Source organism: Streptomyces sp. NBC_01017 (genome assembly GCF_045162795.1).
GTDB lineage: Bacteria > Actinomycetota > Actinomycetes > Streptomycetales > Streptomycetaceae > Streptomyces > Streptomyces machairae.
The window spans coordinates 7,959,516-8,416,359 of sequence record NZ_CP108683.1 but is presented as its reverse complement, the minus strand read 5'-3'; the positions used below and the strand labels follow the sequence as shown (position 1 = coordinate 8,416,359).

Sequence of the window (456,844 nt, the reverse complement as noted above, 5' to 3'; positions counted from 1 at the left end):
TCATCGGGCCGCCGACCACGACATGGCGCCAGGTGTCGTCGAGGGTGTGGCCCAGGCTCGCGAAGACCTCGACCTCGACGTCCCACCAGAAGCCCTCGGTGTCCACCAGGGTTCCGTCCATGTCGAGGAGGACCGCCTGCAGGGCCGAGCCGTCGGCCGTACGGGTTACTGGTGCGGGGACCGTGCTGGTCATCCACGTACCTCCTTGAAGGGACGATCAGGCCGGTTCCCACGGAGGGAACCGGCCTGCGGTGGACCGTCCAGTGTACGACCTGCGCGAACGAAGCGCCTGGTTTGACCGGTGTGCCTCGGGGCACACCTGTTACCCGTCCGCAATCGGGCCGGGGGTCGCCTCAGCGTGCGTTGAAGTACTTCGCCTCGGGGTGGTGGATGACGATCGCGTCCGTGGACTGCTCGGGGTGCAGCTGGAACTCCTCGGACAGGTGGACGCCGATGCGCTCCGGCTGGAGCAGGTCGGCGATCTTGGCGCGATCCTCCAGGTTGGGGCAGGCGCCGTAGCCGAGGGAGAAGCGGGCGCCCCGGTACTTCAGCGCGAACATGTCCTCGATGCCGGCCGGGTCCTCACCGGCGAAGCCCAGCTCGGAACGCACGCGCGCGTGCCAGTACTCGGCGAGTGCCTCCGCCAACTGCACGGACAGGCCATGCAGTTCGAGGTAGTCCCGGTAGGCGTTGGCCTCGAACATCCGGGCCGTCTCCTCACCGATCCGCGAGCCCACGGTGACGACCTGGAGGCCCACGACGTCCGTCTCGCCCGACTCCTGCGGGCGGAAGAAGTCCGCGAGGCACAGCCGGCGGCCGCGGCGCTGGCGCGGGAAGGTGAAGCGGGTGCGTTCGTTGCCGTGCTCGTCCAGCAGGATCAGGTCGTCGTCCTTGGAGACGCACGGGAAGTAGCCGTAGACCACGGCGGCTTCCAGGAGGTTCTCCGTCTGGAGCTTGTCGAGCAGGCCGCGCAGCCGCGGGCGGCCCTCGGTCTCGACGAGTTCCTGGTACGACGGTCCGTCGCCGCTGCGGGTCTCCTTCAGGCCCCACTGGCCCTTGAAGAGGGCGCCCTCGTCGAGCCAGGACGCGTACTCCTTGAGCTGGATGCCCTTGATGACGCGGGTGCCCCGGAACGGCGGCTCGGGCAGCGGGTTGTCGACAGCAACGTCGGAGCGGACGTGCCCTTCCTCGGGGCGCTCGTCCAGTACGGCCGTCGCGGTGGCGCTCTTGACCCGGCGCTGCTTGAGCTCGGGCAGCTGCACGCCGGGCACGCCCCGCTTGACGCCGATGAGGGCGTCCATCAGGCGCAGGCCCTCGAAGGCGTCGCGGGCGTAGCGGACTTCGCCCTCGTAGATCTCGTGCAGGTCCTGCTCGACGTACGCGCGCGTGAGGGCCGCGCCGCCGAGGATGACCGGGTAATCGGCCGCGAGACCGCGCTGGTTGAGCTCTTCCAGGTTCTCCTTCATGATCACCGTGGACTTCACCAGCAGCCCGGACATGCCGATGACGTCGGCCCGGTGCTCCTCGGCGGCTTCCAGGATCGCGGAGACGGGCTGCTTGATGCCCAGGTTGACCACGTTGTAGCCGTTGTTGGACAGGATGATGTCCACCAGGTTCTTGCCGATGTCGTGCACGTCGCCGCGCACCGTGGCCAGCACGATGGTGCCCTTGCCGTCGGCGTCCGTCTTCTCCATGTGCGGTTCGAGGAAGGCGACGGCGGACTTCATCACCTCGGCGGACTGGAGCACGAACGGCAGCTGCATCTGGCCGGAGCCGAACAGCTCGCCGACGACCTTCATGCCGTCCAGGAGCGTCTCGTTGACGATGTCGAGGGCGGAGCGGGCCTGGAGGGCGTCGTCGAGGTCGGCTTCCAGGCCGTTCTTCTCGCCGTCGATGATGCGGCGCTTGAGGCGCTCCTCCAGCGGGAGGGCGGCGAGTTCCTCGGCCTTGCCGGCCTTCAGGGACTTGGCGGTGGCGCCCTCGAACAGGGCCATGAGCTTCTGCAGCGGGTCGTAGCCCTCGGCGCGGCGGTCGTGGATGAGGTCGAGGGCGGTCTGGACCTCTTCCTCGGAGAAGCGGGCGATCGGAAGGATCTTCGACGCGTGCACGATCGCCGAGTCCAGGCCCGCCTTGACGCACTCGTCGAGGAAGACGGAGTTGAGCAGGATGCGGGCGGCCGGGTTCAGGCCGAAGGAGATGTTCGACAGGCCGAGGGTGGTCTGGACATCGGGGTGGAGCCGCTTGAGCTCGCGGATCGCCTCGATGGTGGCGATGCCGTCCCCCCGGGACTCCTCCTGACCCGTGCAGATGGTGAAGGTCAGGGTGTCGATGAGGATGTCGGACTCGAGGATGCCCCAGTTCGTCGTCAGGTCCTCGATCAGCCGCTCGGCGATCTCGACCTTCTTCTCGGGGGTGCGGGCCTGGCCCTCCTCGTCGATGGTCAGCGCGATCAGCGCGGCGCCGTGCTCGCGGGCGAGCTCGGTGACCTTCGCGAAGCGGGACTCGGGGCCGTCGCCGTCCTCGTAGTTGACGGAGTTGATGACCGCGCGCCCGCCGAGCTTCTCCAGACCGGCCTGGATGACGTCGACCTCGGTCGAGTCCAGGACGATCGGCAGCGTGGAGGCGGTGGCGAAGCGGCCGGCCAGCTCCTCCATGTCGGCGACGCCGTCCCGGCCGACGTAGTCGACGCACAGGTCGAGCATGTGGGCGCCCTCGCGGATCTGGTCGCGGGCCATCTCCACACAGTCGTCCCAGCGTGCGGCCAGCATGGCCTCGCGGAACTTCTTCGAGCCGTTGGCGTTGGTGCGCTCGCCGATGGCCAGGTAGGAGGTGTCCTGCCGGAACGGCACCGTCTGGTACAGGGAGGCCGCGCCGGGCTCGGGCTGAGGCCTGCGCTCCACGGGCGTGGCCTCCCGGACCCGCTCGACGAGCTGCCTGAGGTGCTCGGGGGTCGTGCCGCAGCAGCCGCCGATGAGGTTCAGGCCGTAGTCCCGTACGAAGGTCTCCTGGGCGTCGGCCAGGCCCTCCGGGTCGAGCGGGAAGTGGGCGCCGTCCTTGGTGAGGATCGGCAGGCCGGCGTTCGGCATGCACAGCAGCGGCGTGCGGGAGTGCCGGGCGAGGTAGCGCAGGTGCTCGCTCATCTCGGCCGGGCCGGTCGAACAGTTCAGGCCGATCATGTCGATGCCGAGGGGCTCCAGCGCGGTCAGCGCGGCGCCGATCTCGGAGCCGAGCAGCATGGTGCCGGTGGTCTCGAAGGCCATGGAGACCAGCAGCGGCACCTCGGCGCCGGTCGCCTCCATGGCGCGGCGGGCGCCCAGGATCGACGACTTCGTCTGCAGGAGGTCCTGCGTGGTCTCCACGATCAGGGCGTCCGCGCCGCCGGCGAGCAGGCCCTCGGCGTTCGCCTGGAAGCCGTCGCGCAGCGCGCCGTAGCCGATGTGGCCGAGGGTCGGCAGCTTCGTGCCGGGTCCGATCGAGCCGAGCACCCACCGCTGGCGGCCGTCACGGGCGCCGAACTCGTCGGCCGTCTCGCGGGCGATACGGGCGCCCGCCTCGGACAGCTCGTACACCCGGTCGGCGATGTCGTATTCGGCCATGGCCGAGTGGTTGGCGCCGAACGTGTTCGTCTCGACGCAGTCCACGCCCGCGCCGAAGTACTCCTCGTGGACGGAGCGGACGATGTCGGGGCGGGTCAGGTTGAGGATCTCGTTGCAGCCCTCAAGGTTCTCGAAGTCCTCGAGTGTGGGCTCCTGGGCCTGCAACATGGTGCCCATCGCTCCGTCGGCGACCACCACTCGGGTGGCGAGCGCCTCGCGGAGCGCGGACACACGGGTCCGGCTGTCGGCGGAAGGGGTCGGTGGCAACGAGGCCATGTAAGGGCTCCCTGGAGTGCGACGGCTGTCGGCTTTGCGCCCTTTACGGATCCGTCCGCAGTGGGCGCACGCCGCAAGGGTAGCCGGGACTGCCGTCGAACGGTCAGGCGGTCCACGAGGCGGGACGAGGATGACGGCAGGGTCGATCTTCGGCCACGGGTGGGGCAACACCAAGGGACGGATAACCGCCGACCATTGGCGGGAGGTCGGCATCGACCGGTAGTGTTCGACATTGCCGAACGGCGGCAGCGACGTCGCACGGTCGACGCTCGAAGGGGACGGAGGCAGCACGGCGATGGCACGGAACATCCAGTCGCTCGAACGGGCGGCCGCGATGCTGCGGCTCCTCGCAGGCGGTGAGCGACGCCTCGGCCTGTCCGACATCGCCTCGTCGCTGGGCCTCGCCAAGGGCACCGCACACGGAATCCTGCGCACCCTCCAGCAGGAGGGCTTCGTCGAGCAGGACGACGCGTCCGGGCGCTATCAGCTGGGCGCCGAGCTGCTGCGCCTGGGCACCACCTATCTGGACGTGCACGAGCTGCGGGCCCGCGCCCTGGTGTGGACGGACGACCTGGCCCGCTCCAGCGGGGAGAGCGTCTATCTGGGCGTGCTGCACCAGCAGGGCGTACTGATCGTCCACCACGTCTTCCGCCCCGACGACAGCCGGCAGGTGCTGGAGATCGGCGCCATGCAGCCGCTGCACTCCACGGCCCTGGGCAAGGTCCTGTCGGCGTACGACCCGGTCGCGCACAGCGAGGTCATCGAGGCCGACCGCAAGGCCTTCACGGACCGCACCGTGTGCGAGCTGGACGCCTTCGAGCACATCCTCGACGTGACACGCGCGCGTGGCTACGCGGCCGACGTCGAGGAGACCTGGGAGGGCGTCGCCTCTGTCGCCGCCTGCATCCACGACCGGCGCCGTATGCCGGTCGGCTCGGTCGGCATCACCGGCGCCGTGGAGCGGCTGTGCCGTGACGGCGAGCTGCGCCCGGAGCTGGTCGCGGCGGTGCGGGACTGCGCCCGCGCGGTGTCGCGGGACCTGGGCGCCGGGCGGTTCTGAGAAGCCGAACGGGGCGAGAAGTGGGCACCGGGACGTCGTAGGACGTTCCGGTGCTTCGCCATTCCCCGGCACTGCCGTCACTGGTGTCGACAAATCAACACAAGCGACAACGATCGCACATTCGACGACGCGACCCTTGACGCATGTGTGACGCCGGGGCAAGCTCCCGTCCATCGGTCGGCATTGTCGAACACCTACCGGCAATACGCGCTAGAGTGTGACAACGCCAAGGGCCGGCGCCGCTCTCACCCGAGGGCGACGCGAACCACCGGAGGGACCCGGAGGTTCGGCTTCCCCTGGACGAAGGACAAAGGAGTCGCGGGTGTCCAGCTCCGACATCTTCATCGGCGAGACCATCGGTACCGCCATACTCATCCTGCTCGGCGGCGGCGTCTGTGCCGCTGTGACGCTGAAGGCCTCCAAGGCCCGCAACGCCGGCTGGCTCGCCATCACCTTCGGGTGGGGCTTCGCAGTGCTTACGGCGGTCTACACCTCGGCGCCGCTCTCCGGCGCCCACCTGAACCCGGCCGTGACCGTCGCGCTCGCGATCAAGGACAGCGACTGGAGCAACGTTCCGACGTACTTCGCGGGACAGATGCTCGGCGCCATGATCGGTGCGGCGCTGGTGTGGGTCGCCTACTACGGCCAGTTCCACGCCCACCTCACCGACAAGGAGATCGTCGGCGGTCCGGGTGCGCAGGCCACGGCGGCCAAGGCCGTCGAGGCCCAGGAGAAGGGCGCCGGCCCGGTCCTGGGCATCTTCTCCACCGGTCCCGAGATCCGGAACGCGGTGCAGAACCTCGCCACGGAGATCATCGGCACCGTCGTGCTGGTGCTCGCGGTCCTCACGCAGGGCCTGAACGACAGCGGCAAGGGCCTGGGCACCCTGGGCGCCCTGATCACCGCGCTCGTGGTCGTCTCGATCGGTCTGTCGCTCGGCGGCCCGACCGGCTACGCGATCAACCCGGCCCGTGACCTCGGTCCGCGTATCGTCCACGCCCTTCTGCCCCTGCCCAACAAGGGCGGTTCCGACTGGGGCTACGCCTGGATCCCGGTGGTCGGTCCGCTGATCGGCGGCGCCATCGCGGCAGGCATATACAACGTCGCTTTTGCTTAGGAGTACGAGCTTCACCCGTTTGAGTGAGAAGCACCGAAACTCTCAGCACGCGCCGTACGTAAAGCCCCATAACCACGGAACTTCCAGGAGCACACAGTGACCGACGCCCACACCGCCGGGCCCTTCATCGCCGCCATCGACCAGGGCACCACCTCCTCCCGCTGCATCGTCTTCGACCGCGACGGCCGGATCGTCTCCGTCGACCAGAAGGAGCACGAGCAGATCTTCCCGAAGCCGGGCTGGGTCGAGCACAACGCCAACGAGATCTGGACCAACGTCCAGGAGGTCGTCGCCGGAGCCATCCAGAAGGCCGGCATCACCCGCGACGACATCAAGGCCATCGGCATCACCAACCAGCGCGAGACGACCGTGCTGTGGGACAAGAACACCGGTGAGCCCGTCCACAACGCCATCGTCTGGCAGGACACCCGCACCGACGGGCTCTGCAAGGAACTCGGCCGCAACGTCGGCCAGGACCGCTTCCGCCGCGAGACCGGTCTGCCCCTCGCCTCCTACTTCGCCGGTCCCAAGGCCCGCTGGCTGCTGGACAACGTCGAGGGCCTCAAGGAGCGCGCCGAGGCCGGCGACATCCTCTTCGGCACCATGGACACCTGGGTCATCTGGAACCTGACCGGTGGTGCCGACGGCGGCAAGCACGTCACCGACGTCACCAACGCCTCCCGCACCATGCTGATGAACCTGCACACCATGGAGTGGGACGAGAAGATCGCCGAGTCGATCGGCGTGCCGCTGCAGATCCTGCCGGAGATCCGGTCCTCCGCCGAGGTCTACGGCGAGGTCACCGGCGGCAAGCTGGGCGACCTGCTCGGCGGTATCCCCGTCGCCTCCGCGCTCGGCGACCAGCAGGCGGCCCTGTTCGGCCAGACCTGTTTCTCCGAGGGCGAGGTCAAGTCGACGTACGGCACCGGCACCTTCATGGTGATGAACACCGGCGACAAGATCATCAACTCGTACGCGGGCCTGCTGACCACGGTCGGCTACAAGATCGGCGACGAGCCGACGGTGTATGCCCTGGAGGGCTCGATCGCCGTCACCGGGTCGCTGGTGCAGTGGATGCGCGACCAGATGGGCCTGATCTCCACCGCCGCCGAGATCGAGACGCTCGCGCTCTCGGTCGAGGACAACGGCGGCGCCTACTTCGTACCGGCCTTCTCCGGCCTGTTCGCCCCGCACTGGCGCTCCGACGCCCGCGGTGTGATCGCCGGCCTGACCCGGTACGTCACCAAGGCGCACCTCGCGCGTGCCGTCCTGGAGGCGACCGCGTGGCAGACGCGGGAGATCGCCGACGCCATGGTCAAGGACTCCGGCGACGAGCTGGTGGCCCTGAAGGTCGACGGCGGCATGACCTCCAACAACCTGCTGATGCAGACCCTCTCGGACGTCCTGGACGCACCCGTGGTGCGCCCGATGGTCGCCGAGACCACCTGCCTCGGCGCCGCCTACGCCGCCGGTCTCGCCGTCGGCTTCTGGTCCGGCACCGACGAACTGCGCGCCAACTGGCGCCGGGCCGCCGAGTGGACCCCCCACATGGACGCGGAGACCCGCGACCGTGAGTACAAGAACTGGCTCAAGGCCGTCGAGCGGACCATGGGCTGGATCGAGGACGACGAGAGCTGAGAGCAGCACTCGCCAGCTCTCGAACTCTGATGAGGAGTAAGAACCCGAAATGACCAGTCAGACCACCCTGCAGTCCGTGCCTGCCCTCGGTACGCACCCGGCCTCCGGCTCCAATCCGAGCCGCGCCGAGACCCGGGAGCAGCTCGCCAAGGCGTCGTACGACCTTCTCGTGATCGGCGGCGGCATCCTCGGCATCTCCACCGCCTGGCACGCCGCGCAGTCCGGCCTCAGGGTGGCTCTGGTCGACGCCGGCGACTTCGCCGGTGCCACCTCCTCCGCCTCCTCCAAGCTCCTCCACGGCGGTCTGCGCTACCTGCAGACCGGCGCGGTGAAGCTGGTGGCGGAGAACCACTTCGAGCGCCGTGCGGTCTCCCGCCAGGTGGCCCCCCACCTGGCGAACCCGCTCACGTTCTACCTCCCCGTGTACAAGGGCGGGCCGCACGGCGCCGCGAAGCTCGGGGCGGGCGTCTTCGCCTACTCCGCGCTCTCCGCGTTCGGTGACGGCGTCGGACACCTCCTCTCGCCCGCCAAGGCGGCGCAGGACGTGCCCGAGCTGCGCACCGACAACCTCAAGGCCGTGGCCGTGTACGGCGACGACCAGATGAACGACGCGCGCATGGCGCTGATGACGGTCCGCGGGGCCGTCGAGTCGGGCGCGGTCGTGCTCAACCACGCCGAGGTCACCGGTCTGCGCTTCACCAAGGGCCGGGTGACCGGCGCGGACCTGCGGGACCGCGTGTCCGGTGACGAGTTCGGCGTCAACGCCCGCCTCGTGCTGAACGCGACCGGCCCGTGGGTCGACCACCTGCGCAAGATGGAGGACCCCAATGCCGCACCGTCGATCCGTCTGTCGAAGGGCGCGCATCTGGTCCTGAAGCGGACCGCACCGTGGAAAGCCGCGCTCGCGACCCCGATCGACAAGTACCGCATCACCTTCGCCCTGCCCTGGGAGGACATGCTCCTGCTGGGCACCACGGACGAGGAGTTCGAGGGCGACCCGGCGGACGTCGCGGTCACGGAAAAGGACATAGCCCAGATCCTGGACGAGGCCGCGTTCTCCATCCGGGACCAGCAGCTGGACCGCGACCTCATCACCTACTCCTTCGCGGGTCTGCGCGTGCTGCCGGGCGGCCCCGGTGACACGGCGAAGGCCAAGCGCGAGACGGTCGTGACCGAGGGCACGGGCGGCATGCTGTCCGTCGCGGGCGGCAAGTGGACCACCTTCCGGCACATCGGCCGCACGATCATGAAGAAGCTGGAGGCGCTGCCGGGCCACCCGCTGGGCGACGACTTCGAGCCGATCGCCTCGCTGCCGAAGAAGCTGCCGCTGCCGGGCATCGCCAACCCGCGCGCGGTCGCCCACCGACTGCTGACCGACCGCCCGGCGCCGGGTCCGCGCATGGCGGCCGACACCGCCAAGCACCTGGCCACCCACTACGGCTCGCTGGCCTTCGACATCGCCCGCATCGCCAACGAGAACCCGGAGCTCGGCGAGCGCGTCCACCCCGACGCCCCGGAGATCTGGGCCCAGGTCGTCTACGCCCGCGACAACGAGTGGGCCGAGACGCAGGACGACGTGCTGCGCCGCCGCACGACGCTGACGATCCGGGGTCTGGCGACGGACGACGTCCGGGCGAAGGTGCAGGACCTGCTCGACAAGAAGTGACCTCGCACGCGCCGAGGGAGGGTTTCGCCGGATGAGCCTCCCACGGCGCCAGGTCCGGCCACTCCCCTGACCAGGCCGGACCGCACGAGGGCGGCCCCTTCCGCACCGGGGCCGGCCACCACCGGAAGGGGCGGCTCCATGCCGACGGAGCCGCCCCTTTCGTCCATCGGGTTCTGTCCCTCAGGTTCCGTCTCTCAGGCAAGCAGCGCCTCGCCGAGCCGCCTCCGGTGCGCCGACGCGGATCCGCCCGGCTCGATGCCGATCACCTGGACGGCGACATGATCGGCCCCCGCCGCCACATGGGCCCGGAGCTTGTCGGCCACCGTGTCCAGGTCTCCCCAGAACACCAGGTCGTCCACGAGGCGGTCGCTGCCGCCGTGCTCGATCTCCTCGTCCGAGTAGCCCAGCCTGCGGAACTTGGCGAGGTTGTACGGGGTGTTGAGGTACGGCCCCAGATGCTCGCGTGCCGTCGCGCGCGCCCGGGCGGGGTCCGGCTCGAGGAGGACCGGGTGCTCGACGCCGAGGAAGGCGTCCGGGCCGAGGATCTCCCTCGCGGAGGCGGTGTGGGCGGTGTTGACGTGGTAGGTGTGCGCGCCTAGGGAGCGGTCCCGGGCCAGGGCGAGCATCTTGGGGCCGTACGCGGCCAGGACGCGCCGTACCGGGGTCCGCGGGGCGGGGACGGGTGACTCCTTGGCGAGGGCGTCCAGCTCGTCGAGGTAGTCGGCCATGGCCGCCAGCGGTTTGACGCCCGGCCTCTTGAGCCCGCCGAAGCCCAGGCCGAGCACATGGCGGTCCGGGTAGGCGTCGGCCAGCAGCGCGCTCGCGCCGTACGTCGCCCGGGCCTCGCGGGACCAGATCTGGGCGATGCCGTTGACGACGTGCAACCGCTCGGTGGATGCGAGCAGAAAGCCGGCGTGCGTGAGCGCCTCGCGACCGCCGACTTCCGGGACCCACAGGGCCCGCCATCCCCGTTCCTCCAGCTCCTGGGCCGAGTCGCGTACCTGCGTGGCCGGCTGGTGCTCGAAGTCGAAGGTGTAGATGCCGAACGTTCCCAGATTCATCATGGATCGGAATATCGCAGATTCTCGATATGAGACGCAACAGACACGCCACGCCCGGCGTGAGACACGCCAACGACTAGAGGGTCTCCCCGAGTTGGGCGACCAGCCCGGCGATGCGGCGCTCGTCGCGCCGGTAGTGGGTCCACTTCCCCACCCGCGTCGCCCGCACCAGCCCCGCCCGCTGCAACTCCGCCAGATACGCCGACACCGTCGACTGGGCCAGCCCGGCCTTGGCCTGGATGTGGCTCACACACACCCCGACCTCGCCGGGATCGGCGATGGCCTTGTCCATGGGGAAGTGCCGCTCGGGCTCACGCAGCCACAGCAGCAACTGCAGGCGCACCGGATTCGACAACGCCCGCAGGGCGCTGACCAGGTCGGGGTCCGGTGAGGTCGCTGCGTCGGCCATGGATCCGGAGTATAGGTCGCCCTCTCGGTCGACCCCGCATAATGGCGTCAGACATCGGATGTCTTGCACGACATCCTGAACGGCAGGGAGGCCGGCCATGGCAGTCACCGACGAGGCGATCGAGAAGATCAAGGGCATGATCGTCTCCGGCGCGCTCCGCCCCGGCGACCGGCTCCCCAAGGAGAGCGAACTGGCCGCGGAACTCGGGCTGTCCCGCAACTCCCTGCGGGAGGCCGTGCGCGCCCTGTCGCTGATCCGGATCCTGGACGTACGGCAGGGCGACGGCACGTACGTCACGAGCCTGGATCCGCAACTGCTGCTGGAGGCGCTGAGCTTCGTCGTCGACTTCCACCGCGACGACACGGTGCTGGAGTTCCTCGCCGTACGCCGCATCCTGGAGCCGGCTGCCACGGCGATGGCCGCGTCGCGGATCAGCGAGCAGCAACTGGGCGCGCTGACGAACCAGTTGGACAAGCTCGGCAACGACCCGTCGGTGGAGGAGCTGGTCGCCTGCGACCTGGAGTTCCACCGGGGCATCGTGCAGAGCTCGGGGAACTCGGTCCTGTGCTCGCTGCTGGACGGCCTGTCCGGGCCCACCACGCGAGCGCGCATCTGGCGCGGCCTCACCCAGGAGGACGCGGTGAGCCGGACCCTGCACGAACACCGGGCGATCCTGGAGGCGTTGCGGGACCGCGACGCGGAGGCGGCCCGGTCGTGGGCGACGGTGCACATCGCGAGCGTGGAGCAGTGGCTGCGCTCCACTCTGTGAGTCGGGTCGGGGGTCAGGGGTCAGGGGCTGAGGTCCGGGCCGGCCAGGCGGTGCTGCAACTCGATGTGGCGGAACTGGTAGACGGCGCCGGTGCGGCGAAGAACCCCGTGATGTTCGTGGGCGTCGGCCAGGAAGGCCATGAGGTCGAAGGACACCTTGGCGCGCAGGGCGAGGTAGCCGCGGGCCACCGCGTACCGGCTCCAGGCCGACTGACGGATGCCGATGGCCAGCCCGGTCAGCAGCGAGGGGACCAGCCCGACGGCGTAGGCCCAGTACCGGCCCTCGGTGGCGGCCCCGCCCCACACGCCCGTCGAGCCCCAGACGGTGGCGCACCAGCCCTGGGTGCCGATCACCAGGGCGCCGAGCACCGCCGCCGTCAGCACACAGGTGCCGAGCGTGCGCCGGTCGTTGGCCAGGAGGGCGCGGCCCTCGACGCAGACGCCGAGGTCGACCGGCACCGTCCGCAGGCCGTTCACCAGCAGGCAGGACACCGCGAACACCGCGCCCACCTGCAGTGCCGCCCAACCCGACGCAACGGGATCGGCGGGCGCGATGTACATCCGGGCGGCCCCGCCCGAGAGGACGTCCGCGAGCAGGCCCTCGATCAGGATGCTGCCGCCCAGCAGCAGCCCGCCCAGCAGTCCCCGGCTCACGCCCCGCGGGCTCCAGTGCCAGCGCACCCGGGCCACGGGGCAGGCGGGGTCCGCGCCCACGCCGTCCCTGCCGACGGCCGCCGCCATCAGGCCGTAGAGCACGGCGCTGACGGTCCCGCAGGCGTTGCCGAAGCAGAGTGCGTAGCAGATCGCGGCCGCGCATCCCGTCGCCGGGAGCCGCCAGTCCCAGTCGGCGGGCCGCCGTACGGCGGTCCTGCTGCCGAAGGCGAACCCGGAGATGACCACTCCGACGAGCGCCAGCGAACCGCCGTCGGCCAGGCGGTGCAGGACGAGCGCGGCGGGTACGCCGGGAGCGACCGCCGCCACGCACAGCAGCGTGGTGGCCAGGCCCGCCGCGAGGCCGCCCGCAAGCCCGCCGCAGATCCCGGCCGCCACCACCCCGAGTCCGCCCCGCTCCTCCCACCGGGTCGGCGACGGCACCTGCGGCGCGAACAGCTGGATCACCTCCATGATCGCGCCCTCGGCCAGCCAGCCCAGGACGCCCAGCAGCACACCGGCAAGTACCTGAGGCAGGGCGCCCGGCACAGCCTGGCCCAGCTTCCACCACGCCACCTCGGCCGCCCCGTCCGCGCCCCGCTCCATGTGCCGCGCCAGGAACCGCAGCGCGTGCCGGGCCCGGCCGGGGGTCCACGGACACGGGCGCTCCCGGAGCGGCCGGTACGCGGCAGCGACGAAGGCATCGAGCAGATGGCGCTCCACCGCCCCTCGCGCCGGGCACCGCAACAGCTCGGCGGGATCCGGCAGTTCGCCCTCGACCTCCCCAGGCCGGGGGTTGTACACGGTCCTGGCCAGCGACACCATCAGCGGACTGCCGAGCGCCCGCGCCACCGGCGCGTCCGTCCCCAGCACCGCCACCACCGGTTCCCACCGCGTCGCCGCCGGCGCACCATGGCCGCCCGCGCCGCGCAGGAGATAGTCGGCCACGTCGTCGGCGCCCAAGGGTTCGAGGTGAATCCCCGCCATACCCGTCAGCCGCGCGGGCACCCCCGTCCGGGGGCGAAGCGCCGCCCGGTACTCCGCCGGACGGCTGGACAGCACCAGACCACAGCCGTACGGCAATGCCTCGGCGATCAGGTGCAGCGCCAACCCGCCCATCTCGGGGGGCAGTTCGTCGAACCCGTCCAGCACCGGCAGCACCCGACGCCGCTCCAGCAGCATCTCGGCGAGGGTCGTCTCCCCGTACTCCCCCGGCGCCGCCGCTCCCAGCTCGGCGTGGTCCTGCACCAGCTTCCGTTCCATCCAGGCCCGCAGATCCACGGCCGTCGGGTCCCAGGAGGCCAGGGGAAAGAGCACGGGGACCGGATCGCCCGCCGTCCGGTTCTCGATCAGCGCGAGCAGCAGCCGTACCAGCAACAGCGTCTTCCCCGACCCCGGCGCCCCCAGCACCAGCAGCCGCCGGTCGGGGACGCGGTCCGTGAAGACGGCGCCGATCTCCCCGTCCCGGCCCGCCGGCCCCGCCGTCACCTCGGCCAGGTCGGCGTCGGCGCCCCGCCAGGACACCGGCAGCGGATACGGGTCCGCCAGCCGCCGCGCCCGCGCCTCCGCCTCCCACTGCCGTCGTACGGCGACGGCGAGCCGGTCGGCGACGACCGCGGGGTCCGTCGCCGCGGACGCCGCCTCGGCGCGGTCCGCCCGATACGCGCTCCATGCCAGATACGCGCCGGCCCCCGTCGGCAGCAGCGCCGCGACCACGGCCGCCGGGTCCTCGACACGCGGGGCGATCAGCAGTGCCCCCAGTGTGCCCGCGGCGAACAGGGCCAGATAGACGATCCCGGCGCGCCGTACGCGCGACCTTGGGGCAACTCCGCTCACCCGACGAAGAGTTCCGCAGGTCGGCCACGCCGGGAGCGGGTTGCGGCCGCTGCCACACGAGTGGGTGACGGGACCGTCAACCGCACCCCACGGCCAGGACACAGCTCGGATGACTGCGGGGTGTTCCGGGGTGGTGAACGGGGCAGTGATCCGTTCACTCCCCCATGCAAGGGGGCTGCGGGCGCCCCCGTCGCACGCCGTAAGGTTGGGTCGTCAGGCGAGGGCACGTCGGAAGGAGGCACTGGGTGATCGAGCTCGAGGGGGTTCCCGAGCTGATCGACCCGGTCATGGTGGCCGCGTTCGAGGGCTGGAACGATGCCGGCGACGCCGCCTCCACCGCGGTCGCGCATCTGGACAGGGAGTGGAAGGGCGAAGTGTTCGCGGCGCTGGACGCCGAGGACTACTACGACTTCCAGGTCAACCGCCCCACGGTGTGGATGGACGACGGAGTGCGCAAGATCACGTGGCCCACGACAAGGTTGTCGGTGGTTCGCATCACCGGCGAGAAGCCGCGTGATCTCGTCCTCGTCCGAGGTATCGAGCCATCCATGCGGTGGCGCTCGTTCTGCAACGAGCTCCTCGGCTTCGCCCACGAGCTGGGCGTGGAGCTGGTGGTCATCCTGGGCGCCCTGCTCGGCGACACCCCGCACACGCGTCCGGTCCCGATCAGCGGGACCACGTCCGACTCGGACCTGGCCCGCCGCATGGACCTGGAGGAGACCAAGTACGAGGGCCCGACGGGCATCGTCGGCGTCCTCCAGGAGGCGTGCACGCACGCCGGCGTACCCGCGGTGTCATTGTGGGCCGCCGTACCGCACTACGTCTCGCAGCCGCCCAACCCGAAGGCGACGCTGGCCCTGCTCAACCGGCTCGAGGACCTGATCGACGTACGCATCCCGCTGGGCGAGCTGCCCGAGGACGCGCGCGCCTGGCAGGTCGGCGTGGACCAGCTGGCCGCCGAGGACAGCGAGGTCGCGGAGTATGTGCAGTCGCTGGAGGAGGCCCGGGACACGGCGGAGCTGCCGGAGGCGTCGGGTGAGGCGATCGCCCGCGAGTTCGAGCGGTATCTGCGCAGACGGGACGGCGGCAGCCCGTCGGCGGGCGGGCACGCCACGGCGGACGGCGGGGAGACCGGGCCCTTCCTGAAGGACAACCCCGGCGGCCGTACGAAGCCGCCCAAGCCTCCCAGGCCGAGCGGCACGGACGACGACGAGTCGTCGGAGGAGTGACGACGAGGGCGGTGCGCCGGGCGCACCGCCCTCGCTCGCCTCACGGGGACGGAGCTCGTCGGGCCGGCACGGGAGATCACGCCGGCACGGAGATCACACCGGCACGGAGATCACGTCGTACGTCGTCTCCGGTGTCGGCGTCGTGGTGAAGCGCGCGTTGGGCAGGTAGAGGCGGCCCCTGTGCGCGGCCACCGTGGTCGGTACGTCGAAGAGCGGGTCGGTGATCCGGCGCCGGAAGACGCCGCTGCGGCCGTCGGCGGCAAGCCTGAACACGTCGATGGCGTTCTGCCGGTTCTGGACGACGTACAGCGTCCGCCCGGTCAGCAGCAGCCCGTCGCCGTTGGTGAGCGGGGCCGCGTCGCCGAGGTCGACCAGTTCGGTGACGCCGGTGCGCGGGTTCACGCGGTGCAGACCGCCGACCCCGGACTGCACCACCAGGAGCGCGGAGCCGTCGGGGGTGCCGGTGATGCCGTTGGCGTTGACGACCTCGCCCGGGACCTGGCTCCAGGCGCCGCTGAGGGGAAGCGTCACGACCTCGTCCGCGTCCGGCAGTTCGCCGCGCCGGCCGAGCGGCAGGGCGTGGAGCGCGGGCTGGTAGGAGTCGGTGAACCAGACCGTGCGCGAGGTCAGGAACACGTCGTTGGCGAAGGTCGGGGTCGCCGTGGTGAGAACGTACGAGGCGAGGATCCTGCCGCTGCGGGCGTCCACGACGCGGGCGCCCTGGCCGCGTCCGGCGACGAACAGGCGTCCCCGGTGATCGAGTTTGAGGCCGACCGACGGCGTGCCCGGCCCGGCCGAGATGATCGAACCCTCGCCGGTGCGCAGGTCGGCCCGATGGATCGAGCCGTCGCCGAGGGAGCCCAGGTAGGCGTACGGTCCGCCGCCGATGGTGATGCCCTCCGGGCGGAAGCCGTTCGGGAGGTGGATCACGGTGGGCCGGGTCTTTCCGGCCGCCGTGGCGGGGGCGCCGGCGGACCCGACGAGTACGGCACCGGCGGTGGCGGCGCCGGCCGTGAGGAGGCTGCGGCGGGTGAGATGAGGTGCGAAGGAGCGGTGCTCGGGGGCCACGATGCGTCCTTCCGCGGACAGGACCGGCCGTCGGCCGGTCCAACGGTCAACTGACCCCTCCACCCCACCACACGCCGACCGCCCCCGCAGCCGTAGACAGCCTCTCGACAGCGACTGGACACATCTGACCCGATTGCCGCGTGACAGCTGTTTCCAGCCGGAATGCACACGTTGCCCAATTCAACTTGTTTCCAAACCGAGTTGGCGAAAACGGTCTGGACGGAACGCTCCGCGAGTGCTTGGTTGTCCCACGAAGGCGCGCCGCACCACCCGCACTTGCCACCCGCAGGACCGAAGGGAGCGGCAGACGATGACCGACCAGGCACAGCCGGCGCAGGGCCCGGGAGCGTCCGGGCCGGGGCCCGACGGAGCGGGATTCACCTATCGAGGAGCCGAGCAGGAACTGATCGTCGTCGCCCGGCCCGAGGCCCGGCTGCGTGCCCGGGCCGAGGGCGTACGGTCGGTGGCGGGCGCCGATGTCTCGGCACTCAACATGTTCCTGACTGACGAACAGCTGGCACTTCAGCCCCTGTTCGGCAGCGAGGAACGGCTGCAGCAGGTCACCGGCGCGCAGGACGTGCCCGACCTCGCGCTGTTCTACCGGGTACGCGGCGGAGAGAGCCGAGCCGAGGAACTGCGCGCCCGTATCGCCGCGCTGCCGGGGATCGACACGGCGTATGTGAAGCCGGGCGCGGTGCCCGCCTCCCTCGGCCGGATCGGGGAGGACAGCGGGCGTCTGAAGGAGGGCACGCCGGTCACGCCCGACTTCAGCGGCCGGCAGGGCTATCTGCGGCCCGCGCCCGAGGGCGTCGACGCGCACTGGGCCTGGCAGCGGCCCGGCGGCACGGGTCAGGGCGTCACCGTGATCGACGTGGAGGGCTCCTGGCAGCTCGGCCACGAGGACCTGGCCGCCAAACTGGCCGGCGTCGTCGTCGGCACCCCGCTGACCGACCTCGCCTGGCGCAACCACGGCACCGCCGTGATCGGTGTGGTCGGCGGTGACCGGGGCGAACGCGGCGTGACCGGCATCGTGCCGGACACGGTGACCGCGGCGGCGTCCTTCCAGGGCATCGGCACGGCGGGGGCGATCCATGCGGCGGCCGACCGGCTGGCCCCCGGCGACATCCTGCTGATCGAACTCCACCGCCCGGGCCCTCGGTTCGAGTACGCCGAACGCGACGACCAGCGCGGCTACGTCGCTCTCGAATGGTGGCCGGACGACTTCGCCGCCGTCCGCCACGCCACCGCCAAGGGCGTCCTCGTGGTCGCCGCCGCGGGCAACGGCGCCGAGTCCCTCGACGACGCCGTCTACGAGCGCCGCCCGGACGGATTCCCCGAGGTGTGGCGCAACCCGTTCAACCCCTCCAACCCGTCCTCCGGCGCCGTACTGGTCGGTGCGGGCGCCCCGCCGCCCGGCACCCACGGCCGCGACCACGGCCCCGACCGCTCACGGCTGGCGTTCTCCAACTACGGCGCCCGGGTGGACGCGCAGGGCTGGGGGCGCGAGGTGACGACGACCGGCGGCTCCTGGGACCGGCCCGGCGATCTGCAGGGCGGGCCGGAGGAGATCGCCTGGTACACCGACACGTTCTCGGGGACGTCGTCCGCCTCCCCGGTCGTGGTCGGCGCGCTGGCCTCGCTGCAGGGCATGCTCAAGGTGGCCGGCCAGCCGCCGATGTCCCCCGAGCGTGCGCGCGCCGTGCTGCGGGCGACGGGTTCCCCGCAGCAGGACGCGCCGGGCCGGCCCGCCTCCCAGCGGATCGGCAACCGGCCCGACATCAAGGCGGCCGTCACCCATCTGGTGCCGCAGGCGGTCGGCTCCGGCCGGGCCGAGCGGTACTGGGACGAGCTGCTGCCGTATCCGCGTGAACTCCCGCCCCGGCTCCGGCTGTTCGTGGCCGGCCAGTGGCGGAACCTCAACCACCCGTCCCCGGAGATCCGCCAGGCGGTCCACACCGCCTTCGCGGGGGGACGGCCCGATGTCCGAGTGTGGTTCTCGGACGACGAGATCGTCGGCCTGGTGATCACCGGCTGACGCAGCCCATCACATCAAGGGAAGGTGACACCCGTATGAGCACCACCCCGCAGATGAGTCACATGGGACAACAGCAGGGCCAGCAGTTCCCGAGCACGTCGCCGTACCAACAGCAGCCGTACCAACAGCAGCCGTACCAACAGCAGCCGTACGGACAGCAGCAGGGCTACGGCCAGCAGCAGCCGTCCGGCATGGGCATGAGCGGTTCGCTGGAGCAGCTCCAGCAGCTCGGCCAGCAACAGCCCTACCAGCAGCTGCTCCAGCAGCTCGGCCAGCAGTTCGGGCAGCAGCAGCCCCAGCAGCAGCTGGGCCAGCAGCAGTTCGGCGGCCAGCAGTTGGGCCAGCAGCAGGATCAGCAGGCACAGCAGGCCGAGCAGCAGATGCAGCAGCAGTTGCAGCAGGTCGCGCTGGCGGCGGTGCAGCAGGTCGTCCAGCAGGTCCAGGCGCAGGCTCTGGCCTCGGGCGTCGCGAACGGCTTCATCGACATCGTCCACCCGCTGCAGGGGCAGCCGCATCAGATCTTCCTGCGCATCAACAACCAGTTCCGGGTCCTGAACAACCCGAACCCGCAGATCCACCAGCAGATCCAGCAGGCCTTCGCGTTCGGCCAACAGGTGATCGGCATCTGGGACACCCAGTCGCCGAGTGTGCTGCGCAGCGTCCGGATCCAGCGTCTCTGACGGACGCCTGAGCATCTGACGGGCACCTGAAACAAACGCGTCGGGGCGCTTCCACCCGTGGGGAGGAAGCGCCCCTCTCGTGTCCGCGGTTGTCCCGGGGTGCGGCTAGAGAGCCACGCCCAACAGTGCGTCCACAGCACGCGATACGACGCCGGGGGCTCCCGGGTCCGTACCGCCGCTCTCCTCCTGCGCGGCGGCCCAGCGGTCGACCGCGGCGAGCGCGGCCGGGGCGTCCAGGTCGTTCGCCAGGGCCTCGCGGATCTCCTCGACGAGCGCCTCGGCGGGCGGTCCGTCGGGCCGGGACACCGCCGCGCGCCAGCGGTCGAGGCGGGCCACGGCGTCCTCCAGCACCCGGTCGGTCCACTCCCAGTCGGCCCGGTAGTGGTGGGCGAGGAGGGCGAGCCGGATGGCGGCGGGATCGACGCCGTCGCGGCGCAGCTGGGAGACGAAGACGAGATTGCCCTTGGACTTGGACATCTTCTCGCCGTGCAGCGCGACCATGCCGGCGTGGACATAGGCCTTGGCCATGGGGAACTCGCCGGTGAGCACCTGGGCGTGCGAGGCGCCCATCTCGTGGTGCGGGAAGGCGAGGTCGGAGCCGCCGCCCTGGACGTCGAAGCCCATGCCGAGGTGGTCGAGGGCGATGGCGACGCACTCGATGTGCCAGCCGGGCCGGCCGCGTCCGAGCGAACCGCCGTCCCAGTTGGGCTCGCCCGGGCGTGCGGCCATCCACAGCATCGGGTCGAGCGGGTTCTTCTTGCCCGGACGGTCCGGGTCGCCGCCGCGCTCGGCGGACAGCAGCCGCATGGCGGCGGCGTCGAGGTGGGACACCTTGCCGAAGTTCGGGTCGGACTCGACGGAGAAGTAGATGTCGCCGTCGAGTTCGTACGCGGCACCCGCGTCCCGCAGCCGCTCCACGAGCGGCACGATGCCGGGTATCGCCTCGACCGCGCCGATGTAGTGCTGCGGGGGCAGCATGCGCAGGGCGGTCATGTCCTCGCGGAAGAGGGCCGTCTCCTTCTCGGCGAGGGCGGCCCAGTCGATGTCGTCACGCTCGGCGCGCTCCAGGAGCGGATCGTCGATGTCGGTGACGTTCTGGACGTAGTGAACCTGGCGCTTGGTGTCGAGCCACACGCGCTGCACGAGGTCGAACGCGTTGTAGGTCGCCGCGTGTCCCAGGTGGGTGGCGTCGTACGGCGTGATGCCGCAGACGTAGATACGGGCGACGGGACCGGGGTCGGGGCTGACCAGGCCCCCGGTCGCGGTGTCGTGGATCCTCAGGTCGCGGCCCTCACCGGGCAGGGCGGGGACCTCAGAAGCGGGCCAGGCATACATGTCATGAGCCTAACCGGACGGATGTTCCGTACACGAACCGGACCAGGCCGGATGGCCGGTGAGGCGTTCTTGCGCGATGCCGGCCGCTGTGCTGCGCGCGATACCTCCGGAGTGTGCTCCTACACGGGCGGCCAGGGAATGGCCGGCCACTCCCCGCTCGGCTCCGGGTGCTTCCCGGACGTCAGCAGCGCCTCGACACGCGCGCGCGTGGCCTCCACCTCGGCGGCCGTGATCAGGCCGGCCAGGCGTACGGCCGGCTCGCCGCCCGCTTCCAGCCCCTTGCGCAGGGAGCCGAGCACCTCGACGGCCTCCCCGGTCAGCGGCTCCCCCGCCCAGCCCCACAGCAGGGTCCGCAGCTTGTTCTCGACGTTGAACGTGACGCCGTGGTCGATGCCGTACAGCCGGCCGTCCTCGGTGGGCAGCAGGTGCCCGCCCTTGCGGTCGGCGTTGTTGATCACGGCGTCAAGGACGGCCATGCGCCGCAGCCGCTCGTCGTCGGCGTGCACCAGCAGCGCGGTCCTCCCCTCGCCGACCTCGGCGAACCCGATGGCCTTCCAGCCGGGCTCGGGCTCCTCACCGTCGACCAGGGCGAGCAGCTCGGCCTCGGGCGCAGCCTCGATCCAGAGCTGGACCATGCCCTCGCCGTACGGCCCGTCCCGCAGCACGGTGGGCGGTACGAGCCCCCAGCCGGTCGCCTCGGAGATCTCGTACGCGGCGACCTCGCGCTGCGCGAGCGTCCCGTCGGGGAAGTCCCACAGCGGCCGCTCACCGGCGACCGGCTTGTACACGCAGGACGCCTCCTGCCCCTCGTACGCCACCGTGCAGAACAGCGCCGCGTTGGACGCCTCGCGGATGCGGCCGCGCACGGTGAGCTCACCCTCGGTGAGCAGCTCCACCGAGGTCACGCTCCGCGGCGGTATCCGTTCTGGCGCGGACATACGTGTCCTTCCGGGTCGAGCGGGAGACTGCACAGCGGACACGGCGGCCGCCCCGCGTTGACGACGTCCAGGGCACGCTTGGCGAAGGCTCGCGCCTGCGCGCCGGTGAGCCGGACCCGCAGCATCGGGGGCCCGTTCTCCTCGTCCTGAAGCAGCCGCTCCTCGGCCTCGGCGAGGTCCTCCTCGGAGTCGGCGTCGAGCTCCACCAGGGCCTGCGCCTCGACGATCATCCGCTGCTCCTCGCCGTCCCAGGCAAGGGCCATGGTGCCGACGCGGAACTCCTCCTCGATGGGGGCGCCCAGCGGCTCGGTGTCGGCGATCTCGGAGGGCGCCATGGCGGGGACGGAGGCGCTGCCTCCGCTACGCCGTACGACCTCGTCGAGCAGCTCGTCCATGCGCTCGGCGAGGGCTGCGACCTGGGTCTTCTCCAGGGCCACGCTGGTCACCCGGGAGCCTGCGGTGGCCTGAAGGAAGAACGTACGGCGCCCGGGCAGTCCGACCGTACCGGCCACGAAGCGGTCCGGGGGGTCGTAGAGGAACACCTGACGGGACACGTCCTGTCTCCATTGGAATCGTGAGTACGGCGCTGCTTCGACCGCTTCACCCTACTGCGCCGAACGATCACGGTGCGCCCGCGCCGCCCCCGACCGTCGCGTCACCGGCCGGCGGCTCCTCGCGCGGGGCGAGGGACGCGAAATCACCGGTGTCCCCGAGGCGTACGAGAAACGGCCTCAGGCGTGTGTAACGGATCGCGGTGATGGAACACGGTTCAACGGAAATCCTCTGGAAGAGGTCGAGATGAAGACCCAGTGCGTCCGCGACAAGGGACTTGATGATGTCGCCGTGCGAGCACATCAGGTACACGGCGTCACCGCCGTGATCGCGCTCCACGCGCGCGTTCCACTCGCGTACGGCCTCGGCGGCCCGGGTCTGCATCGCCCGCATCGACTCACCGCCGGGGAACGCGGCAGCCGACGGGTGTGCCTGCACGACCTCCATCAGCGGCTCGTCCTTGAGTTCGGCGAGCTTGCGGCCGGACCAGTCGCCGTAGTGGCACTCCCCGATCCGCTCGTCGGTGTGCGCGGTGAGTCCGGGCCGGGCTTCGAGGAGCGGCCGCATCGTCTCCTGACAGCGCTGGAGCGGGCTCGCGACGACCTCGCAGAGCGGCAGCTCGGCGAGCCGTCCGGGCAGTGCGGCGGCCTGCTCGGCCCCGCGCTCGTCGAGAGCGACGCCGGGCGTCCACCCGGCGAGCAGTCCCTCGGTGTTGGCGGTGGAACGTCCGTGCCGGACCAGGATCAGCGTGGGCATGCCGCCCAGGGTAGGCGCACGACGGGGTGCGCTTGGGGGCGGACGGCGGGAGAATACGCTCCGTGATCGTCGACTGCGCCATCTACCGGGACGGCCGCCGGATACCGGGGCCGGGGGACATCTCCGACGCCCTGGATCTGTGCCGCCTCCAGGACGACGCGTTCGTCTGGATCGGCCTGTACGAACCCACGGAGAAGGAGTTCGACAAGGTCACCGAGGAGTTCGGGCTGCATCCGCTGGCCGTGGAGGACGCGCTGAACGCTCATCAGCGTCCCAAGCTGGAGGTGTACGACGACTCGCTGTTCATGGTCCTCAAGCCGGTCGGGTACGACCCGGACAGCGACGTCGTCACCTCCGGCGAGGTGATGGTCTTCATCGGCGACTCGTTCGTGGTGACCGTCCGGCACGGCGAGGAGGCCCCGCTGGCGGCGGTACGAAGCCGTCTGGAGCACGAGCCGGAGATGCTCCGGCACGGTCCCACGGCGGTGCTGTACACGATCGCCGACGCCGTGGTCGACCACTACGTGGACGTGGCGGACGAGTTGGGCACGGACCTGGCGGAGCTGGAGGCGGAGGTGTTCTCGCCGACCGGCGGGGGCGCACGGCACACGGCGTCCCGCATCTACAACTTCAAACGGCAGATCGTGGAGTTCCGCAGGGCCACCGGCCCGCTGGCGCAGCCCTTGTCCCGGCTGGTCGGTACGGGTCTGCTGGGCTCGCGGGTGCCCTTCGTGCACGACAAGGCGCAGCCCTTCTTCCGCGATGTCAGCGACCACCTCACGCGCGTGAACGAGGCGGTCGAGGGCCTCGACCGCCTCGTCTCCGACGTCCTGTCGGCGCACCTCGCGCAGACGAGCGTCCGGCAGAACGACGACATGCGGAAGATCTCCGCGTGGGCGGCCATGGCCGCGGTCCCCACGATGATCGCGGGAATCTACGGCATGAACTTCGAGCACATGCCGGAGCTGACCTGGCTGTGGTCGTATCCGGTGCTGATCGCGGCCATGGCCGCCCTCGAGGTGCTGCTGTACCGGCTGTTCAAACGCCGGGGCTGGCTGTAGGGACCCGATGCGGTCAGGCGAACTCGGGCGCGGACGTGGCGGGTCCGCCGAGGGCGTCCCGTCGTTCCGGCATCCTCAGGGACACCATGCGCCGCCAGCCCGCGAGCCGCTCCCAGACGTACATGGCGTGGATGCCCGCGGCGAGCACGGCCGCCTTGGGGCGGGGCCAGCCGAGGATGCGCCCCATGTGGTCCATGACCGCGAGGCTGACGTCCCGGTAGACGCGGATCTCGGCGAGCGCGCACTCGCGCAGCGTCCGCTGGATCAGCCGGCCGCGCCCTGCTGCCGCGAAGCGCAGGAGTTCCTCATGGGTGTACGCGAGGTGATTGTCCTCGTCGTTGGAGATCATCCGCACGGCCTTGCCGACGTCCGGGTGGTCGGCGAAGTACTTCTTGAGCATCACCATCTGGTCGGCGGCCCGCTGCTCGGTGACCCGGCTGTGCGACAGGTAGACGACGATGTCCTCGACCGTGAGCGGTTGCTCGGACTTGAGCTTCTCGTGGGCGAGACCGATGCCGTGCTGCTCCAGCAGCATCGTGTAGTCGGTCCCGGGCGGGACGGGGACGGGTTCGAGGCCGCGCTTCTTCATCAGGGCGTTGAAGATCCGCCCGTGCTTGTCCTCGTCCGCCCCGTGCCGGGTGATCTTGGGCGCGAGCGGGCGCTGGCTCTCCGGGACGAGCGCGGCGATACGCGCGTTCTCCCAGCCGCCCTGGGACTCACCGCTGGCCGCGATGGAGCAGAACAGGCGGAAGGACTCGTCGTTGTCGATGATCTCCTGGAACAGACTCTTGGCCGAAAGCATCGTGGGGCACCTCTCTGCAGGACGCCGCAGGATTCCGCAAAGAACGAGTCAAATGCGGTAAGAGAGGTGCTGCAACAGCTGTGTCGGACAACTCCGCCAAAAGAATGACGATCGGGGTCACGACGCGGGCGTAACCGCGTGGACACGCGCGCGTTGTTCTGCATGACGGCCGTGGCGGGGAAGACCCCCGAGCCCCCACCACGGCCGCTGAACTTGCCAGGCCCTACGGCCGGCCGCCGGCGCCGGGCGTCACGCGAGCCCGGCGCGCTCCAGGGCCTCGGTGCCGGCGCGGAGCGAGGCGAGCCGCTCGTCGAGCGTGAAGCCCGCGGGAGCCAGCGACAGGGTCGTGACCCCGGCCGCCGCATAGGCCTTCATCCGGTCCGCGATGCGGTCGACGGAGCCGAGCAGCGTGGTGCTGTCGATCAGGTCGTGCGGCACGGCGGCCGCGGCGCCCTGCTTGTCGCCGGAGAGGTACTTGGTCTGGATCTCGGCGGCTTCCTTCTCGTACCCCATGCGCTGGGCGAGCTGGTTGTAGAAGTTCTGCTTGGGGCTGCCCATGCCGCCGACGTACAGCGCGGTGTAGGGGCGGAAGGTGTCGGCCAGTGTGGCCACGTCCTTGTCGTCGCCCACGGCGAGCGGCAGGGTCGGGCAGACGTCGAACCCGTCGAGGGTCTTGCCGGCCTTCTCGCGCCCGGCGCGCAGGTACTTGATCGTCGTGTCCTCCAGGTGCTCCGCGGAGGGGAAGATCAGCAGGGCGCCGTCGGCGATCTCACCGGTCTGCTCGAGGTTCTTCGGGCCGATGGCGGCGATGTAGAGCGGGATGTGCTCGCGCTGGGGGTGCACGGTCAGCTTGATCGGCTTGCCGGGGCCGCCGGGCAGCGGCAGCGTCCAGTGCCGGCCCTCGTACGACAGGCGCTCGCGCGTCATGGCCTTGCGGACGATCTCGACGTACTCACGCGTGCGTGCCAGCGGCTTGTCGAACTTGACGCCGTACCAGCCCTCGGAGACCTGCGGCCCGGAAACGCCGAGGCCGAGCCGGAAGCGGCCGCCGGAGAGCGAGTCCAGGGTCGCGGCCGTCATCGCGGTCATCGCCGGCTGGCGGGCCGGGATCTGGAAGATGGCGGAGCCGACGTCGATGCGCTCGGTCTGGGCGGCGACCCAGCTCAGTACGGTGGCCGCGTCCGAGCCGTACGCCTCGGCGGCCCAGCACACGGCGTACCCGAGCCGGTCTGCCTCCTGCGCGACGGCGAGGTTGTCCGCGTCCATTCCGGCACCCCAGTAGCCGAGGTTGATCCCGAGCTGCATGGCCGATCCCCTTACCGATCAGTAACGTCCCTTGTGGGCCCGACCTTAGCGTGGGGGACGTCCCGCGGGGAGGCCAGTGTGGCGGGCGTCGCCCCACAGGTGGTGGCACGGCCGTCGGTATCCCCGGTCACCGTCCGGAAAACTGGTTATCCACAGGCCCCCACATGGCAGGTTCTGGCCAGTAATCTCGGCGTTCATGGAGCAGAGGCATCTCGGCCGCACCGGCCTGCGCGTGTCCCGGATCGGACTCGGCACCCTCACCTGGGGCAGGGACACCGACGAGCACGATGCGGCCGACCTCTTGAAAACCTTCTGGGAGGCGGGCGGCACCCTCGTCGACACGGCCGACGTGTACGGCGACGGGGAGGCCGAGTACCTGCTCGGGCGGCTCATCGAGGGGCTCGTCCCGCGCCGGGACCTGGTCATCTCGACGAAGGCGGGCAGCGTTCCCGACCCGGACCGCCGCTTCGACGGCTCGCGCGGCCATCTGCTCTCCGCGCTGGACGCCTCACTGGCCCGGCTCGGCACGGAGTACGTCGACGTCTGGCACATCCACGCCTTCGATCCGTACACCCCGCTGGAGGAGACCCTCCAGGCCCTCGACCTGGCCGTCAGCAGCGGGCGCGCCCGCTATGCCGGCGTCTCGAACTTCTGCGGCTGGCAGCTCGCCAAGGCGGGGACATGGCAGCTCGCGGCGCCGGGCATACGCACCCGGCTGGCGAGCACACAGCTGGAGTACTCCCTGCTCCAGCGGGGCGTGGAGCGCGAGGTGTTGCCGGCCGCGCTGGATCTGGGCATCGGCATGCTCCCCTCCTCCCCGCTCGGCCGGGGCGTCCTGACCGGCAAGTACCGCAACGCCACACCGCCCGACTCGCGCGGCGCCTCGGAGCATTTGGCGCCCTTCGTCGCGCCGTACCTCGACGACACGGCGAGCCGCATCGTGGATGCCGTGCAGACGGCCGCCGACGGGCTGGCCGTGACCCCGCTGCAGGTCGCCCTCGCCTGGGTCCGCGACCGGCCCGGGGTGGCCGCGCCCGTCATCGGCCCGCGCAACTCGCAGCAGCTCACGGCGGCATTGTCAGTGGAGGCCCTTAGTCTTCCTGACGAGATCTGCCGGGCGCTCGACGATGTGTCGGTGCCCGTGCACCGCTATCCCGATCACGACTGGAGCACGCTGTGAGCACGGAGCCGCCCGAGACCACGGGGAACACCGAGCCGGGGCCGACGGAGGCCGCGCCGGGTGCGAGCGCCGGAGGTTCCGGGGAGCCGCCTGCCGGGGTCGAGGCTGCGGACTCGCGGTCGGATCACCAGGACGCGGAAGGCGAAGGCGTGAGCCCTGCCGTCGAGGCGGACGGCGGCGAGGGGGAAGCTGCCGTCCAGGACTCCGCAGCCAAGGACGGCGACGGGGGCGACGGGGCGCGGCTGTCGGAGGCGGAGGCCGAGATTGCCGCTCAGCGGATCGAGCGGGAGCGGATCGAGCGGCGCAAGGCCGAGCGGCAGGGGCCCCTGGAGAGCGGGGCCAAGCTCAGCGGGAAGGCCGCCGATCTGCTCGCCGCCGTACGGGCCGTGGAGGGCGGCGCGAAGCCGCCGGCCACCGTCTTCAGCGAGCCCGAGCCCCCGCGCCGCCCCGCCCCGGAGCCGGCACGCCCGCCGCGGCCGGTGGCGGCCGACGGGGCCGCGGCTCCGGCACCGGAGGCCGTCGAGTCCGTGCGGCAAGTACTGGCCGACGGAGGTGCACCGGAGGCTCTCGCCCCGCAGGCCGCAGCGGTCCTCGGCGAGGGCGCGGATGACCAACTGCGGGCGGATCCCTGGCAGTTGCTGCGGATCGGCGGGGTACGGCCGGAGCAGGCCGACGGGTTCGCGCGGGCGCTGCTCGGCGCGGAGTGCGGACCCGACGACGAGCGACGCGGCCGGGCGGTCACCGTCTGGCTGCTGGAACAGGCGGCCCTGGCCGGGCACACGGCCCTGGAGCTGGCGGCGCTCACCGCCGCGTTGAACCAGCGGGGTGTGCCCGACGCCGATGCGGCCGTGCAGAACACCCTGGCCGAGGGCGAGGCGCTGGCCTTCCAGGACGCCCTGGACGCGCCCGGCGCTCCGGCCCGGCGGGACGACGAGGCCGAGGAGGGGGACGAGGAGCGGCCGGTCCGTGTCCTCGTCGGTCTGGAGCGGTACGCCCTCGCGGAGGAGAGCCTCGCCGACGGGCTCGCCCGTCTGATCAATTCGGCGCCCAAACAGGACGGTTCGGCCGAGGACTGGGAGCGGGCCGCGGCCGACGCGGGCTCCGCCGCCGACCTGGTCCGCGCGGTGGCGGCCCATGGCCTGGTCCTCCACACCGGCGGGGAGGCCTCCCTGGCCGAACCGGCTGCGCTGCTGCACGCGGCGCGCGCACTCGGGCTGCGGGCCTGGGCGGCCACGCACAGCCCGATCGGGCGGAGTCGCTTCGCCGCACGGCTGAGCGGGGCCGACGCACCCGGCGTCGCCACCGTGGCCGGTCTGCTCGCCGGTGCCGAAGGGCCCGGCCGGGACGCGGACGGTGCGTTCGACCTCGATCTGCTCGTCGTGCTGGACGCACCGCAGGTGGATGTCGAGACGGCCGCCCTGCTCACGGAGTCGTTGCCGGACGGGGCCCGGCTGGTGCTGGCCGGGGATCCCGCGGTGCTGTGGTCGGCGGGGCCCGGGCGGGTGTTCGCCGACCTGCTGGCGGCGCGCAGCTGCCCGCAGATCGTCTCGCGGCAGCCGGATCCCGGCCCGCTGGGCGAGTTGGTGTCCGGTATCGGCATCGGCGAGCTCAACCAGGTCGAGGCGCCCGGCAAGGAGGTCGTGATCGTGCCGGTGCGGGACGCGGGCGAGGCCGTGCACCGCACCGTGCAGCTCGTCGCGGACTCGGTGCCCCGCGCGCTCGGCGTCCCCGCCGAGGAGACCCGGGTGATCACGCCGGGCCACGGCGGCGCGGCCGGCACGCGCGCCCTCAACGCCGCCCTCAAGGAGCGGCTCAATCCCGGCCCCGGCCGCTTCGGCGGCTTCGACCCCGGTGACCACGTGGCCTACTCCCCCGCGCCGGGCCGTACGGTGCCGGGTCGGGTGGTGAAGGCCGACGCCGAGGGACTGCACCTGTCCTGCGAGGGCGAGGCCGTCGTCGTACCGAAGGAACGGGTGGAGCAGTCCGTGCGGCACGGCTGGGCCCTGACCGCACACCAGGCGGCGGGCGCCCGCTGGCCTGCGGTGGTCGTGGTCCTCCCCGGCGACGCGGCCCAGACCCTGAGCCGCCCCTGGGTCTACACGGCCTTCAGCCGGGCCGACCGTCACCTTTCCGTGGTCCACGGCGTGGAGCAGGCCCTGCCCCGAGCCGTCGCCGAGGTCCCGGCGAAGCCGCGCACGACCCGCCTCCCCGTCCTGCTCGGCACGCAGGTACCGGCGGCGGGCTGACCCGGCCGCGCACACGACGGCGGCGGCGGTCACGGTATTGATCCGTGACCGCCGCCGCCGTCGAAACAACCGCGCCCGCGCCGGCAGTCGCCTCGGCGAGCCGCGTCAGCGATCGGCGTCCAGTGGCTCCAGCTCGTCCTCGTCCAGATCCCTGTCGAGCTCGTCCTCGAGGTCGCCGTCGTCGGCCTCCTCGTCACCGTCCTCGGCCTCGTCGACGTCGTCCAGGTCCTCGTCGAACACCGTGCTGACGTCGAAGCGGCAGACCACCCGCTGCGGATCGACCCCCTCGAAGGGCGCCTCCAGCCATTCCCCTGGTTCGGGCTGCTCGTCCGAGGCGGTCACCCAGAGCGTGGAGTCGCCCTCCTCCAGGCCGAACTCCTTGTGCCGGGACGCGATCTCGTCCGGCTCGAACTCGCCGAACAGGATGCCGAGCGCCCCATGCACCGTGCCGGAGGCATCCGCGTCCGAACCGTCGTCGTAGTCCGCCGCCTCGATCCGCTCGGCATGTGCCAGCAGTCGCTGCGGCTCCACCACGACGTAGTCGCGGCGGATCAGCACACTCACAGCGTTCGGTTCCTCGGGTCCCGTGTACGGCGGCAGCGCGTCCTCCGTACCGGGGATCTCGAAGGGCGTGACCTCGTCGTAGCGGTCGTAGAGCAGCTCGTCGTAGACCTCAGCGGCTGCGGCCAGCTGGTTGAACGCCTCGTAGACGGCCGGGTCGTCCTCACCCGACCGACGTTCGACCGCAGCCAGGTGACGGTCGAGCGCGGTCTTGACCGCCTCGGCGGCGGCGCGTACCTCGGCAGCGGTGGGCTGCACAGCATCAGACATAGTGCAGACGCTATCCGTACCGGGCCCCAGCCCGCACAATAGATGCGATGCCGGAATACGAATTTGTCGACGTGTACGTACCGCGCGGGGTCTCCCGCAAGGACGCCACACGCCTGCTGACGGACCATGCCGAGTACGGACACTGGGAGTTGGACCGCCTGAGCCTGCTGCGCGACGGCAGCCGCAGGGTGCGGCTGCGGCGCCGGATCATTCGCCAGGTGCGGGCCACATGGTGAGCTGAGAGGCCACACAGCGAGACAGAGACCCGCAGGACGGACAGGACAGCAGAACAGGAAACACACGGAGCGGGCCCCGCCGAGGCGGGGCCCGCTCCGTTGCGTGCCGGATGCCTGCGCTCTACTCCGAGGGCCGTGCCTTGCGGTACAGCACCGCGCCCGCGAGCAGCGCCCCCGCGCCGACCGGCAGGGCGAGGCCCATCGGCAGGTCCACGCCGGTCTGGGCGAGCTCGGCGTCGCCCCGGGGCTGGGTGACGAAGTGGGCGCCCGGGTGGTTGCCCTGCGAGGAGCCGCCCGGCGTCAGGCCGCCCGTGCCGGGGGGCGTGCTCGGGGAACCGGGGTTGCCCGGCTCGACGGGATTGCCCGGCTGCTCGGGATTGCCGGGGTTGCCCGGGTTTCCGGGGTTCCCAGGATTACCCGGCTGCTCGGGGTTGCCGGGGTTTCCAGGGTTCCCGGGGTTGCCCGGCTGTTCCGGCGACCCGGGCGGGTTCTCCTGGCCGCCGCCCGGCGGGGTGTGACTCCCGCCGCCGTTGTTGGCGCAGTCGTTGTCCTCGGCGGAGTTGCCGATGCCGATGATGTCGACGGTGTTGCCGCAGACGTTGACCGGCACATGGATCGGCGCCTGGACATGGTTGCCGGAGCCGACGCCGGGCGAGTCGGTGGCGTGCCCGCCGGCCGACGCCCCTGAACCGCCGTGGCCGCCGGACGAACCGCCGCCCTGGTTGCCACAGCTGTTGCCGCTCGCCGGGTTGAGCACCCCGACGACGTCGACCGTGTTGCCGCAGACGTTGACCGGCACGTGCACCGGCGCCTGCACGGTGTTGCCCGACAGCACGCCGGGCGAGTTCACGCTGGAGCCGTGCGCACCCGAGCCGGTCGCGTGGGCGGCGCCGCCCGCGGCGGCGACGATGCCGGTCGCGGCCGCCACGGTCATCAGGCCCTTGCGGGTGACCTGTCGCATTCGCTTGTTACCTGCCTTCGACCTTGTTCCGAAAATACGACGCCGGAAATGGACCGACGCTGTAGAAAAGACCGGTCGGCCCCGGAGCGCATGGCACGCGCTCCGGGGCCGACGGGCTCAGCCCCATTCACGGGGCGAGGCACAACGTCACTTGTTGATGCAGGTGTTGCCGAAGGCGGGGTTCAGCAGCCCGATCACCGAGATCGTGTTGCCGCAGACGTTCACGGGGACGTGAATCGGAGCCTGAACGACGTTGCCCGACAGGACACCCGGGGAGTGCACGGCAGCACCCTGGGCACCGGAGTCGGCAACGGCGAGGCCCGCGCCCGCGAGAACCAGCCCACCAGTGGCAGCCGCAGCGGCGACGACCTTCTTGATCATTATTCCTCCTTGTTGGCAATGCGATCACAAGTAGCTGATCGCATCACCTGTAACGAGGAGGAACTAATAGGGCTACGACCTGATGAGCGCGTTCACCCTCCCCGGTCACGGCCAGTACGTCTGGTCGAATTCTGAAGTGTGCTTTCAGCGGGCCAATTCAGGACGCATCGATGAACCTGTCGAGCACCCGGACCCCGAATTGCAGGCCGTCCACCGGCACCCGCTCGTCGACGCCGTGGAACATGCCCGCGAAGTCCAGCTCCGGCGGCAGCTTCAGCGGTGCGAAGCCGAAGCCGCGGATGCCCAGGTCGTCGAAGGACTTGGCGTCCGTTCCGCCGGAGAGCATGTAGGGGATCGCCTTCGCGGCCGGGTCCTCGGCCACCAGCGCGGACTGCATCGCCGCCACGAGCGCCCCGTCGAAGCCGGTCTCGACGGCCTTGTCGGCGTGCACGTCCTCGCGCCGCACGTTCGGCCCGAGGATCTTGTCGAGGTCGGCGAGGAACTCCTCCTCGAACCCGGGCAGGAAGCGGCCGTCGACGTGCGCGGTGGCCTCGCCCGGGATGACGTTGACCTTGTAGCCGGCGGTCAGCTGGGTCGGGTTGGCCGTGTTGCTGAGGGTCGCGCCGATGAGCTTGGCGATGCCGCCGAGCTTGGCGAGGGTGCCCTCCATGTTCTCCGGGTCGAGTTCGGTGCCGAGGGCGTCGCCGAGTTCGTCGAGGAAGGCCCGGGTGGTCTTGGTGACCCGCACCGGGAACTTGTGCCGGCCCAGCCGGGCGACCGCCTCCGACAGCTCGGTGATCGCGTTGTCCCGGTGGATCATCGACCCGTGTCCCGCCGTACCGGCCACGGTCAGCTTCATCCAGTGCATGCCCTTCTCGGCCGTCTGGATCAGATAGAGCCGCCGCTCCTCGCTCACGGTGAACGAGAACCCGCCCACCTCACTGATCGCCTCGGTGACGCCCTCGAAGAGGTCCGGGTGCTTGTCGACGAGGAACCGGGCGCCGAACTTGCCGCCGGCCTCCTCGTCGGCGAGGAACGCGAGCACGATGTCCCGCGGCGGCCTGCGGCCACTGCGCAGCCGGTCGCGTACGACCGCCAGCGTCATCGCGTCCATGTCCTTCATGTCGACGGCCCCGCGCCCCCACACGCACCCGTCCGCGACCTCGCCGGAGAAGGGGTGGTGGGTCCAGTCGTCCGCGTTGGCCGGTACGACGTCGGTGTGCCCGTGGATGAGCAGCGCGGGCCGGGAGGGGTCCTCCCCCGCGATCCGCGCCACGGTGGAGGCGCGTCCCGGGTGCGACTCGAAGATCTTCGGCTCCAGGCCCACCTCGGCGAGCTTCTCGGCGACGTACTCGGCCGCCTTGCGTTCACCGGGACCCGAGTGGTCGCCGTAGTTGCTGGTGTCGATCTGGATCAGCTCGCGGCAGAGGTCCACGACCTCGTCCTCGCCGGTGACGCCCCTGGCCGTGTCCGTCTCGCTCACGCTGCTTCCTCCCGCGCTGTCGCTGCTGGTGGTCCCCCTCATCCTCTCTCTCCCACCGTCCCCGCCCAAGACCGGCCGCAGCCCGTCACACACCGTTCACGCCGCAACGGGGGGTGATCGGGCACCCCGCGAAGCCTGGTAATGTTTTCTCTGTCGCCGCGAGGGAAACCCCGCGCGACAGACACCTTGTCCGGGTGGCGGAATGGCAGACGCGCTAGCTTGAGGTGCTAGTGCCCTTTATCGGGCGTGGGGGTTCAAGTCCCCCCTCGGACACGCGAATGCGTGCGGGCCGTGACCATGAGGTCACGGCCCGCGCTCGTTGTGTGGGGTAAGTCTCGTTCCGTCGAAGATCACCAGGTCAGCGCCTGCTTCCCGCGCCCGTGCCGCCCCGAAAGGCTGCTCCGAGTGGCGTATCGAAGGGCGCGAACCTAGCTTCGTACTAAAATTTCCGGCTTGTTACGGAGCTGGCGCCGGACAACCCCAGGCAGACCTGCGGGCCCGCCAGCGCCCCGGATGCTTCCGGGATCGGAGACGCGAGGACCGGATGGCAGCCATACAGGAGAGCAATGCTCTCGGCCTGCTCGACGAAAAGCTCGGCGCAGAGATCCACCAGCGGTTCGGCGACACGGCACGTTTTTCCGGAGGTCCGGCGGCCTCCCGGCGGACGCTCGTCGACATCTTCGAGGCGTCCGTGCGGTCGTACCCCGACGAGCCGGCGCTGGACGACGGCACGACCAGCCTGACCTACCGTGCACTGGCCGTCGAGGTGGACCGGCTGCGGCGCGGGCTCGGTGCGGCCGGCGTCGGGCTGGGCGACCGGGTGGGCGTGCGGGTGCCGTCCGGCACCAATGACCTCTACGTGGCGATCCTCGCCGTGCTCGCGGCCGGTGCCGCATACGTCCCCGTCGACGCCGAGGACCCGGACGAGCGGGCCGAGCTGGTGTTCGGGGAGGCGGATGTGCGGGCCGTCGTCGGCGCCGGGCACGAGATCACCGTGCACGCCACGTCCGAGTCCCCCGCTGCCCGTCCCGGCGTCGAGCACGACGCGTGGATCATCTTCACCTCCGGCTCCACCGGGAAGCCCAAGGGCGTCGCCGTCTCGCACCGCAGTGCCGCCGCGTTCGTGGACGCCGAGGCCGCGCTGTTCCTCACCGAGGAGCCGATCGGGCCCGGCGACCGGGTCATGGCGGGGCTGTCGGTCGCCTTCGACGCGTCCTGCGAGGAGATGTGGCTGGCGTGGCGGTACGGCGCCTGTCTGGTGCCGGTGCCTCGTGCGCAGGTCAGGAGCGGTGCCGACCTCGGTCCCTGGCTGGTCGAGCAGGAGATCACGGTCGTGTCGACCGTGCCCACGCTCGCCGCGCTCTGGGAGCCCGAGACCCTCAACGACGTACGCCTGCTGATCTTCGGTGGCGAGGCCTGCCCGCCCGAGCTGACGCAGCGGCTGGTGACCGAGGGGCGCGAGGTCTGGAACACGTACGGCCCGACCGAGGCGACCGTCGTCGCCTGTGCGTCGCTGATGAGCGGTGCGGAGCCGATCCGGATCGGGCTGCCGCTGGACGGCTGGGAACTGGCTGTCGTCGACGAGGCCGGGGAGCCCGTGCCGATGGGCGCCGTCGGCCAGCTGGTGATCGGCGGGGTCGGTCTGGCCCGTTATCTCGACGCCGAGAAGGACGCGGAGAAGTACGCGCCGCTGCGGTCGCTGGGCTGGGAGCGGGCGTACCGCAGCGGTGACCTCGTCAAGGCGGAGCCGGAGGGGCTGGTCTTCCTCGGGCGGGCCGACGAGCAGATCAAGCTCGGCGGACGGCGGATCGAGCTCGGTGAGGTGGACGCCGCCTTGCAGGCGCTGCCTGGTGTGGCCGGTGCGGCCGCCGCCGTGCGGACCGCTCGCAGCGGCAATCAGCTGCTCGTCGGGTACGTCGTCACGCAGGACGGCTGGGATCACGCCGTCGCCGTCGAGAAGCTGCGCGCCGAGCTGCCCGCCGCACTCGTGCCGCTGCTGGCACCGGTCGCTGAGCTGCCGACCCGTACGTCGGGCAAGGTGGACCGCAACGCGCTGCCCTGGCCGCTGGAAGGCCTGGAGACCGGCGGTCCGGCGGAGCAGCTCTACGGCACCGAGGCCTGGCTCGCCGAGCAGTGGGCCGAGGTGCTCGGCATCCCCGTGTCCCGCGCCTTGGACGACTTCTTCGCGATCGGCGGCAGCAGTCTGGCCGCCGCGCAGCTGACGACGCGGCTGCGGACCCGCTATCCGAGCGCGGCCGTTCTGGACATCTATCAGCAGCCGGTGCTGCGGAAGCAGGCCCGGCACCTGGAGAAGTCCGCGCAGGAGGACGGGGCCCGCCGCACGATCGCCCCGGTGCCGCGGCGTGCGCAGGTGATCCAGCTCCTTCTTCTCGTTCCGCTGTTCACTCTGCTCGGCCTGCGCTGGACCGTCGCGCTGGCCGCGCTCGGGAATCTGCTGCCCGCCTACGGGTGGCTGCCGACGGCCTCCTGGTGGCTCGTCGCCGCCGGCGCGGCCGTGCTGTACAGCCCGCCGGGGCGGCTCGCGCTGGCCGCCGGGGGCGCGCGGCTGTTGCTCAGGGGTGTGAAGCCCGGGCGGTACGCGCGCGGTGGCAGCCTGCATCTGCGGTTGTGGGCTGCCGAGCGGCTGGCCGAGTTCAGCGGGGCGACCTCGCTGACCGGGGCCTGGCTGGAGCGGTACGCCCGGGCGCTGGGCGCCAAGGTCGGGCCGGACGTCGACCTGCACTCGCTGCCGCCGGTCACCGGGCTGCTCAAGCTCGGGCGCGGCGCGGCCGTCGAGTCCGAGGTGGATCTGTCCGGCTACTGGCTGGACGGGGACCGGCTGGAGATCGGCACGGTCAAGGTGGGCGCGCATGCCGTCGTCGGCACGCGCAGCATGCTCTTCCCCGGCGCCCGGGTCGGCAAGCGGGCCGAGGTGGCTCCGGGTTCCGCGGTCACCGGGCAGATTCCCACCGGTCAGCGGTGGGCGGGCGCCCCGGCGGTCAAGCTGGGCAAGGCCAAGCGCAACTGGCCGAAGGAACGGCCGCGGCGCGGGACGTACTGGCGTGTCATGTACGGCATCACCGGCTTCGCGCTCAGCGCGCTGCCCGTGCTGGCGGGCGTGGCGGCGTTCCTGGTGGGCCGGGTGTTCTTCACGCCGGACGCGCCCCTGACGGGCGCCGCGCTGGCCCTCGTACCGGCGACGCTCGCCTTCGGGCTGGCGTACGCCGTGCTGATCCTGATCGGCGTGCGCCTGCTGAGCCTCGGCCTGCGTGAGGGGACGCATCCCACGCACAGCCGGATCGGCTGGCAGGCCTGGACCGTGACGCAGCTGATGGACCGCTCGCGCGAGACCCTGTTCCCGCTGTACGCCGGGCTGGTCACGCCGGTGTGGCTGCGGCTGCTCGGGATGCGGATCGGGCGGGGTGCGGAGGTCTCCACGGTCCTCGCGCTGCCCAGTCTGACCACGGTCGGTGAGGGCGCGTTCCTGGCCGACGACACGCTGACCGCGCCGTACGAGCTCGGTGGCGGCTGGATGCGGATCGGGCGGGCGGAGATCGGGCGGCGGGCCTTCCTCGGGAACTCGGGGATGACGGCGCCCGGGCGGACCGTGCCGGAGGGCGGCCTGGTCGGCGTGCTGTCGGCGACGCCGAAGAAGGCGAAGAAGGGCACGTCGTATCTGGGGCTGCCGCCGGTGAAGCTGCCGCGCAGCGCGGCCGACGGCGACCAGAGCCGGACGTACGATCCTCCGGCCCGGCTGCTGTGGGCGCGCGCGCTGGTGGAGCTGTGCCGGATCGTGCCGGTGTTCTGCTCGGCCGGGCTGGCGGTGCTGACCATCGCGGCGCTGTGCGCGCTGGGGGCCTGGGCGCCGCTGCTGTCGGGGCTGGTGCTGCTCGGGGCCGGTGCCCTGGCGGGGCTCGTGTCCATCGTCGCGAAGTGGCTGCTGGTGGGCCGGCATCACAGTGGGGAGCATCCGCTGTGGTCCGGGTTCGTGTGGCGCAACGAGCTGGCGGACACGTTCGTCGAGGTGCTCGCCGTGCCGTGGCTGGCGGGTTCGGTGCCGGGTACGCCCGTGATGACGGCCTGGCTGCGCGGGCTCGGCGCGCGCATCGGCAAGGGCGTGTGGGTGGACAGCTACTGGCTGCCGGAGACCGATCTGGTGACCCTTGAGGACGCCGCCACCGTGAATCGGGGCTGTGTGCTCCAGACACACCTCTTCCACGACCGGATCTTGCGGACGGATACTGTGGTCCTCCGTGAGGGCGCGACGCTGGGTCCTGGCGGGATCGTCCTTCCGGGCAGCGCGATCGGGGCCCGTACGACACTGGGTCCCGCGTCGCTCGTCATGGCGGCGGAGTCCGTCCCCGACGACACCCGTTGGCTCGGTAATCCGATCGAAGCATGGCGTCCCTGAGGCGGCCCACTCGGGGCCGGTAGCGGGCGGTGGGCCGGCACGGAGTGGCAGCAGTACGGCGCAGGGAGCACAGACAGCAGTGGCAGTTCAGCAGACGGCAGGCGCGGACCCGTACTTCCCGGAGCACGGCGATCCCCGGTACCGGGTGCACCGGTACGAGTTCGCGCTGGACTACCGCCCGGGCCCGAACCGGCTCTCCGGGGCGGCCCGGATCAACGCCATAGCGGGACGGGCACCGCTGACCGAGTTCGTGCTGAACCTTGCCGACTTCAAGATCGGCCGCGTCCGGGTCGACGGACGGCAGCCGCACTACACCCACCGCGGGGGGCGGCTGCGGGTCCGCCCCGCCAAGCCGATCCGCGCCGGGGCGGCCTTCACGGTCGAGGTGCACTGGTCGGGCAACCCCAAGCCGGTGAACAGCCCCTGGGGCGGGCTCGGCTGGGAGGAGCTGGAGGACGGGGCGCTGGTGGCGAGCCAGCCGATCGGGGCGCCGTCCTGGTACCCGTGCAACGACCGGCCCGCCGACAAGGCGTCGTACCAGATCTCGATCACCACGCCGTCGGCGTACGCGGTGGTCGCGGGCGGGCGGCTGCTGACCCGTACGACGAAGGCGAGCACGACGACCTGGGTGTACGAGCAGTCGGCGCCGACGTCCAGCTATCTGGTCGGGCTGTCGATCGGCAAGTACCAGACGGTGCTGCTGGGCGACCCGGGCCTGGGCGGGGTACCGCAGCACGGGCACATTCCGGCGCATCTGCTGCCGGAGTTCTCGCGGGACTTCGCGCGCCAGCCGCAGATGATGGAACTGTTCCAGGAGCTGTTCGGCCCGTACCCCTTCGACGAGTACGCGGTCGTGGTGACCGAGGAGGAACTCGATGTGCCCGTCGAGGCCCAGGGGTTGTCGCTGTTCGGCGCCAACCACGTGGACGGGGCGCGGGGTTCGGAGCGGCTGGTGGCGCACGAGCTGGCGCACCAGTGGTTCGGCAACAGCGTGTCCATCGCGGACTGGCGGCACATCTGGCTGAACGAGGGGTTCGCGAAGTACGCGGAATGGCTCTGGTCGGAGCGGTCGGGCGGGCGCACGGCACAGCAACTCGCCGCCGCCGCACACCGCTTGCTGTCGTCGATGCCGCAGGATCTGCGGCTGGCGGATCCGGGGCGCAAGTCGATGTTCGACGACCGGTTGTACGAGCGCGGCGGGCTGACCCTGCACGCCGTGCGTTGCGCGCTCGGGGACATCGCCTTCTTCCGCATGCTGCACGGCTGGGGCCGGCTGCACCGCAACGGCACGGTGACGACCCAGGCCTTCACCTCGTACGTGGCCCGCTTCGCGAACGAGCCGGTGGAGGAGTTGTTCGAGGCGTGGGTGTACGGGGCCGCACTGCCGCCGTTGCCCGGGTCCGCGACGCGTGCGGCGGGATAGAACAATGGCGGCCATGACGACGCGTTCCTGCCCGTGCGGGCTGCCCGAGGCCTACGACAAGTGCTGCGGCCGCTACCTGTCCGGTGCCGCCGCCGCGCCGACCGCCGAGGCGCTCATGCGGTCGCGGTACAGCGCGTTCGTCAAGGGAGATGCGGCCCATCTGCTGCGGACCTGGCATCCACGGACGCGGCCCGCGCGGCTGGACCTCGATCCGGGGATGCGGTGGACCGGGCTGGAGATCCTGGGGACGGCTGACGGTTCGGCGTTCCACACCACGGGGACGGTGACCTTCCGGGCCTCGTACCGGGGTGGGTCGCTGCATGAGCGGAGCCGGTTCGAGCGGGTCGACGGGGCGTGGGTGTATGTGGACGGGGAGTTCCTGAGCTAGGACACCTACGGCGCCAGGATGTCCAGTTCCTGGAGGGCGCCCATCGTGATCTCGCGGGTCAGGTGCTCGGCCCGGACCGCGTCGCCCGCGCGGACCGCCTCGGCGACCTGGACGTGCAGCGTGACCGCGGAGGGGTCGGGGTCCTCGAACATGATCTCGTGGTGGGTGCGGCCGGCGAGGACCTCCGCGACGACGTCGCCGAGGCGGGCGAACATCTCGTTGCCGGAGGCGTTGAGGATGACGCGGTGGAAGGCGACGTCGTGGACGAGGTAGCCCTCCAGCTGGTGGCCGCGTGAGTGGGCGACCATGCCGAGGGCGCACTCGGTGAGTTCGGCGCACTGGTCGGCCGTGGCGTACTTGGCGGCCAGTCCCGCCGCCACCGGCTCGATGGCCGAGCGCAGGACCGTGAGGGAGCGCAGTTGCTGGGGGCGGTCGGCGCCGGCCAGGCGCCAGCGGATGACCTGGGGGTCGTAGACGTTCCACTCGGACTTCGGACGGACCGTCACACCCACGCGGCGGCGGGACTCCACCAGGTACATGGACTCCAGGACGCGGACCGCCTCGCGCATCACCGAGCGGGACACCTCGAAGCGCTGCGCCAGTTCGTCCGTGCGCAGAACGCTGCCCGGCGGGTACTCGCCCGCGGTGATCGCGGGGCCGAGGGTTTCCAGTACTCGGCCGTGCAGCCCCCGGCCCGTTGTGCTCATGCACTCAGCGTACGGGGCAAGTCACGCGATCAAAAAGTCAGACTTATATGTCACACACTCTTGAATTCGTCGTACCTAATGAGTTTCAGTTGCGTCGACATCACGTGTCGACGAGGACAGCAGACAGTGAGGCAGCGATGAGTACCCCCCATGTCGTCGTGGTCATGGGCGTTGCGGGCACCGGGAAGACCACCATCGGTCCCCTGCTCGCGGCCCGGCTCGGTGTCCCCTATGCCGAGGGCGACGACTTCCACCCGCCGGCCAACATCGCCAAGATGTCGGCCGGCACCCCGCTCGACGACGACGACAGGTGGCCGTGGCTCGACGCCATCGGCACCTGGGCGCACGAACGGGCGGGGCTCGGCGGGGTGGTCAGCTGCTCGGCGCTGAAGCGGTCGTACCGGGACCGGCTGCGGGCCGCCGCACCGGACCTGGTGTTCGTGCACCTGGCGGGCGACCGCGCCCTCATCGAAGACCGGATGTCGCACCGGCAGGGGCACTTCATGCCCACGGCACTGCTCGACTCCCAGTTCGCCACGCTCCAGCCGCTCCAGGAGGAGGAGGCGGGAGTCGTCGTGGATGTGTCGGGCAGCCCCGAGGACATCGCCGGACGGGCCTCGTCGGCCCTGACGGCGCTTCCCGAGCCGACCCAATAACCCCCCGCACCCCTCCCCCATCCCCGTACCTGCAAGGGAATCCATCCCCGTGACCAGACTCAACGTCGAGCTGCTGGCAGCGGACACCGTCGAGCCCATCACCTCGGCCGGCCACGCTCAGCTGGGCATCGCCGTCCTGGCGGGCATCGCCGTCATCGTGCTGCTCATCACCAAGTTCAAGCTGCACGCCTTCCTGTCGCTGACCATCGGGTCGCTGGCGCTCGGCGCGTTCGCCGGGGCACCGCTGGACAAGACCATCCTCAGCTTCACCGCCGGTCTGGGGACCACGGTCGCCGGCGTGGGTGTGCTGATCGCCCTGGGTGCGATCCTCGGCAAGATGCTCGCCGACTCCGGCGGCGCCGACCAGATCGTCGACACCATCCTCGCCAGGGCCAAGGGCCGTTCGATGCCGTGGGCGATGGTGCTGATCGCCTCGGTGATCGGGCTGCCGCTGTTCTTCGAGGTCGGCGTCGTCCTGCTGATCCCGGTCGTGCTGATGGTCGCCAAGCGCGGCAACTACTCGCTGATGCGCATCGGCATCCCGGCCCTGGCCGGTCTCTCCGTGATGCACGGCCTGGTCCCGCCGCACCCCGGCCCGCTGGTCGCCATCGACGCGATCGGCGCCAACCTCGGTGTCACGCTGGCGCTCGGCGTGCTCATCGCCATCCCGACGGTGATCATCGCCGGTCCGGTGTTCTCGCGCTACGCCGCCCGCTGGGTGGACGTCCCGGCCCCGGACCGGATGATCCCCCAGCGTGTCTCGGAGGATCTTCAGAAGCGCCCCAGCTTCGGCGCCACGCTGACGACCATCCTGCTGCCGGTCGTCCTGATGCTCTCCAAGGCGTTGGTCGACATCGTGATCGACGACCCCGAGAACACCGTGCAGCGGGTGTTCGACGTCATCGGCTCGCCGCTGATCGCGCTGCTCGTCTCCGTGCTCGTCGGCATCTTCACCCTGCTCAGGCCGGCCGGGTTCGGCAAGGAGCGTGTCTCCCCGCTCGTCGAGAAGAGCCTCGCCCCCATCGCGGGCATCCTGCTGATCGTGGGCGCGGGCGGCGGCTTCAAGCAGACGCTGATCGACACCGGCGTGGGCCAGATGATCCTGGAGATCTCCGAGGACTGGTCGATCCCGGCACTGCTGCTGGCCTGGCTGATCGCGGTGGCGATCCGTCTCGCCACGGGTTCGGCGACGGTGGCCACGATCTCTGCGGCCGGTCTGGTCGCCCCGCTCGCGGCCGACATGTCGACGACCCACGCGGCCCTGCTGGTCCTCGCCATCGGCGCCGGATCGCTGTTCTTCAGCCATGTCAACGACGCCGGGTTCTGGCTGGTGAAGGAGTACTTCGGGCTGAGCGTCGGCCAGACCGTCAAGACCTGGTCCGTGATGGAGACGATCATCTCGGTGGTCGCCGGTGGTCTGGTCCTGCTGCTCTCGCTGATCATCTAGGGGTACGGACATGAGCCACCCGCTCTTCGACATCAGCGGCCGCACCGCCCTGGTCACCGGCTCCAGCCGCGGCATCGGGCGCGCGCTCGCCCGCGGGCTCGCGGAGGCCGGCTGCACGGTGGTCCTCAACGGACGCAACGGCGAACGCCTCACCGAGGCCGCCGCCGAACTGGCCGCCGAACTGGCCGACGAACTGGCCGCCGAACTGCCCGGCGACCGGATCCACACGGCCGCGTTCGACGTGACCGACGGTGCGTCGGTGGCCGCCGGTATCGCGGACGTCGAGGAGCGGGTGGGCCCGCTCGACATCCTGGTCAACAACGCGGGCATGCAACTGCGCGCACCCCTGCTGGAGTTCACGGACACGGACTGGCACCGCATCCTGGACACCAACCTCACCAGCGCGTTCCTGGTGGGCCGGGAGGCCGCCCGGCGGATGACGGAACGCGGCCACGGGAAGATCATCAACATCTGCTCGCTGCAGAGCGAGGTGGTCCGCCCCGGCATCGCGCCCTACGCCGCCACCAAGGGCGCCCTGAAGATGCTCACCAAGGGCATGTGCGCCGACTGGGGCCCCTACGGCGTGCAGGTCAACGGCCTCGGCCCCGGCTACATCGAGACCGAGCTGACCGAGCCCCTCGTCGCGGACGAGGAGTTCAGCGCGTGGGTACGGCGCCGGACCCCGGCCGGACGCTGGGGCCGTACCGAGGACCTGGTGGGCGGGGTGCTGTTCCTCGCGTCACCGGCCGCGGACTTCGTCGGCGGACAGGTGCTGTACGTCGACGGCGGCATGACGAGCGTGCTGTGAAGGAGGCCTCGGGGATGCTCGGTTGTGTGATCCACGGTCAGGGCGATCTGCGGGTCGAGGAGCTGCCGGTGCCGGTGCCCGGGCCCGGGCAGGCGCTCGTGGCCGTGCGCTACGGCGGGGTCTGCGGCTCCGATCTGCACTACTGGCTCCACGGCGGGGTCGGGGACTTCCGGCTGAGGGAGCCGATGGTGCTCGGGCACGAAGTGGTCGGGAGGGTCGTGTCGTACGGCTCCCCGGACGCCTCGGGTCCCGCTGTCGGTACGGCCGTCGCGGTGCACCCGGCCACGCCCTGCGAGGTCTGCCCCGAGTGCGCGGACGGGCGGCGCAACGTCTGCCGGGACACCCGCTACCTGGGCAGCGCGGCGCGCTTTCCGCACGTCCAGGGCGGGTTCGCCGCACAGGTTGCCGTACCGGCCGGCCAGTTGAGGCCGCTCCCGGCCGGCCTCGGCCTGCGGCGGGCGGCGCTCGCCGAGCCGCTGTCCGTCGCACTGCACGCGGTGCGGCGAGCCGGTGACGTGACCAGGAGGCATGTCCTCGTGACCGGCGCCGGGCCCATCGGCTGTCTGGTGGTCGCTGCGGCGAAGGCGGCCGGGGCGGGGCGGGTCACGGTGACCGACCTGCTGCCGACGGCTCTTGAGTTCGGGCGGATCGCGGGCGCCGACATCCTCGTACGGGCGGACGATCCGGACGATGCCGGGTGGCCCTCCGAGGTGGACGTGGCGATCGAGGCGTCGGGGGTTGCCGCGGGGCTGGACACCTGTCTGCGGCTCGTGCGGCGCGGTGGCGTCGTGGTGCAGCTGGGGATGCTGCCGGCGGGGCACAGTCCGTTCGCGGGGAACCTCGTCGTGAGCCGGGAGATCGAGCTGCGGGGCGCGTTCCGCTTCGATGTGGAGTTCGACGGGGCGCTGGAACTGCTCGCGGCCGAGGCGTCGTTCGACGGGCTGGTCAGCGCGGTGGTGCCGGTGCGGGAGGCCGAGGCGGCGTTCGCGCTCGCGGCGGACCGGAGCGGCTCGTGCAAGGTGTTGTTGGACTTCGGGGACCGAGCTGCCTGAGCGGCGGGCGGTCCCACCGGGGTTCCGCCTCCCGGGATTACGGTGCGCCGGCACCTGAACTCGCCCCGACGATCACATGAAGCGACTTCCCCGAGAGCGTTTTCGGCCCGATGATGAGGTGACCTCCGGAGGCTGCCGCAGCCGTCGGGGGCGTGAACATCGGGGGGCGTCATGGCAGTTTCCCTCGGGATGCGTATCTCGGGGCTGCTCGTGGTGGGGGCGGTGGCGGTGGCCGCCGCGGCCTTCACGAGTGACGGGCGCGGCAGTGCGGACGGCAGGGGCGGCGACGGTTCGGTCGTGACCGCCCGGCCGTCCGAGGGCGGCAGTGGGCCGACGGCACCGGCGGATCGCTCCGCCCCCGTGGCCCAGCAGTCGCCCAACGGCCGGGCGGGCGAGAACGCCTCCGGGCCGGCCGTTGTCCCGAGCGGGTTGCCGGGCGGGGTGGTGAGTGCGAGTCCCAGCCCTTCGCCGACCCCGTCCCCGAGCGGCAGGGGCACCATGGTCCTCCAGGCCCCGCCATGGCTCCCGCCCGGCCCGAGTTCGCCCGACTCGGACGACACGCCGGATCCGGCGAGCGTCTACGACCTGCTCCGAGCGCCGGAGCGCTGCGCGTCCGCCCTCGGGAAGATCCCGCAGGACTCGGCGGAGGCGGAGTGGCAGCTGCTGCGCGGTCTGTCCGCGGCCTGTCTGGCCGTGCAGGGCAGGGGCGGCGACTGGGACACGGCAGCCGGGGCCCATGCGGGACTCGCCGGACGCGTGGACACCTGCAAGGGGCGTGCCGCGTACGCCGTTCTCGGTGGGCTGCTGGACTTCCACCGGCGGCACCCGGGCGGCACCGTGCGGCTCGCGGCCACACCGGGCGGCACACCGGCGTGCGGCTACCGGATCGCGGGCGTCGACACGGGCGGCGACGGCGAGGCACGGCCCGGCGACACGATCGGCATCGAGCTGACCGGCACCTACTTCGACCATGCCGAGCTGCTGCGGGACGCGAGCGTGAGCATCGGCGGGCTGGTGGTACCGGGTGTGCCCGTCCTGAAGCCCGAGTCGGGTGACCGGCTGGTGCTGTCCGTTCCCGTACCGCCCCTGGAGCCGGGCCCGGCCGAGGTCGCGGTCCGGCACGCGGGCACCGAGGTCCGGCTGCCGGCGGCCTTCACGGTCACGGGCCCGGACACGGTCGAGGAGCCGGGCACGGGCACGGGGGCCACCGATGAGCCGGGGTCACCGGCCGGGGCGGCGGTGTCGGATCTCGGCGAACGGCTGTCATCGCTCGGCGCGGAGGTGCCGGCCGGCGGCGGATCGGTGTCATCGCCCGGCGCGGACGTGCCCGCCGGCGGCGGATCGGTGTCATCGCCCGGCGCGGACGTGCCGGATCTCGGCGGACCAGTGTCATCGCTTGGCACGGAGGTACCGGCCGGCGGCGGATCGGTGTCACCGCCCGACGCAGACGTGCCAGACCTCACCGGACCAATGCCATCACCCGGCGCGCAATCGCCGACCGACGGCAGACCAGTCTCACCGCCCGACGCAGACGTACCAGACCTCACCGGACCAATGCCATCACCCGGCGCGCAATCGCCGACCGACGGCAGATCAGTCTCACCGCCCGACGCAGACGTACCAGACCTCACCAGACCAATGCCATCACCCGGCGCGCAATCGCCCACCGACGGCAGACCAGTCTCACCGCCCGACGCAGACGTACCAGACCTCACCAGACCAATGCCATCACCCGGCGCGCAATCGCCCACCGACGGCAGACCAGTCTCACCGCCCGACGCAGACGTACCAGACCTCACCAGACCAATGCCATCACCCGGCGCGCAATCGCCCACCGACGGCAGACCAGTCTCACCGCCCGACGCAGACGTACCAGACCTCACCGGACCAATGCCATCACCCGGCGCGCAATCGCCCACCGACGGCAAATCAGTCTCACCGCCCGGCGCCAAGGTGCCAGACCTCGCCGGACCGGCGTCATCGCCCGGCCCGGAGATGCCGGCCGGTGGCACAACTCAGCTCACCGACCTCGACGTTCGGGACCCTCAGGGAGCGCTCCAGCCTGTCGCCGTACAGCCCGTCATGGCCGCCACCGTGAATGCTCCCGCTCCGCCCACTCCCGGCTGACCGAGCCCGTCCGCATGCCCCGGCGGGCCTCCGGGTCGCCCAGGGCCATGCCGATGTGGCCGGCGAGGACGATGCCGATGGTGAGGGCCAGCCAGTCGTGGACGAAGGTCGCGCTGGTGCGCCACTCCAGGGGAGTGAGGTGGGTGAACCACATGATGAGGCCGGTGCCGACCATCACCAGTGTCGCGCCGGCGATCCACGCGGCGTAGATCTTCTGCCCGGCGTTGAACTTGCCCGCCGGACGGGACGCGGGCCGCTTGTCGCGGTGCAGGGCGGCGCGCAGCCAGACGCGGTCGTGCGGGCCGAAGCGGTTGAGGAAGCCGAGGTCGGCGCGGAAGAAGCGGGAGGCGACGCCGGCCAGGACCGGCACGGGCAGGGCGAGGCCGGCCCACTCGTGGATACGGACCACCAGCTCGCGGCGGCCGACGAGCTCGGCGAGCTGCGGGATGTACAGACAGGCCGCGGTCACCACGCACACGCCCATCAGCGCGGCCGTCGTGCGGTGCACCCAGCGGGTCGCCGGGCCGAAGCGCCGGACGTCCGTGGACCGGCCGGGGGCGTCAAGTCGTAGGCTCATCGTCGCGTCCGTTCGAGCGGCCGACCCAGGCGTCGACGTCGTAGCCCCGTTCCTCCCAGTAGCCCGGTTTCACGTCCTCGGTGACGGTGATGCCGGACAGCCACTTGGCGGACTTGTAGAAGTACATGGGCGCCACATAGAGGCGGACCGGGCCGCCGTGGGCGTGGTTCAGGTCCTTGTCCTGCATGCGCAGGGCCACCATCACGTCGGCGCGGCGGGCCTGGTCGAGGGTGAGGCTCTCGCTGTAGGCGCCGTCGAAGCAGGTGAAGCGCACCGCCCCGGCATCCTTGCGCAGTCCCGCGGCGTCGAGGAGGCGGGACAGGCGCACTCCCTGGAAGGGGGTGTCGGGGACCCGCCAGCCGGTGACGCACTGGACGTCGCGCACCATCCGGGTCTGCGGCAGGGCGCGCAGGTCGGCCAGCGTGTAGGTCCTGGGGCGGTCGACCAGGCCGTCGATGGCGAGGCGGTAGGTGGCGGCGTTCTTGCGGGGGACGGAAGAGGTCACCGAGTAGTAGCGGAAGCCGCCGCCGTTGGGCAGCAGGTCGGTCAGGCCGGTGGGGTCCTTGTCGGACGCGCTCGCGAGGAAGGACTCCATCCCGCGCTGCAAAACGGGCGCGGTGACCACGCCGAGGGCGCCCAGGCCGAGGGTGCCGAGCAGGACACGGCGGCCGATCGGCTTGCCCTTCTGCCCGATCTGCTCCTCGCCCTGTTCCTCGTACTGCTCCTCGCCCTGTTCTCCGCCCTCGTGCTCGGGCTGTTCGCGGTTCACGTACTCATTCGAACACCTGCGACCCCGGCCGGACCAGGGATCGCGGGTGCTCGTCAGGGTTCCGTAATCACTTCTTACGCGGCTCTCGCGCACGGAACCCGGCTACGGCTTCTCCGCCGCCGCCTTGTCCAGCTGGAACGCCTCGTTGCCGAGCCCGATGCGGGCGTGCCGCTCGGGTGCGCGGGAGCGCAGGAACAGGCCCTGGAGCACGCCCACGACCAGCGCGAGGACGATGACGGCGGGCAACGCCCAGTTCAGGGCCGAGTCCGGGCCCGCGCCGATCAGGACGTCGAAGTCCTTGACGGTGTAGACGACGATGAACAGCAGCCCGACGACCGAGAGCCCGGAGGCGGCCAGCCGCCAGAACTGGGCGGCGACGGCCCCGCGGCGCACGAAGAAGGCGATGACGGAGACCGACGCGGCGGCCATCAGCGCGGCGACGCCCAGCGCGCCGAGGTTGCCCATCCAGGTGAACAGGTGCAGCACCGGTGCGGTCGGGTCGCCGGTCGGCCTGTCGTCGGTGAGCGCGAAGGCGGCGACGACCACGAGGGAGATCGCCGTCTGCAGCAGCGAACCGGTGCCGGGGGCGCCGCTCGCGCCGCTGGTGCGGCCGAAGGCGGACGGCAGCAGGCCCTCGCGGCCCATGGCGAAGGCGTAACGGGCGACGACGTTGTGGAAGCTGAGCATCGCCGCGAACATCCCGGTCACGAACAGCACGTGCAGGACGTCGGTGAAGCCGGCGCCGAGGAGGTCCTCGGTGAGGAAGAACAGCAGCCCGGCGCTCTGCTCCTGTGCGGTGCCGACGATGGCCGAGGGCCCGGCGGCGACGGTGTACGCCCAGCAGCTGATCGTGTAGAAGACGGCGATGCCGCCGATGGCGAGGAACATCACGCGGGGCACGAGGACGTGCGGGCGGCTGGTCTCCTCGGCGTAGACGGGGGCCTGCTCGAAGCCGAGGAAGGCGGCGACGCAGAAGCACAGGGCGGTGCCGATGCCGGCGCCGGTGAGGGTGTCCGGGTTGAAGGCGTGCAGCGACAGGCCCTCCTTGCCGGGGTCGGCGATCGCGGCGACGTCGAAGATGACCACGAGGGCGACCTCGATGATCAGCAGGACGCCGAGCACGCGCGCGTTGAGGTCGATCTTCAGCCAGCCGAGTCCGCCGACGAGGAGGACGGCCGCCAGCGCCGGTATCCACCAGGCGACCTCCGTGTCGAGGTAGGTGGCGAACAGCCCGGAGACCTCGAAGCCGAAGATGCCGTAGATGCCGACCTGGAGGGCGTTGTAGGCGACGAGCGCGACCATCGCGGCGCCGGCGCCTGCGGTGCCGCCGAGGCCGCGGGAGATGTAGGCGTAGAAGGCGCCGGCGTTGTGGACGTGCCGGCTCATCTCGGCGTATCCGACGCTGAAGAGCGCGAGGACGAGGCCGAGGATCACGAAGAGGAGCGGCTGCCCGACGACGCCCATCACCCCGAAGGTCGTGGGCATGACACCCGCGACCACCATGAGGGGTGCCGTCGCGGCGAGCACGGACAGCAGCAGGCCCGTCGTGCCCAGCCGGTCGGCGCGCAGGGCCCGGTCCTGTCCCTTGAACGTACTGATCCCGCCACTGCCGGCGGTGGTTCTGCTCGTGCTGGAACTGCCCGTGGTCATCGGGGACCGTCCTTGGGTCGACTGCGGTTGGGGGCGTTACGCCGTGCCGAGCGCGGTGTCGCGTGCGGCGCGGAAGGCGGGATACGGCTCGCGGTCCGGGTACGACCACGGCGACGGGGTGGCGTGCTCGCCGATCCGGTGGAACAGGGCGGCGGCCTCGGCGCCGCGGCCCTCGCAGACCTTGGCGTGGGCGAGGTAGTTCAGGTCGATCAGACGGCGCGGGTGACCCTCCTGCTCCCACTCCAGCCACCAGTCGAAGGCGGCCCGCATCACCTGCCGGGCCCGGCGGCCGGCCCAGTGCCCGGAGGTGGCCGCGTCGGGCTGCTCACGCCCCGCACCCGCGAGGACGCGGTAGCGCTCGGCGTGGGCGATGACCGGGAGGACGGCGAGCGGGGAGTCGGCGGGGGCCCGCTCGGCGGCCGCGTTGGCGAAGTCGTACACCTCGTGCAGCGGGTCGGGACCGGCACCGGTGTGGCGTTCGGCGAGCCGGGCGACCATCAGGTGGTGGGCGTGATGGTGATCGGCGTACCGGGCGCCGACCTCGGCGAACAGACGCCGCACCGCCTCCTCGGCGCCGAGCGCGCTCTCCAGCATGAGCAGGCCGAGCCAGGGGGTGGGGTCGCCGGGCGCGAGCGCGGCGGCGGCGTGGCACGACTCGCGGGCCCGGACAGGTCTCTCCTTGCCGCGCAGGGCGCGCTGGACCTGGGCGAGGGCGAGCAGGACGGCGGCGTCGGCGGAGTCGGGCTCGGCGAGCAGCCAGTCGCGGGTCCAGGGGACGCAGGACGGCTCCTGCGCGAGGACGGTGACGCGGTGCCCTCTGCGGTCCCAGTCGTCGCCGGTCCGGGCGAGCAGTGAGCGGGCCGTCTGCCATCTGCCCTGGGCCAGCGCGGCGCGGGCGGCGGCGAGCTCGGCGTCGTCCAGGGCCGCGTCGAAGGTGTGGGATGCGCGCTTGCGGCCGCGGCCGAGGGGTGGCGGGGGTGGGGACACCGGTTCTGGGTTCTGTCGGGGGAAGAATGCCGGGGGGAGAGTGTGGCCTGTCATCGTTTGATCACGCACAGCAAACCCGCAGCCAATGGTTCACGTCAAGGGCCGCCGAGGCGTTACACGCGTCAACTGGTGTTACTGGTGGGGCAATTGATGCGTTCACCGTCCACGCACCTTGCCTTAAATGTCGGAATTGTTCAGAGTGTGTGGCGTACGTCATGGCGTAGCCGGACCAGGCATCGCACGATGGCAGGACGCGCATGCCGGGCCTGGGGCCGCTACAGTCGGCCCTTACGCACCCCGTCCCCTCACCCGGCAGGATGATCGAGGTACGCAGCGTGTCGCTTCTGATCCTGATACTCGCCGTGAGCGCCGCCTGCTGCCTGGGCTTCGGCTTCGTACTGCAGCAGAACGCGGCCCGGAAGGCGCCGCTGAACGACTTCCTCTCCCCCCGGATCCTCCTCGACCTGATGAAGGTGCCCCGCTGGCTGGGCGGCATCGGGCTCATGGTGGTCGGCATGGCGCTCGGCGCGATGGCGCTGGGCCAGGGCGAGATCTCCCTCGTGGAACCGCTGCTGGCGACGAACCTGCTCTTCGCGCTCGCCCTCTCCCGCCGCCAGACCAAGCAGCCGCTGGGCCGCCAGGGCTGGACGGGACTCGCACTGCTCGCGGGCGGTGTCACAGCCTTCATCGTCGCCGGACAGCCACACGGCGGGACGGCGCCCAGCGGCCCCTTCCGGCAATGGCTGATCATCGGCGTCATGATCGGGGCGGCTCTGCTGCTCACGGCGTACGCCAAGCGTTCGCGGCTCAGGGCCGGTCCTGCGCTGCTGGCCACGGCCGCCGGTCTGCTGTACGGCGTGCAGGACGCCCTGACGCGCCTGACCGGGCAGCGTTTCGCCGAGGGCGGCATGGCGGAGGTCCTCACCAGCTGGCAGCCGTACGCCGTGGTGGCGCTCGGCCTCACCGGGCTGATCCTCGTCCAGAGCGCGTTCGAGACGGCATCCCTGCGTATGTCCCTGCCGGCCCTGACCGCGGCCCAGCCGCTGGCCGGCATCCTGTGCGGCGTCGGCTTCCTCGGCGACCGGCTGCGCGCCGACTCGGGCGCGCTGGCGTGGGAAGCGGCGGGGCTCGCCGCGATCGTGGTGGGCATCATCATGCTCGGCACCCACTCGGCGATGCCGTGCGGCGTGAAGCAGCCGCAGCATCGTGCGGCGGTGGCGGCGGTTCCGGCGCGCTGACCATCCGGGTGCCGCCCTGGTTGGATGGCCCCCATGAGCGCTGCTGACGAGACTCTCGACATCGTCGACGAGCACGACCGGGTCGTCGGCCGGTCCCGGCGCGGCGAGGCCTACGCCAAGGGGCTGCGCCACCGCTGCGTCTTCATCGAGGCCCGGGATTCGGAGGGCCGCCTCTTCGTCCATCGCCGCACGCCCACGAAGCTGGTCTTTCCCTCGCGCTACGACATGTTCGTCGGCGGTGTGGTCGGCGCGGGCGAGTCGTACGACGACGCCGCGCTGCGCGAGGCCGAGGAGGAACTCGGCGTCAGCGGCCTCCCCCGCCCCACCTACCTCTTCAAGTTCCTCTACGACGACGGCGCCGGGCAGACCTGGTGGTCGGCGGTGTACGAGGTCCGCTGCGAGCTGCCGGTGCGCCCGCAGCCGGAGGAGGTCGCCTGGCACGACTTCCTGGCAGAGACCGAGGTGGAACGGCGGCTGGCGGACTGGACGTGGGTACCGGACGGCCTGGCGGCGTACGAGCGCCTCAAGGCCCACCGGGCGGCCGGCTGAGCCGCCGCGCGGCAGCCTCGCGGGCGCGTCGACGGGGTGCGCCCCTGGCCCAGGGCACCGAGACGGACGTGCCGCCGGCTCGGGCAGGCGGCGGGGCATCCGCCTCTGGGAGCACCAGGGCTACCTCGACGGGGCCATCTCCCGGCCCACGTCGCTCACGGACACCCCCTCCGCGGCCACCGCGACCTCCCTGAGCACACCGACCGCCCCCACCATCGCCTCGGACACGTGCCCGGGCATCTCCATCAGCTCCGCCTCGGGGAGCACCAGGGCTACCTCGACGGGGCCATCTCCTGGCCGCCGTCGCTCACGGACACCCCCTCCGCGGCCACCGCGACCTCCCTGAGCACACCGACCGCCCCCACCATCGCCTCGGACACGTGCCCGGGCATCTGCATCGGCTCCGCCTCGGGGAGCACCCGGGCTACCTCGACGGAGCCATCTCCCGGCCCACGTCGCTCACGGACACCCCCTCCGCGGCCACCGCGACCTCCCTGAGCACACCGACCGCCCGCGCCATCGCCACCGCTCGGACAAGTCCCCGCGCCGCTGTATCTCCTGCGCCCATTGAGCTCCGGGCTACCTCGACGGCCCCGGTCATGGCTCGGGCGGGGCCGCCGCCGCGCCGCCGTGATCTTCCTCGGCACGCCGGCCATCCGCGCCGTCGCCGCCACCGTGGACACACCCTGGGGGCAGCCCAGCCCGCCCCCCCCTTGAAGCACTCCTCGCCGACGCCGTACTCGGACGCGCCCCCTCCGCGGCCGGCCCTCGCGCCCCCTTGAGCGCACCGACCGCCCGCGCCCTCACCACCGCCGCCGCGTCTGCCACGTGCCCGGGCAGCCCACCGCCTCCGCCCCTGGAAGAACCGGCCTGCTGCCGGTCCGCGCCGTGGAGGCCCGTCCCGGGTCGGGGCGTGCCGGACGGTGCCGAAACGTCCCCTGTCCGCGGCCCCGGATAGGGTCGGGCATGTGATCGAGTTCGTACGGAACGTCCGGCTGTGGTTTGCGCCGCAGGAGATCCGGCAGGAGGGCGGCACGCCCGACTACCGGTTCTCGCTGGCCAACGAGCGCACCTTCCTGGCCTGGCTGCGTACCGCGCTCGCGCTCGTCGGCGGCGGCTTCGCGGTGGACCAGTTCCTGCCGGACCTGCGCTGGGGCTGGCGCGTCGGGCTGGCGCTCGCGCTGCTCGCGGCCGGCGTGCTGTGTTCGTTGCGTGCGGTCAATCACTGGGTGCGCTGCGAGCGGGCGATGCGGCGGGGCGAGGACCTGCCCGTCTCGCGGTTCCCGGCGGTGCTGAGCCTGGTGGTCGCGGTCGTGGCCATCGCGATGGTCGTCGTCGTGCTCGTGGGGTGGGAAGGGTGAACCCCGGGGCGGTCGCCGAGCCCGTCAGGGATCCGGGGCTGCAGCCCGAGCGGACGCGTCTCGCGTGGCGCCGTACGACACTGTCCGGCACCGTGGCCGCCGTACTCGCCGTGAAGGCCGCACTGCACGGCGACGTCTCGGTGGTCGGGCTCCTCGTCGGCGCCCTGTGCATCGGGCTGTGGCTGGGCTTCCTGGCCCTCGCCCACCGCCGTATCCGCGTCCTCGCCTCGTCCGCCGAACCGGCGGCGCTGGCCCCCCGGCACGCCACGGCCACGGTCCTCTTCACCCTGGCCCTGGCCATCTGCGGCGCCGCCCTGGTCCTCTGAGACCCGCCTTCGGCTACGGCCCGTTCACTCCGCCCCCTGCCACAGCCCCTCCGGCGCCACCGGCTCCTCCTCCGTCTCCCAGTCCACCGTCACCACGATCTTGCCCCGGGTACGGCCCTCCTGGTTGAGCCGGTGCGCGTCCGCCGCCCGCTCCAGCGGGAACGTCTGTGAGACGTGCACGGACACCACCCCCTCCTCCGCCAGCTCGGACAGCCGCAGCAGGTCCGCCGCGTCGGGGCGGACGAAGTAGTAGCGGCCCCCGTAGTCGAAGACGTCCGGGTCGGCGATGGACACCAGGCGGCCCTCGGGGGCCAGCAGGTTGGCCGAGGCCTTCAGCGCGTCACCGCCGACCGTGTCGAAGGCCGCGTCCACGCCCTCGGGCGCAAGCCCTCGCACCCGCTCGGTCAGGCCGTCGCCGTACTCGACCGGCTCACCGCCGAGACCGCGTACGAAGTCGTGGTTGTGCGCGCTCGCCGTACCGATCACCCGGGCACCCAGATGGCGGGCGAGCTGGACGGCGATCGAGCCCACACCGCCGGCCGCGGCGTGCACCAGGACCGTCTCGCCGCGCTTGACCTGGAGGACCTTGGTCAGCACCTGGAACGCCGTCAGCCCCACCAGCGGCAGACCGGCCGCCTCCTCCCAGGTGAGGTTGCGGGGCTTGCGCGCGAGGGTGCGTACGGGCGCGGCGACATACTCGGCGAAGGTGCCACGGGAGAGGACGTCCTCACGCACATAGCCGATGACCTCGTCACCGACGCCGAACTCCGTGACGGACACGCCCGGCTGGACGACGACACCGGCTACGTCCCAGCCGGGGACGACCGGGAAGACCGGCTCCAGCATCCGGTCCATGTAGCCCTCGCGGCACTTCCAGTCGACCGGGTTGACCGCGGCCGCCCGCACCTTCACCAGCACGGAGTCGGGGCCGACGCGCGGATCGCGCACATCCCCGTATGCGAGCTCGTCGGGCCCGCCGTAGCGTGTGTAGCTGATCCCCTTCATGGGTTCGACCCTCCGGGCTGGGAGGGCGCCACGCAAGCCCGAATAACCCGATATGCGCCGTTTGCGTGGCAGCCTGTCCGACGTCACAACCCGCACCTTCGAAGGTGAGCACCATGACCACCATGCACGTGGAACACCCCTCCCACACGCACGCCCACGGTCCGGACTGCGGGCACACCGCGGTGCCGCACGGCGACCACACCGACTACGCGCACGACGGTCACCTGCACAGGGAGCACAGCGGCCACTGGGACGAGTGCGAGACGGACGGGCACGTCGCGCACGACGGCCACACCCATCAGCACGGCGCCGACTGCGGGCACGAGAGCGTGCTGCACGGCGACCACGTCGACTACCTGCACGACGGCCACCGGCACGCCGCCCACGGAGGCCACTGGGACGACCACTGAGCCCACGGGCGGCCCTGACCGACCCGCCCCGTTCTGGCCGAGAACGCACTCCCGACAGCTCCCCGACGCACCGCGCGGGGAGCTGTCGGCCTATCGTGGCCCCGATCACGTTCGGCTCCCCCACTGGACGACATACCGACTGGTCGGCATCATGAGTCAGGTCTGGTTCACCTGCCTTGAGGAGCCCTGTATGAGCCCCGACCATCCGCCCGGCCTCGACCTGGACCGGCTGCGCGGCCTGCTCGAGCGCGAGCGGCCCGGTCTGGCGCACGGTCCGCTGACCGGCCGGCTGATCGAGGGCGGACGGTCGAACCTCACGTACCTGGTCTCCGACGGCACCTCGCAGTGGGTCGTACGACGGCCCCCGCTCGGCCACGTCCTCGCCACGGCGCACGACATGAAGCGCGAGCACCGGGTCATCAGCGCGCTGCACCCGACGGACGTGCCGGTGCCGCGGCCGGTGCTGCTGTGCGAGGACGACGAGGTGCTCGGGGCGCCGTTCTACGTCATGGAGTTCGTCGAGGGCACCCCGTACCGCACGGCCGACCAGCTCGCCCCGCTCGGCGCGGAGCGCACCCGGGGCGCGGTGCTGTCGCTGGTGGACACGCTCGTCGAGCTGCACGCGGTGGACCCGGCGTCGGTGGGCCTTGCGGACTTCGGCCGGCCCGAGGGCTTCCTGGACCGCCAACTGCGGCGCTGGGGCAAGCAGTTGGACGCCTCCCGCAACCGCGACCTGGCCGGCATCGACGAGCTGCACGCGACGCTCGGCCGCAGGCTGCCGGCCTCTCCCGCGGCGACGGTGGTGCACGGCGACTACCGGCTGGACAACGTCCTCATCGGTGACGACGACAAGATCAAGGCGATCCTCGACTGGGAGATGTCGACGCTGGGCGACCCGCTGACCGACCTGGGTCTGCTGGTCATGTACAGCATGCCGCTGGGCATGCCCGACTCCCCCGTCTCCACGACCGCCGAGGCCCCGGGGCATCCGGAACCGGCCGAACTGATCGAGCGGTACGCCGCGCGCTCGGGGCGCGACGTCTCCGCGGTCTCCTGGTACACGGCGTTCGCCTGGTTCAAGCTCGCCGTGATCCTGGAGGGCATCCACTACCGCTACACGCTCGGCCAGACGGTCGGCCGCGGCTTCGACCGCATCGGCGACCTGGTCCCGGTCTTCATCGAGCACGGCCTGACCACGCTTCAAGACGGCATCCAGGAAGGCTGACGGGATATGGACTTCGCGTTCGACGCACGCACCGAGGAGCTGCGCGCCAAGCTGCTCGCCTTCATGGACGAGTACGTCTATCCCGCCGAGGCGGTCGCCGAGGAGCAGCGGGCCGAGCTGGCGTCCCCTTGGGACACGCCGGCCGTGGTGGAGGAGCTCAAGGCCGAGGCGCGCAGGCAGGGCCTGTGGAACCTCTTCCTGCCGGACCAGGAGTACGGGGCCGGGCTCACCAACCTCCAGTACGCCCCGCTCGCCGAAATCACCGGCCGCTCCCCGCACCTGGCGCCGACGGCCACGAACTGCGCGGCGCCCGACACCGGGAACATGGAGGTGCTGTCCCAGTTCGGCGACGAGCAGCAGAAGAAGCAGTGGCTGGAGCCGCTGCTGGCCGGTGAGATCCGCTCGGCGTTCGCGATGACCGAGCCGGATGTGGCCTCCTCGGACGCCACCAACATCACCACGCTCATCGAGCGGGACGGCGACGAGTACGTCATCACCGGCCGCAAGTGGTACATCTCCGGGGCCATGAACCCGGACTGCAAGATCCTCATCGTGATGGGCAAGACGGACCCGGACGGCGAGGACATCCGCCGTCAGCAGTCCATGGTCCTGGTGCCCCGCGACACCCCGGGCGTCACCATCAAGCGCGCCATGCAGGTCTTCGGCTACGAGGACCACTCCCACGGCGGTCACGCCGAGGTGATCTTCGACCACGCGCGCGTGCCGGTGTCCAACCTCATCGGCGAGGAGGGCGGCGGCTTCGCCATCGCGCAGGCGCGACTCGGTCCGGGCCGTATCCACCACTGCATGCGGCTGATCGGGATGGCCGAGCGGGCGATCGAGCTGATGTGCCGGCGGGCGGTGTCCCGGAACGCGTTCGGCAAGGCGCTGGCCCAGCAGGGCGTGATCCACAACTGGATCGCCGACGCGCGGGTGACGGTCGAGCAGTTGCGGCTCCTGGTCCTGAAGACGGCCTGGCTGATGGACACCGTCGGCAACAAGGGTGCCCACACGGAGATCCAGTCCATCAAGATCGCCACACCGCGGGCGGTCGTCGACATCATCGACCGGGCGATCCAGTTGCACGGGGCGGGGGGTGTCAGCCAGGACTTCCCGCTCGCGGAGCTGTACGCCGGGGCGCGGACCCTGATGATCGCCGACGGGCCGGACGAGGTGCACCAGCGGTCGCTGGCTCGGCGGGAGTTGAAGAAGTACCTGTAACGGGACGTAGGTAAGGGGCGGCCGCACGAGCGACCGCCCCTTACCCGTACCCGCACCCGTCTCCTCAGGGCCGCAGCGCCCGCAGCAGCAGGTCCGCCAAGTGGTCCGCGACCTCCTGGGGGCCCATCGGGCCGTCGGGGCGGTACCAGGTCGACAGGTGGTGCACGGAGCCGAAGTGGTAGTCCACGACGAGGTCCGCCGGGGTCGCCGTGGAGAAGACGCCCGCCTCCTGGCCCTCCTCGACGAGCGCGCGGAAGCGCTCGTGGTAGCGCCGCCGCTCGGCGCGCACCTGCTTGTTCTTCTCCGGGCTCAGATGGTGCATCGAACGGAAGAAGATCATCGCGTCGTCGAGGTTCTCGATGGTCGTCACCACGACGTCCGCCGCCGCTCCCCGCAGCCGCTTCTCGATGGGCTCGTCGGCCCCCGCGAAGGCATCGAGCCGCTCCTGCTGAACGCGCAGCACGCGCGCGTACACCTCGTGCAGGAGGTCGTCCTTGGAACCGAAGTAGTGGTACAGCGCCCCCTTGGTGACGCCGGCCGCCTCGACGATCTCCTGCACCGAGGTGCGGTCGTAGCCCTGCTCAGCGAAGAGCCGGGTGGCGGCGGCGAGCAGCCGCTGCGGGACGGGCGTACCGTCACCGTCCGTCGTCCTGGCCACTGTGCCGCCACCTGCCCTTCCGAGATTTTCCTGCTTGCGTCTAGCCGTCGTTCGCCCGGGAACGAAGTTCCCGACGGAGGATCTTCCCACTTGCCGTCTTGGGCAAGTCCGGCAGGATCTCCACCTGACGCGGATATTTGTAGGCGGCCAGTCTCTCCTTGCAGTAAGCGGCGAGTGTGTCGGGGTCCGTTTCCGCACCCGGACGGAGGCTGATGTACGCCTTGACGGTCTCCCCGCGGTACCCGTCGGGCACCCCCACGACGGCCGCCTCGCGGACCGCCGGGTGGGTGTACAGCACGTCCTCGACCTCGCGCGGCCACACCTTGAAGCCGGACGCGTTGATCATGTCCTTCTTGCGGTCGACGACGTACAGCCAGCCCTCGGCGTCCATGAAGCCGATGTCCCCGGTGCGCAGTTCGCCGTCGGGGAAGGTCTCGGCGGTGGCGTCGGGGCGCCGCCAGTAGCCGGGCACGACCTGCGGCCCGCGCACCACGATCTCGCCCTGCTCGCCGAACGGCACCTCCTGGCCCTGCTCGTCGACGATCCGTACGACCGTCTCCGGGCCGGGCAGCCCCACGGCCAGCGTCCCCGAGGCCGGGTCGACGGGGGCCTCCAGGCCGGGCGGGACGGAGGCGCAGGGGGCGGTGCACTCGGTGAGGCCGTAGCCGTTGCGGATGTACGGCCCGAAGCCGGCCCGGAACTTCTCCACCAGGGCGGGCGGAACGGGGGCGCCGCCCGAGGAGATGTTCACGAAGGAGGAGAAGTGCTCCGGGGTGACGGCCGGGTGGGCGGCCAGCGCCATGAAGGCCGTCGACGGGCCGACCGTGTAGTGCGGCCGGTGCTCGGCGAACGCGTCCAGCACGACACCCGCGTCGAAGCGGTACGTCAGCACCAGCGTGCCCGCGCTGTTGAGGCTCGCGCCGAGCTGGCAGACCATCCCGGTGATGTGGAACAGGGGTGCCAGCGCGTAGTACACGGGCGCGTCCGGCAGGCCGAGCCCCGTCCGCTGGCGCTCGGCGTTGTACATGACGTTGCCGTGCGTGTTGGTGGCGCCCTTGGGGGTGCCGCTCGTACCGGAGGTGTAGCTGATCAGCGCGATGTCGGACGGGCCGAGGTCACGCCCCTGAGGCGCCTTGTGCCCGGCGCGGGCGACGGTCGTCAGGTCGTCGGCGTCCTCGGCGTCCGGCAGTCGCTCGAAGGTCAGCACGCGCGCGTCGCCCCGCGTCTGGAAATCCAGCTCACAGCCGGTGAGCACGATCCGCACCGGCGAGTCGGCCGCAGTCTCGCGCAGGTACGACTCCCAGGCCCGGTCCGAGCAGATCAGCGCGGCCACTTCCCCGTCCCGCAGGACATGGCCCACCTCCCCCGACTTGTACATGGGGTTGACCGGCACGACGACCGCCCCCGCCTTCCAGGCGCCGAGCAGGGCGAGCACGAAGTGCGGGGAGTTCTGCAGCAGGACCGCCACCCGGTCGCCGCGCTCCAGGCCACGGGCGGCGAGGTGCCCGGCGACGGAGTCGCTGAGCTCGTCGACCTCGCGGTAGGTGAGGCGGCCGTCGAAGTAGGCGAGGAAGTCGCGCTCCGGGGTCTCGGCGACGGCCCGGCGCAGGGCGTGCACGAGCGAGTCGGCCGGTGCGATCGGGGCGCGCTGGACGTCGGTGAGCAGGGCCACCCAGGGCTTGGCCGCGTACAGGGATTCGGTCACCGGGCTTCCTCCCACTTCTGCTGGAGGTGGTTCATGTTGGTCAGCCAGCGGTCCGGCTCGGCGGCCCGCGCCTGGTGGTACCCGGCGACCTCGGGGTGCGGCAGGATCAGGAAGCGGTCCTCCGCCATGCCCTTGAACAGGGCGTCCGCCACGTCCTGTGGCGCGATGGCGGTGGGCTTGAGCACCAGGTCACCCGCGCTGCCGGTGGCGTCCAGCATGTCGGTGCGCACGCCCTGCGGGCAGATGGCGTGCACCTTGACGCCGCGGTGGCGGTACGTCAGCGACAGGTACTCGGCGAAGGCATAGGCGCCGTGCTTGGTGACGGCGTAGGGCGCGGCGCCGATCATGGTGAGCAGTCCGGCGGCGGAGACGGTGGAGACGAAGCGTCCGCTGCCGCGCTCCAGCCAGGCGGGGAGCAGTGCGTGGGCGGCACGCACGTGTGCCATGACATTGACGTCCCAGGAGAGCGACCAGGACTTCTCGTCGGCGAGGTCGTCGAGGTCGGGCCCGCCGAAGGCGACCCCGGCGTTGGCGCAGTAGACATCGACCGCACCGCCGAGCGCGTCCCGGGCTTCGGCGACGATGGCGGAGGCGTCGCCGGGCACCGCGATGCCGCCGATCTCCTCGGCGACTGTCTTCGCCTTCCCCGCGTCCAGATCGTTGACGACGACACGAGCCCCCTCGGCGGCAAAGCGCCGGGCCAGCGCGGCCCCGATGCCACCCCCAGCCCCGGTCACGACGACTCCGGCACCCTGAACGGCTTCCACCATCGGTCTCCTTCGACTGCGGCTCTGCTATGACGGCCAGACTAACCGGTCGGTATGTCCGTGGGAAGGACGACTGCAATGCCCCCGGGGGCGCGGGGCCGTATCGATGTGCGGCTCCGCCGCGTGGGCGCGACAAGCCACAACCAACCGGCACCTTCCCCCCACCCTGCGGGAGCAATACCGTGCCCCTCATGCGCCTATCCAGACGAGCTCTCCTCGCAGCGACCACGGCAGCAACCGCACTCTCCGCCGCACCCCCGGCCTCAGCGACCCAGTACCGCCTGCGGACCGGCTTCGAGAATCTCGCCGCAAGCGGCTACGCAGCCCTGCGAGGCCAGAGCGTCGGAATCGTCACCAACCCCACCGGCGTAACCCGCGACGTCCGCCACATCGTAGACGTCATGCACGCCGACGAAAGGGTGAACCTGGCGGCGGTCTTCGGCCCCGAGCACGGCTTTCGCGGCACCGCCCAGGCAGGCGGCTCCGAGGGCCGCTACGACGACCCGGCGACCGGGCTCCCGGTCTACGACACGTACCTGAAGAGCGGCCGGCCCCTCGCCGACATCTTCACCGCGTCCGGCGTGGACACGGTGGTCTTCGACATCCAGGACGTGGGCGCCCGCTTCTACACCTACATCTGGACGCTCTACGACTGCATGGAGGCGGCCCAGCTGGCCGGCAAGCGCTTCGTCGTACTGGACCGGCCGAACCCGGTGACCGGACGCGCGGCCCAAGGCCCCGTCCTCCACAAGGAGTTCGCCACCTTCGTCGGCCGCCGGCCCATCTGCCAGGCGCACGGCATGACGGTCGCCGAGCTGGCGCGGCTGTTCAACGGGGAGTTCCTCACCACCCCGGTGCCGCTGGAGACCGTACGGATGACGGGCTGGAAGCGGTCCGGGTTCTACGACGTCTGGGACCTGCCGTGGGTGCCGCCGAGCCCGAACATGCCGACGCCGGACACCGCGCTCGTCTACTCGGGCACATGTCTCTTCGAGGGCACGAACCTCTCGGAGGGACGCGGCACCACCCGCCCCTTCGAGCTGCTGGGCGCTGAAGGCATCGACGGACGCTGGGCGGCGGCCGCGAACGAACTCCGGCTCCCCGGCGTGCGCTTCAGGGAGGCCTACTTCGCGCCCACGTTCTCCAAGTTCCAGGGCAAGACCATCGGCGGCGTACAGCTCCACGTCCACGACCGCGCCGCATACGACCCCGTCCGCACCGGCATCGCCCTGCTGGTGACCGCCAAGAGGGCCTGGAGCGGCTTCAGTTGGCGTCCGGACAACTGGATCGACAAGCTCACCGGCTCCACACAGGTCCGCACGATGATCGACGCGGGCGCGAGCGCCGACGAGGTGGTGGCGGGCTGGCAGGGGGAACTGGCGGCGTTCCGGCGGATGCGGCGGGAGTACCTCCTGTACAAGTGAGCGCCCCGCGCTCATGGCCCACACGCCGGGTTACACGGATGGGTGATGACGTATGGCCAATCCCGCCCGGTAGCAGGACGATGCGCCCGTATCGCACCACTTCGGGGGACGAGGGGGCCCGTCATGGCGGAACCGGCAGTGAGCGTGACTCCTTACTGGGAGCTGACCTTCGACGCGGACGGCGATCCGGACTCCGGGAAGCGGGACCGGCTGCTGGCCGGGGTGGCGCGGCACCAGGTCCGTGATCTGATCGTCTTCGCGCACGGCTGGAACAACGACCGTTCGGTGGCGACCCGGCTCTACGACCGTTTCTTCGCACCGATCCCGCAGCTCGCCCCGGCGGCGAGGATCGGGTACGTGGGTGTGGTCTGGCCGTCGATGAGGTTCTCGGACGAGCCGATCCCGGACCTTCCGCGGGCGGTGGCGGCCGAGCTTCCGCGTCGTCCGGCGCTCGACAAGGACACGCGGCACGCGCTGCTGGAGACCTTTCCCGGGCGGGCGACCGTGATCGACCAGATCGCGCGGTTGTTGGACCAACAGTCGCGCGAAGAGGCCGAGTTGGAGGAGTTCGGACGGCTGGTGCGGATGCTGGTGGACGTCGTGCCGCCGGGACCGCAGGTGCTGTTCGCGGCGGACACGCTGGCGGAGGGCGTGCCGCAGAACTCGCCGGACATGCTCTCGGGGTCGGTGACGGCGGTGTGCGAGGAGTTCGCGCGGGCGCTGGCGCAGCTCGAAACGCCGGACAGAACTCCGGAAGGCGCGCCGGACGGAGTGCCCGCCGCTGCGTCCTCGTTCTCGCTGCCGAACCCCTGGGAGGGTGCGCACGAGTTGCTGCGGCAGGCCACGTACTACGCCATGAAGCGGCGCGCCGGAACGGTCGGTGAGCGTGGGCTCGGCCGGGTGGTGGGGCAGCTGGCCGGGCGGACGCCCCAGGTGCGGGTGCATCTGGTCGGGCACAGCTTCGGAGCGCGGCTGGTGTCGTTCGCGCTGCGCGGGCTGCCGAAGGGCGTACGCACGGTGAAGTCGGTGACGCTGCTCCAAGGCGCCTTCTCGCACTACGCGTTCGCGTCCCGGCTGCCGCACGACGCGCGCGCGGGCGGGGTGCTGGAGGGCCAGCAGAACCGTATCGACGGACCGCTGGTGTGCTGCCACTCGCGGCACGACTCGGCCCTGTCGACGATCTATCCGCTGGCCTCCCGCATGGCGGGGGACGCGCGAGGGGTCGCGGCTCTCGACGTCGGCCGGATGCTGGGCGCCAAGTGGGGTGCGTTGGGGCACGGCGGGGTGCAGGCGGTGCCGGGGACTCGGTCGTTCAAGCTGGCCGAGGCACTGAAGGCGAAGCTGCCCGCCTCGGGGTGCGTGAACATCGACGCGGCGACGGTCGTCAGGCGCGGCGGGCCGCCGGCGGGGGCGCACAGCGACATCGTGCACCGGGAGCTGGCGCAGGTGGTGCTGGCGGCGGGCCGCATCAAGTGACCCGCCGCCTTGCCGTCACCGGTGTGACGTGAACTCCACCACCTGCTGATACGTCGGCCGGTTCTGCCAGCTGATCCTGCCGTGCTTGATGCCGCCCAGGATGCGCTGGACGATCGAGTCGGCACACCACTGGTCGCCCGCCGAGCACTGGTCGTCGCCGGGGTAGACCTGGGCCGCGGTCTTGCCGGCCGCCTCCTTCAGGGTGCCGATCAGGAGGTCCCGGCAGGCGCTGAGGCCGCCGCCGCCGCAGTACTCGCGGTCGAGCGGCCCCTGGACCGACTCACCGAGCACGGCGCGGATGTCCTTGTCGACGTAGGACCACCAGCCGTACTGGAAAGCGCTTCCGGCGTGCGCGCCGGTCGGGCCGTGGGCGGCCGACGGGGACTCGTCGATGGGCAGGTTGTTCGTCATCGCGGCATACAGCTCGCTGCCGAGGCCCGGTTCGAACTGGGCCTTCACCAGCAGCGGCCACCACGCGTCCAGGATGCGGATCGCGTCGGCGTCGGCGTACTTCTTCGAACCGGCCGACGTCTCGGTGCGCTGGCCGCCCGCCGACAGCCACGTCTCCAGCTTGCTCACCGCCGCCGAGGCCGTCGGGTCGGTCACCGGGGAACTGGTGACGACCTTGAGCAGGTCCGGGAGTACACCCTCGGCACGCAGGTCGGCAAGGCCCGCATCGGCCATCGCCTTCACCAGCGAGGCCCGGGTCACGCCGCCCGCGTCGACCAGCTTGCGCACCCGGTCCTCCAGGAGGTTGCCGCGGTGGACCGAGCCGTCGCCCCAGGGTGCGGTCGTGTAGTCCTTGGCCTGCTTGTTGTTCCAGGAGACGTAGTAGTCCTGGTCGATGGAGTTGGGGTGGGCCGAGGGCGGGGTGTACTGCGCCGTGTTCGTCGCCGGGTCCCAGTTCCGCCACTCGTAGGCCGGCTGGGCCCACACGGGGAACTCCGCGTCGACGCCGGTCGCCCGCACCGGGTTGTCGCCGCTGTTGTAGTAGGCGGTGTGCTCGGAGTCGGCGTAGAACCAGTTGAAGGTGTAGTTGATGTGCTGCACCGCCTTCTGGAAGTCCTCCGGGCCCTTGACGAAGTCGGGGTCGTTCAGCATCTGGAAGCCGATGATGGAGTCGGCCTCGTGCAGGTAGGAGGAGCGCAGGGTGGTGTAGGCGACCTTCTTGCCGCCGACGGTCGCGCGGTGCGTGACGGGGCCGTACTTCGTCCGCCAGACCCGCATCGTGTACGAGCCCGCGGGGGTGCTGTCGGCCGTCGTCGGCTTCCAGGCGTTCTTCTGCTCGATCTTCTCCATCGCCGTGCAGGTGCCGCGGTACAGGTAGTGGAAGTCGTCCTGGCACAGTTCGACGGCGTAGGTGTCGATGATGTCCTGGCCGGACGTCGTGGCGCTCCATGAGTAGTCCTGGCCGCGGCCGAGCTCGACGTACATGCTCAGGCCCGCGAAGGAGGCGCCGCGGGCGCTGATGCCGGGGCCCTGGATCTCCTGGAGCAGGAGGAGCTGGGGTGCGAAGTAGCCGGTCTGCGGGCCGAAGACGGCGACCGGGTGGCCGCTCGCGGTGTGCTCGCCGCTCACCACCAGGGCGTTGGACATGCCCCGCTTCGCCGAGGTCATGGCGGTCTCGGCAGCCGTGGCGGAGGCGCCGGCCGCGGCGGAGCCGGCCGCGCTGCCGGTGCGGTCGTACACGAGCTGTTCCTCGGCGACCGAGCCGGCGTCGGGCAGGGCCTCGCCCTGTGGGTCCTCGGGCCTGGTGGCGTACGGGAAGCTCTTGTCGTGGACGGTGACGACGGCCTCGGGGTCGTTGCGCTCGCGGAACGACTCCCAGAGCTCGGTGCCGTCGGCCACACCGTACTTCTCCTGGGCGGCCAGCAGGGAGATCGCGTTGTTGACCTCGCCGCCGCCCCCGGAGCCGAACAGGGCACCGATCACGGAGCCCAGCGCGACCATGTCGGTCAGCTTGAAGTGCTCGATCGTGCCGGCGTTGGTGACGGAGTCCTTGTGACCGGTCAGGACGTACTCGCCGGGGAAGTAGCGGCCGCTGTCGGAGGCGTCGATGTAGGCGTTGATGCCGTCGAGGTAGGCCTTCGCGTCGGCGAGGGCCAGCTGCCCGCGTTCGCCGTTCGAGGCGACGGCGCTGTCGATCTGGGCCTGGAGGTCGGCCTCGGTGTACGGCGCGTGGCGCCAGAACTGCTGCTCCAGGCCCTGGTTGGAGGGCGCGCCGCCCGCGAAGGAGGTCAGCTGCCCGCGTCCGACGTGCCGGAAGACGTCCATCAGCCACAGCCTGTCCTGGGCGGCCGCATAGCCGGCGCCGAACTCCGTGCCGTATCTGGTGGTACCGGTGATGTGCGGCACACCAGTCTTCTTGTCACGGACGATCGTCACGTCGCCGCGCCCGGCGGGATTCACGGTGGAGGCGACTTGATCGGACGGGACGCCGAACGAGGCGTCGTTGAAGAAGTTGTTGATCGTCGCGTTGGTGAGGCCGGAGTGGCCCTTGGCCAGATCGGCATAAGGACCCAGCTGGTCGGAGGCGTGTTCGGGCATCGTGCCGAAGGCCTGGTTGAGCAGGATCTGGGCGAGGGTTGCGTTGCCGTTCTGGCCCGGCGGCAGGATGTCGGAGCACTGGTTCCCGCAGTGGTCGGCGGCCGCCGTCGCCTCGGCCGGCGCCTCGGGCGCGGCGACCGCCGGGGAAAGTGGCGACAAAAGACCGGCGATCAGAACGCATATGGATGCGGTCTTCAGGAACCCGTGGAATCTGCCGGGAGTTCTCAGTCCGACTAGGGCGTTGCGTGGGGTACGCCGTGGCATGGCCGCTCCTACCGACGAGGGTGAGCCGGGATGTTACCGGCGGTATCCCCGGGATTGAAGATGAACATGCGTCATGTTTGGGAGTCGCCAGGGAACGCGATGGAGGCCGCACGAGGGAGCGCCATGGAGGCCATCGGAAATCGGATGGAGTGGGGATGGAGCCGAATCGCTTGTCGATACGTCTATTCGTCAACGTCGCGCGAAGTCCGTGCGGCGACGCCGAAGTGACCGAAGTACAGGTGCAGGTGTGACGGAGGTGCAGGGCGATGGCCGGTTTCCGGAGTCTGGCGAGACAGGTGCGCGACCCGCGATGCGATCTGGCGCTTCGGCGCTACTCGCTGCGTAAGTGCCTTGAGCGTTTCGCTCCTTACGGGCACAGGGCGACCTGGGAGCACTTGTGCTCCCGGGCAGGATTCGGTCCCGAGGACCGGTCCCCCGATCCGGCGCGGCTCGTGGCTGCGTTGGACGAACTGGAGGAAGCGCGTTCGGTCTGGCTGGCCTACGAGGTCGAGTTCGCCGAGCGACGCAGGAAAGAAAAGCACGACGGACTGCGCAGGCCGGGCAGCGTGGACGACTGGCACCGGCTGACCTGGGGCGGTTTCGGAGTCGCCTGGTGCGACAACCCCCGGGTCCACCCCGATGAACCACTGGCCGAGGTGCTGCGCCGACTGATCTCCGCGCTGGAGCGCGATCCGGGCTGCGAGTGCCCGGTGTGCGGCGGGGAGCGACTGGTCTGGCAGTACGACCTGGCCCATGAACCGTCGTCGGGCCCGGTCTGCACGGACTGCGGAATCGTGGTGCCGCGTCCGGTTCTCACGCCCGAAGCGCTGGCGGCGTCGCGGCGCGAGCGGCGGTTGCTGGTGTCCGCCTAGTACGACGGGGGTGCGCAGGGGATGCCGCACCCCCTATTGCCCACCCGTCATGCCGCGGTGGGCCCGATGTCAGTGGTGACTGGCACCATCGAGACATGATCCAGGTGTGTCTGAACGGGCCCCGAGGAGCGGGCGACGGTGCGGTGGTGCCGCTCTCGCCGGATGCGCTGGCCGACTCCGCGGCCGAGGCCGTCGCGGCCGGGGCCACGGACCTCCATGTCCATCCCAAGACCCCCTGCGGTGGGGACAGTCTGTCGCCGCGCGTGCTCGCACCGACGCTGGCGGCGATCCGGGCGCGGGTGTCGGTGCCGCTCGGTGTGACGACCGGCGCCTGGGCGGAGCCGGAGCCCGAGAAGCGGCTGGAGCGCATCCGGAGCTGGACCGTGCTGCCGGACCACGCCTCGGTCAACTGGCATGAGGAGGGCGCCGAGGAGATCGCCGCGGCGCTCATCGAGCGCGGCGTCGGCATCGAGGCCGGCATCTGGTCAGGCACGGACGGGGCGGCCCGGTTCGCGGCCTCGCCCCTGGGGCCGAGGGTGCTGCGGGTGCTGGCGGAGGTGACGGACACGTCTGCCGAGACGGCCGAGGAGACCGCGCATGCGCTGCTGACCGACCTGGGCCCGGCGTTCGGCCGCCCGGTGCTGCTGCACGGGGAGGACGGGGGTGCCTGGCCCGTACTGCGGCTGGCCGGACGGCTGGGGCTGGCGACGCGCATCGGCCTGGAGGACACGCTGGTCCTGCCGGACGGGGAACGGGCCCTGTCCAACGCTCAGTTGGTGACCGAGGGCTTGGTCCAGTACGGGTGGGCCCAGCGCTCGTCGTAGGGCAGGGCGAGGAGTTCGACGCGGGTCGCGAGGTCGGGCTCGCCCTGGGCGCGGAGGCGGGCGGGGGCGTGTGTGGCCGGCCACGACTGGAGTTCGGCGGCAGCCGCGTCCTCTCCGTCACCGATCCAGAACGAGAGGGGTGACGCATCACTGAGCAGGTCGTCGAGCCAGTGACGTACGCACTGCACGACATGGGCATCGGCCGTGGGGTGCCGGATCCATCCGTCCAGGAAGGCCGTGACGTCACGGTAGATCGCCGTGACCATGTCGAAGATGTCCGCGATGCCGTAGGGGCTCAGGAGTGACGAGGGCGTCCTGCCACCAGGCGAGCAGGAACACGTCGAGGGCGTCCGCCTGCGCCGTCGGCCAGGAGCGCCGGTCCACCCGGGAGAGTCCGTGGCCCCACCCCAGGACGTCCAGGCTGCCGTCCGCCATGGCTCGCGCGCACTGCGGCAGCAGGCGTCGCATCACCGCTGCGTGATCCTCGAAGTGGTCCGGGGACTTGTAGACGAACCGGCGCAGCAGATCGGCGGGCACGCGCGTGTACGGCGTGCGCAGGTATGCAGTCTCCTCCGGGTCGAAGCAGCGACCACAGCCGGTCTCGGTGGGGCCGGCGAAACCGTTGAAGACCCGTGTCGATGTCCGCGAGGGCGGGAGAGAGCGAGGACATGGAAGGTCGTCCCGTCAGGACTCCGTGCACGGCGGCGGGGCGCCGGCCGAAGATCGCGACGGTAGCAGGCGCTAATCCGGTCGCTCCATCCCTTTCCCGCCCGGACAGTTGGGGGCGATGAAACCCGTCTGAGGAACACCGAGGAGCCCTCATGTCGACGCTGCGCGTCACCGCAGAAGTGCTGACCGTCCACGAACATCCCAACGCCGACGCGCTGGAGCTGGCCCAGGTGGGTCTGTACCGCGCCGTCGTCGCCAAGGGCGCGTACCGCACGGGTGATGCCGCCGTGTACATCCCGGAGCAGTCCGTGCTGCCGGCGGGGCTGATCGAGGAGCTGGGGCTGACCGGGCGGCTGGCGGGGAGCAAGGCGGACCGGGTCAAGGCGGTGCGGCTGCGCGGTGAGCTGTCGCAGGGGATCGTGTGCCGGCCGAAGGCCCTGGCCGACGTCGACCTGGCGCGCGCGGCTGCGGAGGGCGCCGACTTCGCCGAGCGGCTCGGGATCACCAAGTGGCTGCCGCCGGTCCCGCCCACGATGTCCGGCGATGTGGAGTCGGCGCCGGATCTGCTGCCGTGGGTCGACATCGAGAACATCCAGCGGTATCCGGGCATCTTCACACCGGGCGAGCCGGTCGTGCTGACCGAGAAGCTGCACGGGTCGGCGTGCCTGCTCACGTATGTCGCCGACGAGGAGCGGGTGTACGTGTCCTCCAAGGGCTTCGGGTCGAAGTCGCTGGCGCTGACGGAGGACCCACGGAACCTGTACTGGCGCGCGGTGCAGGCGCACGGCGTCGCCGAGGTCGCGGCTCGCGTGGCCGAGCGACTGGGCGCGCGGCGGGTGGGCGTCTTCGGTGAGGTGTACGGCGCGGGGGTGCAGGACCTGACGTACGGCGCCGACGGGCGCCGGGAGACCTTGGGGTACGCCGTGTTCGACGTGTCCGCGGAGATCGACGGCCGGGTGCGGTGGCTGGACGCGGCGGAGGTACTGAAGGGTGAACTGCCTTTGGTGCCACGCCTGTTCGAGGGCCCGTACGACATCGAGCGGGTGCTGGAGGTCGCCGGCGGACGGGAGACCGTGTCCGGGCGGGAGCTGCATCTGCGAGAGGGCGTGGTGATACGTCCGGTCGCCGAGCGGTACAGCACGGTGACCGGCGGGCGGGCCATCGCGAAGGCGGTCAGTCCGGCGTACCTGACGCGAAAGGGCGGCACCGAGTACGAGTGACTCGGGTTCCGCCGGTCTGCGGGTGCCCGGCGTCGGTGCGACACCTCCGCCGGCGCCCGCGAACCTCTCTTCTGTCTCCGCCCCTACCTTCCGGCCCCGCCGCCGCTCCTCCCCTTCTCCCGGCCTCCCCCCTGTTCCACCATCAGGCGCGATCCCGCCCGGCGTTCGCCGAAGGCGTCGTTCGGGTTGGAGAGGATGCAGGTGTCCAGGGAGAGGCAGCCGCAGCCGATGCAGTCGGTCAAGTGGTCGCGGAGGCGGTTCAGTTGCTTGATGCGTTCGTCCAGTTCCGAACGCCAGGCCTCCGACAGGCGTGCCCAGTCCTCGTGGGTGGGGGTGCGTTCCTCGGGGAGCTCGGCGAGGGCGTCGCGGATCGTCGCCAGGGGGATGCCGACGCGTTGGGCGGCGCGGACGAAGGCGACCCGCCGGAGGGTGTCACGGGTGTAGCGGCGCTGGTTGCCGGAGGTGCGGCTGCTGCTGATCAGGCCCTTGGACTCGTAGAAGTGCAGGGCGGAGACGGCGGCGCCGCTACGGGCGGCGAGCTGGCCGACCGTGAGCTCGTGGATCTTCTCGGGGATCTGGGGCACCCCTCAAACCTACCTACCGCGGCATGGCCCCGGTCCGTTGACAGGGGCTCCACGGCCTAGCATGCTAAGCAGTTGCTTAGACATGACGTGTGACATGCGACGCGAGAGGCCGGGACATGGCAGAGCCGAGGATCTTCACGGGCGCCGACGACCTGAAGGCGGCAGTGGGTGAGCAGCTGGGGTACACCGACTGGGTGGAGGTCGACCAGAAGCGGATCGACCTGTTCGCGGAGGCGACCGGCGACCATCAGTGGATCCATGTCGACCCCGAGAAGGCCGCCGCGGGGCCCTTCGGGACCACCATCGCCCACGGGTACCTCACCCTGTCGCTGCTCCCCCTCTTCGGACCCCGGCTGATCGCGGTCGAGGGCGTGAAGATGGGCGTCAACTACGGGTCGAACAAGGTCCGCTTCCCCGCCCCGGTGCCGGTCGGCTCCCGGCTGCGCGCCACCGCCACCATCACCGGCGTGGACGACGTCAACGGCGGCGTCCAGGTGACCGTCGCCTTCACCGTGGAGCGCGAGGGCGGGGACAAGCCGGTGTGCGTCGCCGAGTCCGTCTCCCGCTACTACTTCTGAGCCCCGCCCACCGCTGAGCGCGGGCTACTTCGCGCCCACCATCCGCAGCACGAGGTCGGCGTACAACGCGCCGACCTCGTCGGGCGTCCAGGGGCCGTCGACGTTGAACCAGCGGGCCACGTCGATGCACAGCGAGAGGACGGCGAGAGTCGTGCCGTGCACGTCCAGCACGTCGAAGGCACCGGCGGCCACGCCGTCCTCGATGATCCCGCGGACCTCGGCGTCGCACTGCCGGCGCAGCGCGAGGATCTCGGCGCGGGCGTCCGGACCGAGCGAGTCCAGCTCGTACTGCACCACCCGCGCCGTCGTACGTCCCCCGGCATGCCAGCGGACGAAGGAGCTCACCGCGTCGGCGAGCCGCTCGTTCGGCGTGCCCTCCCGGCGGGCCGCCGTCTGCAGGATCTCCAGGGCCTTTTCGTGGCCGATCCTGCTGATGCGGTGGAGCAGCTCTTCCTTGGTCTTGTAGTGAATGTAGAGCGCGGCCGGGCTCATGCCGGCGCGGCCCGCGATGTCACGGGTCGTGGTGGCGTGGTAGCCACGCTCGGCGAAGGCCTCCACGGCGGCGATCAGCAGCCGCCGGGCCGCGTCGGGCGTGACCTCACCCCACGCCGACGTCTCGCCGTCGGCCGTGTCCTCCGCCGTACTCATCGCTCACTCGCCCCTCTCGCTGACAGAGCCACCACCATACCGCCGATGCTGAGCGAGCGCTTAGTGAGTCGTCGGCAGGGGCCAGAACGAGCCGGACCGGGCCCGACCGGGCCGGTCCCGCACTCGTCGGGGCTCAGATCTTCTCGAAGGGGTCGTGGTCGGCGAGCAGCTTCTCCAGCCGGGCCTGGTCGACCCGGCTGACGATCTGCCCGGCCTCCTGACGGTCCCGGATGACCTTGGCGAGCGTGAACGCCGAGGTCACCAGGTAGAGAACCGCGATCGCGAGGAAGCCACGCACCCAGGCGTTGGCACTCAGCTGGTAGATGCCTATGCCGGTGGCGGCCATGGCGACCGCGAAAGACGCGACGGCCTGGCCGTAGAAGGCCGCCGTACTCTGCTGCTTGACCGGTGTGTCACTCATGGGCCAAGGGTCGGCGAACGTGGCCCGCGCCACATCCGCTGAACTACTCAGCCGCGTACTCAGAACGCCGAAACCCCCGTCAGCGCCCGCCCGATGACCAGCTTCTGGATCTGGCTGGTGCCCTCGTACAGGGTCATCACGCGGGCGTCGCGCAGCAGTTTGCCCGCCGGGTACTCGTCGATGTAGCCGTAGCCGCCGAAGACCTGCAAGGCGTTGTTGGCGGCGCGGACCGCGGCCTCCGAGGCGAACAGCTTGGCCTTGGAGGACTCGACGGCGAAGGGCAGCCCGCGGTCGATCAGGTCGGCGACCCGCCAGGTCAGCAGCCGTGCCGCGTCCACGTCGACGGCGATGTCGCTGATCAGCTCCTGGACCAGCTGGTGCCGGGCGATGGGCTTGCCGAACTGCTCGCGTTCGCCGGCGTAGCGGACCGCCGCGTCCAGGGCGGCCTGGGCTATGCCCACGCAACCGGCGGCGACCGACATCCGGCCCTTGGCCAGGGCGGACATCGCGACCGAGAAGCCCTTGCCCTCCTCCCCCAGCATGGCCGCCGCGGGCACCCGCACGTCCTCCAGGACCAGCTCGGCGGTGGCCTGACCGCGCAGGCCGAGCTTGCCGTGGATGGTGCGGCGGGTCAGGCCGGGCGTGTCGGTGGGGACCAGGAAGGCGGAGACGCCCTTGTGGCCGGGTGCGTCCGTGGAGCGGGCGAAGAGCAGGACGACGTCGGCCCAAGTGCCGTTCGTGATGAACATCTTGGTGCCGTTGATGACGTAGTCGTCGCCGTCACGGACCGCCCGCGTGGCGAGGTTGCCGGCGTCGGAGCCGGTGCCCGGCTCGGTGAGGCCGAAGCAGCCGACCTGCTCGCCGGAGGTGAGCCCGGGCAGCCAGCGGCGCTTGTGCTCCTCGCTCCCCCAGGCCGCGACGGTCTTGGCGACCAGGCCCAGGGAGACCGACACGATGCCGCGGACCGAGGAGTCGCCCCGGCCCAGCTCCTCCGTGACCAGGCAGTACGCCAGATGGTCGCCGCCCGAGCCGCCGTACTCCTCGTCGATGGTCAGGCCAAGGAAGCCGACCTCGCCGAGCTTCTTGACGACTCCGCGGTCCACCTCCTCGGCCCGGTCCCACGCGACGACGTGCGGGGCGATCTCGCGCGCCACGAAGTCCCGGGCGAGTTGCCGGACGGCGGTCTGCTCGTCGCTGAGCTCCAGATTCATGCCGAGTCACCCCACAGATAACGGACTTCGACGGCCGCACATTGAAAGCCGTACATTTAAATTAGCACTGCTAGTTTCCGTTCGGCAGCCCTACTATGTGCGCCATGGCCCGACCCCGCAAGCCCCTCCTCAGCTACGACCGGATCGTCGCGACGGCTCGCGAGCTCGTGGACGCGGAGGGTCTCGCCGCCGTCTCCACGCGTCGGCTCGCAGCCGAGCTGGGCGTGAGCGGACCCTCCCTCTACAACCACTTCCGCACGAAGGACGAGATCCTGGAGGCGGTCGCCGACTCGGTCAGCGCGCAGGTCGATCTGTCGATGTTCGAGGACGGCCGGGACTGGCGCACCGCGCTGCACGACTGGGCCGTCTCCTACCGGGCCGCCCTGCGCGACCACCCGAACATCGTGCCGGTCCTCGCCCGCGGCCCCGGCCGCCGCCCGGCGGCGCTGCGGCTCGCCGACGCCGTCTACGGCGCGATGGTCGACGCGGGCTGGCCCCCGGCGCAGGCCACGTCCATCGGTGCGCTGATGCGGTACTTCATCATGGGCTCGGCGCTCGGCTCGTTCGCCGGGGGCTTCGTGGACGACGCGAGCGCGTACGACCCCGCCGACTATCCCCACCTCGGACAGGCCCATCTCCTCGCCGAGTTGCAGGAGAAGATCGACGAGCGCGCCTTCGAGACGGGCCTGACGGCGCTGCTGGACGGCCTCGCGCGGCAGTACGAGCAGGTGGGGCGGGCCACGTAGGCACGCGTACCGATACTTCGGCGAGCGCCGAAGTGTCCATGTCGCATGCTGGGACCCATGACCACCAGGGACCCCCAGGCACCGCAGCTGGCCCGCCTCGCCGGACTCATCGCCGACGAGACCCGGGCGGCCTGTCTGCTGGCGCTGCTCGACGGGCGGGCGTGGACCGCCGGTGAGCTGGCCCGGCACGCCGGAGTCGCCGCGTCGACGCTGAGCGAGCATCTGGGCAAGCTCGTCGCGGGCGGGCTGCTCACCGAGGAGCGGCAGGGGCGGCACCGGTACGTGCGGCTGGCCGACGCACGGGTCGCCCAGCTGGTGGAGGACCTGGCCGCGCAGGTCGGCCCGGCGGCGGACCGGCGCCCGCGGACCCTGCGGGAGTCCAGCGCGGGCTCGGCGATGGCCCGCGGCCGCACCTGCTACGACCATCTCGCCGGGCGGCTCGGCATCTCCGTCACCGACGCGCTGACCTCGCGCGGGCTGCTGCGGCAGGACACCGGGTTCGCGCTGACCGACGCCGGCCTCGGCTGGTTCGACTCCGCCGGCATCCGCCTCGACCGCACTGGCCGCCGCCCGCTGGCCCGCGCCTGCCTCGACTGGACCGAACGCCGACCCCACCTCGCGGGGGTGGCGGGTGCGGCACTGTGCCGGCACGCGCTGGATGCCGGGTGGTGCGTACGGATCGGCTCGGAGCGGGCCGTGAAGGTCACGGACAGCGGCGAGCGAGTGCTGTTCGAGCTGCTCGGCATCGAGTCGTCGGCGCTGCGCTGAACCGCCGCCGACCCGCAGCTTCCGGTCCGAAATCCGCCAGCGCCGCACCCCCTCCCCTCCCTAGCCTCTGGAGCATGATGAACGTCCCCCTTGCGCACCCGGCCCGCCGCCCCGAGCTGCTGGCCGCCGGTGCCGCCACCGTCACCGTCGTGATGTGGGCCTCGGCCTTCGTCTCCATCCGCAGCGCGGGTGCGGAGTACTCGCCGGGCGCGCTGGCGCTCGGGCGGCTGCTCGTCGGTGCCCTGGTGCTCGGGGTCGTGTGTCTCGTCCGGCGGGAGGGGCTGCCCCCTCGCGCGGCCTGGCCGGGGATCGCGATATCGGGGCTGCTCTGGTTCGGCTTCTACAGCGTCGTGCTGAACTGGGGCGAGCAGCAGGTGGACGCCGGTACGGCCGCTCTCGTCGTGAACATCGGGCCCATCCTGATCGCCCTGCTCGGCGCCCGGCTGCTCGGTGATCCGATGCCGCCGCGGCTGCTGGCCGGGATGGCGGTGTCGTTCGCCGGTGCGGTGACCGTGGGGCTGTCGATGTCGGGCGGAGGCGGCTCCTCGGTGCTCGGCGTGGTGCTGTGCCTGCTCGCCGCGCTCGGGTACGCGGGCGGTGCCGTGGCGCAGAAGCCGGCGCTCGGCCATGCCAGTGCGCTCCAGGTGACGACGTTCGGCTGCCTGGTCGGCGCGGTCCTCTGCCTGCCCTTCAGCGGGCAGCTCATCGCCGACGCCGCCGATGCCTCCCTGTCGGCGACGCTCAACATGGTCTACCTGGGCGTCTTCTCGCTGGCGCTGGCCTTCACGACGTGGGCGTACGCCCTGGCCCGTACGACGGCCAGCCGCATGGGCGCGACCACGTACGCGGTGCCCGCGCTGGTCGTGCTGATGTCCTGGCTGACGCTCGGCGAGGTGCCGGGGCTGCTCACGCTGGCCGGCGGGGTGCTGTGCCTCGCGGGTGTCGCCGTGTCCCGGTCCCGGAAGCGGGCCACTCGGGTCGTGGCTGCATCGCCGCGACCCGAGCAGACCCGGGAGTCAGCGTGAACGCGCCCTGTCCGCAAGGACCTTGATGGACAGCAGGGCGATCACCGAGAGGAAGACGATGTAGCCCGAGACCGCCATCGAGGTGCCCGTGGCCTCCAGCAGCAGCACCATGATGAACGGGGCGAGGCCGCCGCCGAGCACGGCCGCGATCTGGTAGCCGAGGGAGGCGCCCGTGTACCGCATCTCGGGCGTGAACAGCTCGGCGAACAGGGCCGCCTGGGGGCCGTACATGATGCTGAGGAAACAGCTGGCGACGAACGTGCCGACGGCCAGCCACAGCAGTGAGCCGGTGTCGATCAGCAGGAACATCGGTACGGCCCACAGGGCGATGCCGACCGCGCCGAGGGCGTAGATGCGGATCCGGCCGACCTTGTCGGAGAGGGCCGCGGCGGCCGGAATCAGCACCAGCTGGGTGAGGCTGACGCAGAGCGAGACGGTGAGGACCGCGCTCTTCTTCATGTCGAGTTCCCGGGTCGTGTAGTCGAGGACGCCGGTGATCAGGATGTAGAAGGTCGCGGTGTTCACGGCGAAGGAGCCGCCGGCAAGGAGGACCGTGCCGAGGTGGTTCTTCATGATCGTGCGCAGGGGGCTGCTCTGTTCGGCCTTCTCCTTCTCGGCGAGCGCCTGCTCGGCCTGGCGGAATTCGGGGGTCTCCTCGACGCGGGTGTGGATGTACCAGGCGAGCGCGAGGACCAGCAGGCCGATCAGGAACGGAATCCGCCAGCCCCACGCCGCGAACTCGGAGTCGCTGGTGAAGGCTCCGGCCAGCAGGAAGACCGTGTTGGCGGTGACGACGCCGATGGGGACGCCGAGCTGGACGACGCTGCCGTAGACGCCGCGCTTGCCCTCGGGGGCGTACTCGGTGGCCAGCAGCATCGCGCCGCCCCACTGGGCGCCGACCGCCACGCCCTGGGCGATCCGGAGGGCGACGAGCAGGATCGGGGCGGCGACGCCGATCGTGTCGTAGGTCGGGAGCAGGCCGATGCCGGTGGTGGCGATGCCCATCAGGGTGAGCGCGAGGACCAGCATCGGCTTGCGGCCGCGCTTGTCGCCCAGCTGGCCCGCGACGATGCCGCCGATGGGCCGGGCCAGGAAGCCGACGGCGAAGGTCGCGAAGGAGGCGAGCACGCCGGCGGTGGGACTGCCGGCCGGGAAGTACAGGTCGCCGAGAACGAGAGCGGCTGCGATACCGAAGACGAAGTAGTCGTACCACTCCACGGCTGACGCGAGAGCGGCGGCGGTGGCGACGCGGCGGCGGTTGCCGACGGCGGGCGCGGTAGGGGTGAGCGGCTGGGCGGAAGGTGCCGTGTCCATGCGTGCACACTCCGGTGGGTGCGGGGACGGAACGGGGGGTGGCTCGGGTTCCGGGGAACGTACTGACCGGACGGTATGTACGTCAACGGGTCGCACAGCAGGAGTTTTACCTGTACGTGGCACGCAGAGCGGGCTCCGGGCACGCCTGCGGCCCCGGCCTCGCACGGAGACCGGGGCGTGCGCAAAGCAGGGCTAGAACACCACCATTGCCCTGCCGCCCTTCCCCGCGAGCATGTTCTCGAAGGCCGCCGGGATGCCTTCCAGGCCGATCCGTTCCGTCACGAGCGCGCCCAGGTCCAGGCGGCCCGCCCGTACGTGCTCGGCCAGCACCGGCACGTCCCGCGCCGGGTCGGAGTTGCCGTAGACGCAGCCGGCGAGGGTCCGGCCCCAGTGGAAGATCTCCAGGGCGTTGAACGTGACCTGCTGGTCCTTGCCGCCGATGCCGACGACCGTGGTGCGGCCGCCCCGGCGGGTGGAGTCCCAGGCCGTGCGGATCGTGGTCGCGCGGCCCACGCACTCGACGGCCACGTCCACGCCCTGCTTGTCGGTCAGCCCCCGGATCTCGCGGGCGGTGGTCTCGGAGGCGACCACATAGTCGGTGGCCCCGGCCGCGCGGGCCAGTTCCTCCTTCGCCGGGGAGACGTCGACCGCGACGATGCGTCCGGCACCCGCGATACGGGCCGCCTGGAGTGCCGCGAGACCCACTCCCCCGACGCCGTACACCGCGACCGTCTCGCCGGGCCGGACCCGCGCCGAGTGGTGGACGGCGCCGTAGCCGGTGAGGACCGCGCAGCCGAGGAGGGCGGCGTCGGTCAGGGGGATGCCGGCCGGGAGCGGCAGGACGCAGCCCGCCGACACCACCGTCTCCTCGGCGAACGCCGCGACGTTCAGACCGGGGTGGAGGTCGGTGCCGTCGGCGGTGCGGGCGTACACGTCGGCGGCGCCGTTGAGGGCGTTGGCGCACAGCCAGACCTCACCGAGCGAGCAGGCGTGGCAACTGCCGCAGGACGGGGCCCAGTTGAGGACGACCTCGGCGCCGGGCGCGACATGGGTGACGCCCTCGCCGACAGCGACGACGGTGCCGGCGCCCTCGTGGCCGAGGACGGCGGGGACCGGCACCCGCATGGTGCCGTTGGACAGGGACAGGTCGGAGTGGCACACCCCGGCGGCGGCGAGACGGACGCGGACCTGGCCGGGGCCGGGGTCGGGAAGCTCGATGTCCGTGATCTTCAGCGGGGCGCCCACTTCGGGCAGGACGGCTGCGCGTACCACGTGAACGCTCCTCAGAACTGCAGGGACTTGGTCTGGAGGTACTCGGCGAGACCGTGCGAGCCGAGCTCGCGGCCGACGCCGGACTGCTTGTAGCCGCCGAAGGGCGCGAGCGGGTTGAAGCGGCCGCCGTTGATGTCGACCTGCCCGGTGTCCATCCGGCGGGCGAAGGCCACCGCCTGAGCCTCGTCCCCCGCCCAGACCGCGCCGGCGAGGCCGTAGTCGGTGCCGTTGGCGATGCGCAGGGCGTCCTCCTCGTCCTCGTAGCGCAGGACGGACAGGACCGGGCCGAAGATCTCCTCCTGGGCGATCGTCATCTGCGGGGTCACGTCGGCGAAGACGGTCGGGGAGACGAAGTAGCCCTGTTCGCGCGGGGATTCGGGACCTCCGGCCACCAGTCGCGCACCCTCCGCCACGCCCTTCTCGATGTAACCGCGCACCCGCTCCTGCTGCTTGGCGTTCACCACCGGGCCGATCCGCTCGCCGTACTTCGCGGCGGCGGCCGTGGCCAGCTCGACGGCCTCGTCGTACTGGTCCCGGTGCACCAGCATCCGCGTCCAGGCGCTGCACGTCTGCCCGGAGTTGGACATGACGTTGGCGACGCCGACGTTGACCGCCTTGGCCAGGTCGGCGCTCGGCAGGATGACGTTGGCGGACTTGCCGCCCAGCTCCAGGGCGACCTTCTTGATCGCCGCGCCGGCGACCGCGGCGATCTGCCGGCCGACGGCCGTGGAGCCGGTGAAGGAGACCAGGTCGACGCCCGGGTGCTCGGCGAGCGCCTGGCCCGCGACCGGCCCGCGGCCGGTGACCAGGTTGAAGACGCCCGCGGGTACGCCGGCCTCGTGCACCGCTTCGGCGAAGAGCTGGGCGACCAGCGGGGTGTCCTCGGCGGGCTTCAGCACAACCGTGCAGCCGGCGGCCAGCGCCGGGGCGGCCTTGGCGACGATCTGGTGGAGCGGGTAGTTCCAGGGCGTGATCGCGCCGACCACGCCGATGGGCTCGTGGTGGACGGTGGAGTTGCCGACCTTCTCCTCGAAGGCGTACGTCGCCGCGAGCTCGGCGTAGCCGCCCGCGACCGCGATCGGCAGGCCCGCGTGCACCGACTGCGAGAGCTTCAGGGGCGAACCGAGCTCGGCGGTGACCGTCTCGGCGATCTCGTCCTTGCGTGCCTCCAGGGCGTCCCGGAGGGCGGTCAGCCGGGCGGCCCGTTCCGCGGGCGGGGTGGCGGCCCAGGCCGGGAGGGCGGCACGGGCGGCCCGTACGGCGGTGTCGATGTCGGCGGCCGTACCGGCCGGGACCCGGCCGATGACCTGCTCGTCGGCCGGGTTCACGACGTCGATGGTGTCCGGGCCGGCGGCGGGGCGCCACTCGCCGTCGATGTACATGCCGTCGTGCGCCTTCATGGTGCGTCCTCCCGGGCTGGGCCGTGTCGTCGTGCCACTCATAAACTAGCGGCGATAGTTTTCGGGCGCCAGGCACCCCCCGACTTCGCGCCGGGCACCCCCTGGCATCAGAAGGCCACCCTGGCCCTGTCGTCCACCCTAGCCACGGCCTCCTGGCCGAACTGCTTCCCGTACGCCCGGCGGATCTCCTCGATCTTCCGGTCGTTCACGGCCGCCCGGTCGACCGGGTACAGGAGGATCAGTTCGTACGACCGCTCCTTCTCGATCGCCCCGCTCGCGTCCCGCCACTGTCCGTGCCCGCTCTGCACGGTCAGGCCGTCCGGGAAGTCCGGCGTGACCTCCTTGTCGACGAAGGCCATGAACTGCCGGTCGGTGACGGCCGGGCCGCCGTCGGGGCGCGCGGTGCCGAAGAAGAGCTGCGTCTCGACGTACGGCTCTCCCCGCGACGGCACCGAGGCGGTCTTGTCGTCGAGGGTTGCGTACGCCGTGGGCGCGCCGACGGCCAGCAGCAGACCGGACACCGCCAAGGCGGTCCTGGTTCGGGTGAATTGCAGGTGCATGCACCCATGACTACCTATGCCCGAGGTGTCTCATTCATCCAGATCCGGAAGTCGCGCCGGGGCCGGGCAAATACGTTCGCCGTGCTGGTCGAAGACGAACAGGTGGGCGATGTCGACCAGGAGCGGAACCTGCATGCCGTGCCGCAGGTCGATGTCGGGCGTGGTGCGCACGATGAGGTCCCCGGGGAGCCGGCCCTCGGGCGGCGCCACGTCGGGAGCGGCGTCGGCCGGATGCTCCAGCGTCACCACCGGCCCGGCGCGCAACGCGCCCGCCCGGCTGCGGAGCCGGTCCAGCACCGTGCCGGCGTCACGGCGGCGACGCCGGACCGGCGCGACGGGGCGCGGCGCCTCCAGGTCCGGTACGACGGCCGGCTGGGAGCCGGTGTTGAAGTGGACGAGGACCTCGTGGCCCTGGAACTCCACATGCTCGACGAGGCCGGTGATGTGCACCTCGCCGGGCCGGGCGGTGGCGGGCGAGGCGATCCGCACCGCCTCCGAGCGCAGGCCCACGATCACCTCGCGGCCCTGCTGGACGCGGAGCAACTGGTGGTCCAGGGACAGGGGTTCGGGCAGCCGGAGGTACTGCTTGCCGAGGCTGATGGTCATCGCGCCGTCCAGCGGGGCGCGTACGAGGCCGCGCAGGAGGTTGATGCGCGGGGTGCCGATGAAGGCGGCGACGAAGACGTTGCGGGGCAGGGCGTACACCGCACGCGGGGTGCCGACCTGCTGGAGGAAACCGCCGCGCAGCACGGCCACCCGGTCGCCGAGCGACATCGCCTCGGCCTGGTCGTGGGTGACGTAGACCGTGGTGACGCCCAACTTCCGGGTGAGGGAGGAGATTTCGGCGCGCAGGTGGTTGCGCAGCTTGGCGTCGAGGTTGGACAGCGGCTCGTCCATCAGGAAGGCCGTGGGGTGACGGGCGATGGCCCGGCCCATGGCGACGCGCTGGCGTTCACCGCCGGAGAGCTGGGCGGGAAAGCGGTCGAGGAGGTCCTCGATGCCCAGCATGCGGGCGGTGGCGTCCACCCGCGGGCGGGGGTCCTGGCCGGGCGACTCGATGCGCAGCGGGAAGCCGATGTTGTCGCGGCTGGTCATGCTCGGGTAGAGGGCGAAGTTCTGGAAGACCATCGCCATGTGCCGGTCGGCGGGCAGCAGGTCGTTGGACCACTCGCCGTCCAGCAGCAGCTCGCCCTCGTCGATCTCCTCCAGGCCGGCGATCATCCTCAGCACGGTGGACTTGCCGCAGCCGGAGGGCCCGAGGAGGACGAGGAACTCGCCGGGCTCGATGTCCAGCGAGAGCCGGTCCACGACCCGGACGCCTCGCGTGTACGACTTGCTCACGTGGTGCAGGGATATGGCGCGTGTCATGACGGCTGCCCCCGAGGGCTCATTTGCTCCGCGGTCGGACGCCTCGTGCGGGTCGTACGGGGCGTATGAGTCACGGAAGCTAACGGAATGTGTGCGGCCGGGGGAAGGGACTGGGCGGAATCGGGCGTCGCGGTCCGGCAAATGAGCAGGCGGACTGCAGGGTTCAGCGCTTGTCGGCCGCCGCGCGCGGCTCGCGGGTCGCGGTGAGATGGGCGAAGACGACGACGTTGCCCGAATAGCCGGTCCGGCGGTCGTAGTTGCCGCCACAGGTGATCAGCCGCAGCTCGGGGCGGCTCCGGGCGCCGTACACCTCCCGGTTGGGGAACTTGTCCTTCTCGTACGACTTGATGGCGTCCACCTTGTACACGGCGGTCCGGCCGTCGGCGCGCCGGACCTCGATGCGTCTGCCGCGCTTCAGCTCGCCGAGACCGCCGAAGACGGCCGGGCCGGTGTTCGTGTCGAGATGGCCGACCGCAATGGCGGTGCCCTGCTCGCCGGGTGACGGCCCGTCGGCGTACCAGCCGGCCACCTCGGGCTCGTTCTCGGGGGGCGCGGGCAGTCGCCGCTCGCTGTCGAGGCGCAGGTCGATGAGGGTGGCGTCGACGCCGATGTAGGGGATGACGAGGCGGGTCGCACGGGAACGGGGCAGGGGGCGGGGCGCGGCCGGGCGCTTGGCGGCCTTCCCCTTGTCGGCGGGGCTCGGGGGTGGCGGGGAGGGGCTGCTGACCGCGCTTTCGGGCGGGGCCTGCGTTGCGGAGGGCAGGGGCTGCCGTGGCGACGCCTCGCGGGCGGCGGCGCCCGGGTCGGTGGGGCCGGGGCGGGAGTCGGCGCCCGCCCCGCCGGCACCGGAACCGGCGCCGGCGGACTGGACCTCGGAGGCCTCGGGGAAGCCCGGAGCGGCCGTATCCACTCCGGGCCGCTCGTGGTCGCACCGGACGCCGACCACCACCAGCGCGGCGGCCAGTACGGCCGTCCTCGTCAGACGGTAGGCGCGCCTCCGGTACCAGGGCCTGCGTCGCCTCCTACGCGCCATGCGTACGGCGACGGAGCCGGAACCACATCACCCCGCCCACCGCGGCGAGACCGACGACGCCGGCGCCGGCGACCGTGGTGAACGCCTCATCGCGAGCGATGCCGCCACCGCCGGCGGGCGGACCGCCCTGCGGGCCGGGCGAGGGCGTCGACATCGACGACCGGCAGTCGACCGTGAAGCTCTTCTCCCGCTCAGGGGCCGTGGCGCCCGGGTACGTCCAGTAGAGCCGGTACTGCCCGTCGGGCACCGTCAGGTCCACGGAGTGGCCGGCGCCATTCGCGAGGTTGATGGTCCCGGTGAGCCCGGCAGCTCCGCCGGCCGGGGGTTCGGCCGCGATGCGGTAGGTGGCGGTCGTCACCTCTTCGAAGTTGACGGCGTCGAGGTAGAACCGGCAGACCCGCGGCTCGTCGATCGCGTCTCCGTACGGCGTGCGCGCGACCCCGTCCCACGGCGCCGTGTGGATCTTGATGGTGGCATTCTCCTGTGCGCCCGCCGTCGGCACCCCGGAGAGCGGTGTGAGCGCGGCAGTGAGCGCCGTGACGGCGGCGATACGCAGTCCGGCGCGGCGTGGAAGAGGCGTGGTGGGCATGCGAGTCCTCCGAGTCAGACGATTTTCGTACAAATCGCGCTTTGCCTGACTCTCTTTCACATGCGCGCGACGAATCGGGGGAGCATCGCCCTACGATCCGTCAGATACCACTCTTTCGCCGCAATGCCGGTCTGGCTCCGCCCCGCTCACCGCCGTCCTCCGCCTCCCCCGCCGGCCCCGCCGGCGCCCGCAGTGCGACCCCGGCCGACAGCAGCAACAGCGCCCCCAGCATGACGAACGGCGCCGCCACGCCCGCGAGGCCCGCGATCAGGCCCGCCGACGCAGGCGCGGCGACCTGCCCGAGGCGGTTGCCGGTCAGCCGCAGGGCGAGGGCCGTGGAGCGGGCGCCGTCGGGGGCCGCCTGGACGACCGTCGTCATGGACAGCGGCTGCCCGACGCCGAGGCAGAAGCCGAGCACCGCCAGGATCAGGGCCAGCGCCCACACCGGCACCGGCAGCGCGATCCCGGCGCACAGCACGGCCGCCAGCAGACAGGTCACGGTCAGCAGCAGGGTCCGGCCGAGCAGCCGCAGCAGGGGCGTCAGGACCAGGCGGCAGGCGATGGTGGCCGCCGCGCGCAGGCTGAGCAGGAGGCCGATCACGGACGGCGCGATGCCGCGGTGCTCGCCGACCACCGGGAGGTAGGCGGTGAGGATGTCGGTCGCGGACAGCACGGCGAGGCTGATGAAGATGCCGGCGGGCACACCCCGGGCGCGCAGGATGCGCCGGACGGAGACGCGCTCGCCCTGGTCCTTGCCGGACTCGGACGCGCTACGGCTCTCTATGCGCCACAGCGAGGTCAGCGCGACCGCGCCGCCCGCACCCGCCACCAACAGGGCGAGTGCGCTGGTCCCCGCCATGTCCCGGCCGCCGATCAGCGCGCCCGCGGCGATCGGGCCGACCAGCTGGCCGAGCGAGGCGCCGATCGTGAAGTGGCCGAAGTTGCGGTCCTGTTCGTGCGGGGCGGACTGGCGGGCCACGAGCGACTGGGCGCCGATGACGAAGCAGAGGTGGCCGAGGCCCATGACCCCGCTCCAAACCGCCATCGCCCACAGGGAGCCCGCGAGGCCGCTCATGGCGCAGCCGCCGGATATCAGGACGACGCCGACGGGCAGCAGCGGCGCACAGCGGCCGTGGTCGGTGCGGCGGCCCAGCGGGACGGCGACGAACAGCGGGAGCAGGGCGTACACCCCCGCGATCACGCCGATCGCCCGCTCGTCGGCGCCCAGCGCGAGGGCCCGGTAGGAGACGGCGGGCCGGGCCATCGACACCGCCCCCTGCGCGAAGCTGAAGGCGATGACGAGGCGGAGCAGCCAGCCGCGGTTCCCACCGGGCGCCATGATCGTGTTCCTCCCGGACTTGAAGGTACTTGCTCGCGGGGTCAGATGATTCCGAAGAGGATTCCCGCCGCGAGGATGATGAGGCAGGTGAGCGCCGCCCACTTCACCACGAACTTGGTGTGGTCGCCGAACTCCACCTTGGCCATGCCGACCAGGACGTACACGGCCGGGACGAGCGGGCTCGACATGTGCAGCGGCTGGCCGACCAGGGAGGCACGGGCCATCTCCAGCGGGGTGACGCCGTGTGCCGCGCCGGCCTCGGCGAGGACGGGCAGGACGCCGAAGTAGAAGCCGTCGTTCGACATGAAGTAGGTGAGCGGGAGGCTCAGGACGCCGGTGACCAGGGCCATGTGCGGGCCCATGCCGTCGGGGATGACGTCCACCATCCACCTGGCCATGTGGTCCACCATCCCGGTGCCCTGGAGGACGCCGGTGAAGACGGCGGCGGCGAAGACCATGCCGGAGACGTTGAGGACGTTGTCGGCGTGGGCGGCTAGACGGGCCTTCTGGTCGGGGATGTGCGGGAAGTTGACCGTCAGGGCGAGCGCGGCGCCGAGCAGGAACAGCACCGGGATCGGCAGCCACTCCATGATCATGGCGGTGAGCAGGGCGCCGGTGAGCAGCGCGTTGAACCAGTACAGCTTGGGACGCAGCGTGGGCCGGTTCGGGTCGAGGACCTGGAAGCGCTCCGCGTCGCCCTCCTCGTCGTCGTCCTCGGCGTCCGTGCCGGAGCCGGCGCCGCCGGTGGCCTTGCCCGTACCGGAGGCACCGGAACCGGACCCTGCGCCGACGAGAACCGTCTCGGTCTCCTTCTCCTCGGCCTTCTCCTCGACCAGGACCTGGTCCAGCGTGAGGACACCCAGGCGCTTGCGCTCGCGCAGGCCGAGGAAGTACGAGAGGACGAAGACGGCCACGAGACCGACGGCGAGGGCCGGGATCATCGGGACGAAGATGTCGCTGGCGTCGAGCTTGAGCGCGGTGGCGGCGCGGGCGGTCGGGCCGCCCCACGGCAGCGTGTTCATCACGCCGTTGGCCATCGCGGCGACGCCGGTCATCACGACCAGGCTCATCTTCAGGCGCTTGTACAGCGGGTACATCGCCGAGACGGTGATCATGAAGGTGGTCGAGCCGTCACCGTCGAGCGAGACGATCGCGGCGAGGATCGCCGTGCCGACCACGATCCGCATCGGGTCGGCCTTGCAGAACTTCAGGATGCCCCGAACGATCGGGTCGAAGAGGCCGACATCGATCATCACACCGAAGTAGACGATCGCGAACATGAGCATCGCCGCGGTGGGGGCGAGGTCGGTGACGCCGTCGAGGACGTAGTCACCGAGCTTGGCGCCCTTCCCGACGAAGACGCAGAACAGTGCCGGGATCAGCACGAGCGCCGCGATCGGCGACATCTTCTTCATCATGATCAGGACCAGGAAGGTCGCGATCATGGCGAAGCCAAGGATGGTCAGCATGAGTGGATACCTAACGTTCGCCCTTGAACGACCCACCAGGGCCGGCGGTGCGTTGACGTTAGGTCCCGTCAAGCGGCGTTAACAAGACGTTGACATGCGAGCAATAAGCGCAAAACTGCTGGTCACAGCTTTGCACTGCTCACAGCGCTGCCACGGTGGCCTGTTTTACTCAGGTCTGCTTCGCCGATGTCCGCGCCGGTCACCCCGCCGACTGCCTCTCTGCCGGGGGTCCGGGGGTCGTCCCCCGGGAAAAGCAGCACGGGTACGCCGTTGAGGACCGCGTTGCCCGAGAGCGGGTCGAGCAGGCTGCCGTCGAGGAGCTGGTTGACGTTGACGCCGGGGTCCTTCAGCGCATGGTTCAGCCGGGTGCCGGGGCGGCTGTGGCCCCAGCCGTGCGGCAGGCTGACGACACCTGGGCGGATCGCGTCGGTGACCTCGGCCTCCGTGACCACCTCCCCGCCGGCGCCCTTCACGCGCACGGGCGCCCCGTCCCGCAGCCCCAGCCGCTCGGCGTCCTCGGGGTGGATGTGCAGGGTGCAGCGGTTGGTCCCGCCGGTGAGGGCGGGCACGTTGTGCATCCAGCTGTTGTTGGAGCGCAGATGGCGGCGGCCGACCAGGACGATCCCGTCGGTGCGCTCGCGCAGGGCCGCCCGCAGGCGGGGCAGGTCGTCGGCGATGGGCCGCGGCAGCAGCTCCACCTTGCCGCTGACGGTCTTCAGCGGCTGCGGCAGCCGGGACTTCAGCGGCCCGAGGTCGATGCCGTGCGGATGCGCTAGGAGCCTCTCCAGGGTGAGCCCGTCCGGTCGTACGCCGAAGCCGTCGCCGTACGGGCCGAGGCGCAGCATCATGTCGAGGCGCCGCTCGGGGCCGTTCACGCCGGTGAGCCGAGCTGCGAGTTCCTTCGGATCGCGGCCGTGGACCGGGGAGTGCGGCTCCTTGACCGCCTTGCCGAGGGTCTGGTCGATGACCAGTGTGTCGACCGCGGCCGGGTCGGCGCCGTGCATGCCGGTCGCGGCCAGGACCAGCCGGGCCAGGATCTCGGACTCGGCCATCCGGCCCGGCTCCAGCGGGACCGCGGGGCGGCTGTAGCGGACCTGGTTGCGCACGGCGAGGGTGTTGAAGGCGAAGTCGTGGTGCGGGCTCTGCGAGGGCGGGGGCGGCGGCAGCACGACGTGGGCGTGGCGCGAGGTCTCGTTGAGGTACGGGTCGACGCTGACCATGAAGTCGAGCGAGTCGAGGGCCTTGTCGAGGCGGTCGCCGTCGGGTGCCGACAGAACCGGGTTGGCGGCGACCGCAATGAGGGCCCGGACCGGCTCGCCCTCCTCGGTGGCCGTGTCGATCTCCTCGGCGAGCGCGGACAGCGGCAACTCCCCCTTGGCCTCGGGGTGCCCGCTCACCCGCGACTGCCAGCGCCCGAGCGCGAAGCCGTGGCCGGGTCCTGCGGGGCGGGGCGTCTTGTCGGTGGCCGCCTGCGGGAAGAGGGCGCCGCCGGGGCGGTCGAGGTTGCCGGTGAGGATGTTCAGGACGTCGACGAGCCAGCTGGCCAGGGTGCCGTGCGGGACGGTGCAGCTGCCGATGCGGCCGTAGACGGCGGCGGTGGGGGCGGCGGCCAGCTCGCGGGCGAGGGTGCGGATCGTGCCGGCGTCGACGTCACAGGCGTCCGCCACGGCTTCGGGACTGAAGCCCCGTACGGCGTCGGGGAGTTCGTCGAGACCCTGGAGGTGCGGCGCCGGCTCACCGGGAGCCACGAGCCCTTCCTCGAAGAGGACGGACGTCATCGCCGCGAGGAGCAGCGCGTCCGTGCCGGGCCGGATCGCGATGTGCCGGTCGGCGAGCTTGGCGGTGCGGGTGCGGCGCGGGTCGATGACGGTGAGGGTGCCGCCGCGGGCCTTGAGCGCCTTCAGCTTGCCCGGGAAGTCGGGGGCGGTGCACAGGCTGCCGTTGGACTCCAGCGGGTTGGCACCGATGAGGAGCAGATGGTCGGTGTGGTCCAGGTCCGGCACGGGGATCGCGAGGGCGTCGCCGTAGAGCAGGCCGCTGGAGACGTGCTTGGGCATCTGGTCGACCGTGGAGGCGGTGAAGATGCTGCGGGTGCGCAGGCCGGCGAGCAGGACCGGCGGGTAGAGCGCGCCGGCCACGGTGTGCACGTTGGGGTTGCCGAGCACGACGCCCACCGAATTCGGCCCGTACCGCTCGACGACCGCCCGGACACCGGCGGCGACCGCGTCGAAGGCCTCCTCCCAGGTGGCCTCGCGCAGCTCGCCGTCCTTGCGCACGAGCGGGGTGCGCAGCCGGTCGGGGTCACCGTCGACGGCCCCGAAGGAGGCGCCCTTGGGGCAGATGAACCCCTGGCTGAACACGTCGTCGCGGTCACCGCGGGCACCGGTGACCTCGGTCCCCTCGATGGTGAGCGTCAGGCCGCAGGTGGCCTCGCACAGGGGGCAGATGCGCAGTGCGGTGCGGGACACGGGTCCTCCCGGGGTGGCGGCGGCGGTGGCGCGCGGGCGAGGTCGAGCATACCGACCGGTATGCACGGAGGGGAGTCCTCGCGAGGGGTGAGGTCGGAAATTCGCGAGCCGTCAGCCGGGCGGAGCGTCAGCGCGGCACCGGGCAGGCCGTCAGTCCAGCACCCGCGCCAGATACGCCCGCAGCATCTCGCGCGCCTCCTCGATGATCCGTTCGTCGCCCTCCGGAGCCACCCGGAACGAGAGGTGGACCAGGGTGTCTGCGGTTTCGACGGCGATGAGGAAGATGCGGCGAAGGTCCTCGTCGGGTTCGCGGCCGAGGTAGCCGGCGAGCAGGTCGGTGAGGGCGTCGGCGACGCGGTGGTTGGGTTCGCCGCGGGTTCCGACGGGGATCTGGTTGCCGAAGTCGACGAGGGAGAAGCCCGGGGCGGTGCGCTTCATGGCGATGTACTCGTCGAGCACGGCGTCCATCGCCGCACGCCAGCCGCCGTCGCCGGCCTCCTTGAGGCGCTCGGTGACACGGGCGGCGTACCGCTCCAGGTTGCGCTGCGCCAGGGCGTCGGCCATCTGGCGTTTGTTGCCGAAGAACCGGTAGACCGAGCCGATGGGCACGCCGGCGCGCTGGGCGACGGCCCGGGTGCTCAGGTCGTCGTAGCCGACCTCGTCGAGGAGGTCGGCGCAGGCGTCCAGGATCCTGGTGAGCCGTTCGGCGCTGCGCCGCTGCACAGGCGCCCGGCGAAGCGTGTCTGGGTGGGGCACGGTCTTCATGATGCCTTTCCGCCTCGGTCCGGTGAACCTCGGCCCCCTGTACGGAAGCGGGTACCCGGCGTGCTCAGTGCCGCGGCGGACGCTGTCGACGTGGGCTCCGGCGTCACGGTCGTCTCCGCCTCCGATGCCGTGATGTCGGCCGTGCTCTCGACGGGGTCGTCGTCCACGGCCCACACCGTGCCGTCGTCCGCGTACAGCCGGACGGTGACCTGGTGCGTGCCGCGCGGCACGAGCTCCGCCGGGAGACGGTGGTCGGGGCCGCGCAGCCTGGCGACCAGGCGGTCGTCCACGTAGAGGTACGCGAGCCCGCGCCCGGCGAACGCCCGCGCCGGTGTACCGGCGGGCGAGAAGCGGAAGTTGCGGACCGTCAGCCGTACGTCCCAGACCCGGTCGCCGCCGTCCGGGTCCGGCTGCACCTCGACGCCGACCTCGGGGGCGTCGCCCCTGTCCACCGCGCGATAGTGCCGCCCCTGCTCGTCGGTGTCGTCGAGGACCTTGCCCACCGGGGAGGGCGAGGCCCCGTCCGCACTCCGGTGCCGCGCATCACCGGAGCCGCAGCCCGCGGATCCGGTCAGCAGCAGGACACAGACCACGAGAGCGGCGAGCAGGGTCCGCGTCCACGACATGCCCGGGAGAATAGAACACCGGTCCGACAGCCGGATCCCCCTGGAGTCGGGTTCCCGTCCGTTTCCCGTCGCCCCCGCAGAGGAGGTCCGGCGGATCACTTGCGCCGACGAAATCGCAATCCTACGGTGAAGCATAGGAATCAGATCTCGAGGGAGCGATCATGAGCGATGGGGGTACCTCCCGCGCGAGCGGGTTCGAGCGTGGGGGAGCGCGGAAGACCGCCGAAGGGCTCACCTACCTTTCCGGCTTCGGCAACGAGCACAGCTCGGAGGCGGTGCCCGGCGCCCTTCCCGAGGGCCGGAACTCACCCCAGCGCGCCCCGCTGGGGCTGTACGCGGAGCAGCTGAGCGGTACGGCCTTCACCGAGCCGCGGGCCCACAACCGCCGCTCCTGGCTGTACCGCATCCGCCCGTCGGCCGCCCACCCGGCGTTCACCCGCACCGACAACGGCGCGATCCGTACGGCGCCCTTCACGGCATCCGAGCCGGACCCGAACCGGCTGCGCTGGAACCCGCTGCCCGAGCCCGCTCCCGGAACCGACTTCCTGGCCGGCCTGTGGACCCTGGGCGGCAACGGCGACGCCACCCAGCGCACCGGCATGGCCGTGCACCTGTATCACGCGACCTCCTCGATGGACCGCGTCTTCAGCGACGCCGACGGCGAGCTGCTGATCGTGCCGGAGCAGGGCGGGCTGCTGCTGCGCACGGAGTTCGGGCTGCTACATGTGGAGCCGGGACATGTCGCGCTGATTCCGCGTGGGGTGCGCTTCCGTGTGGAGCTACTGGATGACTCTGCCCGCGGTTATGTGTGCGAGAACTACGGCGCCCCCTTCCACCTGCCGGACCTCGGCCCGATCGGCGCCAACGGGCTGGCGAACGCACGGGACTTCAAGGCGCCGGTGGCCGCGTACGAGGATGTCGAGGGCCCGGTGGAGGTGGTGAACAAGTTCTGCGGCAACCTCTGGACGGCCACCTACGACCACTCCCCGCTCGACGTGGTCGCCTGGCACGGCAACCATGTGCCGTACACCTATGACCTGCGCCGTTTCAATGTGATCGGCACCATCTCCTACGACCACCCCGACCCGTCGATCTTCACGGTGCTGACGTCCCCGTCGGACACACCGGGCCTCGCGGGTGTCGACTTCGTCGTGTTCGCCCCGCGCTGGCTGGTGGGTGAGGACACCTTCCGGCCGCCGTACTTCCACCGGAACGTGATGAGCGAGTACATGGGCCTCATCGAGGGCGCCTACGACGCGAAAGCCGAGGGCTTCGTGCCCGGGGGCGGGTCGCTGCACAACATGATGTCGGCGCACGGCCCGGACCGGGAGACGTTCGACCGGGCGAGCGCGGCCGAGCTGAAGCCGCAGAAGATCGACGACGGTCTGGCGTTCATGTTCGAGACGCGCTGGCCGGTCACCCTGACCCCGCACGCGGCCGGCGCCGAGCACCTGCAGAAGCGCTACGACGACGTCTGGCACGGCATGGAGCGGCATTTCCGCCCCTTGCAGTAGAGATCCCCGACCGGTACGGATGGCCCCGTGACCTCCTTCGCCCCGGACTCCATCGTCCTGAACCGCAAACTGCCGCTCTGGTACCAGGTGTCGCAGTCACTGCGCGCCTCGATACTGGGCCGCCGGCCGCAGGACCCGCTGCGCCTGCCCACCGAGGAGCAGTTGGCGGAGCACTACGGCGTGAGCGTGCTGACCATGCGCCAAGCGCTGAAGGAGCTGGAGGACGAGGGCCTGATCACGCGCCACCGCAGACGCGGCACCTTCATCGAGCCGGAGGCCCTCCCGGGCGCACCCGTGCGGCTGCTCGGCTCGGTGGACGCGATCGTGGCCCAGCAGTCCGGCATGGTCACGGAGCTGCTGGACCACGGCAAGGCACCCGTGCCCGCCGAAGTCGCCGAGTTCTTCCCGGATCTCGAGGAGGTGGCGACGTACCACCGCCTGCGCAGTGAGGAGAAGTCGGGCGAGCCGACCAACCACGCCCGCAACTACGTCCGCCCCGAACTCGCCGCGCGCATCGACCTGGACGACCTCGTCCGCTGGCCGATGACCAAGGTGCTGCGGGACATCGTCGGGGCGGACATCAGCCGCATCACGGACACGGTGGAGGCGCGCCTCGCCGACCCGGAGACGGCACGGTTGCTGCAAGTCCCGCTGCTGAGCCCGATCCTGCACTACACGGGCGTGACGTACGACGCGCAGGGCCGGGTCCTGGACGCGGCGGTCATCCACTACCGCGGCGACCGCTTCTCCTTCACGGTGACCCTGGACGCCACCTGACCCATGTGTCGTAACCAGGTCGTACGATGCCCAGCGTGACGCACGACGACGCTCCGCTGCTGGCGGACCTCATGCCGTGGTCCGTCGCACCGCCGCGGCTCGGCCGGGGGTGGCCGACGGGTCCCGACGCGGCGTCCCTGAAAGCCCGCTGGGACGCCTTCGTGAAGGCCGAGGGCCCGGACCGGGACACCCTGCTGGAGCCGACGCGCTCCCGCACCCTGCACTCGGCGGTCGGCCAGCTACCGGGCCGGTCCACCGGCACGGAGAAGCTGATCCGCGCCTCGGGCCCCTGTCCGGAGCCGGTACGGGTCCTGCACGCCCCGTTCGACGAGCAGTGGCTGATCCCCGACCACCGTCTGATCGACGCGGCCCGCCCCGAGCTGTGGCGGGTGGCGGACGAGCGCCAGGTCTTCGTCCTGGAGACCCCCGACTCCCCGCTGCTGGCGACCTCCCTGCTGCCGCTGCTCCGCCCGGGCCGCGTCCGCCCGCTGTACCGCCGCCCCGGCGGCACGGAACCCAACCTGGCCCCGGGCCTGCTGCCGCACCTCGCCTCCCGGCTGGGCCACTCCCCCACGCCGGCGGACGTCCTCGCCTGGATCCTGGCCGCCGCCCGCCCCGACCTCACCGTCCCGCTCCCGCAGGACCCCGAACTCTGGGCGCACGGCGTCGAGTCGGGCCACCGCATGCTGTGGCTGATGCTCCGCGACGGCGACCGTCCGAAGCTCCCCGGCGGCCGTCGCCCCTACGTCCGTGCCCCGCTCCCGGCCCGCCCGCTGACCCTGCACTACGACCGTGACGAGGAGGCCCTCCACCTCGACGAGGGCCGCATCTCCCCCGTGCCGCCGGAGGCCTGGGACTTCGAGATGGCCGGCGCGAGGGTTCTGGAGCAGTGGTTCACAGCCCGGGTCATGGAGCCCGAGCCCGGCACGCTGGCGGCGATCCGCCCGACGACCTGGCCACAGGCGTGGACGTCGGAGCTGCTGGAACTGATCACGGTCCTGGCCCTGCTGGCGGAACTCCCGCCGCTGCACGAGGAGTTGACCTCCGCCATCACCGCAACCGACCTCCACGAGGCCGAAGTCCTGCCGGTGCCGGGGGCGGCGCGCAGGCCGGCGTCGGTGCTGGACGGGCACGAGGAGGGCCCGGAGGGGCAACTCGCGCTGATCTAACGCCGGTCGGGGTCGAAGGCGTCCAGCACCCGCTCGAGCGCCCGCGTGAACACCGCCTCCAGATCGATCGGCCCGCTGTCCGCCATGAAGGCCGCGGCCAGCCGCGGATAGGCGCCGGTGGCGACCTGGCTGCCGAGGTAGGCGATGCGGACCGCGTTCTCCTCCTCCTCGGACCAGGGCATGGCACGGGTGCGCTCGGCGGTGGCGATCTCGTTCGCCGTGTACGTCGTCACCACGCCGTTGAGCAGCGCGACCAGCTCCATCTTCACGCTGTACGGAACGTCGAGCGGTTCGAGACAGGCCAGGCAGTGCTCCAGGTAGCGCAGGGTGTTGGGGCTGAAGCCGTACACCCCTGACATCAGCCGGGGCACCCAGGTGTGGCGGTGCATGATGGCCCGGGTCTCCTGCGCGTTGCGGATCATGTCGGCCCGCCAGTCGCCCGAGGGCTCCCGGATGTCGTGCTCGGCGCCGATCGCGTCGATCATCAGCTCGTACAGGTCCTCCTTGCGGGGGACGTAGTTGTAGAGCGACATCGTCCCGCAGCCCAGCTCGGCCGCGACGTGCCGCATGGACACGGCATCCAGCCCGCCGGTGTCGGCGATCCGCACCGCCGCAGCCGCGATGTCCGCCCGCGTGAACGCGGGCCTCGGGCCACGCCCGGTCCGCTCGGGACGCGCCCAGATCACTTGGGGTTCGGCCGCCTTGCCCGCCATCGATCATCACCTCGGCCACCATCCTAGTTACGTACAGCGTACGTAGTGCGCTATGGTCGACCCATGACTTCTACGTACGCTGTACTTAGTGAAGGCCTGGAGAAGCGATTCGGCGAGGTCCACGCCCTGCGCGGACTCGATCTGGCCGTCGCGCAGGGCACCGTCTGCGGCCTCCTCGGCCCGAACGGCGCGGGCAAGACGACGGCCATTCGGCTCCTCACCACGCTGCTGCGCCCCGACGCCGGGTCGGCCCGCGTCGCCGGGCACGACCTGCTCCGGGACCCGGCGGCCGTCCGCCGCAGCATCGGCGTCACCGGCCAGTACGCCTCGGTCGACGGCGACCTCACCGGCCGCGAGAACCTCCGGCTGTTCGCCCGGCTGCACCGGGTGCGCGGACCGGCCGAGCGGGCCGGCGAGCTCCTGGACCGCTTCGGGCTGACCGAGGCGGCCGACCGGCAGGCATCCACGTACTCGGGCGGGATGCGGCGCCGCCTCGATCTGGCGGCGAGCCTCGTGCGCCGCCCCGACGTGCTGTTCCTGGACGAGCCCACGACCGGCCTCGACCCTGCCAGCCGCAACCGGATCTGGGACGCCGTGCGGGAGCTGACGGCCGACGGCACGACCGTGCTGCTGACCACGCAGTACCTGGAGGAGGCCGACCAACTCGCCGACGACATCGCACTGGTGGACCGGGGGCGGGTCGCGCACACGGGTTCACCGGCCCAGTTCAAGGCGGCCATCGGCGCGCACGTCGAGGTCGTCGTCACCGATCCGGACGCCATGGTGAAGGCGGCGGCCGTGCTGGACCAACTGACCGGCGCCGAACCGTCGTTCGACCACGAGCGGCGTGCCGTCGGCGCGGTCACCCGGGACGCCACGCTCGCCCTCCCTCGCCTGGTGCGCGAACTCGACGCGGCGGGTGTGCCGTTGCTCGACGCCCGCATCGAACCACCGACGCTCGACGACGTGTTCCTGCGACTCACCCAGGAAACCCCGGAAGCCCAGGAAGCCCAGGAAGCCCAGGAAGAGGAGCGTGCCGCATGAGCACCCTGGCGTACGACGGCGGCGCGATGCTGGGCCGGCAGCTGCGGCGGATCCGCAACAACCCGGGGCTGCTGATCCTGACCCAGACCATGCCCATCACCATGCTGCTGTTCTTCGGCTACGTCTTCGGCAGCGCGCTGGCGATGCCCGGCGAGGAGTACCGCTCCTTCCTGGTGCCGGGGCTACTGGTGGCGACCGCCGCGAACGGGATCATGACCGGCATGTTCCAGGCCGCCCAGGACACCCACCGCGGCGTGATGGACCGCTTCCGGACGCTGCCGATGAGCCGGGCCGCCGTGCCGCTGGGACAGGCGGCGGCGGATCTGCTGGTGACGGCCGCCGGGGCGGTGCCGTTCCTGCTGGTCGGGGTCGCGGTGGGCTGGCGGATCGAGGGGTCCGCGCCGGCAGCGGTCGGCGCCGTGGGGCTGTTGCTGCTGTTCCGGTTCGCGACGACGTGGGTCGGGATCTTCCTGGGCCTGCTCACGCGGAACGAGGAGGCGGCCGGTCAGCTTGGCGGGGCGACCTTCATCCTGCCGCTGCTGTCCAACGCGTACATTCCGACCGAGGGTCTGCCGGGCTGGCTGCGCACCCTCGCCGAGTGGAATCCGATCAGCGCGGTGACCATGGCCCTGCGGGACCTCTTCGGCAACGCGCCGGTACCGGACGGTGCCGCGTGGCCGGTCGCCCATCCCGTCGCCGGGTCGCTGGCCTGGTGTGCGGTGCTCATAGCGGTGTTCGCACCGCTCGCGGTACGCCGGTACGCGCGCGGGGAGCGGTGACGTCCGGCGACTGAATGACGCGACGACCGTGTCGGCGGCCCGGTGGGTCGCCGACACGGTCGTCGGCTTGTGCAGGGTGGCCCGTCAACGTCCGTACGTGACCGAGGTGTTACGTGCGACGGACGTGGGCCGAGGAGCGGGGTGGGTGGATTTCAGGGCTGGGCCCGCGCCGAGGCAGCGCCCCGAGACGCCGCTGCGCGCCGTTGGGGAGGAGGGCGGCGACAGCGCGGCGTGACGCCGGGTCGGAGCGGTTGCCGAGCGCGGGCCTTGCGAGGTCGTTCGGGGAACGCCGGTGCGAGTCAGCGCCCACCGAACAGCGAACGCCGGAGCCGACGCAGCGGAGCGAAGAGCGAGACGCGGCGGACCCGCGCACCCCGGTCGCTGCGCGCGTGCGTGGTGTCACGACTGGTCAGCTCACGCATCAGCGAGGTCGCTTCGGCCGCCTCCGTCTGCGGCACGGCGGGACCCGCCAGCACCGAGAGATGGCGGTCGAGGCGCGAACTGGTCGCGTTGCTCCCGCAGGTGATCGCAGGGACCCTGGCCCTGCTGCGCACTGTTATCTGATCCATGTCACTCCCCACCCGTACGAGTCCACCCGGCCCGGGCAGGTTAACCCTATCGCCCCGGCGGGGCACTCGTGTATCGCGGTCACAGGATTCACCTTCCCCGTAAGGGTGTTGACGACTCGTCGTTGATTACTCTCCGAATCCGACCGATTTCAGGGCGAGTTGGACAACGGGCTGGCTGGTGGGTTGCGGAGACCCTCCGTCCGGCTCCACGGTCACAGCCAGTGACGTCGCCGACTTGTCGAGACCGGACGCCGGCAAGGGCGTGTCGCCGTCGAAGAGCCCGAGGGAGCGCGGTTGCACATCGGGGCGCATCTCCCAGAGCTGGTGCACCCGGCCGCTCGGCAGATCGCCGTAGCCGCTCAGAGTGACGATCGCGCTCCCCGCCGATGCGGAGGCGACCACCCCGATCGTTCGCCCCTCAGCGTCCTCGCCGGCGGTCGCCCGGGCGTCGGGTGCGGCCAGAACGTTAGCGATCTCACTTGCCTGCGCACGCTGGGCGTCCAGCTGGTCCTGCGTCCTGGTCGCCTGGACGGCGAAGAGGGAGGCGACGACGAGGGCCGCGGCGGCCGTGAGGGTGGCGAACGGCGCCAGCAAAGGGCGCGTCCTGGTCGCACGGGTGCGCGGCGGCGGCTGGTTCCCCCACACATGCGGCGGCAGCTGGGTGGCACGCGCGTGTGCCGGCTCCCGGCCGGCGGCCTGCCCGGCGGACTCCTGCGGAGTCGACCGTACGGCGGCCAGGACCCGGTCGCGCATCGCGGCGGGCGGTGCGGCGGCCGTCGACCAGGCGAGGCGCACGGCGTCCTCGGACAGGGCACGCACCTCGGCGGCGCAGAGGGCGCAGTTCCTCAGGTGCTTCTCGAAGCGGTACCGCTCGCCGGGTTCCAGGGCGTCGAGGGCGTAGGGGGCGGCGAGGGAGTGGAGGTCCTCGCGCCGGAGCAGTCGGTCGAAGAAGCTCACGCGACACCTCCCAGGCACTTGCGCAGCTGGGTGAGTCCGTCGCGCATCCGGGTCTTGACCGTGCCGAGCGGCAGGGAGAGCCGCTCGGCCACTTCACGGTATGTGTAGCCGTCGTAGTAGGCGAGGGTGACGGACTGGCGTTGCAGGGCTGTGAGCCGCTCCAGGCAGCGCCGCACCCACTCGCGTTCGAGGCCGGCCTCGACCTCCTCGGCGACATGGTCGAACGCGGGGTGGTTCGCGCGCAGTGCCTCGCGCTGCTCGCGCTCGCCTGCCGCGCGGGCGCTGCGCACCCGGTCCACGGCGCGGCGGTGGGCGAGGGTGAGGATCCACGACAGTGCGCTGCCCCGGCCGGGGTCGAACTTGGCGGCGGACCGCCACAGTTCGAGCAGCACCTCCTGCGCCACCTCCTCCGACTGGGCGGGGTCGCGCACGACTCGCCGTACGAGCCCGAACACCGGTCCGGAGACCAGCCCGTACAGCTCCTCGAACGCCTTCTGGTCCCCGCCCGCCACGAGCACCAGCAGCTCGTCCGCCTCCAACTCGTCTCCCCCTCCAGCCAGACCGCATCTCGGCCGTCTTGTCCCACGAGGTATTCGCAACGAACACACCTCCGGATGGGGTTACGGATCAGTGAACCGAAAACGCGGGTCGAGCAGCCGGAAAATTTGTTTTCGAGATCGACCAATCCGGCCCGCCCCCGGCTCCGAATCCCGGTGCGTCAGGCAAGTTGGCACTGAGGACGGACAGCATGACACCTAATTCCAGGAGCGGTGCGGGACGCAAGGGCCTCGCGACCCTCGTATGCGGTGCGCTGGCCGCCGGGGGGCTCGCAGCCGCCGGCGTGACCGCGCTGGAACCGGGGGCGGCCTCCGCCTCCAGCCACCGCGAGGCCCCGCTCATCTCGGGGACTCCGCAGTACGACAACACGGACGTGTACGCGTTCGTCAGCCCGGACAAGCCGGACACGACGACGATCGTGGCGAACTGGATACCGTTCGAGGAGCCCGCCGGCGGACCGAACTTCTTCACGTTCGCCGAGGACGCCCAGTACGACATCCACATCGACAACAACGGTGACGCGCAGGGCGAGCTGCTGTACCGCTTCACCTTCAAGACGCACGTCAAGAACAAGAAGACGTTCCTGTACAACACGGGTCCGGTCGAGAGTCTGGACGACCCCGACCTCAACATCACGCAGACGTACGACGTCGAGCTGCTGAAGCTGAAGGACCAGCACCTGGTCTCGAAGACGAAGGTCGCCAACGACGTGCCGGTGGCGCCGTCGAACGTCGGCAAGGCCTCGATGCCGGACTACGCAAAGCTGCGCGATCAGGCCGTGCACAAGCTCGCGGGCGACGCCTCTTCGTTCGCCGGGCAGGCCGACGACCCGTTCTTCCTGGACCTGCGCGTCTTCGACCTGCTGTACGGCGGGAACCTCTCCGAGGTCGGCAACGACACGCTCAAGGGCTACAACGTCAACTCCGTCGCCCTGCAGGTCCCGACGCACATGATCGCGGAGTCGGCGGACCAGCCGATCGTCGGCATCTGGTCGACGACCCAGCGCAAGAACGCGCAGGGCCACTTCGAGCAGGTCTCGCGCCTCGGCAGCCCGCTGGTCAACGAGGTCGTCAACCCCATCAAGGACAAGGACAAGTTCAACGCGTCCTCGCCCTGGGAGGACGCCCAGTTCCTGAAGAACGTCACCAACCCGGAGCTGCCGAAGCTCATCGAGGCGATCTACAAGATCCCGGCGCCCGACGAGCCGCGCAACGACCTCGTCGACGTCTTCCTCAAGGGCGTGAAGGGCCTCAATCAGCCCCCGCACGTCACGCCTTCGGAGATGCTGCGCCTGAACACCTCGATCAAGCCGACCGCAGAACCCAAGCGGCTCGGTGTCCTCGACGGCGACAACGCCGGCTTCCCGAACGGCCGTCGCCTCACCGACGACGTGATCGACGCCTCGCTCCAGGTCGTCGAGGGTGAACTGCTCGGCGCCAAGAACGACCTGGGCGACGCCGTCGACAAGAACGACAAGGACTTCGAGAAGGCCTTCCCGTACGTCGCCCTCCCGACCGAGGGTTCCCGCGGCCCGCTCGCCAAGGGCACGGACGGCGAGACGGACGTCCGCAGCCAGCTCGGCGACGCGCTGCAGCCGGCGGGTGCCTCCGGCGGCACCGACATGAAGCTGATCGCCGGATCGGCGGGCGCCGGAGCGCTGGGAATCCTGCTGATCGGCGCGGCCCTGATGTGGTGGCGCCGGATGCGGGACCGGGCGTACTAGGCGCTCCGTACCCCCCGACTGGCGCGGCCCGCGCAGTACTCATCCCCCACGGCGCGGGCCGCGCCGCCGCACGTGACAACGGACGTTGTTGGAAAGCCGATTGAGGAGAGGGCATGGCCCCGCGTACGAACGACAGCGCATCCCAGCCCGTCCGGCGTTCGAGGACGAGGCCGTTCAGGCCGATGGGGGTGCAGGGGGCGGAGCCCCCTGGCGGGGTCGAAGGGGCGGAGCCCCTGGAGGACGGGAAGGGTGGGCGCGGCGGGGGCGAAGCCCGCGTAGCCGCACTGCGCCGCGTCGCCGCAGCCGCCCGCCGCAGCCGCGCACTCCACCTGACCGGCTGCGCCACCCTGCTCGCCGTGGCCCTCACCGCCGGTTCCATCGCCCTGGGCGCCGCCCGCGACCACACAAGCCAGAGCCTCGCCCCGGCGTCCGCCGCGGTGTCGCCCGGCCTCCTCGCCACCGGCAACCTCGACTCGGGCATCTCCTCCCTCCAGGCCCACCTCCGCGACCAGCCGAAGGACTTCGGCAGCTGGGCCACCCTCGGCCTCGCCTACGTCGAGCAGGCCCGCACGAAGGGCGACCCCTCCCGCTACCCCCAGGCAGAGCAGGCCTTCAAGCGCTCACTGGAGCTGGACCCCGGCAACGACCAAGCCCTGGCCGGCCGGGCCGCCCTCGCCGCCGCCCGCCACGACTTCGAGGACGCGCTGAAGTACGCCGACCGGGCCCTGAAGACCAACCCGTACAGCGAACGCGCCCTGTGCACCCGCATCGACGCCCTCGTCGAACTCGGCCGCTACCCCGACGCCGCCAAGGCAGCCGACACCGCCGACGACCGCCGCCCGGGCGTCCCCGTCTTCACGCGGTACGCGTACGTGCACGAACTGCGCGGCGACGTCACCACGGCCCAGCGCGTGCTGCAGCAGGCGCTCTCCTCCGCGGTGGCCCCCGGCGACATCGCCTTCGTCGCCACCCAGCTCGGTCAACTCGCCTGGAACCAGGGCGACTACGACACCGCCCTCACCCACTACGCCCGCGCACTCGCCGCCGACGAGAACTACGTCCCCGCGCTCGAAGGACGCGCCCGCGCACAGGCCGCGAGCGGTGACAGGGCCGGCGCGATCAAGGGACTGAAGGACGTCGTGTCCCGGTACCCCCTCCCGGGCCCGCTCGTCGAACTCGGCGAGCTGTACGAGGCGACCGGCGACCGGACCAAGGCCGACGACCAGTACGCCCTCGTCGACGCCTGGACGGCCCTCGCCCGCGCCAACGGCGTCAACGCCGACCTCGACACCGCCCTCGCGGCGGCCGACCACGGCGACAAGGCCTCCGCCCTGCGCGCCGCCCGCGCCGAGTGGAACCGCCGCCACACCGTGCACACCGCGGACGCCCTCGCCTGGGCACTGCACGTCAACGGCAAGGACGAGGAAGCCCTGCCCTACGCCCGCAGGGCCACGGCCACCGGCTACCGCAGCGCCGCGTTCCTGTACCACCGCGGGATCATCGAGCGCGCCACGGGCAACGCGGAGAACGCCCGTGAGCACCTCCGGGCCGCGCTGAAGCTGAACCCCGGCTTCTCGCCGCTGGGCGCCGAGGAAGCCCGTACGGCCCTCAAGAACCCGGAGGCGGCCAAGTGACCCTCCGTCGACGGCTCGCCTCCTCCGCCGCCGTCCTCACGGCGGCCTGCGCGCTCGCGCTGTTCTCCTCCCCTCCCGCGAGCGCGCACCCGCTCGGCAACTTCACCGTCAACAGCTACGACGGCCTCGTCGCCACCCCCGGCGAACTGCGCGTCCATCACGTCGAGGACCTCGCCGAGATCCCGGCGACGCAGGCCAAGCCGGACATCGAGAAAGCGGGCATGTCGGCATGGGCCCGGCAGCGGTGCGAGGACGCCGTGCGGGGCAGCGAGGTCACCGTGGACGGGCGTTCGGTCGGACTCGCGCTGAACAGCAGCCACGCGCGCGTGCGGCCCGGTCAGGCGGGGCTCGACACCCTGCGCGTCGAGTGCCGGCTGACGGCGCCGCTCCCCGAGAACGCCGGCGATGCCACGCTCGACCTCGGCTTCCGCGGCGCGGGCGCGGAATCCGGCCCCGGCTGGCGGGAGATCACGGCGCGCGGCGACCGTATGACGCTCACCGCCTCGGACGTGCCGAAGGAGTCGATCTCCCGCGAACTGACCGAATATCCGCAGGAGTTGCTGTCCTCCCCGGCCGACACCAAGACCGCGTCCCTGCGAGCGCGCCCCGGCGGGCCGGCCCTCGCCGAGGCGGAGCAGAACGCCCCCGCCGCCTCCGTCCTGCCGCGCGGCGCCGACCGCTGGACGCGTGCCCTGGACGGCCTGGTCTCCCGCCATGACCTGACCGTCGGCTTCGCCGCCCTCGCCCTGCTCCTCGCGATCTTCCTCGGTGCGATGCACGCGCTCGCGCCGGGCCACGGCAAGACACTGATGGCAGCGGTCGCGGCGGCCCGCGGCGGCCGGGCCCGTATGAAGGACGTGCTGCCGCTGGCCGCCTCGGTGACGGTCACGCACACCCTGGGCGTGGTCGCCCTCGGCCTCCTGGTCACGGCCGGTTCGGCGGCGGCACCCTCGGTCATCACCTGGCTGGGCATCGCGAGCGGCGCCCTGGTGATCGCGGCGGGCGCGACACTCGTACGCCGGGCCTGGCACTTCCGCGGCCACGGCCGCCCCCACACGCACGGGCACGAACACGCGCACGACCATGGCCATGAGCATCCCCACGGGCACGAGCACGACGACCACACCCACCCGCACGATCACACCGACGGACACGAGCACACCCACGAGGCCGACCACACCCACGAGCGCCAACCGGTCCTGGTCGCCGCCCACGCCCACACCGCTCCAGCGACACCCACCCCCACGCACGGCCACGCCCATGCGCACGCCCCCGCCGGCCACACCCACCAGCACGACCACGGACACGACCTCCCCCACACGCACGGTCACCCCCACACCCACGGCGGCTTCACCCACACCCACTCCACCGCCCCCACCCTCCGCGGCACGATCCTGCTCGGATTCGCCGGCGGCCTCGTGCCCAGCCCCTCCGCGGTGGTGGTGCTCGTCGGCGCGGCGGCGCTCGGAAAGGCCTGGTTCGGGCTGCTGCTCGTCATCGCGTACGGCGTCGGGCTCGCGCTCACCCTCACCGCGGCCGGGTTCGCCGTCGTGAGGCTGGGTACGGGAGTGACGCGGGTGCTGGACAGGCAGCCCCGCTGGATGGCGCACCCCCTGACGGTCTTCGTCCGCAGGACCGCTCCACTGGGATCCGCGGTGCTCGTCGTGCTGATCGGGGCCGGATTGGTTCTCCAGGGGGCGGCATCCGCACTCGGCTGAGCTACTTTTGTGGAGAAATCACGCGGAGTGCAGATTTCGCTCGGATGCGAATGGGGGACGCCCGTGTCCGAAGAACCGGGCAGTGAACGTCTGATCGCGGGCCGCTACCGCCTCCTGTCCCCGCTCGGCGAGGGCGGCATGGGCACCGTGTGGCGGGCCCGCGACGAGCTGCTGCACCGCGAGGTCGCGGTCAAGGAGGTGCGCGCGCCGCACGGGCTGGCGGGCCCGGAGGTCGAGCGGATGTACGCGCGGCTGGAGCGCGAGGCGTGGGCGGCTGCGCGGGTCGCCAACCGCAATGTCGTCACGGTGTACGACGTGGCCACGCAGGACGGCCGGCCCTGGATCGTGATGGAGCTGGTCCGCGGCATCTCGCTGGCCGAGCTGCTGGACGCCGAGGGCCCGCTGAGCCCCCAGCGCGTCGCGCACATCGGCGCCGAGGTGCTGTCCGCGCTGCGGGCCGCGCACGAGGCCGGGGTGCTGCACCGGGACGTGAAGCCGGCGAACGTGCTGCTGTCGAACGACGGCCGGGTCGTCCTGACCGACTTCGGTATCGCCATGGTCGAGGGCAGCTCCGCGCTGACGATGACCGGCGAGGTCATCGGTTCCCCCGAGTTCCTCGCCCCGGAGCGGGCGCTGGGCCGCACCCCCGGCCCGGAGTCCGACCTGTGGTCCCTCGGCGTCCTGCTCTATGCGGCCGTGGAGGGCAACTCCCCGTTCCGCCAGACCACCCCGCTCAGCACCCTGCGCGCGATCGTCGACGAGGAGCTGCCCCCGCCCCGCCGGGCCGGACCGCTCGCCCCCGTCATCGAGGGCCTCCTGCGCAAGGACCCGGCCGAGCGGCTGCCGGCCGACCGGGCCGAACAGGACCTGCGGATCATCGGCGCGGGAGGGACGCCGCGCGCGGACGCCGTACAGGGGACTCCTTACAGCCCGACCATCGCGGCCCACCGGACTCCGCCGAAGACCGGGCCCACGGCCCCCGTCCCACCGCCCGGACCCACCAGGCCCACACCGGCCGCCGCTTCCGCCCACGACACCGCCCCCGTCCGCCCCGAGCGGGGCCGCCGCACCGCCCTCGTACTGATCGCGGGCATCGCGGCCGTCGCACTGGCCGTGGCAGGGCTGACGTACGCCCTTCTCAACCGCGGGGACGACAACGGCGGCAACGCGGGCGGACAGGAGACCACCACTCAGACGGGCGAGGGGACTTCGCCGACCGAGACGGACGACGAGAACGCGACCGACGGGGCCCAGAGCCCGACGCCCAGTCCGAGCAGCAGTCGTACGACTCCCGTGCCGCAGTCCGTGAAGGTGACGCTGGCGGGCGCCAACACCGAGTACTCCGGGCCCTGTCCGCCGCCGGACGGCCGGGCGCCCGCCTTCACGGCGACGTTCACGGTGGGGCGGCTGCCCGCGCAGGTCAGCTATCGCTGGGTGTCGCAGGACGGCGAGGTCATGGACCAGGGCTGGAAGACCCTGTCCTTCCCGGAGGGCGGGGGGCGGACCAAGCAGGACAGGGCCTTCGTGACGACGTACGACGACAGCGGGACGTTCGAGAACGAGATCAGTGTCGAGGTCCGCGACCCGGTGGAGACGAAGTCCAACTCGGTGCCGTTCTCCGTGACCTGTGAGACGGAGACCCCGACGGACGGGGTCTCGCAGACGCCTACCGGATCGCCCGGCTCCTAGGTTCAGGCCGCGGCGTTCAGAACCGGCAGATAACCACCCGACTGGCCCGCGACCGTCGGGTGGTACGACTCCGGGATGTTGAGCCAGTTCACGGAGTGCATCCATGAACTGCCGGAGCAGAGCTCGTGCCCGGTGAAGGTGGGCCGTACGTCGCCGAAGGTGAACCCGTGGTCCAGGGCACGCTTCTCAGTGGCGGCGTTGATGTAGTCGGCGGCGCCGTTGAGCGCCTTGCGCTTGGTCTCGGAGAGGCCGACGCATCCCGACGCGCCCAGCTTGTAGAAGCGGGGGTAGCCGAGCACGACCACATGGGCGGACGGGGCCTTGGTCCGGATGGCCGTGTAGACGTTGTCGAGCCTGCCGGGCAGCGTCGAGTCGACGAACGCCTTCGCGGTGTTGATGCGTGAGACACAGGCGCTGTCACCCTGCAGCACACAGGTCGTCATGATGTCCGCGAAGCCGGCGTCGTTGCCGCCGATGGAGATGGACACGAGTGTGGTGGCGGAGCTGAGGGGGCCGAGCTGACTGGCCGTGACATCACCCGTTTGAGCGCCCGAGCACGCCGTGAAGTCGAACGACGAGGGTGAGTTCGCGGCGGCCCAGAGGTACGGGTACGCCTTCGTGCTGCGCTTGCAGTCGCCGCTGGAGCCGATGTAGCTCCCCGCGCCGAGGCCCGAGGAGTAGGAGTCGCCGAGGGCCACAAAGCCGCCTGCGGCGGCGCTGTCGGCGGCCTGCGCTGTCGCAGCCCCGGTGAGGGCGGTGCCGACGGCGAGGAGGAGTGAGGCGGCGTATACGGAAAGTCGGGAACGTCTCATGGAACCTCCCTATAGCAGGATCTCTGCCTTAACCGTCGTACCAACTACGCGTGTTGACGGGAAGTGTCCATGCCAAGACTTTCCCGGACATCGCGACTTTCACCCTGTGGGTTCGCCATGTGTTGCATTTCGTGTGCATGACAGGATTTGACAGGTCGTCAACTCCCTTGTCCGTCACCTCGGGACCACAGATCCTTTACCTCGGCCTGGGAACGGGAACGCAACGTTCCAGGGCCGTGCGTGCGACTGCGCACGCACCCCCCACATGTGCGCGCACCACCTGCGCACCGCCTTGAGGAGGACTCCCTCGTAATGGCACAACTGCGTAGCAACACACTCCGGTTCGCCGCGATATCCGGCCTGGCGACCGCCGCCCTCGTCGGCGGGCTCACCTCCCTCCCCGCCCAGGCCGCCCCGGCCGAGGGGAACGTCCTGGCCGCCGGCTCCCCCACGGCGATCAAGGACAGCTACATCGTCACGCTGAAGAAGAGCGCCGGCCTCAAGGCCTCCTCGGCCGCCGGCAAGGACCTGGTGAAGGAGTACGGCGGCTCGGTGAGCAGGACGTTCACCAAGGCACTGAACGGCTACACCGCCGACCTCTCGGCGACCGAGGCCAGACAGCTCGCCGCCGACCCGGCCGTGGCGTCCGTCGAGCAGAACCAGCGCGTCCGGCTGGCCGACACCACGCAGACCAGCGCCCCCTGGGGCCTGGACCGCATCGACCAGTCCGCGCTTCCGCTCTCCGGCACCTACACCTACCCGGACAGCGCGGGCAGCGGTGTGACCGCCTACGTCATCGACACCGGTGTGCGCATCACCCACCAGCAGATCAGCGGCCGTGCCACCTACGGCTACGACGCCGTGGACGGCGACACCACCGCCTCCGACGGCAACGGCCACGGCACCCATGTGGCCACCACCATCGCGGGCTCGACCTACGGCGTCGCCAAGAAGGCGAAGATCGTGGCGGTGCGTGTGCTCGACAACGCGGGCTCCGGCACCACCGCGGGCGTCATCGCGGGCATCGACTGGGTGACCAACAACCACTCCGGCCCCTCGGTCGCCAACCTGTCCCTCGGCGGCGGCGCCTCCACCACGCTGGACACGGCCGTGCGCAACTCCATCGCCAGCGGCGTGACCTACGCCGTCGCGGCCGGCAACAGCAACGCCAACGCCTCCTCGTACTCCCCGGCCCGCGTGACCGAGGCGATCACCGTCGGCGCCACCACCAGCACGGACGCCCGGGCCAGCTACTCCAACTACGGCTCGGTGCTGGACGTCTTCGCACCGGGCTCCTCCATCACGGCCGGCTGGTACACCAGCGACACCGCGACGAACACCATCTCCGGTACGTCGATGGCGACCCCGCACGTCGCGGGCGCGGCGGCGGTCTACCTGGCGAACCACACCTCGGCCACCCCGGCCTCGGTCGCCACGGCCCTGACGGGCGGCGCCACCACCAACGTGGTCACCGGCCCGGGCACCGGCTCGCCCAACCGGCTGCTGAAGCTCGTCCCGTAACAGCACACCCGTACGACCAGAACCACCCGTTCCCCGGAGACGCCCGCCGTCTCCGGGGAACGTCTTGACGGCCCCCACGGAGCTGAGCGACATTGAAGCCCGGCATCCGGCGCTTCGGGGGGCAAAGTCGCCAATGCAGACCTTAAGTAGCAAGACAGGTGCGTCTCAGGACGCCGAGCGGGAGCGGTCAGGACCGGGGAGGGACCTGACACCGCTACTCGCGGGCGCCGCGACGGCCGTGGGGGGATTCGGCGCGGTTCTCGCGCTCGTCGGCTCGCAGTCACCGCTGCGCGGCCCGTTCACGCTGTTCTTCCTGCTCGCGGCACCGGCCGTGGCGATCGCCGCGGCGCTGCGCGGACTGGAACCCTTCGGCAGGACCGTGGCCGCGGTTGCGGGCGCGGTCGTCGTCAACATGCTGGTGGCCCAGGGCATGCTGGCCGTGCACCGGTGGTCGGTCCGCGGCGGGATCGTGGCCGTGACCGCGATCAGCGCCTTCATTCTCCTGCTGGTTCTGGTGCGGCGGCTGCGCGGCCGTACGACGCGAAGGCGGACTGACTGACGTGGACATCAGCGTGTACCGCCCCGGCGAGCTCAGCTCCGCCGACCGGGCGGCGTGGACATCGATGCAGTCCAAGGCCCATCTTCAGGGTTCGCCCGAGCTGGCCAACCCCTTCCTCTCGCCCGAGTTCGCCCTCGCGGTCGGCCGCTGCCGGCGCGGGGTGCGGATCGCGGTCGTGCGGGAGGGCGGCGAGCCGACGGCGTTCTTCCCGTTCCAGCGGACGGCGGCCGGAGTCGGCCGGGCCATCGGGCTCGGCGTCTCGGACGCACAGGGGGTGGTGCACCGGCCCGGGTTCACCTGGGACGCCCGGGAGCTGCTGAAGGCGTGCGGGCTCGCCGTATGGGAGTTCGACCACCTGGTTGGGGGCCAGGCGGCGTTCGAGGAGGAGGCGTCCGGCACGTTCCCGTCCCCGGTCATGGACATCGACCAGGGGTACGAGGCGTATCTGAGCCAACTGCGCGAGCGGTCACCGAAGTTCACGAAGTCGACGCTCGCCAAGGAGCGCAAGCTGGGCCGGGATCACGACGGCGTGCGCTATGTGCACGACGAGCGCGATCCGGCGGCCCTGCGCACGCTGATGGCCTGGAAGTCCGCGCAGTACCGCAGGACCGGGCGCAGCGACCGGTTCGCGCAGGAGTGGATCACCGGGCTGGTGGATCAGCTGTTCCACACCCGTTCCGAGCCGTTCACGGGGATCCTGTCGGTGCTGTACGCGGGCGGCAAGCCGATCGCGGCGCACTTCGGGCTGCGCACCGAGAGGGTGCTGGCCTGCTGGTTCCCGGCGTACGACCCGGCGTTCTCGAAGTACTCCCCGGGACTGGTCCTGCATCTGCGCATGGCCGAGGCGGCCGCCGCCGACGGCATCGCCTATCTCGACCTCGGCCGGGGCCAGAAGGAGTACAAGGACTCCCTGAAGACACGTGAGCTGCTGGTGTCGGAGGGGTGGGTGACCCGGCGTCACCCGGTCGCGTTCGGCCACCGGGCGCGACGTGCCCCGGTCCGGGCGCTGCGCAACACCGTGCAGACCCGGCCGGAGCTGTTCGAACCGGCCGACCGGCTGCTGAAGAGGATGGGGAAGATCCGCTCGGGAAGTCGGTGACGGTCAAGACAACCCGGATGGTTACGGTCAAACCAACAAAAACGTGAGAGCTCGTTCCAGCTCTTGCCATACAGTCTCAATCATCAATACCGTCGTACATCTCACTCGCATCGGACTGTCACCAAGCGGCTCTAGGGGAGGGCTCAAGACCGCGACAGTCCCGGCGCGAGGCGCGGTAGGGGGGTGCTCGGTGACGGTGTCCGCACTTGTTACCGAGTCGTGCCGCGCGACCGGCTGCCGATTATCGGTGGTCGGCCAGATATGCCAGCTCACCATCCGTGCACGGAGATCCATTTGTCCGTGCCGTATGTGAGAACCCCCCTTTCGAACCGGACACAATGCCGGGCCGCCCAGGGGCGGGCGGTCCACCGGACGAGAGGGACCAGACTCATGAGTTCTTTTCTGCGCCCGGCGGTCGCGGACCAGGGTCCGTCAACTGTCGGCAAGTACCGGCCCGTCTCCATGCACCTGGCCATCGCACCACCGGTCAGCGTGGTGATCCCGGCCATGAACGAGGCGGAGAACCTTCCGTACGTCTTCAAGACACTGCCGGACTGGATCCACGAAGTGGTCCTGGTCGACGGCAACTCCACCGACAACACCGTCGAGGTGGCCCGCGAGCTGTGGCCTGACGTCAAGGTCGTGCGGCAGCGCGGCAAGGGCAAGGGGGATGCCCTGATCACCGGGTTCGAGGCGGCCACCGGCGACATCATCGTGATGGTCGACGCGGACGGCTCGGCCGACGGCAACGAGATCCTGTCGTACGTCTCCGCCCTGGTCTCGGGCGCGGACTTCGCCAAGGGGTCCCGCTTCGCCAACGGCGGCGGCACCGACGACATGACGCCGATCCGCAAGCTCGGCAACTGGGCGCTGTGCACGGCTGTCAACCGCAAGTTCGGCGCCCGCTACACCGACCTCTGCTACGGCTACAACGCGTTCTGGCGGCACTGCCTGGACAAGATCGACCTCGACTGCACCGGCTTCGAGGTGGAGACCCTGATGAACATCCGGGTCGTCAAGGCGGGCCTGAAGGTGCAGGAGATACCGAGCCACGAGTACCTCCGCATCCACGGCACGAGCAATCTGCGGGCCGTGCGCGACGGGCTGCGGGTGCTCAAGGTGATCCTCAGGGAGCGCTCCAACCGGCGTGCTCTGCGCCGCCGCACCGCCGCGGTGCACTCCCCGACACTCGGCTCGGTGCCGTCGGTTCAGCCGGCGCACCCGGTTCACTCGGTCCGGGGAGAGGCGTCTTGAGCGGTCCCGACATCTCCGTCGTGATCTGCGTGTACACCGAGGACCGCTGGGAGGACATCCTCGCGGCGGTCTCCTCGGTGCGGGCGCAGTCGTATCCGGCCCTGGAGACGCTGCTGGTCGTCGACCACAACGAGGCGCTCCTGGACCGGCTGGCCAAGGAGTACAAGGAAGCGACCGATGTGCGGGTGTTCGCCAACGCGGGCCCCCGTGGCCTGTCCGCGGGCCGCAACACCGGCATCGCCGCCTCGTACGGCGAGGTCATCGCGTTCCTCGACGACGACGCGGTGGCCGAGCGGGACTGGCTGAAGCACTTCGCCGCCGGTTACGAGGACCCGCGTGTCATGGCCGTCGGCGGGCGCACCGAGCCGATCTGGGCGTCGGGGCGGCGGCCGGCCTGGTTCCCGGAGGAGTTCGACTGGGTGGTCGGCTGCACCTACCGCGGCCTGCCGCACGGGCGCGTGGAAGTGCGCAACGTCCTCGGCGGCAACGCCTCCTTCCGGCGTACGGCGTTCGACTTCGCGGGCGGTTTCGCCAGCGGCATCGGACGTGACGGCGACCGGCTGCCGCTGGGCGGGGAGGAGACGGAGCTGTGCATCCGCCTGACCCGGGCCAAGCCCGACGCGGTCCTGCTGATCGACGACCGGGCGGTGATCCACCACAGGGTGCCGGGGCCGCGGGAGCACTTCCGGTATTTCCGCACGCGCACCTATGCCGAAGGGCTGTCCAAGGCCCTGGTGGCCCGAAGTGTCGGCGCCGACAAGGGACTTGAGTCGGAGCGCCGGTACGCCACCCGGGTCCTGCCGGCCGGGGTCGCGCGCGGGCTGCGGGACGCCGTGCTGGCCCGGCCGGGCGGTGCGGGGCGGGCGGGCGCGATCGTCGCCGGGGTGCTCACGGCCGCCGGTGGGTACGTGGTGGGGAGTGTCCGGGTCCGCCGGGGCGGCGTTACGTACTCGGTGGCGGGGACCGGAGCGGGAGCCGGCAGCGAGGGGGCAGCCGGCGTCGAAGGGGGCAGCAGATGACCGACACGCGCGTGCCGATCCTGATGTACCACGCCGTCTCCACCTCACCGAACGAGGCCACCCGCGAACTGTCGGTGGCGCCGGAGGCGTTCGCGGAGCAGATGGCACTGATCGGCGAGCTGGGCCTCACGCCCGTCAGGACCGCCGACCTCGCCGCGCGCTGGCGCTCGGGCAGGCCCTTGCCCGAGCGGCCGGTGCTGATCACCTTCGACGACGGCTACGAGGGCGTGCACCGGCATGCCCTGCCCGTGCTCGCCAAGCACGGCTTCGCGGCCACGGTGTTCGTCTCCACGGGCTGGCTGAAGGGCCCGCACGACATGGGCGGCGGCCTGGACACCATGCTCGACTGGGACCAGGTCCGCGAACTCGCGGAGGCGGACGTCGAGATCGGCGGCCACAGCCATACGCACCCCCAGCTCGACCAGCTCCCGGACGACAGGCTGCGCTCCGAGCTGATCCTGTGCAAGGAGATCATCTCGGACCGGCTGGGCAGCGTCCCGGCCTCGTTCGCCTACCCGTACGGCTACTCCAGCCGCCGGGTGCGCGAGGCGGTGCGCGAGACGGGGTACGAGCAGGCGCTCGCCGTCAACAACGGCCTCGCGCGGCGCCGGCAGGGGCCGTACGCCCTCACTCGTCTGACCGTGCGCCGCACGACCGGAATCGAGGAGTTCGGGCGGATGGTCGAAGGCCGTGCGATCGCCCGCAGCTTCGCCAGGGACCGTGCCCTCACCAAGGGGTACGCCGTCGTCCGCAGAGCCCGACAGGTCCGCCGGAAGGCCATCCGTTCCCGTGTCTGACACGACGACCACGACCGAGCCCGCATCGACCGCCGCGACGGCGCCCGCGCAGTCGGGGCGCCGCCTTCGCCTGCCCGGCATGGGCGGGTCCTCCGGGGGCAGCCAGCTGTTCCGCAACGCCTACGCCCTGATGATCAACACCGGTGTCTCCGCGGTGCTGGGGCTCGGCTTCTGGCTGGCCGCCGCCCGCTACTACTCCGAGTCCGCGGTCGGCCAGGGATCCGCCGCGATCGCCGCGATGAAGTTCCTCGCGGGTCTGACCGCGGTGACGCTGACGGGCGCACTGGCCCGGTTCATCCCGGTCGCGGGGCGCAGGAGCGGTCGCCTGATCTTCCGGACGTACGCGGGCAGTTGCGTGGTCGTGGCCCTGGCCGCGGGGGTCTTCCTGCTGACGCTGGACCTGTGGGGGCCGTCGTACCGGTTCCTGGGCGGGCCGGTCAACGGGCTGTTCTTCGTCGTGGCCGTCATCGCCTGGAACCTGCTCACGCTCCAGGACGGCGTGCTGACCGGGCTGCGCAGCTCGGTGTGGGTGCCGGTCGGCAACACCGTGTTCTCCGCGGTGAAGCTGGCTCTGCTGGTGGCCTTCGCGGTGGCGATCCCGACCGCCGGTGTCTTCGTGTCGTGGGTCGCGGCGATCGCGGTGTCCGTACTGCCGCTGGGCTGGCTGGTGTTCCGGCGTCTGGTGCCGCGCCATGTGAAGGCCACCGAGAACCGCATCAGTCCCCCGTCCCTGAAGGAGATCGGGAAGTTCCTGGCCGGCGACTACACCGGCTCCCTGTTCTCCCTCGCCGTGGTCTATCTGATCCCGGTGATCGTGGCCGCGCAGGTCTCCGCCGAGGACAACGCGTACTTCTACATCACGGCCACGATCGGCGGCACGGTCAATCTGCTCGCCATCAACATGGGCGCCTCCCTCACGGTCGAGGGCTCGCACGACCCGGGGCGGCTGGCCGCCAACACCCGGGCCGCGCTGAAGCGCATGGCGCGGATCATGGTGCCGGTCGCCGCGATCCTGTTCTTCGGGGCGCCCTGGATCCTGGGCGTCTTCGGCCAGGGATACGCGGAGGCGGCCACGCCGCTGCTGCGCTGGTTCGCGGCCGGCGCACTGCTGCGGGTCGTGATGGAGACGTACTTCGCCGTCCTGCGCGCGCAGAGCCGCACCGCCGGACTGGCCTGGCTGCAGGGCCTGCTGTGCACCCTGGTGCTGGGGCTGACGCTGCTGCTGCTCCCCCGCATGGGCCTGACCGGAGCCGGTGTCGCCGAGATCGTGTCCCTCGCGGTGATCGTCGCGATCGCGGCACCCAAGCTGTACAGGACGGTGCGGGCGACCTCGGCCGAGGTGCCCGCGGGTGCGGCCCCCGACGGTGATCTCGCCGACCTGGGGGCGCGCGAGGTGGCCGAGGGGGCGCGCAAGCGGGGGCCCGCCTGGGCGCTCGACACCGACACGCTCGCCCTCGGCATCCACGTCGACTTCGACCACCTGGAACGCCGGCCCGACGTCCGCCCGGGGCCCGGTACACCGCCCACGGGCACCCCGCCGGTACGCCCGGACCACCGCCCGGCCTGGGCACGCAAACCGGAATTCGGGTTGCCGGTCGAAGAGCGGGAGCCCGGCTCGGAGGCGTCACTCGGGCCGGCCGAGGTGGACGCGCCGTTCGCCGAGACCGAGTTCGACCTGGACGCGGGCGACGCGGACGCGAGCGACGGAGCCGTACCGGAGGAGCGCGAGGAGGCTGCCGTACGGGAGGAGGCCGTCGTACGGCGGGAGTCAGCCGTACGGGAAGAGCCGCCCATGCACGAAGAGGCCGTACGACTGCCGACGGCGCCCGCGCCGACCTGGCGTGAGCGGCTGCTGCCCACCCGCCTCGGGGTCGTCATCGGCTGTCTGCTGGTCGCCGCGCTGCTGCTGTACTGGGTGCCGGCGCTGCGGCTCGGCGAGAGCGACCTGGACTCGATGGGCGGGCTCGGGCTGATCTCCGTGCTGCCGCTGCCCACCCTGGTCGGGGCGGCGCTGCTGACGGTGGTGTTCGCCTCGCTGCTGTGGCTGGGCCGCGAGCACCGGGCGCTGCTGCTGATCACGCTGCTCGCGACGGTCGTGTCGCTGCACGCCCTGCCCGCTCTGATCGAGACCGAGCCGCGGTTCGCGACGGCCTGGCAGCACCTCGGCTTCCTCGACTACATCGACCGCACCGGGTCGGCGGTGCCCGACCTGGACGCGCGCTGGAGCTGGCCGGGCTTCTTCGCGGTGGCCGCGTTCGCCGCGAAGGCCTGCGGGGTCAGCGATCTGAGCGAGGTCATCCGCTGGTGGCCGACGGCCGTCCAACTGCTGTACCTGGTCCCGATGTTCCTGCTCGTGCGCTCGATGCGGGCGAGCTGGCGCGCCAAGTGGACCGGCATCTGGATCTTCGTACTCAGCGGCTGGGTGGGCCAGGACTACTTCTCGCCGCAGGGCTTCACGTATCTGCTGTACCTGGTGTTCGCGGCGATCCTGCTGGTCTGGTTCCGTGCGCCACGCGTGATCTGGACGAAGCGGCGGCCCGGCGAGGTCGAGGTCGAGCCGACGGACCGGCGGCAGCGGGCCGTGCTGCTGATGGTCGTGATCGGCCTGTTCGCGGCGAGCGTGCCGGCCCACCAGCTCACGCCGTTCGTGATGCTGGGCGTGCTGACGGCGCTCGTCCTGATCGGCAAGTCGGAACTGCGCGGTCTGCCGATCCTGTTCGGCGTCATGGTGACGGCCTGGATCGGCTTCATGGCCGAGCCGTACTGGTCCGGGCACTTCGACGAGCTCTTCGGCGGGGTCGGCGGCGTGGGCAGCAATGTGTCGTCGTCCGTCTCCGGCCGGATCGAGGGCGGCAGTTCGACGCACAAACTCGTCCTCTACACGCGCGTGCTGCTGGCCGGCGGTGTGATGGCCTTCGCCTGCTGGGGCTGGTGGCGGCGGCGCTTCCACAACTACCGGGAGCGTTCGCTGCTCGTCCTCACCTTCGTGCCGTTCCTGGGCTTCGGCATGCAGTCGTACGGCGGCGAGATGGCGCTGCGCGTCTTCATGTTCGCGCTGCCCGGCGCGGCCCTGCTGGCCGGACTCGCCCTCTTCCCGCGCACCGGCATCACCGCGAAGGAGCGCGACAAGGACCGGGTGAGCCTCGCCCCGCTGGCCGCGCTCATGGCGGGCCTGGTGCTCATGGGCGGCTTCCTGGTGGCCCGCTGGGGCAACGAGCCGTTCGAGCGGATCCTGCCCGGCGAGGTCGCCGCCATGGAGTACGTGTACGCGCACGACGATCCGACGGTGCGACTGCTGTGGCTGAGCAACGACCCGGTCAACGTCGTGACGCCGTCGATGCCGTGGGGCTCGCGGGACATGGAGAAGGTGGAGTACCTGCCGACGCCGGCGCCGACCGACCCGGTGCTGGTGTCGGGGCTGGTCAAGGCGCTCAAGGACGCGGGTCCGAACTCGTATCTGATGATCAACCGGGGTCAGGTCACCTATCTGCGGATGGACGTGGGCTATTCGGCGACCTGGGAGCCGCGGCTGATCCAGAACCTGGACAAGCGGCAGGAGCTGAAGAAGGTCTTCGCCAACGCCGACGTGACCATGTACGCGCTGCGCAAGCAGCCGGCCGGCGCAGTTGCGAAGGCCGACCCCGGTCCGATCGGGCCGCAGGTGACCTGGACGCCGTGGTCGGTGGTCGGAGGGCTCGCGGCGCTCGCGCTGATCGTGCTGATGATGGCCCGCGAGATCGTCCGGGTGGCGATGGCGCCGAGTGTGCGGCAACTGCGCTGGCTGCAGAGCAGCTTCTGGTTCTCGCTGCCGCTGCTGGCGGTGCTGCTGGCCTCGCTGGTGCAGCGGTTCCTGACGATCAAGTGAGGAGCGTGACGGTCAAGTGGCTCAGCGCTTGAGCCACTTGACCTCGTAGGCCTGGAGCTCGACCTTCTCGCCGTCGATCTCCGCGCCGGTCTGCCGGTCGAGGGTGTTCACGACGAGGACCGCCTTGTCCGTGGCCAGGACCCGCACATCGGGCTTGTCCACGGACACCTCCTTGTACTCGGTGCCCGGCCGGAACTCCTTGCCGAAGCGGGCGACCAGGTCGTACATGGGCAGCTTCTCGCCACCGCCCGCTGTGTCGGTCGGCGTCCACAGGCAGCCGGCACATTCGGTGCCGCGCTCCTCCTGCGGGTTCCAGTAGAAGGCGGAGGAGGCGCCGCCCTTGGCCAGCGCGATCATCCCGGTGGCCTGTACGGCGACCCGGCGGGCCTCGGACCAGCCCTTGCGGTCGTCGTTGCCGTCGGCGGGCTCGACGTAGTACTCGGCCCACCACAGCGGCAGATCGCCGGTCTGCCGGCGCACCCACCGGCTCACGGCCGTGAACTTGTCGGTGGCCGTGAACTCGTCGGGCAGCAGCTCGTCGTCCCGGGTGTAGCTGGAGCCGTCCACGACGACGAAGTCGGCGCCGGTCTTGTGCCGGTTCCAGTACGCGAAGGCGTCGATCGTGCGCTGGTCCATGGCGCCCCAGGAGCCCTTCAGCTGCGTCGAGGCCTCCTCCGCGCGCGGGTCGACGCTGTCCATCACGAGGTACGGCCCGCCGACCATGATGTCGGGGTTGACCTTCTTCAGCGCCTTGTGGACCAGGTTGTAGAGCCGGGTGTAGCCCTCGTAGTCCCAGCGGGCCTCTGCGTCGTTCCAGAAGCCCTTGAACTCGTTCCACACGATGAAGTGGCGTACGTCCGGATAGCGCTTGGCGACGGTCACGGCGAGCGCGGCGAAGTCCTCGAAGTGCTCGGGCTCGGGCGGCGTCTCCAGGGCGGACTGGCTCCAGTTCGTGTTGTCGACACCGGCCTTGCCGCCCTTCATCCAGTCGGGGGCGCAGCACAGGGTGACGACGGGGGTGCTGCCGGAGGCGCGGATGAAGTCGATGCGGCGGTCCATCGCCTCGAAGTCGTAACGCCCCTCGACCGGCTCGGGATTGTCGGAGCCCCAGCCCATGATGTGCTGGATCTGCGGCAGTCCCCCGGCGTCCGCGAGCCGTCCCTCGACGCGCTTGACGGCGGCGGATTCGCCCTCGTCGGCGCTGTACTGGGTGTGCGTGAACCCCCAGCCCACCTCCGGGTTCGTGGCGTCCGGCGTGGCGGTCGGGTTGCCGTGCACCTTGTCGCCGTCGCGTGAGGTGCCGTCGGTGTTCACACCGTTGCCCGGGAGCGTGTTGAGGAGCGTCACCACCAGTGCCAGAGCCGCCGCGCCCACCCCGAGCAGCGCGGTAAGCCGCCACCGCCCTGCCCCCGAATTCCACCCATGACGTCCCATCAAGGACAACGGTAACGGCGGCGGCATCCGCGCGGGCAGGTTTCGGCGTGCACGGTCCTGTAACAGGGCGGAGGGGATGCACCGGGAGCGTCGGCACGGGTGGCGGGCATCGTCCGTTGGCGGGGTGAGGCGCGGAAACCGGGTGCACGGGCCCGCCACGTGACGGATCATGGCCGCATGTCTGCGAACCCACACGACGCTCTGCCGATCCGGCTCAACGTCGACGACAGCGACTCGCCGTCCGACGTCGTCGACGCGCTGTTCCTCGGCCGCTTCGCGACGGGCGAGCAGCCGTACTCGCACGCGGCGAACATCGACCGCGTGCGGTCCGGGGTGACGCTCCTGCCTCCGGGCGCCCGTGTGCTGCGCACCGCCCGCGACGACGACCGCAGCGCGACGCTGGCGGAGGGCGACGGCTGGACCGTGCTGATCTCCCGCTGGAACCGGGGCGCCGACGTCACCGTGACGGCGACCAGCGAGGAACTGGCGGAGCGCGTCCTGGGCGAGGCGACGGACGGCGCGGCGGACGAGCCCGAACCGCAGCCGGAGAACGTCACCATGGGCTTCTGGTACGTCTCCCCCAGGCGCGGCCCGCACCGCACGACCCGGCAGATCTCGGCGGGCACATGGGACGAGGTGCGGGCCAACTACACCGCGCCGGTGGCGGACGCGATGGACCGCCTGATGAAGACGACCCCGGAGGACATCGCCGGCCGGCTGCTCCTGCTGCACGGCCCGCCGGGCACGGGCAAGACGTCGGCGCTGCGGACGCTGGCCCGCTCCTGGCGGGACTGGTGCCAGGTCGACTGCGTCCTCGACCCGGAGCGGCTGTTCAGCGACGTCGGCTATCTGATGGACATCGCGATCGGCGAGGACGACTCGACCGGCAAGGGCCGCTGGCGGCTGCTGCTCCTGGAGGACTGCGACGAGCTGATCCGCGGCGAGGCGAAGCACACGGCGGGCCAGGCGCTGTCGCGGCTGCTGAACCTGACGGACGGCCTGCTGGGCCAGGGCCGAAACGTCCTGGTCGGTGTCACCACCAACGAGGACCTGGAGCGCCTCCACCCCGCCGTCGTCCGCCCCGGGCGCTGTCTCGCCCGCATCGAGGTGGGTCCGCTGACGCGTGGTGAGGCGACCACCTGGCTGGGCACGGAGGAGGGCGTCGGCCGTGAGGGCGCCACGCTGGCGGAGCTGTACGCGCTGAAGCGGGGCACGTCCCCGACGTCGCTACCGGACCCGCGGGACGGGGCGGACGCGGGGCTGTACCTCTAGCTTTCCGGTGCTTTGATGGTCGTATGACCCTGTTCGTCGGGACGTCGGGGTGGCAGTACCGGGACTGGCGGGGTGCCCTCTACCCCGTCGATGTGCCCATGCGGCTGTGGCTGGAGGAGTACACGCGGCACTTCGCCACGGTGGAGATCAACAACGCCTTCTACCGGCTGCCCACGCGGGAGAACTTCGAGGCCTGGCGTGACCGGGTGCCGGGGGACTTCGTGGTCGCGGTGAAGGCGAGCCGCTACCTCACCCACATCAAGCGCCTCAAGGATCCCGAGGAGCCGGTCCGCCGCCTGATGTCCCACGCGGCCGGCCTGGGCGACCGCCTGGGACCGGTCCTCCTCCAACTCCCGCCGACCCTGCGCGCCGACCCCGATCTCCTCGACGCCTGCCTGGCCTGCTTCCCGCCCGGGACCCGGATCGCGGTCGAGCCCCGCCACGAGTCCTGGTGGGTGGCCGGCACCCGCACGGTGCTGGAGTCCCGGGGTGCCGCCCTGTGCTGGGCCGACGTGCGGGCCCGCCCGGTCACGCCCCTGTGGCGTACCGCCGACTGGGGCTACGTCCGCTTCCACGAGGGCCGCGCCCACCCCTGGCCCCGCTACGGCCGGCGCTCCCTGGAGACCTGGGTCGACCGCATCGCGACCACCTGGTCCGAAGCCGAGGACATGTACGCGTACTTCAACAACGACCCCGGCGGGGCGGCGGTGGCGGACGCGGTGGCCTTCGGGCGCGCGGCGACGCGGGCGGGGCTGTCGGTGACGCGAACGCCGGAGTTCGCGGCACGGCGCTGACCAAGGTGCCCGGAAGGGGCGCGGGGCGGTGTTCGATCTGCGGCTCCGCCGCGTGGGCGCGACCAGTCACGACGGCGCCGCAGCCGACCACCCACCCCACTCGGCGCTTCCGGCGGAGCGCTCAGCCCCTGTAGGCCGCCCGCAGGGCATCCTGCACCGCGGCCAGCGCATCCGCCTCCGTCAGCCCCAGCCGACGAGCACGCTCGACGTACGTCTGGGCGGCCGACGCGAGCTCCCGTTCCGCCGCGGAGCCCGCCGCGGCCACGAACGTGCCGTTGCGCCCCCGCGTCTCGATCACCCCGTCGCTCTCCAGCGCGCGGTAGGCCTTGGCGACCGTGTTGGCCGCCAGGCCGAGGGACTCCGCCAGCCCCCGCACGGTCGGCAGCCGGTACCCCACCGGCAGCACCCCCGAGTGCGCCAGCTCCGAGATCTGCGCCCGCACCTGCTCGTACGGCGCGGCACTGTCGTCGATGTGGATCTTCAATGTCACAGGCCGATTGTCCCGTACCCGCCGGAAAATGAGAGGCACCCCGGCACATCGCCCGCGTAGCGTGCGGCCCCATGACCGTCTCCGTCCGCGATCTGCGTCCCGAAGTCCGAGCCGATGTCGAGGGATTCGTCGGTGTCTGGCACCGCGCTCTCCCGTATCTCGTGGTCACCCCGGAGGCCGTCGTCCACGGCGCCACCCGTGCCCACCCCGACGCCCATGCCCGGCCTCTCCTCGCCGAGGAGAACGGCGAGATCATCGGTACGGCCCAGGTCGGCATCGCCCACGACAGTCCGGAGCCCGGGCAGGGCTTCGTCAACGTGTATGTGCACCCGGAGCGCACGCGCCGCGGCGCCGGCGCGCTCCTGCTGCGCACCGCCGAGGAACACCTGGCCGCCGTGGGCGCGACCACCCTGTTCGCCTGGGTGCTCGACGAGCCGGACAACCGCGTCTTCGCCGAACGGCACGGCTATCGCGCGAGCCGCTGCGCGCACTTCCTGCGCCTCGACCTGGCGAACGGCACGCTGCCCCCGCTCCAGGCGCTCCCACCGGGTGTCGAACTGCGCACGGCCGCCGACTTCGCGGACGACCCGCGCCCGCTGTTCGAACTGGACGCGGAGACGACGCTGGACGAACCCGGTGACGTCGACACCGAGTTCACGGACTACGAGGCCTGGCTGGAGGAGACCTGGCGGCACCCGCTGAACAGCCACGAGCTGACCTCGGTGGTCCTCGTCGACGGCCGCCCCGCCGCCTTCAGCGCCGCCCGCACGGACGGCGCCACCCGCTACGGCACCACCATGACCGGCAGCGCCCGCGCCTTCCGCGGCCGCGGCCTGGCCAAGCTCGCCAAGAACGACTCGCTGCATCGCGCCCGCGCCGCCGGGTACACGGAGGCGTTCACGGGCAACGACGCCGGCAACGGCCCGATGCTCGCGATCAACAAGTGGTTCGGCTACGAGGTCTGCGCGACGGAGGTGCGCCATGTCCGTGAACTCGGCTGAGCAGGGACGCCCGCTGGATGTGGTCCTCGTCAAGGGAGGCCGTACGAAGATCCGTTACGAGGCCGAGCTGGTCGCCGACGACGGCACCCGCATCGCCGTCCGGGCCCCCTGGTCCGGCGCCGGGGTCCGCGACTTCGGCTTCGTCCGCTTCGAGCCGGGCGACGTCTTCACGGAGTACTACTGGCGCGACCGCTGGTACGCCGTGAAGGAGGTCCGGGACTCCTCGGGTGGCCTCAAGGGCTGGTACTGCGACATCACCCGCCCGGCCGCGCTGTCCGGCACCGAGCTGGTCGTCGAGGACCTCGACCTGGACCTGTGGCGCTCCGCGGACGGCACGGACGTACGCCGCCTGGACGAGGACGAGTTCGCCGAGAGCGGTCTGGCGGAGACCGACCCCGAGGCGGCCGCTGCGGCCGTCGCGGCCCTGGACGAGCTGGAGGCGTTCGCCACCGTCGAGGGCGGTCTGGAGTCCCTGCTGGCCTAGGCCGTCGCCACCACGGCGTACCGCTCGTCGTCCACGGCCTTTCCCCACAGCAGTTCGTCGTCCGACAGACGCTCCACGCGCACGTGCCCGACGAGCGGGGCGAGCAGACCGGTGAGGCGGTCCGCCGCCAGGCCTACGCCGTCGGTCCCCCACACGCCCTCGACCAGCACGAACCGTCCTCCCGGGCGCAGCAGCCCGCGCCAGTGCCGCAGGACCCGGCCCGGGTCGGGCAGCGCCCACAGGAGGTGCCGTACGAGCACGACGTCGAACCGCTCCTCCCCCACCGGCGGCGCCGCGGCGTCACCGACGAGGAACACCGCGTCACGCCCGGCCAGCTTGGCGCGGGCCAGGTCCACCATCACCGGGGACCGGTCCACCCCCGTGACCCGGTGTCCCTGTTCGGCGGCGAGGAGCGACAGGCTGCCGGTGCCGCAGCCGAGGTCGACGACGTCGGACGCACGCTCGGGCAGCCAGGAACCCAGCCGGGAGGCCCAGGCCCGGCGCACTTCGGGGTCGCGCAGGCCGTGGTCGGGCTCATCGTCGAAGGAGGCGGCTGCCGCGTCCCAGTCCACGGCCTGCCCTGTGATGGCCTGTTCACCGTTCGTCATGTCGGTCATACGGCCAAGAGTGACACCCGCCACTGACAGTCGAAATCGTGACAGCGGCCACTGACAGGACCAGCGGCGATGAGGAAGTCTCCCCGGAAGGGTCTACCTCCGTATGAACAAGGAACTCGGTAGCCCCTGAAGGAGGCAGCCATGCGCCGTGTGACCGTGCAGAAGCCCCTGAAGAGGACGACGGATGCCCGCCGGGTCCATGAGGAGGCGGACGAGCGCCCCTCGGGACGACCCGAGGTCCGCAAGGACATAGCGCGCACCTGGTGGCCGGACGGCTGAAACGCCCCGCCGGCCCCCTCAGACACGTCAGTCGAGCCGCTTGCGGTAGTGGATGCGGTCGTACGGCCCGTCCACTCGACGCTCGACGAGCTCGTAGCCGTACTTCGGGTAGATCTTCTGGTTCTCCCGCATCAACGCGTGCGTGTAGAGCCTGACCTCGGGCAGACCCAGCGCACGCGCGTGTGCGTCCACGAAGTGCAGCAGCCGTCGTCCCACGCCCTGCCCCTGGGCGTCGGGGTGGACGGCGATGTTGTCGAGGTACAGGTGATCCTCGTACGCCTCGACCACGACGAGCCCGACCACGCGCCCCGTGCCGGGCTCCTCCGCGACGAACACCTTCCCCTCGGCCACGTTGGCCGCGTGGTCCCGCTCCATGGGCTGCGGGACCCTGCCGATCCGCTCGATGTAGTGGTGGTAGGCGGCGTCGGTGACGGCTCTGACGGCGGGCACGTCGGCGGTGACGGCGGGCCGGATCCCCTCATCTGTCATGCCAGGAACGGTACCTACCTGATCTCCGCCTGAGCACTCCCTTAAGGCGACCCTAAAGATCGCCGCGAACCCCCTGCGCCAGGCGTTTTCGCGGTTTCTTGGATCCGGCACCCGTCAGTTCCGCTTCCGAGGAGATCCCCCATGCCCGCACGCCGCAAGGCCGCCACCGTCGCCGCCCTGGGCCTGACCCCGCTCGCCCTCACCGCCCTCGCCACCGCGCCCGCGTCGGCGCACGGCTCGATGGGCGACCCGGTCAGCCGGGTCTCGCAGTGTTACGCGGAGGGCCCGGAGAGCCCGAAGTCCGACGCGTGCAAGGCTGCGGTCGCGGCGGGCGGTACGCAGGCCCTCTACGACTGGAACGGCATACGCATCGGCAACGCGGACGGCCGGCACCAGGAGCTGATTCCGGACGGCAAGCTGTGCAGCGCGAACAGCGAGGCGTTCAAGGGCCTCGACCTGGCCCGCGCCGACTGGCCGGCGACGAGCGTGAGCAGCGGGTCGTACACGTTCAAGTACCGCGTGACCGCGCCGCACAAGGGCACCTTCAAGGTCTACATCACGAAGCAGGGGTACGACCCGTCGAAGCCGTTGGCCTGGGACGACCTGGACCTGGCGAACCCGGTGGCGACGTCCACCGACCCGGCGGCCTCGGGCGGCTTCTACACCTTCTCCGGCACCCTGCCGCAGCGCTCCGGAAAGCAGCTGCTGTACGCGGTCTGGCAGCGCTCGGACAGCCCGGAGGCGTTCTACTCCTGCTCGGACGTCAGCTTCGGCGGGGCGAGCGGGGGCGGTTCGGGCAGCGGCAGCGGTGAGAGCAGCACCGACAACTCGGGCGGCGGCAGTGACAGCACCGGCGGTGAGGCCACCGCGCCCGCGCCGAGCGCCTCCGCGCCCTCCGAGGACCAGATCGAGGACGGTGCCGACAAGTCGACGATCGAGCACAACGGCCACGGTGACCAGGACGCCAGTACGTCGGCGGAGCCGGCCGCGGCGGCCGCGCAGGAGCAGTCCGCCCCGGCCAACCAGCCGAAGGCCGCCGGTGCCACCGAGAACCTCGCCGAGACCGGCGGGGACAGCAGCACGGCGTATCTCGCGATGGGCGGCGCGGCGACCCTCGCACTCGGCTCGGCGGTCCTGTTCGCGTCGGTGCGCCGCCGCGCGGCCGGCGCTCGCCACGGGCGCTGACCCGCGGCTCCACCGCCCCACAACTCCGGGGCCTGACCGGCGGCTCAGGCCGGTCAGGCCCCGGCGGCGTGCTCAGCCGATCACGGACGCACAGGTGGTGGGCGTGGCACGGGCCGGGTCGAGCGCGTTGACCACCTCGTGGAAGGCGATCCGGTCGGTCAGCCCCAGGAGCGCGTGCTCGGACAGGTCGACCGCGCACTTGTCCTGGATCAGGACGTTCTTCACGTCGGGGCCGTTCAGGAACTGAGTCCGGTACGGCGTGACCACCTCGTCGTACTTGGTGGCGATGACCGTGTAGCGGACGCCGGGGACGGTGTCGCCGCCCTCGTTGAGCTTGGTCATGAACGCGGATCCGGCCATCTGCTGGGCCAGGGCGGGAGTGGCGGTGCTGAGCAGGTCCTCCGCGCCCGGGAAGTACGGCAGTAGGTTGGCGAGGCCTCCGAGGGTGGTGCCGTGGTTGTTGGGCGCGATGCCGACGAGGGCGTTCACCTTGCCGGCACCGCCGAGGAACTTGACGTAGTAGCGGGGCATCATGCCGCCCTGCGAGTGGCCGACGAGGTCGGCCTCGGCGGCGCCGGTGGCGGCGAGCACCTTGTCGACATGGGCGGACAGCTGCTCCGCCGACTTCTCGATGGGGCCGAGGGCGTGGAAGAACGGCACGCCGGGCAGTTGGCCGTAGTCGAGGGAGAAGACGCAGTACCCGCGGTTCTTCAGGTAGGGCGCCAGGCCCAGCCAGTTGTCCACGGAGTTCGCGAAGGTGCCGTGCACGAGGACGACGGGGCGGGGATGGGCGGCGGAGGGCTTGCAGGAGTAGTCGTTCCAGCCACTGTGCGTGGTCGCCGCCGCTTCGGCCGCCTGGGCCGTGGTGGCGGGGACGACGGCGACCGCGGCGGTCAGCAGCAGCGCGGCCAGGGGTCTGAGCACTCGTTTCCAGGGCAGCATCGTGTGATCTCCTTGCGGCTCAAGGGAGTTGCGACGGCCTTACGCCCGGTGATCCGGATCACGAGGATGCTGTTCACCCGTCAAGTTACGGGCGAGTAGTAGACGTGTGAAGTTACGCGTCAGTAAAAACTTCCAGTGATAACCAGTGGCCGGTTACATCCACTGATGAACCATCACCAAGTGGGCCTGATGGGGCCATGGGGTGCGATGCGCACCAACTGCCGCAACAGCGCCTGCACTTCGCTCTCGCCGAGCACACCCACCCACGCCCGGACGGCATCCGCGGCCGCCTCCTCGGCCGCACGGGTGCAGGCCCACCCCCGCTCGGTCAGCACGACCAGCCGGGCGCGCGCGTCATCGGGATGCGGCCGGCGCTCGGCGTACCCCTTGCGCACGATCTCGTCGACGAGCTGACTCGCCGCCTGCTTGGTCACACCGAGGTGGGCGGCGAGGTCGGTGGCCGTCGCACCGTCCGGGGCGAGCCGCGCGAACGCGAATCCGTGCGCGGGCCGCAGCCCCTCGAAGCCCCGGGCCACCACGCCGTCATTGATGCGTTGCGTGAGCTCACCGGCGACGGCGAGCAGGGCGGCGGACAGGGCCATGGCTTCGGAGTTCTGCACGCAGGCATTGAAACACCCTTGACGTATTGGTCAAGCGGCTTGACCATAGACAGATATGGTCAAGCCGCTTGACCACCTACACCCAGGAGGCACACCGATGCCCGTGATCCGCGCGTCCGAAGCCGTCACCCACGAAATCCACGGCGCCCGTTTCGTCTCGTACGCCACCCCCGGCACCGGCAGCAAAGAACTGTGCGCCTGGCGCGGCGAGATCCCGGCCGGGACCAAGGCACCCGCGCACACCGTCAACCGGGAGGAGATCCTCCACCTGCTCGACGGAGAGCTGCTGATCACGCTCGACGACCGCACGGACCGGATCGCGGCGGGCGACACCCTGATCATCAACCCGGGTGCGACGCTGACCGTCGAGAACCCGACCGAGCGGACCGCCGTCACCTGGGTCACCACCTCCATCGGCCTGACGGCGGAGCTGGCCGACGGCACCCGCATCACGCCGCCCTGGGCCAACTGACCTCCGCATGAGGGGAGTCAGGCGGCCAGCGACCCCGGCATCACCGCATGCGGCCCGAACTTCGCTCGCGCGCGGTCCGCGACCTCCTCGATGCGGCGGGCCTTCTCGTCGAGCGGGTCGAAGGTGAGCTGGTAGGAGGCCTGCTCGGCGGGGTCGAGGCCCTCGGCACGCAGGGCGAGGGCGCGGACGCGGGCGCGCTGGAGGCCGAGAGCCTCGTACATGTCGTAGGCCGCCCTGGTCAGCGCCGGCGAGTGGGCCGTCGGCTCCTTCAGCGTACGGCTGCGGGTTGTCGACGAGCGGTCGGCGTAGCGGACGGTGAGGGTCAGGGTGCGGCAGACCTTGTCCAGGGTGCGCAGCCGGGAGCCCAGTTCCTCGGCGGCCGAGAGCAGGGCACGGCGGTGCCGGTCGGGGTCCAGCTCGTCGCGGGTGAAGGGGCGTTCGGTGGCCAGCGAGCGCGACACGGCGTTCGGCACCACCCGGCCCCGGTCTATTCCGCGCGCCTTTTCGCGCAGCTCGCGGCCTGCCTTCGCGCCGATCAGGCGCTGGAGCGTGGACAGGGGTGCGGCGGCGACCAGGCCGAGGGTGTCGAGGCCGTACTCGCACAGGGTGCGGGCGCTCGCGGCGCCGACGCCGGGCAGCGCGGCGACGGGCTTGTCGGCGAGGAACCGCGCGATGGCATCCGGCTCCTCGGGAACGGCGCACGTCACCCCGGGCCGGGCGTCCCCCAGTGCCACGCGGGCCAGCATCGGGCCCGGCCCGGCGCCGATCACGCAGTCGACCCCGTGGTGGGCGAGGGCGCGCACCCGGATCACCGACGCCAACTCGACGGCGTCGCGCCCGAAGTACCGCTCGGCGCCCCGCAGATCGGCCAGTGCCCCGTCCGGTGGCAGCGCCTGAACGACCGGCGTGAAGTCCTCCAGCAGTCCGAGCAGCCCGGGCAGGGCCGCCTCGCCCGCCGGCGGCAGCTGGAAACGTACGCAGAGGATGGTCATCCCGCACTCCCCGGACTCTGGTGCCACAACTTCCTTACCTGTGAAGGCTCTTGACCCGCAGGTCGCAGATCGGCCCACGGGTGCATCTCGTATCCGGTCGGCATCTGGATGCGCCGGCCGTGCGTCGGATCGTCTCCGTCCCCCTCCGCCATGGGCTCCGCCAGCCGCGCCGCCACCACGTCCAGGCCGCCCTCGGCGCGCAGCTCGACCAGCTCGGCGAGGTTCCAGGCGGCGGAGCCCACCACACTCAGACTGCGCGGACCGCGCCGCTGCACCACCCCGCGCACCAGCAGCAGCCAGGAGTGGAAGACGGTGTGGGCACACGCGTCGTGCGAGTCGTCGAAGAAGGCGAGGTCCACCAGCCCCGTCCCGTCGTCCAGCGTGCTGAAGATGACCCGCTTGCCGGACCGGATCGGCGGCGTCTGGGTGGCCGCCTTGGCACCCGCGACCAGCACCGTCTCGCCGTGCCGGGCATCGCGCAGCCGCCGCGCCGAGACGACACCCAGCTCGTCGAGGAACGCCCGGTGGTCGTCCATCAGATTGCGCGAGGCGTCCATCGACAGCACACCCAGTTCGGCGCTGAGCCGCTCCGACGAGCTGAGGTCGGGCAGCCCCGCCGCGGCCGTCTTCCGCCCGCCGGCCAGCGGGAGCTGTCCCCCGCCGCCACCCCGGGCGCCCCGGTGCAGCTCGGTCAGATGCAGTTGCAGATCACGCCGGTTGGCCCCGAAGGCGTCCAACGCGCCCACCTGCGCGAGCCGCCCAGCGAGCGGCCGGCTCGGCCGCCCCCGCTCCCAGAAGTCGAGCAGCGAGGCATACGGCTGCCCCTGCGCGATCCGTGCCGCCTCGGCCTCGCTGATGCCATGCACGTCGGAGAGCGCGAGCCGCAGTCCCCAAGTCTCCTCACCCTTCCCAGATTCAGACACCAGTTCGATCCTGTGTGCGACCCCCGACACATTCACGTCCAACGGCAGGATCGGCACCCCACGCCGCCGCGCGTCCGCCAGCAGCAGCCGCTTCGGATACATCCCGGGGTCATGGGTGAGCAGCCCCGCATAGAAAGCGGCGGGATGATGGGCCTTCAGCCAGGCCGACTGATAGGTCGGCACGGCGAAGGCGACGGCGTGCGCCTTGCAGAAGCCGTACGACCCGAAGGCCTCGACGATCTCCCAGGTCCGCCGGATGGTCTCCGCGTCATACCCCTTGGCCGCCGCGTGCTGTGCGAACCACACCCGGATCCGCCCCTGCGACTCCGGATCGGACAGCCCGCGCCGCACCCGGTCCGCCTCGTCCCGCCCGCACCCGGTCATGATGTGCACGATGTCGATGATCTGCTCATGGAAGACGACGACCCCGTACGTCTCCCGCAGCGGCTCCTCCAGATCCGGATGCGGATATCGCATCGGCGCCCGCCCGTGCCGCGCCTCGATGAACGGCCGCACCATGTCGGCGGCGACCGGCCCGGGCCGGAAGAGCGAGATGTCGACGACAAGATCGTGGAAGGTGGCCGGCTGAAGCCGCCCGACCAGGTCCCGCTGCCCCGGCGACTCGATCTGGAAGCAGCCCAGCGTCTCGGCGGACCGGATCAGCTGATACGTCGCCGGATCGCCGTCCCCCCGCTCGAAGTCGAGCGCGTCCAGATCGACCCGCTCCCCCGTGACCCGCTTCACCTCCGCGACCGCGTGCGCCATCGCCGACTGCATCCGCACGCCCAGCACGTCGAGCTTGAGCAGCCCCAGGTCCTCGACGTCCTCCTTGTCGAACTGCGACATGGGGAAGCCCTCGCCGCTGGTCGGCATGACGGGCGTACGGGAGAGCAAGGAGGCGTCGGACAGAAGCACCCCGCACGGATGCATGGCGATGCCGCGCGGAAGGGCGTCCAGTCCCTCCACCAGTTCCCACAACCTGCCGTACCTGTCCCGCTCCCCCGCCAGTTGCCTGAGCTCGGGCAGTTCCTCCAGCGCCGCCCGGGCATCGCGCGCCCGGATGTGTGGGAAGGACTTGGCGATACGGTCGATGTCGGCGGGGTCCATGGACAGGGCGGCACCCACATCCCGGATCGCATGCCGCACCCGATAGGTCTCCGGCATCGACACGGTGGCGACCCGCTCGGTCCCGAACCGGTCGATGATCGCGCGGTAGACCTCCAGCCGGCGCGCGGACTCCACGTCGATGTCGATGTCGGGCAGCACCAGCCGGCGCTTGGACAGGAAGCGCTCCATCAACAGCCCGTGCTCCACGGGATCGGCGTGCGCGATGCCGAGCAGATGATTGACGAGCGACCCCGCACCGGAGCCACGCGCGGCCACCCGGATCCCCATCTTCCGTACGTCATCGACGACTTGGGCGACCGTCAGGAAATAAGAAGCGAACCCGTGGTGGGCGATGATGTCCAGCTCCTGGTGCATCCGCTCCCAGTACGCCCGCCGCCCGTCATAACCGCGCAGCACCATGCCCGCCGCCGCCCGCGAGGAAAGCGCCCGCTGGGCGGTGCGCTGCCCGGCGCCGACGAGATACGGCTCGGGAAAGTGGACGCTGCCGATCCCGAGGTCGTCCTCGGGATCGACGAGACACTCGGAAGCGGTCGCCCGGGTCTGCTCCAGCAGCCGGTGCGCGGTATCGCGCCGGAAGCCCGCGGCCTCGACGACCCGCTCGGCAACCTTCGCCATCTCCCCCGCACCCTTGAGCCAGGCTTCGCCGGAGTCCAGCTCCTTGGTGGAGTCGATGGGCACGAGCCGCCGCGCGGCGTCCAGCACATCGGCGACCGGCCCCAGACCGGAATCCGCGTACCGGACGGCATTGCTCAGCACCGGCCGCACCCGCTGCTCGGCGGCGAAGCCGACGGTCCGGGCGGCCAGCCGCAACGACCCCGGACCGGTGCCCTTGCGCCCGTGCCAGACGGCCTCCAGCCGCAGGGAGTCGCCGTAGACCTCCCGCCAGGGCCCGAGCAGCCTGGCCGCCCGATCGGGACGACCGGCGGCGAGCGCGCGCCCGACATCGGAGTCGGACCCGAGCAGAACGATCAGACCGTCCCCCCGGTTGTCCTCCCGGGGCAGCATCGGCGGCCCCTCCCCGCCATGCGCAGCCGAAACGATCCGGCACAGATCACCCCACCCACGGGCCCCGTCCCGGGCAAGAAAGGTGACACGAGGCGTCGAGTCGTCGACAAAGGCACCGCCCCGCACCGGAACCCGGCGCCGCCGCCCCGCGGACTCGCCCGCCTCCGAGAGCCCGAAGTCCTCCACGGCCAGCTCCACGCCGAACAACGGACGCACGCCGGCCTTCGCACAGGCCTTGGCGAATCGAACAGCGCCCCCGAGCGTGTCGCGATCGGTGAGAGCCAGGGCGTCCATCCCCCGCTCGGAGGCACGCTCGGCCAGCCGCTCCGGGTGCGAGGCCCCGTACCTCAGGGAGAACCCGGAGACGGTGTGCAGATGCGTGAACCCTGGCACACGCACCTCCCGCACTCATGAGCCGCTCGAACATCAGTTCCCAACTCTCCCACCCCCACCATAGACCATTTCCGGACCGTTTCTCGAACACTCGTGCGACATCCGTTCGGCCGCCTCCCACCTGCACAAACGCCTGACCACCAGGACCGTGGGGGCATGACGCAGACCCCGGGCGCCGACACTCCCCGCAGCCCCTTCCTCGCCGAAGTGAAGGACGCCGTCACCCCGCGGGCCACGATGCTCGTGACCGGCGCCGTCGGTCTCGCTCTGCTCTTCATCGCCTCCTACGTGGGGGCGCTGCACGACCCGAAACCCAAGAACGTCCCACTGGGAGTCGTGGCACCCGGGGTCGCCGCCCAACAGACGGTGGACCGGCTGGAGAACCTGCCCGACGACCCCCTGGACCCGCGCACGGTGGCCGATGCGGCGACGGCCAGGAAGCAGATCCTGAACCGCGAAATCGACGGCGCCCTGCTGGTCGACCCGAACAGCACCACCGACACCCTCCTGGTCGCCACCGGAGGCGGAAGGGTGCTGGCCGCCACCCTGGAGTCCCTGGTCGCCACCCTGGAGAGATCCGAGGCACGCACCCTGCGCACCATCGACGTGGCCCCGGCCGACCGGCACGACGCCAACGGGCTCACGTCCTTCTACGCGACCGTGGGCTGGTGCGTGGGCGGCTACCTCTGCGCGTCGATCATGACGATCAGCTCGGGCGCCGGCCGCCCCACCCCGAGACGCTCGGTGATCCGCCTCATCGTCATGGCCCTCGTGGCGATCGCCGCCGGCCTGGGCGGCGCCCTGATCATCGGCCCCATCCTGGGCGCACTGCCGGGCAGCCTCGCCGCCCTCTGGGGCGTGGGCGCCCTGATCACCTTCGCGGTGGGCGCGACCACCCTCGCCTTCCAGGCCATCTTCGGCATGGCCGGCATCGGCCTGGTCATCCTGATCGTGGTGATCCTGGGCAACCCGAGCGCAGGCGGCGCCCTCCCCCTCCCACTGCTCCCACCGTTCTGGAAAGACATCGGCCCGGCCCTGCCCCCCGGCGCAGGCACGTGGGCCACCCGCTCGATCGCCTATTTCAAGGGCAACGACACCACCGCTTCCCTGCTGGTCCTCTCGGCATGGGCAGCAGCAGGAGCGGCGATCACGCTCTTGGCGGCGAAACTACGAACAGCCGGCACCAGAAGGCCGTAGAAACACAGGGGCGAACGCACCGCACCCGCGTACGGCGGCAAGGGGACGTGCCGGGGGGTGTCCGCCCGCAGCGGCGGGCGTCAAGAAACAGCACCTCTAGAGGTAGGTCCACCGCCCGACCGAGGACGGACACCCCCCGGCACGGCCCCGCCCCACAACGAACCCGCAGGCGCCACGCGAACCCCCACCGAACCCGCACAGGCCGCCGCAGGCACCCGGCGCCCAACCACCCCGCACGCACCACACGACGAAGAGTCCCGCCCCCACAAGAGGGACGGGACTCCACAAAAGCGACGAACCGTCAGCCGATCTCAGTACCCGTGGCCGACAGCGCCTCAGTCACCGGCTGGAAGAACGTCTCCCCACCGGAGGTGCAGTCACCACTGCCTCCGGAGGTGAGCCCGATCGCCTTGTCGCCGGAGAACAGCGAGCCGCCACTGTCACCGGGCTCGGCGCAGACGTCGGTCTGGATCAGCCCGTTGACGATGTCACCGTTGCCGTAGTTCACGGTGGCGTCCAGCCCGGTGACCTTGCCGTCGTGCACCTGGGTGGTCGACCCGCTGCGGGTGACCTCCATGCCGACGGTGGCCTCGGCGGCACCACTGATGGCCTGCGTGGAGCCGTTGTAGAGGTTGACCTCGCTCGGGTGGTCGACCTCGGCGGTGTACTTCACCAGACCGTAGTCGTTGTCCGGGAAGCTGGACGTCTCGTTGCTGCCGATCGCGTTGCCGTCCGCGTCCGACCAGTCCGTGATGCCCTCGGTGCAGTGCCCGGCGGTCAGGAAGAACGGCTCGCCGCCCTTGACGACGTTGAAGCCGAGCGAGCAACGGCCACTGCCACCGGTGATGGCGTCACCACCGGCGATGAAGGGCTTGAACTCCCCCTTCGACCGCTTGAGTTCGACCGTGGCACCCAGCCCGTCGACGACCTTGCCGAGCTTGGTCCACTCGGCCTTGGAGACCGTGCGGTCGGCGGTGACGACGACCTTGTTGGTGGCCGGGTCCGTCACCCAGGCGGTGCCGGGAATGGTCGCGTCCTGCTTGAGCGTCGTACGGGCGCTCTTCAGCTCGGCGAGCGAGTTCTCGACGACTCTGGCCTTGGCACCGGCGGCCTCGACGGCGTCGGCGGCGACCTCGTCGAGGACGTTCACGACAAGGCTCTTGGTCTGCGCATCGTAGTAGGTACCGGCGGCGTCGGCGCCGAGGTCCTTGGCGAGCGTCGATGCGAGCTTTCCGGCCGCGCCGACCGAAAGGGTCTTCGGCGCGGACGCGTCAGGCGACTCACTCGCGTTCGCACTCTGCAAGGTCACTCCCGCGGCAACCAGTGCGGCGATGCCCGCACCTGCCACGGCTGCACGCCGCTTGGGTATGCGTCGGTGCTTCAACTTACGTCCTCCTGTGGGGGGTCGGCCCGAGAGGTTGTGGGGACCTCACGAACCGGAAGGCGTACGGCTACGGAGGCGACTCACAACAAAAGCCACGCCCGTGCCGGTTGAACAACGCTCACTATTCCTAGGCCCACAGGGAGCGCACAAGGTCGACTTCAGGACGCGCGTAGAACACGGTTGCACGCCCCCGCCACCTTGACCGTGCACAGTCACGCGGGGCCTATTCGCACAGCAAACACTGCAAGCGAGGGAACCATACGCAGCGCGTAAGGTCTACTCCTGTCTCGAAATCGACCTTTCGGGGTCCGAGTCCAAGCGTGGTTCGAGAGGCGGAAGTTCCTCCTGCACGGCCCGCGGCCCGACGGACGGCGCCCGCTGCGCACCGGCGGCCTCCCCAGACACCTGCGTCCCCTTCTCCAGAAACCGCAACAACTCCACCGGAATCGGAAGAACCAGCGTGGAGTTCTTCTCGGCTGCCACCGCCATCACCGTCTGCAGCAACCGAAGCTGAAGGGCCGCAGGCGCATCGGCCATCTGATGTGCCGCCTCCGCCAGCTTCTTGGAGGCCTGGAGCTCCGCGTCGGCGTTGATCACCCGCGCCCGCCGCTCCCGGTCGGCCTCCGCCTGCCGGGCCATCGACCGCTTCATGGTCTCGGGCAGCGACACATCCTTGATGTCCACCCGGTCGATCGTCACGCCCCACTCCACCGCCGGGCTGTCGATCATCAACTCCAGCCCCTGGTTGAGCTTTTCGCGGTTGGACAGCAGATCGTCCAGCTCGCTCTTGCCGATGATCGACCGCAGCGACGTCTGCGCCATCTGCGAGACCGCGAACCGGTAGTCCTCCACCCGTACGACCGCCTCGGCCGGCGCGGTCACCTTGAAGTAGACGACGGCGTCGACCCGCACGGTCACGTTGTCCCGCGTGATGCCCTCCTGCGCGGGCACGGGCATCGTCACGATCTGCATGTTCACCTTGCGCAGCTTGTCGACGCCCGGAACGATCAACGTGAAGCCGGGCCCACGCACTTGGGGCCTGAGCTTCCCGAGGCGGAAGACCACGCCCCGTTCGTACTGCTTGACGACCCGCGCGGCCGCCGCCACATAGACCACACCGGCGGACGCGAGCGTCACTCCCGCCGCCACCAGCTCCTCGACCATCACCGACCCCCAGGGTCCGACGTGGGCGCACTACAGGGGAGTACTGCCTGCACATCGACGGTAACCCCGGCACGCGAACAAGGGCGAGCCCCCGCACGGCAGTTGCGTGCGGGGGCTCACATGCTGCTGGCTGCTGCTCAGGCCGAACCGAGGTGTCAGTAGACGCTGACGCCGTACGCGCTGAGGGCCTCGGTCACCGGCTGGAAGAAGGTCGTGCCGCCGGAGCTGCAGTTGCCGCTGCCGCCGGAGGTCAGACCGTACGCGGTGCCGTTGCTGCCGTAGAGCGAACCGCCGGAGTCGCCGGGCTCGGCGCAGACGGTGGTCTGGATCAGACCGGAGACGATGTCGCCGCCGCCGTAGTTGACGGTCGCGTTCAGGGCGGTGACCCGGCCGCTGTGCGTACCGGTGGTGGAGCCGTCACGGATGACGGTGGTGCCCACGCTGGGCGTGGCCGCGCGGGTGATGTCCACGCCGTTCGCGGTGCCGGGCCGGCTGACGGACCCGGAGTACCGCACGATGCCGTAGTCGTTGCCCGGGAAGCTTGAGCCGGCGGTCGAGCCGATGACCGTGGTGCGGCCGGAGTTGGAGTACCAGGTGCCCGCACCGTCGGTGCAGTGGCCGGCGGTCAGGAAGTACTGGTTGCCGCTGCTGTCCTGGACGTTGAAGCCGAGCGAGCAGCGCCAGCTACTCGCATAGATGGCGTCGCCGCCCTGGATGAACTTGCTGAACTTGCCGGCGGTGCGCTTGATCGTGAGCGCGTCGGCGTTGGTGCCGGCCTGCTCCTTGATCTTCGCTATCTCCGCCTGGGAGACCGTGGAGTCCACGGTCACCGTGACGCGGTTGGTCTTGCTGTCGACGGCCCAGGCGGTGCCCGGGATGTCGGCCTTCAGCACGGAGCCGCCGGCGCTCTTGAGCTGGGCGGCGCTGAAGGTGTCGGGGGTCTCCGCGGCGGTCGCGTTGGGGATCGCGATCGCGGCTGCGGCCACGAGGCCGGTGGATACGGCGATCAGCCGGGTCCGTCTCGTAATGCCACTGCGGGGGGTGGTGCGCTTGATCCTCACGTTTCGTTCCCTCCAAGGGAAGTCGGGGGCCCGCGTGGGGTCGGGGCCCGTGAGGCGCAGTCAAAAGGCCAGGATGTCCGGATTCCGAACATGCCGTGCCCCTGACAAGCGCTGAGGGGGAGTATTCGGCCGAACGGTGGGTAGCCGCAAGAGCGCCTTTCGGCCGTCAATCTTTGAACGATCTGTGCGAGTTGACCGTCCCTGTCCCGGTCAGCCCACCTCTCGGCACCTCAGCGCAGGGTGCGCTCCCCCGCCGGGATCGCGACTGCGAGGGTGTTCCCCGGTGGCGGGAAGGGGCACACGAAGTGGTCGACGAAGGCGCACGGCGGCAGCAGGGCGCGGTTGAAGTCGACCGTCGTCCGGCCGTCGGCGTCGGGCGCGGCGGGCCGCAGGAACCGGAAGCGGTAACTGCTGTCGCCGCTGGTCGCGTCGGCGAAGACGGCCCACAGCGAACCGTCGCCCTCGACGGTGACCTGAAGCGTGCGCTCCTGCCCGTCCAGGGCGAACGCCAGCTCCCCGCCGAGTCCGAGCCCGCGCCTGCGCCCGTCGACGTTGTCGACCCGCACGGTCCGGTCCTCGCCGTACGGCGTGAAGTGCCCCTGCGCCGACCAGCGCGGATCGTACGGCGTGGCCTCGATGCCCCGGAACGCCCGGCGCGCTTCGGAAGCGGGGTCGAAGTCGCGTACGCCCCACGCCCCGTCGCGCCTCAACACGACCAGCCTGCGCTCCCCGTACGCCACGCGCGCCCCGCTCGCGGGCCCCGAATCGGCCACCAGCCCGACCGCACCATCGAAAGGCCGCCCGTCCAAGGTCAGCCCGTCCGCCTCGGCCGCCGTGAGGACGACCTCGTCACCGTCGGCGGCCCACGCCCCGGGGATGTCCGGAAGTCGCCTCTCCGGATAGCCCTCCAGCCAGTGCGTCCCGGTCAGCGCGAGCGGCCCGTAGGGCGCCGAAACCGACGCGGCGCGCCGCTCGTGCCACTGCTGCCAGGCGTCGACCGAGTCCGGGGTCATGACGTCAACCCTTCCATACCGGGCCGAAATTTCCGATATCGGACTCCAGGAGCCCTTGGGCCGCAACAGGCCCGAGGGCCTAGCAGCCGTCGCAGGGGCAGCAGTCGCCGCAGTCACAGTCGCAGTCACGGCAGCAGCCCTCGCGCTTCTTACGGGACCACGGGCCCTCGTACTCCTTCGCACAGCACAGCTTGCAGGTGCAGCACAGCAGCCAGAACATCCCGCAGCCGGCCCAGAACCCACGCCGCCCACGGGGCTGAGGCGCCGGCCCGCCCCCGAACCCGCCGAAGTCACCGCCACCGCCACCACCGCCGGGCACTCCCCCGCCGCCGCCGTACGGATTCCCGCCCGTGTACGGGTTCTGGCCGCCGTACGGATTCTGCGGCGCCCCGTACGGCCCGGGCCCCTGCCCGTACCCCTGTCCCTGCCCATGGCCATGGCCATGGCCATGGCCATGCTGATGCGGCTGACCGTACGGCCCGGGTTGATGGGACGCGCAGGTCGGCACCGTGCCGAACGCCCGGTCCACCGAGCGCCGCAGCTCGTGCACGAGCAGCAGGTGCACGAGCTTGGCGTCGGAGAACTCGGCCTCGCGCAGCGCCAGCCGCACCCCGTGCACGGCGTCGTCGGCGAGCCGCCGGGCCTCGGCGAGCGAGGTCCCCGTGGCCGTCAGCGGGTTCCACGCACCGGCCGCGGCGTCGGCCGCCTGGTCCTCCACGGCGTCCAGGAGGTGCGCGAGCCGTCCGAAGAGGCGTCCGGCCTCGGCGAGCGGTTCGGCGTTGCCGGGCCGTCCGGCCAGGATCGCGGTGTGGGCGAAGGCGGCGGCGGTCGCCGTCTCGGTCGGTTCGGTGACCGCGAGGATCGGCGTCCCGGGCCCGGCGAGCGCCTCGATGCCGACCTGCCGGTCCACGGCGTCGACCAGTACGGCGGTGTCGAACCCGACGGCCGAGCCGCTGCGCGCGCCCGCCGCACCCCACCCGGTGGCCACCCGGCGAGCGGCGAGCGCCAGCGGCCTGCGGGCCAGCAGCCCGTCCCCGTCGGCCACATGGTCACGCACCTTGGCCGAGGCGAGCACCAGGGAGACGGCGGCGGCGAGCCGGGCACCCTCACCCTGTGCCACGGACGCGGTGCGCATGCCACGCAGCGGGCACGGTCCGGCCGTACGCCGCATTCCGCTGTCCATTTCGGCTTGAGCCTCCGTCAGAACGGAGATAAGGAGCCCGTCGTAGTTCGTCACGATCCGCGCGAACTGACCGTGGTCCCCACGCAACGAGAGGCACAACCCGCACAAATGCGCCATCCATTGACCGGTGAGCTGGTCTCCGAGCCGATGACGACAGGGCCTGACGATTCCGAACACGACGCTCCCCCGTGGTTCTTACGACGCTGCAACGACGCTGAGCTGCCGCATCGTACCGACCGTGGCACAGATCGCCATGGCCGATTCGTTCACCCGTACGCACCCGCGTCACCCATACGCCGTGAAGAATCATATTTCACTCACAGTCAGCAGCCGTACGTGGCATGCCCCTTGGGGGACACGGGCTCTCGACGTATTCGCTGTGCACCAGTACCGTCACAAACCCCCCGCGCGGCGTCTATCCACTTGGCGCGACGTCCGCATCATGGATGACCATAGGGATGCGGAATGTAAGAAGACCGCTGTGAGAGGAGGCGTCCATGGGATCGGTGCGCAAGGCGAGTGCCTGGCTGGGCCTCGTTGACGACAACGATGACGAGCGTTACTACGACGACGACTACTCCGAAGGGACCGAGCCCGGGGATGCCTGGGTCACCGACCCGAGGGTCAAGGTGGCCACGGACGTCGCCGAGGAGAAGGGCCGCCGGATCGGCACGGTCACCCCGGACAGCTTCCGGGACGCCCGCGCCATCGGCGAGCTGTTCCGGGACGGGGTCCCGGTCATCATGAACCTCACGGCCATGGAGCCGGCCGACGCCAAGCGTGTCGTCGACTTCGCGGCGGGGCTCATCTTCGGTCTGCGCGGTTCGATCGACCGCGTGTCCAACCGCGTGTTCCTGCTGACTCCGGCCGACACGGAGATCATCAGCGGGGAGGCGTCGGCTCACCGTTCGGACGGCTTCTACAACCAGAGCTGAGGCAGGGCCGCTCATCGGCCCTGCCCCCTGGTGGGGTTCAGCGGAAGGCGTCGAGCCCGGTGAGTGCCTTGCCCAGCACGAGCTGGTGCATCTCGACGGTGCCCTCGTAGGTGAGCACCGATTCGAGGTTGGTCGCGTGCCGCATCACGGGGTACTCGAGCGAGATCCCGTTGGCACCGAGGATCGTCCGGGACGTACGGCAGATGTCGATGGCCTCGCGGACGTTGTTGAGCTTGCCGAAGCTGACCTGTTCGGGACGCAGGCGGCCGGCGTCCATGCGCCGCCCCAGATGATGGGCGAGCAGAATCCCCTTGTGCAGTTCGAGCGCCATGTCGGCGAGCTTGGCCTGGGTGAGCTGGAAGCCCCCGATCGGCCGGCCGAACTGCTCCCGCGACTTCGAGTAGTCGACAGCGGCCTCGAAACAGGACCGCGCCGCACCCATGGCCCCCCACACGATCCCGTACCGGGCGTGCGAGAGACAGCTGAGCGGCCCCTTCAGCCCGACGACCTCGGGCAGCACGGCATCGGCGGGCAGCCGTACGTCGTCCATGACCAGCTCACTGGTGACCGAGGCGCGCAGCGACAACTTGTGCTTGATCTCCGGAGCGGAGAACCCGGCGCTGTCGGTCGGCACGACGAACCCGCGGATCCCCTCGTCGGTCTGCGCCCACACGACGGCGACACCGGAGACGGACCCGTTGGTGATCCACATCTTGCGCCCGGTGAGCACCCAGTCGGACCCGTCACGCTTGGCGTAGGTCCGCATGGACGCCGGGTCGGACCCGTGGTCCGGCTCGGTCAGCCCGAAGCATCCGATGACCTCGCCGGAGGCCATGCGAGGCAGCCACTGCTGCTTCTGCTCCTCGCTGCCGAACCGGTGGATGGCGTACATGGCGAGGGACCCCTGCACGGAGACCAGGGACCGGATCCCGGAGTCGGCGGCCTCCAGCTCCAGACAGGCGAGCCCGTACTGCACGGCGGAGGCCCCGGCGCACCCGTAGCCGCTCAGGGACATCCCGAGCGCACCGATCTCCCCGAGCTCCCGGGCGAGCTCACGAATCTCCGGCAGCTCGCCCTTCTCGTACCAGTCGGCGACGTACGGCAGCACCCGATCCGCGGCCCACTGCCGCACGGTGCTGCGAATCGCCAGATCCTCGGGCTCCAGGAGGTCGTCGATGCCGAGGGGGTCGGCAGGGTCGAACGGGGGCAACTTCGAGGACGCGGACATGGGACACCCTCCGGCAACGACTAAAACTAGCGCCGCTAGTCACGGCTCGGGGCTGACGCTACGACGCGGTGCGGTGCACGTCCAGTGCGACTCCCGGGTGGAGCGGTCCGGAGGGGAGCAGGCTCGTCAGGCGGAGACGCGGGACTCCGCGACTTCCCTCGGCTTGGGCAGCTCCACGGTCGGCGCATCGCACTGCATGACCCGCGGCAACCGCAACGCCATCACCGCGCCCAGCAGCAACAGCCCCGCACTCACGAGCAACGTCACATGCAGCCCGTGCACAAAGGCGTTCTGCGCGGCATGGCGCAGGGCGACCCCAGCCGACCCGCCCAGCTGGGCAGCGACCTCGTACGCCTCACCCAGCGAGTGCGAAGCGGCAGTGGAGGCCGACGCCGGAACACCCGACACGGCCGTCAGTCCGGGGGCGTACGCCGCGTTCATCACGCTGCCGAGCAGCGCGATCCCGATGCCGGCGCCCAGCTGGTACGACGTCTCGCCGATCGCCGCCGCCCCGCCGGCCTGCTCCTGCGGAGCCTCGCTCAGCATCGACTCGTACGCCCCGAAGAGCGTCGTCTCCAGCCCGAAGCCCAGCAGCACGAAGCCGAACAGCAGCAGGCCCGGGTTGTCCTCGCCGCCCATCGCCGTGAGCAGCAGGACCGCGACGGCCGTCACACAGAACCCGGCGCACACCATGCGCCGTGGCCCGAACCGCCGCAGCATCCGCGCGCCGGCCAGCCCGGCCGCCATGGCCGCGAACGTCAGCGGCAGCAGTCGTAGCCCTGTCTCCAGTGGCGACAGGCCCAGCACCAGCTGCAGGTACTGCGCCGCGATCAGCTCGAGCCCCACGAGGGCGAGCATGGCCAGCACGATGCACCCGACCGACGTACTGAAGGCGGGCCGCGCGAACATTGCGAGGTCGACCAGCGGATACGCCCGCCGTCGCTGCCGTCGTACGAAGAGGACCAGCAGGACGACACCGACCACCAGCGGCACCACGGTGAACAGGCTGCCCACCGGTTCTCCGCCGCCGAGCCGCTTGACGCCGAGCACCATGCCGAACAGCCCGGCTGCCGCGAGCAGCGCGCCGACCACGTCCCAGGGGCCCTTGTGGTCGCCCTTGGACTCGGGCAGCAGCAGGCGTCCCACCGGAAGGCTGATCAGCATCAGCGGGATGTTGACGAGGAAGACCGAGCCCCACCAGAAGTGCTCCAGGAGGAAGCCGCCGAGCAGCGGTCCGACCGCCGCGCCGACGGCGGCGACGGCGCTCCAGATGCCGATGGCGAGGGCCCGCTCACGCCGGTCGGGGAAGACCTGGCGCAGGATCGAAAGGGTCGCGGGCATGATCATCGCGCCGCCGACCCCGAGCAGGGCGCGGGCCAGGATCAGTACCTGTGGGTCGTGCGCGAGGGCCGCGAGGCCGGAGGCGAGGCCGAAGAGGGTGTACCCCAGCAGCAGGACCCGTCTGCGGCCCACCCGGTCACCGAGCGTGCCGAAGAGGATCAGCAGCGAGGCGCAGACCAGCGGATAGATGTCGACGATCCAGAGCAGCTCTATCGCGCCGGGCCGGAGGTCCTCGGTGACAGCGGGCACCGCTACGTGCAGCACGGTCGCGTCGACCGCGACGAGCAGCAGGCTGACACAGAGGACGACGAGGACGACCCAGCGGTTGGCACCGGCCCCGGCCGCCCGACGGCGCAGCGCAGCGGCAGCCGTGGTCGTCCCGGACATGTACGTACCTCCCAGATGTTCCCTCGCCCTCGGCGGGGCACACGGGGTGGGGACTCCCCGTGGACTCGGCCGGAGAGGAGCGGTGGTCTCCGGCCCGCGCAACGAAGGGCGAGTGACTCGTCAGAGTACGCGAGTCCGCGTCGGTGCCGAGTGGCGGACCTCTCAGACTCCACACGGACGCATGTGGCGTACGCCACATCCGCCACCCCCGACCGGTGAGCTCCTGGGGAATTCCGCGCCATGATTCGGTGAACGAATTCATAAGCAGTAAAAAACGAACCACCAGAATGATCAAAGGAATTGAAGGATGTAGCGTCCGTCGATTACGGATTCCTTGGAAATAAACCTCCGCCTGAGAGGAATCCCACATCACATCGTCATCACAAAGCCGTGGAATCGCCGTTGAACTGCGCTCACTCGCTGTAACGTCGATTGGGTGTGTACCGAACGAAAGCTGACCCGTCTGGACCGGGTCTTCGCCAGGCTGGACCGGGAGCCGGAACGCCCGGCCCACATCGATGTGCCGCGGATGACGCGGCACAGGGTCGTGCTGTTCACCTCGACCCTGGCCTTCTACGTGGCCATCGTGTGGGCCATCCTCATCACCTCGTGGCTGGTCCGGCTCGACTGGCAGGTCATGTTCTTCCGCCCGTACCAGCAGTGGGCCGAGATCCACGCCTTCGTCGACTACTACGTGGTGCTCGGCCAGCGCGGCCCGACCGCCGTGATGGTCGCGGCGTGGCTGGGCTGGCGTTCCTGGCGGCAGCACACGCTGCGCCCGCTGCTCGCGCTCGGCGTCTCCCTGTTGCTGCTGAACGTCACGGTGGGTGCCGCCAAGCTCGGCATGGGCCGCCTCGGACCGCACTACGCGACGACCGTCGGCTCCAACGAGATGTGGCTCGGCGGCGATATATTTCCCAGTGGCCACACCGCCAACGCCGTGGTGACCTGGGGAATCCTGGCCTATCTGGCCTCGACCCCGAGAGCGCGCCGCTGGCTGTCGGCCCTGTCGGCGGTGACCTCACTGGGCGTCGGCCTGTCCACCGTGTATCTCGGTACGCACTGGCTGAGCGATGTGCTGCTCGGCTGGGCCGCGGGCCTGCTGATCCTGCTCGCCCTGCCGTGGTTCGAGCCGCTGATCGCCCGGTCCGAGTCCTGGATCTTCGACCTGCGCGACCGCTGGCGCGAGCGCCGGGCCGGCACGGTGTCGGTGCCGACCGCCCCGGTGGAGGCTCCGGTGCTGCTCAAGCCGCACCCCGTGGCCGTCGAAGACGAGGCCCCGGCACGCGAGGCGGCCGCCCCCGCCCGCTCGCCCCGGACGACCGTCCACCCGCCCGCCTACCTGGCCCCCGGCCCGCACACGGCACGCGGGGAGCGCACACCGGTCACCCCGGCCGGCAGCCGCCGCCCGCCGCACACGGAGCGCATCACCCGCGGCCCCGCCCACCCGGCCCGCCCCCTCACGGGCGGCTGACGGCCCCGGACAGCGGGGTTCGGTACACACAGCCACCCCGGCACGGCGACGGCCCCGGTTCCTGATTCAGGAACCGGGGCCGTCGCCGTTCGTCAGCCCTTCCAGGCCCGCGCCACCTGGCCGTCCTTCACCTCGAAGTTCATCCGGCCACTCCGGTACTCCATGGTGATGATCGCCCCCGGCGGCAGCGAACGCACCGTCGACCACCCTCGGTCACGGGCCAGTCGCTCGGCCCGGTCGGCGTCGAGGCCGACATAAGTGTCCGGGCTGTCCTGTGGTTCGGCAGGGGGTTTCGGAATGGGTGCCATGCCGCCACGCTAGGGCCTTCGCGCAGGATCGGGCCAGAGCGGACCGGGGGCCTTTGTAGCTGCCATCCAGGTCACACGTCCCTCTCGGGTCACGCTTTTGTCACAGAACCACGACACGCGTTTCGGGCACTCCGCGTCACACGGATGAGCGGTTCCGTAGGCCTTCCGCAGGCATTTGATCGTAATTCCTGCGTGTCGCGAAGCCATGGCGAATAGCCCGGAGGAAAAGTTCCCGGGGAACTGCCGTGGACTCCTTTTCCCGCCACAGCGACATTGGCTGCTGCCGCAGCGGGTGCGCGGGCCGGCGAGAGCCTGTGCCGCACAGAAAGTACATGGTTCCACCACAGAATCCCCGTACGCCCTCTGTCGGAGCGCCGACGACGCGAGCATCATGGCGTGAGCTCGCGTCGGCGCGTGCGGCGCGGGCTTCAGCGGGCCCGGGGCGCGACGAGCGAAGGGGCGAGCGAGCGATGGGGACGCACACCGCAGAGGCGACGGCACGGCCCATGCGGAGCAAACAGCCGGGCGGCCGGGTGGTGGTCGACTGGCTGACCACCACGGACCACAAGAAGATCGGGCACCTCTACCTGATCACGTCGTTCGGGTTCTTCCTGGCCGGCGGTGTCATGGCCCTGCTGATGCGGGCCGAACTGGCCCGGCCGGGGATGCAGATCCTGAGCAACGAGCAGTTCAACCAGCTGTTCACCATGCACGGCACGATCATGCTGCTGCTCTTCGCGACCCCGACCTTCGCGGGCTTCGCCAACGAGCTGATGCCGCTCCAGATCGGCGCCCCGGACGTGGCCTTCCCGCGGCTGAACATGTTCTCGTACTGGCTGTTCCTGTTCGGCGGGCTGATCGTGATGGGCTCGCTGATCGTGCCGGACGGGCCCGCCTCCTTCGGGTGGTTCGCCTACGCGCCGCTCAACAGCCTGGAACGCTCACCCGGTATCGGGCCCGACCTGTGGATCATGGGCCTCGCGCTGGCGGGCTTCGGCACGATTCTCGGCGCGGTCAACTTCATCACCACGATCATCGGGATGCGCGCGCCCGGCATGACGATGTTCCGGATGCCGATCTTCGTGTGGAACACGCTGTTCACGTCGATCCTGATCCTGATGGCGTTCCCGGTGCTCGCGGCCGCGCTGCTGGTGCTGGAGGCGGACCGCCGGTTCGGCTCGGTGGTGTTCGAGGCGGCCAACGGCGGGGCGCTGCTGTGGCAGCACCTGTTCTGGTTCTTCGGGCATCCCGAGGTCTACATCATCGCCCTGCCGTTCTTCGGCATCATCACGGAGATCATCCCGGTCTTCAGCCGCAAGCCGATCTTCGGCTACCTGACGCTGATCGGGGCGACGATGGCGATCACCGGTCTGTCGATCGTGGTGTGGGCGCACCACATGTTCGTCACCGGTGCGGTGCTGCTGCCCTACTTCTCGTTCATGAGCTTCCTGATCGCGGTGCCGACGGGCGTGAAGTTCTTCAACTGGACCGGGACCATGATCAAGGGCTCGCTGTCCTTCGAGACGCCGATGCTGTGGGCGGTGGGCTTCCTGGTGACGTTCCTGTTCGGCGGGCTGACCGGGGTGATCCTGGCGTCGCCGCCGATGGACTTCCACGTCTCCGACTCGTACTTCGTCGTCGCCCACTTCCACTACGTCGTCTTCGGCACCGTCGTCTTCGCGATCTTCGCCGGGTTCCACTTCTGGTGGCCCAAGTTCACCGGGAAGATGCTCGACGAGCGGCTGGGCAAGATCCACTTCTGGACGCTGTTCGTCGGCTTTCACACCACGTTCCTGGTGCAGCACTGGCTGGGCGCCGAGGGCATGCCGCGCCGCTACGCCGACTATCTCGCCGCCGACGGCTTCACGGCGCTGAACACGGTCTCGTCGATCGGCGCGTTCCTGCTGGGCATGTCGACGCTGCCGTTCCTCTACAACGTCTGGAAGACCGCGAAGTACGGCAAGAGGGTCGAGGTCGACGACCCTTGGGGCTACGGCCGCTCCCTGGAGTGGGCGACCTCCTGCCCGCCCCCGCGGCACAACTTCAACGCGCTGCCGAAGATCCGCTCCGAGTCCCCGGCGTTCGACCTGCACCACCCTGATCACGCGTTGGAGGCTCCGCAGCCCGAGCCAAAGAGCGAGCAAGCCGGCCGTGAGCGGTCCTGATCGCCTCCACCAGCTCGTCCGGCTCCACGACCTCGAACTCGAAGCCCAGCAGCATCACGTGGATCACCATCACGTCGAGGCTCCCGGCGCCGGTGCGCAGGAGGCAGCTGTCGGGACCGTCCGCCTCCAGCTGACCGGTGGTGGGCGAGATGCTCGCGGCGGCCTCCTCCAGGGGCACCAGCAGCCGGACGACGGCGTGCGAGGCGTACGCGCGCGTGGAGACGCCCTGCGAGACGTACGCGGCGAGGTCGTCGGCGGGCGGGGTGCGCGGCGTGAAGCGCGGGCCGTGCGGCGGCCTGGGGGTGATGCGGTCGACGCGGAACGTACGCCAGTCCTCGCGGTCGAGATCCCAGGCGACCAGGTACCAGCGCCGCTCGCTACACACCAGGCGGTGCGGCTCGACGGTACGGCGGGTGGAGGCGCCGCCGTGGTCGCGGTACTCGAAGCGCAGTCGCTCGGCGTCCCGGCAGAGGTTGGCGAGTTCCGTCAGTACGGCCGGGTCGACGGCGGAGGGCTGGGGGCCGCGCAGCATCGGCACGGTGAAGGCGTTCAGGGCGCCCACGCGGCGGCGCAGCCGGTTCGGCAGGACCTGCTCCAGCTTGGCGAGGGCCCGCACCGAGGTCTCGCCGATGCCCTCGATTCCCTGGCCCGCGGCCGCGCGCAGCCCTACGGCCACGGCGACCGCCTCGTCGTCGTCCAGCAGCAGGGGTGGCAGCTCGGCGCCGGCACCGAGCTGGTAGCCGCCGCCGGTGCCGGGGCTGGCGTTGACCGGGTAGCCCAGCTCGCGCAGCCGGTCGACGTCCCGGCGGATGGTGCGCGGGGTGACGCCGAGGCGGTCGGCCAGGTCGGCGCCGGACCACTCGCGGTGGGCCTGGAGCAGGGAGAGCAGCCGCAGGAGTCTTGCCGAGGTCTCCAACATGATCCGATTTTGCCTCGCTCAGGGGCTCGGGAGTGCCCCTAACAGCGTTGCCGGCACCCGGGATTCGACGCTCAGGTTGCCTTGCCGGGTTTCGTAGGGGACCCGGGAGGCGGAGGGGTGCACGTCCATGTCCCCCGGCGCCAGTCGATGGTCCGACTCCTCCTCCGTCACGCTGGCGTACGCGTCCCAGTGGCCCTCCGGCAGGGCCACGTTGCTCGGGAGCGCGGCCCGCAGTCGGCCCGTCGTCGCCGGTGTCAGGGGCAGGTTGACCTCCTCGTCGCCCTCGCGGTGGCGCAGGACGAGGTGGGCCGCCTCGGTGGCCACGACCGCGGTGACGTCAAAGGTCAGCCCGCCCGCCGAATCCGCGATGCAGTCGGCGCGCAGTGGTACTGCCTGCGACACGGGCGTCATGCGCTGCGGTTCCTCCCTCGGCTCTCGGCTTGGTCGGTTGGACCGGCGACACCGCCTTTTGGTTGCCCGTCACGGCCGGTACGACAGCTGCGGGACGTCGAAGCACGTGTGGTTCATGTCTCCTTGGGCGACCCAGCCCCGGCCGTCCTTCCAGCGGGCCACCGACAGACAGGTCCGGCGGGTCTTCGGCGGCTCGGCCAGCCGCTCGAACCGGACCGGGATCAGCAGGCCGTCGGCGGTGTATCCCTGGCTGCGGTTCATGAAGTCGTCGACGCACGCGCGCGTGACGCCCTGCCCGGCGCACGACTGGGCGGCGTCCGTGAACCACATGGCCGCCGCCCAGCCCTCCAGCTGCCACTGGGAATGCGTCTTGAGCCCCTTGGTGGCGTCCCGGAACTCCCGTACGGCGGCCTGGCCGGTGTCCTCGTGGTTGCGGGACGATCCGGTCGCCCACAGGGCGTTGCGGCAGCGCGGGGAGTCCTTGTGGTCCTCGGCGACGGTGGACGTCCAGTTCTGGACGTTCGTGACCTTGGCGGTGATCTCGGCGCCGACGTCGTCCATCGCCTTGCACAGCTGGGCGTTGCCGTGGGTGTCGATGGCGTCGAAGACGAGGTCGGCGCCCTGCTCCTTCAGATCGGCCGCCACCGCGCGGAAGTTGGGCAGCGCGAAGTCGACCTGCTCGGTGACGACCTTGTAGCCCTCGGCCTTCAGCCCCCGCTCGACGAGCCGGGCGTAGGCGGCGGACGCGGACTGGTTGTACGAGACGACGGCGGCCGTACGGGCGCCGTGCTCGCGCTTGAAGTAGCGGTAGACCTCGGTGCCGCCGTACTGCATGCCGTCCCAGCCGGTGGTGCCGTTGCGGGGCGCGAGGCTGCCGTAGATGCCGTACAGGTGCGGGTAGGTGTCATAGGCGGTTCCGATGGGCTGGCCGCCGATGTCGGGCACGCGTGCGCGTGAGACGCGGGACGCGCCCGCGTAGTCCAGGGCGGTGGTGGCGACCAGGGCGACGACCTTGTCCTCGTCGACGAGCTTGTGCACGCACTCGTTGTTGCCGACGCCGCTGCCGCCGTCGTCGCACTCGCGCACCTCGACGCGGCGGCCGTCGATGCCGCCGCGTGCGTTGAGGCGGTCGAAGTACGCCTTGGCGCCGTCGCGCGGGCCGGTGAAGGCGCTGCCGCCGACCGGGCTGGTGGCACTGGCGATGATGCCGACCCGGATCGGGGTGCGGTCGCCCGCGGGTGTCGTGGGGCCGCCCCGGTCGCGGTGCTCGAAGTCGCTCTCCGGCAGCCGGCTGCCGCACGCCGTACTCAGAGCCAGCACCATCACGGCGATCGCCGCCTCAGCACCCCGGGATCGGCGACCCATTGCCGCTCAACTGGACCAGCGCGCACAGTGTCTTCGCGGACACCTTCCAGGTGCCGTCCTGTTCGACGGCGGTGCCTGAGGCGTTGGGCAGGGCCGTCGCGCCCTTCAGCGTCAGGTCGTACGTCACGTTCGCGCCGGTCGGCGAGGTGAACTCGACCTTGGAGACCTTCGCCTCGACCTGCCCGCCGCGCTCGTCACCGCTGAACGCCTCCAGGACCGGCGCCATCCGGTCGCCGTTCTCCAGGACGGTCTGCTTCTCCTCCATGGGCGTCGCCGGGTCGAAGAACTTCTGCCAGTTCTGCTCGATCTCGGTCTCGGCCGCTCCTGGGTCGGCGGGCGCCGTCGCGGCCGGCGACTGCTCGGCAGGCCCGGTCTGCTCGACGCTGGGGTTCGGCGGCGTCTCGTTGCCGCCGCCTCCCTCGTCGTCGCTGCAGGCCGCCAGGGCCGGGGCGAGGAAGAGGAGCAGGGCCGCCGCTACCGCGGTGCCCCGTCCTGTCGCCCGTGGGCCGTGCCGCCTGTCCGCGTTGCTCCGCCTGAGGTCGCTCCCGAGAACCATCTGGCTCACCGCCGGGTGTCGATCCGGGCCGTGTGCGCCCGGTGCTTTCAGGGTCAGCTTGCAGGAGGCATAGTGCAAGCCATTGGCTGACATGGACAGGCACATGCGCCGAATCCCGATGTGCGTGCCCCCGAACCCGACGCGTGGGAGCCAGCGATGCGGACAGCCCGACTGCGGACCATGCACCCCGTCCTGTGGGCCGGCTGGGCCGCGCTCGCGGCCGGCGCGGTGCTGTGCGTCATCGGCTGGTACGGCGTCTCCGGCGAGCGCTTCGCCGAGCGGCAGCTGCCGTATCTCGCGTCCTGCACGGTCCCCGGCGCAGCGCTGATCATCGCCGGGTCGCTGCTGCTGACGCACGGCCGGGGCGCGCTCGCCGCCGCGCGCGTGGAGGAGCTGTACGGCCTTCTGGTGGCCGTGGAGCCGGCCGACGCCGATGAGTCCGGCCAGGCGGCCACGGCGCCCGCGGCGGTCAGCGGGGACCTGCTGATGGTGCCGGGCGGCACCCTCTGGCACCGCGCCGACTGCCCGCTGGTCGCCGGCAAGGTGGAGGCCGTACCGGTCGACGCGAAGCTGGTGCGCAGCGGCGAACTGGGCCCGTGCCCGATCTGTGAGCCCGCCGAAGCGGACGACTGAGGTCCGCCCCGGTGTCCTCCCTGACGTACGACCTCACGCTGGCCGGCCTGGCGGTCGGCAGCGCCGCCGCGCTCAGCGGGATCGGCCTGGTCGTGACGTACCGGGCGACCGGCGTGCTGAACTTCGCGCACGGGGCGATCGCGATGGTGTGCGCGTATGCGCTGTGGCAGTGCGTGGTGGAGTGGGGCTGGCCGCTGTGGGCGGGCGCGACGGTGACCCTGCTGGTGCTCGCGCCCGGCATCGGGATGGCGCTGGAACGGTTCGTCTTCCGTCCGCTGGCGGTCCTGGGGAGCGACCCGGCGCAGACCCTGGTCGCCTCCATCGGCGTCTTCGTGCTGCTGGTGGGCGGCGCGGTACTGCTGTGGGGCCAGGGGGCGCGGGACGACGCGCCGGAGCTGATGTCGGCGGAGCCCTGGGGCCAGCTGGCGGTGGCGCTGCTGCTGGCGGCCGGGGTCGGCGCGGTGATCCGCTGGACGCGCTTCGGCCGGGAACTGCGTGCCGTGGTCGACGACCGTCAACTGGCGGTCCTCGGCGGTATCGACGCGGACCGGGTGGCGGCGGCGGGCTGGGCGTTCGGCTCGTTCACGGCGGGCCTGACGGGCGTGCTGCTGGCCCCGTACGTGCGACTGGACCCCTACGGCATGCCGCTGCTGGTCATGGAGGTGGTCGCGGTCGCGGTGGCCGCGCGGATGCGCAGCCTGCCGGTCGCCGTGCTGACGGCGCTGGCCATCGGGGTGGCGCAGAGCCAGCTGACGCGGCTGCACCCGACGGGCTGGGGCGCCCCGCTCCTCCAGGCCGTCAGCACGAACCTCTTCGTCGTCGCCCTGCTGATCGCGGCCCTGGCCCTCCCAAGTGTCGGCACCCGCGACGCGCTCCCCCGCTCGGCCACCGCGCGCGTGCCGACCCCTCCGGGCGCCTGGATCGTGGCGCTGGTCCTCTTCCTGCTCCCCCTGGGCTTCGCGGGCTCGGACCTGCATACGTCGGTGCAGGTCCCGGCGCTGGGCGTGGTGCTGCTCTCCCTGGTCGTCGTCACCGGCCGCGGCGGCCAGATCTCCCTGGGGCAGGCGGCGTACGCGGGCCTCGGCGCCCTGTTCACGGCCCTGCTGGCGGCGGGCCGCTTCCCCGGCCTCCCCCGGCTGCCGGAGCTCGCGGCCCTCGCGCTGGCAGTCGTCCTGGTGGCCCCGCTCGGTCTCCTCACCGGCTGGCCGGCGATCAACCGCCGGGGCCTGGCCCTGGCGCTGGCGACCTTCGCGGTCGGCGTCGGCGTGAGCCGCTTCGTCTTCGCCCAGCCGTACGCGATCTCGGGCCTCTCCCTGGGCCGCCCGGCGGGCTTCGACGGCGACCGCGCCTACTACGTCCTGGAACTGACCCTCCTGGCAGCCGCCCTGCTGACGACCTGGCTGCTGCGCCGGGGCCGCACGGGCCGGGCCCTCGCGGCGATGCGGGACCACGAGTCCGGGGCATCGGCGGCAGGCGTCCAGGTGCCCTCCCTCAAACTCCTGGCCTTCGTCTCGGGCGCCGCCCTGGCAGCCCTGGGCGGCGGAATGCTCGGCATGGGCCTGCGCGCCTTCGACCCGGCCGCCTACGACCCCGTCCGCGGCCTCCTCTGGTTCGCCGCGGTAGTCGTCCTGGGCGCCGACAGCACCCTCGGCGCCCTGGCCGCGGCGGCCCTCCTCGTCGGCCTCGACGCGGGCGCCCGTGGCGGCGTGGCAGCGGCCCTGATCGGCATCCTGGCGGTACTGGTGGGCCGCTTCCCCGGCGGACCGTACGAGGCACTGCGGACGGCGGCGGGGAGTCTGCGGCTGCGCCGCGGGGCGAGGCTGACGGCGGTGGGGGTGAGGGCACGGAGGCGACTGCGGCCGACGGAGCGAGGAGCTGCACCTCGGCCGACCCTGACGGGCTTGACCGCGTCGGGCGTCGCAGGCCAGGAGGCCGCCGACGGCGCTTTGCCCCCACAAGGGCCGAACGCGGCCGAAGGCCGTGTGCCCACCCGCACACCGGCCCTCAGCACGCACCACCTCCAGGCCCGCTACGACAACTTCACCGCCCTGGACGGCATCACCGTCACCGTCGACCCCGGCCAGGTCACCGCCATCGTCGGCCCCAACGGCGCAGGAAAGAGCACCCTGTTCCACTGCCTCGCCGGCACCCACCGCCCCGCCCACGGCCAAGTCCTGTTCGGCACCCGCGACATCACCCACCTCCCCGCACACGCCCGCACCCGCCTGGGCATCGCCCGCACCTTCCAGCAACTGGCCGTCTTCCCTTCGTTGACCGTGGCCGAGAACGTCCGCGTAGGCGCAGAGCAGGGACGGATCCGAGACCCCTCGGCCGTGGAGCGGGCCCTCAGACTCCTGGGGCTCGACGGCCCGGTGAGGGCCCTGCCGGCCGCAGACCTGCCCACCGGCACCCTGAGACGCGTCGAACTGGCCAGGGCCCTCGCGGGCAGCCCGCGCGTGCTGCTCCTCGACGAACCCGCCGCCGGTCTCGACACCGCAGAGGTCACCGCACTGGCCCGCATCCTCAAGGCCCTCGCCGCCGACGGCACAGCCCTGCTCGTCGTCGAGCACGATCTCGACCTGGTCGCCGACCTCGCCCACACCGTGCACGTCATGGCGGCGGGCCGCATCGTCGCCTCCGGCCCTCCCGACCGTGTGCTCGGCGCGGCAGGCTCCCAGGAGGCCCCCGCATGACGACGATCTCCCTGCGCCACGCACGCGTGCGCTACGGCCCTCTGGAGGCCCTCCACGGCATCACGGTCGCCGCCCCCGGCCCCGGCCTCACCGTCCTGCTGGGCCGGAACGGATCCGGGCGTACGACAGCGCTGCGCGCCCTCGCGGGGACCGTGCCCCTGTCCGGCGGCGCGGTGATGTGGGACGGCGCCGACGTGACCCGGCTGCCCGCGTACGAGCGTGCCCGCCGCGGACTGTGCCTGGTCCCCGAGCGGCAGGCGGTGTTCGGCTCCCTCACCGTGCGCGAGAACCTCGAACTCGCCGCCCGGTCGTACGACATCGCCCTCGACGCCTACCCGCGGCTCGAACCGCTCCTGGCCCGCCGCGCCGGCACCCTCTCGGGCGGCGAGCAACGCATGCTGGCCCTGTCCCGCGCCCTGTTGGCACGCGCGCGTGTCGTGCTCGTGGACGAACCCGCGCAGGGCATGTCGGCCACGGTCGCCGCCCGTACGTACGAACTCCTGAGCGAACTCGACGCCTGTGTGGTCGTCGCCGAGCAACGGGTGCCGCCCGGCCTGCACGGCCGGGCGGCACTCGTCTACGAACTGCGCCGCGGCGCGGTCGTGTTCAGCGGCGAGTCGGGCGAATGGGCGCGCCGTGCAGCGCACCGAACCGGGTCGGCCCCTTCCGGATGAGCTGCGACGTCTTCGAGGTCAGCCGGTCCGTGACGCTGGGCCGCCGCAATTCCATACGGCCCTTGAGCCCGTACCGCCTGGAACAGTGCGGCCAGGCTCCCCACCCCTGACTTGCCACCACCTTCCGGGCGATGGTGATCTGCTGCTTGCGACTGGCGAGATCCGCGCGCGGGGCGTACTTCGACCCGCCGAAGGCCTCCCAGGTGCTCTGCGAGAACTGCAGCCCCCCGTAGTGGCCGTTGCCGGTGTTGATCTGCCAATTCCCGCCGCTCTCGCACTTGGCGACACAGCCCCAGGGCCACTGGTCCTTGGCGCACGCGAGCGCCGCGGGTTTGGGAGGCGGTCCTGGGGCCGGTCGGGGCGGCGCCGTATGGATGTGACGCGTTGCGTGTGTTGCCTGTGCTGCGTGCGTCGGCCCCGGGGCGACGGCTGTGAACAGCGTGGCGGCCAGGACGATCGTGAGCGGTGTGCATTTCATATGAGCACGCTAGGCAGCCCATTGCGGCCATCCCGCGCGGCGCGTCCGACGAACGCCGGGGCCCCACCCGGTCGGCGGACCGGGCGGGGCCCCGAACTGTGGGCAGGGAGCGCCGCTCAGAGTTCGAGGCGCTGCCCGGGCACGATGAGGTTGGGATCGGCCCCGATGACGGCCTTGTTGGCCTCGTGGAGCTGTCGCCAGGTGGTCCCGTGCCGGTCTGCGATGCCGCTGAGCGTGTCGCCCTCACGGACGGTGTAGTCACCACGGGACGAGTCGCGGTTCGTGTGTCCCGACGAACGCTCCGAACGCTCCGACGTGGGCGCCGGAGTCGACGGGGCCGCCTTGGCGGCGGGGGCGCCCGAACCGGCGGCGGAGGCCGCGGGTGCGCTGCCGGACGCACCGGCCCGGGCCGAACAGGTCGGCCACGCGCCCCAGCCCTGGGCGCGCTGGACCTTGGTGGCCACCGCGATCTGCTGGTCCCTGCTTGCCTGGTCCGCCGTGGGCGCGTAGGCCGTACCGCCGTAGGCGCGCCAGGTGGAGGCGGCGAACTGCAGTCCGCCGTAGTAGCCGTTGCCGGTGCTGATGTGCCAGTTGCCGCCGCTCTCGCACTGGGCGATGCGGTCCCACACTCCACTGTCCGCCGCTGCGGCGTTGCCGGTCGCGGCCAGCAGTCCGAGCGGGGCGAGCAGTGCCGCCCCGGCGAGGACCGCCGTCGTACGAGTCCGGCTCCCGTTCGGAGCCTTCGGCGCCTTACGAGCGTTGTTGTGAGTGGTATCGGCACATTCGGACATGTAGTTCCCTCTCCAAGGACCCGGGGTCCCCCAAGGCGGAACGCCACTCCCCACGCCACCGGGCGTGTGAGTCGCGCTCGCCCCGTCCGCCCGAGGATGGTGCTACAAGCTGGTTGGTGCGGTCGGCGGACGTACCCGAGCGGTGCTCGTTGCACACGGCCGAGGAATCTATGGACAGCGGGCAGTCGGCATCAACCAACTCCTCGTCGCTCCAGGCCAGTTCACAGTTACCCCCGGTATCGGCGAATTTCAGCCACCCACTTCATTCGCTGATTTCCGGATTTGTCGACCAAGCACCCTGATGATCTGTGACGCACCCCACGCAACCAACTTCCTTGCATTTCCCTCCAGTTGACCGTGAGTGCGCGATTCCGCACCCGGGGTGACGGTGCGCGATGGATGGTTCGATTCCGTTCGCCCTGGTGCGTGACTCCCGCCACAGATCGTCCGTTGTCTTCTTCATGAGCCCGGGACCCGCCCGGTTCACGGGCCGGGAGCCACCCGGCCCGTCCACGCACCACATCCCGAGGGAGCCACCCGTGCCGCGCATGCTCGACGTCAGCGACGAGGTACGTGCCGAGATCGGCGACGAAGAGGCCGACCGGCTGCTCGCCGGAGCGAACGCCCCGGGCAGTTACGACTGCACCTCCTGCCGCACCCCGGGCGACTCCGAACAGGAGCGCACCAGCACCGTCCTGTTCATCGGGGACGAGACCGCCGTCCTCGCCTTCGCCCACGCCACCTGTCTGCCCTCCCAGGTCGTCCAGGTGACCGAGGAGCAGTTGCAGGGTGCCGTGAAGTCCATCACCGGCGACCGGGTCGACCTGGAGCCGGAGTCGATCGTGCCGGAGCAGGCCGTGCTCGGAGTCACCAGCGGACTGGTGCTGATCGCCGGGGAGTTGCACCCCGCCCTGGTGGTCGAGCCGACCGGGCCCATCGTGCGGCCCGGGGCGATCGGCGCCGGGGACGACTTCCTGCCGTTGCTCATCGAGCAGGGGTTCATGCCGCTGACGGAGCTGGCCGACGTGCCGCCGGTGCTGCACGGATGGTCCGTACTGCTGGCCATGGGGCAGCTGCACGCGGTGCTGCAGCCGGGGCCGACCGGTGGGCAGCCGGTCGCGTGGTGGCAGGCGCATCAGCCGCTTCAGGTGACCGACGGGTGGCGAGCCGCCGCGAACAAGCACCAGCAGGTGCTGATGTTCGCGGCGCCGGTGGGTTCCATCGGACGCCAGCCCCGCGAGGACCTGCTTCGGGGGGCGCTGGACAAGTCGGCGGCCAACGGGAAGTTGGTCGGGGCCGCGCTGCCACTGGCGGGGACCTGAGAGCGCCCGCCGACCGGGAGCTGTGGGCGTAGTACGTTCCCTGCGCCGAGCAGGCGACCCGTCACCACGGCCGCATCTCTTCGAGCGCGGGGTCGTTTGGACATACGTGCATGCATACGACGTTCCCCGCCTCCAGGGCGGCTCATCGCCCACGCCGATCTACGACGCGCTCTACGCCGAGTACGTCAAGTCCTTCCGCTCGCTGCCGGGTGATCGCAGCGGGGAGGAGGACATGGGGTTCGTCGCGTTCGGGAACATGCAGCACGGCACGGGCTCTTACGGCGGCCACCGCCCGGGGTCGTTCAGCAGCTCGTACAGCGCCTACAGCGCGGGGGCCCACAGCGCCCGGCACGGCAGCAACGGCCAGCAGCCGCAGTGGCAGCGCGTCGGGCACATCGGCCCGCAGGGCGCGGGGATGCATCATGTCCCGGCCGCGCTGCCGCCGGCGCGCAGAGGCTGAGCACACGTCAAAGGGGCGGCCCGGTGCGGGCCGCCCCTTTGACGTGTCCTTGAGCAGCTCTTGCCGCTACTTCTTCTTGCCTCGCTTCTCGCGCACCCGCACCGAGATGTGGATCGGCGTGCCGTCGAAGCCGAACTCCTCACGCAGCCGGCGCTCGATGAAGCGGCGGTAGCCCGCCTCGATGAAGCCGGAGGCGAAGAGCACGAACCGCGGGGGCTTGGTGCCGGCCTGGGTGCCGAACAGGATGCGGGGCTGCTTGCCGCCGCGGATCGGGTGGGGGTGGGCGGCGACCAGCTCGCCGAGGAAGGCGTTGAGCCGCCCGGTCGGGACCCGGGTCTCCCAGCCCGCGAGGGCCGTCTCGATCGCCGGGACCAGCTTCTCCATGTGGCGGCCGGTGGACGCCGAGACGTTCACCCGGGGCGCCCAGGCGACCTGGCCGAACTCGGTCTCGATCTCCCGCTCCAGGTAGTAGCGGCGCTCCTCGTCGAGGGTGTCCCACTTGTTGTAGGCGATGACCATCGCGCGGCCCGCCTCGACGGCCATCGTCACGATGCGCTGGTCCTGGACCGAGATGGACTCGGAGGCGTCGATCAGGATGACCGCCACCTCGGCCTTCTCGACGGCGGCCGCGGTGCGCAGCGAGGCGTAGTAGTCGGCGCCCTGCTGGAGGTGGACACGCTTGCGGATGCCCGCCGTGTCGACGAACTTCCAGGTCACGCCGCCCAGTTCGATGAGCTCGTCGACCGGGTCACGGGTGGTGCCGGCCAGCTCGTTGACGACGACGCGCTCCTCGCCCGCCACCTTGTTCAGCAGGGAGGACTTGCCGACGTTCGGGCGGCCGATGAGAGCGATACGGCGGGGGCCGCCGATCCCGGCGCCGCCGAAGGTCTGCTCGGGCGCGTCCGGCAGGGCCTCCAGAACGGAGTCCAGCATGTCGCCGGTGCCACGGCCGTGCAGCGCGGAGACGGGGTGCGGCTCGCCGAGGCCCAGGGACCACAGGTAGGTCGCGTCTGCCTCGCTGCTGGGGCCGTCCACCTTGTTGGCGCACAGCACCACGGGCTTGCCGGCCTTGCGCAGCAGTCGTACGACGGCTTCGTCGGTGTCGGTGGCACCCACCTTGGCGTCCACGACGAAGACGACGGCGTCGGCGGCCTCGATCGCGTACTCGGCCTGCGCGGCCACGGAGGCGTCGATGCCGAGGACGTCCTGCTCCCAGCCGCCGGTGTCGACGACCTTGAAGCGGCGGCCGGCCCATTCGGCCTCGTAGGTCACGCGGTCGCGGGTGACGCCGGGCTTGTCCTCGACGACGGCCTCGCGGCGGCCGATGATGCGGTTGACGAGTGTCGACTTGCCGACATTCGGCCGGCCGACGACGGCGAGCACGGGCAGCGGTCCGTGACCGGCCGCCTCGATGGCACCCTCGACGTCCTCGAGATCGAAGCCCTCTTCCGCGGCGAGCTCCATGAACTCCGCGTACTCGGCGTCGCCAAGCTCTCCGTGGTCGTGCCCTTCGGGCGAGCCCTCGGAGTGGATGTGGTCGTTCATGAAGTCCGTACCTCGTCGTTCATCGTGGTGATCGGTGGACCGCTCGGCTGTCGCCCTGCTGATCCACTACTCAGTGTCGCCTAGCGACCGGTCAGTCGCCTGGCGTTTTCCAGGTGCGCGGTGAGCTGCTTCTGGATGCGCTCGGTCGCCTCGTCGAGCGTCTTGCGCGTACGCCGACCGCTGCCGTCGCCCGCCTCGAACGGGTCGCCGTACACGACGTCGACGCGGTGGCGCAGCGGCGGCAGCCCCTTCATCAACCGTCCCCGCTTCTCGGAACTTCCCAGCACCGCGACCGGGACGACGGGGGCCCCGCTGCGCACGGCGAAGTAGGCGAGCCCGGCACGCAGCGAGGCGAAGTCGCCCTCACCGCGGGTGCCCTCGGGGAAGATGCCGAGGACGCCGCCGTTGGACAGCACGTCGAGGGCCTGCGTTATCGCCGTGCGGTCGGCGGAGTGGCGGTCCACCTTCAGCTGGCCGATGCCGGTCAGGAAGGGGTCGAGCGGGCCGACGAAGGCTTCCTTCTTGATCAGGAAGTGCACGGGCCTGGGCGACACGCCCATCACCATCGGCCCGTCGATGTTGTGGCTGTGGTTGACCGCGAAGATCACCGGCCCGGTCGGCGGCACCTTCCAGGCGCCCAGGACCCGGGGCCGCCACAGCCCGTACATCAGGCCGACGCCGATGCGCCTCCCGACGTCGGCACCCCGCTCGGACGAATGGCTCACTTCCCTGCTCGCTTCTCCTCGACGAGCGTGACGACGCACTCGATGACCTGCTGCAGCGTGAGCTCGGTGGTGTCCACCTCGACCGCGTCGTCCGCCTTGGCGAGCGGCGAGGTCTTGCGGCTGGAGTCCGCCGCATCACGCTTGACCAGCGCGTCACGGGTGGCGTTGACGTCGGCGCCCTTCAGCTCACCGCTGCGGCGGGCCGCGCGGGCCTCCGGGGAGGCGGTGAGGAAGATCTTCAGGTCGGCGTCGGGCAGCACGGTCGTACCGATGTCACGGCCCTCGACGACGATGCCGGCCTCCGCGGAGGTCGCCAGGGTGCGCTGCAGCTCGGTGATCCGGGCCCGCACGTCGGGCACCGCGCTGACCGCGCTGACCTTGGAGGTGACCTCCTGGGTGCGGATCGGGCCGGAGACGTCGGTGCCGTCGACGGTGATCGTCGGGTTGCCCGGCTCGGTGCCGGAGACGATCTCCGGCTTGCCGGCCACGGCGGCGATCGCGGTCGGGTCCTCGATGTCGATCCCGTTGGCCACCATCCACCAGGTGATCGCCCGGTACTGGGCGCCGGTGTCGAGGTAGCTCAGCCCGAGCTGTGCGGCAACGGCCTTCGACGTGCTCGACTTGCCCGTGCCGGAGGGGCCGTCGATGGCGACAATCACGGGCTTGGCGGCACCGTTTTCCACGGGGGGACACCTTCCAGATGCGGTGTGACGGGAGTGTGGGGACGCGAGGGCGCCCCGCACAAGGTTACTGGGTGCGCGTCACTCGTCCGGCCGCCCGTGGCTCGTCCGGACGGCCACGGGGCACGGCGGCGGGGGCGGGACCCCTACTGACGGATCGCCCAGCCCCGCTCCCGCAGCGCCGCCGACAGCACCGGCGCCGCCTTCGGCTCCACGATCAGCTGGACCAGACCCGCCTGCTGCCCGGTCGCATGCTCGATCCGTACGTCCTCGATGTTGACCCCGGCCAGCCCCGCGTCCGCGAAGATCCGCGCCAGCTGTCCCGGCTGGTCGTCGATCAGCACGGCGACGACCTCGTAGATCCGGGGAGCGGCCCCGTGCTTGCCGGGAACGCGCACCTGCCCGGCGTTCCCCCGCCGCAGCACGCCCTCGATTCCGGACGTGCCCTCCAGCCGCTTGTCCTCGTCGGAGGACTGCAGCGCCCGCAGTGCCCGCACCGTCTCCTCCAGGTCGGTCGCGACATCGGTGAGCAGGTCGGCGACGGGCCCCGGGTTCGCGGAGAGGATGTCGATCCACATCCCGGGCTCGGAGGCCGCGATCCGCGTCACATCACGGATGCCCTGACCGCACAGCCGTACGGCCGTCTCCTCGGCGTTCTCCAGACGTGCGGCGACCATGCTGGACACCAGGTGCGGCATGTGGGACACGAGGGCCACCGCGCGGTCGTGGGCGTCGGCGTCCATCACCACCGGCACGGCCCGGCAGTGCGAGACCAGCTCCAGGGCGAGGTTCAGCACCTCGGTGTCGGTGTCGCGGGTCGGCGTCAGCACCCAGGGTCGGCCCTCGAACAGGTCGGCGCTCGCGGCCAGGGGGCCGGACTTCTCACGCCCCGACATGGGATGCGTACCAATGTACGAGGACAGGTCCAGGCCCAGCGCCTCCAGCTCACGGCGCGGCCCGCCCTTGACGCTGGCCACGTCGAGGTAGCCGCGGGCCACGCCCCGGCGCATGGCGTCGGCGAGCACCCCGGCCACATGGGCGGGCGGGGCGGCGATGATCGCGAGGTCGACGGGGCCGTCGGGTGCCTCGTCCGTGCCGGCGCCGAGCGCGGCCGCCGTACGGGCCTGCTCGGGGTCGTGGTCGGCGAGGTGGACGACGACGCCGCGGCTCGCCAGCGCGAGGGCGGCGGACGTGCCGATGAGGCCGGTGCCGATGACGAGTGCGGTTCTCACTGGGCGATGTCCTTGCGCAGGGCGGCCGCGGCACCGAGGTAGACGTGCGCGATGTCGGCGCGGGGCTTGTCGGACTCGATGTGCGCGAGGACCCGTACGACCCGGGGCATGGCGCCCTCGATGTCCAGTTCCTGGGCGCAGATCAGCGGTACGTCGGCGAAGCCGTTGCCCAATTTGCGGGCGGCGGCCGCCGGGAAGTCGCTGTGCAGGTCGGGCGTGGCCGTGAACCAGATGCTGATCACGTCGTCCGCGGTGAGGTCGTTCCGCTCCAGGATCGCGGTGAGCAGGGCCCCGACCTGCTCGTCCATGTGACCGGCCTCGTCCTGCTCCAGTTGGACGGCCCCCCGGACCGCTCGTACCGCCACGGCGCTGCTCCTTGCTGACGTACGGATCGACTCTTCGGCTGTCCAGCCTAGTCAGCCCATGTGCCGCCCAGGCACGTCGCCCGCCCCCTGAGACACCGGAGGTCACCAGAATACGAAATGGGCGTTTTCTTGCATCTGATCCCAGGTTGCTTCTTCTTTGATGGTTTGAGTGCAAAGATGCTGTTGATCCATGCGAAGCGCTTCCGCCCTCCGGTTCTTCCGCCCTCTGGTTCTTCCGCACATTCGGAGTGACGACATGACCTACCGTCCGACGCGGCGCACGCTCCTCATCGCGACCGGTGCGACGGGTGCGACGGCGCTCGTCGCCGGCTGCGGCGATTCCGACGACAGCGGCGGGTCGACCGACTCGACCCCCACCACCTCGCCCGACCAGGACAGTCAGGACGGCCAGGAGGGCCAGGAACTGGCCTCCACCTCCGACATCCCGGTGGGCGGCGGCACGATCTTCAAGGACGAGAAGGTCGTGGTGACCCAGCCCGAGCAGGGCGATTTCAAGGCCTTCTCCGCCATCTGCACCCACCAGCAGTGCCTGGTCGGCAGTGTTTCGGACGGAACGATCAACTGCCCGTGCCACGGCAGCAAGTTCAAGATCACGGACGGCGCGGTGGCCAACCCACCGGCGACGAAGCCGCTGCCGGCGAAGAACATCGTCGTGGAGGGAAATTCGATCCGGCTGGTGTGATCCGCCGCGTACGCTCCGGGGAATGCGCCCCGAGACCCTGGTCCGCGACCACACGATCTATGCCTGTGTGATGGGCTCGCGCTCCTTCGGCCTGGCGACGGACGGCAGCGACACCGACCGCAGGGGTGTGTTCCTCGCCCCCACGCCGCTCTTCTGGCGCTTCGACAAGCCGCCGACGCACATCGACGGCCCGCTGGAGGAGCAGTTCAGCTGGGAACTGGAGCGCTTCTGCGAACTCGCCCTGCGCGCCAACCCGAACATCCTGGAGTGCCTGCACTCCCCGCTCGTGGAGCACGTCGACGACACGGGCCGCGAGCTCCTGGCCCTGCGCGAGGCGTTCCTGTCCCGCCAGGCCTTCGAGACGTTCACGCGCTACGCACTGGGCCAGCGCAAGAAGCTGGAGGCGGACGTCCGCTCCCACGGCGCCCCGCGCTGGAAACACGCGATGCACCTCCTCCGTCTCCTGACGAGCGCCCGCGGCCTGCTGCGCACCGGACGTCTGACGATCGACGTCGGTGACGATCGCGAGCCGCTGCTGGAGGTCAAGCGCGGCGAGGTCCCCTGGCCGGAGGTCGAGTCCCGGATGACCCGTCTGGCGAGGGAGGCGGAGGAAGCCGTCCACCACAGCCCGCTCCCGGCCGAGCCGGACCGCCGCCGGGTCGAGGACTTCCTGATCCGCGTCCGCCGCGCGTCAGCTCTCCAGCCGGGTCCGTACGACGAAGGTGTGCAGGGCGTCGTGGACGCTCGGGGCGTCGGGCAGGGCTGAGGCCGCCTGCGTCTCGTCGAGCAGACCGTGCAGCCGCTCGACGTCGGCCGCCACGCGCGCGTGGTCGACGTCGGCGGGCCCGTGCTCCTGCTCCGCCTTCGCCGCGATCAGCTCCGGCAGATAGCCGGGCGCCTGGGCCTGCGCGCCCGGGACGGTCTCCCCGACCAGCGTGGGCAGATGCGGCTGCACCTCACCGCTGCGCATCAGATGGATGCCGGTGAGCAGCACCCGGAAGGTGTAGAGCAGCGGCTTGAGCTCGCCGGTCTTCTCGAAGAGCCGCCACTGCGTGTTCGCGAAACCCCGGTAGTGATGGGCGTGGTGGCTGGTGAGGACGCCGGGTGCCAGCTCGGCCAGCTCACGGTGGGCGTCCGTGGTGTGCACGACGAGCGGCGAGAGCAGCTGCTCCAGCACATAGCCGTTGCGGCGCAGCATCAGCCTGACGAACTTGCGCAGGTCGTGCGTGACCAGGTCCATCTCGACGCCGTCCCGGACCCACATCCGTGACCGCGTCTCGTCCGGCTCCCGCAGCCCGACGAGGTCGGCGGCCGGCAGCAGATGCACGCCCCGCAGGTCGACGTCCGAGTCGCGGGACGGAAAGCCGTACAGATGCGCGCCGGAGACGGTCGCGAACAGCACCGGGTCGGGCTGCTCGGCGACGACGGGCGTGAGGTCGATGTCCAGGGCGTCGATCATCCGTCAAGCGTCCCAGAGCGCTCCGAGGGTCAGCAGATCACCCCGGTACTCGATCCGGTCCGCCCACTCGGTCGGCCAGGCGTCCGCGCCCAGATACGCGCCCGCGAAGGCCCCCGTCAGGCACGCGATCGAGTCCGAGTCGCCCGACGTACAGGCGGCCCGGCGCAGGCCCGTCAGTGGCTCGTCGACGAACCACAGGAAGCACAACAGGCCGCAGGCCATGGCTTCTTCGGCGATCCAGCCCTCGCCGGTGGCCAGGCACGGATCGGTCTCCGGCGAGACGGTCCGTACGGCGTCCTGAAGCCGGTCCAGGATCCCCAGGCACTCGTCCCAGCCTCGCGTGATGAAGTGCTCGGGGGTGGGGTCCTGGCTGCGGGTCCACAGGTCGCCGAGCCAGCGCTCGTGGTAGCGGGTGCGGTTCTCGTAGGCGTACGACCGCAGCAGCCCGACCAGTCCGGTCGGCTCGGCGCCCTGGGCGAGCAGGCGTACGGCGTGCGCGGTCAGGTCGGAGGCGGCGAGGGCTGTCGGGTGCCCGTGGGTGAGCGCGGACTGCAACTGGGCGGCGCCCGCGCGCTGTTCGTCACTGAGACCGGGGACGAGCCCGATCGGTGCCACGCGCATGTTGGCGCCGCAGCCCTTGGAGCCGATCCGGCTCGCGTCCTGCCAGGGCATGTCAGTGCGCTCCAGCAGGTCACAGGCCATGAGGCAGGTGTTGCCCGGAGCCCGGTTGTTCTCCGGGGACCGATTCCAGGCCACGAACTCCGCGCGTACCGGCTCCACCATCGCCTCGGGTCCGAGCACGCCCAGGTCCATCGCCGTCCGCAGCCCCTTGCCCAACGCCAGCGTCATCTGTGTGTCGTCGGTGACGATGGCCGGCGTCGGCAGCTCCATCTCGCGCCACGGCCCGCACTTGGCGAGGATCGACGGCACGTCGTTGAACTCGGTCGGGAAGCCGAGCGCGTCCCCGAGGGCGAGGCCGAGCAGGGAGCCGGTGGCGGCGCGCTTGCGGACGGTGGTCGTGGTCATGCGGGGCGTCCTTCCGGGGTGGGCCGCAGCAGGGGCGGGTGGAGGGTGGCGGCGGCACCGGCGCGGTACAGCGCGGCCGGTTTGCCACGGCCGCCGGTGAGCCGGGCGGCGCCGGGCACGGGCTCGACGAAGCCCGGCGTGGCGAGCACCTTGCGGCGGAAGTTGGGCCGGTCGAGGGCGGTGCCCCACACGGTCTCGTAGACCTGTTGCAGCTCGCCGAGCGTGAATTCGGGTGGGCAGAATGCCGTGCCGAGGTTGGAGTACTCGAGCTTGGCGCCGACGCGCTCATGGGCGTCGGCCAGGATCCGGTCGTGGTCGAAGGCGAGCGGACCTGCCGTGTCGTACGGCACCCAGCGTGCCTGCGCGGCGTCGCTGCCGCCGTGCGGTTCGGGCGGGTGCGGCAGCAGGGCGGCGAAGGCGACCGTCACGACCCGCATGCGGGGGTCGCGGTCGGGTTCGCTGTAGGTCCGCAGCTGCTCCAGGTGCAGTCCGGAGACGTCCGACAGGCCGGTCTCCTCGGCGAGTTCGCGCCGGGCGGCGGTCTCCGCCGACTCGTCCGGCTGCACGAACCCGCCGGGCAGCGCCCAGTGCCCCCGGTACGGCTCCTGCCCGCGCTCGACGAGCAGGACGTGCAGGACGCCGTCGCGGATGGTGAGGACGGCCAGGTCGGCGGTGACGGCGAAAGGTTCGTGGGCGTACTTGTCGTAGTCCATGCGAACCCACCCCCTTAATGGTCAGTACGACTATAAAGAGGGTGGGGTGAGTGCCGCAAGCCCTGACCGGGTATCGCTAGGCCCGCGCGCGGGAGGGCGCGAACGCCGCCACCCCCGCTCCCACGGCCGCCGCGGCCGCCGTCACCCACAGCGCCGCCCCGGCTCCGTCGATGAACGACTCCGGCGAGCCGTAGCCGCCGTACGTCGTGAACACGGCTGCGGCGATCGCGATCCCGAAGACGCCGCCCAGCTCGCGCAGCGCGTTGTTGACGCCGGCCGCGACGCCCGCGTCGCCCAGCGGGACGGACGAGGTCACGGCGTTGGCCACGCTCGGGAACACCATGGAGATGCCGACGCCCGCGACGATCAGCGGAACGACGAGGCTGCCGTATCCGACGCCGGGTTCGACCAGCCAGGCCAGCAGCGCGAGGCCCGTCGCCTGGAGCAGCAGGCCGCCCAGCATGAACGGCCGGGTCCCGAACCGGTCGGCGAGCGCTCCGGCGATCGGCGCGATCAGCAGCGGCGTGGCGTTCCAGACGAGGATCCGGACGCCCGCCTCCAGCGGGGAGTAGCCGAGGCCCAGCTGGAAGAGCTGCGTGATCATGAAGAGGGCGCCGAGCAGCGAGGCGAAGAGGAGGAAGGCGGAGGCGTTGGCGGTCGAGAAGCCGCGCCGCCGGAAGTGGGACAGCGGCAGCATCGGACAGCGGGCGCCGTTCTTCTCCCAGCCCAGGAAGGCCGCGACGAACACGACCCCGACGGCCAGCGCGGCCAGTACCTCGGCGCTCCCCCAGCCCGCCTCGGGCGCCCGCACCGGTGCCCAGGCGAGGCCCGTGAGACCCACGGCCGCCAGCACCAGCCCGACGAGGTCGAGTTGGGGGCGGGTGCCGTGGCTCTCGCCCAGCTTGCGGGCGGCGAGGGGGATCATGGCCAGCCCGATGGGCACGTTCAGCCAGAAGATCCACTGCCACGACAGGCCCTCGGTGACGGCCCCGCCCAGCACCGGCCCGGCGGCCACGCCGAGTCCGGTCACGCCGCCCCACATGCCGATGGCGACGCCCCGCTTCTCGGCCGGGAACGCCTCGCTGATCAGGGTCAGGGTGAGCGGCAGCAGTACGGCGGCCCCCGCGCCCTGCAGCAGGCGCGCGCCGATGAGCTGGCCCGGGCCCGAGGCGAGGGCCGCCGCGGCCGAGGCGAGCGTGAAGACGGCGAGGCCCACGACGTACATCCGCCGCCGTCCGAACCGGTCGCCCAGCGCGGCGCCGGTCAGGGTGAGACAGGCGAAGACGAGGTTGTAGGCGTTGATCGTCCACTCCAGCTCGGACAGGCTCGCCCCGAAGTCGGCCTGCAGCGCGGGCAGCGCGGTGGCGACGACCACGACGTCGAGCGAGCACAGCAGCGCGCCGAGCCCGGCGAGGGCGACGGTCCAGCCGCGGCGCGTGGGCGCCTGTGCGGCGGATGCCGGCAGGAGAGGGGCTTTCAGCGTCTCGGTCATGACGATGCCTTCCGTGAGATCACTACGGGTCACTCACGGAAGGCAGACCCGGCTCACTCCGGAAAGGAATCGCGGCGGCCCAGGAAGGCCAGCAGCCGGACGTCGGCACACGCGCGTGGCGGCACCTCGACCCGCGCGCCGAACCGCACGCCCCGGTCCTCCTCGGCGACCACACAGCGGGCGATGCTCAGCAGCTCGGCCGCGAGCGCGCGCGGGATGGGCCTGGGCCGGCCGCAGGCCTGGGCGACGTCCCACCCGTGCACGGCGATCTCGACGGCGCCCACGGCTGCCATCACCCTTACGTCCAGCGGCCGTTCACCGACCAGGACACGCTCCTCGGCGGGCCCGGCCGACCAGGCGCCGAGCACCGCGCACGCGCGCGTGCGGAAGCCGCAGGCCCGGTCGGCACGCGGGATCAGCCCGATCCGCCCGCCGGTCAGGCCCTCGTACAGCGCGTCCAGTGAGTCGTCGAGATGCCCGAGCAGCTCCCCGAGGTCCCATTCGGCGCAGGGCGTCCCGCGCGTCAGGCTCGCGGACTCGGACCCGGCGACGCTGCCCAGCGCGTAGGCGAGCGAACGCTCCAGCAGCTCCCCGGAGTTCATGACAGCTCCTCGGGCAGCCCGAAGCGGTCCAGCAGGTCCGCCGGGTCGAGGAAGGCCGTGATCCGGGCCAGGAGCCCCTTCCGCACCGTGAGCACCTGCAGGGAGTGCGCCCGCAGGACGTCGTCCTCCCCGCGGACGTACATCGCCACCGCCGGCTGCCCGTTCGCACGCGTGCGCAGCATCCGCAGGGTGCCCTTCTCGTGAACACGCGCGTGCAGGAACCGCAGCACGTCCTTCGTGCCGCTGTACCACTCCAGGAAGGGCGGCATCTCCAGCTCGACGCCGTCCTTGAGGAGCCCGATCAGCGAGTCCACGTCGGCGTTCTCGAAGGCGGCCACGTACCGGTCGAGCACCGCGCGGTCGGTGGCGCCCTCGGGTTCCTCGACGAGGTCCTCGTCGGGAGCCACCTCGTCGAGGCGGGCACGCGCGCGCTGGAGGCTGCTCTTCACCGCCGCCGTCGACGTGCCGAGCAGCGCCGCCACCTCGGGCGCCCGCCAGGCCAGCACGTCCCGCAGGATGAGGACGGCCCGCTGCCGCGCGGGCAGCTGCTGAAGGGCCGCGACCAGGGCGAGGCGCAGACTTCCCCGCGCGGCGACGACGCCCGCCGGGTCGACCAGCGCGTCGGGCAGCGGCTGGAGCCACGGAACGTCCGTCACAGGGGCCCTCAGCGGCTCCTCGGGCTCCTCTGCGGGCCCGCCGAGCCCCGAGGGCAGCGGACGGCGGGCCCGGCCCTCCAGCGCCGTCAGACACGTGTTGGTGGCGATCCGGTGCAGCCACGTCCGCAGGGACGCCCGGCCCTCGAAGCCGTCGTAGGACCGCCAGGCCCGCAGATACGTCTCCTGCACCAGGTCCTCGGCCTCGTCGACCGACCCCAGCATCCGGTAGCAGTGCGCGAGCAGCTCCCGCCGGTACGGGTCGGTCAGCCGGTCGAACTCGTCACGGTCCGCAGTGGTCGTACTCATCCCCGCTCCCTCCGTCACCGATACAGACCGGCGGAGCGGCGAAAACGAATCGGCCGGCCCCGGAGCACATCCGGAACCGGCCGATTCGCACGCGTGGGACCGGGATCCGGCCTACAGGTCGACTTCCTTCATCAGCATGCCGACCTCGGTGTTCGACAGCCGCCGCAGCCAGCCCGACTTCTGGTCGCCCAGCGTGATCGGCCCGAAGGCGACCCGCACCAGCTTGTCGACCGGGAAGCCCGCCTCGGCGAGCATGCGGCGCACGATGTGCTTGCGGCCCTCGTGCAGGGTGACCTCGACCAGGTAGTTCTTGCCGGTCTGCTCGACGACCCGGAAGTGGTCCGCGCGCGCGTACCCGTCCTCCAGCTGGATGCCGTCCTTGAGCTGCTTGCCCAGGTCGCGCGGGATCGGGCCGACGATGTGCGCGAGGTAGACCTTCTTCACGCCGTACCTGGGGTGGGTCAGCCGGTGCGCCAGCTCGCCGTGGTTGGTGAGCAGGATGACGCCCTCGGTCTCGGTGTCGAGCCGCCCGACGTGGAAGAGCCGCGTCTCCCGGTTGGTGACGTAGTCACCGAGGCACTGCCGGCCCTCGTTGTCCTCCATCGTCGAGACGACACCGGCGGGCTTGTTCAGCGAGAAGAACTGGTACGACTGCGTCGCGACCGTCAGGCCGTCGACCTTGACCTCGTCCTTCTCCGTGTCGACGCGCTTGCCCTGCTCGAGGACGATCTCGCCGTTGACCTCGACCCGGGCCTGCTCGATCAGCTCCTCGCAGGCACGCCGCGAGCCGTAGCCCGCACGCGCGAGGATCTTCTGCAGCCGCTCGCCCTCCTGCTCGGCGCCAGGGAAGGTCTTGGGCAGCTTGACGTCCTTCTTGCCGGCGTAGCGCTCACGGTTGCGCTCCTCGGCCCGCGCGTCGTACTCGCGCGAACTCGCCGGAGCCGTACGGCCGCGCCCGGTGCCCTGGCCCTGCTTGGGACCGCCCTTGGCGCCGCCGCGCGCAGAGGCGCCGCGCCCCGACTTCGGGCCGTCCTGGGTGGCGCCGGGGCCTACGTCGTAGCGCCGCTCCTCCGGGCGCGGCCTCTTCGGCCGGCCGCCCTGCTTGTCGTCGCGGTTGGTCCCGGCGCCGCGGTTGGTACCGCGGCCACCGCTGCTTCCGCCGCGGCCGCCGCTGTTGCCACCACGGCTCCCGCCGTTGTTTCCGCTGCTGTTCCTGCCGCTGCTGCTTCGCATCAAAGTTCCGTCTGGTCGTCTACGTCGTCGGTGCCCCGGGGTGCCGGGACGCCCGGACCGTCATCGGGAGCGTCCGGGTCGAACGACGGAACGCCTTCCTGGGTCTCGGCCTCGATCGCCTCCGCCTCCGGGAGGAAGGGCGCGAGCTCCGGGAGCTCGTCCAGACCGCGCAGGCCCATCCGCTCCAGGAAGTAGTTCGTCGTCCTGTACAGGATCGCACCTGTTTCGGGTTCCGTGCCCGCCTCCTCGACCAGCCCACGCTGCAGGAGGGTGCGCATCACACCGTCACAGTTCACTCCGCGCACGGCCGAGACCCGGCTACGGCTGACCGGCTGGCGGTATGCGACGACCGCGAGCGTCTCCAGCGCAGCCTGCGTGAGCCGGGCCGTCTGGCCGTCGAGCACCAGCCGTTCGACGGCGGCCGCATACTCGGCGCGGGTGTAGAAACGCCAGCCGCCGGCCACGAACCGCAGCTCGAAGCCACGGCCCTGCACGGCGTACTCGTCGGCCAGCTCCCGCAGAGCGTCGGCAATCTTCCGACGGGGCCGCTCCAGTAGCTTTGCGAGGCGCTCCTCGGTCGCGGGCTCGTCCACGACCATGAGCATCGCCTCCAGGGCGGGCTTCAGGTCGAGGTCCGCGACGCCGCGCAACCCGGCCGGAAGCTCGGTGGTCTCCTCACTCACGCCTTCTTCTCCTCCTTGGGCGGCTCGGGCGGCCGGTCGAACTCGTCGGTCACCAGGGGCTCCCCGTCCCCTGCCCCACCGGTCCACCGCACGATGAGCTCGCCGAGAGCGATCTCCTGGTCGAGGGCGACGGCCTTCTCGCGATAAAGCTCCAGCAGAGCCAGGAATCGCGCTACGACGGTGAGGGTGTCGTCGGTGTCCTCGACCAGGGCACGGAAGCTGGCCTCGCCGAGCTCCTTCAGCCGCGCGACGACGATCCCCGCCTGCTCCTGCACGCTGACGAGCGGCGCGTGGATGTGATCGACGTACACCTGCGGCTTGGGCTTGGGCTGCATCGCCTTGACCGCGAGCCTGGCGAATCCTTCCGCCCCGATGCTGATGACGACCTCGGGCAACAGCTCGGCGTGCTGCGGCTCCAGCCCGACGGTCCGCGGATAGCGCCGGGCCTCGTCGTCCAGCCGCCGGCTGAAGATGTCGGCGATCTGCTTGTACGCCCGGTACTGCAGCAGCCGCGCGAACAGCAGATCCCGCGCCTCCAGCAACGCGAGGTCGGCCTCGTCCTCCACCTCGGCGGCAGGCAGCAGCCGCGCCGCCTTGAGGTCGAGCAGGGTCGCCGCGACGACCAGGAACTCGGTCGTCTCGTCGAGATCCCAGTCCGGCCCCATCGCCTTGATGTGCCCCATGAACTCATCGGTCACCTTGGACAACGCCACTTCGGTGACATCGAGCTTGTGCTTGGAGATCAACTGGAGCAGGAGGTCGAAGGGGCCCTCGAAGTTGGAGAGCCGGACCTTGAAGACGCCGTCGTCGGGTTCCTGGCGGTCGGGGGGTGCTTCCGCGGGTTCGGCAGCAGGCGGCACTCCGCCATCACCACCCCCGTCGTGCCCACCGGCCGGAGCCGAAGACTCGGCCTCAGGCGATGACTCGCTCTCCGCCGCGGGCGGAGCAGGCACCGCCTGCGCAGGAGGTGACAGAACCGGCTCGACCCACGGAGCGCCCGGCCCCCGGCCCAGCGCACGCCGACGACCGCCGGATGCACCGGGACCGGTGGCGGGAACGTCGTTCGAGGTCATAGCCCCCGCAGGCTACCGCTACCGCCCGCGAAGCCGTCGTACCAGGATGCTGGCGTCTCCGCGGCTCTCCAGATCCGCGAGCACCACGGCCACCGCCTCGCGGACGATCCGCCCGCGGTCGACGGCCAGCCCGTGCTCACCGCGGAGCACCAGACGCGCGTGCTCCAGATCCATGAGTTCCTCGGCGGAGACGTACACGGTGATCTTCTCGTCGTGCCGCTCGCGACCACTGGGCCGGCGCGAGGCCTGCCGTCCACGCTTGCGCGGCGCGGCGGAGGCGGCGGCAGAAGCAGCCGCACCGGACGCGGTGGAACCGCCCACGGCATTCGCGGACGCCCCGGCAGAACCTTCCTGCGCCCCCTGCCGCCGAGCGGAGCGCTCCGCGGCGGCAGCCCGGCTGCGCGACTCACCGGCATCGACGGACTCGGCGTCGGCCGCCACATGCTCCGCGCCGTCACCGTCTCCGCCCTGCGCGGGCACCGACTGCGGCACGTCCTCGGCGGCGGCGTTGTCGCTCTCCCCCGCGGGAGCCGGCACCCGGGCCTCGCCGTTGGCCGGGCGCCGGGGAGTGGACGGCTGGAGCGCCATACCCCCTGTCGTACGGAACAGTTCGTCGGCCCCCGGCAGACTCACTCGGCGTGACACCGGGCGAGCACCTCCCTGGCGAGCTGACGATAGGCGGCGGCGCCGACCGAGTTGGACGCGTACGTGGTGATCGGCTCACCGGCGACCGTGGTCTCCGGGAAGCGGACCGTGCGCCCGATGACCGTGTGGTAGACGTGATCGTCGAACGCCTCGACCACACGGGCCAGGACCTCGCGGCTGTGGACCGTGCGCGAGTCGTACATCGTGGCGAGGATCCCGTCGAGCTCCAGCTCGGGGTTGAGCCGCTCCTGGACCTTCTCGATGGTCTCCGTCAGCAGTGCGACACCGCGCAGGGCGAAGAACTCGCACTCCAGGGGCACGATCACCTTGTGGGCGGCCGTCAGCGCGTTCACCGTGAGCAGGCCCAGCGAGGGCTGACAGTCGATCACGATGAAGTCGTAGTCCGGCAGCAGGGGCTTCAGGGCGCGCTGGAGTGTCGACTCGCGCGCGACCTCGCTCACCAGCTGCACCTCGGCGGCCGACAGGTCGATGTTGCTCGGGAGCAGGTCCATGTTCGGGACCGCTGTCTTCAGGAGCACCTCGTCGGCCGACATGCCCCGCTCCATGAGCAGGTTGTAGACCGTGAGGTCGAGCTCCATCGGATTGACGCCGAGGCCGACCGAGAGCGCGCCCTGTGGGTCGAAGTCGACGAGCAGGACCCGGCGTCCGTATTCCGCGAGCGCGGCACCCAGGTTGATGGTCGACGTGGTCTTGCCGACGCCGCCCTTCTGGTTGCACATCGCGATGATCTTCGCGGGGCCGTGGTCGGTCAGTGGACCCGGGATCGGGAAGTACGGCAGCGGACGCCCGGTCGGACCGACGCGCTCGCGGCGCTGGCGGGCAGCGTCGGGCGCGAGCGTGGCCGCGTACTCGGGGTCGGGCTCGTACTCCGCGTCGGGGTCGTAGAAGTGCCCGTCGGGCAGTTCGTCGTAGACGGCGAATTGGTTGTGGGGCGCGCCACTTCCGTCGCCGGCCATGGCGTTCACGTGATGGCCATCCATGCTCTGGTGTGCTGTCTGAGTCAACCCTGAGATCTGGTGACTCTGGTGGGCTGCGAAGGTGCGCACCGCAACGGAGCCGACAGCCTCGAATCCCGCGGGACCCTGGTCCCGTACCGGCATTCCTGGTTGACCACCCCCGGGAGAAAATGTCGACTCATTCACAAGTCGTCTTACCTCCTTGGTGACCAGGAAACTTCTAGACAGGTCAGCGTGGCACCATGCCGACAGTCGGCGACTCTATGGCGTGTCGGCGGTCCGCAGCAACACAATCCGCCGGACCGGGCAGATGTGTCGACAATGAAACATCCCGCTGTCAAGGGCGTACGGCCGTCGCACAGCAGGTTTCACCGGTGTGCGAATCGGTCGAAGGGTTGCGTTCGAGGCGAGTTGACCGAGAGTCGCAAAGTGACCATACACACATCCGGCCGGACCTTTTCGGGCAAGGTCCGGCCGGGTGCGTTCGGTTGACGACTCGTGTTGACGTATCGCCTTTACCAGAAAGTGACTTAACCGATCGGCTCAGCCGAGCAGCGAGGCGAGCTCGACGTGCTCCAGGCCGTGCGCCTCCGCGACCTGCCGGTAAACCACCTTGCCGTCATGCGTGTTGAGGCCCCTGGCCAGCGCGGGGTCACGGCGCAGCGCCTCGACCCAGCCGTGGTTGGCCAGTTCGATGATGTACGGCAGCGTGGCGTTGGTCAGCGCGTAGGTGGAGGTGTTGGGCACCGCGCCGGGCATGTTGGCGACGCAGTAGAAGACCGAGTTGTGGACCGGGAAGGTCGGCTCGGCGTGCGTGGTGGGACGCGAGTCCTCGAAGCAGCCGCCCTGGTCGATCGCGATGTCGACAAGAACACTTCCGGGCTTCATCCGCGAGACCAGCTCGTTGGTGACCAGCTTCGGGGCCTTGGCGCCCGGGATGAGGACGGCACCGATGACGAGGTCGGCCTCGAGGCAGGCCTTCTCCAGCTCGAAGGCGTTGGAGACGACGGTCTGGATCTTCGTACCGAAGACCTTGTCCGCCTCCTTGAGCTTGTTGATGTCCTTGTCGAGCAGGGTCACGTGGAAGCCCATGCCGATGGCGATCTGCGCGGCGTTCCAGCCGGAGACACCGCCGCCGATGACGACGGCCTTGCCGGACAGCACGCCGGGGACACCGCCGGGCAGGACACCGCGGCCGCCGTTCGCGGCCATCAGGTGGTAGGCGCCGACCTGCGGGGCGAGGCGGCCCGCGACCTCGGACATGGGGGCGAGCAGCGGCAGGGCGCGGGTGGGCAGCTCGACCGTCTCGTAGGCGATCGCCGTGGTGCCGGACTCGATGAGCGCGTCCGTGCACTCCTTGGAGGCGGCCAGGTGCAGGTAGGTGAAGAGCGTCTGGTCCTTGCGGAGGCGGTGGTACTCCTCGGCGATGGGCTCCTTGACCTTCAGCAGCAGGTCGGCGGCGGCCCACACGTCGTCGGCGGTCGGAAGGATCTGGGCGCCTGCGGAGACGTACTCGCTGTCCGGGATCGACGAGCCGACACCGGCGCCCTGCTCGATGACGACCTGGTGGCCGTGGCGCACCAGCTCGTGCACGCCTGCGGGGGTGATGGCCACCCGGAACTCGTTGTTCTTGACCTCGCGGGGGATGCCGACCTTCACGTCGATCACGGTCCTTGGCTCAGAGGGTGTGGGGCATTACATGACATACCCAGGCATGCGGGGGCACACCGGGAGACACCGCAGAGAAGGTGCGGCAGAGCCAGTCTAATGAAGGCGTTCTCGCTGTCTAGCCTTTCATTGCATCAATCTTCTTCGGATGCACTACGGATTTCGCAGGCGTCAGTGTCGTCTTCCGACTCGAAACCATCTTGTCCGGGCTCAGACTCGGCCGCATCGGACTCCTCAGGCTCCTCTCCCAGCATCCGCTCGGCGGCGCCTCGGTGCAGCTGCGCCGCCGACGGATCGCCGAGGTGCTCCAGCGTGTCGGCGAGCCGCAGATGCAGCGCGCCCTGCAGCCGTACGTCCTCGGCGCGCCGCGCCCACTCCACCGCTTCCTGGCAGGTGCGCAACGAATCCTCGGGCCGGCCGGCGTACTCCTGGACCCGCGCCAGCTCGCTCAACGCCCGGGCGTGACCGGCGACATCGCCGTTCCTGCGGTGCCCGGTGACCGCGGACCGCCAGTTGCGCAGCGCGTCGCCGTACCGGCCCGCGTAGGTGTGCGCCTCGGCGATACGGCCGTACAGCCGGGCGGCGTCCGCCCGCTCGCCCCGGGCCAGCCGCTCGGCCAGCGCGCGGCCGAACCAGTCGGCCGCCCGGTCGTAGTCCCCGAGCTCCAGATGGGCGCCGCCTACGGATTCCATCGCGCGGCCGGTCGCATACGGGTCATTCGCTTCCCACCCGGCGTCCAGCGCGGCCCGGAACCGCACCAGTGCCTCCCGGGTACGCCCCGTCCGGGCGTCGAGATCGCCCAGATTCAGCAGGGCCGCGGCCTTCTCGCGGGGCAGCTGCCGCCGCTCGGCCACGTCGAGGACCAGGGCGTGGATGTCGTACAGGTCACCCGCGGCCGCCTGGGTGCCGAAGTGCGCGGCCATCGCCCTGACCAGCTGGGACATCAGGCGCCTGGCGAGCGTGTCCAGCTCCCCGTCGGCGACCGCGGCCCGGGCCGCGGCCAGCAGGGCGGGCCTGCGGATGCTGAGCCACTCGGCGGCTGCCCGGGGGTTGGGGAAGCGCAGGGCGCGGGGCATGCCGAGGAGCTTCTGCCGGGTCTCGGGGTTGTCGGTCTCGGTGATCGCGCGGCAGGACTGCAGCAGCCGTACGGTCCGCTCCAGCATGCGGGCGCGGGCGAGCTGCAGCTCGGCGGGCCGGTCCTGGGTCTCGGTGAGGGCCCGCAGAAGCCGGTGCAGACAGGTCGGGACCTCGTACTGCGGCAGCGGCGAGTCGACGACCTGCAGCAGGCCGAGGGCGACGAGGTCGTCCAGGGTGGTGTGGGCCCCGTCCACCGAGGAGCCGGCGAGCGCGGATGCGGTGTGCGGGTCGACGAGGCCGCCGGGGGCCAGCGAGAGCAGCCGCAGTATCCGGGCGGCCGGGGTCGGCAGGCCCGCGTAGGCGAGGCGGAAGACCCTGCCGAGCGGTGTGCCGTCCTCGCCCTCGGCGTGCAGCTGTTTGGCGAGGTCGGCGACGGCCGCCTTGGGCCGGGCCGCGAGCCAGCCGCCGGCCAGCATCAGGGCGGCCGGCTGGCCCTGGCACACCTCCACGAGGTCCTCGGCGGCCCGTGGGTCGACGGTGATGCGCACGGAGCCGGCGTGCCGGGACAGCAGCTCCACGGCCGACTTGGTGTCGAGGCCACCGAGCGTGCAGGGCCGCACGTCCGAGATCCCGGTCAGCGGGCCGCCCGAGACCGCGACAGCCAGGCACTCCGGGGTGTCCGGCAGCAGGGCGTCGACCTGCTCGGCGCGGGCCGCGTCGTCGAGCAGCAGCAGGACCCGGCGGTCGGCCAGGGTCTTTCGGAGCACCGCCGTGAGGTCGTCCTCGGCGGCACCGGCCGGTGCCGGCCGGTCCAGGGCGGTGAGCAGCTCACGGGCTGTGCGCGCGACCGGGACGGGGGTGCCGTCGGGTTCGCTGAGGCGGGCCCGCAGGACGCCGTCGCCGTAACGGTCCGCCACCTGCCGTACGAGTTCCTCGGCGAGCGCCGTGCGCCCCGAGCCGGGGCGGCCCGCGATGAGCAGTACGCGCGCGCGTGGCGCCTTGCGGCCGGAGAGGGTGTCGAGTCCCGCGCGCTCGATGTCGGCGAGGAGTTCCTTCAACTCGCGTGTACGGCCCAGGAATTGGCGCCCGGCGGAAGCATGTGGCAACGCCTGGACGCCGCCTGTGTCCACGACCTGATCCGTCACGGGCCACACTCCCGTCCCACGCACGCGCAAGCCCGCCGGGACTCCGGTTCGGGCGTAATCAGAGCCTAGTTCACGCTCTGCTACGTTCCGGGCGGAGCGTGGCGGGCACGGCGAGGACGTCCCTCGATCGGATCAGCCGATCTTCACACCGAAAGCGGGTCGGTTCCCTCAGGACTTGCAGTCGTGGTCGCTCAGGACTCGAAGGGGCGCGCCGGCCAGGGCGCCTCCGCCGGGCGCAGGGCGTCGAGCCCGTCGCCGTTACGGGCGGCGACCAGCGACAGCACGCCCACGACGAGGCAGTTGTTGTGCACGTCGCCCGCGAGGACACCCCGGACCAGCTCGTCGACCGGCACGCGCGCGTGCTCCATGTCGGCCTCCTCGTCCTCCACCTCGAAGCGCTCGCCGTCGGCCTCGGACAGATCACGGGCGAGGAAGATCCGTACGGCCTCGTCGCAGCCGCCGGGGGTGGTGTAGACGTCGGTCAGCACCCGCCAGTCCTCGGCCTTGACGTGGGCCTCCTCGTACAGCTCGCGCTGGGCGGCGTGCAGCGGGTTCTCGCCGGGGATGTCGAGCAGGCCGGCCGGGATCTCCCACAGCTTCTGCCGCACCGGGTGGCGGTACTGCTTGATGAGCAGGACACGGTCCTCGGCGTCCAGGGCGAGGACCGCCACGGAGCCCGGGTGGACCTGGTAGTCGCGGCGGACGACCGAGCCGCCGGGCATGACCACGTCGTCCGTGCGGACGGAGGTCTTGTTGCCCACGAAGGGGGTGTCCGTCGCCCGGATCTCCCACTCCTGCGGGGTGTCCTTGATCGTCATGCCCTGCCCTTCCACACGCTTTCAAAAAGACCCGCCAAAGAAAACCGGGGTGCGAACCTTTGAAGGTTTGCACCCCGGCCACCGTACAACTCTCGTGTCAGTCCGAATTCTTGCCGACGCCCTCGGCCTGCTGGCGTTCGACGGCCGCCTTCACGAGGCCGGCGAACAGCGGGTGCGGGCGCGTCGGGCGCGAGCGCAGCTCGGGGTGGGCCTGCGTGGCCACCAGGTAAGGGTGGACCTCGCGCGGGTACTCCACGTACTCGACGAGCTTGCCGTCCGGCGACGTGCCGGAGAACAGGATGCCCGCCTTCTTCTCCAGCTCCGCCCGGTAGGCGTTGTTCACCTCGTACCGGTGACGGTGCCGCTCCTCGACGTACTCCTTGCCGTCGTACACCTCGCGCACGATCGAGCCCTCGGCCAGCTTGGCCGGGTACATGCCGAGGCGCATGGTGCCGCCCATGTCACCCTCACCGGCGACGATGTCGAGCTGCTCGGCCATGGTGGAGATCACCGGGTGGGAGGTCGCCGGGTCGAACTCGGTGGAGTTGGCGTCGCCGATGTCGGCGAGGTTGCGGGCCGCCTCGACCACGATGCACTGCAGGCCCAGGCACAGGCCGAGCAGCGGGATCCGGTTCTCGCGGGCGTACTTGATGGCACCGACCTTGCCGAGCACACCGCGGTCGCCGAAGCCGCCGGGGATGCAGATGCCGTCCACGTCGGCGAGCTGCTGCTGGGCGCCTGCCGGGGTCTTGCAGTCGTCGGACGTGACCCACTTGATCTTCACGCGGGCCTTGTTGGCGAAGCCGCCGGCGCGCAGCGCCTCGGTCACCGACAGGTAGGCGTCGGGCAGGTCGATGTACTTGCCGACCAGCGCGAGGGTGATCTCGTGGTCGGGGTTGTGGACGCGGTCGAGCAGGTCGTCCCAGGTCGTCCAGTCCACGTCGCGGAACGGCAGGTCCAGCTTTCGGACGACATAGGCGTCCAGGCCCTCGCCGTGCACGGTCTTCGGGATGTCGTAGATGGAGCGGGCGTCGGGGCAGGCGACCACGGCCGCCTCGTCGACGTCGCACATCAGCGAGATCTTCCGCTTGATCGCGGTCGGCACCTCGCGGTCGCAGCGCAGCACGATCGCATCTGGCTGAATACCGATGTTCCGCAGCGCCGCAACCGAGTGCTGGGTCGGCTTCGTCTTCAGCTCTCCCGAGGGGCCGATGTACGGCAGGAGCGAGATGTGGACGACGAAGACGTTGTCACGACCGACCTCGTGACGGACCTGGCGGACGGTCTCCAGGAACGGCAGCGACTCGATGTCGCCGACCGTGCCGCCGACCTCCGTGATGACGACGTCGACCTCGTCCGTCGCCATGCGGCGGATGCGGTGCTTGATCTCGTTGGTGATGTGCGGGATGACCTGCACGGTGTCGCCCAGGTACTCGCCGCGCCGCTCCTTGGCGATCACGGTCGAGTACACCTGGCCGGTGGTGACGTTGGCGGAGCCGTCCAGGTTGCGGTCGAGGAACCGCTCGTAGTGGCCGATGTCCAGGTCGGTCTCGGCGCCGTCGTTGGTGACGAACACCTCGCCGTGCTGGAAGGGGTTCATCGTGCCAGGGTCGACATTGAGGTACGGGTCCAGCTTCTGCATGACCACCCGCAGGCCTCGTGCCTTGAGCAGCATTCCGAGGCTGGAGGCCGTCAGGCCCTTGCCGAGCGAGGAGGCGACACCCCCGGTGACGAAGATGTGCTTGGTCGTCGTGGCTGCGTTGTGTCGAAAAGCAGCGGGCGGCATGGCCAAGAGGGGGCTCCCGTGGTCGCGATCTTGAAGTGCGGTTCGGGGGTCTTTGACGCCCACCGGTCCACGGGCTACCAGGGTATCAGCGACCGAGACCGATGGCTTCCGGCCACGCTCCGCACACGAGTCACCACGAACCTGCACAGGTGTCGCGGTTTCTCACCCGTTGCTCACCCGTTCGGCCGACCCGGGTTGCCCGGAGCGGCACGCAGATCATCTACGTGCGTCGTATCCTGCTCGGACATTCGCTGCCGAGCCCGGCCGGCAACACGGCACCACCCCTCGCCCGTAACCACCGGAACAACGAGAGCTCGTCAGTTCGTTGAGCAGAGATTGTCGAGAAGCGACTGTCGTTTTGCCTCACAGCGGAGACGACTGCTTTGCTTCACCGCTCGACGACGCATTACAACCACCCCTTGACCGCACTAAGCGAGAGCCCCCTTGGCAGAGAAGGGGGTGACGTGGCCGTTCGACTGGAGTTGCACGTGGCCGGGCGCATCGAAGACTACGCACTCATCGGAGACATGCAGACCGCAGCCTTGGTCTGCCGGGACGGCACAGTCGACTGGCTGTGCCTGCCCCGCTTCGACTCGCATGCCATCTTCGCCGGCCTGCTGGGCACCGAAGAGCACGGTTTCTGGCGGCTCGGTCCGGCACACGCCTCCGACGCCGAGCCGCCCACTGCGGCCCGGCGCAGCTACCGCGGCGACTCGCTGATCCTGGAGTCCGAGTGGGACACGCCGCGCGGCACGGTCAGGGTGATCGATTTCATGCCCCCGCGTGACGGCGCGCCCCAGCTGATCCGGATCGTGGAGGGCGTCTCGGGCCGGGTGCCGATGCGCTCGGCGCTGCGGATGCGTTTCTCGTACGGCCGGGTCGTGCCGTGGGTGCACAAGCACGAGGGCCGTACGGTGGCCGTCGCCGGCCCGGACTCCGTGTGGTTCGACACGGAGGCCGAGACGTACGGCAAGTCGCTGACGACGTACTCGGACTTCACGGTCGCCCCGGGTGAGCGGATCGCGTTCACCATCTCCTGGGAACCCTCGCACAAGCAGCCCCCCGCGCTGCCGGAGCCGGAGCAGTCGCTGGAGGCGACCGAGGACTTCTGGCGGGAGTGGGTCGAGCACTGCACGTACCACGGCCCGTACCGCGAGGCGGTGGTCCGCTCGCTGATCACGCTGAAGGCGCTGACGTACGCCCCGACGGGCGGCATCGTCGCCGCCCCGACGACCTCCCTGCCCGAGGACATCGGCGGCGTCCGCAACTGGGACTACCGCTACACCTGGCTGCGCGACGCGGCGATCACCCTGTCCTCGCTGCTGCGCACCGGCTACCGCGAGGAGGCCCGCGCCTGGCGGGAGTGGCTGCTGCGGGCGGTCGCGGGCGACCCGGAGAACCTGCAGATCATGTACGGCATCGCCGGCGAGCGCGAGCTCGGCGAGGCGGAGCTGGACTGGCTGCCCGGCTACGAGAACTCCGCGCCGGTCCGGGTCGGCAACGGCGCCGCGCACCAGCTCCAGCTGGACGTGTACGGCGAGGTCACCGAGGCACTGCACCTGGCCCACATGACGGGCCTGGCCCGCAACGACTACGCCTCGCTGCTCCAGCTGAAGCTGATCCGCTACCTGGAGGACCACTGGGACGAGCCGGACGAGGGCATCTGGGAGGTGCGCGGCCCGCGCCGGCACTTCGTGCACTCCAAGGTGATGGCCTGGGTCGCCGTCGACCGCACGATCAAGCTCATCGAGTCCGGTGACGCGGACGGCCCGCTGGAGCGCTGGCGCGAACTGCGCGACGACATCCACCGGGACGTGTGCGAGAAGGGCTACGACAAGGAGCGCAACACCTTCACGCAGTCGTACGGCTCGAAGGAGCTGGACGCCTCCCTGCTGCTGATCCCGCAGATGGGCTTCCTGCCGCCGGACGACAAGCGTGTCATCGGCACCATCGAGGCGATCCAGCGCGAGCTGTCGACCTCGGACGGTTTCATCCTGCGCTACCCGACGCAGGGCGAGGACGAGGGCGTCGACGGACTCCCCGGTGACGAGGGCGCCTTCCTCGCCTGTTCGTTCTGGATGGCGGACGACCTGGCGATGATCGGCCGCGTCGACGAGGCCCGCAAGCTGTTCGAGAAGCTGCTGTCGCTGCGCAACGACCTCGGTCTGCTGGCCGAGGAGTGGGACCCGCATCTGCAGCGCCAGGTGGGCAACTTCCCGCAGGCCTTCAGCCACGTCCCGCTGATCGACACCGCGCTGCGCCTGACGGCGTCCGGGGCTTACGGCGGCTGAACAGGACTGGCGTGACGCGCCCGCCTAGGCTGGGAGCAAGCGAATGCCCCGGCACGGAAGGGGGCAGCCATGGCTTCCCTCTCGAAGGCGGGCGCGGCCCTCACCGCGCTGCGCGAGGATCTCGCCGGTGATGTGTTCGCGCCGGGGGACTTCGGCTACGACGACGCGCGGGTCGTCTTCAACGCCATGATCGACCGGCGGCCCGCGGTGATCGCGCAGTGCGTGGACGAGGACGACGTCGCGCGGGCCGTGCGGTTCGCACGCGACCTGGACCTCAAGATCGCGGTGCGCGGCGGCGGGCACAGCGTCGCGGGCATGGCGCTCAACGACAACGGCCTGGTGATCGACCTGCGCCACATGCGCGCGGTCACCGTCGACCCCGCGGCCGAGGCGGTACGGGTCGCGGGCGGGTCGACGATGAGCGACCTGGACCGCGCCTGCCTGCCGCACGCCCTTGCCACGACCGGCGGCCGGGCCTCCACGACCGGGGTCGGCGGCTTCGTCCTGGGCGGGGGCACCGGCTGGCTGGACCGCTGGTGCGGACTCGCCGTCGACAATCTGCTCGGCGTCGAACTCGTCACCGCGGACGGCGAGCGGACCCACGCGAGCGCCGACGAGAACCCCGAACTGTTCTGGGGTCTGCACGGCGGTGGCGGCAACTTCGGCGTCGCGACCGCGCTCACCCTGAAGCTCCACGAGCTGCCCGAGTTCTCCATCGCGCTGGTGCTGTACCTCCCGGAGTTCGCCCCCGAGGCCGTCCACACCTTCCGCGAGCTGATCACCGTGGCCCCGGACGAGGCGAGCGGCGGTGTGCTGTATCTCACCGGCCCGCCCGAGGAGTTCGTACCGCCGCACCTCGTCGGCAAGCTCCTGTGCGCCGCACTGCTGACCTACGCCGGGCCTGAGGAGGACATGCGCAAGCTGGCCGAGCCGCTGCTCGCGCTGCCACACCAGTCGGAGATCGTGGGGGCGATGCCGTACGCCGACGTCCAGTGCATGCTCGACGATCCGCCGGGGATGCGGAACTACTGGTCGGCGGAGTATCTGAGGGGCGCGCCCGACGCCTACCTGGAGATGTTCTGCGCCCGGGGCGAGGCTCTGCCCGCGCCCACGGGGACCCTCCACGTGCTGTTCCCGCAGGGCGGGGCGATCGCCGCGGGCCCGCACGAGTACCCCGTGCCCTACCGGGACGCGCCGTGGGCCGTGCACCCCTTCGCGATCTGGGAGGACCCCGCGGACGACGAGCGGTGCGTCCAGTGGGTCCGGGACGTCCGTGCCGACGCGCAGCCGTGGAGCACCGGCGCGGTCTACCTCAACTTCATCGGCGACGAGGGCGCCGAGCGGGTCGAGGCCGGACTGGGCGCCGAGAACACCCGTCGGCTGGCGGATCTGAAGCGACGGTACGACCCGGACAACGTCTTCCGGTTCAACCACAACATCAGGCCGGCCTGAGCACGGTCGGCCCGAGCCCCGTCAGCGGACTTGCTTGAACGCCGTCAGCGTCCGCTCCCCGCCCGGGTCGCCCGCCGTCGCCGGCACGAGGGCGATCTCGTCCAGTCCGGCGTCGGCGTACGCCTCGACACGCGCGCGTACGGCGTCCAGGTCGCCCACCAGGCCGACACTGCTCGCCGCCGCCGCGGGCAGCGCCCGGACCAGCGTGCCGGGATCGGCACCGGTACGGGCCAACTCGACGGCCTCCCCGAAGCCGGCCGCCTCGAACATGTCGCTGTAGCCCGGCACCGTGAGATACCCGGCGATGCTCCGCAGGACCTGCGCGAGGGAGTGCGGCTCCGGGTCTACAGCGGCGGGCAGCCAGGCGGCCAGCGTCGGCGGCGACGTACGGCCCGCGCGCGTGGCGGCCGCTTCGAGCTTCCCGCGCAGCGTGCGCACCTGTTCCGGCGAGACGATGTCGAGCAGCATCCGGTCGGCGTGCGCCGCCGCCGTGGCGATCGCGCGGTCCCCGAACGCCGCCACGGTGAGCGGGCCGCCGGGCGGTGGGAGGCGTCGCGGGAAGGCGCTGCCGGGGACGACCGGTTCGCCGGGCCTGCCGTGCAGGAATACGCGCAGGGCCGCCGCCGAGGCCTCCAGGGCCGCGGCGGGCCGCGCGCGAGGCACCCCGTGCACGCCCTCGACCACCCGCTTGCTGGACGTCCCCAGCGCCACCCCGACCGGCCGCCCGGTGACGGCGGCGACCGAAGCGGCGCCCCGCGCGATCCCGAACGGCTCGCGCACCGACACCGCCACGGGACCGGCCGTCAGCGCGACCCGCTCGGTGGCCCGCCCGATGGCCGTGGCGAGGACGAATGAGTCCCAGGTCGGCCCCTCCCCCGCCCACACCTCGCGATACCCGAGCCGGTCGGCGGCCACGGCCACCCGCAGCGGCTCCTCGACCGGGCTGTCGTCCTCCCGTGCCACGGCGACCACGCTGAAGTCCATGCCGACGCGGCTACCCCGCCGCACGCGCCTCGACGCATGATCGGCTCCGGAGATGTCAGGGAAGCCCGCGCACGGGTAGCGTCCGGCACATGGACAGCGGTACGGGCGGTACGGACAGCGGCTACGGCACCCACAGCGCCGGGATCACCGTGCGGCGGGCGCTGGAGCTGCCAGGGCTGCGCAGCGGGCTGCCGGAGGTCCTCGCGGGCGGCGACCGGCTGGGACGGACCGTGCGCTGGGTGCACGCCGGCGAGGTGCCCAACATCGCCTCGCTGCTCAAGGGCGGGGAACTGCTGCTGACCACGGGCTACGGCCTCGGCACCCGCCCCGCCGACCAGCGCGCGTTCGTGCGCACCCTGGCCGAGCGCGGCATCGCGGCCCTGGTGGTCGAGCTGGGCCCACGCTTCACACGGCTGCCCGCCGCGCTGGTCGACACGGCACGCACGGCCGGTCTGCCGCTGGTCCAGCTGCATCGCGAGGTGGCCTTCGTGACGGTCACCGAGGAGATCCACACCGAGATCGTCAACGGCCACTACGCGCTGCTCCAGCGGGCGGAGGAAGTGCACCGCCGGTGCACGGAGGCGCTGGTCGGCGGCGGCGGTGTGCCCCAAGTGCTGGGCATCCTGGCCGACTTCAGCGGCAACCCGGTGTTCCTGGAGACGACGGACGGCCAGCTGCTGTACGCCGCCGGGTCGGGCCCCGAGGGCGCAGATCCGTTGCAGGTGTGGGAGGGGCTGCGGGGCCAGCACAAGGACACGCCGCCACCGGGCGGGTCGGTGCTGGTGGATGTGCCGGGTGGCGGTCCGGGGACGGGGTCGGTCCGGGCCCGTCTCGTGCTGCTCCCCGTACGGGGCCCGCTCGCGCCCGTGCATCGGATCGCCGCCGAGCGGGCCGCGGGCAGCCTGGCCGTGGTGCTGATGCAGGCGCGCCAGGAGGAGGAGCTGGCGGCGCGCGGGCGCGGCGACTTCCTGACCGACCTCGCGGAGGGCCGTATCGCCGCCGAGGACGCCCCGGCACAGGCGCGCGTGCTGGGTTTCAAGCCGGGTGCCAGTCCGCTGCTGCCGGTCGTGATGCGGCTCGGGGACACGATGTCGCCGGGCGGCGGCTGGGCGGTGCTGGCGCGCGCGGTCGGCGAGGAGCTGGCCTCGGTGGGGGCGCCGGTGCTGTTGGGCGTACGGCCGGTGGAGGGGCGGGTGCCGCTGCTGCTGGGCCTGCGTTCGGAGTCGGAGCGGTCGGCGGTCGCGGACCGGGTCGCGGTGGCGCTGCGGGCGGGCGTGGAGCGGGCCGGGGTCCAGCGCCCCGGGGCACCGCCGCCGGTCGTGGTCGTCGGGGTGGCCGGCAGCTGGGCTGCGGCCTCGGCCGGCCTCAGGCACGCGGCGGAGACGGCGACCGCGGCGCAGGGCCTGTCGGACCGCCCCTGGTACGACGCCCGGCGGCTGGACATCGACCTGCTGCTGTGGCGGCTGCGCGACCACCCGGACCTCGCGGCGTTCGTGGACCGCGCGATCGGCCCGCTCCGCGACCACGACAACCGTTCCAAGCCGCCCCTGCTGCCGACCCTGGAGACGTATTTGGCGCACGCGGGCCGCAAGGCGGAGACGGCCCGCGAGCTGCATCTGAACCGGCAGACGCTCTACAACCGCCTCGCCCGCATCGGCGAGTTGCTCGGCACGGACCTCGACGACCCGCAGACGGTGCTGGCGTTGAGCCTGGCGCTCCGGGCGCGCAGGCATGCGGGATAGAACGGCACATGGCCCGCGGACGCTTCCGGCGTCTAGATCATGGGCCGAGGCTGCGTCAACTCGTCGTACACGCTGAGCACTTGGGCGACGGTCTCGTCCTCGGTCGGCCAGGTGGCCGCCTGCCGCGCGCCCCGCTCCCTGAGGAACTCCTGCCGCTCGGGATCGCCGAGCAGCCGTACGACAGCGTCGGCGAGGGCGTCCGGGTCGCCGTACGGGACGAGTTCGGACGCTTCGCCGACGAGTTCCGGCACGCCGCCGACGTCGGTGGCGACGAGCGGCACACGCGCGTGAAGGGCCTCCTGGGCGAGGACCGACCGTGACTCCCAACTGCTCGGCAGAAGCGCCACGTCGGCCGCCGCGAGCAGCTCGGCGACGTCGTCGCGCCGGCCGATGAGCCGCACGGGCAGCCCTTCGTCCTCGATCCGACCCTGCAGTTCGGCTCGCAGCGCCCCCTCCCCCGCGATCACGACCAACGGCACGGCATCCAGCTGCAGCCACGCGCGCGAGGCATCCAGGAGCACGTCGTACCCGCGATGCCGCTCCAGCGAGCCGACGGCGATCAGCAATGGGCGTCCGGTGGCGCCGAGTTCGGCCCGGACCTTGGGGCGCAGCCGGTCCGGGTCGTCGTGCTCGACGGTACGGCTCGGCGCGGGCAGGGCGACGGCGGCGAGGCGCGCGTCACGGGCGCCGGTCCGGCGGGCCCGGTCAACCAGCGCCGATGTGGTCCCGAGCACGACGGAGGCGGCCTTGACGACCCGCCGCTCCAACAGCCGCAGGAGATGGGCGCGAGCGCCCTCGGCGTGGGCCCGGTCGTGCCAGGTGACGACGAGCGGAGTACGCCGTCCGCTCAGCGCGAGCACGGCACGGAAGGACGCGTGCAGCCCGTGCGCGTGCACCAGGTCGGCGTCCACGCAGGCCGCCCGCAGTGCGGCCACGGAACCCGGATCGCTGCTGCGCGGCACATGCACATGTTCGGCGCCGGCACCCGTGAAGTCGTAGAGGTGATCGGCCTCGACAGGGGCGCATACGGTGACCCGCACGCCCCGTGCGACCAGCCCCGAGGCCAGCGATCGCACATGCGCGCTACTGCCGGCGTTGCCGCCGCCCAGCACCTGCACGGTGCGCAACGACGACTGGCCGTGCGGTGAGTGGCTGCTCACGGGGGTCACGTGGCCGGGGCTCCTGCTTCGGGTCGGGCGGTCACGAAGAACGTACAGAAGGATCGGGCGGAGGGGGTGTACCGCGAGAATCCCTACGCGTACGACGTGTTTACGCCAAGGATGCCAGGACGTACGGCCGTTCCGGGAACGGCGACAGGGCGTGGACGGCTCAGCTGCGGGGCAACGCGCCGGGCCGAGTCACCTGCACGAGTGAGTCGGGGTGGGGGTTGTGGCCGAACATGCGCGCGCTGGGCATGCCCGGCGACCTGCGGCGCGTCACCCGACCGTCCTGCGGGCGACCTCGCTCACCTTGTCGCCGTACACCGCCGCGGCGACGACCGCAGCGGCGTGCGCGACCAGCCCGGCGCGCCCGTTCCCGGCCACCACCGCCGCCCCGAGGGCCGCGCCGAGCGCATGCGCTCCGGTGTCGCCGATCATCGCCCGCTCGCCGAGGTCGTCGGGCAGTACGGCCGCCGCGGCTCCCATGGCACCGGCGGCCGACTCGGCGCCTGGCCCCGAGCGCAACAGCCCAGGCGCACCGAGCGCAAGCACAGCGGCGGCGGCCCGACCCGGCCACACGTCCACGAGGTTGACGAAGTGCGCGGCACCTGCGATCACGACACCCGCGAGCAGCTTGTCCAGGGGCCGCTCCTTGAGAGCCGCCCCCGCGACGAGCCCGGCGGCTGAGACGCCGAACAACTTGACGGCCCCGCTGGTGACTTCGCCGTCCCGGAGCGCGGAGAGATGCGCCCGGAACCCACGCCGGGGGTCACCGGCCCCCGCGACGTCGTCGTACGCCCCGCAGGCTCCCGCAACGGCCACCGCGACCCCGGCGGCCGGCGCCACCCGTCCGACGGCGACCGCGGCCGCCAGGGCGGAGGCGGGCCCGGCGTACAACTCCACGGTCCGGCCCGCGTAGTTCTTCCGCTCCCAGCGGTCACGGCCACCGGGGGCCTTGGCACGCAGGGCGGCGACGGCGGCGCGGGTAAGGGTCGCGGAGAGTCCGAAGGAGACGGCTTGCTTGATCATCCGGCCACCCTACGGGCCGCCGCCCGGCTACCCGTCCGCCCGAGCCGTCTCCAGCAGCTCCTCCGCGTGCGCGCGGGCCGTCTCCGAGTCCTCCTGCCCGGCGAGCATCCGGGACAGCTCACGGATGCGCTCCTCGCCCTCCAGGACCTTCACGCCGGACCGGGTCACCGAGCCGTCGTTGGTCTTCTCGACGAGCAGCTGCCGGTCGGCGAAGGCGGCGACCTGCGGCAGGTGGGTCACCACGACCACCTGCGCGGTCTTGGCCAGCCGGGCCAGCCGCCGGCCGATCTCCACGGCCGCCTTTCCGCCGACACCGGCGTCGACCTCGTCGAAGAGATACGTCGGCACGGGATCGGTTCCCGCGAACACGACCTCGACGGCGAGCATCACGCGCGACAGCTCACCGCCGGACGCGCCCTTGGCGATCGGCCGGGGCGGCGCTCCCGGGTGCGGGGCGAGCAGCAGCTCGACCTCGTCCACACCCGAGGGCCCGTAGGCGACCGCGCGCCCACCGACCTCCACGCCCTGCGCATCCTCGGTCTGCCGGATGTCGAAGGACACGCGCGCGTGCGGCATCGCGAGCGAGGCCAACTCCGCCGTCACGGCGGCGGCGAACCGCTCGGCGGCCTCGGCCCGCGCATCGGTCAACGCCTGCGCCAGTCCGCCCAGCTCGGTCCGCAGCCCGTCCCGCTCGGCGGTCAGCTCGTCGATGCGCTCGTCGTCGCTGTCCAGCTCGGTCAGCCGCCGGCTGCTCTCCTCGGCCCAGTTGAGCACGGCGGCGACGTCCTCGCCGTACTTCCGTGTGAGCGCGTTCAGCGCGGCCCGTCGTTCCTCGACGGCCGCGAGCCTCAGGGGGTCGGCGTCCAGGTCGTCGGCGTATCCCGCCAACTCCCCCGCGACATCGCCCAGCAGGATGCCGATCTCCCCGATCCGGTCGGCCAGCGCGGCCAGCGCCGGATCGTGCGACCGCACGGCGTCCAGGGCCCGCTGCGCGCCCGCGACGAGCGTCGCCGCGTCGATGCCCTCGGGATCCTCCGGGTTGCCGGCGAGCGCGGCGTGCCCGGCCGTGGCGGCCGACGACAGCGCCTCCGCGTGCCCGAGCCGCTCGGCCTCCTCGGCGAGCTCCACGTCCTCCCCGGCGCGCGGCTCGACACCGGCGATCTCGTCGAGCCCGAACCGCAGCATGTCGGCTTCCTGGGCCCGCTCACGCGCGCGCGTGGTGATCTCGTCGAGCTCGACGGAGACCGCCCGCAGGCGCCGGTACGCCTCGCCGTACTTGGCGAGCGGCACCGCGACGGCATCACCGGCGTACCGGTCGAGCGCCTGCCGCTGCCGGTTCTGCTTCAAGAGCCCCTGCTGGTCCGTCTGCCCGTGCACCGCCACGAGGTCGTCGGCGAGGTCGGCGAGCAGCCCCACGGGCACGCTGCGCCCGCCCACATGCGCCCGTGACCGCCCCTCGGCGGAAACGGTACGGCTGATCAGCAGAGCCCCGTCATCGAGCTCGGCCCCGGCCTCCTCGGCCCGTACGAAGGCCGACGCGCCCGTGGGGACGGTGATCCGCCCCTCCACGACCGCCTTGTCGGCCCCGATCCGCACGAGCGCCGGGTCGGCACGCCCACCCAGCAGCAGCCCGAGGCTGGTGACCACCATGGTCTTGCCCGCACCCGTCTCACCGGTGACGGCTGTGAACCCCGGCGACAGCTCGACCACAGCGTCGTCGATGACTCCGAGCGACCGTATCCGCATCTCCTCCAACACGGACACGACCTTACGAGGTCAGGTACCGGGGATGCGACGCCCCCCGGTCCCAGTCATGTGAAGGTCCAGGTGACGAATCCGTACTGACCGCACATTGTCACTCGGGCGAGTGTCACGCGGGCAGGGGCGCGGGGCTGCATCGATGTGCGGCTCCACCGCGTGGGCGCGACCGGCCACAACGGGCCCGCAGCCGCCGACGCACCCCTCACACCACGGCGAATGGGCTAATGCGGCGCCCCGCGCCACCCGGAAACCGGCAACGCGAACTTCGCCACCAACCGATCCGTGAACGACGCATGATGCAGCCGAGCCAACCGCACCGGCACAGCCCCCCGCCGAACCTCGACCCGCGCCCCCGGCGGCAATTCCACCGTCCGCCGCCCGTCACACCACAGCACTCCCGGCGGGATGTGCGGCAGAACCTCCACCGCCAGCACAGAATCCGGCGACGTCACCAACGGCTTCGCGAACAGCGCATGCGCACTGATCGGCACCATCAGCAACGCCTCGACCTCGGGCCACACCACAGGCCCGCCCGCGGAGAAGGCGTACGCAGTGGACCCGGTCGGCGTGGACAGCACGATCCCGTCGCACCCGAACCCCGTGACCGGCCGCCCGTCGATCTCCAGCACGACCTCGAGCAGCTTCTCGGCGCCCGCCTTCTGCACGGCCGCCTCGTTCAGCGCCCAGTCCGTGTGCACGATGTCGCCGTTCTGATGCACGACGACGTCGACGGTCATCCGCTCCTCGACCTCGTACGCCTTGGTGACGACCCGGTCGACAACCTTGTCGAGATCATCGCGCTCGGCCTCCGCGAGGAACCCGACCCGCCCGAGGTTCACACCCAGCATCGGCACGCCGGACGCCCGGGCGAACTCGGCGCCGCGCAGCAGCGTCCCGTCGCCGCCCAGCACTATCAGCAGCTCGCAGCCGTCGAGGCACTGCGCGGTCGCCTCCTTGACGAGCTCCACCTCGTCCGGCAGCGGCAGATCGGCGGCCTCGTACTCCAGGACGCGGACCCCGATGCCCTCCCGCAGCAGCCCCTTGACCACCAGCTCGGCGCTGCGAATGGCCGCGGGCCGCCCCGTGTGGGCGAGCAGAAAAACAGTACGAGCTCGGTTCGGTGTCAACGCGGCCCCTCCGCAACTGCACGGTCAACGTCGGCCGGGTCCAGGGCGGGCGCCCCGGTACGCAGCCACAGAAAGTACTCGACATTCCCGGAGGGGCCGGGCAACGGACTCGCCGTGACCCCCTTCACCCCGAGCCCGAGTTCCCACGCCTTCTCGGCCACGCCGCGCACGGCCTCGGCCCGCAGCTGAAGACTGCGGACGACCCCGCCGCTGCCCAGCCGCTCCTTCCCCACCTCGAACTGTGGCTTGACCATCATCACCAGATCGGCGTCCGGCTTCACGCACCGCACCAGGGCGGGCAGCACCAGTCCGAGCGGGATGAAGGACAGATCCCCCACGACAAGATCCACTGGTTCCCCATCGATCGCTTCGAGCGTCAACTCGCGTACGTTCGTACGGTCTTTGACGGTCACGCGTTCATCACTCCGGAGAGTCCAGGCCAGTTGTCCGTATCCGACGTCGACGGCCACGACATGCGCGGCCCCGGCCCGCAGCAGCACATCGGTGAAACCGCCGGTGGACGCCCCGGCATCGAGCGCCCGCCGCCCCTCGACCGCCAGCCCCCGGGGCACGAAGACGTCCAGGGCGCCTGCGAGCTTGTGCCCTCCCCGGGACACGTACCCGGGATCGCTGCCGTCGGCGACCACGACGATCGCCGCCGCGGTCTCCACCTGTGTGGCCGGCTTGGTCGCGACGGTCTTGCCGACGGTGACCCGCCCGGCGGCAATCAGCTGGCTGGCATGCTCGCGCGAGCGCGCAAGCTTCCGGCGGACCAGCTCCGCGTCAAGACGGCGGCGTGCGACTCCTGCCACTTTCGGTTCAGCTCCTGTTCCCATACGGCGATGGGGGCGCCGGCGGTCCCGGGCGGGCGTCGAGCGCGGTGAGCGCGTCGCGCAGCCCCCGGTGTACATCCTCGTACACCTCCAGATGCCCGTCCGTGGCGAGGTGGTCGGCATCACCGAGCCGCTCCAGCTGAGCGTCGACATCGGCGTGGCCGGTGGGCGTGCGCGGGACGTTCAGCGGGGCGGGGACGGCGGGATCGTATTCGGGCTCGACCGCGAGCCCGGGGTCGGTCGCCTCCTCGGCCTCGACCTCGGTCTCCGCCGGGACGTCCGGCTGCGGAACTGTGTCGCTCATGCCCAGACGCTACCCCGAACCGCTGGGGTACCGTCGATCGCGATGGCCACGACTGAGGAGTGCCGCGCCGCACTCGAAAAGCTCTCGGACAACATGCAGCGCGCCGAAGGGGACGTCCGCTCGGCCGCCGCCCTGGACCGCTCGGTGAGCTGCCACATCACCGACCTGGACGTCACCTTCGCCGGCCGCATGGCGGGCGGTCGCATCCAGGTCCACGACACGCTCCAGGGCCCGCCCCGCGAGAAGGCCCAGATCAGACTGAGCATGACCGGCGACGACCTGGTCGCCATGGTCGACGGCGACCTGAACTTCGCCAAGGCATGGGGCTCGGGCCGGGTGAAGCTGCACGCGGCCCTGCGCGACCTGCTGGTCCTCAGGAAGCTTCTCTGAGTCACCTCAGGAGGCTTCTGCGGATCACCTCAGGAAGCTGCTCCAGGTCCCCTCATGAGGCCTCTGCGGCGGCGACCTTCGTGACGTCCGCCTTCGTGACGTCCGCCTTCGTGACGTCGGCCTTGTCCCCGACCCGTGCCTTCCGCGCCGCCGGCACCACCAGCGGCGTCCCCGTCTCGGGGTCGTCGATGACCTGGCAGCGCAGGCCGAAGACGTCCTCGACCAGCCCGGCGGTCACGATGTCGTTCGGCGCGCCCTCGGCGATGATCTCCCCGCCGCGCAGGGCGATGAGGTGCGTGGCGTACCGGGCGGCGTGGTTCAGGTCGTGCAGCACGGCGACCAGCGTCCGCCCCTGCTCCTCGTGCAGCTGGGCGCACAGGTCGAGGACGTCGATCTGGTGCTGGATGTCGAGGTAGGTCGTCGGCTCGTCGAGCAGCAGCAGCGGCGTCTGCTGCGCGAGCGCCATCGCGATCCACACGCGCTGCCGCTGGCCGCCGGACAGTTCGTCGACATAGCGATCCGCGAGCTCGGCGACCCCGGTCTGCTCCATCGACTCCTGTACGACCCGCTCGTCCTCGGTCGACCACTGGCGCAGGATCCCCTGGTGCGGATACCGGCCGCGGCCCACCAGGTCGGCGACCGTGATCCCGTCCGGTGCGATAGACGACTGCGGCAGCAGGCCCAGCGTGCGCGCGACCTTCTTCGCCGGCATCGACTGGATGACCTGCCCGTCCAGCAGGACCCGGCCCTGGCTGGGCTTGAGCATCCGCGACAGCGCCCGCAGCAGCGTGGACTTGCCGCACGCGTTCGGGCCGACGATCACGGTGAAGGAGTTGTCGGGTATCTCCACCGACAGCTGCTCGGCGATGACCCGCTGGTCGTAGGCGAGGGTGACGTTGTCGGCGGACAGGCGGTTCACAGTGCTCCTTCGGTTGTTCAGCCCGTTGCTGAGGCTCTCGTTGCCGTTGCTGCCGGCGCTCATATCCGGCCCGCCTTGCGCTCGGTGACCAGCAGCCAGAGCAGGTACACGCCGCCGAGCACGCCCGTGACCACGCCCACGGGCATCTGGTCGGCGCCGAAGACCCGTTGGGAGATCCAGTCGGCGGCGACGAGGAGGGTGGCGCCCATGCACAGCGAGGGCAGCAGGTTCGGCCCGGGCGAGCGGGTCAGGCGCCGGGCGAGCTGCGGCGCGGTCAGCGCCACGAAGCTGACGGGGCCCGCGGCGGCGGTGGCGGCCGCGGTGAGCAGCACGGCGGCCAGCATCAGCAGCAGCCGTACGCGTCCGACACGCACCCCCAGGGCGTACGAGACGTCGTCGCCCATCTCCATCATCCGCAGCCCGCGCGCGTTGGCGAGGACGAGCGGTACGAGGACGACGCACAGCGCGAGCAGCGGCCAGACCTGGGCCCAGTCACGCCCGCTGAGGGAGCCGGTCATCCACACGACCGCGCGGGCCGCGTCGACGAGGTCGGCCTTGGTCAGCAGATAGCCGTTGACCGCGGTCATGATCGCGGACATGCCGATACCCACCAGCACCAGTCGGTACCCGTGCACGCCCCGCTTCCAGGCCAGCAGATAGATGGCGAGCCCGGTCGCCAGTCCACCCACGAGCGCACCCACGGTGACCTGGGCGGAGTCTCCGGAGAACAGCACGATCACCACGAGCGCCCCGGCCGTTGCCCCCTGCCCGAGGCCGAGGATGTCCGGGCTGCCCAGCGGGTTGCGGGACAGCGCCTGGAACAGCGCCCCGCCGAGGCCGAGCGCGGCACCGACGAGGAGCCCGACCAGGACCCTGGGCAGCCGCAGGTCGTTGACGATGAACTCCTGCCCCGCGTTGCCGTTGCCGACCAGCGTCTTGAGCACGTCGCCCGCCGAGATCGGGAAGTCGCCGGTGCCGATCAGCAGGACGCTCGCGGCGAGCGCGGCGAGCAGCAGCAGGACGACGGCGGTCAGCGCCCGGACGTCCAGCCGGACGGAGATCCCGCCCGGCGTCCGCACGGCACGGTTGGCGCGGGTCGCACGGGTGGTCGCCGCCGGCGCGGCGCTCTTGGCTTCGCTCTTCACTGCGGTCCTCACAGCTGGGCCGTCCTCCGCCGTCGTACGAGAAAGATGAAGACCGGTCCGCCCAGGATCGCGGTGACGATGCCGACCTGGAGCTCGGCGGGCCGGGTGACGGTCCGGCCGAGCACATCGGCACCGAGCAGCAGCACCGGCGACAGGACGGCCGCGTAGGGCAGGATCCAGCGCAGGTCGGGCCCGGTGAAGGACCGCACGACATGCGGCACCATCAGGCCGACGAACACGATCGGCCCGCAGGCCGCGGTGGCGGCGCCGCACAGCACGGTCGCGGCGAGCATCGACAGCACCCGGGTCCGGTTCAGGTTGGCGCCGAGCGCCTTGGCGGTGTCGTCGCCCATCTCCATGGCGTTGAGCGGCCGGGCGAGGGCGAGCGCGAGGACCACACCGACGACGAGGAACGGCAGCACCTGCCTGATGGTCGAGTCCGTCGCCGAAGTCAGTGAACCGACCGTCCAGAAGCGCATCTTGTTCAGCGCCGCGTCGTCCATGATCATCACGGCCTGGAGATAGCCGTAGAGCGCGGCGCTGATCGCCGTACCGGCGAGCGCGAGCCGGACCGGTGTGGCGCCCCGGCTGCCGCCGAGGAACCAGACCATCGCCCCGACCGCGGCAGCGCCGAGGAAGGCGAACCAGACATAGCCGCTGAGGCTGGTGACACCGAAGAACGTGATGGCGGTGACGACCGCGGCGGACGCGCCCGCGTTGATGCCGAGCAGCCCGGGATCGGCGAGCGGGTTGCGGGTGAGCGCCTGCAGCACCGCCCCGGCGAGACCGAGCGCGGCGCCGGCCAGCAGTCCGAGGACGGTGCGCGAGATCCGGTCGTCGACCACGACGTCGCCGTAGGTCCCGGAACTCTCGAACAGCCCGTGCCACACCTCCCCCAGAGAGAGCTGTTTCGCCCCGATCGCGATGCTCGCCAGAACGACGACCACCAGAATCAGGACAGAGACAAGCAGCCCAACGGCACGTATCGCCCGTCGGGTTGGGGGCGCGGACTGGGACTCCGCGCGCTGTTCAGGAGGACTCTCGACCAACACGCAGTTAGGTTAGCCTACCCTCCCATTCAGCCACGATCCCGCCGTACAAGGTCACCTTGCCGCCGTACGGCGTCACCGTCCCGGCCACAATCCCTCCCCAGCGACGTCACACCCCCGGCCACGGCGATCCCTACCAGGTCACAACCCCAGCCGCGCCAGCCCCTTGCCCGCATCCAGCGCGCACGAGCCGTCCCCGGCCGCGGTCCAGGCCGCCGCACACAGCGCCCGCAGCCCATCCAAGGCCTCACCGTCGCCGACGAGTTCCAGCCGGTCCGTCCGCGCGGTCGCCGTCCAGCCACCGCACCGGAAGCTGCCTCCGTCCTCGGCAACCTCGGGCTGCCCGGTGAGCAACCCGCGCAGATCGGCGTCGACATAAGTCGGCCGATGCTGCGGCGGCGCGGCAAGCAGCTGCGCGCCGTCCGTCACGCCGGTCAGCACGAGCAGCGAGTCGACGTCCCCGTTGAACGCGCCCTCGATGTCCGTGTCCAGCCGGTCCCCGACGACCAGCGGCCGCTCGGCGCCCGTGCGCAGGATCGTCTCCCGGTGCATGGGAGGCAACGGCTTGCCCGCCACCTGAGGCTCGGCGCCGGTGGCTATGCGCACGACCTCCACCGCCGCGCCGTTGCCCGGCGCGATCCCGCGCGCGCCCGGAATCGTCAGGTCGGTGTTGGACGCGAACCACGGCATCCCACGCGCGATGGCGTAGCACGCCTCCGCGAACCGGCCCCACGCCAGCTCCGGCCCGCCGTACCCCTGCACGACGGCCGCCGGATCGTCGTCCGCCGACTCCACCGGCTCCAGCCCGCGCTCGCGCAGCGCCACCCGCAGCCCCTCCCCGCCGATCACCAGCACCCTGGCGCCCGCCGGCACCTGCTCACTGATCAGCCGCGCAGCCGCCTGCGCCGAGGTGATGACGTCGTCCGCCCCCGTGGGTATCCCCAGCGCGGTCAGATGCGCGGCCACGACGTCCGGAGTCCGCAGGGCGTTGTTCGTGACGTACGCGAGATGCATCCCGCCCGCACGGGCCGTGGCCAGCGACTCCACGGCATGCACGATCGCGTTGCCCCCGGCGTACACCACGCCGTCGAGGTCGAGCAGCGCCGTGTCGTACACCTCGCTCAGAGCCTGGCCACTGCCCTCCGGCCTCCTCCTGACGCTCTGGCTCATTCCACATCGCTCCTCGCTCGACGGCTTTCCCTCGATCATCCCCCATGCCACTGACACCCGTACGATGCCGGGATGAACACAGCAGGTCACCAGGAAGCAACGGCGCGCCGAGGCCTCGAACTCACCCCGTTCCGAGGGCTTCGCTACGCCCCCGACCGGGTCGGCAGCCTGGCCGCCGTGACATCGCCTCCGTACGACGTCGTCGTCCGCCCCGACGGCCTGCACCACCTTCAGGACGCGGACCCGTACAACATCGTGCGGCTGATCCTCCCTCAGGCCGACACCGCGGACGCCCGCAACGACCAGGCCGCGACGACCCTGCGCCGCTGGCTGTCCGAGGGCGTACTGACCACCGACCCGGAGCCCGGCCTCTACGTCTACGAGCAGCGTGAAGGCGAGGGCATGCTGCAGCGCGGCATCATCGGAGCGCTGCGCGTGACGGAGCCCTCGGAGGGCCTCGTCCTGCCGCACGAGGACGTCATGCCGCACGTGGTCGCCGACAGAGCGGCTCTGATGCGCGCCACCTCCGCGAACCTCGAACCGCTGCTGCTGACCTACCGCGGCAACGGCACGGCGACCGACACGACCGCCGTCATCGAGCGCACGATCGAGGGCCCTCCGCTGTTCGCGACCACCACGGAGGACGGCTTCAGCCACCGCCTGTGGTCGATCACCGACCCCGCCGACCTGGCCCGCGTCCAATCGGACCTGACACTCCGCCAGGCCCTGATCGCCGACGGCCATCACCGCTGGGCGACATATCGACGTCTACGCGCGGAGCACGGCTCGCCCAGCCCCTGGGACTACGGCCTGGTCCTCCTCGTCGACACGGCCCGCTACCCCCTCCGCGTCCGCGCCATCCACCGCCTCCTGCACGACCTGCCGGTGCCGGACGCCCTGGCCGCCCTCGACGGCCACTTCCGCGTACGCCGCCTCGAAGTCCCGCTTGCCGAGGCCCTGGAAGCGCTTGCCGACGCCGCCTGCGCGGGCAACGCCTACCTCCTCGCCGGAGACGGCGCCTTCCACCTCGTCGACGACCCGGACCCGGCCCTCCTCGACCGCACGATCCCCACCGACCGCCCCGCGGCCTGGCGCACCCTGGACGCCACCGTCCTGCACGCCACACTCCTCGCCCACATCTGGCACATCCCCGAGGACGACCCCACCCGCATCGCCTACATCCACGACACCGCCGCCACCGTCAAAAAGGCGGAGAGCGACGGCGGTACGGCCGTCCTGATGCACCCGGTCCGTGAGGACGTCGTACGCGACCTGGCCCGCCAGGGCGTGACGATGCCCCGCAAGTCGACGTCGTTCGGCCCGAAGCCGGCCTCGGGCCTGGTGCTGCGCACCCTGGACGGGTAAACGCCGAAGGGCGGGACCCCGGCCCGGGATCCCGCCCTTCATGTCACACGCAGCTCACTCCTTGCCGCCCTCTTCGGGATCGACCGGAGCCTGCTCATCACGGCTGCCGTCGCTCTCGCCCTCGCTCTCGTCGAAGGCGTCGACGAACTCGACACCGTCCAACTCGGCGAGCCGGTCGGAGGCATCCGTGCTGCCGTCCTTGTCCGCCTCGACGGCCTTGGCGAACCACTCACGCGCCTCACCCTGCCGCCCGGCGGCCGCCAGCGCGTCCGCGTAGGCGTACCGCAGCCGCGCGGTCCACGGCTGTACGGCGTTGGAGGCCAGCTCGGGGCTCTGCAGCGTCACGATGGCCGCGTCCAGCTGCCCCATGTCACGCCGAGCGCCGGCCGCGACGAGCCGCATCTCGACCTGCCCGGCCTTGTCCAGCTTGTGCACCTCGGACGCCCCGGCCATGTCCAGCGCCTTCTCCGGCCGCCCGAGCCCACGCTCACAGTCGGCCATCAACGGCCACAGCTCCACGCCGCCGGACATCCGCCGCGCCGCCCGGAACTCGGCAAGCGCCTCGGCGTACTTCTGGTTCGCGTACGCCGCGAACCCGGCCGCCTCGCGCACGGCCGCGACACGCGACGCCAGCCGAAGGGCCACCTTGGAGTAGCCGTACGCGCCCTCGGGGTCCTCGTCGATGAGCCGCGCGACCATCACCAGGTTCTTGGCGACGTCCTCCGCGAGCGTCTTCGGCAGGCTCTGCAGCTCCTGCCGTACGTCCTTGTCGATCTCGTCACCCGTGACGTCCTCCGGGATCGGCAGCCGCTTGATCGGCTCACGGTCCCGGTCCCGCTCATCACGGAACCGGCCACCGCCATGCCGGTCGTCACGCCGGTCATCTCGCCGATCGTCACGCCCACGGAACCCACCGGGACGCCCACCGCGGTCGTCCCGACGGGGCCCACGACCACCACGGTCGTCCCGCCCCCGGAACCCACCACGGTCGCCCCGGCTGTCATCCCGCCGGAAGCCGCCACGGTCATCGCCACGCCGATCATCCCGACGGTCGTCACGCCGATCATCCCGACGGTCGTCACGCCGATCATCCCGACGGTCGTCACGCCGGTCATCTCGACGGAACCCACCGCGGTCATCGCCACGTCGGTCGTCACGACGGTCATCACGCCGGAAGCTGCTGCGATCGCCGCCGCGGTCATCACCCCGACGGTCGTCACGACGGTCATCACGCCGGAAGCTGCTGCGATCGCCGCCGCGGTCATCGCCACGTCGGTCGTCACGACGATCGTCACGGCGGAAGCCCCGATCCCGATCGTCGCGGCGGAAGCCTCCGCGGTCACCATCACGACGGTCGTCGCGCCGGGCATAGCCGCCACCACGGTTGTCGTCCCGCCGGAAGCCACCGCGGTCATCACCACGACGGTCATCGCGCCGGCCGAAACCACCGCGCTCGTCGTCGCGACGCTCCCCCCGGTCGTCACGACGGAAGGACGGACGATCGCCCTCGCGACGGACGCCACGGTCACGGTCGTCCCGACGCGGGCCACCGGAACGGTCGTCCCTACGGAACGGCGGACGGGGACCGCGATCGCCTTCACGCCGGTCGCCACCACGGTCATCACGCCGGCCGTAGCCACCGCCACGATTGTCGTCCCGCCGGAAGCCGCCACGGTCATCGCCGCGACGATCGTCACGTCGGTCATCGCGGCGGAAGCCACCGCGGTCGCCGCCCCGGTCGTCACTACGGCGAGCGTCACGGCGCCCGTGGCCACCACGGTCGTTGTCGCGACGGTCACCACCACGGTCACCACCACGGTCGCCGCCGCGGTAACCGCCTCGATCCCCCCGGTCACCGCGGTCACCACTGTCCCGTCGCCGCGGTTCGCGCTCCGGTCGGTCGTCGGGAGAGTTGGTGGACATCGGTGACTCCTGTCTTAGGTACTGCAAGCATTGTAAAAACGAAAGGACCCCTGGTCCCAGCTGAACGCTGGTGACCAGGGGTCCTTCCCAAAGATTGTTCGGCGGCGTCCTACTCTCCCACAGGGTCCCCCCTGCAGTACCATCGGCGCTGTAAGGCTTAGCTTCCGGGTTCGAAATGTAACCGGGCGTTTCCCTCACGCTATAACCACCGAAACCCTAATGGTTTCGAGCGAACAAGCACACTTTTCTTTTGTCTGTTCTGCTCAAGAAACCGGCAACGGTCGTTGCCTCAGAACTAACACAGTGGACGCGAGCATCTATGGACAAGCCCTCGGCCTATTAGTACCGGTCACCTCCACACGTTGCCGTGCTTCCAGATCCGGCCTATCAACCCAGTCGTCTACTGGGAGCCTTACCCCATCAAGTGGGTGGGAATACTCATCTCGAAGCAGGCTTCCCGCTTAGATGCTTTCAGCGGTTATCCCTCCCGAACGTAGCCAACCAGCCATGCCCTTGGCAGAACAACTGGCACACCAGAGGTTCGTCCGTCCCGGTCCTCTCGTACTAGGGACAGCCCTTCTCAATATTCCTGCGCGCGCAGCGGATAGGGACCGAACTGTCTCACGACGTTCTAAACCCAGCTCGCGTACCGCTTTAATGGGCGAACAGCCCAACCCTTGGGACCGACTCCAGCCCCAGGATGCGACGAGCCGACATCGAGGTGCCAAACCATCCCGTCGATATGGACTCTTGGGGAAGATCAGCCTGTTATCCCCGGGGTACCTTTTATCCGTTGAGCGACGGCGCTTCCACAAGCCACCGCCGGATCACTAGTCCCGACTTTCGTCCCTGCTCGACCCGTCGGTCTCACAGTCAAGCTCCCTTGTGCACTTACACTCAACACCTGATTGCCAACCAGGCTGAGGGAACCTTTGGGCGCCTCCGTTACTCTTTAGGAGGCAACCGCCCCAGTTAAACTACCCATCAGACACTGTCCCTGATCCGGATCACGGACCCAGGTTAGACATCCAGCACGACCAGAGTGGTATTTCAACGATGACTCCCCCTGAACTGGCGTCCAGAGTTCACAGTCTCCCACCTATCCTACACAAGCCGAACCGAACACCAATATCAAACTGTAGTAAAGGTCCCGGGGTCTTTCCGTCCTGCTGCGCGAAACGAGCATCTTTACTCGTAGTGCAATTTCACCGGGCCTATGGTTGAGACAGTCGAGAAGTCGTTACGCCATTCGTGCAGGTCGGAACTTACCCGACAAGGAATTTCGCTACCTTAGGATGGTTATAGTTACCACCGCCGTTTACTGGCGCTTAAGTTCTCAGCTTCGCCAGGACGAATCCTGACTAACCGGTCCCCTTAACGTTCCAGCACCGGGCAGGCGTCAGTCCGTATACATCGCCTTACGGCTTCGCACGGACCTGTGTTTTTAGTAAACAGTCGCTTCTCGCTGGTCTCTGCGGCCACCCCCAGCTCAGGAAGCAAGTTCCCTCACCAGTGATGGCCCCCCTTCTCCCGAAGTTACGGGGGCATTTTGCCGAGTTCCTTAACCATAGTTCACCCGAACGCCTCGGTATTCTCTACCTGACCACCTGAGTCGGTTTAGGGTACGGGCCGCCATGAAACTCGCTAGAGGCTTTTCTCGACAGCATAGGATCATCCACTTCACCACAATCGGCTCGGCATCAGGTCTCAGCCTTGTGTGCGACGGATTTACCTACCGCACGGCCTACACCCTTACCCCGGGACAACCACCGCCCGGGCTGGACTACCTTCCTGCGTCACCCCATCACTCACCTACTACAGGTCTGGTCCGTCGGCTCCACCACTCCCCTTTGCCCGAAGGCTCCAGGGCGGCTTCACGGACTTAGCATCGCCTGGTTCAATGTTTGACGCTTCACAGCGGGTACCGGAATATCAACCGGTTATCCATCGACTACGCCTGTCGGCCTCGCCTTAGGTCCCGACTTACCCTGGGCAGATCAGCTTGACCCAGGAACCCTTAGTCAATCGGCGCACACGTTTCTCACGTGTGAATCGCTACTCATGCCTGCATTCTCACTCGTGAACCGTCCACCACTGCCTTCCGGCGCGGCTTCACCCGGCACACGACGCTCCCCTACCCATCACAGCACCCGTTGGGGCTATTTGCTGCAATGACACGACTTCGGCGGTACGCTTGAGCCCCGCTACATTGTCGGCGCGGAATCACTAGACCAGTGAGCTATTACGCACTCTTTCAAGGGTGGCTGCTTCTAAGCCAACCTCCTGGTTGTCTCTGCGACTCCACATCCTTTCCCACTTAGCGTACGCTTAGGGGCCTTAGTCGATGCTCTGGGCTGTTTCCCTCTCGACCATGGAGCTTATCCCCCACAGTCTCACTGCCGCGCTCTCACTTACCGGCATTCGGAGTTTGGCTAAGGTCAGTAACCCGGTAGGGCCCATCGCCTATCCAGTGCTCTACCTCCGGCAAGAAACACACGACGCTGCACCTAAATGCATTTCGGGGAGAACCAGCTATCACGGAGTTTGATTGGCCTTTCACCCCTAACCACAGGTCATCCCCCAGGTTTTCAACCCTGGTGGGTTCGGTCCTCCACGAAGTCTTACCTCCGCTTCAACCTGCCCATGGCTAGATCACTCCGCTTCGGGTCTTGAGCGCGCTACTGAATCGCCCTATTCGGACTCGCTTTCGCTACGGCTTCCCCACACGGGTTAACCTCGCAACACACCGCAAACTCGCAGGCTCATTCTTCAAAAGGCACGCAGTCACGAGAATGTGCAAGCACATTCCGACGCTCCCACGGCTTGTAGGCACACGGTTTCAGGTACTATTTCACTCCCCTCCCGGGGTACTTTTCACCATTCCCTCACGGTACTATCCGCTATCGGTCACCAGGGAATATTTAGGCTTAGCGGGTGGTCCCGCCAGATTCACACGGGATTTCTCGGGCCCCGTGCTACTTGGGTGTCTCTCAAACGAGCCGCTGATGTTTCGACTACGGGGGTCTTACCCTCTACGCCGGACCTTTCGCATGTCCTTCGCCTACATCAACGGTTTCTGACTCGTCCTGTCGCCGGCAGACAACAGAAGAGAGATCCCACAACCCCGTATACGCAACCCCTGCCGGGTCTCACACGTATACGGTTTAGCCTCATCCAGTTTCGCTCGCCACTACTCCCGGAATCACGGTTGTTTTCTCTTCCTGCGGGTACTGAGATGTTTCACTTCCCCGCGTTCCCTCCACACTGCCTATGTGTTCAGCAGCGGGTGACAGCCCATGACGACTGCCGGGTTTCCCCATTCGGAAACCCCCGGATCAAAGCCTGGTTGACGACTCCCCGGGGACTATCGTGGCCTCCCACGTCCTTCATCGGTTCCTGGTGCCAAGGCATCCACCGTGCGCCCTTAAAAACTTGGCCACAGATGCTCGCGTCCACTGTGCAGTTCTCAAACAACGACCAGTACACCGTCACACACCACCTCAGTGGTGCTTCACCGGCGCCGGCAACCGAAGCACAACCTTGCGGCCGTTACTTCAGACACCCAACAGCGTGCCCGACCAGATCCCGTCCGGAGATCATGCTTTCCACGCTCTTGCGAGCAGTACTTGCAGCCTCCGACCCGGAAACCCGGCCGAATAATCAACGTTCCACCCATGAGCAACCACCGCAGAACGTTTGCCTGCGTAGTGGCCTCTGACCTCGTCCCGAAGGACTCGGTAAGAAGTGCTCCTTAGAAAGGAGGTGATCCAGCCGCACCTTCCGGTACGGCTACCTTGTTACGACTTCGTCCCAATCGCCAGTCCCACCTTCGACAGCTCCCTCCCACAAGGGGTTGGGCCACCGGCTTCGGGTGTTACCGACTTTCGTGACGTGACGGGCGGTGTGTACAAGGCCCGGGAACGTATTCACCGCAGCAATGCTGATCTGCGATTACTAGCAACTCCGACTTCATGGGGTCGAGTTGCAGACCCCAATCCGAACTGAGACAGGCTTTTTGAGATTCGCTCCACCTCACGGTATCGCAGCTCATTGTACCTGCCATTGTAGCACGTGTGCAGCCCAAGACATAAGGGGCATGATGACTTGACGTCGTCCCCACCTTCCTCCGAGTTGACCCCGGCGGTCTCCTGTGAGTCCCCATCACCCCGAAGGGCATGCTGGCAACACAGAACAAGGGTTGCGCTCGTTGCGGGACTTAACCCAACATCTCACGACACGAGCTGACGACAGCCATGCACCACCTGTACACCGACCACAAGGGGGGCACTATCTCTAATGCTTTCCGGTGTATGTCAAGCCTTGGTAAGGTTCTTCGCGTTGCGTCGAATTAAGCCACATGCTCCGCTGCTTGTGCGGGCCCCCGTCAATTCCTTTGAGTTTTAGCCTTGCGGCCGTACTCCCCAGGCGGGGAACTTAATGCGTTAGCTGCGGCACCGACGACGTGGAATGTCGCCAACACCTAGTTCCCACCGTTTACGGCGTGGACTACCAGGGTATCTAATCCTGTTCGCTCCCCACGCTTTCGCTCCTCAGCGTCAGTAATGGCCCAGAGATCCGCCTTCGCCACCGGTGTTCCTCCTGATATCTGCGCATTTCACCGCTACACCAGGAATTCCGATCTCCCCTACCACACTCTAGCTAGCCCGTATCGAATGCAGACCCGGGGTTAAGCCCCGGGCTTTCACACCCGACGTGACAAGCCGCCTACGAGCTCTTTACGCCCAATAATTCCGGACAACGCTTGCGCCCTACGTATTACCGCGGCTGCTGGCACGTAGTTAGCCGGCGCTTCTTCTGCAGGTACCGTCACTTTCGCTTCTTCCCTGCTGAAAGAGGTTTACAACCCGAAGGCCGTCATCCCTCACGCGGCGTCGCTGCATCAGGCTTTCGCCCATTGTGCAATATTCCCCACTGCTGCCTCCCGTAGGAGTCTGGGCCGTGTCTCAGTCCCAGTGTGGCCGGTCGCCCTCTCAGGCCGGCTACCCGTCGTCGCCTTGGTGAGCCATTACCTCACCAACAAGCTGATAGGCCGCGGGCTCATCCTTCACCGCCGGAGCTTTCAACCTTCACAGATGCCAGTGAAGGTGGTATCCGGTATTAGACCCCGTTTCCAGGGCTTGTCCCAGAGTGAAGGGCAGATTGCCCACGTGTTACTCACCCGTTCGCCACTAATCCCCACCGAAGTGGTTCATCGTTCGACTTGCATGTGTTAAGCACGCCGCCAGCGTTCGTCCTGAGCCAGGATCAAACTCTCCGTGAATGTTTTCCCGTAATCGGGACGACACACACGAGAGCGGAACAGCCAGGCGGAATAAGCCCGGCCGTTCACAGCGTCCTCGCTGTGTTTATTTCAAAGGAACCTCGCCACCGGGAACTAATGTTTCCGGTAGACGGGGTATCAACATATCTGGCGTTGATTTTTGGCACGCTGTTGAGTTCTCAAGGAACGGACGCTTCCTTTGTACTCACCCTCTCGGGCTTTCCTCCGGGCGCTTCCCTTCGGTCTTGCGTTTCCGACTCTATCAGACCTTTTCTCGATCCGATTCCCTGTCGGCGGGATGCCTTGAGGCTTTGGGCTTTCGCCCGTCGGCCTTTCGACATTCACTACGTTAGCCGATTCCTCGGCCCGATTCATAATCGGGCCCTGCGCAATCGAATTCGGGCATGCGGGCACGCCGGAATCGACCCCGCTTAGGGGTTCTCCTAGGTAGTGGGTTGGCCGCTCCGGCTGCTGACTTCGCAGTACCCGGTTCAGCGGCTCGGGCCACGTTACGCGCCTCGTCAGGGCGCGTCAACTTGGACGACGCCTGGGGACGTGGGCCCGATAGGGGCTCACCGTGGGGTCGTTGGCGATCCAGTAGCGCCAGGGGTGGACGTCACCGTTTCCGCCGTCGCCCGCCACACCGGTGCGTGGGCCGTTGCGTACCTGCTCGGAGTGGGTCGGGGTGCCGGCAAGGATCTTCAGCGGGGTCTCGCCGGAGGCGCAGGCGTCCGTACCGTCCAGTGCTCGGTCCACGTCCAGGGCGGTTGCCAGGCGGGCCGGGCCTTTGGCCAGTTCCTTGTCGTTGCGGGCCGAGAGTCGACGTGTGCGGGCGAGCTCGGCGCCCTCGACGATCTCGCCGGCGCGCAGCAGGACCGCGCTCGCCTCGCCGTCGGGGCCGCACACCAGGTTCATGCAGTGCCACATGCCGTAGGTGAAGTAGACGTAGACGTGTCCGGGGGGACCGAACATCACGTCATTGCGGGGGGTGCGGCCGCGATAGGCGTGGGAGCCGGGGTCGTTCGGGCCGTCGTAGGCCTCGACCTCTGTGAGGCGGAGGGTGATCGGACCGTCCGGGGTGCTGCGTACGAGGATGCGGCCCAGGAGGTCGGGGGCGACTTCAAGGACGGGCCGGTCGAAGAAGTCCCGGGGCAGGGGCGTACGGTCGGGGGTCGCGATCATGCCGTCCGAGGGTAGTGCAGACGGGTGGTGGCGACGGGGTGGTCAGGGGGCCTGCGACTTGCCAGGGTGGGAGCGCGGAACCGGCCACGGCCGGATCGCGTTTGTAGGGATCAAGGGATCCACTCTGAAAAGAGGAGAGTCATGGCGTTCAAGAAGCTGCTCGCGAGCCTGGGGGCCGGCGGGGCTTCGGTCGAGACGGTGCTGACCGAGGTCAACGTCGTGCCGGGCGGTGTCGTCCAGGGTGAGGTGCGGATTCAGGGCGGGTCCGTGAACCAGAACATCGAGGGCCTGTCCGTGGGCCTTCAGGCGCGTGTCGAGGTCGAGGGCCAGGACTCGGAGTACAAGCAGGACATCGAGTTCACGAAGATGCAGCTCGGTGGTGCCTTCGAGCTGCAGGCCGGGGGCGTGCACGCGGTGCCCTTCGGGCTGGAGATCCCGTGGGAGACGCCGGTCACGACGATCGACGGTCAGACGCTGCGCGGCATGAACATCGGTGTGACGACCGAGCTGGCGATCGCGCGGGCCGTGGACTCCACCGACCTGGACCCGATCAGCGTGCACCCGCTGCCCGCGCAGAAGGCCATCCTCGACGCCTTCATCCAGCTGGGCTTCCGCTTCAAGAACGCGGACATGGAGCGCGGCCACATCCGCGGTACGCGGCAGAAGCTGCCGTTCTACCAGGAGATCGAGTTCTTCCCGCCGCAGCAGTACCGCGGGATCAACCAGGTCGAGCTGAGCTTCGTCGCGGACGAGCGCACGATGGACGTCGTCCTCGAAATGGACAAGAAGCCGGGGCTGTTCAGCGAGGGCAGCGACACCTTCCGGTCGTTCCAGGTGGGTCTGAACGACTTCCAGGGGACCGACTGGGCGGCGTACCTCAACCAGTGGCTGTCCGAGGTCGGCAGCAAGCGCAACTGGTTCTAGGCTCGGAACTGCTGATTCCACCGGTTCATCAGGAGGTATCGAAGTGACCGAGCTCAAGCGGCGGCCGCTGCCCCACGACTTCCATCCGCCTGTGCCGTCCTTCACGGTCACGAGCGAGGACGTAGAGCAGGGCGGGACCCTCAAGGATGCTCAGGTCCACGCGGCGGGCAACACCTCGCCGCAGCTGCGCTGGGAAGGCTTCCCGGCTGAGACCAAGAGCTTCGCCGTGACCTGCTACGACCCCGACGCCCCTACGGGCAGCGGGTTCTGGCACTGGGTCGTCTTCGACATCCCGGCCTCGGTGACCGAGCTGCCGGCCGGTGCGGGCAGCGGCAAGTTCGAGGGGCTGCCGGAGGGGGCCGTACAGGCGCGGAACGACTATGGGTCGAAGGAGTTCGGCGGTGCCGCGCCGCCGCCCGGGGACGGGCCGCATCGCTATGTGTTCACGGTGTACGCCGTGGACCAGGAGAAGCTCGGTCCGGACTCGGACGCCAGTCCGGCCGTCGTCGGATTCAACCTGCGGTTCCGCGCGATCGCGCGCGCTCATGTGATCGGTGAGTACGAGGTGCCCGCCGAATCCTGACGTTCATGGAACGTTTGCCCGCCCCTGGTCATGGAAGTGATCGGGGGCGGGCATTTTTTATTTCGTTGTCCATCTCGGCGTGCCCGGCCAGAGTTGATCCCAGCCCGCCACGGGGTGGGCGGCTGCACACGGGAGGTGGGCTGGTCATGCGGGACACGCTGGTACTGAACGCGAGCTTCGAGCCGCTGTCGACGGTGACGTTGAACCGAGCCGTCGTTCTGGTGCTTCAGGACAAGGCCGTCGTTGAGCAGGCCCACCCCGAACTGCGCATGCGCGGAGCAGCGGTCGACATACCCGCGCCCCGGGTGATCAGGCTCTGCAGGTACGTACGGGTGCCGTTCCGAAGACAAGCGCCGTGGTCGAGGCGGGGTGTTCTGGTGCGGGACCGGCACCGGTGCGCGTACTGCGGGCGCAGGGCCACGACCGTGGACCACGTGGTGCCGCGGTCGCACGGTGGGCAGGACACGTGGCTGAATACGGTCGCCTCGTGCGCCGAGGACAATCATCGGAAGGCCGACCGGACGCCTGAGCAGGCGGGGATGCCGCTGCTTCGGGAGCCGTTCGAGCCGACGCCTGCCGATGCGATGTTGCTGACGCTGGGGGCCGACGAGTTTGCTGCGCTGCCGGATTGGCTGGCAACGGACGCGGCCTGACGCCTGACTATTCGCCGGGGGCTTTGAGCTGTTCGTCGGCTGCCGGTTGCCGGGGGCTGGTCGCGCAGTTCCCCGTGCCCCTAGAAGCCTTTGGGGCTCGCCTTCCTTGGAAGGCGAGCCCCATCGTCGTACGGCCGTACGCGTCTCAGTCGATCGACGGCTTCTCTCGGCGTTCCGTTCCTGTGCCGGAGCCGCCGTTGCCTGAACCTCCGCCCAGGCCGCTGAGGTTGCCCATCGCGCCCGACAGGCCCTTGAGGGCGTCGCCGATTTCGCTGGGGACGATCCAGAGCTTGTTGGCGTCGCCCTCGGCGATCTTGGGGAGCATCTGGAGGTACTGGTAGCTGAGGAGCTTCTGGTCGGGGTCGCCGGCGTGGATGGCCTCGAAGACCGTCCGGACGGCCTGGGCCTCGCCCTCGGCGCGCAGGGCGGCGGCCTTGGCCTCACCTTCGGCGCGCAGGATCTGGGACTGCTTCTCGCCTTCGGCGGTGAGGATCGCGGCCTGGCGCGTACCTTCCGCGGTGAGGATGGCGGCGCGCTTGTCACGGTCGGCGCGCATCTGCTTCTCCATCGAGTCCTGGATGGAGGTGGGGGGCTCAATTGCCTTGAGTTCGACGCGGTTTACGCGGATGCCCCACTTGCCTGTCGCCTCGTCGAGGACGCCGCGCAGGGCCGCGTTGATCTCCTCGCGGGAGGTCAGGGTGCGCTCCAGGTCCATGCCGCCGATGATGTTGCGGAGCGTGGTGACGGTGAGCTGCTCGATCGCCTGGATGTAGCTGGCGACCTCGTAGGTCGCGGCGCGGGCGTCGGTCACCTGGTAGTAGATGACGGTGTCGATGTTCACGACCAGGTTGTCCTGGGTGATCACCGGCTGGGGCGGGAACGGCACGACCTGTTCGCGCAGGTCGATGCGGTTGCGGATGGTGTCTATGAACGGGACCACGATGTTGAGGCCCGCGTTGAGTGTCCGCGTGTATCGGCCGAAGCGCTCGACGATGGCCGCGCTGGCCTGCGGGATGACCTGGATCGTCTTGATCAGGGCGATGAAGACCAACACCACCAGAATGATCAAGACGATGATGACCGGTTCCATCGTCTTTCCCCGTACCCCTTCTCCACCGCGGCGTTTTCCGCAGATCTTATGGTTGTTGAAGATCTTGCTGGTCGAGTGTGACAGACCGTCGCCGAACTCGCGGCGGGTTCGCGCCAGTTACGTCGTGCGAGGTCACATGACGATCGCCGTGGCCCCCTCGATGTCCACGACGTCCACTTCCTGGCCTGCTTCGTAGGCGCGGTCGGTGTCGAGGGCGCGTGCCGACCAGACCTCCCCGGCGAGCTTGATCCGGCCGCCGGAGGCGTCGACGCGCTCCAGAACGACGGCCTGCCTGCCCTTCAAGGCCTCGATGCCGGTGGCGAGTTGGGGCCGCTGTGCGCGATGTCTGTTCGCGATGGGCCGTACAACGGCGATGAGTGCGGTCGAGACGACGACGAAGGACACGACCTGGACGACGGCGTCACCGCCGAAGATGCCGGCGACCACCGCGGCCGCCACGGCGCCCACCGCCAGCATGGCGAGTTCGGGCATCGCGGTGATCACGAGCCCGATGCCGAGCGCAGCCGCGCCGATCAACCACCAAACCCACGCGTCGATTTCCACATGGTCATGGTAGGACTGCGGGCCCGGTCGCCGACAGGGCGCCGATCGTTTGAAAAGCCCTTCTTACCGGGGTTTTGCGGGGTGAAGGAGCGAGTCAGGAGAGCGGGAGGCCCTGTGCCGTCCAGCGGTCGCCAACCTGTTCGACGACGAGCGGGAGGCCGAAGCAGAGGGAGAGGTTGCGGGAGGTGAGTTCGAGCTCCAGCGGGCCCGCGGCGAGGACCTTGCCCTGACGGATCATCAGGACGTGGGTGAAACCGGGGGCGATCTCCTCGACGTGGTGCGTGACCATGATCATGGAGGGCGCGATCGGGTCGCGGGCGAGGCGGCCGAGGCGGCGCACGAGGTCCTCGCGGCCACCGAGGTCGAGGCCGGCGGCGGGCTCGTCGAGGAGGAGGAGCTCGGGGTCGGTCATCAGGGCACGGGCGATGAGGGTGCGCTTGCGCTCGCCCTCGGAGAGGGTGCCGAACTTGCGGTCCACGTAGTCGCTCATGCCGAGACGGTCGAGGAAGGCGCGGGCGCGCTGCTCGTCGATCTCGTCGTAGTCCTCGTGCCAGCCGGCGGTCATGCCGTAGGCGGCGGTCAGCACGGTCTGCAGGACCGTCTGCTTCTTGGGCAGCTTGTCGATCATGGCGACGCCGGCCGTTCCGACGCGCGGACGCAGCTCGAAGACGTCGGTGCCGGGCTTGCCGAGGGTCTCGTCGAGGATGGAGACGGTGCCCTTGCTGGGGAAGAGGTAGCTGGAGGCGAGGTTCAGGAGGGTGGTCTTGCCGGCGCCGTTCGGGCCGAGGATGACCCAGCGCTCGCCCTCCTTGACCGACCAGGAGACCTGGTCCACCAGAGCCCGGCCCTCGCGGACCACGGATACGTCCTGAAGCTCCAGAACATCGCTCATGAGCGCGTTGTCTCCCCTTGCAGTGTGACCGGTCTCGGCGTCTCGGCGTCTCGGTGGTCGCGTGCGCCTGTGGGCGCAGCCCTCAACGAAATCTACGCCACCGGTCGGGCGCTTCATTCCATCGGTCCGGTCCTTAGGGTGGGGGCATGCTCTCGGAACCGCGTTCAGGACGCCTTGCGGCTTGGGGAAATGCCCTTTTGGCCGGACTTGTCTCGCCGGATGATGCTGTGCTGGAGATCGTCGGGGACGATGCCGTGCACAGGGTGGAGGGCCTGCCGGGTGAGTCGGCGCCCGTCGGGCTCACGCTGGCGCTGGGCCGGCTGCGGGCGCTCGGGGTGAGCGGGCTGCGGGTCGCGCTGCCCGCGCCGGGGCATCCGCTGGGGCTGAGCGGTCCGCCGGAGTTCAATGCGCGGGCGATGGATGCCGAGGAGGCGGTGATCTGTCACGGCGCCGCGCTCGGGCTGGTGCCGGAGGTGTACGAGGCCGGGCCCGAGGGTGATGTGCATGTCGAGGTCGTCTGGCATGTGCTGCCGGTGCGGGAGGCGCCTCCTGCGGATGTGCCGTCTCTGGGCGAGGCCGAGCGGGAGCTGGCGGAGGCCCTGCGGGATGCGACCGAGGTGTTGTCCCGGCTGGATGTGGCCGGGTCGGGGCCGGTGGCCGAGGCGGCGATCGATGCGTATCGGGCTCGGGCCGAGCGAGGGCGGGAGGTTTTGGCGCCGGGGTATCCGCCGCGGGCGGTGCGGGTGCTGGAGCTGGCGCAGCGGGTGGGGTTGTTGATTTCGCTGGCCTATGCGAACGGGCACGGGGGTGCGGTGAGCTCCGCTGAGATGGGGGCTCGGGCTGAGGCGTTGCGGCCGGTGGAGCGGGTGGCTCGGCGGGCGCAGGTCGCTTCGTACAACGCGTATGTGGAGGAGCGGGAGCGGGGCGTGCGGTGAGCGTCCCTCGGTCGTGGCCGGCGTTGGTGTGACCGTCCTCTGGGGGCTCCGCCCCCAGACCCCCGTTTCGGCCTGGACGGCCTCGTCCTCAGGCGCCGGACGGGCTGGATTGGCCGGCCTGCGCTGGAGAGTCCCCCTCGCCGACAAACAGACCGGCCTCCCGGGGTGGGGCCGGGAGGCCGGAGGTCACTGCTTGCTTCGGGTGGGCGTCACTTGTTGACGGCCAGGTTGCCGAAGGCGGGGTTCAGGATGCCGACGACGTTCACGCTGTTGCCCGAGACGTTGACCGGGATGTGAACCGGGGCCTGGACGAGGTTGCCGGAGACGACGCCCGGGGAGCCCACGGCCTTGCCGTCGGCGTGCGCGCCGTCGGTGGCGGAGGCCATTCCGGCACCGGCGGCCAGCAGGCCACCCGCCACCATCGTCACGGCCGCTGCCTTCTTCAGGTTCTTCACTTCTAAGCCCTCCTTGCGATTGCCGCGGCAGTCGCCGCAGCACGCACTGGAAAACGGTGGAGATCCACGAAGGATGCGCCATCCGGGGGACATTCCCACGACGGTATGAATCTCAGTCCGGAGCGGAACCCTCCGTATTGCCGTCCGTCACGTCCTGCGGAGAGCGTTTCAGCCGGTCACGCCATGGCGTACGGCCCACAGGGCTGCCTGGGTGCGGTCCGCCAGGTCGAGCTTCATCAAGATGTTTGAGACGTGTGTCTTGACGGTCTTCTCGGAGAGGACCAGGGCCCGCGCGATCTCGCGGTTGGAGCGGCCGTCGGCGATCAGGCCGAGCACCTCGCGTTCGCGGTCCGTCAGCGAACCGGCTCGTCCCTGCCCCGAGTTGGCCTCCTCCTGGGACAGCAGGGCGCCCGCGACCTCGGGTTGGAGCAGGATGTGCCCGGCGTGCACGGAGCGGATGGCGCCGGCGAGGGCGTCCGGATCCACGTCCTTGTAGACGTAGCCGGCGGCGCCCGCGCGCAGGGCCGGGATCACCGTGCGCTGTTCGGTGAAGCTGGTGACGATCAGAACGCGCGCGGGGTTGTCGAGTTCGCGGAGCTTGCGCAGGGCGTCCACGCCGTCCATGCCCGGCATCTTGACGTCCATCAGCACGACGTCGGGCTTGAGTTCCTCGGCGCGGGCCACTCCCTCGGCGCCGTCGGCGGCCTCGCCCACGACCTCGATGTCGTCCTGCACTTCGAGGAACGTGCGCAGGCCCCGGCGGACGACCTGGTGGTCGTCGACGAGCAGCACCTTGATTGCGTCAGCCACCGGGGACCTCCATCTCGATCACGGTGCCCTTGCCGGGCGCCGATTCCACGGTCAGCGTGCCGCCGACCCCGCTCGCCCGGTCCCGCATGGAGACCAGGCCGAGGTGGCGCCCGGCGCGGCGTATCGCCTTCGGGTCGAAGCCGCCGCCGTCGTCCGTGATGCGCAGTACGGCTCCGCTGTCGCGCCGGTCCAGCCTCACGTCGACGTGCTCGCCGCCGGAGTGCCGCAGGGCGTTGTGCAGGGCCTCCTGGGCGACGCGCAGTACGGCCTCCTCCTGGGCGGCGGGCAGGGCCTTCACGCCGCGGCCGGCGAAGGTCACGCGCGCGGTGTGGGCGCGGTCGAGGACCTGGATCTGGGTGCGCAGGGTGGCGACGAGGCCGTCCTCGTCGAGGGCCGCGGGGCGCAACTCGACAACCGCGGCGCGCAGTTCGTCGGCGGCCTCGGCGGCGAGTTCGGCCACCTGGTGCAACTCGCCCTTGGCGCGCGACGGGTCACGGTCGATCAGTGCGGCTGCCGCCTGGGCCGTCAGGCGCAGGGAGAAGAGCTTCTGGCTGACCGCGTCGTGCAGTTCGTGCGCGAGGCGCGAGCGCTCCTCGGCGATCGTCAGCTCGCGGCTGCGTTCGTACAGGCGGGCGTTGGTCAGGGCGATCGCGGCGTGCTGGGCGAGGATGCCGAGGAGGTCCTCGTCCTCCTCGGTGAAGCCGCAACTGCCTTCCGGCTTCGGGCAGTTCTTGTTGGCCAGGAAGAGCGCGCCGATGACCTCGTCGTCGTCCCGGATCGGCAGGCCCAGGAAGTCGGACATGTCGGGGTGCGCCGACGGCCAGCCCTCGAATCGGGGGTCCTTGCGGACGTCGGCGAGGCGCTCGATCTCGGCCTCCCGGAGCATGGCGGCGAGGATGCCGTGCTGGCGTGGGAGCGGGCCGATGGCCTTCCACTGTTCGTCGCTGACTCCGTCGACCACGAACTGGGCGAAGCCGCCGTGGTCGTCCGGAACACCGAGCGCCGCATACTGCGCGTCGAGCAGCTCGCGGGCCGAGGCGACGATCGTCTTGAGGACGTCCCGCACCTCGAGATGCCTGCTCATGGCCAGCAGCGCGGAGCTCACCGCGGCTAGGCCGGACCTGGGGCCTTGACTCATGCCCTCACGGTACCGGCGGGGTGTGACAGCCGGATCGGACCTGTGGCGGCGGCCGGCTAGGGCGCCGGTCCTAGTCCTCTGGTCCCCCGATCAGCGGCGTAGGGCGAACGGTCCCCGGTGCGGCTTAGGACGAAGGGCCCCGCGGCTTTGCGGCCCGCGTCCGAGGCGGTGCGGGCGGCCCCGTTCCTACGTTGGGGGCACCGCCGATCGGAGGCGGCCCGGTACGAGGGGACGGTTGTCATGTCGGTAGCAATCATCACGGGAGCCTCGAAGGGTCTGGGGCGGGCGCTCGCCGAGGCGCTGGCCGCGCGCGGCTGGGATCTGGTGCTCGACGCCAGGACGGCGGAGGTCCTCCAGGAGACCGCCGCCGGGCTCCGGTCGTACGGCACGCGCGTGAAGGCCGTGCCCGGGGACGTCACGGACGCCGGGCACCGGGCCGAGCTGGTGGCCGCCGCCTGGCGGCTGGGCGGCGTCGATCTGCTGGTGAGCAACGCCAGCGCGCTGGGTGTCGAGCCGCTGATACGGCTGGACGAGCTGCCGCTGGAGGGGCTGCGGCGGGCGCTGGAGGTGAACGTGGTCGCCGCGCTGGGCCTGGTCCAGGAGGCGCTGCCGCTGCTGCGGGCGTCCGGGACGGGCGCTGTGATCACGGTCAGCTCGGATGCTGCCGCCGAGGCGTACGAGACCTGGGGCGGGTACGGCGCGTCGAAGGCGGCGCTGGACCATCTCGCGGCGGTGCTCGGCGAGGAGGAGTCGGGGCTGCGGATCTGGGCGGTCGACCCCGGGGACATGGCCACGGACCTGTATGCGGCGGCCGTACCGGACGACGACGATCCACGGCCGATGCCGGCCGGCGTGGTGCCGGCCTTCCTGCGCCTGCTGGACGAGCGTCCGGCGAGCGGCCGCTATGGGGCGCCGGCTCTGCTGGAGGGACGGCGATGACGCTGGCGATGGGGGTCCCCCCGCGCGAGCCTGTTCGAGCGTGGGGGAGGGTGCCTGAGGAGCTGTCGGCCCGGGTGCCGGCCGAGCAGCGGGGGCCGGGGCTGGACCGGGATGCCGTACGGCTGCTGGTGTCGCGGGGCACCGAGGTGACGCATCACGCGTTCGGCGAGCTGCCGCGTCTGTTGCGGGCCGGGGATCTGCTGGTCGTGAACACGTCGGAGACGCTGGCCGCCGCCGTGGACGGGCGGATCGGGCACACGCGCGTGGTGGTGCACTTCTCCACGCGCGGGGACGACGGGCGGTGGGCGGTCGAGCTGCGGGATCCCGATGGGAGCGGCGCCACGCGCGCGCGTGCGGGCGGGCCCCCGGGATGTGAGGTGCGGCTGCCGGGCGGGGTGCGGCTGGTGCTGGAGGAGCCGCTCGGCGCGGGGAGTGAGCGGCTGTGGTGGGCGCGGATCGCCGGGTCCCGGGAGAGCTCCCGCGGGGCAGGGGTCCTCGGACTCCTGCGTGAGCACGGGCGGCCGATTCGTTACTCCTATACGGAGCGCGACCAGCCGCTCTCCGTGTACCAGACGGTGTTCGCGCTGCCGTCCGCCGACGGGACGGGCAGCGCGGAGATGCCGAGTGCGGCGCGGCCCTTCACGCTGCGGATGGTGACGGAGCTGGTCAGCCGGGGTGTGCAGTTCGCGCCGATCACCCTGCACACCGGGGTGGCCTCGGCGGAGGCGCACGAGCCGCCGTATCCGGAGCGGTTCGCGGTGCCGGAGGCTTCGGCTCGGCTGATCAACGCGGCGAAGGCAGGGGACGGCAGGGTCGTCGCCGTGGGGACGACGGCCGTGCGGGCGGTGGAGTCGGCTGCGGGCGTCGACGGGGTCGTACGCGCGCGTGAGGGGTGGACGGACCTCGTTGTCACGCCGGAGCGCGGGGTGCGGGTGGTGGACGGGCTGCTGACCGGGCTGCACGAGCCCGAGGCCTCGCATCTGCTGATGCTGGAGGCGGTCGCCGGGCGGACCGCGATCGACCGCAGCTACGAGGCGGCGCTGCAAGGGCTCTACCTGTGGCACGAGTTCGGCGACGTGCATCTCATCCTGCCGGAGGAGGGTCCTCACGCAGAGCGTTGCGCCAGCAACTGCCGGTGAGACTGCTGCGCGGCCGATGTGAGCCCGCGCATAGGGCGCAGGTCACGTACGAAAGTCCGTAGTAGGTAGTGACGTCCCTTTTGAGCGGGACAGACGGTCCTGTCTGTCCCGTTTTGCCCTTCCTGGGTCCACTACCGAGGATCGTACGTCACACCTTTGCCACGCCATTTTGCGGCCGCTAAGAATTGCTCTCGTCGCTCAGCGCCGTGGGTTCAGACCGCGGCGTTTGTGCAGGAAGCACCCGTGTCCCCTGACGGACAGCGAGCGACCTCCGCGCTATTCGAAGAGGTCCCACTGCCATGCTCAAGAACACCAAGAACCGTCTTAGTCGCACGCTCACCAAGCGCCACAAGATCGCGATAGCCGGCGTCGGTACGCTCGGCGCCGCCGCTCTCGCCCTGTCCGCCGTCCCGGGCAACGCCCAGACGACCACGGCCGAGGCCCCCACGGGCAAGGTGGCGTACAGCAACGAGCAGATCAAGGACGTCAAGCCGAGCGTCACCAACCAGCTCGCCGCTGCCGGCGTGAAGGCCGAGGAGATGTCGGCCAAGCACAAGGCCGCCGTGGCCGCCGCCAAGCACCGCGCCGCCGTGGCCCACGACAAGCACGTGGCCGCCAAGGCCGCCGCCGCGAAGAAGGCCGAAGCCGCGCGCAAGGCGAAGGCTGCCGCGAGCCGCGACGCCAAGCGCATCCAGGTCAAGCCGGTCGCTGCCAAGACCTACGCGAACAACCTCGACGGTTGGATCCGCGAGGCCCTCGACATCATGAAGAAGCACGACATCCCGGGCACCTACAACGGCCTGCACAAGAACATCATGCGGGAGTCCTCGGGTAACCCGAACGCGATCAACAACTGGGACATCAACGCCCAGAACGGCGTCCCGTCGATCGGTCTGCTCCAGGTCATCAAGCCGACCTTCGACGCGTACCACGTCGCGGGCACGCCCAAGAGCCAGTACGACCCGGTCGCCAACCTCACCGCCGCCGCCAACTACGCGGCCGACCGGTACGGCTCGATCGACAACGTCAACAGCGCGTACTGAGCGAGGTAGGCGCGGGCCTCTGATCCGTACGCCGAAGGGCGGCACCCTCCTGATGGGGTGCCGCCCTTCGGGCGTGGTACGACGGCGTCTGCTCGCGGTCGTACTGCAAGGTGCCTACTTGCGCATGACCTCGGGCTCGTGGCGGCGCAGGAAGCGGGCCACGAAGATGCCGCAGATCACACCCAGGACGACCAGGGCGAGCATGTCCATGGTCCAGGCGCCGACCGTGTGCTCCCACAGGGGGTCGTTGCTGTCGCCCTTGGCGGGCGGGCTGATCTGGTTGAAGTCGAGCGTGGCACCCGCGGCGGCGACCGCCCAGCGCGACGGCATCAGGTACGAGAGCTCGTTGACACCGATGGAGTTGGCCAGAGGGAACAGGCAACCGGTGAAGACGACCTGGACGATCGCGAACATGACCAGCAGCGGCATGGTCTTCTCGGCGGTCTTCACCAGGGCCGAGATGATCAGGCCGAACATCATCGCGGTGAAGCCCAGTGCCATGATCGGAATGCACAGCTCCAGCAGAATCTGGCTGCCGAGGATCAGGCCCTTGTCCGGGATGGTACGGCTTGAGAAGCCGATGACACCGACCATCAAGCCCTGCAGCACCGTGATCAGGCCGAGCACGAACACCTTGGACATCAGGTACGCGGACCGGGACAGGCCGGTCGCGCGCTCCCGCTCGTAGATGACCCGTTCCTTGATCAGCTCACGGACGGAGTTGGCGGCGCCGGCGAAGCAGGCGCCCACCGCGAGGATCAGCAGGACGGTGAGGGCCGTGCCGTTGGCGACGGGCTTGCCGGTGTTCGGGTTGATCTCCGTGTTGACCAGGAGATCCTTGCCGGAGTCGATGAGCAGGCTCACCGAGCCGAGGACAAGCGGCAGGATCACCGTCAGGGCCAGGAAGCCCTTGTCGGAGGCGATCACCGCGACATAGCGGCGCACCAGGGTCAGGAACTGGGACAACCAGCCCTGCGGCTTCGGCGGCCTCATCGCCTGCATGGGGGGCATCTGTACGGACTGCGGAGCAATCGCGTCGATGTCCGCGGCGTACATCTGGTAGTGCTGCGAGCCCTTCCAGCGGCCCGCCCAGTCGTAGTCGCGGTAGTTCTCGAAGGCGGAGAAGACATCGGCCCAGGTGTCGTAGCCGAAGAAGTTCAGCGCCTCCTCCGGCGGACCGAAGTAGGCGACCGCACCGCCCGGCGCCATCACCAGGAGCTTGTCGCACAGTGCCAGCTCGGCCACCGAGTGCGTGACGACGAGCACCGTACGGCCGTCGTCGGCGAGGCCGCGCAGCAGCTGCATGACGTCGCGGTCCATGCCCGGGTCGAGGCCCGACGTGGGCTCGTCCAGGAAGATCAGCGACGGCTTGGTGAGCAGCTCCAGGGCCACCGAGACGCGCTTGCGTTGGCCGCCGGAGAGGGAGGTGACCTTCTTGTCGCGGTGAATGTCCAGCTTGAGCTCGCGCAGCACCTCGTCGATGCGGGCGTCGCGCTCCCGGCCCGTGGTGTCGGCGGGGAAGCGGAGCTTGGCCGCGTACTTGAGGGCCTTCTTGACGGTCAGCTCCTTGTGCAGGATGTCGTCCTGCGGGACCAGACCGATGCGCTGACGCAGCTCGGCGAACTGCTTGTAGAGGTTCCGGTTGTCGTAGAGGACGTCGCCCTGGTTGGCGGGCCGGTAGCCGGTGAGCGCCTTGAGCAGGGTCGACTTACCGGAGCCGGACGGGCCGATGACCGCGACGAGGGACTTCTCCGGGACGCCGAAGGAGACGTCCTTGAGGATCTGCTTGCCGCCGTCGACCGTGACGGTCAGGTGGCGGGCGGAGAAGGAGACCTCACCGGTGTCGACGAACTCCTCGAGGCGGTCGCCGACGATCCGGAACGTCGAGTGACCGACACCGACGATGTCCGCCGGGCCCAGCAGCTGCGAGCCGCCCTTGGCGATCGGCTGGCCGTTGACGTACGTGCCGTTGTGGGAGCCGAGGTCGCGGATCTCCATGCGGCCGTCGGGCGTCGAGTGGAACTCGGCGTGGTGCCGGGAGACCTGGAGGTCGGAGACGACCAGCTCGTTCTCCAGGGCACGGCCGATGCGCATGACGCGGCCGACGGAGAACTGATGGAACGTGGTGGGGCTGCGGTCGCCGTAGACCGGCGGCGCCCCCGCGCCACCACCGGGACCATGCTGCTGCGGGATATGGGCGGCGGCCTGCTGCGGCTGCTGCCAGCCGGCCTGCTGGGACCCCTGCTGCTGCGGGACCTGCTGCGGCGCCTGCTGCTGCGGGACCGGCTGGGCCCAGCCGGGGTTCGCGCCCTGCGCTGCGTACGGCTGCTGCTGTGGCTGAGCCTGCGGCGAGGCGACGGAGGCCGCGGTGCCGGAGAGGTTCAGGCATGGTCCGTCGGTTGCGTTGCCCAGGAACACGGCCGAGCCGGGGCCGATCTCCAGGTGATGGATCCGCTGGCCCTGCACGAACGTGCCGTTGGTGCTGCCGTGGTCCTCGATGACCCAACTGCGGCCGCTCCAGCTGATCGTGGCGTGCCGCCAGGACACTCTGGCGTCGTCGAGCACGATGTCACCCTGCGGATCACGTCCGAGGGTATAGGGCCTGGACGCATCGAGCGTCCAGGTCCTTCCATTCAATTCCAGTACGAGTTCCGGCACTCCAGCCCCACTGAGTAGTCCCCCGAGTTACCCCCAACACAGGGAGTCTAGGGATGTCGAACATCGTCGGGAACTATTTCAGGCTCCGCCCCCTGACCGAAAGTCGGGCCTAGTGAGGACCACGCCCCCGCGCTTCGAATGGTTCCGTTGACGGGGTTGAAATCAGTCCGGAGAGTGGTAATCCACGCGAGGGGGACATGCGCGGCGAACACCTCGCCGCACTGCGGATCGGGGGGTCTGCCATGAGCGCGTCCACGAACGTCGAGAGCGCGAGGCACGGCACACGGCTGCCGTGGGGAGACATCCTGTTGTCCGCGATCGCCTGCGTGAGCTGGGCATTGATCGGGATGGCGGGCACGGCGGCACTCGGACTGCATCTGCTGGAGGCCGACACCGCGGGCTCCCTGGGGCCCATGACCGCGGCGGTGGTGGCCCTTGGGGCGGGTGGTTCTGTCACCCCGTCCGGCGATGTGTCCGCTTTCGGGCTGACGGGCGCGGAGGCGTCGACCGCCATCGAGATCACGCCACTCGGGGTGAGCCTGGTCGGCGCGGTGCTGCTGTCGTGGTTCTTCCTGCGTTCCTTGCGCAGCGCGGGAGTTGTGATCGCACCGTCCGAACTCCTCGCGCGCGCGGGCACGGTGGTCGCGCTGTTCGTGGCGACGCTGGGCGGGCTGGCCTGGGCCGGGCACGATGTCATCACCATCGACGGGAGCTCACTGGGGCTCGACGACCTGCCCGGCGGGGGCGGGGGCGGCCTCGAGATTCCCGGAGTGGGGGACATCGGGGACATCGGCGGGCTGCTGCCCGACCAGATCGGTGACCTCATCGACGCGAAGGCGGCGGTCGGCTTCACGGTGGACACGGCGCCGACGCTGCTCGGTGGCATGGCCTGGTCCGCCGGCATCCTGCTGATCGCCCTGCTCGCCTCGCGCCGTACCCCGCTGCCGCGCGGCTGGGAGGCCGTGCACCGCGTCGTACGACCCGCCGTGTCCGCTCTCGTCACGGTGCTGCTGGTGGCGGTGGCGGCCGGGCTCGCGGCGGCGGCGTACGCGGCGATCGGCGACGACCACCCCAAGCGGATCGCGGGCGCGGCCCTGCTGGGCGCCCCGAACGGTGTGTGGCTCGGCATCCCGATCGGCCTGCTCGTGCCGTTCGACGGCCGGGCGACGGGGCCGCTGGTGGGCCTGCTCCCGGACCCCCTGGACGACCTTCTGAACAGCGGCGCCGACCAGTCCGTCACGCTGAGCAGGCTGGCGGAGCTGGACGGCCGGGTGTGGCTGCTGGGAGTCGCGGCGGCGGTGATGATGCTGCTCGCGGGCGTTTTGACGGCCGTGCGGACGCCGGTCGTGGCGGGCGCCCTGGAAAGTCCGGCTTCCGGGGACGTACGGGATCCGGGTGCCCTCCGCTTCGCCGGGCGGTGTGCGCTGCGGCTCGGTGTCGCCATGGCGTTGACGCTGCCGTTGCTCGCATGGCTGACGGAGCTGTCCGTGGACGCCTCGCTGTCGGTGCTGGGCTTCGATGCGTTCGGCGCCGGGGTGCGGTTGCAGGGGAACCTGGATGTGGCGCTGCTGCTGGGGGCGGCTTGGGGGGCGGGGGCGGGCGCCCTGGGGGCGCTCATGGCCCGGGCGACCGGGGCGGCGGGGCAGCGGGCGGCGCCGCTTGCTCGGGGGGCGGTGGTGGGTGCGGTGCCGGGCGGGACCGGCGCGGCGGCGCCGTGGAGTACGGCGAGCTCGGCGGCCGAGGGTGCCCGGGCTTCGTCGGACGCGAGCCCGTCCGGGCCCTACACCCCCGGCACGCCGTACCGGCCGCCCAACCCGGGGACGAACCCGTATCTGCGGGTGTCGGACCAGCTGCGCGAACCGGAGGACGCGCGGCCGCCGGGCGCGGCGCCGCCTTCCGGAGGCGCGCGGGCGGCCGGCGACGCGCCGGGGCGTGATGCGCGGTGGGGGCGCGGCGGCGTGCGGCGCCCTGGTGACCCGCCGGTCGGCGAACCGCCGACCGGTGAGCCGCCGACCGCCGGTGACGACGATGTGTACGGGGCGCCCACGGTCGTACGGCCGATCGCGCCGCCGCCGAGGTCGCCCCGGCCCCCGCGGCGGCGTGGAGACGGGTCGTCGTCCGGAGGGGCCGACGGCCCGCCCCCTCCGCCACCGCCGCCTCCTCCCCCGCCGCCGCCGCGGAAGCCGAAGGGACGCTCGTGAGCCGCGCGCCGGGGCATGTCTCGGGGTGATCCGAGAGAGCTCCGGGGCGGCTGCCGGTCGGTGACTGCGGGTCCGCTGTGGCCGGTCGCGCAGTTCCCCGCGCCCCTGGGGCGCGGCCCCACCCACAGGTGCCGCCGTTGTGATGCACAGCCGACGGCGCGTCCGTGGCCGTAACGTAAGGCTCGCGCCACCCGGTCGACACCCAGTGTTCCGTGTCCGCTAGACGGACCTCAGGGGCGGCAGGCACTGGGTGCCGGATACGGTGGAAGCACCATGAGCGCTTCGCAGACCTCTGACATCCCCACCCTTCTCGTCAAGATCTTCGGGAAGGACAGGCCGGGAATCACGGCCGGACTCTTCGACACGCTGGCCGCCTACTCCGTCGACGTGGTCGACATCGAGCAGGTCGTCACCCGTGGCCGGATCACGCTGTGCGCGCTCGTGACGCAGCCTCCGGCCGGCTTGGAGGGGGATCTGAGGGCGACCGTCCACAGCTGGGCCGATTCGATGAAGATGCAGGCGGAGATCATCTCCGGCCTGGGCGACAACCGGCCGCGTGGCCTCGGGCGCTCCCTGGTGACCGTGCTCGGGCACCCGCTGACCGCGGAGGCGGCGGCCTCGATCGCCTCCCGGATCACCAGGTCGGGCGGCAACATCGACCGTATCTTCCGGCTGGCCAAGTACCCCGTGACGGCGGTGGAGTTCGCGGTGTCCGGCGTGGAGACCGAGCCGCTGCGCACCGCCCTGGTGACCCACGCGGCGGCACTGGGTGTCGACATCGCGGTCGTCGCGGCGGGTCTGCACCGGCGTGCGCAGCGTCTGGTCGTCATGGATGTGGACTCGACCCTCATCCAGGACGAGGTGATCGAGCTCTTCGCGGCGCACGCCGGCTGCGAGGACAAGGTGGCCGAGGTGACGGCGGCCGCGATGCGCGGGGATCTGGACTTCGAGCAGTCGCTGCACGCGCGCGTGGCCCTGCTGAAGGGGCTGGATGCCTCGGTGGTGGAGAAGGTGCGCAGCGAGGTTCGGCTGACGCCGGGCGCGCGCACGCTGATCCGTACGCTGAAGCGGCTCGGCTACCAAGTGGGGGTCGTCTCGGGTGGGTTCACGCAGGTCACCGACGACTTGAAGGAACGGCTCGGGCTCGACTTCGCCCAGGCGAACACGCTGGAGATCGTCGACGGGCAGCTGACCGGCCGGGTCACCGGCGAGATCGTGGACCGGGCGGGCAAGGCGCGGCTGCTGCGCCGGTTCGCCGCCGAGGCCGGGGTGCCGCTGTCCCAGACGGTGGCGATCGGTGACGGTGCCAACGACCTGGACATGCTGAACGCGGCCGGCCTGGGCGTCGCCTTCAATGCCAAGCCGGTGGTGCGGGAGGCGGCGCACACCGCGGTGAACGTGCCGTTCCTGGACACGGTCCTGTATCTGCTGGGCGTCACCCGCGAAGAGGTCGAGGCCGCGGACATGCACGACGACGAGGTCTGACGACCGGCACCCCGCATCCGATGCCCTGGGTGCGCAGGGGCCCGGCACCGCGACGGTGCCGGGCCCCTGCGCGCGGGTCCGTCACTCGGAGGGTGCCCAGTAGTCGAGCAGCGTGGCCACGCCGGGCTCCAGCGTCTTCCAGCTGCCGCTGAAGGACAGGACGGCGAAGGCGGCGGTCGGGAAGCCGCGGCGGCTCATCCGGTCGCGCGGCTCGGTCTCGGCCGAACCGGAGAGGATCTCGGCGAGGCCCTGCACGCCCGGGTTGTGACCGATCAGCAGGACGTTCTGGGCGTCGTCGGGTGTTTCGTTGAGCACAGCAATCAGTTCGCCGGGCGAAGCCTCGTACACCCGCTCTTCGTAGACGGTTTTCGGCCGGTGCGGGAACTCATGGACGGCGAGCTTCCAGGTCTCCCGGGTCCGGGTCGCGGTGGAGCACAGGGCCAGGTCGAAGGGGATGTCGGTGTCGGCCAGCCTGCGGCCGGCCTCTGCCGCGTCCATTCGGCCCCGGTCGGCGAGCGGCCGCTCGTGGTCGTTCACCTGTGGCCAGTCGGCTTTCGCATGCCGGAAGAGGACAATCCTGCGGGATTCTGCGACGCTCATGAGATCCAGCTTCGCATGAAACAGGCCACGGGGCGCAGGGAGTTGACGGGCGGCTTCGGAGGTGCTCAGCGCGTGATCAACTGCGCTATGCGCTCGAAGAGCTGGGTGATCGCGGGCTCGGCGGTCGCGGCATGCGCGTCGGACGGGTCGAGTATCAGCATCAGCAGCGTGATGAAGGCGAGCGTCGGCAGGGCGAGGGCCCACCAGGGCAGCCGGATGTCGGCACGGCCCGTGGACACCGGGTGGGGCGCGGTGTGCGTGCGGGCCGACATGTCGCCTCCGTGAGTCTTCGAGTGGTCCGTGACCGGCTCTCGCGGTCACACTTCGAAGTTACGGACTCCGCGAGTCTCAACCCATCCGGTGATCCACCCAGTTGACCCTGACACTCACCCCCTAGGGGATGGGGGTGCTAGCCCCACCATCGACGGCCCGCTGTGCATCGAGGGACGTCTGTGACGGGGCGCGCGTCAGGGCGAGGCGATCGTCGCGACGACGGCGATGATCACGAAGATGGCGAAGAACGTGCCGAAGACGAGCAGCAGCTTCTTCTGGCCGTTGCGGGGGTTCGGGTCGAGCACTGGCATACGGCAAGTTTCGCACCCACGGGCCGCGGCGGGTGCGCCGGGGTGACCCTCAGCGGGCCGCCTCGTCCTCCACCGTGCGGTTGCGTCCCGCCAGGAGACCCACCGCCATCTGCGGGATCATCAGCCCGGCCATGAGTGCGATCGGGAGCCCCCAGCCGCCGCTGTGCTGGTAGAGCACGCCGACCAGGAGCGGGCCGGGGATCGAGATCAGATAGCCGGTGCTCTGCGCGAAGCCCGACAGCTGGGCCACTCCCGCACTGCTCCTGGCCCGCATGCCGACCATGGTGAGGGCCAGCGGGAACGAGCAGTTGGAGACGCCGAGCAGCAGCGCCCAGACCCAGGCGCCGGCGACCGGCGCGAGGTACAGGCCGGCGTACCCGACGAGGCCGCAGGCGCCCAGCGCGAGCACGATCGGCCCCTGATGGGGCAGCCTGGTGGCGAGGCGCGGGATGACGAAGGCGAGCGGCACGCCCATCACCATCGTGAGGGCGAGCAGCAGCCCCGCCGTGCCGGCGGGCACGCCGGCGTCCCGGAAGATCTGCGCCATCCAGCCCATCGTGATGTAGGCGCCGGTGGCCTGGAGCCCGAAGTAGACGGCGAGGGCCCAGGCGGTGCGGCTCCGGGTGATCCGCACCTGGGGTGCGGCCACGCGCGCGTGGTTCTCCGGCGCGGCGGACGCCGCCCCCCGGTCCCGTACGAAGGGAATCCACGGCAGTACGGCCACGGCCGGTAGCACGGCCCACACCGCGAGCCCGGTCTGCCAACTTCCGCCCAGCGCCTCGGTCATGGGCACCGTCACCGCCGCGGCGGACGCGGTGCCGAGGGCGAGCGCCATCGAGTACAGGCCGGTCATGGAGCCGACTCGGTCCGGGAACCAGCGCTTGACGATGACCGGCATCAGGACGTTGCTGACGGCGATGCCCATGAGGGCGAGGGCGCTGGCGGCCAGGAAGCCGCCCGTGCTGCCCACGTACGGGCGCAGGAGCAGTCCGGCGGTGATGGCGACCATGCCCGCGCACACCACCGCGCCAGGGCCGAAGCGGCGGGCGAGCCGGGGTGCCATGACGCCGAAGACGGCGAAGCAGAGCGGGGGCACGGAGGTGAGCAGTCCGGCCACGCTGCCGCTCATGCCGAGCCCGTCGCGGACCTCTTCGAGGAGGGCTCCGAGGCTGGTGATGGCGGGGCGCAGGTTCAGCGCGGTCAGCACGATGCCGAGCACGACCAGCCGCACCGTCCACGCGCGCGTGGCGGGCTCCGACGTGATGGGTGCCTGCGGGGTGCGTATTCGCGTGGACGTCGCCGTCCGGTTTTCCTCACGTGCCATGCGGCCCATCATAGAATCATGGGATGATTGGTTGTCCACCCCTGGGCCGCCCGGCCCCGGCCCTACCGTGCGAAGGTGTGCCATGCCCCTGAGCAACCCCCGTCGTTCGGCGCTGTCCGAGCAGGTCATCGCCGCGCTGCGGAACCAGATCACCTCGGGCGAATGGCCGGTCGGCACTCGCATCCCGACCGAGCCCGAGCTGGTCGAGCAGCTCGGCGTGGCCCGCAACACGGTCCGTGAAGCGGTCCGCGCGCTCGCACACAACGGCCTATTGGACATCCGCCAGGGCTCCGGCACCTACGTGGTGGCGACCAGCGAGCTGGCCGGCGTGATGCACCGCCGCTTCGCCGACGCCGACCCCCGGCACATCGCCGAGCTGCGCTCCACGCTGGAATCGGGCGCCGCGCAGCTGGCCGCCGAGCGGCGCACCGAGAAGGACCTCAAGCAGCTGGACGCGCTCCTGGTGCGGCGTGAGGAGGCCTGGGAGTCGGGCGACACGGAGGCGTTCGTGGCGGCCGACGCGACCTTCCACCTGGCCGTCGTCGCGGCCTCCCACAACGTCGCGATGATCGCGATGTACGCGGACCTGGGCGAGGTCCTGCGGGACTGGCTGCGCGACGACGTCGGCGCGGAGCTGACGCCGGAGTCGTACCTGGACCACGCGCGGCTGGTGGACGCCATCCGCGCGGGCGACGCGTCGGCGGCCGCGTCGGAGGCGGCGGGCTATCCGTTCCACTGCCGTCCGGGGCGCTTCAGCGCTCCTGCCGGTGGCTGACCCACGCCGAGCCGACCTCTTTCCAGCAGCGTCCGGTCAGCCGCACGGTCTGCGCGGGTTCGGCGTCCACCGGGGAGCCGTCGCTGTCGATGTCCCACCAGCGGGCGCACTCCACGTGCAGGCTCACGCGGTCGGTCTCCGGATAGGGGTTGTGGCAGTACGCGGTCACATGGGAGCCGGTGACGTTGATCCGGCACGCGGAGCCGAACGGCTCCCAGGGCTCCGCTTCCGCTTTCGCGGCGTGCACGCGTGCGTGCGCGTGGGCCATCGCCTCGTACGAAAGAGGCACTACGAGGGCGACGGCAACGGTCGTCGAGGCCAGGCGGCGGGACAAGCGCACAACGGGACCTCCTCGGCCGTACGGGGGAGGGGCTCGCGTGATGAACGCGTACTCCAGACTGCGCTGTCGCAGGCCTCCCGCGCCTCGCCGGATGAGCCGAACGGGTGACGCCCCGCTCCCCCGCGCGCGGCGGGAGAACGGGGCGTCGACGGCGTACGGGAGATCAGGCGCCGATGGCGTGCAGACCGCCGTCCACGTGGACGATCTCGCCGGTGGTCTTCGGGAACCAGTCGCTCAGCAGGGCGACGACGCCCTTGCCGGCCGGCTCCGGGTCCTCCAGCTTCCACTCCAGCGGAGAGCGGTTGTCCCAGACGGACGCCAGCTCGGCGAAGCCGGGGATGGACTTCGCGGCCATGGAACCGATCGGACCGGCCGAGATCAGGTTGCAGCGGATGTCGTGCTTGCCGAGGTCACGCGCCATGTAGCGGTTGGTGGCCTCCAGGGCGGCCTTGGCCGGGCCCATCCAGTCGTACTGCGGCCAGGCGAACTGCGCGTCGAAGGTGAGGCCGACGACGGATCCGCCCTCGGTCATCAGCGGCAGCAGCGCCATGGTCAGCGACTTCAGGGAGAAGGCGGAGACGTGCATGGCCGTGGCCACGGACTCGAACGGCGTGTTCAGGAAGTTGCCGCCGAGCGCGTCCTGGGGCGCGAAGCCGATGGAGTGCACGATGCCGTCGATCTTGTCGCCCAGGTGCTCACGCACCTGGCTCTCCAGGCGGGCGAGGTGCTCGTCGTTGGAGACGTCGAGCTCCAGGACCTTGACCTTCTCCGGCTGGGGGAGCTTCTTGGCGATGCGCTCGGTGAGCGTCGGACGCGGCCAGGCGGTGAGGATGATCTCCGCGCCCTGCTCCTGGGCCAGCTTCGCGGTGTGGAAGGCGATGGAGGACTCCATCAGCACACCGGTGATGAGGATCTTCTTGCCCTCAAGGATTCCAGCCATGGTGATCAGTGACCCATTCCCAGTCCGCCGTCAACGGGAATGACGGCTCCAGTGATGTACGAGGCGTCGTCCGACGCGAGGAACCGCACCGCGGCGGCGATCTCGTCCGGCTGCGCGTACCGGCCGAGCGGGACCTGCGTCACGATGTTCGCACGCTGCTCGTCGGTGAGGACCTTGGTCATGTCGGTGTCGACGAATCCGGGCGCGACGACGTTGAAGGTGATGTTGCGCGAGCCCAGCTCACGGGCGAGGGAGCGCGCGAAGCCGACCAGGCCGGCCTTGGAGGCGGCGTAGTTGGCCTGACCGGGACCGCCGTACAGCCCGACGACCGACGAGATGAGCACCACGCGGCCCTTCTTGGCGCGGAGCATGCCGCGGTTGGCGCGCTTGACCACGCGGAAGGTGCCGGTGAGGTTGGTGTCGACGACCGAGGTGAAGTCCTCCTCGGACATGCGCATCAGGAGCTGGTCCTTGGTGATGCCGGCGTTGGCGATCAGAACCTCGACCGGGCCGTGCTCGGCCTCGATCTCCTTGTAGGCCTGCTCCACCTGCTCGGTGTCGGTGATGTCGCACTTGACGGCCAGGAAGCCGGCCGGCGGCTCTCCCGAGCGGTACGTGATCGCGACCTTGTCGCCGGCGTCGGCGAAAGCGCGGGCGATGGCGAGGCCGATGCCCCGGTTTCCTCCGGTGACGAGAACCGAGCGGCTCAACGGATCACCCTTTCGATTGGGGTCTGAACACACCCGCCCGAACACTGGATGGCAGGCGGCTTCTCCGAAAACCTATCGGGCCGGTCGCGCCGGGCGACATTCGGGCACCGACAGTGGCTTACGGGTGTCACTGTCGGGTCCCTACAGAAACTTGCGCAGTCCAGCCGGAAACGTGTGGTCCGTGGCCCCGGCCGCGCGACATGATCGGTGCCGACAGGCCACGACAGCAGGGAGACCTCCGTGCCCCATACGATCGATGAAGCCTTCACGGCGCTTCCGCTACGCGCCCTTGCCGACGCCGCGCTGGCACGCGCGCGTGCGCTGGGTGCCGAGCACGCGGACTTCCGGTTCGAGCGGGTGCGCAGCGCGTCCTGGCGGCTGCGGGACGCCAGGCTGGCCGGGTCGTCGGACACCACCGACCTCGGGTACGCGGTGCGGGTCGTGCACGGCGGCACCTGGGGGTTCGCGTCCGGGGTGGATCTGTCGCTGGACGCCGCGGCCAAGGTCACCTCGCAGGCGGTGGCGATGGCGAAGCTGTCCGCCCAGGTGATCAAGGCCGCCGGGTCGGACGAGCGGGTGGAGCTCGCCGACGAGCCCGTGCACACCGACCGGACGTGGATCTCGTCGTACGAGATCGATCCGTTCACGGTGCCCGACGAGGAGAAGTCGGGGCTGCTCGCGGACTGGAGCGCGCGGCTGCTGGCGGCTGACGGGGTCAATCACGTCGACGCCTCGCTGCTCACCGTCCATGAGAACAAGTTCTATGCGGACACCGCCGGGACCGTGACCACCCAGCAGCGAGTCCGGCTGCACCCGCAGCTGACGGCCTTGTCGGTGGACGAGTCGACCGGCGAGTTCGACTCCATGCGCACCATCGCGCCACCCGTGGGACGCGGCTGGGAGTACCTGACGGGCACCGGCTGGGACTGGGGCGACGAGCTCGCGCGCATCCCCGAGCTGCTCGCCGAGAAGATGCGGGCGCCGAGTGTCGAGCCGGGGCCGTACGACCTCGTCGTCGACCCCTCCAACCTGTGGCTGACCATCCACGAGTCCATCGGCCACGCCACCGAACTGGACCGCGCCCTCGGCTACGAGGCCGCCTACGCCGGCACCTCCTTCGCCACCTTCGACCAGCTCGGCAAGCTCCGGTACGGCTCCGACCTGATGAACGTCACCGGTGACCGCACCGCCGAGCACGGCCTCGCGACCATCGGATACGACGACGAGGGCGTCGAGGGCCAGTCCTGGGAGCTGGTGAGGAACGGCACGCTCGTCGGCTACCAGCTGGACCGGCGGATCGCGAAGCTGACCGGGTTCGAGCGGTCCAACGGGTGCGCGTTCGCCGACTCCCCCGGCCATGTGCCGGTGCAGCGCATGGCCAATGTGTCGCTGCAACCGGATCCGGCCGGGATGTCGACGGAGGATCTGATCGGCGGCGTCGACCGGGGCATCTACGTGGTCGGCGACCGGTCCTGGTCGATCGACATGCAGCGCTACAACTTCCAGTTCACCGGGCAGCGGTTCTTCAGGATCGAGAACGGGCGGATCACCGGCCAGCTGCGGGACGTCGCCTACCAGGCGACGACCACGGACTTCTGGGGCTCGATGGCCGCGGTGGGCGGCCCGCAGACGTATGTCCTGGGCGGCGCCTTCAATTGCGGCAAGGCGCAGCCGGGGCAGGTCGCGGCGGTCTCGCACGGCTGCCCGTCGGCCCTCTTCAAGGGAGTCAACATTCTCAACACGACGCAGGAGGCCGGTCGATGAGCGCCCGTACCAACAAGCCGCACGAGATCGTCGAGCAGGCCCTGGAGCTGTCCCGGGCCGACGGGTGCGTCGTCATCGCCGACGAGCAGTCGACCGCCAATCTCCGCTGGGCCGGCAATGCGCTGACCACGAACGGCGTCACGCGCGGGCGGACGCTCACCGTCGTCGCGACCGTGGACGGCAAGGAGGGCACGGCCTCGGGTGTCGTGTCCCGGTCGGCCGTGACCGTGGACGAGCTGGAGCCGCTGGTGCGGGCCGCCGAGGCCGCCGCGCGCGGGGCCGGACCCGCCGAGGACGCGCAGCCGCTGGTGAGCGACGTACCGGCGGCGCCGGACTTCACGGACGCTCCGGCCGAGACGTCGTCCACGGTGTTCGCCGACTTCGCCCCGGCGCTCGGTGAGGCGTTCGCACGCGCGCGTGTGGGCGGCCGGGAGCTGTACGGCTTCGCCAACCACGAGCTGGTGTCGACGTACGTGGGCACCTCCACCGGGCTGCGGCTGCGGCACGACCAGCCCAACGGCACGCTGGAGGTGAACGCCAAGTCCCCGGACCGTACCCGCTCGGCGTGGGCGGGGCGCTCCACCCGGGACTTCAAGGACGTGGACCCCATCGCACTGGACGCCGAGCTGGCCGTACGCCTCGGCTGGGCCGAGCGGCGCCTGGAGCTGCCGGCGGGCCGGTACGAGACGCTGCTGCCGCCGACCGCCGTGGCCGACCTGCTGATCTACCAGATGTGGTCGGCTTCGGGGCGGGACGCGGTCGAGGGCCGGACGGTGTTCTCCAAGCCCGGCGGCAAGACACGTGTCGGTGAGCAGCTGAGCGAGCTGCCGCTGACGCTGCGCAGCGACCCGAACGAGCCGGGCCTGGAGTCCGCGCCCTTCCTGATCGCGCACTCCTCCGGGGGCGACCAGTCGGTCTTCGACAACGGGCTGCCGCTCGCCGCCACCGAGTGGATGAGCGAGGGCAGGCTGAAGCACCTCACCACCAGCCGGCACAGCGCGGGGCTGACCGGTCTGCCGGTGGCGCCGGGCATCGAGAACCTGATCCTGGACGGCGGCGAGGACCGCTCGCTGGAGGAGATGGTCGCGAACACCGAGCGCGGGCTGCTGCTGACCTGCCTCTGGTACATCCGCGAGGTCGACCCGGCGACGCTGCTGCTCACCGGCCTGACCCGGGACGGGGTGTACCTCGTCGAGAACGGTGAGGTGACCGGCGAGGTGAACAACTTCCGGTTCAACGAGTCCCCGGTGGGTCTGCTGGGGCGGGCGACGGAGGCGGGGCGTACGGAGAAGACCCTGCCCCGGGAGTGGAGTGACTGGTTCACCAGGGCGGCGATGCCGGCGCTGCGCGTCCCCGATTTCAACATGAGCTCTGTCAGTCAGGGCGTATAACCTCGTAGTCGGCTGTCACCCGACTGCCCGAGATCATCGAGGAGACACGAGAACCGTGACGGACATCGTCGACGAGCTGAAGTGGCGTGGCGTGATCGCCCTGTCCACTGACGAGGACGCATTGCGCAAGGCGCTCGCGGACGGTCCCGTCACGTTCTATTGCGGTTTCGACCCGACCGCGGCCAGCCTGCACGTCGGCCACCTGGTCCAGGTGCTCACCATGCGCCGCCTCCAGCAGGCGGGCCTGCGCCCGCTGGCGCTGGTCGGCGGCGCCACGGGCCAGATCGGCGACCCGCGCCCGACGGCCGAGCGCACGCTGAACGACCCGGAGACGGTCGCGAACTGGGTGAACCGCCTGCGCGGCCAGATCGAGCCGTTCCTGTCCTTCGAGGGCGACAACGCCGCGGTGATGGTCAACAACCTGGACTGGACGGCCGGGCTGTCCGCCATCGAGTTCCTGCGGGACATCGGCAAGCACTTCCGCGTCAACAAGATGCTGACCAAGGACTCGGTGGCCCGTCGGCTGCAGTCCGAGGAGGGCATCAGCTACACCGAGTTCAGTTACCAGCTGCTCCAGGGCATGGACTTCCTGGAGCTGTACCGGCGGCACGGCTGCACGCTCCAGCAGGGCGGCAGCGACCAGTGGGGCAACCTCACGGCCGGCATGGACCTGATCCACAGGCTGGAGCCGCACGCGAACGTGCACGCTCTGGCGACGCCGCTGATGACCAAGGCGGACGGCACCAAGTTCGGCAAGACCGAGGGCGGCGCCATCTGGCTCGACCCGGAGATGACGACGCCGTACGCGTTCTACCAGTTCTGGCTGAACGCGGACGACCGGGACATCTCCACCTACATGCGCATCCTGTCCTTCAAGTCCCGTGCGGAGCTGGAGGAGCTGGAGAAGCAGACCGAGGAGCGTCCGCAGGCCCGTGCCGCGCAGCGTGCGCTGGCCGAGGAGCTGACGACGCTGGTGCACGGCGCCGACCAGACGGCCGCCGTGATCGCCGCGTCCAAGGCCCTCTTCGGCCAGGGTGAGCTGGCGGAGCTGGACGACCGGACGCTGGCCGCGGCCCTCTCCGAGGTGCCGCACATCCAGGTCGAGCAGCTCGGCCCGGTCGTCGACCTCTTCGCCGAGGTCGGCCTGGTGGCCAGCAAGTCCGCCGCGCGGCGCACCGTGAAGGAGGGCGGGGCCTACGTGAACAACGTCAAGGTCGCCGGCGAGGACGCGGTGCCCGCGAAGGAGGACCTGCTGCACGGGCGGTGGCTGGTGCTGCGGCGCGGGAAGAAGAACCTGGCGGCGGTCGAGGTCACCGGGGTCTGAGCGGACGTACCCATGGCGATGGGGCGGCCTCCTGGATGGGAGGCCGCCCCATCGCCGTGATCATGCCCGCATCGCCGTCATCACGCTCGGTTTTGCTGCTTCCGCTTGCCCAGCGTCGCCATGTACATCATGTCGCCCAGGTACACGATGATCACCGCGGCGACGATCTGGAAGATGTGCCGGCTCCAGTCGATCCCGCTGGTCGACTCGACACCGAACCCGCGGGCTACGGCATTGCCCACGATGGCGCCGAGGATGCCGAAGATGGTGGTCAGCCAGAGCGGGCTGTGCTGCTTGCCCGGGATCAGCAGCTTCGCGATCAGACCCAGCACGAATCCCACGATGATCGCCCACAACCAGCCCATGGCTGCCTCCTCGTACGGCTCGGGGTGAGCAGTACGCCCAGTTTTGGTCCGGCCCTGGTACGCCGCATGCCGGGTACCGCCGTACGCGTTACGGCTGGCGGCGTTCCTCCAGGTGGCAGGTGCCCCGGTCTCGTAGGCGGCGGAGGCGAGGCGTAACGTGGGAGGTGTCCCGGCCCGGGTCCCCGACCGGGGGCGGACGGGTACGGGCATGGGGAGAGTCCGATACGGGCGGATGGTGGAATGTGATGCGGAAGCTGCACGCGAGCGGCCACACCGAGGTGTTCCGGATCACCGGGGCCCGGGCGGGTCTCCATGACGATGTGCGCGCCCGGCAGCGCCGGTACATCATCTCGATGTCGGTCCGCACGGTGTCGGTCATCCTCGCGGCCTCACTGTGGAACGTCGAACGGCACGTCGCGATCGTGGCGTTGGTGCTCGGGGCGGTTCTGCCGTACATCGCGGTGGTGATCGCCAACGCGGGGCGGGAGAATGCGCCAGGTCTGCCGTCCACGTTCGTGACCGCGCCGATGCGGCCGATGATCACGCCGCCGCGGACGAATGACGGTTCCGCGGAATCGGTCCCGGAAGATGTGGTGGGCGACTCCGCGCCGGGCGCACAGAGCAGACCGCGCGACGGGGCGTGATCCCGCGGACCCCTTCCCTCCGGAAGCCCACTCCAAGCCAAGCTCAAGAAAAGCTCAGATCAATAGTGTTGTTCCGGTGCCGGGCGACGGGCTACCCGTGACATACTTCGTAGGCGCTCCGCATCCCCCGTCGGAGCGACAGACCGACGCCGGGCAGCTCCCCCCGTGGCTGCTCGGCGTCGCCTTTTGTGCGCGAATCTGTGGGACGAATCTGTGAGTGACGAGACGCCGATCTGCTCCGCCAAGGGGTGCCGTGCCGACGCCGTGTGGGTGCTGGCGTGGAACAACCCGAAGATCCACACGCCGGAGCGGCGCAAGACGTGGCTCGCCTGTGAGGAGCACCGCGAGCATCTGTCGCAGTTCCTCGGGGTGCGGGGGTTCTTGAAGGACGTGGTCCTGCTTGCGGAGTGGGAAGAGGTTCCTTCAGCCACCGATGGCTGACATCGGACGGTCCGGCTGCACGAACGACGGGTCGTCCAGGCCCGCTCCTGCCTTCTTGCCCCACATCGCCAGCCGCCAGATGCGCGCTATCTCCTCATCGGGGGCGTCGGAGCGCAGCGCTGCTCGCAGGTCCGTCTCCTCCGTGGCGAACAGGCAGGTGCGGACCTGACCGTCGGCCGTCAGGCGGGTGCGGTCGCAGGCCGAGCAGAACGGGCGGGTGACGGAGGCGATGACGCCCACCACATGCGGGCCGCCGTCGACGAGCCAGCGCTCCGCAGGCGCCGAGCCGCGCTTCGCCTCGCCCTCGGCGGTCAGCTCGAAGCGGGTGCGCAGGGATGCCAGGATGTCCCCGGCGGTGATCATGCCGTCGCGCTTCCAGCCGTGCTGGGCGTCCAGGGGCATCTGCTCGATGAAGCGCAGTTCGTAGTCGTGCTCCACGGCCCAGGCCAGCAGGTCGGGGGCCTCATCGCCGTTCAGGCCCGGCATCAGCACCGAGTTGACCTTGACCGGGGTCAGGTCCGCCTCGCGGGCGGCGTACAGGCCCTCGATGACGTCCTTGTGGCGGTCGCGGCGGGTCAGGGTCTTGAAGACGTCCGGGCGGAGGGTGTCCAGGGAGACGTTGACCCGGTCCAGGCCTGCGGTCTTCAGGGCGGCCGCGGTGCGCTTGAGGCCGATGCCGTTGGTGGTCAGCGACATCTGGGGGCGGGGCTCCAGGGCCGCGACGCGCTCGACTATGCCGACCAGTCCGGGGCGCAGCAGGGGCTCGCCGCCGGTGAAGCGGACTTCCTCGATGCCGAGGGAGGTGACGGCGATGTCGATCAGGCGGACGATCTCGTCGTCCGTGAGCAGGTCGGGCTTGGCCAGCCACTGCAGGCCTTCCTCGGGCATGCAGTAGGTGCACCGCAGGTTGCAGCGGTCCGTCAGCGAAACCCTCAGGTCGGTGGCCACTCGGCCATAGGTGTCGATGAGCACGTGGGCCCCCTCCCTCGTCACGACCAGTTTCAACTTCCTTCACCTGCGAGCCTACGTGACCGCACTGACAGCGACACCGGCCCGATCCCACGACGTACGACGCGGTCGCGTCGTAGAGATCTACGACGCGACCGCTCGGAAGGCGCTCTCAGAGGCCTTGCTAGTGGGCGCCGGTGCCGGTCAGGGACCGGACCTCCAGCTCCGCGTACTTGCCGGCGTCGGGCTCCTCCTTCGACAGGACCGTGCCGAGCCAGCCCATGAGGAAGCCGAACGGGATGGAGATGATGCCCGGGTTCTTCAGCGGGAACCAGGCGAAGTCGACGTCCGGGAACATCGCCTTCGGGTCGCCGGAGACGACCGGCGAGAACAGCACCAGGCCGACGGCGACGATCAGACCGCCGTAGATCGACCACAGCGCGCCCTGGGTGGTGAACTTCTTCCAGAACAGGCTGTAGAGGATCGTCGGCAGGTTGGCGGAGGCCGCGACCGCGAAGGCCAGGGCGACCAGGCCGGCGACGTTGAGATCGCGGGCGAGGGCGCCGAGGAGGATGGAGACGGCGCCGATGCCGATGGTCGCGAGGCGGGCCGCCCGGACCTCTTCCTTCTCGGTGGCCTGGCCCCTCCTGATGACGTTCGCGTAGATGTCGTGGGCGAACGACGAGGACGAGGCCAGCGTCAGGCCGGCGACGACCGCGAGGATGGTCGCGAAGGCCACCGCCGAGATGGTGGCGAGCAGGATCGCGCCCCACGCCGAGTCCACGCCGCCCAGATGCAGGGCGAGCAGCGGTGCCGCCGTGTTCCCGGACGGGTTGGACGCGATGATCTCTTCCTGGGAGATCAGCGCCGCGGCGCCGAAGCCGAGGGCGATGGTCATCAGGTAGAAGCCGCCGATGATGCCGATGGCCCAGTTCACGGACTTACGGGCGGCCTTGGCGTTGGGCACCGTGTAGAAGCGGATCAGGATGTGCGGCAGACCGGCGGTGCCGAGGACCAGGGCGATGCCGAGGGAGATGAAGTCCAGCTTCGAGGTGCCGGTGGCGCCGTACTGCAGGCCGGGCTCCAGGAAGGCGGCGCCCTTGCCGCTGTTCTCCGCGGCCTTGCCGAGCAGGTCGGAAATGTTGAAGTTGAACTTCAGCAGCACCAGGAACGTAATGAGGATCGTGCCGCCGATGAGCAGCACGGCCTTGACCATCTGGACCCAGGTGGTGCCCTTCATGCCGCCGATGGAGACGTACACGATCATCAGGACGCCGACGAGGCCGACGATGAGGATCTTGCCCGCGTCGGAGGTGATGCCGAGCAGCAGCGAGACCAGGACACCGGCGCCCGCCATCTGGGCCAGGAGGTAGAAGATCGACACGACGATCGTGGAGGTGCCGGCCGCCGTGCGCACCGGGCGCTGGCGCATGCGGTACGCGAGGACGTCACCCATCGTGTAGCGGCCGGAGTTCCTGAGCGGCTCGGCGACCAGGAGCAGGGCGACCAGCCAGGCGACCAGGAAGCCGATGGAGTACAGGAAGCCGTCGTAGCCGAAGAGGGCGATGGCGCCGGCGATGCCGAGGAAGGACGCGGCGGACATGTAGTCGCCGGAGACGGCGAGGCCGTTCTGGAAGGCGCTGAACGACCGTCCGCCGGCGTAGAAGTCGGCGGCATCCTTGGTCTGCCGGCCCGCCCAGACGGTGATGAACAGGGTTGCAACCACGAAGCAGGCGAAGAGGGTGATGATCAGCGGCCGGTGCTCGCTGGCCTCGTTCGCGGCAAGGGTCATCGCGGGGCTCATGCGCCGCCCTCCATACGGGTCTTGATGGCCTCGGCCTTGGGGTCGAGCTTGGCGCCGGCGTGGCGCGAGTACCACCAGGCAATGAGGAACGTGGTCACGAACTGGGCGATACCGAAGACGAACGCGACATTGATGTTGCCGAACAGCTTGGTGCCCATGAAGTCGCCCGCGTAGTTGGAGAGCAGGACGTACAGCAGGTACCAGGCGATGAAGGCGACGGTCAGCGGAAAGGCGAAGGAGCGGTAGGAGCGGCGCAGTTCAACGAACTCCGCGCTCTCGTGCACCTCGACGAACTCCTCGGTGGAAGGGAGTTTGTGTTGCTCTTTCGAGGGGGGCGGTGCGTCGGTGGCCACGGAGTCTCCTCGCGTTGCGGGCGCTGTTGCGACGGTGGACGGGGACGGTTCGGGGATGGGGGACGGATCAGGGGTGGGGGACGGGTCGGGTACGGGCATGACGGCTCTGTTCCTCGCAGTGACGCGGATCACTTGAACCGGCTGGCGATGTTAGGGCCCCGGCGCGTGATCCAACAGGGGGCTCGATCGTGCTCGCGCCTCCTGTCCAAGGTCACGGCGCCACGCAAGGACCGGTTCAACTCCCCGCACTTCTTTCCGAAGTCGATCGGTCCGATTGCTGGCCAGCAGGTTCGGGGATAGCTTCGCCTCTGCACCACTCGTCATGTACCTGCCTGAGCGCCAACCGGTGCCTCGGGCGGTCTCGTTCCGGATGATGTGGAGAACCCATGGCTCATCTGCGGTCCAGACGCCGACTCGGCCTCGCCGTCCCGCTCGCCCTGTCCCTGACGGCTTCGCTCGGCTTCCTGCCGACGGCGGCATCGGCCTCAGCCGCACCTCCCGCGCAGCCCGTCGCGCAGGTCACGGACGCGCCCGCTCTGGCCTACGTCGTCAACACCCGGCAGGACCGCCGCACGATCGAGTCGGTGAAGAAGGCGATCGCCACGGCCGGCGGAACGGTCGTGATCGCGTACGAGAAGATCGGCGTGATCGTCGTCCACTCGGCGAACCCCGACTTCGCCAAGGCGATGCGCGAGGTCCGGGGCGTCCAGTCGGCAGGTGCCTCGCGTACGGCCCCGCTGACCGCCGCAGGGACCACGGACGAGGGCCCCGCCCAGCTCATGACGGAGCAGCAGGCGGCACGGACGCAGAGCGCCGCGGCGGGCGCCGAAGAGCCTCTCGAGGCCGACCAGTGGAACCTGCGTGCCATCGGCGCCGACCGGGCGGCGAAGATCAACCCCGGCAGCCGCAGGGTGACCGTCGCCGTGATCGACAACGGCGTCGACGACACCCACCCCGACCTCGCGCCGAACTTCTCCGCCGCCCAGTCCGCGAACTGCGCCGGCGGCAAGGCGGACACCAGCGCGGGCGCCTGGCGGCCGTACACCACCACCGACGCGCACGGCACCCATGTGGCGGGCGAGATCGCCGCGCCCCGCAACGGCATCGGCATCGCCGGCGTCGCCCCCGGCGTCAAGGTCTCCGCCATCCAGGTGAGCGACCCGGTCAATGGCCTCTACTACCCCGAAAGCGTCGTCTGCGCCTTCGTGTTCGCAGCCGATCACGGCGTCGAGATCACCAACAACAGCTACTACGTCGACCCGTGGCTCTACAACTGCATGGACGATCCCGACCAGCGGGCCATCGTCGACGCGGTCAACAGGGCCCAGCAGTACGCCCAGAGGAAGGGCACGCTCAACCTGGCGTCGGCGGGCAACTCCAACCACGACCTCGCCTCCGACGCGATCGTCGACGACAGCAGCCCCGACGACTCGACCCCGGCCGAGCGCACCGTCGACCCGTCCGAGTGCTTCGACGTACCGACGCAGCTGCCTGGCATGGTCACGGTCAGCGCGACGGGCGTGCAGAACGTCAAGTCGTACTACTCCACGTACGGTTACGGCGTCATCGACATCGCGGCGCCGGGCGGCGACCGGCTCTACCAGATCCCGGACACCCCGTCGAAGAACGGGCGCATCCTGGCCACCCTCCCGGACGGCAAGTACGGCTTCCTGCAGGGCACGTCGATGGCCTCCCCGCACGCCGCGGGCGTCGCCGCGCTGCTGAAGTCCCGGTACCCGCACGCCACCGGCGCCCAGTTGCACGCGCTCCTCAAGGCCCAGGCGGACAACCCGGGCTGCCCGGAGTCGTACGACCAGGACGGCGACGGCAAGCAGGACGCGGTGTGCGAGGGCGGCAAGCGGTTCAACGGCTTCTACGGGTTCGGCATCGTCAACGCGCTGGACGCCGTCGACTGAGTCGAAAACGACTCCGTTGACTGAGTCAAATACTGCATAGTGCAGTCATGACTCCGATCAGCACTCCGATCAGTTCTGCCTGGTCCGCGGTGGGCGGCGATCCCGCTCTTCTTGCGCGGGTGTCGACCGTGGTACGGGAAGGCGCGTTGCGTGCGCGCCTTCCCGTACGGGAACTGGCGCGCGCGTGCGTGGGCGCGTGCGCGCTGGCCGCCGCCGACTTGGGGGCGCGGCGGGCCGGGCTCGCCGAGGTGCCCGGGGTGCGGCTGGACGACGGGGCGATCGCCACCGCGTTCGTGAGCGAACGGCATCTGCTGGTCGACGGGCGCGCGCCGGTCAACTTCGCCCCGCTGTCGCGGTTCTGGCGCACGTCGGACGGCTGGGTGCGCACGCATGCGAACTTTCCGCATCACCGGGCCCGGCTGCGGACCGCGCTGGGGGTGCCGGAGGAGGATCCGGACGCCGTCGGGGCGGCGCTCGCCGAGCGTTCCGCGCGCGAGGTGGAGGAAACCGTGTACGCGGCCGGCGGGCTGGCCGTGGCGCTGCGTACGCCCGAGGAGTGGGCGGCGCACGAGCAGGCGGTCGCGGTGGCGCGGCGGCCGCTGGTCGAGCACGAGCGGTCGGACACGGCACGCGCGCGTGCGCTCTCGCCGCTCGACGGCTCTGTGCTGCTGCCCGCCGCCGGAGTGCGCGTACTGGACCTGACGCGGGTCATCGCAGGACCGGTCGCCACCCGCACCCTCGCGCTGCTCGGCGCCGACGTCCTGCGCGTGGACCCGCCCCAGCTGCCCGAACTGCCCGACCAGCACGCCGACACGGGCTTCGGAAAGCGCTCGGCGACGGTCGATCTGACGACGGACCGGCGCGCCTTCGAGGAACTGCTCGCGTCGGCGGACGTCGTCGTCACCGGCTACCGGCCGGGCGCCCTGGACCGGTTCGGGCTGTCGGTGCGGGAACTGGCCGAGCGGCGGCCCGGGCTGATCGTCGCGGAGGTGTCGGCCTGGGGCGCGTACGGGCCGTGGGGCGAACGGCGCGGGTTCGACAGCCTCGTACAGGTCGCCACCGGGATCGCCGCGACCGAGGGAGGCATGGCCGACGGATCGGCCGGGCGGCCCGGTGCGCTGCCCGCGCAGGCCCTTGACCACGGGACGGGATATCTGCTGGCGGCCGCCGTGCTGCGGGCTCTGACCGCGCAGTTGGACCAGGGGTCCGGCCGGTGCGTACGGCTTTCGTTGGCGCGTACGGCGAAGTGGCTGACGACCGGGATCCGGCCGGGCCCGGAGGGGGCCTTGGCGTCGGAGGTGTCGGAGGCGTACGACGCCCCCGACACCTGGCTCACCGAGCGGGACAGCGCGCTCGGGCGGCTGCGGTACGCCCGGACGCCGGTGTCGTTCGCGGGCGGTCCCGTCGACTGGGCGCGGCCGCCGGGGGCTTGGGGCGCGGATTTGGCGCGGTGGGTCTGAGCGCCGGAGGGCACCGGCGCCGTACCCCCGTACGGAATGCGGCACCACCACTTGTTTTCTGGTGCTTGCCCGACTATGTGATTTTTGTGAAGATCTTGAGGTGACGTTGACAAGACCTTCCCCCGGCGTGATCGACGGGAGCGCTCCAAGACCGCGCCCCGGCGTCAGCCGGGCCGTGGCCGTTCTCGTCCTGGTCGCGCTGGCGGCGCTGATCCCCCTGCTCGGGCCGTCGGCGGCGCTGCACGGCACCGGGGAGGCCGCCGCTCCCGGCACCGGTGGGATCGGACTGCTGCGCACGGTGCTGTTCGCGGCGCTGTGCGTCCCGGTGGGCGAGTTGTTCGTGAACCGGCTGGCCCGGTCCGTGCCCGGCGCTCCGCCGGCCATGCCCCGCAGCTGGGCGCCCTACGCGGCGGCGGCCGGTTTCGTCGCCGCCCTCGCCCTCGCGTCGGTCGTGTCCATGGGCAACCTCGTGCCGAGCAGTCCGGCCGACCTCGACGTCGGCGGCCTCTACGCGACGCGCGACGGCAAGCTCGCGCTGCTGGAGGTCAACGCCTTCGCCGTGACCGCGCTGTGCGCCCTCTCACGCCGGCCGGCCACCCAGCTCTGGCCACTGGCCGCGGTCGTGGTCGCCGAGGCGCTGCGCGCGCACCCCACCACCGAGCACAGCCCTTTGCTGGGCTCGGGGCTGACGCTGGTGCACCTGACGTGCGCGACGCTCTGGGTCGGCGGGCTGCTGTACGCCCTGCGGACCCTGCGCGGATGGAGCGTCAGGGAGGCGGGGGCTGCCCTGCTGGGCCTCTACGCGCGCGTGGCGGCCGTCCTGCTCGCCGCCATCACGGCGACAGGGGTGTGGAGTTCGCTGCGCCGGATGCCGCCGGACACGGTCATGCAGCAGCTGACCGAGACGGCGTACGGGCGTGTCCTGCTGGCCAAAGTGATCCTGATGGTGACCGTGGTGGCGCTCGCCCTGTGGGCGCGGATCCGGCTGCGCCGCGCGGCAGACCCGCTGGCCGCCTGCTCGCCCGCGCGGGCGGAGGTCGTCGCCCTCGGGGTGGTGGTCACCGTGTCGGGGCTGCTGACGGCGCTGCCGGTGCCGATCCGCTGGTGAGGCGCTACACCCCCGCCACGTCCAGCAGCGTCCCGGCCAGGTAGGTGACCCCCATGGCCAGCGCCCCGCCCGCCATGTTGCGCAGTACCGCGCGGGGCGGGGCGGCGGCGCCCAGGCGGGCGCTGCTCCAGCCGGTCAGGGCGAGGGCGGCCAGGACGGAGGCGACGGTGACCGCGAGGCGCCAGTCCGCCGGCGGCAGCACCATCGCCAGCAGCGGCAGCAGGGCCCCGGCCGTGAACGCCAGAAAGCTCGCCCACGCCGCGTGCCACGGGTTGGTCAGCCGGTCCGGGTCGATGCCGAGCTCCACGCGCGCGTGTGCCTTCAGCGCGTCCCGTTCCGTCAGCTGGACCGCCGCCTCCACGGCCACCTCCCGGGACAGCCCGCGCCGTTCCAGCAGTTCCGCCAGTTCCGCCAGCTCCGCCTCGGGCTGCTCCCGCAACTCCCTCTTCTCCAGGGCCAGCGCCGCCTTCTCCGAGTCGCGCTGGGTGGAGACCGAGACGTACTCCCCCGCCGCCATCGACATCGACCCGGCGAGCAGCCCGGAGAGCCCGGCCGTGAGCAGGGCCGCACGCTCGTCGGTGGCGCCGGCCACGCCGACGACGAGCCCCGCGGTCGAGACGATGCCGTCGTTCGCTCCGAGAACCGCCGCCCGCAACCAGTTCAGCCGCGTGCCCAGCGCGCCGCCGTGGGCCTCGTCATGCGTTGGTTCGGTCATATGCGGAGGATCGCACCGTGGCGGACATCGGGAACGTACCGACGCTCCCGGACCGGCGCCTGGCCCGGCACCCGCGACCGCCACCGCTGCTCGGGGTCCGCAACACCGCGCCGGCACCGACCGGTTGACGCGCTGACGTTCGCGACGCTCGAACGGGCAGGCGGGGCAAGGCACCTGACGGGCAGGAGTGTCAGTCCCGGCCCGTATCCTCAGTGACCATGCTCGAAGACCCTGCGACCGCAGCGCCCTCCCCCACAGCATGGCCGACCGCGTACCCCCAGGGATACGCGGTCGTTGACGTGGAGACCACCGGCCTGGCCCGGGACGACCGGATAATCTCCGCGGCCGTGTACCGGCTGGACGCGCGCGGCGAGGTCGAGGACCACTGGTACACGCTGGTCAACCCGGAGCGCGACCCGGGCCCGGTCTGGATCCACGGTCTGACGAGCGAGGCGCTGGAGGGTGCTCCCCTCTTCACGGACATCGCCGAGGAGTTCTCGGCCCGGCTGGACGGCCGGGTCCTCGTCGCGCACAACGCCGTCTTCGACTGGCAGATGATCGCGCGGGAGTACGCGCGCGCGGAGCGCCGGGCACCGGTGCGGCAGCGGCTGTGCACCATCGCGCTGTCGAAGGAGCTGGGCCTGCCGCTGCCCAACCACAAGCTGCAGTCGCTGGCCGCGCACTTCGGCGTCGTGCAGCAGCGAGCGCACCATGCGCTGGACGACGCGCGCGTGCTGGCGGAGGCGTTCCGGCCGAGCCTGCGGGCCGCCGCGGCGGGCAGTGTGCGGCTGCCGCTGCAGGAGTGCCTGCCGCTGACCGAGTGGCGGGACACCGCGGCTGCGGCCCCCCGGATCGGCCGGCAGGCGGGCTCTCACGGCGGCAACGGCGGCACCAGCGGGTACACCGGCTACAGCAGTTATCAGCCGACCAGTTGGCGGCCGTCCCGTAAGAGGCCCGCCTGCCCCTATCCCAACCCAGGTCGCTACGAAGACGGCAAACGACTCAAGCAGGGCATGCGGGTCGCCTTCTCCGGAGACACGTCCATCGAGCGCGACCTGCTGGAGGACCGTGCGATCGAGGCCGGGCTGCATGTGTCGACGAGCCTGTCCCGGCTGACCAGCCTCCTCGTCACGAACGACCCGGACGCGGGCACGTCCAAGGTCGTCAAGGCCCGCCAGTACGGGACGCCGGTGATCGACGAGGCGGCGTTCGGACAACTCCTGCGGGACGTGGAACCGGCGTCGGAGCGGTGACCGTACGGACGGGTGATTGCCGCGCGACTCGCCCGGAGCCGTCTCGCCCGGGCGGCGGGGACGGCTCACCCTGTGGCGCATGGCGACATGTGAAGTGTGCGGAAACGACTACGGCATGACCTTCGAGGTGCACGCGCAGGGCGCGGTGCACGTCTTCGACTGCTTCTCCTGTGCGATCCACCGCATGGCACCCATCTGTGAGCACTGCCGTGTGCAGGTCATCGGGCAGGGCGTCGAGGTCGAGGGTCAATGGTTCTGCGGCGCCCACTGCGCCCGCGCGGAAGGAAAGGCGGGGATCGTCGACAAGGTGTGACCCGGTACCCGCCTGAACGCACCCCACGACCGAGTTGTACGGTCGTGGGGTGTACCGCTTCCTGTTGTCCCGGCAGTGGGTGATCCTCACGCTGGTCGCCCTGCTGCTCATCCCCACGATGATCAGGCTGGGCATCTGGCAGATGCACCGCTACGAGGAGCGCAGCGCCCGGAATCAGTTGGTCTCCGACGCCCTGGGCTCGAAGCCGCTGCCCGTGGAGAAGCTGACCTCGCCGGGGCACACGGTCTCCACCAAGGAGCGGTACCGCACGGTGACCGCGCAGGGCCACTTCGACACCGACCGGGAAGTCGTGGTCAGGCGGCGCGTCAACTCCGACGAAGAGGTCGGCTTCCACGTCCTCACGCCCTTCGTCCTGACGGACGGCAAGGTGTTGCTGGTCAACCGCGGCTGGATCCCCGCGGACGGGCCCAGCCAGACGGCCTTCCCCAAGGTGCCTGCGCCGCCGAGCGGCCGTGTCACGATGACCGGGCGGCTGATGCCCGACGAGACGACCGAGGCGAGCGGGATCAAGAACCTCAAGGGCCTTCCCGACCGGCAGGTCATGCTGATCAACAGCGGGCAGGAGGCCCGGCGTCTCGACGCGTCGGTGCTCGGGGGGTACGTCGTACAGACGGCTCCCGAACCGGCAGGGGATAAGCCGGAGCTGATCGGCAAGCCGGGCAACGAGAACGCTCCGCTGAACTACGCGTATGCCCTGCAGTGGTGGCTGTTTGCTGCCGGGGTGCCCGTCGGGTGGCTGGTGCTGGCTCGTCGGGAGGCCCGTGAACGGCGGGCCGCGGAGTCGGAGAAGCCGACCGAGGCCGAGCCGGTGGGTGTGTAGTACCCGGCGTTGATGGGGGGCATTGCAGGCCCCCATCCCCTTGAGGGCCCGCGTTCAGCAGCAGCGTCCCTGCCTGTGGTCCTCCCGGTGCCGGCGGCTCATCGCCTCCGTCAGTTCCCTCACGTACCAGCGCACCGCCCTCGCCCAGCGCGCCGCCCTCACGACCGGGCCCCCACCAGTGGCTCACCGGGCTGCTCGGGCACGTCGAGGCGGGACTCCACGTACGGTGCCTCCGTGGTCGGCAAGGCCCCCGGCGTACGGATCGCTCGGACGCAGACCACCGTCGCGTTGACGATCACTGTCGCGACGAGGAGCAGGAACAGGGCGATCAGTACGCCGTCGACCGTGGAGTTGGTGACCACGGTGTGCATGTCGTCGAGGGTCTTGGCCGGGGGCAGGACCTGGCCGGCGGCGATGCCGTCGGCGTACTTGGTGCGCTGGGCGAAGAAGCCGATCTTGGGGTCGTCGGAGAAGACCTTCTGCCAGCCCGCGGTGAAGGTGATCGCGACGACCCAGGCGAGGGGGAGGCCCGTCACCCAGGCCCAGCGCAGCCGGCCGGACTTGATCAGGACCGTGGTGCAGACCGTCAGTGCCACGGCGGCGAGGAGCTGGTTGGCGATGCCGAAGAGCGGGAAGAGCTGGTTGATTCCGCCGAGCGGGTCGGTGGCGCCGGTGTAGAGGAAGTAGCCCCAGGCCGCGACGACGAGGCCGCTGCACAGCCAGATGCCGGGCTTCCAGTTGACCCGGCCGATCGGCTTCCAGACGTTGCCGAGCATGTCCTGGAGCATGAAGCGCCCTACGCGGGTGCCGGCGTCGACCGTGGTCAGGATGAACAGCGCCTCGAACATGATCGCGAAGTGGTACCAGAAGGCCTTCATCGCGGCACCGCCGAAGACTCCGGAGAAGATCTCCGACATGCCGACCGCGAGGGTCGGGGCGCCGCCGGAGCGGGCGATCAGCGTCTGTTCCTCGACCGCCACGGCCGCCTGCGTCAGCTGGTCGGGGGTGATGGTGAACCCGAGGCCCGCCACGGCCTGGGACGCCGACTCGGCCGTCGTACCGAGGAGGCCGGCGGGGGCGTTCATCGCGTAGTACAGGCCCGGTTCCAGGGTGGCCGCCGCGATCAGCGCCATGATCGCGACGAACGACTCCATCAGCATCGCGCCGTAGCCGATCAGCCGGACCTGGGACTCCTTCTGGATCAGCTTCGGCGTCGTCCCCGAGGCGACCAGTGCGTGGAAGCCGGAGAGCGCGCCGCACGCGATCGTGATGAACAGGAACGGGAAGAGGGAACCGGCGAAGACCGGTCCCGCGCCGGTGGAGGCGAAGTCGCTCACGGCCTCCGCGCGCATCACGGGCGCGGCGACCACGACCCCGACCGCGAGCAGCGCGATGGTGCCGATCTTCATGAAGGTGGAGAGGTAGTCGCGCGGCGCGAGCAGCATCCAGACGGGGAGTACGGAGGCGACGAAGCCGTAGCCGACCAGGCACAGCACGAGGGTCGTCGGGCTGAGGGTGAAGGCGCCGGCCAGCGAGGACTCCTGGATCCAGCTGCCGCCGACGATCGCGAGCAGCAGCAGTGCCACGCCGATGAGGCTGGTCTCGACGACCCGGCCCGGGCGGATGCGGTGCAGCCAGAAGCCCATGAACAGGGCGATCGGGATGGTCATGGCCACGGAGAAGGTGCCCCACGGCGAGTGGGCGAGGGCGTTGACCACGACCAGGGCCAGCACACCCAGCAGGATGATCATGATGGCGAACACCGCGACCAGGGCCGCCGCCCCGCCCACCCGGCCGATCTCCTCGCGGGCCATCTGCCCCAGCGACTTGCCGTCCCGCCGCATCGACAGGAACAGCACGACCATGTCCTGCACCGCCCCGGCGAAGATCACCCCGGCGACGATCCAGAGCGTGCCGGGCAGATAGCCCATCTGGGCCGCGAGCACCGGACCGACCAGCGGGCCGGCGCCCGCGATCGCCGCGAAGTGGTGGCCGAGGAGCACCCTGCGGTCGGTCGGCTGGAAGTCGACGCCGTCCTCCAGGCGTTCGGCGGGGGTCGCCCGCCGGTCGTCCGGCCGCAGGACGCGGCGGGCGATCCAGCGGGAGTAGAAGCGGTAGGCGATGGCGTACGAACCGAGCGCGGCGACCACCAGCCAGACCGCGGAGATCTCCTCGCCCCGGGCCAGCGCGAGGACGCCCCAGGCGACGGCGCCGAGGAGGGAGACGGTGGCCCACAGCAGGATCGATCTCGGCACTATTCGGGACTTTTCCGGCACCTGAGGGCCGTTTTCGGGCAGGGCTGAGCTCGGCATGGCGGCTCCTGGGACGAGTGACGGGACAGAAAGTCTGTGCAAGAGTTGCCCACCCGCCGGAGATGGTTGACAGCGAATTTCCAGAAGATTTCCCGGCGGTTCCCTGTCATCCGTTCCGTGCCCTCGCGCAACTCTCCCGCGAGGGCACAGGCACACCAAGGACGGTGACCCATGGCTGATGGCGCCATGACCGCGACGTTCCTCGCCGTGATCGGCGGGGCGTCGCTGCTCGCCGTCACCGCGCGCCGCCTGCACCCGAGCGACCGGCTGCCGTCCCTGGAGGGCTGGGCGCTGGCCGACCGCAGCCTCGGCCCGGTGTGGACCTGGCTGCTGCTGGGCGGCACGATCTTCACCGCGTACACCTTCGCCGCCATCCCGGGCCTGGCGTACGGCAACGGCGCGCCCGCCTTCTTCGCGGTGCCGTACACGGTGATCGTCTGCCCGCTGGCCTTCGTGCTGCTGAGCCGCCTGTGGTCGGTGGCCCGTCGGCACGGCTATGTCACCGCGGCCGACTTCGTGCGCGGCCGGTACGGGTCACCGGCGCTGGCCCTGGTGGTCGCGCTGACCGGGATCCTCGCGACGATGCCGTATCTCGCACTGCAACTGCTCGGCATAAGGGCGGTGCTGACGGCCGGGGGCGTGTATCCGCGGGGTGCCGCCGGTGATCTGGTGATGGTGGCGCTGTTCGCAGCGCTGGCCGTCGCCACTTATCGGCACGGGCTGCGTGCGCCGACCGTCATCTCCGCGCTGAAGGCCGTCGCCGTCTTCGTCTCGCTGACCGCGGTGACCTGGCTGGTCCTCGACCGGCTCAGCGGCCCGGGTGCCGTCTTCGACGGTGCGGCCGAGCGCCTCGGCGGCCCGGCGCTGCTCCTCACCCCCGAGCAGCAGCCCGCGTACGCCACCCTCGCCCTCGGCTCCGCGCTCGCCCTGCTGATGTACCCGCACGTCCTCACCGCCGGTTTCGCCGCCGACGGCCCTCGGACGCTGCGCAAGGTGTCCGTGGCACTGCCCGCCTGGACGGGGCTGCTCGCCCTGTTCGGCTTCCTCGGCATCGCGGCCCTCGCGACGGGCGTGCGCGCCCCGGCCGGCGGCGCCGAGGCGGCCGTACCGATGCTGGTCGACCGGCTGATGCCGGGCCCGCTGGCCGGGCTGGTGTTCGGGGCGATCACCGTGGGGGCGCTGGTGCCGGCGGCGGTGATGTCGATCGCCGCCGCCACGAGCTTCGTACGCAATGTGTACGTCGAGTACGTCCATCCGACGGCCACGCCCAAGCGGCAGGTGCGCATCGCCAAGGCGGTGTCGCTCACCGCGAAGGTGGGCGCGGTGGCGTTCGTGTTCGGGCTGCGCGACCAGGACGCCATCAATCTCCAGCTCCTCGGCGGGGTCTGGATCCTGCAGATCTTCCCGGCCGTCGCGGTCGGGCTGTTCACCCGGCGGCTGCATCCGCGGGCGCTGCTCGCCGGGTGGGGCGTGGGCATGGTGGCCGGGACCTTCATGGTCGTACGGGAGGGGTTCTCGTCGGTCGTGCACCTAGGTACCGGGCCGGAGATCTACGCCGGGCTCGCCGCGCTGGGCCTCAATCTGGCGGTCGCCGTGGCCGCAACCGCGGTGCTGAGCCGCCTCGGTGTCCCGCGCGGCGCCGATCTGACCGACCTGCCGTCGCGCCTGAGCCTCAGGCGGCGCCCCGAGACGGGAGCGAACACCCCGTGAGACAGCATCGAGACGCGCTGCACGGAAAGCTGCCTCCGCAAGGTGGCGGCGCCGTCGTGCCGGCCCTGCCCCTGACCCCCGCGGTGAGCGACCCGGCGGACCTGGAGCGCGAGGCCGGTCTGGCCCGCCTGTTCGAGCTGCACTACTCCTCGATGCTGCGCCTGGCCGTGCTGCTCGGGGCCGACGATCCGGAGAACGTGGTCGCGGAGGCCTACTACCAGATCTACCGGAAGTGGCGGCGGCTGCGGGACACCGAGGCGGCGGAGGCGTATCTGCGCTCCACCGTGTGCAATCTGACGCGGATGCGGATACGGCACCTGCAAGTGGCCCGCCGGCATGTCGAGAAGCCTGTCGAGGAGGTCATCGCCTCCGCCGAGAGCACCGCGCTCCTGCGGGACGACCAGCGGGTGCTGATCGACGCGCTCCAGCAGCTCCCGGCCCGGCAGCGCGAGGCGCTGGTGCTGCGGCACTGGCTCGGACTGAAAGAGAGCGAGATCGCCTCCGCGATGGGTATCTCCTGCGGATCCGTCAAGACCCATACGGCACGCGGCCTCGCCGCTCTGACCCAGGCGATGGAGACCCGGCGATGACGCATCGAGATGCGACTCCGTCGCGCGGCACCGGTCCGGACCGCACGGAGCAGGAGCTGCGCGAGGCGCTCTCCGCCCTCGCCGGCGGGGTGCAGGCGGCGCCCGACGCCTATCGCACCGCGCGCGGCGAGTGGCTGCGCCGGGAACGCAGGCGGCGGCTCGTCCTCGCCGTCCTGATCGCGGTCGTGTTCGCCCTGGCCATCCTGATCGGGCTGTGGGTGCTCAACCGGGCCCCGGCCGATCCGGGCGTGATCTTCTCCGGCACCGGCTCCCCGGCAGCCGGATCACTCCCGCGGCCCCACCCCTGATTGGCCCATCGGCCCTTGGGGAACCCGCACTTGCGTGCCCCAGCGAATCGAGGACTACGCCCTCATCGGCGACGAGCAGACGGCCGCCCTGGTAGGCAGGGACGGTTCCGTCGACTGGCTGTGCCTGCCCCGCTTCGACTCGGGGGCCTGCTTCGCCAAGCTCCTCGGCGACAAGGACAACGGCCACTGGCGCATCGCCCCCAAGCACGCCAAGGGCCCCTGCACCCGGCGCGCCTACCGCCGGGACACCCTGGTGCTGGACACCGAGTGGGAGACCGACGAGGGCAAGGTCCGCGTCACGGACCTGATGCCGCAACGCGACCGGGCGCCCGACCTCGTACGCATCGTGGAGGGCCTCAGCGGCCGCGTCACCGTGCGCAGCACCCTGCGGCTGCGCTTCGACTACGGCTCGGTCGTCCCCTGGGTGCGCGAGTCCGACGGGCACCGGGTGGCCGTCGCCGGCCCGGACTCGGCATGGCTGCGCAGCGAACCCGAGGTGCGCACCTGGGGCAGGAACTTCGGTACGCACTCGGAATTCACGGTCGAGAAGGGCGAGAAGGTCGCGTTCGTCCTCACCTGGCACCCCTCCCACGAGCCGCGCCCGCCGCTCGTCGACCCGTACGAGGCCTTGCGCACCAGCGTCCGGGACTGGCGGAAGTGGGTGGGGCACTGCCGTTATGACGGGCCGTACCGCGACGCCGTCGTGCGCTCCCTGATCACCCTCAAGGCCCTCACCTACCGGCCGACCGGCGGCATCGTCGCCGCCCCCACCACCTCGCTCCCCGAGGAGATCGGCGGCGTCCGCAACTGGGACTACCGCCACTGCTGGCTGCGCGACTCCACCCTCACCCTGAACGTCGGCCTGTCGGCGGGCTACCGGGAGGAGGCGGAGGCCTGGCGCGACTGGCTGCTGCGCGCGGTCGCCGGCGACCCGGCCGACCTGCAGATCATGTACGGCCTGGCGGGCGAGCGGCGGCTGCCCGAGTTCGAGGTGCCGTGGCTGTCCGGGTTCGCCGGCTCCACCCCCGTACGCGTCGGCAATCAGGCCGTGAACCAGCTCCAGTTGGACGTGTACGGCGAGGTGATGGACACGCTGGCGCTGGCCCGGGAGGCGGGACTGTCGACCAAGCCGCACATCTGGGCGATTCAGGCCGCCCTCGTCGACTGGCTGCGCACGGCGTGGCGGCAGCCCGACGAGGGGCTGTGGGAGGTGCGCGGCGGCCGCCGGCACTTCGTGCACTCGAAGGTGATGGTGTGGGTGGCCGCGGACCGGGCGGTGCGCAGCCTGGAGAAGAACCCGAAGCTGGACGGTGACCTCGACGGCTGGCGCGAGTTGCGCGACGAGGTGCACCGCGAGGTGTGCGAGAAGGGCTACGACGCCGAGCGGAACACCTTCACACAGTCCTACGGCTCCCCCGAACTCGACGCCGCTCTGCTGCTGATCCCGCGCGTGGGCTTCCTGCCGCCCGACGACCCGCGCGTCGTCGGCACCATCGACGCGATCCGCGCCGAGCTCAGCCATCAGGGCTTCCTGCGCCGCTACAGCACCGACGGGACCGCCGTCGACGGGCTGCCCGGCGGCGAGGGCACCTTCCTGGCCTGCTCCTTCTGGCTGGCGGAGGCGCTGCACATGACGGGTCGTAGGCAGGAGGCACGCGAGCTGTTCGACCGGCTCGTCGGGCTCACCAACGACGTGGGTCTGCTGGCCGAGGAGTACGACCCCGTGGCCGGCCGCCAGCTCGGCAACTTCCCGCAGGCCTTCAGCCACATCGGCCTGGTGAACACCGCCCTCGCCCTGTTCGGGGGCGACGGGGCAGGATAGGAACCATGGATCTTGGACTGAAGGACCGGGTGTACGTCGTCACGGGGGCCACGCGCGGGCTGGGCAACGCGGCGGCGCGTGAGCTGGTGGCCGACGGGGCGAAGGTCGTCGTGACCGGCAGGGACAAGGAGCGGGTCGCCGCCGCGGCGGCCGAGCTGGGGCCGAACGCCGTCGGGGTCGCCGTCGACAACGCCGAAGCGGATGCCGCGGCACGTCTGATCGCTGCCGCGCGGGATGCCTTCGGCGGGTTCGACGGCGTCCTCATCAGCGTGGGCGGGCCGCCGGCCGGGTTCGTCGCGGACAACACGGACGAGCAGTGGCAGGCCGCCTTCGAGTCGGTGTTCCTCGGGGCTGTGCGGCTGGCCAGGACGGCGGCGGAGGAACTTCACGAGGGCGGCGTCATCGGGTTCGTGCTGTCCGCGTCGGTGCACGAACCGCTGCCGGGGCTGACCATTTCGAACGGGCTGCGGCCGGGGCTCGCCGGATTCGCCAAGTCGCTTGCGAACGAATTGGGGCCGCGGGGAATTCGGGTCGTGGGACTGCTGCCGTCACGGATCGACACGGACCGCGTACGCGAGCTGGACGGCCTGTCGGCCGACCCGGAGGCAACGCGGGCCGCCAACGAATCGCGGATTCCGTTGCGGCGGTACGGGACCCCGGACGAGTTCGGGCGTGCGGCGGCCTTCTTGCTGTCTCCGGCCGCGTCCTATCTGACGGGCATCATGCTGCCGGTGGACGGCGGAATGCGGCACGGGTTCTAACTCACCCTTTCCGCACCGTGCTTGCCGCCCCGCAGACGGACCTCCGCCGGCAGTGACGCGAGGCCCGCCGAATTACGGGCGTGGCCCAGCGCCTGTGTGGTGAGCTCGTTCAGGGCGGTCCCGGGATCCACGTGCGGTTCCAGCCTGAGGCGCACCAGGGTCTCGGGGGTGCGGCGCCTGCCCGTCAGGTGGACGCGGGCCCGCTGGACGCCCTCCAGACCCGTCGCCTCGCTCGCGAGGACGCTCTCCAGGGCCCGGCCCCGCAGCAGGGCGCCCTCGCCGTCGCCGGTGTCGACCAGGACCTCGGCGAGGCGGTGCCGGCGCAGGACCGAGGTCAGCCACCACAGGGCGAGCAGCACCAGGACGGCCAGCACGGCGATCACCACAGGCCACCACCAGCCGTCGTCCCGCCAGCGCGTGCGTTCGGCGTCGCTGAGCAGGACGTCGTGCTTGCTGTCGTGGATCCACCAGGACGGGGGATCCAGCCCGAGCCCGACGGCGAGTACGGACCCGCCGATCACGAGCAGCACGAGCCCGACGAGCCCGATCAGCACCCGGTTGACCACCCTGAGCACGGCCCTCACCCCTTCCGTCCGGGCCGCCGCACATGCACCTTCAGCGACGGCGGGCGGGCCAGTCCGAGGCCCCTGATCGCGTCGGCGAGCGTGGCGTCCAGGTCGGCGCGTACGTCGTCCAGTTCTCGGAAGTGCGACATGGCGCGGACGTCGGCCCGGGACCTGCGCACCCGTACCCGTACCGACTGGACCCCGGAGATTTCCATGGCCCGGTCGCGCAGGACCAGGGCGGCGAGGTCGCGGTGGAGTCCGGCGCGGACGTCGGGGTGGGTGCGCCGCATCGGCAGTACGGACCGCAGGCCCGGCGTGGTGGCAAGGACGAGCAGCCAGAGGCCGAGCACGGCGGCGACGCCTGCGCCGACGAGCACCCAGATGTCGTCGAGGGGGCGCTCGGCGAGTTGCTGGGCCAGTCCCCTGCGCCAGCGCATGGCGGGCCGGTCGGCGCGCACGGACACGATGTCGTAGAGGAACATGCCCGCGACGAACAGCAGCACAAGCGCCGTGATCGCGGCCGGGATCCGACGCGCCGACCAGAAACGGCGTTCACCGCGGCCCTTCTCGTCGACCGGGGGCGGGGCGTCGTAGGCCGCCGCCGACGCCGACTGGTCGAGGGTGGCGGCTGCGGCCTCCTTCTCGATGACCGGCAGTCTCTGTGTGGTGCCCTCGGAACCCTGGGACTCGCTCATCGCGTCCTCCCCTGTGCCGCGCCCGGTCGGGGCGCCGGGTGCAGCCGCTCCACATGCACGGCGACCTCCGGCACCTCCATGCCCACCAACGCGCCTACCCGCTCGACGACGTGCCGACGCACGGTCGCGCACCGGGAGCCGATATCCGTGGGGTAGTCGAGCTCCAGGTGGACGAGGACCCGCACGGTCTCATGGTGCACGACGACGTTGGCATGCGGCCGGGCGGCGTCCTTGGCGAGCTCCCCCACGGCCTCGCGCGCGGCCTGTGAGGCGACCTTCGCCACGACCCGGTCGGCGATCCGGGTCGCCCCGCGCTCGCCCGCAGGTACGGCGGGGAGGGGTGCGCCGAGCTCACCGGCCCCCGCACTCACGGTCGTCACCGCCGCCGTTCATCACGACGCCGGAAGAAGTCACCGAGCTCGTACTCCCCCTCCAGGAACCGCCCGACGACGAAGCCGACGGCGCCCAACGCCGCCACCAGCAGGAAGGCGCCGAATCCGCCGAAGTACCCGGCGAAGCCCAGTGCCATGCCGGCGATCATGCCGACCACGGCCATGCTCATGCTGCGCTCCTCAGCTCCTCAGCCGCTCCCCGGCCACTGCGTTGTCGGGTCGCCGGCGCCTCACTGGATCCGACGCTCCTCTTCCTCTTCCTCTTCCTCCGGAAGCTTCACATCGCTCACCGCGATGTTGACCTCGACGACTTCGAGGCCGGTCATCCGCTCGACGGCGCTGATCACGTTCTCGCGGACGTCCCGCGCCACGTCGGCGATCGACACGCCGTACACGACGACGATCTCCAGGTCGAGCGCGGCCTGTACCTCGCCAACCTCGACCTTCACCCCACGCGACACCGATTTCGTCGTACCGCCCGGCACCCGGTCGCGCACGGCCCCGAAGGTCCGCGACATACCGCTGCCCATGGCGTGCACGCCGTCCACATCGCGTGCGGCCATCCCGGCGATCTTCTCCACGACGCCGTCGGCAATGGTGGTCCGGCCGCGGACACCGGGCTCTCCCCCGCCACGCCTTGTCACCTGGCCCTTGCGGGTGCTGAGGGCGTCGCCCTCCGTCCGCCGGTTCTGCTCCGTGGTCTCAGTCATGGCCGTTCGTCCTTTTCGGTCGTCGTCCCTCAACCACCGTAAGCACGGTTACGCGATTGCGCCCCAGGGATGCGGCAGGCTGGAGGAATGACAACGGCGGACGGGTGGACCCAGGCGATCCGGCAGCAGCTGGGGCTCGGCAGGCTGCTGCCCCTGGGCGGCGCGAGCGACGGCGCGTGGATCTCCGAGAGGGCGGCCGAGGCGGTGCTGCGGAGCGCGGCCGAGGACATGCGCGGGGTACGGCTGGACACGCTCCGGATCGGGCTCACCGACCCGGAGGACACGCAGGAGGCGGCCGTACCCACGCCGCCGAGCGCGCTGCCACCGGGCCCCTTGCGGGTGACGGCGGACTTCGCGGCGACGGCGGCCGAGGATCTGCCCACGACGGCGGAACGGCTGCGCGACCTGCTGGCCGGCGCAGCCGCTGAACGTCTCGGCCTGACGGTGACCGAGGTGGATCTGCGCGTGACGGCCCTGCTCGACGAGGACACCGAACCCGCTCCCGTGCCCCAGCCCGAGCCGACGCAGGCCGCGAAGCTGGCGAGCCCCGACGAGGAGCGCGTCGCCGCCGCGGCCCTGACGGTCCCGGGAGTGATCCAACTGACGGGCGCCCTGGGCGGGTTGAACCGTGCGGTGCACATCGAGGAACGGCAGGACGAGGCCGCCCTGCCGCGCCGCCACGTGCGCGTGGAGATTGCCGTGCGCGCGGACCGCCGGGCGCTGGAGGTGGCCCGGGAGGTCCGCGAGTGGGTGGGAGAGGCGCTGGCGGATCGCCCGACGGTGGCGGTACTGATCACAGCCGTCAGTTGATCAGCGCTGGTCGATCAGCGCAGGGTCGATCAGCGCAAGGTCGATCAGCGCATGACTCAGTCGCCGAGGCCGGCCAGGTCCCGCAGCCGGCGCGCCTGCGCGGCCCGCTCGGCACCGCGCTGCTCGTCGTACGTGCGGTCCACGGCACCACGAAGCAGCGCCTTGGTCTCGATCACGGCATCCCGAGGCGCGGCGACGATCGCCGCCGCCAGATCCCGTACGGCGTCGTCGAGTTGGTCCGCGGGCACGGCGAGGTTGGCCAGCCCGCTGCTGACGGCTTCCTCGGCCAGCACGAAGCGACCCGTCACGCAGATCTCCAGCGCACGGCCGTATCCGACCAGCCCGACCAGCGGGTGCGTACCCGTCAGGTCCGGCACCAGCCCGAGGCTGGTCTCACGCATGGCGAACTGCACGTCGTCAGCGACGACGCGCACGTCACAGGCGAGCGCGAGCTGGAAGCCCGCCCCGATGGCATGCCCCTGTACGGCGGCGATGGACACGACGTCGTTACGCCGCCACCAGGTGAAGCCCTCCTGGAACTCGGCGATGGCAGCGTCGAGTTCACCGTCGCTGCTGCGCGCCAGGTCGATGAACGAGGGCTCGCCCTCGATCCCGTCCGGCGTGAACATCTGCCGGTCGAGCCCGGCGGAGAAGGACTTGCCCTCACCGCGCAGCACGACAACCCGCACGCTGCCCGGCACGGCCCGCCCGGCCTCGGCGAGCGTCCGCCACATGGCGGGGCTCTGCGCATTGCGCTTGGTCGGGTTCGACAGCGTCACCGTGGCGATCGCGCCGTCAACGGTGAGCCGTACGCCGTTCTTGTCGAGCAGGGGAGCGAGGTCCTGGTCGGGCGAAGCCATGGAGCGCCTCCGATGAGTGCGGTCATCATGGGATGCCCGGAAGGGCACCCCCTAAGTGACTGCACAGTAACCACCCGGCCGATCAGTCGACCGACCGGGTGGCCACCATCGAAGCCGATGGGCCGCCCGGTGTCAGCCGGTCGCCTTCTTGCCTCGTGTCGCGCCGCCACGCCCACGAAGCGTGACGCCCGACTCGCTGAGCATCCGGTGTACGAAGCCATACGAGCGGCCGGTTTCCTCGGCCAGTGCCCGAATGCTCGCACCGGAGTCGTACTTCTTCTTCAGGTCTGCCGCGAGCTTGTCGCGCGCGGCGCCGGTTACCCGGCTGCCCTTCTTCAGAGTCTCGGCCACCCGTGCCTCCTCATGGGAAGTGCGCTCTGGTCTCCTCATGATCACCCCTCCGGGGCTTCATGGCCACCCATTCGGCAAGGTCCGTGAGACATGGTTGTGACGACAGGAGCGCATCCCCACATACGGAATCTGCGATTCCGGAGAATGTTGTCCGTACGGCCGAACGGGTTCTTTTACGAACTCGCAGGTCAGCGTCGTGAAACGGCCGAGCCCTTGTCGATAAAGGACTCGGCCGCGAAATCGATGTAGTACACACCTCGGTACGAGGAGATCTCACACAGATGATGGATCACCGATAGGCCGAATGATCCATACGCCGTTGATCACGCATTCGATCAAGCGAGGGCGACGAGATCCGCGTAGTCGGAGCCCCACAGGTCCTCGACGCCGTCCGGCAGCAGAATGATCCGCTCCGGCTGGAGCGCCTCGACGGCACCCTCGTCGTGGGTGACGAGCACGACCGCGCCCTTGTAGGTGCGCAGCGCGCCGAGGATCTCCTCGCGGCTGGCCGGGTCGAGGTTGTTGGTCGGCTCGTCGAGGAGCAGGACGTTCGCCGACGACACCACGAGGGTGGCGAGGGCGAGGCGGGTCTTCTCGCCGCCGGAGAGGACACTGGCGGGCTTGTCGACGTCGTCGCCGGAGAACAGGAACGAGCCGAGCACCTTGCGGACCTCGACGAGGTCCATGTCGGGGGCGGCGGAGCGCATGTTCTCCAGGACGGTGCGGTCGGCGTCCAGGGTCTCGTGCTCCTGGGCGTAGTAGCCGACCTTGAGGCCGTGGCCGGGGATGACGGCGCCGGTGTCCGGCTGCTCGACGCCGGCGAGAAGCCGCAACAGGGTCGTCTTTCCGGCGCCGTTGAGGCCGAGGATGACGACCCTCGACCCCTTGTCGATGGCCAGGTCGACGTCGGTGAAGATCTCCAGGGAGCCGTATGACTTCGACAGGCCCTCCGCGGTCAGGGGGGTCTTGCCGCAGGGCGCGGGCTCGGGGAAGCGGAGCTTGGCGACCTTGTCCTGCATGCGCACCGCTTCGAGGCCGGCGAGGAGCTTGTCGGCCCGCTTGGCCATGTTCTGAGCGGCGACCGTCTTGGTCGCCTTGGCGCGCATCTTGTCGGCCTGCGAGTGCAGCGCGGCGGCCTTCTTCTCGGCGTTCTGCCGCTCGCGCCTGCGGCGCTTCTCGTCGGCCTCGCGCTGCTGCTGGTAGAGCTTCCAGCCCATGTTGTAGATGTCGATCTGGGCACGGTTGGCGTCCAGGTAGAACACCTTGTTGACGACCGTGTCGACCAGGTCGACGTCGTGGGAGATCACGATGAAGCCGCCGCGATACGTCTTCAGGTAGTCGCGCAGCCAGACGATCGAGTCGGCGTCGAGGTGGTTCGTCGGCTCGTCGAGCAGCAGGGTGTCCGCGTCCGAGAACAGGATGCGGGCGAGCTCGATACGGCGGCGCTGACCGCCGGAGAGGGTGTGCAGCGGCTGGCCGAGCACCCGGTCGGGCAGGTTCAGCGCGGCGGCGATGGTGGCGGCCTCGGCCTCGGCGGAGTACCCGCCCTTGGTGAGGAACTCCGTCTCCTGGCGCTCGTACTGCCGGAGGGCCTTCTCGCGGGTGGCGCCCTGGCCGTTGGCGATGCGCTGTTCGTTGTCGCGCATCTTGCGGATCAGTACGTCCAGGCCGCGCGCGGAGAGGATGCGGTCACGGGCGAGGACGTCGAGGTCGCCGGTACGGGGGTCCTGCGGGAGGTAGCCGACCTCGCCGGAGCGGGTGATGGTGCCGCCGGCGGGGATGCCGTCGCCTGCGAGGCACTTGGTGAGGGTGGTCTTGCCGGCGCCGTTGCGGCCGACGAGGCCGATGCGGTCGCCCTTGGCGACGCGGAAGGTCGCGGACTCGATGAGGACGCGCGCACCGGCGCGCAGCTCGATACCGGAGGCGGAGATCACGGACAGACTCCAGGGCGGGGTTGGTGGCGGGATGGGCGGCTGAGGACGTTCCCGCCGTCTAATGCGCGAGGAGAATGGCCATGAGGCCAGTCTAACGGGGCCGTGCAACCACTTTTTCTGGGTTCACGTGTTCGGGCCGCGGCTCGCCGCGCTCTTCGCCGACTTCGTTGCCGAGCGGTCGGCGGTGCGGGGCGATCCGCCCCAGGTCGTCCACGGCGATGACCTGCGAGGTCCAGGCCGCGTGGGTGCAGGGCTGGGCCAGGAGGAGCGACTTGGCGTGACGTACGGCACGTGCGGGCTCGAAGGCACAGCCCTCGCGGGCGGGCAGCACCCAGCGCAGGTCGCCGTCGGCGATGCGGTACGCGGCGACACGGTCCGGCGTGACGACGGCGAGCATGCCGCGGCCGAGGGCACGCAGGACGCCGGTGCCGCCGTGGGACGGCAGCCACTCGCCGGCCGCGGGCAGGGGGCGGTGCCAGCGCACCGAGCGGCCGTCGGTGGCGGTGACCATGCCGTCGTCCCAGAGCGTGATCGCCTCCCCGCGCGCGTGGAGCGACGTGAGCGGCCGGCGGCCTTCTCGGGTGTAGCGCCACAGGGGGGCGCCGGTGACGGGGTGGTGGGCCTCGATGGCCGCTCCGCGCCTGCGCAGGGGCGTCGGCGGCGGCTGCGGCTGCGGCTGCTCCGGGGCGGTCGCGTGGCCCACGCGCGCGTGGGCGGCCGCGTGGACGGTGAGGTGGTCGCCGTAGGGGGCGGGGCGGGCGTGGTGGGCGATCGCGAGGAGCGGGGGCGCGAGGAGGAGCGCGAGAAACGTCGGCAGCAGGCGGGAGCGGGTGGCTGCGGCGGGCTTCGGAGCGGTGACGCCGGGGGCCGGGGGCGCTTCGCCGCCTTCACCGCTGTCACCGCCTTCGGTCGCACGGCCCGGCTGAGCGGCCACCACGCCCCCTTGTCTCAAAGGCCCGGTCCGCTTCCCGCGGATCAGCGCAGAGCGTAGCCACGCGCGACGCCGGTGGCCGGTGCTTGCCGTCGGGACACGGCAAGGGCGCTCGGACCTGTCCCCCGCTTGGCGGCTTCGGTTCACGGGCCGTTGTCAGTGGTCGCTGCAAGACTGGGCAGCGGGTCGGTTTTCCGGCGGTCGACAGCGCCGGCCCACGGAGATGGATCACGGCGATGGATCACGAAGGGGTGATCGGTATGGCAGGCACTGGCGGTGGGCGTCCGAGCATCTACCCCACGCTGCTGTACGCGGACGCGAAGGCGGCGATCAAGCAGCTCACGGAGGCCTTCGGGTTCACGGCGCTGGCCGTGTACGAGGGCGAGGACGGCTCGGTGGCGCACGCCGAGCTGGCGCAGGGCAACGGCGCTGTGATGCTCGGTTCCAAGGGCACCGGCAGCGCCTTCGACAAGGTGATGACGGAGGCGGGCACGACCGGGGTGTACGTCGTCGTGGACGACGTCGACGCACACCACCGGCGGGCCGTGGAGAAGGGCGCGGAGATCCTGATGCCCCCGACGGACCAGGACTACGGCTCGCGGGACTACATGGCCCGGGACATCGAGGGCAATGTGTGGAGCTTCGGCACCTACGCCCCCGAGATCAAGGGCTGAGCGCCGGGCCGGCTCAGCTCCCCCCGGTGTGCACCTGGAAGGCGGCGCGGCGTACGGCCTTGGCGAGGGCGGGGTCGGGGTGTGCGGCGGCCAGCGCGACCAGGACCTGCACGGTGCGGGGGTGGCCGACGGCGCGCACCTCGGCGAGGAGCGCGGGCACGGTCGGCTGCACCGAGGACTCCAGGTGCCGTACGAGCATGGGGGCCTCGCCGTGGTCGGCGACGGCGGCGGCGGTGTCGACCCACAGCCAGGTGGCCTCGTCCCGGGTGAGCACCTCGTGGGCGTCCTCGGGGTCGATGCCGTCGTGCTCGGCCAGCCACAGCAGGGCGTACGGGCGCAGGGTCGGCTGGTCGAGGACGGCACGGACGTCGGGCTCGGCGGGGGCGCCGACGACACGCAGCGCCTCGAAGGCGAGGCCGCGCAGGAGGGCGTCGTCGCCGCGGGCGGCGCCGAGGAGTTCGCTGACGGCGCTGCCCACGGGGCGGGCGGCGAGCCAGGCGCGGTATTCGTCGCGGGCGGCGTTCGGGCGGAGCTGGGCGCAGCCGCGGAGCATCGCTTCGGCGGACTGCTCGATGTTCCCGGCGGGGCTCTGCGCGGCGACGCAGATCTGCTCCAGCTTGACCCAGACCGCCCAGCTGCCGAGCGGGGTGAGGGTGGCCTGGCCGTCGCCGTAGGTGAGTGCGCCCACGGAGGCGAGGGCGTGCAGGGCCCAGTCGAGGAGCGGGGCGAGGGGCGTGTCCTCTGCGGCCTTGGCTTCCGCGGCCATGGCTTCGGCGGCCATGGCTGCGGCGGCCGGCGCGGGCTGGGGGCCGTAGGGGATCTCGCACCTCTCGGTGCGCAGCTCGGTGACGCGCTGCTCCAGCAGGTCCAGGAGCTGCTCCACGGGGACGGGCCCGGCGGACAGCTGAAGGAAGGAGAGCACCTGGGGCAGCGCCGAGACGACGTCGGCCACGGCACCGTGCTCGTGCTGCTCGGGTTCCGGGTGGGCGAGCGACCAGGCGTCGAAGAGGGCGACCCAGCCGCGCAGCACGGCGCTGTCGTCGCGGTCCCAGGCGCGCAGGCGCCAGCCGGGCCGGGCGCTGTCGCCGTGCACCTCGACGAGTCCGGCCAGGCGGGCGGTGTCCCAGTCGGCGCGGACCTGAGTCACGGTCAGGCCGAGGTCGCGGGCCGCGCGTTCGGCGGTGGCCTCGGAGAGGGTGCCTTTGCCGTCGGCGCCGGCGCTGTCGCGGCCGGGGCCCAGCGCGGTGTCGGCCCAGTGGGCGACGCGGGCCGCCGCGGCCAGACCGGAGCGAGCCATTCTGGCCAGCTCCGACTGGGCCGGTGTGCCCTCCGGGGGGCGCGGTGCGGGGCGGCGGGGGCGCCGCTGGTTCACAGCTCGTGGGGCGGCGGCCAGGGGTCGCGGGCGGACGAGTCGAAGCCTGGAGTCGCGCGGGATACGGGACGTCACGGGTGCAGTCTTCCGGTTGACGGTCCGAAAACCCAAACGGAATGTCACGAGGGGCGACGGGGATGGCCAACGCACGGGGTCCTGCGAGCGGCAAGGGGCCGAATACAGGCCACTGGTACGGGGTTAAATGGAATCTGTGGGACCGGTGTGGGAGGGGTGGGCCGAGGGGCGTTGCACCGGCATCACATGAGCGGTGTCAGGAAGCGGCGCAGGGACTCCTCGTAGAACTCGGGGTCGGCGTTCCACATGGCCGCGTGGGGTGCGCGGTCGACGGTCCGGAGGGCCACCAGGTCGGGGCGGGCGTCGGCGAGCCGGCGGGACAGGCTCCAGGGGGCCACCCGGTCGTCGGGCCCGTGGAAGATCAGGGTCGGCACGGTGAGGTCGTCGCGGGTGCCGTTGCCGCCTGCGCGGTCGGCGGTCAGGCCGGTGCGGCCCTGTGCGGCACGGACCGCGAGCGGCAGCAGCGCGCTGGGCGTGTGGCGGGCCGACGCGAGGGCGCGCAGGGTGGCCTCCCAGCTCAGGACCGGGGAGTCCAGGACGACGCCCGAGACGCGGTCGCGGAGCCCCGAGCGGGCGGCGGCGCGCAGCGCCATCGTGGCGCCGGTGGACCAGCCGAGCAGGACGAGTTGCTTGGCCCCGTACCGCACGGCGTAGCGCATGGCCGCGTCCAGGTCACGCCACTCGGTCTCGCCGAGGTGGTTCAGGCCGTCCGGCGGGCGGGGCGCGCCGAGGTCGCCCCGGTAGGCGAGGGCGAGGACCGGGAAGTGGCGGCCGCTGAGGAACTCCATGACGTTCATGGCCTGTTCGCGGGTGGTACCGAGGCCGTGCACCGCGATGACCCAGGTGTCCCGCGCGCCGGGGACGAACCAGGCGGGCAGGGCGCCGAGTTCGCCGGGGATGTCGACGTCGGCGTGTTCGAGGCCGAGGGCGGCGCTCGGATTGCCGACGTACACGTTCGGGGTGAACCAGACACTGTCGCCGGGCTGGAGGGTGCCGTGGGTGACGCGCTCCAGGCGGCGTACGACGGTGTCGGCCGAGTGTTTCGCCGCGGCGAGGACGGGGCCGACGACCGCGTGCGAGCCGTCGCCGGAGAGCCCGTAGGTGCCGGGGCGCAGGGAGGCGAGGTCGCGGGTGAGCGCGATCTGGCCGGCGGCCGTGGCGTGCACGGTGAGACGGGGTTCGGTGGGCAGGGGCCTGCCGGGGGGCGCCGTCAGCGCGACGCCACTGGCGAACCGCCCGGCGGCGACGCTTGCGGCGCCGGCGGCCAGAGCCACGGTGACGGCAGCGGCCGTCGCTTTGACAGTGCGCACCCATCCAGTGTCCGGGCGGACGGGGGTGGCGGCCAGTGGGAGGTCACTGCCGTGGGCTATGCGGGGTCACTGCCGTGGGCTTGTGGGGTGCGTCGTGGCGGCGCGGGCCCTTCTGGGGGCTGCCGCCCCCAGACCCCCGCTGTCGGCCTGAACGGCCTCGTCCTCAAACGCCGGACGGGCTGAAATACCTGGACCGGCATCGGACAACGACCGTGGGCACCCACACCCACACCCACACCCACACCCACACCCACAAACGTCACCCCCGCTGCCCGTACCGCCGCAACCGCTCCGCCACCTCCGTCAGCTGCCCCTCCGACAGCAGCGTCGGGGACAGGCCCGGTACCGAGGACGCCGTGAGCCACAGGCGGGACATCCACTCCAGCTGGGCCGTGCGGTCGTAGGCCTGGTCCAGGGTCGTGCCGTAAGCCATCGTGCCGTGGTTCTGGAGGAGGCAGGCGGTGCGGTCGGTGAGGGCCCGGAGCATGTTCTCGGCCAACTCCTGGGTGCCGTACGTCGCATAGGGGGCAACTCGGACGGGGCCGCCGAGGGCTGCGGACATGTAGTGGATCAGCGGGAGCTCGGGCACCAGGGTCGAGACGGCCGTCGCGTGGACCGCGTGGGTGTGGACTACGGCGCCGGCGTCCGAGGCGTGGTAGACGGCGAGATGCATGGGGAGCTCGCTCGTCGGCACCAACGTGCCCAGCACCTGCCTGCCGTCCAGGTCGACCCCTGTCACATCCTCCGGCGTCAGGCGGTCGTACGGCACTCCCGACGGTGTGACCAGCACGGTGTCGTCGACCCGCACCGAGACGTTCCCGGACGTGCCGACGACCAGTCCGTCGGCGACGGTCCGGCGGGCCGTCGCCACGAGGGCCTCCCAGGCCTCCGCCTCCTCGGGGCGCGCACTGCGGCCCCACGACTCCCCCGCTTCCTGTGCGCCCTCCCGCGCGTCCCGCGCGCCCCGCTGGTCCCGCCGCTCCTCAGCCATGCGGCGATCCTGCCAGGCACGGCGGCGGCACGGCATCAAGTCGTCGCCGGGCCCGGGCACTTTAGGGGGGAAGCCCAGCATCCGGCAGGGTGCATACCGGGACATAGCCCACCCCCTCCAGCTTGGCCTGGGATCGATCAGGATTCAACGATCTTCCCGTAGCCTCTGGCTGATTTGTTGTGCACGCCGCCATTCCGGGGGGAAATATGGCCCGTGATCGCAAACCGTCCCGTCACCGCTCCCGCCTCCTCGCGATATCCGTCGCAGCGCTCACGCTCGGCGGAACCGCACTCGCCGAGACACCGGCCGCGGCGGCCGGCAAACCCAAGGGCCATGACGTCTCTTCCCACCAGAAGAACGTCAACTGGCAGAGCTCGAAGAGCAAGGGCGCCAAGTTCGTCTACGTCAAGGCGACCGAGTCCCACACCTACCGCAACCCCTACTTCGGCCAGCAGTACGACGGCTCCCGCAATGCGGGCCTGATCCGCGGCGCGTACCACTTCGCACTGCCGGACAAGTCGTCCGGCAGGACGCAGGCCGCGTACTTCGTGCGCAACGGCGGCCGCTGGCGGTCCGACGGCTGGACCCTGCCGCCCGCCCTCGACATCGAGTACAACCCGTACAGCAAGCACAAGTGCTACGGGCTGAGCAAGGCGAAGATGGTCAGCTGGATCCAGTCCTTCAGCAACGAGGTGAAGCGGCTGACCGGGCGCCGTCCTGTGATCTACACCACCACGCACTGGTGGAACAACTGCACCGGCGGCAGCCGCGCCTTCGCCTCGAACCACGCGCTGTGGATAGCCCGCTACAACTCCTCCAGCGCGGGGGCACTGCCGGCCGGATGGCAGTTCTGGACCATCTGGCAGTACGACAACGGCAGCGGCAGCCTGCCGGGTGACCAGAATCTCTTCAACGGGTCCATGAGCCAACTGAGGAAGCTTGCCCGAGGCTACTGACCGTGCGGCGCCTGGGCCGTGCGATGACCGTGGGAGCGGGCCTCCTCGATCGGACGATTAACCCCCTCCACCGGACACCGTGCGGCTCACCCCAGTTCACCTTCCGTTCATTCAGGTTACCTACGTTCATCCAGCCAATGACCTCGAACGATTGCCTGGGTAAATGGAAAACTTCTCGCTGATCCTCGCGATTGTGGTCGTAACCGCACTCGCGTTCGATTTCACGAACGGTTTCCACGACACCGCCAACGCGATGGCCACCACCATCTCGACCGGTGCGCTCAAGCCCAAGGTCGCGGTGGCCATGTCCGCCGCGCTGAACCTTGTAGGCGCTTTCCTCTCCGTGGAGGTCGCCAACACGATCTCCAAGGGTCTCGTCGACGAGACCGGCATCCGTCCCGAGGTCATCTTCGCCGCGTTGGTCGGCGCGATCCTCTGGAATCTGCTGACCTGGCTGGTGGGCCTGCCTTCCAGCTCCTCGCACGCCCTGATGGGCGGTCTGATCGGCGCCACCATCGCCTCGGCCGGCGTCGGCGCGGTCCACGGCGACGCGCTCGTCACCAAGGTGCTGATCCCGGCGATCGCCGCCCCGCTGGTCGCGGGCATCGCAGCGCTGCTGGCCACACGCCTGACCTACTCGCTCGGCAAGAAGGCCGACGGCGAGTCCGCCAAGAAGGGCTACCGCGCCGGCCAGATCGCCTCGGCCGGCCTGGTCTCCCTGGCCCACGGCACCAACGACGCGCAGAAGACGATGGGCATCATCACCCTCGCCCTGGTCGCCGGCGGCACCCTCGCGCCCGACTCCGACCCGCCCATGTGGGTCATCCTCTCCGCGGGCCTGGCCATCGCGCTCGGCACCTACCTCGGCGGCTGGCGCATCATCCGCACCATGGGCAAGGGCCTGACCGACCTTCAGCCGCAGCAGGGCTTCGCCGCCCAGACCAGCGCGGCCACCGTCATCCTGGCCTCCTCGCACCTCGGCTTCTCCCTGTCCACCACGCACTCCGTCTCCGGCGCGGTGATGGGCGCGGGCCTCGGCCGCAAGGGCGGCGTGGTCCGCTGGTCGACGGCGACCCGCATGTTCGTCGCCTGGGGCCTCACCCTCCCGGCGGCCGCGCTGGTCGGCGCGATCGCGGAGTACGTGACGGGCTTCGGCGCCTGGGGCACGGCCGTCGTCGCGGTCTTCCTCGTCGCCTCCAGCGCCGCGATCTGGAAGATCTCCCGCCGCGAGGTCATCGACCACACCAACGTCAACGAGTCCGACGAGCCGGCCGGCGTGGTGACCACGGCCATGGCCGCCGTGACCCCGCCGCCCGCGGGCACGGCGACCGAGGAACTCACGGCCACCATCCCGGCCCAGTCCTCGGAGCCCAAGCCTTCGAAGGCCTCGGTCTGACGCACCCAGTCACTCCAGTCACTCCCCCTCACTCACTCGAGAAAGCAGAAGCATGAAGATCGACTGGGCGGCACTCGGCTCCGTCTTCGGCGTCAGCCTCGTGGTCACCGTGGCCCTGGTGGGCCTGTTCACCCTCGGCATCGCGGGCCTGTCCCGGCGCGAACGAGCCGTGGCGCAGGGCGACTCGGCCTCTCTCGCGGTCACGGGCGCGTACGCGTGCTTCGCGGCCTGCGCGGCGGCAGTGGCGTACGGCATCTATCTGATCGTGGCCTGACGCACGGCGCGCATCACCTGAAACACCCGAGGTGCGGGACGGATCACCGTCCCGCACCTCACTGCTGTGTGGGCCTTCGCACACTCTCCCTTCGCAGGTCAACGGCAAGTTGACGGCCGTTCCAACCCCGTGGTGGACTGCCGGAGCCATGTGCGGCGGCAGGAGAGGAAGCCGGTGTGAATCCGGCGCGGTCCCGCCACTGTCACCGGGGTAGATAGCCCCGGGAGCCAGGAACTCTCCCCGCCGATCTCGTCGAACCAGGGCGCGGACACCCTGAGTGAGGACATAACGCGATGCACGCCTGCCGATCGACATGCAGAACCGGACCCTCGTCTGACTCGACGATCGGCTGACCCCGATGCGTGCCGATCGCGTCTTCGCGTACGGCGCCGCCGCCGGCCTTCTCGGTGATCTGCTGCTCGGCGATCCTCGCCGGGGGCATCCGGTCGCCGTGTTCGGACGGACCGCCGCCGCCGTGGAACGGGTGTTGTGGCGTGACCACCGCGCATGGGGTGCGGTGCACACCGCCGTGTGCGCCGGTGGCGCCCTGGCGCTCGGTGCCGCCGCAGCCCGTGCCGTACGTACCTCGCCCGCCGCCTCCGTCGCGCTGACCGGCGCTGCCACCTGGGCGGTCGTCGGGGGGACTTCGCTCGCCCGGGAGGCCCGGGTCATCGGGCAGGCGCTCGAAGCGGGGGACATCGAGGGCGCACGTGCCCGGCTGCCGCATCTGTGCGGGCGGGACCCGCAGGCGCTGGACGCGGACGGGATCGCACGGGCGGTCGTGGAGTCCGTCGCCGAGAACACCTCCGACGCGGTCGTGGGCGCGCTGGTGTGGGGCGCCGTGGCCGGCATTCCCGGGCTGGTCGGGTTCCGGGCCGTGAACACGCTCGACGCCATGGTCGGGCACAAGTCGCCCAAGTACCGCCGCTACGGCTGGGCTTCCGCGAGGCTCGACGACGTGGCGGGGTGGCCGGGATCGCGGCTGACCGCCGTACTCGCCGCCGTCGCCGGGGCCGACCCCCGTGGAGCGGTACGGGCCTGGCGTACCGACGCGGCGGCGCATCCGAGTCCCAACGCCGGTCCCGTGGAGGCCTCGTTCGCGGGGGCGCTCGGGGTGCGGCTGGGCGGGACGCTGTCCTACGGCGGACGCGTCGAGCATCGGCCCGTGCTGAACGGGGACGGGCGGGCCGTCGGCACGCAGGACATCGAACGGGCCGTACGGCTGTCGAAGCGCGTGGGCTGGCTGGCGCTCGGCGTCTGTGCCGCCGCGCGCCGCATCGTGAAGGGGCGTACCTCATGACGGGCGGTGGTCTCCTCGTCGCCGGCACCACGTCCGACGCCGGCAAGAGCGTCGTCACCGCCGGGATCTGCCGGTGGCTGGTGCGGCAGGGAGTGAAGGTCGCGCCGTTCAAGGCGCAGAACATGTCCCTCAACTCGTTCGTCACGCGCGAGGGCGCCGAGATCGGGCGGGCGCAGGCCATGCAGGCACAGGCCTGCCGGGTCGAGCCGACCGCGCTGATGAATCCCGTGCTGCTCAAGCCCGGTGGCGAGCAGAGCAGTCAGGTCGTGCTGCTGGGCAAGCCGGTGGGTGAGCTGAGCGCACGCGGTTTCTTCGGGGGGTCCGGGGGGTCGTCCCCCGGGACGAGGCTGCACGGCGGGCGGCAGCAGCAGCTGCTCGGGACCGTGCTCGACTGTCTCGCCGAGTTGCGGGGCACGTATGACGCGGTGATCTGTGAGGGGGCCGGCTCTCCGGCGGAGATCAATCTGCGGCGGACCGACATCGTCAACATGGGGATCGCCCGCAATGCCGGGCTGCCCGTGCTGGTGGTGGGTGACATCGACCGCGGTGGCGTGTTCGCCTCCTTCTTCGGGACGGTCGCCCTTCTCTCGCCCGAGGACCAGGCGCTCGTCGCCGGGTTCCTGGTGAACAAGTTCCGCGGGGACGTCAGCCTCCTGGAGCCGGGCATCGACATGCTGCACGGCCTCACCGGACGCCACACCTACGGCGTCCTCCCCTTCCAGCACGGCCTCGGCATCGACGAGGAGGACGGGCTGCGGGTGTCCCTGCGCGGGACAGTGCGGGAGTCGAACGTCGCCCCGCCCCTCGGCGAGGACGTGCTGCGGGTCGCCGTCTGTGCCGTCCCGCTCATGTCCAACTTCACGGACGTCGACGCCCTCGCCGCCGAACCCGGTGTCGTGGTGCGGTTCGTGGACCGGCCCGAGGAGCTGGCGGACGCCGATCTCGTCATCGTGCCGGGGACCCGGGGGACGGTCCGGGCGCTGGAGTGGCTGCGGGAGCGGGGGCTCGCGGAGGCCCTGAAGCGCAGGGTCGCCGAAGGACGGCCCGTCCTCGGCATCTGCGGCGGCTTCCAGGTTCTCGGCGAGCACATCGAGGACGAGGTCGAGAGCCGACAGGGTCATGTCGAGGGGCTCGGTGTCCTGCCCGTGCGGGTGCGGTTCGCCCGCGAGAAGACCCTCACCCGGCCGGCGGGAGAAGCCCTCGGCGCGCACGTCGCGGGGTACGAGATCCACCACGGGGTCGCCGAGATCCATGGCGGGGAAGCCTTCCTCGACGGCTGCCGGGTCGGCCAGACCTGGGGCACGCACTGGCACGGCTCGCTGGAGTCGGACGGTTTCCGGCGGGCCTTCCTGCGCGAGGTGGCCGCCGCCGCGGGCCGCCGCTTCGTGCCGGCCCCCGACACGTCGTTCGCCGCGCTGCGCGAGGAGCAGCTCGACCGGCTCGGCGACCTGATCGAACAGCACGCTGACACGGACGCGCTCTGGCGGCTCATCGAGTCGGGCGCGCCGCAAGGACTGCCTTTCATTCCACCGGGAGCGCCCGCATGAGCACTGTGTTGTTGTTGTCGACCGCCGACACGGACCTGCTGGCGGCCAGGGCCGCCTCCGGTGCCACGTACCGGATCGGCAATCCGACCCGCGTGGATGTCGCCGAGGAGCTGCCCGCGCTCATCGAGGGCTCGGACATCGCCGTCGTACGCCTGCTGGGCGGCAAGCGGGCCTGGGAGGACGGGCTCGCCGCGCTGAAGGCCGCGGGCATCCCGACCGTGCTGCTCGGCGGCGAGGCCGTCCCGGACGCGGAGTTGATGGCCGAGTCGTCCGTCCCGGCCGGTGTGGTGGCCGAGGCGCTGAGGTATCTCGTCGAGGGCGGGCCGGCCAACCTCACCGAACTCGCGCGGTTCCTCTCCGACACCGTGCTGCTGACGGGCGAGGGGTTCGTCGAGCCGCAGAAGATGCCGGAGTACGGCGTCCATGGCGAGCGGCCCTTCGTCGAGGGCCGTCCGACCGTCGGCGTGCTCTTCTACCGGGCGCATGAACTGAGCGGCAACACCGGCTTCGTGGACACCCTGTGCGACGCCGTCGAGGCTCGGGGGGCCAACGCCCTTCCCGTGTACTGCGGTTCGCTGCGCGGCGCGGACCCGGAGCTGTACGAGATCCTCGGCAGGGCCGACGCCCTGGTCGCCACCGTCCTCGCGGCCGGCGGCACGCACGCCTCGCAGGCGTCGGCGGGCGGCGACGAGGAGGCGTGGGACATCGGCAGGCTCGCCGAGCTGAACGTGCCGGTGCTGCAAGGCCTTTGCCTCACCTCCTCGCGGGCCGCGTGGGACGAGTCCGACGCCGCCCTCTCCCCCATGGACGCGGCGATGCAGGTCGCGATCCCCGAGTTCGACGGACGGCTCGTCACCGTGCCGTTCTCCTTCAAGGAGCAGGGCCCGGACGACGTGCCCGTGTACGTCGCCGACCCGGAGCGGGCGGGGCGGGTCGCCGGGATCGCCGTACGGCACGCCCAGTTGAAGCACAAGGCGAACGGCGAGAAGAAGCTCGCGCTCGTCTTCACCGCCTACCCGACCAAGCACTCGCGTGTCGGCAACGCGGTGGGCCTGGACACGCCCGCCTCGGCGGTGCGGGTGCTGGACGCGCTCAGGGACGCCGGGTACGGCCTCACCGAGTACCCGGACAACGGCGACGAACTGATCCACCGGCTCATCGCGGCGGGCGGGCACGACGTCGAGTGGCTCACCGAGGACCAGCTGGCGGCCGCGCCCGCTCGCGTGCCGCTCGCCGACTATCAGGCGTGGTTCGACAAGCTCGACCCCGAACTCAGGGACGGCATGCTTCAGGCGTGGGGCGAGCCGCCGGGGTCGCTGTACGTCGACGGGGACGACATCGTCCTCGCGTCGCTCCAGTTCGGGAACGTCGTCGTGATGATCCAGCCGCCGCGCGGCTTCGGCGAGAACCCGATCGCGATCTACCACGACCCGGACATGCCGCCGTCGCACCACTACATGGCGGCGTACCGGTGGCTGGACAACAGCTTCGGCGCCGACGCGATCGTGCACATGGGCAAGCACGGCACGATGGAGTGGCTGCCGGGCAAGGGGCTGGGACTCAGCGGCGGGTGCGCGCCGGACGCGGTCCTCGGGGACCTGCCGCTGATCTACCCGTTCATCGTCAACGACCCGGGCGAGGGCACCCAGGCCAAGCGGCGTGGACACGCCACCGTCGTCGACCACCTGGTGCCGCCGATGGCACGGGCCGACACCTACGGCGACCTGGCCAAGCTGGAGCAGCTGCTCGACGAGTACGCGCTCGTCTCCGACCTGGACCCGACGAAGGCCCCGGCGGTGCGCGCGCAGATCTGGACGCTGGTCAAGGCGGCCGAGCTGCATCACGACCTGCATGTCGACGACCAGCCGGACGACGACGACTTCGACGAGTTCGTCATGCACATCGACGGCTATCTGTGCGAGATCAAGGACGTGCAGATCCGCGACGGACTGCACATCCTCGGCGGCGGGCCGGAGGCGGAGCCGCGCGTGAACCTCGTGCTCGCCGTGCTGCGCGCCTCGCAGGTGTGGGGCGGACAGGCCAATGCCCTGCCGGGCCTGAGGGCCTCGCTGGCCGCTCACTTCGGGCTCGACGAGAAGGTGCTGCTGGGCGAGCCGGGCGCACCGTTGAAGGTGCCGGTGGAGCTGTCGGATCTGGTCGACGGCCCCGCGCGCACGGCCGCCGACGCGATCGACCTGCTGGAGCAGCTGTGCCGGCGGATCGCGGAGGGCATGGAGGAGCGCGGCTGGGCGGTTGCGGAGAGCCGTGCGCTGATCCGTGACGTCCTCGGCACCGAACTGCCGGACGCCGTCGCCGTGTTGGAGTTCGCCTGCAACGAGGTCGTGCCGCGTCTCGCCCGGACGACGGACGAGATCGGGCACATCCTCAAGGCGCTGGACGGCGGTTACGTCCCGGCCGGTCCGTCGGGTTCGCCGACGCGCGGGCTGGTCAACGTCCTGCCGACCGGGCGGAACTTCTACTCCGTCGACCCCAAGGCCATTCCGTCCAGGCTGAGCTGGGAGGTCGGGCAGTCGCTCGCCGACTCGCTGGTCGCGCGGTACCTCCAGGACACCGGCGAGTACCCGAAGTCGGTCGGCCTGACCGTCTGGGGCACGTCCGCGATGCGCACCCAGGGCGACGACATCGCCGAGATCCTCGCGCTGCTGGGCTGCCGCCCGGTCTGGGACGACGCCTCGCGCCGGGTGACCGGCTTCGAGGTCATCGGCCTGGAGGAGCTCGGACGGCCGCGCATCGACGTCACGGTGCGCATCTCCGGCTTCTTCCGGGACGCCTTCCCGCACGTGGTGGGGCTGCTCGACGACGCGGTCCGCAAGGTCGCCGAGCTGGACGAGCCCGCCGACCGCAACTACGTGCGCGCACACGCCGACGAGGACACCGCCGAGCACGGCGACCGGCGGCGCGCCACGGCCCGTATCTTCGGCTCGAAGCCGGGCGCCTACGGTGCCGGCCTGCTGCCGCTGATCGACGCCCGGAACTGGCGCTCCGACGCCGACCTCGCCGAGGTGTACGCCGTCTGGGGCGGCTACGCCTACGGGCGCGGGCTCGACGGGCGGGCGGCGCGCGGCGACATGGAGACCGCGTTCAAGCGGATCGCCGTCGCCGCGAAGAACGTCGACACCCGCGAGCACGACCTCGTCGACGCCGACGACTACTTCCAGTACCACGGCGGCATGGTCGCCATGGTGCGGCATCTGACGGGCGCGAACCCCGAGGCGTACGTGGGCGACAGTGCCGTGCCCGACCAGGTGAGGACGCGGACGCTGGGCGAGGAGACGCACCGCGTGTTCCGCGCCCGCGTCGTCAACCCGCGCTGGATGGCGGCCATGCGCCGGCACGGCTACAAGGGCGCCTTCGAGATGGCGGCGACCGTGGACTACCTCTTCGGGTACGACGCCACGGCGGGCGTGGTCGACGACTGGATGTACGAGAAGCTCAGCGCCGAGTACGTCTTCGACCCGGAGAACCGGGACTTCATGAAGAAGTCCAACCCGTGGGCGCTGCGTGGCGTCACCGAGCGTCTGCTGGAGGCCGCCGACCGCGGGCTGTGGGCCGAGCCGGACGCCGACACGCTGGAGCGGCTGCGCGCCACCTACCTGGAGCTCGAAGGCGACTTGGAGGGCGACGACCAGTGACAACCCCCTTCCCTTTTACGGCCGTTGTCGGCCAGGACGACCTGCGGCTCGCGTTGCTGCTGAACGCCGTGTCCCCGGCGGTCGGCGGTGTGCTGGTGCGCGGCGAGAAGGGCACCGCCAAGTCGACGGCGGTACGGGCGCTTTCGGCGCTGATGCCGCAGGTGCCGGTCGTCGCCGGGTGCCGTTTCTCCTGCGACCCGGGCGCCCCCGACCCCGCGTGCCCCGACGGGCCGCACGAGGCGGGGGCCGGCACGCCGCGCCCCGCCCGCATGGTCGAACTCCCCGTCGGTGCCTCCGAGGACCGGCTGGTCGGCGCGCTGGACATCGAGCGGGCGCTGGCCGAGGGCGTGAAGGCCTTCGAGCCGGGGCTGCTCGCGGACGCCCACCGCGGCATCCTGTACGTCGACGAGGTCAACCTGCTCCACGACCACCTCGTCGACCTGCTCCTGGACGCGGCGGCGATGGGTGCGTCGTATGTCGAGCGCGAGGGCGTCTCCGTACGGCATGCCGCGCGTTTCCTGCTCGTCGGGACCATGAACCCCGAAGAGGGCGAGCTGCGGCCGCAGTTGCTCGACCGGTTCGGGCTGACCGTCGAGGTCGCCGCCTCGCGGGAGCCCGAGCAGCGGGTGGAGGTCGTGCGGCGGCGGCTCGCGTACGACGACGATCCGGACGGGTTCGCCGCGCGGTGGGCGGACGACGAGACCTCCGTGCGTCAACGCATCCTCGCCGCACGGGAGTTGCTGCCCTCGGTGCGGCTCGGTGACGGGGCGCTGCGGCAGATCGCGGCGACCTGCGCGGCCTTCGAGGTGGACGGCATGCGGGCGGACATCGTGATGGCCCGTACGGCCACCGCGCTGGCCGCGTGGGCCGGGCGGACCGATGTGCTCGCCGAGGACGTCCGGCAGGCGGCGCTGCTGGCGCTGCCGCACCGTCGGCGCCGTAACCCCTTCGACGCGCCGGGACTGGACGAGGACAAGCTCGACGAGACGCTGGAGGAGTTCTCCGGTGACGACGAGAGCGACGAGGATCCCGACCCCGACGGGCCCGGCGGGGGTGGCGGGCAGCCGCCGTCCGAGTCCGACGGACCGCAGGGCGGTGAATCCGGCGCGCGGCCCGAGGCCGGCGAGGACGGGGAGCCGCAGCCTTCCGGGGCCGGGGAGCGGACTCCCGCGCGGGCGTCCGAGCCCTTCCGGACGAAGGTGCTGAGCGTGCCGGGCATCGGTGAGGGTGCCGCCGGGCGGCGTTCGCGGGCGCGGACCGAGCATGGGCGCACGACCGGCGCGCGGCGGCCCCGAGGGGCGCTCACCAAGCTGCACCTGGCGGCCACCGTGCAGGCGGCGGCGCCGCATCAGCGGGCGCGGGGGCGGTCCGGGCGGGGTCTCGTCGTGCGGCGGGACGATCTGCGGCAGGCCGTCCGGGAAGGGCGCGAGGGCAATCTCGTGCTGTTCGTCGTGGACGCCTCCGGGTCGATGGCGGCCCGGCAGCGGATGAGTGCCGTGAAGGGTGCCGTTCTGTCGCTGTTGCTGGACGCGTATCAGCGGCGGGACAAGGTGGGGCTGGTGACGTTCCGGGGCACGGCGGGCGATGTCGCGCTGCCGCCCACGTCGTCCGTGGATGCCGCCGCAGTCCGGCTGGAGTCGTTGCCGACCGGTGGGCGTACGCCGCTTGCGGCCGGGCTGCTGAAGGCCCATGAGGTGCTGCGGGTGGAGCGGCTGCGGGATCCGGCCCGGCGGGCGCTGGTCGTGCTGGTGACCGACGGGCGGGCCACCGGCGGTCCCGAGCCGGTCGCGCTCGCGGGGCGGGCGGCCCGGCTGTTCGCGGCCGACGGTGTCGCGTCCGTGGTCGTCGACTGTGAGTCCGGGCCCGTGCGGCTGGGGCTGGCGGGGCAGCTCGCGGGTGAACTCGGCGGTACGGCGGTGACGTTGGACGAGCTGCGGGCGGAGTCCATCGCAGGCCTGGTGAAGGACGTACAGAGGAGGGCCGCGTAATGCCTCAGGGACAGCCGAGTGTCGTGCCGGACGACGGACTGACGACTCGTCAGCGTCGTAACCGGCCGCTGGTGGTCGTGCATACGGGGATCGGCAAGGGCAAGTCGACCGCCGCCTTCGGGCTTGCTCTGCGGGCCTGGAACCAGGGGTGGCCGATCGGGGTGTTCCAGTTCGTCAAGTCGGCGAAGTGGAAGGTCGGCGAGGAGAACGCGCTGCGGGTGCTGGGGGCGTCCGGGCAGGGCGGGTCCGTGGACTGGCACAAGATGGGCGAAGGGTGGTCCTGGGTTCAGCGGGACGCCCAGATGGACAACGAGGAGAAGGCCCGGGAGGGCTGGGAGCAGGTCAAGCGGGACCTGGCCGCCGAGACGTACAAGCTGTACGTGCTCGACGAGTTCGCCTACCCCATGCACTGGGGGTGGGTGGACACCGATGAGGTCGTCTCCGTGCTGCGTGACCGGCCGGGGACCCAGCACGTGGTCATCACCGGGCGGAACGCGCCCGAGAAACTGGTCGGCCTCGCCGATCTCGTGACCGACATGTCCAAGGTCAAGCACCCCATGGACGCGGGCCAGAAGGGCCAGAGAGGCATCGAGTGGTGATCGCGTGATGTCCTCCTCCGTCCCTCGGCTGGTCATTGCCGCGCCTTCCTCCGGCAGCGGCAAGACCACCGTTGCCACAGGGCTGATGGCCGCGTTCGCCGCGCGGGGGCTTGCCGTGTCCCCGCACAAGGTCGGGCCGGACTACATCGATCCCGGGTATCACGCGCTCGCGACCGGGCGGGTGGGGCGGAACCTCGACGCGTATCTGTGCGGGCCGGAGCTGATCGGGCCGTTGTTCCTGCACGGGGCGCGTGGCTGTGACATCGCCGTCGTCGAGGGCGTGATGGGGCTGTACGACGGGGCCGCCGGGGAGGGTGAGCTGGCGTCCACGGCGCATGTGGCGAAGCTGCTGCGGGCGCCGGTCGTGCTCGTCGTGGACGCCTCGTCGCAGTCGCGGTCCGTGGCGGCGCTGGTGCACGGGTTCGCGTCCTGGGATCCGCAGGTGCGGGTCGGGGGCGTGATTTTGAACAAGGTCGCTTCGGATCGGCACGAGTCGTTGCTGCGGGAGGCGTTGGACTCGGCCGGGGTGCCTGTGCTGGGGGTGCTGCGGCGGGTGGCTCAGGTGGATACACCGTCGCGGCATCTGGGGCTGGTGCCGGTTGCCGAGCGGCGGGGGGAGGCCGTGGAGGCGGTTGCGGCGATGGCGGCGCAGGTTGAGCGTGGGTGCGATCTGGAGGGGTTGCTGGGGCTGGCTCGGGGTGCGGGTGTGATGTCGGTTGCGGCTTGGGATGCGGCTGAGGTCCTCGACGCCTCGTCTTCGAACTCCCCCGGAGGGGGCACCCCCGGACGGGTTGAAAAGCCCATGGTCGCCGTCGCCGGAGGGTCCGCGTTCACCTTCTCCTACGCCGAGCACGCCGAACTGCTCGCCGCCGCCGGTGCCGAAGTCGTGCCCTTCGATCCGCTGCGGGACGAGCAACTGCCCGACGGCACGCGGGGCCTGGTCATCGGCGGCGGGTTCCCCGAGGTGTACGCCGCTGAGCTGTCCGGCAACGAACCGCTGCGCAAGGCCGTTGCCGCCCTCGCCGGGAGCGGGGCTCCGGTGGCCGCCGAGTGTGCGGGGTTGCTCTACCTCTGCCGGGAGCTGGACGGGCTGCCCATGTGCGGGGTGCTCGACGTGAGCGCGCGGATGAGCGAGCGGTTGACGCTGGGGTATCGGGACGCCGTCGCCGTGAGTGACAGTGTGCTGGCGCCGGCCGGGACGCGGATGCGGGCGCACGAGTTTCATCGGACCGTCGTCGAGCCCGGCTCGGGGACGGCTCCCGCCTGGGGGGTCAGGACCCCCGTACGGCGGGTCGAAGGTTTCGTACAGCAGGGCGTGCACGCGAGTTATCTGCACACGCACTGGGCAGCACAGCCCGGTGTCGCCCGTCGGTTCGTGGAGAGGTGCCGGACGTCATGAGCAGCAGCAGGTTGATCGGAGTCGGGGTCGGTCCCGGCGATCCGGAGCTGGTGACCGTCAAGGGCGTCAACGCTCTGCGCGAGGCCGACGTGGTCGTCGTACCCGTCATGGACACGGGTGAGCGTGGGCGGGCCGAGGCCACCGTGCTGCACTACGTGCCCGAGGAGAAGGTCGTGCGGGTCGTGTTCGCGCTCAACGAGCGGACCGACCGTGCTCGGCGCGAGGCCGCCTGGGACGCGGCGGGTGAGCGTGTCGCCGAGCTGCTGGGGCAGCATGGCGCCGTCGCCTTCGCCACCATCGGCGACCCCAATGTGTACTCCACGTTCACCTACCTCGCGCAGACCATCGGCGAGGCGGTACCGGGCACCGTCATCGAGACGGTCCCCGGCATCACCGCCATGCAGGACCTCGCCGCGAGGTCGGGCGCGGTTCTCACCGAGGGGACCGAGCCGCTCACGCTGGTGCCCGTGACCGCGGGGGCGACGGTACTGAAGGAGGCTCTCAGCGGGCCCGGGACCGTCGTCGCCTACAAGTTCGGCCGGCAGGCGGGTGAGGTGGCCGAGGCCCTGCGGGAGACCGGGCGGATCGAGGACGCGGTGTGGGGGTCGGCACTGGGGCTGACGGAGGAGTCGATCCGGCCGGCCGCCGACCTCGACGGCTCCCCCCTCCCCTACCTCTCGACCCTCATCGCGCCCGCCCGGCGCGACGGCGGCCGGGGCGGCAAGCTCTGACGCCGGTCCCACGCCCCGCACACCAACCCCCGCCGACCCCTGTAGGAGAGGACCGAATTCCCATGGCCGATGCCCCCACCGGCAAGGTGACCTTCGTCGGTGCCGGCCCCGGCGCCGCCGATCTGCTGACGTTCCGTGCCGCCCGTGCCATCGCCGAGGCGGACGTCGTGATCTGGGCGGCCAGCCTGGTCCAGGCGGAGGTCCTCGAGCACGCGCGCGAGGACGCCGAGATCCTCGACTCGGCGGCCATGTCCCTCGAAGACGTCGTCGCCGTGTACGAGCGGGCCCGCGCCGACGACCTCAAGGTCGCCCGTATCCACTCCGGTGACCCCGCCCTCTGGGGCGGTACCCAGGAGCAGCTCGACCGGTGTGCCGTGATCGGCGTCGAGACCGAGGTCGTGCCCGGGGTCTCCGCCTTCTCCGCGGTCGCCGCGCTCGCCGGGCGCGAGCTGACCATCCCCGAGGTCGCGCAGTCCGTCGTCCTCACCCGGCTCGGCGGCGGCAAGACGCCGATGCCGCCCGGCGAGGAGGTCAGGGAGTTCGCCAAGCACGGCACCACCATGGCGATCTTCCTGTCGGCGGCCCGCAGCGGGCAGCTCGTACGGGAGTTGCTGGAGGGCGGGTATCCGACGTCCACGCCGGTCGTCGTCGCCTACCAGGCGACCTGGCCCGAGGAACTCGTGGTCAAGTGCACGATCGAGACGCTGGAGGAGACCGTCAAGGAGCACAAGCTCTGGAAGCACACCCTGTTCCTGGTCGGCCCCGCCCTCGACGCGCACGGCACGCGCTCGCACCTCTACCACCCCGGTCACTTCCACGGGTACCGCAAGGCGGACCCGGAGGCGCGCAGGGCGCTGCGTGAGCGGGGAGCCAGTACGTGATCACCGTCGTCGGCACGGGGACGGGGGCGCCGGTTCCCGAGGACGTCCTCGCCGGGGCCGAGCTGGTCGTCGGCGGGCGGCGGCATCTGGACGCCGTACACCTGCCCGGAAACGTTGAGCGGGTCGTGCTCGGGGCGTTGGCGCCCGCCCTCGACACCATCGCGGAGTACGTCGAGAAGGAACGGCCCGTGGTGGTGCTCGCCTCGGGCGACCCGGGGTTCCTCGGGATCGTGCGGGTGCTGGCCGAGCGGTTCGGGTCGGAGCGGCTGGATGTGCGTGCCGGGGTGTCCTCGGTGGCCGCCGCGTTCGCGCGGGCCGGGCTGCCGTGGGACGACGCGGTGGTGGTGAGCGCGCACGGGCGTGAGCCGCGGACGGCGGTGAACGTGTGCCGGGCGCACCCCAAGGTGGCGGTGCTGACCGGGCCGGGTGCCGGGCCGGCCGAGCTGGGCGCGGCGCTGCGGCACACCGGGCGGGTCCTGGTCGTCGCCTGCGCGCTGGGCGATCCGGAGCTGGAGCGCGTGGAGCGGGTGACGCCCGCCGAGGCCGCCGCCCGCGACTGGGGTACGGCGGTGAGCGTCGTGCTGTGCCTGGACCCCGAGCGGGCTCTGGGCGCGGTGCGGACGGTGGCCGGTCCGGCGCCGGGGCCCGCCGGATGGGCGCTGGACGAGGCCGACTTCGCGCACCGCGACTCGATGATCACCAAGTTCGAGGTGCGGGCGCTGGCCCTGGCCCGGCTGGGGCCGCGGCTCGGTGATCTGGTGTGGGACATCGGCGCGGGCTCCGGCTCGGTGGCCGTGGAGTGCGCCCGGCTCGGCGCGGCGGCCGTAGCCGTCGAGAAGGCGCGGGACGGGGTGGAGCGGATCCGCGCCAACGCCGCCGCGCACGGTGTCGACGTGCATGTGGTGCACGGGGCGGCGCCCACCGTCCTGTCCGACCTCGACGATCCGGACGCGGTGTTCATCGGGGGCGGGGGGCGCGAGCTGCCCGCCATCGTCACCGCGTGCGCGCGTCGGGCGCGGCGGACGGTCGTCGTCGCCATGGCCGCGCTCGACCGGGTGCCGGCCGCCCGCGAGGCACTCACCGGCGCCGGGTTCTCCTGCGACGGAGTGCTGCTGCAGTCGTCGCGGCTCGCCCCGCTGCCGGGGGACGTGACCCGGCTCGCGGCGACCAATCCCGTTTTTCTGCTGTGGGGTGTCAGAAACCCCGTGTACCGAGAGGGAGTTGCCCAGTGATCGGCCTCATTTCCGCCACCGCGGCGGGGGCGGCTGCGCGGGACCGGCTGGTCGCGGCGTGGCCGGAGCGGGTGCGCGTGTACGACGGTCCCGTCGGGGACGCCGTACGGCGGGCGTTCGCCGAGTGCGAGCAGCTCGTGTGTTTCCTGGCGACGGGCGCCGTCGTACGGCTCGTCGCGCCGCTGCTGAGTGACAAGGCGACCGACCCGGGTGTGGTGTGCGTCGACGAGGGCGGGCGGTTCGCCGTGTCGCTGGTCGGCGGCCATGGCGGCGGCGCCAACGAACTCGCCCGGCAGGTCGGGGAGTTGCTGGAGGCGCAGCCCGTGGTGACGACGGCGACCGATGCCGTGGGGGTGCCCGGTCTGGACACGCTCGGGCTGCCGGTGGAGGGCGATGTCGCCGGGGTCTCGCGGGCGCTGCTCGACGGTGAGCCGGTGGCGCTGCGGGCCGAGGTGCCCTGGCCGCTGCCGCCGCTGCCGGTCGGCGCCGAGGGGGCGTACGTCGTCCGCGTGACGGATCGGATCGTGGAGCGGGTTGCCGAGCGCGAGGTCGTGCTGCGCCCGCCGTCCCTCGTCGTCGGCGTCGGGGCTTCCAAGGGCGCCCCCGTCGACGAGGTGCTCGGGCTGATCGAGAGCACGCTCGGCGACGCCGGCCTCTCCCTCAAGTCCCTCGCCGAACTCGCCACCGTCGACGCCAAGGCCGGCGAACCCGGCATCGTGGAGGCCGCCGAGCGGCTCGGCGTGCCGGTCGTGACCTACTCCGCCGAGCAGCTCGCGGGCGTCGAGGTCCCCAACCCCTCGGACGCGCCCCTCGCCGCCGTCGGCACCCCCTCGGTCGCCGAGGCCGCCGCTCTCGTGCGCGGCGGTGAACTCCTCGTACCGAAGCAAAAGTCCGAGCGCGCCGACGGGCGGCCCGCGATGGCGACCTGTGCCGTCGTACGGCGTCCGGGGCGCGGGCGGCTCGCGGTCGTCGGGCTCGGGCCGGGTGCCCGGGACCTGCTGACGCCCCGCGCGAAGGCGGAACTCCGGCGCGCCCGCGTGCTCGTCGGGCTCGACCAGTACGTCGACCAGATCCGTGATCTGCTGCGGCCCGGCACCCGGGTCCTGGAGTCGGGGCTCGGCGCGGAGGAGGAGCGGGCGCGCACGGCCGTCGAGGAGGCCCGCAAGGGGCAGGCGGTCGCACTGATCGGCAGCGGGGACGCGGGCGTGTACGCCATGGCCTCCCCCGCGCTCGCCGAGGCGTCCGACGACATCGACGTGATCGGCGTGCCGGGCGTGACCGCCGCCCTCGCCGCCGCGGCGATCCTGGGCGCCCCGCTCGGCCACGACCACGTGTCGATCAGCCTCTCCGACCTGCACACGCCGTGGGAGGTCATCGAGCGGCGGGTGCGGGCCGCGGCCGAGGCGGACATCGTGGTGACCTTCTACAACCCCCGTTCCCGGGGCCGGGACTGGCAGCTGCCCAAGGCCCTCGCGATCCTCGCCGAGCACCGGAAGCCGACGACGCCGGTCGGTGTCGTACGGAACGCGTCGCGGCCGGACGAGTCCAGTCGGGTCACGACACTGGGCGCCCTCGACCCGGCGACGGTCGACATGATGACGGTCGTGACCGTGGGCAACACGGCGACCCGGGACATCGCGGGGCGCATGGTGACGCCGCGCGGCTACCGCTGGCAGGCATCGCAGGAGGGAGCGGAGTGAACCGCGTCGTTCATCCGATCGAGGAGGAGTCCTACCGGCGGCTGCGCGCCCGGCTGGACACCTCGCACTTCCCGCCGCTGACGCGGGCCGTGGTGGAGCGGGTCATCCACTCCGCCGCCGACCTCGACTACGCGAGCGACCTCGTCATGGACGAGGGCGAGTTGGAGAAGGCTCACGCGGCACTGCACGCCGGGGCGCCCGTGGTCGTGGACGTGGAGATGGTGGCTGCCGGGATCACCCGGCGGGAGACCGTCTGCCGGCTCAGGGACGCGGTGGCCGCCACCGGGCTGACGCGTTCGGCCCATGCCATCCGGCTCGCCCACGAGCAGGTCGGCCCCGGCGCGCTCTGGGTGATCGGCAACGCGCCGACCGCGCTGGAGGAGCTGCTGACCCTGGACGCCGCCCCCGCGCTCGTCATCGGGCTGCCCGTCGGTTTCGTCGGCGCGGTCGAGTCCAAGGCCGCGTTGCGCGAGAGCGGGTTGCCCGCCGTGAGCAACGTGTCCGAGAAGGGCGGTTCGGCGGTCGCCTCCGCCGCGCTCAACGCCCTGCTGTACCACCCCCTTTCGCACCCTGTTCCGCACCCCGATTCGCATTCCGATTCGCACTACGAGGAGAAATCGTGACCACCCCGCCGCCCGCCCTGCTCATCGCCGGTCATGGCACCCGGGACGAGGCCGGAGCCGAGGCGTTCCGCGACTTCGTACGCGAGCTGGGGCGCCGCCACCCCGAACTGCCCGTCGCGGGCGGCTTCATCGAGCTCTCCCCGCCGCCCCTGGGCGAGGCCGTCACCGAACTGGTCGAGCGGGGCGTACGGCGCTTCGCCGCCGTGCCACTGATGCTGGTGTCCGCCGGACACGCCAAGGGCGACATCCCGGCCGCGCTGGCCCGCGAGAAGGAACGGCACCCCGGGATCACGTACACCTACGGCCGCCCGCTCGGCCCGCACCCGTCGCTGCTGTCCGTCCTGGAACGGCGGCTGGACGAGGCGCTCGGCACCGAGGGGCGCACGCCCGGGGACCGGGCCGACGTGACCGTGCTGCTGGTCGGGCGCGGCTCGACCGACCCGGACGCCAACGCCGAGGTGCACAAGGCGGCCCGGCTGCTGTGGGAGGGGCGCGGATACGCGGGCGTGGAGACGGCGTTCGTGTCGCTGGCGGCGCCGGACGTGCCGAGCGGGCTCGACCGGTGCGTGAAGCTGGGGGCGCGCAGGATCGTCGTCCTGCCCTACTTCCTCTTCACCGGCATCCTGCCGGACCGCGTGCGCCACCAGACGGAGGGCTGGGCCGCCGCACACCCGGAGATCGAGGTGCGCTCGGCGGACGTCATCGGTCCGGAGCCGGAGCTGCTCGCTCTGGTGATGGAGCGGTACGAGGAGGCCCTGAAGGGCGATCTGCGGATGAACTGCGACTCGTGCGTCTACCGCATCGCGCTGCCCGGCTTCGAGGACAAGGTCGGCATGCCGCAGCAGCCGCACTTCCACCCGGACGACGACGGCCACGACCACGGTCATGGTCACCACCATCACCATGGCTCCCACTCGCATGCCCACTGAGGCACCCGGTCCGGCACACGACCTGCGGCACCACGGTGACGCCGAGGTCCGTGACGACGGCGCGGCGCTCGTCGACCTCGCCGTGAACGTCCGCGCGGACACGCCGCCCGTGTGGCTGCGCGAGCGCATCGCCGAGTCGCTGGGCTCCCTCGCGGCCTACCCCGACGGGCGGGCCGCGCGGGCGGCGGTGGCGGCGCGGCACGGGCTGCCGGCCGAGCGGGTGCTGCTGACGGCGGGGGCGGCGGAGGCGTTCGTGCTGCTGGCACGGGCGTTGAAGGTGGTCAGGCCGGTCGTCGTGCATCCCCAGTTCACGGAGCCGGAGGCGGCGCTGCGGGACGCGGGCCACAGTGTCGACCGGGTGCTGCTGCGCGAGGAGGACGGCTTCCGCCTCGACCCGGCTCTCGTCCCCGAGGACGCCGATCTGGTCGTCATCGGCAACCCCACGAACCCGACGTCGGTCCTGCACCCGGCCGCGTCCATCGCCTCACTCGCCCGTCCTGGGCGGACGTTGGTGGTGGACGAGGCCTTCATGGACGCGGTGCCGGGCGAGCGGGAGGCGCTGGCCGGACGGACGGACGTGCCGGGTCTGGTGGTGCTGCGCAGCCTCACCAAGACGTGGGGGCTGGCCGGGCTGCGGATCGGCTACGTCCTGGCCGCCCCGGAGACCATCGCCGAACTGGAGCGCGCACAGCCCCTGTGGCCGGTCTCCACGCCCGCGCTCGCCGCCGCCGAGGCGTGCGTGTCACCGCGGGCACTGGCGGAGGCGGCCCACGCGGCTCACCGCATCGCCTCCGACCGCGCCCATCTCGTCGCCGGGCTGGGCGAGTTCGTGTCGGCGGGGCTCCGGGTCGTCGAGCCCGCCGAGGGTTCCTTCGTCCTCGTACGGCTGCCGGGGGCCACCGCCGTTCGAGAGCACCTGCGCGGGCTCGGGTTCGCCGTGCGGCGCGGGGACACCTTCCCCGGGCTCGGCGAGGACTGGCTGCGGCTGGCGGTGCGGGACCGGGCGACGGTCAGCCGGTTCCTGCGGGCGCTGGAACGGGCGATGGCTCTCGCACGTGGCTGAGCCGGGTCGGCACCCGCTCCAGCGTGCCGTACCCGGTCAGCTCCGGCCGCGCCGTGCCAGCGCCACCGCTCCCCCGCCCGCGACGAGGAGCGCGACCGCGCCGCCCGCGATGTACGGCGTCATGGAGTTGCCGCCGGTCTCGGCGAGTCCCTCGTCGGCGGCCTCGCCCTGGGGCTTCACGTCGCCGGCCGGCTCGGTGCCCGGGGCTGCCTCCTCCTCCGGCTCGGCCGGGGTCTCGCAGGTGGCCTCGGCCAGGGTCAGGGTGCCCTCGACCTCGGCGACGTTGAGCTTCAACGGGTTGACGGACACCTTGAGTTCGAGGGCGGTGGCGGCGGCCGTACGCGAGGTGTTCTCCGTCTTGGAGTAGTCCAGCCGCACGTCGCCGACGCCCGGCACCTCGACGTTCGTGGTCCCGCCGGCGGTCAGTGTGACCTTCTTGCCCAGCACGGTGACGTCGCCGAGCAGGTTGGACGAGGCGGTCGGCTCCTTGCCGGCCTCGCAGGTCGCCTTGGAGGTGACCTGGCCGACCTCGATGAGCGAGAGCAACGGCAGGCCGGGGACGTGGACCTTGGCGTGGGCGAGGTTGGTGTACCCCTCGGCCTTGCCGCCCTCGACCGTGGCCTTCGACGAGGCGACCTCGGCGCTCAGCACGCTGAACGGCTTTCCGCCGTCCACGCCGTTCAGCTCTGCCGTCAGCGTTGCCTTTTCGGCGCTCTGCGGCGCCTGTACCTCGTTGAGCGAGACCGCGAGCGGGACGTTCACGGTCTTGTTGAGCAGGGAGACGTCGAGCCCGGTACGCAGCACGACGGCGCTCGCGCGGCCCTCGTCGCCGGTCGCGTGCGCGGGGCCGGCGGCCAGGACCAGGGGTCCGGCGGTGAGGGCGGTGGCCGTCGCGACGGTGGCGAGACGGCGTGCGGGCAGGCGGAAGTTCTTGCCGTTCAAGGTGGGGACCCCCAGAGATGACTTGCTCGGGACCCGGCAAGAATTGCGTACTGAGAGTGAAGAGTCAGCAATCCGCCAGGACTTCACTCCAACGTGACTCTCCCGTGAATGCTTTCGATTCCCTGGGCACGGATGTTCCTCGAAGTCACCCCCGTACCCCCTTCTGTGCGAGCGCTCGCGTGAACACGTGGGCGCGGGTGCGGGAGCGGGCGTCGACACCGGACTACCCGTCGTTACGCTGCGTCAACCGGCTGCCCGGAACGAAGGGAACCAAGAGATGGCCGACCACGACGAGGAGCGGGACTACTCTGCCGCACTCCGCACGGCCGAGCGGCTGCTGGGCATGCCGTTGGAGCGCTTTCTCGAACCCGGTGCGGGAGAGCCCGCCAACGCGGCGGACTTCAAGCGCCTCGCCACGGTCCACACCTTCGGCGACGCGTGGCCCCGGACCGAGGTCCTCGACCTCCGCACCCGGGCCCTGGTGTCGGTGACGATCGCGGCGACCCTGGGCACCCTCGAACCGCTGCGCGGGCAGCTGCGCATCGCCCTCAACAACGGGGTCGGCCCGGAGGAGATCGTCGAGGCGTTCATTCACATCGAGGCCTACGCCGGTGCCGCGCGCGCCTTCGACAGCTACCGGGTCGCCCGCGAGGTCTTCGCCGAGACGGCCACCGGTTAGCCGACGGTTAGCCGACCACGTGCCCGTTCAGCACCACCCGACGAGGCGCCGCCAGCACGCGTACGTCGGCCCGCGGGTCGGATTCGTAGACGACGAGGTCGGCCGCGGCGCCCTCCTCCAGGCCCGGGCGGCCGAGCCAGGCGCGGGCCGACCAGGTCGTCGCCGCGAGGGCCTCCACCGCGGGGATGCCGGCGGTGACGAGTTCCGCGACCTCGGCCGCCACCAGGCCGTGCGGCAGGGTGCCGCCCGCGTCCGTGCCGACGAAGACCGGGATGCCGGCGTCGTAGGCGGAGCGGACCGTGTCGTAGCGGCGTTCGTGGAGCCGGCGCATATGGGCCGACCAGCGGGGGTACTTGGACTCGCCGCCGTCGGCCAGCTTCGGGAAGGTCGCGATGTTCACGAGGGTGGGGACGATCGCCACCCCGCGCTCGGCGAACAGGGGGATCAGGTCGTCCGTGAGGCCGGTGGCGTGCTCGATGCAGTCGATGCCCGACTCGACCAGGTCGCGCAGCGAGGACTCGGCGAAGCAGTGCGCCGTCACGCGGGCGCCCAGCCGGTGGGCCTCCGCGATGCCCGCCTCGACCGCCTCGCGCGGCCAGGTGGGCGCGAGGTCCCCGAGGTCGCGGTCGATCCAGTCGCCGACCAGCTTGACCCAGCCGTCGCCGCGCCGGGCCTCCTGGGCAACGTAGGCGACCAGGTCCTCCGGCTCGATCTCGTGGGCGTAGCCGCGGATGTAGCGGCGGGTACGGGCGATGTGCCGGCCGGCCCGGATGATCTTCGGCAGGTCCTCGCGGTCGTCGATCCAGCGGGTGTCGGAGGGCGAGCCGGCGTCGCGGATCAGCAGGGCGCCCGTCTCGCGGTCGGTCAGGGCCTGCTTCTCCGCGATGTCGTCGTCGACCGGGCCGTGTGCCCCGAGGCCCACGTGGCAGTGCGCGTCGACGAGGCCGGGCAGGGCCCAGCCCTCGACGGTTCGCACGTCGCGCGCGCCCGCGGGGCGGTCGTAGGAGATCCGGCCGTCGACGACCCACAGCTCGTCCCGGACGTCGTCGGGCCCGACGAGGACCCGGCCCTTCAGGTGCAGCACAACCCCGCGATCGCTCATGCACCGCACCTTAGTGACCGGCTAGGGCGTGTTGCCCACCTGGTCCGAGGTCTCCTCCTCCACCTCGGCCATCGCCGGGTCGAGGAGGCGAGAGAGGAAGTGGCGGGTGCGTTCGTGCTGCGGGTTGCCGATGACCTGGTCGGGGGTGCCGTCCTCGACGATCACTCCGCCGTCCATGAAGACGACCCGGTCGGCGACCTCGCGCGCGAAGGTCATCTCGTGGGTGACGACCATCATCGTCATGCCCTCGTCGGCGAGCATGCGCATGACGGCGAGGACATCCCCCACCAGCTCCGGGTCCAGCGCCGACGTCGGCTCGTCGAACAGCATCACCGCGGGGCCCATCGCGAGGGCGCGGGCGATGGCGACGCGCTGCTGCTGGCCGCCGGAGAGGGAGGACGGGTAGGCCGCGGCCTTCTCCGACAGGCCGACCCGCTCCAGGTTCTCGGCGGCGACCTTCGCGGCCGCGGCCTTGTCCCGCTTGAGCACCCGGCGCTGCGGCAGCGTGAGGTTCTCGGTCACCGTGAGGTGCGGGAACAGGTTGAACTGCTGGAAGACCATGCCGATACGGCGGCGTACGGCGTCGATGTCGACGTCCTCGTCGGTCAGCTCGGCGCCGCCGACGAAGACCTGGCCCTTGGAGGGCTCTTCCAGCAGGTTCACGCAGCGCAGGAGGGTCGACTTGCCCGAGCCGGACGGGCCGATGACGCACACGACCTCGCCCTGGTTGATCTGCAGGTCGATGCCGCGCAGCACCTCGTTGTCGCCGAAGGACTTGTGCAGGCCGCGGACTTCGATCTCCGGGCCGGTCCTGAGAAGGCTCTCGCTCATTTCACGGCCTCCTGGGCCTTCGCCTCCATGCGGCGTACGACGAAGCCGAGCGGGATCGTGACCAGCAGGTAGCACAGGCCCGCGACCAGGATCGGCGTGGAGTTGGCGGTCTGGCTGGCCAGGTCACGGCCGAACTTGGACAGTTCCCGCTCCTCCAGCGTCACACCGAGGAACAGCACCAGCGAGGAGTCCTTGAAGAGCAGGACGAGCTCGTTGGTCAGCGGCGGGAGGATGATCCGGAAGGCCTGCGGGATGATGATCGAGATCATGGCGCGGGCGGGCGAGAAGCCGAGCGAGCGCGCCGCCTCCATCTGCCCCTTGGGCACCGCCTGGATGCCCGCGCGGATCGTCTCCGCCATGTACGCGGCCGCCACCAGGCCGAGCGCGAGCGCGACCTTGCCGTAGGTGCCGCCCGGGATCTCCGTGCCCGGGAAGGCCAGCGGCACGGCGACACCGATGAAGATGAAGATCAGCAGGGCGGGCAGCCCGCGGAAGATCTCGATGTAGATGCCGGCGAGCCAGCGGTAGGGGCCCACGGACGACAGCCGCATCAGCGCGATCACCATGCCGAGGACCAGTCCGACGACGAAGCCGGACAGGGTGTAGAGCACGGTGTTCTTCAGCGCGAGCGTGATGACGTCCGGGAACATCTGCTCGGCGATGTCGCCCTGCGCGAACTGGTTCTGCAGGCGCCCCCAGTCGGCCGCGACCGCGAAGGCGATCACGGCCGCGACGAAGACGACGTACTGGATGCCGCGCGACAGGCTGCGCTTCTGACGCCGGGTCAGGCCCTTCTTCCTGGGCTGCTTCGGCTGGAGTTGTACGTCTGTGTCGGCCATGGGGTCAGGCGGCGGGCGAGGCAGAGGCGGCGGACTCGTCGTACGGGCCGATCCACTGCTCGTACAGCTTCTTGTACGTGCCGTCGGCCTTGGCGTCCGCGATGGCCTTGTTGATGGCCTCGCGAAGCTTGGTGTTGCCCTTCTTCACCGTGAAGCCGTACTGCTCACCGGTGTTGATCTGCTCGGCGACGTCGAAGGCGGCGGCGTTGGCCTTGTCCTTCAGCCAGCCCTGGACGACCGGGTAGTCGATGACGACCGCTTCGACCTGGCCGGTGCGCAGGCCGTTGAGGACGGCGTCGGAGGACTCGAAGGAGACCGGGTCCAGGCCCTTGCTCTTGGCGTAGTCCTCGCCGGTCGTCTGCGCCTGGGCGCCGACCTTCTTGCCCTTGAGGTCCGCGAAGGAGGAGATGCCGCTCTTCTTGTCGACGAGGACGGCCTGGGTGGCCTCGAAGTACGGGTCCGAGAAGTCGACGTTCTTCTTGCGCTCCTCGGTGATCGTCATGCCGGCGGCGGCGAGGTCGCAGCTGCCGGCGTTGAGGGAGCCGCCGGTCTTGAAGTTCTCGAAGGGCTGGTCGACGATCGTCTGCTTCACACCGAGGTCGTCCGCGACCAGGTCGATGAGGGCGACGTCGAAGCCCTGCACCTTGCCGTCGATCTCCGACTGGAAGGGCGGGTACGGCAGGTGGGTGCAGGTGGTGAGCTGGCCCGCCTTGACGACTTCGACACCGCCGGCGGCCGTCTTCGTACCACTGCCGCCGCTGTCGTCGGAGGAGCAGCCGGCCACGAGCACCAGCCCGGCCGTCGCGGTGGTGGCGGCCAGAATGCGGGTCCGGCGCCCGAAGGTCGTCTTCACGGGGAGCCTCCTGTGAGGGAACTGTAGCTTCCGATTATAAGGAGAGGTTTGAGGTCCTCAAACACAACTGATGGTTAGGGGGCTGTTTGACCTAAGAAGTCGGTAGCGGGATGGGGTGTTTGGGCGCCCGGTTACGCTCGTCACATCCACCTGCGGACCCGAGAGAGCTGAGAGAGCGACGTGAGCCCCGCCGTGAACCACCCCTTCCTGGACCTGGCCCCGCTGAGCGCCTCCCGCTTCGCCGCGATCGAGGACCGGGTGGCCCGGCTGCTCGGGACCGGGCAGGACGTCGTGATCATGCAGGGTGAGGCGCTGCTGCCGCTGGAGGGGGCGATCCGGGGGACCGCCGGGCCCGGTACGACCGCGCTGAACGTGATCACCGGGCCGTACGGGCAGACCTTCGGGGACTGGCTGCGGGACTGCGGCGCGACGGTGATCGATCTGGCGGTGCCGTTCCACACGGCGGTCACGGCCGATCAGATCCGGTCGGCCTTCGCCGAGCACCCCGAGATCGACTTCGTGTCCCTGGTGCACGCGGAGGCGGCCACCGGCAACACCAATCCCGTCGCCGAGATCGGTGAGGTCGTGCGGGCGCACGGGGCGCTGTTCTACCTGGACGCCGTGGCGTCGATCGGTGCGGAGCCGGTGCTGCCGGACGCCTGGGGCGTCGACCTGTGCGTGATCGGGGCGCAGAAGGCGATGGGCGGTCCTGCCGGGGTGTCGGCGGTGTCGGTGAGCGAGCGGGCGTGGGCCCGGATGGCGGCGAATCCGCGGGCGCCGCGGCGGTCGTATCTGTCGCTGCTGGACTGGAAGGAGCGGTGGATCGACGGGGGCCGGAAGGCACTGCTGCACGCGCCGGCACAGCTGGAGATGCTGGCGCTGGAGGCATGCGTGGAGCGGATCGAGGCGGACGGGCCGGATGCCGTGATGGCCCGGCACCGGGCCGCTGCGCTGTCCGCTCGGGCCGGGGCGGTGGCGCTGGGCGGGGGTCTGGAGCCGTATGTGCACGACGTCGCGGATGCGGCGCCGGTCGCCACGACGCTTCGGGTGCCTGCCGGGGTGGTGGCGTCCGAGGTCGTGGGTCGGGCGTTGGCGATCGACGCTGCGCTGCCGCTGGCTGCGGGGGGTGGGGCATTGGCCAAGGAGATGATCCGGGTGAATCACTACGGGGTGGATGCGACGGTCGGTGCGGTGCGGGGGTGCGTGGCGGCGCTGGGCGCTGCGCTGGCGGAGGCCGGGCTGAAGGTGGATGTCGAGGGGGCCTTGCGTGCCGTGGAGGACGCCTGGCGGTAGTCGTCGGCCGGGGCCCGTCCTTGCTCGCCCCCGCCGCCCTTTCCCGTCCCGAACCCGGGGGCTCCGCCCCCGGACCCCCACATCGGCCTGAACGGCCTGGTCCTCACACGCCGGACGGGCCGGCACGGCCGGACCGCTCCGGTCCGGTGAACGCCACCCGAGAAACGGCGCCATGCTCCCCTCATGACTACCGACGCGCCCACCCACCTCCCCGACGGCCGCCCGTCGGAGCTGACGTTGCTCGGACTGGTGCAGCATCTCGCGGAGTGTGAGCGGAACTGGTTCCAGCGGGTGGTCGGGGTAGAGGTCAGTATGCGGTGGGTGTTGATTCACATGATCGAGGAGTACGCGCGGCACAACGGTCACGCCGACATTCTGCGAGAGTGCATCGACGGTGTTACCGGAGCCTGAATTCAACGTAATTCCAGGAATTCTTTTCAGGGGCAGCTTCCCATCCTCTTCTGCCCGCTTTTTCTGGACCTAAACGCAAAGATTCCGCGAACACCAACCGACGTAATTCGGGCAGGTCTCGTGAGAGTTACATGGCTGTGACGCGTTCCACATCGTGACCGATTTGGGATGGATTAGCCGGGCAAACTCGGGCGTTTCGCACCCTCTCGGCGGTATCACTCACGCCCGCGTGATAACACATCCGACGCCCATACGTAACCCCTGACGGCAATGCAATTTTGAATTTCCCTCGGTAAATTCAATTCGCATGACTGCCGCACAAGCAGACCTGCAAATCGACCGACCGGCGGTGGCCGACGGGGCCGCGCTGTGGCGGATTGCCCGTGACTCCAAGGCCCTCGACCTCAACTCGTCGTACAGCTATCTGCTGTGGTGTCGCGACTTCGCAGGCACGTCGGCCGTCGCCCGCAACGAGCGCGGGGAGCCGGTCGGCTTCATCACCGGATACGTACGGCCGGAGCGCCCGCACACCCTGCTCGTCTGGCAGGTGGCCGTGGACGACGCCTACCGCGGACGCGGCATCGCCGCCGCGCTGCTCGACGGGCTCGTCGCACGGGTCGGTGGCGAGTACGGCGTGACGAGCGTCGAGACCACCATCACACCCGGCAACACCGCCTCCGAACGCCTGTTCGGCGCCTTCGCCGAGCGGCACAGCGCCGCTCTGGAGCGCGAGGTGCTGTTCCCCACAAACCTTTTCCCGGACGGACCGCACGACGCCGAAGTCCTGTACCGCATCGGTCCCTTCTCCCTCTGACTTCCCCCCACGCAACGAGGAGCGATTCGTCGTGACCATCACCCAGCCCGACCTCAGCGTCTTCGAGACCCTCGAGTCCGAGGTGCGCAGCTACTGCCGCGGCTGGCCCACCGTCTTCGACCGCGCGCGCGGCAGCCGTATGTACGACGAGGACGGCCACGAGTACCTGGACTTCTTCGCCGGCGCGGGCTCGCTGAACTACGGGCACAACAACCCGGTCCTGAAACGGGCCCTGATCGACTACCTGGAGCGTGACGGCGTCACGCACGGGCTCGACATGTCCACGAGCGCCAAGCGTGCCTTCCTGGAGTCCTTCCAGAACATCGTGCTGCGGCCGCGTGACCTGCCGTACAAGGTCATGTTCCCGGGCCCCACGGGCACCAACGCCGTGGAGTCGGCGCTCAAGCTGGCGCGGAAGGTGAAGGGCCGCGAGGCCATCGTGTCCTTCACCAACGCCTTCCACGGCATGTCCCTGGGCTCCCTCGCCGTGACCGGCAACGCCTTCAAGCGGGCCGGGGCGGGCGTCCCGCTCGTGCACGGCACGCCGATGCCGTTCGACAACTACTTCGACGGCACGGTCGAGGACTTCCTGTGGTTCGAGCGGCTCCTGGAGGACCAGGGCTCCGGCCTCAACAAGCCCGCCGCCGTGATCGTGGAGACCGTGCAGGGCGAGGGCGGCATCAACGTCGCCCGCCCGGAGTGGCTGCGCGCCCTGTCCGAGCTGTGCAAGCGGCAGGACATGCTGCTGATCGTCGACGACATCCAGATGGGCTGCGGCCGTACCGGTGCCTTCTTCTCCTTCGAGGAGGCGGGCATCACCCCGGACATCGTCACCGTGTCCAAGTCCATCAGCGGCTACGGACTGCCCATGTCGCTGTGCCTGTTCAAGCCCGAGCTGGACATCTGGGAGCCGGGCGAGCACAACGGCACCTTCCGCGGCAACAACCCCGCCTTCGTCACCGCCACCGCCGCGCTGGAGACGTACTGGACCGACGGGTCCGCGATGGAGAAGCAGACCCGCAAGCGCGGCGAGCAGATCGAGCAGGCGTTCATCTCCATCACCGAGGAGAACCTCGCCGATGTGCGGGAGTACCGCGGGCGCGGGCTCGTGTGGGGCCTGGAGTTCCACGACAAGGAGCGCGCCGGACGAGTGGCGAAGCGCGCCTTCGAGCTGGGCCTGCTCATCGAGACGTCGGGCCCCGAGAGCGAGGTCGTGAAGCTGCTTCCGGCGCTCACGATCACCCCGGACGAGCTGGACGAGGGTCTCAGCATCCTCGCCCGCGCCGTGCGGGAAACCATCTGAAACACCACCTAGGAGGCATCGCAGCACCGTGATCGTCCGTTCGTTCAAGGAGATCGAAGGCACCGACCGCCACGTGAAATCGGCGTCCGGTACCTGGGAGAGCAAACGCATCGTCCTCGCCAAGGAGAGGGTCGGCTTCTCGCTGCACGAGACGATCCTGTACGCGGGTACGGAGACGTCGATGTGGTACGCGAACCACATCGAGGCCGTCGTCTGTGTCGAGGGCGAGGCCGAGCTGACCGACCACGAGACCGGGCGGACGCACGCGATCACGCCCGGGACCATGTACCTCCTGGACGGGCACGAGAGGCACACGCTGCGGGTCAAGAAGGACTTCCGCTGCATCTGCGTCTTCAACCCGCCTGTGACCGGCCGGGAGGACCACGACGAGAACGGCGTATACCCGTTGCTCACCGAGCCCGAGGAGGTGTGAGAAACCCATGACCACCGTCACCGATCTCTACCCCAGCCGCGGCGCCACCGAGGTGTCGACCCCGCGCCAGGACCCCGTTGTGTGGGGCTCCCCCGACACGCCGGGGCCGATCGGGGCCACCGAACTCCAGTCGTTCGAGCGCGACGGCTTCCTGGCCATCGACCAGCTCATCACGGACGACGAGGTGGCCGTCTACGCACAGGAGTTGGAGCGGCTGGTCACCGACCCGGCGATCCGTGCCGACGAGCGGTCGATCATCGAGCCGCAGTCCAAGGAGATCCGGTCCGTCTTCGAGGTGCACAAGATCAGTGAGGTGTTCGCCTCCCTGGTGCGCGACGAGCGGGTCGTCGGCCGGGCTCGGCAGATCCTCGGCTCGGACGTGTACGTCCACCAGTCGCGGATCAACGTCAAGCCGGGCTTCGGGGCCAGTGGGTTCTACTGGCACTCCGACTTCGAGACCTGGCATGCCGAGGACGGTCTGCCGAACATGCGGACGGTGTCCGTCTCGATCGCGCTGACCGAGAACTACGACACCAACGGCGGGCTCATGATCATGCCCGGCTCCCACCGGACCTACCTCGGGTGCGCGGGGGCCACGCCGAAGGACAACTACAAGAAGTCCCTCCAGATGCAGGACGCGGGCACGCCGTCCGACGAGGCGCTGACGAAGATGGCCTCCGAGTACGGCATCAAGCTCTTCACGGGCAAGGCCGGTTCGGCGACCTGGTTCGACTGCAACTGCATGCACGGCTCCGGCGACAACATCACGCCGTTCCCGCGCAGCAACGTGTTCATCGTCTTCAACAGCGTCGAGAACACGGCCGTCGACCCCTTCGCGGCCCCGATCCGCCGCCCGGAGTTCATTGGCGCGAGGGACTTCACCCCGGTGAAGTGACCTCGCGTCCGTGAGGTGACCCTCACAGCCACGCCAGCGACGCGGCACGCTCCAGTACGTTCTGTGCGGCGGCCGCGTCGCCGGTGGTGCCTCTTGGGACTGTGGCCGGGGACTGCCGGCCGCCGATCAGGAGGCAGAAGTCGACCGGGTCGAGGGCGAGTTCGGTCCGTACGGGCTCGTCCTCGGAACCCAGTACCCATTCCTCGCCCCCGGTGACCGAGAAGAGCACCGGGGGCGCGGTGGGTCCCAGGGACAGGCCGAGGATGCGGACGGCGAGGCGGATCAGCTGCCTCAGGTGCCGTTCGGACGGCGGCGGGACGGTGAGGCCGAGCGCGCGGCCGATGTCGTCGGTGTGGATCCAGGTCTCGAAGGCGCGCACCAGGAAGTGCTCGGCGACGGGCAGCCGCAGCCCCATCAACGTCACGGCCCGGGCGGCGAGTTCGACGTCGTGGGCCTCGGATGCGCCGAGCAGTTCGTCCGCCTGCGCGGCCCAGTCGGCCACGGTCTCCTTAGGCGTACGGCCGTGCTCATGGGCGATGACCTCCGCCGTACGGCGGTTCCAGGCGTCCTCCCACTGCGGGCCCTCCTCGACCGGCGTGGGCGGCACTCGGGAGCTCGCGCCGAGCCGGGCGGCCAGGTGCTCGTCGGCGGCGAGGAGGTGGGCGACGGTGGCGTGCGCGTCCCAGTCGTGCACGACCGGCGTGGCCCAGCGGCCCGCAAGCTCGGGCAGCAGCGCCTTCAGCCCGGCGACGGCGGCGGCGTAGGGCGCGGCGTGCGGGGCGACACCGGGGCCCGCGGCCGGGCGCGTGCGCAGGTCGAGGGACGGCGCGGGCGGCGTCCCGTCGGCCGGCCACCCCGCGGGAGCCCGCAGCGGCGGCCCCTCCAGCAGTCGTACCGTCTCCCGCAGCCGCGCCGCCTCCGCCGCGCAGCTCGCGCACTCGGCGAGGTGCGCCGGGACCGCCTTCTCCTCGGCCGGTTCGAGGGCGCCGAAGGCCCACGCGGCCAGCAGCTCACGTACCGCCTCGTGATCGTCGGTCACCGCGCGCCTTCTCTCCGTGCCCGTCCCCGGTTCGTGCCCCTCTCGCCATCATGCGCCTGTTTCGAGCGCCGGGTTCGGTGGAATGGTGCGGCTCCATGGCGGGTGCGGGTGCATCGTGGCTCGTCGCGCAGTTCCCCGCTCCCCTTGAGCGGCTGCGCCGCCCCAAGGCGCCCGTGGTTCAGGAAGACAGGACGTTCAGCAACCGGTCGACATCCTCCGGGGTGTTGTAGAGGTGGAAGGCCGCGCGCAGGTTGCCCGCGCGGTCGGAGACCTCGATGCCGGCCGCGCTCAACTCGGGCTGGCGGTGGCCGAGTCCGGGCACGGACACGATCGCCGAGCCGGGGGCCGGCACCGGTTCGTGGCCGAGCGTGGCGAGTCCCGCGCGGAAGCGGTCGGCGATGGCGAGGTCGTGGGCCTGGATGGCGCTCACGCCGAGTTCCTCGATCAGCTCCAGGGAGGTGCGCAGCCCGGCGAAGGTGAAGAGGCCGGGGCTGATGTCGAAGCGGCGTGCGGAGCGGGCGAGGTTCTCGACGGGGCCGTAGCAGCTGTCCCAGGGGACCTCTCCGGCGACCCAGCCGGCGAGCAGCGGGGTCAGCCCGCCGAAGTCCTCGGGGACGACGCAGAACGCGGCTCCGTGCGGGCCCATGAGCCACTTGAAGCCGACGGCGGCGAGGAAGTCGTACTCGCCGGCCTCCATCGGCAGCCATCCGGCGGACTGGGAGGCGTCGACATAGGTGCGCGCCCCGTGTGCGCGGGCCGCCGCGCGCACCGCGGGCAGGTCGGCTACGCGGCCGTCGGCGGACTGCGCGGAGCTGACGGCGACGAGCGCGGTGTCCGGGCGGACGGACTCGGCGAGACGGTCCAGCGGGACCGCGCGCACCTTGAGGTCGCCGCGCATGTGGAAGGGGTTCACGAGGGAGGCGAAGTCGGCCTCCGCGGTGAGGACTTCGGCTCCGGCCGGCAGCGAGGCGGCGATCAGCCCGCCGTACTCGGCGACCGAGGCCCCGGTCGCGACCCGCTCGACGGGGACGCCGGCCAGCCGGGCGAAGGAGGCACGGACGGCCTCCACGTCCTCGTACAGCGGGCCGAGCGGTGTGCCCTCGGCCCGCATCCGCACGGCCTGCTCCACGGCCGTCACGGTGCGGGCCGGCAGCAGGCCGTTGCTCGCGGTGTTGAGATAGACGTTCTTCGGGGCGAACTCGGCACGGACGAGGGTCTCGAAGGTCTCCATGGCTCCACTCTGAGCCCTCGGCACCTCTCGGTCCATTGCGATTCTTTGCGTGGTTTCACCAAGCGATGCTTATGGATCGGCCCTGACCTGCGCGTTCGGTCAGTGCTGCGGCACCGCGCAGCCGTCCGGACCGCATGCGTCCGCGTCGCCCTGGTCGATCAGCGTCAGCGGCGACCGCTCGCCCCACGCCTGCGTGAGCGCCTGCTCGAAGACCTCGGCGGGCTGGGCGCCGGAGACGCCGAACTTGCGGTCGAGGACGAAGAACGGCACCCCGGTGGCGCCGAGCTGGGCCGCCTCGCGCTCGTCGGCGCGGACCTCGTCGGCGTAGGCGTCCGGGTCGGCGAGGACCTTGCGGGCGTCGTCGGCGTCGAGACCGGCGGCGACGGCCAGCTCCACGAGCCGCTCCTCGCCCTCGGCGAAGACGGACCGCTCCTCGGCGAAGTTCGCCCGGTAGAAGATCTGGATCAGCGCGTCCTGCTTGCCCTGCTCCTTGGCGAGGTGCAGGAGCCGGTGCATGTCGAAGGTGTTGCCGTGGTCGCGGCCCTCGGTGCGGTACGCGAGGCCCTCCGCGGCGGCCTGCGCGCCGAGGTTCTCCTCACCGGCCTGTGCCTGCACCGCGCTCATGCCGTACTTCCTGGTGAGCATCGTGATCACGGGCTGGATGTCGCCCTTGGCGCGCCCGGGGTCCAGCTCGAACGAGCGGTGCACCACCTCGACCTGCTCGCGGTGCGGGAAGGCCTGAAGCGCCTTCTCGAAGCGGGCCTTGCCCACATAGCACCAGGGGCAGGCGATGTCGCTCCAGATCTCGACGCGCATGTCTGTGGCTCTCTCCAGGTCGTACGGATACGGAGACACCCTCCGCAGACTGGATGAACGTTCAAGCAGCGGGGTTCATTCCCCGGTCACGCAGAACCGCAGGTTCAGGTGGCGGTCACCGTCGGCGGGCGGGTCGTCGGGGTCGGGCAGCCAGCCCCGGCCTGCGTAGAAGGTCTGCGCACGCCGGTTGTCCACGTGCACGTCCAGCACGGCCGTGCGCTTGCCGTCGGCCTGCCACTCCTCCACGCAGGCCGCGTGCAGGGCGGTGCCGACGCCACGGCCCCGACGGTCGGGGTCGACATGGAACTGGAACAGCCTGACCGTGTCCGCAGGGGTGCCCTCGGGGGTGCGGAAGGACGCGACGGCGACGATCCGGCCCTGCTCGACCACGCACAGCACATGATCCTCGGGCCGCTCGATGGCGGCGGACCAGGCGGCGGACGAGTCGGTGCCCTCCTCCGGGATGCCGTCCGGGTGGTACGCCGCCCGGGCGCGCGCGTGCAGGGCGGCGACGGTCTCCGCCTCGGCGGGCACGACGGTACGGATCACCCGGGCCGCGGTCACTCTGTCACCGATCATGCAACCGAGGACGTGACCCCGGCGGCTTCGGTTCCGGCCACGCCCGCGGTTGCGAGCCGGCTGAACTGCGCCCGGTAGCCGCTCGGCGTCAGCCCGGTACGGCGGACCAGATGCCCCCGCAGCGAGTCGGCCGTGCCCAGCCCGCAGGCGCGGGCCACCTGGTCCATGGGCAGGGCGGTGGTCTCCAGCAGCTCCTTGGCGCGCTCGATGCGCTGGTGGAGCAGCCACTGCAGCGGGCTCACCCCGCTCTCGGCGTGGAACCGGCGGGTGAGGGTGCGGACGCTGACGCCGGCGTGGCGGGCCAGGTCGGTGAGGGTGAGCGGTCTGTCGAGGTTGCGCATGGCCCAGCCGCGGGTGTCGGCGCAGGCGTTGCCGCGCTCGGGCGGCAACGGGGTCTGCGTGAACTGGGTCTGGCCGCCCGGCCGTACGGGCGCGACGAGGGCACGCCGGGCGACCTCGTTGGCGACGGCGGCGCCGTAGTCGGTGCGGATGATGTGCAGGCACAGGTCGATGCCGGCGGCGTAGCCGGACGAGGTGAGGTACGGCCCGTCCTGCACGTAGAGCACATCGCCCCGCAGGTCGACGTGCGGATAGCGGCGGCGCAGCTCCTCGGCGTGTGCCCAGTACGTGGTGGCGCGGCGCCCGTGCAGCAGGCCCGCCTCGGCGAGTTGGAAGGCGCCGGTGCACAGGGACGCGATCCGTTTGCCGGCGTCGGCCGCCGCGCGGACGGCGGTGACGATCCGCGACTCGGGCTCGAAGGGTTCCCCGGTCCCGGCGACGAGGACGGTGTCCGCCTCCCGTACGGCGTCGAGTCCGTGCCGTACGTACAGGTCGAGCCCGCCGCTGGTGGGCACCGGGCCCGGTTCGGCCGCGCAGATGACCACCTCGTAGCCCGGCCGCCCGGCCACCTCGACCTTGCCGAACAGCATCTCCGGGATGGCGAGGTTGAACATCGAGACCGGCGACGGTGCGACGACGGCGATGCGGTGCGGGGCGCGCGGCTGGGGCATGGCCAGAACCTCCGGGAGCATGGCATTTTGGCCACTACTGTACGACGGCGCGGATCCGCAGCATGGAGGGCATGTCCACGAACCAGACCCTCACGGGCGATGAACTCGCCCTGTCCCCCGCCGGGTCGGGGCCCAAGAGGCCCTCGTCCGCGCTCACCCTCACCGCCGGCCTCCTCGGCTTCGCGCTGGTCTGCCTCGACGCGTCCATCGTGAACGTGGCCCTGCCCGCGATCGGTTCCTCCCTCGGGGGCGGAATGTCCGGGCTCCAGTGGGTGGTGGACGCCTACACGCTGGCGTTCGCCGCGCTGATGCTGTCCACCGGCGCGTTCTCGGACCGGGTGGGGGCGAGCCGGGCGTACGCGATCGGCGCCGCCGTGTTCACGCTCGCCTCGGCGGCCTGCGGTCTGGCGCCGAACCTGCCGGCGCTGATCGGCGCGCGGGTGGTGCAGGGCGTGGCGGCGGCCGTCGTGCTCCCGGCCTCGCTGGCGCTGGTGCGGCAGGCGTACGCCGATCCGGCGCGGCGTGCCCGTGCGGTGGCGGTATGGGCGGCGGGCGGGTCCGCGGCGGTGGCGCTGGGTCCGGTGGCGGGCGGTGTGCTGACCACGGCCTGGGACTGGCGCGGGATCTTCTTCGTCAACCTTCCCGTCGGCGCGCTGATCCTCGTGCTGCTGGTGCGGGCCCCGCGCTCGCAGCGCCGTCCGGCACCGCTGGACCTGCCCGGCCAGGTGACGGCGGTGGTGGCGCTCACGGCGCTGACGTTCGCGGTGATCGAGGGCGGGACGGCGGGCTGGGCGGCGCTGGCGGTGGCCGTGGTGGCGCTGGCGGCGTTCCTCCGGGTCGAGGCACGTCACCCGCACCCGGTCGTCCCGCTGAGCCTGTTCCGCGACCGGACGGTCGCGGTGACGGTCGCCGCGGGGGCGGCGGTCAGCGTGGCCTTCTACAGCATGGTGTTCGTCTTCTCGCTCTTCTTCCAGCAGGTACAGGGCCGTTCGGCGCTCCAGGCCGGGCTGATGTTCCTGCCGATGACGGGTCTGATCGCGGTGACGAACGTGGTGGCGGGCAAGCTCGCGGGACGCCACGGCGCCCGGCTGCCCATGCTGGTGGGGCAGGGCCTGGCCGTCGCGGGCCTGCTCGCGATGCTGTACGTCGACGCGGACACGCCTCCGACGCTGGTGGCCCTGCTCCTCGTCCCCATGGCGCTGGGCTGCGCGCTGACGGTGCCGCCGCTCACCGCGGCGATGATGGACGCCGTACCCGCCGAACGGGCGGGCCTGGCGGCCGGCGTGCTCAACGCGGCGCGGCAGATGGCCGGGGCGCTGGGCATCGCCGTCTTCGGGGCGCTGATCTCGGACGGGTTCGTGGCGGGGATGCGGCTGAGCCTGGGGATCAGCGCGGCCCTGCTCGCGGTGACGGGTCTGCTCAGCTTCCGTCTCGCAGGTCCTTCGGCCAGTCGGGCCTGAACTCGAGGTGGTCGTACGTCACCACGCACCCCTCCCCCATCGGTGACTGCGTCATGAAGCCGACGAGGGCCGCGCCGGTCTCCTCCTCGTCGCCGAGGGTGAAGAGGCGGACGAAGGTCCACCGTTCGCCGTCGCGGGAGGCGTGGAAGGCGAAGGCACGGCCGGTCCGGCTCACCCGCAGCCACACCGAACTCCCCTCCACGGTGAAGGAGTTGGCGTCGTCGGAGTGGCCCCGGGTGACGACCGTGCAGACGGTGGGCACGTCCGGGGAGTACTCCAGGCACAGCTTGGCCCAGGCCCGCTCGCCGACGTGGACGTAGAGCACCCCGGCGTCGAAGGCGCCCGCGAACCCGACGGTGACGCGGGCGATCAGCTGGAAGTCGCCCTCGGGCGCCCCGAGCAGCCGGGGCGCGTCGGCGGCGGCATCCAGGGCCTCCCCGGTGGGCGGCACGAAACGGTCCTGCCGGGCGCCGGCCCAGCCGGAGAGCATGCCGTCCTCGTAGGACCAGTGGCCGTCGGGGCCGTAGGTGCGCAGTGGGAAAGGCAGTTCGGGGAGTTTCAGGTCCATGGCGGGATTCTTCCAGGCGGGGCGTGACGGCGGGGGCCCCAGGGGGCCCGGTCAGCGCGACTGGAGTGCGTCCAGGGCCACGGCCTGGGCGATGGCGAGACGCAGGTCGAGATCGGGCGAGGCCACGTCGACGAGATAGCGGTCGCGCAGGCCTATCTTCTTGTCGACGCTCATCACCTGCTTGTCGCCCGAGGTGAAGTCGAAGTGGTACGGCCACACGAACGGCACCAGGTCGAGCGGCAGCAGTTCCCAGACCCGGCGCAGCACGGCCACGACGCGGTTGCGCTCCCGCCCGACGGCGGCGACCGAGCCCGGCTGGTCCAGTTCCCATGTCGAGCGCAGCAGGGAGGCGGCGAACTTCTTGCGGAACGTGCCGACGGGGTTGTCCGCCGCGTCCCGCACGTCGTAGACGGCGCCGACGTCGATGACCTGGCGGGCCTGGGCGGTGAACAGGACGCGGTTCTTGGACTCGTCGGTGTAGAAGGTCATCCGCTCCTTGAGCGTCATCCGCTTCTGCTCGGCGAAGGCAAGGACCCGGCCCTCGGAGCCGTCGGGCAGCGCCTCGGCCACGACATACCGGTTGATCATGAAGGTGGTCTTCTGCCGGATGGTGAACCGCTCGTTCGCCTGCTGTCGTGCACTGTCCACTGTTGCGCTCCCCGAGCCGGTGGTCCCTGCCGCCGGCTCCGTCGTCCGGCGGATCCATCCTCACCGCGCGGTGCGGCCCGGGGCAGTCTCCGTAAGTCGTCGTCCGCAGCGACCAAAGATGACGGCTGCGCCGGGGGCGGGGTGTTCACTTTCGTCGTTCGCGGGTGCGCCGAAGGGCGGATGCGGGCCCGGGCGGCGGCTGTCTATCGTCTGCGCGTGGACGTAGCAGTGATACCCCGTACCGACCGCCCGCTCCGCGCCCGGCTCCTCGCCGCCTCCCCGTGGCCCCGTAAGCGGATCATCGGGGAGGTCGTGCTCACCGTCGTGCTCGCCGGGACGGCGGGCCTCTTCGACGGCGATGCCGGGTTCGGAGCGCGGGGCGTCGCCGTGGGCCTGGCCGTCGCCGTGCTGTCGCCGGCCCGCCGCTCGCTGCCGGCGACGGTGCTGCTCGTCTCGTCCGCCATGGCCGGGGCCGTGGGCGGCGCGGCGCTGCTGCTGATGTACGCGAGCTGGTCGGCGGGCAGCCGCATCATGCGTCCCGGGCGGGCGCTGGCCGCGTACGCCGCGGGATTCGTCCTCTACCTCGCCGTGGGCGTCCACAGCGCTGCCGGCGAGGAGTTCCAACTGTCGCTGCTCATGACGGCCGCGCTGGCGGCGGGCACGTTTCTGGCGCTGGTGATCGTGCCGGGGCTCGCCTCCCGCTATCGCGCCCAGCGTCACGCGCTGCTCGACGCCCTGCGGCGGCACAACACCCAACTGGTGCGCGAGCAGGCGATGGTGGCGCGGCAGGCCCGCCTCCTCGAACGGCAGCGCATCGCCCAGGACATGCACGACAGCCTCGGCCACCAGCTCGCCCTGATCGCCGTGCACACCGGGGCGCTGGAGGTGGACCCGGAGCTCGGCGAACGGCAGCGGGAAGGGGTGGGCATCCTCCGGGAGGCCTCCAGGGCGGCGATGCGGGAGCTGCGCGAGGCGGTGGGCATCCTGCGGGACGGCGTCGAGGCGCCTGCCGGACAGCGGCCGGACCAGGCCGACGCCGAGCCCCCGACGGCCCGTGTGGCGGCCGCCGTCGACGGTCTCGTCGAGGCGTCGCGGGCCGCGGGCGCGGCGATCGAGCTGCACCGCTCCGGCACCGTACGTCCCCTTGCGCCCGCCGCCGACCACGCGGCGTACCGCATCGCCCAGGAGGGCCTGACCAACGCGCACAAGCACGCGCCGGGCGCCCCGATCACGGTGGCCCTGCGCTATGAACCGGACAGCCTGGTGGTCGAGGTGGCCAACGGGCCCGTGCCGGCCGGGGCACCCGCGGCCCCGCCCGCGGTGAGCGGCGGCCAGGGCCTGGCGGGCCTGCGGGAGAGGGCCCGGCTGGTCGGCGGCATGGTGCACACCGGCCCCGGCCCCGACGGCGGCTTCCGCCTCGCCGGTGTGCTGCCCTACGGCGGTGGCGAGACCGGGCCCCGCCCGGACGGCGCGACCTCCGTCGCCTCCGACGACGACTTTCGGGGGCAGTTCGGTGGGGGCGCGGCGGGCGACGGTGGAGCGGTCATCGACCGTTCCGATCCGCAAGGGGAGTTCGCCGCCATCATGAGCAGCAAGAAGAAGGTCGCCCTCGGCTGTGCCGTCACCTCCGTCGTCCTCGTCGTGGGCGTTCTCGCCCTCGGGGCCTGGGGGTTGATGGCGCTGTTCGACGAGGTGGAGAGCGGCACCATATCCGCGAAGGTGTACAAGTCCGCGAAGGTCGGCGACGCCGAGAAGGACGTGAAGGCCAAGCTGCCGGAGGGCAGTTCCCTGCTCACCGAGGGCCAGGAGAAGAACGGCCCGCCGCTCCCCGAGGGCGCGACGTGCCGTCACTATCTGGACATCGACGACGACATCGTCTACCGGTTCTGCTTCCGCGACGGGAAGCTGGTCGCGAAGGAGACCTACAAGGACGAGATCTGAACTGCGGCATCCAGGTCGCACAGGTGACCGGATCGGGCATGATGGCGGGGCTCTGCCATCCGCTCATCACACCGACACCGTGCAGGAGGCCGCGTGATCCGGGTCCTCGTCGCCGACGACGAGCCGCTCATCCGGGCCGGCATCAGGATGATCCTCACCTCTGCCGACGACATCGACGTCGTCGCCGAGGCGGCGGACGGCCGGGAGGCGGTGGAGACCGCCCGGAGCACCGCGGTCGACGTGGCACTGCTGGACATCCAGATGCCGGTGATGGACGGGCTGACCGCGCTGGCCGAGCTCGGCCGGGCCGCACCGGGGGTACGCGCGCTGATCCTGACCACGTTCGGCGAGCGCGACAACGTCCTGCGGGCCCTCGGCCACGGCGGCGCGGGCTTCCTGCTGAAGGACTCCGCGCCGCAGGAGCTCATCCACGCGGTGCGGGCGGCGGCGGCCGGCAACGCCTATCTGTCCCCCGCCGCCACCAAGCACGTCGTGGACACCCTCGCCTCCCCCGCCGCCACCGCGCGCGGCGAGGAGGCGCGCCGACGGTTGGCCGACCTGACCGCACGCGAACGCGAGGTCCTGGCCCTGCTGGGCGAGGGCCTGTCCAACGCGGACGCGGGGGCCCGCCTGCACATGAGCGAGGCCACGGTGAAGACGTACGTCAGCCGCATCCTGACCAAGCTCGACTGCGAGAACAGGGTGCAGGCGGCCCTCCTGGCCCGGGACGCGGGCCTGGAGGCGGACCGGGGCTGACGCGGACGAACCTCAGCGCTCCAGCGTGCCGTTGAACCGCCGGGGCAGCCCCAGCGGGTTGTCGTCCCGCAGCTCCGCGGGAAGCAGCGCCTCGGGCGCACCCTGATAGGCGACCGGCCGCAGCCACCGTTCGATCGCGGTGCCGCCCACCGACGTCGACGTCGAGGTCGTCGCCGGGTACGGACCGCCGTGATGCTGGGCCGGCGCCACGGCGACACCCGTGGGCCACCCGTTGACCAGCACGCGACCGGCCAGCGGCGTCAGCTCCGCGAGGATCTCCGCGCCGCGCCCCTCGCCCGCCGCCTCCTCGGCCGACAGGTGAACCGTCGCCGTGAGGTTGCCGGGCAGCCGGGACAGCACGGCCTGGGCCTCGGCGTCGTCGTCGTAGCGGACGATGACCGTCACCGGCCCGAAGCACTCCTCCAGGAGCAGGTCGTACGCCCCCTCGGCGGTCAGCTTCTCGGCCGCGACCGTCAGGAACCCGGCGCTGACCGTGTGCTCCCCGCCCGCCCCCGGCGTCACCGGCGACTCCACGTCGGGCAGTTCGGTGCGCTCGGCGACCCCGGCGATGAAGTTGTCCCGCATCCGGTGGTCCAGCAGAACCCCCGCCTCGGTGTCACTGACGGCGTCCGTGAGCGACTTCAGCAGCCGGTCACCGGCGGCACCGCTCGGCGCGAGCACGAGCCCGGGCTTCACACAGAACTGGCCGACGCCCAGCGTCATCGAGCCGGCCAGCCCCGTGCCGATGGCCTCGGCCCGCTCGGCGGCGGCGGCCTCCGTGATCACGACGGGGTTCAGGGAGCCCAGTTCGCCGTGGAAGGGGATCGGGACGGGACGGGCGGCGGCGGCGTCGAAGAGGGCACGACCGCCCCGTACCGAACCGGTGAAGCCGGCTGCGGCGACCAGCGGGTGCTTGATCAGCTCGATGCCGCCCTCGAAGCCGTGCACCAGACCCACCACACCCGCCGGGATCCCGTGCTCGGCGGCAGCCGTGCGCAGCACCTTGGCGACCAGCTCGGACAGCGCCGGGTGGTCCGGGTGGGCCTTGACGACGACGGGACAGCCCGCGGCCAGCGCGCTCGCGGTGTCGCCGCCGGCGACGGAGAAGGCGAAGGGGAAGTTGGAGGCCGAGTAGACGGCGACGACGCCGAGGGACACCTTGTAGCGGCGCAGGTCCGGGATGGGCGGGGTCGCGGTGTCGTCGGGGTGGTTGATGACGATGTCGAGGAAGGCGCCCTCGTCGACGATGTCCGCGAAGGCCCTCAGCTGGTAGCAGGTGCGGGCGAGTTCGCCGGTGAGGCGGACCGGGCCGAGCGCGGTCTCGGCGTCGGCGGCCTCGACGAGGTGGTCCTTGGCGGCCTGCAGCCGGTCGGCGGCGCTGCGCAGGAAGGCCGCGCGGACCGTGCGGTCGACGAGCGCACCACGCGCCTCGTGCGCGGCGCGGACGGCGGCGTCCACCTCCTGGGCTGTGGCCTCCACCGCAACCTGTTCACGCTGCTTCCCGGTTCGGGGGTCGACACTCCAGACTGGTGCTGCTGCCACCGCGGGTCCCTCCACATGTAATGCCGCAGTACTGGGTCATCCACCAGGGTCGTTCGATATACTGAACGCTGTCTCTGATGATGAATACGCTTCGGAGACTATTTCCCGTCGAACGAAGGGGTCAAGGGCGATGTCGGCTGTCGAGACGGGGGGCGGAGCGCAGGTCAAGTCCGCGGTACGGACGGTTGAACTGCTCGAATACTTCGCCGGACGCCCCGGTATGCACTCCCTCGCCGCGGTCCAGGAGGCCGTCGGTTACCCCAAGTCGAGTCTGTACATGCTGCTGCGCACGCTCGTGGAGCTGGGCTGGGTGGAGACGGACGCGACGGGCACGCGGTACGGCATCGGTGTACGGGCGCTGCTGGTCGGCACCTCGTACATCGACGGCGACGAGGTGGTCGCGGCGGCGCGTCCGACGCTGGACCGTCTCTCGGACGACACGACGGAGACGATCCACCTGGCCCGTCTGGACGGCACGAACGTCGTCTACCTGGCCACCCGCCAGTCCCAGCACTACCTGCGCCCCTTCACCCGGGTCGGCCGCCGGCTCCCGGCCCACTCGACCTCCCTCGGCAAGGCGCTGCTGAGCACCTACACGGACGAACAGGTCCGCAAGATGCTCCCGGAGACGCTCCCCGCGCTGACCGAGAACACGATCACCGACCGCGAGAAGCTCATCGAGGAGCTGCACCAGGTCCGCGACCAGGGCTTCGCCGTCGACCGCGAGGAGAACACCCTCGGCCTGCGCTGCTTCGGCGTGGCGATCCCGTACCGCACGCCGGCCCGCGACGCGATCAGCTGCTCGGTGCCGGTGGCACGGCTGACGCCCGCGCACGAGCAGATGGTGAAGGACGCACTGTTCGACGCGCGGGACCGGCTGACGCTGGCCACTCGTAGGCTCTGACCCCATGGATGTGGAACTCCGCGAGGTGCACGACAGCGATCTGCCCGTCTTCTACCGGCAGTTGAATGACCCGGAGGCCCTGCGGATGGCGGCCTTCACCCCCAAGGACCCGGACGACTGGGACGCCTTCGACGCGCGTTGGAGGCGGATCCGGTCCTCGGGCGACGTCCTGCGCACGATCCTGGCCGACGGTGACGTGGTGGGCAGCGCGGCCGTGTACGGGGAGCCCGGCGAGCGGGAGGTCACGTACTGGGTCGACCGCGCGTACTGGGGCCGGGGTGTTGCCACGGCCGCCCTGCTGAGGCTGCTCGCCGAAGTTCCCGAACGCCCGCTGTACGCGCGGGCGGCGACCGACAACGAGGGCTCGCTGCGGGTGCTGTACAAGTGCGGGTTCCGGGTCACCGCGCACGCGAGGGGCTTCGCGAACGCGCGGGGCGAGGAGATCGACGAGGTCGTGCTGCACCTGGAGGGCTGAGGTCCTCTCCCCCGTCAGGCGGAGACGGATCGTCGCCGTGCAGGAGGCGTCGGCCGGTGCTCTCGCGGGAGCGTGGCGGTATGACGCAGACACTCGCCCCCGCCCCGGAGACCGACCACGCTGTCGGTCCCGGCAGGTCCCGTCGCGCCCTGCGGGCCGTCGCCATCGTCTCCTGCGTGCCCTATCTCTCGCTCAAGGTCGCCTGGATCGCCGGGAGTCACGTCGGGATCCCGGCGGGCAGCACGCTGCTGGAGCACCGGGCGAGCATGGCCGTCGCCAACAGCGTGACCGTCCTCATGGACACGGCCGTGATAGTGCTCGCGCTGGTGCTGACCCGGCCGTGGGGGCTGCGGGTGCCCGCGTGGCTCCTGGCCTTCCCCGCGTGGGTGGCCACCGGGCTGCTCGCACCCCTCATGGCCGGCTTCCCGATCCAGCTCCTCGTGGGCGCCCTCGGCGGAACACTGGACACCACCGACGACGGCGGGGAGCCGTTCCTCCACACGTGGGTCTACGGCGTTGTCTACACGGGGTTCATCGTGCAGGGCCTCTCCCTCGGCGCCCTGTTCGTGCTGTACGCCCGCGACCGCTGGGGCGGGCTGTGGGAGGGCCGGGTCTGGGAGCTGCCGGTCGGCGTCATCGGGGCGGCCCAGCGGGCCATCGCCGTGGCCGCCGCCGTCCTCGCGCTGCTGCCCCTGACCGCCCACGTGCTGTGGGCGTGCGGCGGCACCGCCGGGCTCAACACGACTCGCATCGCCGACCGGACCAGCGACTTCCACGTCATGGAGGTCCTGTCCGCCGTCTTCCTCGTCATGGCCGTCACCGGCGGCTTCCTCCTCGCCTTCCGGCGCGGCCGGGCGCTGCCCGTCAAGCTGCCGCTCGCCCTCGCCTGGGTCGGCTCCGCGGCCTTGGTGTGCTGGGCGGGCTGGCTGGCGCTGGCCACGCTCACCGACATGGCCGACGGCCCGACACCGCTGGAGAACTACGCCTACGCTGGCGAGATGATCGTCGGCATCCTCGTCGCCTGCCTCGGCGTCCACTTCCTCGCGGAGCGCTCCGCGAGCCGGAATCGTCGTACGGCGTGAGCCGGTTCCTCGGGTTGCTGTTCGGGCGGCGGGCGCGTCGGCGTTGGATCCATCTGATCCTCGGCGGCGCGCTCGCCATGCCGTACGTCTTCGTCGGGCAGCTCGTCGTCGGCCCCGCGACCAACTCCCGGTACGTCTTCAACGACCTCCCCCTGCAACTGCTCTCCTTCATCGTCGGGTTGCCCCTCGCCGCCCTCACCGCGGCCCTGTTCCCGCTGACCCGGCCCCTGGAGGCGGGGGCGGTGCGGTCGCTGTGCGGTGTCGACGCGGGCCTGCTCGCTCACGGGCCGGCCCGTTCACGGGCGGCGAAGGGGCGGGCGGCTGCCTGGTTCACGCTGCATCTCGGGTTCGGCGGGATCATCTCGGGGATGTCGCTGGCGGTTCCACCGTTCGCCGGCTTCCTCACCGCGCTGCCGTTGCTCGTGTGGCTGGGCGGCGCGCAGCTCGTGGACCTGCCCGAGGCCCTCGACCGGACCTGGGTGCTGGCGCTCGCGCCGGTCGCGGGCGTGGCGACGCTCGTCGCGCTCGCCGGCTGCGCGGCCGTCTGCGGCTCGCTTCTCGCCCGCTGGGCACCCGCGTTGCTCGGCCCCACGCCGGAGGACCGGCTCGCGGCGGCCGAGAACCGCGCCGCCGACCTCGCCGTGCGCAACCGGCTCGCGCGCGAACTGCACGACTCCGTCGGCCACGCCCTGAGCGCCGTCACCCTACAGGCGAGCGCGGCCCGCCGGGTCCTCGACACCGACCCGGATTTCGTCCGCGAGGCCCTCGCCGCGATCGAGGACACGACCCGGCGCACCGTCGGCGAACTCGACGCCGTCCTGGGTGTGTTGAGGGACGGCGACACTCCCGGTACGGCCCCGGCGCCCACCCTCGGCGCCGACCTGGACGGCCTGCTGCACGGCACGCGCGCGGGCGGGTTGCGTGTGACCGCCAGGGTCGACGCCGATGCCGGGGCGCTGCCGCCTGTTCTGTCCCGCGAGGCCTACCGCATCGTGCAGGAGGGGCTGAGCAATGCCCTGAAGCACGCCGGGGAGCGGGTGAGCGTGACCTTGCGGATCGTGATCGCCGAAGGGGATCTGGAGATCAGCGTGGAGAACCCGCTGACCCACGCCCCCACCTGCCGCCCCGGCGGCGGCCACGGCCTGCGCGGCATCGCCGACCGGGCCAGGCTGCTGGGCGGGACGATGGAGGCGGGGCCGGCGGAAGCGGTCGCGGCGCAGGGCATCTGGAGACTGCGCGTACGGCTGCCGATGACCTGCCCACCGACCCCGAGGGAACGCCCATGACGCCCCGCCCCGCGATCCGCGTCGTCCTCGCCGACGACGAGCGCATGGTCCGCAGCGCCCTGCGCGCCATCCTCTCCGCCGAGCCGGACCTGGAGGTGGTCGGCGAGGCGGCGACCGGTGCCGAGGCCGTGAGCGTCGTACGGGACCGGAGACCCGACGTCGTGCTCATGGACGTACGCATGCCCGAGATCGACGGCATCCGGGCCACCGAGCAGATCCTCGCCACCCTCGACGAACCGCCCCGTATCGTCGTCGTCACCACCTTCGAGAACGACTCCTACGTGTACGACGCCCTGCGCGCGGGAGCCGCCGGGTTCCTGTTGAAGCGGGCGGACGCCGACGCGCTCGTGCAGGCCGTACGGCTGGTGTCGCACTCCGACACCCTGTTGTTCCCGTCGGCCGTACGCACCCTCGCGGCCGAGCACGCGCGCGCGTACCCCGCACCGCCGGCCTGGGTGGCAAGGCTCACAGGCCGCGAGAGCGAGGTGCTGCGGCTGATGGCGCAGGGCCTGACCAACGCGGAGATCGCACGGCGGATGGAGGTCGGCCCGGCCACCGTGAAGTCGCATGTGGCGGCGGTGCTGGCGAAGACCGGCACCCGGGACCGCACGCAGGCCGTGATCGCCGCGTACGAGGCGGGCTTCATGAACGCTCGATGAGAAAGGGGGGCGCAAGGGAACGATTGCCCCCATCCTGATCGTCCTCTCGAGTGGGATGAACAAGACGATCAGGCGGGCGTCCGTCTTCACGCTGCTCCTGGTGTTCGCTCTGCTGGTCAGGGCGACCTGGGTGCAGTTCTACGACGGCCAGGCCCTTGCAAGCGACAAGAACAACCGGCGGAACACGATGGCGCTGTACAGCCAGCCGCTCGGCAACATCATCGTGGGCGGCGAGGCGGTCACCGGCTCGGCGCCGACGAAGAGCGGCGACCTCGCGTACAAGCGGACCTACACGGACGGCTCGCTGTACTCGGCCGTGACCGGCTACAGCTCGCAGGCGTTCGGAGCCACCCAGCTGGAGGGCATCTACCAGGACCTGCTCGACGGCAGCGACACCCGCGTGAAGAGCGTGATGGACACGATCACCGACAAGCGGGCCGCTCCGGGCAATGTGGTCACGACGATCGACCCGGATGTGCAGAAGGCGGCGTACGACGCGCTCGGCGACAAGAAGGGCGCCGCCGTCGCGATCGACCCCGCCACCGGGAAGATCCTCGCGGTCGTCTCCACTCCGTCGTACGACCCGTCGCGGATCACCACGGGCGACTCGGATGCCTGGACGCAGCTGACCAAGGACCCCGAGAAGCCGATGACGAACCGCGCACTGCGGCAGCCGCTGCCGCCGGGTTCGACGTTCAAGCTGGTCGTGGCGGCCGCCGCGCTGGAGGACGGCCTGTACTCGTCGGTGGACGAGAAGACCAAGAGTCCGGACCCGTACCCGCTGCCGGACACCAACCGGGAGCTGGGCAACGAGAACCCCAACGCGCCCTGCGAGGACGCCTCGATCCGGGTCGCGCTCCAGTACTCCTGCAACAACGTCTTCGGGAAGATGGCCGTCGACCTGGGCCAGGACAAGGTCCGCGAGACGGCCGAGAAGTTCGGCTTCAACGACGAGGAGCAGGACGTCCCGGTGCGGGCGTACCCCAGCGTGTACCCGTCCGACATGGACCGGCCGCAGACCGCGCTGTCCGGTATCGGCCAGTTCGACGTCACCGCGACCCCGCTGCAGATCGCCATGGTGTCGGCAGCCATCGCCAACGGCGGCAAGCTGGTCTCGCCGCACATGGTGTCGCAGATCACCGACGGCGGCGGCGATGTCCTGGAGAACTACGACGACAGCGCGGAGACCAAGGAGATCGTCAGCTCCGACACCGCCGAGCAGCTCCAGTCGGCGATGCAGACGGTCGTCGAGGAGGGCACGGGCACGAACGCACGTATCCCGGGCGCGACGGTGGGCGGCAAGACGGGCACGGCCCAGCACGGCGAGAAGAACAGCAAGACGCCGTACGCCTGGTTCACGTCGTACGGGAAGGCCGACGGCAAGGAGGTCGCCGTGGCGGTGATCGTGGAGCAGTCGAACGCGTCCCGCTCCGAGGTCAGCGGCAATGGGCTGGCCGCCCCCGTGGCCAGGAAGGTGATGGAGGCGGCGCTCAAGAACTAGCGGGTCACTTGACGCCCAGGATCTGCTCGATCGGGTTGATGGCGAAGTACACGAGGAACAGCACCGACGTTCCCCACAGCAGCCAGTGGATGTCCTTCGCCTTGCCCAGCACCGTCTTGATCACGACGTAGGCCAGGAAGCCCGCCCCGATGCCGTTGGTTATCGAGTAGGTGAAGGGCATGACGGCGATGGTCAGGAACGCCGGGATGGCGATCTCGTACTTGTCCCAGTCGATGTGCTTGACCTGGGTCATCATCAGGAAGCCGACGGCGACGAGCGCGGGCGCGGCGGCCTGGAGCGGGACGATGGTGAGCAGCGGGGTCAGGAAGAGGGCCAGGGCGAACAGGCCGCCGGTGACGAGGTTGGAGAAGCCGGTGCGCGCGCCTTCGCCGACGCCGGCGGCCGACTCGATGTAGGAGGTCGCCGAGGACGAGGAGGCCGCGCCGCCCGCTGCCGCCGCGGCGCCGTCGATCAGCAGCACCCGGCCGAGGTTCGGCACCTTGCCCTGCTCGTCGAGGAGTCCGGCCTCGGCGCTGATGCCGACGACGGTGCCCATGGTGTCGAAGAAGTCGGACAGCACCAGCGTGAAGATCAGCAGGACGACGGTGATGGCGGTGGTCTCGCCGAACGCGCCGAACAGGCTGAAGTCGCCGAGGAGTCCGAAGTCGGGAGTGTCGACCACCTTGTCGGGCCAGGCGGGTGTGGTCAGGCCCCAGGCCTTGATGTCGGCGACCGAGTTGATGACCATCGCGAGGACCGTCATGGTCACGATGCTGATCAGGATGGCGCCCTTCACCTTCCGGGCGAGCAGGGCGATCGTCAGCAGAACTCCGAGGCAGAACACGAGGATCGGCCACCCGGTGAGCTGCCCGGTGCCGCCCAGCTGAACCGGCACGGTGGTGTTCGCGACGTCCGGGATTCGGCTGACGAACCCGGCGTCGACGAAGCCGATGAAGGCGATGAACAGGCCGATGCCGACGCTGATCGCCTGCTTGAGCGGTTGCGGGATGGCGTGCATGACGGCCTCGCGCAGCCCGGTGACCACCAGTACGCAGATCAACAGGCCTTCGAGGACGACCAGGCCCATCGCGTCGTCCCAGGACATCAGCGGGGCGATCTGGAAGGCGACGACGGCGTTCAGGCCCAGACCGGCGGCGAGGGCGAGCGGGAGGTTGCCGCCGACGCCCATGATGATCGTCATGACCGCGGCCACCAGGGCGGTGGCGGTGGTGAGTTGGACCGCATCCAACTGTTGGCCGAACTTGTCCTTCGCGCTGCCCAGGATGATGGGATTCAGGACAAGGATGTAGGCCATCGTGAAGAACGTGGCGAAGCCGCCGCGTATCTCACGGGCGAAGGTGGAACCCCGTTCGGAGATCTTGAAGAACCGGTCGACGCTGTTCACGCCTGGCGGCGGGGCAGTTGACCGGTCGGCCACCTTCTGGGAATCGGACATGGCGGTTGCTCCTTGCTGCCTGGCTGATCGGTGTGCGGATGCTGGCTGGATTGTTCCCGCGTTGAACGCGCTTCAGGTTTTCTCCGTGTTACGGAATCAGGCCTGCTCACGTGCGACGTACCACACGTTGTTCGAGACCTCGCACGAACAGGGCATTCGATCGCTGCTACGCTGCCGGACCGCGCAGCATGATCGCGGAAGGATCGCCGGACGATCACATGTCATACACATGCCACGCATAGGCAAGGAGGGCCGCCCGTGGGCACGGTCGTCGACGACGCCGCCTCCGCGGAGTTCCATGCCTTCTTCGAGCGTCACCATGCCGAACTCGCGCGCCTGGCCCACCTGCTGACCGGGGAGGCGGACGCCGCCGACGACCTGGCTGCGGACGCGTTGCTGGCGCTGTGGCACCGCTGGGACCGGGTCCGCGCGGCCGACCATCCGGTCGCGTATGCGCGCGGCGTCGTGGCCAATCTGGCCCGCACGAGAATCCGCAGCGCGGTCCGGGAGCGGCGGCGGGTTGCCCTGTTCTGGTCGCAGCGCGAGGAGAAGACGGAGAACCCGGACGTCGCGGGCGTCGTCGACGTCCAGGAGGCCTTGCGTGGACTCCCGTTCCGCAAACGCGCCTGTGTGGTGCTGCGGCACGCGTTCGACCTGTCCGAGAAGGACACCGCGCTCGCCCTCGGGATATCGGTCGGTACGGTGAAGAGCCAGACCTCGAAGGGGATGGCCGAGCTGCAACGGCTGCTCGGGACGCAGGGCCCTCCCCTCAAGGTGCACGCTGCGGCGATGGTGCGCACCGAGGGCGCCGCAGGAAGGAACCGATGATGCGGCGGGACGTGCACGACGAACTGCGCGCCCGGCTGCACGAGGCGGCCGAGGCGCACGAGCCCGACCGCGAGCGGATCCTGGCCCGGGTCGAGCGCGGCATGGCGGACCCCTCCGGGCAGCCCCGCATGGACCACCGGGCGACCCGCCCCCCGGTGTACGGCTGGTTCCGGGTCGTGAGCGCGACGGCCGCGGTCGCCGGAGTGCTCGCGGTCGGCGGGTACGCGGTGGCGTCCGCCGTGAAGGAGGACGCCCCGCAGCAGTCGGTGGCCACTTCGCCGACGCCGACCCCGTCCCCGGAGGCAACGACCCGGGCCCCGGTCGCGCCCGCCCCGTCGGCCGACCCGACGCCGGAGCGGACGCCGGAGTCCCGCGGGACGGCCGAGGCGCCGACGCGACAGCCGACCGCCACGGCCGAGCCCCCCGCAGCCAAGGGCGAGCAGGACGGTCCCCTGTGGTCGGACGGCTCGGTGGACCCGCACAGCAACGACTTCTGGGCGCAGAGCAATCTGACCCTCAGGACGGGCGAGCAACTCACCGCGCTCACGGTGCGGTTGAAGATCAAGCAGACCGGCGGGGTCAGCACGGCCGGCGCGTGGCGCTCGCTGCCGGAGGAGGACTTCACGCTGACCGTCGGGGAGAAGGACGGCTTCCTCGTCTACACCTGGGCGCTCAAGGAGGGCCGTACGGTCCGCAAGGGCGAGTGGGTGTTCGCGGGGCAGTACGACCATGAGCGCGGCGGCCGGGACGCTCGGGACGACTGCTATGCGATGACGGCCACGGCGGGCGGCGAACAGCTGTCGGTGGCGGGCGGCTTCGCGGCGCACGACGACAACGGCTCGGCGGCCGGCGGAGATGCGTGAAGCACCATCCGGAAGCAACCTCCCGCGGTTTCTCGGCATCTGTCATCACGTACGCGATCTGACAGCGCATACGCGCGAGAGAGCCCCCTGGACCTGCCGGCATGAGCCCCCCTCGGCCGGCAGAGCGGAACGCCCCGCCGGTGACGACCGGCGGGGCGTTCGCGCGTGCGCCGAGCGCTGGTTCATGGGTCGCCCCGGCCCGCTTCTGACACCCGGTCGCCGCCATGGCCATGAAGGTTGCCGCGCCCCCGCGAAAGCGAGCGAAAGTTTCGCTCCCGCACCTCCCTCGCGCACCGATTGACGTGCTGTACCCCGCCGATGACACTCCGAGGCAGCTTGAGCGAACACAATCCCCCACCCGAATCCCCACACTCCCACAGGATGTGCCATGCGCCCCCGCACCGCCCGCGCCCTCCTGCTCCCCCTGCTGGCCCTCCTCCTCACGCTGATCTACGCCCCACCGGGCACGGCCGACTCAGGAGCACCACCCGTGAAGCCTGTAACGAACGACAAGTACGCCGGCTATCTCTTCGCCTACTTCACGGGCGAGGGAACCGCCGACGGCGAGCAGATCCGGTACGCCCTCAGCCGGGGCAACGACCCGCTGCACTGGCGGGAGCTGAACGCCGGCAAGCCGGTCCTCACGTCCACGATCGGCGAGAAGGGCCTGCGCGACCCGTTCGTGATCCGCTCCCCCGAGGGCGACAGGTTCTACATGATCGCCACCGACCTGCGGATGTACCGGAACAGCAGCGGCAGTTGGGACCAGGTCCAGCGGCACGGCAGCAAGTCCGTCATGGTCTGGGAGTCCACCGACCTCGTCCACTGGACCGACCAGCGCCTGGTGAAGGTCTCCCCCGACAACGCGGGCAACACCTGGGCGCCGGAGGCGTACTGGGACGACAGCCTCGGTGAGTTCGTCGTCTTCTGGGCGTCGAAGCTGTACGCCGACGACGATCCCGACCACACCGGATCGACGTACAACAAGATGCTGTACGCCACCACGAAGGACTTCCGGACCTTCAGCGAGCCGAAGGTCTGGGACGACCCCGGCTACTCGGTCATCGACTCGACCGTGGTGAAGCACGAGGACACCTACTACCGCTACACCAAGGACGAGCGGGACCCCGGCTCCGCCGGCCCCTGCTCGAAGTTCATCACCGCGGAGAAGTCGACGAACCTGACCGACACGTCGTACGACTTCGTCGCCGACTGCATCGGCAGCGGCGCGCTGGAGCGGGGCGAGGGTCCGACGGTGTTCAAGTCGAACACCGAGGACAAGTGGTACCTGTTCATCGACGAGTACGGCGGCCGCGGTTACGTCCCCTTCGAGACCACCGACCTCGACTCGGGGAAGTGGACCCCGTCGCAGAACTACCAGCTGCCGGCAAGTCCCCGGCACGGCACGGTGATTCCGGTGACGCAGGCGGAGTACGACCGGCTGCTGGGCGCGTACCCCGCGAGCCCCGCCTCGGTCGTGGACGCGACGGAGCGGGACCAGAAGGGGTACGCGATCGTCACGGAGAGCGCGTCGAAGGTCGTACTGCCGATGCGGCCGGACGCCGACCTCGCACGCCTGGCCCCGCGGCTGTGGGCCGGTGCGGGCGCGACGGTCAGCCCGCGCTCCGGCACCCGGCGCGACTTCCGCAAGCCGCAGAAGTACACGGTGACGGCAGCGGACGGCACGCGCCGTACCTGGACGGTGGAGGCGGTGCGCACCCGCAGTCCGATCCTGCCCGGCCTCAACGCCGACCCCGACGTGCACCACCTGAACGGCGAGTACTGGATCTACCCGACGACGGACGGCTTCCAGGGGTGGAGCGGGACCAGGTTCAAGGCGTACTCGTCGAAGGACCTGGTCCACTGGAAGGACCACGGCGTCATCCTGGACCTGGGTCCGGACGTGAGCTGGGCCGACAAGTACGCCTGGGCGCCGGCGATCGCCGAGCGCGACGGCAGGTTCTACTTCTACTTCTGCGCCGAGCAGCAGATAGGCGTGGCGGTGGCCGACTCGCCCGCCGGCCCGTTCAAGGACGCGCTGGGGGAGCCGCTGGTCGCCAAGGGCGGTGCGCTGCCGGGCCAGATGATCGACCCGGCCGTCTTCACGGACGACGACGGGACGTCGTATCTCTACTGGGGCAACGGGCACGGGTACGTGGTCCCGCTGAACGACGACATGGTGTCGTACGACGCCTCGAAGGTACGGGACATCACGCCGGACAACTTCCGTGAGGGCTCTTTCGTGATCAAGCGGAAGGGGACGTACTACTTCATGTGGTCGCAGGACGACACCCGCAGCGAGAACTACCACGTCGCCTATGCGACGGGACCGTCCCCGCTCGGCCCGTGGACCAAGCGGGGCACGATCCTGCACAAGCGCCCCGAGTACGGGATCCTCGGCACGGGCCACCACTCCGTCGTCAACGCCCCCGGCACCGACGACTGGTACGCCGTCTACCACCGGTTCGCCCTGAACGGCCCCGGCCGGCCGGGCGGTGACGGCATGCACCGGGAGACGACCGTCGACCGCCTCAGGTTTGCGGCCGACGGGACGATCGAGCCGGTGGTGCCGACGCTGGAAGGCATCGGGCCGGTCAGGCGCTAGCTCAGTCCATCGTCGCGCCGATGGTCGTGCTGCCCGTGGTCAGGAACGTGGTCGCGGGCAGCGAGCCGCCCTTGTTGACCGAGCCGCCGCCGTTGCTCACGGCGAGGTTCTTGCCGAGCCTGGCCGCGCCGGTGGCGAAGTAGTAGCCCCACTTCGCGTTGGCGTAGGAGGTGGTGCGGTTGATGACGATGGCGCCCTTGTTGCTGTTCTCGCAGCCGGACGTTGTCGAAGTGGGTGCGGTCGCCGTAGGTGTACGCGGCGACCGCCTGGGTGCCGGTGATGTCGGGGTGGTCGGCGCGCAGCCAGTCGTTGGCGATGGTCAGGTCGCGCACGGTGAGGCCGGGGGCCGCCGAGTGAAGGTGGCGGAGCCGGCGGTGCCGTACGTGGTGCCGTCGGGCTTCTTCGTGCCGTTCGCGTTGTCGTGGACGATGACGGCGGCACGTGGGTCGCGCAGGGCGCCGCGCATGGTCAACGCCCGCTTGTCGGCCGGGATGCCGACGACCTCGCGGTACGTCCCCGGGTGCACGACGATCGTCCAGCCGGGCCCGTCCACGGCGTCCACGGCCGCCTGGACGGAGTCGCCGGGGCGGACGTGCAGGACACGGCTGGTGCTCGCGGCGGCGGGAGCGGCCCCGGCGCCGATCAGGCTGCCGCCCACTGCCCCGGCCATCCCCGCCATCCCGGCAGCAGGGTGCGTCTGCGCATGTCAGCACCCCGCCTTCCACGGCTGCCAGTCGCCGAGGTAGGCCGTGCGGGTGGCCGACTCGGCCTGTTCGACGGTGAGTTGGGGTCGGTTGGCCGGGACGGTGACGACCGCGCCGGGACCGCTGTTGCGGTACTCGGCGAAGCGCTGGTCCTGCCACGGGAAGCCGTCCGACATGTTCGTGTAGGGGGCGACCGCGTCGATGCCGGGGCCGAGGTGGGTGTCCCGGACGACCAGGCTGGGGCGGGCGGTGGTGTCGGAGCTGGGCACCCAGGGACGGGCCAGCTTGTAGTGGGCGTCCGGGGCCTCGCTGGTGACGCGGCTCCGGGTGACCAGGTAGCCGCGCGGGTTGGCGCCCGCCGTCGAGGGGGCGAAGACGAAGCCGTACGGGGCCGAGGAGAGGTCGGTCCGGGTCAGGGTCCGGAAGTGACAGTGCTCGTGGACGGCCGTGGCCCGCCCGAAGACGAAGTCGACGTCGCCCTCGACATAGCAGTGCGAGAAGTACTGGCGGGCGAAAACGCCGAGGGCGATCGAGTCGGCGTACAGGGTGTCCTGGTGGCCGAGGAACCGGCAGTGGTGGAACGCGGACCGGTCGCCCTGCACCTTGATGGCGACGGCCTGGGTGCCGCTGATGCCGGGGTGGTCGGCGCGCAGCCAGTCGTTGGCGAAGGTGAGGTCACGGGCGGTGAAGCCGTCGGCCTGGACGAGGGTGGTGGCGGAGCCGGTGGTGCCGTAGGTGCCGCCGCCGGGCTTGGGGGTGCCGGCGGCGTTGTCGTACACGATGACGACGTCACGCGGGTCGCCACCGGCGCCCAGCCAGGTCATCCCCGTCCGGGTCACGTCCACGACGACGGTCTCCCGGTACGTCCCCGGCGCGATGACCAGCGTCCAGCCGCTGCCTCCCCGAGTGCCGAGAGCCTGGGTGGCGCCCCCGGCCGCGGTCACGGCGGCCTGGACGGAGGTGTAGTCGCCCTGTCCGGAGGGGTGGACGTACAGGGTCTGCGGGGTGAGGCGGGTGGCCGGTGAACCATATCGGCCGAAGGGGCGCGGCGGCCTGGGGTTGCCGGCGGCCCGGGCGGGTGCCGGTGCGAGCGTGAGGGCTGCCGCGGTCATGGCGCCCGCGGTGATGAATCCCCGTCTGGACAGGGGGTGTCGGAAGAGGTGGGGCGAGGGCATACGGGTGCTCCTTCGCGGGTGCGGCTCGTGCCGGGGAACGGCCGGGGAGGGGCGGCGGGCGCCCCTCCCCGGTCCGGGGCGTCAGCGCAGGCGGCCCGCGCCGGCGCAGTGGTCGACGATCCCCGGGACCGCCTTGGGGTTGTCGACCCTCGTCCGCAGGGTTGGCGTCCATCCGGCCCCGGACCGGAGGGTCTCGCCGGGGATCTCGGCGTTGTGGACGGCGATGAGGTCCGTCAGCTTCCCGTTGACGTAGTTGTTCTCCGCTGTGAGCGGCGCCTCGTTCCACTTCTTCAGCGCCTTGCCGACGCTGACGCCGGGCGCCAGCGAAAGGGCGTTGTGCGTGGCATACAGCTGCGAGGAGGCGCCGATGCCGAAGACGTACGCGTAGTTCTGGTCCCCGGTGACGACGAAGTGGTTGTTGTACGAGTCGACCTGCCCGAACCGCACCCGGGGCGCCCGCTCGACGATCCCCTCGAAGCGGTTGTGGTGCAGGGTGACCTTGAGCTTGTCCGTGTCGGTGGAACCCGCGCTGTCGCTGTTGCCGATCAGCATGGTCTTGTCGTGATCTGCGAACGAATTCCAGGACACGGTCACATGGTTGGCGCCGCGCACGACGTCGAGGAGCCCGTCGTGCTGCTGGTAGACCTTGCCGAAGTACGACGGCAGGGTGCTGTCCGCGTAGCGGCCGTCGGTGAGCGTGTTGTGGTCGATCCACACATGGGTGGAGCCGTACACCACCACGCCGTCGTACTCGGAGTTCCAGGCGCCGGTCTTGTTGTCGTCGGTCGGGTCCCATTGCGGGAAGCAGTCGACGGGGGCCTCGATGGTGAGGTTGCGCAGGATGACGTTGTCCACGCCCTTGATCTGGAGGCTGCCGCCGAGGATCCCGGAGCCCTTGCCGACCCCGACGATGGTGGTGTCGGCGGGGACGTTCGCCTTGATGGCCTGGTCCTGCCGGGCGGCGGACGCGGCGCGCAGCTCCTCCTGTTCCCCGCTGACGGGGTTGTCGTGTCCCCACACGGCAGGGTCGTAGTCGGCGAGGTACCGCTGGAAGTCGTACCCGTCCGCCGCGAAGGCGTCGCAGCCCTCCGACACGGCGTCGATCATGCCCTTGACCTTGATGACCTTCGGCGCGCTTCCGCCGTCGGCGAGCGCCTGCCGGAACTCCGCCCAGGTGGTGACGGTGTGGACGTGCTCGGCATCAGCGGCCGACCCGCCGGTCGTCCCCGCCCCCGCGGAGCCCCAGCCGTCACCGGGGGCAAGGACCTGGCGGCCGAGGTCACGGGGCCCGGCTTCCGCCCCGGTGCCGGTGAGACCGAGGACGAGGGCCGTGCAGCCGATCAGAACGGCAGCCCGTCTTGTGGCATGCCCATGCCATATCAGTGCGTTCATCGTGCGGCTCTCTCTTCTGCTGGGGTTGGGTCAAGCGGCGGTGGCGTCCGGCCAGGTGATCCAGGACTCCGGGATCTCCTCGCCGAGCCGGCGCACGTCCTGCGGGCCGAGCACCCGCGTACGCAGCAGCTCTCGTGCCACGAGACGCGCCACGGCGATCGCGCCCGGCGGGTTGAAGTGCGTGTTGTCCTGCTCGGTGGCGGTCCAGTTGAAGTACGTCCTGGTCCCCTCGACCCCGAGCCGCTGCCACAGCGCGAGGGACAGGGCCTGGATGTCGAGCAGCGCGACCCGCTCCTGCTGGGCCAGCGCGCGCATCGCCGCCGGATAGTCGCCGTGGGTCGGCACGGCGTTGCCGCCGGTGTCGAACTTCCGCCGCTCGACGGCGGTGGCGAGAACGGGACGGGCACCACGGGCACGGGCGCCGTCGATGTAGCGGCGCAGGTAGTCCTGGTAGGTGGTCCAGGGCTCGGTGTACCGGGTGGGGTCGGTGGCCTTCTCGTCGTTGTGCGCGAACTGGACGAGCAGGAAGTCTCCTGGCCGGACGGCGGCGAGGACGACATCCAGCCGCCCTTCGTCGGCAAAGCTCTTGGAACTTCGCCCGTTCACCGCATGGTTGGAAACGAGCAGGTTCTTGCGCAGGAAGAAGGGGAGCGCCATGCCCCACCCGGTTTCGGGGGCGGCATCGGCGTATTTCTGGGCGGCGGTGGAATCACCGGCGATGTGAAGGGTGCGGGTGCGATGGCGCTGACTTGCCTCGGCGGTACCGATGCCCGAGAGGGCGAGAGGAACGGCGGCGACGGCCGCCAAACTGACCTGTCTGCGGGTAAGAGACACACGGGTGCCTTTCAGCGCGGGGGCCCCTAGGGGCGCGGGGAACTGCGCGACCAGCCACGAACAACCCGCAGCCGGCCGCGCACAGAACCGACCGGGCTCTCAGCCGTTACGCGAGGTCCACTCGGCCTGAGCCTCATTCAGCTGACCGGCCACCGCATCCAGAAACTCCTTGGCGCCCATGTCCCCGTTCAGCACCTTCTGGAAGTTCGGCTCGTTGTCGGCCTTGGAAATGGTGTTCCAGTCGGGCAGGTAGTACGGCAACTGCACAATCGTCGTCGACCCGTCCGTCAACGCCGCGGCGGCCAACTTCGTCGGCTCGGCCTCAGAAATCCAGGCGTCCTTCGCGGCGTCGTTGTTCGACGGCACCTGGCCGGCCGCCTTGTTGAACTTCGAGTTCTCGTCGTGCGACGTGGCGAACTCGATGAACTTCCAGGCGGCGTCCTTGTTCTTGGAGCTCTTGAACAGCCCCATCCCATCGACGGGGTTGGACACCTGAACCCGCTTGCCGGTGGAGCCCACCGGCTGCGGAATCCCCCGGAACTTGTCCGTGCCGAGGGCCTTCACATGGTCCTGGTACGACCCGAGGTTGTGGTTCAGCATCCCGATCGTGCCGGAATCCCACTGGGCGACCATCTTGGTGAAGTCGTTGTTGAGGTCGGCGGCCGGGGTGACCTTCTTGAAGAGCGCGGCGTACTTCTCCAACGCGGCCACGTTCTTGGGGTCGTTGACGGTCGTCTTCGCACCGCTCGCGTCCCAGAAGGACGTGATCCCGGACTGGCCGTACATGGCGTCCAGCGCCTGCGCGATGGAGCCGGCACCGCCACGGATGGTGTACCCGAACTCGTTCTTCCCGGCGTCGGTCAGCTTCTTTGCGGCCTCGAAGAACGTGTCCCAGGTCGCCGGCTCGTCCAGAGAGGCCTTCTTGAACAGGTCGGTGCGGTAGTACAGCACACCGTTGTTGGCGGAGGTCGGCACCGAGTACAGCTTGCCGTCACCGCCCCCCGCGGCCTTCAGCGAAGCGACCATGTCCTCATTGAGCTTCCCGTTCAGCGAGGACGTGGCGAGCCGGTCGTCCAGCGGCTCCAGCGCGCCCTGCGCGGCGAATCCGGCGAGCATCGCCGCGCCGACACCGCCGACGTCCGGCAGGCCGCCGCCCTGGAGCGCGGTGTCCACCTTGGACTGGTAGTCGGTGGACGGGATCCCGACGTACTCGACCTTGATGTCCGGGTTGGCCTTCTCGAAGTCGGCGATGATCTCCTTCCAGATGTCGGTGCGGACACCGCCGTTGTTGTCCCAGAAGACGATCTTTCCGGTGCCGCTGCCCTCGGCGCCCTTGTCACCGCCCGCGCTGCTCCCGTCGTCACCGCAGGCGGTGGCGGTCAGGGCGAGGACGGAGCCCAGAGCGACGGCCACGGCGGCGCGCCTGCTTCTGCGAATGCTGATCTTCATTGGTCGGCTCTCTTCTTCTGGATCAGACGGGGATATGGAGGTGTGGGGGTGGTCTTCGAGGCGCGAGCGCGAACCGCCGCACAACTCAGCGCCGGGGCACGCGGCGCTCAGCCTTCGGCACCCGTGAGGTGGCCGATCCGCTGCTGCGGCCCGGAGAACCGCGTCACCAGCGCCGGCACGGCGGCAGCCGGGTCCAGTCGGTAGTCGTAGAAGTCCCGCGGATCGAAGGCGGCACCCCACTCGTCGTGCCGGCCGGTCGTGTTCCTGAGGATCGACCCGCGTTGCACCAGCTCCGCGGTGGTGTCGGCCTGGTAGGGGTGCTGGACGTCGCGGTAGTAGCTGTTCTCGATGACCATCTTGGTCCGGCCCCGCGACCAGTTGCCGTACGTCCACACCGGGTCGCCGGGATCCGTCTGCGCGGTCAGGTAGTTGTTGTACAGGTGCGCGTGGGCGGCGTTGTCCACGGACGGGTTGCGCTGCTTGGTGCTGGCGAACCAGTTGTGGTCGATCGTGATCTGCGTCTTGACGTTGGTCGTCCAGCCGAGCCCGAACGTCTTGTTGTTGTTCTCGAACCGGTTGTAGGAGACGGTCACGTACTCGCTGTCCTTGCGCACGTCCAGCTGGCCGTCGCAGATGTTCGAGAAGCGGTTGTGGTCGACCCACACGTGGTGGACGGTGTCCATCTGGATGCCGTCGAAGTCGGTGTCCTTGCAGTCCCAGTTGCCCTCGATCGCCGAGTCGCGGATCGTCAGATTGCGGATGATCACGTTGTGCGTGCCGGGTTCGAGATGGAACTCCCCCTGCACCAGCTCCCCGCTCGTGCCGACGCCGACGATGGTCTTGTCCGAGGCGACGGTGATGTTCGCGCCGAAGGGCTGCGCGGTGATGGCGCCCCGGACCCGGATGACGTACGGCTCCTGCGCCGCCGCGTACTTGGCCAGGGAGGCCTGGTCGGTGACGGTGACGACCTCGCCGCCCGCGCCACCGGTCGTGCCCCCGGCGAGGGAGGCGAAGCCGTGCGGTCGGTCGGTCCAGCGAGCGGCGGAGGCCGAAGTCGCCGTCGGACTCGCGGCCTTCGCCTCCCCGATCGTCCCGAGGCTCAGCGCGGCGACAAGGCCCGGCACGGCGGCCAGGACCATGCCGTGCCCCGGTCTCTGCAAGCGCTTGCTATCAAGGTGCTGCGTCATTGCGGCTCCCAACAGGCTCAACAGGCTTACGGGTCAGGTGCGTTACAAGGGGTCGATCCTGAAGTGCGAGAAGGTTGCCGCTCCGGCGTGTCCCTGCCCGTCGGGCGCGAGGCCGAAGAGCCCGAGCAGGGCGCCGACCCAGCGCCAGGGGGTGGCGGCGAACACCGGTCCCGAAGGGCGGGGGCCATCGCCGACGTCGTAGGAGAACCGGCAGCGCGCCCCGGCCCCGATCTCGATCCGCAGCCGCACGCGCCCCCGGGGCGCGAGCCGCGCGTGTCCGGCGTCCCGTTCCCGCTCCGCCACGGCCTCGGCGAACCGGTGCACGACATGAACCGCCCCGTCCGCGCCGCGCTGGAGCCCGATCCAGCAGAACGCGTCCCCGAGCACCGCGAGGCCCGCCCGCGCCCCCGGCTCCGCACTGTCCAGCCGCAGCTCGACCTCGACCGCGCACGGCATCCCGGGCAGTCGCTGCGTGAGGATGTGCGGCAGTCTGCGCAGATCGTGGGCGTCGGCCGTACGGACGCAGGTGAGTCTCAGCCCGTCGCCGGAGTGCTGGGTGGCCCAGCCGTCCCGGGGGTTGGCGGTCCACGACCACTGGCGGCCGAAGCGTCCGCCGGGGAAGTCGTCGTCGGTGGCGGGCGCGGCGGGCGGCTGCGGTGGCAGGTCGGGCCTGCGGTGCACGGCCACGGGCGCGCCATTGCGGCCGAGCACCGGCCAGCCGTCGGCACCCCAGCGCATCGGCTGGAGGTGGACGACCCTGCCGTAGGCGCCCCGCTGCTGGAAGTGCAGGAACCAGTCCTCACCGGACGGGGTGCGCACCCAGCCGCCCTGGTGCGGTCCGTTGACGTCGGTGTCCTGCTGTTCCAGGACGATCCTCTCCTCGTACGGCCCGAAGAACTCGCGCGAGCGGAAGGCGCCCTGCCAGCCGGTCTCCACTCCCCCGGCCGGGGCGAGGATCCAGTACCAGCCGTCGTGCTTGTAGAGCTTGGGGCCTTCGAGGGTGAACCAGCCGGGTATGCGGTCGCCGTCGACGATCAGCTTGCCGTCGTCGAGGAGTTCGGTGCCGTCGGGGTGCATCCGGTGGCCGGTGAGGCGGTTCTTGACGCCGGAGCGGGACTTGGCCCAGGCGTGCACGAGGTAGGTCTCGCCGGTCTCGTCGTCCCAGAGGGGGCAGGGGTCGATCAGGCCCTTGCCCGCCTTCACCAGGTGCGGGCGGGTCCAGGGGCCGCGGATCTCGGGGGCGTTGACCTGGAGGATGCCCTGGTCCGGGTCGCCCCAGAAGATCCAGAAGCGGTCGTCGTGGTGGCGGAGGGACGGTGCCCAGACGCCGCAGTCGTGGCGCGGTGAGGTGAACTCCCCAGCCGGTTCCAGGCGTTCCAGGGCATGGCCGACCAGGGTCCAGTCGACGAGGTCGCGGGAATGAAGGAGGGGAAGGCCCGGGGCGCGGCCGAAGCTGGAGGCGGTGAGGTAGAAGTCGTCGCCGACGCGGACGACGTCCGGGTCGGACCAGTCGGCGTTCAGGATGGGGTTCGTGTAGGTCCCGGTCCCGGTCGTCACGGGCTCACCGCCTTGCGGACCAGGGACGCCGCTTCGAGCCGGCTGATACGGCCGTCGGCGACCACGGTCACGATCCGGCGTACGGCGGTCTCGCCGGGTGGGATCGGGAGCCGTTCCCCGGCGGCGAGGGAGGAGCCGACGCCGGGGTACTCCTGCGCGCGTACGAACCACGGGTCCAGACGGGTCTGTTCGGTCGCCCCGGCGAAGACCAGGGTCCAGGTGGAGCCTGCCAGCGCCACCCAGGGTGCGCGGCCGCCGTGGATCTCCTGCTCGCCGTCGCGGTCGATGGTGAACACGTCCGGCGCCGAGGACTCCCTGCGGGCCCGCCAGAAGAAGCCGCCGTAGGCCGCGCCCGGGCGCCCGTTGGTGGCGGGGCTGCCGATGGACAGCGGGCGGGAGGTGACGTTGGTCAGGGAGAACGTGAAGTCCAACGCCCAGGCGGATGCGGTGAGTTCGGTGGCCGCGACGGTACGGCGCTCGCGCAGCAGCTCGGCTCCTGCCGCCACCCAGCGCAGTTCCTCGACGAAACCGTCGGGGTCGCGCAGTTGGAAGGCGGCGTGCCGCTGGGCGCCGTGGTTGTCCAGTTCGGTCGGGCCCCGGTCGCTGACGAAGGTGCGTCCGCCCCAGAAGTTGGCCCCCTCGACGTCGGGAACGGCGACACCGACGCCGAGGTGGTGGGTGTGGTCGGCGGGGCTCAGCTCGGTGACCGCCGTGCCGGCCAGGGTGGTGACGGGGTGCAGATACGGGCGCGGGGAGAGGCGGGCCGGCAGTTCGGGCCGGGTGACGTACCGGCCGACCGGGCGGCCCGCGACACGCAGCACCGCGGTGTCATGGGGGGTCATCAGGTGCTCACCTCTTTCGTTCTCGCCGGGAGCGCCCAGGAAGCGCCCAGCTCGGAGTAGAGGGCGAGGGTGTCGGCGGCGGCCGCGACGAGACCGTCGATGCCGGGCACGACACGGCGCTGCTCGTCGGGGAGCAGCCGCCAGGCCCCGTCCGGCAGCGGGGCCGGGTCGGGGGCCAGTCGAATCGCTTCAACGACCTTCATGAAGGCACCCGTCGCGTCGGGCGTGACCAGCAGGTCGGTGCCGTCGGTGACATGGTCGACGAGGTTCTCCAGCAGGTCCGTACGGCCGTACTCGTACTCCTCGGGGCCGTGGCCGGCGCGCTGGAGCAGGACACGGTCCTGCTTGTACCAGAAGGTGATCCGGCCCTGTTCGCCGTGGACGACGACGTACGGCTCGTCGGGGTCCTCGGCGCACAGCGTGGCGCCGACGACGACCGGGCGGTGCTGTGCCGTGGTGACGCGGACGCAGGAGGTGTCGTCGGACTCGATGTCGTTGGCGCGCAGCAGCTCGGTCTCGATGGCGGTGACGTCCTCGGCGTGCACCGTCCCGCCCAGCGCGAGGGCGGTGGCGACGGCGTGCGCGAGAGGGTTGGTGAGCACGCCGTCGATGACGTCGACGCCGTTCAGGCGCCGCTTGCCCGCCCAGGGTGCCCGCCGGTAGTACGCCTCGGGGCGCGCCCAGGCACCGGCCCCGCCGATACCGGCGATCGCGCCGACCGCGCCTTCGGCCATCAGCGTCCGGATCGCCGGCACCGCGTGCGAGCCCAGCGACTGGAAGGCGATCTGGCAGGCGACGCCGGCCTCGGCGACCCCGTCGGCCATGCGCCGGAACTCGGCGTACGACGGGGCGGGCGGCTTCTCCAGCAGGATGTGCACGCCACGCCGGGCCGCCGTCAGGGCGAGGTCGGTGTGGGTCGGGATCGGCGTGCAGATCACCGCGATCCGGGCGCCGGTGGAGTCGAGGAGGGCGCCGAAGTCGGCGGACTGCTCGGGCGCGCCCGAAGGGGCGACGAGGCCCTCGGGGAGTTCCTCCTCGCTCAGCGGGGTCAGCTCGCAGATCCCCGCCAGCCGCACGATCCCCTTGTCCTGGAGCCGGCGGATGTTGTCCAGGTGCCAGCGGCCGTGGCCGCGCGCGCCCGCCAGCACGACGGGTACGGCAGTGCTCATGGGATCCTCCCTGCGCCCGCGCCGTGTGCCACCGCTCGGTCGGCCGTGGCGGCGCTGTCGATCTTTGTGTGCAGGGTAGGTGTCCAGCCGACGTCGGCCGTGAGGTCACGCTCGCTGCCGGAGTTGTAGGCGTTGTGGATGGCGAGCAGATCCACCGGATAGCCGTTGAAGAGGGTGCCGGACTGGTGCAGGGCGGTCCCGTTCCAGCTCTTGACCAGGTCGGCGACCTCGATGTGGCCGGGCGTATGGAAGGCGTTGTTCTCGGCGTGGATCGCCGACTCGGTCGACACTCCGACGGAGTAGCGGTAGTCGTGGGCGCCGGCCGGGACGACGTACCGGTTGTTGTAGAGGTGCACCTGCCCGAAGCGGACGCGCGGGGCGCGCTGGACGACGGACTCGAACTCGTTGTGGTGCAGGGTGACCCGGAGCTTGCCGCGGTCACCGGTTGCCGTGTCGCCGTTGCCGATGAGGATCGCCTTGTCGTGGTCGGCGAACCGGCTCCAGGAGACGGTGACCAGGTCGGAGGCGTTGGTGATGTCGAGCAGGCCGTCGTGGCGGAGGTAGTTGCGGCCGAAGTAGGTGGGTTCCCGCTCGTCCGGGTGGCCCTTGTCGCTGAGGGTCACATGGTCGATCCACACACGGGTGGCACCGCGCAGCCAGATGTTGTCGTACGCCGTCTTCCAGTCGCCGAGTCCGCCGGTGTTGGGCTGCCACACGGGGAAGCAGTCGTAGGCGTCGCGGAGTTCGAGGTTGCGGACGATGACGTTGTTCGCGCCTTGGAGCCGGAGGCTCGCGCCCTTGAGGACAGCAGAGGAACCGAGCCCGACGATGGTGGTGTTGGAGCCGACGGCCAGCTCGATCCGCTCGGCCTGCCTCGCCGCCGAGGCCTGCCGGGCCTCCTCCTGCGGACCGCTTGGCTTGGCGGAGCCCCAGGTGCGGGGGTCGTAGGCGGCCAGGTACTTGCTGGTGCCGTAGCCGTCGGTGGCGTAGTCGGCGCAGTCCAGGTGGTCGCCGTCGTCGTCGGTGTTGGCGTCGATGGTGCCGGCGACCCTGATGATCTTCGGGGTGGAGCTGCCGCCGTCCAGGGCGCGGACGAGCTCACTTCGGTTGCGCACGGTGAAGACGTGGGCGTCGTCGGCGGTGGAACCCCCCGTGGTACCACCGTCGGCCGCGGCCCAGCCGTCGTTCGGGGCGAGGGTGTCGCGGCTGATGTCACGGGCGTCGTCGGCGTGGGCCGGGACGCAGAGCAGCCCCAACAGGACTGCCGCCATCGCGATCTGACGATGAGTCATCCCTTCACCGCCCCCGCACTGAAGCCCGTGATCAGCCACTTCTGGATGAAGGCGAACACGATCACGACGGGCACGGCCGCGATGATGCCGCCCGCGGCGAGCGCGCCGAGGTCGACGCTGTCCGCGCCCATCAGGGTGTTGAGGCCGACCGGGATGGTCTGCTTCTCCTGGTTGTTGAGGAACATCAGGGCGAACAGGAAGTGGTTCCAGGAGTGCACGAAGGCGAAGGAGCCGACGGCGATCAGACCGGGCCGCAGCAGCGGCAGGACGACGATCCTGAAGGCCGTCATCCGGTTGCAGCCGTCGACCCAGGCCGCCTCCTCCAGGGAGTACGGCACGTTCTTGATGAAGTTGCTGATCAGGATCATCGACAGCGGCAGCTGGAACACCGTCTCCGCGATGATGACGCTGCCCAGCGAGTTGATCATCTGCAGCTCGGCGAAGATCTCGAACAGCGGCACCAGCAGCAGCGCGCCCGGCACGAACTGGGAGCAGAGCAGGGCCAGCATGAAAGCCCGCTTGATCTTGAAGTTGAAGCGGGCGAGCGCGTAGCCGCCGGCCAGCGCCACCAGGGTCGTCATCAGGAGGGTGACGACGCCGACCAGCACGCTGTTCTGGAAGTAGGTGCCGAAGCTCCGCTCCGTCCAGACCTTCTCGAAGTGGTCGAACGTGATCGGCCAGGGCACGAGCGAGGTCGAGCCCGCCGGGCGCAGGGAGAAGAGCAGGATCCAGTAGAAGGGGATCAGGGTGAAGACCAGGTAGATCGACAGCGGGAGGTAGATCTGCCAGCGCGGGACCTCGTCGTAGGCGCGGTGCTTCTTGCGCGGACGGGGCGGTTCGGGGGCGGCCGGCATGGGCGCCGCCGCGACCTGGGTGGCTTCCTTGACGCTCACTTGTCCTCACCTCCGAACTTGCTCAGCCGCAGATAGACCATCGAGCAGAAGAGCAGGATCACGAACGCGACGGTCGTCAGGGCCGACGCGTAGCCGAAGTTGTGCGCGTCGACGCTGGTGTTGGCGATGTAGAGCGGCAGGGTCGTGGTCACTCCCGCCGGGCCGCCGCCGGTCAGCGTGTAGAGCAGGTCGACGTTGTTGAACTCCCACACCGCGCGCAGCAGCGTGGACAGGACGATCGCGTCCTTGAGGTGGGGCAGCGTGATGTGCCAGAACTGCTTGATCCGGCCGGCCCCGTCGACCTCGGCCGCCTCGTACAGGTCCTTCGAGACGGACTGGAGGTCGGCGAGGATGAGGATCGCGAAGAACGGCACCCCGCGCCACAGGTCGGCGACGATCGCCGCCGGGAACACGGTGGAGGTGTCCGACAGCCAGCTGGTGCCGTAGGCGCCGATGCCGACGTCCGCGAGGTAACGGGTGATGCCCGTCTGGGAGTTGTAGAGCAGCACCCAGATCGCCGAGGTCAGCACGCCGGACACGGCCCATGGGGAGAACACGAGGGCACGGCCGAGCGCACGGCCCGCGAAGGTCTGGTTGACGATCAGCGCCAGCGCGAGCCCGAACAGCAGCTGAAGCCCGACCTCGACGAACACCCACTTGGCGCTGAAGACCAGCGTGTCCCGGAACAGCGGGTCCGCGGTGAAGGCGTGGACGAAGTTGTCGAAGCCCGTGAAACCGTTCCGCCATGGCTTGGTGGGGTTGTACTCCTGCAGGCTGTAGTAGAAGACGCTGATCACCGGGTAGGCGATGAAGCCCAGCATGAGCAGGGCCGCCGGGGCGATCAGCAGATACGGGAGCCTGCGCGGGGTCGCGGAGGCACGGCGCCGCCGGGGTGGCGCGGGCGGTTTCGCCACGGCTGCGGCTTGGGCCATGACAGTTCTCCGTTCTCGTACGTCTTGCGTGCGACGCGCCGGAAGCGCTTTCCGATCATCGTTCGGGATCTCGACCACGCAGGACTGAGCTGCGGTCGAGGGGTGGTTCAACCGGCGTACGGGTCCTGCACCTTGCCGGGCCGCGCGAGGAACTCGAAGTCACAGCCGGTGTCGGCCTGGGTGATCTGCTCGTTGTAGAGCGCGCCGTAGCCCCGCTCATAGCGCGCGGGCGGCGGTGCCCACCCGGCCCGGCGGCGCTCCAACTCCCCGTCGTCCACGTTGAGTTGGAGCGTGCGGGCCTCGACGTCCAGGGTGATGGTGTCCCCGGTCCGGACCAGGGCCAGCGGTCCGCCGACGTACGACTCGGGCGCGATGTGCAGCACGCACGTGCCGTAACTCGTGCCGCTCATCCGGGCGTCGGAGATCCGCACCATGTCCCGTACGCCCTGCTTCAGCAGGTGGTCGGGGATCGGCAGCATTCCGTACTCGGGCATGCCCGGACCGCCCTTGGGCCCGGCGTTGCGGAGCACCAGCACGCTGTCGGCGGTGATGTTCAGGGACGGCTCGTTGATGGTCCGCTGCATCGTCTTGTAGTCGTCGAAGACGACCGCGGTCCCGGTGTGCTTCAGCAGGTGCCGTTCGGCGGAGATGTGCTTGACGACGGCGCCGTCCGGGCAGAGGTTGCCGCGCAGCACGGCGACGCCGCCCTCGCCGGCGACCGGGTTCTCCCGGGTGCGGATGACGTCGTCGTTGTGGACGACGGCGCCCTGGAGCTGCTCCCGCAGGGTGCCGTTGACCGTCGGGCGGTCCAGGTGCAGCAGGTCGGTGATCCGGGAGAGGAAGGCGGGCAGGCCGCCGGCGAAGTAGAAGTCCTCCATCAGGTACGTCTGTCCGCCGGGCCGCACGTTCGCCAGCACCGGGACGGTACGGGCGATGCGGTCGAAGTCGTCGAGGGAGAGCTTGATCCCGGCACGGCCCGCCATCGCGATCAGATGGATGACCGCGTTGGAGGAGCCGCCGAGCCCGAGCACCGTGGTGACGGCGTCCTCGAAGGCCTCGCGGGTGAGGATCCCGGACGGCTGGAGGCCGGTCCACGCGAGCTCCACGGCGCGGCGCCCGGAGGCGGCGGCCATGCGCTCGTGCCCGGAGTCGACGGCCGGGACCGAGGAGGCGCCGGGCAGGGTCATGCCGAGGGCTTCCGCCGCCGCGGTCATCGTGGACGCGGTCCCCATGGTCATGCAGTGACCGGGCGACCGCGCCAAACCGCCCTGGAGCTCGCGCAGTTCGCAGTCCGTCAGGTTGCCCGCGCGGTGCTCGTCCCAGTACTTCCACATGTCCGTACCGGACCCGAGGGTCTCGCCGCGCCAGTGCCCCGGCAGCATGGGCCCCGCGGGCACGAAGATCGACGGCACGTCGGCCGAGGCGGCGCCCATGAGCAGCGCCGGCGTCGACTTGTCGCAGCCGCCGAGCAGCACGGCCGCGTCGATCGGATACGACCGCAGCAGTTCCTCCGTCTCCATCGCGAGGAGGTTGCGGTAGAGCATCGGGGTCGGCTTCTGGTACGTCTCCGAGAGCGTGGCCACCGGGAACTCGAGCGGGAAGCCCCCGGCCTGCCACACCCCCCGCTTGACGGCCTCGGCACGCTCACGCAGATGGACGTGGCAGGGGTTGATGTCGGACCAGGTGTTGAGGACGGCGATCACCGGACGGCCCCGGTACTCCTCCGCCTCGTACCCCAGCTGGCGCATGCGGGCGTTGTGCGACCAGGCGCGCAACTGGCCCTCGGTGCCGTACCACTGGTGGCTTCTGAGTTCCTCGGGGCGCTTCCTGCCGGTCATATCGACCACCCTGCGGCGATGGCGGCGACCTCGGCGCGCTCGTCCTCGGGCAGTTCCCTGCTGGGCGGGCGGACGTCGCGGCGGCACAGGCCGAGGGAGGCGAGGGCCTCCTTGACGACGGTGACGTTGTTGGCGGAGCCGTGCGCGGCGCGCAGTTCCTCGAAGCGGCGGATCTGCTCCCAGACCTTCATCGCGCCCGGGTAGTCGCCGGCCCGCAGCGCTTCGATCATGTTCATGGAGACGGCGGGGGCGACGTTCACGAGTCCGGAGGTGAAGCCGGTGGCGCCCGCGGAGAAGTACGAGGGCGCGTACGGCTCGGCGAGCCCGGCGACCCACACGAACCGCTCCAGACCCGCGTCACGGGCGAACGCGGCGAACTTGGCGGCGTCCGGGACGGCGTACTTCACGCCGATGACATTCGGGCAGTCGTCGGCGAGTTCGGCGAGGCGCGCGCCGCTGAGCTGGGCGTTGCGGATGTACGGCACGACGCCCAGGTCGGGCACGGCGGCGGCGATGGCGCGGTGGTAGTCGACCCAGCCGTTCTGGGAGACGTACGGGTGGACCGGCTGGTGGACCATCACCATCCGGGCGCCGAGCTCGCGGGCGTGCCGGGCGGAGGCGACGGCGGTGGGTACGTCGTGCCCGACGCCGACCAGGATGGCGGCGCGGTCGCCCGCCTCCTCGACGGTCAGCTCGGTGACGAGGCGGCGCTCTTCGGGGGTGAGGGCGTAGAACTCACCGGTGTTGCCGTTGGGGGTGAGGGTGATGACGCCCCCGTCCAGCAGACGGCGCAGCAGGGCCCGGTGAGCGTCCTGGTCGACGCGGCCGTCCTCGGCGAACGGGGTCACCGGGATCGCCACTACGTCGGCCAGGGCCGTCCGCTGGGGCTCGAACGTCGTTGTCATGCCGGACCGTCCTCTCCCTGGGCCTCGACTCCCGCGTCCGGGAAGGCCCGTTGCACGAACGACGCGATGTGGGCGTGCAGGGCGCGCGCGGCGCCGTCGGCGTCGCCTTCGAGCGCCAGCCGCAGGATGTCGCGGTGCTCGCCGGCCTCCCGCTCCCAGGAGGGGGAGGCGGCCCAGGCGACCGCGGAGACGAGGGCGGCCTGATCCCGCACCTCGTCGAGCATCCGGCCGAGCAGCGGGTTGCCGCAGGGCAGGTACAGGGCGCGGTGGAACTCCCGGTTCGCGAGGGAGCGTTCGGCGGTGTCGCCGGCCGCGTCGGCGCGGGTCAGGGCGTCACGGGCGGCGTCGAGGGAGGCGCCGCGCCTGACGGCCCGCTTCAGCGCCTCGGGCTCCAGCAGCAGCCGTACGTCGTAGACCTCGCGCGCCATGTCCGCGTCCACCATGCGCACCGTGACGCCCTTGTACTGGTTCATCACGACCAGCCCGGTCCCGGCGAGCGTCTTGAGCGCCTCACGCACCGGGGTCTTGGACACCCCGAACTGCGCGGCGAGCTCGGTCTCGACCAGGGCCTGACCGGGCGTCAACTGCCCGGTGAGGATGCGGCGTTTGATCTCCTCCAGCACGAACTGCGTGCGGGAGGGGATCGGCGTGGGCACAGAGGTCATGCGCGCCTCTCGGATCTTCGCGGGGCCCAGGGTCCGGGTCTCGCGTATCGGATCTCACGTATCGCGTCTCATATATGACGTACGAAGTACGACGCGATGAAGGTAGGAGCGGGCGCATGATTCGTCAACGCTTCTGACAAAGGAAGTTGGGGCCGCGGGCCTACGCTGCTCCGACAACACCTCAGGGAGGGCACCGCAGATGACGTTCGCACCGCTTCCCGGCCGGCCGCAGGACCGGACATCGGCGTTCCGTCTGCAACTGGCCGAGCTGGCCCGACTGGCCGGTGTCGACCTCCCCGACCGGATGCCGCGCGACCGGGAGTGGCAGGGGGAGGCACGGATGGCGTTCCGGCGAGCCCTGCGCACCGTGGAAACGCTGCCCGACCTGCTCTTCGACCCGCTCCTGCGCACGGCCGTCCTCGACCCCGACCCCAGCCACAACCGGCTGTTCGTCGAGCCTGCTGTGACCGTGTTCGGTCGCCGCCGGGTGCAGACCGCGTTGATCGAGTATGTGCGGACGGGAACCGACTACGAGCGCGCCGGGGCGGCCCGCGCCTGGTACTGGGCGCAGGCGCCCCTGAGGTTCCGCGGCGGGCGGACGCGGGTGCCGACGCCCGAGAGCAAGGCGGAGTTCGACGCCGTGGGCGACCTCCGTGCCGCGTGGCACGAGGCCACGCTGCGCGAGTTCGTGAGCAACGACGACCTCGACGTGCGCCGCTGCATACTCCCCGGACTCCCCCTGAACCCGCGCCACTACCCCGCCGACCTGCACGACCTGGTCGCCGAGGCGGTGCACATCGCGCGCACCCACTCCGACGAATACCTGCGGCACCGGGTTGAGCACCAGCTTGGTTAGGGGAAACCCCCCAGGTCAGCGATCCCTCCCCCAGCCCGGGTCCCGTCCGCTCAGCCCGACCGCCCGGTCCAGCAGTGGTGCACCGGCGGGGACCGGCACCACGGGGCCGAAGATGCTGCCTCGAGAGGGGTCGTCCACCGAGGCGAGGAGGAAGTCGTGCGACGCCTGCAACGCGGCGGGGTCGGGGGCGTACTCCTGGCCGGTCGCGCGGGCCAGGTCCCAGGCGTGGATCACCAGCTCGTCCACGGCGACCGCGGCCGCCACGGCACCGGGCAGGTCGATGCCGCCCGCGCGGGTCATGCCGGTCCACGCCTCCGGGTCGCGCCACACCTCGCTCAGTTCGTCGAGGACCTTGGGAAGCTCCTCGCGCCAGCCGGGCCCGATGTCCGGTTCGACGGCTTCCGGGCTGGTGTCGGTCGTGGCGCCCAGGTCCTTGCGGCCGGCGTCACGGAAGGCGACGGACAGGCCGAGCAGGTGACCCAGCAGGTTGCGCACCGCCATCTCCGGGCAGGGCGTCGGCGCCGAGAGCTGCTCGTCGGTGACGGCTTCCGCGAGGCGGGCGACGACGCGGGTCTGCGGTCCGAGGTCGAGGGTCATGTCGGTCATGGGCGGGCTCCTCACAGATCGGTTCCTGAGAGGTGGACCGGCGCCGGGCGCAAAACTCATCGGCGACCCGGCACCCCGGGGACTCAGGTACTCCGCGACTTGGCGCCTCGGCGACTCAGGAAGGCGCCCCCGCGCCCGGCCCGCCGCCGAGAGCCCGGCCTACGCCCCGACCCCCGACTCCCCCACCCGAGCCGTCTCCCCCGACACCCGGCCCTTGCGCCCCCTGACTCCCCGCACCCACTCGACCAGCTCCCTCGGGGTCCTCCCGCCCGCGAAGCACCACAGGGCGATCACCGGGTCGCAGATCGCGCAGCCCAGGGAGGAGGTGTGAAGGAAGGGGATGATCGGGTTGCCCTTGACGTGGTGGACGATGTCCCACGCGGTGTGCAGCAGCCAGCCGATGCCGATGAAGGTCCACGAGTCCAGGCCGCGATAGGCGACGTAGGTGACCACCACGGTGAACGCGAACTCCCAGCCACCCATGCCGCCGCCGCTCAGATAGGCGGCGCCCGCTCCGGCGACCATGACCGCGTTGAAGCGCCGCCGGTGCGGTTCCCGGATGAGGGACATCAGGAGGGCGTAGAGGAGGCCGATGCCGATGGGCGCGACGTATTGCATGGAACTGCCTTTGCGCATGGAGGACTTGGACGGCTCATCACGCTATGTGCACGCCCTCATCCGTCCCAGTGGCTGAATCGACAGCTTCCAACGGATTCCCGCCGCACCGAATTGTCATGGACGGGATGTGCATTGCCGCCGCCGCTGCCGCCATCCATTTCGCCGTCCGGCTGACCGTCATGCAGCGGCGCAAAGCGCTTGAGGGCCTGTACCGGCCCGCGGTCGTCAAGGAGACGTCGGCCTAGCATCTCCCGTCGCGCCCAGGCCACTTCCGAGGCACTTGCCCGATCCCCGCGCCCCCGCCTTAGCCCCACAGTGGCCTGGCATGACGACCACCACCTGGGCTCTTCCCCGCGTCCTGCGCGACCGCAACGCCGCCCTCTACCTCACCGGAGCCGTCGTCTCCGGCTTCGGCACCTCGGCGCTGTGGCTGGTGTCCGGCGTGTGGGTCAAGGACCTCACCGGCTCGGACGGCCTGGCCGCACTGTGCATGCTCGCCATGTGGGCCCCGACCCTGGCCGGCCCGCTCCTGGGCACGCTCGCCGACCGCGTCCGCCGCAAGCCCCTGCTGATCGGCGCGAACCTCCTCCTGGCCGCCCTCCTGCTCACCCTCTTCACCGTCGACTCCCCGGCCCGCCTCTGGCTCCTCTTCGCGGTCCTGTTCGTCTACGGCGCCGCAGGAGTCGTCCACGACGCCGCCGAGTCCGCCCTCGTCGCGAGCGCCGTGCCGGCCTCCCTGCTCGGCGACTTCAACGGGCTGCGCATGACGGCCTCCGAGGGCATGAAACTCCTCGCCCCGCTGGCCGGCGCGGGCGTCTACGCGGCGTACGGCGGCGCGAGCGTCGCCCTTGTCGACGCAGGGACGTTCGTGGTCGCGACCTGCCTCTACGCATGCCTGCGCGTGCGCGAGAGCAGGCCCGAGCCGCCGCCCGGCGGCTGGCGGACGCAGACCGCCGAGGGCGCCCGCTTCCTCTGGGCGCACCCACGGCTGCGCCCCCTCGTCCTGGCCGGCGGCAGCACCATGCTGTGCGCCGGGCTCAGCGGGGCGACGATCTACGCCGTCATCGACGGCCTCGGGCACGACCCCGCGTACGCCGGTGTGCTGTACGCCGTCCAGGGCGCCGGTTCGGTCGCGATCGGGCTGCTCTCGGGCCCCCTCCTGCGCCGGCTCGGCGAACGCCGTTTCGCCGCGTACGGCATCGCCCTGACGGCCATCGCGGCCGGTCTGCGGGCGATCCCGTCCGACCCGGTGGCCCTGGCCTGCGGCGCGGCGGCCGGCGCGGGGCTGCCCTGTGTGCTGATCGCCGCGCTCACCGCCGTGCAGCGCGAGACGCCGGACGCGCTGCTCGGCCGTACCGCCGCCACGGCCAACACGCTCGTCTTCACGCCGAACGTCATCGGGCTCGCGGTGGGGGCGGCGCTGGTCGAACTGCTCGACGTACAGCTGCTGCTGGCCGTCCTGGGCCCGGCGTGGCTGCTGACCGCCCTGCCGCTGCTTCAGAGGGCGGCGAGCGCCTCCCGTATCGCCGCCAAGTCGCCGTCGGACGCCAACCCCGCGTGATAGAGCCGGATCTCGGTGGCCCCCAGCTCTCGCGCGCGTGCCGTGTCCGACGCCAGCGTGCCCGGACTGCCGCCCATCTGGGAGACGACACCGAAGTTGGCGGCGACGACCGCGCCGTCACGGCCCTGCCCGGCGAAGGGCGTCAGCAGACCGGGGCCGCCCGCGCACGGCACGACGACGCCGTCCGCGACGGAGAGGATGTGCTCGGGGTCGACGCCGGCGTTCGCGCCGACGTGATACGTCACCGGGTCGGCGTGCAGGAGCACCTGGAAATCGTCGGGAGCGGCCTGGCGGACCGCCCGGACGGCCGTCTCCTGGAGCGTGCGGGCGGTCTCGTCACGCCACGCGCGCGTGGCCGCCGCCGTCTGCGGGCCGAGCAGCTTCTCGACGCCGGCCCAGTCACCGTCGTCCGCCGCTCCCTGCCACAGCGGCGCGAGGGCGGCGCGTACGGCTGCCGCCAGCTCGTCGGCGTCCAGGCCCTGGGCGCCGTAGCCCTCCTGGCACGTCGGGCAGAAGCAGAGCGCCATCAGGTACGTTCCGGCGTCCCCGAGCGGCACCCCGCCGGTCTTGTCGTGGGCGTGCAGATGCTGCAAGCCGTACCAGCCGAGGGACTCCAGCTCGGTGCCGCGCGCCCCCGGGCGTACGGCGGCCTCGGCGGCCAGGTCGACGAGGTACGCGCGCGTGGCGGGCTGTGCGATGCACGGGGCCCAGGGGTAGCGGTCGCCGTACGCGTTGACGACCGAGGTGTCCGGATGGTCGGCGCCCAGGCGGGAGTTGTGCGCGAGGACCACCCAGGTGTGCACCTCCAGACCCGCGTCCGCCAGCGCTTCGGCGGCCTCGCCGAAGGCGTCGCCGGGTGCCCAGTCCCCGGCCGGGTACGGGCGCAGCTCCCGGCCCGTCCACCTGTCGTCCGTCGGGTAGAGCACGGCCGCGTGCTCGGCGGTGACGATGCGGTGGCGCGGATGGCGGGGCGTGAGGGCGCGGGTGGAGTGGTAGGCGGAGGCAAGCGTCACCTGGTGAACGCCGAGGGCCGCGATCCTCGCTGGTGCCTCCGGGTCTGCGTTGACGTCCCAGGGGTAGACGAATGTGGACGCCTTCACTTGGTGTCCTCCGGCTCCTTCTCCAGCAGCGAATAGCCGCGCTCGATCACCTGGGCGAGCTGCTTGACATGGTCCTCGCTCGGCTCGTGCAGCGGCGGCCGGACCTCCCCCACGTCCAGCCCGCGCAGCCGTACGCCCGCCTTGACCAGGGCGACGGCGTACCCGCGGCCCTGGGCGCGCAGTTCGACGAACGGGCGGTAGAAACCGTCCAGAAGGCGGGTGACGGTGGCGGTGTCGCCGGCCTCCAGCCCCTGGTAGAAGGCGAGGGCGATCTCCGGGGCGAAGCAGAACACGGCGGAGGAGTAGAGCGTGACGCCGATGGCGCGGTAGGCGAGCTGGGTCTGCTCGGCGGTCGGCAGACCGTTGAAGTAGAGGAAGTCACCGGGGGCCTCGGCGCGTACGGCGCTGACGATCCGCTGCATGAGGTCCAGGTCGCCGAGCCCGTCCTTGAGCCCGATGACGCCGTCCGTACGGGCCAGTTCGACGACGGTGTCCGGGGTGAACACGGCGTTGTCGCGCTGGTAGACGATGACGGGGAGCGCGGTCGCCGCGGCGATCTCCCTGTAGTGCCGCAGCAGCCCCTCCTGCCCGGCGAGGACGAGATACGGCGGCATGGCGAGCAGCCCGTCCGCCCCGGCCCCCTCGGCGAGCCGCGCGTACCGCACGGCGAGGGCGGTGCCGTATCCGGCGCCCGCGACGACCGGCACGCGTCCCGCCGCCGCCTCGACGGCCGCCCGTACGCACGCCTCGTACTCCTCGGGCGTGAGTGCGTGGAACTCCCCGGTGCCGCAGCACGCGAACACGGCGGCGGCACCGGCAGTCACGCCCTGGCGGACATGGGTGCGGTACGTGTCGAGGTCGACCGAGCCGTCGGGGCCGTGGGCGGTGACGGGGAAGAACAACGGCCCGCCGGGGACGCTGAGGCGTGCGGCAAGGGGGGCTGGCGTCACGGGCTCTCCCTAGAACGAGGCGCATACGTAATTCTGATCAGAGTTTACATTTATGAACGCACACCGCACCACCCTTGACGAGCAAGGTCGATGATCCTTAGCTTGTCCATGAATGTGAATACCGTGCGTGCATGCATACGGCCCTGGACTCAAGGAGAACCGAGGATGCCAGCCCCCCGCACCGTTCTGCTCACCGGCGCCGCCGGCGGACTCGGCACCCTGATGCGGGACCTGCTCCCGGCCTACGGCTACGAGCTGCGGCTCCTGGATCTGCGGCCCATCGAGGGCGAGCCGGACGCGATCGTCGCCGACCTCGCCGACCGGGAGGCGCTGCGCGAGGCCGTGCGGGGCGTCGACGCGATCATCCATCTCGCGGGCATCTCCCTGGAAGCCCCGTTCGAGGAGATCCTCCGGGCGAACATCGAGGGCACCTACAACCTGTACGAGGCCGCCCGCGAGGAGGGAGTCGGACGCATCGTCTTCGCCTCCTCCAACCACGCGGTGGGCTTCACGCCCCGCCCCGAGGGCACCGCGCCGCACGACGCGGGCGCGCTGATCCCCATCGACACCCCGCGCCGCCCGGACACCTTCTACGGCCTGTCCAAGTCCTTCGGCGAGGACCTCGCGCAGTTCTACTGGGACAAGCACGGCCTGGAGACGGTGTCCGTGCGCATCGGCTCCTGCTTCCCCGAGCCGACCAGCGTCCGGATGCTCTCGGTGTGGATGAGCCCCGCCGACGGGGCCCGTCTCTTCCACGCGGCTCTGACCGCCGAGGACGTCGAGCACACGGTCGTCCACGGCTCCTCGGCGAACACACGCCTGTGGTGGGACCTGACCAGCGCCCGCTCCCTCGGCTACGAGCCGCAGGACGACTCCGAGCCGTACGCCGAGAAGCTGATCGCCGAGCAGGGCGAGCTCGACCCGGAGAACATCGCGCACGCCTACCTGGGCGGCCACTTCGTCAGCGACCCGCCGATCTGGCCGTACTGACATCCGGCCGTACCGACATCCGGCCGTACCGCGACCTGGCCGGCACCAAGATCCGGCCGTACTGACCGAAACATTTCGCCGCAAGAGGGCGGACGGGCACCGAACGGGCCCGCCCGCCGCCATATTCGGGCACCAGGCGCGCCCGATCTCACGCGCCCCACCACAACCGTGCAGGTCCGAGACGGGCACACCACACGGTGAACGGGCACACACGGGCAGCATCGAACCTGCAACAGAGCTGGTCAGTGCCGAACACCCGCTGTAGAACTTCCCCCATGGGCCTCACCGGGCCCGAACGGGCAGCAAGGCGGAAGGCAAGGGTCGGCATGAGCACGAGGACGGCGGAAGAACGCCAGCGCGAGATCGTGCTGGCCGCACGGCGCGACGGCTCGGTCGACGTCACCGCGCTCGCCGCCGAGCTGGGCGTGGCCAAGGAGACCGTACGGCGGGACCTGCGCGTCCTGGAGGACCACGGCCTGCTCCGGCGCACCCATGGCGGCGCCTACCCCGTGGAGAGCGCCGGCTTCGAGACGACGCTGGCCTTCCGCGCCACCAGCCACGTCCCCGAGAAGCGCAGGATCGCGGCCGCCGCGGCCGAGCTCCTCGGGGACGCCGAGACGGTCTTCGTCGACGAGGGCTTCACCCCGCAGCTCATCGCCGAGGCCCTGCCCACCGACCGGCCGCTGACCGTGGTCACCGCGTCCCTCCCGGTCGCGGGCGCGCTCGCCGAGACGGAGCACGTCTCCGTGCTGCTGCTCGGCGGCCGGGTGCGGTCCGGCACCCTCGCCACCGTCGACCACTGGACGACGAAGATGCTGGCCGGCTTCGTCATCGACCTGGCGTTCATCGGCGCCAACGGCATCTCCCGCGAACACGGCCTGACCACCCCCGACCCGGCCGTCAGTGAGGTCAAGGCACAGGCCATCCGGGCGTCGCGCCGCACGGTGTTCGCGGGCGTGCACACCAAGTTCGGGGCGGTCAGCTTCTGCCGGTTCGCGGACATCGGCGCACTGGAGACGATCGTCACGAGCACCCTGCTCCCCGCGGCCGAGGCCCACCGCTACTCCCTGCGGGGACCCCAGGTCATCCGCGTCTGACACTCCAACCACTCCCCCTCGGGGCACTTTCACGCCTCAAGCCACCCTTTATCTCCCCATACGTCCCCTCATTCACGTCCCCTCATTCACGTCCAGGAGCGATCCATGCGAACCCAGAGCCGACGGAGGCCACCGCGAGCAACGCTCGCCATGGCCGCCGCAGGGACGCTGCTCGCCCCGCTGCTCTCCGGCTGCTGGGTCGGAGCCGGCGGGGCGGGGTCGGGCGGCAACTCGATCAACGTCCTGATGGTCAACAACCCCCAGATGACCGAGTTGCAGAAGCTGGCCCCGGCTTTCACAAAAGAGACCGGCATCAAGGTCAACTTCACCGTCCTGCCCGAGAACGACGTCCGCGACAAGATCAGCCAGGACTTCGCCAACCAGGCGGGCCAGTACGACGTCGCCACCCTCTCCAACTACGAGATACCGATCTACGCCCGCAACGGCTGGCTGAAGGAGATGAACTCCTACGTCGCCAAGGACCCCGCGTACGACGAGCAGGACGTCCTCAAGCCGATGCGCCAGTCCCTGACAGGCGACGACGGCAAGCTCTACGGCCAGCCCTTCTACGGCGAGTCGTCCTTCCTGATGTACCGCAAGGACGTCCTGGAGAAGGAGGGCGTCACGATGCCCGCGCACCCCACCTGGCAGCAGGTGGCGGACATCGCGGCGAAGGTGGACGGCGCCGAACCGGGCATGAAGGGCATCTGTCTGCGCGGCCTGCCGGGCTGGGGCGAGGTGATGGCCCCGCTCACCACCGTCGTGAACACCTTCGGCGGCACCTGGTTCGACAAGAACTGGAAGGCACAACTGGACTCCCCCGAGTGGGAGAAGGCGACGAAGTTCTATGTCGACCTGGTCCGCGAGCACGGTGAGTCGGGAGCGGCCCAGTCCGGCTTCGCCGAGTGCCTGAACAACATGACCCAGGGCAAGGTCGCCATGTGGTACGACGCCACCTCCGCAGCCGGTGCCCTGGAGGCGGCGAAGTCCCCGGTGAAGGGCAAGCTCGGCTACGCACCGGCGCCCGTCGAGAAGACGGAGTCCGCCGGCTGGCTCTACACCTGGGCCTGGGGCATCCAGCACGCGTCCCGCAACCCCGGCAATGCCTGGAAGTTCGTGTCCTGGGCGTCCAGCAAGCAGTACGAGCAGCTGGTCGGCGACGAGATCGGCTGGTCCAACGTCCCGGCCGGCAAGCGCGCCTCCACCTACGCCAACCCGGCCTACCGCGAGGAGGCGGCCGCCTTCCAGGAGATGACGAAGGAGGCCATCGAGGGCGCCCGCCCGAACGACCCCGGCGTGCAGCCGCGCCCCGCGCCCGGCATCCAGTTCGTCGGCATCCCCGAGTTCACCGATCTCGGCACCAAGGTCTCCCAGGAGATCAGCGCGGCCATCGCCGGACGCCAGTCCGTCGAGTCGGCCCTGAAGAAGTCCCAGCAGCTCGCCGAGAAGATCTCCGAGGAGTACGAGGGGCGATGACAGCGACGACTACGGCCCCCGTGGCCACGACACCCGTGCGTACCACCCGTCCGCCCTCCGCCCGCTTGCGCAACTGGGCGACCCGGGCCCCGCTCCTGCCGGCCCTGATCTTCATGGTCGTGGTGACCCAGCTGCCGTTCGTGGCCACGCTGGTGATCTCGTTCTTCGACTGGAACTCCCTCTACCCGGACGCCCGCCACTTCACCGGCATCGCCAACTACCAGGAAGTCCTGACCGACGCCGACCTGCGCCACTCGGTGTGGACGACCGTGCTGCTGACGGTCGCGGTGGTGCTGGCCAGCCTGGTCCTGGGGCTGATCCTGGCGCTGCTCCTGGACCGGAAGTTCAAGGGCCGGGGCGTGGTCCGCACCCTGCTGATCGCCCCGTTCCTGGTGGTGCCCGTGGCCGCGGCTCTGCTCTGGAAGCATGTGCTCTACAACCCTGAATACGGCTTGTTCAATGGGCTGTTGCACTATGTGGGCGGCCCACAGCCGGACTGGATCTCCAACACCCCGCTCCTCGCGGTCGAGGCCTCCCTCGTCTGGCAGTGGACCCCGTTCATGATGCTGATCCTGCTGGCCGGCCTGCAGAGCCGCGACCACGAACAGATCGAGGCGGCCCGCGTCGACGGCGCGAGCGACTGGCAGATCTTCCGCCACCTGACACTCCCCCACCTGCGCCGCTACCTCGAACTCGGCGCCCTGCTGGGCTCGATCTACATAGTCCAGAACTTCGACGCGGTGTTCACGATCACGTCAGGCGGCCTCGGCACGGCGAATCTCCCCTACACCGTCTACCAGAGCTTCTACCAGGCCCATGAGAACGGCCTCGCCTCGGCCGCGGGCGTCCTGGTGGTCATCGGCTCGATCATCATCGCGACCTTCGCGCTGCGCGTGGTGTCGTCCCTGTTCCGCGAGGAGGTGTCACGCGCATGAGTGCAGTGGCCGTACGACTTCGCAGCCGCCGCAAGGGAGTTGGCCTCGGCCTGGTGGCCTGGCTGCTCGGGATCCTGTTCTTCCTGCCGATCGCGTGGATGGCCCTGACGTCCTTCCACTCCGAGGCGGACGCGGCGACCAACCCGCCGTCCTTCGCCGCGTCGCTGACACTCGACGGCTACCGCGAGTTCTTCGGCGCGGGCGGCGGCGCGAGCCCCTGGCCGGCGCTGATCAACTCGACGGTGGCATCGGTGGCGTCGACGCTGTTCGTCCTGGTCCTCGCCTTCCCGGCGGCGTACGCCCTGTCGATCCGCCCCGTGAAGAAGTGGACGGACGTCCTGTTCTTCTTCCTCTCCACGAAGATGCTGCCGGCAGTGGCAGGCCTCCTGCCCCTGTACCTGTTCGCGAAGAACACGGACATGCTCGACAACATCTGGCTGCTGGTCATCCTCTACACCTCCATGAACCTGCCGATCGCGGTGTGGATGATGCAGTCCTTCCTCGCCGAGATCCCGGTCGCCGTGATCGAGGCGGCACGGGTGGACGGTGCGAAGCTGCCGACGATCCTCACGCGCGTGGTGGCCCCGATCGCCCTGCCCGGGATCGCCGCAACGGCGTTGATCTGCTTCATCTTCAGCTGGAACGAGCTGCTGTTCGCCCGAGTACTGACCGGCGTGGTCGCCGAGACCGCCCCCGTCTTCCTGACCGGCTTCATCACCAGCCAGGGCCTGTTCCTGGCCAAGGTGTGCGCCGCGTCGCTCGTCATCTCCCTGCCGGTGCTCGCCGCGGGGTTCGCCGCCCAGGACAAGCTGGTCCAGGGCCTGTCGTTGGGAGCCGTGAAATGAAGGCCGCCGTCATCGAGTCCGTCGGCAAGGCAGTCGTCGCCGAGGTCCCCGACCCGACGCCCGGCCCGCGCGAGGTCGTCGTCGAGGTGGCTGCCTGCGGCCTGTGCGGCACGGACCTGCACATCCTGCAGGGCGAGTTCGCACCGAAGCTGCCGATCGTCCCCGGGCACGAGTTCGCGGGCGAGGTGGTCGGGGTGGGCACCCAGGTCACGGAGCTGTCGGTGGGCGACCGGGTCGCAGTGGACCCCTCCCTCTACTGCTACGAGTGCCGCTACTGCCGCACCGGCCACAACAACCTCTGCGAACGCTGGGCGGCGATCGGCGTGACGACGGCGGGCGGCGCGGCGCGCTACGCCGTGGCCCCGGTCGCGAACTGCGTACGGCTCCCCGACCACGTCCGCACCCAGGACGCGGCCCTCGTGGAACCCCTCTCCTGCGCCGTCCGCGGCTACGACGTCCTGCAGTCCCGCCTCGGCGCCCACGTCCTGATCTACGGCTCGGGCACGATGGGCCTGATGATGCTGGAGCTGGCCAAGCGGACGGGGGCGGCCAGCGTGGACATGGTGGACATCAACCCGGCCCGCCTGGAAACGGCCCGCAACCTCGGCGTCTCGGCCTCTGCGGCCAACCCGGACGAACTGGACCGGCCTCAGGGCTGGGACCTCGTCGTCGACGCCACGGGCAACGCGGCGGCGATCCAGGACGGCCTGGAGCGGGTCGCCAAGGCGGGTACGTTCCTGCAGTTCGGGGTCGCGGACTACGCGACGCGCGTCACGATCGACCCGTACCGCATCTACAACCAGGAGATCACCATCACGGGTTCGATGGCGGTCCTCCACAGCTTCGAGCGGGCGGCGGAACTGTTCGCCAACGGCGTCCTCGACCCCGACATCTTCATCAGCGACCGCATCCCGCTGGAGCGGTACCCGCAGGCGCTGGAGCAGTTCGCGTCCGGGGTGGGCCGGAAGATCGTGGTGGTCCCGTAGGGTTCTCCGCCCCGGCGGGGCCGGAGCGGGGGTCTGGGGGCGGCAGCCCCCAGGGGGCCGGGGTCGAAGGGGCGGCAGCCCCTGGAGGACGGGAAGGGTAGGGGCGGCGGGGGCGAAATCCGCGGCCCCCGCCGAATGGCCGTGGGTAAGGGAACGGTAAAGCGCCCCCGCTCGTTCACGGACCATGACAGCTATGACCCCCGGCTCGAACATCCCTCTCTCCGCCGCCCGCGTGACGGTGGACGTCGCCGCCCCGGTGCGGCTCGACGTATCGGGCCTGCTGCTCACCGCCGACGGCAAGGTGCGCTCCGACGACGACTTCATCTTCTACAACCAACCGTCCGGCCCGGGCGTGACGTACCGCTCGGGCGGCGGCACCAGCCCCGACGCGATCACGGTCGACACCGCGGCCGTACCCCCCGGCATCGAGAAGATCGTCGTCACCGCCAGCCCCGACGCCGCCGGCCAGTCCTTCCAGGGCATCGAACCGACGGCCACCATCCGCAACGCGGACGACAACAGCGTCCTGGCCACCTTCACGCCCCCACAACTCGGCACCGAGACGGCCCTGGTGATCGTCGAGGTCTACCTGCGCAACGGCGCCTGGAAGGCCCGCGCCGTCGGCCAGGGCTACTCCAACGGTCTGGCCGGCATCGCCACCGACTTCGGCGTCACGGTCGAGGAGCCGGCCCCGGCCCCGGCCGCCCCCGTGGCCCCGCCGCAGCCCACCATGCAGCCCCCGGCCGCCCCGCCGGCCCCGCCCATGTCCACTCCCCCGGCACCGCAGGCACCCCAGACCCCCGCCGCTCCCCCGGCCCCACCCGCGCCGCCCGCCCCCGGCGCCGGAAAGATCAACCTGGACAAGGGCCGCGTCAGCCTCCAGAAGAACCAGACCGTCTCCCTCGTCAAGGGCGGCCGCCCCCTGCTCTCCCAGGTCAAGATGGGCCTCGGCTGGGAGCCGGCGTACCGCGGCAAGGACATCGACCTGGACGCCTCGGTCATCGCCTACGGCCCGCAGCGCAACCACATCGACAGCTGCTACTTCGGCAAGCTCCAGATCGTGCAGGGCGCGATCCGCCACTCCGGCGACAACCTCACCGGCGAGGGCGGCGGGGACGACGAGGTCATCACTGTCGACCTCGGGCGCCTGCCCCAGGACGTCACCGGCCTCGTCTTCACGGTCAACTCCTTCTCCGGCCAGAAGTTCACCGAGGTCGCGAAGGCTTACTGCCGGCTGATCGACGCCGCGTCCGGCGAGGAACTCGTCCGCTTCGACCTCACCAACGCCGAAGCACAGACGGGCGTGATGATGGCGAAGCTGATCAAGCAGTTCTCCGGCGAGTGGGAGATGACGGCCATGGGCGACTTCGTGAAGTCCCGCACGGTGCGGGGGATGGTGAAGCCGGCGGCCCAGGCACTGTAGACAGCCGTACGACGTCCAGGGCGCCCCCCGGTCGAAGAGGGGCGCCCGGAGCCCGGGGAGGCGCAGCGGTCACATCTTCCTCGCGCCCGCCGCCGGATCCCTGAGGAAGTGCCGCGCCCCGAGGAGGAACACGACGAGCCGAGAGGTGACCGGCCGTGCGTTGCGGCGTTCCCGGCCCACCGGCCGTCAGGCCGAGGCCCGCACCACCAGCTCCGGGACCACCCACGCCGCGGCGCCCCGCAGCGGTTCCTCACCGGCGCGCAGCCGGGCGACCTGCTCGACGGCCAGCCTTCCCAGCCGCCGTTTGTCGATGTGCAGGGTGGTCAGCGCGGGCTCCACCAGCTCACCCAGCGACAGTCCGTCGAAGCCCATGACGGCCAGGTCGTCCGGCACCCGCCGGCCGCGGCGCCGGGCGGCACGCATGGCGCCGACCGCGATCAGGTCGTTGAAGCCGAAGACGGCGGTGATGTCGGGCCGGGCGTCCAGCAGCCGCTCCATGCCGGCCTCACCCCCGGCCACGCTGTGCTCGGGACTCAGCGCGACCCAGCTGTCGTCGACCGGCAGGCCGTGCCGCCGCGCCAGCTCCAGGAAGGCCTGTCTGCGCGGGGCGGGGCCGTGCACACCGTCCAGCATGCCGATCCGGCGGTGACCCGCGGCGACCAGATGCGCCATGCCCTGTTCGAGACCGGTCGCGGCGTCGATCCCCACGGCCGCGAAACGGGTCTGCTGCGGCCCGCGTTCCAGCAGCACCAGCGGTACACCGCCGAGGTGCCGGGCGAGCACGTCCTCCGGGCTCTTGAAGTAGCCCACGATCGCGTCGGCCTGATGGGACAGCGCATCGAGCGCGTCGCGCTCCCGGGCCTCGTCGATGCGGGAGTCCCACATCACCACCTGCCAGCCGCGCTGCTCCGCCGCCTCCAGCACACCCGCGGCCACCTCGGGGAAGAAGGGGTTCATCAGATCCGGGATCACCAGCCCGGCCGTCACGGTCCCCTTCTGCACGAGACCACGGGCGAACCGGCTCGGCCGGTAGTCCAGCAGCCGCGCCGCCTCCAGCACCCGTTCCTTCGTCGCCGGGTCGATCTCGCCCTTGTCGTTCACCGCGCGGGAGACCGTCTGCCGTGACACTCCGGCCAGCTTCGCGACATCGTGGATCGTGGCCCGGCGGCGGTTGCCGTCGGGCCGTTCGACACTCGGCTCCCGCTGCTGATCGTCCGCCCGCACGCAGTGCACTGTATCCGGCCAGGCACGCGGCACGGCAGGGCCCGGCACCGCGAGGCCGGCCCGCGGCCCCCGCAGCTCGGCGCGTCCGGCCGCCTAGAACAGCGCGCTGTACGCGTTCAGCGCGGGCTGCCCGCCGAGATGGGCGTAGAGGACCGTGGAGTCCGCCGTGATCTCCCCGCGCGAGACCAGATCGATCATCCCGGCCATCGACTTGCCCTCGTAGACCGGGTCCGTGACCATCCCCTCGGTCCGCGCCGCCAGCCGCATCGCCTCCAGCGTCGTCCCGTCCGGTATCCCGTACGTGCCCGCGTGATAGCGGTCGTCGAGCTCGACGTCGGCCTCGGTCAACTCGCGCTTGACACCGATGAGCCGGCCGGTATTGCCGGCGATCCGGGCGATCTGTTCACGTGTGGTGGCGGGCTTGGCCGAGGCGTCGATGCCGAGGACCCGGCGCGGGCGGCCGCCCGCCTCCTCCAGGGCGGCGAATCCGGCGACCATGCCGGCCTGCGTGGAACCGGTCACCGAGCACACGATCACGGTGTCGAAGAAGACGCCCAGCTCCCGCTCCTGCTCGGCCACTTCGTCTGCCCAACCGGCGAAGCCGAGCCCGCCGAGCGGGTGGTCGGAGGCGCCCGCCGGGATGGCGTACGGCTTTCCGCCCGACTCCTCCACATCACGCAGCGCCTGCTCCCAGCTCTCCTTGAAGCCGATCCCGAACCCGGCCCGCACAAGGCGTACGTCGGCCCCGGCGAGGCGGCTGACGAGGATGTTGCCGACCTTGTCGTACACGGAGTCGGGCCAGTCCACCCAACTCTCCTGGACCAGCACGCACTTGAGCCCGGCACGGGCCGCCACCGCGGCGACCTGGCGGGTGTGGTTGGACTGCACGCCGCCGATCGAGACGAGCGTGTCGCAGCCCTGCGCGAGCGCGTCGGCGACCAGGTACTCCAGCTTGCGGGTCTTGTTGCCGCCGTACGCGACACCGGAGTTGCAGTCCTCGCGCTTGGCCCAGAGGGAGGCGCCGCCGAGGTGGGCGGTCAGGCGCTCCAGGGGGTGCACGGGGGACGGGCCGAAGAGGAGGGGGTAACGGTCGTACGAGGAAAGGGGCATGGGGATCCTCCCGGGAAGGGTCAGTCGCTGTCGGCGAGTTCGGCGAGCCCTCGCCAGATCTCCGCCGTGACCCGGACAGCCTCGTCCACGTCACCGGCCGCGCACGTCTCGATCAACCGCTCGTGCAGCCCGGCCGAACGGCAGGTCCCGCCCTCGCCGAAGCGCCGGCGCTCCAGGCGGCGGATGAGCGGGGTGTAGCGGGCGACGGTGGCGGCGGCCGCGCGGTTGCCGCTCACCCGCACCAGCACGTCGTGGAGTTCGTCGTCGGCCCGCAGGGCGAGGTCCACCTCGCCGGCGGCGACGGCGGTGGCGAAGCGCTCGTTGGCGGCGCGCATGATCTCCACGTCCGCCGCGGCCAGCCGGGGTACGGCGACCCGAGTCACCAGCTCGTGCATGGCGCCGACCACGGCGGCCGCGTCGCGTACGTCGTCGGCGACGACCGACGTCACGCGCGTGTAGCTCTGTGGCTTGCTCTCCAGCAGCCCCTCGTCCACGAGACGCGAGAACGCCTCGCGCACCGGCGCCCGGGACAGCCCGAGCCGCTCGGCGAGATCGGCGTCCCGCACCACCGCGCCGGGCTCGATCTCCCCGGCCACGATGGCGTCCCGGATCGCTTCGTAGGCCCGGTCCCTGAGCAGGGTGCGGGCTACGGGTCGTATCGCCTCCACAACTGAAATGTTAGATGTCAGTCCTGACGGCGACAAGGGGCGGCGCCGAGGGACGCGGACAGGAGAGCGGCCCGCACTCCCCACGCGGTGCGGGCCACTCTCGACTCAAGCAGCTCAAGCAGCTCAAGCAGCTCGGGCAGCCCAGGGCCAGTCGGCGTCCCGAGCCCCCTCCAGCAGCGGCACCATCCGGAAGGCCGCGTCCGAGAGGCCGCCGAAGGTGTGCCGGTTGCCCGTCCCCGACGGACCGTGGCCCGCCCGGTACCCGGCGAGGTTCCAGGTGTAGACCGGTACGTCGGCCGGGACCTGTTCGGTCGGGTCGCCGTGGTTGCTGGGGGCGTACTGCTCGTCGGTGACGATCAGCACCCGGTCGTGCTTCCGGTAGTGCCTGCGCACTGCCTCGGTGGTGTTCGTGCCGCCGAGGTCCCCGAAGCGTCCCAGGACCTTCAGCACCGACTCGCCCTTGCGGAAGGCGATCTCGCCGCTGCCCGTGCCGAACTGGACGAGATCCGAGTCCGCCGCCCGCAGCGCGAGCGCCGTGCCGAAGATCGCCGCCGCGTCGGCCCGGTTGAGCTGCGAGCGGTCGGACAGCCGGGACCAGAACATCGAGCCCGAGCGGTCGACGAGCACCAACGTCCGGCCGGGCAGCGCCGGCACCTGGGCCAGCGAGTGGCCGAGTGCCTGCTCCAGCGGGTACGCCCAGCGCAGCGACGGCGCGTGCTGGTACGCGGCGAGGTACCGGAAGGGGAACTGCCGCGACCGTACGACCTCCTCCGGATCACTGATCCGGGCGGCGACCTGGGCCGCGACCTCGTCCGAGACGCCCGCCTCGTCGAAGTTCCGCAGATTCCTGACGAGCGTCATGGCGCCCATCGACGGAATCACGGCCTCCCAGGCCTCCTTGTCCATCGGCCCCTGCAGCCAGCCGGCCAGCGCCTCCCACGTCATGCCTGCCGCCGCGAGCCGCTCGGCCCCGCCGTCCGACGTGACCACCGCACGCCGCTGTTCGACGGGCAGTGCCATCAGCTCGCGGTGTGCGACCAGCGTCCGGTTGGACGCGGGCGGCACGGCGGTGTCCGGGTTGTGCCGGCGGTCGAGGGCGTACTGGAACAGGTCGCCCTGCCCCGGCTTGTCCGGGTCGGGGGCCGCATGCACCACGTTGAGGATGTCGCCGAAGCGGTACCCCTTGGACGCGGTGTCGTACTTCAGCAGCGACCTGCCGCTGTAGAGCCGGCGCACGGCGTCGGCGACACCGCGCTTGACGGTCGAAAGTACCCGTCCGCTACGCCGTACGTTCGCGGAGCCAAACCTCCTGATACCGGCGGCTCTGCTTCTGACGCACAGGTTGCACCCTCGGGTTGTTGAGGTGCTGGTAGTTGGGCGTCAGCGCGTGGCAGTTCGGGCACAGCAGGCGGACGTCCTCCGGACGGTTCCTTGTGCGGTCCCCCTGAACGTGGTCGACGTGCAGGGGGACGCGGCCCGACACGGGGTTGGCCTCGGCCCAACCGCATTTCTCGCAACGCTGCCCTCTGAGCAGGACCAGAGCTTGACGCACGCGCCAGTCCGGGCTGCCGTCGTCCCGAGTACCGCTGACCTCGCCCGCCTGCCACGCGGCAAGCCATCGCGCAAACGTGCCTGTTCGCTCGTAGCGGTCCTCATTGAAGCACTCCCACGAACAGTACGGCCCGTCGCAGCGGGGGCGACGCTCCGTCGATCCGCACCGGCGGCACGGCGTGGGCTCCCCGCGACGTGCCGCCGCCTCCTGCTGACGGGTCACATTGGCGCAGGCACGGCTGCAGTGGACCGCACCCCTGGTCAGGACCGACTCACCACACTGAGGGCACACAGGTTTCGGCCTACGCCGGGCCCCAGCCCGCTGAGCGGCCGTCCCCAGGAGGCTGCACCGGTTGCTGCAGAAGCGCCTGCCCCTTCTCTTTGTCGGCAGGCCGCACTGCTCACACGAGTTGGACATGGGTGAACCGTAAGTCCAGCACGACGGGCCGTCGGTCGAATCGGACAGCCACACCCGCACGAGTGATCCCGCGTTCTAACGTCGCTGCCGCTTCCAGGGCCCCGTGATGGCGAGCATGATGCCCGGCGTCTGGATATTGGCGTACAGCGTCCGGCCGTCGCACGAGAACGTGACGCCGGTGAACTCGCTGTATTCCGGCTCCTCCTCGGTGCCGATGTTCAGCTCGTTGCGGGCGATCGGGTACGTGCGGCCGCTGTCGGTGGCGCCGAAGAGGTGCTGGACGCCCTCGCCGTCCTCGGCGATGACGAGGCCGCCGTACGGAGAGACGGTGATGTTGTCCGGGCCGTCGAAGGCGCCGTCCTTGGACGGGTCGGGATTGACGCCGAGCAGGACCTTCAGGGTGAGGGTGCGGCGCTTGGGGTCGTAGAACCAGACCTGGCCGTCGTGCCGGCCGGGGCTCTCCTCACGGGCGTACGAGGAGACGATGTAGGCGCCGCCGTCGCCCCACCACATGCCCTCCAGCTTGCGGGCCCGGGTGATCTCGCCGTCGGCGAACTGCTTGCGCACGGGCGTGGTCCTGGCGTCCCGGTCCGGGACGTCCACCCAGTCGACGCCGTACACGGTGCCGATTCTGGTGGCCCGGGAGAGGTCGTCGACGAACTTGCCGCCGGAGTCGAAGCACTTGGGCGCCTGGAGGACGCCGGCGTCATCGGCCAGCTTGCGGAACGTGCCGCTGCCGTACTCGAAGCCCTTCGGCGGGGTCCAGCGGAAGAACAGCCCGTTGGGCGTGGCCGCGTCCTCGGTGAGGTAGGCGTGGCCGCGCTTGGGGTCGATGACGACGGCCTCGTGGTCGTAGCGACCGAAGAACTTCAGCGGCTTGGGGTTCTTGTTGGCGCGCCGGTCGATGGGGTCGACCTCGAAGACGTAGCCGTGGTCCTTGGTCATGCCGTTGGTGCCGGCCTTGTCGGAGTTCTCCTCGCAGGTGAGCCAGGTGCCCCAAGGGGTGCTGCCGCCCGCGCAGTTGGTGGAGGTGCCCGCGATGCCGACCCATTCGGCGACCTGCCCGCCGGGGCGGACCTCGACGACGGTGCAGCCGCCGGCCGCGGCGGGGTCGTAGACGAGGCCCTCGGTGAGCGGGACGGGGTGGTCCCAGTCGGCGCGCGGGCCCTTCAGCTCGTGGTTGTTGACGAGGAGGGTGGTGCCGCGCGGCCCGTCGAAGGTGGCCGTGCCGTCGTGGTTCGAGGGGGTGAACTCGCCCGACTCCAGCTTCGTCCTACCGCTGTAGGTGATGATCCGGTACTTGAACCCGGCGGGCAGCGCGAGGAGGCCCTTCGGGTCCGGGACGAGGGGTCCGTACCCGACGCCGCCACAGTGGGCGTCCGCGGACTTCTCGCTCGCGGTCTCGGACTCCGTGGACGCGAGCGCGTTCGGCGCGGTGGCGAGAACGCCGGCGCTGCCCGCCAGCGCGACACCGGCCCCGGTGATCGCGGAATTCCTGGCGAAGTCCCTGCGGGTGAGCGACATGCTGTCTCCTGTGACCGTGGGTGTGCCGTGGAGGGCGGCGAACTCCGGAACGGCGTAACGCTCCCGCCTGTTTCTGAACGGGGGTTGAACGCCGGAAGGATTCAGTGGAGCTACCTCAATGAATCAGCACGGCCCAGGACAACGCCCCCGAGGGGCGCGGGGAACTGCGCGACCAGCCCCCACGCACCCGCACCGGCCAACCGACCGTCAACCACCCTGTTGCGACCGCGCCTTGAAGGCAGCCTTACGCGCTTCCTTCGCGATCTTCTTGTCCGGATGCAACCGCCCCATCGCCTCCAGCACATCCGCCGTGGCCGGATGCTCGACCCGCCAGGCCGCCGCAAAGAACCCGCTGTGCTGCGCGGCCAGCCCCTCCACCAGGGCCCGCAGCTCGTCGGAGTTCCCCTCGGCCGCGAGCTGTGCGGCAAGCGTGTCGACGGTCAGCCAGAACACCAGGTCCTGGGAGGGCGGGGGCACGTCGGAGAACCCCGCCTCGGTCAGCCAGACCCGGGCCAGCCCGCCCAGCTCCGGATCGTCGAGGACCTCCCGCAGTGCCGGCTCGGCCTCGGTGCCCACCAGGGACAGCGCCTGCTGGCAGCGCAGTCGCCGCAGCGGCGCCCCGGCGTCCAGACCCCGTGCCGCCGCGAGCAACTCCCGGGCCGCGGCGAGGGGTTCGCGCCGGTCCAGCCACTGCACGGTCTCGGCGTGCGCGGCGGCCTGCGGGAAGGTGGACGTGCCGTCGAGCAGCGCGTCGGCGCCCTTGTCCGCCAGGTCTCCGACCGCGGGCGACTCGAACCCGGCCTCCAGCAGCCGCGCCCGCAGCCCGTACAGTCCGAGCGGGGTCAGCCGCACCATGCCGTAGCGCGACACGTCGGTGTCGTCGACGGCGGCCGCGGCCTCCTCGGCGCCCTCGACGTCCGCCATCAGTGCCTCGTCCACCGGCTGGTACTCCACCAGGCCGACCGGCTCCAGCAGCCGGAACTGGTCGTCCAGGCGCATCATCGCGTCGGAGACCTGTTCCAGCACGTCGTTCGTGGGCTCGCCCATGTCGCTGGGCACGATCATCGACGCGGCGAGGGCCGGCAGCGGTACGGGCGTGTCGCCCGGCCCGTCCTCGCTGACCGTCAGCAGGTACAGGTTGCCGAGCACACCGTCGAGGAACTCCGCCTCGGCCTCGGGGTCCCAGTCCAGGGTGGAGAGGTCGATCTCGCCGCCCGCGTCCATGGCGTCGACCAGGTCGTCGAGGTCGGGCACGCTGGCGTCCGCGAGCACCGTCTCCAGGGCACCCAGCCACACCGCGAGGACGTCCTGCGGCGAACCGCCGGTCAGCAGCGCCAGGTCCGCGCCGGCCGCTACGGCACCCGTCTCCTCGTCGACGATCTCCACCAGCCCGGTGTCGACGGCGACGCGCCAGGCCTCACTGGCGTACGCGGCGGCGTCGTCCCCGCTCAGCGCGAGCACCTCGGCGGCGGCCGGCAACTGCTCGTCGACGAGGCCGCCCCCGGCGTCGACCCGGGTGTCGGGGCCGGCCCAGCGGGCCAGCCGTGCGGCCCGGGCAAGCAACGGCGTGGACAGCGCGTCCCGCGCCAGCTCCGCTTCGGGATGCAGCCGCACCGGCGGCAGGGAGGAGCTGTCTGACATCGGCTGGTTCTCCTAGGGCGTTCCGCAGGGCCGTAGGCGTCACGGCCCAGCCGCTCTCCACTTCACGGCTCAACCGCTCAGCCTAGACGGGTTTCCACCCATGCCGCCCGGTTCATCTCCCCGCCGGGCGGTGTACATGGCCGAAACCTTGACAACTGACGTGAGCAGGCAGGAGATTGACGCGCGTAGAAATCGAGCGGACATCTGTTCACTGTATTTTCTACGCGCGTCGCCGCCGCCCCACCGGTCGCGCCTGCACCCACCGTTCCACGCACCACCCTCGTCCCGGCGCCCAAGTATGTCCCCGGAGGGATCCCGTTGCCGAGCAAGAAGTCCGCGCGCCTCGCCGCGCTCACCGTCGCCGCCGTCTGTTCCGCGGCGTCCACCGTTGTCCTCACGTCCCCCGCGCACGCCGACTCCGTGCGCATCCATGACATCCAGGGCAGCACCCGCATATCCCCGTACGCCGGCAAGCAGGTCACGGACGTGGCCGGAATTGTCACCGGCGTGCGCACCTACGGCTCGTCCAGAGGCTTCTGGATCCAGGAGCAGGACGCCGACGCCGACCCGGCCACCAGTGAGGGCGTCTTCGTCTTCACCAGCTCCGTCCCGAAGGTCGCCGTCGGCGACTCGGTCCTGGTGGCGGGCACGGTCTCCGAGTACGTCCCCGGCGGCGCCACCTCCGGGAACCAGTCGCTGACCGAGATCACCAAGCCGACCGTCACCGTCGTCTCCAGCGGCAACGCCGTCCCGGCCGCGCAGGTCGTCGACGAGGACTCGGTGCCGGACCGGTACACGCCGGCCGGCGACTCGGCCGCGAAGGGCTCGATCGACGGCCTGACGCTGCGGCCGTCGAGGTACGCCCTCGACCACTACGAGTCCCTTGAGGGCATGAACGTCGAGGTCGCCGACGCCCGCGTGGTCACCGCGACCGACGACTTCCACGAGCTGTGGGTGACGGTGAAGCCGTGGGAGCACCGCAACCGCCGCGGCGGCACGGTCTACGGCTCCTACGACTCCCAGAACACCGGCCGGCTGCAGATCCAGTCGCTCGGCCCCGGCGCCGAGTTCCCGGTCGCGAACGTGGGTGACACCCTCACCGGCACCACCGCCGGCCCGCTGGACTACAACCAGTTCGGCGGCTACACCCTCGTCGCGAGCGAGCTCGGCACCCTCAAGAGCGGTGGCCTCGAGCGGGAGACGACCCAGAAGCAGCGGCGCGACGAGCTGGCTGTGGCGACGTACAACGTCGAGAACCTCGACCCGTCCGACGCCACGTTCGCCGAGCACGCCTCCGCGATCGTGAACAACCTCCAGTCGCCCGACATCGTGTCCCTGGAGGAGATCCAGGACAACAACGGCGCGAAGAACGACGGCACGGTCGCCGCCGACCAGACGGTGGGCAAGCTGATCGACGCCATCGTCACGGCGGGCGGCCCGGCCTACGACTGGCGTTCCATCGACCCGGTCGACAAGGCCGACGGCGGCGAGCCGGGCGGCAACATCCGCCAGGTGTTCCTGTTCAACCCGAAGCGGGTCTCCTTCACCGACCGCGCGGGCGGCGACGCCACGACCGCCGCCGGTGTGACCAAGGTGAAGGGCAAGGCGGCGCTGACGGTCTCCCCCGGCCGTATCGACCCGGCGAACGCGGCCTGGACGAACAGCCGCAAGCCGCTGGCCGGCGAGTTCGTGTTCCGTGGCCGCACGGTCTTCGTGATCGCCAACCACTTCGCCTCCAAGGGCGGCGACCAGTCCCTGCACGCGCAGTACCAGCCGCCGGCCCGCAGCTCGGAGACCCAGCGCCACCTCCAGGCGAGCGCGGTCAACACCTTCGTCAAGGACATCCTGGCCGCCCAGAAGAACGCGGACGTCGTCACGCTCGGCGACATCAACGACTTCGAGTTCTCCGGCACCACCGAGCTGCTGGAGGACGACGGCGCGCTGTGGTCGGCGATCAAGTCGCTGCCCAGGAGCGAGCGGTACTCGTACGTCTACCAGGGCAACGCCCAGACGCTGGACCAGATCCTGGTCAGCCCGTCGATCCGGCGTTCCTGCGACTTCGAGTACGACAGCGTGCACGTCAACTCGGAGTTCAACGACCAGATCAGCGACCACGACCCGCAGGTGCTGCGGTTCCGTCCGTAACCTCCGGTGCGGTTCAGGACTGGCTGAACACGCCGTTCAGCCAGTCCTGCCAGGCGGCCTCGACCGCCTTGGCGTCGGCGCCCGGGGCGAAGTCGTGCACGGAGATGCCGACCGGGTAGCCCCAGTGGTTGCGGCCGAAGAAGCGGATCATGGCGTCGTCCGTGCGCAGCCCGAGGAAGTACGGGTTGCGGAAGTCCACCACGGCGTCGAGGAGTCGGCCCTCGGGGCCGCGTGCCTGGACCCGCGTCCCCTCGGCGGTGTCGTCCCCGAGGCCGAGCGCGCGGCCCACGGCGACGAAGGCGTCCGCCGTCTTCGACGTGTCGGGCCCATCGAAGGTCGTGAAGGCGACGACCGGACGGCCGCCGAACTCCGTCAGGTACTGGCGCAGCGTGTGCAGATAGAAGTCGGTGTGCCGGCCGGCGGCGTCGTACTGGTTGTCCCAGTCGTCGACGAGGATGCCACTGTGCACATACCGCACCCAGGCCCGGCGGCCTCCCTCGCGCGGCTCGATGGTGTAGTCGAGCTGGTTGAGGCTCTGCTCCTCGACACCCTCGACGTCCTCCGCCCGGTTGGTGTAGCGGTGCGGCGGGTCCCAGGCGGTGACCGTGGAGCCCATCGCCCCCTTGCCGCCGACGCGCGGCTCGGGCGGCTCCGACGGCCACATCCAGCCGCCGGTGTTGCTGGTGATCGCGTCCCACACCTGTTCCGGTGTGGCGTCGACCTCGAACTCGCGGGCGATCTCGAATTCCTTGGACATGGTGGGCTCCTGCTGATTACTGGTCGAGTGCGGGGTTCGGCTGGTCCTTGACCGTGGGGTGTACGGCGACCACGATCCGGTGATCGCGGCCGCCCTCCGCGTCGGGCGCGTCGTACTTGTGGATCAGCGCGCTCACGCCCGCCGTCAACTCCTGGATGAACGCGGCTCGTTCGGCCGCCGAGGCGAAGCGGACCTCGCCGTCCAGGGCGTACGTCGCCAGCCTCTTGCGGGCCTTCGCGGCGCCGGTGATCAGCGAGCCGACGTCCCGGACGAGCCGGGCGCCGAGCGCGAGCAGCCAGCGGGCGGAGAGCTGGTCACGGAAGCGGTCCGGGTCCGGCTGCACTGCGGCGAGCGCGAGCGGCGAGATGACGTACGACGCGGCGGTCGCCTGCATCAGCCGCTCGGTGACGTTGCCCTTGCGGCGCTCGCCGGCCAGCTCCACCAGTCCGTGCCGCTCCAGCGCCTTGAGGTGGTAGTTCACCTTCTGCCTGGGCAGCCCGACCTTTCCGGCCAGCATGGCGGCCGACGCGGGGCCGGCCGCCAGCTCGGCGAGCAGCCGGGCCCTTGTGGGGTCCAGGGAGACGGCTGCGGCCTCGGGGTCCTCGATCACGGTGACGTCCAGCATGCGTCCACCGTCTCACCGAAAACTTTTTTTGTCCAGACGGTTGGAGTTTTCGGTGAGGGGAGGCGTCACGGCGTCACGGCGTCACGGCGTCACTCGGGAACGAGGCCGACGGCGTGGTCGTACCGACTGACCGTGCTGCTCTTCAGCCCCGGCCAGGTCTGGACGCGGTGCCACAGCTCGGTGGCCGAGCCGATGCCGTTGCCCGGGGCGGCGAGGGCGTCGATGTGGGCGGCGGCGCTCTCCCATTCGGCGTAGTTCAGGACTCGGGTGCCGTCGGTGCTGAGGTGGAAGTGGGCGGAGATGCCGCCGGAGTGCGGGTTCGGCTCGCTCACCAGGGCCTCGAAGACGGCGTCGACCCAGGCGCGCTGCCGGTCGGGATCGGGCCCCTCGAACTCGATGTCGACGATCACGATGCAGCCGGGGACGCGGGTGTCGCCCTCGCGAGTGCCGCTGCGGTAGTGCCGGTACCGGCCGAGTCCCAGCCGCTCGATGCCCGGCACGGCCGTGTCGATCGCGTCGTTGCGCTCCTGGCGGTGGGTCTTCACGAAGGCCTCGTAGGCCTGGTCGCTGCGCCACTGCGAGTAGTGCAGGAGGGTGGCGGCGTCCTGCCCGGTGTAGACGTGGTAGCCGAGCAGACCATCGGTGGGCCAGGGGCGGCGCTCCCAGGTGCCGGCGATCGCCTCGACCGTCTGCTGCTGGCGCAAGGGGGTGCCGACCCGCCAGGTACTGAAGAAGGGGGCGCCGATCTCGGGGCGGGTGAGGTCGGGGTGGGCGTCGGTGCGACGGGTCATGGATGCCTCCGGAGCCGGTGGTCAATGCGTGCACTGAACACCTTTCGACCTCAACCGGACTTGAGGTCAAGTGGGCCCTTGGAAGGCGGGGTTCACGAGATCGCGCAGGGCGGTGCGGCGCGGAATCCGAGTACACATAGAGCGGCGCGGGACCGGTGACCGGTCCCGCGCCGCCTCGCCGTCTCCCTCGACCGGCGTCTCAGCGGTGCCCGTTGTGCCGGCGCCGCAACACCTGCGCGGCGACCACAGCGCCCACGGCCGCCCCGGCGATCAGCACCGGCCGCGGATGCCGCAGTCCGGCCTGGACGACGGTGCGGACGGGGCGCGGCACGCTGTGCTCGACCACATGGCCCGCGTGCGTCGCCCTGCCCTGGACGGTGTGTCCGGCCTGGGTCGCCCGGTCCTGCACCGTGTGCCCGGCGTGCGTCGCCTTGTCCTGCACGACGTGTCCCGCCTGGGTCGCCCGGTCCTGCACGACGTGCCCGGCGCGTGCGGCCCGGTCCTGCACCACGTGCCCGGCCTGGGCCGCGCTGCTGCGCAGCTGCACGGTCATCGCGCCCGCCTTGTCCTTGAGGTCGGCGGCGCGCGCCAGGGCTCGGCCCTTCACATCCGCCTTCCCGGCCAACTCCGCCACGGTGTCGCCGAGTTCGCTGCGCGTCCGCTCGATCTGGCCGCGCAGTTCCTCGGGGCCCTTGGCCCCTGCGCTCGCCTTCGCCGCCGCGGACTTCCCCGCGGCAGCGGCTTTCGCGGCGCCCTTCTGCGCGGCCTTTCCGCCGCCCGTCGCCCCCGCCTTGCGGTCCGTCATCGGTGTGCCCTTTCCTTGATCTCCTCGACATCGGCCCTGACGCTGCCGAGGGCCTCCTCCGGCGTGGGGGGTGCGGCGCGCCGCAGCCGGGCGCGGCCGGTCGCGGCCAGCAGACCGGCGAGGGCGAGCAGGACGCCCGTCACGATCAGCGCCGCGGCCCACACGGGCAGCGTCAGCGAGAGTGCGGCGGTGGCCGCGGCGGCCAGGAACAGCAGACCGGCGTACGCGACGGCGCCCGCCGCGCCGAGCAGCCCGCCGCCCGTGCCGGCACGTCGGCCCTTCTCGGCCAGCTCCTCCTTGGCGAGGGCGACTTCCTGTCGTACGAGCCGGGAGAGCTGTTCGCCCGCCTGCCCTACGAGTTCGCTCACCGAGTGGTGCTCGTCGTGCACCCGCTCGGGGGTAGTGGACCCGGTCACGGTGTTCCGCCTCCTCTCGATTCGGAACACCCGGGTACCCGGCGCCGCCCCGGCTATCCCTTCCCTCCGCCGTCCGGTCCGCGCCCGCCCGGCCGGGCCTGGAACCAGTCGAGGCGGGCCTGCAACAGCACAGCCTCGGCAGCCAGTTCGGGCACACCGACCTCATCGGCCACAGCGAGGTCGGCCACGGACTCGACGGACGCCGGCCACCACCCGCAGCCGCTCCCCTGCCGGCCGGGCGAACCCCGCGAGCCAGTCGGACATAGGGCAAGCCGCCACACGCCGAAGCAACGCTTACCAATACCCCGTAGCAGAATTAAGTAGAGCTACGACATGACACTGCCGACACTAATACCATGACGACCGCCAACGCCTCGGCCCCTCCCTTCGGCCGGGCCCTCTGCGCCATGCTCACGCCCTTCACCGAGGCGGGATCCCTCGACCTCGACGGCGCCCAGCGGCTGGCCGACCGGCTGGTGGCCGAGGGGTGCGACGGGCTCGTGCTCTCCGGCACGACGGGCGAGTCGCCGACCACCTCGGACGCCGAGAAGGCGGAGCTGATCAGAGCCGTCCGGGAAGCGGTGGGCGACCGGACGACGATCGTCGCGGGAGTGGGCACCTTCGACACCCGGCACACCGTCGAACTCGCCCTGACGGCCGAAAAGGCGGGCGCCGACGGCCTGTTGGTGGTCGCTCCGTACTACAGCAAGCCCCCGCAGGACGCCGTCGAGGCGCACTTCCGCGAGATCGCCGACGCCGCCGGACTGCCCCTCGCGCTGTACGACATCCCCGGCCGCACCGGTACCCGGATCGAGCCGGAGACGCTGATCCGGCTCGCCGAGCACCCCCGGATCGTCGCGGTGAAGGACTGCTCCTACGACTTCCTCGGCGCCCAGAAGGTGCTCGCCCGCACGGAGTTGGCGTACTACGCGGGCTGCGACGAGCACAACCTCGCGCTGTACGCGGTGGGCGGCGCCGGCTACATCAGCACCGTCGCGAACGTCGTTCCGGCCCAACTCCGTGCGGTCCTCGACACGTTCGAGGCGGGCGACACCCCCGTGTCCGCCCGCCTCCAGCAACGTGCCACGCCGCTCATCGAGTTGATGATGGCGGCGGGCCTGCCCGGCGCGGTCACCGCGAAGGCTCTGCTCAATGCGCTCGGCCTGCCCGCGGGCCCGGTCCGCGCACCGCTGCGGCCCGCCGGCCGGGAGGCGGTCGACGGGCTGCTGGCGGCTTACGAGGAGCTCACGACGGGTTGATCAACGTCGGGCGAAAACAGGCTCCCACCCCTGTCGTTTCTCGTCCCGGTCCGGCTCACGAACACCGCTCAGTGGTACGACCTTGTCGCTGCCGATCGTGACCAGCACGAGCCGGGGCCGGTACGACTCGTCGAGACCGGTGACCCGTTCCCAGGCGATGAGCCGCTTGTCGTCCGCCCAGGCGAGCAGTTCGCCCCCGCGGACCTTGGTGATCTCCTTGCCCGTACGGGGGTCACGGATCGAGGAGTAGGACCTGCCCGGGGATCCGTCGACCTCCTTCGTCAGACCGAGGGCGGCGAGAGAGCCGTTCGGGGACAGCCGAGCCTCGACGTCCGAACGCAGGTGTTTCTCGTCGGCGGGAGCGGCGGCCTTCCTGCCCCGCAGGTCGTAGAACTGCTGGAGCCCGTCCCTCCCGCCGATGAACCGCGAGTACACCAGCTCACCGGACCGGCTGTACGCGAAGTCCTGGCGGGCGTTGATGTTGCGGTCGGGCGCGACCGCGCTCCAGGAGCCCTCGCCGGAGGCCACGTCGAGGTCGTAGAAACCGGTCCGGCTCGACTCGCCGTACCTGGACATCCACTCCCACACCTCCTGGCCCTCGCCGTTGAGCGCCGCCTCCTTGATCCGCAGGTCGGGGTTCTCGCCGTACGTCGTCGCGACGAGCCTGCTCCCGTCCTGCGAGAACGCCAGCCCGCCGACCCCGCGCTCGACCGGGATCCACCGCTCGACCTCCCCCGTCGCCAGGTCGAGCAGGCCGATCCGGCTCACGGGCAGGTTCTGCTCCAGCACGGCGGCCGTCTTCACGCCGGGGGCGACGGCGACGAATGACCACCGGGTGTCCTTCTCGTACTTCCCGGTCTCCGGGTCGAGCAGCCAGTAGGTGCGCACGATGGCACCCCGCTTGTCGGTCTCGGCGCGGAGTTCCGCCGTGGAGTAGGCGGCCAGCACCGTGTCCTCCGCCCCGATCAGGTCGCGCGGCGGCGACTGGTCCGGGTGGGCGTGGACGCCGCCCTGCTCCAGCACGCTCGCAGGACGCACGTCGTCCTTGCCGGCGTCCAGCAGCGGCACCGCGACGCCGATGGCGACCACGGCCGCGGTGGCCGCGGCGACGGAAACGATCCGCCGGGTGCGGCGGCGTCTGCGCACGGCCAGGACCCGGTCGGCGAACCCCGGCCCGGCCGACGGCTGTTCGGTGGCCAGCTCCCGCAGGGAGTCACGCACGAGTTCCTCGACGTTCACGGACGCACCTCCACGGGTGAGAAGTCACGGGACGGCCGCGGTCCGGCGGCCGCCGGGTCCAGGGCTGCCAGCTCCGGCGCGAGCGAGCGCAGCCGGGCCAGCGAGCGGTGGGTCGTGGACCGTACGGTCCCCACGGAACAGCCGAGGATGCGGGCCACGTCGGCCTCCGGCAGGTCCTCGAAGTAGCGCAGCACCAGTACGGTGCGCTGCCGCGCGGTCAGCCGCGCCAGTGCGCCCCGCATCAGCAGCCGCAGCTCGGCGGCGGATGCCGCATCCGGGCTCGCCCCGCTCTCGGGCGGCTCGGCGACGGTGAGTTCACGCCGGGGCCACTTCAGCCGCCAGCGGCTGATCTGCTGCCGGTACAGGACCTGCCGCACGTACGCTTCCGGCTCGTCGATGCGATGCCAGCGGCCGGCCGCCTTCATCAGGGCGTTCTGCAGCAGATCCTCCCCGGCGTGCCGGTCGCCGCCGGTCAGCAGCACCGCCGTCTTCAGCAGCGCGGACGACCGGTTCTCCACGAACTCCCGAAAGCTCTGCTGCGCTTCGGCATCCATCGTCACCTTCTCTTCCCCCGGACGGGCCGGACGCCCGCCTCTCCTACCCCCTGTGACGCGTGCGGTGTGCTGCCGCTATGCCGGCTGCGCAGAAAAGAATCCCCCACACGGCAGGGCCCGCACCGCCACCCTGTGCGGTACGGGCCCCGGCCCATGTTCGCTGCGCTCAGCGCGCGATCAGCCCCACTTGTACCCGTCCCCGAAGAGCAGGAAGTGCTCCAGCACATCTTCCATCGGATCGTCGACCTGCCCCACGTTGACCAGCCCGATGCGGGGCCCGTTGTGCGAGCCCGTGTTGGTCTCGTCGGCATAGGCGGCCCCGGCCGGCAGCCAGCACGCCGCCCCCGCAGCCAGCGTGCCCACCACCAGGCGCACTACAGCCCTGCCCCGCGCACTCGTCTTCACTCGACCCACCATCGGCCCTCATCTCGTCGGTTCGGCGTGTGATCGGAAACTGCGTCGACCTGTTCATCTGCCTGGACCGCGCTGAGGTCACGTGGAGTAACCCGTACGTGATCGCGCCGCGCCGGGCTGACACACGTCGAGCGCCCTCCCACGAGCCGTTTCCGGCTGTGGGAGGGCGCTCGACGACAGCAGTCCGAGGGCGGTCGCCGTCAGTTGTGGCTGTGCAGGATCTCGTTCAGGCCGCCCCACACCGCGTTGTTCGGGCGGGCCTCGACCGTGCCGGTGACCGAGTTGCGGCGGAAGAGGATGTTGGAGGCGCCGGAGAGTTCGCGGGCCTTGACGATCTGGCCGTCGGGCATCGTGATGCGGGTGCCGGCGGTGACGTACAGGCCGGCCTCGACGACGCACTCGTCGCCCAGCGCGATGCCGACGCCCGCCTCGGCGCCGATCAGGCAGCGCTCGCCGATGGTGATGATCACGTTGCCGCCGCCGGACAGGGTGCCCATCGTCGACGCGCCGCCGCCGATGTCCGAGCCGTCGCCGACCACGACGCCCGCGGAGATACGGCCCTCGACCATGGAGGTGCCGAGGGTGCCGGCGTTGAAGTTGACGAAGCCCTCGTGCATGACGGTGGTGCCCTCGGAGAGGTGCGCGCCCAGGCGGACCCGGTCGGCGTCGGCGATGCGCACGCCCTTGGGGGCGACGTAGTCCGTCATCCGCGGGAACTTGTCGATCGAGGTGACCTGGAGGTGCAGCCCCTCCGCGCGGGCGTTCAGGCGGACCTTCTCGACGTCGTCGACGGCGACCGGGCCGAGGGAGGTCCAGGCGACGTTGGCGAGGAAGCCGAACTGGCCCTCCAGGCTCAGGCCGTGCGGCTTGACCAGGCGGTGGGAGAGCAGGTGCAGGCGCAGGTACACGTCGTGCGCGTCGATCGGCTTCTCGTCGAGCGAGGCGATGACCGTGCGGACCGCGACGACCTCGACGCCCCGGCGTGCATCCGGCCCGACCGCCTTCGCGGCGCCCTCACCGATCAGCTCGACGGCCCGCTCGGCGGACAGCCGCTCGCTGCCGGAGGGACCGGGCTCGGCGACGAGCTCGGGCGCGGGGAACCAGGTGTCGAGAACAGTGCCGTCAGCGGCGATCGTGGCAAGGCCGGCTGCCACGGCGCCGGTGGTACGAGGAGCAGTCGTGTCGGTCATGAGGGCAACCTAACCGGCGGGGGGCCGCCCGGGCCAACCGGCGGGAGGGGCGTCTCAGGGTACGGGCCGTCCGTGGCTGACCGTGGCCCCAGTCCCTGGCCGGTGTGGTCGGTCGCTCCGGCGTTCCTGCTCCGGCCGGGAGTCACACCTCCCGTCAGGGAATCACCCGCCGCAGCACCTCACACGCATACCCCTCGTCGTAGGGCACCTCGGTCAGCAACACCTGCAGACAGATCCCGTCCATCAACGCCACCAGCGCCCGCGCGGTGACCGTGTCCGTGCGCCGGGAGAGCCGGTCGGCGAGGTCCTGCGCCCACTCGGCGGCAACCGGACGCAGGGCGGGGCGGCGCAGGGCGGCGAGGTAGAGCTCGTACTCCAGCTCCACGCCCGTGCGGTCCCCCGCGAGCCACTCGCCCATCCAGCCGGCGAGTTCGGCGGCCAGGTCGGTGTCCGGGTCCGTGAGGCCGCCGCGCGAGGCGACCACCTTGGCGAAGCCCTCGTTGGCCTGGCGCAGGGCGGCGACCAGCAGATCGTCGAGGGTCTTGAAGTGGTACGTCGTGGAGCCCAGCGGCACGTCCGCCTCCGCGGCGGCCGTGCGGTGGCTCAGCCCCGCGATGCCCTTCTCCCCGACGACCCGGATCGCCGCGTCGATGATCCGCTGACGCCGCTCGGGGTCGTAGCGCCGGGGCATCAGTGCGCGCCTCCCAGGTTCAGCACCACCACGCCGGCGATGATCAGCGCGATGCCCGCGGCCTTGGCGACCGTCATCCCCTCCCCCATGAACAGGATCCCGATGGTGGCGATGGCCGCCGTGCCGACGCCCGCCCAGATCGCGTAGGCCGTGCCCACGGAGACGGTCCTCAGGGTCTGGGCGAGCAGCGCGAAGGAGACGAGGTAGCCGAGGGCGGTCAGCAGCGACGGCCAGAGCCTGCTGAAGCCGTCGCTGTACTTCATGGACGTAGTGGCGGCCACCTCGGCCGCTATGGCTCCGGCGAGCAGCAGGTATCCCATATGTACGAGCGTACACAACGATCGCGACAGTTGCGTACGGCCGTACACAACCGTCCTCGCACACTTACGGCTTCCGCGCCTCGAAGCGGTGGCGGGACGCCTCGATGTCACCGAGGTACCGGTGGGTCCAGTCGCACATGCCGTCGATGGTCACCCGCAGGGCCTGGCCCGGCTCGGTGAGCGTGTACTCGACGCGCGGCGGCACCGTGGCGTGCACGGTGCGCTCGATCAGGCCGTTGCGCTCCAGCATGCGCAGGTTCTGGGTGAGCATCTTGTGGCTGATCCCGTCGACCTCGCCGCGCAGCTCGCTGAAGCGCAGGGTCCGCTCCCCCAGAGCCTCGATGATCAGCAAAGCCCATTTGTTCGCGATGTCCGAGAAGATCTCCCGGGCCAGGGAGTCCGCGCGCGTCACGTCCGCCTGGTCCAGTGAGTCGCTGAACTGCTTGGTTCCCATGAGGTTCCCCAGTCACCGAAAAGTGCGTTCTTCCATGTCAGCGGCCACTCTCCTACGGTTCCTGAGTAACCACAAGTGACCACTAGACGGAACGGACGGACGACATGGCCATCACTTTGGTGAACCCGAGCGGACTGGTGGAGGTCGACGCCTACCACCAGGTGTCGATCGCGAGCGGCTCGAAGCTGGTCTTCGTCGCCGGGCAGGTCGCGTGGGACGCGGAAGGCACCGCGGTCGGCACGGGCGACCTCGCCGCGCAGGTCGAGCAGTGCTACCTCAACGTCGGCACCGCCCTGGCCGCGGCCGGCGCCTCCTTCGACGACGTCGCGAAGCTGAACGTCCACGTCGTCGACTGGACACCCGACAAGATGCCCCAGCTCATGGAGGGGATCACCCGGGCGGCCACCAAGCTGGGAGTCACCGCCGCACCGCCGGCCACACTGCTGGGCGTCGCGGCACTGGACGTGCCCGAGCATCTGGTCGAGATCGAGGCCACCGCGGTCCTCGACTGAGTCACTGAACCCACGACCGGACAGGCGCCGTCCGGGGCGGGTGGGCCGGCCCCGGGTCAGCAGGTACGGCGGCGGTACGCGTCCTCCCCCGCCGGTACGACGTCCAGGTCGCGCAGGACCACCGACAGCTTGTCGCCCCACTGCGCACACGCGGCGGCGAGGCCGTCCTGCCGGTACTCGATGTCGAAGACGCGGTCGTCGTACGCGTCCGCGTAGGCGTCGCACTCGTCGTACTGTCCGCATTCCTCGGCCACCGCGAAGTCGAAGCCGATATCGCGCCCCTGTCCGGCCAGTTCGGCGGCGTTCTTCTGGCCGATCGCCAGGCCGGCGGCGTGGGCCCGGGCGGTGATCAGCTTGCCGAAGGCCACGTTGTCGTCGGCGGTCAGCAGACCGTCGGACCGCTCGTGCGAGTCGAGGTTGTCGGCCTCGACGGCCTGGAATCCGGCGGCGGCACAGCCGTCGATCCACTCCCCCACGACGTCGGCGAGCCGTTCGCGCTTGGCGGGTGTCGAGATGTCCAGGACGGCCTCGTCCCAGTCCCGGTCGATGACCAGCGAGTCGTCGGCGTCGCGGAGGAGCAGGTCGGGATGGCGGGCCTCCCACCAGTCCTCGGTGTCCGGCTGGGCCTGGAAGGCGTTGACGTAGCAGAGGTTGTAGACCCCCGGCGCCGGTTTCGCCGCCCGGTCGCGGGAGACCGCGCGTACGCCGGTGGGCGGCCGGTAGGCCCCGCCGATCTGGTAGTCGAAGGCGACCCCCGGCTCGGGCAGGACCACCTTCCCGGCCCCGCCGGTGCCGGGGGCCGTCGGGGCGGTGGAGCGGCCCGGCTCGTCGGCGTCCTCACCGTCGGACGCCGTACATCCGCCCGCGGCCACGGCGAGCGCACCGCACAGAGCTGCGGCCGCGAGCGCGCGGCGGAGGGCACGGGGGGCGCGGTGGGCCATGGTCCGGGGGCTCCTGTCGGTGTGTGCTCCTGCAGTGCTGCCCGGCCATGATGCCCTGTTGCGGGCCTGGGCCCGGCAGTCGGGGCCGCGACGGCCTCGACTGAGCCCCTCGCCGTCGGAAACCAGCCACGACGTCAACAGGCCGCTCTCTGCCCATAATTGATTGAGCGTCAGTTATCACGCCCCCGACTGCTGACGCGGAGAACCCCGCCCGCTCCCTCCTGAAACCGGCTCAGAGATCGATCTGGATACGGCTCGTTCCAAACAGGTGCTCGGGAGTCACTGGGTCCACTAGTGTTTCACCGTTCACATACCGGGCCTTCGCAGCCGCGGTCGTCGCCCCATGACACCGCTGGGGGAACAGCGCATGCCAGAAAACAAGTCCCGGCCGTCTCAGGACCAACCTTGGGAGAACGGCTGGGCTCCGGACACCTCCCGGGCGCCCGGGACGCGCCGCCTGTGGCTGGCGGGCGGCATGGCGGTGGCGACGATCGTCGCGTGCGCCACGGCAATCGTCGTGATGGAGAGGGCACCTGACGAGCAGACACGCTCGGCACCGGCCGACGAGAACACGACGGCCCCCGGCCTGATCTCGTTCGCCACGCCCTCGGAGACTCCCCCGAAGGGCAAGAGCGGCCTGTCGACGGCCGAGGCGGCGACCAGGGCGCCGCGCCAACAGGACGCCGGCACACCCAAGCCCGCGCCGAAGCCGTCCAAGTCGGCGTCGGGCGAGGGCGGTTCATCAGCCGCCCCGAAGCCCCCGGCCGCCACCACCTGGCGGTCCTTCCGCTCGGTCAACTACCCGGACCGCTACTGGCACGTGAGCGGTGGCTCCGTGGCCCTGGACCCGGTCCGCGGTTCCGAATCCCGCGAGGACTCCACGTTCAAGCAGGTGAAGGGCCTGGCCGACGGCTCCTGCTACTCCTTCGCCACGCATGACGGCAGCTACCTCCGGCACCGCACCTTCGTCCTGCGCACCGAACGTCACGACGGCTCCGCCCAGTTCAAGCAGGACGCCACCTTCTGCCCCCGCGACTCGTCCCACTCCGGCGCGACCATGCTGGAGTCGGTCAACTACCCGGGGTACTTCCTCCGCCACAAGAACTTCGTCGTCCGTCTCGAACGCTTCGAGTACAGCTCCCTGTACCTGGCGGACTCGTCGTTCCGGATGGTCGGCGGGCCGGCCTGAGCCAACCCCGACCACGAGCACGGGAAAGCGGCGGCACCCGGAAGGTGCCGCCGCTTTGTCCGTGCGTGGGGAGCCTCGGCCCCTGAATCAGACGTTGAACCCAAGCGCCCGAAGCTGCTCACGCCCATCGTCCGTGATCTTGTCCGGCCCCCACGGCGGCATCCAGACCCAGTTGATGCGCAGCTCGTTGACGAGGCCGTCCGTGGCGGACTTGGCCTGGTCCTCGATGACGTCCGTCAGCGGGCAGGCCGCCGAGGTCAGGGTCATGTCGAGCGTCGCGATGTTCGCGTCGTCGATGTGGATGCCGTAGATGAGGCCGAGATTGACGACGTCGATACCCAGCTCGGGGTCGACGACGTCGTACAGCGCCTCACGGACCTCTTCCTCCGAGGCCGGCTTCATCTCCACGGTGTCACTCATGCCGTCTTCCTTTCGGCGTCGGCGTCGCCCAGCGCCTGGGCCGTCGCGTCCTTCCACGCCATCCAGCTCAGGAGGGCGCACTTGACCCGGGCGGGGTACTTGGAGACTCCGGAGAACGCGACCGCGTCCTCCAGAACCTCCTCCATCGCGTCATCGGGCTCGAGCTTCCCCTTGGACTGCATCAGCTCCAGGAAGGTCTCCTGGATCTTCTGCGCGTCGGAGAGGTCCTTGCCGACGAGGAGTTCGTTCAGTACGGACGCGCTCGCCTGGCTGATGGAACAGCCCTGGCCCTCGTACGAGACGTCCTCGATCTTCGTGCCGTCGTACTTCACGCGCAGGGTGATCTCATCGCCGCACGTCGGGTTGACGTGGTGCACCTCGGCGTCGCCATCCCGCAAGCCCCGCCCGTGCGGGTTCTTGTAGTGGTCCAGGATGACTTCCTGGTACATCGAATCCAGCTTCATGCGATCGCTCGTCCCGTCAGCCGAAGAAGTTCCGTACGTGCTCCAGGCCGTCCACCAGAGCGTCGATCTCGGCCGGCGTGGAGTACAGATAGAACGACGCTCGCGTGGTCGCAGGAATTCCGTAGCGGAGGCAGACCGGCCGCGCGCAGTGGTGGCCGACCCGGACCGCGATGCCCTGCTCGTCGAGGACCTGGCCCACGTCGTGCGGATGGATGTCGCCGAGCGTGAAGGAGATCGCGGCGCCCCGGTCCTCGGCCGTGGTCGGGCCGATGATCCTGAGGTCGGGGACCTCCGCGAACCGCTTCACCGCGTACTCGGTGAGCGCGTGCTCGTGGGCGAGGATCTTGTCCATGCCGATCGAGTTGAGGTAGTCGATCGCCGCGCCGAGGCCGATCGCCTGGGAGATCGGGGGCGTGCCCGCCTCGAACTTGTGCGGGGCGGGAGCGTACGTCGACGAGTGCATCGACACGGTCTCGATCATCTCGCCGCCGCCGAGGAACGGGGGCAGGTCCTCCAGCAGCTCCTGGCGGCCCCACAGGACGCCGATGCCGGTCGGGCCGCACATCTTGTGGCCGGTGAAGGCCACGAAGTCGGCCTGGAGCGACTGCACGTCCAGCGGCATGTGGGGAGCGGCCTGCGAGGCGTCGATGCACACCAGCGCACCGACCTCCTGTGCACGGCGCACTATCGCCTCGACCGGGTTGAGCGTGCCCAGGATGTTCGACACCAGCACGAAGGAGACGATCTTCGTCTTCTCCGTGATGATCTCGTCGATGTTGGACAGGTCGAGACGGCCGTCGTCGGTCAGGCCGAACCACTTCAGCTTCGCGCCCGTGCGCTGCGCGAGCAGCTGCCACGGCACGATGTTGGAGTGGTGCTCCATCTCCGTGATGACGATCTCGGTCTCGTGGTCCACCCGGTAGGGCTCGTCGGCCCAGCCGAGCATGTTGGCCACGAGGTTCAGCGACTCGGAGGCGTTCTTCGTGAAGATCACCTCGTCGCGGCTGGGCGCGTTGATGAACTCCGCGACCTTGTCGCGCGCGCCCTCGTACAGCGCCGTGGCCTCCTCGGCGAGGACGTGCACGCCACGGTGGACGTTGGCGTTGTGCTGCTCGTAGTACTCGGAGAGCACGTCGAGCACCTGGCGCGGCGTCTGCGAGGTCGCCGCGTTGTCCAGGTACACGAGCTTCTTGTCGCCGTGGACGACGCGGTCCAGGATCGGGAAGTCCTTGCGGAGCGCCTCGGTGTCGAGGAGGCCCGGCAGCTGTGTCACGCGGATGCGCCACCCTTCACGTACTTGTCGTAGCCCTCGGCCTCGAGCTGGTCCGCGAGCTCCGCTCCGCCGGACTCGGCGATACGGCCGTTCGCGAACACGTGGACGTAGTCGGGCTTGATGTAGCGCAGGATGCGCGTGTAGTGCGTGATCAGCAGGGTGCCGACCTCGCCGGTCTCGCGGACCCGGTTCACGCCCTCGGAGACGACGCGCAGGGCGTCGACGTCCAGGCCGGAGTCGGTCTCGTCGAGGATCGCGATCTTCGGCTTGAGCAGCTCCAGCTGAAGGATCTCGTGGCGCTTCTTCTCACCGCCGGAGAAGCCCTCGTTGACGTTGCGCTCGGCGAAGGACGGGTCCATGGAGAGGCGCTCCATGGTCTCCTTGACCTCCTTCACCCAGGTGCGCAGCTTGGGGGCCTCGCCGCGGATGGCGGTGGCGGACGTACGGAGGAAGTTGGAGACCGAGACGCCGGGGACCTCGACCGGGTACTGCATCGCGAGGAACAGGCCGGCGCGGGCGCGCTCGTCGACGGACATCTCCAGGACGTCCTCGCCGTCGAGGGTGACGGTGCCGGCGGTGATCGTGTACTTGGGGTGACCCGCGAGGGAGTAGGCGAGGGTCGACTTGCCCGAGCCGTTGGGGCCCATGATGGCGTGCGTCTCGCCCTGCTTCACGGTGAGGTCGACGCCCTTGAGGATCTCCTTCGTGGCATTGTCGGCCTCGACGGTGACGTGCAGGTCTCGGATTTCAAGCGTTGCCATGGGTGCCTCAGGACTCCTGGGTGAGGGAGACGAGTACGTCGTCCCCTTCGATCTTTACGGGATATACGGGGACGGGGCGCGTCGCGGGAAGGCCGGACGGCTTGCCGGTGCGGAGGTCGAAGCTGGAGCCGTGCAGCCAGCACTCGATCTGGCAGTCCTCCACCTCGCCCTCGGAGAGCGAGACGTTCGCATGGGAGCAGATGTCGTGGATCGCGAACACCTCACCCTCGGTCTGCACGACCGAGACCGGCGTGCCGTCGAGTTCCACCCGCTTCGGGGTGTCCTCCTCCAGCTCGCTCAGCCCGCAGGCGCGTACGAAAGCCATCAGACCGTGGCCTCCAGCTCCTCGTCGATCTTCACGAGGAGGCGCTCTTCGATGTCGTCGACGCCGATCTGCTGGACGAGCTCGGCGAAGAAGCCGCGGACGACCAGACGACGGGCCTCGTCGGCCGGGATGCCGCGGGCCATCAGGTAGAAGAGCTGCTCGTCGTCGAAGCGGCCGGTCGCCGAGGCGTGGCCGGCACCGACGATCTCGCCGGTCTCGATCTCCAGGTTCGGCACGGAGTCGACCCGGGCGCCGTCGGTCAGAACCAGGTTGCGGTTCATCTCGTAGGTGTCCGTGCCCTCGGCCCTGGCCTCGATCAGCACGTCACCGATCCACACGGCGTGCGCGTCCTCGCCCTGGAGCGCGCCCTTGTAGGCGACGTTCGACTTGCAGTGCGGGGTGTTGTGGTCGACCAGGAGGCGGTGCTCCTGGTGCTGGCCGGCGTCCGTGAAGTAGAGGCCGAAGAGCTCGGCCTCGCCGCCGGTGCCGGCGTAGGCGACGCGCGGGTGGAGGCGTACGAGGTCGCCGCCGAAGGTGACCACGAACGACTTGAAGGTGGCGTCCCGGCCGATCAGCGCGTTGTGCTGGCCCACGTGCACGGCCTTGTCGTCCCAGTCCTGGACGGAGACGACGGTGAGCTTGGCGCCGTCGCCCAGGATGTAGTCGACGTTGGCGGCGAGCACCGCGTCACCGGTGTGGTCGATGACGACGACGGCCTCGGCGAAGGCTTTGAGCTCCACGACCTGGTGGCCGTAGGCGATCCCGCCCTCGCCGTGCACGGCGATGCGGATCGGCTCGGTGAGGACCGTCTCCTTGGGGACGGTGATCACGCCGGCCTTCTCGAACGCCGAGTACGCCTGGGCCGCGACGCGGTCCACGGGCATGCCCGCCTTGCCGAGGCGGGCGTCGTCACGGCCGACGGTCTCGACGGTGACGCCCTCGGGGGCCTCGACGGTGACCTGCAGGCCGTCGCCGGTCGCCACGGCGGTGCCGTCGTGCAGCCCGCGCAGGCGCTCCAGCGGGGTGAACCGCCACTCCTCCTCGCGGCCGTGCGGGACCGGGAAGTCCGCCACGTCGTAGGACGGGGGTGCGCTCATGCGCGTGGCGACGGTCGACTCGGCGGCAACGGCCACCGCGCCGGCGGTGGTGGACCCCACCGGGATGTTCTGAGCCTCAGCCATGGCTGTCGGTCTGCTCTCTTCCTACGTCAGATTTCGCTAGCTGCTTTACGGAGGACCCGGTCTTAACCGACCGCGCCTTCCATCTGCAGCTCGATCAGCCGGTTGAGCTCGAGGGCGTACTCCATGGGCAGTTCCTTGGCGATCGGCTCGACGAAGCCGCGCACGATCATCGCCATCGCCTCGAACTCGCTCAGACCGCGGCTCATCAGGTAGAAGAGCTGGTCCTCGGAGACCTTGGAGACGGTCGCCTCGTGGCCCATGGACACGTCGTCCTCACGGACGTCCACGTAGGGGTACGTGTCGGAGCGGGAGATGGTGTCGACGAGCAGCGCGTCGCACAGCACGTTGGACTTCGAGCCGTGGGCGCCCTCGCCGATCTCGACCAGACCGCGGTACGAGGTACGGCCGCCGCCACGTGCCACGGACTTCGACACGATGTTGGAGGAGGTGTTCGGCGCCATGTGGACCATCTTGGAGCCGGCGTCCTGGTGCTGCCCCTCGCCCGCGAAGGCGATGGACAGGGTCTCGCCCTTGGCGTGCTCGCCCATCAGGTAGACGGCCGGGTACTTCATCGTCACCTTGGAGCCGATGTTGCCGTCGATCCACTCCATGGTCGCGCCCTCGTAGGCGACGGCGCGCTTGGTGACCAGGTTGTAGACGTTGTTCGACCAGTTCTGGATGGTCGTGTAGCGGCAGCGGGCGCCCTTCTTCACGATGATCTCGACCACCGCGGAGTGCAGGGAGTCCGACTTGTAGATCGGCGCGGTGCAGCCCTCGACGTAGTGGACGTAGGCGTCCTCGTCGACGATGATCAGCGTCCGCTCGAACTGGCCCATGTTCTCCGTGTTGATACGGAAGTAGGCCTGGAGCGGGATCTCGACGTGCACGCCCTTCGGCACGTAGATGAAGGAGCCGCCCGACCACACGGCGGTGTTCAGCGACGCGAACTTGTTGTCACCGACCGGGATGACGGTGCCGAAGTACTCCTTGAAGAGCTCCGGGTGCTCCTTCAGGGCCGTGTCGGTGTCCAGGAAGATGACGCCCTGCTCCTCCAGGTCCTCGCGGATCTGGTGGTAGACGACCTCGGACTCGTACTGGGCCGCGACACCGGCGACGAGGCGCTGCTTCTCCGCCTCGGGGATGCCGAGCTTGTCGTACGTGTTCTTGATGTCCTCGGGCAGGTCCTCCCAGGACTCCGCCTGCTTCTCCGTGGAACGCACGAAGTACTTGATGTTGTCGAAGTCGATGCCCGAGAGGTCCGAGCCCCAGTTCGGCATGGGCTTCTTGTCGAACAGCCGCAGACCCTTGAGACGGAGCTTGGTCATCCAGTCCGGCTCGTTCTTCTTCCCGGAGATGTCACGGACGACGTCCTCGCTCAGACCACGCTTCGCAGAGGCGCCGGCTTCGTCGGAGTCGGCCCAGCCGTATTCGTACTTGCCCAGACCCTCGAGCTCAGGGTGGGCAGTCTCCTCGATGGGGAGAGTCATGCGGGGTTCCTCCCGGCCTTGCTTGCAGATGCGTTATCGGTGGTGTGGGAAATCTTTGGGATGAACGTCGTGCAGACGCCGTCGCCGTGCGCGATGGTCGCCAGTCGCTGGACATGCGTTCCGAGCAGCTCGGCGAAGATCTCCGTCTCCGCCTCGCACAGCTGGGGGAACTGCTCCGCGACATGGGCCACCGGGCAGTGGTGCTGGCAGAGCTGCTCGCCTTTTTGAGGGAGGGGTGCGCTGCGCGCCGTAGCAGCGTACCCGTCCACGCTCAAGGCCTTGGCCAGGGCTTCGGTGCGCTCATCCGGGCTGACGGCCTCGATCGCCTTGCGGTACGCGCTCGCCTGGGCGGCGATCCGGGCGCGGGCGAAGGCGGCGACCGCCTCGCTCCCGCCCTCGCGCTCGGCGATCCACTTGAGGGCGTCCGCGGCGAGCTTGTCGTACGACTGGTCGAAGGCGTCGCGGCCGCAGTCGGTGAGCGCGAAGACCTTGGCGGGACGGCCACGCGTGCGCGTGCCGTACACCCGCTGTTCCCGGGCCTCCACGACATCGTCCGCGACCAGCGCGTCCAGATGCCTGCGTACGGCGGCCTGGGTGAGTCCCAGCCGGCCGGCCAGCTCCGCGACGGTCGACGGCCCGTGGTCCAGGATGGACCGCGCGACCCGGTTGCGCGTGGAGCGCTCCCCGGTCGCAAGCTCCTCCTGAGGGGTTCCCATGCGGGTCTCCCGAGCCTCGCCGACGTATTTCACAACGCCATTGTTGCGTAATTCCTCAAGGGCAGGCAAGCCACGGCCGGACACCCCGCGGGTGCCCTGCGTCACTTAGGTATACCTAATCTGACCTGCGGAAACGATCATTGATCGATCAAATCGCTGGCGCCGCGAGGCTCCCTGCGGGACACTCCCGAAACATGTCGACACCCCCTCCGACCGGCCCTCTTGTCACTCGGGACACCCTCGCGGCACAACTGCGCGAGCTAGGGGTCCAAACCGGTGAAACCCTCCTCGTGCACTCCTCGCTCAGCGCCCTCGGCTGGGTCTGCGGAGGCTCCGTCGCGGTCGTCCAGGGACTGCTCGACGCACTCGGCCCGGACGGCACCCTGGTCGTCCCCACTCAGACCGGTGACCTCTCGGACCCGGCGGTGTGGAGCAACCCGCCGGTGCCCGAGGAGTGGTGGGACACGATCCGGGCGACCATGCCCGCCTACGACCCCCTGGTCACGCCCGCGGTCGGGGTGGGCGTGATCCCGGAGACCGTACGGACCTGGCCGGGTGCCCTGCGCAGCGGGCATCCGCAGACGTCCTTCGCCGCCTTCGGGCCGCGCGCGGCGCAGATCACCGAGGGGCACGCCCACGACTGCCGGCTCGGCGAGCGCAGCCCGCTGGCCCGGCTGGAGGCGCTCCACGCGCGTGTGCTGCTGCTCGGCGCCGGTTACGCGACGTGCACCAGCTTCCATCTCGCCGAGTACCGGATACCTTCGCCGCTGGTGAAGGTCGGCCGGCCAGGGCCTGCCGGCTGGGAGGTGGTGACCGAGGTGTCGATCACCTCGGACCGGTTCGACGAACTGGGGCGCGACTTCGACCGGGACCGTCCCGTCGTACGCGGGAAGGTGGGCGCGGCCGAGGCACGGCTGTTCCCCGTGGCCGACGCGGTGGCGTACGCGGGGCGGTGGCTGGAGATCCACCGGCCCCGCGCGGAGGAGATGTGAACCCGGCCGTTCGGGTTACCGGCCGCGTACCTAGACTCTGGAGCCATGCGAACTGAGCCCGTGGTCCAAGTCCAGGCCCTGGTGAAGCGGTACGGCACGAAGACCGCGGTGAACGGCCTCGACCTGGTGGCCCAGGCGGGCGTGACCGCCGTACTCGGACCCAACGGCGCGGGCAAGACGACGACCGTCGAGTCCTGCGAGGGGTACCGGAAGCCGGACTCCGGCACGGTGCGGGTCCTGGGCCTCGACCCGGTGCGACAGTCCGGCGCGCTGCGGCCCCGGATCGGCGTGATGCTCCAGTCCGGCGGTGTCTACTCGGGCGCGCGGGCGGACGAGATGCTGCGGCATGTCGCCAAGCTGCACGCGCACCCCCTGGACGTGGACGCCCTCATCGAGCGGCTCGGTCTCGGCAGCTGCGGCCGGACCACGTACCGCCGTCTCTCCGGAGGTCAGCAGCAGCGGCTCGCGCTCGCCATGGCCGTCGTCGGCCGTCCGGAGCTGGTGTTCCTGGACGAGCCGACCGCCGGGCTCGACCCGCAGGCCCGCCGCGCGACCTGGGACCTGATCCGGGACCTGCGCGGGGACGGCGTCTCCGTCATCCTCACGACCCACTACATGGACGAGGCCGAGCAGCTCGCCGACGACGTCGCGATCATCGACGCGGGCCGGGTCATCGCCCAGGGCTCCCCGGAGGAGCTGTGCCGCGGCGGCGCCGAGAACACGCTCCGCTTCATCGGCCGCCCGGGCCTGGACGTGGGCTCCCTCCTCAAGGCCCTGCCCGCCGACTGCACGGCCGCGGAGCTGACGCCGGGCTCGTACCGGGTCGTCGGCAAGGTCGACCCCCAGCTGCTCGCGACGGTGACGTCGTGGTGTGCGCAGCACGGGGTGATGCCGGAGAAGATCTCGGTGGAACGGCACACCCTCGAAGACGTCTTTCTTGAGCTCACCGGCAAGGAGCTGCGTTCGTGACCACGGTCGGTACGGGTACGTACACCCCGAAGCCGGGCGCCGCCCCGCTTCCCCGCATGATCGCGGCGCAGGCGGCCCTGGAGACGAAGATGCTGCTGCGCAACGGCGAGCAGCTGCTGCTGACCGTCGTGATCCCCACGCTGCTGCTGGTCCTCTTCAGCTCGGTGGACATCGTCGACACGGGCTCCGGCGCGGCCGTCGACTTCCTCGCCCCCGGCATCCTCGCGCTCGCCGTGATGTCCACGGCGTTCACGGGCCAGGCCATCGCCACGGGCTTCGAGCGCCGGTACGGGGTGCTGAAGCGGCTGGCCTCCTCGCCACTGCCCCGCTGGGCCCTGATGACGGCGAAGACGGCGTCCGTGCTGGTCACCGAGGTCCTGCAGATCGCCCTGCTGACGGTGATCGCCTTTGCGCTGGGCTGGTCGCCGGAGGGAAACCCGGCAGCCGTCGTCCTCCTGCTGGTCCTCGGGACGGCCGCCTTCTCGGGGCTCGGACTGCTGATGGCCGGCACGCTCAAGGCCGAGGCCACGCTGGCCGCCGCCAACCTGGTCTTCCTGCTGCTGCTCGTCGGCGGCGGGGTGATCGTGCCGCTGGACAAGTTCCCGGCCGGCGCGCAGGACGTGCTGGGGCTGCTGCCGATCTCGGCCCTGTCGGACGGGCTGCGGGACGTGCTGCAGCACGGGGCCGGGATGCCATGGGGTGACCTGGGGATTCTGGCCGTGTGGGCGGTCGTCGGGCTCGCGGCGGCGGGCAAGTTCTTCCGCTGGGAGTAGCCCGGTCCGCGGCGCGAGCGGGACCCTCGTGAAACCGTGCACAAGCGGCCGCCTACGATAGGGCGCGTGCCAAAGCTGACCCGCGCCGACGCCGTAGCGGCCGTGCGCAACCCCCTCGCCTTCATCGCCGCACGCTGGACCCCGACCCCGAGGACGGTCCAACGGGCGGCCCTCGCCGCGCTCGTGATGTCGGTGCTCATCGTGGTCACCGGCGGTGCGGTGCGCCTCACCGGGTCCGGGCTCGGCTGCCCGACCTGGCCCAAGTGCACCGACGACTCGCTCACCGCCACCAGCGAGATGGGCCTGCACGGCGCCATCGAGTTCGGCAACCGCATGCTGACGTACGTACTGTGCGCCGCAGTCGGCTGGGCGATCATCGCCGCGCGCTCCGAGAAGCCGCACCGGCGTGGCCTGACCCGGCTGGGGTGGGCGCAGTTCTGGATCGTGATGAGCAACGCGGTGCTCGGCGGCATCGTCGTGCTGGTCGGCCTCAACCCGTACACGGTCGCGGCCCACTTCGTGGCGACGTCCGCCCTGATCGCGGTCGCCACGGTGATGTGGCAGCGCACCCGGGAGGGCGACTCGACGCCGCGTCCGCTGGTCGGCAAGGCGGTGCGGCAGCTGGTGTGGGTCCTGGTCGGGGCCTCGGTGCTGCTGATCCTGGTCGGCACGGTGGTCACCGGCGCCGGCCCGCACGCGGGCGACTCCAGTGAGGTCGAGCGGATGCCGCTCGACTGGGAGAACGTCACCAAGCTGCACGCCGTGCTGGCCTGGATCGTGGTCACGCTGACGTTCGCCCTGTGGTTCGTCCTCAAGGCGGTCGACGCCCCGAAGGGCCCCCTGAACCGCACCCGCGACCTCTTCCTGGTCCTCCTCGCCCAGGGCGTCATCGGCTACGTCCAGTACTTCACGGACCTCCCGGAGATCCTGGTCGGCCTGCACATGCTCGGCTCGGCCGTGACCTGGATCGCGGTCCTGCGGGTGGCGCTGGCCCTGCGGGAACGGCCGTACGACGAGATCGGCATCCCGTCCCCGGCGGCCGAGCCGACGGTCGGCACGCGCGCGTAGGTCAGCTGTACGTCGTCACCAACTCGTCGATCGCAGGGCCGAGGTAGCTCCGAGTCAGGCCGGCCCTGCGCGTCGCCCGCTCCCCGGTCGGAGTCGGGGGCGCACAGCTGTCGTAGCGCCGGCTGCGGATGTCCTCGACGAGTTCGACGGGCGCCCCGAGGCCGGGCAACAGGTCCAGGGCCTCGCGCTTGGAGATCAGTCGGCCGTCGCGCAGGGTGACGCTCGCGCGGGCGTAGGTGATCATCCCGAGGTCGACCCACACGTCCTTGGTCCACAGCGAGGCGTTGTCGACCGCCGGCCGCCAGAAGTCCCGCTGGTCGCGTACGACGAACTCGCCGAGTTCCCGGTCCGGCACCGGCGGCAGCAGCCCGGCGGGCGCCTTGCCGTGCAGCACTCGGCCGAAGGCGTGCAGCTCGCGCCGGGTCACCGGGGTCACCGTCCGTTTGAACAACTGCTGGTGCGCCCAGGTGAGGTGGCGCCGCTCGGCGTCGTCGGCCGTGTCCGGTGTCAGGTACGTGCAGTGCAGCAGCCGGGCGAGCGGCTCGGACCGCAGCCGGGCGTGGACCTTCGCCACCTGCCAGATGGTGCGGGGCGTGAGCGGGCCGTCCACAACGGCGATCAGGTCCAGATCGCTGCGGCCCTCCTGGTAGTCGCCGCCGGCGAGTGAGCCGTGCGCCCAGACGGCGACGGGAGCTGCGGGAGCGAGAACCGCGAGCTCTGCGAGGAAGCGGTCGAGTAAGGCGTCAGTCGGCATCCGCCCAGTCTGTGCGGCTCACTCCAGTCCGTACACCCTCCTGGCGTTTCCCGCTGCCACCATCCCCGCCACCCGTTGCGCGTCCCCCAGCGACCATGCCCCCTCGGCGACCCAGCCGCCGAGCACCCTGGCGAGGGCCTCGCGGAACAGGCGGGCCCCGACCACATGCAGTTCGGGCAGGCCCTGGGCGCCGCTGGAGAAGAGGATCTTGCCGAAGGGGGCCAGTTCCAGGATCTCGGCGAGGATCGTGGCCGCCCGGGCGCCGGTGCGGATGAGTGCGGCGCCCGAGTCGGCGTAGACGTGCGGGAAGACACCGGCCAGATGGGCGGCGTGGCGGTGGTACGGGTAGCCGTGCAGGAGGACCAGGTCCGTGCCGAGGCCGGCCGTCGCGCGGACGAAGTCCGTCAGCAGCACCGGGTCCGTGCGGTCGATGCGCAGCCCCGGCTCCCCGAGCCCCGCGTGCAGTTGCAGCGGCAGCCCCGAGGCCACCGCGATCCACAGCAGGTGCCGCAGCAGCACCGGGTCGCTCAGCTCGCCGCCGACCCTGCGTGCCGCCAGCCAGCGCCCGGCGGCGCCCCGCACCTCCCCCGGCCCCGGCGGCTCGGGCGCGAGCGCGAGGCCGTGCCGGACGCCCGCCACGGACGTGAAGGCCACCGCGTTCGCCGCGGCGCCGTGCACCGACTCGGCGAGGTTGGCGAGAAAGGACTCGACCGTGCCGGAGGTGTCGGCGACCTGTTCGGCGAGGAGTTCGAGGCGCACGATCTCATGGGCCTCGGCGGATCCGGCGGACGCCATCTCCCCGGGGCCGGTGAGGTCGCCGGGCAGACCGGTGTCGATCAGATAGGTCGTGACGCCGCTGCCCCGCAGCAGGCGCCGGCCCGCCTCCAGGACGCCCAGTTCACGTCGCCGGGCGAGATAGCGGGCGGGCGGGCAGTGCGGTTCCAGACCGAGGAGGGGCGGGCACCAGCGTCGTACGGCGAAACCCGTCTGGGTGTCGAAGAGCGTGGTGCCGGGCGCCGGTGGGCCCTCGGTGCGGGCCAGCTGGGCCTCGAAGGTGCCGAGGCCCAGCTCCGTTCGCAGTACGCCGTGGCAGTACTGGTCCACGAGGGATGGCGTTTCGATCATCCGGACTCCCCGTGGTGGACGCTGCGTTTGCTCTACAGGTCCTAACGGGTGAACCGGTGACTTGGTGTTGCGTAAGAAAAGGGGGAGTTGTTCAGCCGCCGACTTGGATGCCGGCCATCCGCTTCCACTCGTACGCGCCGGTCTTCACCTTCGCCGCGAACTCGCCGTCGAAGGACTCGTGGCGCGTGACCCCGGCCTTCTGAACCGCCTTCTCGGCGATCTCGTACGACGGTGCCACCAGGTCTCCCCAGCCGCCGTCCTCGCCGACGAGCACGATGCGGGCGCCGCGCTCGCCGATGTACGCGACCTGGGCCTCGGCGCCGCCGTGGGACTTCGCGAAGGTGTTGATCTGCTTGGCCAGCTTGGCCACCCTGCGCTCGGTCTTCTGGTCAACCTGCTGCGTGTCTGCCATGGCCAGGATGCTACTCACGGGTAGATCAGCTGGCGAGGGCAGGGCACTGTGACGTGCGTCAGCGCAGGAACGGGTCGACCGCCACAGCCACGAACAGCAGCGAGACGTAGGTGATCGACCAGTGGAAGAGCCGCATCTCCTTCAGCTTGCCGCCCGTCACCTCCGCCTTCGCCCGGTTCTGCAGCGCGTGCGCCTCCCACAGCCACCAGCCGCCCGCGACCAGCGCGACCGCGGTGTAGAACCAGCCGGTGTAGCCGAGCGGCGTCAACAGGAGGGAGACCGCGACCATCACCCAGCTGTAGATGACGATCTGCTTCGCGACGACCTTGTTCGAGGCGATGACAGGGAGCATGGGCACGCCCACGCGCGCGTAGTCCTCCTTCACCTTCATGGACAGCGGCCAGTAGTGCGGCGGCGTCCAGAAGAAGATCACCAGGAAGAGGATGAGCGGCGCCCAGGTGAGGGAGTTCGTGACGGCCGTCCAGCCGATCAGCACCGGCATGCAGCCCGCGATGCCGCCCCACACGATGTTCTGCGACGTACGGCGCTTGAGGATCATCGTGTAGACGACGACATAGAAGAGGAGCGCGCCGAGCGAGAGCCAGGCCGACAGCCAGTTGACGGTGAGGCCGAAGAGCAGCGTGGAGACGACCGCCAGCGTGATGCCGAAGGCCAGGCACTCGCGCGGGCTGACCATCCCGGTGACCAGCGGTCGCTGCGAGGTGCGGTCCATGAGCGCGTCGATGTCGCGGTCGATGTACATGTTCAGCGCGTTGGCGCCGCCGGCGGAGAGGTACCCGCCGATGCAGGTGAGCAGGACCAGACCGAGGTCCGGCACGCCCTGCTCGGCCAGGAACATCACCGGAACGGTGGTGATCAGCAGCAGCTCGATGATCCGCGGCTTGGTAAGCGCCACGAACGCCTTGACCCGGGCCCCGATCGGCCGCCGGCTCGGGCTCTGGCTCGTCCCGATAATCCCCGCTGGACGGGATTCAACGGCCGTCACGCACACCCCTGACAGAGACATCCCAGCAAGCCTCCCCGTGTGAAGTCCCGGTAAAGGCTCGCGCGTACCACGCCACTGTAGACGTTGCCCAGACCCGGACATTCGCGGGGGTGGGGTCGTGTTGGAGGGGGTGGTCCGACGGGCGCGCGGAAGCTCGATTGAGCACCCGGATGAGCGCCTGCGTATTCACTTGCCGAACGCGGAACGAGCCAGTCGGGAGGCGCATCCCGGCGACTCCCGGCAGTCTGGAATGACTCGAAAAAACGCACGTACTTCCAGGGGTAGGCTCGACAACGGCCGGCCGACGCCGAGAACGCCGGCAGCCGGTGGGCGCACGCCCGAAACACCGGCATCCGACATGTGGAGAGGAGCCCTGACCCAGGGTGAGCACCAAGCCGACCACCACAGACCTCGAGTGGACCGAGCTGGACCAGCGGGCCGTCGACACCGCCCGCGTCCTGGCCGCCGATGCCGTACAGAAGGTCGGAAACGGCCATCCGGGTACGGCGATGAGCCTGGCACCTGCCGCCTACACCCTCTTCCAGAAGGTGATGAGGCACGACCCGGCGGACGCCGACTGGGTCGGGCGCGACCGCTTCGTGCTGTCTGCCGGACACTCGTCCCTGACCCTCTACACCCAGCTGTACCTGGCCGGCTTCGGCCTGGAGCTGGACGACCTGAAGGCGTTCCGCACCTGGGGTTCGAAGACCCCCGGTCACCCGGAGTACGGCCACACCACGGGCGTCGAGACGACGACCGGCCCGCTGGGCCAGGGTGTCGCCAACGCCGTCGGCATGGCGATGGCCGCCCGCTACGAGCGTGGCCTGTTCGACCCGGAGGCCCCCGAGGGCACCTCCCCGTTCGACCACTTCGTCTACGCCATCGCCGGTGACGGCTGCCTCCAGGAGGGCATCTCCGCCGAGGCCTCCTCGATGGCCGGCCACCAGCAGCTCGGCAACCTGATCCTGCTGTGGGACGACAACCACATCTCGATCGAGGGCGACACCGAGACGGCCGTCTCCGAGGACACCGTCAAGCGGTACGAGGCGTACGGCTGGCACGTCCAGCGCGTCGCCCCGCAGCCGGACGGCGACCTCGACCCGCACGCCATCTACGACGCGATCGAGGAAGCGAAGAAGGTGACGGACAAGCCGTCCTTCATCGCGATGCGCTCGATCATCGCCTGGCCGGCCCCGAACGCGCAGAACACCGAGGCCGCCCACGGCTCGGCGCTCGGCGACGAGGAGGTCGCGGCCACCAAGCGCGTCCTCGGCTTCGACCCGGAGCAGAGCTTCGAGGTCTCCGACGAGGTCATCACCCACACCCGGGGTGCCCTGGAGCGCGGCCAGGCGGCCCGTGCCGTGTGGGAGAAGTCCTTCCAGCAGTGGCGGGACAACAACCCCGAGCGCGCCGCCGAGTACGACCGCGTCGCCAAGGGCGAGCTGCCCACCGGCTGGGAGGAGAAGCTCCCGGTCTTCGAGCCCGGCAAGGGCGTCGCGACGCGTGCCGCGTCCGGCAAGGTGCTCCAGGCGCTCGGTGCCGTCATCCCTGAGCTGTGGGGCGGCTCGGCCGACCTGGCCGGCTCCAACAACACGACGATCGACAAGACGTCGTCGTTCCTCCCGGCGGACAACCCGCTCCCGGAGGCGAACCCGTACGGCCGCACGATCCACTTCGGCATCCGCGAGCACTCCATGGCCGCGGAGATGAACGGCATCGCGCTGCATGGCAACACCCGTATCTACGGCGGCACGTTCCTCGTGTTCTCCGACTACATGCGCAACGCCGTACGTCTGTCGGCACTGATGCACCTGCCGGTGACGTACGTGTGGACGCACGACTCGATCGGTCTCGGTGAGGACGGCCCGACGCACCAGCCGATCGAGCACCTCGCGTCCCTGCGCGCCATCCCCGGTCTCAACGTCGTGCGTCCCGCCGACGCCAACGAGACCGCGATCGCCTGGCGCGAGATCCTCAAGCGCTACACCAAGGAGTTCGGCAAGGGTGCCCCGCACGGTCTGGCGCTGACCCGTCAGGGCGTGCCGACGTACGAGGCCGACGACGACGCCGCGCGCGGTGGTTACGTGCTGTTCGAGGCCGACGGCGGCGAGCCGCAGGTCGTCCTCATCGCGACCGGCTCCGAGGTGCACGTCGCCGTCGAGGCGCGCGAGCAGCTGCAGGCGGACGGGGTGCCGACGCGAGTCGTGTCCATGCCGTCCGTGGAGTGGTTCGAGGAGCAGGACCAGGGGTACCGGGACAGCGTTCTTCCGCCGGCCGTCAGGGCGCGGGTCGCGGTGGAGGCCGGCATCGGTCTCACCTGGCACAAGTACGTCGGGGACGCGGGTCGCATCGTTTCCCTGGAGCACTTCGGTGCTTCCGCCGACGGCAAGGTCCTTTTCCGGGAGTTCGGCTTCACTGCCGAGAACGTGGCCGCCGCCGCGCGGGAATCCCTCGCCGCGGCCCAGCGCTGACGCTCATATACGAGACGTAGGAGTTTGATTTTCCATGACAGACGCACTCAAGCGCCTCTCCGAGGAAGGCGTCGCGATCTGGCTGGACGACCTGTCGCGCCAGCGCATCACGTCCGGCAACCTCGCCGAGCTGATCGACCAGCAGCACGTCGTGGGTGTCACCACCAACCCGACGATCTTCCAGAAGGCGATCAGCAGCGGTGACGGTTACGAGCAGCAGCTCGCCGACCTCGCCGCCCGCAAGGTCACCGTCGAAGAGGCCGTACGCATGATCACGACGGCGGACGTCCGCGACGCCGCCGACATCCTGCGCCCGGTCTTCGACGCCACCGACGGCCAGGACGGCCGGGTCTCCATCGAGGTCGACCCCCGCCTGGCCCACAACACCCGTGCGACCGTCGCCGAGGCCAAGCAGCTGGCCTGGCTGGTCGACCGGCCCAACACGCTCATCAAGATCCCGGCCACCAAGGCGGGCCTCCCGGCGATCACCGAGGTCATCGGCCGCGGCATCAGCGTCAACGTGACGCTGATCTTCTCGCTGGAGCGCTACCGCGAGGTCATGGACGCCTACCTCGCCGGTCTGGAGAAGGCCAAGGCCAAGGGCCTGGACCTGTCCAAGATCCGGTCGGTGGCGTCGTTCTTCGTGTCCCGCGTGGACGCCGAGATCGACAAGCGGCTCGACGCGCTCGGCACCGACGAGGCCAAGGCCGCGCGCGGCAAGGCGGCCGTGGCCAACGCGCGGCTCGCCTACCAGGCGTACGAGGAGGTCTTCTCCTCCGATCGCTGGAGCGCGCTGGAGAACGCGGGTGCCAACAAGCAGCGTCCGCTGTGGGCCTCCACCGGTGTGAAGGACAAGGCCTACAAGGCCACCATGTACGTCGACGACCTGGTGGCGCCGAACACGGTCAACACCATGCCGGAGGCCACCCTGCAGGCGACCGAGGAGACCGGCTCGATCACCGGCAACACCATCGCAGGCACCTACCAGCAGGCCCGCGCCGACCTGGACGCGGTCGAGCGGCTCGGCATCTCGTACGACGATGTCGTCCAGCTGCTGGAGGACGAGGGCGTCGAGAAGTTCGAGGCGTCCTGGAACGACCTGCTCAAGTCGACCGAGGCAGAGCTCGAGCGCCTCGCCCCCTCGGAGGGCTGATCCCTTGCCACCCTTCACCGTCACTGAAGCGAACCCGCTTCGTGACGCCGCCGACCGACGGCTCCCGCGTATCGCGGGGCCGTCGGGCCTGGTGATCTTCGGCGTTACGGGCGATTTGTCACGTAAGAAGCTGATGCCGGCCGTTTACGACCTCGCCAACCGAGGTCTGTTGCCGCCGGGTTTCTCGCTGGTGGGCTTCGCTCGCCGCGAGTGGGCCAACGAGGACTTCGCGCAGGAGGTCCACGACGCCGTCAAGGAGCACGCCCGCACCCCCTTCCGTGAGGAGGTCTGGCAGCAGCTCATCCAGGGCATGCGCTTCGTGCAGGGCACCTTCGACGACGACGACGCCTTCGAGCGGCTGCGCGGCACCATCGAGGAGCTGGACAAGGCCCAGGGCACGGGCGGCAACTTCGCCTTCTACCTCTCGGTGCCGCCGCGCTCCTTCCCGGTGGTCATCCAGCAGCTGAAGAAGCACGGCCTCGCCGACCAGACGAGCAGCTCCTGGCGCCGCGCGGTCATCGAGAAGCCCTTCGGACACGATTTGAAGTCGGCCGAGGAGCTCAACAAGGTCGTCCACGAGGTCTTCGCCCCGGACCAGGTCTTCCGCATCGACCACTACCTGGGCAAGGAGACCGTCCAGAACATCCTGGCGCTGCGGTTCGCCAACACGATGTTCGAGCCGATCTGGAACCGGTCCTTCGTGGACCACGTGCAGATCACCATGGCCGAGGACATCGGCATCGGCGGTCGTGCCGGCTATTACGACGGCATCGGCGCCGCCCGTGACGTCATCCAGAACCACCTGCTCCAGCTCCTGGCGCTGACCGCGATGGAGGAGCCCGCCTCCTTCGACGCGGACGCACTGGCGGCCGAGAAGACCAAGGTGCTGGGTGCCGTACGGCTACCGAAGGACCTGGGCCGGGACACGGTGTTCGGGCAGTACGCGGCCGGCTGGCAGGGTGGCGAGAAGGCGGTCGGGTACCTCCAGGAGGAGGGCATCAACGCCAGGTCGAAGACCGACACGTACGCCGCGATCAAGCTGGGGATCGACAACCGCCGCTGGGCGGGCATCCCCTTCTACCTGCGCACCGGCAAGCGTCTGGGCCGCCGCGTCACCGAGATCGCGGTCGTCTTCCAGCGTGCGCCGCACTCCCCCTTCGACACGACCGCCACCGAGGAGCTCGGCCAGAACGCGATCGTGATCCGCGTCCAGCCGGACGAGGGTGTCACGGTCCGCTTCGGCTCGAAGGTGCCGGGCACGTCGATGGAGATCCGGGACGTGTCGATGGACTTCGCTTACGGCGAGTCCTTCACGGAGTCGAGCCCGGAGGCGTACGAGCGTCTGATCCTGGACGTCCTCCTGGGCGACTCGAACCTCTTCCCGCGCACCGAGGAGGTCGAGCTGTCCTGGAAGATCCTCGACCCGATCGAGGAGTACTGGGACACGACTGGCAAGCCGGCCCAGTACCCCTCCGGTACCTGGGGCCCCGTCGAGGCGGACCACATGCTCGAGCGAGACGGACGGAGCTGGCGCCGGCCATGAAGATAGACCTCACGGACACCACGGCCAGCAAGATCAACAAGGCGCTGGTGCAGGGCCGCCGGGCCATCGGCACGCCGGCCGTCGGCATGGTGCTCACGCTGGTCATCGTGACGGACGAGGAGAACGCCTACGACGCCCTGAAGGCCGCCAACGACGCCTCGCGCGAGCACCCCTCGCGCACGCTCGTGGTCATCAAACGCGTCTCGCGCTCGCCCCGCGACCGTACGCAGTCCCGGCTGGACGCCGAGGTGCGGGTGGGCGCGGAAGCGGGCACCGGCGAGACGGTCGTCCTGCGTCTGTACGGCGAGGTGTCCGACCACGCCCAGTCGGTCGTCCTGCCGCTCCTCCTGCCGGACGCCCCGGTGGTGGTCTGGTGGCCGGTCAACGCACCGCTCGACCCGGCGAAGGACCCGCTGGGCGCGCTGGCCCAGCGCCGGGTGACCGACACGTACGCGTCGGAGCAGCCGGTACGGGAGCTGTCGGCCCGCGCCGACGCCTACACCCCCGGCGACACCGACCTGTCCTGGACCCGGATCACGCCGTGGCGCTCGATGCTGGCGGCGGCTCTGGACCAGGTGGTCTGCGAAGTGCAGGCCGTCGAGGTGGAGGGCGAGGAGTTCAACCCGAGCTGTGAGCTGCTGGCGATGTGGCTCGCGGACCGGCTGGACGTCCCCGTCAAGCGGTCGCTGTCGTCGGGCCCCGGCCTGACGGCGGTCCGCATGGACACCGACTGCGGCCCGATAGCGCTCGACCGGCCGGACGGCTCCCTGGCGACCCTCTCCATCCAGGGCCAGCCGGACCGTGCGGTGGCTCTGAAGCGGCGGGAGACGGCCGAGCTGATCGCGGAGGAGCTGCGGCGACTCGACCCGGACGACACGTACGCCTCGGCGCTGCGGTTCGGGGTGGAGCGGCTGAACGCCGGGCCGGCTCAGGCGGTCCGGGGCGTCGAGGCCGCGATCGCCAAGGCGGCGCAGGCCGTCGCTCTGGCCGAGGCCGCCGTGGCCAGGGCCGAGGAGTCGCCGGCCGAGCAGTCAGCGGCCGGAGACTCGCAGGCCGGGCAGGCCGAGCAGGCCGGGGAATCGCAGGCCGGGGAGGGATCGCCGGCCAAAGGAGAACAGGCCGGACGAGCCGCTCTCCCGGCTCCCGTCGAAACCGCTGCGAAAGCACCCGCGAAGGAAGCGACGGCACCGGAACCGGTGAAGAAGGCGGCGGCGAAGTGAGTACTCCGCAGCTGGTCGTGCACCACGACAAGGAGCTGATGGCGCAGGCCGCGGCGGCCCGCCTGATCACGAAGATCGTGGACGCGCAGGCCTCAAGGGGCTCGGCGTCCGTGGTCCTCACGGGTGGCCGCAACGGCAATGGCCTGCTGGCCGCGCTCGCGGCGGCCCCCGCCCGGGACGCCGTCGACTGGGGCCGGCTGGACCTCTGGTGGGGCGACGAGCGCTTCCTGCCCGAGGGCGATCCGGAGCGCAACGTCACGCAGGCGCGTGCGGCCCTGCTGGACGCTGTGCCGCTGGACCCGAAGCGGGTGCACGCGATGCCCGCCTCGGACGGCCCGTTCGGCACGGACGTGGAGGCGGCCGCTTCCGCGTACGCGGAGGAACTGGCGAGGGCGGCGGGCCCGGAGAACCACGGCGCGGTTCCCACGTTCGACGTCCTGATGCTGGGCGTGGGTCCGGACACGCACGTGGCCTCGCTGTTCCCGGAACTCCCCGCGGTACGGGAGACGGACCGCACGGTCGTCGGCGTGCACGGCGCCCCCAAGCCCCCTCCGACCCGTGTCACCCTCACGCTGCCCGCGATCCGGGCGGCGCGTGAGGTGTGGCTGCTGGCGGCGGGCGAGGACAAGGCGCGGGCGGCGGCGATCGCGTTGTCGGGCGCGGGTGAGATCCAGGCACCGGCGGCCGGGGCGTACGGCCGTGCCAGGACGCTGTGGCTGCTGGACACGGCGGCGGCTTCGCAGCTGCCGCGGTCGTTGTATCCACCGGCGTCTGCGTGAACGCACTTCGGGCCCTCGCTTCCCGGTGAAGCGAGGGCCCGAAGTACATGCACGACTTGCCCGGACTACTTCACCGACCCGGCCATCACGCCCTGCACGAAGTGCCGCTGGAACGCGAAGAACACCATGACCGGCACCACCAGCGACACGAACGCCCCCGGCGCCAGCACGTCGATGTTGCTGCCGAACTGCCGGATCTGGGACTGCAGTTCAACCGTGAGCGGCTGCGACGCGCTGTCCGCGAAGAGCAGCGCCACCAGCATGTCGTTCCACACCCACAGGAACTGGAAGATGGCGAGCGAGGCGATCGCCGGGCGCCCCACCGGGAGTATCAGCCGTGTGAAGATCCGCCACTCGCTGCCCCCGTCCATCCGGGCGGCCTCCAGCATCTCCTTCGGCAGCTCGGCGAAGTAGTTCCGCAGCAGGAACACCGCGAACGGCAGCCCGTACGCCACGTGGAACAGGACGACACCGGGAATCGTGCCGAACAGCCCCAGCTGGCCGAAGAGTTTGGCGACCGGGAGGAGGCCGATCTGCACGGGCACCACGAGCAGCGCCACGACGACCAGGAAGATCGCCTCACGTCCGGGGAAGTCCAGCCACGCGAAGGCGTACCCGGCGAGTGCCGCGAGGACGACCACCAGCAAGGTCGCCGGCACCGAGATCAGCACGGTGTTCCAGAAGGCCTGGGTGATCCCGGCGTTCCCCAGCAGCGCCGAGTAGTTGTCGAAGGACAGCTGGCCGGGACTGGTGAACACGGTCCACCAGCCGCCCTTCGCCGTGTCCTCGGCGGACCGCATGGAGGACATGAACAGCCCGGCCAGCGGCGTCAGCCACACCAGCCCGATCACCACGAGAAACGCCTGGACCAGCCCGTTGCCCAGTCCGCGCCTGACCGCGTTCATCGCTGACTCCCTCGGAAACGGCGGACGTTGAAGACCATGGCGGGGATGACGAGCAGCAGGAGCAGTACGCCGAGCGCGCTGCCGAGGCCCTGGTTGTTGCCGCCGCCGAACGACACCAGCCACATCTGCGTCGCGAGTACGGTCGCGTCCTCCTGCACCGGCCCGGGCGCGATGATGTAGACGAGGTCGAAGACCTTCATCACGTTGATGACGAGGGTGATGAACACGACCGTCAGCACCGGCGCCAGCAGCGGCACGGTGATCCGCCGGAAGATCTGCCACTCGTTCGCGCCGTCCATCCGCGCCGCCTCCAGCGCGTCCCGGGGCAGGGTCGCCAGACCCGCGCCGATCAGGACCATCGCGAACCCGGTCCAGATCCACAGGTACGCCCCGATGATCGCCGGCGTGACGAGCGTGGGCCCCAGCCAGGACACGCCCTCGTAGGGGGCGGCGAAGTTCGAGGCCGGCAGCCTCACGGTGTACGAGCCGTCGTCCAGCCCCTCGAAGCGGAAGGAGCCGTCGGCCCCCGTGGTCGTCGAGGCGACCGCCTCCCCGTCACGCACCGCCTCGACCGTCATCTCCGGCAGCCCGCTCTCCCGCTGGTCGACCTTGCCCTGCTCCCCTCCCCCACCGGGCGTGAAGTCGAGGTACACGACACCGCTGAGCTCACCGGGGCCCGCCTTCTGCCCCGCAGCCGCGTTCGCCGGCCGGGCGTCCTCGGGAAGGTCCGCCGGCAGCACACCGACGAGGCCCAGTGTCACGGCGTCCCCGGGAGACGCGGTCGCGCTCGTGCCGTACGAGCCGTCCGCGTCCTTCGCCAGGCCCTGCCCGTCGCGGGCCCGGGCCGTCGGATACGTCGACGTGCCCTGGAAGGCGTCGTGCACGGAGACGACAGCGGCGTTCAGCACGCCCTTGTCCGGGTCCTCGTCGTAGGCGAGCCGGAAGATGATGCCGGCGGCGAGGAAGGACACGGCCATCGGCATGAACAGCAGCAGCTTGAAGGCGGTCGCCCAGCGGACCTTCTCCACCAGCACGGCCAGGATCAGGCCGAGGCCCGTCAGCAGCGCCGGGGCCACGACGACCCAGATGGTCGTGTTGCGGATCGCGTTGAGTGTCGCCGGGTCGCGGAACATCTCGGAGTAGTTCTCGCCGCCCACGAACTCGGTGCCGGAGGCGTCGAAGAAGCTGCGGCCGATGGAGAACAGCACGGGGTAGACGACGAGCGCGCCCAGCAGGAGCAGCGCGGGGAAGACGAAGAGGAGGGCGATGATCCGCCCGCGCCGCCGTGAGCGTCGGGCGCGCGCCTTGCCGTCGCCCGGAGCGGGCGACGGGCTTGCCTCTTTCACGAGGGTGGCGGTCATGTCCGGTCAGCTTTCATACGTGTGGCGGTCATGGATGATCAGCCCTGGCCCTCGTACGCCTTGGCCGCCGCGGCCTCCAGCTTCGCCGCGGTGCCCTTCGGGTCCGACGGGTCGCGCAGGAAGTCCTGCAGCAGCTTCCACTCGCCGGCGCCCTTGGTGCCGCCGAAGGACGCCGGGGCCTGGTCGGACATGTCGAAGCGGACCGAATCGCCCGCGGAGACGAGGGACTTGGCGGTCGCGCGGGTGACGTCGTCGCCGTACGAGGCGAGGTCGACGTTCTTGTTCGGAGACAGGAAGCCGCCCGCCTCCGCCCACACCGCCGCGGCCTCCGGGGTGGCGAGGTACTCCAGCAGTGCCATGCCGGCCTTCTGGTTCTTGCCGTCCTTCAGGACGACGGCCGCGTCACCGCCGCTGACCACCGGCGCCTTGCCTGCGCCGACCGCCGGGAAGGGGAAGAAGTTCGCGTCCTCGCCGATGGACTTGCCGAACTGGTCCTTGGCGACGCCCGCGACGAAGTCGCCCTCGTAGACCATGCCCGCCTCGGGCTTCGGTCCGAACACCTTCTCCACCGAGCCCGGGAAGTCGGTGTTCAGGGCCTCCTTCTGACCGCCCGCGATCAGCTGCTTGTCCTTGAACAGCTTGCCGAGGGTGGTGAGCGCGTCGACCACGGACGCGTCGGTCCACTTCAACTCGTGCGCGGCGAGGGCGTCGTACTTCTCGGGTCCGGCCTGGGAGAGGTAGACGTTCTCGAACCAGTCGGTGAGGGTCCAGCCGTCCTCGCCGGCGACCGAGAAGGCGGCGAGGCCGGAGTCGGAGACGGTCTGCCCGGCCTTCAGCATGTCGTCGTAGCTCTTCGGCGGCTCGACGCCGGCCTGGGCGAGAGCGTCGGGGCTGTACCAGACGGTCGACTTGTGGGCGGCCTTGAAGTAGAGGCCGTAGAGGGTGTCCTCGACGCTGCCGTAGCTCTTCCACACGGGAGCGAAGTTGGCGTCCACGGACTTCTGCGTGGTCTTGGACAGCGGCTCCAGCCAGCCCTTCTTCGCGAACTGCTGGAGCACGCCGACCTGCGGGACCATCACCACGTCGGGGGCGTTGCCGCCCTCGATCTTGCTGCCGACGACGGTGGAGACGTTGTCCCCGGTGGACACGAACTCGGTCTTGGCGCCCGTCTTCTCGGTGAACGCGTCCAGGACCTTCTGGAAGTTCTTCTGCTCGGTGCCGGTCCAGACACCGGCCACGTTGATCGTCTGGCCGCTGAGTGCCTTGTCACCGCCGCCCGCGGCGACCGGTCCGCCACCGCAGGCGGTCGCGCCGAGCGCGAGGACGAGAGCGGTGCATCCGGTGAGCAGGGTCGTACGTCGTCGCATCATCGTTGATGTCCCTTCGGGGGATGGGGAGTAGACGGAAAAATCAGGAGGCGCGGGACTCGGTCCCGTCGCTCATCCACCAGGCCGCGGTGGAGCCGGGCAGGACCCCGGCCGGGCAGGGGCCGCTCGACAGCAGCGGGGTGCCGGAGACCGGCGCCGGTGTGGGCGCGGTACCGAAGTTGACGGCGCAGACGAGGCCGTCGCCGCGGACGAAGGCCAGGACGCCGGGCGGGCTGTCCAGCCAGCTCAGCGTGCCCTCGCCCAACTGGGGCAGTGCCTCGCGCAGTTGGAGGCCGTCGCGGTACAGGTGCCAGAAGGAGCGGGTGTCGGCGAGGGCGCGGTCGGTGGCGTACTCGGCGAAGTACTCGGGCTGCGGCAGCCAGGGCTTGGCGCTCTCGGCGCCGGAGGTGAAGCCGAACGGGGACGCCTGTCCCGACCAGGGCAGCGGCACCCGGCAGCCGTCACGGATGCGGGCCCGGCTGCCGGTGCGGTGGAAGATCGGGTCGGTGAGCACGTCGTCGGGCAGGTCGACGACCTCGGGCAGGCCCAGCTCCTCGCCCTGGTAGATGTACGCGGCACCGGGCAGCGCCAGCATCAGCAGCGCGGCGGCGCGGGCGCGGGCGGCGCCGAGGCCGCTGCCCTCGGTGGCGGGTTCGCCGTAGCGGGTGACGGTGCGGACCTGGTCGTGGTTGTTGAGGACCCAGGTGACCGTCGAGCCCGTGCCGGCTATGTCCTGCATGGCCTCGGAGATGACCTTGCGGAACGCGCCGGCCTCCCAGGGGGCACTGAGCAGGTCGAAGAAGAAGGCCTGGTGGAGCTCGTCGGAGCGGACGTACTGGGCGTGCTCACGTGCGGTCGGCACGGACACCTCGCCGACGAGCAGGCGCTCACGGCCGTCGCGGGCGGTGTACTCCTCGCATAGGGAACGCCAATGGCGCCACACCTCGTGCACCTCGGGCTGGTTCCAGGCGAGGGGGTTGACCGAGTCGCGGGTGCGGGCGTCGGCCTCCGGGTCGTCGGAGTCGGGCAGCTCCGGGTGCTTGTAGAGGCCGGCGGCGACGTCGATGCGGAAGCCGTCGATGCCCCGGTCGAGCCAGAAGCGGAGGATGCGGTCGAACTCCGCGGCGATCTCGGGGTTGCGCCAGTTCCAGTCGGGCTGCTCGGGCGCGAACATGTGCAGGTACCACTGCCCGGACCGCCCGTCCGCCTCGGTCACCCGGCTCCAGGCCGGGCCGCCGAACATGGAGTGCCAGTTGTTGGGCGGCTCGGTCCCGTCGGCGCCGCGGCCGTCGGCGAAGTGGAAGCGGGCACGGGCCGCGCTGCCGGGTTCGGCGGCCAGCGCCTCCTCGAACCACGGGTGCTCGCTGGAGCAGTGGTTCGGAACGATGTCGAGCAGCACCTTGACGCCGAGCCGCCGGGCGGCCGCGACCAGCTGGTCGAACTCGGCGAGGTCGCCGAAGAGCGGGTCGACGTCGCAGTAGTCGGCCACGTCGTACCCGTGGTCGTGCTGCGGCGAGGGATAGAAGGGGCTCAGCCAGATCCCGTCGACCCCGAGCTTCTTCAGATACGGCAGCCCGGCCCGGACCCCGGCGAGATCGCCGACACCGTCGCCGGTGCTGTCCAGGAAGCTACGGACGTAGACCTGGTAGATCACCGCGTCACGCCACCAGTGGTACTTACTCAGCATGCATGCATGTTAAGTATCCGTTTCAGGAGGGTGTCAATGAACTGGACGCAAGCTACCGAGCAGTTGACCTAACAAAATAGGGCATACCGTGACAGGATGCGGAGGGATGAGACGCTGCCGTTACTTAACAGGTAACTACTCAGCGCGCGATGGTGTCGAGCTCGCGCGCCAGCCGCCGCACAGCGGCCTCGGGCGTCTCGCGCCCGGTCATCGCGTCGTGCACGACCGCCTGCACCACCAGGCTCACCTGGTCGTAGCGCGGGCTCTTGGGGCGCGGCGCGGCCGTCAGCACGCTCTCGCGCAGGGTCGGCAGATACGGGAACTCCCGCACCAGCCCGGGATCCTCGTACAGGTCGGCCCGCACCGGCGGCAGGGCGCCGCGCGTGAGGACCTGGCGCTGGACGCGCTCACTGGTCAGGTACGCGATCAGGCGGGCGGCCGAGTCGGGGTGCCGGGCATGGGAGCTGACGGCCAGGTTGGAGCCGCCCAGCACACTCGTCCCCGGACCGTCCGGACCCGGCAGCGGCACGGCACCGATCCGCCCGGAGACCGGCGAGCCCTCGGCCGACGCGCCGACATAGGCGTACGGCCAGTTGCGGAGGAACAGCAGACGTCCGTCCTGGAAGGCCTGCTTGGACTCCTCCTCCTTGTAGGTGAGCGCCCGCTCGGGGATCCAGCCCTCGCGGACGCCCCGGGCAAGGAAGTCGATGCCGTCGCGGGCCGCCATCGAGTTCACGGTGACGCGCTCACCCTCGTCGCCGAGGATCGAGCCGCCCGCCGAGTAGACGGCCTCGGCGGCGTTGACCGTGAGCCCTTCGTACGGCAGGAACTGCCCCGCGTAGCCGTCCAACCCGTACTTGGGCGCGATGGTCTTCGCGGCCCGTTCGAGTTCGGCCCAGGTGCGCGGTGGGTCGACGCCCTCCTTGGCGAGGATGTCCTTGCGGTAGAGGAGCAGACCGGCGTTGGTGACGTACGGGACCGCGTACAGCTGTCCGTCGTAGGTTGCCGTGTCCACGACCGGCGGCAGGAAGCTGCCCAGCGGGAAGCGGTCACGCGCCAGCGGGCGGATCCAGCCCTGCGCCGCGAACTCCGAGGTCCAGCTGACGTCGATGTTGAGGACGTCGAAGCGGCTGCGGTCGCCGCCGCGCAGGTCGGTCGTCATCTGCGCGTGGGTCTCGTCGGCGGAGTCGGGCAGCTCGACGAGAGTGACCTTCTCGTCGGGGTGGGTGCGGTTCCAGCCCTCCAGGACGGAACCGAGATAGCCGGTGAGGTCGCCGGCGGTGGCGAGGGTCAGGGGTCCCCTGCCACTCGCGGGACCCTCGTCGGCGCGGGCGCCGGAGGCAACGTAGCCGGTCAGGATCACAACGAGGACGAGAAGGCCCCTACCGGCGGCGTGGATCCACCGCATAGGTTCCTCCTTGCACACCGGCCCCAGGCACCTTCGCCCGGAGTCAGAGGCCATGTATACCTGTTAGGTATGCGCGATACTAGGCCTCGCGGCACATTACCCATGATGCGAGGAGGAGAGCACGAGTGCGGCTGCCCCTCCTGGCCCTGCTGGCGCGCGGCCCGGCGCACGGCTATGAGCTGAAGCAGGACCTTGAGCAACTGCTGGGCTCCGCGTACCCTCAGCCGAATGTCGGCCAGATTTATGTGACCCTCGCCCGTCTCGAGAAATCGGGGCTGATAGAGGGCGAGGACGTCGAGCAGTCGAGCCGGCCCAACAAGAAGGTCTACCACCTCACCGACGCCGGGCGTGAGGCGCTGCGCGCCTGGTTCGAGGAGCCCGAGGACGAGCCGCGGGTGCGGGACGAGTTCTTCATGAAGCTGGCCGTCGCCCCGCAGACGGGGCTCGCCAGCCAGATCGCCCTTATCAACCAACAGCGGCGCCAGTACTTGAACACCATGCGTCAACTGTCGAAACTGGCCGCCGCCGAAGACCGGGACAACCGCATCGCCCATCTGCTGATCGAGGGCGCGATGCTGCATCTGCAGGCCGACCTCGACTGGCTGGAACGGTGCCAGGAAGAGCTGGAGGAGCTGGAGTGAGCGACGATTCCGCTCCTGCGCTGGGCGCCGACGGTCGTGGCGCGCGAGCCGGTGGCTCCGCGCCGCAGGCCGAGAGCTCTGCGCTGCCCGCTGAGAGCTCTGCGCTGCCCGCTGAGAGCCGACCGGTGCTGCGGGCGGAGGGCCTGGTCAAGACGCATCAGGGCGGCGAGGGTGCTCCGGCGCATGCCGTGCGGGGTGTCGATCTTTCCGTCCGGAAGGGCGAGTTCGTGGCCGTCACCGGTCCGTCCGGTGCCGGTAAGTCGACCTTGCTGCATCTGCTGGGCGGGCTGCAGCGCCCGGACAGCGGGAGCATCTGGCTGGACGGCGAGTGCGCGGACCGGTGGAGCGAGGCCCGCTGGGCGGTGGAGCGCAGGAAGCGGATCGGCATCGTCTTCCAGTTCTTCAACCTGGTCTCCGACCTGTCCGTCGCCGACAACGTGGAGCTGCCCGCGCTGCTGGCCGGCGTCGCGCCGAAGCGGGCGCGCACCGAGCGGGCGGAGCTGCTGGGCGAGCTCGGTCTCGCGGGCAAGGAGCGGAGTCTGCCGGGCGAGCTGTCCGGCGGTGAGCAGCAGCGGGTCGCGCTGGCCCGCGCCCTGGTCAACCGGCCGCCGCTGCTCCTGGCCGACGAACCGGCCGGCAGCCTGGACAGCAAGGGCACCCGCGAGGTGATGCGGCTGCTGTCCCGCTTCCACCAGCGCGGCCAGGCGATCGTGCTGGTCACGCATGACGCCCGACTGGCCAGCGCCGCTGACCGCGTGATCAGCTTCTTCGACGGCCGCATAGCCGACGACGCCGAACTGGACGGCGGTCCGCCGCCACGCCGGCCCGGGACGTCGGGTGTGCTGGAGCTCAGGGACTGAGATGCGGCTCTACGACGATCCCCGCCCCCTGCGCGGGCCCGCCGGTCCCGAGCGGCGAGGCTGACGCCCATGCGAGCCACCCTGCGCTGGGCGCACTCCGATCTGCGGACACATCGCGGCGAGGCGCTGTTCCTCGTGCTGGCCACAGCCGGGATCGTCGTGTCGTTGTTGCTGGCCACGGCCCTTTTCGGCTACGCCACCAACCCCTGGCAGCGCGTCTTCACCCAGGCGCACGGCGCGCACGTGTGGCTGCACACCGGGCCCTCGGCCGACACCGGGAAGCTGACCGACCTCGACGGCGTCGAGTCCGTCGCGGGTCCCTACCCGACCGCCTCCACCACCCTGTCGTCCCAGGGCACCCGTGCCACCGTCGAACTGCGCGGCACCCCCGAGCGCCCCACCGTCGGCCGCCCGCTCCTCACCTCCGGCCACTGGCTGGACCCCGCGAAGCCGGACGGTGTCGTCCTGGAGACCCGCCTCGCCCGCGCCCTTCTCGCCGCCCCCGGCGACACCCTCACCCTGCCCGGTACCGGCACCGACACCGGCACTCCCCGGACCCTGACCGTCCTCGGCGTCGCCGACAGCGCAGAGCCGCGCTACCGGCCGGGCGAGCAGCCGGGCCTCGTCTGGGCGCCGCCTTCCGCCGTGCCCGACCCGGGCGGCCAGGTGATCGGGCTGCGCCTGACGGACCCCGACGACACGGACTACGCCGTCCAGCGCGCCGTGACCGTGCTGGGCGCCGGCGCGGTCAGCGAGGTCTCCACCTGGAAGCAGGGCCGCGCCGAGGCACAGGGCGACAACCGGCTGCTCGGGCAGGTGCTGGGCCTGTTCGGACTGGGCGCGCTGGTCGCCGCCGGGCTCGCGGTGCACGGGGCGATCGGCACCCGCATCCGCGGACATCTGCGGGACATCTCCGTGCTGAAGGCGATCGGCTTCACGCCGGGCCAGGTGGTCCGCGTCTTCCTGCTGCAACACCTCGCCTACGCGCTGCTGGGTGCCGTCGCCGCCGCGACCCTGATCCAGGCCCTGGGCAGCCATATCCCGGGCCGGCTCGGGGACGCGGTCGGGGTGTGGCAGGGACTGCCCGGGCACACCGTGGCACTGTTCACGGTTCCCGTCGCGGCGGTGCTGCTCATCGGCGCGACCACCGGGCTGGCGGCGTGGCGGGCGGGACGCGTGCCTCCGGTGCCGGTGCCACGGCCCGCGGCACCGCTCGGCGGGCGGCTGTCGGGGGTGGCCCGGCAGGCCCTCGGGCTACGGCTGCCGCCCGCGCTGGTGCTGGGCTGGCACCGGGCGTTCACACGTCGCCTGCGGTCACTGGCGACGGTCGCCCGGCTCGCGCTGCCGCTGCTGCTGATCGTGGTGGCGATGAGCGCGTGGACCACGATCGAGCGCTTCGACAGCAGCCCCGAGCAGATCGGCCTGCCGACGGCCCTGACCGTGCACACCGAGTCCGGCCTGGCCGACCGGGACACCCGCACGCTGCTGGAACGCGACCCGCAGGTCACCGCCGCCTACCCCGGCGTCGAGGTGGCCGCCCTGGTCCCGGGCCAGACGGCCACGATCGCCCTGCGCGGCCTCGGCACCCGCGCGGACCCCTACCCGTACGCCCTGGCCGAGGGCCGCCCCGCGCAGGGCCGCGACGAGGCGGTGGCCGGGCAGGGGCTGCTGGATCTGCTGGACGTGCGGGTCGGCGACTGGGTGCGGATGACCGTCGGCGACCAGCCGCAGATCCTGCACATCGTGGGCCGCAGCGTCGAGCCGGAGAATGCCGGCCGGGTCATCTCCACCTCCCTCGACACCCTCCGCGAGAACGACCCCGGCCTCGGCCCCACCCTCTACGAGCTACGGCTCCGCCCGGGCGCGGACCCCGGTGAAGTCGCCGACCGGCTGGCCACCACCGGGCACGGACGCCTCGACGTACACGCCGTCCCGAACCCCGCCGACGGCCTCTCGGCCCTGCGCGGAGTCGTCGTCGGCCTGATCGCCGTGCTGGCCCTCATCGGGCTCATCGAACTGCTCACCGCGATCGGCGGCGCCGTCCGCGAGGGCGAGCGCGACCTGCTGGCCCTCAAGGCCATCGGCCTGTCCCCCCGGCAGATCACCGCGATCACCGTCATCTCCACGGCCTGCACCGCCCTGGCCGCGGTCGTCATCGGCACGGCACTGGGTACGCCCCTCGCACACTGGCTGATCGACGCCCAGGGCAGATCGAGCGGCATCGGCGCCGGGATCGCCCAGGGCCCGTCCATCGCCCTCCTGCTGCTGTTCGGCACGGCGGCAGTCGCCGGAGCAGCCGCACTCGCCGCCGTCCCGGCCTCCCGCGCGGCCCGCCGCCGACTCGCCGACACCCTGAGCGCGGTCGCCTGACCGACGACCGGGCCGCTGCACATTCGGCGAGGTCAGCTGCCGTAGGGGCCGGGGCCGTATGGCTGCTGCGGGTTGTACGGAGGCGGCTGGTTGTACGGAGGCGGTGGGTTCTGCGGCGGCTGCGGACCGTACGGGTGCTGCGCGGCCGGGCCGTACGGATTCCCCTGCGGGGGCCGGCCGTAGGGGTTCCCGTGCGGCGCGTACGGATTCCCCTGCGGCGGTACGAAGCCGTTCGGGGCGTACGACGGGGGCGGCGGGGTCGGCATCGGAGCGGGCGTCGGAATCGGCGGCAGGGTGGCCGGGTGGGCCGCCAGCCCGATGCCGTACCGGTTCTTGAGCCGGCCCATCTCCAGCAGGGCGATGCCCGTGACCGTCACGGGGGCGCCCAGGATGAAGACGAAGCCCAGTGCGAGGCCGAGACCGTGCAGGTCACCGGTGACGAGATCGGGAATCGCCATCAGCCAGGTCGTCACCGTCGCGAGCAACGGCGGCAGACTGCGGTGCACGACAGCGGTGCCGAAGAAGTTGCCCGAGATCCGGTAGGCGCCGGCGATCACGAAGAAGCCCATCCACAGCCCCACGAGGCTGCACAGCATGTTCCCGAGGACCCCGAGGCCGCCCCCCAAGCGGAAGATCAACACCGTCCCGAGCGCCGAGCCGATGAACAGCAGCAGCAACTTCAGCGACCTGACGAGCGGCTCCCGCAGCTGCCCCACCGTCCCGGCGCCGGAACGCCGCCACAGATAGAGCATCACGCCCACCGTGAGCGGTGTGATGAACAGCAGGACCGCGCAAGCGGTCGCCGCGTTGTCCAACATCTCGTCGAACGCGAACCCGCCCTCGACGAAGGTGTAGACACCGAACGCCGCAACCGCCCCCACGATGACCCGCGCCTTCTTGAGCGCGTCCACCGACGGATCCAGTGAGTCCGGAATCCAGGTCGGATGGAACACCGCCCGCGCCACCTGATGAGGCTTCAGGAACGACTGGGCGGTCAGGGCGCCGCCGGTCCAACTCCCTTGCGGATCAGCCAATTCGCACTCCCCCGAGTGATCGTGCCCATGATCAACGAGGGAGTCTACGGGAAGCGGACGACCACGCGCCGCCCGCCTTCCGCATCCGCGGTTCCTGCCGGATCCGCGGTCACTGCCGGCCGCGCAGCTCCCGGTACTTGGCGACGAGGGCCTGCGTCGACGCGTCCAGCCCCGACACCTCGGCGCCCTCGGTCAGCGCGGGCTCGACGCGCTTGGCGAGGACCTTGCCGAGCTCGACGCCCCACTGGTCGAAGGAGTCGATGTTCCACACCGCGCCCTGCACGAACACCTTGTGCTCGTACAGCGCGATCAGCTGCCCGAGCACCGACGGCGTCAGCTCGCGCGCGAGGATCGTGGTCGTCGGGTGGTTGCCCTTGAACGTCTTGTGGGTCACCAGCTCCTGCGGCACCCCCTCGGCGCGCACCTCCTCCGGCGTCTTGCCGAACGCCAGCGCCTGCGTCTGCGCGAAGAAGTTCGCCATCAACAGGTCGTGCTGTGCCTTGAGTCCGTCGCTCATCTCGGCGACGGGCTCGGCGAAGCCGATGAAGTCCGCCGGGATCAGCTTGGTGCCCTGGTGGATCAGCTGGTAGTACGCGTGCTGCCCGTTGGTGCCCGGCGTGCCCCACACGACCGGCCCGGTCTGCCAGTCGACCTCCCGCCCGTCCCGGCCCACGTACTTGCCGTTGGACTCCATGTCCAGCTGCTGCAGATACGCCGTGAACTTCGACAGGTAGTGGCTGTACGGCAGCACCGCGTGCGACTGGGCGTCGTGGAAGTTGCCGTACCAGATGCCCAACAGGCCGAGCAGCAGCGGCACGTTGGACTCCGCGGGCGCGGTGCGGAAGTGCTCGTCGACGATCCGGAACCCGTCGAGCATCTCCCGGAAGCGGTCCGGGCCGATGGCGATCATCAGGGACAGGCCGATCGCCGAGTCGTAGGAGTAGCGCCCGCCGACCCAGTCCCAGAACTCGAACATGTTGGCCGTGTCGATGCCGAAGTCCGCCACCTTCTCGGCATTCGTCGACAGGGCGACGAAGTGCTTGGCGACGGCTTCCGGACCCGCCTTCAGCTCGCCCAGCAGCCAGTTGCGCGCCGAGGTCGCGTTGCTGATCGTCTCGATCGTCGTGAACGTCTTGGAGGCGATGACGAACAGCGTCTCGGCCGCGTCCAGGTCGCGGGTGGCCTCGTGCAGGTCGGCGCCGTCGACGTTCGACACGAACCGGACGGTCAGGCCGCGGTCGGTGAAGCTGCGCAGCACCTCGTACGCCATCGCCGGGCCGAGGTCGGAGCCGCCGATGCCGATGTTGACGACGTTCTTGATGCGCCTGCCGGTGTGCCCGGTCCAGACGCCGGAGCGGACTCGCTCGGCGAAGTCGGCCATCTTGTCGAGGACGGCGTGCACCCCCGGGACGACGTTCTCCCCGTCGACCTCGATCACCGCGTCCCGGGGTGCGCGCAGCGCGGTGTGCAGCACGGCGCGGTTCTCGGTGGTGTTGATCTTCTCGCCGCGGAACATGGCGTCCCGCAGCCCGAACACGTCCGTCGCGGCGGCCAGCTCGCGCAGCAGCCGCAGCGTCTCGTCGGTGACCAGGTGCTTGGAGTAGTCGACGTGCAGGTCACCGACCTGCAGCGTGTACCCCGCACCACGGTCCGGGGCGGCGGCGAACAGCTCCCGCAGCCGCACTTCGCCAAGCTCCTCCCGGTGCTTGGCCAACGCGGTCCACTCGGGCGTCTGGTTGAGCCTGGTACGGCCGTCTGCGTTCATGTCCGACTTCAGCCTTCTTTCGTGCCTGTCCCAGCTGTTCCAACCTAATTGATCAGCGCGCGGCATGAGCCGTCGTGGCGTCGTCGTCCGGCGCAACAACAGGTACGTCCGGCTTGCGCACAGGTATCAGCGAGGCGACGGCCAGTACGAAGAAGGCGGCCGTGAGCAGGGGCGGGGTGTTGAGGCCCCAGGCGGTGGCGACGGCGCCGCCCAACAGGGCGCCGAGCGGCACCCCGGCGAAGGCCAGGGTCCGGAACGCCGAGGCCACCCGGCCCAGTAGAGCCGCGGGGCTGCGCTGCTGAATGAGGGTCGTCGTGTTGACGTTCCACACCATGCCCATGAGCCCGAAGACGGCCAGGGCGGCCACCAGCACGGCCAGGCTGCGCACGGTGCCCATGACGACGAGGGCCGCGATCTGCACCGCACCGGCGAGCAGCACGGCCCGGATCCCGCCCAGGCGCTTCACGATCCGGCCGTTCAGCACTCCCCCGGTCAGGCTGCCGAGGGTTAAGGCGGCGCCCGCCATCGCGTACCCCACGGGGCCGGCGTCCAGCCACTCGGTCACCAGGAGGACCAGGGTGGCGAGCTGGGCACCCATGCCGAAGTTGCACAGCGCGGTGGCCGCGCACAGTCCTCGCAGGGCCCGGTCGCGCCACAGCGTGCGCAGTCCCTCCGCGATCTCCCGGCGCAGGGTGCTGCCCGCCGGTGCCGGCCCCCGCTCGGGCGCCTCGATCCGCAGTGAGGCCACCAGCACGGCCGCCACCAGGTAGGTGCCGGCGTCGGCCGCGAAGGGCACGGCCGCTCCCACCGCCAGCAGCACCGGCACGACCGGCCCGCCCACCACTCCGCCGGCGATACGCTGCCCGGTCATGAGGCGGGCGTTCGCACTGCCCAGCGCGTCACGGTCCACCAGGGCGGGGAGCAGGGCCGTGGCGGCGTTGTCGAACAGTGTCTGGAGCGCGGTCAGCGTGAAGGCCAATGCGATGAGCAGGCCGATCGAGGCGTGCCCGAACGCCACGGCCACCGCGAAAGCGCCGACCAGGAGGCCCCGTAACGCATCCACCGTCCACATCGCGCGCCGCTGGTCCACCCGGTCGGCGACCGCGCCGCCGAGCAGCCCGAAGATGATCCACGGCAGATAGCCGCAGGCAGTGACCGCGGCGATCAGCAGCGGCCGGTCGGTGAGGGTCACGGCAAGGAGCGGCAGGGCAGCCGTACGCAGGGAGTCGCCGAAGCTGGAGAGCACGGCGGCACTCCACAGCCGCCCGAAGCCTCCGCGCCACACGGGCGCACCCACGCCCACCGTCCCAGCCGTCGCCACGACTCCCCCTCCCGGTCCGTCGCTCGGTCCTTCGATACGAAAGATCGATACACAAACCGTAGAGGGCGCCACTGACAATCGGCCCGCGAGCGACTCGGCGCCGGTGCGTCGTACAGATCCGGCCGGGCACCCGAGGGTGTCCGGCCGGTCTCAGTTTCTAGATCTCGCCCCGCAGTTTGGCGAGCGCCTCGGCGAGGATCGCCTCGCCGTCCGCGTCACTGCGCCGTTCCCGTACATACGCCAGGTGCGTCTTGTAGGGCTCGGTGCGCGGCGGGTCCGGCGGGTTGTCCCGGTCCTGTCCGGCGGGAAAGCCGCAGCGCGGGCAGTCCCAGGTGTCGGGAACCTGCGCGTCGCTGGCGAAGCTGGGCTGCGTCTCATGCCCGTTGGAGCACCAGAAGGAGATGCGCAGCCGGGGCGCGGACTCGCCCCGCTCGGCCTCGCCCATCGGCCCCGCCCCGACCCGGCTTCCTCGGATCGCGTTGCCACTTGCCACGGTCGTAACTCCCTGCGTGATGGTGCCGCGAAGCGAGTCGGCGTTTCGCTTCGCTGCGAGCGCCTCAGTCTACGTAAGGCCCAACGCGCGTCCAGTGATTGGAGTTACATAGCCCTCACACCTAGACGCAAGCCCCATGATAGGCCGCGCTCAGCTGCGCGTACCGAACATGGGGCCTTACGTGTGGATTGTGCGTGCCGGTCAGTTGTTCACCTTCATCAGGACACCGAGCACGACAATGCACGCGAACCACATCAAACCGACCACCACGGTGATCCGGTCGAGGTTGCGCTCGGCGACCGAGGAGCCACCGACGGACGACTGCATGCCGCCACCGAACATGTCGGAGAGGCCGCCGCCCTTGCCCTTGTGCATCAGCACCAGCAGCATCAGCAGCCCGCTGAAGACGATCAGGGCGATCGAGAACCCCATAACCACGGCTGGACCAACTTCCTCGGATCTGGATGGACGACAGGGGCACAGCCACTGAGCTGTGCCCCCGCAAGGGTACGACGGATCCCGCTTACCAGGAACTCACTGGTCGCGGAACCGCACGATCTTGACGAACTCGTCGGCGTCCAGCGAAGCACCGCCGACGAGGGCGCCGTCGATGTCGGCCTTGGCCATGATCTCCGCGACGTTGCCCGACTTCACGGAGCCGCCGTACTGGATGCGGACCTGGTCGGCCAGCTCCTGGGTGTACAGCTCGGCGAGCTTGCCGCGGATGGCGGCGCAGACCTCCTGGGCGTCCTCGGCGCCGCAGACCTTGCCGGTGCCGATGGCCCAGACGGGCTCGTAGGCGATCACGATCGTCTCGGCCTGCTCGGCCGGGAGGTCCTTCAGACCACCCTCGACCTGGGCGAGGGTGTGGGTGACGTGGTTGCCCGCCTCGCGGACGTCCAGTTCCTCGCCGACGCACAGGATCGGGGTCAGGCCGTGCTTGTAGGCGGCCTTGACCTTGGCGTTGACGATCTCGTCGGTCTCCGCGTGGTACTGGCGGCGCTCGGAGTGGCCGATCGCCACGTACGTGCACTTCAGCTTGGCCAGCATCGAGCCGGAGATCTCGCCGGTGTAGGCACCGGAGTCGTGCGCCGAGATGTCCTGGGCGCCGTACTTGATCTTCAGTTTGTCGCCGTCGACCAGGGTCTGCACGGAGCGCAGGTCGGTGAAGGGCGGCAGGACGGCGACCTCGACGGCGTCGTAGTCCTTGTCGGCCAGGGCGAAGGCGAGCTTCTGGACGTGCGCGATGGCCTCGAGGTGGTTGAGGTTCATCTTCCAGTTGCCCGCCATCAGCGGCGTGCGCGTGCTCATAAAGGGTCAGTCCTCCAGTGCGGCGAGGCCGGGGAGCGTCTTGCCCTCAAGGTATTCGAGGGAGGCGCCGCCACCGGTCGAGATGTGGCCGAATGCCGTCTCGTCGAAGCCCAGGGTGCGGACGGCCGCGGCGGAGTCGCCACCGCCGACCACGGTGAAGCCCTTGGAGTCGACGAGGGCCTGGGCGACCGCCTTGGTGCCCTCGGCGTAGTCGGGGTGCTCGAAGACGCCCATGGGGCCGTTCCAGAAGACGGTGGCGGCGTCGGCGAGCTTCGAGGCGTACAGCTTGCGGGTCTCCGGACCGATGTCCAGGCCCTCCTGGTCGGCCGGGATGGCGTCCGCGGCGACGGTCGTGGGGTTGGCCGGGGCCTTGGTCTTCAGATCCGGGAACTCGGTGGAGACCAGGACGTCGACCGGCAGGACGATTTCGACGCCGTTCTTCTCGGCGCGCTCCATGTACTCGGTGACGACCGGGATCTGGTCCGCCTGGAGGAGGGAGATGCCGACCTCGTAGCCCTTGGCCTTGAGGAAGGTGTACGCCATGCCGCCGCCGATGAGCAGCCGGTCGGCCTTGGCGAGCAGCTGGTCGATGACGGCGAGCTTGTCGGACACCTTGGCGCCGCCGAGCGCGACGACGTACGGCCGCTTGACGTCATCGGTGAGCTTCCTCAGGACGGCGACCTCGTTCGCGATGAGGTAGCCGGCGTAGTGCGGCAGCTTGGCCGGGAGGTCGTACACGGAGGCGTGCTTGCGGTGCACCGCGCCGAAGCCGTCACCGACGTAGGCATCGGCGAGGACGGCGAGCTGGTCGGCGAAGGCGGCGCGCTCGGCGTCGTCCTTGCTGGTCTCACCGGCGTTGAAGCGGAGGTTCTCGACGACCGCGACCTGGCCGTCGGCGAGGGCGGCGACCACGGCCTGGGCGGACTCGCCGACCGTGTCGGTCGCGAACGCGACGTCCGTGCCGAGCAGTTCACCGAGGCGCGCGGCGGCGGGGGCCAGGGAGAACGCGGGGTCCGGGGTGCCCTTGGGGCGGCCCAGGTGCGAGGCGACGACCACGCGGGCGCCCGCCTCGGCCAGCGCCTTGACAGTCGGCAGGACGGCGCGGATACGGCCGTCGTCGGTGATCGTGGTGCCGTCCAGCGGCACGTTCAGGTCGGCGCGGACGAAGACCCGCTTACCGGCGACGCCTTCGGAGAGAAGTTCGTCGATCGTCTTCATGAAGGGGACTCCTGGGAAGGGCTCGATATCGCTCGCAAGTGCTCGGAAGCACTCGTGATCCAACAGGTCTGATCTGCACGTGAGTCAGGGCTCGGACGGCGCGTCCCTGCGCCGCCCGAGCCCTGCTCTCACATCAATGCGCCTGCTCTGGATATCAGAGCTGGTTGCCGACGAAGACCGTGAGGTCGACGAGGCGGTTCGAGTAGCCCCACTCGTTGTCGTACCAGCCGAGGATCTTCACCGAGGTGCCCTCCTGGACCATGGTCAGGGAGGAGTCGAAGGTGCAGGACGACGGGTCGCTGACGATGTCCGAGGAGACGATCTCGTCCTCGGTGTAGGACAGGTAGCCCTGCAGCTCGCCCTCGGCAGCCTTCTTGAAGGCCGCGTTGACCTCGTCCTTGGTGACCTCGCGCGACAGCTCCACGACCAGGTCGGTGGCCGAGCCGGTCGGGACCGGAACGCGCATCGCGATGCCGTCCAGCTTGCCCTTGAGCTGCGGCAGGACCAGCGCGGTGGCCTTGGCGGCACCGGTCGTGGTCGGGATGATGTTCTCCGCGGCGGCACGGGCGCGGCGCAGGTCCTTGTGCGGGAAGTCCAGGATGCGCTGGTCGTTCGTGTACGCGTGCACGGTCGTCATCAGACCCTTGACGATGCCGAAGTTCTCGTCGAGGACCTTGGCCATCGGCGCCACACAGTTGGTGGTGCAGGAGGCGTTGGAGATGACGTGGTGGTTCGCCGGGTCGTACTTGTTCTCGTTGACGCCCATCACGATGGTGATGTCCTCGTCCTTGGCCGGAGCCGAGATGAGGACCTTCTTGGCGCCGCCGGCGAGGTGCTTGGCGGCGTCGTCCTTCTTGGTGAAGATGCCCGTCGACTCGATGACGATGTCGACGCCCAGCTCACCCCAGGGGATGTCGGCCGGGTTGCGCTCGGACAGCACCTTGATGGTGTGGCCGTCGACGGTGATCGTGTCGGCGGTGTGGGTGACCTCGTGCTTGAGCCGACCCAGGATGGTGTCGTACTTCAGCAAATGGGCCGTGGTCGCGGTGTCACCCAGGTCGTTGACAGCCACGATCTCGATGTCAGCACCCTGCTCCAGCAGCGCGCGGAAGTAGTTGCGACCGATACGACCGAAGCCGTTGATGCCTACGCGGATCGTCACGAACCGATCTCCTCGTTGGTACGCCGGCCATGCGGTGCCGGCGAGCTCTATTTGGGATGTCCCCGACCGCCTACGACCCTACCTCCCTGAGACCGCCGTGGTGACATCCAGATGCCTCATACACGGCACGGCGGTCCGTACCCGCCAGTAGGGGTACGGACCGCCCCGCCCGTAAGCCGGGATCACTCGTTTTGATCACTGTGCGTTGCGCACGGTTGACCTCGGCGTGTCACTCGTCAAGTGAGTCGAGGGCCTTTCCGATGAGCGCCGTCCGGTCGGCCGCCGCGGTGACGTGTTCCAGGCCGAAGCCCAGCAGCACCGTGTCGTCCGTGGTGATCGCACCGTACGACTGGAAGAGCGCCCCGGTGCGCGCCCAGTCCTTGAGGACGGCCGGGCTGCCCGCGGGCGGTCCGGTCACGCTCCAGGCGCCGAGCGAGGTCTCGAAACCCTCGGTCTCGGTGGCCGTGCCGCCGACGACGAGCGCGGCTTGGTCGGCAAGGACGCCGCGTCCGCCGAAGCCCGGGTCGGAGACATAGCTGATCGAGATCTCGACCGACTTGCCGGCATACGCGCTCAGGTCGAACTCCACCTGCTTCCAGCCCGCGGAGGCGCCGGTGAGGGCGTTCCACTGACCGCCGGAGCCGGACGCGGTGCAGCCTGCGGCCGACTGCGTCAGGTAGTGCTTGAGCCAGGGGTGTTCGGCCATGTAGAAGCCGGCCTCGCACTCCGCCGGCACGGCGTTGCTGCTCGCGCCGTTCTTCTCGGGGAGGGTCGTCCAGTCCTCGGTCCCGGTGCCGTGGGCCTCGATCAGGACGTTGTCGTAGCCGGGCTCGACGTCCCAGAGCAACTGGGTGCGCAGGGTCGGCTGCTGCGCCGCGGTCACACCGGTGAGGTCGACGGTCCTGGTGAGCCGCTTGTAGGCGTCGTCGGTGTGCACGGCGGCCGCCATCCACGAACCCGCGTAGGGGCCGTACGGGTTGACCGTTCCGGCGAACTGGCCCGCGCCCGCACTGGCGAACTGCGGGTACGTGCCGACGGCCAGCTGGTCCGAGGTGACGCTGTAACTCCCGGCCTTGTCCAGCGGGTTGCCGGTGGCGTCACCGAGGGTTCCGGTGACGCCGCCGAGCTCGCCGGAACCGGAGAAGCCGGTGGCGCCGGGCAGCGACGTACGGGTGTAGGCGCCCAGGTAGTACTGGCTGAAGTCGTTCGACAGGGTGCCGTCGCCGAGGTCGACGTTGCCGCCGGCCTGCTCGCCCGCCTCCATCAGCTTGCCGCCCTCGTTGAGGTAGGCACGCAACTGGAGTTGGGTGGCGTTGCCGGGGACGTTCGCACCGGTGTAGTGGACGACCGTGTCGAAGTAGCCGAGCACACCGAGCGCGTCGGGCGCGCCCTGAGTGGCGACGTCCCAGACGATCGCCCTGTGGCCGTTGGCCTTGAGCGCGTCGACGTACTTCTGCGCGTGCGTGGCGGGGGCGCCTTCCTCGGCGACCACGAGGACGTCCGCGCGCGGCCGCTCGGCCACGGTGTACGTGAAGTGCTCGCTGGAGACCTTCTTTCCGCTCCTGGTCTCGCCGGTGAACCACACCTCGACCCTGTCGCCCCGGTCGCCGTCGGCGACCTTGGCGCGGTACTCGTCGAAGTAGAGGTTGTCCTCACCGCCGTACGTCTCGCCGCCCTTCCAGGACCGGAGCGCCATGTCGTGCGTACGGCCGCCGTTGACGCGGTACTTGAGCTCCTTGTCGCGCACGGACTTGCGTGCGACGACGGAGACCTCCTGGTCGGCGCCGCGGGAGTACGACGTGGTGAAGGGCGCCGGGGTGAAGTCGGCGGCCTTCAGGCCGAGCGAGGAGGAGGGCTGGTCGGGGTGCGCGGCGGACTCGGCGACGGAGAGCGCGAACGGGACGTTCTTGGCGAACTCCTGCTGGATCAGCTTCTCGTCGTCCGGGAAGTTGAAGCCCGACTGGCAGTCGGCCGCGTTCCACTGGTCGTTGGGGTCGATGTCCGACACGGTCTGGCAGGTCGACATCTCGGGCGTGAACATCGCGATGCCGTTGACGTTCGAGGCGTGGCCGTCCGCCTCGCCGTTCGTCGTGTAGAGCTCCGAGGAGACCTGCGGGTGGTAGCCCGGGATCGCGGGGTTGTCCGGCGTGCCGGCGAGGGCCTTGTAGAGGACGTCGTCGGGGGTGTTGGTGGCCACCTGCCAGCCGACGCCGTAGAGGATCAGCTCGGCCGCGGAGTGGTAGTTGATGCCGTAGTCGAAGCCGATACGGCGCTCGAAGGCGTCCAGTGCCTTGGTCTCCGGCTCGGAGCCCGGGGAGGCGCCGCGGAAGGTCTCGCTGGTCGGGTTCGGGGACGAACCCTCGTCGTCGTAGCCCCACTTGTAGGGGAAGTTACGGTTGAGGTCGACGCCGTCGCCGGTGCTGATGGCACCGTCGCCGTTGATGTCGCGCAGGTTCTTGCGCCACAGACGGTTGCTGGAGTCCTGGAACGTGTAGTCGTAGCCGTCGGGGTTGGCCGAGAGGACGAACCACAGCTCGGTCGAGTCGACGACCTTCTTGATGCGCTTGTCCGTCTTGTAGTTGTCCAGGTAGTGGTGCATCAGCCGCCGGGTCATCTCCGGCGTGATCCACTCGCGCGCGTGCTGGTTGGACATGTACAGGACGGAGGGCTTGGAGCCGTCCTTCGTCTTCTTGGCGTTCTTGCTGAGCTTGAGTGCCAGGATGTCCTGGCCGCCCACCGTCTTGCCGATGGAGACGACCTTGGTGAGGCCGGGGTTCTCCTGCCCCGTCCGGACGATCTCCTCCTTGAGCCCCCCGCTTCCGCTGTACGGGCGGTACACGCCCTCCGCGGCCTTGTCGGTACGGGCCTCGGCGCCGGCGGAGAGGTCGTGCTCGGTGAGCTCGACGCCCTGCTTCTCCAGCTTCTCGGCCTGGTCGTCGGTGAGGTAGACCTCGACGGTGGCCTTGCCCTTCTCGGGCGCCTGCTCACTGAGTTCGTGGCCGTCCTGGCCGGCCGCCAGCAGCAGGGGTACCTGCTTCTTGGTGACTTCGGCGTGGAAGACCTTGACTTCGCTCGGGTCGTTATCTTGTGAACTTCCCGGTTGTGCCTGGGCGATCGGTGCGATACTCGCTCCGCCTATCAGGAGCGCACCGGCAGCGAGGATCGATCTCGCTCTGGGTCTCATGAACCCCCCTAGCAGTGTTTCGCCACAGTGACGAATGACTGCCAGGCTCATGCCACATCACGGTCCCGTCAAGAGTGCCGCAAAGACTGACAAATACCGGTGTGCCGACGTCCCAAGGGGACGTCGGCACCGGCTGGTTGGCGACCCCTCACCTCACCCGACGAGGTTGTCCGCCAGCTCGTCGGAGAGGTTGGCCTCCGTGCCCGGGATGCCCAGGTCCTGGGCCCGCTTGTCGGCCATGGCCAGCAGTCGGCGGATACGGCCGGCGACGGCGTCCTTGGTCAGCGGCGGGTCGGCGAGGGCGCCCAGCTCTTCGAGGGAGGCCTGCTTGTGCTCCATGCGCAGCCGGCCGGCGGCCGCGAGGTGCTCGGGGACCTCCTCGCCGAGGATCTCCAGGGCCCGCTGGACACGGGCGCCGGCGGCGACGGCCGCACGGGCCGAGCGGCGGAGGTTGGCGTCGTCGAAGTTGGCGAGGCGGTTCGCCGTGGCGCGGACCTCGCGGCGCATCCGGCGCTCCTCCCAGGCCAGCACGGACTCGTGCGCCCCGAGCCGGGTCAGCAGGGCGCCGATCGCGTCGCCGTCCCGGACGACCACGCGGTCCACGCCGCGCACCTCGCGGGCCTTGGCGGCGATGGACAGCCGGCGGGCCGCGCCGACCAGGGCGAGCGCGGCCTCGGGGCCCGGGCAGGTCACCTCGAGGGAGGACGAGCGGCCGGGCTCGGTGAGCGAGCCGTGCGCCAGGAACGCACCGCGCCAGGCGGCCTCGGCGTCACAGGTGGCCCCGGAGACCACCTGCGGGGGCAGTCCTCGGATCGGGCGACCCCGCCCGTCGACCAGACCGGTCTGGCGGGCCAGCTGGTCACCGCCCGCGACCACCCGTACGACGTAGCGCGAACCGCGGCGCAGCCCGCCCGGTGCCATCACGATCAGCTCGGAGCTGTGGCCGAAGATCTCCAGGATGTCCCGCTTGAGCCGGCGCGCCGCCATCGCGGTGTCCAGCTCCGCCTCGATCACAATGCGCCCGCTCACCAGATGGAGGCCGCCGGCGAACCGCAGAATGGCGGAGACCTCCGCCTTCCTGCAGCAGGTCCGGGTGACGGGAAGCCGGGAGATCTCATCCTTCACCGCTGCCGTCATCGCCATGGGCCGATCCTTCCATGCATCCGAAAAATACGGTCGTACGCGGCGGCGAGCAGCTCCGGGTCGTGCCGGGGCGTCCCGTCCGTCCGGGCCACCGGGGCCAGCTCGACCGCGGCGCCGAGCCGCTTGGCCGCCTCGGTGAGCACATCGCGGTCGGGCACGGCAGCCTCGTCGGCCAGCACCACGTCCAGGGCGAGTTTAGGGGCGTGTCGTCCCAAAACCTCCAAATGACGCTGCGGTGAGAAGCCTTCGGTTTCTCCCGGTTGCGGCGCGAGGTTCAGGGAGAGCACCCGGCGCGCCTTCGTCTCGGTGAGGGCGTCCAGGAGATCCGGCACGAGCAGGTGCGGAATGACCGAGGAGAACCAGGACCCGGGGCCGAGCACCACCCAGTCCGCGTCCCGGACGGCGGCGACGGCCTCCGGAACGGCGGGCGGGTCGTGCGGCACCACATGCACCGACTGCACCTCGCCGCAGGTCAGGGCGACGTTCGCCTGTCCTCGGACGGTGTCGACCTCCTCGGGCCGGTCCGGGTCGTGCCCCTTGACCAGGGCCTGCAGCTCCAGCGGCACGGCGGACATGGGCAGCACCCGCCCGTGCGCGCCGAGCAGCTTGCCCACCAGGTCGAGGGCCTGGACGTGGTCGCCGAGCTGCTCCCACAGGGCGACGATCAGCAGGTTGCCGACCGCGTGGTCGTGCAGGTCGCCCTGGGAGTGGAAGCGGTGCTGGATGACGCGGGACCAGGTCTGGCCCCAGTCGTCGTCGCCGCACAGCGCGGCCAGCGCCTTGCGCAGGTCGCCGGGCGGCAGAACACCCAGCTCGTCACGCAGGCGCCCGCTGGAGCCGCCGTCGTCCGCCACGGTGACGACGGCGGTGAGATCGCCGGTGATCCGGCGCAGCGCGGCGAGCGAGGCGGACAGGCCCATGCCGCCGCCGAGGGCGACGACCTTGGGCTGGGCGCCCCGGCGGCGTGGCCTGGCGCCACGGGCTTCGGCGGGCCGGGCGGCGCGTGACTCGGGCACCGCCCGGCGCAGCCTGCTCAGCCGCGGTGTACGTCCCGTCATTCCCGTCCCATGTCCCGGTGTACGACCACCGTCTCCACGCCCTGGGAGGCGAGGCGGGCGGCGAGCTTCTCGGAGGTGGCGACCGAGCGGTGCTTGCCGCCGGTGCAGCCGACCGCGATGGTCACGTACCGCTTGCCCTCACGGCGGTATCCGGCCGCGATGAGCTGGAGCAGCTCGGAGTAGCGGTCGATGAATTCCTTCGCGCCGGGCTGGTTGAAGACGTACGCCGACACCTCCTCGTTGAGGCCGGTGAACGGGCGCAGCTCCGGCACCCAGTGCGGGTTGGGCAGGAAGCGCATGTCCACGACCAGGTCGGCGTCGACCGGGAGGCCGTACTTGAACCCGAAGGACATGACCGTGGCCCGCAGCTCGGGCTCCTCGTCACCGGCGAACTGGGCGTCCATCTTGGCCCGCAGCTCGTGCACGTTGAGGCTGGAGGTGTCGATCACCAGGTCGGCGTCGCCGCGCAGCTCGCGCAGCAGCTCGCGCTCGGCGGCGATGCCGTCGACGATACGGCCGTCGCCCTGGAGGGGGTGCGGACGGCGCACCGACTCGAAGCGGCGCACCAGGGCGTCGTCGGAGGACTCCAGGAAGACGATCCGGCGTGTCACGCCCCGGGTGTCGAGGTCGGACAGCGACTCACGGAGGTTGTCGAAGAAGCGACGGCCACGGACGTCGACGACCACCGCGATCCGCGCCACGTTGCCCTGGGAGCGGGCGCCGAGCTCCACCATCGTGGGGATCAGGGCGGGCGGGAGGTTGTCGACGACGAACCAGCCGAGGTCCTCCAGACACTTGGCGGCCGTCGAGCGGCCGGCCCCGGACATGCCGGAGATGATCACCAGCTCGGGGATGGCCACCTCGGGGACCCCGGCTGCGTCGACGCCCGTACTCACCTGTGCTCCGTCTTCCTGGGGTGCGTCCTGCTGGGTGAGATCCTCGCCGTCCTTCCTGTGCGTGTCCTGAGCTTGTTGATCTCGCTCGCCTGTGGGCTGTGTCTCGTGCTCGCTCATCTCTCCTGCCCCCGTCGTTCGTCCGGGGCGCCCGCGGACACGGGCTCCCCCGAGGTCTCCGCCGTCGTATCGGATTCCTCGTCTTCCATGATCTCTCCAGTCGCCGTGTTCACGGCGGGTGCGGCCGGGGCCGCCTGGGCAAAGGCAATGGCGATCGCCTCGGCGGTCTTGCGACCTATGCCCGGAACCTCGCAGATCTGGTCGATTGTCGCGGATCGCAGCCTCTTCACCGAACCGAAGTGCTTGATCAGCGCCTGCTTGCGGGTCTCACCGAGGCCGGGGACGTCGTCCAGCGGGCTGGACCGGAAACGCTTGGCCCGCTTGGTGCGCTGGTAGGTGATCGCGAAGCGGTGCGCCTCGTCCCGGACGCGCTGGAGCATGTAGAGGCCCTCGCTGGTGCGGGGCAGGACGACCGGGTCGTCCTCGCCGGGCAGCCAGACCTCCTCCAGGCGTTTGGCCAGGCCGCAGACGGCGATGTCGTCGATGCCGAGCTCGTCCAGGGCCCGCTGGGCGGCCGCGACCTGCGGCTGTCCGCCGTCGACGACGACGAGCTGCGGCGGGTATGCGAAGCGCTTGGGTCGGCCGTCGTCGTCCTTGAGGCCGTTGCCCCGGCCGTCGGTGACGTCGTCATCGAGGCCGTCGGCGATGGGCGCGGAGGAGGCATCCGTGAGGGGGCCGGTCGACGTGTCGCCGAGGCTGTTCTCGCCGTCGGCCCACTCGCCCGTCTTCTCCCTCTCGGCGAGGTAGCGCCTGAAGCGGCGGGTGATCACCTCGTGCATGGAGCGGACGTCGTCCTGGCCCTCGAAGCTCTTGATCTGGAAGCGGCGGTACTCGCTCTTGCGCGCCAGCCCGTCCTCGAAGACGACCATGGAGGCCACGACGTCGTCGCCCTGGAGGTGGGAGATGTCGTAGCACTCGATCCGGAGGGGGGCGCTGTCGAGGTCGAGGGCGTCGGCGATCTCTTCCAGGGCACGCGAGCGCGTGGTCAGGTCGGAGGCGCGCTTGGTCTTGTGCAGGACGAGCGCCTGCTGGGCGTTGCGCTCCACGGTCTCCATGAGGGCGCGCTTGTCGCCTCGCTGGGGGATGCGCAGGGAGACGCCCGAACCGCGTCGGCCGGTCAGCCACTCCTGAACGGGCTCCACCGGGTCGGGCAGGGCCGGGACGAGGACCTCCTTGGGCACGGCGTCCCCGGTCTCCTCGCCGTAGAGCTGCTGGAGGGCGTGCTCGACGAGGGCGCCGGTGGTGATCTCCTCGACCTTGTCGGTCACCCAGCCGCGCTGACCGCGCACCCGGCCACCACGGACGTGGAAGATCTGCACGGCCGCCTCGAGCTCGTCCTCGGCGACCGCGATGAGGTCGGCGTCGGTCGCGTCGGCGAGCACGACCGCGTTCTTCTCCATGGCCTTCTTCAGGGCCTCGATGTCGTCGCGCAGACGGGCGGCCCGCTCGTAGGCCATCTCGTCGGCCGCCTCCGTCATCTGCTTCTCCAGGCGGCGCAGATAGGTGCTCGTGCGGCCGGTCATGAAGTCGCAGAACTCGTCGGCCAGTTCGCGGTGCTCCTCGGCGGAGACGCGGTCCACGCAGGGGGCGGAGCACTTTCCGATGTATCCGAGGAGGCAGGGGCGGCCGGTGCGGCGGGCGTTCTTGAAGACGCCGGCCGAGCACGTGCGCACGGGGAAGACGCGCAGGAGGAGGTCGACGGTGTCGCGGATCGCCCACGCGTGCGCGTACGGCCCGAAATACCTGACGCCCTTCTTCTTGTGACCACGCATCACCTGCACGCGCGGGAACTCCTCGTTCATCGTCACCGCGAGGTACGGGTAGCTCTTGTCGTCGCGGTACTTGACGTTGAACCGGGGGTCGTACTCCTTGATCCAGGAGTACTCCAGCTGCAGGGCCTCGACCTCCGTGGACACCACGGTCCACTCCACGGACGCTGCCGTGGTGACCATCGAGCGGGTGCGCGGATGCAGGCCCGCGAGGTCCTGGAAGTAGTTCGCCAGGCGCTGGCGCAGGCTCTTCGCCTTTCCGACGTAGATCACCCTGCGGTGCTCGTCACGGAACCTGTACACCCCGGGAGAGTCCGGGATCTGTCCCGGCTTGGGGCGGTAGCTGGAGGGGTCGGCCATGTCTCACACCCTACTGGCGCCCGCTGACACTCCGGCGAGCCTGTGGATAACCCTCCCACCCGGTCGGCGGGTCTCCGGGAAGGCGAGAACGGCCAGGGCAGGGCGGTGGTCGGCGCCGGCCTCCGTGAACCGCGGCCCCGGTGGACTGATCGGTGGATCACCCGCGGCCGCGCGGTAAGCCTCACTGGCGTGTCCGTCTCACTGCCGTGCGTGCGGTCCGTCTCACTCGCGTACCTGACGGCTCAGTGGGATACCTGACGACGAGCACACCGATGCCGCGCTCGCCCGGATGACCGCCGTCAGCATGAGCAGACAGGTGGCCCTTGCCTCAGGGCTCTCTCGGGGAGCGGGATGAAGGCGGAGCTGGGCCAGGTGAGCCCAAGCGCCGACATGACCCCGGCCGCCGGGTGACCGCGCGGAGCCTCTGCCTGTGTGGGCAACACCATGACCAGCACGGCGACTTGAGCTGACGGGGCGGGCGGAGGCGTCGGGACTCGGCCAGGGTGCCCGGCTGTTGGGCGACAGGTGTTGTCGGGACTTGGTCAACACGCTTCAATGCGGTGGAACTCGGGGCCCTGAACGACGGCGTACGGATGTGAAGACCCCCGCTATGCCGACGGGGTGGCCCCGAAGATCCGCGCGACCGGTCTGACCAGCCGTTGTGAACAACCACAGAAAGGCCCCTGCATGCCGCACGCCACTCAGCACGCGGACGTCCCCACCGTCGCCACCGCGGAACTGGACACGGCCCTGCGAGGCGGCCCCTTCCACGTAGCCCTGCGTGCCGCGATAGCCGCCCGGGGACTGCCGCTGCAGCGGGTGCAGCACCATCTGTCCCGCCGTGGGGTGAAGGTCGGCGTCACCAGCCTGAGCTACTGGCAGCAGGGTGCGCGTCGGCCGCAGCGCCCCGAGTCGCTGCGTGCGGTGCGGGCGTTGGAGGAGATACTCCAGCTGCCGGAGGAGTCCCTGATCCGGCTGCTCGCCGAGGCCGACGACCACTGCACCCTCCAGCAGCCGGCGGTCCGCTCCTACCGCTCCCTCGTGGAGGCCTCGGGCGTCCTGGAACAGCTGCTGTCCGAACTGGACTGCCCCACCGACGGCGGCCTGCACACCCTCGCCCACCACGAGCGGGTACGCATCGGGGTGCGCCGCGAGCTGGCGGGGCGCGAGTCGCACCACATCGTGCGCGCCCACAGGGACGGTGTGGACCGCTTCGTCGCCGTCCACCACGGCGACCCGGGATGCGTGCCGGAGCGCATGACGGTGCACGCCGTGGAGAACTGCCGTACGGGACGTGTCCGTTGGGACCACGAAACCGGCGTCCTGGTGGCGGAGCTGCTCTTCGGTGCGCGTCTGCGGGCGGGCGACACCTACCTCTTCCGCTACGGCGTCGAGGACGGCACGGCCGCCGTGAGCCGCGAGTACGCCCGGGGCTTCCCGCTCGCGGGCGGCCAGTACACCCTCCAGGTCCGGTTCGCCGAGAACGCCCTCCCGGTCCGCTGTCACCGGTTCTCCCAGCACTCGGCGGCAGCGCCGCGCAGCGGCCGTCAGGGGCTGGCCCTCAGCGGGCTGCACCGATCTGTTCACCTGGTGGAGCCGCGGGTGCGGTCGGGGATCTTGGGCATCGGGTGGGAGTGGGAGTGAGCTGAGGCGCCGGCCGACCCTCGGGCGGGCTCCCCCAGCCAAGGCTCTTGGCCGAGGAGGACGTAAACGATTGCGCAAGCGTTTACGTCCGGCGCCGAATGGGATACGTTCCCGGCCAGAACCCCGCGGCGAGCGGGTTGCGGTGGCCCAGGGAGGGGCGCGGCACAGGGAGGGGATCGTGATGGCAACCATGGCCGACGTCGCGCGGAGCGCCGGCGTGTCCGTGGCGACCGTCTCGCATGTGCTGAACGGCACCCGGCCGGTGCTGCCCCACACCCGCCAGGCGGTACTGGACGCCATGGACGAGCTCGGCTACACGCCAAACACCCTCGCCCGGTCCCTCGTGACCTCCCGCACCCGGTCCATCGGGCTCGCGGTGTCGGCGATCAGCAACCCCTACTTCACCGAGATACTCCAGGGCGTCGAGGCCGGCGCCCTGGAACACGGCTACAGCCTGCTCATCGCCGACCCGCACGACGATCCCGTGCATGAGCGCAAGGTCGTCCAGCTCCTGCACGAGCGCCGCGTGGACGGCATGATCGTCGCACCTTCCGCCGACCCTCGCGAGCTCCTCGCCTACCTCGGGCGCCACAAGGTGCCGACGGTCCTTCTCGACCGCGTGGTCGACACCCCGGCGGACGGCTCGGCGGGGTTCGACCAGGTCTGCGCCGACAGCGCCGAACCCATGGCCCGGCTGGTCACCCATCTCGCCGACCTCGGCCACCGCCGGATCGGCCTGGTCGCCGGCCTGCCGGGGCTCAGCACCACAAGCGAGCGGCTCACCGGGTACCGCGACGGCCTGACGGCGGCCGGGCTCGTGTACGACGAGCGCCTCGTCGTACACGGCGACTCCGAGTCGACCGCAGCCGAACGGGCCACCACCGCGCTGCTGTCGCTCGCCACGCCGCCCACCGCACTCGTCACCGCCAACAACGCGATGACCATCGGTGCCCTGCGCGCCCTGCGTGACCACGGCATGTCCGTGCCCGACGACATCGCGCTGTGCTGCTTCGACGACTTCGCCTGGGCCGACCTGTTCTCGCCCAGGCTCACCGCGATAGCCCAGCCCAGCAGGGACATCGGCGCTCAGGCGGTCCGCGTGCTCCTTGACCGACTCGCCTCACCCGACGGTCCCGCCCGGACCGTGCGCCTTCCCTGCACCTTCGTGCATCGCACCTCGTGCGGGTGTGCCGAAGAGCCGGGGCGGTCCGGGAGGCCCGCGAGGCGCGAGAAAGCCGCGGGGTCCGAGGGCACCGCCAAGCCCTCGGCACCCGACAGTCCCGAACAGTCCCTGACGTCCGTGAAAGGAACCATCTCGTGATCGTCGTCGCCGGTGAGGCCCTGATCGACCTGGTACCGCAGGGCACGGGCGCCCTCGCGGACCTGAAGCCGGCGCTCGGCGGCGGCCCGTACAACACTGCCGTGGCTCTGGGCCGCCTCGGCTCCCCCACTGCCTTCTGTTCCCGAACCTCCTACGACGCCTTCGGTGAGGCCCTGCTCGACGGGCTGCGGGCGGCCGGGGTGGACGTGTCGGCCGTGCAGCGCGGCATCGAGCCGACCACGCTCGCGGTCGCCACCATCGACGACAAGGGCTCGGCCGCCTACTCCTTCTATGTCGAGGGCACCGCCGACCGACTCTTCACGGCGCCTGCGGAGCTGCCCGCGGGGGCCCGCGCGGTGTCCTTCGGTACCTGTTCGCTCGTCCTGGAACCGGGGGCGAGCGCCTATGAGGAGCTGATGCGCAGCGCGGCCTCGCAAGGGGTGTTCACCGCGCTCGACCCGAACATCCGGGCGGGGCTGATCCCTGACCCGGATGGATACCGGGCCCGGTTCAAGAGCTGGCTGCCGTCGGTGTCACTGCTGAAGCTCTCCGAGGAGGACGCGCTGTGGCTGGGCGGCACTCCGCGTGAGTGGCTGGCCGCGGGACCTTCGGCAGTCGTGATCACTCAGGGCGGTGAGGGGCTGACCGCCTTCACGCGGGACGGCGCCGAGCACTCCGTGGCGGGCGAGGAGGTCGACGTCGTCGACACGATCGGTGCGGGCGACACCGTGAACGCGGCCCTGTTGCACGGCCTGGCCGCCCAGGGCGCTCTGTCCGCCGAGGCGCTCGTGGGACTGGGCGCCGACGGTTGGACACGGCTGTTGCGGTTCGCGGCGCGGGCTGCCGCGATCACCTGCTCCCGGGCGGGCGCCGAGCCGCCGTACGCCTCCGAAGTGGGGGACTTCTAGGAGGCGTTCCGCTCGGAGGCGTTCCGGTCCATTCGATTCCGCTCTTGAGCAGTCAAGGTTCATCGCAGCCGCAGGGATCGGGCCGCTGATGATCCAACGTGCGGCGCCCCGCGGGGAGTTCCCGCGGGGCGCCGTACTTCTCAGGACGGGTCCTGGCTCGTTGCTCGTGAGCCTCAGGCCTTGCGGGCCCGCGTGGTCTTCTTCGCGGGCGTCGCCTTCTTCGCGGCAGCCGCCTTCTTCGTGGCCCCGGCCGCCTTGTCCGTGGCCTTGTTGTTGACCGTCTTCGTGGTCCTGGCCGTCGCCGTCTTCTTCGCCGTCGCTCCTGCCGCAACCGTCTTCTTGGCGGCCGTCCTGCGGGGCGCCTTCACGGGGGCGGCGTCGCTGATCCGGTCAGGGTCGAGGATCTCGCGCAGGAACTTGCCGGTGTGGCTGGCGGGGACCGCGGCAACCTGCTCGGGGGTGCCCTCGGCGATGACGAGGCCACCGCCGGCGCCGCCCTCGGGACCCATGTCCACGACCCAGTCGGCGGTCTTGATCACGTCGAGGTTGTGCTCGATGACGATGACCGTGTTGCCCTTGTCGACCAGGCCCGACAGCACCCTCAGCAACTTGCTGATGTCCTCGAAGTGCAGACCGGTGGTCGGCTCGTCGAGAACGTAGACCGTGCGGCCGGTGGAGCGCTTCTGCAGCTCGCTGGCGAGCTTCACCCGCTGTGCCTCACCGCCGGACAGGGTGGTCGCGGACTGACCGAGCCGGACATAACCGAGACCGACGTCGTTCAGCGTCTTGAGGTGACGGTTGATCGACGGGACGGCCTCGAAGAAGTCCATGGCTTCCTCGATCGGCATGTTCAGGACCTCGGCGATGGACTTGCCCTTGTAGTGGACCTCCAGGGTCTCCCGGTTGTACCGGGCGCCGTGGCAGACCTCGCACGGGACGTACACGTCCGGGAGGAAGTTCATCTCGATCTTGATGGTGCCGTCGCCCGCGCAGTTCTCGCAGCGGCCGCCCTTGACGTTGAAGGAGAAGCGGCCCGGCATGTAGCCGCGGACCTTCGCCTCGGTGGTCTCGGCGAACAGCTTGCGGATGTGGTCGAAGACTCCGGTGTACGTCGCCGGGTTCGAGCGCGGGGTGCGGCCGATGGGCGACTGGTCGACGTGCACGACCTTGTCGACGAGGTCGTCGCCGTCCACCCGCGTGTGCCGCCCGGGCACGCTGCGGGCGCCGTTCAGCTCGCGCGCGAGGTGCGTGTACAGGATGTCGTTGACCAGCGTGGACTTGCCGGAGCCGGACACACCGGTGACCGCGGTGAACACGCCCAGCGGGAACGAGACGTCGATGTCCTGGAGGTTGTTCTCACGGGCGCCGTGCACCGTGAGCTGCCGGGACGGGTCGTGCGGGCGCCGGATGTCGGGCAGCGGGATCGACTTCTTGCCGGCCAGGTACTGACCGGTCTGCGACTCGGCGTTGGCGAGCAGTTCCTTCAGGGAGCCGCTGTGCACGACCTTGCCGCCGTGCTCACCGGCGCCGGGGCCGATGTCGACGATCCAGTCGGCGACCTTGATGGTGTCCTCGTCGTGCTCGACGACGATGAGCGTGTTGCCCATGTCGCGCAGCCGGACCAGAGTCTCGATCAGCCGGTGGTTGTCGCGCTGGTGCAGACCGATGGACGGCTCGTCGAGGACGTACAGCACGCCGACGAGTCCGGAACCGATCTGGGTGGCAAGGCGGATGCGCTGGGCCTCGCCACCGGAGAGCGTGCCTGCCGCGCGGTTGAGCGAGAGGTAGTCCAGGCCGACGTCGACCAGGAAGCGCAGCCGTTCGTTGACCTCTTTCAGCACGCGCTCGGCGATCTTCTTGTCGCGGGCGTTGAGCTTCAGCTCGCCCAGGAATTCCGCGCAGTCGCTGATGGACATCGCCGCGACCTCGGCGATCGACTTCTCCATGATCGTGACCGCGAGGACGATCGGCTTCAGGCGGGTGCCCTCACAGGTGGGGCAGGGCACCTCGCGCATATAGCCCTCGAAGCGCTCCCGGCTGGCGTCGCTCTCCGCCTCGCTGTGCCGGCGCTTGACGAAGGGGACGGCCCCTTCGAACGGCGTCGTGTACACGCGCTCGCGACCGTAACGGTTGCGGTAGCGGACCTCGATCTGCGTCTTGTGGCCGTACAGCAGGGCCTTCCTGGCGCGCTGCGGCAGGCCCGCGAACGGGATGTCCGTCCGGAATCCCAACGCGTCCGCGAGGGCGCCGATCAGACGGCCGAAATAGTCCTTGGTGTGGCCGTGCGACCAGGGGTGGATGGCGCCCTCGTCGAGGGACTTGTCCTCGTCCGGGACGATCAGCTCGGGGTCGACCTCCATGCGCGTGCCGATGCCGGTGCACTCGGGGCAGGCGCCGAAGGGCGAGTTGAAGGAGAAGGAGCGCGGCTCCAGCTCCTCGAAGGAGAGGTCGTCGTACGGGCAGTACAGGTGCTCCGAGTACATGCGCTCGCGCTCGGGGTCGTCCTCGGGGAGGTCGACGAAGTCGAGCACGACCATGCCGCCGGACAGGCCGAGGGCCGTCTCCACGGAGTCGGTGAGCCGGCGCTTGGCGGAGTCCTTCACCGTGAGGCGGTCGACGACCACCTCGATGGTGTGCTTCTCCTGCTTCTTCAGCGTGGGCGGGTTGGACAGCTGGATCGTCTCGCCGTCCACACGCGCGCGGGAGTAGCCCTTGGTCTGGAGGTCGGCGAAGAGATCGACGAACTCGCCCTTGCGCTCGCGCACCAGCGGTGACAGGACCTGGAAGCGGCTCCCCTCCGGCAGCTCCAGGACCCTGTCGACGATGGCCTGCGGCGACTGGCGCGAGATCGGGCGACCGCACTCGGGGCAGTGCGGCTTGCCGATGCGCGCGAAGAGGAGCCGCAGATAGTCGTAGACCTCGGTGATGGTGCCGACCGTCGAGCGCGGGTTGCGCGAGGTCGACTTCTGGTCGATGGAGACCGCCGGGGACAGACCCTCGATGAAGTCGACGTCCGGCTTGTCCATCTGACCGAGGAACTGCCGGGCGTAGGACGACAGCGACTCCACGTAACGCCGCTGTCCTTCCGCGAAGATCGTGTCGAAGGCCAGCGAGGACTTACCCGACCCCGACAGGCCCGTGAAGACGATGAGCGAGTCGCGCGGCAGGTCGAGCGAGACATTCTTCAGGTTGTGCTCGCGCGCGCCACGGACGATGAGACGGTCGGCCACGCCGGTCCGCACCTTTCTTGAGAGAAGTGACAGGGGGGCGAGGCCCCCGTGTTTTCTCGGACTAGGCCCCCGTGATTCTCAGACTAGGGGGAGCCACTGACAACGCCGGTCGGATTCCCGATTGGGACAACAATCCCGAGCCATCCAGCATGCCCGACGCCACGACCGACCCTATAGCACGCGCATTCGATTTACGGCACTCGTTCACCACCTTCACCCAAAGGTGTGGCGAGGCTAATGTCAGCACCATGATTGATCACGCTCGTGACCTGGTGTCTGTACGTGAAGCGACCGAAAGGCTGCTCACCGCAGCGGCCAAGCTGGACAACGCGTCGGTGGCCGAGCCGTCACGGCTTCCCGGCTGGAGCCGCGCCCACGTCCTCGCCCATCTCGCCCGTAACGCGGACGCGCTCGTGAACGTCCTCGAAGGGCGCCCCATGTACGTCTCCGCCACCGCCCGGGACGCCGACATCGAGCGGGACGCCCCTCGGCCCCTCGAGGTGCAGCTCACCGACGTGCGCGACAGCGGGGCCCGCTTCCAGGAAACGGGAGCGGCACCCGCGGACTGGTCACGCACGGTGGAGCTGCGCAACGGGGTCACCGACGCGGCGGCCCGGGTGCCGTTCCGGCGCTGGGTCGAGGTGGAGCTGCACCATGTGGACCTCGGGATCGGGTACGAGCTGGAGGACCTGCCGGCGGAGTTCGTGGAGCGGGAGATCGACTTCCTCTCGGAGCGGTTCACCGGGCACCCCGATGTGCCGTCGACGCGTCTCACGGACGGCACGCGCGTGTGGAGCACGGGCCGGCAGGCGGGCACTGCCGAGGTCACCGTCCGAGGTTCCGCACCCGACCTGCTCGGCTGGCTCGCCGGACGCCGCGACGGCTCCGCGCTGACCGCTCAGGGCGGCATGCTGCCGTCGCTTCCCCCGCTGTAACAGCCGTACGTTCCCTGGGTCGCTCTGCCCGCAACGCTCTGTCCGCTGTGGTGGCCCGACGGCCCAGGGACCGCTCTGCCGCTATAGGCTGCCGACATGACGTACAGCGGACAGGTGACGGTCGGTGGCCCTGCCGACGTGCACGAGCTCAAGGACCTGATGATCACCAAGATCGCGGTCGGCCCGATGAACAACAACGCCTATCTGCTGCGCTGCCGGGCCACCGACGAGCAGCTGCTGATCGATGCCGCCAACGAGGCGGACACCCTGCTGGGCATGATCGGCGACGACGGCATCGCGTCCGTCGTCACCACCCACCAGCACGGCGACCATTGGCAGGCACTCGCCGCGGTCGTCGACGCCACCGGCGCGCGCACGTACGCCGGCCGGGACGACGCCGACGGCATCCCGGTGCCGACCGACGTCCCGGTCGACGACGGCGACATCATCCGGGTGGGGCGCGTGGAGCTCACCGCGCGCCATCTGGTGGGGCACACGCCGGGCTCGATCGCGCTCGTCTACGACGACCCGCACGGACATCCCCATGTGTTCACCGGGGACTGCCTGTTCCCGGGCGGTGTGGGCAACACCCGTAAGGACCCGGAGGCGTTCGCCAGTCTGATCCACGACGTCGAGACGAAGATCTTCGACGCCCTGCCGGACGAGACGTGGGTCTACCCGGGGCACGGCGACGACACCTCGCTGGGTGCGGAACGGCCTCATCTGCCGGAGTGGCACGCGCGGGGCTGGTGACCGCAGGGACGGTGACCCCAGGGACGGTGACCGCAGGGCCGGTCACCGCCGACGGGGGTTGGTGAGGGCCGACCAGGCCATCACGAGCGCCGTGCGCTCCCCACGCACGCGCCCCGTGTGAACCGTTCACACGCGCCGGTGCCCTGCGCGCGCTCCCGGCGTGCGTTGTTGCGCAGTCAACTGGAAGCAGCCCCGCGCAGGATGACGGCTCCTGAGCGGTACGGGCCGCCGGTCTTCAACCCCGCCCTCGACCGGCGGCCCCGGCGGCGGCTGCCGCCGTGGAAGCGGGCGGTGTTCACAAGAACGCAACACCCCTTCCCACTATGCGGAAACTGACCGTCGTGACCTCGACAAACACGACGGCCCACTGCCAATCTCGCGCCATGCACCTTGCCCCCCGCGCGCTGCGCCACGCCGTCGTCCTCGCAACGACAGCCCTGATCGCCACCGCACTCGGCTGTGCTCCGCAGCCGGACGAGAACGCCGCCGGAACACCGTCGGGATCGGCAGGGAAGTCCTGCGCCAAGGGCGAGTTGGCCACCGAGACCGCCGGCAAGCTCACGATCGCCACCGACGAGCCGGCCTACGAGCCCTGGTTCAAGGACGACAAGCCGGCCAACGGCGAGGGCTTCGAGTCTGCGGTCGCGTACGCCGTGGCCAAGCAACTCGGCTACGACAAGAGCGCCGTCGTCTGGCAGAGCGTGCCGTTCAGCAAGGCCTTCGCACCCGGCGAGAAGACCTTCGACTTCGACATCAACCAGGTGTCGATCAGCGACGAGCGCAAGAAGGCCGTGGACTTCTCCTCCGGCTACTACGACGTCCGCCAGGCCGTCATCGCGCTGAAGGGAACCAAGGCCGCCAAGGCGAAGAGCGTCGCGGACCTGAAGGACCTCAAGCTCGGCGCCCAGGTCGGCACGACGAGCCTCAACTACATCGACGACGTGGTGAAGCCGACCCGGCAGACCGCCGCGTACGCCAAGAACGACCAGGCCAAGTCCGCGCTGAAGAACGGTCAGGTCGACGCCGTCGTGGTCGACCTGCCGACCGCCTTCTACATCACCGCGGCCGAGGTGACGGACGCGACGATCGTCGGTCAGTTCGAGAACCAGGGCGGTACGCCGGAGCAGTTCGGGCTCGTGCTCGACAAGGGCAGCGCGCTCACCGGGTGCGTGACGGACGCCGTCGACGCCCTGCGCGGGGACGGCACCCTGGGCAAGCTCGAGCAGCAGTGGCTCTCCGACGCGGTCGACGCCCCGGTGCTCAAGTGACGGTCACGAAGGAGGAGTCCGGCCAGGAAGGCGCGGACGACAACGATGGCGTGTCCGGCGCGGGCGACGACGGCTACGTCCCCTCCCAGCGGCGTCTCGACCGCGAGCGCTACAAGCGGGCCCGCGCCCGCCGCGCCACGGCCATCGCAGCGCTCTCCACGCTGGTCACGGGCGTCGTTCTCTACCTGGTTGTGGTCAACGCGCCGGGCTGGCCGCGCACCAAGGAGACGTTCTTCGACTGGCAGTACGCGCGCGAGGCGTTCCCGAAGATCCTCGAAGGGCTCTGGCTGAACGTCCGACTGCTGCTGATCTGCGGCGCGGCCGTGCTGGTCCTCGGGATGCTCATCGCCGTCGCCCGCACGCTGCGCGGCCCGGTGTTCTTCCCGCTGCGGGCGCTGGCGGCCGCGTACACGGACTTCTTCCGGGGCCTTCCGCTCATCATTAACCTCATGATCGTCGTCCTCGGCGTCCCCGCGCTGCGGCTGCAGGGCGTGACCGTCGATCCCGTGCTGCTGGGCGGTACGGCGTTGACGCTGACGTATTCGGCGTACGTGGCCGAGGTGTTCCGTGCGGGCATCGAGTCCGTCCACCCCTCGCAGCGCGCCGCGGCACGCTCGCTCGGCCTCACCAACCGGCAGGCGCTGCGGCACGTCGTCCTGCCCCAGGCCGTACGCCGCCAGGTGCCGCCCCTGCTGAACGACCTGGTGTCGCTACAGAAGGACACCGGACTGGTGTCGATCGGCGGCGCGGTGGACGCCGTGCGGGCCGCGGACATCATCGTGGGCCGCAGTCTCAACTACACGCCGTACATCGTCGCGGGCCTGGTCTTCGTGGCGCTGACCATCCCGATGACGCGCTTCACGGACTGGGTGACGGCCCGGATGGACCGTCGGCGCGCCCAAGGAGGAACCCTGTGAGCGACGCACCTGTGCTGCGCATGGAGGCCGTGCGCAAGACCTTCGGCAGCTCGGTCGTACTGCGCGACGTCGACCTGGAGGTCGCCCCGCACACGGTGACCGCGCTGATCGGCGCGTCCGGCTCCGGCAAGTCCACGCTGCTGCGTTGCGCGAACCTCCTGGAGGACATCGACGACGGCGCGATCTGGCTGGACGGCGAGGAGATCACCGATCCACGCGTCGACCAGGACGCCGTACGGCGCCGTATCGGTGTGGTGTTCCAGGCGTACAACCTCTTCCCGCACATGACGGTCCTGGAGAACATCACCCTCGCCCCGCGGCGCGTGCACGGCGTGTCCCGCGCGGAGGCCGAGGCACGCGCGCGTGAGCTGCTGGAGCGGCTCGGGCTGGCCGACAGGGCCGGCGAGTACCCGGACCGGCTGAGCGGCGGTCAGCAGCAGCGGGTCGCGATCGTGCGCGCCCTGGCCGTACGTCCCCGGCTGCTGCTGCTCGACGAGATCACCGCCGCCCTCGACCCCGAGCTCGTGGGCGAAGTCCTCACCGTCGTCCGCGACTTGAAGGAGGACGGCATGACGATGGTGCTGGCCACGCACGAGATGGGGTTCGCCCGCGAGGTGGCCGACCAGGTTTGTTTTCTGGACGGAGGCGTGGTGCTGGAACACGGCACGGCCGAGGAGATCTTCGGCGATCCGCAGCAGGAGCGCACTCGGCGCTTCCTGCGGAGGATCGTTGAAGCGGGACGTCTGTAAGGCCGCACAGGCATGTGGCAGGCATGTGGCAGGTAGGTGTAAGGACCGCACCACCATGGCGAGCGGTCCTTACATCGCCCCCGCCCCCGCCCGCCCACATCACGTGTCCGCCTGGCCCGCCCCGGCCAGTCCCGCGACCCGCTCCACCCCGAAGACGTACCCCTGCACACCGCACCCCGCGATGACCCCGTCGGCGCGCAGCGAGACATACGAGTGGTGCCGGAACGACTCGCGCTTGTGGATGTTGGAGATGTGGACCTCCAACACTGGAATGCCGTCACAGGTGTTGAGCGCATCCAGGATCGCGACAGAGGTGTGCGAGTAGGCACCGGGGTTGATCACGATCCCGCAGTGATTCAGCCGTGCCTCGTGGATCCAGTCGACCAACTCACCCTCGTGGTTGGACTGCCGGAAGTCGATCGTGCCGCCGTGTCCGGCAGCCGCCTTGGCGCACAGCGCCTCGACATCGGCCAGGGTCTCGGAGCCGTAGATCTCCGGCTGGCGCTGGCCGAGCAGGTTCAGGTTGGGGCCGTTGAGGATCATGATCGGGGCGTTGGCCAGGGTGCGGGGCACGGTTCCTCCGGTCCGTTCGGGGTTGCGCGGTCCGTCGAAGACCGCTGCTCAGACCCCGGTTTATCACGGTGCACGGTGCACGCCGCGCGTCCTACCCTCCCGGAATGACCACGATCTCGTACCCTCCCAAGCCCTCCCCCGGCGACCGCGTCGCCGTCATCTCCCCCGGCGCGGGCCTGCCCGGGCTCTTCCCGCTCCCCTACGAGCTGGGCCTGGAGCGGCTGCGCAAGGAGTACGGGCTCGAACCCGTCGAGTACCCGGCGACCCGCAAGATGGGCTCCACACCTCAGGAGCGGGCCGACGACATCCACGCCGCCTTCGCCGACCCGGAGATCAAGGCGGTGATCGCGTCCATCGGCGGCGACGACCAGATCACCGTGCTGCCGTTGCTGGACCGGGAGTTGATCCGGGCGAACCCCAAGCCGTTCTTCGGAATGAGCGACAACACGAACCTGCTCATGTTTCTGCGCAACACCGGAATCGTCGGCTATCACGGCGTGAGCGTGATGTGCGAGCTGGGCCGCCCCGGCGCCATGCACCCGCAGACCGCCGACTCCCTGCGGGCCGCCCTGTTCACGTCGGGCGAGTACGAACTCGAACCCGCCGAGCGCTGGAACGACATCAATCGCGACTGGGCCGACCCGACGACCTTCGCTGCGGAGCCGGAGACGCGGCCCGGAGGCGGGTGGAGCTGGGTGAACGCCGACCAGGTGGTGGAAGGCCGCACCTGGGGCGGCTGCCTGGAGATCGTCGGCTGGCTGCTGATGGCCGACCGGGAGATCGCGCGTAACCTCTCGGAGTACGACGGCGGAGTGCTGTTGCTGGAGACGTCGGAGGAGATGCCGAGCGCCGACGACGTCTTCCGGACCCTGCGCAACATGGGCGAGCGCGGGCTGCTCCAGCGCTTCTCCGCGCTGCTGATGGGCCGTGCGAAGACGTGGTCCTTCGAACACCCCAACGGCCCGGAGGAAGCCGCTCGTTACGCCGCTGAGCAGCGCGAGGCCGTGCTGCGGGCCATGCGCACGTATGCCCCCGACACCCCGATCGTCTTCGACGTTGACCTCGGCCACACCGACCCGCAACTCGTCATCCCTTACGGCGGCACCGTGCGTGTCGACGGCCCCGCCCGGCGCATCACTGTCACGTACTGAACGCGGCCGATCGCCCCCGCGCGCCCCCGTAACCCGTGGTCACCGTGGGTAGTTGACGCAGCATGCACGATACACACACCGTGAGGACGCCCTCCATGCTGCGGCTCGCCGCCGCGTCTCTGGCCGGAACGGCCATCGAGTTCTACGACTTCTTCGTCTACGGGACCGCGGCGGCTCTGGTTCTGGGGCCGCTGTTCTTCCCGACGTTCTCGCCGGTGGCGGGGACCCTGGCCGCCTTCGCGACGTTCGGCGTGGGCTTCGTGGCGCGGCCACTGGGGTCGGTGCTGTTCGGGCACATCGGGGACCGGCACGGACGTCGGCCGGTCCTCGTCGCCTCACTGCTGCTGACCGGCGCCTCCACGGTCGCGGTGGGATGCGTGCCGACGTACGACACCATCGGTGTGGCCGCTCCCCTGCTGCTGCTCCTGCTGCGCTTTCTGCAGGGCCTCGGGCTCGGCGGCGAGTGGGGCGGGGCCGTCCTGCTGACGGTGGAGCACGCGCCCGCCGGGCGGCGCGGTCTGTGGTCGAGCTTCCCGCAGGTCGGGCCCGCGCTGGGCTTCCTGCTCGCCAACGGTGTGGTGCTGGGGCTGTCGGCGACGCTGTCCGATGCGCAGTTCGCCGCGTGGGGTTGGCGGGTGCCGTTCTGGGCTGCGGGAGTGCTCGCGCTGGTGGGACTGTGGCTGCGGTCGTCGCTCACCGAGAGCCCTCGGTTCCTCGAAATCGACGAGCCCGCGCGCGTGCCGCTCGCCGAGGTCGTCCGCGACCACTGGCGGCTCGTTCTGCTGACGGCCGGGGCCCTGTCGATCGGGTACGCGATCTTCTACACCGTGACGACCTGGTCCCTCGCCTACGCCACCGAGCGACTCGGCGTGGGCCGCGGTGTCATGCTGGTCTGCATCATGGGCGCGGTGGTGGTGAAGGGCTCGCTGACACCCGTGGTGGCGATTCTCGGCGACCGGTACGGCCGGCGGCCCCTGTGCCTGATCGGGTGCGCTGCCTCCGCCCTGTGGATGTTCCCGTTGGTGGCGCTTCTCGCCACGGGCGAGCCGCTGCTGATGTTCCTCGGCTTCCTCGGGGCGATGCTCGCGTTCATCACGATGTTCGCGGTGATCGCCGCGTATCTGCCGGAGTTGTACGAGCCCCGGGTGCGCTGCACGGGCGCCGCGGTGGGCTACAACCTCGGCGGCGTCCTCGGGGGCGCGCTCACGCCGATCGTGGCGACGGCGCTCGTCGAGCAGGGCGGTCGGGTGCCCTGGGGCGTGGGGGCGTATCTGACGGGGGTCGCGCTGCTCAGCCTGGGGTGCTTCGCGCTGCTGCCCGAGACGCGTCCGGTGGCTGCCGTGGCGCCGGAGCCCGCCACGGGGTGACGGGCTCCGGAACGCCGCGACCACGGGCCACCGGGTGCCGCGGAACTCGGCGGCTACGGATTGAGCGCGAGCTCCAGGTAGGCCGCGAACAGCACCAGGTGGACGCCACCTTGCAGCGGTGTCGCCCGCCCCGGCACCACCGTCAGCGCGCTCACCACCACCGTCAGGGCGAGCAGCACCATGTGGGTGGGGCCGAGGCCGAGGACGAGCGGGCCGGAGAGCCAGATGGAGGCCAGGGCGACCGCGGGGATGGTCAGGCCGATACTCGCCATCGCCGAGCCGAGCGCGAGGTTCAGACTGGTCTGCACACGGTCGCGGCGGGCGGAGCGAAGCGCGGCGATCGTCTCGGGAAGCAGCACCAACAGGGCGATGATCACGCCGACGACGGCATGCGGAAGGTCGGCCGCCGCCACTCCTGACTCGATGGTGGGCGACACTCCCTTGGCCAGGCCGACCACGCCGACCAGGGCCAGCCCCAGCAGCCCCAGGCTGATCAGGGCGGTGCGGCGGGAGGGCGCGTCGGCGTGGTCGTCCGCGGCGATCACGTCGCCCTGCCGGGTGATGGGGAGGAAGTAGTCGCGGTGCCGCACGGTCTGGGTGGTCACGAAGAGGCCGTACAGGATCAGCGAGGAGACCGCGGCGAACGTCAGCTGCACGGTGGAGAACTCCGGGCCCGGCTTGCTCGTGGTGAACGTCGGTAGCACGAGGCTGAGCGTGGCCAGGGTGGCGACTGTCGCGAGGGCGGCGCCGGTGCCCTCGGGGTTGAAGACCGCCGTGCGGTGCCGCAGCGAGGCGACCAGCAGACACAGGCCGACGATGCCGTTACAGGTGATCATCACGGCTGCGAAGACCGTGTCCCGGGCGAGGGTGGAGCTCTTGTCGCCGCCATCGACCATCAGGGTCACGATCAGGGCGACCTCGATGATCGTGACGGCGACGGCGAGGACGAGGGAGCCGAAGGGTTCGCCGACGCGGTGCGCGACCACCTCAGCGTGGTGTACGGCGGCCAGGACGGCACCCGCGAGGACCAGCGTGACCAGCGCGACGACCCCGCCGGGCAGGTCCCGTCCCCAGGTGAAGGCCAGCAGGACGACCGCGAGCACCGGCACGAGGTACGTCCACCCTGTCGTGAGCGACCTGAGCCGATCGATCATGGTGCGATCGTCGCAGAGGGCTTGGGGGTTCGCATTCCGGTCCGAGTGGTTGTCAGGTGGCCCCGCGCCCTCGGGTTGCGGGGCCCCTGTCTTTCTTATGTCGCTACGCGAAATCGGTCGTCTCCTGTACGTCGCAGTCCGTGAAGGACGGCGGCGCGGTGCACAGCGCGGCCATCTGCTCCGCGAACTTGGTCGTCTCGGGGTCGTCGCTGTTGCGCATCGCGTCCTCGTAGGAGGCGAACTCGATCACCACGAGGTAGCGGTTGGGCTGCCCACGGTCCTTGAGGACGGTGCGTCGCGTGGGGCCGCCGTCGCGGCCCGCCAGGCGCTGTTCCGTCTCGTGGGCCAGTTCCCGCATCTCGTCGATGCGCTCGGTCTCGAAGTCGATGATCTGAACAAACTTGATGGGTGCGTCCACAGGTGCCTCCACCCCCGGCCGTGGTGCCCCCCGGACGGGGACACCCCAGCACCCAACGAAGCACCGGGAGCGGCGCTCGGCAATTCGCTGGGCACCACTCCCGGTGTTGGTTCTTCCTACGTCCGACGTGGTCAGACGTCGATGCTGTCCTTCGGAGCGCCTTCGCTCCGCTCCTGCGCCGCTTCGGCCGCCGCCTTCTTCTTGGAGGCCCTCAGGCTGGTGATCGTGGTGACGATCAGGACGGAGCAGATCACGCCGAGCGAGACCGGAATGCTGATCTCGGGGACGTGCACCCCGGACTCGTGCAAGGCGTGCAGCACCAGCTTGACGCCGATGAAGCCGAGGATGATCGACAGGCCGTAGCTGAGGTGGACCAGCTTCCTCAGGAGGCCACCGATCAGGAAGTACAGCTGCCGCAGACCCATCAGCGCGAAGGCGTTGGCCGTGAACACGATGTACGGGTCCTGGGTCAGACCGAAGATCGCCGGGATGGAGTCGAGGGCGAAGAGAACGTCGGTGGTACCGATCGCCAGCATCACGACCAGCATCGGGGTCATGACCCGCTTGCCGTTCTCCTGGATCCACAGCTTGGTGCCGTGGTAGCGGTCGGCGACACCGAACCTGCGCTCGGCCGCCTTCAGCAGCTTGTTCTCCTCGAACTCCTCGTCCTCCTCGTCGGCCCGGGCCTCCTGGATGAGCTTCCAGGCGGTCCAGATCAGGAAGGCACCGAAGAGGTAGAACACCCACGCGAAGCTGGCGAGGATCGCGGCACCCGCGGCGATGAAGATGGCCCGCAGCACCAGGGCTATGAGGACACCGACCAGCAGCACTCGCTGCTGGTACTGGGACGGCACCGCGAACTTCGCCATGATCAGGACGAAGACGAAGAGGTTGTCGACACTCAGCGACTTCTCGGTGATGAAGCCCGCGAAGAACTCGCCACCGGCCTGTCCGCCGCCGAAGATCAGCAGGCCGAGCCCGAAGAGGCCGGCCAGTGCGATCCAGACGACCGTCCAGATCCCGGCTTCCTTGATCGAGACGTCGTGCGGCTTGCGGCCGATGAAGAAATCGACGGCGATCAGGGCGGCAAGGCCCACGATGGTCAGGACCCATAGGGTCGTGGAAACTTCCACTGCTGCGCCTCCGGCAGTCGTAACGGCAAATGTCAGCGTCGTCGCGCGCCGGAGGTCTCTTCCACCCACTTTGGGCCGACGCCCCGGGATCTGGCCGGATCCGTATTGACGGGAACGTCGCAGCGACAGGGAGTACTCCCCTCCGTGCAAAGAACAGTACCCCAATCACCAAGGAAAGGTAAAGTGATTGGCAAAAGAAGTGCCAAGTTACCTGGTCAGAGGCGCTTTACCGGTACTTGGCCCGAGCCGCTGCGACCTGTGCCAGCACGTGCTGGAGCACCTGGCTGCCGGGCGGCACGAGCGGGGGCTCGTAGGTCCAGGCGTGCCCCACCCACGGGTCGGCGAGGTGATCGTCCGGCGTGGGGGTCAGTCGCATCAGCGAACGCCACAGCGGGTCGAGCAACGGGCCGTAGGCGGCAGCCTCCTCGCGGTCCGCGACCATCATCAGGTGGACGCCGACAGCCGGACCTTCGTCCGCCAGGTAGCGCAGCTGGTTCACCGCGCGATCGTCGAATCCGTGCGGGAAGTCGTTGACGATCAGCAACTGCTCGGAGGTGTCGAAATCGGGCGGCAGGGAGTCGGGGGCGCCGCCGCGCACCGCCATCTGCACCAGGTCGACCCGCTGGGTGAGCCGCGCGAGGACCTCCGCGACACCGGCCGCGCCCACGGCGGGCGGAGCAGCGAGCACGCCGTTCTGCACCAGCGGGGCGAGTTCCTGCGCGCCGGAACCGGCGGGATCGATGACATGCACGGTGAACTCGCCTGCCGGATAGACGGCGAGCAGTCGTGCCGCGTGCGCCGCCGCCGTCTCCATCGCGAGGCGCCGCAGGTCATGGGAGTCCGTGTAGGAGCCGTCGAGCGAGCCGCTGCTTCCGCTGTCGATCCACAGGCCTCGCTCCAGCGGCAGCCGGACCAGCATCGGGATGCGCAACCGGTCGCTCTCGGGCAGGTGGAGGTCGCCCAGGCGCAGGGCCATGGGGATCTCCATCGGTACGCGGTAGCCGTGCCAGACGGGGTTGTCCCAGCGCGCGTACGCATGCGGCAGCGCGGGTTCGACGACCTCGGACTCGGCGGTGAGCTGGGCGATGTCCCGGTCGAGCGTCGCCCTGGCCTGGTTGACCAGCTGTGCGTGCTTGGCCTGCGCCGCCTCGCGCGCGGCGTCGCCCTGACCGCCGATCCGGCTGCGCGGGTCCGACAGGACCTGGTCGAGTTCCTTGTCCATGCGCGAGTCGGCGAAGTCGACGGCGCTGCGGTAGGCGGCTGTCGTGCGGGCCAGGTCCTCGAACATGCCCCACACCTGGTTGTAGAGCCGCTCGTCCATGGACCAGCCGGTGGCGTCGCCCGCGACGGGCTGCGCGGGCTGTCCGGGCTGGGCCGGGGGTGCGGTCGGCGGGGGCGGCGGCGGAGCCGCGGTCTGCCGGCCCGGGTGGCTGTAGTTGATCGGGCCGCCCGAGGTGGGAGCGGACGGCTGAGCCGGGTCGGTGGCGCCGGCTCCGCCCTGGTACGACGGCGGCGGTGTCGGCTGGCCGGGCGCGCCGGAGGTCTGCGGGCCGTACGGCGATGTCGGCTGCGACCCGGGGCATGATGTGCCCTGCGGTGCGGGACCGCCCTGGTCCGGGCCGAGGGCCGGCGCGGCCGTCTGCCGCGAGCGGTCGCCGTCCGTGCGTGGCGGAGGTGCCGGCACCGAGCGGGCCATGCCCTGGTCCACCGCTTCGTTGATGCTGCCGGCGAGTTGCTGGGCCTGGGACAGACCCTGGTCGGTGAAGAGGTCGGCGAGGCCGCCGGCGTACCCCTGGCCGATCGCGCGTACCTTCCATGCGTCCTGGCGGCGGTACAGCTCCAGCGCGACGACGGCCGACTCGGCTTCCAGGCCGGTGATGGTGTAACTGGCGACCTCGTTGCCGTCGAGGCCGGTGACCGCGACGAAGGGGGTCGCGACGGTGCCGAACCGGCTCGGGCAGCCGGCCCCCGTCGGCAGGGCGAGCAGCACACTGACACGGTGGACGGCCTCCGGCATGGCGTCCAGGTCCACCGCAAGACGATGGTCGGCGGCCGCCTGCCGGGAGACCTCGAGGCCGGGCAGGGTGGGAGTGCCGGGGTGGGCCACCCACTCGACGCCGTGGATCCTGCCCTGCTCGTCGCCGAGCGTGGCTGCGGCCACGATCGGTGTGCCGGCCGAGATCCGGATCTCCAGACGGGACTGGGAGAGCGGGTGGTTCTGCCCCCGCACCAGCTCGGCCGTCATGCCTTCGTCCCCCTGTGTCGCTTGTCGTGTCGTGTGCGGCTCGCCGGGCGGGCCTACAGGTGCGGCAGGATCGCCGGCATCAGGTCCTGGAACGTCCGGCCGTTGGCCGGGGTGCCGAGGGCGGTCATCGACCAGCCCGGACCCGAGCGGTGCACCTTCGCCATGATCTGCGCGGTGTACTGGCCGCCACCGGCCAGCGTGTAGCGGGCGAGCTCCTGGCCGTTGGTCTCGTCGACCAGGCGGCAGAACGCGTCCTGCACCTCCTGGAAGGTCTGGCCCGTGAAGGAGTTCACGGTGAAGACGATCTGGTCGATGTGGACCGGGATGCGCGCGAGGTCGACGAGGATCGCCTCGTCGTCGCCGCCCTGGCCGACACCGCCGACGAGGTTGTCACCGGTGTGGCGAACCGAGCCGTCGTCGCTCACCAAGTGGCGGAAGAAGACGACGTCGACCGGCTGCTTGTCCGCGAACAGGACGGCGGAGGCGTCGAGGTCGACCTCCCGCGTGCGCGAGCCGAACAGGCCGCGCCGGGGAGCCGCCTGCCAGCCGAGACCCATGCGCACCGCAGTCAGGCTGCCGCCGTCGTTCTTCTGCAGACTGATGGCCTGACCCTTGGTCATGTTGACGGTCACGTGCTGATTCCCCTCTCGAGCTGTCCCCTGTTGGCCGCGGAGTCCGCGGATGACGAGAACCCTACGCAGGGGCACTGACAGTGACGTACCCCGGTCCCCACTTTGTGTCGGTCTTGCAACACAGCGAGTACCGGGAGTTCGGCCGACGACCGTTCGGGCGGCGCCTCTCAGGCCAGGCCTGCCTCCTTCATCTGGCGCAACTCCTTCTTCATCTCGGACACCTCGTCACGCAGCCGGGCCGCGATCTCGAACTGCAGATCCGCGGCGGCGGCGCGCATACGCTCCGTCAACTCCTCGATCTGCTCGGCGAGATCGGCCGCCGGGCGGTCGGTCGGCACCGTCTCCTTCGCCTTGCCCTTGGCGGACTTGCCCGCCTTCGCACCCTTGGCCTTGTCGCCGAGGGAGGGGACGGGGGCCTTGGTGCCCCGGCCGTCCTTCTTGGCGCGGTAGCCGCTGCCGAGCAACTGCTCGGTGTCGACGTCCTCGCGGGCGATCTGCGCGACGATGTCGTTGATCTTCTTGCGCAGCGGCTGGGGGTCGATGCCCCTCGCCGTGTTGTACGCGACCTGCTTCTCCCGGCGGCGGTTGGTCTCGTCGATGGCCTTCTCCATCGCCGGGGTGATCTTGTCGGCGTACATATGAACCTGGCCGGAGACATTGCGCGCCGCGCGGCCGATGGTCTGGATGAGGGAGGTCCCGGAGCGCAGGAAGCCCTCCTTGTCGGCGTCGAGGATCGCGACGAGTGACACCTCGGGCAGGTCGAGACCCTCGCGGAGGAGGTTGATGCCGACGAGCACGTCGAACTCGCCGGCGCGCAGTTCGCGCAGCAGCTCGACGCGGCGCAGGGTGTCGACGTCGCTGTGCAGATAGCGCACCTGGATGCCGAGCTCCAGGAAGTAGGCGGTGAGGTCCTCGGCCATCTTCTTGGTGAGGGTGGTGACCAGGACGCGCTCGTCCTTCTCGACCCGCTCCCGGATCTCGTGCACCAGGTCGTCGATCTGCCCCTCGGTGGGCTTGACGACGACCTCCGGGTCGACCAGGCCGGTCGGGCGGATGATCTGCTCGACGTGACTGTCCCCGCGGGAGAGTTCGTAGTTGCCCGGGGTCGCCGACAGGTAGACCGTCTGCCCGATGCGCTCCTGGAACTCCTCCCACTTCAGGGGGCGGTTGTCGAGGGCGGAGGGCAGGCGGAAGCCGTGGTCGACGAGGGTGCGCTTGCGGGAGGCGTCGCCCTCGTACATGGCTCCGATCTGCGGCACGGTGACGTGCGACTCGTCGATGACGAGCAGGAAGTCGTCCGGGAAGTAGTCCAGCAGTGTGTTCGGCGGGGAGCCGGGCGAGCGGCCGTCGAAGTGCATCGAGTAGTTCTCGATACCGGAGCAGCTGCCGATCTGACGGAGCATCTCGAGGTCGTACGTCGTGCGCATCCGCAGGCGCTGGGCCTCCAGGAGCTTGCCCTGGTTCTCCAGCTCGGAGAGGCGCTCGCCGAGCTCCTTCTCGATGTCGTTGACGGCCCGCTCCAGGCGCTCGGGGCCCGCGACGTAGTGGGTGGCCGGGAAGACGTACAGCTGCTCGTCGTCGCTGATGATCTCGCCGGTGAGCGGGTGGAGTGTGGACAGTGCCTCGATCTCGTCGCCGAACATCTCGATGCGGACGGCGAGCTCCTCGTAGACCGGGAAGATCTCGATGGTGTCGCCGCGCACCCGGAAGGTGCCGCGGCTGAAGGCGAGGTCGTTGCGCGTGTACTGGATGTCCACGAAACGGCGCAGCAACTGGTCCCGGTCGACCTCGTCGCCGACCTTGAGGGGGACCATGCGGTCCACGTACTCCTGCGGAGTACCGAGGCCGTAGATGCAGGAGACCGAGGCGACCACGACGACGTCGCGGCGGGTGAGCAGCGAGTTGGTCGCGGAGTGCCGCAGGCGTTCGACCTCCTCGTTGATCGAGGAGTCCTTCTCGATGTAGGTGTCCGACTGCGGGACGTAGGCCTCGGGCTGGTAGTAGTCGTAGTACGAGACGAAGTACTCGACGGCGTTGTTCGGCAGCAGCTCGCGGAACTCGTTCGCCAGCTGGGCGGCCAGGGTCTTGTTCGGCGCCATCACCAGGGTGGGGCGCTGGAGCTTCTCGATCATCCACGCGGTGGTGGCGGACTTGCCGGTGCCGGTCGCGCCGAGCAGGACGACGTCCTTCTCGCCGGCTTCGACGCGCCGGGCGAGATCGGCGATGGCCTGCGGCTGGTCGCCGCTGGGCTGGTAGGGGCTGACGACCTCGAAGGGCGCCACCGTGCGTTCGATGCTGGAAACGGGCCGCATGGAGTCAACCGTACGACCCCCCACTGACAACGCGGTCCGATCAGTGGTTCTGCGGGGTCCGGGAGCCTCGGTGGTCCTGGTTGCGGCGGGTGCGCAGCTGCGGGCGGCGGGCCTGGTGCGGGACGGTCGTGTGGGCCGGGACGCCCGGCTTGTGCTCGGCGGGGACCACTGCGGGTTTCCCCGTGACCATGTGCGGGTCGAACAGCACGACGGCGCCGGCGAGGAGCAGGAAGGCGAGCGGGCCGACCAGCATCGGCGCGAGCAGGCCGGCGGGTGAGTCGCCGGCCGCGGGCGCGCCCGTGCCGTGGAGATGGACGCTGAGGGCGGCCATGCCGGTGTAGTGCATGCCGCTGACGGCGAGGCCCATGACGAGGCTGGCGCCGACGCTCCACATGAGCCCTCGGACCTGTCCGGCGGCCCACAGCGCGGCGGTGGCCGCCACCATCGCTATGGCGACGGAGATGCCGACGGTGACCGTGTTGTATTCCAGCTTGCCGTTGAGCCGCAGGCCGGCCATGCCCAGGTAGTGCATCGAGGCGATGCCCAGGCCGGTGATGGTGCCGCCGGTGAACAGAGCCGTTCCGCGGGCGCCTTTGTAGCCGACGATGAAGATCCCTACGCCGACCATGACGATGGCGACGGCGAGGCTCGCGAACGTCATCGGCTTGTCGTAGTGGATCGGTGTCTCCTTGACCGTGAACCCCATCATCGCGACGAAGTGCATGGTCCATATGCCGGAGCCGATGGCCGCCGAGCCCAGGGCGAGCCAGCCCGGGCGCCAGGACTGCGAGACGAGCATCGATCTGGTGGTGCAGCGCAGGCCGAGCGCACCGCCGAGGCAGGCCATGAGGTAGGCCACCAGCGGGGTGACGAGTCCGTAGCTGAATCCGTCGATCGTGCCCTGCATACGCAGCTGCCCTTCCCGCCCTCGTACGTCCCGGAATGCCGTGAAAACGCGCCCCCTCCCAGGACCGCCCGAGCGGTTCAGGGTTGAGGCAGAGAGTAACTCCCACCGGAATGGTCGAACGATTTTCCGGCAAAGAAACACGGGCTTGCCCCAGTTGTGCGGCACGAGTGAGCGGACCCGGACCACTCCATTCAATCTGTGGCCATTCTGTACTCCTCCAGCGTTGACCCTCTGCTGCCACAGTTGTGCTGTCCGTGATCGTTCGACGCGAGGAGTACGCATGCACGCGCGCGTTGTAGCCGCCACGACGACCGCAGTCCTGGGAACCGCGGCGCTTCTGCTTCCCGCGCCCCATGCCCGGGCCGGCGCCGAGCGGCCCACGGTGATCGCACACCGAGGGGCCTCGGCCTATGCACCCGAGAACACGCTGGCCGGCGTCGACAAGGCCGCCGAACTGGGCATCAGCTGGGTGGAGAACGACGTGCAGCGCACCAAGGACGGGGAACTGGTCGTCCTCCACGACGACAACCTGAAGCGCACGACCGATGTGGAGCAGGTCTTCCCCAGCCGGGCGCCCTGGAAGGTGAAGGACTTCACCGCCGCCGAGATCGCCCGGCTGGACGCGGGCAGCTGGTTCGGCCCCGCATACGCGGGCGCGCGCGTGCCGACCTTGGCCCAGTTCATGGACCGGGTGGAACTGCACCACCAGAAGCTGCTCCTGGAGATCAAGAACCCTGACCTGTACCCGGGCATCGAGCAGCAGACCCTCAAGGCCCTGGACAACGACGGCTGGCTCGACGTGCCGCACCTGGGCCGGCTGATCGTGCAGAGTTTCAGCGCCGACAGCGTGCGGACCGTCCATGAGCTGAAGCCGGCTGTGAAGACCGGCTTCCTGGGAACGCCGCCCGTCGCTGACCTGTCCTGGTACGCGACGTTCGCCGACCAGATCAACCCCTCCTACACCTCCATCTCCACGGGTTACGTCGACTCCGTCCAAGCGTTCGAAGGGCCGCACGGCAGGCCGCTGGAGGTGTTCACCTGGACCGTGAACGACGCGGACACCGCCCGGCTGGTCGCCGGGTACGGCGTCGACGGGATCATCACCAACAGCCCCGACGTGGTGCGGGACGCCCTGCCCGAGGAGTGAGGGCGTTGTCAGTGGCGGGTCGTACGGTTGGCGCATGGACAGCCATGGGCAGTACGAGCAGCAGGTCGTGTGGGCCGTCGTCGGTACCGACATCGGTCCGCTGATGCTGGCCGCGACCCGCGACGGCCTGGTCAGCGTCGTGTTCCACGCCACGGAGAAGGTGCGCGAGAAGACGTTCGACCGACTGGCGTCCCGGCTGGGCACCGAGCCGGTCGAGGCGCCCGGCTCCCCGCTGCTGGCCGAGGCGATACGGCAGGTGGAGGAGTACTTCGCGGGTGTCCGGCGCGACTTCGAGCTGCCGCTGGACTGGTCGCTGATCTCCGGCTTCAACCGGCAGGTGCTGCACGAGTTGGCCTCCGGTGTCCCGTACGGCTCCGTCGTCGGCTACGGCGATCTGGCCGGGCGGGTCGGGCAGCCGGGCGCGGCCCAGGCGGTGGGGATGGCGATGGGCGCCAATCCGCTGCCGGTTGTCGTGCCCTGCCATCGGGTCGTGGAGAGCGACGGCGGCATCGGAGGGTTCGGGGGCGGTCTGGAGACCAAGCGGAAGCTGCTCGCGCTGGAGGGGGTCCTGCCGGAGCCGCTCTTCTGATCTCCTGATGACCTTTCGAGGGCTTCACATTCTTCACACTGTGAGGGCTCTCGGTCTCTCACGGGGTTGGGCGGGCGGGAGATGAGGGGGAGACTGCGCCTGTGACGACACCTTTCACCCAGCTGTACGCGGCCCATTCGTTGTGTTGTCCCCTGCCGACCCGCCGGACGAGCCGTACAGCCGGATGCGCGTCGTGACCGCCGTGGAGCGGCAGGTCGTCGTTCCCGTACCGCCCGACCGGTTGCCTGCCCTGCGGCGCCGTATCTCGGGCGTGCTGATCACCACGCAGATCCTGGGCGGTCTGGGCGTCGCCACCGGCATCGCGCTCGCTGCGGTCCTGGCCAAGGAGGTCAGCGGCACCGAGTCGCTGTCCGGGCTCGCACCCACCGCGACCGTCGCCGGTACGGCGGTGCTGTCCATGCCGCTCGCCGCGCTGATGACCGCGCGTGGGCGAAGGCCCGGGCTCGTCCTGGCCTATCTCATCGGGGCCGTGGGCGCGGGTGTCACGGTGCTCGCGGCAAGCATCGGGAGCTTTCCGCTGCTGCTGTGCGGGATGGCGGCGTTCGGCGCGGCCTCGTCGGCCAACCTGCAGGCGCGGTTCGCCGCCGCGGATCTGGCGGAGCCGGAGCACCGGGCCCGGGCCATCTCGCTCGTTGTGTGGGCGACCACGATCGGCGCGGTCCTCGGCCCGAACATCGCCGCGCCCGCCGGTCGTAGCGTCACGGGATTCGGGATACCCGAGGCGGCGGGTCCGTTCCTGTGGGCGGCTGGGATCTTCCTGATATCCGCGCTCGTGGTGGCCGTACTGCTGCGGCCGGACCCGCTGCTGACGGCGCGTGCGCTCGCGCCGGCCGATGAGCAGTCGCCCGCGGCCCGTTCGCTGCGCGCCGGGGTGGCAGCGGTGACCGCCTCGCCGCGGGCGCGGCTCGCGGTGGTGGCCGTGGCCGTCGCGCATACGGCGATGGTCTCGGTGATGTCGATGACCCCGGTCGACCTCGCGCACCACGGCGCGGGCATTGATCTGATCGGGCTGGTCATCAGCGCGCACATCGCCGGCATGTACGCGTTCGCGCCGCTCATGGGGCGGCTGTCGGACCGGCTGGGGCGGCTGTCCGGGATCGGCCTCGCCGTGGGGCTGCTGGCGTGTGCGGTGTTCGTCGCCGGTACGGCGGGCGGCAGTCATGGGCAGACGGCCTTCGGGCTCTTCGTACTGGGGCTCGGCTGGTCGGCGGCGCTCGTCTCAGGTTCCGCGCTGCTCACGGACTCCGTGCCGCAGCCCGCCCGGGCCGCCGCGCAGGGGCTGTCGGACCTCGCCATGAACGCCTCCGCGGGCATCGGCGGGGCTGCCGCCGGGCTGGTGGTCGCGCAGGCAAGCTACGCCTGGCTGAACTTCGCCGCCGCGTGCCTGCTGCTGCCGTTGGCGGGGCTGGCACTGCTCACCCGGGGCAGGCGGACGAAGAAGGCTCCGGCGGGCGGCTGACGCCGGCCTCGGCAGCCCGGCCCGCCGAGGGACACACGCCGGCTGGCCCGGGCGGCAGGGAACGAAGGAGCAGCCCACCTGCTCCGCCCAGCCCAGTCCCCCAGTCCGCAAGCTCTGCACGTCCAAGCCGCCCCGGGACACACGCCGCTCGGCCCGGAGACAGCGAAGGCAGGGCCGGCCCACCCGCACCGCCCAGCCCAGTCCCCCCAGTCCCCCGGTCCCCCGGTCCCCCAGCCCGCAAGGTCCGCTGGGTCCAGCCGCCAGGTCCGCATCCCCTGCTCGTCCCAGGGCAGCGCCCCTCCGCCCCGTCCGCCCGGAACGCAAGCCCCCCACCCGGCTCGCGCAGGGCCCAGCCAGACAGGACGCTCCGGGTAGCCGCGAGGGCTGGCCTGAACGTGAACCCGGCCCGTCCCGGGGCCGCGTACGGCTATGTCGACATGGGCGGCTGGGTCGGCGGGCAGGCCGAGTTCGCCATGATCCCCTACGCGGACTTCAACCTCCTGAAGTTCCCCGACCCGGACCAGGCGCGCGCGAAGCTGCTCGATCTGACGATGCTGTCGGACATCTTCCCGACCGGCTTCCACGGCGTGGTCAGCCCGGGTGCGGGCGTCGGTTCGACGGTGTACGTCGCCGGGGCGGGCCCGGTCGGGCTCGCGGCGGCCGCTTCGGCGCATCTGCTGGGCGCCGCCGTCGTCATCGTCGGCGACCTGAACGCCGAACGCCTCGCCCAGGCGCGCAGCTTCGGCTGCGAGACCGTCGACGTCTCGCAGGGCAGTGTGGAGGAGCAGATCGCGCAGATCCTCGGGGAACCCGAGGTGGACGCCGCGGTCGACGCGGTCGGCTTCGAAGCGCGGGCCCACGGCCCGAACGCCCAGGAGGCGCCCGCCACGGTCCTCAACTCGCTGATGGGCGTCACGCGCGCGGGCGGTGCCCTCGGCATCCCCGGCCTGTACGTCACGGAGGACCCCGGAGGGATCGACCAGGACGCCAAGTCCGGGACGCTGAAGGTGCGGCTGGGCCTCGGCTGGGCCAAGAGCCACCGCTTCACGACCGGACAGTGCCCGGTCATGCAGTACCACCGGGGCCTGATGATGGCGATCCCGCACGACCGGGTGAAGATCGCCGAGGCGGTCAACGCGACCGTGATCGGGATCGAGGACGCACCACAGGGCTACGCCGAGTTCGACCAGGGCGCCAGCCGCAAGTACGTGCTGAATCCGCATGGGGCGCTGGACGGCCTGCAGCCGGTCTGACGTCCCCTGCTCGGACGCCTCGAGAAACGGGGGTCACGCGCGCGCGTGGCCCCCTGCTCGGTGCCCTGTCGGTGCTCTAGTCGTAGTGCCGGGCCTCGAAGATGTTGCCGTCGGGGTCACGGAAGTAGAAGCTGCGCCTGGCCTTGCCGCGGGCGCCGAAGGAGTCGTACGAGTACTCCGAGACGGGTACGTCCTGCTCCTCCAGGTGGCTGCGCAGCCCGTGGAAGTCGGCCTCCGGCAGGGACAGGCAGACGTGATTGACCGGGTGTCCCGCGCTGCGTGCGGCGTCGGGGAGCATCTTCATGCGTTCCGCCATGGTCATCGGCATGAGGTCGAGGATGGTCTCTTCGTTGACGCGCACCGAGGGGAACGGCGCCTCGCCCGCGATGAAGTCCGTGAGCCTGACGGGCAGCATGCCGAGCGTCTTCTCGTAGAACGCGGCCGACGCGGCCGGGTCGCTCACCCAGAGGACCACGTGGTCGAGGCGTGTTGTGTTGTCGGTCATGCATTCCAGGCTGGTGGCGTCTCACACATGCCGCAAGGGTTTGACCCGGTGCGCCGCCCGCCAGAGATGAGGGAAGACCGACGGACAGGAGGCAGGCGCGTGGTGCTGGTGGTGTCGGAAGAGGTACGGGACGCGGTCGACGCGCGTCGACCTGTGGTGGCCCTGGAGTCCACGATCATCGCGCACGGGCTGCCACGCCCACGCAATCTGCAGGTGGCGCTGGAGCTGGAGGACGTCGTACGGCAGGAGGGTGCCGTTCCCGCGACGATCGCCGTGCTGGACGGGCGGCCCCACGTCGGTCTGGACAAGGAGCAGCTGGAGCGGATCGCGAACGAGGACGGGATCCGCAAGCTCGGGCACCGGGATCTGCCGCTCGCGGTGGCCTCCGGGGCGAGCGGGGCCACCACGGTGTCGGCGACGGCTCTGCTGGCGGCCCTCGCAGGGGTACGGGTGTTCGCGACGGGCGGGCTCGGCGGTGTGCACCGGGAGTGGACGGTGACGCAGGACGAGTCGGCCGACCTGGGGCTGCTGGCGCGGGCCCGGATCACGGTGGTGTGCGCCGGCGTGAAGTCGATCCTGGATGTCCCGGCGACCCTGCAGCGGCTGGAGACGCTCGGAGTCGCCGTCGCCGGCTACCGCACGGAGCGCTTCCCCGGCTTCTACCTGTCCGACTCGGGGCATCCGGTGGACTGGACGCTCGGGTCGCCGCAGGAGGTGGCCGAGGTGATGCGCGCTCAGGACGCGCTCGACGGGCCGGAGTCGGCGCTGATCGTCGCCAATCCGGTACCGGAGGAGGAGCAGCTGGATCCCGAGCTGCACGCGCGTGTGCTCGCCGACGCGCTGCACGCATGCGAGGAGCGGGGCATCACGGGGCAGGCGGTCACGCCGTTCCTGCTGGACTACTTGGTACGGCACACGGACGGTGCCTCGCTGAGCGCCAACCTCGCGGCGGTGCGCGGCAACGTACGGCTGGCGGGGCGCATCGCGGCGGCCTGGGCCGGGGTGTGAGCGAGCCGGAGAGGGGGCCCGCCCCGGCCGACCGGCGCGACGGCGCACTGCTCGTCGTCGGCGACGTGGTCACGGACGTCATCGCCCGGCACCGGGGACCGCTCGCCTCGGGTACGGACACCGCGGCGGCCGTCCGGACGGTGCCGGGCGGCGCCGGCGCCAATGCGGCTTGCTGGGCAGCGTATTGGGGCGCCGAGGAAGTGCGGCTGCTGGGGCGCGTGGGAGCGGACGCGGTCGAGTGGCACGAGCGGGCGCTGACCGCGAGCGGAGTGCGGCCCTGTCTCGTGGTGGATCCGCAGGCGCCGACCGGGACGGTGATCTGCCTGGTCGACACGGGCGCCGCTGCCGAGCGGACGTTCCTCACCGACAGCGGGGCGTCCCTGCGGCTCGACCCCGGCGACTGGTCGGATGCCCTCCTCGACGGTGTCGCATGGCTGCACCTCTCGGGTTACCTGCTGTTCTCCGAGCCGAGTCGCGCGCTGGTGGCGGCGGCATTGGCGTCCGCACGCACGCGTGGAGTGCCGGTGAGCATGGACCCGGCGTCGGCCGGCTTCCTCGTGGAGCTGGGCGTCGACCGTTTCCTGGCCCTGGTGGAGGGCCTGGACGTCCTGCTGCCGAGCCGTGACGAGGCGTGTCTGCTCACAGGGCTGCCCGATGCGGTGGACGCGGCGGCCAAGTTGAGTCGCCATGTCCCGCTGGTGGTCGCCAAGCAGGGCGCGGACGGGGCCATGGTGGCCAGGTCGGGCACCGTGAGTGCCCACGTCCCCGCCATGCCGACGGCCCCGAGGGACACCACCGGTGCCGGCGACGCCTTCACCGGTGCCTTTCTCGCCACCCTGCTTGCGGGCGCCCGACCCGAGGAAGCGGCACGGGAGGGGTGCCGGGCAGGTGCGCTGGCAGTGGAGCGGGTGGGCGGAAGGCCGCCCGCACCGGAGTGACGGCAGCCGACGTCGGCTCGATCGATGCCGGCTCTCCAGTTGCCGCGGCGATGTCGTCTCTCCGGCGACTGAGGCGAGGTCAGCTCTCCGGCGGCTGAGGCGATGCCGGCTCCCGGGTGTCAGGCGACATCGGCTCCCCGGTTTCAGGCAACATCGGCTCCCCGCTGTCAGGCGACATCGGTTCCTCGGTGACGGACGCGATGTCAACTCGGCTCTCCTCCGGTGCCCTGCGCCCCCACGCCGAGATCATCGGGGCGGTGGCCAGGTCCATGCCTCCGGCGGCGACGTTGGCGAGGTGGCGGTCGATGTCCTCGTCGGTGGCGATGCCCTCGGCGACGAGCTGGTCGCGGATCTGGCGGACGGTGGCGGACTCCAGGGCGGCGCAGGCGGGCGACGTGATCGGGAAGTACGCGTCGGCCTCCACCCTGCGCAGGCCTGCCTCCCGGAGCAGACGCGGGAGCCGACGGCCGTAGGACAGGTCGGCGCCGCGGTCGGCGAGAAGTTTGCGGAAGCCGTGCCGGAGGCGGTTTGCGAGCTGCTGGTCGGGGCCGTACTCGTCGGGGCAGAGCAGGGGCTGCAGAGCGGGGTCGGCGTCCTCGATCAGGAGCCTGCCGCCGGGGCGCAGGGCCTCGATCATCGTCCGCAACGCCCGTTCGCGGTCCGGCACATGCACGAGTACGAGCCGGGCGTGCACCAGGTCGAACCCCTCCCCCGGCGGCTCGTCCGTGCCCACGTCGTGGATGCGGACCTCGACCGGGGGGCGGGCGGCCTGGGTGAGCAGTGAGGTGTCGATGTCTGTCGCGACGACCCGTCCGGTCGGGCCGACCTTCTTGGCCAGCCAGGACGCCACCGAGGTGCCGCCGGCGCCCACCTCCCAGCAGCGCCAGCCGGGTCCGATGCCGAACCGTTCGAGATGCCGGAACGTCGTGGGGTCGAAGAGTGTGGCGAATGCGTCGAAGCGCTCGGCCGCCTCCGCCTGCCGGTTGTCGAGGAGATACCCGTCGGTTCGCGTCATGATGCGATCATCCCAGTTGCCCGGCTTGTCCGGAGGGGGCGACGCTCGGCAGGACGGCGCCGAATTTGGCACGGCCACCGTACGGCCGCCCCCGGCGGACGGCGGCGCCTTGGCCGCCCCCCGTGCGGGTACTCCCCCTTTGTCCACAGCCGGGAACCAAGCGGAATCGCCTGTTCCCACAGGCTTACCCGCCTCTCACACCTACCTGGCAAACTGGCGGGCCAGGGCGCAAAGATGCAGCGCAGCGCGAGCGAACCGAAGGGGCTGGAAGGCCCGGAGGTGAGCGCGCGTCAAGGGGAGATCCACGCAAGGAGATCCAGATGTCCATGGCAGGGAATCTGCGGAAGGTCACGGGCCTCGGCAGGGCCGGCGGCCTCCGCAAGGTGGCGCGGCTGGCTCGACGACGCCCCCGCGTCGACCTCAGCCACCCCGCCCGGTCCCCGCTGGGCTCCTCGGTGGTGAACTGCGTGACGTACCGGGACGGTGTGCGGGTCCAGGAGAGCGGCGATCTGGTCGACGTCGTGCAGAAGGTGCGCAAGCGCGGCGGCGGTTTCGTCTGGCTCGGTCTCCATGAGCCGACGGACCAGGAGTTCGCGGGCATCGCCGAGTTGTTCGCCCTGCACCCGCTGGCGGTCGAGGACGCGGTCGAGGCACATCAGCGGCCGAAGCTGGAGCACTACGACGAGACGCTGTTCGCGGTGTTCAAGACGGTCTGCTACGTCGAACACGAAGAGCTCACGGCGACGAGCGAGGTGGTCAACACCGGCGAGATCATGGTGTTCGTCGGCCAGGACTTCGTGATCACGGTGCGGCACGGGCGGCACGGCTCGCTGGGCCCGTTGCGCGAGGAGCTGGAGTCGAGCCCCGAGCAGCTCTCCAAGGGACCGGCGGCGGTGCTGCACGCGATCGCGGACCACGTCGTCGACGACTATCTGAGCGTCATCGACTCGGTGCAGGAGGACATCGACGAGGTCGAAACGGCGGTATTCGCGGCGAACGGCGCGCGGGCCGACCCGGGCCGGATCTACCAGCTCAAGCGGGAACTGCTGGAGCTGAAGCGGGCCGTGGTTCCACTGAGCCGCCCGCTCGAGGACCTGGCCTCGCTGTCCATCCGGGCGGTCGAACCGGAGATACAGGCCTACTTCCGTGACGTCTCCGACCATCTGCTGCGGGCCAAGGAGCAGATAGCCGCCTTCGACGAACTGCTGAACTCGATCCTGCAGGCACACCTGGCACAGGTCACGGTCTCGCAGAACGAGGACATGCGGAAGATCACGGCCTGGGCCGCGATCATCGCCGTGCCGACGATGGTGTGCGGGGTGTACGGAATGAACTTCGAGCACATGCCCGAGCTGCGCTGGACGTTCGGCTATCCGCTGGTCCTGGGCGTGATATCCGTGGCGTGTGTGGTGCTGTACCGCGGATTCCGGCGCAGCGGTTGGCTCTGATGCTGTGACGCCGTTGGTCGGCCGACTCCGGTGCGTCCCCGCCCGCCGGGGTGGGCAGGACGAGGACGGCAAACGGAGTGCGGTCGGGCGTTCGCCGGGTCAGCGCGTCGTCGGCGTGCCGGTCCTGGCGTAGACGCTCTCGGCCCAGTGGGCGACGTCGTCCTGCCGCAGGTTCAGGACCAGATCGGCCTCGCTGATCATGCCGACCAGGCGCTTGTCCTCGATGACGGGGAGCCGACGGATCTGGTGGTCCTGCATCTCCCGGAGCACGTCGCTGATGTCGGCGTCCGACTCGATCCAGCGCGGGGTGCCCTGGGCCATGTCGCCGGCGGTGACCTTGCTCGGGTCGCGGCCCATGGCCACGCAGCCGATGACGATGTCGCGGTCGGTGAGGATGCCGCAGAGCCTTTCGTTCTCGTCACTGATGGGAAGGGCACCGACGCCCAGCTCGCGCATCAGCTGGGCGGCGCGGTCCAGGGTCTCGTGAGCCGGGATCCACTGGGCGCCACGGTGCATGATGTCTCCGGCAGTGGTCATGAAGTACCTCCCGATGCCGGACGGCCGGCGCGGCGCGGGACGCACCGCTAGTCCCGGCGCCCTTCATTCTCGCCGTGACGCCTGGCCGACGCACCCGGAACCGAGCGGTTACGGCCACCGGATGCGGCCGCCGGTTACGGCCACCGGCCGGGGACTGGCAGTGCGGCGGCCGTGGGCGCCGGTCAGGCCGAGAAGCGCACGATCTTCCGTGGGACGACACGGATGATCACTCGGGCCTCGTCGTCCTTCTCGGCGGGCGGGTCGATGCCGAGGTACTTGTGCGAGAGCTCGAACGGCAACCGCTTGGCCTCGTCCGGGACGATCTCGGCGGTGCCGCGGATCTCGACGGAGGTGTAGGGGTTGGCGAGGTCGTACACCGAGACGCTGATGCGGGGGTCGCGGCGGAGGTTGCGCACCTTCTGCCGGGCGTCGACGGAGGAGAAGAGCACGGTGTCGCCCTCGCGCTTGATCCAGACCACCGAGTTCTGCGGGGCGCCGTCGGGGCCGAGGGTGGCCACGCTGGCGAAGTTCCTGCCGTCGAGCAGGGAGCGGACGGAGTCGTCGAAGGAGATCGGATCACTCGTGGAGGACGTCATGGCTTCAGAGTAATTAAATGCACGTGCATGCAAAAGGTCTTTCGGGAAGCTTGCAAAAAGACACTTCGGGAAATCGGGAAAGTGGGGTCCGGCCCTGCTCACCCGCGCCACCCGCTCGACCCGCGCCGACCCCTCTCACCCGCTCCAGGCCGGATGCCGTGGGTCGTCGGCGCGGACCAGGACATCGGCCGTGCCGGCCGGGTCGGTCTCGTGGTCGTAGCGCTCGAAGGCGGGGAGGGTCCAATGCTCGGCCTCGGGGGTGCGGCGGCGCAGAGCGCCGGGTGAGAGGAGGACGTGGACGGTCAGGTCGAAGGGGAACCAGTGACGCAGCAGGAGGGGGCCGTGCAGCAACAGGAAGCCGCCGGGCGGGAGTTGGACGTAGGGACTGCGGGTGGCCCGGTCGGTGGCCGGGTCCCAGAGGTCGGGCAGGACGCGGCCGTCGCCGCCGGGTTCGAGGGGGCCGAAGACCTCGCGCCACAGGGCACCGGTGTCGAACCAGCCGTCGTAATACGCCTCCACGTCCTGGTGGCCGTACTCCAGGCGGACCGAGGCCGGGCGCAGGAAGCCCCGCGTACCGACGGCGAGCGAGGGCCGGCCGCGTATCCGCAGCGCCTCTCCGACTCGCTCGGCGAGGTCTCCCGGGTGGGCTGCCGGGGCCCCGTCGAAGGCGATGCGCGGCCAGGAGCCGCCGTCGGCCGGCTTCAGGTCGAGCAGCCGCTCGGCCAGCAGGTCGCCGAGCCGTTCCCAGGTGATCGCTTCGAGTCGCACAGGGCCCATGATGCGGCAGGAGGCGGTGGTCGCGGGCACCGCCCATCAGGAGCCGAGCGTCTCGCCGCGCGGGCGAGAGGTGCACGGAATGCGACCGCAGCGCGGGTGACGGCGGGCCTGATCAGGGACCGTCCGAGGGACTGCCGGGCCGGCCCGGGCGTAGTTCCCCGGGCCGGCTCCGCGGGGAATGAACCCCGTATGGCACCTCTAGCAACTCCCGAGCCCCGTACCGGCCTTCTTGTCATCCAGCCCCTTAAGCGGCGGCGCTGTGCGGAGTGTCATGCGGGACCGTTGCAGATGCTCGTGCTGGAGGACGGTGCGCCGCGGTGTCTCGACTGTGCGGACCTCGGGCATCTGGTGTTCCTGCCGCGCGGCGACACGGCGTTGACGCGCCGGTCGCGGGAGGAGAGTGCGCTGTCGGCGGTGGTCGTACGGTTCAACCGGCGGGGGAGCCGTTACGAGCGGCAGGGCGTCCTGGTGGAGGAGGCGGGGCTCGCCCGGGCGGAGCAGCGGTGTCTGGCGGACGCGGAGGCCCGGCGGCGGCGCCGGGCGCGGGACGCCCGACGGCGCGCACGGGAGGACGTGCGGTTCGCGGAGGCGTTCGCGGCGGAGATACGGCGGCTGTTCCCGGGGTGTCCGGCGGACCGGGCGCGGGACATCGCCGCGCATGCGTCGGCGCGGGGCAGTGGACGGGTGGGGCGGAGTGCGGCGGGGCGGGCGTTGAGCGAGGGGGCCGTGACCTGGGCGGTCGCGGCGTCCGTGCGGCACCTGGACACGCCGTACGACCAGCTGCTGATGAGCGGGGTGCCGCGGCACGAGGCGCGGCGGCGGATCGCGGCGGCGGTGGAGACGAGGTTGCGGGCCTGGCGGGTGGAGGTGTCGGAGGTCGGCTGACGTTGCTCTGCCTCGTCCGAGGAGCGCCCACGGCCAATCGGAGCTGTGGCCGTGGCCGGTCCGAGCCGCGCCCGTGGCCCGTCCGGGCCCACGCCCATGGACGCTCACGTATGGGCTCGCGCCGCTCGGCCATGTTCACGGTTCTCGTACAGGATTTCACTTGATGTGACGGATGGGGCCGGGAAGGATCTCGGCGGGATGCGGGAGTTGACGTTGACATGATCGATGGGCCGTACTTCGTACTCGTGGTGATCGGTGTGGTCGGGACCGGCCTGGTGGCCGGGGTGTTCTGCGCCTTCTCGACCTTCGTGATGCGCGGGCTCGCCGCGCTGCCGCCCGCGCAGGGCGTCGCCGCGATGAAGGCGATCAATGTGACCGCGCTGATGCCGGCGTTCATGCTGGTGTTCATCGGGTCGGCGGTGCTGTGCGCGGTGATTGCGGTGGTGACGTTCGTGCTCTGGCCGGACGAGGGCACGGTGGAGCTGTTGCTGGGCAGCGGGCTGTATCTGTTCGGCACGTTCGGCGTGACGATGGTGGCGAACGTTCCCCGCAACGAAGCGCTGGTCAAGCTGGACGCGGGCACCGCGGAGGCGGCCGCGTACTGGCCGGCGTATGTGCGCGAGTGGACGGCGTGGAACCACGTCCGGACGGTTGCCTCGGCCGCCGCGACGGTGTCGTTCGTTCTCGCCATCAGCTGACCGTCTGCGCCGGCCCGGGAATCCGCGGGGCAGCCCGCGGAGGCAACCCGCGGAGGCAACCGGGGAGAAAGCGCTGTCGGCCACTCTGCGCACGTGGCAGGTGGGACGTATCGTTGCGGGAAGGGTGCCGCCCGATGACGCACGGCTCCAGCACGTCGCACGCGCACGCGAGGAACACGGCCATGGCCGATCCCAAGGGTTTCATGACCACCCCCCGCCAGGACTGGCCGCGCCGGCCCGTGGAGGAGCGGGTCCAGGACTGGGACGAGGTCTACGTCCCCGGGGCGCTGCTGCCCATCATCAGCAAGCAGGCGGACCGTTGCATGGACTGCGGCATTCCCTTCTGCCACGACGCCTGTCCGCTGGGCAATCTGATCCCCGACTGGAACGACCTGGTGTCGCGGGAGGACTGGCGGGCGGCCGCCGAGCGGCTGCACGCGACGAACAACTTCCCGGAGTTCACGGGGCGGTTGTGTCCGGCGCCGTGTGAGGCGGGGTGCGTGCTGGCGATCAATCAGCCGGCCGTCACCATCAAGAACGTCGAGTGCGCCATCGCCGATCGGGCGTGGGAGGACGGATTCGCGCCGCCGCGCCCGCCGGACCGGCTGTCCGGGCGGACGGTCGCGGTGATCGGGTCCGGGCCCACGGGGCTCGCCGCGGCGCAGCAGCTGACGCGGGCGGGGCACACGGTCGCGGTGTACGAGAAGGACGACCGGATCGGCGGGCTGATGCGGTACGGCATCCCCAGTTTCAAGATGGAGAAGCACCATCTGGAGCGGCGGATCGAGCAGATGCGGGCCGAGGGGACCAAGTTCCGTACGTCCACGGCGGTCGGGCGGGACATCGGGGCGGCCGGGCTGCGGTCGCGGTACGACGCGGTCGTCATCGCCACCGGAGCCACGGCGTGGCGTGAACTGCCCGTTCCAGGGCGTGAGTTGAGCGGCATCCAGCAGGCGATGGAGTATCTGCCGCTGGCCAACCGGGTGTGCGAGGGAGACCTGGAGTCGTCCCCCCTGTCCGCCGCCGGGAAGCATGTCGTCATCGTCGGCGGTGGGGACACGGGGGCCGACTGTCTGGGCACCGCCGTGCGGGACGGTGCCGCGTCCGTCACCCAGCTGGACATCTACGCCCAGCCCGGCGCCGAGCGGGACGAGGACGCCGAGCCGTGGCCGACGTATCCGAAGATCTACCGCCTCTCGGCCGCGCACGAGGAGGCCCGCGATCTCGTAACGGCACCGGCGGCGGACGCGGACGCACGGCTGTTCGCGGCGTCCACGCTCCGCTTCACGGGCGACGCCGACGGGCACGTACGGTCGCTGCACCTGACCGAGGTGGACGCACAGCGCCGCCCGCTGCCGGAGACCGGGCGGACGCTGCCTGCCGACCTGGTGCTGCTCGCCCTCGGCTTCTCCGGGCCCGACCGGAGGGACGGGCTGATCGAGCAGCTGGGGCTGGAGCTGGAGCCGCGCGGCACGATCACACGCGATTCCGGGTTCGCCACGAACGTCTCCGGCGTGTTCGCCGCGGGGGATGCCGCCCGGGGGCAGTCGC

General features: G+C 70.8%; 414 protein-coding genes, 1 tRNA gene, 3 rRNA genes, 8 pseudogenes and 1 riboswitch (2 of these 427 only partly in view). Of the genes and pseudogenes, 186 read left to right on the top strand and 240 right to left on the bottom strand.

The features are described 5' to 3' along the window. Window positions 1-193, bottom strand: the 5' end (the start) of a protein-coding gene (locus tag OG331_RS38650; protein ID WP_406205454.1) for an HAD family hydrolase. It extends 503 nt beyond the left edge of the window; the window shows 193 of its 696 coding nt (coding positions 1-193); the start codon lies at window positions 191-193; its stop codon lies beyond the left edge, outside the window. Window positions 194-353: 160 nt separating this feature from the next. After that, window positions 354-3,872 (bottom strand): methionine synthase, encoded by a 3,519-nt coding sequence (gene metH, locus OG331_RS38645; RefSeq protein WP_406205451.1) that lies wholly within the window; start codon window positions 3,870-3,872, stop codon window positions 354-356. A 295-nt stretch (window positions 3,873-4,167) separates the two neighbouring features. Between metH and OG331_RS38640 the strand changes: the two genes are divergently transcribed. The 4 genes from OG331_RS38640 (at window position 4,168) to OG331_RS38625 (ending at window position 9,353) form a co-directional block, all read left to right on the top strand. Continuing rightward, window positions 4,168-4,932, top strand: a complete 765-nt coding sequence (locus tag OG331_RS38640; protein ID WP_328428845.1) for an IclR family transcriptional regulator — start codon at window positions 4,168-4,170, stop codon at window positions 4,930-4,932. Between the two features lie 322 nt (window positions 4,933-5,254). After that, window positions 5,255-6,049 carry an MIP/aquaporin family protein gene (locus OG331_RS38635; protein ID WP_406205447.1) on the top strand — a complete coding sequence of 265 codons (795 nt, stop codon included), beginning with the start codon at window positions 5,255-5,257 and terminating at the stop codon, window positions 6,047-6,049. A gap of 96 nt (window positions 6,050-6,145) precedes the next feature. Continuing rightward, window positions 6,146-7,687 (top strand): glycerol kinase GlpK, encoded by a 1,542-nt coding sequence (glpK, locus tag OG331_RS38630; protein WP_365062107.1) that lies wholly within the window; start codon window positions 6,146-6,148, stop codon window positions 7,685-7,687. 49 nt (window positions 7,688-7,736) lie between these two features. After that, window positions 7,737-9,353 carry an FAD-dependent oxidoreductase gene (locus tag OG331_RS38625; RefSeq protein ID WP_406205445.1) on the top strand — a complete coding sequence of 539 codons (1,617 nt, stop codon included), beginning with the start codon at window positions 7,737-7,739 and terminating at the stop codon, window positions 9,351-9,353. Between the two features lie 194 nt (window positions 9,354-9,547). Here the strand turns inward: OG331_RS38625 and OG331_RS38620 are convergent, their stop codons facing one another. Both OG331_RS38620 and OG331_RS38615 read right to left on the bottom strand, forming a co-directional pair. Further along, window positions 9,548-10,417 (bottom strand): TIGR03620 family F420-dependent LLM class oxidoreductase, encoded by an 870-nt coding sequence (locus OG331_RS38620; RefSeq protein WP_406205442.1) that lies wholly within the window; start codon window positions 10,415-10,417, stop codon window positions 9,548-9,550. A 73-nt stretch (window positions 10,418-10,490) separates the two neighbouring features. Continuing rightward, window positions 10,491-10,823: an ArsR/SmtB family transcription factor gene (locus OG331_RS38615; RefSeq protein WP_406205439.1), complete on the bottom strand. Its 333-nt coding sequence runs from the start codon at window positions 10,821-10,823 to the stop codon at window positions 10,491-10,493. Between the two features lie 97 nt (window positions 10,824-10,920). On the opposite strand from OG331_RS38615, the gene OG331_RS38610 reads away from it, so the two are divergent. Beyond that, window positions 10,921-11,592: a FadR/GntR family transcriptional regulator gene (locus tag OG331_RS38610; RefSeq protein ID WP_328882737.1), complete on the top strand. Its 672-nt coding sequence runs from the start codon at window positions 10,921-10,923 to the stop codon at window positions 11,590-11,592. Window positions 11,593-11,612: 20 nt separating this feature from the next. Here the strand turns inward: OG331_RS38610 and OG331_RS38605 are convergent, their stop codons facing one another. After that, entirely contained in the window at window positions 11,613-14,078 is a 2,466-nt protein-coding gene (locus OG331_RS38605; protein WP_406205435.1) for an NACHT domain-containing protein, read from the bottom strand. Window positions 14,079-14,323: 245 nt separating this feature from the next. Between OG331_RS38605 and OG331_RS38600 the strand changes: the two genes are divergently transcribed. Then, on the top strand, window positions 14,324-15,307 hold the full coding sequence (locus OG331_RS38600) for a PAC2 family protein (RefSeq protein WP_406205432.1): 984 nt from the start codon (window positions 14,324-14,326) through the stop codon (window positions 15,305-15,307). A 93-nt stretch (window positions 15,308-15,400) separates the two neighbouring features. On the opposite strand, the gene OG331_RS38595 is transcribed toward OG331_RS38600, so the two are convergent. Continuing rightward, entirely contained in the window at window positions 15,401-16,375 is a 975-nt protein-coding gene (locus OG331_RS38595) for an SMP-30/gluconolactonase/LRE family protein (protein WP_406205430.1), read from the bottom strand. 310 nt (window positions 16,376-16,685) lie between these two features. On the opposite strand from OG331_RS38595, the gene OG331_RS38590 reads away from it, so the two are divergent. Together OG331_RS38590 and OG331_RS38585 are read left to right on the top strand one after the other, a co-directional pair. After that, the gene (locus OG331_RS38590) at window positions 16,686-18,410 is read left to right on the top strand and encodes a S8 family peptidase (protein WP_406205427.1); all 1,725 of its coding nucleotides are present in this window, start codon (window positions 16,686-16,688) and stop codon (window positions 18,408-18,410) included. A gap of 35 nt (window positions 18,411-18,445) precedes the next feature. Then, entirely contained in the window at window positions 18,446-19,090 is a 645-nt protein-coding gene (locus tag OG331_RS38585; protein WP_406205424.1) for a hypothetical protein, read from the top strand. Window positions 19,091-19,195: 105 nt separating this feature from the next. On the opposite strand, the gene mshC is transcribed toward OG331_RS38585, so the two are convergent. The 4 genes from mshC to OG331_RS38565 form a co-directional block, all read right to left on the bottom strand. Next, entirely contained in the window at window positions 19,196-20,425 is a 1,230-nt protein-coding gene (gene mshC / locus OG331_RS38580) for a cysteine--1-D-myo-inosityl 2-amino-2-deoxy-alpha-D-glucopyranoside ligase (RefSeq protein ID WP_406205421.1), read from the bottom strand. Window positions 20,426-20,544: 119 nt separating this feature from the next. Then, window positions 20,545-21,363 (bottom strand): SCO1664 family protein, encoded by an 819-nt coding sequence (locus tag OG331_RS38575; protein ID WP_406205418.1) that lies wholly within the window; start codon window positions 21,361-21,363, stop codon window positions 20,545-20,547. After that, complete coding sequence (locus tag OG331_RS38570; protein WP_406205416.1) at window positions 21,327-21,917, bottom strand: DUF3090 domain-containing protein; 591 nt, start codon at window positions 21,915-21,917, stop codon at window positions 21,327-21,329. The genes OG331_RS38575 and OG331_RS38570 overlap by 37 nt, the downstream gene beginning before the upstream one ends. Before the next feature lie 67 nt (window positions 21,918-21,984). Then, the gene (locus OG331_RS38565; protein WP_406205413.1) at window positions 21,985-22,671 is read right to left on the bottom strand and encodes a histidine phosphatase family protein; all 687 of its coding nucleotides are present in this window, start codon (window positions 22,669-22,671) and stop codon (window positions 21,985-21,987) included. A 62-nt stretch (window positions 22,672-22,733) separates the two neighbouring features. Here OG331_RS38565 and corA (OG331_RS38560) point away from each other — a divergent pair, with 62 nt between their 5' ends. Then, window positions 22,734-23,732, top strand: a complete 999-nt coding sequence (gene corA, locus OG331_RS38560) for a magnesium/cobalt transporter CorA (protein ID WP_406205410.1) — start codon at window positions 22,734-22,736, stop codon at window positions 23,730-23,732. 13 nt (window positions 23,733-23,745) lie between these two features. On the opposite strand, the gene OG331_RS38555 is transcribed toward corA (OG331_RS38560), so the two are convergent. Continuing rightward, window positions 23,746-24,534, bottom strand: coding sequence for a ferritin-like domain-containing protein (locus OG331_RS38555; protein WP_406205407.1), 789 nt, complete (start codon window positions 24,532-24,534; stop codon window positions 23,746-23,748). Between the two features lie 249 nt (window positions 24,535-24,783). After that, window positions 24,784-25,839: an LLM class F420-dependent oxidoreductase gene (locus tag OG331_RS38550; RefSeq protein WP_406205404.1), complete on the bottom strand. Its 1,056-nt coding sequence runs from the start codon at window positions 25,837-25,839 to the stop codon at window positions 24,784-24,786. A gap of 196 nt (window positions 25,840-26,035) precedes the next feature. On the opposite strand from OG331_RS38550, the gene OG331_RS38545 reads away from it, so the two are divergent. Together OG331_RS38545 and OG331_RS38540 are read left to right on the top strand one after the other, a co-directional pair. Beyond that, window positions 26,036-27,019: an aldo/keto reductase gene (locus OG331_RS38545; RefSeq protein ID WP_406205401.1), complete on the top strand. Its 984-nt coding sequence runs from the start codon at window positions 26,036-26,038 to the stop codon at window positions 27,017-27,019. Further along, on the top strand, window positions 27,016-29,265 hold the full coding sequence (locus tag OG331_RS38540; protein ID WP_406205398.1) for a helix-hairpin-helix domain-containing protein: 2,250 nt from the start codon (window positions 27,016-27,018) through the stop codon (window positions 29,263-29,265). Before OG331_RS38545 ends, OG331_RS38540 begins: the two co-directional genes overlap by 4 nt. Window positions 29,266-29,370: 105 nt before the next feature. Here OG331_RS38540 and OG331_RS38535 read toward each other — a convergent pair whose 3' ends face one another. After that, window positions 29,371-30,096: a hypothetical protein gene (locus OG331_RS38535; RefSeq protein WP_406205395.1), complete on the bottom strand. Its 726-nt coding sequence runs from the start codon at window positions 30,094-30,096 to the stop codon at window positions 29,371-29,373. 47 nt (window positions 30,097-30,143) lie between these two features. On the opposite strand from OG331_RS38535, the gene OG331_RS38530 reads away from it, so the two are divergent. Beyond that, entirely contained in the window at window positions 30,144-30,332 is a 189-nt protein-coding gene (locus OG331_RS38530; protein ID WP_005485166.1) for a DUF5703 family protein, read from the top strand. 121 nt (window positions 30,333-30,453) lie between these two features. On the opposite strand, the gene OG331_RS38525 is transcribed toward OG331_RS38530, so the two are convergent. The 3 genes from OG331_RS38525 to OG331_RS38515 form a co-directional block, all read right to left on the bottom strand. Continuing rightward, the gene (locus OG331_RS38525) at window positions 30,454-31,293 is read right to left on the bottom strand and encodes a chaplin (protein WP_406205392.1); all 840 of its coding nucleotides are present in this window, start codon (window positions 31,291-31,293) and stop codon (window positions 30,454-30,456) included. 147 nt (window positions 31,294-31,440) lie between these two features. Beyond that, a complete protein-coding gene (gene chpH, locus OG331_RS38520; RefSeq protein ID WP_048584573.1) occupies window positions 31,441-31,674 on the bottom strand; it encodes a chaplin ChpH in 234 nt (77 codons plus the stop codon). Window positions 31,675-31,831: 157 nt separating this feature from the next. After that, window positions 31,832-33,157, bottom strand: a complete 1,326-nt coding sequence (locus OG331_RS38515; protein ID WP_362380995.1) for a M20/M25/M40 family metallo-hydrolase — start codon at window positions 33,155-33,157, stop codon at window positions 31,832-31,834. Window positions 33,158-33,345: 188 nt separating this feature from the next. Here OG331_RS38515 and OG331_RS38510 point away from each other — a divergent pair. From OG331_RS38510 to OG331_RS38495, 4 genes are all read left to right on the top strand, one after another. Beyond that, window positions 33,346-33,430, top strand: a tRNA-Leu gene (locus OG331_RS38510). Window positions 33,431-33,701: 271 nt separating this feature from the next. Continuing rightward, a complete protein-coding gene (locus OG331_RS38505; RefSeq protein ID WP_406205388.1) occupies window positions 33,702-37,568 on the top strand; it encodes a Pls/PosA family non-ribosomal peptide synthetase in 3,867 nt (1,288 codons plus the stop codon). A 79-nt stretch (window positions 37,569-37,647) separates the two neighbouring features. Then, on the top strand, window positions 37,648-38,991 hold the full coding sequence (locus OG331_RS38500) for a M1 family metallopeptidase (protein ID WP_406205385.1): 1,344 nt from the start codon (window positions 37,648-37,650) through the stop codon (window positions 38,989-38,991). Between the two features lie 13 nt (window positions 38,992-39,004). After that, on the top strand, window positions 39,005-39,379 hold the full coding sequence (locus OG331_RS38495; protein ID WP_406205383.1) for a YchJ family protein: 375 nt from the start codon (window positions 39,005-39,007) through the stop codon (window positions 39,377-39,379). 5 nt (window positions 39,380-39,384) lie between these two features. On the opposite strand, the gene OG331_RS38490 is transcribed toward OG331_RS38495, so the two are convergent. Continuing rightward, entirely contained in the window at window positions 39,385-40,086 is a 702-nt protein-coding gene (locus tag OG331_RS38490) for a FadR/GntR family transcriptional regulator (protein ID WP_406205380.1), read from the bottom strand. Window positions 40,087-40,223: 137 nt separating this feature from the next. Here OG331_RS38490 and OG331_RS38485 point away from each other — a divergent pair, with 137 nt between their 5' ends. From OG331_RS38485 to OG331_RS38465, 5 genes are all read left to right on the top strand, one after another. Further along, window positions 40,224-40,742: a gluconokinase gene (locus tag OG331_RS38485; RefSeq protein WP_406205377.1), complete on the top strand. Its 519-nt coding sequence runs from the start codon at window positions 40,224-40,226 to the stop codon at window positions 40,740-40,742. 49 nt (window positions 40,743-40,791) lie between these two features. Then, the gene (locus OG331_RS38480) at window positions 40,792-42,189 is read left to right on the top strand and encodes a GntP family permease (protein WP_406205374.1); all 1,398 of its coding nucleotides are present in this window, start codon (window positions 40,792-40,794) and stop codon (window positions 42,187-42,189) included. Between the two features lie 10 nt (window positions 42,190-42,199). Then, window positions 42,200-42,997, top strand: coding sequence for an SDR family oxidoreductase (locus OG331_RS38475; RefSeq protein WP_406205371.1), 798 nt, complete (start codon window positions 42,200-42,202; stop codon window positions 42,995-42,997). A gap of 14 nt (window positions 42,998-43,011) precedes the next feature. Further along, window positions 43,012-44,049, top strand: coding sequence for an L-idonate 5-dehydrogenase (locus OG331_RS38470; protein ID WP_406205368.1), 1,038 nt, complete (start codon window positions 43,012-43,014; stop codon window positions 44,047-44,049). A gap of 171 nt (window positions 44,050-44,220) precedes the next feature. After that, window positions 44,221-46,176 carry a hypothetical protein gene (locus OG331_RS38465; protein ID WP_406205366.1) on the top strand — a complete coding sequence of 652 codons (1,956 nt, stop codon included), beginning with the start codon at window positions 44,221-44,223 and terminating at the stop codon, window positions 46,174-46,176. Here the strand turns inward: OG331_RS38465 and OG331_RS38460 are convergent. From OG331_RS38460 to OG331_RS38445, 4 genes are all read right to left on the bottom strand, one after another. After that, on the bottom strand, window positions 46,130-46,753 hold the full coding sequence (locus tag OG331_RS38460; protein ID WP_406205362.1) for a cytochrome b/b6 domain-containing protein: 624 nt from the start codon (window positions 46,751-46,753) through the stop codon (window positions 46,130-46,132). The genes OG331_RS38465 and OG331_RS38460 overlap by 47 nt on opposite strands. Beyond that, complete coding sequence (locus OG331_RS38455) at window positions 46,737-47,447, bottom strand: molybdopterin-dependent oxidoreductase (RefSeq protein WP_406210576.1); 711 nt, start codon at window positions 47,445-47,447, stop codon at window positions 46,737-46,739. Before OG331_RS38455 ends, OG331_RS38460 begins: the two co-directional genes overlap by 17 nt. A 177-nt stretch (window positions 47,448-47,624) precedes the next feature. Continuing rightward, window positions 47,625-49,172 (bottom strand): APC family permease, encoded by a 1,548-nt coding sequence (locus tag OG331_RS38450; protein ID WP_406205360.1) that lies wholly within the window; start codon window positions 49,170-49,172, stop codon window positions 47,625-47,627. Window positions 49,173-49,208: 36 nt separating this feature from the next. Continuing rightward, window positions 49,209-50,159 (bottom strand): hypothetical protein, encoded by a 951-nt coding sequence (locus tag OG331_RS38445; protein ID WP_406205357.1) that lies wholly within the window; start codon window positions 50,157-50,159, stop codon window positions 49,209-49,211. A gap of 335 nt (window positions 50,160-50,494) precedes the next feature. Here OG331_RS38445 and OG331_RS38440 point away from each other — a divergent pair, with 335 nt between their 5' ends. Further along, entirely contained in the window at window positions 50,495-51,397 is a 903-nt protein-coding gene (locus OG331_RS38440; protein ID WP_406205354.1) for a DMT family transporter, read from the top strand. Between the two features lie 33 nt (window positions 51,398-51,430). Further along, window positions 51,431-51,946 (top strand): NUDIX hydrolase, encoded by a 516-nt coding sequence (locus OG331_RS38435; RefSeq protein ID WP_406205351.1) that lies wholly within the window; start codon window positions 51,431-51,433, stop codon window positions 51,944-51,946. A 120-nt stretch (window positions 51,947-52,066) separates the two neighbouring features. Here the strand turns inward: OG331_RS38435 and OG331_RS38430 are convergent, their stop codons facing one another. Next, a complete protein-coding gene (locus OG331_RS38430; RefSeq protein WP_406205348.1) occupies window positions 52,067-52,213 on the bottom strand; it encodes a hypothetical protein in 147 nt (48 codons plus the stop codon). Between the two features lie 5 nt (window positions 52,214-52,218). Further along, window positions 52,219-52,365 carry a hypothetical protein gene (locus OG331_RS38425; protein ID WP_406205345.1) on the bottom strand — a complete coding sequence of 49 codons (147 nt, stop codon included), beginning with the start codon at window positions 52,363-52,365 and terminating at the stop codon, window positions 52,219-52,221. A 549-nt stretch (window positions 52,366-52,914) separates the two neighbouring features. Here OG331_RS38425 and OG331_RS38420 point away from each other — a divergent pair. Both OG331_RS38420 and OG331_RS38415 read left to right on the top strand, forming a co-directional pair. Then, window positions 52,915-53,307, top strand: a complete 393-nt coding sequence (locus OG331_RS38420; protein WP_328882705.1) for a DUF202 domain-containing protein — start codon at window positions 52,915-52,917, stop codon at window positions 53,305-53,307. Further along, window positions 53,304-53,633 carry a DUF202 domain-containing protein gene (locus tag OG331_RS38415; RefSeq protein WP_406205343.1) on the top strand — a complete coding sequence of 110 codons (330 nt, stop codon included), beginning with the start codon at window positions 53,304-53,306 and terminating at the stop codon, window positions 53,631-53,633. The genes OG331_RS38420 and OG331_RS38415 overlap by 4 nt, the downstream gene beginning before the upstream one ends. Before the next feature lie 24 nt (window positions 53,634-53,657). Here the strand turns inward: OG331_RS38415 and OG331_RS38410 are convergent, their stop codons facing one another. After that, the gene (locus OG331_RS38410; protein ID WP_406205340.1) at window positions 53,658-54,638 is read right to left on the bottom strand and encodes an NADP-dependent oxidoreductase; all 981 of its coding nucleotides are present in this window, start codon (window positions 54,636-54,638) and stop codon (window positions 53,658-53,660) included. A gap of 113 nt (window positions 54,639-54,751) precedes the next feature. Here OG331_RS38410 and OG331_RS38405 point away from each other — a divergent pair, with 113 nt between their 5' ends. From OG331_RS38405 to OG331_RS38395, 3 genes are all read left to right on the top strand, one after another. Next, window positions 54,752-55,048, top strand: coding sequence for a hypothetical protein (locus OG331_RS38405; RefSeq protein ID WP_406205337.1), 297 nt, complete (start codon window positions 54,752-54,754; stop codon window positions 55,046-55,048). 190 nt (window positions 55,049-55,238) lie between these two features. Continuing rightward, entirely contained in the window at window positions 55,239-56,273 is a 1,035-nt protein-coding gene (locus OG331_RS38400; protein WP_406205333.1) for a phosphotransferase family protein, read from the top strand. 6 nt (window positions 56,274-56,279) lie between these two features. After that, window positions 56,280-57,494, top strand: a complete 1,215-nt coding sequence (locus tag OG331_RS38395; RefSeq protein ID WP_406205330.1) for an acyl-CoA dehydrogenase — start codon at window positions 56,280-56,282, stop codon at window positions 57,492-57,494. A 64-nt stretch (window positions 57,495-57,558) separates the two neighbouring features. Here OG331_RS38395 and OG331_RS38390 read toward each other — a convergent pair whose 3' ends face one another. Genes OG331_RS38390 through OG331_RS38380 form a run of 3 tightly spaced genes read right to left on the bottom strand, consistent with a single transcriptional unit; the run spans window position 57,559 to window position 60,627 of the window. Further along, the gene (locus OG331_RS38390) at window positions 57,559-58,152 is read right to left on the bottom strand and encodes a TetR/AcrR family transcriptional regulator (protein ID WP_406205327.1); all 594 of its coding nucleotides are present in this window, start codon (window positions 58,150-58,152) and stop codon (window positions 57,559-57,561) included. Window positions 58,153-58,192: 40 nt separating this feature from the next. Further along, window positions 58,193-59,857, bottom strand: coding sequence for a class I adenylate-forming enzyme family protein (locus tag OG331_RS38385; protein ID WP_406205324.1), 1,665 nt, complete (start codon window positions 59,855-59,857; stop codon window positions 58,193-58,195). Continuing rightward, window positions 59,854-60,627, bottom strand: a complete 774-nt coding sequence (locus tag OG331_RS38380) for an SDR family oxidoreductase (RefSeq protein ID WP_406205321.1) — start codon at window positions 60,625-60,627, stop codon at window positions 59,854-59,856. The genes OG331_RS38385 and OG331_RS38380 overlap by 4 nt, the downstream gene beginning before the upstream one ends. A 188-nt stretch (window positions 60,628-60,815) precedes the next feature. On the opposite strand from OG331_RS38380, the gene OG331_RS38375 reads away from it, so the two are divergent. Both OG331_RS38375 and OG331_RS38370 read left to right on the top strand, forming a co-directional pair. Then, complete coding sequence (locus OG331_RS38375) at window positions 60,816-62,048, top strand: exo-beta-N-acetylmuramidase NamZ domain-containing protein (protein WP_406205318.1); 1,233 nt, start codon at window positions 60,816-60,818, stop codon at window positions 62,046-62,048. A gap of 123 nt (window positions 62,049-62,171) precedes the next feature. Further along, the gene (locus OG331_RS38370) at window positions 62,172-63,524 is read left to right on the top strand and encodes a serine-threonine protein kinase (protein ID WP_406205315.1); all 1,353 of its coding nucleotides are present in this window, start codon (window positions 62,172-62,174) and stop codon (window positions 63,522-63,524) included. A gap of 15 nt (window positions 63,525-63,539) precedes the next feature. Here OG331_RS38370 and OG331_RS38365 read toward each other — a convergent pair whose 3' ends face one another. Then, entirely contained in the window at window positions 63,540-66,335 is a 2,796-nt protein-coding gene (locus OG331_RS38365; protein ID WP_406205313.1) for a penicillin acylase family protein, read from the bottom strand. A gap of 266 nt (window positions 66,336-66,601) precedes the next feature. On the opposite strand from OG331_RS38365, the gene OG331_RS38360 reads away from it, so the two are divergent. Then, on the top strand, window positions 66,602-67,207 hold the full coding sequence (locus tag OG331_RS38360; RefSeq protein ID WP_406205310.1) for a hypothetical protein: 606 nt from the start codon (window positions 66,602-66,604) through the stop codon (window positions 67,205-67,207). Between the two features lie 95 nt (window positions 67,208-67,302). After that, window positions 67,303-68,031, top strand: coding sequence for a 3-keto-5-aminohexanoate cleavage protein (locus OG331_RS38355; protein ID WP_406205307.1), 729 nt, complete (start codon window positions 67,303-67,305; stop codon window positions 68,029-68,031). Here OG331_RS38355 and OG331_RS38350 read toward each other — a convergent pair. Together OG331_RS38350 and OG331_RS38345 are read right to left on the bottom strand one after the other, a co-directional pair. After that, window positions 67,977-68,297 (bottom strand): hypothetical protein, encoded by a 321-nt coding sequence (locus OG331_RS38350; protein WP_406205304.1) that lies wholly within the window; start codon window positions 68,295-68,297, stop codon window positions 67,977-67,979. The two genes, OG331_RS38355 and OG331_RS38350, sit on opposite strands and share 55 nt — an antisense overlap. Then, the gene (locus OG331_RS38345; protein ID WP_406205301.1) at window positions 68,275-68,568 is read right to left on the bottom strand and encodes a hypothetical protein; all 294 of its coding nucleotides are present in this window, start codon (window positions 68,566-68,568) and stop codon (window positions 68,275-68,277) included. Before OG331_RS38345 ends, OG331_RS38350 begins: the two co-directional genes overlap by 23 nt. Window positions 68,569-68,852: 284 nt before the next feature. Here OG331_RS38345 and OG331_RS38340 point away from each other — a divergent pair, with 284 nt between their 5' ends. After that, entirely contained in the window at window positions 68,853-69,920 is a 1,068-nt protein-coding gene (locus OG331_RS38340) for an RNA ligase (ATP) (RefSeq protein WP_406205299.1), read from the top strand. A gap of 83 nt (window positions 69,921-70,003) precedes the next feature. Here the strand turns inward: OG331_RS38340 and soxR are convergent, their stop codons facing one another. Further along, complete coding sequence (gene soxR / locus OG331_RS38335; protein WP_328882689.1) at window positions 70,004-70,504, bottom strand: redox-sensitive transcriptional activator SoxR; 501 nt, start codon at window positions 70,502-70,504, stop codon at window positions 70,004-70,006. 116 nt (window positions 70,505-70,620) lie between these two features. Between soxR and OG331_RS38330 the strand changes: the two genes are divergently transcribed. Continuing rightward, entirely contained in the window at window positions 70,621-71,082 is a 462-nt protein-coding gene (locus OG331_RS38330; RefSeq protein WP_406205296.1) for a MaoC family dehydratase, read from the top strand. Window positions 71,083-71,106: 24 nt separating this feature from the next. Here OG331_RS38330 and OG331_RS38325 read toward each other — a convergent pair whose 3' ends face one another. The 3 genes from OG331_RS38325 to OG331_RS38315 form a co-directional block, all read right to left on the bottom strand. After that, complete coding sequence (locus tag OG331_RS38325) at window positions 71,107-71,730, bottom strand: TetR/AcrR family transcriptional regulator (RefSeq protein WP_363038867.1); 624 nt, start codon at window positions 71,728-71,730, stop codon at window positions 71,107-71,109. A gap of 133 nt (window positions 71,731-71,863) precedes the next feature. Continuing rightward, a complete protein-coding gene (locus OG331_RS38320; RefSeq protein ID WP_328428790.1) occupies window positions 71,864-72,151 on the bottom strand; it encodes a YiaA/YiaB family inner membrane protein in 288 nt (95 codons plus the stop codon). Between the two features lie 59 nt (window positions 72,152-72,210). Further along, window positions 72,211-73,362: an acyl-CoA dehydrogenase family protein gene (locus OG331_RS38315; protein ID WP_406205292.1), complete on the bottom strand. Its 1,152-nt coding sequence runs from the start codon at window positions 73,360-73,362 to the stop codon at window positions 72,211-72,213. A 104-nt stretch (window positions 73,363-73,466) separates the two neighbouring features. On the opposite strand from OG331_RS38315, the gene OG331_RS38310 reads away from it, so the two are divergent. The 3 genes from OG331_RS38310 (at window position 73,467) to OG331_RS38300 (ending at window position 75,901) form a co-directional block, all read left to right on the top strand. Continuing rightward, a complete protein-coding gene (locus OG331_RS38310; protein ID WP_328882685.1) occupies window positions 73,467-74,108 on the top strand; it encodes a TetR/AcrR family transcriptional regulator in 642 nt (213 codons plus the stop codon). A gap of 57 nt (window positions 74,109-74,165) precedes the next feature. Next, a complete protein-coding gene (locus OG331_RS38305; protein WP_406205288.1) occupies window positions 74,166-74,876 on the top strand; it encodes an ArsR/SmtB family transcription factor in 711 nt (236 codons plus the stop codon). A 77-nt stretch (window positions 74,877-74,953) separates the two neighbouring features. Further along, window positions 74,954-75,901: a DMT family transporter gene (locus tag OG331_RS38300; RefSeq protein WP_406210573.1), complete on the top strand. Its 948-nt coding sequence runs from the start codon at window positions 74,954-74,956 to the stop codon at window positions 75,899-75,901. Here OG331_RS38300 and OG331_RS38295 read toward each other — a convergent pair. From OG331_RS38295 to OG331_RS38240, 12 genes are all read right to left on the bottom strand, one after another. Then, the gene (locus OG331_RS38295; protein ID WP_406205285.1) at window positions 75,893-77,215 is read right to left on the bottom strand and encodes an MFS transporter; all 1,323 of its coding nucleotides are present in this window, start codon (window positions 77,213-77,215) and stop codon (window positions 75,893-75,895) included. The two genes, OG331_RS38300 and OG331_RS38295, sit on opposite strands and share 9 nt — an antisense overlap. Before the next feature lie 192 nt (window positions 77,216-77,407). Beyond that, complete coding sequence (locus OG331_RS38290) at window positions 77,408-78,487, bottom strand: Zn-dependent alcohol dehydrogenase (RefSeq protein ID WP_406205283.1); 1,080 nt, start codon at window positions 78,485-78,487, stop codon at window positions 77,408-77,410. Between the two features lie 11 nt (window positions 78,488-78,498). Next, a complete protein-coding gene (locus OG331_RS38285; RefSeq protein ID WP_406205281.1) occupies window positions 78,499-79,887 on the bottom strand; it encodes an aldehyde dehydrogenase family protein in 1,389 nt (462 codons plus the stop codon). A gap of 107 nt (window positions 79,888-79,994) precedes the next feature. Next, window positions 79,995-80,447: a DUF3574 domain-containing protein gene (locus tag OG331_RS38280; protein ID WP_406205279.1), complete on the bottom strand. Its 453-nt coding sequence runs from the start codon at window positions 80,445-80,447 to the stop codon at window positions 79,995-79,997. 30 nt (window positions 80,448-80,477) lie between these two features. After that, a complete protein-coding gene (locus tag OG331_RS38275) occupies window positions 80,478-81,815 on the bottom strand; it encodes an ABC transporter ATP-binding protein (protein ID WP_406205276.1) in 1,338 nt (445 codons plus the stop codon). A gap of 163 nt (window positions 81,816-81,978) precedes the next feature. After that, complete coding sequence (locus OG331_RS38270; protein WP_406205273.1) at window positions 81,979-82,848, bottom strand: class F sortase; 870 nt, start codon at window positions 82,846-82,848, stop codon at window positions 81,979-81,981. Beyond that, window positions 82,838-83,437 (bottom strand): hypothetical protein, encoded by a 600-nt coding sequence (locus OG331_RS38265; RefSeq protein ID WP_406205270.1) that lies wholly within the window; start codon window positions 83,435-83,437, stop codon window positions 82,838-82,840. The genes OG331_RS38270 and OG331_RS38265 overlap by 11 nt, the downstream gene beginning before the upstream one ends. 100 nt (window positions 83,438-83,537) lie before the next feature. Further along, entirely contained in the window at window positions 83,538-84,776 is a 1,239-nt protein-coding gene (locus OG331_RS38260; protein WP_406205267.1) for an MFS transporter, read from the bottom strand. 41 nt (window positions 84,777-84,817) lie between these two features. After that, window positions 84,818-86,245: a CitMHS family transporter gene (locus tag OG331_RS38255; protein ID WP_406205265.1), complete on the bottom strand. Its 1,428-nt coding sequence runs from the start codon at window positions 86,243-86,245 to the stop codon at window positions 84,818-84,820. Window positions 86,246-86,367: 122 nt separating this feature from the next. Then, a complete protein-coding gene (locus tag OG331_RS38250; RefSeq protein WP_406205262.1) occupies window positions 86,368-88,713 on the bottom strand; it encodes a molybdopterin oxidoreductase family protein in 2,346 nt (781 codons plus the stop codon). A gap of 150 nt (window positions 88,714-88,863) precedes the next feature. Continuing rightward, window positions 88,864-89,478, bottom strand: coding sequence for a TetR family transcriptional regulator (locus OG331_RS38245; RefSeq protein ID WP_406205259.1), 615 nt, complete (start codon window positions 89,476-89,478; stop codon window positions 88,864-88,866). Beyond that, on the bottom strand, window positions 89,475-90,104 hold the full coding sequence (locus tag OG331_RS38240; RefSeq protein WP_406205256.1) for a hypothetical protein: 630 nt from the start codon (window positions 90,102-90,104) through the stop codon (window positions 89,475-89,477). Before OG331_RS38240 ends, OG331_RS38245 begins: the two co-directional genes overlap by 4 nt. Window positions 90,105-90,265: 161 nt before the next feature. Here OG331_RS38240 and hmgA point away from each other — a divergent pair, with 161 nt between their 5' ends. The 3 genes from hmgA to OG331_RS38225 are packed head-to-tail and all read left to right on the top strand — an operon-like array spanning window position 90,266 to window position 93,564. After that, on the top strand, window positions 90,266-91,618 hold the full coding sequence (hmgA, locus tag OG331_RS38235; protein WP_406205254.1) for a homogentisate 1,2-dioxygenase: 1,353 nt from the start codon (window positions 90,266-90,268) through the stop codon (window positions 91,616-91,618). A gap of 27 nt (window positions 91,619-91,645) precedes the next feature. Further along, window positions 91,646-92,395, top strand: coding sequence for a GntR family transcriptional regulator (locus OG331_RS38230; RefSeq protein ID WP_406205251.1), 750 nt, complete (start codon window positions 91,646-91,648; stop codon window positions 92,393-92,395). Window positions 92,396-92,421: 26 nt separating this feature from the next. Then, window positions 92,422-93,564, top strand: coding sequence for a type ISP restriction/modification enzyme (locus OG331_RS38225; protein ID WP_406205248.1), 1,143 nt, complete (start codon window positions 92,422-92,424; stop codon window positions 93,562-93,564). Here the strand turns inward: OG331_RS38225 and OG331_RS38220 are convergent. Beyond that, the gene (locus OG331_RS38220; RefSeq protein ID WP_406205245.1) at window positions 93,561-94,277 is read right to left on the bottom strand and encodes a TetR/AcrR family transcriptional regulator; all 717 of its coding nucleotides are present in this window, start codon (window positions 94,275-94,277) and stop codon (window positions 93,561-93,563) included. The two genes, OG331_RS38225 and OG331_RS38220, sit on opposite strands and share 4 nt — an antisense overlap. A 63-nt stretch (window positions 94,278-94,340) precedes the next feature. Between OG331_RS38220 and OG331_RS38215 the strand changes: the two genes are divergently transcribed. Then, the gene (locus OG331_RS38215; protein ID WP_406205242.1) at window positions 94,341-95,321 is read left to right on the top strand and encodes an ATP-binding cassette domain-containing protein; all 981 of its coding nucleotides are present in this window, start codon (window positions 94,341-94,343) and stop codon (window positions 95,319-95,321) included. Beyond that, on the top strand, window positions 95,318-96,100 hold the full coding sequence (locus tag OG331_RS38210; protein ID WP_406205239.1) for an ABC transporter permease: 783 nt from the start codon (window positions 95,318-95,320) through the stop codon (window positions 96,098-96,100). Before OG331_RS38215 ends, OG331_RS38210 begins: the two co-directional genes overlap by 4 nt. 299 nt (window positions 96,101-96,399) lie before the next feature. Here OG331_RS38210 and OG331_RS38205 read toward each other — a convergent pair whose 3' ends face one another. From OG331_RS38205 to OG331_RS38195, 3 genes are all read right to left on the bottom strand, one after another. After that, the gene (locus OG331_RS38205; RefSeq protein WP_406205236.1) at window positions 96,400-96,669 is read right to left on the bottom strand and encodes a hypothetical protein; all 270 of its coding nucleotides are present in this window, start codon (window positions 96,667-96,669) and stop codon (window positions 96,400-96,402) included. 126 nt (window positions 96,670-96,795) lie between these two features. Beyond that, a complete protein-coding gene (locus OG331_RS38200) occupies window positions 96,796-97,626 on the bottom strand; it encodes an anti-sigma factor domain-containing protein (protein WP_406205233.1) in 831 nt (276 codons plus the stop codon). Further along, window positions 97,623-98,165: a sigma-70 family RNA polymerase sigma factor gene (locus tag OG331_RS38195; protein WP_190073442.1), complete on the bottom strand. Its 543-nt coding sequence runs from the start codon at window positions 98,163-98,165 to the stop codon at window positions 97,623-97,625. Before OG331_RS38195 ends, OG331_RS38200 begins: the two co-directional genes overlap by 4 nt. A gap of 209 nt (window positions 98,166-98,374) precedes the next feature. Here OG331_RS38195 and OG331_RS38190 point away from each other — a divergent pair, with 209 nt between their 5' ends. The 4 genes from OG331_RS38190 to OG331_RS38175 all read left to right on the top strand — a co-directional run bounded on the left by OG331_RS38190 (window position 98,375) and on the right by OG331_RS38175 (window position 104,948). Further along, window positions 98,375-99,907 carry a DUF4331 domain-containing protein gene (locus OG331_RS38190; protein WP_406205229.1) on the top strand — a complete coding sequence of 511 codons (1,533 nt, stop codon included), beginning with the start codon at window positions 98,375-98,377 and terminating at the stop codon, window positions 99,905-99,907. 113 nt (window positions 99,908-100,020) lie between these two features. Beyond that, entirely contained in the window at window positions 100,021-101,541 is a 1,521-nt protein-coding gene (locus OG331_RS38185) for a tetratricopeptide repeat protein (RefSeq protein WP_406205226.1), read from the top strand. Then, a complete protein-coding gene (locus OG331_RS38180; protein WP_406205223.1) occupies window positions 101,538-103,259 on the top strand; it encodes a nickel transporter in 1,722 nt (573 codons plus the stop codon). Before OG331_RS38185 ends, OG331_RS38180 begins: the two co-directional genes overlap by 4 nt. Before the next feature lie 63 nt (window positions 103,260-103,322). Continuing rightward, a complete protein-coding gene (locus OG331_RS38175; RefSeq protein ID WP_406205220.1) occupies window positions 103,323-104,948 on the top strand; it encodes a serine/threonine-protein kinase in 1,626 nt (541 codons plus the stop codon). Window positions 104,949-104,950: 2 nt separating this feature from the next. On the opposite strand, the gene OG331_RS38170 is transcribed toward OG331_RS38175, so the two are convergent. After that, entirely contained in the window at window positions 104,951-105,760 is an 810-nt protein-coding gene (locus OG331_RS38170; protein ID WP_406205217.1) for an SGNH/GDSL hydrolase family protein, read from the bottom strand. 312 nt (window positions 105,761-106,072) lie between these two features. Between OG331_RS38170 and OG331_RS38165 the strand changes: the two genes are divergently transcribed. The 7 genes from OG331_RS38165 (at window position 106,073) to OG331_RS38135 (ending at window position 115,874) form a co-directional block, all read left to right on the top strand. Then, complete coding sequence (locus OG331_RS38165; protein WP_406205214.1) at window positions 106,073-107,281, top strand: S8 family peptidase; 1,209 nt, start codon at window positions 106,073-106,075, stop codon at window positions 107,279-107,281. Between the two features lie 133 nt (window positions 107,282-107,414). Beyond that, on the top strand, window positions 107,415-107,840 hold the full coding sequence (locus OG331_RS38160; protein ID WP_406205211.1) for a hypothetical protein: 426 nt from the start codon (window positions 107,415-107,417) through the stop codon (window positions 107,838-107,840). Window position 107,841: 1 nt separating this feature from the next. Beyond that, on the top strand, window positions 107,842-108,939 hold the full coding sequence (locus OG331_RS38155; protein WP_406205208.1) for a GNAT family N-acetyltransferase: 1,098 nt from the start codon (window positions 107,842-107,844) through the stop codon (window positions 108,937-108,939). A gap of 390 nt (window positions 108,940-109,329) precedes the next feature. Next, complete coding sequence (locus OG331_RS38150; protein ID WP_406205205.1) at window positions 109,330-110,193, top strand: glycosyltransferase family 2 protein; 864 nt, start codon at window positions 109,330-109,332, stop codon at window positions 110,191-110,193. After that, the gene (locus OG331_RS38145; RefSeq protein ID WP_406205202.1) at window positions 110,190-111,212 is read left to right on the top strand and encodes a glycosyltransferase family 2 protein; all 1,023 of its coding nucleotides are present in this window, start codon (window positions 110,190-110,192) and stop codon (window positions 111,210-111,212) included. Before OG331_RS38150 ends, OG331_RS38145 begins: the two co-directional genes overlap by 4 nt. Beyond that, window positions 111,209-112,009 carry a polysaccharide deacetylase family protein gene (locus OG331_RS38140; protein ID WP_406205199.1) on the top strand — a complete coding sequence of 267 codons (801 nt, stop codon included), beginning with the start codon at window positions 111,209-111,211 and terminating at the stop codon, window positions 112,007-112,009. Before OG331_RS38145 ends, OG331_RS38140 begins: the two co-directional genes overlap by 4 nt. Beyond that, window positions 112,002-115,874 (top strand): lipopolysaccharide biosynthesis protein, encoded by a 3,873-nt coding sequence (locus tag OG331_RS38135; RefSeq protein WP_406205196.1) that lies wholly within the window; start codon window positions 112,002-112,004, stop codon window positions 115,872-115,874. The genes OG331_RS38140 and OG331_RS38135 overlap by 8 nt, the downstream gene beginning before the upstream one ends. Window positions 115,875-115,895: 21 nt before the next feature. On the opposite strand, the gene OG331_RS38130 is transcribed toward OG331_RS38135, so the two are convergent. Then, window positions 115,896-117,308 carry a GH39 family glycosyl hydrolase gene (locus OG331_RS38130; RefSeq protein ID WP_406205193.1) on the bottom strand — a complete coding sequence of 471 codons (1,413 nt, stop codon included), beginning with the start codon at window positions 117,306-117,308 and terminating at the stop codon, window positions 115,896-115,898. A 177-nt stretch (window positions 117,309-117,485) separates the two neighbouring features. On the opposite strand from OG331_RS38130, the gene OG331_RS38125 reads away from it, so the two are divergent. After that, on the top strand, window positions 117,486-118,580 hold the full coding sequence (locus OG331_RS38125; RefSeq protein WP_406205190.1) for a DUF5925 domain-containing protein: 1,095 nt from the start codon (window positions 117,486-117,488) through the stop codon (window positions 118,578-118,580). A 23-nt stretch (window positions 118,581-118,603) separates the two neighbouring features. After that, a complete protein-coding gene (locus tag OG331_RS38120; RefSeq protein ID WP_406205187.1) occupies window positions 118,604-119,374 on the top strand; it encodes a DUF72 domain-containing protein in 771 nt (256 codons plus the stop codon). Between the two features lie 121 nt (window positions 119,375-119,495). Here OG331_RS38120 and OG331_RS38115 read toward each other — a convergent pair whose 3' ends face one another. Next, a complete protein-coding gene (locus OG331_RS38115) occupies window positions 119,496-119,864 on the bottom strand; it encodes a GntR family transcriptional regulator (protein WP_406205184.1) in 369 nt (122 codons plus the stop codon). 71 nt (window positions 119,865-119,935) lie between these two features. Here OG331_RS38115 and OG331_RS38110 point away from each other — a divergent pair, with 71 nt between their 5' ends. Both OG331_RS38110 and OG331_RS38105 read left to right on the top strand, forming a co-directional pair. Beyond that, window positions 119,936-120,865: a GNAT family N-acetyltransferase gene (locus OG331_RS38110; RefSeq protein ID WP_406205181.1), complete on the top strand. Its 930-nt coding sequence runs from the start codon at window positions 119,936-119,938 to the stop codon at window positions 120,863-120,865. Then, window positions 120,846-121,349, top strand: a complete 504-nt coding sequence (locus tag OG331_RS38105; RefSeq protein ID WP_406205178.1) for a DUF402 domain-containing protein — start codon at window positions 120,846-120,848, stop codon at window positions 121,347-121,349. The genes OG331_RS38110 and OG331_RS38105 overlap by 20 nt, the downstream gene beginning before the upstream one ends. Here OG331_RS38105 and OG331_RS38100 read toward each other — a convergent pair. Continuing rightward, window positions 121,346-121,957 carry a class I SAM-dependent methyltransferase gene (locus OG331_RS38100; protein ID WP_406210570.1) on the bottom strand — a complete coding sequence of 204 codons (612 nt, stop codon included), beginning with the start codon at window positions 121,955-121,957 and terminating at the stop codon, window positions 121,346-121,348. The genes OG331_RS38105 and OG331_RS38100 overlap by 4 nt on opposite strands. Window positions 121,958-122,107: 150 nt before the next feature. Between OG331_RS38100 and OG331_RS38095 the strand changes: the two genes are divergently transcribed. Beyond that, a complete protein-coding gene (locus OG331_RS38095) occupies window positions 122,108-122,245 on the top strand; it encodes a hypothetical protein (RefSeq protein ID WP_406205175.1) in 138 nt (45 codons plus the stop codon). Between the two features lie 27 nt (window positions 122,246-122,272). Here the strand turns inward: OG331_RS38095 and OG331_RS38090 are convergent, their stop codons facing one another. Further along, window positions 122,273-122,734, bottom strand: a complete 462-nt coding sequence (locus OG331_RS38090; protein ID WP_406205172.1) for a GNAT family N-acetyltransferase — start codon at window positions 122,732-122,734, stop codon at window positions 122,273-122,275. A 141-nt stretch (window positions 122,735-122,875) separates the two neighbouring features. Between OG331_RS38090 and OG331_RS38085 the strand changes: the two genes are divergently transcribed. After that, window positions 122,876-123,919, top strand: a complete 1,044-nt coding sequence (locus OG331_RS38085; protein WP_406205169.1) for a lytic polysaccharide monooxygenase — start codon at window positions 122,876-122,878, stop codon at window positions 123,917-123,919. A 72-nt stretch (window positions 123,920-123,991) separates the two neighbouring features. Here the strand turns inward: OG331_RS38085 and OG331_RS38080 are convergent, their stop codons facing one another. Both OG331_RS38080 and OG331_RS38075 read right to left on the bottom strand, forming a co-directional pair. Further along, window positions 123,992-124,861 carry an esterase/lipase family protein gene (locus OG331_RS38080; protein ID WP_406205166.1) on the bottom strand — a complete coding sequence of 290 codons (870 nt, stop codon included), beginning with the start codon at window positions 124,859-124,861 and terminating at the stop codon, window positions 123,992-123,994. Window positions 124,862-125,034: 173 nt separating this feature from the next. Further along, window positions 125,035-125,481, bottom strand: coding sequence for a MarR family winged helix-turn-helix transcriptional regulator (locus OG331_RS38075; RefSeq protein ID WP_406205163.1), 447 nt, complete (start codon window positions 125,479-125,481; stop codon window positions 125,035-125,037). A gap of 97 nt (window positions 125,482-125,578) precedes the next feature. Here OG331_RS38075 and OG331_RS38070 point away from each other — a divergent pair, with 97 nt between their 5' ends. Beyond that, on the top strand, window positions 125,579-125,953 hold the full coding sequence (locus OG331_RS38070; protein WP_391408366.1) for a cupin domain-containing protein: 375 nt from the start codon (window positions 125,579-125,581) through the stop codon (window positions 125,951-125,953). Window positions 125,954-125,970: 17 nt separating this feature from the next. On the opposite strand, the gene OG331_RS38065 is transcribed toward OG331_RS38070, so the two are convergent. Both OG331_RS38065 and OG331_RS38060 read right to left on the bottom strand, forming a co-directional pair. Beyond that, window positions 125,971-126,945, bottom strand: a complete 975-nt coding sequence (locus OG331_RS38065) for a DNA polymerase thumb domain-containing protein (protein ID WP_406205160.1) — start codon at window positions 126,943-126,945, stop codon at window positions 125,971-125,973. Next, a complete protein-coding gene (locus tag OG331_RS38060; protein WP_406205157.1) occupies window positions 126,942-130,394 on the bottom strand; it encodes a DNA polymerase III subunit alpha in 3,453 nt (1,150 codons plus the stop codon). Before OG331_RS38060 ends, OG331_RS38065 begins: the two co-directional genes overlap by 4 nt. 156 nt (window positions 130,395-130,550) lie before the next feature. Here OG331_RS38060 and OG331_RS38055 point away from each other — a divergent pair, with 156 nt between their 5' ends. Then, window positions 130,551-131,591: an ABC transporter permease gene (locus OG331_RS38055; RefSeq protein WP_406205154.1), complete on the top strand. Its 1,041-nt coding sequence runs from the start codon at window positions 130,551-130,553 to the stop codon at window positions 131,589-131,591. A 301-nt stretch (window positions 131,592-131,892) separates the two neighbouring features. Here the strand turns inward: OG331_RS38055 and OG331_RS38050 are convergent, their stop codons facing one another. From OG331_RS38050 to OG331_RS38030, 5 genes are all read right to left on the bottom strand, one after another. Continuing rightward, entirely contained in the window at window positions 131,893-132,975 is a 1,083-nt protein-coding gene (locus tag OG331_RS38050; protein WP_406205151.1) for a S1 family peptidase, read from the bottom strand. 276 nt (window positions 132,976-133,251) lie between these two features. Further along, window positions 133,252-134,139, bottom strand: coding sequence for a slipin family protein (locus OG331_RS38045; protein ID WP_406210567.1), 888 nt, complete (start codon window positions 134,137-134,139; stop codon window positions 133,252-133,254). Between the two features lie 155 nt (window positions 134,140-134,294). After that, window positions 134,295-135,200: a S1 family peptidase gene (locus OG331_RS38040; protein WP_406205149.1), complete on the bottom strand. Its 906-nt coding sequence runs from the start codon at window positions 135,198-135,200 to the stop codon at window positions 134,295-134,297. Between the two features lie 230 nt (window positions 135,201-135,430). Beyond that, window positions 135,431-136,213 carry a DUF1684 domain-containing protein gene (locus OG331_RS38035; RefSeq protein WP_406205146.1) on the bottom strand — a complete coding sequence of 261 codons (783 nt, stop codon included), beginning with the start codon at window positions 136,211-136,213 and terminating at the stop codon, window positions 135,431-135,433. A 79-nt stretch (window positions 136,214-136,292) separates the two neighbouring features. Then, the gene (locus OG331_RS38030) at window positions 136,293-137,573 is read right to left on the bottom strand and encodes a DUF5685 family protein (protein WP_406205144.1); all 1,281 of its coding nucleotides are present in this window, start codon (window positions 137,571-137,573) and stop codon (window positions 136,293-136,295) included. A gap of 320 nt (window positions 137,574-137,893) precedes the next feature. Between OG331_RS38030 and OG331_RS38025 the strand changes: the two genes are divergently transcribed. Next, window positions 137,894-138,331, top strand: a complete 438-nt coding sequence (locus OG331_RS38025; protein WP_328882623.1) for a cell division protein SepF — start codon at window positions 137,894-137,896, stop codon at window positions 138,329-138,331. 37 nt (window positions 138,332-138,368) lie between these two features. Here OG331_RS38025 and OG331_RS38020 read toward each other — a convergent pair whose 3' ends face one another. Both OG331_RS38020 and OG331_RS38015 read right to left on the bottom strand, forming a co-directional pair. Continuing rightward, window positions 138,369-139,559, bottom strand: coding sequence for an acyl-CoA dehydrogenase family protein (locus tag OG331_RS38020; RefSeq protein WP_406205140.1), 1,191 nt, complete (start codon window positions 139,557-139,559; stop codon window positions 138,369-138,371). 126 nt (window positions 139,560-139,685) lie between these two features. Next, a complete protein-coding gene (locus tag OG331_RS38015; RefSeq protein WP_406205137.1) occupies window positions 139,686-141,287 on the bottom strand; it encodes an MFS transporter in 1,602 nt (533 codons plus the stop codon). A 436-nt stretch (window positions 141,288-141,723) separates the two neighbouring features. On the opposite strand from OG331_RS38015, the gene OG331_RS38010 reads away from it, so the two are divergent. Next, complete coding sequence (locus OG331_RS38010; protein WP_406205134.1) at window positions 141,724-142,761, top strand: phosphatase PAP2 family protein; 1,038 nt, start codon at window positions 141,724-141,726, stop codon at window positions 142,759-142,761. A 92-nt stretch (window positions 142,762-142,853) separates the two neighbouring features. Here the strand turns inward: OG331_RS38010 and OG331_RS38005 are convergent, their stop codons facing one another. Further along, a complete protein-coding gene (locus OG331_RS38005; RefSeq protein WP_362380911.1) occupies window positions 142,854-143,069 on the bottom strand; it encodes an I78 family peptidase inhibitor in 216 nt (71 codons plus the stop codon). Window positions 143,070-143,401: 332 nt separating this feature from the next. Between OG331_RS38005 and ctaD the strand changes: the two are divergent. Then, a pseudogene (gene ctaD / locus OG331_RS38000) lies at window positions 143,402-145,072 on the top strand (cytochrome c oxidase subunit I); the annotation flags it as partial. Between the two features lie 40 nt (window positions 145,073-145,112). Here ctaD and OG331_RS37995 read toward each other — a convergent pair. The 4 genes from OG331_RS37995 to OG331_RS37980 form a co-directional block, all read right to left on the bottom strand. Further along, window positions 145,113-146,153 (bottom strand): helix-turn-helix transcriptional regulator, encoded by a 1,041-nt coding sequence (locus tag OG331_RS37995; protein ID WP_406205131.1) that lies wholly within the window; start codon window positions 146,151-146,153, stop codon window positions 145,113-145,115. Between the two features lie 18 nt (window positions 146,154-146,171). Then, on the bottom strand, window positions 146,172-146,564 hold the full coding sequence (locus OG331_RS37990) for a hypothetical protein (protein ID WP_406205128.1): 393 nt from the start codon (window positions 146,562-146,564) through the stop codon (window positions 146,172-146,174). A 69-nt stretch (window positions 146,565-146,633) separates the two neighbouring features. Then, the gene (locus OG331_RS37985; RefSeq protein ID WP_406205125.1) at window positions 146,634-147,929 is read right to left on the bottom strand and encodes an ABC transporter substrate-binding protein; all 1,296 of its coding nucleotides are present in this window, start codon (window positions 147,927-147,929) and stop codon (window positions 146,634-146,636) included. Then, a complete protein-coding gene (locus OG331_RS37980; RefSeq protein WP_406205122.1) occupies window positions 147,904-148,485 on the bottom strand; it encodes a hypothetical protein in 582 nt (193 codons plus the stop codon). The genes OG331_RS37985 and OG331_RS37980 overlap by 26 nt, the downstream gene beginning before the upstream one ends. 156 nt (window positions 148,486-148,641) lie before the next feature. Here OG331_RS37980 and OG331_RS37975 point away from each other — a divergent pair, with 156 nt between their 5' ends. The 3 genes from OG331_RS37975 to OG331_RS37965 are packed head-to-tail and all read left to right on the top strand — an operon-like array spanning window position 148,642 to window position 152,485. Further along, the gene (locus OG331_RS37975; RefSeq protein ID WP_406205119.1) at window positions 148,642-149,118 is read left to right on the top strand and encodes a hypothetical protein; all 477 of its coding nucleotides are present in this window, start codon (window positions 148,642-148,644) and stop codon (window positions 149,116-149,118) included. An 11-nt stretch (window positions 149,119-149,129) separates the two neighbouring features. After that, window positions 149,130-151,811 carry an ABC transporter permease subunit gene (locus OG331_RS37970; RefSeq protein WP_406205117.1) on the top strand — a complete coding sequence of 894 codons (2,682 nt, stop codon included), beginning with the start codon at window positions 149,130-149,132 and terminating at the stop codon, window positions 151,809-151,811. Further along, a complete protein-coding gene (locus OG331_RS37965) occupies window positions 151,808-152,485 on the top strand; it encodes an ABC transporter ATP-binding protein (RefSeq protein ID WP_406205115.1) in 678 nt (225 codons plus the stop codon). The genes OG331_RS37970 and OG331_RS37965 overlap by 4 nt, the downstream gene beginning before the upstream one ends. On the opposite strand, the gene OG331_RS37960 is transcribed toward OG331_RS37965, so the two are convergent. Further along, window positions 152,418-152,963 carry a transglycosylase family protein gene (locus OG331_RS37960; RefSeq protein ID WP_406205112.1) on the bottom strand — a complete coding sequence of 182 codons (546 nt, stop codon included), beginning with the start codon at window positions 152,961-152,963 and terminating at the stop codon, window positions 152,418-152,420. The genes OG331_RS37965 and OG331_RS37960 overlap by 68 nt on opposite strands. A gap of 116 nt (window positions 152,964-153,079) precedes the next feature. Next, window positions 153,080-153,754, bottom strand: a complete 675-nt coding sequence (locus tag OG331_RS37955; protein ID WP_406205109.1) for a transglycosylase family protein — start codon at window positions 153,752-153,754, stop codon at window positions 153,080-153,082. Between the two features lie 539 nt (window positions 153,755-154,293). Between OG331_RS37955 and OG331_RS37950 the strand changes: the two genes are divergently transcribed. Both OG331_RS37950 and OG331_RS37945 read left to right on the top strand, forming a co-directional pair. Beyond that, window positions 154,294-155,076, top strand: coding sequence for a hypothetical protein (locus OG331_RS37950; protein WP_406205106.1), 783 nt, complete (start codon window positions 154,294-154,296; stop codon window positions 155,074-155,076). Between the two features lie 106 nt (window positions 155,077-155,182). After that, the gene (locus OG331_RS37945; protein WP_406205104.1) at window positions 155,183-155,536 is read left to right on the top strand and encodes a hypothetical protein; all 354 of its coding nucleotides are present in this window, start codon (window positions 155,183-155,185) and stop codon (window positions 155,534-155,536) included. Between the two features lie 66 nt (window positions 155,537-155,602). On the opposite strand, the gene der is transcribed toward OG331_RS37945, so the two are convergent. The 5 genes from der to aroH all read right to left on the bottom strand — a co-directional run bounded on the left by der (window position 155,603) and on the right by aroH (window position 160,083). Then, complete coding sequence (der, locus tag OG331_RS37940) at window positions 155,603-157,081, bottom strand: ribosome biogenesis GTPase Der (RefSeq protein WP_406205101.1); 1,479 nt, start codon at window positions 157,079-157,081, stop codon at window positions 155,603-155,605. A gap of 80 nt (window positions 157,082-157,161) precedes the next feature. Next, the gene (locus tag OG331_RS37935) at window positions 157,162-157,749 is read right to left on the bottom strand and encodes a lysophospholipid acyltransferase family protein (RefSeq protein ID WP_406210565.1); all 588 of its coding nucleotides are present in this window, start codon (window positions 157,747-157,749) and stop codon (window positions 157,162-157,164) included. Window positions 157,750-157,802: 53 nt separating this feature from the next. Then, window positions 157,803-158,489: a (d)CMP kinase gene (cmk, locus tag OG331_RS37930; protein WP_406205099.1), complete on the bottom strand. Its 687-nt coding sequence runs from the start codon at window positions 158,487-158,489 to the stop codon at window positions 157,803-157,805. 143 nt (window positions 158,490-158,632) lie between these two features. After that, window positions 158,633-159,718, bottom strand: a complete 1,086-nt coding sequence (locus OG331_RS37925) for a prephenate dehydrogenase (protein ID WP_406205096.1) — start codon at window positions 159,716-159,718, stop codon at window positions 158,633-158,635. Further along, window positions 159,715-160,083 (bottom strand): chorismate mutase, encoded by a 369-nt coding sequence (gene aroH / locus OG331_RS37920; RefSeq protein WP_406205094.1) that lies wholly within the window; start codon window positions 160,081-160,083, stop codon window positions 159,715-159,717. The genes OG331_RS37925 and aroH overlap by 4 nt, the downstream gene beginning before the upstream one ends. Window positions 160,084-160,339: 256 nt before the next feature. Here aroH and OG331_RS37915 point away from each other — a divergent pair, with 256 nt between their 5' ends. Together OG331_RS37915 and OG331_RS37910 are read left to right on the top strand one after the other, a co-directional pair. Then, window positions 160,340-160,786 (top strand): Rieske (2Fe-2S) protein, encoded by a 447-nt coding sequence (locus OG331_RS37915; protein WP_406205091.1) that lies wholly within the window; start codon window positions 160,340-160,342, stop codon window positions 160,784-160,786. A gap of 22 nt (window positions 160,787-160,808) precedes the next feature. Next, window positions 160,809-161,552: a DNA polymerase beta superfamily protein gene (locus OG331_RS37910; protein ID WP_406205088.1), complete on the top strand. Its 744-nt coding sequence runs from the start codon at window positions 160,809-160,811 to the stop codon at window positions 161,550-161,552. Here the strand turns inward: OG331_RS37910 and OG331_RS37905 are convergent. The 15 genes from OG331_RS37905 to OG331_RS37835 all read right to left on the bottom strand — a co-directional run bounded on the left by OG331_RS37905 (window position 161,478) and on the right by OG331_RS37835 (window position 178,145). After that, a complete protein-coding gene (locus OG331_RS37905; protein ID WP_406205085.1) occupies window positions 161,478-162,245 on the bottom strand; it encodes a DNA polymerase beta superfamily protein in 768 nt (255 codons plus the stop codon). The genes OG331_RS37910 and OG331_RS37905 overlap by 75 nt on opposite strands. Before the next feature lie 3 nt (window positions 162,246-162,248). Then, window positions 162,249-163,271 carry an ADP-ribosylglycohydrolase family protein gene (locus tag OG331_RS37900; RefSeq protein ID WP_406205082.1) on the bottom strand — a complete coding sequence of 341 codons (1,023 nt, stop codon included), beginning with the start codon at window positions 163,269-163,271 and terminating at the stop codon, window positions 162,249-162,251. Beyond that, on the bottom strand, window positions 163,268-163,984 hold the full coding sequence (locus OG331_RS37895) for an NUDIX hydrolase (protein ID WP_406205080.1): 717 nt from the start codon (window positions 163,982-163,984) through the stop codon (window positions 163,268-163,270). The genes OG331_RS37900 and OG331_RS37895 overlap by 4 nt, the downstream gene beginning before the upstream one ends. A 76-nt stretch (window positions 163,985-164,060) precedes the next feature. Beyond that, window positions 164,061-165,476, bottom strand: coding sequence for an MFS transporter (locus OG331_RS37890; protein WP_406205077.1), 1,416 nt, complete (start codon window positions 165,474-165,476; stop codon window positions 164,061-164,063). Between the two features lie 53 nt (window positions 165,477-165,529). Next, the gene (locus OG331_RS37885; RefSeq protein WP_406205075.1) at window positions 165,530-166,078 is read right to left on the bottom strand and encodes a TIGR03086 family metal-binding protein; all 549 of its coding nucleotides are present in this window, start codon (window positions 166,076-166,078) and stop codon (window positions 165,530-165,532) included. Then, complete coding sequence (locus tag OG331_RS37880; protein WP_406205072.1) at window positions 166,075-167,040, bottom strand: sigma-70 family RNA polymerase sigma factor; 966 nt, start codon at window positions 167,038-167,040, stop codon at window positions 166,075-166,077. Before OG331_RS37880 ends, OG331_RS37885 begins: the two co-directional genes overlap by 4 nt. Before the next feature lie 111 nt (window positions 167,041-167,151). After that, window positions 167,152-168,273 (bottom strand): pseudouridine synthase, encoded by a 1,122-nt coding sequence (locus OG331_RS37875; protein ID WP_406205069.1) that lies wholly within the window; start codon window positions 168,271-168,273, stop codon window positions 167,152-167,154. Then, complete coding sequence (scpB, locus tag OG331_RS37870; RefSeq protein WP_328882594.1) at window positions 168,273-168,956, bottom strand: SMC-Scp complex subunit ScpB; 684 nt, start codon at window positions 168,954-168,956, stop codon at window positions 168,273-168,275. Before scpB ends, OG331_RS37875 begins: the two co-directional genes overlap by 1 nt. Next, a complete protein-coding gene (locus OG331_RS37865; protein WP_406205066.1) occupies window positions 168,953-170,029 on the bottom strand; it encodes a segregation and condensation protein A in 1,077 nt (358 codons plus the stop codon). Before OG331_RS37865 ends, scpB begins: the two co-directional genes overlap by 4 nt. Window positions 170,030-170,047: 18 nt before the next feature. Beyond that, window positions 170,048-170,674 (bottom strand): hypothetical protein, encoded by a 627-nt coding sequence (locus tag OG331_RS37860; RefSeq protein ID WP_365063208.1) that lies wholly within the window; start codon window positions 170,672-170,674, stop codon window positions 170,048-170,050. Beyond that, the gene (locus tag OG331_RS37855) at window positions 170,659-171,795 is read right to left on the bottom strand and encodes a ParA family protein (protein WP_147996875.1); all 1,137 of its coding nucleotides are present in this window, start codon (window positions 171,793-171,795) and stop codon (window positions 170,659-170,661) included. The genes OG331_RS37860 and OG331_RS37855 overlap by 16 nt, the downstream gene beginning before the upstream one ends. Window positions 171,796-172,194: 399 nt before the next feature. Then, the gene (gene ald / locus OG331_RS37850; protein WP_406205062.1) at window positions 172,195-173,319 is read right to left on the bottom strand and encodes an alanine dehydrogenase; all 1,125 of its coding nucleotides are present in this window, start codon (window positions 173,317-173,319) and stop codon (window positions 172,195-172,197) included. A gap of 134 nt (window positions 173,320-173,453) precedes the next feature. Then, entirely contained in the window at window positions 173,454-175,541 is a 2,088-nt protein-coding gene (locus OG331_RS37845; protein WP_406205059.1) for a tetratricopeptide repeat protein, read from the bottom strand. Window positions 175,542-175,732: 191 nt separating this feature from the next. Beyond that, window positions 175,733-176,359, bottom strand: coding sequence for an NUDIX domain-containing protein (locus tag OG331_RS37840; protein WP_406205056.1), 627 nt, complete (start codon window positions 176,357-176,359; stop codon window positions 175,733-175,735). 97 nt (window positions 176,360-176,456) lie between these two features. Then, window positions 176,457-178,145, bottom strand: a complete 1,689-nt coding sequence (locus tag OG331_RS37835; RefSeq protein WP_406210562.1) for a CTP synthase — start codon at window positions 178,143-178,145, stop codon at window positions 176,457-176,459. A 488-nt stretch (window positions 178,146-178,633) separates the two neighbouring features. On the opposite strand from OG331_RS37835, the gene OG331_RS37830 reads away from it, so the two are divergent. Then, window positions 178,634-180,436, top strand: a complete 1,803-nt coding sequence (locus OG331_RS37830; RefSeq protein WP_362381366.1) for a glycoside hydrolase family 15 protein — start codon at window positions 178,634-178,636, stop codon at window positions 180,434-180,436. A gap of 69 nt (window positions 180,437-180,505) precedes the next feature. Next, entirely contained in the window at window positions 180,506-181,888 is a 1,383-nt protein-coding gene (locus OG331_RS37825) for an FAD-binding protein (RefSeq protein ID WP_406205053.1), read from the top strand. Between the two features lie 21 nt (window positions 181,889-181,909). Here OG331_RS37825 and OG331_RS37820 read toward each other — a convergent pair whose 3' ends face one another. Then, window positions 181,910-182,872 carry an LLM class F420-dependent oxidoreductase gene (locus OG331_RS37820; RefSeq protein WP_406205050.1) on the bottom strand — a complete coding sequence of 321 codons (963 nt, stop codon included), beginning with the start codon at window positions 182,870-182,872 and terminating at the stop codon, window positions 181,910-181,912. Between the two features lie 89 nt (window positions 182,873-182,961). Between OG331_RS37820 and OG331_RS37815 the strand changes: the two genes are divergently transcribed. Continuing rightward, window positions 182,962-184,614 (top strand): PucR family transcriptional regulator, encoded by a 1,653-nt coding sequence (locus OG331_RS37815; RefSeq protein ID WP_383239774.1) that lies wholly within the window; start codon window positions 182,962-182,964, stop codon window positions 184,612-184,614. 32 nt (window positions 184,615-184,646) lie between these two features. Here OG331_RS37815 and OG331_RS37810 read toward each other — a convergent pair whose 3' ends face one another. The 6 genes from OG331_RS37810 to OG331_RS37785 all read right to left on the bottom strand — a co-directional run bounded on the left by OG331_RS37810 (window position 184,647) and on the right by OG331_RS37785 (window position 190,828). After that, window positions 184,647-185,783, bottom strand: a complete 1,137-nt coding sequence (locus tag OG331_RS37810; RefSeq protein WP_406205047.1) for a glycosyltransferase family 4 protein — start codon at window positions 185,781-185,783, stop codon at window positions 184,647-184,649. A gap of 267 nt (window positions 185,784-186,050) precedes the next feature. Then, window positions 186,051-186,803 carry a hypothetical protein gene (locus tag OG331_RS37805; RefSeq protein WP_406205044.1) on the bottom strand — a complete coding sequence of 251 codons (753 nt, stop codon included), beginning with the start codon at window positions 186,801-186,803 and terminating at the stop codon, window positions 186,051-186,053. Window positions 186,804-186,830: 27 nt separating this feature from the next. Beyond that, a complete protein-coding gene (gene recN / locus OG331_RS37800) occupies window positions 186,831-188,549 on the bottom strand; it encodes a DNA repair protein RecN (RefSeq protein ID WP_406210559.1) in 1,719 nt (572 codons plus the stop codon). 236 nt (window positions 188,550-188,785) lie between these two features. Continuing rightward, entirely contained in the window at window positions 188,786-189,691 is a 906-nt protein-coding gene (locus OG331_RS37795; RefSeq protein WP_328882583.1) for an NAD kinase, read from the bottom strand. Next, window positions 189,688-190,503 (bottom strand): TlyA family RNA methyltransferase, encoded by an 816-nt coding sequence (locus tag OG331_RS37790; RefSeq protein ID WP_406205041.1) that lies wholly within the window; start codon window positions 190,501-190,503, stop codon window positions 189,688-189,690. The genes OG331_RS37795 and OG331_RS37790 overlap by 4 nt, the downstream gene beginning before the upstream one ends. Before the next feature lie 7 nt (window positions 190,504-190,510). Next, entirely contained in the window at window positions 190,511-190,828 is a 318-nt protein-coding gene (locus tag OG331_RS37785) for a hypothetical protein (RefSeq protein WP_406205038.1), read from the bottom strand. A gap of 42 nt (window positions 190,829-190,870) precedes the next feature. Between OG331_RS37785 and OG331_RS37780 the strand changes: the two genes are divergently transcribed. Beyond that, a complete protein-coding gene (locus OG331_RS37780; protein WP_406205036.1) occupies window positions 190,871-191,218 on the top strand; it encodes an SCP2 sterol-binding domain-containing protein in 348 nt (115 codons plus the stop codon). Between the two features lie 52 nt (window positions 191,219-191,270). Here OG331_RS37780 and OG331_RS37775 read toward each other — a convergent pair whose 3' ends face one another. The 4 genes from OG331_RS37775 to OG331_RS37760 all read right to left on the bottom strand — a co-directional run bounded on the left by OG331_RS37775 (window position 191,271) and on the right by OG331_RS37760 (window position 195,501). Further along, window positions 191,271-192,200: an ABC transporter ATP-binding protein gene (locus OG331_RS37775; RefSeq protein ID WP_406205034.1), complete on the bottom strand. Its 930-nt coding sequence runs from the start codon at window positions 192,198-192,200 to the stop codon at window positions 191,271-191,273. After that, window positions 192,197-193,282 (bottom strand): FecCD family ABC transporter permease, encoded by a 1,086-nt coding sequence (locus OG331_RS37770; RefSeq protein WP_406210556.1) that lies wholly within the window; start codon window positions 193,280-193,282, stop codon window positions 192,197-192,199. The genes OG331_RS37775 and OG331_RS37770 overlap by 4 nt, the downstream gene beginning before the upstream one ends. 8 nt (window positions 193,283-193,290) lie before the next feature. Then, window positions 193,291-194,334, bottom strand: coding sequence for a FecCD family ABC transporter permease (locus OG331_RS37765; protein WP_406205031.1), 1,044 nt, complete (start codon window positions 194,332-194,334; stop codon window positions 193,291-193,293). A 138-nt stretch (window positions 194,335-194,472) separates the two neighbouring features. Further along, a complete protein-coding gene (locus OG331_RS37760; protein ID WP_406205029.1) occupies window positions 194,473-195,501 on the bottom strand; it encodes an HAD hydrolase-like protein in 1,029 nt (342 codons plus the stop codon). A 72-nt stretch (window positions 195,502-195,573) separates the two neighbouring features. On the opposite strand from OG331_RS37760, the gene OG331_RS37755 reads away from it, so the two are divergent. Continuing rightward, complete coding sequence (locus OG331_RS37755) at window positions 195,574-196,866, top strand: DUF1015 domain-containing protein (RefSeq protein WP_406205026.1); 1,293 nt, start codon at window positions 195,574-195,576, stop codon at window positions 196,864-196,866. A gap of 54 nt (window positions 196,867-196,920) precedes the next feature. On the opposite strand, the gene OG331_RS37750 is transcribed toward OG331_RS37755, so the two are convergent. After that, the gene (locus tag OG331_RS37750) at window positions 196,921-197,673 is read right to left on the bottom strand and encodes a hypothetical protein (protein WP_406210552.1); all 753 of its coding nucleotides are present in this window, start codon (window positions 197,671-197,673) and stop codon (window positions 196,921-196,923) included. A 54-nt stretch (window positions 197,674-197,727) separates the two neighbouring features. Between OG331_RS37750 and OG331_RS37745 the strand changes: the two genes are divergently transcribed. Then, on the top strand, window positions 197,728-198,795 hold the full coding sequence (locus OG331_RS37745; RefSeq protein ID WP_406210935.1) for a hypothetical protein: 1,068 nt from the start codon (window positions 197,728-197,730) through the stop codon (window positions 198,793-198,795). 90 nt (window positions 198,796-198,885) lie between these two features. Here OG331_RS37745 and rrf read toward each other — a convergent pair. The 4 genes from rrf to OG331_RS37725 form a co-directional block, all read right to left on the bottom strand. Next, window positions 198,886-199,002: ribosomal RNA gene (rrf, locus tag OG331_RS37740) — 5S ribosomal RNA — on the bottom strand. A gap of 106 nt (window positions 199,003-199,108) precedes the next feature. After that, window positions 199,109-202,227: ribosomal RNA gene (locus OG331_RS37735) — 23S ribosomal RNA — on the bottom strand. 317 nt (window positions 202,228-202,544) lie between these two features. Continuing rightward, window positions 202,545-204,070 (bottom strand): 16S ribosomal RNA (locus tag OG331_RS37730). The 16S, 23S and 5S rRNA genes sit together here, the layout of an rRNA operon. A 531-nt stretch (window positions 204,071-204,601) precedes the next feature. Next, complete coding sequence (locus tag OG331_RS37725; protein ID WP_406205023.1) at window positions 204,602-205,252, bottom strand: DNA-3-methyladenine glycosylase; 651 nt, start codon at window positions 205,250-205,252, stop codon at window positions 204,602-204,604. Window positions 205,253-205,393: 141 nt separating this feature from the next. Here OG331_RS37725 and OG331_RS37720 point away from each other — a divergent pair, with 141 nt between their 5' ends. The 3 genes from OG331_RS37720 to OG331_RS37710 all read left to right on the top strand — a co-directional run bounded on the left by OG331_RS37720 (window position 205,394) and on the right by OG331_RS37710 (window position 207,412). Further along, window positions 205,394-206,176 (top strand): sporulation protein, encoded by a 783-nt coding sequence (locus OG331_RS37720; RefSeq protein WP_406205021.1) that lies wholly within the window; start codon window positions 205,394-205,396, stop codon window positions 206,174-206,176. Window positions 206,177-206,219: 43 nt separating this feature from the next. Continuing rightward, complete coding sequence (locus tag OG331_RS37715; RefSeq protein ID WP_406205018.1) at window positions 206,220-206,759, top strand: YbhB/YbcL family Raf kinase inhibitor-like protein; 540 nt, start codon at window positions 206,220-206,222, stop codon at window positions 206,757-206,759. A 146-nt stretch (window positions 206,760-206,905) separates the two neighbouring features. Next, the gene (locus OG331_RS37710) at window positions 206,906-207,412 is read left to right on the top strand and encodes an HNH endonuclease (RefSeq protein ID WP_406205015.1); all 507 of its coding nucleotides are present in this window, start codon (window positions 206,906-206,908) and stop codon (window positions 207,410-207,412) included. Between the two features lie 145 nt (window positions 207,413-207,557). On the opposite strand, the gene OG331_RS37705 is transcribed toward OG331_RS37710, so the two are convergent. The 3 genes from OG331_RS37705 to OG331_RS37695 all read right to left on the bottom strand — a co-directional run bounded on the left by OG331_RS37705 (window position 207,558) and on the right by OG331_RS37695 (window position 209,958). Continuing rightward, the gene (locus OG331_RS37705) at window positions 207,558-208,502 is read right to left on the bottom strand and encodes an SPFH domain-containing protein (protein ID WP_406205012.1); all 945 of its coding nucleotides are present in this window, start codon (window positions 208,500-208,502) and stop codon (window positions 207,558-207,560) included. Window positions 208,503-208,634: 132 nt separating this feature from the next. Further along, window positions 208,635-209,066: an NfeD family protein gene (locus OG331_RS37700; protein ID WP_406205009.1), complete on the bottom strand. Its 432-nt coding sequence runs from the start codon at window positions 209,064-209,066 to the stop codon at window positions 208,635-208,637. 94 nt (window positions 209,067-209,160) lie between these two features. Continuing rightward, window positions 209,161-209,958, bottom strand: coding sequence for an ABC transporter ATP-binding protein (locus OG331_RS37695; RefSeq protein WP_406205007.1), 798 nt, complete (start codon window positions 209,956-209,958; stop codon window positions 209,161-209,163). Window positions 209,959-210,104: 146 nt separating this feature from the next. Here OG331_RS37695 and OG331_RS37690 point away from each other — a divergent pair, with 146 nt between their 5' ends. After that, window positions 210,105-210,893, top strand: a complete 789-nt coding sequence (locus tag OG331_RS37690; RefSeq protein ID WP_406205004.1) for a hypothetical protein — start codon at window positions 210,105-210,107, stop codon at window positions 210,891-210,893. A 209-nt stretch (window positions 210,894-211,102) separates the two neighbouring features. On the opposite strand, the gene chpE is transcribed toward OG331_RS37690, so the two are convergent. The 3 genes from chpE to OG331_RS37675 form a co-directional block, all read right to left on the bottom strand. Then, a complete protein-coding gene (chpE, locus tag OG331_RS37685; protein WP_406205001.1) occupies window positions 211,103-211,348 on the bottom strand; it encodes a chaplin ChpE in 246 nt (81 codons plus the stop codon). 168 nt (window positions 211,349-211,516) lie between these two features. After that, window positions 211,517-212,158 carry a response regulator transcription factor gene (locus tag OG331_RS37680; RefSeq protein WP_328428680.1) on the bottom strand — a complete coding sequence of 214 codons (642 nt, stop codon included), beginning with the start codon at window positions 212,156-212,158 and terminating at the stop codon, window positions 211,517-211,519. Further along, the gene (locus tag OG331_RS37675) at window positions 212,151-213,296 is read right to left on the bottom strand and encodes a GAF domain-containing sensor histidine kinase (RefSeq protein ID WP_406204997.1); all 1,146 of its coding nucleotides are present in this window, start codon (window positions 213,294-213,296) and stop codon (window positions 212,151-212,153) included. Before OG331_RS37675 ends, OG331_RS37680 begins: the two co-directional genes overlap by 8 nt. Window positions 213,297-213,536: 240 nt before the next feature. Here OG331_RS37675 and OG331_RS37670 point away from each other — a divergent pair, with 240 nt between their 5' ends. The 3 genes from OG331_RS37670 to OG331_RS37660 all read left to right on the top strand — a co-directional run bounded on the left by OG331_RS37670 (window position 213,537) and on the right by OG331_RS37660 (window position 216,417). After that, window positions 213,537-214,235, top strand: coding sequence for an SDR family NAD(P)-dependent oxidoreductase (locus OG331_RS37670; protein WP_406204994.1), 699 nt, complete (start codon window positions 213,537-213,539; stop codon window positions 214,233-214,235). Next, window positions 214,232-215,374, top strand: coding sequence for an S-adenosylmethionine:tRNA ribosyltransferase-isomerase (locus OG331_RS37665; protein WP_406204991.1), 1,143 nt, complete (start codon window positions 214,232-214,234; stop codon window positions 215,372-215,374). Before OG331_RS37670 ends, OG331_RS37665 begins: the two co-directional genes overlap by 4 nt. 299 nt (window positions 215,375-215,673) lie before the next feature. Further along, a complete protein-coding gene (locus OG331_RS37660) occupies window positions 215,674-216,417 on the top strand; it encodes a transglycosylase SLT domain-containing protein (protein ID WP_406204988.1) in 744 nt (247 codons plus the stop codon). Window positions 216,418-216,531: 114 nt separating this feature from the next. On the opposite strand, the gene OG331_RS37655 is transcribed toward OG331_RS37660, so the two are convergent. After that, entirely contained in the window at window positions 216,532-219,075 is a 2,544-nt protein-coding gene (locus OG331_RS37655; RefSeq protein ID WP_406204985.1) for an FHA domain-containing protein, read from the bottom strand. A gap of 242 nt (window positions 219,076-219,317) precedes the next feature. Between OG331_RS37655 and OG331_RS37650 the strand changes: the two genes are divergently transcribed. Beyond that, window positions 219,318-221,276 (top strand): streptophobe family protein, encoded by a 1,959-nt coding sequence (locus OG331_RS37650; protein ID WP_406204983.1) that lies wholly within the window; start codon window positions 219,318-219,320, stop codon window positions 221,274-221,276. Between the two features lie 273 nt (window positions 221,277-221,549). Further along, the gene (gene serB / locus OG331_RS37645; protein ID WP_406204980.1) at window positions 221,550-222,761 is read left to right on the top strand and encodes a phosphoserine phosphatase SerB; all 1,212 of its coding nucleotides are present in this window, start codon (window positions 221,550-221,552) and stop codon (window positions 222,759-222,761) included. Between the two features lie 81 nt (window positions 222,762-222,842). Here serB and OG331_RS37640 read toward each other — a convergent pair whose 3' ends face one another. The 4 genes from OG331_RS37640 to OG331_RS37625 form a co-directional block, all read right to left on the bottom strand. Further along, window positions 222,843-223,361, bottom strand: a complete 519-nt coding sequence (locus OG331_RS37640) for a SixA phosphatase family protein (protein WP_406204978.1) — start codon at window positions 223,359-223,361, stop codon at window positions 222,843-222,845. Window positions 223,362-223,426: 65 nt separating this feature from the next. Continuing rightward, complete coding sequence (locus OG331_RS37635; protein ID WP_406204975.1) at window positions 223,427-223,633, bottom strand: hypothetical protein; 207 nt, start codon at window positions 223,631-223,633, stop codon at window positions 223,427-223,429. A gap of 195 nt (window positions 223,634-223,828) precedes the next feature. Then, entirely contained in the window at window positions 223,829-223,945 is a 117-nt protein-coding gene (locus OG331_RS37630; RefSeq protein ID WP_363051485.1) for an SGM_5486 family transporter-associated protein, read from the bottom strand. Between the two features lie 49 nt (window positions 223,946-223,994). Beyond that, window positions 223,995-225,281, bottom strand: a complete 1,287-nt coding sequence (locus OG331_RS37625) for a CynX/NimT family MFS transporter (protein WP_406204973.1) — start codon at window positions 225,279-225,281, stop codon at window positions 223,995-223,997. Between the two features lie 70 nt (window positions 225,282-225,351). Between OG331_RS37625 and OG331_RS37620 the strand changes: the two genes are divergently transcribed. Beyond that, window positions 225,352-226,044: a FadR/GntR family transcriptional regulator gene (locus tag OG331_RS37620; protein WP_406204970.1), complete on the top strand. Its 693-nt coding sequence runs from the start codon at window positions 225,352-225,354 to the stop codon at window positions 226,042-226,044. On the opposite strand, the gene OG331_RS37615 is transcribed toward OG331_RS37620, so the two are convergent. The 3 genes from OG331_RS37615 to fabG all read right to left on the bottom strand — a co-directional run bounded on the left by OG331_RS37615 (window position 226,022) and on the right by fabG (window position 228,034). Continuing rightward, the gene (locus OG331_RS37615; protein WP_406204967.1) at window positions 226,022-226,384 is read right to left on the bottom strand and encodes a hypothetical protein; all 363 of its coding nucleotides are present in this window, start codon (window positions 226,382-226,384) and stop codon (window positions 226,022-226,024) included. The two genes, OG331_RS37620 and OG331_RS37615, sit on opposite strands and share 23 nt — an antisense overlap. A gap of 163 nt (window positions 226,385-226,547) precedes the next feature. Beyond that, a complete protein-coding gene (fabI, locus tag OG331_RS37610) occupies window positions 226,548-227,324 on the bottom strand; it encodes an enoyl-ACP reductase FabI (protein WP_406204964.1) in 777 nt (258 codons plus the stop codon). Between the two features lie 5 nt (window positions 227,325-227,329). After that, window positions 227,330-228,034 carry a 3-oxoacyl-[acyl-carrier-protein] reductase gene (gene fabG, locus OG331_RS37605; protein WP_328428666.1) on the bottom strand — a complete coding sequence of 235 codons (705 nt, stop codon included), beginning with the start codon at window positions 228,032-228,034 and terminating at the stop codon, window positions 227,330-227,332. A gap of 240 nt (window positions 228,035-228,274) precedes the next feature. On the opposite strand from fabG, the gene OG331_RS37600 reads away from it, so the two are divergent. Genes OG331_RS37600 through tyrS form a run of 3 tightly spaced genes read left to right on the top strand, consistent with a single transcriptional unit; the run spans window position 228,275 to window position 232,513 of the window. Further along, window positions 228,275-229,798 (top strand): TldD/PmbA family protein, encoded by a 1,524-nt coding sequence (locus OG331_RS37600; protein WP_406204961.1) that lies wholly within the window; start codon window positions 228,275-228,277, stop codon window positions 229,796-229,798. Next, window positions 229,795-231,189 (top strand): metallopeptidase TldD-related protein, encoded by a 1,395-nt coding sequence (locus OG331_RS37595; protein ID WP_406204959.1) that lies wholly within the window; start codon window positions 229,795-229,797, stop codon window positions 231,187-231,189. Before OG331_RS37600 ends, OG331_RS37595 begins: the two co-directional genes overlap by 4 nt. A 55-nt stretch (window positions 231,190-231,244) precedes the next feature. After that, window positions 231,245-232,513, top strand: a complete 1,269-nt coding sequence (tyrS, locus tag OG331_RS37590) for a tyrosine--tRNA ligase (RefSeq protein ID WP_406204956.1) — start codon at window positions 231,245-231,247, stop codon at window positions 232,511-232,513. Between the two features lie 80 nt (window positions 232,514-232,593). Here the strand turns inward: tyrS and OG331_RS37585 are convergent, their stop codons facing one another. After that, window positions 232,594-232,878: a GlsB/YeaQ/YmgE family stress response membrane protein gene (locus tag OG331_RS37585; RefSeq protein ID WP_406210549.1), complete on the bottom strand. Its 285-nt coding sequence runs from the start codon at window positions 232,876-232,878 to the stop codon at window positions 232,594-232,596. 245 nt (window positions 232,879-233,123) lie between these two features. Here OG331_RS37585 and OG331_RS37580 point away from each other — a divergent pair, with 245 nt between their 5' ends. Both OG331_RS37580 and OG331_RS37575 read left to right on the top strand, forming a co-directional pair. Next, the gene (locus OG331_RS37580) at window positions 233,124-233,522 is read left to right on the top strand and encodes a DUF3099 domain-containing protein (protein ID WP_406204953.1); all 399 of its coding nucleotides are present in this window, start codon (window positions 233,124-233,126) and stop codon (window positions 233,520-233,522) included. 213 nt (window positions 233,523-233,735) lie between these two features. Beyond that, entirely contained in the window at window positions 233,736-233,963 is a 228-nt protein-coding gene (locus OG331_RS37575) for a hypothetical protein (RefSeq protein ID WP_328428660.1), read from the top strand. Here the strand turns inward: OG331_RS37575 and moaA are convergent. The 3 genes from moaA to OG331_RS37560 form a co-directional block, all read right to left on the bottom strand. Next, on the bottom strand, window positions 233,946-234,935 hold the full coding sequence (gene moaA, locus OG331_RS37570) for a GTP 3',8-cyclase MoaA (RefSeq protein WP_406210546.1): 990 nt from the start codon (window positions 234,933-234,935) through the stop codon (window positions 233,946-233,948). The genes OG331_RS37575 and moaA overlap by 18 nt on opposite strands. A 160-nt stretch (window positions 234,936-235,095) precedes the next feature. Further along, window positions 235,096-236,715 carry a cation acetate symporter gene (locus tag OG331_RS37565; RefSeq protein ID WP_406204950.1) on the bottom strand — a complete coding sequence of 540 codons (1,620 nt, stop codon included), beginning with the start codon at window positions 236,713-236,715 and terminating at the stop codon, window positions 235,096-235,098. Further along, window positions 236,712-237,068, bottom strand: a complete 357-nt coding sequence (locus OG331_RS37560; protein ID WP_328882545.1) for a DUF485 domain-containing protein — start codon at window positions 237,066-237,068, stop codon at window positions 236,712-236,714. Before OG331_RS37560 ends, OG331_RS37565 begins: the two co-directional genes overlap by 4 nt. A gap of 386 nt (window positions 237,069-237,454) precedes the next feature. Between OG331_RS37560 and OG331_RS37555 the strand changes: the two genes are divergently transcribed. The 3 genes from OG331_RS37555 (at window position 237,455) to OG331_RS37545 (ending at window position 241,552) form a co-directional block, all read left to right on the top strand. Further along, complete coding sequence (locus OG331_RS37555) at window positions 237,455-238,984, top strand: S8 family peptidase (protein WP_406204947.1); 1,530 nt, start codon at window positions 237,455-237,457, stop codon at window positions 238,982-238,984. Window positions 238,985-239,031: 47 nt separating this feature from the next. Next, complete coding sequence (locus OG331_RS37550) at window positions 239,032-240,444, top strand: CoA transferase (protein WP_406204944.1); 1,413 nt, start codon at window positions 239,032-239,034, stop codon at window positions 240,442-240,444. A gap of 100 nt (window positions 240,445-240,544) precedes the next feature. After that, entirely contained in the window at window positions 240,545-241,552 is a 1,008-nt protein-coding gene (locus OG331_RS37545; protein WP_406204941.1) for a CopD family protein, read from the top strand. Window positions 241,553-241,556: 4 nt separating this feature from the next. Here OG331_RS37545 and OG331_RS37540 read toward each other — a convergent pair whose 3' ends face one another. Then, a complete protein-coding gene (locus OG331_RS37540; RefSeq protein WP_406204938.1) occupies window positions 241,557-242,267 on the bottom strand; it encodes a VIT family protein in 711 nt (236 codons plus the stop codon). 218 nt (window positions 242,268-242,485) lie between these two features. Here OG331_RS37540 and OG331_RS37535 point away from each other — a divergent pair, with 218 nt between their 5' ends. The 3 genes from OG331_RS37535 (at window position 242,486) to OG331_RS37525 (ending at window position 244,674) form a co-directional block, all read left to right on the top strand. Continuing rightward, window positions 242,486-243,520, top strand: coding sequence for a DEDDh family exonuclease (locus tag OG331_RS37535; RefSeq protein WP_406204935.1), 1,035 nt, complete (start codon window positions 242,486-242,488; stop codon window positions 243,518-243,520). Between the two features lie 79 nt (window positions 243,521-243,599). Continuing rightward, entirely contained in the window at window positions 243,600-243,833 is a 234-nt protein-coding gene (locus tag OG331_RS37530; protein WP_406204932.1) for a hypothetical protein, read from the top strand. A gap of 49 nt (window positions 243,834-243,882) precedes the next feature. Then, complete coding sequence (locus OG331_RS37525) at window positions 243,883-244,674, top strand: SURF1 family protein (RefSeq protein WP_406204929.1); 792 nt, start codon at window positions 243,883-243,885, stop codon at window positions 244,672-244,674. Window positions 244,675-244,832: 158 nt separating this feature from the next. Here the strand turns inward: OG331_RS37525 and OG331_RS37520 are convergent, their stop codons facing one another. After that, the gene (locus OG331_RS37520; RefSeq protein WP_406204926.1) at window positions 244,833-246,986 is read right to left on the bottom strand and encodes a carbon starvation CstA family protein; all 2,154 of its coding nucleotides are present in this window, start codon (window positions 246,984-246,986) and stop codon (window positions 244,833-244,835) included. A gap of 171 nt (window positions 246,987-247,157) precedes the next feature. Between OG331_RS37520 and OG331_RS37515 the strand changes: the two genes are divergently transcribed. Genes OG331_RS37515 through OG331_RS37495 form a run of 5 tightly spaced genes read left to right on the top strand, consistent with a single transcriptional unit; the run spans window position 247,158 to window position 252,177 of the window. After that, window positions 247,158-248,696 carry a sodium:solute symporter gene (locus tag OG331_RS37515; RefSeq protein ID WP_406204924.1) on the top strand — a complete coding sequence of 513 codons (1,539 nt, stop codon included), beginning with the start codon at window positions 247,158-247,160 and terminating at the stop codon, window positions 248,694-248,696. Beyond that, complete coding sequence (locus OG331_RS37510; RefSeq protein WP_406204921.1) at window positions 248,693-249,286, top strand: SigE family RNA polymerase sigma factor; 594 nt, start codon at window positions 248,693-248,695, stop codon at window positions 249,284-249,286. The genes OG331_RS37515 and OG331_RS37510 overlap by 4 nt, the downstream gene beginning before the upstream one ends. Beyond that, the gene (locus OG331_RS37505) at window positions 249,283-249,594 is read left to right on the top strand and encodes a hypothetical protein (RefSeq protein WP_406204918.1); all 312 of its coding nucleotides are present in this window, start codon (window positions 249,283-249,285) and stop codon (window positions 249,592-249,594) included. The genes OG331_RS37510 and OG331_RS37505 overlap by 4 nt, the downstream gene beginning before the upstream one ends. A gap of 34 nt (window positions 249,595-249,628) precedes the next feature. Next, on the top strand, window positions 249,629-251,416 hold the full coding sequence (locus OG331_RS37500; protein ID WP_406204915.1) for a glycoside hydrolase family 15 protein: 1,788 nt from the start codon (window positions 249,629-249,631) through the stop codon (window positions 251,414-251,416). Between the two features lie 5 nt (window positions 251,417-251,421). Beyond that, entirely contained in the window at window positions 251,422-252,177 is a 756-nt protein-coding gene (locus tag OG331_RS37495) for an SDR family oxidoreductase (RefSeq protein ID WP_406204912.1), read from the top strand. Here OG331_RS37495 and amaP read toward each other — a convergent pair. The 5 genes from amaP to OG331_RS37470 are packed head-to-tail and all read right to left on the bottom strand — an operon-like array spanning window position 252,174 to window position 254,540. After that, a complete protein-coding gene (amaP, locus tag OG331_RS37490) occupies window positions 252,174-252,761 on the bottom strand; it encodes an alkaline shock response membrane anchor protein AmaP (protein ID WP_406204910.1) in 588 nt (195 codons plus the stop codon). The genes OG331_RS37495 and amaP overlap by 4 nt on opposite strands. Further along, window positions 252,758-253,438, bottom strand: coding sequence for a DUF6286 domain-containing protein (locus tag OG331_RS37485; protein WP_406204907.1), 681 nt, complete (start codon window positions 253,436-253,438; stop codon window positions 252,758-252,760). The genes amaP and OG331_RS37485 overlap by 4 nt, the downstream gene beginning before the upstream one ends. Next, window positions 253,435-253,818: an Asp23/Gls24 family envelope stress response protein gene (locus OG331_RS37480; RefSeq protein WP_406204904.1), complete on the bottom strand. Its 384-nt coding sequence runs from the start codon at window positions 253,816-253,818 to the stop codon at window positions 253,435-253,437. The genes OG331_RS37485 and OG331_RS37480 overlap by 4 nt, the downstream gene beginning before the upstream one ends. Then, a complete protein-coding gene (locus OG331_RS37475; protein ID WP_062709653.1) occupies window positions 253,815-254,000 on the bottom strand; it encodes a hypothetical protein in 186 nt (61 codons plus the stop codon). Before OG331_RS37475 ends, OG331_RS37480 begins: the two co-directional genes overlap by 4 nt. Window positions 254,001-254,060: 60 nt before the next feature. Then, window positions 254,061-254,540, bottom strand: a complete 480-nt coding sequence (locus OG331_RS37470; protein ID WP_406204901.1) for an Asp23/Gls24 family envelope stress response protein — start codon at window positions 254,538-254,540, stop codon at window positions 254,061-254,063. An 87-nt stretch (window positions 254,541-254,627) separates the two neighbouring features. Between OG331_RS37470 and OG331_RS37465 the strand changes: the two genes are divergently transcribed. Further along, the gene (locus OG331_RS37465) at window positions 254,628-255,350 is read left to right on the top strand and encodes a nucleopolyhedrovirus P10 family protein (protein WP_406204899.1); all 723 of its coding nucleotides are present in this window, start codon (window positions 254,628-254,630) and stop codon (window positions 255,348-255,350) included. A 56-nt stretch (window positions 255,351-255,406) separates the two neighbouring features. Here the strand turns inward: OG331_RS37465 and OG331_RS37460 are convergent, their stop codons facing one another. The 4 genes from OG331_RS37460 to OG331_RS37445 form a co-directional block, all read right to left on the bottom strand. After that, window positions 255,407-256,210, bottom strand: a complete 804-nt coding sequence (locus tag OG331_RS37460; RefSeq protein WP_406204896.1) for an enoyl-CoA hydratase/isomerase family protein — start codon at window positions 256,208-256,210, stop codon at window positions 255,407-255,409. 132 nt (window positions 256,211-256,342) lie between these two features. Further along, a complete protein-coding gene (locus OG331_RS37455; RefSeq protein WP_328428641.1) occupies window positions 256,343-256,561 on the bottom strand; it encodes a helix-turn-helix domain-containing protein in 219 nt (72 codons plus the stop codon). Between the two features lie 335 nt (window positions 256,562-256,896). Beyond that, window positions 256,897-258,495 (bottom strand): ABC-F family ATP-binding cassette domain-containing protein, encoded by a 1,599-nt coding sequence (locus OG331_RS37450; protein WP_406204893.1) that lies wholly within the window; start codon window positions 258,493-258,495, stop codon window positions 256,897-256,899. Between the two features lie 91 nt (window positions 258,496-258,586). Continuing rightward, entirely contained in the window at window positions 258,587-259,429 is an 843-nt protein-coding gene (locus tag OG331_RS37445; RefSeq protein ID WP_406204890.1) for a hypothetical protein, read from the bottom strand. Window positions 259,430-259,686: 257 nt separating this feature from the next. Here OG331_RS37445 and OG331_RS37440 point away from each other — a divergent pair, with 257 nt between their 5' ends. Next, window positions 259,687-260,100: a VOC family protein gene (locus OG331_RS37440; protein ID WP_406204887.1), complete on the top strand. Its 414-nt coding sequence runs from the start codon at window positions 259,687-259,689 to the stop codon at window positions 260,098-260,100. A gap of 13 nt (window positions 260,101-260,113) precedes the next feature. Here OG331_RS37440 and OG331_RS37435 read toward each other — a convergent pair whose 3' ends face one another. The 3 genes from OG331_RS37435 to OG331_RS37425 all read right to left on the bottom strand — a co-directional run bounded on the left by OG331_RS37435 (window position 260,114) and on the right by OG331_RS37425 (window position 263,848). Continuing rightward, window positions 260,114-261,547, bottom strand: coding sequence for a hypothetical protein (locus tag OG331_RS37435; protein ID WP_406204884.1), 1,434 nt, complete (start codon window positions 261,545-261,547; stop codon window positions 260,114-260,116). Between the two features lie 182 nt (window positions 261,548-261,729). Further along, complete coding sequence (locus OG331_RS37430; RefSeq protein WP_406204881.1) at window positions 261,730-262,857, bottom strand: alpha/beta hydrolase; 1,128 nt, start codon at window positions 262,855-262,857, stop codon at window positions 261,730-261,732. A gap of 259 nt (window positions 262,858-263,116) precedes the next feature. Then, window positions 263,117-263,848: a class II aldolase/adducin family protein gene (locus tag OG331_RS37425; RefSeq protein ID WP_406204878.1), complete on the bottom strand. Its 732-nt coding sequence runs from the start codon at window positions 263,846-263,848 to the stop codon at window positions 263,117-263,119. Between the two features lie 206 nt (window positions 263,849-264,054). Between OG331_RS37425 and OG331_RS37420 the strand changes: the two genes are divergently transcribed. From OG331_RS37420 to cobC, 16 genes are all read left to right on the top strand, one after another. Next, window positions 264,055-264,804, top strand: coding sequence for a lysozyme (locus OG331_RS37420; protein ID WP_406204876.1), 750 nt, complete (start codon window positions 264,055-264,057; stop codon window positions 264,802-264,804). 163 nt (window positions 264,805-264,967) lie between these two features. Next, complete coding sequence (locus OG331_RS37415; protein ID WP_406204874.1) at window positions 264,968-266,200, top strand: anion permease; 1,233 nt, start codon at window positions 264,968-264,970, stop codon at window positions 266,198-266,200. Between the two features lie 52 nt (window positions 266,201-266,252). Next, window positions 266,253-266,474 (top strand): hypothetical protein, encoded by a 222-nt coding sequence (locus OG331_RS37410; RefSeq protein ID WP_328428633.1) that lies wholly within the window; start codon window positions 266,253-266,255, stop codon window positions 266,472-266,474. 124 nt (window positions 266,475-266,598) lie between these two features. Beyond that, window positions 266,599-266,733, top strand: a riboswitch (cobalamin riboswitch). A gap of 99 nt (window positions 266,734-266,832) precedes the next feature. After that, complete coding sequence (locus tag OG331_RS37405) at window positions 266,833-267,774, top strand: cobalamin biosynthesis protein (protein WP_406204871.1); 942 nt, start codon at window positions 266,833-266,835, stop codon at window positions 267,772-267,774. Then, complete coding sequence (locus OG331_RS37400; protein ID WP_406204868.1) at window positions 267,771-269,321, top strand: cobyric acid synthase; 1,551 nt, start codon at window positions 267,771-267,773, stop codon at window positions 269,319-269,321. Before OG331_RS37405 ends, OG331_RS37400 begins: the two co-directional genes overlap by 4 nt. Continuing rightward, window positions 269,318-272,974 carry a cobaltochelatase subunit CobN gene (gene cobN / locus OG331_RS37395; protein WP_406204866.1) on the top strand — a complete coding sequence of 1,219 codons (3,657 nt, stop codon included), beginning with the start codon at window positions 269,318-269,320 and terminating at the stop codon, window positions 272,972-272,974. The genes OG331_RS37400 and cobN overlap by 4 nt, the downstream gene beginning before the upstream one ends. Further along, window positions 272,971-274,962: a putative cobaltochelatase gene (locus OG331_RS37390; RefSeq protein ID WP_406204863.1), complete on the top strand. Its 1,992-nt coding sequence runs from the start codon at window positions 272,971-272,973 to the stop codon at window positions 274,960-274,962. The genes cobN and OG331_RS37390 overlap by 4 nt, the downstream gene beginning before the upstream one ends. Then, on the top strand, window positions 274,962-275,561 hold the full coding sequence (gene cobO / locus OG331_RS37385) for a cob(I)yrinic acid a,c-diamide adenosyltransferase (RefSeq protein ID WP_406204860.1): 600 nt from the start codon (window positions 274,962-274,964) through the stop codon (window positions 275,559-275,561). The genes OG331_RS37390 and cobO overlap by 1 nt, the downstream gene beginning before the upstream one ends. 7 nt (window positions 275,562-275,568) lie before the next feature. Then, window positions 275,569-276,960, top strand: coding sequence for a cobyrinate a,c-diamide synthase (locus OG331_RS37380; RefSeq protein WP_406204857.1), 1,392 nt, complete (start codon window positions 275,569-275,571; stop codon window positions 276,958-276,960). After that, window positions 276,945-277,691, top strand: coding sequence for a precorrin-2 C(20)-methyltransferase (cobI, locus tag OG331_RS37375; RefSeq protein WP_406204854.1), 747 nt, complete (start codon window positions 276,945-276,947; stop codon window positions 277,689-277,691). Before OG331_RS37380 ends, cobI begins: the two co-directional genes overlap by 16 nt. Before the next feature lie 62 nt (window positions 277,692-277,753). Beyond that, on the top strand, window positions 277,754-278,572 hold the full coding sequence (cobM, locus tag OG331_RS37370) for a precorrin-4 C(11)-methyltransferase (RefSeq protein WP_406204851.1): 819 nt from the start codon (window positions 277,754-277,756) through the stop codon (window positions 278,570-278,572). Further along, window positions 278,569-279,804: a precorrin-6y C5,15-methyltransferase (decarboxylating) subunit CbiE gene (cbiE, locus tag OG331_RS37365; RefSeq protein ID WP_406204848.1), complete on the top strand. Its 1,236-nt coding sequence runs from the start codon at window positions 278,569-278,571 to the stop codon at window positions 279,802-279,804. The genes cobM and cbiE overlap by 4 nt, the downstream gene beginning before the upstream one ends. Next, window positions 279,801-281,504: a precorrin-3B C(17)-methyltransferase gene (gene cobJ, locus OG331_RS37360; RefSeq protein ID WP_406204846.1), complete on the top strand. Its 1,704-nt coding sequence runs from the start codon at window positions 279,801-279,803 to the stop codon at window positions 281,502-281,504. Before cbiE ends, cobJ begins: the two co-directional genes overlap by 4 nt. Next, window positions 281,501-282,127, top strand: a complete 627-nt coding sequence (locus OG331_RS37355; protein WP_406204843.1) for a precorrin-8X methylmutase — start codon at window positions 281,501-281,503, stop codon at window positions 282,125-282,127. Before cobJ ends, OG331_RS37355 begins: the two co-directional genes overlap by 4 nt. Continuing rightward, the gene (locus tag OG331_RS37350; protein ID WP_406204840.1) at window positions 282,124-283,056 is read left to right on the top strand and encodes a sirohydrochlorin chelatase; all 933 of its coding nucleotides are present in this window, start codon (window positions 282,124-282,126) and stop codon (window positions 283,054-283,056) included. Before OG331_RS37355 ends, OG331_RS37350 begins: the two co-directional genes overlap by 4 nt. After that, window positions 283,046-284,119, top strand: a complete 1,074-nt coding sequence (gene cobC, locus OG331_RS37345) for an Rv2231c family pyridoxal phosphate-dependent protein CobC (RefSeq protein ID WP_406204838.1) — start codon at window positions 283,046-283,048, stop codon at window positions 284,117-284,119. The genes OG331_RS37350 and cobC overlap by 11 nt, the downstream gene beginning before the upstream one ends. 36 nt (window positions 284,120-284,155) lie before the next feature. Here cobC and OG331_RS37340 read toward each other — a convergent pair whose 3' ends face one another. Next, entirely contained in the window at window positions 284,156-285,061 is a 906-nt protein-coding gene (locus tag OG331_RS37340; protein ID WP_406204835.1) for an SCO1860 family LAETG-anchored protein, read from the bottom strand. 277 nt (window positions 285,062-285,338) lie between these two features. On the opposite strand from OG331_RS37340, the gene OG331_RS37335 reads away from it, so the two are divergent. Next, entirely contained in the window at window positions 285,339-285,740 is a 402-nt protein-coding gene (locus OG331_RS37335; protein WP_406204832.1) for a carboxymuconolactone decarboxylase family protein, read from the top strand. 7 nt (window positions 285,741-285,747) lie between these two features. On the opposite strand, the gene OG331_RS37330 is transcribed toward OG331_RS37335, so the two are convergent. The 4 genes from OG331_RS37330 to OG331_RS37315 are packed head-to-tail and all read right to left on the bottom strand — an operon-like array spanning window position 285,748 to window position 289,365. After that, complete coding sequence (locus tag OG331_RS37330) at window positions 285,748-286,842, bottom strand: amidohydrolase family protein (protein WP_406204830.1); 1,095 nt, start codon at window positions 286,840-286,842, stop codon at window positions 285,748-285,750. A gap of 21 nt (window positions 286,843-286,863) precedes the next feature. Continuing rightward, entirely contained in the window at window positions 286,864-287,673 is an 810-nt protein-coding gene (locus OG331_RS37325) for an amino acid ABC transporter ATP-binding protein (RefSeq protein WP_406204827.1), read from the bottom strand. Further along, the gene (locus OG331_RS37320) at window positions 287,670-288,512 is read right to left on the bottom strand and encodes an amino acid ABC transporter permease (RefSeq protein ID WP_362378573.1); all 843 of its coding nucleotides are present in this window, start codon (window positions 288,510-288,512) and stop codon (window positions 287,670-287,672) included. Before OG331_RS37320 ends, OG331_RS37325 begins: the two co-directional genes overlap by 4 nt. A 4-nt stretch (window positions 288,513-288,516) precedes the next feature. Continuing rightward, a complete protein-coding gene (locus OG331_RS37315) occupies window positions 288,517-289,365 on the bottom strand; it encodes a transporter substrate-binding domain-containing protein (RefSeq protein ID WP_406204825.1) in 849 nt (282 codons plus the stop codon). 192 nt (window positions 289,366-289,557) lie between these two features. Here OG331_RS37315 and OG331_RS37310 point away from each other — a divergent pair, with 192 nt between their 5' ends. The 6 genes and pseudogenes from OG331_RS37310 to thpD all read left to right on the top strand — a co-directional run bounded on the left by OG331_RS37310 (window position 289,558) and on the right by thpD (window position 294,514). Next, window positions 289,558-290,658 (top strand): pyridoxal-phosphate-dependent aminotransferase family protein, encoded by a 1,101-nt coding sequence (locus OG331_RS37310; RefSeq protein ID WP_406210542.1) that lies wholly within the window; start codon window positions 289,558-289,560, stop codon window positions 290,656-290,658. Between the two features lie 192 nt (window positions 290,659-290,850). Continuing rightward, window positions 290,851-291,069 (top strand): annotated as a pseudogene (locus tag OG331_RS37305) (DUF664 domain-containing protein); the annotation flags it as partial. 307 nt (window positions 291,070-291,376) lie between these two features. Next, window positions 291,377-291,883 (top strand): diaminobutyrate acetyltransferase, encoded by a 507-nt coding sequence (ectA, locus tag OG331_RS37300; RefSeq protein ID WP_406204822.1) that lies wholly within the window; start codon window positions 291,377-291,379, stop codon window positions 291,881-291,883. A 31-nt stretch (window positions 291,884-291,914) separates the two neighbouring features. Further along, complete coding sequence (ectB, locus tag OG331_RS37295) at window positions 291,915-293,186, top strand: diaminobutyrate--2-oxoglutarate transaminase (RefSeq protein WP_406204819.1); 1,272 nt, start codon at window positions 291,915-291,917, stop codon at window positions 293,184-293,186. Between the two features lie 28 nt (window positions 293,187-293,214). Next, window positions 293,215-293,619 (top strand): ectoine synthase, encoded by a 405-nt coding sequence (locus OG331_RS37290; RefSeq protein WP_328882499.1) that lies wholly within the window; start codon window positions 293,215-293,217, stop codon window positions 293,617-293,619. Window positions 293,620-293,626: 7 nt separating this feature from the next. Then, window positions 293,627-294,514: an ectoine hydroxylase gene (gene thpD, locus OG331_RS37285; protein ID WP_365062250.1), complete on the top strand. Its 888-nt coding sequence runs from the start codon at window positions 293,627-293,629 to the stop codon at window positions 294,512-294,514. A gap of 22 nt (window positions 294,515-294,536) precedes the next feature. Here the strand turns inward: thpD and OG331_RS37280 are convergent, their stop codons facing one another. The 5 genes from OG331_RS37280 to OG331_RS37260 form a co-directional block, all read right to left on the bottom strand. Then, a complete protein-coding gene (locus OG331_RS37280) occupies window positions 294,537-295,553 on the bottom strand; it encodes a maleylpyruvate isomerase family mycothiol-dependent enzyme (protein WP_406204814.1) in 1,017 nt (338 codons plus the stop codon). Between the two features lie 178 nt (window positions 295,554-295,731). Continuing rightward, complete coding sequence (locus OG331_RS37275) at window positions 295,732-296,784, bottom strand: aminotransferase class V-fold PLP-dependent enzyme (RefSeq protein WP_406204812.1); 1,053 nt, start codon at window positions 296,782-296,784, stop codon at window positions 295,732-295,734. A 99-nt stretch (window positions 296,785-296,883) separates the two neighbouring features. Beyond that, the gene (locus OG331_RS37270) at window positions 296,884-297,600 is read right to left on the bottom strand and encodes a DsbA family oxidoreductase (protein ID WP_406204809.1); all 717 of its coding nucleotides are present in this window, start codon (window positions 297,598-297,600) and stop codon (window positions 296,884-296,886) included. Between the two features lie 75 nt (window positions 297,601-297,675). Beyond that, window positions 297,676-298,179, bottom strand: coding sequence for a GNAT family N-acetyltransferase (locus OG331_RS37265; protein ID WP_406204806.1), 504 nt, complete (start codon window positions 298,177-298,179; stop codon window positions 297,676-297,678). Next, on the bottom strand, window positions 298,176-299,189 hold the full coding sequence (locus tag OG331_RS37260; RefSeq protein ID WP_406204803.1) for a GlxA family transcriptional regulator: 1,014 nt from the start codon (window positions 299,187-299,189) through the stop codon (window positions 298,176-298,178). Before OG331_RS37260 ends, OG331_RS37265 begins: the two co-directional genes overlap by 4 nt. A 71-nt stretch (window positions 299,190-299,260) precedes the next feature. On the opposite strand from OG331_RS37260, the gene OG331_RS37255 reads away from it, so the two are divergent. Beyond that, window positions 299,261-300,649: an MFS transporter gene (locus OG331_RS37255; protein WP_406204800.1), complete on the top strand. Its 1,389-nt coding sequence runs from the start codon at window positions 299,261-299,263 to the stop codon at window positions 300,647-300,649. On the opposite strand, the gene OG331_RS37250 is transcribed toward OG331_RS37255, so the two are convergent. Together OG331_RS37250 and OG331_RS37245 are read right to left on the bottom strand one after the other, a co-directional pair. Beyond that, complete coding sequence (locus OG331_RS37250) at window positions 300,609-301,217, bottom strand: DUF1349 domain-containing protein (RefSeq protein ID WP_406204797.1); 609 nt, start codon at window positions 301,215-301,217, stop codon at window positions 300,609-300,611. The genes OG331_RS37255 and OG331_RS37250 overlap by 41 nt on opposite strands. Before the next feature lie 51 nt (window positions 301,218-301,268). Then, window positions 301,269-301,865: a hypothetical protein gene (locus tag OG331_RS37245; protein WP_406204794.1), complete on the bottom strand. Its 597-nt coding sequence runs from the start codon at window positions 301,863-301,865 to the stop codon at window positions 301,269-301,271. Window positions 301,866-302,045: 180 nt separating this feature from the next. On the opposite strand from OG331_RS37245, the gene OG331_RS37240 reads away from it, so the two are divergent. Together OG331_RS37240 and OG331_RS37235 are read left to right on the top strand one after the other, a co-directional pair. After that, a complete protein-coding gene (locus OG331_RS37240) occupies window positions 302,046-303,806 on the top strand; it encodes a sensor histidine kinase (protein WP_406204791.1) in 1,761 nt (586 codons plus the stop codon). 93 nt (window positions 303,807-303,899) lie between these two features. After that, window positions 303,900-304,562 carry a response regulator transcription factor gene (locus OG331_RS37235; protein WP_328882488.1) on the top strand — a complete coding sequence of 221 codons (663 nt, stop codon included), beginning with the start codon at window positions 303,900-303,902 and terminating at the stop codon, window positions 304,560-304,562. Window positions 304,563-304,574: 12 nt separating this feature from the next. On the opposite strand, the gene OG331_RS37230 is transcribed toward OG331_RS37235, so the two are convergent. Beyond that, the gene (locus tag OG331_RS37230) at window positions 304,575-306,104 is read right to left on the bottom strand and encodes an aldehyde dehydrogenase (NADP(+)) (protein WP_406204788.1); all 1,530 of its coding nucleotides are present in this window, start codon (window positions 306,102-306,104) and stop codon (window positions 304,575-304,577) included. Window positions 306,105-306,234: 130 nt separating this feature from the next. Between OG331_RS37230 and OG331_RS37225 the strand changes: the two genes are divergently transcribed. The 6 genes from OG331_RS37225 to OG331_RS37200 all read left to right on the top strand — a co-directional run bounded on the left by OG331_RS37225 (window position 306,235) and on the right by OG331_RS37200 (window position 312,011). Next, window positions 306,235-307,008, top strand: coding sequence for an IclR family transcriptional regulator (locus OG331_RS37225; RefSeq protein WP_328882487.1), 774 nt, complete (start codon window positions 306,235-306,237; stop codon window positions 307,006-307,008). A 4-nt stretch (window positions 307,009-307,012) separates the two neighbouring features. After that, window positions 307,013-307,483 (top strand): GNAT family N-acetyltransferase, encoded by a 471-nt coding sequence (locus tag OG331_RS37220; RefSeq protein ID WP_406204786.1) that lies wholly within the window; start codon window positions 307,013-307,015, stop codon window positions 307,481-307,483. 80 nt (window positions 307,484-307,563) lie between these two features. Then, window positions 307,564-308,565 carry a hypothetical protein gene (locus tag OG331_RS37215; RefSeq protein ID WP_406204783.1) on the top strand — a complete coding sequence of 334 codons (1,002 nt, stop codon included), beginning with the start codon at window positions 307,564-307,566 and terminating at the stop codon, window positions 308,563-308,565. Beyond that, complete coding sequence (locus OG331_RS37210) at window positions 308,562-309,851, top strand: sensor histidine kinase (protein ID WP_406204780.1); 1,290 nt, start codon at window positions 308,562-308,564, stop codon at window positions 309,849-309,851. The genes OG331_RS37215 and OG331_RS37210 overlap by 4 nt, the downstream gene beginning before the upstream one ends. Beyond that, the gene (locus OG331_RS37205; RefSeq protein WP_362378537.1) at window positions 309,848-310,510 is read left to right on the top strand and encodes a response regulator transcription factor; all 663 of its coding nucleotides are present in this window, start codon (window positions 309,848-309,850) and stop codon (window positions 310,508-310,510) included. The genes OG331_RS37210 and OG331_RS37205 overlap by 4 nt, the downstream gene beginning before the upstream one ends. Before the next feature lie 55 nt (window positions 310,511-310,565). Continuing rightward, window positions 310,566-312,011 carry a peptidoglycan D,D-transpeptidase FtsI family protein gene (locus OG331_RS37200; RefSeq protein WP_406204776.1) on the top strand — a complete coding sequence of 482 codons (1,446 nt, stop codon included), beginning with the start codon at window positions 310,566-310,568 and terminating at the stop codon, window positions 312,009-312,011. Window positions 312,012-312,015: 4 nt separating this feature from the next. On the opposite strand, the gene OG331_RS37195 is transcribed toward OG331_RS37200, so the two are convergent. After that, window positions 312,016-313,467 carry an NCS2 family permease gene (locus tag OG331_RS37195; RefSeq protein WP_406204773.1) on the bottom strand — a complete coding sequence of 484 codons (1,452 nt, stop codon included), beginning with the start codon at window positions 313,465-313,467 and terminating at the stop codon, window positions 312,016-312,018. Between the two features lie 258 nt (window positions 313,468-313,725). Here OG331_RS37195 and OG331_RS37190 point away from each other — a divergent pair, with 258 nt between their 5' ends. The 3 genes from OG331_RS37190 to OG331_RS37180 all read left to right on the top strand — a co-directional run bounded on the left by OG331_RS37190 (window position 313,726) and on the right by OG331_RS37180 (window position 317,763). Then, window positions 313,726-314,295, top strand: a complete 570-nt coding sequence (locus tag OG331_RS37190) for a SigE family RNA polymerase sigma factor (protein ID WP_406204770.1) — start codon at window positions 313,726-313,728, stop codon at window positions 314,293-314,295. Further along, window positions 314,292-315,158, top strand: coding sequence for a hypothetical protein (locus OG331_RS37185; RefSeq protein WP_406204767.1), 867 nt, complete (start codon window positions 314,292-314,294; stop codon window positions 315,156-315,158). Before OG331_RS37190 ends, OG331_RS37185 begins: the two co-directional genes overlap by 4 nt. A 388-nt stretch (window positions 315,159-315,546) precedes the next feature. Next, on the top strand, window positions 315,547-317,763 hold the full coding sequence (locus tag OG331_RS37180) for a family 43 glycosylhydrolase (protein ID WP_406204764.1): 2,217 nt from the start codon (window positions 315,547-315,549) through the stop codon (window positions 317,761-317,763). A 1-nt stretch (window position 317,764) separates the two neighbouring features. Here the strand turns inward: OG331_RS37180 and OG331_RS37175 are convergent. From OG331_RS37175 to OG331_RS37100, 16 genes and pseudogenes are all read right to left on the bottom strand, one after another. Then, window positions 317,765-317,974, bottom strand: a pseudogene (locus OG331_RS37175) (pectate lyase); the annotation flags it as partial. After that, window positions 317,964-318,468 (bottom strand): annotated as a pseudogene (locus tag OG331_RS37170) (pectin esterase); the annotation flags it as partial. The pseudogenes OG331_RS37170 and OG331_RS37175, both read right to left, overlap by 11 nt. 1 nt (window position 318,469) lies before the next feature. Beyond that, complete coding sequence (locus tag OG331_RS37165) at window positions 318,470-319,642, bottom strand: pectinesterase family protein (protein WP_406204761.1); 1,173 nt, start codon at window positions 319,640-319,642, stop codon at window positions 318,470-318,472. A gap of 81 nt (window positions 319,643-319,723) precedes the next feature. Further along, a complete protein-coding gene (locus OG331_RS37160) occupies window positions 319,724-321,034 on the bottom strand; it encodes a polysaccharide lyase family 1 protein (protein ID WP_406204758.1) in 1,311 nt (436 codons plus the stop codon). A gap of 30 nt (window positions 321,035-321,064) precedes the next feature. Next, on the bottom strand, window positions 321,065-321,868 hold the full coding sequence (locus tag OG331_RS37155) for a rhamnogalacturonan acetylesterase (RefSeq protein ID WP_406204755.1): 804 nt from the start codon (window positions 321,866-321,868) through the stop codon (window positions 321,065-321,067). 99 nt (window positions 321,869-321,967) lie between these two features. Beyond that, window positions 321,968-323,317, bottom strand: coding sequence for an ABC transporter substrate-binding protein (locus tag OG331_RS37150; protein ID WP_406204752.1), 1,350 nt, complete (start codon window positions 323,315-323,317; stop codon window positions 321,968-321,970). A 107-nt stretch (window positions 323,318-323,424) separates the two neighbouring features. Next, a complete protein-coding gene (locus OG331_RS37145; protein ID WP_406204749.1) occupies window positions 323,425-324,477 on the bottom strand; it encodes a polysaccharide lyase family 1 protein in 1,053 nt (350 codons plus the stop codon). A 69-nt stretch (window positions 324,478-324,546) separates the two neighbouring features. Then, window positions 324,547-326,061: a family 43 glycosylhydrolase gene (locus tag OG331_RS37140; protein ID WP_406204746.1), complete on the bottom strand. Its 1,515-nt coding sequence runs from the start codon at window positions 326,059-326,061 to the stop codon at window positions 324,547-324,549. After that, on the bottom strand, window positions 326,058-326,903 hold the full coding sequence (locus tag OG331_RS37135; RefSeq protein ID WP_406204744.1) for a PmoA family protein: 846 nt from the start codon (window positions 326,901-326,903) through the stop codon (window positions 326,058-326,060). The genes OG331_RS37140 and OG331_RS37135 overlap by 4 nt, the downstream gene beginning before the upstream one ends. After that, complete coding sequence (locus OG331_RS37130) at window positions 326,903-328,072, bottom strand: Gfo/Idh/MocA family protein (RefSeq protein ID WP_406204741.1); 1,170 nt, start codon at window positions 328,070-328,072, stop codon at window positions 326,903-326,905. Before OG331_RS37130 ends, OG331_RS37135 begins: the two co-directional genes overlap by 1 nt. Then, window positions 328,069-329,364 carry a polysaccharide lyase family 1 protein gene (locus tag OG331_RS37125; protein ID WP_406204738.1) on the bottom strand — a complete coding sequence of 432 codons (1,296 nt, stop codon included), beginning with the start codon at window positions 329,362-329,364 and terminating at the stop codon, window positions 328,069-328,071. The genes OG331_RS37130 and OG331_RS37125 overlap by 4 nt, the downstream gene beginning before the upstream one ends. Further along, entirely contained in the window at window positions 329,361-330,257 is an 897-nt protein-coding gene (locus OG331_RS37120) for a carbohydrate ABC transporter permease (protein ID WP_406204735.1), read from the bottom strand. The genes OG331_RS37125 and OG331_RS37120 overlap by 4 nt, the downstream gene beginning before the upstream one ends. Then, window positions 330,254-331,189, bottom strand: coding sequence for a carbohydrate ABC transporter permease (locus OG331_RS37115; protein ID WP_406204732.1), 936 nt, complete (start codon window positions 331,187-331,189; stop codon window positions 330,254-330,256). The genes OG331_RS37120 and OG331_RS37115 overlap by 4 nt, the downstream gene beginning before the upstream one ends. Before the next feature lie 107 nt (window positions 331,190-331,296). Beyond that, a complete protein-coding gene (araD, locus tag OG331_RS37110) occupies window positions 331,297-333,027 on the bottom strand; it encodes an L-arabinonate dehydratase (protein ID WP_406204729.1) in 1,731 nt (576 codons plus the stop codon). Then, on the bottom strand, window positions 333,024-333,932 hold the full coding sequence (locus tag OG331_RS37105; protein ID WP_406204726.1) for a dihydrodipicolinate synthase family protein: 909 nt from the start codon (window positions 333,930-333,932) through the stop codon (window positions 333,024-333,026). Before OG331_RS37105 ends, araD begins: the two co-directional genes overlap by 4 nt. Beyond that, complete coding sequence (locus tag OG331_RS37100) at window positions 333,929-334,597, bottom strand: GntR family transcriptional regulator (protein ID WP_406204724.1); 669 nt, start codon at window positions 334,595-334,597, stop codon at window positions 333,929-333,931. The genes OG331_RS37105 and OG331_RS37100 overlap by 4 nt, the downstream gene beginning before the upstream one ends. 199 nt (window positions 334,598-334,796) lie before the next feature. Here OG331_RS37100 and OG331_RS37095 point away from each other — a divergent pair, with 199 nt between their 5' ends. Further along, window positions 334,797-335,453, top strand: coding sequence for a hypothetical protein (locus OG331_RS37095; RefSeq protein ID WP_406204721.1), 657 nt, complete (start codon window positions 334,797-334,799; stop codon window positions 335,451-335,453). Between the two features lie 15 nt (window positions 335,454-335,468). Here the strand turns inward: OG331_RS37095 and OG331_RS37090 are convergent, their stop codons facing one another. After that, window positions 335,469-336,059, bottom strand: coding sequence for a TIGR03086 family metal-binding protein (locus OG331_RS37090; protein ID WP_406204718.1), 591 nt, complete (start codon window positions 336,057-336,059; stop codon window positions 335,469-335,471). Window positions 336,060-336,218: 159 nt separating this feature from the next. Next, window positions 336,219-336,677 (bottom strand): DUF6010 family protein, encoded by a 459-nt coding sequence (locus tag OG331_RS37085; RefSeq protein ID WP_406204715.1) that lies wholly within the window; start codon window positions 336,675-336,677, stop codon window positions 336,219-336,221. A gap of 116 nt (window positions 336,678-336,793) precedes the next feature. Here OG331_RS37085 and OG331_RS37080 point away from each other — a divergent pair, with 116 nt between their 5' ends. Both OG331_RS37080 and OG331_RS37075 read left to right on the top strand, forming a co-directional pair. Next, window positions 336,794-336,922, top strand: coding sequence for a hypothetical protein (locus OG331_RS37080; protein ID WP_406204713.1), 129 nt, complete (start codon window positions 336,794-336,796; stop codon window positions 336,920-336,922). Between the two features lie 80 nt (window positions 336,923-337,002). Then, complete coding sequence (locus tag OG331_RS37075; protein WP_406204710.1) at window positions 337,003-338,238, top strand: MFS transporter; 1,236 nt, start codon at window positions 337,003-337,005, stop codon at window positions 338,236-338,238. Here the strand turns inward: OG331_RS37075 and OG331_RS37070 are convergent. Together OG331_RS37070 and OG331_RS37065 are read right to left on the bottom strand one after the other, a co-directional pair. Continuing rightward, a complete protein-coding gene (locus OG331_RS37070) occupies window positions 338,175-339,338 on the bottom strand; it encodes a hypothetical protein (protein WP_406204707.1) in 1,164 nt (387 codons plus the stop codon). The two genes, OG331_RS37075 and OG331_RS37070, sit on opposite strands and share 64 nt — an antisense overlap. Continuing rightward, window positions 339,335-340,288 (bottom strand): 5-dehydro-4-deoxyglucarate dehydratase, encoded by a 954-nt coding sequence (locus OG331_RS37065; protein WP_406204704.1) that lies wholly within the window; start codon window positions 340,286-340,288, stop codon window positions 339,335-339,337. The genes OG331_RS37070 and OG331_RS37065 overlap by 4 nt, the downstream gene beginning before the upstream one ends. Before the next feature lie 165 nt (window positions 340,289-340,453). Here OG331_RS37065 and OG331_RS37060 point away from each other — a divergent pair, with 165 nt between their 5' ends. From OG331_RS37060 to OG331_RS37030, 7 genes are all read left to right on the top strand, one after another. Beyond that, complete coding sequence (locus tag OG331_RS37060) at window positions 340,454-341,278, top strand: NAD-dependent epimerase/dehydratase family protein (RefSeq protein ID WP_406204701.1); 825 nt, start codon at window positions 340,454-340,456, stop codon at window positions 341,276-341,278. A 326-nt stretch (window positions 341,279-341,604) separates the two neighbouring features. Then, on the top strand, window positions 341,605-342,375 hold the full coding sequence (locus OG331_RS37055) for a DeoR/GlpR family DNA-binding transcription regulator (protein ID WP_328882455.1): 771 nt from the start codon (window positions 341,605-341,607) through the stop codon (window positions 342,373-342,375). A gap of 105 nt (window positions 342,376-342,480) precedes the next feature. Beyond that, a complete protein-coding gene (locus tag OG331_RS37050) occupies window positions 342,481-343,851 on the top strand; it encodes an ABC transporter substrate-binding protein (protein ID WP_406204699.1) in 1,371 nt (456 codons plus the stop codon). After that, the gene (locus tag OG331_RS37045; protein ID WP_406204697.1) at window positions 343,848-344,786 is read left to right on the top strand and encodes a carbohydrate ABC transporter permease; all 939 of its coding nucleotides are present in this window, start codon (window positions 343,848-343,850) and stop codon (window positions 344,784-344,786) included. Before OG331_RS37050 ends, OG331_RS37045 begins: the two co-directional genes overlap by 4 nt. After that, the gene (locus tag OG331_RS37040) at window positions 344,783-345,631 is read left to right on the top strand and encodes a carbohydrate ABC transporter permease (protein ID WP_328882452.1); all 849 of its coding nucleotides are present in this window, start codon (window positions 344,783-344,785) and stop codon (window positions 345,629-345,631) included. Before OG331_RS37045 ends, OG331_RS37040 begins: the two co-directional genes overlap by 4 nt. Then, window positions 345,628-346,617 carry a zinc-dependent alcohol dehydrogenase family protein gene (locus OG331_RS37035; RefSeq protein ID WP_406204694.1) on the top strand — a complete coding sequence of 330 codons (990 nt, stop codon included), beginning with the start codon at window positions 345,628-345,630 and terminating at the stop codon, window positions 346,615-346,617. The genes OG331_RS37040 and OG331_RS37035 overlap by 4 nt, the downstream gene beginning before the upstream one ends. Window positions 346,618-346,810: 193 nt before the next feature. Continuing rightward, entirely contained in the window at window positions 346,811-348,040 is a 1,230-nt protein-coding gene (locus OG331_RS37030) for a TerD family protein (protein ID WP_406204691.1), read from the top strand. A gap of 186 nt (window positions 348,041-348,226) precedes the next feature. Here OG331_RS37030 and OG331_RS37025 read toward each other — a convergent pair whose 3' ends face one another. The 6 genes and pseudogenes from OG331_RS37025 to OG331_RS37000 all read right to left on the bottom strand — a co-directional run bounded on the left by OG331_RS37025 (window position 348,227) and on the right by OG331_RS37000 (window position 356,176). After that, complete coding sequence (locus tag OG331_RS37025) at window positions 348,227-349,264, bottom strand: LacI family DNA-binding transcriptional regulator (protein ID WP_406204689.1); 1,038 nt, start codon at window positions 349,262-349,264, stop codon at window positions 348,227-348,229. 93 nt (window positions 349,265-349,357) lie between these two features. Continuing rightward, window positions 349,358-350,374: a 1-aminocyclopropane-1-carboxylate deaminase gene (locus OG331_RS37020; RefSeq protein ID WP_406204686.1), complete on the bottom strand. Its 1,017-nt coding sequence runs from the start codon at window positions 350,372-350,374 to the stop codon at window positions 349,358-349,360. A gap of 20 nt (window positions 350,375-350,394) precedes the next feature. Continuing rightward, window positions 350,395-351,042 carry a GntR family transcriptional regulator gene (locus OG331_RS37015; protein WP_406204683.1) on the bottom strand — a complete coding sequence of 216 codons (648 nt, stop codon included), beginning with the start codon at window positions 351,040-351,042 and terminating at the stop codon, window positions 350,395-350,397. 123 nt (window positions 351,043-351,165) lie between these two features. Continuing rightward, window positions 351,166-352,302, bottom strand: a pseudogene (locus tag OG331_RS37010) (TROVE domain-containing protein); the annotation flags it as partial. Window positions 352,303-353,086: 784 nt separating this feature from the next. Continuing rightward, window positions 353,087-354,535 carry an alkaline phosphatase PhoX gene (locus OG331_RS37005; protein WP_406204681.1) on the bottom strand — a complete coding sequence of 483 codons (1,449 nt, stop codon included), beginning with the start codon at window positions 354,533-354,535 and terminating at the stop codon, window positions 353,087-353,089. A gap of 207 nt (window positions 354,536-354,742) precedes the next feature. Continuing rightward, window positions 354,743-356,176, bottom strand: a complete 1,434-nt coding sequence (locus tag OG331_RS37000; RefSeq protein WP_406204678.1) for a hypothetical protein — start codon at window positions 356,174-356,176, stop codon at window positions 354,743-354,745. A 318-nt stretch (window positions 356,177-356,494) separates the two neighbouring features. On the opposite strand from OG331_RS37000, the gene OG331_RS36995 reads away from it, so the two are divergent. Further along, entirely contained in the window at window positions 356,495-358,321 is a 1,827-nt protein-coding gene (locus tag OG331_RS36995) for an endonuclease/exonuclease/phosphatase family protein (protein ID WP_406204675.1), read from the top strand. Between the two features lie 13 nt (window positions 358,322-358,334). On the opposite strand, the gene OG331_RS36990 is transcribed toward OG331_RS36995, so the two are convergent. The 6 genes from OG331_RS36990 to OG331_RS36965 form a co-directional block, all read right to left on the bottom strand. After that, window positions 358,335-359,078: an SRPBCC domain-containing protein gene (locus OG331_RS36990; RefSeq protein ID WP_406204672.1), complete on the bottom strand. Its 744-nt coding sequence runs from the start codon at window positions 359,076-359,078 to the stop codon at window positions 358,335-358,337. Between the two features lie 16 nt (window positions 359,079-359,094). Next, a complete protein-coding gene (locus OG331_RS36985; RefSeq protein WP_328882441.1) occupies window positions 359,095-359,703 on the bottom strand; it encodes a helix-turn-helix domain-containing protein in 609 nt (202 codons plus the stop codon). An 89-nt stretch (window positions 359,704-359,792) separates the two neighbouring features. After that, window positions 359,793-360,494: an antibiotic biosynthesis monooxygenase gene (locus OG331_RS36980; protein ID WP_406204669.1), complete on the bottom strand. Its 702-nt coding sequence runs from the start codon at window positions 360,492-360,494 to the stop codon at window positions 359,793-359,795. A gap of 199 nt (window positions 360,495-360,693) precedes the next feature. Beyond that, window positions 360,694-361,299 carry a DUF3618 domain-containing protein gene (locus OG331_RS36975; protein ID WP_406204666.1) on the bottom strand — a complete coding sequence of 202 codons (606 nt, stop codon included), beginning with the start codon at window positions 361,297-361,299 and terminating at the stop codon, window positions 360,694-360,696. After that, complete coding sequence (locus OG331_RS36970) at window positions 361,296-361,715, bottom strand: phage holin family protein (protein ID WP_406204663.1); 420 nt, start codon at window positions 361,713-361,715, stop codon at window positions 361,296-361,298. The genes OG331_RS36975 and OG331_RS36970 overlap by 4 nt, the downstream gene beginning before the upstream one ends. 53 nt (window positions 361,716-361,768) lie before the next feature. Continuing rightward, window positions 361,769-361,903, bottom strand: a complete 135-nt coding sequence (locus OG331_RS36965; RefSeq protein ID WP_406204660.1) for a hypothetical protein — start codon at window positions 361,901-361,903, stop codon at window positions 361,769-361,771. A gap of 168 nt (window positions 361,904-362,071) precedes the next feature. Here OG331_RS36965 and dapA point away from each other — a divergent pair, with 168 nt between their 5' ends. Further along, window positions 362,072-362,974, top strand: coding sequence for a 4-hydroxy-tetrahydrodipicolinate synthase (gene dapA / locus OG331_RS36960; protein ID WP_406204657.1), 903 nt, complete (start codon window positions 362,072-362,074; stop codon window positions 362,972-362,974). Here dapA and OG331_RS36955 read toward each other — a convergent pair whose 3' ends face one another. The 7 genes from OG331_RS36955 to OG331_RS36925 form a co-directional block, all read right to left on the bottom strand. Further along, entirely contained in the window at window positions 362,975-364,213 is a 1,239-nt protein-coding gene (locus OG331_RS36955) for a YncE family protein (protein ID WP_406204654.1), read from the bottom strand. After that, window positions 364,210-364,767, bottom strand: a complete 558-nt coding sequence (locus OG331_RS36950) for a SigE family RNA polymerase sigma factor (RefSeq protein WP_406204651.1) — start codon at window positions 364,765-364,767, stop codon at window positions 364,210-364,212. The genes OG331_RS36955 and OG331_RS36950 overlap by 4 nt, the downstream gene beginning before the upstream one ends. A gap of 177 nt (window positions 364,768-364,944) precedes the next feature. Continuing rightward, window positions 364,945-365,184: a hypothetical protein gene (locus tag OG331_RS36945; RefSeq protein WP_391403974.1), complete on the bottom strand. Its 240-nt coding sequence runs from the start codon at window positions 365,182-365,184 to the stop codon at window positions 364,945-364,947. A gap of 197 nt (window positions 365,185-365,381) precedes the next feature. Beyond that, window positions 365,382-366,371 (bottom strand): 2,3,4,5-tetrahydropyridine-2,6-dicarboxylate N-succinyltransferase, encoded by a 990-nt coding sequence (gene dapD / locus OG331_RS36940; RefSeq protein ID WP_362378473.1) that lies wholly within the window; start codon window positions 366,369-366,371, stop codon window positions 365,382-365,384. A 154-nt stretch (window positions 366,372-366,525) separates the two neighbouring features. Beyond that, entirely contained in the window at window positions 366,526-367,062 is a 537-nt protein-coding gene (locus OG331_RS36935; RefSeq protein ID WP_406204648.1) for a TetR/AcrR family transcriptional regulator, read from the bottom strand. Next, window positions 367,062-367,382: a multidrug efflux SMR transporter gene (locus tag OG331_RS36930; protein WP_328428545.1), complete on the bottom strand. Its 321-nt coding sequence runs from the start codon at window positions 367,380-367,382 to the stop codon at window positions 367,062-367,064. Before OG331_RS36930 ends, OG331_RS36935 begins: the two co-directional genes overlap by 1 nt. A 64-nt stretch (window positions 367,383-367,446) precedes the next feature. Beyond that, complete coding sequence (locus tag OG331_RS36925) at window positions 367,447-367,836, bottom strand: winged helix-turn-helix transcriptional regulator (RefSeq protein ID WP_406204645.1); 390 nt, start codon at window positions 367,834-367,836, stop codon at window positions 367,447-367,449. Window positions 367,837-367,940: 104 nt separating this feature from the next. Here OG331_RS36925 and OG331_RS36920 point away from each other — a divergent pair, with 104 nt between their 5' ends. Then, window positions 367,941-368,348, top strand: a complete 408-nt coding sequence (locus OG331_RS36920) for a RidA family protein (RefSeq protein ID WP_328882429.1) — start codon at window positions 367,941-367,943, stop codon at window positions 368,346-368,348. Between the two features lie 56 nt (window positions 368,349-368,404). Here the strand turns inward: OG331_RS36920 and OG331_RS36915 are convergent, their stop codons facing one another. After that, window positions 368,405-369,289 (bottom strand): endo alpha-1,4 polygalactosaminidase, encoded by an 885-nt coding sequence (locus OG331_RS36915; RefSeq protein WP_406204642.1) that lies wholly within the window; start codon window positions 369,287-369,289, stop codon window positions 368,405-368,407. Between the two features lie 367 nt (window positions 369,290-369,656). On the opposite strand from OG331_RS36915, the gene OG331_RS36910 reads away from it, so the two are divergent. Continuing rightward, on the top strand, window positions 369,657-370,478 hold the full coding sequence (locus tag OG331_RS36910; protein WP_406204640.1) for an AbfB domain-containing protein: 822 nt from the start codon (window positions 369,657-369,659) through the stop codon (window positions 370,476-370,478). A gap of 87 nt (window positions 370,479-370,565) precedes the next feature. On the opposite strand, the gene OG331_RS36905 is transcribed toward OG331_RS36910, so the two are convergent. The 8 genes from OG331_RS36905 to OG331_RS36870 form a co-directional block, all read right to left on the bottom strand. Continuing rightward, window positions 370,566-370,898 carry a metal-sulfur cluster assembly factor gene (locus tag OG331_RS36905; protein WP_328428541.1) on the bottom strand — a complete coding sequence of 111 codons (333 nt, stop codon included), beginning with the start codon at window positions 370,896-370,898 and terminating at the stop codon, window positions 370,566-370,568. Continuing rightward, window positions 370,895-371,362 (bottom strand): Fe-S cluster assembly sulfur transfer protein SufU, encoded by a 468-nt coding sequence (gene sufU, locus OG331_RS36900; RefSeq protein WP_328882426.1) that lies wholly within the window; start codon window positions 371,360-371,362, stop codon window positions 370,895-370,897. The genes OG331_RS36905 and sufU overlap by 4 nt, the downstream gene beginning before the upstream one ends. Before the next feature lie 16 nt (window positions 371,363-371,378). Continuing rightward, a complete protein-coding gene (locus OG331_RS36895) occupies window positions 371,379-372,635 on the bottom strand; it encodes a cysteine desulfurase (protein ID WP_328882425.1) in 1,257 nt (418 codons plus the stop codon). Then, the gene (gene sufC / locus OG331_RS36890; RefSeq protein ID WP_406204636.1) at window positions 372,632-373,396 is read right to left on the bottom strand and encodes a Fe-S cluster assembly ATPase SufC; all 765 of its coding nucleotides are present in this window, start codon (window positions 373,394-373,396) and stop codon (window positions 372,632-372,634) included. Before sufC ends, OG331_RS36895 begins: the two co-directional genes overlap by 4 nt. 7 nt (window positions 373,397-373,403) lie before the next feature. Beyond that, window positions 373,404-373,721 carry a non-heme iron oxygenase ferredoxin subunit gene (locus OG331_RS36885; RefSeq protein ID WP_031057580.1) on the bottom strand — a complete coding sequence of 106 codons (318 nt, stop codon included), beginning with the start codon at window positions 373,719-373,721 and terminating at the stop codon, window positions 373,404-373,406. Next, complete coding sequence (sufD, locus tag OG331_RS36880) at window positions 373,721-374,902, bottom strand: Fe-S cluster assembly protein SufD (protein WP_406204633.1); 1,182 nt, start codon at window positions 374,900-374,902, stop codon at window positions 373,721-373,723. Before sufD ends, OG331_RS36885 begins: the two co-directional genes overlap by 1 nt. Before the next feature lie 62 nt (window positions 374,903-374,964). Continuing rightward, on the bottom strand, window positions 374,965-376,389 hold the full coding sequence (sufB, locus tag OG331_RS36875; RefSeq protein ID WP_406204630.1) for a Fe-S cluster assembly protein SufB: 1,425 nt from the start codon (window positions 376,387-376,389) through the stop codon (window positions 374,965-374,967). Continuing rightward, the gene (locus OG331_RS36870; RefSeq protein WP_406204628.1) at window positions 376,386-377,138 is read right to left on the bottom strand and encodes a helix-turn-helix transcriptional regulator; all 753 of its coding nucleotides are present in this window, start codon (window positions 377,136-377,138) and stop codon (window positions 376,386-376,388) included. Before OG331_RS36870 ends, sufB begins: the two co-directional genes overlap by 4 nt. 161 nt (window positions 377,139-377,299) lie before the next feature. Here OG331_RS36870 and OG331_RS36865 point away from each other — a divergent pair, with 161 nt between their 5' ends. After that, window positions 377,300-378,097, top strand: coding sequence for an aminoglycoside N(3)-acetyltransferase (locus tag OG331_RS36865; protein WP_406204625.1), 798 nt, complete (start codon window positions 377,300-377,302; stop codon window positions 378,095-378,097). A 20-nt stretch (window positions 378,098-378,117) separates the two neighbouring features. Here OG331_RS36865 and OG331_RS36860 read toward each other — a convergent pair. Beyond that, window positions 378,118-378,195: pseudogene (locus OG331_RS36860) on the bottom strand (hypothetical protein); the annotation flags it as partial. On the opposite strand from OG331_RS36860, the gene OG331_RS36855 reads away from it, so the two are divergent. The 3 genes from OG331_RS36855 (at window position 378,158) to OG331_RS36845 (ending at window position 380,907) form a co-directional block, all read left to right on the top strand. Then, window positions 378,158-379,066 carry an ABC transporter ATP-binding protein gene (locus tag OG331_RS36855; protein ID WP_406210539.1) on the top strand — a complete coding sequence of 303 codons (909 nt, stop codon included), beginning with the start codon at window positions 378,158-378,160 and terminating at the stop codon, window positions 379,064-379,066. The pseudogene OG331_RS36860 and the gene OG331_RS36855 sit on opposite strands and share 38 nt — an antisense overlap. A gap of 56 nt (window positions 379,067-379,122) precedes the next feature. After that, the gene (locus OG331_RS36850) at window positions 379,123-379,839 is read left to right on the top strand and encodes an ABC transporter permease (protein ID WP_406210536.1); all 717 of its coding nucleotides are present in this window, start codon (window positions 379,123-379,125) and stop codon (window positions 379,837-379,839) included. A gap of 75 nt (window positions 379,840-379,914) precedes the next feature. Next, a complete protein-coding gene (locus OG331_RS36845) occupies window positions 379,915-380,907 on the top strand; it encodes a COX15/CtaA family protein (protein ID WP_391404008.1) in 993 nt (330 codons plus the stop codon). A 1-nt stretch (window position 380,908) separates the two neighbouring features. Here OG331_RS36845 and OG331_RS36840 read toward each other — a convergent pair whose 3' ends face one another. The 4 genes from OG331_RS36840 to OG331_RS36825 all read right to left on the bottom strand — a co-directional run bounded on the left by OG331_RS36840 (window position 380,909) and on the right by OG331_RS36825 (window position 384,225). Then, the gene (locus tag OG331_RS36840) at window positions 380,909-381,661 is read right to left on the bottom strand and encodes a nucleotidyltransferase domain-containing protein (RefSeq protein WP_406204622.1); all 753 of its coding nucleotides are present in this window, start codon (window positions 381,659-381,661) and stop codon (window positions 380,909-380,911) included. An 18-nt stretch (window positions 381,662-381,679) separates the two neighbouring features. After that, window positions 381,680-382,786, bottom strand: coding sequence for an amidohydrolase family protein (locus OG331_RS36835; RefSeq protein ID WP_328882417.1), 1,107 nt, complete (start codon window positions 382,784-382,786; stop codon window positions 381,680-381,682). Between the two features lie 91 nt (window positions 382,787-382,877). Beyond that, on the bottom strand, window positions 382,878-383,198 hold the full coding sequence (locus OG331_RS36830; protein ID WP_406204619.1) for a hypothetical protein: 321 nt from the start codon (window positions 383,196-383,198) through the stop codon (window positions 382,878-382,880). 58 nt (window positions 383,199-383,256) lie between these two features. Then, window positions 383,257-384,225, bottom strand: coding sequence for a heme o synthase (locus OG331_RS36825; protein ID WP_406204616.1), 969 nt, complete (start codon window positions 384,223-384,225; stop codon window positions 383,257-383,259). A gap of 362 nt (window positions 384,226-384,587) precedes the next feature. Here OG331_RS36825 and tkt point away from each other — a divergent pair, with 362 nt between their 5' ends. Genes tkt through pgl form a run of 5 tightly spaced genes read left to right on the top strand, consistent with a single transcriptional unit; the run spans window position 384,588 to window position 391,370 of the window. After that, window positions 384,588-386,675: a transketolase gene (gene tkt / locus OG331_RS36820; RefSeq protein ID WP_406204613.1), complete on the top strand. Its 2,088-nt coding sequence runs from the start codon at window positions 384,588-384,590 to the stop codon at window positions 386,673-386,675. Window positions 386,676-386,709: 34 nt separating this feature from the next. Next, window positions 386,710-387,828, top strand: coding sequence for a transaldolase (gene tal / locus OG331_RS36815; RefSeq protein ID WP_406204610.1), 1,119 nt, complete (start codon window positions 386,710-386,712; stop codon window positions 387,826-387,828). After that, on the top strand, window positions 387,716-389,371 hold the full coding sequence (gene zwf / locus OG331_RS36810; protein WP_406204607.1) for a glucose-6-phosphate dehydrogenase: 1,656 nt from the start codon (window positions 387,716-387,718) through the stop codon (window positions 389,369-389,371). The genes tal and zwf overlap by 113 nt, the downstream gene beginning before the upstream one ends. Continuing rightward, a complete protein-coding gene (gene opcA / locus OG331_RS36805; RefSeq protein WP_406204604.1) occupies window positions 389,368-390,591 on the top strand; it encodes a glucose-6-phosphate dehydrogenase assembly protein OpcA in 1,224 nt (407 codons plus the stop codon). The genes zwf and opcA overlap by 4 nt, the downstream gene beginning before the upstream one ends. Beyond that, complete coding sequence (pgl, locus tag OG331_RS36800; protein ID WP_406204601.1) at window positions 390,588-391,370, top strand: 6-phosphogluconolactonase; 783 nt, start codon at window positions 390,588-390,590, stop codon at window positions 391,368-391,370. Before opcA ends, pgl begins: the two co-directional genes overlap by 4 nt. Window positions 391,371-391,435: 65 nt before the next feature. Here pgl and OG331_RS36795 read toward each other — a convergent pair whose 3' ends face one another. From OG331_RS36795 to OG331_RS36775, 5 genes are all read right to left on the bottom strand, one after another. After that, window positions 391,436-392,275, bottom strand: a complete 840-nt coding sequence (locus tag OG331_RS36795; protein ID WP_406204598.1) for a carbohydrate ABC transporter permease — start codon at window positions 392,273-392,275, stop codon at window positions 391,436-391,438. Beyond that, window positions 392,272-393,636: an ABC transporter permease subunit gene (locus OG331_RS36790; RefSeq protein ID WP_406204595.1), complete on the bottom strand. Its 1,365-nt coding sequence runs from the start codon at window positions 393,634-393,636 to the stop codon at window positions 392,272-392,274. The genes OG331_RS36795 and OG331_RS36790 overlap by 4 nt, the downstream gene beginning before the upstream one ends. 38 nt (window positions 393,637-393,674) lie before the next feature. Further along, the gene (locus OG331_RS36785) at window positions 393,675-395,006 is read right to left on the bottom strand and encodes an ABC transporter substrate-binding protein (RefSeq protein ID WP_406204592.1); all 1,332 of its coding nucleotides are present in this window, start codon (window positions 395,004-395,006) and stop codon (window positions 393,675-393,677) included. Window positions 395,007-395,046: 40 nt separating this feature from the next. Then, a complete protein-coding gene (locus OG331_RS36780) occupies window positions 395,047-396,690 on the bottom strand; it encodes a glycoside hydrolase family 13 protein (RefSeq protein WP_406204589.1) in 1,644 nt (547 codons plus the stop codon). Between the two features lie 139 nt (window positions 396,691-396,829). Further along, window positions 396,830-398,098, bottom strand: a complete 1,269-nt coding sequence (locus OG331_RS36775) for an ABC transporter substrate-binding protein (RefSeq protein WP_406204586.1) — start codon at window positions 398,096-398,098, stop codon at window positions 396,830-396,832. A gap of 125 nt (window positions 398,099-398,223) precedes the next feature. Here OG331_RS36775 and OG331_RS36770 point away from each other — a divergent pair, with 125 nt between their 5' ends. The 3 genes from OG331_RS36770 (at window position 398,224) to OG331_RS36760 (ending at window position 401,969) form a co-directional block, all read left to right on the top strand. Then, on the top strand, window positions 398,224-398,739 hold the full coding sequence (locus tag OG331_RS36770; RefSeq protein ID WP_362378440.1) for a PadR family transcriptional regulator: 516 nt from the start codon (window positions 398,224-398,226) through the stop codon (window positions 398,737-398,739). An 83-nt stretch (window positions 398,740-398,822) separates the two neighbouring features. Beyond that, window positions 398,823-399,599: an ABC transporter ATP-binding protein gene (locus tag OG331_RS36765; RefSeq protein ID WP_406210533.1), complete on the top strand. Its 777-nt coding sequence runs from the start codon at window positions 398,823-398,825 to the stop codon at window positions 399,597-399,599. A 69-nt stretch (window positions 399,600-399,668) separates the two neighbouring features. Continuing rightward, window positions 399,669-401,969 (top strand): ABC transporter permease, encoded by a 2,301-nt coding sequence (locus tag OG331_RS36760; protein WP_406204583.1) that lies wholly within the window; start codon window positions 399,669-399,671, stop codon window positions 401,967-401,969. A gap of 32 nt (window positions 401,970-402,001) precedes the next feature. On the opposite strand, the gene OG331_RS36755 is transcribed toward OG331_RS36760, so the two are convergent. The 13 genes from OG331_RS36755 to uvrC all read right to left on the bottom strand — a co-directional run bounded on the left by OG331_RS36755 (window position 402,002) and on the right by uvrC (window position 418,800). After that, window positions 402,002-403,003, bottom strand: coding sequence for a hypothetical protein (locus tag OG331_RS36755; RefSeq protein WP_406204580.1), 1,002 nt, complete (start codon window positions 403,001-403,003; stop codon window positions 402,002-402,004). Between the two features lie 109 nt (window positions 403,004-403,112). Continuing rightward, window positions 403,113-404,768 (bottom strand): glucose-6-phosphate isomerase, encoded by a 1,656-nt coding sequence (gene pgi / locus OG331_RS36750; RefSeq protein ID WP_406204578.1) that lies wholly within the window; start codon window positions 404,766-404,768, stop codon window positions 403,113-403,115. 52 nt (window positions 404,769-404,820) lie between these two features. Next, window positions 404,821-406,089, bottom strand: coding sequence for an MFS transporter (locus tag OG331_RS36745; RefSeq protein ID WP_406204576.1), 1,269 nt, complete (start codon window positions 406,087-406,089; stop codon window positions 404,821-404,823). Between the two features lie 157 nt (window positions 406,090-406,246). Continuing rightward, window positions 406,247-406,582 carry an RNA polymerase-binding protein RbpA gene (locus tag OG331_RS36740; RefSeq protein ID WP_003957010.1) on the bottom strand — a complete coding sequence of 112 codons (336 nt, stop codon included), beginning with the start codon at window positions 406,580-406,582 and terminating at the stop codon, window positions 406,247-406,249. A gap of 201 nt (window positions 406,583-406,783) precedes the next feature. After that, entirely contained in the window at window positions 406,784-407,014 is a 231-nt protein-coding gene (gene secG, locus OG331_RS36735) for a preprotein translocase subunit SecG (RefSeq protein ID WP_406204573.1), read from the bottom strand. Between the two features lie 102 nt (window positions 407,015-407,116). Beyond that, window positions 407,117-407,893, bottom strand: a complete 777-nt coding sequence (gene tpiA / locus OG331_RS36730; RefSeq protein WP_406204570.1) for a triose-phosphate isomerase — start codon at window positions 407,891-407,893, stop codon at window positions 407,117-407,119. Between the two features lie 6 nt (window positions 407,894-407,899). After that, entirely contained in the window at window positions 407,900-409,111 is a 1,212-nt protein-coding gene (locus tag OG331_RS36725; protein ID WP_406204568.1) for a phosphoglycerate kinase, read from the bottom strand. 154 nt (window positions 409,112-409,265) lie between these two features. After that, the gene (gene gap / locus OG331_RS36720) at window positions 409,266-410,273 is read right to left on the bottom strand and encodes a type I glyceraldehyde-3-phosphate dehydrogenase (RefSeq protein WP_369270310.1); all 1,008 of its coding nucleotides are present in this window, start codon (window positions 410,271-410,273) and stop codon (window positions 409,266-409,268) included. 229 nt (window positions 410,274-410,502) lie between these two features. Next, window positions 410,503-413,457 carry a M14 family zinc carboxypeptidase gene (locus tag OG331_RS36715; protein WP_406204565.1) on the bottom strand — a complete coding sequence of 985 codons (2,955 nt, stop codon included), beginning with the start codon at window positions 413,455-413,457 and terminating at the stop codon, window positions 410,503-410,505. A gap of 153 nt (window positions 413,458-413,610) precedes the next feature. Continuing rightward, complete coding sequence (gene whiA, locus OG331_RS36710) at window positions 413,611-414,600, bottom strand: DNA-binding protein WhiA (RefSeq protein WP_055621477.1); 990 nt, start codon at window positions 414,598-414,600, stop codon at window positions 413,611-413,613. Beyond that, a complete protein-coding gene (gene yvcK, locus OG331_RS36705; RefSeq protein WP_406204561.1) occupies window positions 414,591-415,658 on the bottom strand; it encodes a uridine diphosphate-N-acetylglucosamine-binding protein YvcK in 1,068 nt (355 codons plus the stop codon). The genes whiA and yvcK overlap by 10 nt, the downstream gene beginning before the upstream one ends. Then, window positions 415,655-416,671 carry an RNase adapter RapZ gene (rapZ, locus tag OG331_RS36700; protein WP_383242734.1) on the bottom strand — a complete coding sequence of 339 codons (1,017 nt, stop codon included), beginning with the start codon at window positions 416,669-416,671 and terminating at the stop codon, window positions 415,655-415,657. Before rapZ ends, yvcK begins: the two co-directional genes overlap by 4 nt. Beyond that, window positions 416,668-418,800, bottom strand: a complete 2,133-nt coding sequence (gene uvrC / locus OG331_RS36695; RefSeq protein ID WP_406204557.1) for an excinuclease ABC subunit UvrC — start codon at window positions 418,798-418,800, stop codon at window positions 416,668-416,670. The genes rapZ and uvrC overlap by 4 nt, the downstream gene beginning before the upstream one ends. A gap of 687 nt (window positions 418,801-419,487) precedes the next feature. On the opposite strand from uvrC, the gene OG331_RS36690 reads away from it, so the two are divergent. The 3 genes from OG331_RS36690 to OG331_RS36680 all read left to right on the top strand — a co-directional run bounded on the left by OG331_RS36690 (window position 419,488) and on the right by OG331_RS36680 (window position 422,673). Beyond that, window positions 419,488-420,444, top strand: a complete 957-nt coding sequence (locus tag OG331_RS36690; protein WP_406204553.1) for a hypothetical protein — start codon at window positions 419,488-419,490, stop codon at window positions 420,442-420,444. A 181-nt stretch (window positions 420,445-420,625) separates the two neighbouring features. Further along, on the top strand, window positions 420,626-421,765 hold the full coding sequence (locus OG331_RS36685) for a LacI family DNA-binding transcriptional regulator (RefSeq protein WP_406204550.1): 1,140 nt from the start codon (window positions 420,626-420,628) through the stop codon (window positions 421,763-421,765). Beyond that, window positions 421,762-422,673 carry a carbohydrate kinase gene (locus OG331_RS36680; protein WP_406204547.1) on the top strand — a complete coding sequence of 304 codons (912 nt, stop codon included), beginning with the start codon at window positions 421,762-421,764 and terminating at the stop codon, window positions 422,671-422,673. The genes OG331_RS36685 and OG331_RS36680 overlap by 4 nt, the downstream gene beginning before the upstream one ends. 173 nt (window positions 422,674-422,846) lie before the next feature. Here OG331_RS36680 and uvrA read toward each other — a convergent pair whose 3' ends face one another. Beyond that, window positions 422,847-425,903 carry an excinuclease ABC subunit UvrA gene (gene uvrA / locus OG331_RS36675; RefSeq protein ID WP_406204544.1) on the bottom strand — a complete coding sequence of 1,019 codons (3,057 nt, stop codon included), beginning with the start codon at window positions 425,901-425,903 and terminating at the stop codon, window positions 422,847-422,849. Between the two features lie 248 nt (window positions 425,904-426,151). Between uvrA and OG331_RS36670 the strand changes: the two genes are divergently transcribed. The 5 genes from OG331_RS36670 to OG331_RS36650 all read left to right on the top strand — a co-directional run bounded on the left by OG331_RS36670 (window position 426,152) and on the right by OG331_RS36650 (window position 430,525). After that, window positions 426,152-426,838, top strand: coding sequence for a maleylpyruvate isomerase family mycothiol-dependent enzyme (locus OG331_RS36670; RefSeq protein ID WP_406204541.1), 687 nt, complete (start codon window positions 426,152-426,154; stop codon window positions 426,836-426,838). Between the two features lie 96 nt (window positions 426,839-426,934). Then, window positions 426,935-427,591 (top strand): MBL fold metallo-hydrolase, encoded by a 657-nt coding sequence (locus OG331_RS36665; RefSeq protein ID WP_406204538.1) that lies wholly within the window; start codon window positions 426,935-426,937, stop codon window positions 427,589-427,591. Window positions 427,592-427,974: 383 nt separating this feature from the next. Then, window positions 427,975-428,859 (top strand): ABC transporter substrate-binding protein, encoded by an 885-nt coding sequence (locus tag OG331_RS36660; RefSeq protein ID WP_406204535.1) that lies wholly within the window; start codon window positions 427,975-427,977, stop codon window positions 428,857-428,859. Beyond that, window positions 428,856-429,776, top strand: coding sequence for an amino acid ABC transporter permease (locus OG331_RS36655; RefSeq protein WP_363034525.1), 921 nt, complete (start codon window positions 428,856-428,858; stop codon window positions 429,774-429,776). The genes OG331_RS36660 and OG331_RS36655 overlap by 4 nt, the downstream gene beginning before the upstream one ends. Window positions 429,777-429,796: 20 nt before the next feature. Next, a complete protein-coding gene (locus OG331_RS36650; RefSeq protein ID WP_406210531.1) occupies window positions 429,797-430,525 on the top strand; it encodes an amino acid ABC transporter ATP-binding protein in 729 nt (242 codons plus the stop codon). Window positions 430,526-430,624: 99 nt separating this feature from the next. Here OG331_RS36650 and aroQ read toward each other — a convergent pair whose 3' ends face one another. Further along, complete coding sequence (gene aroQ / locus OG331_RS36645) at window positions 430,625-431,098, bottom strand: type II 3-dehydroquinate dehydratase (RefSeq protein ID WP_406204532.1); 474 nt, start codon at window positions 431,096-431,098, stop codon at window positions 430,625-430,627. A 104-nt stretch (window positions 431,099-431,202) separates the two neighbouring features. Here aroQ and OG331_RS36640 point away from each other — a divergent pair, with 104 nt between their 5' ends. Further along, window positions 431,203-432,249, top strand: a complete 1,047-nt coding sequence (locus OG331_RS36640) for a S66 peptidase family protein (protein WP_406204529.1) — start codon at window positions 431,203-431,205, stop codon at window positions 432,247-432,249. Window positions 432,250-432,344: 95 nt separating this feature from the next. Then, complete coding sequence (locus OG331_RS36635) at window positions 432,345-433,616, top strand: MFS transporter (RefSeq protein ID WP_406210528.1); 1,272 nt, start codon at window positions 432,345-432,347, stop codon at window positions 433,614-433,616. Window positions 433,617-433,669: 53 nt separating this feature from the next. Here the strand turns inward: OG331_RS36635 and OG331_RS36630 are convergent, their stop codons facing one another. The 7 genes from OG331_RS36630 to OG331_RS36600 all read right to left on the bottom strand — a co-directional run bounded on the left by OG331_RS36630 (window position 433,670) and on the right by OG331_RS36600 (window position 442,417). Continuing rightward, window positions 433,670-434,770, bottom strand: coding sequence for a calcium:proton antiporter (locus OG331_RS36630; RefSeq protein WP_406204526.1), 1,101 nt, complete (start codon window positions 434,768-434,770; stop codon window positions 433,670-433,672). A gap of 103 nt (window positions 434,771-434,873) precedes the next feature. Then, entirely contained in the window at window positions 434,874-435,188 is a 315-nt protein-coding gene (locus tag OG331_RS36625; protein WP_406204523.1) for a hypothetical protein, read from the bottom strand. 131 nt (window positions 435,189-435,319) lie between these two features. Then, a complete protein-coding gene (locus tag OG331_RS36620) occupies window positions 435,320-436,321 on the bottom strand; it encodes a TerC/Alx family metal homeostasis membrane protein (protein ID WP_383242765.1) in 1,002 nt (333 codons plus the stop codon). A 226-nt stretch (window positions 436,322-436,547) separates the two neighbouring features. Beyond that, window positions 436,548-438,566: a TerD family protein gene (locus OG331_RS36615; RefSeq protein WP_406204519.1), complete on the bottom strand. Its 2,019-nt coding sequence runs from the start codon at window positions 438,564-438,566 to the stop codon at window positions 436,548-436,550. 53 nt (window positions 438,567-438,619) lie between these two features. Beyond that, window positions 438,620-439,198, bottom strand: coding sequence for a TerD family protein (locus tag OG331_RS36610; protein WP_406204516.1), 579 nt, complete (start codon window positions 439,196-439,198; stop codon window positions 438,620-438,622). Between the two features lie 167 nt (window positions 439,199-439,365). Beyond that, window positions 439,366-441,510, bottom strand: coding sequence for an excinuclease ABC subunit UvrB (gene uvrB / locus OG331_RS36605; protein WP_406204514.1), 2,145 nt, complete (start codon window positions 441,508-441,510; stop codon window positions 439,366-439,368). A 40-nt stretch (window positions 441,511-441,550) separates the two neighbouring features. Next, window positions 441,551-442,417 (bottom strand): MHYT domain-containing protein, encoded by an 867-nt coding sequence (locus tag OG331_RS36600; protein ID WP_406204511.1) that lies wholly within the window; start codon window positions 442,415-442,417, stop codon window positions 441,551-441,553. Window positions 442,418-442,697: 280 nt separating this feature from the next. Here OG331_RS36600 and OG331_RS36595 point away from each other — a divergent pair, with 280 nt between their 5' ends. The 4 genes and pseudogenes from OG331_RS36595 to OG331_RS36580 form a co-directional block, all read left to right on the top strand. Then, window positions 442,698-443,564, top strand: a complete 867-nt coding sequence (locus OG331_RS36595; RefSeq protein ID WP_406204509.1) for a glycerophosphodiester phosphodiesterase — start codon at window positions 442,698-442,700, stop codon at window positions 443,562-443,564. A gap of 34 nt (window positions 443,565-443,598) precedes the next feature. Further along, entirely contained in the window at window positions 443,599-444,153 is a 555-nt protein-coding gene (locus OG331_RS36590; protein ID WP_406204506.1) for a methylated-DNA--[protein]-cysteine S-methyltransferase, read from the top strand. Between the two features lie 184 nt (window positions 444,154-444,337). Continuing rightward, window positions 444,338-445,633, top strand: a complete 1,296-nt coding sequence (locus OG331_RS36585; protein ID WP_406204504.1) for an MFS transporter — start codon at window positions 444,338-444,340, stop codon at window positions 445,631-445,633. 389 nt (window positions 445,634-446,022) lie between these two features. Continuing rightward, window positions 446,023-446,886 (top strand): annotated as a pseudogene (locus OG331_RS36580) (zinc-binding dehydrogenase); the annotation flags it as partial. A gap of 76 nt (window positions 446,887-446,962) precedes the next feature. Here OG331_RS36580 and OG331_RS36575 read toward each other — a convergent pair. Continuing rightward, window positions 446,963-447,391 carry a VOC family protein gene (locus tag OG331_RS36575; RefSeq protein ID WP_362378401.1) on the bottom strand — a complete coding sequence of 143 codons (429 nt, stop codon included), beginning with the start codon at window positions 447,389-447,391 and terminating at the stop codon, window positions 446,963-446,965. 99 nt (window positions 447,392-447,490) lie between these two features. Here OG331_RS36575 and OG331_RS36570 point away from each other — a divergent pair, with 99 nt between their 5' ends. After that, on the top strand, window positions 447,491-448,399 hold the full coding sequence (locus tag OG331_RS36570; protein WP_406204501.1) for a pseudouridine-5'-phosphate glycosidase: 909 nt from the start codon (window positions 447,491-447,493) through the stop codon (window positions 448,397-448,399). Then, the gene (locus tag OG331_RS36565; RefSeq protein ID WP_406204498.1) at window positions 448,396-449,337 is read left to right on the top strand and encodes a carbohydrate kinase family protein; all 942 of its coding nucleotides are present in this window, start codon (window positions 448,396-448,398) and stop codon (window positions 449,335-449,337) included. The genes OG331_RS36570 and OG331_RS36565 overlap by 4 nt, the downstream gene beginning before the upstream one ends. Before the next feature lie 226 nt (window positions 449,338-449,563). Here the strand turns inward: OG331_RS36565 and OG331_RS36560 are convergent. Then, a pseudogene (locus OG331_RS36560) lies at window positions 449,564-450,352 on the bottom strand (methyltransferase); the annotation flags it as partial. A gap of 320 nt (window positions 450,353-450,672) precedes the next feature. Here OG331_RS36560 and corA (OG331_RS36555) point away from each other — a divergent pair. Next, on the top strand, window positions 450,673-451,800 hold the full coding sequence (gene corA, locus OG331_RS36555) for a magnesium/cobalt transporter CorA (RefSeq protein WP_406204496.1): 1,128 nt from the start codon (window positions 450,673-450,675) through the stop codon (window positions 451,798-451,800). A gap of 99 nt (window positions 451,801-451,899) precedes the next feature. Here corA (OG331_RS36555) and OG331_RS36550 read toward each other — a convergent pair whose 3' ends face one another. From OG331_RS36550 to OG331_RS36540, 3 genes are all read right to left on the bottom strand, one after another. Next, window positions 451,900-452,337: a CBS domain-containing protein gene (locus OG331_RS36550; RefSeq protein ID WP_328882369.1), complete on the bottom strand. Its 438-nt coding sequence runs from the start codon at window positions 452,335-452,337 to the stop codon at window positions 451,900-451,902. Window positions 452,338-452,519: 182 nt separating this feature from the next. Next, the gene (locus OG331_RS36545) at window positions 452,520-452,933 is read right to left on the bottom strand and encodes a PPOX class F420-dependent oxidoreductase (RefSeq protein WP_406204493.1); all 414 of its coding nucleotides are present in this window, start codon (window positions 452,931-452,933) and stop codon (window positions 452,520-452,522) included. A 135-nt stretch (window positions 452,934-453,068) separates the two neighbouring features. Next, window positions 453,069-453,710, bottom strand: a complete 642-nt coding sequence (locus OG331_RS36540; protein ID WP_406204490.1) for a uridine kinase — start codon at window positions 453,708-453,710, stop codon at window positions 453,069-453,071. Window positions 453,711-453,899: 189 nt separating this feature from the next. Between OG331_RS36540 and OG331_RS36535 the strand changes: the two genes are divergently transcribed. The 3 genes from OG331_RS36535 to OG331_RS36525 all read left to right on the top strand — a co-directional run. Next, the gene (locus OG331_RS36535; RefSeq protein WP_406204488.1) at window positions 453,900-454,595 is read left to right on the top strand and encodes a DUF2293 domain-containing protein; all 696 of its coding nucleotides are present in this window, start codon (window positions 453,900-453,902) and stop codon (window positions 454,593-454,595) included. A gap of 218 nt (window positions 454,596-454,813) precedes the next feature. Next, complete coding sequence (locus tag OG331_RS36530; RefSeq protein ID WP_406204485.1) at window positions 454,814-455,293, top strand: DUF1772 domain-containing protein; 480 nt, start codon at window positions 454,814-454,816, stop codon at window positions 455,291-455,293. 182 nt (window positions 455,294-455,475) lie between these two features. Next, window positions 455,476-456,844, top strand: partial view of a glutamate synthase subunit beta gene (locus OG331_RS36525; protein ID WP_406204482.1) — the 5' portion only. The gene runs 119 nt beyond the window's last position; 1,369 of the gene's 1,488 nt are visible here — the first part of the coding sequence; its start codon is at window positions 455,476-455,478; the stop codon falls past the right edge of the window.

Excerpts from the sequence above, each read along its gene's own strand:
- OG331_RS38280 (WP_406205279.1), bottom strand. The coding sequence starts at position 80,447 with ATGCACCTGCAATTCACCCGAACCAGGACCGCCTTGGCGGTGTCCGGT.
- chpH (WP_048584573.1), bottom strand. The coding sequence starts at position 31,674 with ATGATCAAGAAGGTCGTCGCCGCTGCGGCTGCCACTGGTGGGCTGGTT.
- OG331_RS38110 (WP_406205181.1), top strand. The coding sequence starts at position 119,936 with ATGACCGTCTCCGTCCGCGATCTGCGTCCCGAAGTCCGAGCCGATGTC.
- OG331_RS37785 (WP_406205038.1), bottom strand. The coding sequence starts at position 190,828 with ATGAGCGACACAGTTCCGCAGCCGGACGTCCCGGCGGAGACCGAGGTC.
- OG331_RS37690 (WP_406205004.1), top strand. The coding sequence starts at position 210,105 with ATGCTCTCGGAACCGCGTTCAGGACGCCTTGCGGCTTGGGGAAATGCC.
- OG331_RS38325 (WP_363038867.1), bottom strand. The coding sequence starts at position 71,730 with ATGAGTACGGCGGAGGACACGGCCGACGGCGAGACGTCGGCGTGGGGT.
- OG331_RS38360 (WP_406205310.1), top strand. The coding sequence starts at position 66,602 with ATGGCCGGTTTCCGGAGTCTGGCGAGACAGGTGCGCGACCCGCGATGC.
- OG331_RS36630 (WP_406204526.1), bottom strand. The coding sequence starts at position 434,770 with ATGATCGATCGGCTCAGGTCGCTCACGACAGGGTGGACGTACCTCGTG.
- OG331_RS37080 (WP_406204713.1), top strand. The coding sequence starts at position 336,794 with ATGGACGGGATGTGCATTGCCGCCGCCGCTGCCGCCATCCATTTCGCC.
- OG331_RS37585 (WP_406210549.1), bottom strand. The coding sequence starts at position 232,878 with ATGGGCTGGTTGTGGGCGATCATCGTGGGATTCGTGCTGGGTCTGATC.
- OG331_RS36575 (WP_362378401.1), bottom strand. The coding sequence starts at position 447,391 with ATGACCGACAACACAACACGCCTCGACCACGTGGTCCTCTGGGTGAGC.
- OG331_RS37550 (WP_406204944.1), top strand. The coding sequence starts at position 239,032 with ATGACTCCGATCAGCACTCCGATCAGTTCTGCCTGGTCCGCGGTGGGC.
- OG331_RS36990 (WP_406204672.1), bottom strand. The coding sequence starts at position 359,078 with ATGTCCAAGGAATTCGAGATCGCCCGCGAGTTCGAGGTCGACGCCACA.
- OG331_RS37195 (WP_406204773.1), bottom strand. The coding sequence starts at position 313,467 with ATGTCCGATTCCCAGAAGGTGGCCGACCGGTCAACTGCCCCGCCGCCA.
- OG331_RS37050 (WP_406204699.1), top strand. The coding sequence starts at position 342,481 with ATGCGAACCCAGAGCCGACGGAGGCCACCGCGAGCAACGCTCGCCATG.
- pgi (WP_406204578.1), bottom strand. The coding sequence starts at position 404,768 with ATGAACGCAGACGGCCGTACCAGGCTCAACCAGACGCCCGAGTGGACC.
- OG331_RS37160 (WP_406204758.1), bottom strand. The coding sequence starts at position 321,034 with ATGAACGCACTGATATGGCATGGGCATGCCACAAGACGGGCTGCCGTT.
- OG331_RS37955 (WP_406205109.1), bottom strand. The coding sequence starts at position 153,754 with ATGTCCGAATGTGCCGATACCACTCACAACAACGCTCGTAAGGCGCCG.
- mshC (WP_406205421.1), bottom strand. The coding sequence starts at position 20,425 with ATGTATGCCTGGCCCGCTTCTGAGGTCCCCGCCCTGCCCGGTGAGGGC.
- OG331_RS37535 (WP_406204935.1), top strand. The coding sequence starts at position 242,486 with ATGCTCGAAGACCCTGCGACCGCAGCGCCCTCCCCCACAGCATGGCCG.
- OG331_RS36785 (WP_406204592.1), bottom strand. The coding sequence starts at position 395,006 with ATGATGCGACGACGTACGACCCTGCTCACCGGATGCACCGCTCTCGTC.
- OG331_RS37465 (WP_406204899.1), top strand. The coding sequence starts at position 254,628 with ATGACAACGGCGGACGGGTGGACCCAGGCGATCCGGCAGCAGCTGGGG.
- recN (WP_406210559.1), bottom strand. The coding sequence starts at position 188,549 with ATGCGGATACGGTCGCTCGGAGTCATCGACGACGCTGTGGTCGAGCTG.
- OG331_RS37105 (WP_406204726.1), bottom strand. The coding sequence starts at position 333,932 with ATGACAACGACGTTCGAGCCCCAGCGGACGGCCCTGGCCGACGTAGTG.
- OG331_RS38255 (WP_406205265.1), bottom strand. The coding sequence starts at position 86,245 with ATGCTGACCATCCTTGGCTTCGCCATGATCGCGACCTTCCTGGTCCTG.
- OG331_RS38045 (WP_406210567.1), bottom strand. The coding sequence starts at position 134,139 with ATGGTCGAGGAGCTGGTGGCGGCGGGAGTGACGCTCGCGTCCGCCGGT.
- OG331_RS36665 (WP_406204538.1), top strand. The coding sequence starts at position 426,935 with ATGACGTACAGCGGACAGGTGACGGTCGGTGGCCCTGCCGACGTGCAC.
- yvcK (WP_406204561.1), bottom strand. The coding sequence starts at position 415,658 with ATGACGGGACGTACACCGCGGCTGAGCAGGCTGCGCCGGGCGGTGCCC.
- OG331_RS38505 (WP_406205388.1), top strand. The coding sequence starts at position 33,702 with ATGGCAGCCATACAGGAGAGCAATGCTCTCGGCCTGCTCGACGAAAAG.
- OG331_RS37675 (WP_406204997.1), bottom strand. The coding sequence starts at position 213,296 with ATGAGTCAAGGCCCCAGGTCCGGCCTAGCCGCGGTGAGCTCCGCGCTG.
- OG331_RS37825 (WP_406205053.1), top strand. The coding sequence starts at position 180,506 with ATGGCTTCCCTCTCGAAGGCGGGCGCGGCCCTCACCGCGCTGCGCGAG.
- OG331_RS38350 (WP_406205304.1), bottom strand. The coding sequence starts at position 68,297 with ATGGTCACGGCGATCTACCGTGACGTCACGGCCTTCCTGGACGGATGG.
- OG331_RS37995 (WP_406205131.1), bottom strand. The coding sequence starts at position 146,153 with ATGTTGGAGACCTCGGCAAGACTCCTGCGGCTGCTCTCCCTGCTCCAG.
- cobC (WP_406204838.1), top strand. The coding sequence starts at position 283,046 with ATGCCCACTGAGGCACCCGGTCCGGCACACGACCTGCGGCACCACGGT.
- OG331_RS37885 (WP_406205075.1), bottom strand. The coding sequence starts at position 166,078 with ATGAACTCCGGGGAGCTGCTGGAGCGTTCGCTCGCCTACGCGCTGGGC.
- OG331_RS37705 (WP_406205012.1), bottom strand. The coding sequence starts at position 208,502 with ATGGAACCGGTCATCATCGTCTTGATCATTCTGGTGGTGTTGGTCTTC.
- OG331_RS38140 (WP_406205199.1), top strand. The coding sequence starts at position 111,209 with ATGACCGACACGCGCGTGCCGATCCTGATGTACCACGCCGTCTCCACC.
- OG331_RS37880 (WP_406205072.1), bottom strand. The coding sequence starts at position 167,040 with ATGAGTACGACCACTGCGGACCGTGACGAGTTCGACCGGCTGACCGAC.
- dapA (WP_406204657.1), top strand. The coding sequence starts at position 362,072 with ATGACGACCGCCAACGCCTCGGCCCCTCCCTTCGGCCGGGCCCTCTGC.
- OG331_RS37250 (WP_406204797.1), bottom strand. The coding sequence starts at position 301,217 with ATGGACCTGAAACTCCCCGAACTGCCTTTCCCACTGCGCACCTACGGC.
- OG331_RS38545 (WP_406205401.1), top strand. The coding sequence starts at position 26,036 with ATGGAGCAGAGGCATCTCGGCCGCACCGGCCTGCGCGTGTCCCGGATC.
- OG331_RS38400 (WP_406205333.1), top strand. The coding sequence starts at position 55,239 with ATGAGCCCCGACCATCCGCCCGGCCTCGACCTGGACCGGCTGCGCGGC.
- OG331_RS38185 (WP_406205226.1), top strand. The coding sequence starts at position 100,021 with ATGGCCCCGCGTACGAACGACAGCGCATCCCAGCCCGTCCGGCGTTCG.
- OG331_RS37780 (WP_406205036.1), top strand. The coding sequence starts at position 190,871 with ATGGCCACGACTGAGGAGTGCCGCGCCGCACTCGAAAAGCTCTCGGAC.
- OG331_RS37900 (WP_406205082.1), bottom strand. The coding sequence starts at position 163,271 with ATGACCACGACCACCGTCCGCAAGCGCGCCGCCACCGGCTCCCTGCTC.
- OG331_RS36980 (WP_406204669.1), bottom strand. The coding sequence starts at position 360,494 with ATGACCCGTCGCACCGACGCCCACCCCGACCTCACCCGCCCCGAGATC.
- OG331_RS37485 (WP_406204907.1), bottom strand. The coding sequence starts at position 253,438 with ATGAGCGAGTCCCAGGGTTCCGAGGGCACCACACAGAGACTGCCGGTC.
- OG331_RS36865 (WP_406204625.1), top strand. The coding sequence starts at position 377,300 with ATGTCGACACCCCCTCCGACCGGCCCTCTTGTCACTCGGGACACCCTC.
- cobN (WP_406204866.1), top strand. The coding sequence starts at position 269,318 with ATGAGCACTGTGTTGTTGTTGTCGACCGCCGACACGGACCTGCTGGCG.
- OG331_RS36550 (WP_328882369.1), bottom strand. The coding sequence starts at position 452,337 with ATGACCACTGCCGGAGACATCATGCACCGTGGCGCCCAGTGGATCCCG.
- OG331_RS36910 (WP_406204640.1), top strand. The coding sequence starts at position 369,657 with ATGCCAGAAAACAAGTCCCGGCCGTCTCAGGACCAACCTTGGGAGAAC.
- OG331_RS38130 (WP_406205193.1), bottom strand. The coding sequence starts at position 117,308 with ATGGGACGTCATGGGTGGAATTCGGGGGCAGGGCGGTGGCGGCTTACC.
- OG331_RS37915 (WP_406205091.1), top strand. The coding sequence starts at position 160,340 with ATGACCTACCGTCCGACGCGGCGCACGCTCCTCATCGCGACCGGTGCG.
- OG331_RS38370 (WP_406205315.1), top strand. The coding sequence starts at position 62,172 with ATGGCGGAACCGGCAGTGAGCGTGACTCCTTACTGGGAGCTGACCTTC.
- OG331_RS38245 (WP_406205259.1), bottom strand. The coding sequence starts at position 89,478 with ATGAAGACCGTGCCCCACCCAGACACGCTTCGCCGGGCGCCTGTGCAG.
- OG331_RS38525 (WP_406205392.1), bottom strand. The coding sequence starts at position 31,293 with ATGCGACAGGTCACCCGCAAGGGCCTGATGACCGTGGCGGCCGCGACC.
- OG331_RS38055 (WP_406205154.1), top strand. The coding sequence starts at position 130,551 with ATGACGCAGACCCCGGGCGCCGACACTCCCCGCAGCCCCTTCCTCGCC.
- OG331_RS36690 (WP_406204553.1), top strand. The coding sequence starts at position 419,488 with ATGCCGCACGCCACTCAGCACGCGGACGTCCCCACCGTCGCCACCGCG.
- der (WP_406205101.1), bottom strand. The coding sequence starts at position 157,081 with ATGAACGACCACATCCACTCCGAGGGCTCGCCCGAAGGGCACGACCAC.
- OG331_RS37415 (WP_406204874.1), top strand. The coding sequence starts at position 264,968 with ATGGAAAACTTCTCGCTGATCCTCGCGATTGTGGTCGTAACCGCACTC.
- OG331_RS38330 (WP_406205296.1), top strand. The coding sequence starts at position 70,621 with ATGGCAGAGCCGAGGATCTTCACGGGCGCCGACGACCTGAAGGCGGCA.
- OG331_RS38375 (WP_406205318.1), top strand. The coding sequence starts at position 60,816 with ATGCGCCTATCCAGACGAGCTCTCCTCGCAGCGACCACGGCAGCAACC.
- OG331_RS38025 (WP_328882623.1), top strand. The coding sequence starts at position 137,894 with ATGGGATCGGTGCGCAAGGCGAGTGCCTGGCTGGGCCTCGTTGACGAC.
- OG331_RS38320 (WP_328428790.1), bottom strand. The coding sequence starts at position 72,151 with ATGAGTGACACACCGGTCAAGCAGCAGAGTACGGCGGCCTTCTACGGC.
- OG331_RS37475 (WP_062709653.1), bottom strand. The coding sequence starts at position 254,000 with ATGAGCATGGCCGTGGTCGGCATGATCGCCGGCATGGCACTGGGCTTC.
- OG331_RS37135 (WP_406204744.1), bottom strand. The coding sequence starts at position 326,903 with ATGACCCCCCATGACACCGCGGTGCTGCGTGTCGCGGGCCGCCCGGTC.
- OG331_RS38575 (WP_406205418.1), bottom strand. The coding sequence starts at position 21,363 with ATGTCCGCGCCAGAACGGATACCGCCGCGGAGCGTGACCTCGGTGGAG.
- OG331_RS38625 (WP_406205445.1), top strand. The coding sequence starts at position 7,737 with ATGACCAGTCAGACCACCCTGCAGTCCGTGCCTGCCCTCGGTACGCAC.
- OG331_RS36670 (WP_406204541.1), top strand. The coding sequence starts at position 426,152 with ATGATTGATCACGCTCGTGACCTGGTGTCTGTACGTGAAGCGACCGAA.
- OG331_RS37085 (WP_406204715.1), bottom strand. The coding sequence starts at position 336,677 with ATGCAATACGTCGCGCCCATCGGCATCGGCCTCCTCTACGCCCTCCTG.
- OG331_RS36945 (WP_391403974.1), bottom strand. The coding sequence starts at position 365,184 with ATGGTGGGTCGAGTGAAGACGAGTGCGCGGGGCAGGGCTGTAGTGCGC.
- OG331_RS37820 (WP_406205050.1), bottom strand. The coding sequence starts at position 182,872 with ATGGACTTCAGCGTGGTCGCCGTGGCACGGGAGGACGACAGCCCGGTC.
- OG331_RS37335 (WP_406204832.1), top strand. The coding sequence starts at position 285,339 with ATGGCCGACCACGACGAGGAGCGGGACTACTCTGCCGCACTCCGCACG.
- OG331_RS37695 (WP_406205007.1), bottom strand. The coding sequence starts at position 209,958 with ATGAGCGATGTTCTGGAGCTTCAGGACGTATCCGTGGTCCGCGAGGGC.
- hmgA (WP_406205254.1), top strand. The coding sequence starts at position 90,266 with ATGAGCGATGGGGGTACCTCCCGCGCGAGCGGGTTCGAGCGTGGGGGA.
- OG331_RS38555 (WP_406205407.1), bottom strand. The coding sequence starts at position 24,534 with ATGCTTTCGGCCAAGAGTCTGTTCCAGGAGATCATCGACAACGACGAG.
- OG331_RS38265 (WP_406205270.1), bottom strand. The coding sequence starts at position 83,437 with ATGCCCACCACGCCTCTTCCACGCCGCGCCGGACTGCGTATCGCCGCC.
- OG331_RS38460 (WP_406205362.1), bottom strand. The coding sequence starts at position 46,753 with ATGAGCCTACGACTTGACGCCCCCGGCCGGTCCACGGACGTCCGGCGC.
- OG331_RS37420 (WP_406204876.1), top strand. The coding sequence starts at position 264,055 with ATGGCCCGTGATCGCAAACCGTCCCGTCACCGCTCCCGCCTCCTCGCG.
- OG331_RS37580 (WP_406204953.1), top strand. The coding sequence starts at position 233,124 with ATGCGGAAGCTGCACGCGAGCGGCCACACCGAGGTGTTCCGGATCACC.
- OG331_RS38435 (WP_406205351.1), top strand. The coding sequence starts at position 51,431 with ATGAGCGCTGCTGACGAGACTCTCGACATCGTCGACGAGCACGACCGG.
- OG331_RS38565 (WP_406205413.1), bottom strand. The coding sequence starts at position 22,671 with ATGCCCACGCTGATCCTGGTCCGGCACGGACGTTCCACCGCCAACACC.
- OG331_RS37755 (WP_406205026.1), top strand. The coding sequence starts at position 195,574 with ATGAACACAGCAGGTCACCAGGAAGCAACGGCGCGCCGAGGCCTCGAA.
- OG331_RS37200 (WP_406204776.1), top strand. The coding sequence starts at position 310,566 with ATGAACAAGACGATCAGGCGGGCGTCCGTCTTCACGCTGCTCCTGGTG.
- OG331_RS38035 (WP_406205146.1), bottom strand. The coding sequence starts at position 136,213 with ATGACCCCGGACTCGGTCGACGCCTGGCAGCAGTGGCACGAGCGGCGC.
- OG331_RS37020 (WP_406204686.1), bottom strand. The coding sequence starts at position 350,374 with ATGCCCCTTTCCTCGTACGACCGTTACCCCCTCCTCTTCGGCCCGTCC.
- OG331_RS37400 (WP_406204868.1), top strand. The coding sequence starts at position 267,771 with ATGACGGGCGGTGGTCTCCTCGTCGCCGGCACCACGTCCGACGCCGGC.
- OG331_RS38365 (WP_406205313.1), bottom strand. The coding sequence starts at position 66,335 with ATGCCACGGCGTACCCCACGCAACGCCCTAGTCGGACTGAGAACTCCC.
- OG331_RS36650 (WP_406210531.1), top strand. The coding sequence starts at position 429,797 with ATGGAGGCCGTGCGCAAGACCTTCGGCAGCTCGGTCGTACTGCGCGAC.
- OG331_RS36760 (WP_406204583.1), top strand. The coding sequence starts at position 399,669 with ATGCGAGCCACCCTGCGCTGGGCGCACTCCGATCTGCGGACACATCGC.
- OG331_RS38585 (WP_406205424.1), top strand. The coding sequence starts at position 18,446 with ATGAGCACCACCCCGCAGATGAGTCACATGGGACAACAGCAGGGCCAG.
- OG331_RS36685 (WP_406204550.1), top strand. The coding sequence starts at position 420,626 with ATGGCAACCATGGCCGACGTCGCGCGGAGCGCCGGCGTGTCCGTGGCG.
- OG331_RS38165 (WP_406205214.1), top strand. The coding sequence starts at position 106,073 with ATGGCACAACTGCGTAGCAACACACTCCGGTTCGCCGCGATATCCGGC.
- OG331_RS37215 (WP_406204783.1), top strand. The coding sequence starts at position 307,564 with ATGACGCAGACACTCGCCCCCGCCCCGGAGACCGACCACGCTGTCGGT.
- OG331_RS37410 (WP_328428633.1), top strand. The coding sequence starts at position 266,253 with ATGAAGATCGACTGGGCGGCACTCGGCTCCGTCTTCGGCGTCAGCCTC.
- OG331_RS38305 (WP_406205288.1), top strand. The coding sequence starts at position 74,166 with ATGACCACCAGGGACCCCCAGGCACCGCAGCTGGCCCGCCTCGCCGGA.
- OG331_RS37720 (WP_406205021.1), top strand. The coding sequence starts at position 205,394 with ATGGCGTTCAAGAAGCTGCTCGCGAGCCTGGGGGCCGGCGGGGCTTCG.
- OG331_RS36640 (WP_406204529.1), top strand. The coding sequence starts at position 431,203 with ATGACCACGATCTCGTACCCTCCCAAGCCCTCCCCCGGCGACCGCGTC.
- OG331_RS38190 (WP_406205229.1), top strand. The coding sequence starts at position 98,375 with ATGACACCTAATTCCAGGAGCGGTGCGGGACGCAAGGGCCTCGCGACC.
- OG331_RS38315 (WP_406205292.1), bottom strand. The coding sequence starts at position 73,362 with ATGAATCTGGAGCTCAGCGACGAGCAGACCGCCGTCCGGCAACTCGCC.
- OG331_RS36545 (WP_406204493.1), bottom strand. The coding sequence starts at position 452,933 with ATGACGTCCTCCACGAGTGATCCGATCTCCTTCGACGACTCCGTCCGC.
- OG331_RS37990 (WP_406205128.1), bottom strand. The coding sequence starts at position 146,564 with ATGACGCCCGTGTCGCAGGCAGTACCACTGCGCGCCGACTGCATCGCG.
- opcA (WP_406204604.1), top strand. The coding sequence starts at position 389,368 with ATGAAGATAGACCTCACGGACACCACGGCCAGCAAGATCAACAAGGCG.
- OG331_RS37125 (WP_406204738.1), bottom strand. The coding sequence starts at position 329,364 with ATGACTCATCGTCAGATCGCGATGGCGGCAGTCCTGTTGGGGCTGCTC.
- tal (WP_406204610.1), top strand. The coding sequence starts at position 386,710 with ATGACAGACGCACTCAAGCGCCTCTCCGAGGAAGGCGTCGCGATCTGG.
- OG331_RS37460 (WP_406204896.1), bottom strand. The coding sequence starts at position 256,210 with ATGGCTTCGCCCGACCAGGACCTCGCTCCCCTGCTCGACAAGAACGGC.
- OG331_RS38260 (WP_406205267.1), bottom strand. The coding sequence starts at position 84,776 with ATGGCGCCCGGTGGGAACCGCGGCTGGCTGCTCCGCCTCGTCATCGCC.
- OG331_RS36935 (WP_406204648.1), bottom strand. The coding sequence starts at position 367,062 with ATGCCCCGGCGCTACGACCCCGAGCGGCGTCAGCGGATCATCGACGCG.
- OG331_RS36830 (WP_406204619.1), bottom strand. The coding sequence starts at position 383,198 with ATGGCAGACACGCAGCAGGTTGACCAGAAGACCGAGCGCAGGGTGGCC.
- OG331_RS38395 (WP_406205330.1), top strand. The coding sequence starts at position 56,280 with ATGGACTTCGCGTTCGACGCACGCACCGAGGAGCTGCGCGCCAAGCTG.
- sufU (WP_328882426.1), bottom strand. The coding sequence starts at position 371,362 with ATGAAGCTGGATTCGATGTACCAGGAAGTCATCCTGGACCACTACAAG.
- OG331_RS37660 (WP_406204988.1), top strand. The coding sequence starts at position 215,674 with ATGCTCAAGAACACCAAGAACCGTCTTAGTCGCACGCTCACCAAGCGC.
- OG331_RS37980 (WP_406205122.1), bottom strand. The coding sequence starts at position 148,485 with ATGGTTCTCGGGAGCGACCTCAGGCGGAGCAACGCGGACAGGCGGCAC.
- OG331_RS38205 (WP_406205236.1), bottom strand. The coding sequence starts at position 96,669 with ATGGATCAGATAACAGTGCGCAGCAGGGCCAGGGTCCCTGCGATCACC.
- OG331_RS37100 (WP_406204724.1), bottom strand. The coding sequence starts at position 334,597 with ATGACCTCTGTGCCCACGCCGATCCCCTCCCGCACGCAGTTCGTGCTG.
- OG331_RS37775 (WP_406205034.1), bottom strand. The coding sequence starts at position 192,200 with ATGAGCGCCGGCAGCAACGGCAACGAGAGCCTCAGCAACGGGCTGAAC.
- OG331_RS36780 (WP_406204589.1), bottom strand. The coding sequence starts at position 396,690 with ATGCTGAGTAAGTACCACTGGTGGCGTGACGCGGTGATCTACCAGGTC.
- OG331_RS36835 (WP_328882417.1), bottom strand. The coding sequence starts at position 382,786 with ATGATCGAAACGCCATCCCTCGTGGACCAGTACTGCCACGGCGTACTG.
- OG331_RS38530 (WP_005485166.1), top strand. The coding sequence starts at position 30,144 with ATGCCGGAATACGAATTTGTCGACGTGTACGTACCGCGCGGGGTCTCC.
- OG331_RS38470 (WP_406205368.1), top strand. The coding sequence starts at position 43,012 with ATGCTCGGTTGTGTGATCCACGGTCAGGGCGATCTGCGGGTCGAGGAG.
- sufC (WP_406204636.1), bottom strand. The coding sequence starts at position 373,396 with ATGGCAACGCTTGAAATCCGAGACCTGCACGTCACCGTCGAGGCCGAC.
- OG331_RS37040 (WP_328882452.1), top strand. The coding sequence starts at position 344,783 with ATGAGTGCAGTGGCCGTACGACTTCGCAGCCGCCGCAAGGGAGTTGGC.
- OG331_RS38215 (WP_406205242.1), top strand. The coding sequence starts at position 94,341 with ATGACTTCTACGTACGCTGTACTTAGTGAAGGCCTGGAGAAGCGATTC.
- OG331_RS37565 (WP_406204950.1), bottom strand. The coding sequence starts at position 236,715 with ATGAGCCCCGCGATGACCCTTGCCGCGAACGAGGCCAGCGAGCACCGG.
- OG331_RS38220 (WP_406205245.1), bottom strand. The coding sequence starts at position 94,277 with ATGGCGGGCAAGGCGGCCGAACCCCAAGTGATCTGGGCGCGTCCCGAG.
- OG331_RS36985 (WP_328882441.1), bottom strand. The coding sequence starts at position 359,703 with ATGCTGGACGTCACCGTGATCGAGGACCCCGAGGCCGCAGCCGTCTCC.
- OG331_RS37005 (WP_406204681.1), bottom strand. The coding sequence starts at position 354,535 with ATGTCGCTCACCCGCAGGGACTTCGCCAGGAATTCCGCGATCACCGGG.
- OG331_RS38495 (WP_406205383.1), top strand. The coding sequence starts at position 39,005 with ATGACGACGCGTTCCTGCCCGTGCGGGCTGCCCGAGGCCTACGACAAG.
- OG331_RS37330 (WP_406204830.1), bottom strand. The coding sequence starts at position 286,842 with ATGAGCGATCGCGGGGTTGTGCTGCACCTGAAGGGCCGGGTCCTCGTC.
- OG331_RS36825 (WP_406204616.1), bottom strand. The coding sequence starts at position 384,225 with ATGTCTCTGTCAGGGGTGTGCGTGACGGCCGTTGAATCCCGTCCAGCG.
- OG331_RS38310 (WP_328882685.1), top strand. The coding sequence starts at position 73,467 with ATGGCCCGACCCCGCAAGCCCCTCCTCAGCTACGACCGGATCGTCGCG.
- OG331_RS38015 (WP_406205137.1), bottom strand. The coding sequence starts at position 141,287 with ATGTCCGGGACGACCACGGCTGCCGCTGCGCTGCGCCGTCGGGCGGCC.
- OG331_RS37630 (WP_363051485.1), bottom strand. The coding sequence starts at position 223,945 with ATGCCAGTGCTCGACCCGAACCCCCGCAACGGCCAGAAGAAGCTGCTG.
- OG331_RS38270 (WP_406205273.1), bottom strand. The coding sequence starts at position 82,848 with ATGGCGCGTAGGAGGCGACGCAGGCCCTGGTACCGGAGGCGCGCCTAC.
- OG331_RS37960 (WP_406205112.1), bottom strand. The coding sequence starts at position 152,963 with ATGAAATGCACACCGCTCACGATCGTCCTGGCCGCCACGCTGTTCACA.
- OG331_RS37505 (WP_406204918.1), top strand. The coding sequence starts at position 249,283 with ATGACGCATCGAGATGCGACTCCGTCGCGCGGCACCGGTCCGGACCGC.
- OG331_RS38240 (WP_406205256.1), bottom strand. The coding sequence starts at position 90,104 with ATGTCGTGGACGCGGACCCTGCTCGCCGCTCTCGTGGTCTGTGTCCTG.
- OG331_RS38090 (WP_406205172.1), bottom strand. The coding sequence starts at position 122,734 with ATGACAGATGAGGGGATCCGGCCCGCCGTCACCGCCGACGTGCCCGCC.
- OG331_RS37650 (WP_406204983.1), top strand. The coding sequence starts at position 219,318 with ATGAGCGCGTCCACGAACGTCGAGAGCGCGAGGCACGGCACACGGCTG.
- OG331_RS37380 (WP_406204857.1), top strand. The coding sequence starts at position 275,569 with ATGTCCTCCTCCGTCCCTCGGCTGGTCATTGCCGCGCCTTCCTCCGGC.
- OG331_RS37840 (WP_406205056.1), bottom strand. The coding sequence starts at position 176,359 with ATGACGATCAAGGACACCCCGCAGGAGTGGGAGATCCGGGCGACGGAC.
- OG331_RS37440 (WP_406204887.1), top strand. The coding sequence starts at position 259,687 with ATGGCAGGCACTGGCGGTGGGCGTCCGAGCATCTACCCCACGCTGCTG.
- serB (WP_406204980.1), top strand. The coding sequence starts at position 221,550 with ATGAGCGCTTCGCAGACCTCTGACATCCCCACCCTTCTCGTCAAGATC.
- OG331_RS37495 (WP_406204912.1), top strand. The coding sequence starts at position 251,422 with ATGGATCTTGGACTGAAGGACCGGGTGTACGTCGTCACGGGGGCCACG.
- OG331_RS37150 (WP_406204752.1), bottom strand. The coding sequence starts at position 323,317 with ATGAAGATCAGCATTCGCAGAAGCAGGCGCGCCGCCGTGGCCGTCGCT.
- OG331_RS38095 (WP_406205175.1), top strand. The coding sequence starts at position 122,108 with ATGCGCCGTGTGACCGTGCAGAAGCCCCTGAAGAGGACGACGGATGCC.
- OG331_RS37905 (WP_406205085.1), bottom strand. The coding sequence starts at position 162,245 with ATGATCGACGCCCTGGACATCGACCTCACGCCCGTCGTCGCCGAGCAG.
- OG331_RS38100 (WP_406210570.1), bottom strand. The coding sequence starts at position 121,957 with ATGACGAACGGTGAACAGGCCATCACAGGGCAGGCCGTGGACTGGGAC.
- OG331_RS36925 (WP_406204645.1), bottom strand. The coding sequence starts at position 367,836 with ATGGGAACCAAGCAGTTCAGCGACTCACTGGACCAGGCGGACGTGACG.
- OG331_RS37090 (WP_406204718.1), bottom strand. The coding sequence starts at position 336,059 with ATGACCGACATGACCCTCGACCTCGGACCGCAGACCCGCGTCGTCGCC.
- whiA (WP_055621477.1), bottom strand. The coding sequence starts at position 414,600 with ATGGCGATGACGGCAGCGGTGAAGGATGAGATCTCCCGGCTTCCCGTC.
- OG331_RS37895 (WP_406205080.1), bottom strand. The coding sequence starts at position 163,984 with ATGGACTACGACAAGTACGCCCACGAACCTTTCGCCGTCACCGCCGAC.
- OG331_RS37270 (WP_406204809.1), bottom strand. The coding sequence starts at position 297,600 with ATGCGCGTCGAGATCTGGAGCGACATCGCCTGCCCCTGGTGCTATGTG.
- OG331_RS37055 (WP_328882455.1), top strand. The coding sequence starts at position 341,605 with ATGAGCACGAGGACGGCGGAAGAACGCCAGCGCGAGATCGTGCTGGCC.
- OG331_RS38550 (WP_406205404.1), bottom strand. The coding sequence starts at position 25,839 with ATGCAGCTCGGGATCAACCTCGGCTACTGGGGTGCCGGAATGGACGCG.
- OG331_RS38275 (WP_406205276.1), bottom strand. The coding sequence starts at position 81,815 with ATGACACGCGCCATATCCCTGCACCACGTGAGCAAGTCGTACACGCGA.
- OG331_RS36635 (WP_406210528.1), top strand. The coding sequence starts at position 432,345 with ATGCTGCGGCTCGCCGCCGCGTCTCTGGCCGGAACGGCCATCGAGTTC.
- OG331_RS36535 (WP_406204488.1), top strand. The coding sequence starts at position 453,900 with ATGGCACCTCTAGCAACTCCCGAGCCCCGTACCGGCCTTCTTGTCATC.
- OG331_RS37470 (WP_406204901.1), bottom strand. The coding sequence starts at position 254,540 with ATGACTGAGACCACGGAGCAGAACCGGCGGACGGAGGGCGACGCCCTC.
- OG331_RS38610 (WP_328882737.1), top strand. The coding sequence starts at position 10,921 with ATGGCAGTCACCGACGAGGCGATCGAGAAGATCAAGGGCATGATCGTC.
- OG331_RS37165 (WP_406204761.1), bottom strand. The coding sequence starts at position 319,642 with ATGCCCTCGCCCCACCTCTTCCGACACCCCCTGTCCAGACGGGGATTC.
- OG331_RS36615 (WP_406204519.1), bottom strand. The coding sequence starts at position 438,566 with ATGACGGCCGAGCTGGTGCGGGGGCAGAACCACCCGCTCTCCCAGTCC.
- OG331_RS37265 (WP_406204806.1), bottom strand. The coding sequence starts at position 298,179 with ATGATCGGTGACAGAGTGACCGCGGCCCGGGTGATCCGTACCGTCGTG.
- OG331_RS38475 (WP_406205371.1), top strand. The coding sequence starts at position 42,200 with ATGAGCCACCCGCTCTTCGACATCAGCGGCCGCACCGCCCTGGTCACC.
- OG331_RS38300 (WP_406210573.1), top strand. The coding sequence starts at position 74,954 with ATGAACGTCCCCCTTGCGCACCCGGCCCGCCGCCCCGAGCTGCTGGCC.
- OG331_RS37965 (WP_406205115.1), top strand. The coding sequence starts at position 151,808 with ATGACGACGATCTCCCTGCGCCACGCACGCGTGCGCTACGGCCCTCTG.
- OG331_RS37275 (WP_406204812.1), bottom strand. The coding sequence starts at position 296,784 with ATGGAGACCTTCGAGACCCTCGTCCGTGCCGAGTTCGCCCCGAAGAAC.
- OG331_RS37805 (WP_406205044.1), bottom strand. The coding sequence starts at position 186,803 with ATGATCAAGCAAGCCGTCTCCTTCGGACTCTCCGCGACCCTTACCCGC.
- OG331_RS37595 (WP_406204959.1), top strand. The coding sequence starts at position 229,795 with ATGAGCGCCCGTACCAACAAGCCGCACGAGATCGTCGAGCAGGCCCTG.
- sufB (WP_406204630.1), bottom strand. The coding sequence starts at position 376,389 with ATGACTCTCCCCATCGAGGAGACTGCCCACCCTGAGCTCGAGGGTCTG.
- OG331_RS37540 (WP_406204938.1), bottom strand. The coding sequence starts at position 242,267 with ATGACCGAACCAACGCATGACGAGGCCCACGGCGGCGCGCTGGGCACG.
- OG331_RS37760 (WP_406205029.1), bottom strand. The coding sequence starts at position 195,501 with ATGAGCCAGAGCGTCAGGAGGAGGCCGGAGGGCAGTGGCCAGGCTCTG.
- thpD (WP_365062250.1), top strand. The coding sequence starts at position 293,627 with ATGACCACCGTCACCGATCTCTACCCCAGCCGCGGCGCCACCGAGGTG.
- OG331_RS37620 (WP_406204970.1), top strand. The coding sequence starts at position 225,352 with ATGCCCCTGAGCAACCCCCGTCGTTCGGCGCTGTCCGAGCAGGTCATC.
- uvrB (WP_406204514.1), bottom strand. The coding sequence starts at position 441,510 with ATGCGGCCCGTTTCCAGCATCGAACGCACGGTGGCGCCCTTCGAGGTC.
- OG331_RS38080 (WP_406205166.1), bottom strand. The coding sequence starts at position 124,861 with ATGCTGCCCTGGAAACGAGTGCTCAGACCCCTGGCCGCGCTGCTGCTG.
- OG331_RS37670 (WP_406204994.1), top strand. The coding sequence starts at position 213,537 with ATGTCGGTAGCAATCATCACGGGAGCCTCGAAGGGTCTGGGGCGGGCG.
- OG331_RS36950 (WP_406204651.1), bottom strand. The coding sequence starts at position 364,767 with ATGGATGCCGAAGCGCAGCAGAGCTTTCGGGAGTTCGTGGAGAACCGG.
- OG331_RS37320 (WP_362378573.1), bottom strand. The coding sequence starts at position 288,512 with ATGGCCGACACAGACGTACAACTCCAGCCGAAGCAGCCCAGGAAGAAG.
- OG331_RS37520 (WP_406204926.1), bottom strand. The coding sequence starts at position 246,986 with ATGCCGAGCTCAGCCCTGCCCGAAAACGGCCCTCAGGTGCCGGAAAAG.
- OG331_RS37260 (WP_406204803.1), bottom strand. The coding sequence starts at position 299,189 with ATGCCCCAGCCGCGCGCCCCGCACCGCATCGCCGTCGTCGCACCGTCG.
- OG331_RS37240 (WP_406204791.1), top strand. The coding sequence starts at position 302,046 with ATGCGGGCCCGGGCGGCGGCTGTCTATCGTCTGCGCGTGGACGTAGCA.
- OG331_RS37225 (WP_328882487.1), top strand. The coding sequence starts at position 306,235 with ATGTCGGCTGTCGAGACGGGGGGCGGAGCGCAGGTCAAGTCCGCGGTA.
- OG331_RS37910 (WP_406205088.1), top strand. The coding sequence starts at position 160,809 with ATGCGCCCCGAGACCCTGGTCCGCGACCACACGATCTATGCCTGTGTG.
- OG331_RS38065 (WP_406205160.1), bottom strand. The coding sequence starts at position 126,945 with ATGACCATCCTCTGCGTACGTTTCCAGCTGCCGCCGGCGGGCGAGGCG.
- OG331_RS37130 (WP_406204741.1), bottom strand. The coding sequence starts at position 328,072 with ATGAGCACTGCCGTACCCGTCGTGCTGGCGGGCGCGCGCGGCCACGGC.
- OG331_RS36585 (WP_406204504.1), top strand. The coding sequence starts at position 444,338 with ATGCGCGTCGTGACCGCCGTGGAGCGGCAGGTCGTCGTTCCCGTACCG.
- OG331_RS38535 (WP_406205395.1), bottom strand. The coding sequence starts at position 30,096 with ATGTCTGATGCTGTGCAGCCCACCGCTGCCGAGGTACGCGCCGCCGCC.
- OG331_RS37710 (WP_406205015.1), top strand. The coding sequence starts at position 206,906 with ATGCGGGACACGCTGGTACTGAACGCGAGCTTCGAGCCGCTGTCGACG.
- OG331_RS37855 (WP_147996875.1), bottom strand. The coding sequence starts at position 171,795 with ATGCCGGTACGGGACCAGGGTCCCGCGGGATTCGAGGCTGTCGGCTCC.
- OG331_RS38405 (WP_406205337.1), top strand. The coding sequence starts at position 54,752 with ATGACCACCATGCACGTGGAACACCCCTCCCACACGCACGCCCACGGT.
- OG331_RS37115 (WP_406204732.1), bottom strand. The coding sequence starts at position 331,189 with ATGGCCCAAGCCGCAGCCGTGGCGAAACCGCCCGCGCCACCCCGGCGG.
- OG331_RS36840 (WP_406204622.1), bottom strand. The coding sequence starts at position 381,661 with ATGCCGACTGACGCCTTACTCGACCGCTTCCTCGCAGAGCTCGCGGTT.
- OG331_RS37890 (WP_406205077.1), bottom strand. The coding sequence starts at position 165,476 with ATGACCGAGACGCTGAAAGCCCCTCTCCTGCCGGCATCCGCCGCACAG.
- OG331_RS37640 (WP_406204978.1), bottom strand. The coding sequence starts at position 223,361 with ATGAGCGTCGCAGAATCCCGCAGGATTGTCCTCTTCCGGCATGCGAAA.
- OG331_RS38070 (WP_391408366.1), top strand. The coding sequence starts at position 125,579 with ATGCCCGTGATCCGCGCGTCCGAAGCCGTCACCCACGAAATCCACGGC.
- OG331_RS38150 (WP_406205205.1), top strand. The coding sequence starts at position 109,330 with ATGAGTTCTTTTCTGCGCCCGGCGGTCGCGGACCAGGGTCCGTCAACT.
- OG331_RS36920 (WP_328882429.1), top strand. The coding sequence starts at position 367,941 with ATGGCCATCACTTTGGTGAACCCGAGCGGACTGGTGGAGGTCGACGCC.
- OG331_RS38005 (WP_362380911.1), bottom strand. The coding sequence starts at position 143,069 with ATGGCACCCATTCCGAAACCCCCTGCCGAACCACAGGACAGCCCGGAC.
- OG331_RS38085 (WP_406205169.1), top strand. The coding sequence starts at position 122,876 with ATGCCCGCACGCCGCAAGGCCGCCACCGTCGCCGCCCTGGGCCTGACC.
- OG331_RS37835 (WP_406210562.1), bottom strand. The coding sequence starts at position 178,145 with ATGCCGCCCGCTGCTTTTCGACACAACGCAGCCACGACGACCAAGCAC.
- OG331_RS38225 (WP_406205248.1), top strand. The coding sequence starts at position 92,422 with ATGCCCAGCGTGACGCACGACGACGCTCCGCTGCTGGCGGACCTCATG.
- OG331_RS38210 (WP_406205239.1), top strand. The coding sequence starts at position 95,318 with ATGAGCACCCTGGCGTACGACGGCGGCGCGATGCTGGGCCGGCAGCTG.
- corA (WP_406204496.1), top strand. The coding sequence starts at position 450,673 with ATGTCCATGGCAGGGAATCTGCGGAAGGTCACGGGCCTCGGCAGGGCC.
- OG331_RS38160 (WP_406205211.1), top strand. The coding sequence starts at position 107,415 with ATGCAGACCTTAAGTAGCAAGACAGGTGCGTCTCAGGACGCCGAGCGG.
- OG331_RS36850 (WP_406210536.1), top strand. The coding sequence starts at position 379,123 with ATGATCGCGGCGCAGGCGGCCCTGGAGACGAAGATGCTGCTGCGCAAC.
- OG331_RS38465 (WP_406205366.1), top strand. The coding sequence starts at position 44,221 with ATGGCAGTTTCCCTCGGGATGCGTATCTCGGGGCTGCTCGTGGTGGGG.
- OG331_RS37985 (WP_406205125.1), bottom strand. The coding sequence starts at position 147,929 with ATGGGTCGCCGATCCCGGGGTGCTGAGGCGGCGATCGCCGTGATGGTG.
- OG331_RS37180 (WP_406204764.1), top strand. The coding sequence starts at position 315,547 with ATGCGCCCCCGCACCGCCCGCGCCCTCCTGCTCCCCCTGCTGGCCCTC.
- OG331_RS37325 (WP_406204827.1), bottom strand. The coding sequence starts at position 287,673 with ATGAGCGAGAGCCTTCTCAGGACCGGCCCGGAGATCGAAGTCCGCGGC.
- OG331_RS38380 (WP_406205321.1), bottom strand. The coding sequence starts at position 60,627 with ATGGTGGAAGCCGTTCAGGGTGCCGGAGTCGTCGTGACCGGGGCTGGG.
- OG331_RS38170 (WP_406205217.1), bottom strand. The coding sequence starts at position 105,760 with ATGAGACGTTCCCGACTTTCCGTATACGCCGCCTCACTCCTCCTCGCC.
- OG331_RS37000 (WP_406204678.1), bottom strand. The coding sequence starts at position 356,176 with ATGTCAGACAGCTCCTCCCTGCCGCCGGTGCGGCTGCATCCCGAAGCG.
- OG331_RS36715 (WP_406204565.1), bottom strand. The coding sequence starts at position 413,457 with ATGAGACCCAGAGCGAGATCGATCCTCGCTGCCGGTGCGCTCCTGATA.
- OG331_RS37975 (WP_406205119.1), top strand. The coding sequence starts at position 148,642 with ATGCGGACAGCCCGACTGCGGACCATGCACCCCGTCCTGTGGGCCGGC.
- OG331_RS38450 (WP_406205360.1), bottom strand. The coding sequence starts at position 49,172 with ATGACCACGGGCAGTTCCAGCACGAGCAGAACCACCGCCGGCAGTGGC.
- cobO (WP_406204860.1), top strand. The coding sequence starts at position 274,962 with ATGCCTCAGGGACAGCCGAGTGTCGTGCCGGACGACGGACTGACGACT.
- OG331_RS36660 (WP_406204535.1), top strand. The coding sequence starts at position 427,975 with ATGCACCTTGCCCCCCGCGCGCTGCGCCACGCCGTCGTCCTCGCAACG.
- OG331_RS37865 (WP_406205066.1), bottom strand. The coding sequence starts at position 170,029 with ATGACCTCGAACGACGTTCCCGCCACCGGTCCCGGTGCATCCGGCGGT.
- OG331_RS37060 (WP_406204701.1), top strand. The coding sequence starts at position 340,454 with ATGCCAGCCCCCCGCACCGTTCTGCTCACCGGCGCCGCCGGCGGACTC.
- OG331_RS38590 (WP_406205427.1), top strand. The coding sequence starts at position 16,686 with ATGACCGACCAGGCACAGCCGGCGCAGGGCCCGGGAGCGTCCGGGCCG.
- OG331_RS37045 (WP_406204697.1), top strand. The coding sequence starts at position 343,848 with ATGACAGCGACGACTACGGCCCCCGTGGCCACGACACCCGTGCGTACC.
- OG331_RS37935 (WP_406210565.1), bottom strand. The coding sequence starts at position 157,749 with ATGTACGGGCTGTGGCGGCCCCGGGTCCTGGGCGCCTGGAAGGTGCCG.
- ectA (WP_406204822.1), top strand. The coding sequence starts at position 291,377 with ATGACTGCCGCACAAGCAGACCTGCAAATCGACCGACCGGCGGTGGCC.
- OG331_RS36885 (WP_031057580.1), bottom strand. The coding sequence starts at position 373,721 with ATGGCTTTCGTACGCGCCTGCGGGCTGAGCGAGCTGGAGGAGGACACC.
- OG331_RS37035 (WP_406204694.1), top strand. The coding sequence starts at position 345,628 with ATGAAGGCCGCCGTCATCGAGTCCGTCGGCAAGGCAGTCGTCGCCGAG.
- OG331_RS37530 (WP_406204932.1), top strand. The coding sequence starts at position 243,600 with ATGGCGACATGTGAAGTGTGCGGAAACGACTACGGCATGACCTTCGAG.
- OG331_RS38125 (WP_406205190.1), top strand. The coding sequence starts at position 117,486 with ATGTCTGCGAACCCACACGACGCTCTGCCGATCCGGCTCAACGTCGAC.
- fabI (WP_406204964.1), bottom strand. The coding sequence starts at position 227,324 with ATGGCTGGAATCCTTGAGGGCAAGAAGATCCTCATCACCGGTGTGCTG.
- uvrC (WP_406204557.1), bottom strand. The coding sequence starts at position 418,800 with ATGGCCGACCCCTCCAGCTACCGCCCCAAGCCGGGACAGATCCCGGAC.
- OG331_RS36795 (WP_406204598.1), bottom strand. The coding sequence starts at position 392,275 with ATGAACGCGGTCAGGCGCGGACTGGGCAACGGGCTGGTCCAGGCGTTT.
- zwf (WP_406204607.1), top strand. The coding sequence starts at position 387,716 with ATGTCGTCCAGCTGCTGGAGGACGAGGGCGTCGAGAAGTTCGAGGCGT.
- OG331_RS38020 (WP_406205140.1), bottom strand. The coding sequence starts at position 139,559 with ATGTCCGCGTCCTCGAAGTTGCCCCCGTTCGACCCTGCCGACCCCCTC.
- OG331_RS38620 (WP_406205442.1), bottom strand. The coding sequence starts at position 10,417 with ATGATGAATCTGGGAACGTTCGGCATCTACACCTTCGACTTCGAGCAC.
- OG331_RS37725 (WP_406205023.1), bottom strand. The coding sequence starts at position 205,252 with ATGATCGCGACCCCCGACCGTACGCCCCTGCCCCGGGACTTCTTCGAC.
- OG331_RS37625 (WP_406204973.1), bottom strand. The coding sequence starts at position 225,281 with ATGATGGGCCGCATGGCACGTGAGGAAAACCGGACGGCGACGTCCACG.
- OG331_RS37205 (WP_362378537.1), top strand. The coding sequence starts at position 309,848 with ATGACGCCCCGCCCCGCGATCCGCGTCGTCCTCGCCGACGACGAGCGC.
- sufD (WP_406204633.1), bottom strand. The coding sequence starts at position 374,902 with ATGGCTGAGGCTCAGAACATCCCGGTGGGGTCCACCACCGCCGGCGCG.
- OG331_RS38285 (WP_406205281.1), bottom strand. The coding sequence starts at position 79,887 with ATGAAGGCGCACGACGGCATGTACATCGACGGCGAGTGGCGCCCCGCC.
- OG331_RS36775 (WP_406204586.1), bottom strand. The coding sequence starts at position 398,098 with ATGCGGTGGATCCACGCCGCCGGTAGGGGCCTTCTCGTCCTCGTTGTG.
- OG331_RS38640 (WP_328428845.1), top strand. The coding sequence starts at position 4,168 with ATGGCACGGAACATCCAGTCGCTCGAACGGGCGGCCGCGATGCTGCGG.
- tpiA (WP_406204570.1), bottom strand. The coding sequence starts at position 407,893 with ATGAGCACGCGCACGCCGCTGATGGCGGGCAACTGGAAGATGAACCTC.
- rapZ (WP_383242734.1), bottom strand. The coding sequence starts at position 416,671 with ATGAGCGAGCACGAGACACAGCCCACAGGCGAGCGAGATCAACAAGCT.
- OG331_RS37665 (WP_406204991.1), top strand. The coding sequence starts at position 214,232 with ATGACGCTGGCGATGGGGGTCCCCCCGCGCGAGCCTGTTCGAGCGTGG.
- OG331_RS38485 (WP_406205377.1), top strand. The coding sequence starts at position 40,224 with ATGAGTACCCCCCATGTCGTCGTGGTCATGGGCGTTGCGGGCACCGGG.
- OG331_RS37220 (WP_406204786.1), top strand. The coding sequence starts at position 307,013 with ATGGATGTGGAACTCCGCGAGGTGCACGACAGCGATCTGCCCGTCTTC.
- OG331_RS38340 (WP_406205299.1), top strand. The coding sequence starts at position 68,853 with ATGTCGACGCTGCGCGTCACCGCAGAAGTGCTGACCGTCCACGAACAT.
- OG331_RS37555 (WP_406204947.1), top strand. The coding sequence starts at position 237,455 with ATGGCTCATCTGCGGTCCAGACGCCGACTCGGCCTCGCCGTCCCGCTC.
- araD (WP_406204729.1), bottom strand. The coding sequence starts at position 333,027 with ATGACCGGCAGGAAGCGCCCCGAGGAACTCAGAAGCCACCAGTGGTAC.
- OG331_RS37255 (WP_406204800.1), top strand. The coding sequence starts at position 299,261 with ATGTCCACGAACCAGACCCTCACGGGCGATGAACTCGCCCTGTCCCCC.
- OG331_RS37095 (WP_406204721.1), top strand. The coding sequence starts at position 334,797 with ATGACGTTCGCACCGCTTCCCGGCCGGCCGCAGGACCGGACATCGGCG.
- OG331_RS36975 (WP_406204666.1), bottom strand. The coding sequence starts at position 361,299 with ATGACGGACCGCAAGGCGGGGGCGACGGGCGGCGGAAAGGCCGCGCAG.
- OG331_RS36915 (WP_406204642.1), bottom strand. The coding sequence starts at position 369,289 with ATGGCCCACCGCGCCCCCCGTGCCCTCCGCCGCGCGCTCGCGGCCGCA.
- OG331_RS38105 (WP_406205178.1), top strand. The coding sequence starts at position 120,846 with ATGTCCGTGAACTCGGCTGAGCAGGGACGCCCGCTGGATGTGGTCCTC.
- OG331_RS38410 (WP_406205340.1), bottom strand. The coding sequence starts at position 54,638 with ATGAAGGGGATCAGCTACACACGCTACGGCGGGCCCGACGAGCTCGCA.
- OG331_RS37515 (WP_406204924.1), top strand. The coding sequence starts at position 247,158 with ATGGCTGATGGCGCCATGACCGCGACGTTCCTCGCCGTGATCGGCGGG.
- OG331_RS37815 (WP_383239774.1), top strand. The coding sequence starts at position 182,962 with ATGGACAGCGGTACGGGCGGTACGGACAGCGGCTACGGCACCCACAGC.
- OG331_RS38120 (WP_406205187.1), top strand. The coding sequence starts at position 118,604 with ATGACCCTGTTCGTCGGGACGTCGGGGTGGCAGTACCGGGACTGGCGG.
- dapD (WP_362378473.1), bottom strand. The coding sequence starts at position 366,371 with ATGACCGACACGACTGCTCCTCGTACCACCGGCGCCGTGGCAGCCGGC.
- OG331_RS36790 (WP_406204595.1), bottom strand. The coding sequence starts at position 393,636 with ATGACCGCCACCCTCGTGAAAGAGGCAAGCCCGTCGCCCGCTCCGGGC.
- OG331_RS37030 (WP_406204691.1), top strand. The coding sequence starts at position 346,811 with ATGACCCCCGGCTCGAACATCCCTCTCTCCGCCGCCCGCGTGACGGTG.
- OG331_RS38295 (WP_406205285.1), bottom strand. The coding sequence starts at position 77,215 with ATGGACACGGCACCTTCCGCCCAGCCGCTCACCCCTACCGCGCCCGCC.
- OG331_RS36905 (WP_328428541.1), bottom strand. The coding sequence starts at position 370,898 with ATGAGTGACACCGTGGAGATGAAGCCGGCCTCGGAGGAAGAGGTCCGT.
- OG331_RS36725 (WP_406204568.1), bottom strand. The coding sequence starts at position 409,111 with ATGAAGACGATCGACGAACTTCTCTCCGAAGGCGTCGCCGGTAAGCGG.
- OG331_RS36930 (WP_328428545.1), bottom strand. The coding sequence starts at position 367,382 with ATGGGATACCTGCTGCTCGCCGGAGCCATAGCGGCCGAGGTGGCCGCC.
- OG331_RS38490 (WP_406205380.1), bottom strand. The coding sequence starts at position 40,086 with ATGAGCACAACGGGCCGGGGGCTGCACGGCCGAGTACTGGAAACCCTC.
- OG331_RS38355 (WP_406205307.1), top strand. The coding sequence starts at position 67,303 with ATGATCCAGGTGTGTCTGAACGGGCCCCGAGGAGCGGGCGACGGTGCG.
- OG331_RS37405 (WP_406204871.1), top strand. The coding sequence starts at position 266,833 with ATGCGTGCCGATCGCGTCTTCGCGTACGGCGCCGCCGCCGGCCTTCTC.
- OG331_RS36540 (WP_406204490.1), bottom strand. The coding sequence starts at position 453,710 with ATGGGCCCTGTGCGACTCGAAGCGATCACCTGGGAACGGCTCGGCGAC.
- secG (WP_406204573.1), bottom strand. The coding sequence starts at position 407,014 with ATGGGGTTCTCGATCGCCCTGATCGTCTTCAGCGGGCTGCTGATGCTG.
- OG331_RS37425 (WP_406204878.1), bottom strand. The coding sequence starts at position 263,848 with ATGGCTGAGGAGCGGCGGGACCAGCGGGGCGCGCGGGACGCGCGGGAG.
- OG331_RS38615 (WP_406205439.1), bottom strand. The coding sequence starts at position 10,823 with ATGGCCGACGCAGCGACCTCACCGGACCCCGACCTGGTCAGCGCCCTG.
- OG331_RS37635 (WP_406204975.1), bottom strand. The coding sequence starts at position 223,633 with ATGTCGGCCCGCACGCACACCGCGCCCCACCCGGTGTCCACGGGCCGT.
- OG331_RS37075 (WP_406204710.1), top strand. The coding sequence starts at position 337,003 with ATGACGACCACCACCTGGGCTCTTCCCCGCGTCCTGCGCGACCGCAAC.
- OG331_RS37875 (WP_406205069.1), bottom strand. The coding sequence starts at position 168,273 with ATGCGAAGCAGCAGCGGCAGGAACAGCAGCGGAAACAACGGCGGGAGC.
- OG331_RS36595 (WP_406204509.1), top strand. The coding sequence starts at position 442,698 with ATGCACGCGCGCGTTGTAGCCGCCACGACGACCGCAGTCCTGGGAACC.
- OG331_RS37745 (WP_406210935.1), top strand. The coding sequence starts at position 197,728 with ATGCCGGTCGTCACGCCGGTCATCTCGCCGATCGTCACGCCCACGGAA.
- OG331_RS36600 (WP_406204511.1), bottom strand. The coding sequence starts at position 442,417 with ATGCAGGGCACGATCGACGGATTCAGCTACGGACTCGTCACCCCGCTG.
- OG331_RS36590 (WP_406204506.1), top strand. The coding sequence starts at position 443,599 with ATGGACAGCCATGGGCAGTACGAGCAGCAGGTCGTGTGGGCCGTCGTC.
- OG331_RS37185 (WP_406204767.1), top strand. The coding sequence starts at position 314,292 with ATGATGCGGCGGGACGTGCACGACGAACTGCGCGCCCGGCTGCACGAG.
- metH (WP_406205451.1), bottom strand. The coding sequence starts at position 3,872 with ATGGCCTCGTTGCCACCGACCCCTTCCGCCGACAGCCGGACCCGTGTG.
- cobM (WP_406204851.1), top strand. The coding sequence starts at position 277,754 with ATGGCCGATGCCCCCACCGGCAAGGTGACCTTCGTCGGTGCCGGCCCC.
- OG331_RS36530 (WP_406204485.1), top strand. The coding sequence starts at position 454,814 with ATGATCGATGGGCCGTACTTCGTACTCGTGGTGATCGGTGTGGTCGGG.